Source organism: Arthrobacter sp. UYP4 (assembly GCF_057291175.1).
This window is the reverse complement of record NZ_JBXAVU010000001.1, coordinates 851141-1305346: the sequence shown is the minus strand read 5'-3', so window position 1 is coordinate 1305346 and position 454206 is coordinate 851141. Positions and strand designations below refer to the sequence as shown.

The window sequence follows — 454206 nt, the reverse complement described above, 5'->3', positions numbered from 1 at the left end:
ACAGCCGTGATCCCGGATCGGCTCAGGACTCGCGGACCGCTCTCTCGCCCGTCTCCTCGGCCGTCTCCTCGGCCGGAGCGTCCCGGATGGCCTGACGCCGATCCAGCTCCTCGCGGAGCTCGTGGTGCTGGCCCTCGGTCTCGGCATCCACCTCATGATGTTCGACGAACTGGCGGTCCCGCGACCGGTGGTTCCTGCTGTTCAGGATGTCCAGGTCGTCCCTGTCCACGGTCGACAGGTCCTCGGGGAAATCCTTCGCCGGATCCAATCTGCTGCTGTCTGCCACTGTCCAACTCCTCATGGGCGCGTTGATCCATCTTCCCCGAGTCTAGGGTCGAAGCCCGTGTTCCGCCCACCGCGACAACCCACCAGCCGGATCGGCACCGAAGACCAGGCTGCTACCGGGTCGGATCGTCGTCGCGGAAGCTGTAGATGACGTCCACCGGGCAGGTGACCGCAGGGCACCCTCTCTCCTGGACGACCGGGGTTGAGTGGCTTGCCGCAGGCGAGACCGTTCCCGTTGCCTTCGGCGTCGACCTGCGATTCTGCGCCTGTCAGGCGGTGTCGCGCTCGTCATGCCGCGGTGTGGACGGCGCTGTCAGGGGATCCGGTGAACGGCGTGCGCGCCCCTCATCACTGACCGTGGCGAAGCCCTCGCGGGACCAGTACTCGAACCCCCCGACCAGTTCGCGCACATTTGTATAGCCCAGCGACGCCAGCTTCAACGCGCCGCGGGTGCTGCCGTTGCAGCCTGGTCCCCAGCAGTAGACGACGATGGCGGCATCCAGGGCGGGGGCGACGTCGGTGATGCGCGCTTCGAGCTCTGCGTTCGGAATATGGGCGGCACCCGGAATGCGGCCCTGCCTCCACGAAGCGGCCGAGCGGGTATCGATCACGATCGGGCCGAGGCCAGATGCACGCTCAGCAGCTAGGTCCGCAGGGTCGGTTTCGTAGGCGAGCTTCGCAGCGAAGAAGTCAGCGGCGGAAAGGGAAGGAGACATGCATCTATCGAATCTCGTCCGACGCTTTTCTGGAACAGCACATCGATTGTGCGGAAGCGCCGACGGCTGTGGAACCACGGTACATTCACCGTTATGCCATCGAACCGACGGTTGGACCTCGACGCAACCGATGAAGCGATAGTCCACCACCTGCAGCAGGACGGACGGACGAGCGTCGCGCAACTCGCTCGGGCCATCAATCTTTCACCGAGCGCGACCAGTGATCGTCTCCGGCGCCTCACCGATGGTGGGGTCATCACCGGATACTCCATCACCGTGGATCCTGAAGCTCTCGGGTATGCGGTGACAGCGTTCGTGCGACTGGCCTACCCCACCGGCAACTACAAGCCGTTCCACGACCTCGTCGACTCGATGCCCGAGATCATCGAAGCACACCACGTCACCGGAGCGGATTGCTTCATCATCAAGGTCCTGGCCCGCTCCATGCGCGACCTCGAACGCATCACCGGGCGCCTCGCTACCCTCGGTGGCATCACGACCAGCGTGGTCTACTCGAGCCCGATTCCCTCGCGACACATCACTCCTGCCTGACACGGGAGGCATCGCCCACTTCGACCGTCCTGGTCACGAATCGAACTCACCCGTGTACGGAGAGGGATCCCCACCGTCACCTACGAAGCCGGACGCAGGTCCACCGGCTTCCGGGCGGCTGAAAGATCTCGGTGGATGGCGGCCTGCGGAGGTCCGCCTTTTCCATGAGGACCCGTTTGTTGTTGCAGCATCGCACCGGTAGACATAGGCCATGACCTCGAACACCCCTGTCGCGAAGACGCTATTCATCATCAGCACCATCGTCGCAATAGGCATCCTTACTTACCTGTGGGTCCACTTCGACAACACACCCCTGGTGATCAAGGTGTTCTTCTCACTGTTCATGGTCGGCATCGTCAGCTTCAACGCGCGACGAGCGTTCTCACGCCGTAACCCCTGACCCGTATCCGGCCACGCACGGGAACAGCTGCCATGGAGGCCGCATGAACTACTCCATGGTCGAATGGATCGCAGCCTTCAGGGCATCCTTCGACCACATCTCCGCCATCCCACGGGACGAGTGGAACCTCGTCGCCGTATACCCTTTGGACGACGAGACGCTCGCTGTAGTCGTGGATCAGGGGCCCCATCGGTTCGGCCGGCGCTTCCGTCTCGAGTCGCTGAACAACAGTGGCTTCCGGGGCCTCCGCCACCCTGGCGAACTAGCCAGCATCCTCATTCTCGGTGAGGTCCTGGAGCCACACTCGTTGAACAGTCGTCCCAGCTCACTGGTTGCCGAGGGCATCTACCCGAAGGCGATCTGGGGTGGGGAGCAGCCCGAAAACGACGACGATGCAGCGACGGACTAGCTTCTGACGCCGTCGGTGAGGAGCCGTGAGCGTACAGCTAGGCGTCTGGTTGTAGCGTCGCACAGCTCGCCGGCCTGGCCACTCCCTCCTGCGCCCGACACCGCCGGCGTCGAGCACGAGGACACTGCAGCCGTGCAAGGTTCAAGCGTCCAACCCAGTGACCGCTCGCTGACAGCGGACCGCCGTTGACAGCCCGTCCACTCACGCGCACCCTTTAGGCACGACGTGACGGCGACTCCGCTGCCCCGCCCTTCCACGAAAGGCAGCCGTCATGAAAAATCCACGCCTCCTCGTGCCCGTCGCCGTGCTCGGCCTGTCCTTGACGGGTGCCTCTTCGGTTGTCGCAGCCGGACCCGAACGCGATCCGGTGACGGTCGACAGCTACGACTTCCAGTTCAGCTGCGGCGATGACTTCGACGTCCGAATCAGCGGAACCTCGAGCACGAAGTCTCTGTTCTGGCTCGACGAGCAAGGCAACGTGACCCGGTTCAGGATGCAGGTGGCGGCACCACGCGATGTCCTCACGAATCTGGACACCATGAAGTCGGTCGAAGTGGGGGCACACTTCGTCCAGACTTAAACCCGCGTACCCGGCACCAACGAATACACTGTCACGGTGGTGGGACACAGATACCTGGCCACCGATCCCGGCGCCGGCATCATCATGCGCGACGTGGGCAGGATCGTCTTCTCCGATCCCTCCGAACAGACTGTCACCTTCGAGGCGGGCGTCCACGACGCCGCAGATCCAGACCTCCTGGGACTCGCCCTGTGCGGTCTGGTCGACTGACGCGGGAGCGACTCCGCCGGCAACAACGCGCGGCTGCCCTCCGCTCCAGCTGATCTCGCTCGGCCGGCGGTCGCCGAAGTCTCGGACCCGCGCGCTACGCTCGAGCATCTGATCGTTCACCGATGGGGGTAGCTGTGCGTCTGGATGGATTCTCGTTCCTGATCGTTCTCGTCGTCTGGGTCATCGTGCCCGTGATCTTCGGGCTGGTCCTGTACTGGATCATCCGGCTCGGCGTGAAGCACGGACTGCGGTCGTATCACTCCGATGCCAACGGGAACTTTCCCTCTGCGGAATAGCCGACGTCGGTCGACTACCGCCCGCGATGTTTCCCGTTTCGGCCCCCGCCTGAGAAAGTAGCGGCATGACCCTGGACATCGCGGCCTTCCGCGCGCACTTCCCCGCCCTACGCACCGGTACCGCGTACTTCGACGGCCCCGGCGGGACGCAGGCCCCCGCCGTCGTAGGAGCCGCGATAGCCGACGCCATCACCGGGCCGCTGTCCAACCGCGGCCTCGGCATGGGCTCGGAGAGGAACGCCGAATCGGCGGTCAGCAAATTCCGCGCGGCGATGGCCGACCTGCTCGGGGCGCATCCCGGCGGGGTCGTCTACGGGCGGAGCGCAACGCAGCTCACCTACGACTTCTCCCGCCATCTCGCCAAGACCTGGCAGCCGGGCGACGAGGTCGTGGTGTCACGGCTGGATCATGACTCCAATATCCGCCCCTGGGTGCAGGCAGCCGACGCGGTCGGCGCCACCGTGCGCTGGATCGATTTCGAGCCGGACACCACGGAGATTGACCAAGCGTCCGTCGCGACCGCGATCACCGAGCGCACGAAGCTGGTGGCGATCACCGCCGCCTCGAACCTGCTCGGCACGAAACCGCCGGTGCGCCGCATCGCCGATGCCGCGCACGCGGTCGGCGCTCTGGTCTACCTGGACGGTGTGCACTACACCGCTCATGCGGCGGTCGACGTGAAGGCGCTGGGAGCTGACTTCTTCGCCTGCTCGCCCTACAAATTCCTCGGACCCCACTGCGGTGTTCTCGTGGCCGACCCGGAGCTGCTGGAGTCGCTGCAGCCGGACAAGCTGCTGCCGTCCACGAACGCGGTTCCGGAGCGGTTCGAGTTCGGCACCCTCCCGTACGAGATCATGGCCGGAACCACGGCGGCCGTGGACTTCCTGGCAGCGATCGCTCCGGGAACCGGGACCGGCCGCCGTGCGCGCCTTCTTGCATCCGCTCATCTGGTCGACGAGCACGAGCTCGCGTTGCGCTCCCGCATCGAGGCAGGGCTGGCGGAACTGGGTGACGCCGTCGTGCTGCACTCGAAAGCCAAAGATCGGACACCGACACTGCTGGTGACGTTCCCGGGCCGGTCCTCCGCGGACGCCTACCGATTCCTCGCGGATCGCAACATCCTCGCGCCGGCGGGGTCCTTCTACGCCTACGAAGCCTTCCGTCGCCTTGACCTCGAGGACAGCGCCGCCCTGCGGGTCGGCTTGGCTCCCTACAACAACGACGACGACGTCGATCGCCTCCTGACCGCGCTCGGCGAGTTCGTCGCCTCATGACGCGGGTGTAGGTCTTCACGTCGCACGGGATGGGCCGATGCCGGCGACGACGACGAGCAGGATGCCACCGGTTCGGCTGTGCCGTAGCAGGATCCTTCGCCGAACGCTGACGCGGATCCTCAGGTGCGGACAGCGGCCACGGCTTCGATCTCCACGAGTTGGTCCTCATATCCAAGAACCGTCACGCCCAACAGGGTGCTCGGTACGTCATGGGCACCGAACGCTCGGCGTACAACCTCCCAGGCGTCGACGAGATCACCCCGATCGGTCGATGCCACGAGCACGCGGGTGCTGATGACGTCTTCGATAACCGCTCCAGCTGCGTGGAGAGCCGTCGTCATGTTTCGAACGCACTGTTCCGCCTGTGCTGCGTAATCGCCTTTTCCCACTGTTGCCCCGGTTTCATCGAGGGGACAGGACCCCGCGAGGAAGATCAGTCGCGCATCGGCCGGCGCGGTGGCGGCGTAGGCATACTGGGCTGCGTCCGTCAGCGCGGTGGACCGGATCAACGTCACTGCTGAAGCCATCAGATCCTGCTTTCCCTCGTGCCGACCAAGCAAGCTTCCCATCATTCACCCACCATGGAGGATCCTTCCCTTTTGATGGTGTCCGTCCTCCTGCTCCTGGGCTTCATCGCCTCCACAGGCATCGTGATCCTGTTCGGTCGCGCATGGAGCCGTGGACGCCACCGTCCCGAGGCCGCCCGGATCACTGCTGTGTCAGTCGGTCTCGTCGGCCTGGTGAGCGTGCTCCTCACGGGAGCGTTCGGACGAGGAATCGCCGTGGCAGACGCCGGACGGTCATCGTGGCTGGTCGACACGCTGTTTCTGGTCAGCGCCATCGGGATCCCCACGCTCTTCCCGTCGGGCTGATCGCCTTCTCGAGAACCCGCCGGGAACAGCATCCGGTGCCCCTCGTCCGCTGGGGGATCCGAAAGCGGGCAACCATGCGTCCGGATCGTCGGGTGCACTTTCCCGACGCCGCGCAGCTCGCCTGCCCAGCCACTCCTCCCTGCAGGCATCGGTCTTCGCGGCGTCCGCGGTATCCGCTGCCGCGCCGTCGTCCAGGGGGAATACGTAGAACACCGACAGCATGACCAGGGCGCCTAGGGCTCGACCGAAACCGGCGAGGAAGGAGACGACCCCACGGATGAGGAGGATCGCGACGGCTGCCGTCCAGCCGGACATGTGGGCCGGTGCTTCCGGTCGCGGTGGAGGCGCCGTGGCCGGTGTCGGTGCCCGCTACTCGCGCAGCTGCTGCACCATGTCCAGCACGACGGCGCGCAGGTCGCCGTCGTGCTCCTCGGCGATGCGCCGCTGGCGCTGGTACCCGGCTCCGCGCTGCATGATGCCCTCGACGTCGGCCAGCTCGCTGCTGCAGCCGAGTCTCGCGGCGATGGGCTCCAACCGGGTGAGCACGTCGGCGAGGTGGTCCGTCACAAGCTGCTCGTTGCCGTCGGCGTCGAGGATGATGATGGCGTCCAGCCCGTAGCGGGCGGCCCGCCACTTGTTCTCCTGGATGTGCCAGGGCTGCATGGTGGGGATGCTGCCGCCCGCGTCGAGGATCTGCGAGAACTCGTGGACGAGGCACTGGGTGAGGGCGGCGACGGCACCGACGTCGCGCAGCGTGGACAGGCCGTCGCACACGCGCATCTCCACCGTCCCGAGGTTCCCGACCGGGCGGATGTCCCACCGGATCTCGCTGACGGCGTCGATCACTCCCGTGGTGGACATGTCCTGGACGTAGGACTCGTACGCCGCCCAGTCGTCGAAGTGGAAGGGCAGGCCCGCCGTGGGCAGCTGCTGGAACATGAGCGCGCGCTGCGAGGCGTAGCCCGTGTCCTCGCCGCCCCAGAACGGCGACGACGCCGAGAGCGCCTGGAAGTGCGGGAAGTAGTTGGTCAGGCCGTCCACCACAGGGAGCGCCTTGTCGCGGTGGTCGAGGCCCACATGGACGTGCACGCCGTAGATGACCATCTGCCGGCCCCACCACTGCGTGCGGTCGATCAGCTTCGCGTACCGTTCCTTGTCCGTCACCTGCTGGGAACGCGGCGCACTGAAGGGATGCGAACCGGCGCAGAACAGTTCCACGCCCATCGGGTCGGTGACCTCCCGGACGGCGGCGAGCGAGCGGGACAGGTCCTCCTTCGCCTCGTCCACGGTGGTGCAGATGCCGGTGACGAGTTCCACCGTGTTGAGCAGCAGTTCCTGCTTGATGTGGGGGTGCTCGTCGTCGTCCTGCAGTTCCGGGTGGTTCGCGCTGACCCCGCGGAGCACCTCGTTGGCCACGGGGACGAGCTCCCCGTTGTAGCGGTCCACGAGCGCCAGTTCCCACTCGACGCCGAGCGTGGACTGGGCTGACTGCGCAAAGTCGATCTTCAAGGAAGCGGCTCCTGACGGGTACGGGCTCATCGATTGGTGCCTCGGGACGCGCCGTCGCGGAAAGAGACTCGTCCCTATGCTAGTGCTTGGCGCGGCGCGGAGCGGGTCCGCTCGCCCGGGCGGGCATGCTGCTGGAAGAATATGCACCGTGCCCATCCTGAACAAAGACATGACCCTCTGCATCTCCCTGGCCGCGCGGCCGAGCAACATCGGGACGCGCTTCCACAACTACCTCTACGAGGAGTTGGGCCTGAACTTCATCTACAAGGCCTTCACCACCCCGGACCTGCCGGCGGCCATCGCGGGCCTGCGGGGTCTCGGGATCCGGGGCTGCGCCATCTCGATGCCGTTCAAGGAAGACGTCATCGCGCTCGTCGACAGGTTGGACCCCTCGGCGAAGGCGATCGATTCCGTCAACACGATCGTGAACGACGACGGCGTCCTCACCGCGTACAACACCGACTACCTCGCGGTGGAGCGGCTCCTGCGGGAGCATGCCGTGCCGACGTCGCATTCGGTCCTCGTGCAGGGGTCCGGGGGCATGGCCAAGGCCGTCGTCGCAGCCCTGCGTGATTCCGGGTTCACCCGGGTGACCGTCGTGGCCCGCAACGAGCGCACGGGCCGGGCTCTCGCGGACCTGTACGGCTTCGCCTGGCAGCAGGCGGTGGGGGAGTCGACGGCCGACCTCATCCTCAACGTGACGCCGCTCGGCATGGCCGGCGCGGACGCCGACGCCCTCGCCTTCCCGGCAGCCGCCATCGAGGCGGCACGGGTGGTGTTCGACGTCGTCGCCTCCCCGTCGGAGACGCCGCTGATCCTCGCCGCCCGGGCAGCGGGCAAGCCGGTCATCACGGGTGCGGAGGTCGTCGCACTGCAGGCCGAGGAGCAGTTCGTCCTCTACACAGGTGTCCGTCCCACGGCGGAGCAGGTCCGGGCTGCGGGGGAGTTCTCGCGCCGGGAGGCGTAGCAGGCGGGTCGGGCGGCGGCGTGTCCCTGCGCCGGCAGGCGGTGCCGACGGGGCCCGGGCCTAGACCTCGGCGCGGACCCTGAACCAGCGCACGCCGTGCGGTTCGAGGGTGATACCCGCTGTCAGGTGCGCCCGCCGCCCGGTGATGAGTTCGATGACCCTCTCCGGCAGGCCGGAGAGGGTCCGGGCGCTGACATCCTGCGGGGTGTCGGCGAAGTTGGCGAGGACGAGGACGGTGGAGTCCTCGCCGTCGAGCAGGCCGGGCCGCTGGTAGCCCAGGACATGCGGGTTGTCGGTGTGGAAGGGGACCAGGCGGCCGCCGGTGAACTCGGGGGTGTGCTTGCGCACCTCGATGAGGCGGACGAGGCCGGTGTGGACGGCCCCGGCGTCCGTGGCGGGGTCCTGCCGGGTGGCGTAGCGGTCGACCGGGTAGGCCGGCCGGCCGACCCAGCGGCTGTCGCCGGCCTTCGCAGGGTCGGAGAGGTAGGTGTAGTCGTTGAGCTGCCCGACCTCGTCGCCGAGGTAGAGCAGCGGGATGCCGCCGGTGCTGAGGATGATCGAGTGGGCCAGCAGGATCCGCGCGACGGCGGCACCGGGGGCCTCCTCCGTGCCTCCGGTCTCGGCCGCTTCGAGCCCGGCGAGGGACGCGGTGGTGCCGGAGATGCGGCAGTCCCCGGTGCGGGGGTTGTCCTGGAACGGCACGCCGCGGGCGAAGCTACCCGGGAACCGGTTCACGTAGAAGGCGTTGAGGAACCGGCGGTGGTCGTGCCCGTTGATGCCCAGTTCGGCGGCATCCTCGTCGGAGAAGGTCCAGCCGATGTCGTCGTGGCTGCGCACGTAGTTCACCCAGGCGGTGCCGTCGGGGATGTCGTGCCGGCGTTCGAGGGCCTGGGCGAGGAGGGACACCTCCCGGGTGGCCAGGGAGTTCCAGATCAGGGCCATCTGCAGCGGGTTGTAGCTGAGCTGGCACTCACCCGGGTCGATGTACTGGACCACTTCGTCGGGGTGGACGATCGCCTCGGACTTGAACAGCAGCGACGGTGCTGCGAGCCGGCAGACGGCGTTGAAGGCCTGCAGGAGCAGATGCGCTTCGGGGAGGCTCTCGCAGGTGGTGCCGAGCTGTTTCCAGATGAACGCGACGGCGTCCATGCGCACGATGTCCACGCCCTGGTTCGCGAGGAAGAGCATCTCCCCGGCCATGGCCCGGAAGACCCGGGGGTTGCGGTAGTTGAGGTCCCACTGGAAGGAGTGGAACGTTGCCCAGATCCAGCGGCCGTCCTCGAGCTGAACGAAGGAGCCGGGGTGGTCGTCGGGGAAGATCTCGCGGACCGTCCGCTCGTAGGCGTCGGGCATGCCCCGGTCGGGATAGATCCAGTAGAAGTCCTCGTAGTCCGGGTCTCCGGCGACGGCTCGGCGCGCCCAGTCGTGCTCGTCGGAGGTGTGGTTGAAGATGAAGTCGACCACGAGGGCGATGCCGTTCTCCCGCAGTTCGCGAGCGAGGTCCGCGAGGTCGTCCATGGTCCCGAGCGCCGGGTCCACGTCGCGGTAGCTCGAGACCGCGTAGCCGCCGTCGGAGTTCTCCGCCGGCGCCAGGAACAGCGGCATCAGGTGCAGGTACGTCAGGCCCAGCTCGCGGAGGGAGGGGATCCGGTCGCGCAGTCCGGCGAGGTTCCTCGCGTACAGGTCCACATAGCAGACCCCGCCGAGCATCCGGTTCGAGGCGAACCAGTCCGGCGCCATGGCGCGGGCGGCGTCGAGGGCCTTCAGGTCCGCGGGCCGGTCCTGCCAGGACGCTGCGGCGTCGAGGACCACCTGCAGGAGCTCTCCATCCGCTCCCGGACCGTAGATGCGATGGAACAGGGCCTGCAGGCGCGGGAACTCGGCATCGAAGCGCGCCAGGAACGAGGACCAGTCCGCGTCGGACGTTCCGGAGAGGCGCGATGCCTGCACCTCCGCGCGGACACGGTCTTCGGGGAGAGGCTGCGGGGAGCTCATCCGGCAAGCCTATTGCAACGGAGCGGCCAGGGGCGGAGCACGTCCTGCCGTACGTCGGCTGCAAGAGCACGGAGGGCGTGGACGTCCGGGAACGCCGGGTGCTGCCGCCCGGCCTCGACGGGAGCATCCGCGAACCGCAGGAGCACGCCGTCGACGCGCGAAGCGCCGCGCCCCTTCCGGGACGCGGCGCTTCGGGACGTTCCGGCAGGTGCGCCGGTACTACTCGGAGACGGGGATCGACTGCGATTTCAGCGAGTCGACGGTCTTCTGCTGTCCGTTCTCGAGGGCGTCCATCAGGGTGCCGGAGCCACCGATGGCAGCACCGAATCCGTCCGAGACGTCCGTGTAGGTCTGCGTCATCGTGGGACCCCAGGTGAAGTCGGGGTTCACGTTCGCGGAAGCGTCGGCGAAGACGTCGTAGATCTTCTGCCCACCGTAGTACTCGACGCCGCCTGCGAAGGCCTCGAGGTCGGTGGCCGACTTCGCTGCGGGGTAGAGGCCGCCGAGCTCGTTGGCCAGCGCGAGTGCTTCGGGATCGGTGTTCAGCCAGAGCGCGAACTTCGCGGCCTCGGCCGGGTGGTCCGAGCCCTTCAGGACCGCGGTGGAGGAACCGCCCCAGTTGCCGGCGGCCTCTCCGCCGTCCTCCCACTGCGGCATCGGGGCGACGGCCCACTTGCCGGAGGTGTCGGGCGCGCCGTCGGACAGGGTGGTCGCACCCCACACGGCAGAGACCCAGGTCCACTGCTGGCCCGTGTTGAACGAGGCGTTCCATTCGTCCGAGAACGACGGCAGCGTGGAGACGAGGTCCTTGGACAGCAGATCCTGCCAGTAGGTGGCCACTTCCTCCGATTCGGGGCTGGTCAGGTTGACGTCCCAGTTCTCGCCGTCGTTGGCGAACCACTGGCCGCCGTTCTGCCAGACCATGCCCGCGAACCAGTTGACGTCCGTCTTCGGGAAGTTGGTGATGTAGGAGCCCTGCGCCTTGATCTGCTCCGCCGCCGCCGCGTACTCCTCCCACGTGGTGGGAACCGCGATGCCGGCCTGCTCGAAGAGGTCCGCGCGGTAGTACATGGCCATCGGGCCGCTGTCCTGCGGGACCGCGTAGACCGAGCCCTCCTCACCGAAGGTCACCTGGCCCCAGGTCCAGTCCACGAACTGGTCCTGGGCGTCGGCGATGCCCTCGCACTCGGCGATGTTCTCGAGACCGTCCTGTACGCGGAAGTTGGGCAGGGCGTCGTACTCGATCTGGCCGAGGTCCGGTGCGTTGCCCGCCTGGATCTGGTTGAAGAAGTTCTGGTAGGTACCGGAGTTGCCGTTGGGGCCGGTCTGCACCTTCACCTGGATGTCAGGGTTCTCGGTGTTCCAGAGCTCGGCCACCTGGTCCATGCCCGGGACCCAGGTGGTGAAGCTCAGTTCGACGGGTCCTTCGGAGGCCTCGCAGGGGACGGCTTCGGCCCCTGCCTCGGAGCTGTCTCCGCCGGCTGAACAGCCGGAGAGAGCCAGCGCAGAGATCATGGCAAAGGCCGCGGTGACTTTTCCGTAATGCGCGCGCATTGTCTTTCCTATCGGTTGATTGAGCAGTGCGGTGCGGGGCGGACGCCGGCGCACCAGGAGTGCTGGTCGGGGAGTGCTGGTCGGGGAGTGGTGCTACTTGACGCTGCCGGCGCCGAGCCCGCTGCTCCAGAAACGCTGGAGTGCGAGGAAGGCGATGATCAGCGGGAGGATCGAGACGAGCGCCCCGACGATCACGAGGGACCGCAGTTCGGGGATCTGGCTGATCTGGCTGTTCCAGGCGTACAGGCCCAGCGTCACGGGGAAGAGGTCCTGGTCGCGGAGCATGATCAGGGGCAGGAAGAAGTTGTTCCAGATCGCGACGAACTGGAACAGGAAGATCGTCACCAGCGCCGGTGCCATGAGGCGTGTGGACACCGTGAAAAAGGTGCGGATCTCTCCGGAGCCGTCGAGCCGGGCCGCCTCGAGCAGTTCCCCCGGCACGCTGGCGGCGGCGTAGATCCGTGCCAGGTAGACGCCGAAGGGACTCACGAGGCTCGGCAGGAACACCGCCCACATGGTGTTGGTGAGGTTCACCTGGCTGAAGATCAGGAACAGGGGCAGGGCCAGGGCGGTCGCGGGGACCAGGACGCCGCTGAGGACGATGTTGAAGATCGCCTCGCGTCCCCTGAACTCGTACTTGGCGAGCGCATAGCCGCACATCGCGGCGATGATCGTGCCGATCAGGGCGCCCACGCCGGCGTAGAGGGCGGAGTTGAGCAGCCAGCGGCCGAACAGTCCGTCGCCGTAGGAGAAGAGCCGTCCCAGGTTGCCGAAGAACGTCCCGAGGGAGTCCGCGGTAAACCACAGGGGTGCGGTCGAGGTGACCTCGCCGCCCGTCTTGGTGGACGTGGTCAGCAGCCACCAGATAGGTGTCAGGAAGTAGAGGGTGAAGACCCCCATGATGAGCATCGCGGCACTGCGGGACATGACGCTCTGCCGTGGTCCGCGGGTGCGGGTGTCGGCGCTGTTCGCCGTCGAACGTCCCCCGCGCTGGCGCTTGGGGGCGGTGGCTGGGGCTGCCGTCACTGGGTGACCTTCCGCTGGGTCGACTTCAGGAAGATGAAGGAGAGGATGAATGTGGCGAGGGCCAGGACCACGGAGAACGCCGCGGCGAGGTTGTAGTTCGGCACGGACGCCGTGGTGTAGACCGCGAGGTTCGGTGTGAAGGTGCTGTTGATCGCCGAGCTGAAGCTGCGCAGCGTCTGCGGCTCGGCCAGGAGCTGGAGCGTCCCGATGATGGAGAACACGGCGGTGAGGATGATCGCGGGGATCACCAGGGGGATCTTGATGCGCCAGGCGATCTGGATGTTGCTCGCACCGTCGAGCCGGGCCGCCTCGTAGATCTCGGTGGGGATGGCGAGCAGCGACGAGTAGATGATGAGCATGTTGTAGCCCACGTAGACCCAGGTCACGATATTCGCGATCGCCCAGAGGACGAGGTTGCCGGACAGGAAGTCGATGTTCGAGGTGACCGCGCCGAAGGGGGAGAGCGACGGCGAGTACAGGAATCCCCACATGATCGCGGCGATCACCCCGGGCACGGCGTAGGGCGCGAAGAACGCGAGGCGGAAGAACTTCTTGCCCTTGAGCAGGGGAGAGTCGAGGAGCAGCGCGAACAGCAGGGCGAGGCCGAGCATCACCGGCACCTGGATCGCGCCGAAGAGCAGCACGCGTCCCACGGATTCCCAGAACGCGGTGTTCTGGAATACCTGCTCGTACTGGACGAAGCCGCCGAAGACCTGCCGTGGCTTGCCGAATGTGCCCTCGCGCTCCACGGTGAGCAGCGACTGGACGACGGCGTAGACGATCGGGATCGCGTAGAAGGCGAGGAACAAGATCGCGAAGGGTGCGATGAACAGGGCCACTGCGCGGCGCTGCGCCCCCGACGAGCGGTTCTTCCTCGTGGCCGGGGGTGCCTTCGGGGCCTCCGCCGGCGTACTAATGACTGTCATTGCCTGCATCCTTTCGGCTCTGCGACGAGCCGTCGGTGTCGGGTCGTGCTGGGGTGGTGCGAACGACGCGGACGGCGCCGGCGGGAACGACGACGACGTCGGCCACGGCCTCGGAGGTCAGCAGTTCCAGGCCGTGGACCCGGTGCTTGCGGTCCTCGGCGGAGTGGTTGATCAGGAAGAGGTAGTCGTGTCCGTTGCCGCGGCGGGTCACGGCCTCGAGGCCGGACTGCGCCTCGGTCAGCCGGACCCCGGCGGTGACGGCGGCGCGCAGCAGCAGGTCCTTCAGGACGCCGCCGTCGAGCACGGTGCCGACGTACCAGGCCTCGCCCGTGCCGAAGCGGTTGCGGGTGACGGCGGGTGCGCCGGCGTGATGGCCGGTGGCATAGCTGAGCACCGGCTCGGCGGTGGTCAGGCGCAGTGCCTCCGACCACAGGGACGCGGGCGAACCGTTGTCGAGTGGAAGCGGATGCGCCGGATCGAGGGGGAAGAACTCCTCGGAGCGGACGCCGAGCAGATCCCGGAAAGCCCCGGGATAGCCTCCGGGCCGCACCCGCTCGTTCTCGTCGACGATCCCGCTGAAGAAGGTGACGAAGGCAGAGCCTCCGCTCTCCACGAAGTCGCTGATGACGGCGGCGTGCTCGTCGCGGACCAGATAGAGGTTCGGGACCACCACGAGCCGGTAGGCGGAGAGGTCGGCGCCGGGCGGCACGACGTCGACGGTGATCCCGGCATCCCAGAGCGCCCTGTAGGCGGCATGGATCTGCTCGATGTACCGTACGTCGCCGGACGGATGCGAGTCCTGGTCGTGGGCCCACCAGGCCTCCCAGCTGAAGACGAGCGCCACCTCGGCATGCACGGTGGTGCCCGCGAGCTCGCGCAGCTTTCCGAGCGAGGAGCCGAGTTCGACGACGTCGCGCCAGATCTGCGAATCGGTGCCGGCATGCGGCACCATCGCGGAGTGGAACTTCTCGCTGCCCTGCAGGGAGGCCCGCCACTGGAAGAAGCACAGGCCGTCGGCGCCACGGGCGAGGTGGGTGAGTGAGTTGCGGATCATCTCGCCGGGGCCCTTGGCGATGTTCCGCGGCTGCCAGTTCACGGCTCCGGTGGAGTGCTCCATGAGCAGCCAGGGCCGGCCCTGCGCGAGCCCGCGCGTGGTATCGGCGGCGAAGGCCAGCTCGGCCAGTGGCGCGTCGAGGCGGTGGTCGAGGTAGTGGTCGTTCGCGATGACGTCCATCTCCGGTGCCCATGTCCAGTAGTCCTGGTTGCGGATGTGCGCGGCGACCATGAAGTTGGTGGTCACCGGGGCATCGCTGTTCCGGCGGAGGACGGCCTCCTCGGCCGAGTAGTGCGCAAGCAGTTCGTCCGAGCTGAAGCGGTTGAAGTCGAGCGTCTGCGTCGGGTTGGTGGCCGAGAGGGTGAGCCTGGGGGGCAGGATCTGCTCCCAGGCGGAGTAGCGCTGGCTCCAGAAGGCGGTGCCCCACGCCGCATTGAGCGCATCGAGATCCCCGTAGCGAGCGCGGAGCCAGCCCCGGAACGCCTCGGCGGAGACATCGCAGTAGCACAGGGAGTTGTGGCACCCGATCTCGTTGGAGACGTGCCAGATGCGCAGGGCGGGGTGGCTGCCGTAGCGCGCGGACACCTTCTGCACGAGGGCGAGGGCGGAGTCCCGGTAGACGGGGGAGCTGGGACAGAAGGCCTGGCGGCCGCCGGGCCAGCGGACGGTGCCGTCGGCCGCGCGGGGGAGGATCTCGGGATGCGCCGTGGTCAGCCACGCGGGAGTCGACGACGTCCCGGTGCCGAGGTTGACGCCGATCCCGTTCTCCGCGAGGAGGTCCATCACCGCGTCGAGGTTCTCGAAGCGGAACGTGCCCTCCTCGGGCTCGAGCTCCGCCCAGCCGAAGATGTTGACGGCGACCAGGTTGACACCGGCCTCCTTCATCAGCCGGACGTCCTCGTGCCACACGGACGGGTCCCACTGCTCGGGGTTGTAGTCGCACCCATACACGAGCTGTCCTGTGCCGGACAGTCCTGCGACGGTGGTTGTGCGTGCCAAGCCTGCTCCTCGGTGGGGTGTGCCGAATCCCTGCGACTGCGTGAGGGAGAAGACGAGCGGCGTTCTGTGAACGCTCCCAGAATTGGGGCGCCGAGCTCTCCATCGAGAATCTGTGAACGTTCCCAGAGTAACTGCGGTCACATCGGCTGTCAACGGCGGTCGATGCTCCGTCTGCTCGACCGGTACGTCCCTCCCTGCGCGGCGACGGCCGTCCCGGACCTCCGCAGCAGCGGGAGTGTGGCTCTCGGCCCCCGTGGAGTTGTACCGTTCTCGAACCACTCTTCTTCCTGGGAAGGTTTCGATGATGAGACGTTTTCTCCGTAGCTCCGCCCTGCTCGCCGCCACGGCGGTCGCCCTGTCCGTCGCCGGCGCCTCCCCCGCGTCGGCCATCACCGGAGGGCAGCCGGACGGCGAGGAGCACCCGAATGTGGGGCTGATCCTCGCCTACGGTGACGATGGCGGCCGGTACCGTTGCTCGGCGACCCTGATCGAGCCGACCGTCCTCCTGACCGCGGCGCACTGCACCGACGGGACAGTGGGAAGCACCCTGGTCACCTTCGACTCCGTGGTGGCTGTGGCGCCGCCCGCACCGTTCCCTGACGCAGCGGATGCGTCGGTGGGGTACACGGACGCGGAGATCACCAGCGCCGGCTACCTGTCGGGCACCGCTGCCACCCATCCCGGGTACTCGGACTTCACGGATGTCGACAACTGGAACGACGTCGGTCTCATCGTCCTCGACGAGCCGGTCACCGATATCGAACCGGCGACGATCGCGCCGGTCGGGTACCTCGACCAGTTCGCGTCGCCCACGCTCAACCGGACCCTCTTCGAGGTCGTCGGCTACGGCACGGAGGTGCGCAAGCCGGAGGCCGGCCCGCAGAAGCCCCAGCCCATGTCCTACCCGCTGATCCGCCGGAACACCACATCGCCGGGCCAGAAGCTGACGCCGCAGATCCTGCAGTTGCAGGGCAACCCGAACGACAACCGCGGCGGAGGCGGCACCTGCTTCGGTGACTCAGGCGGACCCGTCTTCCACGGTGACTACATCGTGGCCGTCACGAGCTACACCTACACCGCGAACTGCCGCTACCTCGGCGGCTACCAGCGCGTGGACATCCCCGTGGTGCAGGACTGGCTCGCCGACGAGCTCTGACACCGTCCTGCCGGGGTCAGGCCCCGCCGGTGATCCTCGACCGCAGGACCGGCACCCCTGGCCCCGACAGGTCGGCGAGATACGCCGGGCGTCCGGCGAGGCACATCACGAGGGCGAGCAGGCTTCCACGGACCTCGGGCCCCTCGCCGGACGCGAAGGGGGCGTCGGTCGCCTCCAGTCGCAGGCCGGATGCGACACGGCGACTCGGGACGGTGAAGTTTCTCGCGACGAAGAACTCCGCCACCGGCAGCAGGGCGTCGACGCCGGGCTGCGTGGCGATGCCCAGCGGCCGCCGGATGTCCTGGGCGTGCACCACGATCTCCCCGAGGTATGCCGGCAGGTGCGGCGACGGTGCGATGGACAGGTTGACCACGGCGCGGAACCGGTCCAGCGTCGCCGCGGCGGTGGGGCCGCGGTGCTCGGACAGCCTGCGCCGGTTGTGAACGGCAGGGCGGAAGCCCGCGAGGAGCATGCTCCTGATCCACATCCGGCCACCGACGGAGGCTGCCGCCGAGAGATGCGCCGTCACCTCCTCGACGCTCCACTCGCCGCAGAGGGTAGGCAGGTCCCACTGCTCCGGGGAGAGCGCGGCGAGGTCGTCAGCAAGGGACGCACGCTCCGCATGGGCCAGGTCCCACAGCGCGTCACCGGCAGTCACGACCGCGCGGCCGCCGGTGCCGGAGGCCGCGCGTCGTCGTGCCGGCCCGAGGCCCGGCGTCATGCCGGCTGCTGCTCCCCGTACTTGGCCTGGACGGCTTCCCAGTCGCCGGTCCGGGCGATGGGGTCCATCCACATGATCTCCCAGTTGTGGCCGTCCGGGTCCGCGAAGGAGCGCGAGCGCATGAACCCGAGATCCTGGGCCTTGCCCTCGGTGGCGCCGGCCGCGAGGGCCCTGTCCACGAGGGTGTCGATCTCGGCCGGGTCCTCGACACTGAGGGCGTTGATGACGGCCGAGGTGGTGCGGGTGTCGGCGACCGGCTTGTCCGTGAACTGCGCCCAGTGATGGTGCCCGAGGATCATCAGGTAGATGGTGTCGCTGATGGTGACGGCCCCGGTGTCGTCGTTGGAGAAGTTGGGGTCGAGCGTCCAGCCGAAGCTGGTGTAGAAATCCTTCGACGTCGCGAGATCGCTGACGGGGAGGTTGATGAAGACGTTGGTGGCCATGGCCGCTCTCCTGTTCCTGTGGTGACCCCTGCTGGGCCGTTGGTACCTCTGAGACGGACGGTAGCTCGGGAAATCATCTGTGCCGGACGGCGATCCGGCAAGGGGTGCCACGGCAGGGGTGCGACGGCGGTCCCACCCGCACCCGCGGATTTCTCGTGCGCACCCCTTGCTAAGCAGGCTGATCAGGGCCACAGTGAGGTGGAAAACCACAGGGGAGGCCGACCATGAGTACTTCTGCCGAGCACGTGTCCGACGCACCCGCCACCACCGGCGAACCGGAACTGAAGCGGGTCCTCGGGCCCAAACTGCTCCTCCTGTTCATCGTCGGGGACATCCTCGGGGCCGGCGTCTACGCCGTGACGGGCACCATGGCCGGCACGGTCGGCGGCCTGGTCTGGCTGCCGTTCCTGCTCGCGTTCATCGTCGCGACGCTGACCGCGTTCTCCTATCTCGAACTCGTGACGCAGTACCCCCAGGCCGCGGGAGCCGCGCTCTACACCCACAAGGCGTTCGGCATCCACTTCGTCACCTTCCTGGTGGCGTTCGCCGTGGTCTGCTCGGGCATCACCAGCGCCGCCACGTCCGCGAACGTGCTCGCCCAGAACTTCTTCGGCGGACTCGAGATCAACGGCTGGCTGGACATGCCGGGCCAGGGCGTGATCACCGCCGTCGCGCTCGGCTTCATGGTCCTCCTGGCCGTGATCAACCTGCGCGGGGTCGGCGAGAGCGTCAAGTTCAACGTCGTGCTGACCCTCGTGGAGGTGGCCGCCCTGTGCATCGTGATCGGTGTCGGGTTCCTCGCGATGGCGCAGGGCAACGGCAACGTCGGTGAGATCTTCGTCTTCACCGACTACCAGGACAAGGGCATGTTCCTCGCGGTGACGGCCGCGACGTCCATCGCGTTCTTCGCCATGGTGGGCTTCGAGGACTCCGTGAACATGGTCGAGGAGACCCAGAACCCCGAGCGCATCTTCCCCCGCACCATGCTGACCGGCCTGGGCATCGCCGTCATCTTCTACATGCTGGTCGCGATCTCCGTGGTCACGGTGCTCAGTCCCACCGAACTGGAGGGCATCCGGGAGGCCGAGGGAGCGGCCCTGCTCGAGGTCGTGCACAAGGGTTCGCCCGATTTCCCCATCGACAGGATCTTCCCCTTCCTCGCCGTCTTCGCCGTCGCCAACACGGCCCTGATCAACATGCTCATGGCGAGCCGCCTGATCTACGGGATGGCACGGCAGGACGTCCTGCCCCGGCCGCTCGCCAAGGTCCTGCCGGTACGCTGCACGCCCTGGGCCGGCATCGCCTTCTCGACCATCCTGGCCCTCGGCCTGATCCTCTACGTGACCAGCGATCCCGACAGCAACATCGTCGCGAACCTCTCGGGCACCACGGCGTTCCTGCTCCTGTGCGTGTTCACCATCGTGAACGTGGCCTGCGTGGTCCTGCGCCGCAAGCGGGACGTCAACCGGAAGGTGTTCTTCACGTCCCCGGGCCCGCTTCCCGTCGTGGCGGCACTCCTGTGCGCCTTCCTCGCCGGTCCGTGGGTGGGGCGCGACGTCGTCCAGTACCAGATCGCCGGCAGCCTCATGGCGATCGGCGTCGTGCTCTGGCTCGTGACCTGGCTGATCAACCGCAGGACCAATACCGAGGCGGGCGACCCGACGGCGGTCGACGGCTGAAGCCCCGCCCGGCTGCCACTAGCATCGCAGCATGGAGATCCTCCGCTACGCAGCCTTCACCGACCGCGCCGACGGCGGGAACCCCGCCGGGGTGGTCCTCGACGCCGACGGCCTGACGCCCGAGGAGATGCAGGCCATCGCCGCCCGCCTGGGCTATGCGGAAAGCGCCTTCATCTCGGAGCGGTCCGACGGCGCGGCCACGATCCGCTACTTCGCACCCGAGGCCGAGATCCCGTTCTGCGGCCACGCGACGATCGCCACCGGAGTCGCGCTCGCGGAACGCGAGGGGGCAGGGACCCTGCTCCTGTCGACGCCGGTCGGCACGCTCGGCGTCGACAGCAGGAACGTGTCCGGCCGGTTCGTCGCGTCCCTCGTGACCGTCGAGCCGCGGGTCGAGGTCATCGCGCCCGCCGTCCGCACGGACCTGCTGCGCCACCTGCGCCTGGGCGAGGACGACCTGGCCCCTGACCTGCCCGTGATGCTGTCCTTCGCGGGGAACATCCATCCGATCGTGCCCGTGCGCAATGCCGCCGTCCTGAGGAGCCTCGACTACGACTACGACGGGCTCAAGCGGCTCATGGCCACGCAGGGATGGAATGCGACCGTCGCCGTCGTGCACCGGCTCGGCCCCGCGGTCTTCGAGGCCCGCAATCCATTCCCTCCCGGCGGGATCCGCGAGGACCCTGCGACCGGGTCCGCGGCGGCATCCCTGGGCGCCTACCTGCGGGCACGGGGCGAGGTCACGCCGCCGGCGACCCTCACTGTGCACCAGGGAGCCGACGTCGGCCGTCCCTCCGTCATCACCGTCGGCATACCCCGCACGGGCGGCGTGACGGTCTCGGGCGGAGCCGTGCCGATCGGCGCATAGGAGCGCACGGAGATCTGCGCGCTAGGGTCCTGCGATGGGTGCCGACAGGGCGTTCGTGGCGGACATGAGATCGGCGGGCGCCAGCTCGATGTCCAAGCCGCGCTGGCCCCCGGACACGAACACCGTCGGATGGTCGTGGGCCGACCGGTCGATCACGACGGGGGAGGGCTGCCGCTGCCCGATGGGGGAGATCCCGCCCAGCACGTAGCCCGTCCGCCGCTGGGCCAGTGCGGGATCGGCCATCGCGGCCTTCCGCTTGCCGAGCGCGACGGCCAGCGCCTTGAGGTCCAGGGATCCGCTGACGGGCACGACCGCGGCGACGAGGGTGCCGTCGACGCTCGTCATGAGCGTCTTGAACACCCGCTCGGGTGGGACTCCCAGGGCGGCGGCGGCTTCCAGCCCGTAGGAGGAGACGCCCTCGTCGTGCTGGTAGGGCCGGGCGGTGAAGGGGATGCCGGCCGCGGTGAGGGCGGCTAGTGCGGGGGTGCTGCGGGACCCTGCGACCTTCCTGCCCACGGCACCTCCTCGGGTGTTACGACGCTGCGGCGACGTCTCCCGCCGGCTCCAGCTCCCGGACGTCCGGGTGGCCCCAGGCGCCGGTGAAGTCGCAGGACAGGATGAAGTCGGTCATCACCGGGCCGGTGAGGACGAGCCCTTCGAGATAATCTACGCCGTCGCGCCGGGCCGGTTCCACTCCGCGGGACCGGAGGGCGTCGAGGACGGCGCTGGTATCCGTCGGGTCCGCGTCGTCCGTCCCGTCCGAGGTGGCCACGGCTCGCAGGGAGGACCAGTAGAGGTAGAGGCCCTCGACCTCATCGAGGGATGCGAGGGAGCCGTCGGCGGTGACGGTGGTGCATTCCTGGAGGAATTCTTCGATGTGCTGCGTCATGGTGGTGATCCTTTGCAGTGTCTGGAGAGCAGTGCCGGTGCAGGATGGGCCGGCGGAGGGGACCGCCCGAGCGTGATGTGATCGGGAGCGATCGGGTGCGGGAGTGCGAGGTGCGCAGTCACCGCGTCAGGGCGCTGGAGAGCCCGCGGGAAGGGGTTACGTCGTCAGGACAGCGCGGCGCGTGCCGGGGCGTGGACTGGACGTGGGCGCAGGTCGGGATGCTGCACCGCCTGCGAGCGGCTGTGGAAGAAGGGCTTCGTGGTTGCTCATGATGCACTCCCCCTATCGGGGATGGTGCTCTGCTGTTGCGTGCCCGGCGGTAGCACCGGGGGAACGAAGAGAAGAACCGGGGGCAGCCGCCTTCTTCTAGACAACTGCCTTCACCCTACGCCCTTTCCGCGCCGATGGCCCGGAGAGGCTCGGCTACAGTACAGATATGCCCCCTCGCACCCGTAACCGCCGGGCGACGATCAACGACGTCGCGAGCGCCGCGGGGCTCTCCCGGGGCACCGTCTCCCGGGTCGTCAACGGCGAACGCTACGTGTCGGACGAGGCGCGGACAGCCGTCGAGGAAGCCATCGCCCAGGTGGGATACGTGCGCAATTCGGCCGCGAGGAACCTCGTGACCCAGGAATCCCGGGCGATCGCCCTGATCATCCACGAGCCGCACTCGCTCCTGTTCGAGGACCCGAACATCGGCTCCATCCTCCTCGGCGCCAACGCCGTGCTCTCGAAGGCCGACTACCAGCTCGTCTCGCTCATCATCGACTCGGACCGGGACAGCCGCAGGGTCGCCGACTATCTCCGGGGCGGGCTGGTGGACGGTGCGGTGATCGTCTCCGCCCGGGCGTCGGACCCCATCGCGTCGGCGGTGCGGGACATCGGTGTGCCGGCGGCCTTCGTGGGGCATCCCCCCGGCACTCCCGACCTCCCGTACGTCGCCATCGACAACGCGGCGGCGGCCCAGGCGATCACGCGGCGGCTCGTGGAGACGGGCCGCAAGCGGATCGGTATGATCGCCAGCGCGATGGACCGGGACTCGGGACATGACCGGTTCACCGGTTTCCGGAACGCCCTGGGCGGGCGCTTCGACGCCTCGCTCGTGGTCGAGTACCCGCTCTACACCTACGCGGCGGGCCTCGAGGGGATGCAGGAGCTGCTGCGTCGCTGCCCCGAGATCGACGGCGTCTTCGCGGCGTCCGACGCCGTCGCCGCGGGGGCCATGACAGCCCTGCAGGAATCGGGACGGAAAGTGCCCGACGACGTCGGGATCGTCGGCTTCGACGACAGCAGCTGGGCGCTGCGTACCCGCCCGCAGCTGTCCACGGTCAGGCAGCCCGCGGACCTGCTCGGCAGCACCGCCGCAGAGCTCGTCCTGGCCCAGATCAGGGGACTGCCGAGTCCGGTGCAGGTCCTGGAGACCATCGTCGTCTGGCGTGATTCGGCCTAGTCCGGGTAGCGCCCAGCCCAAGGAGGACCGCCATGTGGATCGGGTTCATCGAGTTCGACGTCCTGCTCGGCGACGTGCATTCACTGAAGGGCAAGCGCTCCGTGGTGCGTCCGCTGGTGTCGGACCTGCGCCGCACGTTCGAGGTGTCCGTCGCCGAGGTCGGCAACCAGGACCTGCACCGCCGGGCCGTCGTCGGGGTCGGCATGGTCGGGGGCGACCGGCAGCACCTGGTGGACGTGCTGGATCGCGTGGAGCGATACGTCGCCGCGAGGCCGGAGGTGGAGCTCCTGAGCGCCCGGCGGCGGCTCCTGAGCAGCGAGGACTAGCGCCGGCAGGCGGGCGGGTGCGGACTCCGGTCCGCCCCACCGGGTGCCCGCCCGCGCGCTGCCCTCAGGAGGTCGCGAGCCTGTGCAGCGCGCCGTCGTCGAACGCGTCGAGCAGCGCCCGGATGTCCTTGTACACCTCGACCGCCCCGGCGTCGCGCAGCTCGGCCTCGCTCGTCCCGCCCGAGGCGAGTCCGATCGTGGGGATCTTCAGGTCGGAGGCGGCGAGGACGTCCCACACCGAGTCCCCCACGAACACGGCGTCTGCCGCATCCAGGCCGCCCGCGTCGAGCGCCGCCCGGAGGATGTCCGGGGAGGGCTTGCTGTTCTCGGCGTCGGAGGAGCTGGTCGCGGCGCTGATCGCCTCGTCGGCGCCGATGATCCCCCGCAGCACGGCCAGTTCCTGCTGGGAGGCGGACGACGCGAGGACCACCGTGAGGCCGTCGTCGGCGCAGCGGCGCAGGAGGTCCGCGGCTCCCTCGAAGGAGCGGAGGCCGGGCCAGTAGGTCGAGAAGACCGCGCCGTGCGTCGCGTCGAGTTCGGCGTCCTGGTCGGCGTCGCGGTCCTCGCCGAGGAGGTGCGCCACGAGTTTGTCGCCGCCCATCCCGATGGCCCGGTGGATCTCCGCCATGGGGACGTCGTGGCCGAACCGGCGGAACGCCTGCCACCAGGCGAGGGTGTGCTGGTAGTTCGAGTCGACGAGGGTCCCGTCGACGTCGAAGAGCACGCCGTGCCGTCTTCCCGATGTCTCCGCCGTGCCGTCCTCCATCTGCTGCCTCCCGCTCGATCCGTCTGTCCTCCCACCGAGTCTAGGAACGCGGACACCCTGACGGTGCGCGGCACGGTCGGTTGCGGGCAAGGCCGATGTGTGGCCTGCCGTCACGCCGGGCCGGCGGGCTCGACGACGACCGCCACCCGTTCGTCGCCGATGCGGGTCAGCACGAGAGTGGCCTTCTTGCGTCCCTTGCCCGATCCCGTCAGCAGCTGCTTCCGCACCTCCTCCGGCGTCACGGACGTGCCGCGCTTCTTGATGTCGAGGACGCCGATGCCTTCCGAGCGCACCCACGCCCTGAGCGCCTTCACGTTGTAGGGCCGTACCTGCAGCACGCGGTAGGCGCGCGCGAAAGGAGTGTCGGTGAACGACGGCGCGCAGATGTAGGCGATCATCGGGTCCAGCAGGTGCCCGTCGAGCTGCGCCGCGAGGTCCGCCACGAGTTCGGCGCGGATCACGGCGCCGTCGGGCTCGTAGAGGTAGCCACCGGGCTCGCCGACCGCGGCGGTGGGGCCCTCGCCGAACTCCGCCCCCGACACCATCTCCGCGGCGCCGCGGGGACCGATGACCAGCGCAGCCCGCCGGACGCCGTCGCGGCGGAGCGCATTGAACCAGAGGCCCACCTCGGTGACGTCCCCGTCCACGGAGATCCACTGCGCCTCGCACGTCGACGGGATCGCCCCGTGCGGCATGCCGGGGCCCATCTTCACGCCGACGGGCGTCCCGCCGTCCGCCAGGCGCTGCACGAAGGACAGAGGAGGCGAGAACGCCTCGGGGTCGAAGAGTCGCGACGTACCCGACGTCGTCGTGGTCCGGCGTGCCGGATCGAGCCACACGCCGTCGTAGTCCGCGATGTCCACGGATGCTGCGTCGGCGTTCACGACGCGCGCGTTGGGGAAGGGCAGCAGGTTCATGGTCGCCGCCGCGGCGGTGGTCTCGTCGAGTTCGACGGCGGTGACCTCGCGATCGAGGGTGGCCAGGGCCATGCTGTCCGCGCCGAGGCCGCAGCCGAGGTCCGCGACCCTCACGAGCCCGGCGTCGACGAAGCGCTGCGCATGGCGTGCCGCGACCATCAGGCGCGTGGCCTGCTCCAGTCCGGTCGAGGTGAACACCATGTGCTCAGCGAACGGCCCGAACTTCGCGGACGCCTTCGCGCGCAGGCGTGACTGCGTGAGGGCGGCGGCGACCACCTCGGGGGAGTGGCCGGCCTTCCGCAGCTGCTCCGAGAGGCGCAGGCTGTCGGCCTCGGTGTAGGGCCCGAGCGAGTTCAGCAGCTCCCAGCCCTCGGGCGTCAGGATGTCCGCGATGTTGTCCGAAGCCATGCTGCCAGCCTAGGCGAAGTAGACGCCGATCCTGTTGCCCCGGATCCGCTCCACCTGGATGTCCACGTCGTACACGTCCCGCAGCACCTCCGGTGTCATGATCTCCTCCGGCGTCCCCGAATGGATCAGCGCGCCGTCGCGCATCGCCACGATCGTGTCCGAGTAGCAGGAGGCGAAATTGATGTCGTGGATCACCAGCACCACGGTCTTCCCGAGGTCGTCCACGAGCCGGCGGAGCAGACGCATCATGTCCACCGAATGCCTCATGTCGAGGTTGTTGAGCGGTTCGTCGAGCAGGATGTAGTCGGTGTCCTGCGCCAGCACCATGGCGATGAACGCCCGCTGGCGCTGCCCGCCCGAGAGCTCGTCCACGAACCGGTCGGCCAGGTCGGTGAGGTCGAGGTAGTCGAGCGCCCGGTCGATGTGCTCGCGGTCGACCACGGTGGGCCGGCCGTTGTTGTGCGGGAACCGGCCGAACCCCACGAGGTCGCGCACGGAGAGCCGGACCGTCAGCTGGTTCTCCTGGCGCAGGATGGACAGGGTCCGCGCGAGGGCGGGACCGGGCGTCGTGCTGACGTCCAGCCCGTTCACCCGGACCGAGCCGGCGTCGAGCGGGAGGAGCCGGCTCATCATCGACAGGAGGGTGGACTTCCCGGCGCCGTTGGGTCCGATGATCGAGGTGACACCCCCGCTCGGGATGGTGCAGGTGACGTCGTCCACCACGGTGGAGCTGCCGTAGCGCTTGGTGGCGTGGTCGATGGTGATCACCGGATACGGCCTTTCAGGAGGAGTGCGAGGAAGACGATGCCGCCGGTGAACTCGATCACGATGCTGAGCGCGGTGTCGAACTCGAAGACCTGCTCGAGGACGAGCTGCCCGCCCACGAGGGCGATCACGCCGAGCAGCACGGCGATGGGAAGCACGACCGCATGCCGGAAGGAGCTGCATAGCTGGTACGCGAGGGCGGAGACGAGCAGGCCGAAGAACGTCGCCGGTCCTACGAGGGCCGTGGAGACGGCGACGAGCACCGAGCAGATCACGAGGACCAGCGTCACCGTCCGCCGGTGGTCCACCCCGAGCCCGACCGCGGTGTCCCGGCCCAGGGCCAGGACGTCGAGGCGGTGGCGCAGGCGCCAGGCGGGTACGCAGAGCCCGGCGACGACCACCGCGGAGATCAGCAGGAGCATCGGGTCCACGCGGTTGAAACTCGCGAAGAACAGGTCCTGCAGGATGATGAACTCACTCGGATCCATCAGGCGCTGGAGCAGGGACGAGGCACCCCGGAAGAAGACACCGAACACGATCCCCACAAGGAGCAGCAGGTGGAGGCTGTGCCCGCCACCGGTGAAGAGCCACCGGTACAGCAGCCAGGAGAAGGCGACCAGGAGTGTGACCTCGACGGCGAAGCGGAGGGGCGCGGCCAGTGTGAGGAGGGTCGAGGCGCCGAGGGCGAAGGCGAGGACGGTCTGGATGAGGATGTAGAGCGCATCCAGCCCCATGATGGACGGCGTCAGGATGCGATTGCCGGTGACGGTCTGGAACAGCACGGTGGAGACGCCCACGGCGGCGGCGACCAGCACCATGGCTCCGACGCGGTTCAGGCGCCGCGGCAGCACGTAGGCGAGGTTCCCCTGGAGGTCGACGAGGAGGAAGGCCGCGATGAGTGCGGCGGCGGCGATGCCGAGCACCACCAGCCAGGCGGCGGGCGGGAGGGTCTTCGCGGGCTTCCGCCCGGTCTGCACGACGGCGGTGGGCAGGCCGGTGGTCCTAGCGCGCACGGGCGGTCCTCCGGACGAGCAGGGCGATGAACAGGGCGCTGCCGACCACGGAGACGATCACGCCGACCGGCACCTCGTAGGGGAAGCGGATGATCCTCCCGAGGATGTCGCAGGCGAGGACGAAGCCTGCGCCGAAGACGGCGATCCAGGGCACGGACCGGCGCACGTTGTCCCCGATGAGCAGTGACACGAGGTTGGGGACGATCAGCCCGAGGAACGGGATGGCTCCCACGACCACGACCACGACGGCGCTGATCAGGCTGACCAGCACGAGTCCGAGGTTCATGGTGCGCCGGTAGTCCAGCCCGAGGTTGGTGGTGAACTCCTCGCCCATGCCGGCCACGGTGAAGCGGTCCGCGCACACGTAGCCGACGACGGCGAGGACGGCGACGATCCACAGCAGCTCGTAGCGGCCGCGGACGAGGCCGGAGAAGTCCCCGATCATCCAGGTGTTGAGCGTCTGGAGCAGGTCGAAGCGGTAGGCGAAGAAGGTGGTCACCGCCGCGATGACGCCGCCGAGCATGATCCCGACGAGCGGGACGATCAGGGTGTTCCGCAGCGGGATGCGCCGCAGGACGGCCAGGAAGAGTGCGGTCCCGGCCACAGCGAAGATGGCCGCGATTCCCATCTTCGCCACGATCGGCGCACCGGGCAGGAGCAGCGTGGCGACGAGGATCCCGGCCGTGGCCGATTCCACCGTGCCGACGGTGGAGGGCTCCACGAACCGGTTGCGGGCCATGAGCTGCAGGATGAAGCCGGCCACGCTGAGGGCGACGCCTGCCAGGATGATCGCCAGCGTGCGGGGGACCCGGCTCACCAGGAAGGTCTGCCAGACATCGGGGTCGCCGCCCAGCAGGTCGGCGGGGGAGACCTCCGAGACTCCGACGAAGAGGCTGAGGACGGCAAGCAGCAGCACGGCTCCGCCGGCCGGCCAGAGGGCCGGCGATCGGGTGGAGCCGTGCTGCTGTGCGGCCCGCTGGGGCCGGAGGGAGAGTGCTGCCATGGGGGCGCCGGCCGTGGGTACGGCGGAGCGGATCAGGCCGCGACGGCCTCGTGGACGGCGGAGACCATGGCGTCGAGGTTGTTCAGGCCGTAGCCGATCAGGTACCAGCTCGCGGAGTCGAGGTAGGTGATGGCGTCGTTCTTCGCTGCGTCGGTCCCGTTGACGAGTTCGTTGTCCAGGACGGCGGATCCGGCCGCGCCTGCCTCGCCGACGGCGGCGTCCCGGTCGATGACGAACAGGTGGGCCGGGTTGACCTCGGCGATGTATTCGAAGGAGACGGCCTCGCCGTGCGTGCCTTCGTTCTTCACCGCGGCTGCGGGCTCGACGCCGAGCACGTCGTGGATGAGGCCGAAGCGGGACCCGGTGCCGTAGGCGGTGACCTCGCCCGCGCTGGTCAGCAGGATCAGGCCGTCGCCGGCGGATGCTGCCGCTTCCTTCGTCTCGGCGATCCGGGTGTCGAGCGCGTCCAGGCGCTCGGCGACCTCGTCCTCGGCGCCGAAGATGCGGCCGAGGGATTCGGTGTGCCCGGTGAAGCTCGCGATGGGATCGGTCGCGTCCACGCTGAGGTCGATGGTCGGCGCGATCTCCGAGAGTTCGCCGTAGGAGTCCGCGACGCGCCCCGAGATGATGATCAGGTCCGGTGCGGCGGCGGCGATGGCCTCGAAGTCGGGCTCCTTCATGGACCCGATGTTCGTGGTGTCGCCGCCCTCGTAGGCCGAGAGCTGCTCGGGCAGCGTGCCCTGCGGGACGCCTGCGACGTCGACGCCGAGTGCGTCCAGCGTGTCCAGTGCGCCGAGGTCGAACGTGAAGACGGTCTCGGGGTCCACGGGCACCTCGGTGGTTCCCTGTGCGTGCTCGATCGAGACGGTCGAGGCCGCTGCCGGCTCGTCGGCAGCTTCGGAGGAACCACCGCAGGCCGTCAGGGCGAGGGTGGCCGCAGCTGCTGCGGAAAGGACGGCGAGGCGCACGTGTGCCATGGGATGAACTCCGAGTGGAAGGGGCCGGCCCGGCCCGATGTCGTAGAAGTAAGGGGTGCCTTACCTTCACGAATCTAGAGGGAAGCTCGGGAATTACGCAACCGAAGCATGCCCTATTCGGAGTGACGTCGGTCACCATTTCGCCTCCGGCCTGTCAACGCTGGCACTCGCCTTGACCGAGTGCCAGCCCTTGCATACAGTCGGAGTTGGCACTCGCTCCCTGCGGGTGCTAATCCCGAGGGAAGCGTTCGCCGGCACCGCGACGACGGTTCACGCCAACCCGACGGCCTACATTCCATTGGTAACGAACGCAAAGGAGAGCCCGAGTGTCGGTCTCTATTAAGCCTCTTGAGGATCGCATTGTTGTCCGCCCCCTCGAAGCGGAGCAGACCACTGCTTCCGGCCTCGTCATCCCGGACACGGCCAAGGAGAAGCCCCAGGAGGGCGAGGTCGTAGCAGTCGGACCGGGTCGCGTCGACGACAACGGCAACCGCGTCCCCGTCGACGTCGCCGAGGGCGACATCGTCATCTACTCGAAGTACGGCGGAACCGAAGTCAAGCACGGAGGCCAGGAATACCTGGTGCTGTCCGCCCGCGACGTCCTCGCCGTCGTCGTCAAGTAGTACCCCGATTGGAAAGCCCCGGCCCGCAGTGGCCGGGGTTTTTCTCGCTGCACAAGCCTGAAAGGAATCAACAATGGCAAAGCAGTTGGAATTCAACGACGCCGCCCGCCGTGCCCTCGAGGCCGGCGTGGACAAGCTCGCGAACACCGTCAAGGTGACGCTGGGCCCCCGCGGACGCAACGTCGTGCTCGACAAGAAGTGGGGCGCCCCCACGATCACGAACGACGGCGTCACGATCGCCCGTGAGGTCGAGCTCGACGACCCCTACGAGAACCTCGGCGCGCAGCTGGCCAAGGAAGTCGCCACCAAGACGAACGACGTCGCCGGTGACGGAACCACCACCGCCACCGTCCTCGCGCAGGCACTGGTCAAGGAAGGCCTCCGCAACGTGGCCGCCGGAGCCGCACCCGGCCAGCTCAAGCACGGCATCGAGGTCTCGGTCGAGGCCGTCGCCAAGCGCCTCCTGGAGAACGCCCGCGAGGTCGTGGGCCAGCAGACCGCCAGCGTCGCGTCCATCTCCGCCCAGAGCACCGAGGTCGGAGACCTCCTCGCCGAGGCGTTCGACAAGGTCGGCAAGGATGGTGTGATCACCATCGAGGAGTCCTCCACCACGCAGACCGAGCTCGTCCTCACCGAGGGCATGCAGTTCGACAAGGGCTACCTCTCGCCCTACTTCGTGACCGATGCCGAGCGCCAGGAAGCCGTCCTCGAGGATGCGCTCATCCTGATCAACTCCGGCAAGATCTCCTCGCTGCAGGAGTTCCTCCCGCTGCTCGAGAAGGCCCTGCAGGCCGGCAAGCCGCTCTTCATCATCGCCGAGGACATCGAGGGCGAAGCGCTCTCCACCCTCGTGGTCAACAAGATCCGCGGCACCCTGAACGTCGTCGCCGTCAAGGCCCCGGGGTTCGGTGACCGCCGCAAGGCCATGATGCAGGACATCGCCACCCTCACCGGTGCGCAGGTCGTCTCGCCGGACCTCGGCCTCAAGCTGGACCAGGTGGGCCTCGAGGTGCTCGGCTCCGCACGCCGCATCACCGTGACCAAGGACGCCACCACCATCGTCGACGGCACCGGCAGCGAGTCCGACGTCGCCGACCGCGTGGCGCAGATCCGCGCCGAGGTGGAGCGCACCGACTCCGACTGGGACCGTGAGAAACTCCAGGAGCGCCTCGCGAAGCTCGCCGGCGGCATCGGCGTCATCAAGGTCGGCGCTGCCACCGAGGTCGAGCTCAAGGAGAAGAAGCACCGCATCGAGGACGCCGTGTCCTCGACGCGTGCAGCCCTCGAAGAGGGCATCGTCGCCGGCGGCGGTTCCGCGCTGGTGCACGCCGGCAAGGCACTCGACACCGATCCCGACGTCCTCGCACTCGAGGGCGACGCGGCGACCGCCGTCGGACTCGTCCGCCGCGCCCTCGCCCAGCCGCTGCGCTGGATCGCCGAGAACGCCGGACACGAGGGCTATGTCGTCGTCGCGAAGGTCTCCGACCTCGAGGTCGGGAACGGCTTCAACGCCGCGACCGGCGAGTACGAGGACCTCGTGGAGGCGGGCATCATCGACCCGGTGAAGGTGACGCGCTCCGCACTGCGCAACGCCGCCTCCATCGCGGCGCTGGTGCTCACCACCGAGACCCTCGTGGTCGAGAAGCCCGAGGAGTCCGACGGCGAAGAGGGCCACGGCCACTCGCACTAGGACGCCTGGGCCCCGAGCCCGTCCCGTTCGACAGCAGCACCCCGGCTCCTCCGAGCCGGGGTGCTGCTGTGTGTCAGCGGGCCCGTGGCGCCTCGGTGTCGACGGGAGTCCCCATCGATCGGCCCGCGCCGGTGGGAATGCTCGGACATGCCCACCGGAGGGCCGTGATCAGTGGGCCGGTCCGCACAGCAGGACGTTCGGCGGTCGCTGTCGGGCACGGACGGTCGGCGGGCTCTGTCGGGCGCTGTCGGGCGGCCGGACGACGAAGGCCCCAGTACTCCTGGGAGTACCGGGGCCTTCGGGGTGCTGCTGGGGATCAGGCGTCGACGACGATCGCCGAGACCACGGGCTGGCGGTTGTAGTACCGGCGCATCCAGTTCGCCGTGGCCCGCTCGATGATGTCCTCCGGGTCCTGGCGGCGGCCGCCCTGGCGGTTGGAGGCGGAGTCCCGCAGTGCCTTCTCGACGGCGGCGCCCGCCTTGTCGAGGTCCTCGTCGGAGCAGGAGAAGCCCTTGGTGAAGAACTCCGGCGCCTCGACGATGTCCCCGTTGTCGGGATCGATGATCGCGAGGACCGTGACGACACCCTCCTCGGCCAGGCGGCGGCGCTCACGGAGGTCCTCCTCGGTGATCCCGCCGACGCTGTCGCCGTCGACGAAGACGAGACCGGCCTCCACCTTGCCCGAGAGCGTGGCGCGACCGCGCACGAGGTCGACCGTCACGCCGTCCTGGGCGATGACCACGTTGCGGGGGTCGACGCCGGTGGCGACGGCGATCTCCGAGTTCGCCCGCAGGTGGCGCCATTCGCCGTGCACCGGCATGACGTTGCGCGGCTTGACGATGTTGTAGCAGTACGCGAGCTCACCGGCGCTGGCGTGCCCGGAGACGTGCACCTTGGCGTTGCCCTTGTGCACCACGTTGGCGCCGATCTCGGTCAGCGCGTTGATGATGCCGTAGATGGCGTTCTCGTTGCCCGGGATGAGGGAACTGGCCAGCAGCACCGTGTCACCCTCGCTGATGCGGATGGCGTGGTCCTTGTTGGCCATGCGCGAGAGGGCCGCCATCGGCTCCCCCTGCGAGCCGGTGCAGATGAGGACCACCTTGTGGTCGTCGCTGCGCTCGAGCTTCTTGAAGTCCACGAGCAGGCCCTGCGGGATGTTGAGGTAGCCGAGGTCCGCCGCGATGGTCATGTTGCGCACCATCGAGCGGCCCACGAACGCCACCTTGCGGCGGTGCTGGTGTGCGGTGTCGATGATCTGCTGGATGCGGTGGATGTGGCTCGCGAAGCTCGAGACGATGATGCGGCGGGGGGCGGTGCGGAAGACCGCGTCGATCGCCGGCGCGAGATCCTTCTCCGAGGTCGTGAACCCGGGGACGTCGGCGTTGGTGGAGTCCGTGAGGAACAGGTCCACGCCCTCGGCGCCCAGGCGTGCGAAGGCGCCGAGGTCGGTGATGCGGCGGTCCAGGGGGAACTGGTCCATCTTGAAGTCGCCTGTGTGCAGCACCATGCCGGCCGCGGTGCGGATGGCGACGGCGAGGCTGTCCGGGATGGAGTGGTTCACGGCGACGAACTCGAGGTCGAAGCCGCCCATGGTCCGACGGTCGCCCTCCTTGACCTGCACCGTCTTCGGGGTGATGCGGTGCTCCTTGAGCTTCGCCTCGATGAAGGCGAGCGTGAGCCGCGAGCCGACCAGGGGGATGTCCGCGCGTTCCTTGAGCAGGTACGGGACGGCGCCGATGTGGTCCTCGTGCCCGTGCGTGAGCACGACGGCGACGACGTCGTCGAGCCGGTCCCGGATGTAGGAGAAATCGGGCAGGATGACGTTGACGCCGGGCTGGTGCTCCTCGGGGAACAGGACACCGCAGTCCACGATCAGCAGCTTGCCCTCGAACTCGAAGACGGTCATGTTTCTGCCGATCTCACCGATACCACCGAGAGCGACGATGCGCATGGCTCCCTTGGCCAGTTCCCGTGGTGCTTTCAGTGCGGCAGGTCTCTTATTCACAGATCAGTTATCTCTCGTTCATGCGGGGGCGGGGCGGCGGCCCTCGGACGTATGTCGGGGCCGGCAGACCCGGCGATTCCGTTCGGGTGGTCCCCGGCGTTCCCGGGGAGATACTCCTTCTAGGGTACGTGCTACGCGGGCGACCGGACGGATCGGGCTCCCCGGGCACCGGCATCGCCGAAGATCACGAAACGGTAAACTGGGATTTTGCGTCCGCCCGATCCCCAGGCCTCCGAGGAGGAACAGCATGGTTACCGCCTCGCAGTCCCCGCCGTCCGTGGCCCTCGGGGAGCAGCCGGCCCGCCCGGATGAGCGCCGGTTCCGGCCGGAGGTCCAGGGACTCCGGGCGCTGGCCGTCGGCATGGTGGTCGTCTACCACGTGTGGCTCGGGCGGGTGTCGGGGGGTGTGGACGTCTTCCTGCTCGTCTCCGCCTTCCTCCTCACCGTCACGTTCACCCGGCGCCTCGAGGCCGCGCAGCCCCTCGACCTGGCCGCCTACTGGCTGGGGCTGCTGAAGCGGCTCCTGCCGGCCGCCGTCGTGGTCCTGCTGTCCGTCCTCGCGGCAACCGCGGTCCTCGTGCCCGGCTCGCGCTGGCGATCCGTGTTCGACCAGACCTGGGCATCCCTGACCTACCGGCAGAACTGGCAGCTCGCGGCCGACGCCGTCGACTACTACGCGCTCGACTCCAGCGCGGCCAGCCCGCTCCAGCACTTCTGGTCCCTGTCCATCCAGGGTCAGGTGTTCCTGCTCTGGCCGGTCGTCTTCGCGTCCGCCGCCGTCCTCGTCGCGGTCACCCGGCTGCGGCCCCGGCCCGTCCTCCTGGTCCTGTTCGGCGCCGTCTTCGCGCTGTCGCTCGCGTTCTCCGTCTGGCAGACCGGCGCGGACCAGGCGGCTGCCTACTTCGACACCCGCGCCAGGCTCTGGGAATTCGCCCTCGGCTCGCTCGTGGCGCTGGCCCTGCCCTATCTGGTGGTGCCGGCGCGGGTCCGGGTGGTGCTGGGCTGGGCCGGCGTGGTCATGATGCTCGCGTGCGGCGTCCTCCTGCAGGTGCAGCAGCAGTTCCCGGGCTACATCGCCCTCTGGCCCACGCTCGCCGCCGCCGCCGTGCTCGTCGCGGGCCGCACGGACAGTCCCGCGGGCGTGGACCGCTGGTTGTCCTCGGCGCCGCTCCTGCGGCTCGGCAACGTGTCCTACGCCCTGTACCTGTGGCACTGGCCCGTCCTCGTCCTCTGGCTCGTCGTCGCCGACAAGCCGAGAGCCGGCATGCTCGACGGCGGGATCGTCATCGCGGCCTCGCTCGTCCTGGCCGTGCTCACTATGCGCTTCGTCGAGGAACCGATGCGCGCCTGGCAGTGGCCGACCGTGCAGCGACGGCGGACCGGCCTGGTCGCGGCGCTGGCCCTCGCGCTCGTGGCCGTGCCCCTCTCGGGTTGGGAGTACCGGGTCCAGGCACAGGAAGCGGCGGTGCAGCAGCAGACGGACGACGACAACCCGGGCGCCGCAGCCCTGGCGCCCGGCTTCCGGTTCCGGGGAGCGGAGGACGCCCTGGTGAAGCCGCTGGCCAGCAGCCTCGGCGCCGAGTGGGCGGAGGTCGACGGGCCCTGCCCGGACGCCCTGATGCCCGCTGATCCCCGGTTGTCCTCGTGCGTCCGCACGGGGGACGAGGCGACGGCGGAGCGGACCATCCTGGTGCTCGGCGACTCCCATTCCCAGATGTGGATGACGGCGCTCGGTGCCATGGCGACGAAGAACAACTGGCTCGCCGTCTCGGTGCACAGGCCCAGCTGCCGGTTCGTCGATGCTCCGAGCACCGTCGATCCCGAGTGCCGGGCGTTCAACGACGCGGTCCGCGACTACGCGCTCGAACTCGCGCCGGACGCCGTCCTGACGGTCGGCACGCGGACGGACTGGAGTTCGCCGGCGGAGGAGGTCCCGGCCGGGTTCGAGGAGGGGATCGCGCCCCTGCTCGCGGCCGGCATCCCCGTCGTCGGCCTGCGGGACACGCCCCGCTTCGAGGACGACATGGCCGAGTGCACGGCGCTCAACGCCACCGACCCCTCGGCCTGCGACGTCCCCCTGGCCGAGGTGCTGGCGCCGTCGTCGCCGCTGGCCGCCGTGGCCGACCGCGTGCCGGGACTCGAGCACCTGGATCTCACCGACCTCGTCTGCGCCTCGGCGACGTGTTCCGGCGTCGTCGGCAACGTGCGCGTGTTCATGGACCGGGACCACCTGTCCAAGACCTACGTCTCCACCACCGCGCCGGCGTTCGAGCAGCGGCTGAGGGCCGTGCTCGGCTGGTGACGTGAGTGGTGTCACCGGAATAGGGCGCCCCTGCGATCCGTTCTAGACTGGCAGAGCCCGCCGGCGCAGCCCGCCGAAGGCCCCCAACCCACTCCCATCGGGCGACACCGAAAGAGGCGCAGCAGTGAGCGAGCAGTCCGGCCAGAACGAGACCCACGACCCCTTCGGATTCATCGGCCTCACATACGACGACGTCCTCCTGCTGCCCGGCCACACCGACGTCATCCCCTCCGAGGCCGATACGTCGTCGCGCATCTCCAAGCGCATCACCGTGAAGACGCCATTGCTCTCCTCCGCGATGGACACCGTCACGGAGTCGCGCATGGCCGTCGCCATGGCGCGGCAGGGCGGCCTCGGCGTGATCCACCGCAACCTGTCCATCTCCGACCAGGCGGACCAGGTGGACCGGGTGAAGCGCAGCGAGTCGGGCATGATCACCAACCCGCTCACCATCGGCCCCGACGCCACCCTGCAGGAACTCGACGAGCTCTGCGGTCACTACCGGGTCTCGGGTCTGCCCGTGGTCGACGGCACCGGCCACTTGCTCGGCATCGTCACCAACCGCGACACGCGCTTCGTGCTGGAGCGTGACTTCCCGCGCATCCTGGTCCGCGACGTCATGACGAAGATGCCGCTCGTCACGGGGCACGTGGGCATCAGCGGCGACGACGCCATCAACCTCCTCGCCGGCAACAAGATCGAGAAGCTCCCCCTCGTCGACGACGAGGGCATCCTCCGCGGCCTCATCACGGTCAAGGACTTCACGAAGGCCGAGCAGTACCCGCTGTCCACGAAGGACGACGACGGCCGCCTCCGCGTCGGCGCGGCCATCGGCTTCTTCGGCGACGGCTGGGAGCGCGCCATGACCCTCGTCGAGGCGGGCGTGGACGCCCTCTTCGTCGACACCGCCAACGGGCACAGTGCGGGCGTGCTCGAGATGATCTCGCGCCTGAAGGCGGAGAAGTCCGCGGCGCACGTGGACATCATCGGCGGCCAGGCGGCAACCCGCGAGGGTGCGCAGGCACTGATCGACGCCGGCGCCGACGGCATCAAGGTGGGCGTGGGACCCGGATCCATCTGCACCACGCGCGTCGTCGCGGGCGTCGGCGTCCCGCAAGTCACGGCCATCTACGAATCCGCGAAGGCGGCGATCCCCGCAGGCGTGCCCGTGATCGCCGACGGCGGCCTCCAGTACTCCGGCGACATCGGCAAGGCACTCGTGGCCGGCGCCGACACCGTGATGCTCGGATCCCTCCTGGCAGGATCGGCCGAGGCGCCCGGCGAACTGATCTTCGTCAACGGCAAGCAGTTCAAGACCTACCGCGGCATGGGATCGCTCGGTGCCATGCAGACGCGCGGCAAGAACACGTCCTACTCCAAGGACCGTTACTTCCAGGCCGACGTGACCGGCGACGACAAGCTGATCCCCGAGGGCATCGAGGGCCGCGTCGCGTATCGCGGGCCCCTCGCGTCCGTGGCGTACCAGCTCGTCGGCGGACTCCGCCAGACCATGTTCTACACCGGTGCTCGCACCATCCCCGAACTGAAGGCCAAGGGCAAGTTCGTCCGCATCACGGCTGCCGGTCTCAAGGAATCCCACCCGCACGACATCCAGATGACGGTGGAGGCACCCAACTACGGCTCCAAGTAGCACCTCGCGTCGTATCGGCCGCCCGATCCCGAGCACCTCGGACGGGAGGCCGATGCTGCATGAGCGGACTCCCGCAGCCTGAGGTCGCCGCCCGCCGCAAGCTCCGGCTCGGGCCGTATGCCCGTGCCGTCGGGCAGGTCCTGGTGGTCAGCGCGAAGGCGTCACCGGGCGCGGTCGCGATGAAGGTCGCAGGCTCGCTCATCTCCGCTGTCCTGCCGCTGGTCACCACGTACTTCGCGGCCCTGACGACGACGGCGCTCGCCGCCGCCTATGCGGGCGACCCCGGCGCCGGGCGGTCCGCCGTCGTGTACGTGGTCGTGACGGCCGTCCTCGGGCTGCTCTGGGGAGCCTTCACGAGCATCGACCGCTACATCCAGCAGGTCCTGAGCTTCCGGGTCGGCGCGATCGTGGGCGACCGCATGTACGAGCGCTTCCTCGCGCTCGAGTTCTGGCGGTACGACGACAAGGAGACGGTGGACCTCTACGACCGGGCGCGCCGCTTCTCCGACTCCTACGCGCGGGTGCTGGACCGCATCGCGGCGATCTTCACGCAACTGGTGTCCGTGGTCCTCGCGATCGGGGCGCTGCTGCTGGTCAGCTGGTGGATCGCCCTGATCGTGCTCATCGCGATCATCCCGAGCGTCTATCTCCAGTTCCGGCTCTCCCGGGAGCAGATGGCGCACTGGAACACCCAGGTGGACTCCCGGCGGCAGCGCCGCATGATCGAGACCAACCTGATGAAGCCGCAGCACATCGCCGAGATGCGGCTCTACGGCATCGTCCGGTATCTCATGGACCTGCGCTCGACGCTGCGCGACGCCGACGAGAAGCGGCGGCTGGACTTCCAGAAGCGGTACATCCCGAAGCAGCTGCTCGCGGACGCCCTCCAGTACGGGGCCGAACTGCTGGCCCTCGTCTGGATCGTGGGTCAGATCATCGCCCGCGCACAGCCCGTGGGGCAGTTCCTCTACGTCCAGCAGATCGTCAGCCGGGCGCTGAGCACGGCCAACAACCTCGTGTCCTCCCTCAGCTCCATCGACGAGGACCTCGCGAACCTCAAGGACTACGAGCAGTTCATGGACTTCCCGCTGTCCATCGGGGCTCCCGGCCGGCTGGAGGGTGCGCCGTCCGCCGTCGAACTCCGCGACATCCACTTCACCTATGCGGGCGGCGAGGTGGAGGTGCTCAAGGGCATCTCCATGTCCTTCGACCGCGGCACCCACGTGGCCATCGTGGGGGAGAACGGTGCGGGGAAGTCCACGCTCATCCGGGTGCTCGCCGGGCTGTACCGGCCCAGCAGGGGAGAGGTGCTGCTCGACGGACGGGACCTGCGCGGAATCGGCATCGACGACTGGCACCAGCACCTGGCGGTCATGTCCCAGGACTTCCTGCGCTACGAGTTCGCCACGGCCGCCAACAACATCTACTTCGGCGACGTGCACCACCCCCGCGACGACGAGCGGGTACTCCGGGCGGCACGGGACGCGGAGGCCGCCGAGTTCATCGAGAAGATGCCGAGCGGCTTCGACAGCTACGTCAGCAACTGGATGGAGGACCCCCGCGGGCGGAAGGGCAGCGGACTCTCGGGCGGGCAGTGGCAGCGCCTCGCCATGGCCCGCAACTTCTACCGGGACGCCCCGTTCATCGTGATGGACGAGCCGACCTCCGCCATCGACGCGCTCGCCGAGCACCGCATCTTCACGCGGCTCTTCGCCGACCGCTCGAGGACGATCATCGCGATCAGCCACCGGCTCGCCACCATCGAGAAGGCTGACGTCGTGTACATGCTCGAGGACGGCCGCGTGGTGGAGTCCGGCACGCATCGGGAGCTCGTCGCGCTGCGCGGACGGTACTACCGGATGTTCGAGAGCCAGCTGCCCGAGGACTGAGCCGCCGACCCTTTGTCCGCGACCACGCCGGGCGTATCCTCGAGGCCTGCAACCATCCACGGAGGATGGCGCAGGGAGCGGTCTCCCATCAGCGCCCGACTCGTCGTGCGCGTCGACAACCGGCTTCTCCGGATCTCATGACTGCGGGACGAGGATCCATGGTGGGTACCAGGCGAGCCACCGCCCTTCCGGGATCGCAGCCACCCCTGCGTCGCCGGACCCGCGTCGTCGCGGCCACGGTCGTCGTCGTTCTGTCGGGCGCAGTCGGCGCCTGCACCGCGCCCGAGGAGACCGGCGCGGAGAATGTCTGGCCGATGACGGGGCCGGACGCCTCGGTCGGTGGTGTGGACGTGTCCGCCGAAGGCGGCGCCCGATGGACCGACGCCGGATTGCAGCTGAGCGGGGGCGACTACGCCAGCACCTGGACGGTCAGCCCGATCGTCACCGACGCGAGCTTCTCGGTGAGTGCCTGGGCCCGTCCGACGGGGCGGCCCGGGGAGTACGCCGCCGTCCTCAGCGAAGCAGGAGACGTCGCCGGATCATTCTTCCTGGGCATCGCCGAGGGGTTCTGGTCCTTCTCCGTCAAGCCCGAGGACGGCAACGGGAGTGGTTTCGTGACCAATCGCGACCGGGCAACACGGGTGGACGTCGAACCGGACGTGTGGGTGCATCTGGCGGGAGTCTACGATTCCGATGCCGGGCGCGCCCGGTTCTTCCTCAACGGATACCCCGTGAGCGAGCAGGGGATCGCCACGGACGCGGTCTATGCGGCGAAAGGCCCGCTCCTGTTCGGTCGCGCCCAGGCCGATCGGCGGGCGTCCGACTTCTTCACGGGCACCGTGGCCGACGTGCGGACCTGGCCGCGGGCACTCAGCCGCGGCGAGGTCGCCGCCGCCGCCCGTGCCGATACACCGGCAGGCGCCACCCTCCACCCACCGGAGGAGTCGGCAGCCTTCGTCTGCCCGGACCCGCACGGCGGGGTCTGCCTGGGCACCCTGACGGCGGGGACCTACTCGACGACGTCCTTCGAGCCGGCACGCTCGTACACGGTCCCCGCGGGGTGGACCAACGGTCAGGATCTGCCGGGCAATCTGCTGCTGAGCAGGAGCGTGGACCCGGCGGGATGCATCTGGGGCGGGAGCTACATCGGCGTCTACCAGGACATCCGCGCTCCAGCGCCCTGCGGGGAGGAGGTGCAGCCCGGCATCGGTACGAGCGCCGCCGAGCTCGCAGCGTGGTATCGCAGCGTTCCGGGGCTGCAGATCACGCGCGACGTGCCCGTGACGGTCGGCGGGCTGTCCGGTGTGGCGCTCGATCTCAGGGTGGGCGCCGACTGGAGGAGCCCGTGCCCCCTCATGCGCGTCGCCCACGTGATCCCCGTGCTCATCGGCGGCGGGGTCTCCACCCTGCACCACGTCATCGGCGCCCCGGTGGAGATGCGTCTGTACCTCCTCGATCAGGGTGGAGGGAATGTCGCGATCGAGGTCACGGCAGTGCTCGAGCAGCACAGCCTGACGGACTACCTCGGCGAGGCGGAGGTGGTCGTCGGCTCGTTCGAGTTCGAGTCCTAGCGGTCGCGCGCACTCCCGGGCGAACGGGCATCGCCGCCCGACCGATGCCCGTTCCTCGATGCCCCCGCTCCACGCATCGATGCCGTACCAGTACCCGGGCGCCGACCTAGGTAGCGGAGCCAGTATTTGATCGGGGCGACCCGGTGGCCCTGCGTACTCCGGACGGTGAAGACGCGTAAGCCCTACTCGTGTAGGACGGGCCGGCGGTTCGTAAGGTCGATGTCAGTACAGGTTGGGACCCTCGCGCTGCGTTTCATGAACCTGCCTGAGGAGGAAGCGATGGATGCTCTGCCGTTCCGGGGCCGGTCACTGCGGATCGCCCCCGTCGGAACACGCAGCAGGCCGGCGCGCCACCGTGGGCCCGTCACCCGTGCAGGGGAGGCCGGGCGGCAGCCCTCGGCCACCGGCTCCTGTAGCGCCTCCTCCGCGAAAGGGCCGACGCCGTGACCTCCCAGCCCGGGAAGCCGGGGAGGATGTCCAGGGGACAACGGGCCGCAGGTGCTGCGGCCCTGATCACTGTGCTTGGCCTGACCGGGTGGGGCGTCGCCGCTGGTTCGCTGGCTCCCGAGCCGACGACCCGGTCGGCGCAGATCGAAGGCCCCTCCAGCGCCCCGTCCGGCGCTTCCGGATCCGCTCCCGCCGAACCAGGATCCGAAGCGGACCCACCCGCACCGACCGGACCCGCATCCACGCCGACGTCCTCCGGCCCGACGTCCTCCGACCCGGAGGTTCCCGCCACCGAGGTGCCGGCTGCTCCCGACCCGGGATCGGACGCCTTCGCCCCGCCCACCGCCACCGGGAAGATCATCGACGAGCCGCCGCCCGTCGCCACCCCGCAGACCTTCGATGAACCAGCCGATGTCGCCGAGGGCGTTGCTGCCAGGGTGGCAGCGATGAAGGCCGTCGACGGCGAGGCCCGGGGCATCGGCGAGGTGGACGGTCCCGCGGTGCAGTTCACCCTCGAGATCACCAACAGCACCACGGAGTCCGTCTCCCTGGCGGAAGCAGTCGTGAATGTCGAGGCAGGGACCGACCGATCCCCGGCCGGTCAGCTGAGCGGCCCTGGAGCCACTGCCTTCCCTGCCGATGTCGCCCCCGGACAGACCGTCTCGGGGGTCTTCGTCTTCCAGATCCCACCGGAACAGCGCACAGCCGTCCGCGTCCTGTTCCACTACCAGGCAGTTTCACCGGTCGCGGCCTTCGAAGGCCCCGTGCCACTGCAAGGAGAGGCACCATGATGAATCACAGCATCCCGCCGGTGGCATCGCAGGACGAAGCCACCGGGCGCCAGGGGTACCGCGGCGTACTCCGGAAGACCCTTGCGATGGCAGCCGCCTGTGCCTTCGCCGTCGTGGCGACCGTCGCCGCCGGCCCGATGGCCGCTGCGGACACGGCACCCGATCCGATCACTGCCGCGAACCCGCCCACGGTGTCGGCCGATCCGCTGCCCACCGTGCAGGTCAACGGCGTCGTCTGGCAGCAGGTGATCATCGGCAACACCGTCTATGCGGCCGGCAACTTCACCACGGCCCGGCCGGCCGGGGCCGCAGCCGGAACGAACACCGTGTCGCGCAACCACATCCTCGCCTACGACATCAGGACGGGGGCGCTCATCCAGTCCTTCGCCCCGAGCCTCAACGCGCAGGCCCGTTCCATCGCGGCGTCACCGGACGGTTCACGGATCTACGTCGGAGGCGCCTTCACGGCAGTGAACGGAGCACCTGCCTCCCGGATCGCCGCACTCGATCCGACCACCGGTGCGGTGATCAACTCCTTCAAGCCGGCGCCCAACTCGCGCGTCGATGCGATCGTGGCGACGGCGGACGCCGTCTACCTGGGCGGCTGGTTCTCCGCTGTGGGGTCCACCTCGCGGCCGAAGCTCGCTGCCGTCGATGCCGGCACCGGGGCGCTGCGCAGCTGGAATCCGCAGGCCGCAGGAGGGGACGTCTGGGCGATGGTCCTGTCCCCTGACCGCACGAAACTCGTCGTGGGCGGCAGCTTCACGACCCTCAACGGATCTGCGAACCCCGGGTACGGACTCGCCGCCATCGATGCGACGTCGGGCGCGCTGAGGCCCTGGGCGGTGAACGATCTGGTCCGTAACGGGGGAGCGGATGCCGCCATCACCTCGCTGTCCACCGACGGCACGAATGTCTACGGGACCGGCTACGTCTTCGGTGCAGGTGGCAACCTCGAGGGGACGTTCTCCGCGAACTGGTCGGACGGGTCCGTGAAGTGGGTCGAGGACTGCCACGGCGACTCCTACGGCGTCTCTCCCATCGGTGAAACCATCTACACCGTGGGGCATGCCCACTACTGCGGGAACATCGGCGGGTTCCCGGAGTCCAACCCCCGGGACTGGCAACGCGCCATCGCGTTCAGCAGGAGCACGACCGGAACCGTCAAGCGGAACAGCGTCGGGAGATACTTCAACTTCGAAGGCAATCCCGCCCCGTCGCTCCTCACCTGGTTCCCGCGACTGACCGCCGGCACGTTCACGGGTCAGGGCCAGGCGGCCTGGACGGTCACCGGCACCTCCGACTACGTGGTGCTGGGCGGGGAGTTCCCCCGGGTGAACGGCGTGGGGCAGCAGGGCCTCGTGCGCTTCGCGGTCCGCAACATCGCGCCGAACAAGGTGGGACCCACCGTCACCGGTGCCGGGACCAACCCCACGCTCACCTCCACGGCAGCCGGCAAGGTCACCGTGCAGTGGACATCCAACTGGGACTTCGACAACGAGAAGCTCACATATCGGGTGATCCGTGACGGCCAGATTGCCACCCCGGTGCACACGGTCTCGCAGCTGTCGAAGTTCTGGCAGCGGCCCGTGCTGACGTTCGAGGACTCGGGTCTCGTCCCGTCCTCGACGCACACCTATCGAATCTTCGCCACCGACCCCTTCGGCAACGAGGTCCGCTCGGAGAACGTGAGCGTCACCGTCATGGCGGGCACGGCGGAGAACACCCCTCCCACGGCACGGTTCACGGAGACGGTCAGCGGCCTGGCGGCGTCCTTCGACGGTTCGACCTCGACCGACGCCGACGGCACCATCGCCTCCTACGCCTGGGACTTCGGTGATGGGACCACGGGTGCAGGGGCGAAGGCTTCGAGAACCTACGCCGCGGCGGGCACGTACACCGTGAAGCTGACGGTGACCGACAACTCAGGTGCCGTCCACACGGCGTCCAGGGCCGTCACGGTCACGGCGACTCCGCCCGCGAACACCCCGCCCACGGCAGCGTTCACGCAGACCGCGACCGGCCTGGCAGCGTCCTTCGACGGTTCGACCTCGACCGACGCCGACGGCACCATCGCCTCCTACGCCTGGGACTTCGGTGACGGGACGACGGGTACAGGGGCGAAGGCCTCGAAGACCTACGCCGCGGCGGGAACGTACACGGTGAGGCTGACGGTGACCGACAACGCCGGAGCGACGAACTCCGCTTCCCGTGCCGTGACTGTGACAGCGGCGGGGCAACCGGCGGGTGAGCTCGCCCGGGACACCTTCAGCCGGACCGTCACCGGAGGCTGGGGCACCGCCGAGGCGGGTGGGACCTGGGCGGTCGGTGGATCCACCGGCAAGTACTCGGTCGACGGAAGCAGGGGCCTGCTGAACCTGGCGGCCGCAGCCTCGAGTGCTACCGCGCGACTGGACGGCGTCTCGTCGCTGACCACCGACACCCGCTTCACCGCGAAGCTCGACAAGGCGCCCAACGGCGGTGGCCTCCATCTGACGGTGATCGGCCGCAACGTCGCAGGAGCAGGTGACTACCGGGGAAAGCTCCTGGTGTCCGGCACCGGTGGGCTGTCGCTCATCACGGAGAAGGCCGTCAACGGTACGACGACCCGCCTCGGGAGCGCTTCGGTGCCCCTCACCTTCAGCGTGACCGACACGTACTCCATGCGGGTGCGGGTGTCGGGTACCGCCCCGGCGACGGTGCAGGCCAAGGTGTGGAAGGTCGGGACGGCGGAGCCTGCTGCCTGGCAGCTCACGTCGACCGACTCCGAGCCTGTCCTGCAGAAGGCAGGATCGGTGGCCGTGGACGCCTACCTCTCCAGTTCGGCGACCGTGGCACCGGTGAAGGTGGCGTTCGACGACCTCGTGGTGCAGCAGTAGGTCGCATCTCCCGCGGAGGCGGCCGCACGGCGGTGGAGGGATGGGGCAACCCATCCCTCCACCGATGACCGGTGCGTGATGGCGCCGCTTTGCGGTCCGGCCGTCCTCCTGCGAGGATAGCCCCGCACGAAGTACAGGGAGCAAGGACGAATGAGCATGCTACGGACCGCCAGGGCCCGGATCGCGGTAAGCGGGGTGGCCGCTCCGGCCTGCTGTGCGCCCGCGCCGCAGCCGGCCTTCCAGCATGCAGCGGACAGCCCCTCCAGTTGAACTCCCGCATCCACCGCCCAGAGCGGGTCGACGGTGCCGTCCCACCCACGGCACGGTTCCTTCGCATGCCTCCAGCCGGCAGAGCTCGATCACTCCGATCCTCCGACTGCTGAGGCACTCTCCCATGCAACCCCTTTCCATCAAGGACATCCGCTCCTCCTTCATCAATGCCACGCGATCCGAGACCGCGAAGCTCACACCGCCCAAGAATCTCGAGACCCTGGACTGGGACCACCTCGACTTCCTCGGCTGGCGGGACGAGAAGATGCCGCTCCGCGGGTACCTCGTGGTCCCCACCGCCCAGGGCCTGTCCGGCATGCTCCTCCGGGCACCCGACAGCGGCGCCCGGAAGAACCGGTCCGTGCTCTGCGAGCTCTGCCGGGACGTATTCTCGAAGGAGGACGTCCTCCTCTGGGTCGCCCGACGTTCCGGCCGGTCCGGTCGCGACGGCAACACCGTCGGCACCCTCATCTGCGCGGACTTCATCTGCTCCTCGAACGTCCGCAGGGAGCCTCCTGCCGGCGAGATCCATCCCGACCCCGCCGTCGTCGTGCGTCGCCAGGTCGACGAGCTCCGGGAGCGGTCCGAACGGTTCCTCAGCCGGGTGCGGCAGCGCTAGCCCGCACCTCGATGAACGGCATGCCCGCCTGCACACCCGCGGGCGGGCATGTCCCCTTCCGCGGAGCAGGACGTCCACCGGGGACGGCGGCCGCGCTAGGCTAACCTAGAGCAGTGACTTACGAGATCGAGATTGGCCGAGGCAAGCGCGGACGCAGGGCATATTCGCTGGACGACGTGGCGGTGGTGCCCTCCCGGCGCACCCGGGATCCCCTCGACGTCTCGGTGAACTGGCAGATCGACGCGTACCAGTTCGAGATGCCCGTCGTAGCAGCGCCCATGGACTCCGCCATGTCGCCCGCCACGGCAATCGCGATGGGGCGGCTCGGCGGCCTCGGTGTCCTCAACCTCGAAGGGCTCTGGACCCGCTACGAGGACCCGCTGCCGGTGCTCGAGGAGATCGCCGGTCTGGGCGCGGGGAACTTCAGCCCCGCGGCGACCCGACGCATGCAGGAGCTCTACGACGCGCCGATCCAGGCCGACCTGATCACCAGCCGGCTGGCCGAGATCCGCGAAGCGGGCGTGACGGTCGCGGGCGCACTGACCCCGCAGCGCACCCAGCAGTTCTACAAGACCGTCCTCGCTGCCGGCGTCGACATCTTCGTCATCCGCGGCACCACGGTGTCCGCCGAGCACGTGTCCAAGAACGAGCAGCCGCTCGACCTCAAGAAGTTCATCTACGAACTCGACGTCCCCGTGATCGTCGGCGGCGCCGCGGGTTACACCCCCGCGCTCCACCTCATGCGGACCGGTGCGGCAGGCGTCCTCGTCGGCTTCGGCGGGGGAGCGACGACGACGACCCGCCGCGCACTCGGCATCCACTCGCCGCTCGCCTCGGCGATCGCCGACGTCGCCGGCGCCCGCCGCGACTACATGGACGAGTCCGGCGGCCGGTACGTCCACGTGATCGCCGACGGCGGCATGGGTGCGAGCGGCGACATCGTGAAGGCCATCGCCATGGGCGCCGACGCCGTCATGCTCGGTTCCGCGCTCGCCCGCGCCGAGGAGGCTCCGGGCCAGGGCTGGCACTGGGGCCAGGAAGCGCACCACCATGAGCTTCCGCGCGGCGACCGGGTCAACATCGGCACCGTCGGACCGCTCAAGGAGGTGCTGTGGGGGCCGTCGCACCACACGGACGGCACCTCGAACCTGATCGGTGCGCTGCGCCGGGCGATGGCCACCACCGGTTACTCGGACCTCAAGGAGTTCCAGCGGGTGGAAGTCGTGCTTTCCCCGTATGTCTCCACCGACTGAACCTCGAAAGGCACACCGTGAGCCAGAACTCCCTCGAGCTGCACGACGCCGAGCTCACCACACCGGATCTCGTGATCCTGGAGATGGAGGCCGCATCCAAGGAGGATGCAACGGCACAGCTGGCCGCACGCCTGCATGCGGCCGGCCGGATCTCCGACCTCCGGGCGTTCCTCGACCAGGTCAACTCCCGCGAGCACCAGATGGCCACCGGTCTCCCCGGTGGCGTGGGCCTCCCGCACGCCCGCAGCGAGTACGTGAACCAGACGTCGATCGCCGTCGGGGTCACGCGCTTCGGGTACAGCCTCGACTTCGGTGCCGTGGACGGCCCTGCCACTCTCGTGCTCCTCATGGCGACGCCCGCACAGTCGTTCTCGGAGCACCTCGAAGTCCTCGCCACGATCGCGCGCAGCCTGTTCAAGGAGAACTTCCGGGAGTCGCTGCGCCGCGCGCACGACGCCGAGGTCATCGCCGAGCTGATCAACTCGTCCCTGGTCTTCTTCGACCACTAGGACCTGCGCGCCCCTACTCGCTCCGCCAGGAGTTCCAGAGCGAGGCGTAGGCGCCGTCGAGCGCCAGCAGCTCGTCGTGCGAGCCCAGTTCGGCGATGCGGCCCTCCTCCACGACGGCGACGCGGTCGGCGTCGTGCGCCGTGTGGAGCCGGTGCGCGATCGCGATGACGGTGCGCCCCTCGAGCACCGCGTTGAGGGACCGCTCCAGGTCGCGAGCCGCCTGCGGGTCGATCAGCGACGTGGCCTCGTCCAGGACCAGGGTGTGCGGGTCCGCGAGGATCAGCCGCGCCAGGGCCAGCTCCTGCGCCTGGGCGGGCGTCAGCTCGTGGGCGCCCGAACCGACCTCCGTGTGCATGCCCTCCGGCAACTGCTGCACCCAGTCGAGCGCACCCACGCTGCGCAGCGCATCCTCGATCTCCCCGTCGCCGGCATCCGCGCGGCCCAGGCGGACGTTGTCGGAGACCGACCCCACGAAGACGTGGTGCTCCTGCGTCACCAGAGCCACCTCGCGGCGGAGATCGTCGAGCGGGCGGTCGACGAGGGGCACACCGCCCACCGTGACCGATCCCGACGACGGCGGATGGATGCCGGCGATCAGGCGCCCGAGCGTCGACTTCCCCGCTCCGGACGGGCCGACGACGGCCAGGCGCTCGCCGCGCACCAGGGTGAGGTCCACGCCGTGCAGCACATCGTGCCCCGGCCGATACGCATAGCTCGCCGCGGACAGCACGATGTCCTCGTTCGCCGGCTCCGCCGTCGTCGCCCGGCGGTCCGGTTCCACGTCCTTGATGCCGACGATCCGCGCGAGGGAGGCCGCGCCGACCTGGATCTCGTCGGTCCACATGATGAGCAGGTCCACCGGGTCGATCAGGCGCACGGCGAAGAGTGCCACGGCCGCGACGGCGCCCGGCGTGACGACGCCCTGGCCCGCCAGCCACCCTCCCCAGAGGAGGACGGCGGCAGCGGGCAGCCAGAAGGCGATATCGGCCGCCGGGAACAGGACCGAGCGGAGCCACAGCGTGTAGCGCTCCGCCCGGTAGCTCGTGCCCAGGGCGCCGTCGAGGTCCTCCCGTCGCAGCCCGCCGAGGCTCAGGGCATCGACGGTGCGCGCGCCCTCGATGGTCTCGGTGATCGTCCCGTTGACGACGGCGTACGTCTCGCGTTCGCGCATGTAGCCTGCGGCGCTGCGCCTGAGGTACCAGCGCGTCACGGGCCACAGCAGCGGCAGGCCGACCAGCAGGGCGACGGACAGGACGGGCGAGGTGACGACGGCGGCGCCGAGGGTCAGGATGATCGTCACCACCGACACCACGACCTGCGGCACGCCGAAGCGGACGGTGTGGGACACGGCCTCGATGTCGTTGGTCGTGCGGGCCACGAGGTCCCCGGTGCCCGCCTTCTCCACGGTGGAGAGCGGAAGCGCGGTGACGTCCTCCAGGAAGTCCTCGCGCAGCTCCGCGAAGACGCGCTCCCCGAACACCATGCCGGACCGGACGGCGTACCGTCGCAGCACCGACTGCACGGCGAGGAAACCGAGCATCCCCAGCGAGACCGACGCGACGAAGCCCGCCGTCGTGCCCGCCGACACGGCGTCGATGAGGATGCCGAGCAGCAGCGGCCCGGCGAGTCCGGCGACGGCCGATCCGACGTACAGGGCGATCACCGCGCCGAGCCCCCGCCGGTGGTGCCGGATGAGCCGGGAGGCCTCGTCCCGGACGGTCCTGGGCTCCGCGACGGGAAGCTTCGCGGTACTACTCACTGCGGATCACCACATTTCGATAGGCGGGACTGGTGGCCATGAGGTCGCGGTGGCTGCCGCGGGCCGCGACCCGGCCGTCCTCGAGGAACAGCACCCGGTCCACGGCCCGGAGCATGAGAGGGCTCGCGGTGACGATGACGGTGGCCAGGCCGGCGTGGCGCCGCGCTCCCGGCAGGCGCGCGGCGATGCGCTGTTCGGTATGGGCGTCGACGGCGCTCGTCGGCTCCACGAGCACGAGGTTCTCCGCTCCGGTGAGGTAGGCGCGCGCCAGGACGAGGCGCTGCCGCTGGCCCCCGGAGAAGCCCCTCCCACGTTCGGTGACCTCGTGCCCCAGGCCGCCGTCGATCCCGTCCAGGATGTCCAGCGCGCTCGCGGCCTCGAGGGCCGCGAGGATCGCGCCGTCGTCGTGCCTGCCGTGCGGGTCCAGTTGCCGGCGCAGGGACCCGCTGAACAGTTGGGGGCTCGCCTCGCTCACCACGATGCGGGCACGGATGTCGGCGAGCGGCACGTGCCGGAGATCGGCGGCACCCCACCGGACGGTCGCTTCGGCGAGCACGGCGTCCTCGAACCGGCCGAGGCGTGTGACGGCCGCGGTCGACTCCGCCGGTTCCCGGGACACGACGGCGGTGAGGAGCCCGGGTTCGACGACGACTCCCGACCGCTCGTCCACCAGGGCCGAGCCCGACGGCGGTGCCGGGACCGGCGTGCTGCTGCCGGCGACATCCGCGTCCACGGACAGTACGGCGATGATCTTCCGGGCACCGACGTGCGCGCGGATGAAGCGGGCCACCGAGTCCGCGGCGGCGCGTATGGGCGTCATGAGGAAGATGGAGAAGCCGTACAGCGCCACGAGCTCGCCGGGCGTGATCTCGCCCGCGAGGACGAGTGAGGCGCCGACCCAGGTGAACACGACACTGAAGGTCCCCGCGATGAACACCTGAGAAGCTTCCAGATCGGCGAGGGAGCGGGCCACGCGGATACCGGAGTCACGGGTGGCCGCGGACTTCACGCGGTACCGGTCCACGAAGATGTGTTCCCCGCCGATGCCGCGCAGGACGCGCAGGCCTGCCACCGTGTCGGCGCCCACCGCTGTCATCCTGCCCGAGGCCTCGCGCTGCTCGCGCTGCCGCGCCTGCATGGGACGCACGACGAAGAGGAGCAGCCCGCAGCACACGGGCACGCCGAGGAGCACCACGAGGCCGAGCAGGGGGGAGGTCTGCCAGATGAGCACCGTCACCACGAGCCACGCCGCCGCAGCACCGGCGAGGCGCGTCAGCACCTCGTACACCTCACCGAGCCGGAAGGCGTCCGACGCCGCCGTCGACACGACCTCGCCCGTCGAGAGGGCCGTCGGCAGGGCATCGCCCGTGCGGCTGATCTTGTGCCCCACGAGGCGTACGGAGCGGAAGGCGGCCTGCATCCAGTTGCTGACCCCGGCCCGGTGCGTCGCCGTGTCGGAGACGGCCTGGACGACCATGAGGCCCAGCAGGGCCCCGGCCCAGCCGAGGAGCGCCCGGGAGTCACCGCCGATCACGCCGTCGTCGATGGCCCGGCCGAGGACGAAGGGCATGACCGCCTGCGACGCCATCCAGACCGCACCGAGCAGGATCCCGGCGGCGAGCGTCGCCTTCTGGAAGCCGCCCAGCCAGAGCAGGTAGCGCGTGGGCGAGCGCAGGTCCGGAGAGCCGGTCAGGGGATAGGGAAAGGCACGCACGAGGACCAAGCCTAGACCGCATCGGACCGAAGCGATAGGGATTCACCAATCACTTTCCCGGGCCGTGCCACGGGCGCATCCGGCACCGGCGGCATTCGTTGTTCTACAGAGTCACGAAGTACCTTTAAGGAGTGTTGAAGACCGCCCTGAAGCCTCGTTGGATCCTCATGCTGATCCTTGCGATGACGATCGCCGCGGTCTTCGTGCTCCTCAGCCAGTGGCAGTTCAACTCGTCGCGAGAGACCGCCCCGCCCGCGCCGAGTACCACCGAGAACATCCGTCCCCTGACCGACGTCCTTGAGCCCATGAGCCCCCTCTACGCGACCGTCGCCGACCAGATGGTCTCGCTCGACGGCGAGTTCCTGCCCGGCACCAGAATCCTCGTCCAGGACCGGTTGCTCGAGGGCGAGGAAGGGCTGTGGGTCGTCCAGGGCTTCGCCGTCGACGGGTCGGAGGACCAGGCCCCCGGCGAGATCCCCGTCATCCCCGTCGTCCTCGGCTGGGTGCCCACGGCGGACGACGGAGCGGCCGTGGCGGAGCAGCAGGGCGCGGCCCGGGTGGTCGGTCGCCTGCTGCCGCCCGAGGCGCCCGAGGTCCAGCGGCCGGTGGAGGGGCAGGTCCCCACGCTGGCCACGGCGGAGCTCTCCAACCTCTGGGACCGGTCCTCCTACGCAGCCTTCGTCGTGGCCTCGGACATCACCGTCGGCGGCGCCGGGATCCCCTTCGCGGCCGACATGGAGCGCGTCCTGGTCGGTCCGCAGCCGCAGGAGACACCCATCAACTGGCTCAACATCTTCTATGCCATCGAATGGGTCGTCTTCGCCGGATTCGCGTTCTTCCTCTGGTGGCGGCTCGTGGCCGACGATCACCGCCGCACCCTCGAGGACGAAGCCGACGCAGCGGAGGCGGCAGCGGAAGCGCACGCCGTCCATGCCGACAGCCCCGTCGTCGTCCCCTCCACCCGTCCCGTAACCGATCCCGAAAGCGGTGCACACCGTGACTGAACCTGCCCTCGACCCGACTGCCGGATCCGGAGGCCCACGCTCCAAGGGCACGCCGAAGAGGCGGTTCGGTGGAACCCACGCGCAGATCCGCTCGGCGTTGGCGTTCTACAGGGTGCTGGCCTACGCCACGGGCGTCATGCTGCTGCTCGTCGTCGTCGAGATGGTCGCGAAGTACGGATACGGGTCCGAGATCGTGGCCGGCGGTGGCGCCGCCATCCAGTTCCTGCCCGAGGTCGTCGCCGAGACCGCCGGCGGATTCAACCTGTCCACCGCGGTGCTGATCGTGCACGGCTGGCTCTACGTGGTCTACCTCATCGCGGACTTCCGGCTGTGGCAGTTCCTGCGGTGGCCATTCAGCCGTTTCGTCCTGATCGCGCTCGGCGGCGTGGTGCCCCTGCTCTCGTTCTTCGTGGAGAAGCGGATCCACCGCCAGGCGGAGCAGGACCTCAGGGAGCACCCCGAGGCCGCCTCCCGCTACTGAGCCGTTCCGTCCGCACTGCCGTCGCCCGTCCGACGGTCGCCATCGGTTCCTTCCCGACGTCGTCCCGAAGATGTGCGAGGCCCGTGCCCGCGGACTATTGTTGATGGGTGACTACCCCCGAGAACGGCTCTGAACACCGCCCTGTCCTCGTCGTGGACTACGGCGCACAGTACGCCCAGCTGATCGCACGCCGCGTCCGCGAGGCCGATGTCTACTCCGAGATCGTCCCGCACACGCTCAGCACCGAGCAGATCCTCGCGAAGAACCCCGTGGCGATCATCCTCTCGGGCGGCCCCTCCAGCGTCTACGCGGAGGGGGCCCCGCGTGTCGAGCGCGACCTGTTCGAGGCCGGCGTGCCCGTCCTGGGGATCTGCTACGGCTTCCAGGCCATGGCCTCCGCGCTCGGTGGTACCGTCGCGAAGACCGGCCTGCGGGAGTACGGGTCCACGGATGTGCGGTCGGACGGCGAGTCGCGCTCCATCCTCAGCGGGACACCGGATCAGCAGAACGCCTGGATGAGCCACGGCGACAGCGTCCAGGCCGCCCCCGAGGGGTTCGACGTCCTCGCCAGCACGGCCGGTGCCCCGGTCGCCGCCTTCGCGAACGAGGAGAAGGGCCTCTACGGCGTGCAGTGGCACCCCGAGGTGAAGCATTCGCAGCACGGCCAGGCCGTGATCGAGAACTTCCTCTTCCGGGGCGCGCGGCTCGACCCGAACTGGACCACCCGCAACATCCTCGAGGAGCAGGTGGAGCGCATCCGCGAACAGATCGGCGACGCACGCGTCATCTGCGGGCTCTCCGGCGGTGTCGACTCGGCCGTCGCCGCTGCGCTCGTTCAGCGGGCCGTGGGCGATCAGCTCACCTGCGTCTTCGTGGATCACGGCCTTCTCCGCGAGGGTGAGGCCGAGCAGGTCGAGCGCGACTTCGTGGCCGCGACCGGCGTCAAGCTGTACGTCGCGAACGAGCAGAAGCGATTCCTCGACGCGCTGGCCGGCGTCTCCGACCCCGAGACCAAGCGCAAGATCATCGGCCGCGAGTTCATCCGGGCGTTCGAGGAGGCCGAGCGTGCCATCATGCGCGAGGCCGAGGCCGAGGGCGAGCCCATCCGGTTCCTCGTCCAGGGGACGCTGTATCCCGACGTCGTCGAATCCGGCGGCGGCGAGGGTGCCGCCAACATCAAGAGTCACCACAACGTCGGGGGCCTGCCCGAGGACCTCCAGTTCGAGCTCGTCGAACCGCTCCGGACGCTCTTCAAGGACGAGGTGCGCGCGGTGGGCGCCCAGCTCGGGCTGCCCGCGGAGATCGTCGGACGCCAGCCGTTCCCCGGCCCCGGGCTCGGTATCCGCATCGTCGGAGAGGTCACGGAGGAGCGCCTCGAGCTCCTGCGCAAGGCCGATGCGATCGCCCGCGCCGAGCTGACGGCGGCCGGGCTCGACAACGAGGTGTGGCAGATGCCCGTGGTCCTGCTCGCGGACGTGCGCAGCGTGGGCGTCCAGGGCGACGGGCGCACGTACGGGCATCCGATCGTCCTGCGTCCGGTCTCCAGCGAGGACGCCATGACGGCGGACTGGTCGCGGCTGCCGTACGATCTGCTGGCTCGGATCTCGAACCGGATCACCAACGAGGTGGACGGTGTCAACCGCGTGGTGCTCGATGTGACCAGCAAGCCGCCGGGAACCATCGAATGGGAGTAGGCGGATCCCGGAGGCGGGGCAACCCACCTCCGGTCCGCCCGGGCCGCGTTGCTATCCGCGGGGTCCGTGCGCTTTTCGGATAGTTTGGAAGACATGCCCATCTGGTCGAGATCAGCACGTGATAATGCAGGGAAGAAGGCTGTCGTGCCGGAGCAGGACCAGCAGGATGCGCCGGAGATGCCGGTCGGCAGGCCGCAGGAGGATCCGCAGGACCATCCGCAGGAGGTCCAGCAGGAGGTCCAGTCGGATCAGCAGCCGGCGCCGTCCGCTGGCACCCCGTCCGCTGGCACCCCGTCCGCCGAGACGCCGTCCCCCGACGAGCCGTCAGCCGGCACGCCGTCCGCCGACGAGCCGTCAGCCGGCACGCCGTCCGCCGAAGAGTCCCTCGTGCCCTGGCTCGAGGGGCTCGGCCCGCAGGCCAGCGGAGACACCCTGCTCCACTTCCGGCCCTCGGCCGGCACGAGCATCGATCTGACGCACGCCCACCCGTCCGGACTGGCCCAGCTCCTCGCCGGGCGGCGCACGCGGCTGTCGACCCTGCTGCGCGACCCCGTGCAGTACAGCGCGGCCAAGGCCGCCGCCCGCGCCCTGCGCGCGAAGATCTTCGAGCTGGGGACCGAGCGGGGGATCGATGTGGGCTACCTGGCCGCGGGAACCGCATCGTGGCGCGCGGTGGACGACTCGGGTCGCTCCGAGACCCTGAACGCGCCCGTGCTCCTCACAGCGGTGTCCCTCACGGTCCACCCCTCGCAGGACGACTACGAGCTGCAGATCACGGAGCAGGCCCGGATGAACCCGGCGCTCGTGCGCCACCTGCGCCATCACCAGGGCCTGCAGGTGGATCCGGCCGGTATCGCTCGACTGGCCTACGGCACGGCCCGCTTCGACCCCCACCCCGTCCTCGAGCGCATGCGTGCGCTGAGCGAGGGCGTCCGCGGGATGTCCGTCGAGCACCGGATCCTGGTCGCGACGTTCGCCGACCTCGCAGGTGTCACCGGTGACCCGGCCCTCCGCAGCGACCACCCGATCCTCGCCGCGCTGCTGGCCGCCGCCACCGGCGAGGGGGAGACTGCTCCGACCCTCGCCGCCGCGGCGGACGAACTCTCCTTCCCTCCCGCCGACGAGCGGGAGCCGGCCGACGAACTCCTGGTCCTCGACGCCGATCGCGCCCAGCAGGATGTGCTCGACCTCGTCACGGCGGGTGTCAGCATCGCCGTCGCCACTCCTCCCGGAACAGGCCAGACCCAGACCGCGCTGAACGTCGCGGCACGGTCGGCGGCGGCCGGCAGACGGGTGATCGTCGCAGCGGAACGCCGTGGCACCCTCAACGAGTTCGTGCAGGACCTCGACGGCCTCGATCTCGGGTCCCTCGTGCTCCAGGTGGGCAGCCAGACCGGGCCTGCACAGCTGCGCGAAGCCGTCGTCCGCGCGCTGGTCCGCAACGAGAAAGCCGTCGAGCCGGAGCTCGGGACCCTCCACGCCACCCTGACCGGGCACCGTCACCAGCTGATGGAACATGTCCGGAGTCTCCACAACATCCGCAGCCGGTGGGGGTGCTCGCCCTACCAGGCCATGCAGTCCCTCGCGGGACTCACGGCGCTCGATCCCGCGCCGTCGACCACCGTGCGGCTCAAGCGGAGTGTGCTGGACTCGATCGCCGACCGCAAGGAATTGACGGAGCGCCTCCAGCGGGCCGCCGAGCTGGGCAGTTTCAGCAAGGCGTCGACCGAGAGCCCCTGGTACGGGGCGCAGCTGCTGAACCGCAAGGAGACCGAGCACGCCCACGCCCTGGCCGAGCAGCTCGCCACGGGGATCCCCGACCTCCGCGGCAAGGTGCAGCGCGTCGCCGAACACTCGCACATCACGCTCGGTGCAACCTTCAGGGAATGGGGCGAGCAGCTCGAACTCCTCGTCGCCGTCCGGGGGAGCCTCGACAAGTTCACACCCGACATCTTCGACCGTCCGGTAACCGACCTCATCTCCGCGACGGCGCCGTCGTCGTGGCGCAAGGAGCGCGACATCGAGATGAGCTCGATGACGCGGTCCCGCCTGCGGCGCGTGGCCAAGGAGTACATCCGGCCCGGCGTCCACATCTCGGACCTCCACACCTCCCTCCTCGAGGTGCAGCAGCAGCGCACGCTCTGGACCCGATACGCGCTGACCGAACGGCATCCGCAGGTCCCGACGGGACTCGCGGAGATCCATTCCTCCTACCGGGCGGTCGACGAGCGGCTGGCGGAGCTGACCGCGATCCTGCGGACGACCTCGGGTCGCCCCGACCTCGCGGCGCTCGACCTCGACAGCCTCGAAGCGCTCCTCCGCGACCTCGCCGGTGACAGGGACACTTTGGAGACCCTGCCGGAGCGCACCCTGCTGCTCGACGAGATGCGCGAGCAGGGACTGGCCGATCTCCTCGCCGACCTCGCCGCACGGGAGATCCCCGCCGAACGCGTGGGTTCGGAACTGGAACTCGCCTGGTGGCAGTCCGCCCTGGAAGCGATGATCAGCGGGGACGACTACCTCGCGATGTCCGACGGCGACAGCCTGCGCAGGCTGGAGGCCGAGTACCGTCTCGCGGACAACGCACACATCGCCTCCGGGCCCGCCCGGATCCGCTGGACCCTCGCCGAGCGCTGGCGCGCCGCCGTGGAGGCTCACCCGGATGATGCCGGACGCCTGCGGCAGGAGCTCAAGGACGGCACCCTGACCCTCGAGGTCTTCGCGGGCCTCCACCATGACCTGGTCGCGGCGCTCCTGCCCGTCTGGGCGGTCAGCCCCCTGACGATCAGGGGTGCGGTGCCCGACGGCTACTCCTTCGATGCCGCCGTCATCCTCGATGGCGAGTCGATGTCCCTGCAGAGCGCGGTGCCCTGCATCGCGCGGTCGGCGCAGGTCGTGGTCTTCGGCGACGACCGCCTTGCGGGGCCCACACGCTTCAGCATCGAGGTGCAGTCCGCCGATCGCGCGTCCACCCTCGAGCCGCTCCCGAGCGCGTTCGACTCGCTCCGCGAGGTGCTGCCCGTGCGCGGGCTCACCGAGATCTACCGAGGGGTGGATCGCGGCCTCGACACGTACCTCAGCGAATCCTTCTACGGCGGCAAGCTGTCGCGGCTGCCCCAGGCCTCGGAGGTGACGGGGGAGGGCCGCGGGCTCGTGGTCGAGTACCTGCCCAACGGCACGGGCATGCCGAGTTCGGAGCACGACGGCGTGGAGAGCGTCGCCGTCGAGGTGAACCGGGTCGTGGAACTCGTCTTCGAGCACATCCGCCGCCGCCCGAGCTTCTCGCTGGCCGTCGTGACGGCCAGCGCTCGGCACGCTGCCCGGGTGGGGGAGGCGATCCGCCTGCAGATGGCGGAGTTCCCGTGGGCCGCGGACTTCTTCGTCCCCGGACGGGAGTCCTTCCGCGTGGTCCCCGTCGAGCGTGCCGGTGGGCTCGTGCGCGATGACATCATCTTCTCCCTCGGCTACGGCCGCACCCCCCACGGACGTACCCTGCATTCGTTCGGCCCGCTGTCCGGGCCCGACGGTCGCCGGAACTTCGTCATGGCGATGACCCGGGCGCGGCACCTGCAGCACGTGCTGACCTGCTTCGAACCGTCCGATCTGGATCCGGACCGGCTCACCACGGGAGCGCTGGATTTCTTCGAACTGCTCCAGCGTGAACTCGGTGGTGGTCCGGGGCACGCCCCTGCTGCCTCGGGCGGCAACGAGGACCCCCTGGTGGCCGACCTCGTGGACCGGTTGCGGTACCGGGGCGCCGAGGTGCGTGACCACTACGCCGGTGTCCTCGACATCGTCGCGGTGCGGCCCGCGGATCTCCGCCCGGACGGCAGCGCCGCCGCGGTGCAGGACGAGCGCCCCGCCCCGCTGGCCATCGAGTCCGACGGCACCGGCCGGTACGGCGCGATGACCGTGCGGGAGCGGAGCAGGCTGCGCCCCCAGGTCCTCGAGCGGATGGGGTGGCGGTACATGCCGTTGTGGACCATCGAGGTCTTCACCGACCCGGACGGATGCGCCGAACGGGCCGCGGCCCTGATCGGGCTTCCCCCGCGGAACACCTCCGACCAGCCGAGGACGCGAAAGGACGCCGCCAGGATGCGGAAGGACGAGCAGCACCCGGGCCGCGGGACGAACGTGGGCCGTGAACCCGGCGAGGGGGACGACGCGGCCCCGGCAGTCCCGACGACAGCCGCCGAGGACGACCCGCGTTCGTGGGGCGACACCGAGGACAACCACGACGAGTGGCTGAAGGAGCAGCGTCCGCCGCACTGGGGCTGACGGGTCGGATCGGCGCTCCCTGCACGTGCGCAGGCCGGGTGCAGGAGAGGGGACGACAGCCCGGCCATCGTGACCGGTCACGGAGCCGAGGTCAGTACGAGGTGGACATCGCCCGAGCTGGAGGACCCGGCGAGGGCCGCGGCGTCGTCCGCCTGCACGGCCACGACCACGAGGCCGCCGTCGTCGTCGGCGCCGGGCCACGTGCTGCCGCCGCCTATGGGCGCGGTCCACAGGACCGCGACGGAGCGCGCCAGGACCGTCGAGTCGGCTGCGACGTCATAGCCGTTGCCGGTACTGAGGATGACGTCGACGAGCTGCCCGGGAGCCAGCAGCTGGACCGTCGCGGGGTCCGAGGGCCGGAGGGGGACGGCGACCGTGCCGGGCGTCGTGCCGGTCAGCAGCCCATCGCCCACGAGGGCGGTCGCGGCCACCGGCGCGCCCTGGGACAGGGGCGCGGCCAGCTGTTGGCCGATCACCTGCAGGGGCCGATCGAAGGTGTCGCCCGGAACCGCCTGCTCGGGGAGGGTGGTCTGGGCCACGTCCGCCTCGGTGAGGACCGTCCCGATGGCCAGATCACGTGAGGCACTGACGACAGTCCTTGTCCGATAGTCGTCGCCGACGGCCGCCTCCACCGCGACGCCGGCTGCCGCACTGAGGAGCAGGCAGCAGAGCAGCCGCTTGCGGCGGTGCACCAGCCTGCGGAGGCGGGAGCTGAGCGGGACGCCCGGAGGGCGGGTCGTCGTCATGCACGGACCCTAGGCGGGAAGCCGTGTCACCGGGGCCGGCCGGACGCTATGTGGACATCATCGGTGGCCGCGGTGTGCCGAGCGGCAGCTCGGTGCCGGGAGAGCGCCGCGGGCGGCAGCTCAGGACGCGGCTGCCGCAGCCCCGCTGCTGGTTGCTCCCGCGGTGCTCGGAGACGCGGCGGAGGACGAGCTGGATGCCGTGGAGCTCGACGCGTCGGAGGTCGGCTTCGCAGCGGAGCTCGCGGAGCTCGAGCCGGCGTCCGTGCTGGTCTTCGTGTCCCGGGAGTCGTTGCGGTAGAAGCCCGAGCCCTTGAAGACGACGCCCACGCTGTTGAACTTCTTGCGCAGCGAGCCGCCGCACTCGGGGCACACCGTGAGCGAGTCGTCGGAGAACGACTGCTGGATGTCGAAGGCGTGGCCGCAGTCCTTGCAGGCATAGGCGTACATGGGCATGGAAATCCTCCTGGACGAACAACGTGGTCCCCGGATGGCTCACCGACACTGCTCTGGCACTCTCCGGGGTCGAGTGCCAGTCTACACTGCGCGGTCTCGGGTCCCGAAGCGCAGCAGCCCGTCGGGCGTGAAGGCGCCACCCAGAGGCTGGTCGTAGGGCTCGGAGGGGACGGCGCCGGCGGGAAGGACCTCGGTCCGGTACACCATGCCCAGCCGCGGGACCGCCCCCGGTCCGTCCAGGGGACGGTCGGCCAGGAACCGGTCGTAGTAGCCCCCGCCCTGACCGATCCGGTTGCCCGTCCGGTCCACGCCGAGGGCGGGTACCAGGATGAGGCCCACGTCCGGCACGTCGTCGAATGCGAGCCTCGGACCGACGGGCTCCTGGACGGGAGCGCGGACGGACCGCTGCAGCGCGACGCCGGGGACCCAGCGGACCCAGGACAGGCGGTAGGCGGGCTCGCAGACGGGCACGACGACGCCGAAACCGAGGCGGTGCAGTTCTCCGACGAGCCGTTCCGTGGCCGGTTCCGGGTCGACGCCGAGGTACGCGGCGACCGTCGGCAGGGGAGAGTCGAGGCGCCCGGCGGGCCGGTATCGGTCGGAGAGGTACTGCACCACGACCCGGCGCAGGCCGTCCGACTGGTCCTCCCGGTCCGAGGCCTGCAGGGTCGCCCGGGAGGCGCGGAGGGATGCGCGCAGGCCGGCCTTGTCCGTATCACGAGCTGAAGCGGTCATTCCACCATTGTGCGCAGCGCCCGAGGAATCCAGTGCCTTTTATGTAATGTGGTGCTCATGACTCTGCAATCACGTGTGACGAAGGCCGTTATTCCTGCGGCCGGTCTGGGGACCCGCTTCCTTCCAGCCACCAAGGCCATGCCGAAGGAAATGCTTCCTGTCGTCGACAAGCCGGCCATCCAGTACGTCGTCCAGGAGGCCGTCGACGCCGGACTGTCCGACGTCCTGATGATCACCGGGCGTAACAAAAGGGCCCTCGAGGACCACTTCGACCGCGTGCCGTTCATCGAGCAGACGCTCGAGGCCAAGGGCGATCACGACAAGCTGGCAGCGGTGCGCCGCCCCTCCGAGCTCGGTGACATCCACTACCTCCGCCAGGGCGACCCGAAGGGCCTCGGGCACGCCGTCCTCCGCGCCAAGCTGCACGTCAACAACGAGCCGTTCGCCGTCCTGCTCGGTGACGACCTGATCGACGAACGCGATTCCCTGCTCGAGACCATGATCGAGGTCCAGGCCCGGACCGGCGGCTCCGTGATCGCCCTCATCGAGGTGGACCCCGAGCAGATCAGCGCCTACGGCTGCGCCGACATCACGGCGATCGACGGCGAGAGCCACGTGCGCGTGAACCAGCTCGTCGAGAAGCCGTCCGTCGAGGATGCGCCGTCGAACCTGGCCGTGATCGGACGCTACGTCCTCCACCCGCGGGTCTTCGAGGTCCTGGAGACCACGAAGCCCGGTCGGGGCGACGAGATCCAGCTGACCGACGCACTGCAGACCCTCGCAGCAGCCGACGGGGAAGGCTCCGGCGTGTACGGCGTCGTCTTCCGCGGCCGCCGGTACGACACCGGCGACAAGCTGAGCTACCTGAAGGCCGTCGTGACCCTGGCGTCGGAGCGCGAAGACCTCGGTCCGGACCTCCGTGCCTGGATCAAGGACTTCAGCAAAGAGCTCTCGGACTAGCACGCCGTGTGGTCGGCAGCCAGCTGGCCCGTGACCCTTAGGACCGGATCCCTGGTCCTGAGGCCCATCCGCCACCGCGACAAGGCGGCGTGGACGGCCCTGCGCCGCCGCAACGCCCCGTGGCTGGCGCCCTGGGAGGCCTCGAATCCTGATCCGAACGGTTTCCTCCCCACCTATCACCAGATGGTGCGGTCGCTGACGTCCCAGGCCAGGGCCGGCTCGGCGCTGCCGTTCCTGATCACCGAGCAGGGCCCCGGTTCACGCGAGGCCCGGCTCGTGGGGCAACTGACCGTCTCGGGGATCACCTGGGGCTCGGCGATGTCGGCCACGCTCGGGTACTGGGTCGATTCCGAGCGGGCCGGACGGGGAATCGCGCCGACGGCCGTGGCCCTCGCGACCGACTACTGCTTCGGTGATCTCGGTCTGCATCGGATGGAGATCAACATCCGCCCGGAGAACCGGGCCAGCCTGCGGGTGGTCGAGAAGCTGCACTTCCGGGATGAGGGCCTCCGCCCGCGCTACCTCCACATCGCGGGGCAGTGGGCGGACCACAGGAGCTTCGCCCTGACGGCGGAGGAGGTCCCGCGCGGGCTGCTGTCACCGTGGCTCGAGGGTGGGACTCCCCGTCCGGGCTGACGGATCCAATTCCGGAAGGAGCATATTAGGCTCCGACACACCGGCGGCAATGCCGGAGTCGTGGTACGACTGCTTCTACGGTTCTAAGTGTGGTCTTCTCCCTGGACAGCTCGTTGGTGCTCGCCGCAGTCGTCGGCGTGTGGCTGCTCTGGGTGGCGCCGATCGTGCTGCGAAGGACCAGGCCGGCCACCGCCGGCAGTACACCCCGAATGCCGAGAGCCAGGACCGACGTCCCCGTGGAGAACATGATGACAAGTAACGCGCCGCACGACGATGCAGCCGCCACAGGGGACGACGCCCTGCCGCCGGCACGGACCACGCCGGATGCCGATGGTGCGCCCGCCCGCTCGGTGGCCCCCCGCACGATGACGGTGACGCCGTACCGGGGTCGCATGGCCGTGGCGGCCGTGGGCCTCGTCGCACTCGTAGCCACCCTGGTCACCTTCGCACTCGCCCTGTTCGGAGCCGTCTCGCTGCTCCTTCCCCTCGCGTGCATCGCAGTGGTGGCCCTCGCCGTGGCCGCACTGCGTCTCCTCGCCGTCCGTGGCCGGCAGGCTCGCGTCAACCGTGCGTTCGCCCACGCCATGGCGCCGGTCCGCGAGATGGCCCCGGAACGCTCCGCGGTGGTGCTGCCCGCACCTGCCGCGCCCAGACGCCCCACCACGCTGTTCGACGCCCAGGAGACTGCCGCGCGACCCTTGTCCGCCATGGAGCTGCGGACCGCGGCACTCGCCGTGGCGCACGGTTCGTCCGTCGTGGATGTCCGCGCAGCGGCGTCGTCCACCACCGTGGACGCTGCTCTCCCGCCGGCCGGTACGACGGCGTGGGCGCCTGTCGAGGTGCCTCGTCCCACCTACGTGGACGCTGCGAAGGCGGAACGCCAGGCTCCCGCCCCCCTGGATCTGCCGGAGGCCCCGAAGCCCTCCACGAAGACCCCCATCAAGGCCTCCGAAGCCGCGGCTCGGGTTGCCGAAGCAGCGGAGGACGCCGAGGCAGCGGCCGTCTCGGCTCCCATGACGGGACGCATCAATCTCGACGACGTCCTCCAGCGTCGCCGCGCCTGACGCCTCCGTCATGGGGGCAGCCGGGCCGCGCTCGATGACGGTCGCACGCATTTAGGTCCCGGATGAGGGCGAGGGACGTACGCATCATTAGCGAGCAGGAGACCATCGCTCTCCTTGCATCCGATGCGCCCGGAGAGCTCCTGCAGACCACGCTCGCCGCCGCGGGGTGGGATCTCCTCTCCTGGCGACCGGGCCCGGTCCACCACCGCCCCGGAGCGGGGGTGACGGGCGTCTTCTCCATCGAGGTCCGTATGTCCGGCCCGTCCGGTCGCGGGCGGGGGACACCCGTCCCGACCCACGCCTGCATCACCTCGTCAGCCATCCCGCAGCCCGGGAACCGCGTCTCCTCGTTCTCCCGCAGGGGAGCCGGCGCACTGTCCGTCTGGGTGCACCCAGACGATCCGCAGCTGCCCGGACTGCCTCTGGCCCTCGACCCGGTGCGCGTCACCCCGTTCGCCTTCGGCCGCGGGCACGCCGCCGACGCGACGGTGCTCGACCTCAGGAGCTACCGTCCGCTCCGGCGCGCCGTGGTCCTCGCGGTCAATGGGAGCGACCGCCGCTACCTGAAGGTGCTCCGCGCCCGGACGGCAGGGCCGCTCGCCGAACGGCACCGCATGCTGCGGGCCGCAGGGGTGCCCGCGCCGGTCCTCGCAGGGGATCCCATGCAGGATGTCGTCGCGATGCACCCGGCGCCGGGTACACCACTCGCGGAGCTCCTCATGCGGACCGGAGCGGCGGACGTCGATCCCCACGCGCTGGTGCGGGTGCTCACAGCTCTGCCCGCGGCCGTCCTCTCCTTGCCGGAGCGACCCCCATGGGCGGCGCGGGTCCGGGACTACGCCGAGGGAGCGGTCGCGGCATTGCCCTCGGAGGCGGATCGCATTCGTCGCATCGCCAAAGGCATCGACCATGCGGTGCGTTCGACCGACGCCGGACCGCTGGTGCCCACGCACGGTGACTTCTACGAGGGCAATCTGCTGATGACGGACGGAGCCGTATCGGGACTCCTCGACGTGGATGCGCTCGGCCCCGGACACCTCGTGGACGACCTCGCATGCTTCCTCGGCCACATCGCGGTCCTGCCCGGGCTGCATGCCGGCTACGAGCACGTCCCCCAGGCCCTGCTGCGATTCCTGCAGGCGTTCGACCAGCATGTGAACCCCGCCGCCCTCCGGAGCCGCGCCGCGGCGGTGAGCCTGACCCTCATCGCAGGAGCGCGACGCCAGGCGGTGAGCGAGGGCGGCGTCATCGAGGCGCTCTCACGGCTGGACGTGGCCGAGCAGTTCCTCGTGGAAGCGAGGATTCTCGGCGCGGGGCGGTAGCCCGGCGTCGCCCTGATCGGATCCCGTTCGTCAGGAGGCGTCCATCGGTGAATCAGGCAGATTTGGCATAGACGGCCGCGCTCATGACCTCGTAACCCACGAACGTCTCGTCGTTCCCGACCCAGGCATCGTGACCGGCGGGGATCGAATAGGCGTCGCCGGCGTGGATGGTGGCGCGGCTGCCGTCCTCCATCTCCACCTCGAGCGTGCCGGCGGTACAGATCCCCACGTGGTCGTTCTGGCAACTCTCGGTATGCACCACGGTCTTGACGGTCTCGGACCATCGCCAGCCTGGTTCGAAGGTGAACCTGCCGATCGTGGTGTTGCCGAGGCTGACCACGTCGACCTTGGTCCTGGGTGGACGGCGCTTCTCATCGGGATCGTCGAACGATCTGGATGCAAGGGCATTGACAGTGATTGCGGACATCGTGTCCTCCTCGATGGGTGGGTTCTGACCATGTGTCCGGAGGAGAGACCAGGCGCTCCGGTATGAGGGTTCGGCGGGGCCGGGCCGGGGCTGGGTCGAACACGTGCGAGCGAGGCTAACAGCGTGCTCCCGGGCGTAGCGGTTGTCAATGCCGTACGCCGACTCCCTCGGGAGGCCCCACCGCATCCCGAGGACATGTGATCCTGTACCGGCGGGTAGGGCCGCCAAGGACCGTGGACGGCACGCCACGCACGAGGGGACGATCGGGCTTAGGATTTACTTAGGTTGTTTAACAGAGGGCAACTCAGGGGTACCCGCGGGGGTGCCGCCACCGGTACGTCTCCACAAGTCGTTCCGGGCATCCCCGGGGGTACGCCGAAGGTGAGGTCGCTTCGGGCGGACTCTCTGCTGGGATGCGATCCTCGTGTCGTCACCCTCGACCCCGTGACCACGCGCCGGTGATACCAACCGTGCTTGTTTTATTCTGTGGTGGTTCGAACTAGCTCCTCGGACCGCGGCTTAGCAGAAGGCCATGAAGCGGCGATCGTGGAGTTCATCGTGAATCCTCTTGCCCCTGAACCGGATCAGCCGGGCACCACCGTCCTTCGAGCAGGACGGTCCCGCAGGGCCGGCACAGTCGGGGCCGAGGGACGACATACCATGGCCGGAGCGCTGGTGTACGCCGTCCGCGACGTCCTGCCCGCTGCCGGCGCATTGGACGCCAAGGCCATAGCGCTGGAGCTCGACAAGGGCCTTCGGGCCTATTGGGGTGCGGATCACGGCATCACCACCAGCGAGATGCTCGCCACCGCCCGTGACATCAAGACCAGCATGGGAAAAGCAGCCCTCGATCAGCCCCGCGGCTGCGGTCCAAGGGCGCCGTGACGGCTGCTCGTTGGTCGTCTCATCCCGTCAGGGCGGGCGTGCGCCGTAACCACCATTCGCCGACGGCTACGTGCATCGTGAATGCGAGCCAGAACGCGACACCGAACAGCGTCGTGTCCGGGGTGGCCGGCGTCGTCCCGCCGGACATCACCTGCTCCACAGCCTCGAAGACCCCCACCCAGATCCTGATGGTTCCGACGCCTATGCCGATGGCGAATGCGCGGATCATCCAGCGCCGGTGGTGCCGTACGTCATCCCGCCGGATCGCCCGGAACGCGAGCACAAGGCAGGCCAGGAACCAGCAGCCGAACACGACCGTCGCGGCGGCCTCGGGTGCGCCTCCCCAGGCGTGGGGCACGCCGAAGAGCAGCGCGAACAGCCCGGCGACGAGCGCGCAGGTGAGCAGGACGCGCCCGAGGCGCCGGTGCACGTCGTAGTGCCGGGTGCGGAACCGACGCGAGAGTTGCAGTGGCGCTCCTACGAGGTACACGACGCCCGGCGCTATATGGAGGTAGGCCAACCACGGGTGGGCGACGTATCGTTCGGCGAAGTCGTCGCCGGGTACGGTGCCCGCGAGGATGTCGGGCCCGTCGATCATCACCCGGATCGCCGTGAAGACCAGCACGATGGTGGTCAGTGCGCCGATCGCGACGGCGGCGCCACGTACGAGCCTCGGGTGCGCAATCGCTGCCTTCTCCGTCACGACCGGGAGTTTTGCACGCGGTGTCCGCGCGGTCAATGCTCGGCACGGCGCACAGGGCGCCCGTGGACCAGGGACAACAAGCCCGCCTCCGACCCTATCGAGCCCTCCGGAACGGGCGTACGGTGATGCTCGGGCCGACGACGGCGCCGGCCCTTCTCAGGAAAGGGAAACTCGTGATAACCAAGCGCAGAACCCGTACCGCCTCGTCATCCGCACTGTCGGTAGCCGTTTTGCTGATCATAGGATCGGCCCCGCCCGTCCATGCCGCCAATGACACCGACACCGCGCTACTTCGGGACGCCGTGTCGGCCGAGAACATCATCAGCCATCTCCAGGAGCTGCAGGCGATAGCGGACGCCAATGACGGCAACCGCGCCGCGGGCACCTCCGGGCACGTTGCTTCGGCTGAGTACATCGAAGGACAGCTGCAGGCCGCCGGATACGAAACGGACCGGCAGTACTTCACGTACCCGAAGTTCGTCGTGGATCTTGCAGTACTGGCGCAGACCGCTCCCACGCCGACGACCTACACCTACGCCGATGAGTATGTCGACATGGCCTCCAGCGCTGAAGGCGATGTCACAGCTCCGGTGACCGCGGTCGATGTGAATCTCAGCGGCGACCGCGCCTCGACCAGTGGCTGCGAGGCCAGTGACTTCACAGGTTTTCCCGACGGGAATATCGCCCTGATCCAGCGTGGAACGTGTGACTTCGCACTGAAGGCGGCCAACGCGGCAGCTGAAGGGGCCTCGGCGGTCATCATCTTCAACCAGGGAGATGTGAATCCTGCCGATGACCGCTTCGGTGTCGTGAACGGCACGTTGGGCGAAGCAGGCTCGACGATACCCGTCGTGGGCACCTCCTTCGCGATCGGCGAGCAACTGGCTGCTACCGAGGGGCTCGAGATGCGGGTGGCCCTGGAGACCCACGAGGAGACGGTCGAGACCTTCAACGTCATAGCCGACACGGCCGGCCGTGCCGACCGGACGGTCGTCGTGGGCGCCCACCTGGACAGCGTGGCCGAGGGCCCTGGCATCAACGACAACGGCAGTGGCAGCGCGGCCATCCTCGAGACGGCCATCCAGATCGCGGAACTGGGCATCGAGCCGACCAACCGCACGCGTTTCGCCTTCTGGAGCGGTGAGGAGGACGGGCTGATCGGGTCCGACTACTACGTCTCCCAACTGTCGGCCAGGGACATCAAGGATCATGCGGTGAACCTGAACTTCGACATGGTCGCCTCACCGAACCCTGTCCGGTTCGTCTATGACGGCGACGGCGGAGCGTTCGGGGCTGAAGGCCCCAACGGGTCCGACACCGTCGAGGACGTATTCCTCGCATACTTCGCATCACAGGGCCTGGCGACGGCACCCACCGAGTTCGATGGGCGCAGCGACTATTTCGGGTTCATCGAGAACGGGATCCCTGCCGGCGGCTTGTTCACGGGCGCGGAAGGGATCAAGTCGCAGGAAGAAGCGGACGTCTTCGGCGGAACCGCCGGTCGTCCCTACGATCCCTGCTATCACGCGGCATGCGACACCATCACGAACATCGACCCGGTGGTCCTCGAGGAGATGGCTGACGCGATAGCTCATTCGACCCTCACCTTCGCCATGACGACGTCCGCTGTCAAGGGAACGGCAAAGGGCAGTGGCGGGAAATCCACGGCTGACTTCGCGTTCAAGGGCAATCACTCGAAGCGCTAGACCAGGCCAGGGTATGGGGGAAGACCATGGACTCCGCTCCGTGCAGGGCCTTCCCCCGTACCTGCCGGATCGATGACGTGTGAGAGGCTCGATGACGCCGGGCAAGGGGCGGACTGCAGGCCCGAGGGCTTCCTGTCCGTCGTCGTCCCCAGTGCCCGAGGAAGGGAAGTCCGTCATGGAGAGTGCATGGATCGGTGACTCCGATCTCGTCCGCGTTCTGGGCCGCACTCTCGGGTCACCAGGAGGAGCGAGCGCAGTGGCGGTGGTCACCCCTCAGCGTGAGATGACCGCGACGATCCGTACGGACCAGCACTCCACCTTCGAGATCGGGTCGATCTCGAAGGTGCTCACCGGCATGCTGTACCGGGACGTGACAGAACGCGGCCTCATTCCGCAGTCGACAGTTCTGCGGGAGCTGCTCCCACTCGAGGGCCACGGCGAGGTCGGCACCGTGAGCCTGGCCTCCTTGGCCATCCACCGGTCCGGTCTTCCGGGGTTGCCGCCGGGGATGCAGCCGCTTCGCCGGACCCTCGGATACTGGATCGGCGGTCGCAACCCCTACGGTGATTCACTGACCGACCTGCTGGACCAGACGCGCAACCTGCGCCTCGGCCCTCTTCGGTCCAGGTACTCGAACCTGGGGTTCCAGTTGCTCGGGCACGCCGTGGCGGAAGCAGCTGGCAGTAGCTACGGGTCCCTCCTGCAGGACCTCCTGGGCCCGGGGTTCCCGACTCCCACCCGCGCCGAAGACCTCGGGCCCTCGGACCTGCGAGGGTCCAACCGGCTGGGCCGCCCGATGGCCCCATGGGTCGGCGAGGCCATCGCGCCCGCCGGAGGTGTCCGGGCGACCATCAGTACGATGCGGGGCTTCCTCCGTTCGGTGCTCGACGGGACCGCCAGGGGTCTGATGGCCCTCGAGCCGGTTGCAGAATTCGCGCCCAGGGTAGGTATCGGGGCCGGGTGGATCACGCTCGAGCACCGCGGCCGCAGGATCACCTGGCACAACGGCAGCACCGGCGGGTTCAGCAGCTGGATCGGACTCGACCGCGACGCCGGTACCGGCGTCGTCGTGCTCGCGGCGCGTCACGGGTCCGTCGACAGGTCGGGGTTCCGGCTCCTCACCGCATTCGCCACTCCCGGATCGGTGCCATCGCCCCTCGGCGCCGACGACGGGCCGGCCTGACCGGCAGCGCCGGGTCCGGACCGGAGCACGCGTTCCGGTGGAACCTGTCAGTCCAGGCGGGCACGCACGACGCGTTCGACGACCGGCCGTACCGGCGCATCGGGATCGACCGCGAGCCGATGCGGGACGACGACGTCGAGGCCTACGTCACCGTGCTGCGCGACCCGGCCAGGGCGCGGGCGTCGTCGACGCTCTACCGGCAGGTGATACCTCCCGGTGCCCTGAAGATCCTGCGCGGGACCTACCGCGGCCGCATCCTGCGCACACCGACCCTCGTGCTGGTCGGCGCCGAGGACGGACTCCTACCGCGCGACGCTCTCGACGTCCCACCCGAGGACGCACCCGACCTGGCAGTGCAGTTCGTCCCCGGTGGTGCGCACTTCCTCGTCGATGACAATCCTGCCGGCGTCACCCGCGACCTCCGCGCGTTCATCGGGCTGCCCGCGCATGGCGGCGGCTGATCCGCCGGTGGGATCTCCGACCGACCCGCCCCGCCTGGGGCAACCGCAGAAACGCCGGACGTCAGGACGTACTGACCCTGGTGTCCATGAGCAGGACGGGAGTGCCGTCCGCATCCGCCAGCTCGAGCCGCACGGTGACCGTGATCCCGGCGAGCGAGGTCAGGTGGGTGCCGCCACACGGGATCTCCGCCCGCTCGCCGGGCAGGTCGCAGACCCACCGACGCCGGTCCGTGAGGCCCTGTCCGTCCGCGGTGATGCCGATCGGTGCCGCCGTCTCCGTCCATGCCGCGAGGGTGGCATTCACCGCAGCGGCTGCTGCTGCGGTGTCGAAGTCCTCCGTGCTGAAGCCCTTCCGCCGCAGGGACTTCCCCAGCCGGTACCTGTCCACCGAGCCGAACTCGCCGATCACCGTCGTGTCGATAGCGAGGGCGTCGAAGTTCGGGGCCCCGAGGGCGTCCGGCGCCACCTCCTTCTTCCAGCGGCCGGCCAGCGCACGGTTGAGGGCCAGCGAGGCGAGGTGGCAACCGGTGTGACCGGCGGACACCGCGGCCCGATAGGTGTCGTCCACCCGCACGACGACGTCGTCGCCCTCCGCGGGCGCTGCGCCCTCGACCAGGTGCACGACGACGAACGCCCAGCCCTCCGCGCCCTTCCGTACGGGTGATTCCCCGCCTAGATACAGGGAACTCCCGTCGGTGGCGCCCACCACGCAGTCGACCACCGGCCAGCTGTGGGAGCCCGAGGCGAGATCACCGCGGTCGGGCCCCTGGTCGGGCCAGGCGGAGTCGACGGGGTGGAATGCCGTGACGTCCAGCAGGACGGCACTCCGTCCGTCCTCGCGCGGCTCGACATGGAGGACGCGGGAGGCTGACTCGAGGGCACCCTGGGGGTAGGTGACGCGTGTGTCGGTGGTCGGCAGGGTCATGCTGCTCCTTCGGGTGGTGCGAACAGGGTGAGAACGGGGGGTACGGGGTCGCTCAGGTATCCGCGGAGCGCTGGGCGAGCCTCTCCAGCAGTGGCTCGGTGCGGTAGGGGATGTGCTCGTGCAGGGCGAGGACCGTCTCGGTGCGGATGACGCCCTTGATCCGCAGCACCGAGCGCAGGGCTGCCTGCAGATTGTGGGTGTCGGTCGCGGCGACCCTGCACCACACGTCCCCCCGGCCCGAGATCTCGTGCACCTCGAGGACCTGGTGGATGGTGCGCAGGCCGGCGATGACGGCATCGAGCTCGCGGTGGGACACCTCGATAGTGACGAACGCGACGACGTCGTAGCCGAGCGCCTCGAGGTCCAGTTCCCTCCCGCTCCGCCGGAGGGTCTCCGCGCGGAGGAGCCGCCGGATGCGGCTCTGCGCGGTGTTCCGGGCGACGCCGAGGAGCTCGCTCAACTCGCTCACCTGAGCGCGGGGGTCCCGCACCAGCTCGAGCAGCAGTCGCAGGTCGAGGTTGTCCAGCTTGCTCACGAAGCTCACTTCCCGTCAGTCGGCTCCGCCCGTGTTGCGCACGGCGCTCAAAAGGGCGACGAGCTTTGCTGCAGGGCGGTCAGTGGGCTCCATCCTATAGAAGTCCGGGCATGATCCGGCCCCTGGGAGCGCCTAGGGTGGGCGCGTGCGAGCGAGGAGAAGTGCTGGGATGAGCGTCATCAACGAGCTCCGGATGAGGCCGGCGATGATCGAGCGACGGAGCTGGGACGCCTCCCTGGCCGCCCGTCTCGCGCTCGCGGTGACGGTGATCTCGACGCTCCTCATCGGGGCGAACCTCGCCACGCCGATCTATCCCCTCATCCAGGCCGAGCTCGGGCTCACGTCCTTCGCGGTCACGGTCGCCTTCGCGTCCTATGTCGTCGCCCTGATCGGAGGGCTCGTCCTCGCAGGTCACTGGTCCGACCACATCGGACGGCGGGCGGCGCTCGTCCTCGCGGTCGTCCTCGGGCTGCTGGGTGCAGCGCTGTTCGCGATCGCCACCTCGCTGCCGATGCTCGCCGCGGGGCGCGCGCTGCAGGGGGGTGCCGTCGCGCTCGCCACCGGCGCGAGTGCCGCCGCCCTCCGCGACCTCCTGCCCACCCGGCCCGACTGGGCTTCGCGCTTCACACTGCTCGCCTCCGCCGGGGGAGTGGCCGCCGGTCCCGTGATCGGGGGGCTCCTCTCGCTCCTGCCCACGCCGACGCGCACGCCGTTCGTCCTGTACCTCGTGGTGCTCGCGAGTCTCCTGGTGCCGCTCGTCCTCCTGAGGGCCCGGCCCGCCATCAAGCCGGCCGCGTCGGACAATCCGCTCGCGGCACTGCGGCCGCGCCGGCCGGCCGTGTCGAAGGACGCACGCCGTTCGTTCTGGACCGCATCCTCCATCGGGTTCCTCAGCTTCGCCGTCTTCGGCTTCACGCTGAGTCTCGCCCCCACCTGGTTCGCAGGCATTGCGGGAACGACCTCCCGGCCCCTGATCGGCCTCCTCGCGGCCCTCGTCCTCGGGTCGTCGGCCGTCAGCCAGGTGCTGTCCCCGCGCGGGCGCTTCGTGGCACCCGTGGGCCTCGCCGGCATGGCACTCGGCGTCGGCCTCCTGCCCCTGGCCGAGGCGACGGGCAGCCTGCCGCTGCTCGTCGGAGCCTGCGTCGTGGCGGGCTTCGGCCAGGGGATGGCCTTCCGGGTGGTCTTCAACGAGGTGTCGGTGCGGGTCGATCCGGCCCTGCACGCGCAGACGGTCAGCGCCGTGTACGTCCTCACCTACCTCGGCAGTGCCGTGCCGGTACTGGGGCTCGGAGCGGCCGCCGGCGTATGGGGACTGAACGCCTCCGTCACGGTCTTCGCGCTTGCCATCGCCGCGGTCTGTGCGCTGCTCGCCGTGGGCTCACTGGTCCTGCGACTCCGCGCGACGCGCTAGCGACCGCCGCCCGCGGGGTCCGTACCGGGTCCGGTCCTCCTCTTTGTAGGCTGTAGGCATGTCCACCACCCCCGTGCCGCCCCGCCCGTCCCCCCTCCCCGGTGCGAGCGGGCCCGTCGCGGACGGTAACGCGACCGGGAGGTCGGCAGGAGCGGTCGTCGGCCTCGACATCGGCGGATCCAAGACCCACGGCGCGCTCTGGCTCGACGGTTCACTCGTGGCCGAGGCCAAGGCGGGCAGCGCCAACGTCCAGAACGTGAGCCCGGCGGAGGCGGCCCGGAGCCTCGAGGAACTCTTCCGCGACCTCCTGCCCGCCGGGGACGCCCCCACCATCGGCCTCGTCGTCGCCGGTTCCGGGGGAGTGGACACCGCAGCCGACGCCGAGCGTCTCCGCGACCTGATCGCCCCGCACGCGCCGTCCGCCGCCGTCGACGTCATCCACGACACGCGGCTCATCCTCGCGGCCGGCGGTGCCCGGACCGGCATCGCCGTGATCGCCGGCACCGGCTCGGTGGCCTGGGGCGTCGGCGAGGACGGCCGGAAAGCGCGCTCGGGCGGCTGGGGCTACCTCCTGGGCGACGAGGGCAGCGGCTACTGGGTGGCGCGCGAAGCCGTGCGCCGTGCCCTGCACCGGCACGACCTCGGTCAGGACCCCGATGCCCTCGATACGGCGGTCCTCACGCTCAACGGGATCGACACCCCGACGGAACTGATCGGGCTCTTCCACTCGGGCGCCGGCCGGACCTACTGGGCGGCACAGTCCCGTGCCGTGTTCGACGCCGCCCGGGACGGTTCAGGGGACGCCGCGGACATCATCGACCGTGCAGCCGCCGACCTCACGCGCCTCGTGCTCGATGTCGCATCGGTGATCGGCGTACCCGGCCCCGTGGTCCTCGGCGGCGGCCTTGCCATGCACCAGCCGGATCTGCAGGCACGGTTGAGGACCCGCCTCGGGTCGGAGGGCATGACCGACGTCGTCTTCCTCGAGGAGGACCCGGTCATGGGGGTCCGATTCCTCCTGGGCCCCGATGAGGCCGCCTGAGCGGAGACCCCGGCACGATCGTGCGGTGCCCCTCCCGGGGCCCGCGGAACCAACGGCCCTCCTGCAGACCCATATGGGCTCTTGTCTGCTCCGAACACATGGTTAGACTCAGAACTCCGACAGCTTGAACTGACCGCTGCAGGCGTCGCCCTGCGGAAATCCAGACGGCAAGCCGGGCCCGCACCGAGTGGGGGCCCGCGGGTCACACCCGGCCGAGAAGCTCCTGCCACGAAAGGCACAGCTGACATGACCTCCTTCGAGCAGGACTCCGCCCGCCCCATGATCCGGTTCCGCAGCGTGACGAAGACGTACGACAGCGGGCGCCCCGCCGTGGCCGACCTCTCCCTGGACATCGACCGCGGCAGGATCACCGTGTTCGTCGGGCCCTCGGGCTGCGGCAAGACGACATCGCTGCGCATGATCAACCGGATGGTCGAGCCGACCTCCGGGCAGATCCTCCTGGACGGCACGGACGTCTCGCAGCAGAAGGCCGCGGAGCTGCGGCGTTCCATGGGGTACGTCATGCAGTCCTCGGGCCTCCTCCCGCACCGGACCGTGCTCGACAACATCGCGACGGTCCCGCGCCTCAACGGCGTCGGGAAGGCCGCCGCACGCAAGCGCGCCGGTGAACTGCTCGACGTCGTCGGGCTCGCGTCCGAGCTGGGCGGCCGGTATCCCGGGCAGCTCTCCGGCGGGCAGCAGCAGCGCGTCGGCGTGGCACGGGCCCTCGCGGCCGATCCGCCCGTCCTCCTCATGGACGAGCCGTTCAGCGCCGTCGACCCCGTGGTCCGCGCCGAGCTGCAGGAGGAACTGCTGCGCCTGCAGCGGGACCTCGCGAAGACGATCGTCTTCGTCACCCACGACATCGACGAGGCGACGATCCTCGGCGACAAGGTCGCCGTGTTCGCGGTCGGCGGCAGGCTGGCCCAGTTCGCGGCCCCCGAGGAGATCCTCCGCGCCCCGGTGGACGATTTCGTCGCGGGCTTCGTGGGACGTGACCGCGGTTTCCGCCATCTGTCCTTCCAGCAGGGGGACGGTGTCGCCATCCACCCGATCGAGACCATCGAGGTGGACCGCCTCGCGGATCCGACCGTCTCGGTGCGCTCGCCCTGGACGCTGCTCGTCGACTCCGAGGGTCGGCCCCACGGCTGGGTCCCGCAGGCGACGCGCGAAAGCATCACGAAGCAGGCCGAGGCGGTCCCGGGAGGCTCCCTCTACACGCGCGGCGACACCCTGCGCCGCGCGCTGGACGCCGCCCTGTCCTCGCCGTCAGGCCTGGGCGTGACGGTCGACGGCGACGGGCGCGCCGTCGGCGTCGTCCGAGCCGCGGAGGTCTTCGAGCTCATTGAAGCCGCGAGGCTCGACCGGGGCCGCTCCGACCACAACACGGCGGTGTAGCCATGGACTGGTTCCTCGCCAACCTGGACTTCGTCTGGCTGCACACGCGCCTCCACCTGTTCCAGGCCATCGTCCCGCTGCTCCTCGGCGTCCTCGCCGCCGTGCCCATGGCGCAGCTCGCCCGGCTCAACCCGGTGATCAGTTCGATCCTGCTGACCGGCTCGTCGATCCTCTACACGGTCCCGTCACTGGCGATGTTCGTGTTCCTCCCCGTGGTGCTCGGCACCAGGGTGATCGATCCCGTCAACGTGATCGTGGCGCTGGCCGTCTACGCCTTCTCCCTGCTCGTCCGGTCCACGCTCGACGCGCTCGATTCGATCGACGACGACGTGCGCCAGGCCGCCGTCGCCATGGGCTACAGGCCCGTGCGCCGGTTCCTCACCGTGGACCTGCCGCTGTCGCTGCCGGTGCTCTTCGCCGGCCTGCGCGTCGTCTCGGTCACCAACATCTCGCTCGTCAGCGTCGGCGCACTGATCGGCGTCCCGAGCCTCGGGACCCTGTTCACGGACGGACTGTTCCGGTCCTTCCCGACCGAGATCGCCGTCGGGATCGGCATCATCCTCCTGCTGGCACTCGTCCTGGACCTCCTCCTCGTCCTCACGGAGCGCCTCCTGACCCCGTGGACGCGCAGGGTCTCCGCCGGCGGCAGGCCGGCGGACGAGATCGTCGCGCTCGAGGCGAAGGTGGCGGGCGCCTGATGGACTACTCGAGCAGCAACCTCTTCGTACAGATGGGGGAGTGGCTGACCGCTCCCGCCAACTGGGCGGGCGACCGCGGCATTCCCACGCGCGTCGTCGAGCACCTGGGCTACACCGGATTGACCATGCTGGTCGCCCTCGTGATCGCGGTGCCGATCGGGCTCTACGTGGGGCACACCGGTCGCGGGCGCGTCGTCATCGTCTCCGGCGTGGGGATCCTCCGCGCCCTGCCGACGCTCGGCATGGTGTTCCTGTTCGTGCTCCTCGCGGGCCTCGGCCTGATGCCGCCCATCTGGGCGCTCGTGCTCCTCGCCGTCCCCCCGCTGCTGAGCGGGATCTATGCCGGCATCTCCTCCGTGAACCGGACCGTGGTGGATGCCGCGCGGAGCATGGGCATGAGCGAACTCCAGATCCTGTTCAGGGTCGAGGTGCCCAACGGCCTGCAGGTCATCCTCGGCGGAGTCCGCGCAGCGGTGCTGCAGGTCATCGCGACCGCCGCCGTCGTCGCCTTCATCAACCTCGGCGGGCTCGGGGTCTTCCTCGTCGAGGGAACACAGCTCGCGGACTACGGACGCCTCTTCGGCGGCGCCGTCGTCATCACAGTCCTCGCGATCACCGTCGATCTGCTTCTGGGACTGCTGCAGAGATTCGCCATCTCACCGGGACTGCGCGTCTCCGGTCCGGGACGGGCCCAAGGATCTGGCCGGCAGAAGGCCGTCGCCAGTGCACAAGGAGGAACAACATGAAGAACCTGTCAGCACAACGCGCCGGGCGGCGCGCTTTGATGGGACTGGCTGGCGGCCTGACGGCCGCGCTGGCGTTGACTGCCTGCGGTGCCAACAGCGACCCCCAGGGTGAATCGGAGGACACCGCGTCCGCGTCCGCCGGCGGCGCCGTCGTCGTCGGTTCCGCTGACTTCCCCGAGAGCCAGATCATCGCCGAGATCTACGCCGGTGCGCTCAACGCGGCCGGCGTCGAGGCGACGACCCAGCTCAACATCGGCTCGCGGGAGATCTACTACACCGCCCTCGAGGACGGCTCGATCGACATCATGCCCGAGTACGGCGGCAACCTGCTGCTGTTCGCCGATCCTGCCGCCACGGCGGAATCCGCCGAGGACATCGCCGCGGCGCTGCCCGATGCGCTCACTGCGAAGTCGCCCGACGTGAAGCTCGGTGTGCTCGAGCCCTCGGAGGCCGAGGACAAGGACGCGCTCGTCGTGACGGCCGCCACGGCCGAGAAGTACGACCTCACATCGATCGCGGACCTCGCGGAGGTGTGCGGTGAGATCACCATCGGCGCACCGAGCACCTTCCAGGAGCGCGCCTACGGCCTGCCCGGCCTGAAGGCGAAGTACAACTGCGAGCCCGGCGGCTTCGAGGCCATCAACGACGGCGGCGGGGACATCACGCTGAAGGCACTGCTCGACGACACCGTGCAGGCCGCCGACATCTACACGACCACGCCGTCCATCGCGGACAACGACCTCGTGGTCCTCGAGGACCCGGAGGACAACTTCATCGCCCAGCAGGTGCTGCCGCTCATCAACACCGACACCGTGGGCGATGAGGCGCAGACCGTCCTCAACGAGGTGTCGGCGCAGCTGACCACCGAGGACCTCCTGGCGCTGAACCGCGAGGTCAGCGGCGACGAGAAGCGCAACCCCGCGGACGCGGCCGCGGACTGGCTCGCCGACAAGGGGCTCGCGGGCTAGTTCAGCAGTACCAGGTCCGTCCAGCAGGGGCCCGGCGCCCGGCAGACATATGCCGCGTGCCGGGCCCCTGCTGTGGCATCCTGATCCAATGGCCACCTACAAGCAGTCGGAAAAGCTCCGTAACGTCCTCTACGACATCAGGGGGCCACTGCTCGAACACGCCATGACCATGGAGGCCCAGGGCCACCGCATCCTGAAGCTCAACATCGGCAACCCGGCGCCCTTCGGCTTCGAGGCGCCCGACGCCATCCTCGTGGACATGATCCGCAACCTGCCCGAGGCCCAGGGCTACAGCGATTCGCGAGGTATCTTCTCCGCGCGGACCGCCGTCGTGCAGTACTACCAGGGTCGCGGCATCAAGACGATCGACGTCGACGACGTCTACCTCGGCAACGGTGTCAGCGAGCTCATCACGCTCTCCATGCAGGCACTGCTCAACGCCGGTGACGAAGTGCTGATCCCCACGCCGGACTACCCGCTCTGGACCGCGTCCGTCGCGCTCGCCAGCGGCACCCCGGTGCACTACCTCTGCGACGAGGACAACCACTGGTGGCCCGACCTCGAGGACATGGCCTCGAAGATCACGCCCAACACCAAGGGCATCGTCCTCATCAATCCGAACAACCCGACCGGTTCGGTCTACCCCCGGCCCGTCCTCGAGGGGATCGTGCGCCTGGCACGCGAGCACGGGCTCATCCTGTTCGCCGACGAGATCTACGAGAAGATCCTCTACGACGACGCCGTCCACATCAACGCGGCATCGGTCGCGGGCGACGACGTGCTGTGCCTGACCTTCAGCGGCCTCTCCAAGGCGTACCGGATCGCCGGGTTCCGCAGCGGCTGGATGGCGATCTCCGGACCGAAGCGCGACGCCGCGAACTACATCGAGGGCATCAACCTGCTGGCCAACATGAGGCTCTGTGCGAATGTCCCTGCGCAGCACGCGATCCAGACGGCGCTGGGCGGGTACCAGAGCATCAACGACCTGATCCTGCCGGGGGGACGTTTGAAGCAGCAGCGCGACAAGGCCGCGCAGCTGCTCAATGCGATCGACGGCGTGAGCTGCGAGGTGGCCCAGGGTGCCCTGTACCTCTTCCCGAAGCTCGACCCCGAGGTCTATCCCATCAAGGATGACGAGAAGTTCGCCCTCGACCTCCTGAAGCAGCAGAAGATCCTGATCTCGCACGGCAGGGCCTTCAACTGGATCAACCCGGACCACTTCCGCATGGTCACGCTCCCGAGCGTGGAAGTCATCGAGGATGCCCTCGGGAGGCTCGCCGAGTTCCTGTCCACGTACCGGCCCTGACCGCAGGAGGGTCCATGTCCGTGACAGCTGACAGCAGTGCCGCGATGCGTCGCCTCCTCCTGGCGGGGCCGGACTTCTCGCTCGCGGGCGTGGATCCCCGGTCGACGCCGGGCTTCGACGGCGGCAAGAAGGAGGGCGCCGCATCGCTCTCCGCCGGCGCCGACGCTCTCTCCTCCCTGCAGGCGAAGCTCTTCGCCGAGAGCCGGGCCGGAAGCGAGATCGCCGTCCTGCTCGTCCTGCAGGGCATGGATACCTCGGGAAAGGGCGGCATCGTCCGTCACGTCGTAGGGCTGGTCGACCCGCAGGGAGTGCAGCACCACGCCTTCGCGGCGCCGACCGAGGAGGAGCGGCGGCACAGCTTCCTCTGGCGGATCCGCCACCAGCTCCCCAGACCCGGGATGCTGGGAGTCTTCGATCGGTCCCACTACGAGGACGTCCTGGTCCACCGCGTGCGCGGACTATCCCCGGCGACGGAGATCGAGAAGCGGTACGGAGCCATCTCGCGGTTCGAGGAGGACGTCGTGGCCTCGGGGACCCGCGTGCTCAAGGTCATGCTGCACATCAGCAAGGACGAGCAGAAGGACAGGCTCTCGAAGCGCCTCGATCGGAGGGACAAGTACTGGAAGTACAACCCTGGCGACATCGACGATCGCGGCTACTGGCAGCAGTACCAGGAGGCGTACCAGGCCGCGATCGAGCGGACGAGCACGCCCGACACGCCGTGGTACGTCGTTCCCGCCGACCGCAAGTGGTATGCACGCCTCGCCGTGCAGCAGTTGCTCACCGCGACGCTGGAGGACATGCAGCTGAGCTGGCCCAGGGCATCCTTCGACGTGGAGGTCGAGAAGCAGCGCCTCGTCGCCTCCTGACCGTTCTGATGCTGCGGACCGCAACCGTCCGCATCTGCTCCTAGCCTTGAGGCTCCACCACCGCCAGGAGGCTCCCATGGACTGGAAGATCGAACTCATCGCACTGCCCGTCACCGACGCGGACAGGGCCATCTCCTTCTATCGCGACCAGGTGGGGTTCACGCTGGACCACGACCACCGTGTGAGCAGCAGCCTGCGCTTCGTGCAACTGACCCCGCCGGGGTCCGCCTGTTCGATCGCACTCGGCGAGGGCATCAGCGACATGGTGCCCGGATCGCTGCACGGCATCCAGGTCGTCGTACCTGATGCGGCGAGAGCCCGTGCAGGGCTGCTCGAACGCGGCGTCGCAGCGAGCGACGTGGACGCGCAGCCGTGGGGCCGCTTCGTCTACTTCGCCGATCCGGACGGCAACTCGTGGGCACTGCAGGAGCTGCTGCAAACCCCCGACGCGTAGCGGCGCCGCATCGGGCCCTGCCGGCCGAAGCAGGGCGACGGCCTGCTACTGGCCCTCGGCCTTGTCCCGCGCAGCCGCGAGCCGCACCTTCGCGCCTTCCAGCCACGCCTCGCAACGATCGGCCAGGGCCTCGCCGCGCTCCCACAGCGCCAGCGATTCCTCGAGGCTCACACCTCCGGCTTCGAGCCGCGAGACGACGGCGACGAGTTCCTCGCGCGCCTGCTCGTAGGACAGCGAGCCGACGTCGGACTGTCGCTGCTCCGGTGGGGTGTTCTCCGTCATGGCATCTTCCTTCTCCACGGTGTTCCTCGTCTGCTGGTCGGCCCGTGTCCGGGCCTGCTGTGGCTGTAGCGTCATGCGGGTTCGTGCGGTGCGGGTGTGCCCTGGGCGACGGCGCCGAACTGGCCACCCGCGACCCGGACCCGCAGGACCTCGCCGGTCGGCACGTCCTCCGGCGTCCGCACCACGTGTCCGTCCTCCTTCTGCACCACCGCATAACCGCGGTCGAGGGTCCTCTGCGGCGAGAGGGACCGTACGCGTTCCCGCAGGTGGTGCACGGCGACGGCACCGCGTTCCACCCCTGCGGCGGCAGAGCGCAGGGCGCGGGACCGGAGCCGCTCGATGTCGGCTTCCCGCACGTCGATCATGCCTTCGGGCTTCGCCAGGGACGGCCGGGAGCGGAGGTTCGCGAGGCTCTCCGCCTCCCGGTGCACGAGGACCCGGATGGAGCGTTCGAGCGCGGCACGCGCCTGCCGGATCCGGGCGAGTTCCTCGGATACGTCCGGGACCACGCGCTTCGCCGCATCGGTGGGCGTGGAGGCGCGGAGATCGGCGACCTCGTCGAGGAGCGGCCGATCCGCCTCATGGCCGATGGCGCTGACGACAGGAGTGTTCGCCATCGCGACCGCGCGGACCAGCGACTCGTCGCTGAAGGGCAGCAGGTCCTCCAGCGCTCCGCCGCCCCGCGCGATGATGATGACGTCGACCCGGGGGTGGGCATCGAGGTCCGCGAGGGCCGCGGAGACCTGTGCAACGCTGCTCACGCCCTGGACGGCGACCTCGCGGACCTCGAACTCGACGGCCGGCCACCGCAGGGCGGCGTTGCGCATCACGTCCTTCATGGCATCGGAATCGCGGCCCGTGATGAGCCCGATCCGGTGAGGCAGGAGCGGCAGCTGCTTCTTGCGGGCCGGTGCGAACAGCCCTTCCGCGGCGAGCGCCTGTCGCAGCCTCTCGATGCGCGCCAGGAGATCGCCGATCCCGACGGGACGGATGTCGATCGTCTGCATGGACAGCCGCCCGGTCTTGACCCAGAAGTCGGGCTTGAGGCGTGCCACGACCCGGGAGCCGCGATCCAGGGGCATGGATACCCGGTCCATGACGGAGCCGTAGACCGACAGGGAGAGGGAAACTTCCGAATCGACGTCGCGCAGCGTGATGTAGCACATGCTCGCGCGGCGGTTGAGTTCGATGACCTGTCCCTCGACCCAGGCTGCCGGCGCCCGTTCGATGTGGGCCTTGAGCTTCTCCGACAGCAGATGGAGCGGCCACGGCGATTCGGGTGATGTCTCGGCTGCCGTGACCGGCACCGTCGATGCCGGCGGGGATGATCCCGCCCCTGCCGGTCGCGCGCGCACTCCCTCGCTCGTCATCCGTCTCCTGTCCTCGGCGGGGGAAGCCCCGCCTGCGCTGTCTGTCCTGTTCATCTGTACCATCCCGGACCCCCGGCGGCGGCTCACGGCATGGCTCTGTGCACTTTGGACGCACCCCCGCGGGCCACGATCCTCCGTGCCTCCTGACGGGGGACCCGGCATAATCGGTAGTTCGACCTCCAGCTAAGGATTTCATGCGGACCCTGCTCTCGGCCCTGCTGGCCCTTCTCGCGCTCGTCGTCGCGGCCGGCGGACTGGCGTCCGCGTGGCTCGACGAGAACCTCGTGGAGGAGTCCGGCTTCGTCGCGCTCGCTGCCCCGCTCGGCGAGGACGAGGAATTCCAGGCGGCACTGACCGATTCGCTGGTCGAGGACGTGACGGCAGGCGGCGGATTGCCCGAACAGATCACGTCCTTCGTCGAGCCGCTGATCCGGGATGCTGCGGGCACCGTCACCGATGCGTCGGGATATCCGGCCGCATGGACCGAGACGCTGCGCGTGTCGCACTCCTTCACCTTCGCCCAGGCTCCCGATCCGTCCGAACCGGCCCCGGCCATCCTGACCCTCGACCTCGGTCCCGTCGTGGGACTCGTCGCGGACAGCATCGGGGGAGGACTCGGAGTGGAGGTCCCGGTGCCGGAGGACACGATGATCGAGGTCGGGTCGGTCGAGCGCGGCGGAGTGTTCAGCAGCGTCGCTGGTGCCGTGCAGGCGTGGGAGGTGTACCTCGCCGGAGCGGCCGTACTGGGCCTGCTGGCGCTGGTGATCGCTCGGCGACGGGGTACCACCCTCGCCCTCCTGGGCCTCGGGGTGGCGCTCATCGGGGTGGTCGGGTTCCTGGCGGGGGACTGGATCCCCGCTGCCGCGGCTCGTGCGCCCGGGTCGAGCGCGGTGGCGGACGTGTTCGTCCGTGGGTTGGCGGAACAGGCCGGAGCAAGCGTCGCCGAGGCCGGCGTGCCCGTGGTCGTCGGCGGGCTGGTGGCCGTCGTGGTCGGCGCCGTCGCGCAACTGGCGCTCGGTGGTCGGCGTCGGCGGGATGACCGGCGCCCGGTGTAGGGCTCAGCTCACAGCGGAGAGGACTGCGATCAGCAGGTCGAGCAGCACCCACCCGGTAGAATCGGATCATGACCAGTACCACCGTTCAGGTCCCCATGCCCACCATCCCGCGCAGGCGTCGCTCTCCGGAGGACGTCCTCGCAGCCGCACCGGTGCCAGGGGAGAAGAAGGTACTGCTCGCAGCCCCCCGGGGTTACTGCGCAGGCGTGGACCGCGCGGTCATCGCCGTCGAGAAGGCCCTGGAGCACTACGGACCCCCGGTGTACGTGCGGAAGCAGATCGTGCACAACCTGCACGTCGTGTCGACGCTCGAGGCGAAGGGCGCCGTCTTCGTCGACGAGACGGACGAGGTGCCGGAGGGCGCGCTGGTCGTGTTCTCTGCCCATGGGGTCTCACCCGCCGTCGTCCAGTCCGCCGAGGACAGGGGTCTCCGGACGATCGACGCGACCTGCCCGCTGGTGACGAAGGTGCACAAGGAGGCCCAGCGTTTCGCGCGCGACGACTTCGACATCCTCCTGATCGGCCATGAGGGCCACGAGGAAGTCGAGGGCACGGCCGGCGAGGCGCCCGATCACATCCAGATCGTCAATGGGCCGGAGGACGTCGACAAGGTCCAGGTACGCGATCCGGAACGGCTCATCTGGCTCTCGCAGACCACACTGAGCGTCGACGAGACCATGCTGACCGTGAACCTGCTCAAGGAGCGCTTCCCGACGCTGCAGGATCCTCCGAGCGATGACATCTGCTACGCCACGTCCAACCGCCAGGCGGCCATCAAGAAGATCGCGCCGCAGACGGATCTCGTCATCGTGGTCGGATCGGCCAACTCGTCGAATTCCGTGCGACTGGTCGAAGTGGCGCTCGAGTACGGCGCGAAGGCGGCGCACCGCGTGGACTTCGCCAATGAGGTGAACGAGTCCTGGTTCGAGGGCGTGGCCACCGTCGGCATCTCATCCGGTGCCTCCGTCCCGGAGAACCTCGTCCAGGATGTTCTGAGACTGCTCGCTGAGTACGGCTACGGCGAGGTCGAGGAGGTCGTGACGGCCCAGGAGGACATCATCTTCTCGCTGCCCAAGGAGATCCGCGCCGCGCTGAAGGCGATGGGTGATCCGTCCCAGGGTCGCGGTGGGCGGGGCCAGCGGCAGGATCGGACGTCCCTCAACTGAGGTTCCAGGCACGTCCGTTGTTCAGGGTGGGCGGCACGACGGTACAGGGATGGATGCACCACCGCAAGGGCCTGGCGCCTCACCCGGTGTAGCATCTCCTGCCGCCGGCACCGCCGAATCCCACCAGGGTCTGCTGGGGCGGCGCCTGTCGGGACCGTCCGGGGAGTTGTCCCTCCGCCGGTAGGAGCGCGCCCGGCTACCCGTCGGTCCCGTCGAGCAGTTCGTGGGCGGTCAGGGAACGCGGCGTCGCGTCGATCGCCGACGCAGCGGTCCCGGAGCCCGCAGGCACGCTGCCTGCGCGCTGGGCGCGGGCGGTGCCGAGCAGGCTCACCTCCGCCTGTGCCTCATCCACTCCTCCCGCTGCCGCGTCGACGACGTCCAGGGATGCGGAGTCGAAGGCGCCGATCCGGCGTGCCGTGGGGAGCACCCTGGATTCGAGGGCGCCGACGAAGGAGTTGTAGCGCTCCACGGAGGTCTTCAGGGACGCTCCCAGACGGGTGACATGCCCGCCCATCGTCCCGAGGCGTTCGTACAGCTGCTTCGACAGGTCGAACAGCTCGCGTGCATTGTCGGTCAGGACGGCCTGCCGCCAGCTGAACGCTGCGCCCTTCAAAATGCCGAGAAGCGATACCGGCGACGCCAGGGCGACGTTGCGGGTGAAGGCGTAGTCGAGGAGTTCAGGGTCGGCCCGTAGCGCTTCTGCAAGGACCGACTCCACCGGTATGAAGCAGATGACGAGCTCGGGGGAGTTGGAGGCGCCTTCCCAGTACTTCTTGCGGGCGAGCGCATCGACGTGTGCGCGCAGCGCCTTGCCGTGCTGCTTCAGCAGCTCGGCATGACGGGCTTCGAGGCCGGCTTTCTCGCCCCCTCCTGCGTCCGCCACCGGTCCCACCAGTTCCTGAGCCTCGAGGAACGCGCTCAGGGGTACCTTCGCGTCGATGACGAGCTGCTTGTCCCCGGGCAGCTGCACCACCATGTCCGGGCGGGCGCGGTCGCCGTCGTTCCCGGTCGTGTAGGAGACCTGCTCCAGGAAGTCCACGCGCGAGAGCATTCCGGCAGCTTCCACGACGCGCCGCAACTGGACCTCGCCCCACTGGCCCCTGGCGCTGGTGCTGCGCAGGGCGCCGGCCAGCGAGTGCGTCGTCGAGAGCAGCCGGGCGTCTGCTTCGCGCGCTTCCTCGAGCTGCCGCGCGAGCTGGCCGTACTGTTCTATGCGGTCGCGCTCGAGCAGCCCGACCTGCCGCTGCACCTGGGTCAGTTTCTCCGCCACCGGTGCGAGGGCCCGCAGGACGTCGTTGTCCGTCGATGTCTTGCCCGTCAGTTCGCGGTTGTGCTGCTGCAGGAGATCGCGCTGAGCCGCGGCTGCCGCGAGCTCCGTCGTCGTGCTCCCCAGTCGGGCTGTGGCGTCGTCGAGCTCGCTGCGCAGCTCGTCGTCGCGCAGCCGTACTGCGCGGTACACCAGGAATGCACCGACGGCGCAGCCGATGAGGAAGGCGAGGAGGACGAGGAGGACGGCGGTTGTACTCATGCCCACACTGTCGCAGGAACCTCCGACAATCGGCAGACGCGACACCGCCGGTCGGTCCTCCGACGCCCGGTAGACTTGTCTCCCGTGGCTCTTACTATCGGCATCGTCGGACTGCCCAACGTCGGCAAATCAACACTCTTCAACGCGCTGACGCGCAACAACGTCCTGGCGGCGAACTACCCGTTCGCGACCATCGAGCCGAATGTCGGCGTGGTCAGTCTGCCGGACCCGCGCCTCGCACAGCTCGCCGAGGTGTTCGGGTCGAAGCAGATCCTGCCGGCCACCGTCTCCTTCGTCGACATTGCCGGCATCGTCAAGGGCGCGTCGGAGGGTGAGGGCCTCGGCAACCAGTTCCTCGCCAACATCCGCGAGGCCGAGGCGATCGCCCAGGTCATCCGTGTGTTCGACGACCCCGACGTCATCCACGTCGACGGCAAGGTGGACCCCCGCTCCGACATGGAGACCATCAACACCGAACTGATCCTCGCCGACCTGCAGACGCTCGAGAAGGCCATCCCGCGCGTCGAGAAGGAAGTGAAGATCAAGAAGCGCGAGGCCGCACAGCTGACCGCCATGCAGGCAGCGCAGTCCGTCCTCGAGCGCGGCGACACGATCTTCTCGTCGGTCACCAGCGACAAGCTCGAGATGGAACACCTCCGCGAGCTCAGCCTGCTCACCGCCAAACCGTTCATCTACGTCTTCAACGTCGACGACGCCGTGCTCGGCAGCGCCGAGCGTCAGGAGGAGCTGCGCCGGCTCGTGGCCCCCGCCGACGCGATCTTCCTCGACGCCAAGCTCGAAGCCGACCTCGTGGAGCTCGACGAGGCCGAGGCGCGCGAGATGCTCGAGATGAACGGCCAGGAGGAATCCGGCCTCGACCAGCTCGCGCGTGTCGGCTTCCACACCCTCGGCCTGCAGACCTACCTCACGGCAGGTCCGAAGGAGACCCGTGCCTGGACGATCAAGAAGGGTGCCACGGCGCCCGAGGCCGCCGGCGTCATCCACTCGGACTTCCAGCGCGGCTTCATCAAAGCCGAGATTGTTCACTTCGAGGACCTCATGGAAGCCCGGACGATGGCCGAAGCCAAGTCCCGCGGCAAGGTGCGCATCGAGGGCAAGGAATACGTGATGTCCGACGGCGACGTGGTTGAATTTCGATTTAATGTCTAATTGCATGGCTGATTTGTAGGCTCTATCTATTGGTCGTAGGGCCTGGTGATCCTCATTCGTAAAATTGGGCAAGGCTTTTCTTTCCTCCCGGATGCGCGTCGTTTCGCTACTCCGCGTACGGGGTGTTTCTGCTGAGTCGAGAGCGTTCGGTTCTACACGTGGCAATCTGTCAGGAGAACGAGGATTCGTGGACCTGCCGCGTGGTCGTTCTTGCCGGTCCAGATTCACCGAGTTGGTGTTGGTAGGGTCATCAGCGTCCGCTCGCCGGTGTTTCTCTCATCCGGCATTGAAGCGGTGGTCTCTTGGGGAGGATGTTTTTCATGTCGCGTGTGTTGTCGACCGAGCAAGCGAAGGCTGCTATCGGCCAGGTCCAGTCGATCATCAATGGTGGTTTCACCGATCAGATCTCGGCGCTGGATGCGCAGGGCAGGATCCTGTCGGACCCGAATATCTGGGACGGGCCGCTGGCCTCGCAGTTCCGGGGTTCGACGTGGCCGGAGACGAAGGCCGCCCTGGACAAGGCCAAGCAGCAACTGGAAGAGCTGCGGACGCAGCTGCAGAAGATCTCGCAGGACATTTTCTCCGCCGGCGGCGGCGCCTGAGCAGGAGCCTTTCGCGGTGACGTCCCGCTGACCGCGCCACGTGGTGGAGTGGCGCGGTCAGCGGGATCGTCACGGAAACAGAGGTTCCCCGGTACTGGCTTTCCCGGACCGGGTCTTCGCTGAGCGGGTCTTTTCGCGTTGTTCTGCCGTGGGCGGGGGTGTCCTCCGCCGGTCGTGGTTGTCGCAGGTCTCTTTTCTTGTAGGTTTCTTCTTGTTGTAGGTCTTCTTTTCGTGCTTTTTCCCGTGCGGGCCTCTGCCCGGCGGATGTGCTGATCTTTCCTGTTGTTTTCTTGCTGGGACTACCGGCTCCGCATGCTCCTCGCCGCCGGTGGCTTCGAACAATGACTCCTACCGGATTTCGAAGAGCCGTACTGGGTAGGGTTTGTTGTGGTGCGTGGGTGTTCATTTGTCTGGGGGAGTTTGAATGAATTTCGATACGGAGGTCGCCAATCGTCTAATCGGCGCATGTCGAGATGCGGCACGTGCGTTGCAGGATCAACGCGGCGGACGGGAGTCGATCTCAACGGCTGCTCTTGCGGAATTCCGGGGCGTGTTCGCGAACTGTTTCCGGGAGAACGTTGCCGCTGAACGGGCGGCCCGTTCAGAGTTGGTCCATATGCTGGATGATGTCGCCCGTCAGGCCCAGGAAGCGAAGAGCGCCGCGGAGGTCGAGCAGCGTCGCTTGGATGAGTCGAGGGCGTGGGCCTTTGCCGCCGGCTGGGCGAGTGCCGGCAGCGGTGTTGCAGTGGATGTAGGGCCGCGCCCGTCCATGGAGGAGACCGACCGTCCGTCGGTGAACGTGGACACCGCACGGCAAGGGTTGCGTGCCTGAGCTAGCGGAAGCACTGCTGGGGCGAGTTCCGCTGACCCTGCCACCCTTGACTCCGCGGTGTCGACCTTCAGGATTCAGGACGATGCCGCCGGAGGAGCAGCTGACAAAGTCAGTGCAGCAGTGTCCGAGTTCGAGCAGGAATGCTCTTGGGCGCACTCTGATCTCAACGCTGTCGGTAGCGGGCTGCGGCGGTTCCTGGAGGACAATCATTTGGACGCGACCCGGCTTTCCGACATCGCTTCGACGTTCCGTGCTGCCGGTGGCAGCGGACATGTCGGTCAGGTGACGGTATCGAACGATGTCCTTGTGCTTGCTACCGTACCGGGGTCCCTATCGGGTGCGGCGCTGCTGAGCTATCTGTCCACTGCGACGCTGGCGGATACCAAGGCGCTGGCAACATTGACCGGATGGCAGCAGACCCTTCAGCGCATGGGTCCATCGAAGATCGGGGCCTGGTGGTCGGGCATGACCACGGGGGCCGGCACCGCCGCGGATGCGGCCGGCGTCGCGCAGCGGCAGGAGCTGCTGCTCGCTGCGGCTCCGGCGATGTTCGGCGCTTTGGACGGGATGCCCGCACTGGCCAGGGTACGGGCCAACCAGTTGAACGCGCCGAACCTGCTCCGGGCGGCGGAGAAAGATCTGGAAACAGCCCTGAAGCTGTCGGGGACCGGGCAAGCCCGCCACGACCCGAACCGAACGGAGATGCTGCAGAATGCGGTGGCATACCTCAAAGAGGTAGAAGCCGGGAACGTCCAGCTCTACCTCTATGACCGGAATCGGTCCCGGATCGTGGAGTTGATTGGCACTCCAAACCCCGACACACGGAACGTGATCACTTATGTTCCGGGGACGTTCACCGGGATGAACAGTTTCTACACCGGCGGGGTACAGCAGGTGTCGAATTACCTCAGGAGACACGCGCCAGGGACGGTGGCTTTCGTCTATAAGGATGGGCGGTTTCCCGGAGAGGAGGACACCGCTGGTGGTCCCAACCTGGCGCGAATCGGCGAGGCGAACGATCAACACCTTGCACGCAGCTCCGGGCAGCAACTGGCCTCCTTCGAGTCCGGGATGCGCACTGACCCTTACCTGAACGGTGCCGAACAAACCGGCATCGGGCACAGCTGGGGCCTGGCGAACGTCACCAGCTCTGAAGTCGCCGGAGCCCGGTATGACAAGGTGATTTCCCTCGCCGGGGCCGGGATGCTCCCGGATTGGGAACCACGGCCGACTACGGAATACTCGAACCTGTACTACGACGATGTGCTCATCCATGGTCAGGGCGCTACCAACCCCTTCACGAATAGAGGGGTTGTGTGGGATGGGAACAACCCGATTCATCGCGACGAGTTCGACCAGTACTTCTACCGCGGACCCGACGACGACGAACTCGACGGTGCGATCAACAGCGTCGAAGAGGGGAAAATCCTCATGGATAACCACAGCCTCATTGCCACCGACAGCGAGGACAACTTGAAAGCGCTTAATAACATGCTGAAAATTATTGGTCGATGAGGGCGCGTAGCGGGTTCATGACGTTGTTGCTGGTGGGTCTGATCGGGCTTGCCGGTTGTGCCGGGAACCCGAACGCGGATCCGGCCGCGCCACCTGCGCCAACGGCCGCTCAAACACAGGAGGAATCGATGGACGCTGAACTCACCTGGCAGGAAGCCAAAGCCCACACCCAGGTTATGGAAGGGGAGATCGCCGCTCTGATCCCGAAGGATGCTGTTCTCTCGATTGATCAACTGCAGACGGGCACACTTCTGTCCTGCAACGAGACCCAGCACAGTTGGGCTGGTGCAACGACGGTCACCCTCGCTGAAGGAACCGAGATAGAGCCCATCGTGAAAGCCATCGAAGCCCACTATCGGGCGAACGGAACCGAAGTATCCGTCGATAGGGATGTAGATGAAAACTATCAGATTCAGATCGACCCGCCTGCTCCAGGGGAGAGTTATCTCGTCTCCGAAGGACTCTCCCCGAACGAGATCCGTATTGCATCAGGATCCGCGTGCTTCACGCTGCCCGAGGGCATCTACCCGGGCGGCGATTTCTGAAGGCCCGGTGCGTGGAGGATGGTAGTTCTCGCACTGACCATCCCGACCGAAAGACCTCGACCTGTTCCACCCTGCTTTCGCCACGCCTGATCTGACGACGTTTGGACGCCTCGAGGATTTGCGGGAGGTTCTTCGGCGCCTTCAGCTGGGCGCCATGGAAGCGGACATTAGCAAGAGTCATTGCTGGTGAACGAGGGGAGCTGATGGCAAGCGAGAGTCCGCGAGGCGAATCGCGCAGGCAAGAATTCGGGTGGTTGTGGAACGTCCTCAGGACAGCCATCATCCTGATCGGGCTGGGTGTCGTCCTTCGCGGTTGGATCAGAATACGAGTTCGATATCGGCTGGTACTCGCGAGTCGTAATGAAAGATGTGCTCGGTCATCTACCGTCCGCGCAGGACTATCGGCCGGTAAATTGATCCCCCAGCTATAGATGGGGGTGATCAGTATGGCAGCTCTGAGAGAGCAATATCTCAAGGTAGTCGAACACGCCCCCTCGGGTGTCTTTGGTCGGAAGCATCACTGGACGTATCTGCTCATCGACGGTCAGGGGAAGGAGCGAAGGCTGCACAGTACGGGCGAGGTACTTGACGCACTCGAGTCCAGACACGGCCGTCAGGGTGCTTATCTGTGTATGCATCGAGCGGCGGATCTTTTTCGTGAGGGACGGTTGGGGTGGATCGGATTTCCCTCGGGAGCTTTTGTCGTGGATCCGACTGATTCGCCGCACTGACGCCGCACTATGTGCATGGGCGGTGGGTCCGCAGTACAGGCCGACGGCCGAAGCCCACACGGATGAACGATCTTTCCGGGGCCGACGACCGCGAGGTGGCCGCAGCAGCGTACGGCGAACCCGCTTAGCACCCGTGAGGTCACCAGCATGATCCGACGCTCCTATAAGAGTCAAATGACGGCCCGGTGGTGCAGAAAGGGAGCACACCTGGTTCAGGTGCACTCCCTTTGCGTTGCTCTTTACCCAGCGGCTAAATCAGCCGTGGGGTAAAGCATCACTTCTTGAAGGCGTCCTTGAGCTTCTCGCCGGCCTGCTTGAGGTCGCCCTTGACCTGGTCGCCCTGCCCTTCGGCCTGCAGGCTTTCATCACCGGTTGCGTGGCCTGCGGCTTCCTTGCCTTTGCCGCCGAGCTTGTCTGCTGCGTTGCTGAGCTTGTCGTCCAGTCCCATGATGATCTCCCTACGGTTGACGTCAGTGGTTGTGCAATCGGCTGATGAGCCGATATGCCAGTCTAAGCACGGCAGGAATGAGCAAGCAGGGACCGGAGGGAGCAGCTCGGTGCTCACAGTAAGTAGGAAGGTAAGTCCAGTAGGACGGCGAGTATTCGCCGTTGCCAGTGCCGTGGCGGTTGCGGGCGGGCCTCAGGCGCCAGTTCTGCTGCTCAACTCGGACCGGGGTTGAGCTGTTGGCGTAAGCCTGACCACCTTCCCGACCAGGTGAACCGGCACGCTGTTCGTTAGACTGGATGGCATTATGGATGACCCCCCGACGCATAGACCCATGCCCCTCACCCGCTTGAATGCCGGACTTTCGGCCGATCGAGGATGGGGGGCGGCACCTTGTATGAGTTAGTCATGATCGGCGTCGGCCTGATCCTCACCGTCGGTACCGGCATGTTCGTGGCTTCCGAGTTCGCCCTCGTGAACCTTGACCGAGGCGAGCTCGAAGCCCGCGACGCCCGCGGCGAAAAGGGCCTGAAGCCCACCATCAAGGCGTTGAAGATCACCTCGACGCACCTCTCGAGTGCGCAACTCGGGATCACCCTGACGACCCTGCTCACCGGGTACACATTCGAGCCCGCCATCAGCTCCCTGCTCCGCGGACCCCTCCTAGCTGCGGGCGTCCCAGAGGCGATCGTGCCCGGCATCGGCGCCGTCGCCGGCATTTTCCTGGCCACGATCTTCTCCATGGTCATCGGCGAGCTGGTACCGAAGAACTTCGCCCTGGCCCTACCCCGACAGACCGCGAAGTTCGTCGTCCCCTTCCAGGCCCTGTTCACCACGGTCCTCAGGCCCGTGATCCTGCTGTTCAACAACACGGCGAACAAAATCATCCGCTCCTTCGGCATCGAGCCGAAGGAAGAGCTCTCCGGTGCACGCAGCGCCGAGGAACTCAGCTCGCTGGTGCGTCGGTCAGCCCTGGAAGGCTCCCTGGATCAGGACCACGCCGAACTGCTGCACCGCACCCTGCTGTTCTCGGACCACACCGCCGATGACGTCATGACCCCCCGCGTGCGGATGACGTCCGTACGGACCACCGACACGGCGGCTGAGATCGTAGCCACCGCGGTGACGACCGGGTACTCCCGGTTCCCCGTCATCGGTCAGGACAACGACGACATCCGCGGCGTCATCCACCTCAAACAGGCCTTCGCCGTTCCCCTGGATGCGCGGAACATCACCACGGCCGAGAAGCTGATGGTCGAACCCCTACGGGTACCCGAATCCATGAGCGTCGACACACTCCTGGGCCTGCTGCGCGGACAGGGCCTGCAGGTCGCAATCGTCACTGATGAACACGGCGGCACCGCCGGCATCGTCACCCTCGAGGACCTCATCGAGGAAATCGTGGGCGAACTCGAGGACGAACACGACCGCACCCGCGTCGGTGTCATCCGCACCGGCAAGTCCATCACCTTCGATGCGTCACTTCGCCCTGACGAGCTGAGAGAGCGCACCGGTATTGAGGTGCCCGAGGGTGAGGACTACGACACCCTGGCCGGGTACATGACCGACGAACTCGACCGCATCCCGGAACTAGGCGATGAAGTCACGCTCGGCGACGGCGTGCTGCGCGTGGAGCGCGTCCTCGGATCCCACGTCGAACGCATCCGGTTCACCCCGACCGACCCGGCCGATTACCCGCAGGATCCGCAGGCTGTCCAACAAAGCCGCCATGACCGAACAATCGATGAACTGACGAAGGACCTGACCCATGAGTGAGTACCTGCCCGGACTGATCTGGCTGGTCGTGCTCCTGGCGGTCAATGCGTTCTTCGTCGGCGCCGAGTTCGCTGTGATCTCCGCCCGTCGCTCCCAGATCGAGCCGCGCGCCGAGGAGGGCAGCAAGGCCGCGAAGACCACCCTGTGGGCGATGGAACACGCCACGCTCATGCTGGCGACCAGCCAGCTCGGCATCACCGTCTGTTCCCTCGTCATTCTCAACGTGTCCGAGCCGGCGATTCATCATCTGCTCGAGTACCCGCTGGCCCTGACCCCGATCCCGCCCGAAGCCATCGGTGTGATCGCGTTCATCATCGCCCTGCTGCTGGTGACGTTCCTGCACGTGGTTTTGGGTGAGATGGTCCCCAAGAACATCTCGTTCTCTGTCCCGACCCGAGCAGCCCTCATCCTGGCACCACCCCTGGTGTTCGTTTCCAAGGTCGTCCGACCAGTCATCTGGTCGCTGAACGGCATCGCGAACGGCATCCTGCGCCTGTTCAAGGTCGAACCGAAGAATGAGGCGACCAGCGCCTACACCCTCGATGAGGTCGCAACCATCGTGGAGCAGTCCACCAGGGAAGGTGTCCTCGCCGATGGCAGCGGCACCTTGACCAACGCGTTTGAGTTCACGTCCAAGACTGTCGCCGATGTCGAGGTTCCCATCGGGGACATCGTGCACCTGCCCGAAACGGCCAGCCCGGCGGACATTCAGCGCACCGTAGGGGAGCACGGATACTCCCGGTATATCCTCACCGTTGCCGCCGAACCCGTCGGTTACGTTCATCTGAAAGACGTTACGGATCTGTCCACCCCGGAGGCGTTCAATGCGCCGGTGCCGGCCAAGCGTATTCGCAGGCTCGCCTCCGCGTATCGCAGCAGCGACCTCGAGGACGCCCTGGCCACCATGCGCCGTACCGGCGCCCACATCGCTCGCGTCTTCGACGCCGAGGGCAACACCACCGGCATGCTCTTCCTTGAGGACATCCTCGAAGAACTCGTCGGCGAAGTTCAGGACGCGACCAGCACCGCCTAGAAGCAACTCCGCTGGCGCAGGCACATCCGCTCGGAGGCCTGCGCCAGCATTGTTGTGGCAACCGACAGGACCTCGTGCCTGGTATGCAGAACGAGTTCCCGTCCACCCAGAGGTACGTCCAGATCATCGCTCACAAGGATCTCCTTTACCGGCCGATGCTGATGGTCGTGCTGATGCCGTCGATGCGCTCGGTGAGGTTTCGCTGGATCGTGTCGTCCATGGGGGAGTTCTCGACAGCAGTGCGGACACGCTGCAGCTGTGTGTCGAGCTGCGCGTTGAGCGGGGTGGTGATGGTTGGGTCCGGGTCGGTGACGGTGGCTTTGATGTGGATCTCGGAGAGCATGTCGATGGTGCGATTTGCAGTCCGCGGGTCGGTGAAGGCATAGGTGATCAGTTGATCCATGACGAGTTCCAGGAGATCGTTGAAGGTCGGCAGGTGCAGCTTCACCCGAGGTACCCCTTCGGGGTCGACGAGTGTGCGGGACCCTGTCGACCGGCCGGTGAGCGAGCACAGCAATGCCGAGATGTGACCTAGTGCGTGGACGGCGGTCGTGGGGTCGTTTACTCCGGGGGAGAGCGCTTTGTCAGTCACGTCCAGGAGCTGCTGCAACCCGAACGACGGATCCTGGTTCGAGGTGCGCTCAAACCCTGTGCTGAAAGCTTCGAGGATCTCCTCTGACACGTCTTCGCAGTGCTGATCCTCGAGTGGGGTTCCGTCCGTGGTCCAGAACCGTCCGACGGGAACGGATTCGATGAGAGAAGTTCCAGGGCTGACGTCGACGCTGACGACAACACCCGAGCGGGTAGCGACATCTAGGAGGCCGTCCTCGTTGACCCGGGTCAGGAAAGCCGATCGCGGGCTTCGCAGCAGCAGGCTGTCCGTTGGAGGACGCACATCACGGGGTGTTGTGTCCCCGTGCTCGGGGTAGATGCGCTCGAGGGTGTGCTCTGTCTCGCGGTGCACGTCGCGGAGCATCGTTTCCACCCGGATCTGTCGTGCGAGGTGGGCCAGGAACAGGACGAGGCCGACGACGCTGGCAAGGGTCAGGAGGAACGCTGTGGTGACGGCGATGTCCGGCACGAAGCTGGCGCCTGCGCTGCTTTCCACGCGGATGCTTCTCAGGACGGTCAACGCGAACACGAAGGTCGCCAGGAACAGCGCCAACGTGTTGTGAACGAAGCGGTCCCGGGTGAAGGTGCGCAGCAGGCGGGGGGAGAACTGGCTGCTGGCCAGTTGCAGGGTCACGACCGTCAGGGAAAACGTCAGCGACGTTACGGTGATGGTGGAACTGGCGATCGTCTCCAGTAAGGACCGGGCCGCTTCCGGGCCTCCGCCGAACAGCACACCGGACACCACTGCTGGAAGCCGGTCATCCAGGCGCTCATCGAGGAACGGAAGAGCCTGCCCGAGGACGACCGCCACCAGGACCGCAGCCAACGGGACCGGCCACAACTGGGCGCGCAACGACTCCCGAACAGAGCGCCCAACCACACGGCTCATCCCAGAACACCCCTTCCATCGTCATCCTGCAATCGCGCCGCCAACGGTGCCGTCCCGCCCACGAGCGGCAGACACGTCAAAGTCCACCGCCCGAAGAGTCGGCCGCGAAGCTGCACGGCGGGCACCGCAGGCACCGCAGAGAAGCTGCATGTTGAAGGGATCACTCGGGCAGGTAGGGCCGGTATCGCTCGAGTGTCCCGTCCAGGACGGGGATCGTGAGTTCCGTTGTTTCGCCGTCCGCCTCGGCCGTGAGGGATGTGTTCGCCCCTGGTGCGTCTCCTGCTGTGTCGAAGACTGCCTCGTTGGTGTCGAACGGGTACTGGTCATTGGCGGCGACAGTGACCGTGACACTGTCGTCCTCGTCGCTGAGTGTGACCTCGAGGTCTTCGTCAGTTTCGTTGTCCAGGGTTCCCAGTAACCTGGCGGGCTCGCCCTCGTGTTCGGAGACCAGCAGAACGCTCAGGAGCTTCACCTGGCCCACCGATCCGTCCTCCCCGACGGCAATCGCGTCCATATCTTCCTCCGCAGGGCTCGAGCATCCCGTCAGGCCCAAAGCCATCACGAAGGCGGATGCGACAACCCAGGAGGTGCGGTGTGGGGTAGCGAAGATTGAACTGTACGACGTCATGAGAGGCCTCTCGGAAGCAGAACACGAAGGGGGGGTTCACGCAATAGCGGTTGGACTCGTTCCTTCGACCATAGACACCCGTCAACGGCTGACAGTAATGATTCGGGGGTAAGACGCGGAATCGTGACCGTACCGACAGCTAACTACCAGCAAGCGGGCGCTGGTCGCGACCACGCTGGTAGGAGGCTGTGCACGGCCACCGCCCGTTCGAGGAGCCTTCTTCCATGCCGGTGACATGAGGTAGATGTGTGCAGACGGGCGCCATGGTTCCTGCTGTCAAGGCGTGGTGAATAACCCATGAGAACTGTCCCGGCTGTGGGCAGCGGCGGGGCGGGAGCGATCCCGTGAATGCCACGACCTGCGTTTCTTCTGCTCGGTCCTGATGACCGCGGGCGTGTTCCTTGCCCGGATGAAGCGATGTGCTGCCTTGTGACCATAGGTCGACCGAGGCGGCGTCCTGTTCCTAGAGTGGTGATATGACTCGTTCCCCTGAATCGTCGTCCGACTGCGATAGACCCGGTGCCCGGTTCAGGCCGGGCCGGCCGCCTGTTCTCAGGGTGGCCCGATGAGCGGGGAGCTGGTACTGAACATCAGCTTGGTGGTGGTGTTCGTGCTCATTGGTGGTGTGTTCGCCGCGACCGAGATGGCGCTGGTGACGCTGCGTGATAGCCAGGTCAACGCGATAGGCCAGCGGGGCAAGCGGGGTGTGAAGGTCGCCGAATTGGCTCGGAACCCGAACAGGTTCCTGTCCGCGGTGCAGATCGGTGTGACGGTCGCCGGGTTCGCGTCGGCCGCGTACGGGGCCTCGTCGATCGCACCCGCTGTCGCACCCGTGCTGGTGTCATTGGGGCTAGCCGAATCGGCCGCCCTCACTGTTGCCACAATCCTGCTCACGCTGATTGTTGCGTACCTGTCTCTCGTTTTGGGTGAGCTGGCACCGAAACGCTTGGCGATCCAGCGCAATGTGCAGTTCGCGTATGCCGTGGCACCGGTCCTGAACGGCTTTGCGGTGCTCATGCGACCGGTGATCTGGTTACTGTCCGTATCCACGAACGCGGTGGTCCGCCTCCTCGGCGGCGACCCGCACCGACGCAGTGAGGAGATGACGGAGGAAGAGCTCCGGGACATCGTCACCAGCCATGAAGGACTGCCCGAGGACGAACGCCGCATCCTGGACGACGTGCTCTCCCTACGCGACCGGCAGATCAGCGAAGTCATGCGACCCCGCCCCGAGGTCGTCACGATTACCAGCAGCGACACAGTCGGCGAGGCGATCTCGCACATTGGGGACCTGCCGTTCTCGCGCTACCCGGTAGTGGATCAGTCCATTGATGACATCACCGGCTTCGTCCACGTGCGGGACCTGTACGACGCCGCGGCGCATGACCCAAGGGCACCCCTGGCGCAGGTTCTTCGGCCCATCCCGTACCTACCGGCAACCGCACGCGTGCTGCCCACACTCACAAAACTACGCGCCCAGAACACCCACATCGCTGTCGTCATCGACGAATACGGCGGCACCGACGGCATCATCACCCTGGAGGACCTCGTCGAGGAAGTCGTGGGAGAGATTTTCGACGAGTACGACACCGACTCAGCACCGGTACGGCTCGCCGAAGGTGGGGGCATTGTGGACGGGCGACTGAACCTGCAGGACTTTGCCGAGGCCACCGGCATCGAGCTGCCCCGCGGCACCTGGGACACGGTCGCCGGCTTTGTTCTCGACCGCCTCGGCCGGCTCGCAACGCCAGGAGACACCATCGAGGTGAACGGTGCGACCCTGCAGGTCACCAGCGTCGACCGTCGGCGTATTGCCGAACTCCTCGTCATACCAGCAGAAACCCAACTCCCTGACCAGCAGAAGGCACCCTGACCACCATCCCGAGTTAGAGGTCGGCACAGGCCGCCGGGAGACCTGGAGAGATGAAAGCTGATTTACTCGCGGAAGCAGGAACGGCGAGGCATGCGGGGGGCGCGTGGACGAAGCCGGGAACCAGTTAGTTTCCCTCCGACCCCCGGCTGCTTGAAGGCCGGAGGGAATCCCACGTCCGTGCACGAGGCTCGTCGGTGTATCCGGCTGAGTCCGCGACACGAGGTCGGGGACATCGTTAGGGTGCTCCCAGTATGCGCCGACCAGGTCCACGACGGGACCGGTTTTTGTTCCCCAAGCGGGCACTTCAGTATTCATTTCCAACCGTACCGAGGCCTATGCGATGGCATACACGCACGGCGGATTGAACGAGAACGTTCACAAACCCGCGCCTCTGCGCCACGATCGTCGACCGGCTCACGTTCAACAAAGCGATCATCGAAACCGGCACCGGCTCCTACCGTCTCGCTCACACCATGGCTCAAGATCATCCTCATCGGGGCCCCAAGTGACCGAAAGATCTGCTGAGGGTAAATAGCCCGGATACTTCCCATCCCGCCAACGAACCACTACCTGGGGCCAGAAACGACCGTCCTCGGGGGGCCACTTAGGGTAGACATGATCACACGTCTTCGCCTGAAAGCCTGGATACAGGTAGCTCGTCGAGACGATGAAACGACACACGCAGACCCTCGTCGAACTCATCGGCATGGTCACCTAGGTCAAAGCACTCCCTAACCTCATTCCGGGGCCGTCGGGAACGCGTGGTCGGCTATCGGCTTGCCGTACTCGGAGACGACGGCGACGTGATGGGTGTCAGCATGAGTATCAACCCCAACCACAACGCGACGATCCTGCGCTTGAATATCTGACATAGCTGCCTTTCGATGACGGTGAATCTTCACGCGGCCAGGACGAGCCGGCAATACGGTGAGGGGATCTCGTCAGGCTCCTATCAAGCCATGCCCATCAGCACGTGAAGCGATCGCGAGCCGGCGGACAGGTCAGGGGAAAGACAGCAACCCTCAGGGCTGCGTCATGTGGTCAGAGAGCCACACCGGATTCGCGATCAGTTTCCACTATTACCGTGGGTAGGAAGTCTTGTTCCTTCAGTCGACGAGCCTGACGGTTCGGGCACAGCGAGTATCAAGCCCCCCCCCCAAAGGCCGGCCGAGCAAACCCGAAAGGTTGTTCGGCTACGGAACGTGGTGGAGTTCCGCTTCAACGTATAGCCCTTGCCGGCCCGAACCGTGGGCCGCGTGTGCCGGACTGACTCAGAGTGTGCTCTGCCGGTTGCACACGGTGAAGGCACGGAGGAGGAAGCGCCCCGTGCATGACGCGATCGCGAAGCGATCCGCCGATGACGCTGGCGGGTGGCCCGGTCCTGCACGGCGCCGGCGTCGGAGGTCTCTTCCGCTGGGCGGGTTCTTCTGCGAGATCTGGCGGGAACGGCTCACTCCGGCAGGCGCCGCCCGACCTCGTCCGCATTAAGGCGCTGGCGCGCGGTGTTCAGTCCCGCTCCTACCGGTACATGGCCCGTGGCCGCTGCCAGTCCGAAGACGGGCATGTCGCTGTACACGCTTTCCCTGCCACCCGGCATCGTCTCGTATGTTTCGTGCCACACGCCGACGTCGCCGGTGCCGGCGGATTCGCGCATGAACCGGCGCCAGGGCTCCAGGTGCGGCGCCGACCGGTCGGCCGCGAACCGCTGCAGATGCTCCGGGCTCTTCCAGTAGCTGACGATGATGGTGGTCCGGCCGATCCACTGCTGGTAGCTCAGAAGACCGGCCTCCGGCGTTGCGGCCAGATGGGCGAGCATCCTCGGCATGGCCGCGCCCACCCGTGCCACCGTCCCGAACTTCCACCATCGGTTGACGCGCATTCCGATCAGGAAGACCGTCACCGGGCCACCCTCGGGGTCTGCTGTGAAACGTCCTGCGTGCACTTGGTTCGTCATGTGCTTCTCCTGTCATAACGCTGTTATGAAACAGTGTTATGGAATACTGGTCCCATGGCAAGACCCATCGCCCATGACGAGACCCTGCGACGCAGGCTGCTCGACACCGCAGCCGCCCTCATCGCCCGCGACGGCGCCGCCTCCGTGTCGCTGCGCACCATCGCCGCTACTGCCGGGACGTCGACGACGGCGGTGTATTCACTCTTCGGAGGCAAGGCGGAACTGTTGACTGCCGTACTCGACGACGGCTTTGCTTCCTTCGCGGCCTCCCAGCAGGAGGCCGTGGCGGGCGGCCTCGAAGCCCTGGGCCGGGCCTACCGGACCTGGGCGCTGGAGCATCCGATCCTCTACGGCCTGATGTTCGCCGGCCCTCTGGCCGGCCAGGTGCCGTGTCAGCCGACGCCGGCTGCCGCCGAGCCGTCGATCATGCCGTTGTTCAGCGCGGTTGCCGCAGCATTGCCTGGAGCAGCGGATCATGAGATCGCCTCGATGGTCGGAGTCGTGTGGGGGCAGGTCCACGGGCTGGTGTCACTGGAGCTGGCCGGAGCGCCGGCGGCGGGCTGGACCTGGGACGAGGCCTACGATGCCGCCATCCGGAAGCTCGGTCGCTCGCTGGGGCGCTAGGGATCCTCGATTCTCGAGGAGCCGGGGTGGCACGCTCCCACGGGGGGTCTCCCGCGACGACTGCATTCCCCCCAGAACGGCACCATCGCTGATGGTCACGCCCGGCGGCACTGCCAGATCGACCCTGAACCACGCGCACGACATCGTGCCCGGCCGCACGAGCCGGGGTACGGGCTGGCTGCCCGGCCGAGCGTCAGGACCCGCGCGCCGGTGCAGGTAGTTCTGTTCAGCTGGCGCGTGGTGCTCCGAGGAGGACGGGAGAGAGCGGCGTCCGGTGGAGGGTCATCGCGACGGCCCACGGCAAAGCCAGTGCCGCGATCAGCACCCACAACGGCCGCTCCGTGTCGGGGACAGCGAGCAACCACAGCACGTAGGTGTGGGTCAGCACCACCATCAGGCAACCCGCGGCGAGCCTGGTGGACAGGACGTGGACCCGTGCCGGCAGCCGGGCGAACACGCCCTCGAGGATCAGGACGAGGCCGGAGCTGATGAGCACCGCCACGACGATGCTGAGGACCGGAGTGCCGAGCTCGTTGTACTTCATGTCCAGTGGCGCAGACACTCCGGCGACGACAGGTGTGGCCCCCGCGACGAGGCACGCTGCGCCGAACCGGATCGGCGCTTCCACCCGACTCCGGACGCGCCGGAGTCCCTGACCGGCGAGCAGGAAGATCAGCGCGGCGCCGGCAACCCCGAGCGACAGGGGGAGCCGGGCGAGGACGTCCCCGAACAGGTAGGTGACCGCCGTGATCGCCGCGATGAGTGCGACCCGGAGGGCAAGGGGAACCCGCTCCAGCGCCCGGAACATGACGGCGGAGACGAACAGGGCACTCATGAACCAGTAGGCACCGAAAGGCCCCGCGTTGAGGGACCCGCCGATGAGGGGCAGTGTCACGGCGTCGGTCGTCAGCGTGCCGCGCTTGATGTGGAGGGGGACGTGGACGAGGAGGGTCAGGACCAACCATGCGACGTAGGGCGTCATGATGGTCCTGAGGCGTTTCTTCGCCTCCGTTGCGACAGCCCCTCGTGAGTGCGGTTCGCGGTTCTTCCAGAGGTACCCGGAGAGCACGAAGAACGCGGGGACGTGCCAGGTGTAGAGGCCGGCGTCGATGAGCGGTCCCGCCCACACGTGACCGGTCACGACCGCGACGACCGCGAGGACGCGGAGGGCGTCGATGGCTCCGGATCGGGTCGACGGAGCAGCCGGTGCGCGTGTGTGCAGGGTCGCCAAGGATGCCTCCGTGGTCGAATCGGTCAGTCCCAACGGTAGACCAAGCCCCGCCGCCCCGTCGGATTCCGTCGCATCGACCGCCGACGTGTACTCCCGCTCCGCGAACCGCTACGCGGAAGCTACCGGACGGCCTGACCGACGCCGGCGGGAGCCCACCCGAGAGCCGGCCCCAACTTTCCGGCGATGTCGGTGAGGATCTGGACGTAGTCCTCGTGGTCGAAGCTGAAGGGCAGGGCGAACGCGACCTCGTCGACCTCCTGGAACCCCGCGTGCGCGTACAGCTGCTCCGCGATCTCAGCGCTGGTACCGATGAGGTCCGGGGCGAACAGCATGCCCTTGGGCCCCTGCGGCGACCTCGTGCGGGGCACGCGTGCATCGACGTACCGCTGGTACTTCTCGCGCTGGTCCGATGACGCAGAGTCGGTCGGGATCACCACCAGGCCCTGCGAGACGCGGGCCGGACCAGGCGCGGCGGATGAAGCCGCGGCGGCTTCGCGGTAGGCGAGGATCTGGGCTTGCTGGATGCGGGCGAAATCCGGTTCCTGGTCCGGGTCGGGGAAGATCACGCTGCTGGAGAGCAGATGGAAGCCGTTGGCCCCGGCCCAGACTGCCGATCTGCTGCTGCCCGCTCCATACCAGAGACGTCGACGCAGTCCGGGGGAGTGTGGCTCCACGCGGTCGGAGAACTCCTCGACGACGCCCTGCCGGCCGGAGAACTTCCGGACCGGCTCCCCCGCGATCATCCGGGCGAGCCGTGCCACGCGTGCGTAGCCGAAGTCCTCCAGATCCGCCGAGTCCGGGTACAGCTCGTCCTTCACCGTGTCGTAGTGCATCGGTTCCCCCACGCTCAGGCCGGGGTTGATCCGCCCACCGGCGAGCAGGTCGACGGTGGCAAGGTCCTCGGCCAGGCGCAGCGGATTCTCCCAGCCCAGCGGGGTCACCGCGGTGCCGATCTCGATCCGGGAGGTCCGCTGGCTCGCAGCGGCCATCATCGCGATCGGGGAGGAGATCCCGAACTGCAGGTGACGGTGGCGCAACCAGGCGCTGTCGAACCCCAACCGTTCTCCGAGTTCGATGATCCGCAGGGTCGACTCATGCCCGGCGGCCGGATCCACCGGATCGAACAGGCCGATCGTGAGGAAGCCGAGCTTGCGCAGCGGGCGAGGACTGACGGGCATGGCTTCCTCCGGAAGATCGGGTCAGTGGACGACTGATCCCAGCCTATGCGCCGGATGCCACGCCGGCTGGGAGAACGGGGAGGGCCGGCTCCTCACCACATGCGGCTGTTCGTCTCCGAGACGAAGCCGCGCCCGTCCGAGAACCAGTGGATGGTCGGGCTGTTCCGCGCGGTCGGCGTCGTGAGCTCGGCGAACAGGTCGGCGTTGAAGCGATTGCTCAGCTCGGGGGAGCTGAGCACCGTCTCCCTGGTGATGACGAAGACCGGCCCCTTCAGGCCCCTGCTCTGGATCGACAGGTGCACCTCGGCATGCTGGTCCAGCCGGACCTTGAGCGCTCCGATCGCCGCCTGGACATCGGCGTCGTCGTCCCAGACCGCCGCGTGCATGTCCACGAAGAGCCACGCCATCCCGCTTCACGTCCGTCCCGTGTCGTCGACAGTGCGCCGCTGCAGCTTCCTCGCACGACGGCGACACCCGGCCGGCGGTACCGGCCTCCCCAGCAAAACACCGCGCACGGCGCCATTTCAAGCAGGAGTCGCCCTCAGCACGCCGGGGACCGAAGGGACGACCAGGTGTTGCCGCAGATGCAGTGGCGAAGGCCTCTGACCATTTGGTTGCAGCTCGATAACAACACTCGGGCGGATGTCCCAGAGGTACCTGTTGGTAACAGAGTGCACTTAGGCTTTTGCTCACGTGAGTGGCGTCACCCTCTCGGGTCGCGTGTCGGCTGTCATGCAACACCGCGTGAAGCTGGAACCACACTATGAATTAGGAGGCGGAATGCGTTTCGGACGTACTTCCAAAGCTTTGGGCGTCGCTGCTGTCGCAGCACTCGCATTGAGCGCCTGCGCTGCCAACACGGGTGCTGAAGCACCCGAGGAGAGCGCCGAGGGCGAAGCGACGGGCGGAAATATCCGGGTCGTCGAGGTGAACGGCTTCAGTTCGTTCAACTCGAACAGTTCCGAGGGTAACTCGGACATCAACGGCCGGATCGCCTATGCGACCCACTCCGGGTTCGTCTACATCGACAATGACCTGAAGGTCGTCAAGAACGAGGAATTCGGCTCCATGGAGGTCCTCTCCGAGGACCCGCTCAGCGTCAAGTACACGGTCAACGAGGGCGTCAACTGGTCCGACGGCGAACCGGTCGACGGCGGAGACCTGCTGCTCTCGTGGGCCATCGGATCGGGATACTTCAACGACTCCACCACCGACGAGGCGGGTGAAGTCGTGTCGGGTGCGACCTACTTCGACTACGCGGGCGACACCACTGGTCTCGCCCTCACCGAGCTCCCGGAGATCGGCGACGACGGCCGCTCGATCACGCTCAACTACTCCGAGCCCTTCGCCGACTACGAGGTCGCCTTCGGCCTCATGAGCGAGGGCGGCATCTCGACGCCGGCGCATGTCGTGGCCGAGAAGGGCGGCCTCGCCGACGAGGACGCGCTCATCGAGCTCATCGAGACCACGCCGGCAGGCGACCCTGAGAACCCCGTCGAGCGCCCCGAGGTGCAGGCACTGGCCGATTTCTGGAACGCCGGTTTCGACACGAAGTCGCTGCCGACCGATCCGTCGCTGTTCCTCTCGAACGGTCCGTTCATCGCCTCGGCCATGACTCCGGACCAGTCCATGACGCTCGTTCGCAACGAGGACTACACCTGGGGTCCCATCCCGAAGGTGGACGAGATCACCGTCCGCTACATCGGTGAGGCTCCTGCCCAGGTCCAGGCCCTGCAGAACGGCGAGGCGGACATCATCGCGCCGCAGGCGTCCGCTGACACCGTCGAGCAGCTGGAAGCCGTCGAGGGCGTCACCGTGTCGCGGGGCAACGAGCTGTCCTACGACCACCTGGACCTCAACTTCAGCGGCGTCTTCGCAGACGAGAGCGTCCGCGAAGCCTTCATGAAGACGGTGCCCCGCCAGCAGCTGGTGGACTCGATCATCAAGAAGCTGAACCCCGACGCGGCGCCGCTCGATTCGCAGCTGTTCCTCGCCGACCAGGAGCCTTACGAGGAGGCCGCCTCGACCAACGGGTCCGACGCCTACGACGAGGTCGACATCGAGGGCGCGAAGGAGCTGCTCGACGGGGCGACACCCGAGGTCCGGATCATGTACAACCGCGACAACCCGAACCGCCTCAACTCCTACACGCTGATCGCGGAGTCGGCCTCGCAGGCCGGCTTCAAGGTCGTCGACGGCGGGCTCGGTGCCTCCGACTGGAGTGCGGCGCTCGGCAACGGCACCTACGATGCGACCATCTTCGGGTGGATCAACTCGGGTGTCGGTGTGTCCGGCGTACCGCAGATCTTCAAGTCGGGCGCAGGCTCCAACTTCAACGGATTCTCGAGCCCCGAGGCCGACGAGCTGATGGACGAGCTCGTCGTGACCACGGATCCCGACAAACAGGACGAACTGCAGGTCCAGATCGACAAGCTCATCTGGGACTCGAAGTACGGACTGCCCCTGTTCCAGGTGCCCGGTGTGGACGCGTACAGCGACAACGTCAGCGGCATCGAGTACATGCCGAACCAGACCGGCATCTGGTGGAACCTCTGGGATTGGGAAATCACCCAGTAGCTCGACCACCGGGACACCCGCTCTGAGCGAGAAGGCGCCGGGACAGGAGAACTCGCCTGTCCCGGCGCCTTCGTCTGTGCCGCCTGCAGCGAGGGTGCCGCCCGGTCGGCGCCCGAACAGAGGTTCCCGGAAGTGCGGGATCGGACGCGTCCCGGCGGCCTGAAACCCTGCACTACACTTCTGCGATAGCACGGGAATGACCCATCGAATCCGATATTGAGGCTCGAAATCTATGGTGACCTACATCGTTCGGCGTCTGGTGACGGCCGTCCTCATCCTGTTCGGTGCGTCCTTCGTGGTCTACCAGCTCACGGCGCTCTCCGGCGATCCGCTCGAGGAGCTCCGGGCCAGCAACGCCCCGAACCGGGAGCAGCTCATCCAGGCGCGGACGGAGCTTCTCGATCTCAACACGCCGGCTCCGCTGCGCTACTTCGGCTGGCTGGCGGGTGCCGCAAAGTGCCTGATCCCCTTCGCGGCGACCTGCGACCTCGGATCGAGCATCCAGGGTGAAGCCGTGACCACGGCGCTCGTCCGCGCGATGGGCAACACCATCACGCTCGTCACCACGGCCACCGTGCTGGCGATCATCATCGGTGTGTCGCTTGGCATCATCACCGCGCTGCGCCAGTACAGCGGACTGGACTACGGCGTCACGTTCATGTCCTTCCTGTTCTTCTCCCTGCCGATCTTCTGGCTCGCCGTCCTCCTCAAGGAGTTCGGCGCCATCGGCTTCAACAACTTCCTCGCCGATCCCCGGATACCGGGTTCGACGATCCTCGTCGTCGCCATCGCCAGCGGCCTCATCTGGGCGCTGTTCGCCAGCAGGTCATGGAAGCGCAAGGGGATCGCCTTCGTCCTGGGCGCCGTCGTCGCCGCGACGCTCCTGTTCGTGCTGGACCTCGTCGACTGGTTCTCCTCGCCGGGGCTCGGGCCGATCGTCATGCTTGTCACGGGCGTCGGTATCGCCTTCGGCATCGTGCTGCTGACCGCGGGGCTGCGCAACCGGAAGGCCCTGTACTCGTCCCTCATCATGGTGGCGATCGGCCTGGTGGCGTACTACGTCGTCAACCCGATCCTCAACGCCGCGACGATCTGGATGATCGTCGTCCTCGCGATCCTCACGGTGCTCGTCGGCATGGCGGTCGGCTACGTCATGGGCGGGTACGACCGCGGTCAGAGCATGCGGGCGGCGGCCATCACCGGCCTGCTCATGGGCCTGCTGATCGTGGTGGACCGTTTCATGGTCACGTGGCCGTCCTACGTCAGCAACTCGCGCGTGCGGGGGAGGCCGATCGCCACCGTGGGCGCCGAGACGCCCGGGCTCGAGGGGACCTTCTGGGTCACGGGTCTCGACACATTCACGCATCTGCTCCTGCCCACCCTCGCACTGCTGCTCGCCTCGCTCGCGAGCTACAGCCGGTACTCCCGCGCATCGATGCTGGAGATCATGAACATGGACTACATCCGCACGGCGCGCGCGAAGGGCCTCAGCGAGCGGACCGTGGTCATGCGGCACGCCTTCCGCAACGCGCTCATCCCCCTCGCGACCCTCGTCGCGTTCGACATCGGCGCCCTGATCGGCGGTGCCATCATCACGGAGCAGGTGTTCGCCTTCGCAGGGATGGGGCAGCTCTTCGTGCAGGCGCTGCAGCGCACCGACCCGGATCCGATCATGGGCTTCTTCCTCGTGGCCGGCATCCTGGCGCTGGTCTTCAACCTGGTGGCCGACATCGTGTATTCGTTCCTCGATCCTCGTGTAAGGGTGAAAGCATGAGCACTCAGACTCCCTCCGACCTGCCCGGCGGAGAAGCGGGGACCATCACCGGTCCCACCCACCCCGCCCCGGAGGCCGAGGCGAAGGGCCTGTCCCAGGGGCAGATCGTCCGCAGGAAGTTCTTCGACAACACGGCCGCGATCATCAGCCTCATCGTGTTCGCCATCATCTTCGTCCTCGCGTTCACGTCCGTCGGGTTCGCGGGCATCCCCGGCTGGTGGAAGTACAACCACACCGAATTCGTCGCCCTGCTCAACGGAGGTGCCCCGACCGTCACCGGGCCGTTCAGCTGGGGTGAGCACCCGTTCGGGCAGGATTCCATCGGTCGCGACTACTTCGCGATGACGATGCGCGGGGCGCAGAACTCGATCATCATCATGTTCCTCATCGGCGCTCTCGCGTGCCTCGTCGGCGTCGTGGTCGGGGCGTGCTCCGGCTACTTCCGGGGCTGGACCGAGGCGGTGCTGATGCGCTTCACCGACATCATCATCATCATCCCCCTGGTCCTGATCGCGGCGACGCTGGGCGAGTCCGTCAACCGGTTCGTCGGCAGCGGCGCCCAGGTGTGGCTGCTCGGCATCTTCCTCGGCCTGATCGCCTGGACGGGCCTCGCCCGCCTGGTCCGCGGCGAGTTCCTCACGCTGCGGGAGCGCGAGTTCGTCGACGCGGCGAAGATCGCCGGCGCGTCCAACACCCGCATCATCTTCAAGCACATCCTGCCGAACGCCGTCGGTGTGATCATCGTGAACACCACGCTGCTCATGTCCGCGGGCATCCTGCTCGAGACAGCGCTGAGCTACATCGGGTTCGGCGTGAAGGCACCCGATGTGTCCCTGGGCCTGATCATCAGCCAGAACCAGGAGGCGTTCCAGACGCGTCCGTGGCTGTTCTGGTTCCCCGGGCTGTTCATCGTGCTCATCTGCCTGTGCATCAACTTCATCGGCGACGGACTGCGCGACGCCTTCGACCCGCGGCAGAAGAAGTTCAACGCCAACCGGGCCAAGGACGCAGAGAAGCCCGCCGCGGCGTGAGGAGCTTCCTAGGACGCGAGGTTCAGCGACGCGGCGCCCGCGGCGACCAGGACCACCGCCACGGCGAGATGCGGGAGATTCCAGGAGCGTCGGGCGCGTTCCGGGTGGTCGACATCGAGCGCGCCGCTCTCCACCAAGTCCTGCCAGCGCGAGCGGACCAGGTACGCCGCGTAGCCGGAATCCGTGTTCTTGAGATCGCCCGGGCGGATGGACCCTCCGGGGCCGTAACTCGTGGACGGCAGATTGGTCACGTGCTCGGGCTTCCCCGCGTGGGTTCCCCAGACTCCCGGAGCAGGCGCGGCCCAGGCGGTGAAGGCACCGGTGGGCGTCACGAGCTTCAGGGCGTACTTGGTGTCCACATCGATCAGCGCGGCCCAGGGGACGCGGACGGTCGCCAGCGGGTTGCGGAGGGTCACGGCGTCCTCCGCGAGGACGACCGCCGGGTACCAGAACAGCCACCAGCCGAGGTAGGCGATTCCGACGAGCGGCCAGCCCGCGAGCAGGCGGCCCGCGCCCTCGGTCGCCACGACCGACGCGAGTCCGCCCGCAGCGACGAGGACAGCGACCCCCGTGAACCAGACACCGGTGCGCGGTTTGAACACGGTAACCCCTGCCACTTCCCTCGAGCTCTCCATGGCTCAATAGTCCCAGCACCGCAGCCGCGCGCGGCAATCCAGGAGGCTGCGCGCCCGCGCGGTGCCTCCGTCACGAAGGAGATCCCCTCATGAGTACCCAGGTAATCGGCGGCACCGGTGACACCGGCGCGGACCGCGACGCGTCCCAGGGGCCCGTGCTCGAGGTCCGCAACCTCAGCGTCGACTTCGGCGTGGACAAGAAGTGGGTCCCGGCGGCGATCGACCTCAACTACGAGGTGAGGGCCGGCGAGGTGCTGGCGATCGTGGGGGAGTCCGGCTCGGGCAAGAGCGCCAGCTCCATGTCGCTGCTCGGTTTGCTGCCCTCCAACAGCCGCGTCACGGGTGAGGTGCTGCTCAACGGCACGTCCGTGCTGACGATGTCGCCGGCGAAGCTGCGGCAGATCCGCGGCAACGACGTCGCGGTCATCTTTCAGGAGCCCATGACCGCCCTGAACCCCGTGTACACCGTCGGGTTCCAGATCGTCGAGACGCTGCGCCTGCACAACGAGATCTCCCCGGACGAGGCCAGGCAGCGGGCGTTGCGCCTGCTGCAGATGGTCGAGCTTCCGGACCCCGACAAGGCGTTCCGCTCCTACCCGCACCAGCTCTCCGGCGGCCAGCGTCAGCGCGCGATGATCGCCCAGTCGCTGTCCTGCGACCCCAAGCTCCTGATCGCCGATGAGCCGACCACGGCCCTCGACGTCACCGTGCAGGCCGAGATCCTCGACCTCATGCGCAACCTGCGGAACCAGCTCAACAGCGCGATCGTGCTGATCACGCACGACATGGGCGTGGTGGCGGACCTCGCCGACAGGATCGCCGTGATGCGCAAGGGACGCATCGTGGAGACCGGCACGGCGGAGCAGATCTTCAACGCTCCGCAGCACGAGTACACGAAGGCGCTGCTCGCCGCCGTGCCCCACCTCGGGCAGGGGGACGGGGACGACGACGTCGACATCACCGCGGCGCTGGCGGCGGCGACCCACACGGAGCTGCAGACGATCGATCACGACGAGCTGGAACGGCGTGAGCAGGAGGTCCTCGCCCAACTCCCGGCCGAGGACGCGGTGGCCCCTCCGGCCACCGCGCCGGTGCTCGAGCTCGTCGACGTCGCCATCGAGTACCCGAAGCAGGGTCGGGTCCCGGCCTTCCGGGCGGTGGAGGGCGCGAACCTCACCGTCTACCCCGGCCAGGTCATCGGGCTCGTCGGCGAATCGGGCTCCGGCAAGACCACCATCGGCAGGGCCGCCGTCGGCCTGCTGCCCGTGGCCGCCGGGTCGCTGAAGGTCGTGGGTACCGACATCTCCGGTCTCCGGCCCACGTCCAGGGAGCTCGTGGCGGTGCGGCGCCATGTCGGGATGGTGTTCCAGGACCCGTCGTCGTCGCTGAATCCCCGGTTGCCGATCGGCGAGAGCATCGGTGAGCCGATGTTCCTCGCGGGTGAGGCCAAGGGCGGTGAGCTGCAGAAGCGCATCGAGACGCTGCTCGACCAGGTGGAGCTGCCGCGCTCCTACCGCAACCGGTATCCCCACGAACTCTCCGGCGGTCAGAAGCAGCGCGTGGGCATCGCGCGGGCGCTGTCGCTGAAGCCGAAGCTGATGGTCGCGGACGAGCCGACGTCGGCCCTGGACGTGTCCGTGCAGGCGAAGGTCCTCGAGCTCTTCCAGAACCTGCAGCGCGAACTCGGTTTCGCCTGCCTGTTCGTCACCCACGACCTCGCCGTCGTCGACGTGCTCGCGGACTACATCTGCGTGATGAAGCGCGGACGGATCGTGGAGCAGGGCACCCGTGACCAGATCCTCCGCAGCCCGCAGGACCCGTACACCCAGCGGCTGCTGGCGGCCGTTCCGCTGCCCGATCCGGCGAAACAGCGCGAGCGCCGTGAACTGCGGGCGAAGCTCCTGGCGTCGACCGACTAGCCGCCCCGCACCGGCGAGGAGCCCGTCCTGCCTACCGGCGGGGCGGGCTCTCCCGTGAGCTCCCTGCAGGTCCCGCCGTGGCCGGCGCTGCAGGGATCCGCCGCGTCGTCCTGCCGCCGGTACAGAGCCGGAGTGCCAGTTTTCGCACCCGTTATCAAAGCGTGATGCCGCGCCCTTCTCCCCGCTGGCCTGCGGAAATACTGGAACGGCTGCCGAAGCTGAAAGTCGGCTGGGAGCCTTCCCCGACAGGATGTTCAGGGAAGCAACAGAACGGGCATAGAATCTTCCGGTGTGAGTTGGCTCTCGCTACCTGCGGGACAACTATCCGGCCACATCAACGCCGGAACGACCCAGATACCTAGGAGGCGGAATGCGTTTCACGCGCACTTCCCAAATGCTCAGCGTCGCGGCCATCGCCGTTCTGTCGCTGAGTGCATGCGGCGGCGGAAGCACTGAATCCAGCACGGGCGGCGGCACCACGGACGCCGTCATCGTGGTGGACGGATCCGAGCCCCAGAACCCGCTGATCCCCACCAGCACCAACGAGGTGGGTGGCGGAGCGATCCTCGACCTCATCTTCGCGGGCCTGGTCAGCTACGACGCCGACGGCAAGCCCCAGAACGAGATGGCAGAGTCCATCGAGACCGAGGACGCCCAGAACTACACGATCACGCTCAAGGAGGGCAAGACCTTCACCAACGGTGACCCCGTCACCGCGAGCTCCTTCGTGGACGCCTGGAACTACGGCGCCGCCGCGAAGAACGCGCAGCTCTCGAGCTACTTCTTCGAGAGCATCGAAGGCTACGACGAGGCCAGTGCCGAGGGCTCCACCGTGGAGACCATGAGCGGCCTCACCGTCGTCGACGACCGGACGTTCACCGTCAAGCTGGCCCAGCCCGAGTCCGACTGGCCGCTGCGCCTGGGCTACAGCGCGTTCTTCCCGCTGCCCGCCGCCGCGCTCGAGGATCCTGCAGCCTTCGGCGAGAACCCGATCGGCAACGGACCCTACAAGTTCGCCTCCGAGGGCGCCTGGCAGCACAACCAGCAGATCGAACTCGTGCCGAACGACGAGTACGAAGGCCCGCAGGCCGCCCAGAACGGCGGCGTGACGTTCAAGATCTACCAGAACGACACGACGGCGTACCAGGACCTGATCTCGGACAACCTCGACGTGCTGAAGACGATCCCGACGAGCGACATCAAGAACTTCAAGAACGACCTCGGCGAGCGCTCCATCGAGTCGCCCTACGCGGGTAACCAGACGATCGCCGTGCCGTACTACCTCCCGAACTGGGAGGGTGAGGCGGGCAAGCTGCGGCGCCAGGCGCTCTCGATGGCGATCAACCGTGACGAGATCACCGAGGTCATCTTCAACGGCGGTCGTGAACCTGCGAAGGACTTCACCGCTCCCGTCCTCGAGGGCTACAGCGCGGACCTGCCGGGCAGCGAGAACCTCGAGTACAACCCGGAGGAGGCCAAGAAGCTCTGGGCCGACGCCGAGAAGATCGCGCCCTACGACGAGTCGCAGCCCCTGACCATCGGCTACAACGCCGACAAGGGCGACCACAAGACGTGGGTCGAGGCCGTGGTGAACAACATCAAGAACAACCTGGGCATCGAGGTCGCGGGCAAGCCGTACGCGACCTTCAAGGAAGCGCGTACGGAAGCCACGGAGGAGACCCTCACCGGTGCCCTGCGTGCCGGCTGGCAGGCCGACTACCCGTCGCTGTACAACTTCCTCGGACCGATCTACGCCACCGGCGCCGGATCCAACGATGCCCGCTACAGCAACCCGGAGTTCGACCAGGAGCTGACCGACGGACTCGCCGCCAGCTCGGTCGAGGAGGGCAACGAGGCGATGAACAAGGCCCAGGAGCAGCTCCTGGAGGACCTCCCGGCCATCCCGCTGTGGTACCAGGTCGCCCAGGGCGGCTGGAGCAACAACGTGGACAACGTCGAGTTCGGCTGGAACGGTGTTCCGCTCTACTACGCCATCACCGGCAAGTAACCCGTAACGGACTCGGGGCCTGCCCGGCACAGGGCAGGCCCCTTTTCCGTGCTCCAACGAAAAGGTGCAACACCTCATGAGCCTTCCCCACCTGCGTCCCGTCCGGACGCACGCCGCACCGGGAGGTGCGCGCTGATGGCCTGGTACATCGTCCGACGCTTCCTGCAGCTGATCCCGGTCTTCCTCGGCGCCACGCTGCTGGTGTACTTCCTCGTCTTCAGCCTCCCCGGCGACGCCACCGCCGCCATCTGCGGCGAGCGTGGCTGCACCCCGGCCGTCGTCGCGGGTCTCCGCGAGCAGTACAACCTGGACCAGCCCTTCTGGATCCAGTACCTGCTGTACCTCAAGGGCGTGCTGACGTTCGACCTCGGCACCAACTTCTCGGGCCGGCCGATCGCCACCATCATCGCCGAGGTCTTCCCGACCACGGCGAAGCTCGCCGTCATGGCCCTGGTCATCGAGGCCGTCTTCGGCATCGTCTTCGGCCTCATCGCGGGCCTGCGCAAGGGCAGGCTGTTCGACTCCTCCGTGCTCGTGCTGTCCCTGATCGTGATCGCCGTGCCCATCTTCGTGCTCGGCTTCCTGATGCAGTTCCTCATCGGGGTCAAGCTCCAATGGACCAACCCGACGGTCAGCGGTGACGCCACCTTCACGGAGCTCCTGCTCCCGGCGGTCGTCCTCGGCCTGGTGTCCTTCGCCTACGTCCTGCGCCTGACCCGTACCAGCATCATCGAGAACGTGAACGCGGACTATGTCCGCACGGCGACCGCCAAGGGCCTCAGCCGCCGGCGCGTCGTCGTCGTGCACGTCCTCCGCAACTCGCTGATCCCCGTGGTGACCTTCCTCGGAGCCGACCTCGGCGCCCTCATGGGCGGCGCGATCGTCACCGAAGGAATCTTCAACGTCAACGGGGTCGGCAACACCCTCTACCGTGCCGTGCTGAACGGAGACGGACCGATGGTCGTCTCGATCGTCACGTTCCTGATCCTCATCTTCTGCCTCGCGAACCTGCTGGTGGATCTCCTGTACGCGTGGCTGGACCCAAGGATTCGATATGCCTGAACCAACACCCACCTCCACCGGGACGCAAGCTCCCACCGAGGCACCCACCCCCGTGGCACGCACCAAGAAGTCCGCCTACCCGATCGAGCACTTCGTGGCGGACCCCGACGAGACACCGGTGCGGGCAACCGACAGCGCGGTGTCCGACGCCGCGCCCCGCAGCCTGTGGGGTGAGGCGTGGCGCAGCCTGCGCAAGCAGCCGCTGTTCCTCATCAGCGCCGTCCTCATCCTCGCAGTGGTCTTCGTGGCGCTGTTCCCCGGCATCTTCACGAACGAGCCGCCGAACGAGAACTGCCTGCTCGAGAACTCCGACGGTGGGCCGGCCCCCGGCCATCCGCTGGGCTTCACCGTGCAGGGCTGCGACATCCTCTCGCGCGTCGTCTACGGCACGCAGTCCTCCCTCACCGTGGGTCTGTTCGCCACGCTCGGCGTGGTCCTCATCGGAGGGCTGATCGGCGCGCTGGCCGGCTTCTTCGGCGGCTGGGTGGACGCGGTCCTCGCCCGCGTGGGCGACATCTTCTTCGCCCTGCCGCTGATCCTCGGTGCGATCGTCGTGGTGCAGCTTCCCGTCTTCCAGCAGAACCGCAACGTGTGGACGCTGGTGGTCATCCTCGTGACGTTCGGCTGGCCGCAGATCGCGCGCATCACGCGTGCGGCGGTCATCGAGGTGCGCAACGCCGACTTCGTGACGGCCGCGCGGTCCCTCGGCGTCTCGCCGCTGGGCTCCCTCGTCAAGCACGTCATCCCGAACGCGCTCGCACCGGTGATCGTCATCGCGACGATCTCCCTCGGCACGTTCATCGTGGCGGAGTCGACGCTGTCGTTCCTCGGCATCGGACTGCCGCCGGACGTCATGTCGTGGGGGAACGACATCTTCTCCGCGAAGCCGTCGCTGCGCAGCAACCCCATGGCCATCTTCTGGCCGGGCCTCGCGCTGTCGATCACCGTTCTGAGCTTCATCATGCTGGGCGACGCCCTGCGTGACGCTCTCGATCCGAAGGCACGCAAACGATGAGCCACAGCACCAGCAACGCAAGGGCCGCAGCGCCGTCGGGCATGCCGCAGCCGCTGCTCGAACTCCGCGACCTCGCCATCACCTTCTCGACGTCGAACGGGGACGTCCCGGCGGTGCGCAACGCGCACCTGACCGTGATGCCCGGCGAGACCGTCGCGATCGTGGGGGAGTCGGGCTCCGGCAAGTCGACGACGGCGCTCGCCGCCATCGGCCTCCTGCCCGCCAACGGCCGCGTCTCGAACGGCAGCATCATCTTCGACGGGGAGGACATCACCTCCGCGTCGGAGAAGCGGATCATCGAGCTCCGGGGTTCCTCCATCGGCATGGTGCCGCAGGACCCCATGTCCAACCTGAACCCGGTGTGGAAGATCGGTTTCCAGGTGCGGGAGACGCTAAAGGCCAACGGCCTGCCGAGCGGCCCGCAGGACGTGGCGAAGGTGCTCTCGGAGGCGGGCCTGCCCGACGCCGAGTCGCGCGCGAACCAGTACCCGCACGAGTTCTCGGGCGGCATGCGCCAGCGTGCCCTCATCGCCATCGGACTGTCCTGCCGTCCGCGGCTGCTCATCGCCGACGAGCCGACGTCGGCCCTGGACGTCACCGTGCAGCGGCAGATCCTCGACCACCTGGACACCATGACGGAGGAACTCGGCACCGCCGTGCTGCTCATCACGCACGACCTCGGCCTCGCTGCCGAGCGCGCGCACAAGGTGATCGTCATGTACAAGGGGCAGGTCGTCGAGGCGGGTCCCGCCCTCGAACTGCTGACCAACCCGCGCCACCCGTACACGCAGAAGCTCGTGGCGTCCGCGCCGTCGATCGCGTCCCGCCGCATCGAGTCGGCGAAGCGGGCCGGCATCGAGACGGAGGACCTGCTCGCCCCGGCGTCAGCGAAGAGTGCTTCACCGGACAAGGTGATCGAGGTCGAGGACCTGACGAAGGTCTTCAAGATCCGCGGGAACTGGGGCAAGTCCACGGAGTTCACCGCGGTGGACAAGGTGTCCTTCTCGATCGCACGCGGCACCACGACCGCCGTCGTCGGCGAGTCCGGCTCGGGCAAGTCGACCGTCGCGAAGATGGTCCTCGGGCTGGAAGGGGCGACCTCGGGCAGCATCCGCTTCGACGGCGTGGACATCACCACGCTCGGACGCAAGGAGATGTTCGACTTCCGCCGCCGTGTGCAGCCGATCTTCCAGGACCCCTACGGTTCGCTCGATCCGATGTACAACATCTACCGGACCATCGAGGAGCCCCTCCGTGTCCACGGGGTGGGGGACGCGAAGAGCCGGGAGAAGAAGGTACGCGAGCTGCTCGACCAGGTGGCACTGCCGTCCGCGATGATGCAGCGCTTCCCCAACGAGCTGTCCGGCGGCCAGCGACAGCGCGTGGCGATCGCCCGCGCCCTGGCCCTGGACCCGGAGGTCGTGATCTGCGACGAGGCCGTCTCGGCGCTCGACGTGCTGGTGCAGGCGCAGATCCTGAACCTGCTCGCCGACCTGCAGTCCGATCTCGGCCTGAGCTACCTCTTCATCACCCACGATCTCGCGGTGGTGAGGCAGATCGCCGACTCCGTGGCCGTCATGGAGAAGGGCAGGCTCGTCGAGCAGGGGACCACGGACGAGGTGTTCGACAACCCGAAGACCGCCTACACGCAGGCGCTGCTCGCGGCGATCCCCGGCGCCGGACTCGTGCTGCCTCCCGAGGTCGCATAGCGGCCCACAACGACGGCGCCCACCGCGCCGACCGGAGGACGACGGCGGCGGTTCCCTTCCCAGGGACCGCCGCCGTTGTGCGCCCACAGCGAATCCGGACGCCGATTGACAGGGCGCATTAGGTCTGTTTTTACCTCTCGCCTAGACTGGTAGGAGGGCGCGCACTGCAGCCGCCGTCACTTTCCCCGCAGTTGATACTGAATTGAGTCCTTACGCATGTCTGAAACCACAGGCAACACCGCTGTCCGCAGCGATCTCCGCAACGTAGCCATCGTGGCCCACGTTGACCACGGAAAAACCACCCTGGTCGATGCCATGCTGAAGCAGACCAACTCGTTCGCTGCGCACGGCGACGTCGCCGACCGCGTCATGGACTCGGGTGACCTCGAGCGCGAGAAGGGCATCACCATCCTCGCCAAGAACACCACGGTGTTCTACGACGGTCCGTCCGCCAAGGGCGAGACGATCACCATCAATGTCATCGACACCCCCGGCCACGCCGACTTCGGCGGCGAGGTCGAGCGCGGCCTGTCCATGGTCGACGGCGTCGTCCTCCTCGTCGACGCGTCCGAGGGCCCGCTGCCCCAGACCCGCTTCGTCCTCCGCAAGGCCCTCGCGGCCAAGCTCCCCGTGGTGCTGCTGGTCAACAAGACCGACCGCCCCGACTCCCGCATCGAGGAGGTCGTCAGCGAGTCCATGGACCTGCTCCTCGGCCTCGCCTCCGACCTCGCGGACGAGGTCCCCGACCTCGACCTCGACGCGATCCTCAACGTTCCCGTCGTCTACGCCGCCGCCCGCGCCGGTGCCGCCTCGCTCGAGCAGCCGGCGGACGGGACCGTGCCGTCGAACGACAACCTGGAGCCCCTGTTCCAGACGATCATCGAGCACATCCCCGCACCCCGCTACAACCCCGAGGGTGTCCTGCAGGCACACGTGACCAACCTGGATGCCTCGCCGTTCCTCGGCCGCCTCGCCCTGCTGCGCATCTTCAACGGAACCCTGCGCAAGGGCCAGACCGTCGCCTGGGCCCGCCAGAACGGCGAGCTGAAGTCCGTCAAGATCACCGAGCTCCTCGCCACGAAGGCGCTGGACCGTGTTCCCACCGACTCCGCCGGACCCGGCGAGATCGTCGCCGTCGCCGGTATCGAGGGCATCACCATCGGTGAGACCCTCACCGACGTCGACAACCCCCAGCCCCTGCCGCTCATCACGGTTGACGACCCCGCGATCTCCGTGACCATCGGCATCAACACCTCGCCGCTCGCCGGCAAGGTCAAGGGCGCCAAGGTCACGGCACGCCAGGTCAAGGACCGCCTCGACAAGGAGCTCATCGGCAACGTCTCGCTCCGCGTCCTGCCCACCGCACGCCCCGACGCGTGGGAGGTCCAGGGCCGCGGCGAGCTCGCACTGGCCATCCTCGTGGAGCAGATGCGCCGCGAGGGCTTCGAACTCACCGTCGGCAAGCCCCAGGTGGTCACCAGGACCATCGACGGCAAGATCCACGAGCCGATGGAGCACATGACCATCGACGTCCCCGAGGAGTACCTCGGCGGCGTCACCCAGCTCATGGCCGCCCGCAAGGGCCGGATGACCAACATGGCCAACCACGGCACCGGCTGGGTCCGCATGGAGTTCATCGTCCCGGCGCGAGGCCTGATCGGCTTCCGCACCCGCTTCCTGACCGACACCCGCGGTGCAGGTATCGCAGCGTCCATCTCCGAGGGCTACGAGCCGTGGGCCGGTGACATCGAGTACCGCACCAACGGTTCGATGATCGCCGACCGCGCCGGCGTCGTGACCCCGTTCGCGATGATCAATCTGCAGGAGCGCGGCTCGTTCTTCGTGCAGCCCACCTCCGAGGTGTACGAGGGCATGATCGTCGGCGAGAACTCACGCGCCGACGACATGGAGGTCAACATCACGAAGGAGAAGAAGCTCACCAACATGCGTGCGGCCTCCTCCGACACCTTCGAGAACCTGACCCCGCCCCGCAACCTCACGCTCGAGGAGTCCCTCGAGTTCGCCCGCGAGGACGAGTGCGTCGAGGTCACGCCGGAGTCCATCCGTATCCGCAAGGTCATCCTCGACGCCAACGAGCGCATGCGCGCCTCGCGTTCACGCGCCCGCGCCTAGCTCCACCAGCACCATGGCACACGACGACGCCGGCGCCTCCCCAGCGGGGGAGGGCCGGCGTTCGGCGTTCCCGGGGACGGGGGACTCCGGCCCGATCTCACGGGCGGACCCGTCCGTGCCGGACGCATCGGCCGCCGGACGGTACGGGAGCGACGACGATCGACGGGCGGCTGCGGCCGCGGCCGCGGCTCCAGGCGCCCGGCCCGGGTCATCGGGCCCCGCGACGTCCGCTCCGCGCCGCCTCGTGGCCGTGGTGGGGGCTGTCGTCGCCGGGATCACGGCAGCGGTGTTCGGGACGCTGCTGCACGCGCACGTGCTCTTCGTCGCCGGTACGGCGCTGCCCGTGGGCGCGGTGGCCGCACTGGCGCTCGCCGGCAGCCTGTTCCTGCTGAGCGGGCTCTGGGCGCGGAGCGTCGCGATGACGGCGGTGGCAGGAGTGGTCGCGTACGGCGTGGTCGCCCTGCTGTCCACGTCGTCGAAGACGCTGATCCTCACCGGCTCGTCGGAGGTCGCCCCGGGGACCGCCGCCGCGGGCAACCTCTGGCTCTTCGGTGTGCTCGCGATGACGCTCGTCGCCGTGACGCTGGGCGCCGTCGTGCTGCGTCCGCAGCGGCGCCGCTAGCAGTCCCGCGAAGTCAGTCCGCGGTGCGGTCCAGGTGGTGCGCGAGCATGATCGAGGTGGCCGTGCCGTCCTCGTCGGGGTCCCGCCGGGCGTACTCCTCGAACACGTCACGGATACGGCCCATCATTTCGGCGCGGTGCTCGTCGTTGAGCCGGACGCCGAGGCGCCAGACGTCGATCTCGGACGGCTGCAGGCCCTCGATCTCCTGCAGGAACGTCTCCACGAGCACGGGCGCCGCATTCGGGATACGGCTGTGCCAGGACAACCCTGTGGCGCGATAGGGGATCTCCTTGGCGCCACGGTTGCCGGTGCGGGCGTCGTCGGCAGCGAGGAAACCGGTGGACAGGAGGGTGCGCACGTGGTGCAGCGCCGTCGCCGGATTGAGATCCAGCGTCTCGGCGATCTCCTTGTTGGTCCTCGCCTTGTGGAGGCACAGACGCAGGATGCGGAGCCTGACAGGGGAGCTGAGCGCCCGGCCTCGGGCCTGGAGATCCTCGTCTGTGTCCATCCGCCGATTGTACGGGAATTCGACCTATCGATTGATAGGTCCCAATCACTGTTACGCCGTTCCCCGGCGGGGGGCCCTGCGCGGCGGAGCCGGCGGCACCGTCTTCGCGGCCGCCACATCGGAGAGGAGGACGACGTCGTCCCCCCTGCGGGTGCGCACGGTGCAGCTGGTGCCGTCCCGCGCGATCAGGTCGCCCAGCGAGTCGGTGAAGCCGTCGTCGAGGCGGCGCCGCACGACGACCCTCGTATTCAGGGGGAGCGAGGCGAGGAGGTCGAGGGGGCTCTGCACCCGTCAAGGGTAGACCTCCGGGCGCGTCGGCGCGGCCGACCCCGGGCGGGGAGCGGGTGGTCCTGCCGGAGGGAGGCGTTGCGTTAAGCTGGAGACCGCACCTCGGGTGCGCAGCCGACCCAGCTCCAACGAAAGGCGTGGGAAGTGACCTACGTAATCGCGCAGCCATGCGTGGACGTCAAGGACAAGGCCTGTATCGAAGAGTGCCCTGTCGACTGCATCTATGAGGGCGAGCGGTCGCTCTACATCCACCCCGACGAATGCGTGGACTGCGGCGCGTGCGAGCCCGTCTGCCCGGTGGAGGCCATCTACTACGAGGACGACACTCCCGAGCAGTGGGCCGAGTACTACAAGGCGAACGTCGAGTTCTTCGACGACCTCGGCTCGCCCGGCGGTGCCGCGAAGGTCGGCAACACGGGCTTCGACCACCCCATCATCGCGGCCCTGCCGCCCCAGAACCAGCCCGCGTAGGTGGTGGCCGGGGAGCCGAAGCCGTTCGGCCTGCACCTGCCCGACTACCCCTGGGACGCGATGGCGCCCTACCGGGCGGTCGCCGCCGAGCATCCGGCGGGCGTGGTGGACCTGTCCATCGGGACGCCCGTCGATCCGACCCCGGAACTCATCCGGTCCGCGCTGGCCGCGGCCGCCGATGCGCACGGGTACCCCACCACGCACGGCACCACAGCGCTGCGGGAAGCCATCAGCGCCTGGTTCGCGCGCCGCCGCGGCGTGCCGGGCCTGGATCCCCTCGACATCCTGCCCACCGTCGGGTCCAAGGAACTGGTCGCGTGGCTGCCGCTCCTGCTGGGACTCGGCGAGGGGGACGTCGTCGTCCGTCCCACGGTGGCGTACCCGACCTACGACATCGGAGCCCATCTCGCGGGCGCGACGCCCGTCCCGGCCGATTCCCTGGCGGAACTCCCCGGGGACGTGCGCGCCCGGGTGCGCCTCGTCTGGATCAACTCGCCGGGCAACCCCACGGGGGACGTGCTCGACGTCCACGCCCTGAAGGCGATCGTCGACGACGCCCGCTCCCTCGGAGCTGTCGTCGCATCGGACGAGTGCTACGGGGAACTGGGCTGGGGCGCCTGGGATCCCGCGGAGGGTGGCGAACCCGTGCCCAGCGTCCTCGACCCACGGGTCTCCGGCGGCTCGCACGAGCTCCTGCTGGCCGTCTACTCACTGAGCAAGCAGTCCAACCTCGCCGGGTACCGTGCTGCCTTCACGGCCGGCGATCCGGCGATCATCGCCAACCTCGTCAACTCGCGCAAGCACGCCGGCATGATCGTGCCCTATCCGGTGCAGGAAGCGATGCGCGTGGCGCTCGGTGACGATACCCACGTGGCGGAACAGAAGGACCTGTACCGGCGACGCCGTGCCCTGCTGGTCCCGGCCCTCGAGGCCGCCGGATTCACCATCAGCGGTTCCGTGGCCGGCCTGTACCTCTGGGCGTCCGACGGTGAGCCCACCTGGGACACCATCGGCCGACTGGCCGGGCTCGGCATCCTCGCGGGCCCCGGCACCTTCTACGGGGATGCGGGTTCAGGTTTCATCCGGGTCGCGCTCACGGGCAGCGACGAGAGGATCGAGGCGGCGGTCGCCCGCCTCGCCGACCTGGTCCGCTGAGCGGCGCTGGTCACCGGTGCACGGCGAAGGGCAGCAGGATTAGTGATCGGGCCCCGCTGGCGGTAGCGTTTCAGCTGAATGTGCGTTTCCCGGAGTGACGTGTGTCCTCCTGTGTTGCGATGACGATATGTGGCGACGACCTCGCTCCAGCTCCTGAAGGAGAATCGATGACCGAGCAGAATGCTGCTTCCCTGCACTACGGCGGTGGCGAACTCAGCCTCCCGCTGGTGCCCGCCGTTGAGGGCAACAACGGCTACGACGTGTCGAAACTGCTGAAGCAGACCGGCCAGGTCACCTTCGACCCGGGCTTCATGAACACAGCGGCCACCACGTCCGCGATCACCTACATCGACGGCGACGCCGGGATCCTGCGCTACCGCGGCTACCCGATCGAGGAACTCGCGAAGAACTCGAGCTTCCTGGAGGTCTCCTACCTCCTCATCTACGGCAACCTGCCGACACCCGAGGAACTGTCCGCGTTCGACGGACGGATCCGCCGCCACACCCTGCTGCACGAGGAGCTCAAGGGCTTCTTCGGCGGATTCCCCCGCGACGCGCACCCCATGCCCGTGCTGTCCTCGGCGGTCTCGGCGCTGTCCACGTTCTACCAGGACTCCCTGGACCCCTTCGACGACGAGCAGGTGGAGCTCTCCACGTTCCGCCTCATGGCGAAGCTGCCCGTCATCGCGGCCTACGCGCACAAGAAGTCCATCGGCCAGCCGATGCTGTACCCGGACAACTCCATGAACCTCGTGGAGAACTTCCTGCGGCTCTCCTTCGGCCTGCCGGCCGAGCCGTACGACCTCGATCCGATGATGGTCAAGGCCCTGGACCTGCTGCTCATCCTGCACGCGGACCACGAGCAGAACTGCTCCACGTCGACGGTCCGCCTCGTGGGCAGCTCGAACGCGAACATGTTCGCGTCGGTCTCCGCGGGCATCAACGCTCTCTTCGGCCCGCTGCACGGTGGCGCGAACGAGGCCGTGCTCAACATGCTGCGCGACATCCAGGCCAAGGGCATGCAGCCCGAGGACTTCATGGAGAAGGTCAAGAAGAAGGAAGACGGCGTGAAGCTCATGGGCTTCGGGCACCGCGTCTACAAGAACTACGACCCGCGTGCCAAGATCGTCAAGGCCACGGCCCACGACATCCTCAACAAGCTCGGCGGCAACGACGAACTGCTCGACATCGCCATGCGCCTCGAGGAGAAGGCGCTCGCGGACGACTACTTCATCGAGCGGAAGCTCTACCCGAACGTCGACTTCTACACGGGGCTGATCTACAAGGCGATGGGCTTCCCGGAGAAGATGTTCACCGTGCTGTTCGCGATCGGGCGCCTGCCCGGCTGGATCGCGCAGTGGCGCGAGATGATGCAGGATCCGCAGACCAAGATCGGGCGCCCGCGCCAGCTGTACACGGGCGAGGGAGAGCGGCACTACCCCGCGATCTGAGCCGCGGGACGAGCTTTCCCGCACCCGGTACGGAAACGGCCGCCCACCATCAGGTGGGCGGCCGTCGTCGTTCCGGGACGAGGAGGTCAGGCGACCGGGGCCGTCGCGTAGCCCTGCGGGTTGTTCCTCTGCCAGCGCCAGTGGTCCTCGCACATCTCGGCGAGGGTCCGCGTCGCGGACCAGCCGAGGTCGGCCAGGGCGGAGGAGGGGTCCGCGTAGCTCACGGCCGCGTCGCCGGGCCGGCGGGGAGCGAACTCGTAGGGGATGTCCCGGCCCACCGCGGCCGAGAACGCCGTGAGGACCTCGAGGACGGAGGAGCCGTTGCCGGTGCCGAGGTTCCACGTGTGCACGCCGCCGCGCGCCACGAGGTAGTCGAGCGCGGCGAGGTGCCCCTCGGCGAGGTCGACCACGTGGATGTAGTCGCGCACGCCCGTGCCGTCCGGCGTCGGGTAGTCGTTGCCGAACACCATCACCTTCTCGCGCCGGCCGACGGCCACCTGCGCCACGAACGGCAGCAGGTTGTTGGGCACGCCGGTGGGGTCCTCACCGATGGTGCCCGAGGCATGCGCGCCCACCGGGTTGAAGTAGCGCAGCAGGGCGATGTTCCACCGTGGGTCGGCGGCACCGAGGTCCGAGAGGATGTCCTCGATCTGCTCCTTGGTGCGCCCGTAAGGATTCACGGCGTCCAGGGGGAGCTTCTCGGTGAGGGGTACCTCCTCGGAGGCACCGTACACGGTGGCGGACGAACTGAAGACCAGCGTGCGCACGCCGGCATCGTCCATCACACGCAGCAGGTTCAGCGTGCCCCCCACGTTGTTGGAGTAGTAGTACAGCGGCTTCTCGACCGATTCACCCACGGCCTTCAGGCCCGCGAAGTGGATCACGGCGTCGACCTTCTCCTCCGCGAAGATGGACCGCAGCCGGGGCTCGTCGAGCAGATCGGCCTGGTGGAACGTGGGCGTGCGGCCGGCGAGGGCCGCGACACGCTCGAGCGAGGTCTCGGTGGAGTTCAGCAGGTTGTCGACGACGACGACGTCATGGCCGTGTTCGAGCAGGGTCAGGACGGTGTGCGAGCCGATGTAGCCACTGCCACCGGTAACGAGGATCTTCATGCTTCCATCCTAGGTCGGCGTCCCACCCGACTCTTCCACCGCGTCGTCCTCCGGGCCGTCCTCCGCGTGCGGTTCCATGAGTCCAGCGAAACGGACGCGGCTCTGGAGCGGCCGCGGGTGCGGGGTCTACTCTGGGAGCCAGCCCGACCGGTCCCGAAGGAGGCCCATGTCGTACCCCGGGTACAGCACGTACTTCACCGTGGACACCTCCCAGGTGCTCCTCGTGGCGCTCTACCTGCGGGACTGCGCCGGGCTGCGGGGGGTCGGACTCCCCGCGCTGCCGCCGGTCGTCCCTTCCGTGCGGACGGTCGAGACCCGGCGGCTGACCGAGCAGGCGGGTGGTGACACGGCACTGCGGGTCGAGTGGGAGGCGTGGTGGCACAGCCTCCTCGGAGGCCGTATCAGCGACGCCGTCCTGCCCCTGCCGCCACGCTTCGAGGCGCTGGACGGCATGGAGGCGCTGAAGGCGCTCATGCGGGCCCACGTCGGGGCAGCCATGGACTGGGCCGAGGAGCGGTGCGCGGAGTATGCCCTCCACACGGGGGCGAGGGGCGCCGACAGCATGGAGTACCTGCTGGCGCGGATCGTGCAGGAACGCGAGCTGGAACTGGGCCGGGACGCCCGCCACTTCACGCTGCAGGTCGTCGAACTCCCGCTGGGCGTCCACCGCGCGTGGTGGGTGGAGCCGGACAAACTCCTGATGTGCCAGGAGCTGTTCGACGACGAGCGGTCCTTCCGCAGCTATGTGGAGCCGGTGGTCAGGGTGCTCGCCTGAGCCGCTGGCCGGTCAGGGCGTCATCCCTGCGACGGTGACGACCAGGGTCCCGGGGTCCGTCGGCGTCGGAGTCCACCCGCCGTCGGACCTCACCCATTCAAGGCCCCCGTAGGCGACCGAGGTGATGTGCAGATCGGCGGCGTTCGCGACGGCCCACTGCGCGGGCGCCCAGCCCGTCGTCCCGCTCACGCCCAGGGTGAGGGTCCTCCCGTCGGCGACGCCCCCGAGCGGCCCGAAGACCTCGTCGGCGGCGTCGGACACCGCGATGGTGTCGCCGTCCGCGGCCGGTTCCCGGAGCGTGCAGTCGAGGGCGGCAGGGGAGTTGCCCGTCAGCGCGGAGGCGAAGGCGCGTCCTTCCGGCTCGTGGTCCGCGTACGCCTCGGGGTAGGCGGACCGCTGGACCGTCTGCGCCGCCTCGGTGATGGGCAGCGTCTCGTAGCCCGGCACCTCCACCAGGGCGTCGTAGAAGGCGCCGGTGGCGTAGAGCGGCGTCATGACCTGCTCCTCCGTGCCCCAGCCCTGCGAGGGCCGCTGCTGGAACAGCCCGCGGGAGTCGGGGCCGGCGTCGTCCCCGTAGCCGATGTTCTCGAGCCGCGACTCCTGGATGGCCGTGGCGATCGCGATGGACGCCGCCCGCGCAGGCAGGCCGCGCTGGACGGCGACGCCGGAGATCAGGGCGGCGTTCCCGGCCTGCGTCGGGCTCAGCTCGAAGGTATCGGCGCCCACCGTGGCACTGCAGCGTTCACGGACCAATACCTCGCTGTCCTGGAGCCGGTCGAGCGCGAGGACGCCACCGCCGACGACGACGACCCCGAGGGCGGCGAGCATGGCACCGGTCCGCAGCCGGCGCCGGCGGCGACGGACAGCAGCGGAGGGGGGCCGCGGCACCACGGGCTAGTTGGCGTGCAGGGCCGGGTTGAGCGCGATCCCGTCGCCGGTGCGCGGACGTGCCTCGACCGCACCGGTGGCGGAGTTGCGCAGGAAGAGGATGCCCGGTTCACCCGAGAGGTCCTTGGCCTTCACGAGCGTCCCGTCCTGAAGGGTCACCTTGGTGCCGGCCGTGAGGTACAGGCCGGCCTCGACCACGCAGTCGTCCCCGAGGGAGATGCCCACACCGGACTCGGCGCCGAGCAGGCAGCGCTCACCGATGGTGATGCGTTCCTTGCCGCCACCCGAGAGGGTGCCCATGATCGAGGCGCCGCCGCCGATGTCGGAGCCGTTGCCCACCACCACACCCGCGGAGATACGGCCCTCGACCATGGAGTGGCCGAGGGTGCCCGCGTTGAAGTTCACGAAGCCCTCGTGCATCACGGTGGTGCCGTCGGCGAGATGGGCACCCAGGCGGACACGATCGGCGTCGGCGATCCTCACGCCTGCCGGCACCACGTAGTCCACCATGCGCGGGAACTTGTCGACGCCGTGCACGGCCACGGGTCCGCGCGCCCGCAGGGCGGCCCGGACGGTCTCGAAGCCCTGCACGGGGGCCGGTCCGTGGTTCGTCCAGACCACAGTGGCCAGGAGCCCGAAGATGCCGTCGAGGTTGATGGTGTTGGGCTCGACGAGCCGGTGGGAGAGCAGGTGCAGCCTCAGGTACGCGTCCTCGGTCCCGGCCGGGGCGTCGTCCGGATCCACGGCGAGGTCCACGACCCGCTGGGTCACCTGCCGCGCGTCGTCGGACCCGGAGCCTGCGAGCGTCTCGAGGGTGTTGCGCAACTCCTGCTGCGCGGCGGCGTCCATCGGATCGGCTCCGAGCCAGGGGGCGGGGAACCACGTATCCAGGACGGTGCCGTCCGAGGCCACCGTCGCGAGGCCGATGCCACCGGCCACACGCTGGGAGGCTCCGGGCAGGGAAGGGCTGGGCGTAGGAGGAGTCATGGGCAGCAGTCTACCGAGGGATAGGGTTGCAGCATGATTCAGACACCCTCCGTGGAGCTCGACCTGGCCTCCGACGTCGCCCAGCTCACAGCCCGACTGATCGACGTCGAGAGCGTCTCGGGCAACGAGGCGGGCATCGCCGACGCCGTCGAGCGGGCCCTGCGACCCCTGCAGCACCTCGAGGTGGTCCGCGACGGCGACTGCGTGCTGGCGCGGACGCGGCTCGGCCGCGCCGAGCGGGTCATCCTCGCCGGTCATCTGGACACCGTTCCGCTGCCCACCACCGCCGGGTCGAGGGGGACGGTCCCGTCCACCTGGGAAGGGGATGTGCTCTTCGGCCGGGGAGCGACGGACATGAAGGGGGGCGTGGCCGTGCAGCTCGCGCTCGCCGCCGCGCTCACCGCGCCGAGCCGCGACATCACCTTCATCTTCTACGACCACGAGGAGGTCGAGGCCTCGCTCAGCGGGCTGGGCCGCGTGGCCGTGTCCCATCCGGAGTGGCTGGAGGCGGACTTCGCGGTCCTCCTCGAACCCACGGACGGCACGGTGGAGGGAGGGTGCAACGGCACCGCGCGCTTCGACGTGCGCGTCACCGGGAAGGCATCGCACTCCGCCCGCGCCTGGATGGGGGAGAACGCCATCCACGGCGCCGCCGAGATCCTCGTCCGGCTCCGCGACCACGAGCCGGCGACCGTCCATGTCGACGGGCTCGACTACCGGGAGAGCTTGAACGCGGTCAAGATCAGCGGCGGCACGGCCGGCAACGTGATCCCGGACAGCACGGTCATCGAGGTGAACTACCGCTTCGCGCCGGACAAGACGCCCGAGCAGGCGGAGCAGTACGTGCGGGCGCTGCTCGAGGGCTTCTCCGTCGAGCGGACCGACGCCGCCGCGGGAGCGCGGCCCGGTCTCCACCATCCGGCGGCGGCGGCCTTCGTGGCGGCTGTCGGCGCCGAACCGAAGCCGAAGTACGGCTGGACCGACGTCGCGCGGTTCAGCGCCCTCGGCATACCGGCGGTCAACTTCGGTCCGGGCGACGCACTGCTCGCGCACACGGACGACGAGCACGTGCAGGCCGACGCGGTGCGCGCATGCCTCCGCGCCCTGACCACCTGGCTGTCCTGACCCGACCGCACACGACGAAGGGCCCGGCTGGTGCCGGGCCCTTCGTCGTCCACGGATGTGGTGCGGTGCCTCCTCAGGTGGAGGCGGCATCCATGGCGATGGCGCCCTTCGCGGCCGGCTTGCGCCCCTTCGTCCGGAAGCTGAGGAGCGTGGAGAGCCGGGTCGCCAGCGTGGAGAGCGCGAAGTTGATGGCGATGAAGATCGCTGCCGCGACGAACAGCGACGGGATCACGTTGCCCTCGCCCACCCCCAGGCGCCGCGTGAACTGCAGCAGCTCCGGGTAGGTGATGATGAAGCCCAGTGCGGAGTCCTTCAGGATCACCACGAACTGGCTGATCAGGGCCGGCAGCATGGCGATCAGGGCCTGCGGGACCTCGATGGAGCGCAGCGACTGGTTCCGGGTCAGGCCGATCGCCATGCCCGCCTCGCGCTGGCCCTTCGGCAGGCCGTGGACGCCGGAGCGCACGAGCTCGGCGATGACCGACCCGTTGTAGAGCGTCAGGGCGATGATCACGGCGATCAGTGGTGCGTCCTGCGGCTGGACGGCGCCCGAACTGCCGAGCGCCAGCCAGAAGAAGATCATCATGAGCAGCACGGGGACCGCGCGCAGGACCTCCACGACCAGGCCGGCGAACCAGCGGATCGGCGCGGCGTGCGAGAGCCTCCCGACGCCGAAGATCAGCCCGAAGAGGACCGAGGTGACGATCGAGATGCCGGCGGCCTTCAGGGTGTTGAGCAGCCCGGGCAGGATGAAGAACTCCCAGGTCCTCGACTCGAGGAAGGGTGACCACATGCTCCCGGTCAGCTGGCCCTTGTCCGCCAGGGCGGAGACCACCCAGGCGAGGATGCCGAGGACGACCAGCACACCCACGATGTTGCCGATGAGGATGTTGCGCCGGGCGCGCGGGCCGGGGGCGTCGAACAGGACCTGTTGGACGCTCATCGTGCCACCGCCAGTTTCCGTGAGGCCCAGGTGGTCAGGAGACCGATCGGGATCACCAGGATCACGAAGCCGAGGGCGAAGGTGAGGAAGATCGGGATCACGAGGTCCGACCGGAACTCGATCATGGTCTTCATGAGGCCGGAGGACTCGGTGGCGACCGAGCCGGCCGCGGCGACGGTCGAATTCTTGATGAGGGCGATCAGGACGTTGCCGAGCGGGGCGATCGCCCCGCGGAACGCCTGGGGCAGGATGATGAGGCGCGCGGCGGGGAGGAAGCTGAGTCCGATGGCACGCGCCGCTTCGGCCTGGCCGAGCGGAACCGTGTTCACGCCGCTGCGGATCGCCTCGCAGACGAAGGCGGCATGGTAGAGCGCCAGTCCCACGATCGCGATCCGGAACAGGCTGAGGTTGAGGTCACTCGCCAGGCTGATCTGCATGACGGAGAACAGACCGAGGAACCCGAACGCGAGGATGATCGTCAGCGGGGTGTTACGGAAGATGTTGACGTAGGCCGCCCCGAACCACTGCAGGCTGGGGATGGGGGAGATACGGAACAGTGCCAGCACCGTACCGATGGCCAGGGCCCAGATGGCGGCCCAGAACGACAGCTGGATGTTGACCCAGAACGCTGCGGGCACGTCGTAGGTCTCGAACAGCGACAGGTAGTTCTCCACGGTTCACCTCTTTCCTGGTGGGGAACATGGCATTGGTGGGGTGGTCCGTGCGGACCACCCCACCAATGATTGCGGTGCTACGCGCAGGGCGCCGGGGTCGGCGGGTTCAGCTCTGCGTTGAAGGTGTAGTCGGCACCCTCGGTGTTGCTGGTGATCGCTTCTTCCCAGGCACCGTCGTCAATCATCTTGGTGATGGCCGCATTGATGTCCTCGCACATGTCGCTGCCCTTGGGGAGCCCGACGCCGTAGTTCTCCTCGGAGAACGTGTTGCCGACGACCTTGAACTTGCCGGCGTTGGACTCCTGCGCGGCGAGGCCGGCGAGGATGATGTCATCCGTGGTGACGGCGTCGATCTGGCCGCCGCCCATCGCGGTGACGCACTCCGCGTAGCCGGGCTGCTCGACGAGCTGCACCCCGGGGTACTGGTCCTTGATCTTCTGGGCGGAGGTGGACCCGGTCACGGAGCACAGGTTCTTGCCCTCGAGGTCCTCGGGGCCGGCGATGTCGCTGTCCGTGGGGACGAGGAGGTCCTGGCCCGCCACGAAGTACGGACCGGCGAAGTCGACGGTCTCCTTGCGGGTGTCGGTGATGGAGTACGTCGCGAAGATCATGTCCACCTGGCTGTTGGACAGCAGGTTCTCGCGGTTCGCCGACGGGGCTTCCACGAACTCGATCTGCTCCTCGGTGTACCCGAGCTCGTTCGCGACGTACTTCGCGACGTCGACGTCGAAGCCCGAGTAGGAGCCGCCCTCGTCGTAGCCGAGGCCCGGCTGGTCGAACTTGATGCCGATGCGGACGGTCTCGGCGCTGCCGCTCTCGCCGCCCTCCGACTCGGCGCTGTCGCCGCCGCCACAGGCGGACAGCGTCAGTGCGGCCACCGCAGCTACCGCGGCTGCTGCATATCGGGTCTTCTGCATTGGTTCTCCTTGCGTTGGGGCCTTCCGGAGGCCTTCTGGTATGCGGATGGTGCGGGGGGTCAGTGCGAGAGGATCTTGCCGAGGAAGTCCTTGGCGCGCTCGCTCTGCGGATTCGTGAAGAACTCCTCAGGCGTGGCCTGCTCCATGATCTGGCCGTCCGCCATGAAGATCACGCGGTCGGCGGCCCGGCGGGCGAAGCCCATCTCGTGGGTCACCACGATCATGGTCATGCCCTCCCTCGCGAGGGCCACCATGGCGTCGAGGACCTCGTTGATCATCTCCGGGTCGAGCGCCGAGGTGGGCTCGTCGAACAGCATGACCTTGGGCTTCATGGCGAGCGCACGGGCGATCGCGACGCGCTGCTGCTGCCCCCCGGACAGCTGCGCCGGGAGCTTCTGCGCCTGGTTGTCGACGCCCACGCGCTTGAGCAGCGACATCGCGAGCTCCTTCGCCTCGCCGCCCTTCATGCCCCGGACCTTCACCGGACCGAGCGTGACGTTCTCGAGGATCGACTTGTGGGCGAAGAGGTTGAACGACTGGAAGACCATCCCGACGTCGGCGCGGAGTTTCGCCAGGGCCTTGCCCTCTGCGGGGAGCACCTTGCCGTCGACGGTGATCTCGCCGTTGTCGATGGTCTCGAGCCGGTTGATGGCGCGGCAGAGCGTCGACTTCCCGGAGCCGGAGGGGCCGATGACAACCACGACCTCACCGCGGGCGACGTCCAGGTTGATGTTCCGAAGGACGTGCAGGTCCCCGAAATGTTTGTTCACGTCCCGGAGGGAGACGAGGGGAGTTCCCGAGGACGCGGGCGCAGCCGGTTGCGGTTCACTTGTCATGGGAGAAATCTAGCGAACTATTCCCTGCCAGCAATACACAGTGGGGTAAAGGCACCGATTGTGATTAAAGAGCAATCAAAAGCCGCCCGCCGGCCTTTCCGTTGGCTAGCCTAGGGAAATGTCTCCCTCCCAGCACCCCTCGGCCAGCAGCGACACCGGGACCACCACCGTGCACGACGACGGCGCCCTTGCCGGACCGGGGCGGTCCGCAACCCCCGACACGGACGGCACGTCCGGCAGTCGTGCGACCGATCCCGCGGGAGCGGGCCGGGCCACCCGACGGAAGGGCTCGGTCGAGTTGAGGCGCGGCCAGGCGACGGTCCCGCAGTCGGACAACATGCTCCTCGACGCCGACGAATCCGGAGGCTTCACCCGCACCGACCCGTGGCGCGTGCTGCGCATCCAGAGCGAGTTCGTGGAGGGCTTCGGGACGCTGGCGGACCTCGGTCCGGCCATCAGCGTCTTCGGTTCGGCCCGGACCGCGCGCGACTCCTCGTACTACGCGATCGGCGAGGAGGTGGGCCGCAGGCTCGTGGAATCCGGCTACGCGGTCATCACGGGGGGCGGTCCGGGCGCGATGGAGGCGGCGAACAAGGGCGCCTGCGAGGCCGGCGGTACCTCCGTGGGCCTGGGCATCGAGCTGCCCTTCGAGCAGGGGATGAACGAGTGGGTGGACCTCGGCATCAACTTCCGCTACTTCTTCGCGCGGAAGACCATGTTCGTCAAGTACGCGAGCGGTTTCGTCGTGCTGCCGGGTGGCTTCGGTACCCTCGACGAGCTGTTCGAGGCGATGACCCTCGTGCAGACGGGCAAGGTGACCTCCTTCCCGATCGTGCTGATCGGGAAGGACTACTGGCGCCCCCTGGTCGAATGGATCGAAGGCACCCTGCTCGCCGAGGGCACCGTCTCCCGGCAGGACCTCTCGCTGCTGCAGCTGGTCGACACCGCCGAGGAGGCCGTGCGGATCGTGGCCGCGTCGGCCGGTCACGATCACCGCGGCTGAGGGTTGCTCCGGAGGAACTCTGACACCATAGCGCTGTGACTATCTTCCTGGTGATCCTCGCCATCCTGCTGGTGGGAGGGACCGCGGTCCTCGCCTCGGGGCGTCCGCTCCCTGCGGCCCTGCACGGGTTCGCACCGGGTACCCGCGCCGACGGGCCGGACGCCGCGGCCGTCGCCCGCACCGGGTCCGGCACCCCCCGGGTGCAGGGGGACGGGTTGGGACTGGTGGAACCGGTGGCGTCGCTGCCGCCCGTCCTGCTCCCCGACGTGCCCGCCGCGGCGGATGTCGATGCCGTCCGCTTCGGTCTCGGCCTCCGCGGCTACCGGATGGACCAGGTGGACGAGGTCCTCGACCGGCTGGCGGCGGCGCTCGAGGAACGCGACGCCCTCATCGGGGACCTGCGCTCGCGGCTCGCCGCGAAGGACGCCGGATGACCGGCATCGCGGTCCCGGGATCGGACGGCCGGCTCCGGTGCGGCTGGGCGGTCTCCAGCGCGGAGTACGAGCGGTACCACGACGAGGAGTGGGGGAGGCCCGTCCCCACCGAGGCGGGGCTCTTCGAACGGCTGAGCCTCGAGGCGTTCCAGTCGGGCCTGAGCTGGATCACGATCCTGCGCAAGCGGGAGGCGTTCCGCACGGCCTTCGCCGGCTTCGACCCGGCGGCCGTGGCACGGTTCGGCCCCGGGGACGTCGAGCGCCTGATGAACGACGCCGGTATCGTCCGCAACCGGCAGAAGATCGAGGCCACCATCTCGAACGCGGCGGCGCTGCTGGCGTTGCCGGACGGCACGACCCTCGGATCGCTGCTGGAGGCCCACCGACCCCTGCAGGACGCCGTGCCCGCGACCCTTGCGGACGTCCCTGCCATCACGCCCGAGAGCACGGCACTGGCCCGGGAGCTCCGCGGCTTCGGCTTCCGCTTCGTGGGACCGACGACGGCGTACGCGATGCTGCAGGCCACGGGCTACGTGGACGACCACCTCCGCGACTGCTGGGTCCGGATGGCGGCAGGGCCGGCGGTGCTCACCTCCCCGGCCGACCCGGCCGACCCGGCCGACCCGGCCGACCCGGCCGTCGCCTCCCCGACCGTTCCGTGAGCAGCACGGGGACGGCCGGGGTGCGCCGGGCATCGCTCCGCCGGGTGCCCTGGCCCGTGCCGGTGCTGGCGGTCTTCCTCGCCGGGCGCCTCGTCTCCACCGTGATCCTCCTCCTCGCTGCGTCGCGCCAGGGCGCGAGCCCCTGGTCCGGGCCCTCACCCGCCTACGGCACCTTCATCGACTACTGGGACAGCGGCTGGTACGAGCGCATCTTCACGGAGGGCTACCCCTCCGATCTGCCGCGGGACGCCGGCGGCACGGTCCTCCACAACCAGTGGGCGTTCCACCCGCTCTTCCCGGGACTGGTCCGCGCGCTCGATGCCGTCACGGGCCTCGGCTGGGGGATCCTCGCGCCCTCCGTGTCCATCGCGGCCGCTGCCGGTGCTTCCCTCGTGGTGTACCGGCTGTTCCGGCTCCGCTCCGACGCCGCGGGGGCCCTCGCGGGCGTCGCGGTGGTGTCCTTCGCGCCCGTCGCCGCCATCCTGCAGGTGCCCTACGCGGAGTCGCTTCACCTGCTGCTGCTCGCCTCCGCGCTCTACCTCGTCGCCACGCACCGCTACTACGCGGCGATGCCCGTCGTCGTGCTCATGTGTTCCGCGCGTCCTGCCGGAGTGCCGTTCGCCATCATGGTCGGGATCCTGTTCCTCCACGCGCTGCAGGTCGCGCACCGGTCGGACGGCGCCGCAGGGCGGGTGCGGCCGCTGTTCCTGCTGGGGGTCGTCGCCTCGCTCTCCGCCGTCGCATGGCCCGTCGCCGCGTGGGTGGTCACCGGCCAGCGCGACGCCTATGTCGCGACCGAGACCGCCTGGCGCGGAGAGGCGCTGGCACCCTTCGTGCCGTGGTTCGAGGCGCCGGCCGCCGTGCTGGGACCCGCGGCGGGAGCGCTGGTGGTCGTGGCGCTGGTGATGGGCGGCGTCGCCCTCTTCCTCTCGCCGGCCGTGCGCTCGATCGGGCTGGTGCTCGGCGCCTGGTGCGCCGGCTACCTGCTGTACCTCGCGGCGTTCTGGGATCCGCAGTCCAGCACCTGGCGCATCCTGCTGCCGCTCTTCCCCCTGGCGCTCGCGGGCGCACGCCTGGGCGGCGGCCGCGTCCTGTGGGTGCTCCTGCCGGTGTCGGTGGTCCTCCAGTTCCTCTGGGTGGACTGGCTGTGGGCGTGGACGCCGTCCGGGCCGGACGGTGATTATCCACCCTGAGTGTGATCCACGCCGCACCTGAATTAGCAGGAGCAGGCCTTGTGCTGAATAATGAAGGGGATGACGTGCACCACCGGGACCCTCATCGGGCCACCGGGTCAGGCGCACCGTTTACTGTCGCGCTGCCGCTGACCGCGGTTGCGCCCTGTTGAAAGGGACACTCCCCATGGCTGCCATGAAACCGCGTACCGGCGATGGACCGATGGAAGTCACCAAGGAAGGGCGCAGCCTCATCATGCGGGTGCCGATCGACGGGGGCGGACGCCTGGTCGTCGAGCTCAACGCGGAAGAAGCGGGCAAGCTCAAGGACTGCCTGCTCACCGTCACCACCTAGGCGGCAGCGCCGTCAGGCGCGCTGCTTCACCGCCAGCAGGAGCCCGGTCCCGGTCGGCAGGAGCGCCGACACGAGGGACTCGTTCTCCCGGATCATCCGGCCGACCTGGCGCAGTGTGTTGGTCGACTGCTCCCGGACGGCCGGCTCGGCCACCCGGTCCTGGTCCAGGGCGTCGTTGACGATCATGATCCCACCGTCCTTGAGCAGGCGTGTGGCCTGCTCGACGTAGGCCGGGAGCCCGGGCTTGTCCGCGTCGATGAAGACCAGGTCGTACGCGCGGTCCGTCAGGCGCGGGAGGACATCGGCGGCGCGGCCCGAGATGGTGCGCGTGCGGTTGGACGGGATGCCGGCCTCCGAGTAGGCCTCGCGCGCGGCGCGGAGGTGGTCCACGTCGGAGTCGATCGTCGTCAGCACCGCGTTCCGTCCGAGTCCCCTCAGCAGGCAGACGCCGGACACGCCTGCGCCGGCGCCCACCTCGACGGCGGTGCTCGCCTTCGACGCCGCAGCCAGCACGGTGAGCGCCGCGCCGACCGCAGGCGTCACGGGGGTGACACCGAGTTCGTGGGAGCGGTCTCGGGCCCGAAGGAGGATGTCGTCCTCGTCGGGGAGTCCTTCCGTGTAGGACCAGCTGCTGTGTTTGTCGGCGGCCATGGACGTCCGTTCTATGGTTCTCGGGGATGCGGGCTGGAAGGGGCGGAAGCCCCGCCCCAACCCTACTGTGCGGCGCAGCAGGACTTCCATGCGGCGCGTCCTGTACCGGGGCGGACGGTGCGTGACCCACGGCACCGGGGGAGAGCGACGTCCACGGATCTGCCAGCGAGTTCCCAGCTTGGTACGAAAGACTTTTCTCTCGGGACATCCAGCAGCAGCGCAGTCCCGAATCCCCGGTACTCCCGCAGGTCGTGCGCCCGCGGGACGCAGCCTGTTCGGGATTCGCGGCGAGAAGGGGAACATGATGTCTAGTGTCAAGGCGGGGCAGATCGCCGTGGAGGCCGGCACGGGCGCGGACGAGCCGCTGCTCGACGAGCACGGCAACCCCTGGGTCGCACCATCCTGGGAAGAAGTCGTCACCAACTACTCACCGAAGGTCTATCGCCTCGCGTACCGGCTCACGGGCAACAGGTTCGACGCCGAGGACCTCACCCAGGAGGTCTTCGTGCGGGTCTTCCGTTCCCTCGCGAATTTCAAGCCCGGAACGCTCGACGGCTGGCTGCACCGCATCACCACCAACCTGTTCCTCGATCAGGCCCGACGGAAGACGCGCATCCGGTTCGACGGACTCACCGAAGAGGCCGAGAGCCGCCTCCCGAGCAAGCACCCGGGCCCCGAGCGCAGCTTCGAGTTCAACAACCTGGACATCGACGTGCAGTCGGCACTGGAGGAACTGCCGCCGGACTTCCGCGCAGCCGTCGTGCTCTGCGACCTCGAAGGCCTCGCCTACGACGAGGTGGCGCAGGTGCTCGGGGTGAAGCTCGGTACCGTCCGCTCGCGCATCCACCGCGGCCGCACCATGCTGCGGGAGAAGCTCGCCCACCGCGACCCGCGCCGGTCGGGCGGGAACGGTCCCGCCCTCGGCGTGCCACGGATCGCCGGTCTGGGCTAGGCCGATGCTGCATCCCCATCGCTCGCTGCAGGACCTCGTCGACGGTGAGTTGTCCGACAGGCGCCGCATCGCCGTGGAGCGCCATGTCTCCCGCTGCGCCTCGTGCGCTGCGGGCGTGGCCCGGCTCCGACGTCTCAAGAGCGCGCTGCTGGGACTGCGCAACCCGTCACCCGACCCGGACCTGCAGCGCAGGCTGCTGTCGCCCGGGTTCGGGTCCGCCGGGGTCCAGGAGCGGACCGGCTCGAGTGCGGCCTTCGTACGCGCCCATCACGAGCGCACCGGTCCCGTCCGCAGCCGCCGCACGCTGGTCGCCACGGCCGGTGGGTCCGCCGCCGTCGTCGCCGCGCTCCTGGCCAGCGCCTACGTCATCGGATCGGAGACCCGGCCCGCGACGGTCGCCGAGGCCGGCGGCACCACCGCGTTGCGCGCCGGTTGGGAGGCCGTGGCACCCCGGACGCCCACCTACCTGGACACCGACCAGCTGGAGACCCTGCGGGCCGGCGGCTGGTACTGCCCGGAACTCGAATCGCTCGGCTTCGACCTCCGCAGCGCCGAGGGCATCACCGTCGACGGCACACCGACCCTGGAACTCGTCCTGGAGAACGACGGCGACACCGTGACCGTCTACGAACAGCGGAAGGTCGGCGGCGCTGTGGATGCCGCTGCTCCGCCGCTGAACGCCGTCACCGGGAACATCGTGACGCAGGACGGCTTCGAGCACGTCGGCGGTGCAGGCCAGGACGTCTGGGTCCTCCCCGGCCGGCCCTGGCAGGTCGTCCTCGATTCGCCGTCGGTCACCTACACCGTGGTGTCCGACCTGCCCGCGGCCGCCATGCCGCAGACGCTCAGCCAGCTCGTGACGGCGGAGCACGCCCAGCTCGCGCTGGCGCCGCAGGGCGGGGACGACTCCATGGTGGAGCGCATCCTCCGCGGTCTCTCGACGATCACCCACCCCGAGGAGAACGGCGGCTGACCGGCGGTGTCGCCGGTCGGGCGGCTCCCGCGGGCACGGCCGGCGTCCGGCCCGCGGTAGCGGCGAATGTGGTCGGCGCAGGCCGGGAAGGTAGTCTTTTCACGTGTTGGGAATCAACGGCCTCGAACTCGTGGTCCTGGCGATCATCGCCGTCATGGTGCTCGGCCCGGAGCGTCTTCCGGAGTACGCCGCCCAGCTCGCCCGTCTCGTCAAGGGCCTGCGCCGCATGGCCTCGGGTGCGCGCGAGCAGCTCCGGGAGGAAGTCGGTCCGGAACTGGACGAGGTCGACTGGCGGAAGCTCGACCCACGCCAGTACGATCCCCGCCGGATCATCAAGGAAGCCCTCCTCGACGACATCGAGGACGTCTTCAAGCCCGTGAGCAGCGGCGCCCCGAAGGCCGCCCCTGCTCCCGCGGTGGCAGCCGCCGGTGCCGTCCGTCCGGATGCGTCCGTGCCGTTCGGCCCCCGCCTCGGGTCGGGGCAGTCCGCTCCGTACGACCTCGAGGCCACCTAGACCCGGGGCATGGCGCTCCGCTCGGCGGCGGCTCTCGTCAGCGCGGGCTGAGCGGCAGCTTCAGTCCGTCCAGGCCCCGTGGGCGACGGGCGAGCACAGCGGCGATCGCCTCCAGCTCCGCACGGGCCCTCGAGCCGTCCCGGCCGAGGACGAGAGGAGTGCCGGCGTCGCCGCCCTCGCGCAGGGCCACCTCCAGCGGGATGCTGCCGAGCAGGGGGACCTCGGTGCCGAGCGTGTCCGTCAGCCTCGCTGCGAGGGTGCTTCCACCTCCCGCGCCGAACAGTTCGAGCCGCCCGCCGTCGGGCAGCTCGAGCCAGGACATGTTCTCGATGACGCCGGCCACTCGCTGACCGGTCTGCGCGGCCATGGCGCCGGCGCGTTCGGCGACATCGGCGGCAGCGCTCTGCGGGGTCGTGACGACCAGGAGCTCCGACGACGGCAGCAGCTGGGCCACGGAGATGGCGATGTCGCCCGTGCCCGGCGGCAGGTCCAGGAACAGGGCGTCCAGGTCGCCGAAGTACACGTCCGTCAGGAACTGCTCGAGCGCCCGGTGCAGCATCGGCCCGCGCCAGGAGATGGGCTGGTTGCCGTCGACGAACATGCCGATGGAGATGACCTTCACGCCTTGGGCGACGGGCGGCAGGATCAGCTCGTCGACGCGGGTGGGCTGCTGCGTGATGCCCAGGAGGGCGGGGACCGAGAACCCGTAGACATCGGCGTCCACGATCCCCACGCGGAGCCCCTGCGCCGCCATCGCGACCGCGAGGTTCACCGTCACGCTCGACTTGCCGACACCGCCCTTCCCGCTGGCGACCGCGTAGACGCGCGTGAGGGATGACGGCTCGTTGAACGGGATCCCGCGGCGGCCGCCGGCGCCCTTCAGCTGCTCCTTCAGGGCGTCGCGCTGGGCCTGGTCCATCACGCCGAGCTCCACCTCGACGTCGTCGACGCCCTCCACGACGGACAGGGCAGCCTCGGTGTCCCGCCGGATGGTGTCCCGCAGGGGACACCCGGCGATGGTCAGGAGGACCCGGATCCGGACGGTGCGCCCCTTGACGGCGACCGCGTCGACCATGCCGAGTTCGGTGATGGGACGGCGCAGCTCGGGGTCGATCACCGAGGTGAGGGCGTTCCGCACGGCCTCCTCGACGGGCAGGGCGGCACTCACCGGACGGGTTTCCTCCCGGCGGGCTGGACCTTCGGCAGCGCCACCGTACTCTCCGAGGGCTTCCGGGGCCTGCGTTTCTGCAGGGTCAGTTCCTGTCCGTCGGTCGTCTCGAGCAGCTCCTCGAGGACGGAGCGCAGCTCGGACCGGACGTAGTCGCGTGTCGCCACCTCGCGCAGGGCGATGCGCAGCTCCGCGATCTCCCGCGTGAGGTACTCGGTGTCGGAGAGGTTCCGCTCCGCCCGCTGGCGGTCCTCACGCATGGAGACGCGGTCGCGGTCGTCCTGGCGGTTCTGCGCGAGAAGCAGCAGCGGTGCCGCATAGGAAGCCTGCAGGGAGAGCATCAGGGTCAGTGCCGTGAACCCGAGGGCCGCGCTGTCGAAGCGCAGGTTCGCCGGAGCGACGGTGTTCCACGTCAGCCAGACCGCGACGAAGACCGTCATGTAGAAGAGGAACTGCGGCGTGCCCATGAAACGGGCGATGTTCTCCGTGCCGCTGCCGAAGCGGTCCGGGTTCGGTCGCAGGCGCGGGAGGAAGCGCTTGCGCGTCTCGCGCGGCGTATCCAGTCCGCGTGAATTCGACTTGATCCTCTCAACCACGGCGGTCACCTCGTTTCGGTCCGGATGTGTCGTCCTGGGCCCGCCAGTCGTCGGGCAGCAGGTGATCCAGCACGTCGTCGACGGTCACGGCGCCCACCAGCCTGCCGTCGGCGTTGACCACCGGCAGCGAGTTCAGGTTGTAGGTGGCGAGGATCCTCGACACCTCGCTCACGTTCGCCTGGTCGCCCACGGCCTCGAGGTCCGTGTCGATGATGTTGCCGAGCGGCTCGGGCGGCGGGTAGCGCAGCAGCTGCTGGATGTGCACGACGCCGAGGTAGCGCCCCGTCGGCGTCTCGAGCGGCGGGCGGCAGACGAAGATCGAGGAGGCGAGGGCCGGGGTCAGCTCCTCCCGGCGGACGTGCGCGAGCGCCTCGGCGACGGTCGCCTCGGGAGGGAGGATGACGGGCACCGTGGTCATGAGGGAACCGGCGGTGTCCTCCTCGTACTCGAGCAGGCGGCGCACGTCCTCGGCGTCGTCGGGCTCCATGAGCTGCAGGAGCTCCTCCTTCTGCGCCTCGGGGAGCTCGTTGAGGAGATCGGCCGCGTCGTCGGGGTCCATCTCCTCGAGGACGTCGGCCGCGCGCTCGCGGGTCAGGGACTGCAGGATCTGGACCTGGTCGTCGTCGGGCAGTTCCTGGAGGACGTCCGCGAGGCGGTCGTCCTGGAGCTCGCCGGCGACCTCGATGCGCCGTTTGTCGTTCATCTCGTGGAGCGCGTCGGCGAAGTCGGCGGGCTTGAGGTCGTCGTGCTGGGCGACGAACTGGGTGGCGCCCTGCGGTTCGTCCGTGGTGCCGTGGAAGGCGTCGAGCCAGTCGATGATGAGGCGCTCGCCGCCGCGCCGCAGGCCGCGCAGGGGGGAGGTCGATCCGCCGCGTCGCACGAACAGCTGGGAGACGTGCCAGTCGCCCGCACGGTTGCGCTCCATCGCGATGTCCTCGACGACGGCGCTCCCGCTTCCGTCACGCAGGGTCAGGCGTCGGTCGAAGAGTTCGGCCACCACCAGCATCTCCGCACCACGCTGCTCGAAGCGGCGGAGGTTGACGAGGCCGGTGCAGATGATTTGGGACGGGTCCATCGAGGTGATGCGCGTCATGGGGACGAACACGCGCTTCTTGCCGGGAACCTCGACCACGAGGCCCACGACGTGCGGAGGCCTGGTCGGGCCGCGGTCGAGGACGACGGCGTCCCGGAGGCGGCCGAGGCGGTCACCCAGGGGATCGAACACATCGAGCCCCAGCAGTCGGGCGACGAAGACGCGGGTCGGGTTGTTAGTCACAGCTCTAGGCTATCCGCCGCCGCACGAGGGGACGGCATCGGGACGGCATCGCGACGGTCGGTCGGACCGCCGGCGGTGGTACGGCATCTGCGGCGGGCCCTCCCTGCCGGTGGCGGGGGAGGCGGGAGTTCACCGCGGGCGATACTCCTCCCACGTGATCGAGCAGTACGCAAGAATGGGATGCATGTCGACACCACCTCTCGGAACCACTGCCTCCCGCGACCTGGGCCGGGTGCTGCCCACGGGCGAGACCATCGGCCGGTACACGGGGTACCTCGATGCCCAGAAGGCCGTGGACTACCTCGCCGACCACAAGTTCGCGGTCGAGCGGGTGGCGATCATCGGCAACGACCTCAAGACGGTGGAGCGCGTCACCGGGCGCCTCAGCTACCCGCGGGTGGCGCTCGGCAGTGCCGCGACCGGCGCCTGGTTCGGCCTCTTCGTGGGTGTGATCCTGAGCCTCTTCGCCGGCAGCGAGACCGGCGTCACGATCACGTCGTCGATCGCGCTCGGAGCGATCTTCTGGCTGCTGTTCGGCGTCATCACCTACGCGTTCCAGCGCGGCAAGCGTGACTTCACCTCCACGAGCCAGGTCATCGCGACGAGCTACGACGTCATCGTCGATCCGAGCGTGGCGGCCGACGCACGCCGGTTGCTGCAGCAGCTCCCGATGAACGGGCAGGCCCAGCACCCCGGCGCGAACCCCTCCGCCTGGGGCCAGGCACCCGGGCAGACACCCGGCCAGGCGCCCGGGCAGGCACCCGGGCAGGCACCCGGGCAGGCGCCCGAGCGTCCCGCGTCGTGGAACGATCCCTTCCCGGGGCAGCAGCAGCCGCAGCAGGCGGGGACGGCCGAGGGGCAGACCGCCGGTCCCGGCACGAGCGGTCCGCGCAGGGGGCAGTTCCCCGACCTTCCCGACGGCCGGCCCCAGTACGGTGTGCGCGTCGAGGACCAGCCCGGCGCGCCGGGGGCCACGGAGGCCCCGGTGCAGTCGGCGGACGGCGGTCAGGACGGTCCCGTGGAGGACGGACGGCCCGGGACCCACGGCTCCAGCTCGGCCGGGGGACCGCACCAGGGGTAGCAGCAGCCGGACAGCAGCGGCTGGACGGCGACCGCCGGGCGGCGCCGGAGAAGGCAGTTCCAAAGAAGGCAGGGACCCTCGGGTCCCTGCCTTCTTTCATGAAAGGGGTGGGCTTCCGCCCCGGGGCTATTCGCCGGTGCTGCCCCAGATGCCGGCCATCCAGTCCTCGACGTCGTCCGGGCTCCGGGGCAGGGCCGCGCTGAGGTTGACGGGCCCGTCGGCGGTCATCAGCACGTCGTCCTCGATGCGCACACCGATCCCGCGGTACTCCTCGGGGACCGCGAGATCCTCCGCCTTGAAGTACAGGCCAGGCTCGATGGTGAAGACCATGCCCTCGGTGAGGATCCCGTCCAGGTACAGCTCGCGCTTGGCCTGCGCGCAGTCGTGGACGTCCATGCCGAGGTGGTGGCTCGTGCCGTGCGGCATCCAGCGACGGTGGTGCTGCCCCTCGGGCGAGAGCGCCTCGTCGAGGGATACGGGGAGGAGTCCCCACTGATCCAGGTTCTCCGCCAGGACCGTGACGGCCGCGAGGTGGACCTCCCGGAACTTCCGGCCCGGCTGTGCCGCGGCGAAGCCCGCATCGGCGGCATCGAGCACGGCCTGGTAGATCCTGCGCTGCGTCTCGGTGTACCGCCCGTTCACGGGGATGGTGCGCGTGATATCGGCGGTGTAGAGGCTCTCCGCCTCCACCCCGGCGTCCAGCAGCAGCAGTTCGCCGGCCCTGACCTGGCCGGTGTTGCGGATCCAGTGGAGCGTCGTCGCGTTGTTCCCCGATGCCGCGATGGTGTCGTAGCCGAGGTCGTTGCCCTCCTCGCGCGCCCTGGCGAAGAACGCGCCTTCGACCACGCGCTCGCCCCGGGGATGGGTGATGGCCCGGGGGAGGGCGCGGACCACCTCGTGGAACCCGCCGACGGTGGCGGCGACCGCCGCCTCCATCTGCTCGATCTCCCAGGCGTCCTTGATGAGCCGCAGCTCGGACAGCGCCTCGGCGAGCACCGCATCGAGGGCGTCCGCCTTCTCGAGGTCCACTCCGGTGTTGATCCGGGAGGTGTCGACGAGCGCATCGGCATTGAAGTCGACCTCCCGGAGCAGGCGGATGCTCACCCCACCGATCTCGGGTACGCCGGCATCCTTCGTGATCGCCACCTCGAGCTCGGCGAGGTCCGCCGTCGCGAGGGCGAGCTGGGCCCGGATCTGCGCCATCGAGAGGCGCTGGCCGATCCAGAACTCGCCGTAGCGCGCATTCGCGTAGAACTCGGCGCTGTCGCGTCCCGCGAGTTCCCGGAAGTACAGCGTGGCCGTGTGGTTCCCGCCGTCGTCCCCCGTTCCCTGTTCCACCGGTTCGAGGACCAGCACGGCGTCGGGTTCGTGGTCGAGGCCGAGTCCGGTCAGGTGGGCGAATCCGGAGTGCGGACGGTAGCGGTAGTCGGTGTCGTTGGAACGGACCTTGAAGGGGCCGGCCGGGATCACGATGCGCTCGCCGGGGAAGCGGTCGGAGACGGCGCGACGACGGCGGGCGGCGTGCGCCGCGACGGGCGCTGCGGCCGGGAGGTCCTCCGACGCCGGTGCCCAGCTGCTGGCCATGAAGGCCTTGAAGGCGTCCGAGTCCGGCCGCTGGGAGCGGTTCTCGTTGCGGTCGGACAGCGGCTGGCCCTCCGGCGAGTCGGTGGGGTTTAGGGATGCGGGGGCGGTGTCGTCGGTGCTCACCCCGCCATCGTCTCACCGTCGCCGTACCGCGGGAAAGTCCGTGCCCCGCGGCGACGCCGTGCCGCAGGCAGGCCTGAACCCCGCCGGCGCGTAGATTGGGTCCGGTGAGAATCGACCTGCACACCCACTCCAACGTCTCGGACGGCACGGAGGACCCCGATGTCCTGATCGCGTCCGCCGCCGCCGCGGGCCTCGACGCCGTCGCCCTCACCGACCACGACTCGACGGCGGGCTGGGACCGGGCAGCGGCGGCGGCGGCGACGCTGGGCATCACCTTCGTCCCCGGCATGGAGGTCTCCTGCCGCACCGACACCGGCATCAGCGTGCACGTGCTGTCCTACCTCCACGACCCGGAGCACGCCGGCCTCCGCGAGGAGATCGGGAAGTCCCGCACGGCGCGCCTCACGCGCGCCCGCCGCATGGTCGAGCTCATGTCCGAGGACTTCCCCATCACCTGGGACCTGGTCGAGGAGCATGTGACCGAGGGTGCGACGGTGGGCCGCCCCCACATCGCGGACGCCCTGATCGCACTCGGCGTCGTGACCACGCGGTCCGAGGCCTTCGACCGCATCCTGACCGCGCGTTCCCCCTACTGGGTCAGCCACTACGCGCCGCACCCGGCACACGCCGTCGCCCTCATCCGCGCCGCCGGCGGCGTCCCGGTCTTCGCCCATCCCTCTGCCTTCAACCGTGGCGCGGTGGTGGGGGGCGCCGTCATCGACGAGATGATCGGCGCCGGCCTCCTGGGACTCGAGGTGGAGCACCGCGACAACCCGGAGGGCGCACGAGGAGAACTGCGTACGATCGCACGCGAGAACGGGCTGCTGGTCACCGGCTCCAGCGACTACCACGGAAGCGGCAAGCCCAACCTGCTGGGCGAGAACGTCACGACCCGTGAGACGCTCGAGGCCATCGCCGGGCTCGCCACCGGGATACCGCTGGGCTAGGTCCTCCGGTCCGCCCCGGATCCTGCGGCCCCCGGACCCGGCCTACGCCGGACCCGGCAGCCGGCCGTGCGTGGTCAGGTCCAGGGCGCCAGGCGCTCGCGCATGACCTCGATGGCCTGCGGGTTCCTGTCGACGCAGACGAAGCGCCGGCCGAGCTTCCCGGCCACCGCTCCGAGGGTGCCCGACCCCGCGAAGAAATCCAGCACCCAGTCGTCCTTCCGGCTGCTCGCCGCGACGGCGCGCCGGAGCAGGCCCTCGGGCTTCTGGGTGGGGTAGCCGGTCTTCTCGCGGCCCGTGGGGGACACGATGGTGTGCCACCAGACATCCGTGGGGAGCTTGCCGAGCGCAGCCTTCTCCGCCGTCACGAGTCCGGGCGCCATGTACGGTTCGCGGTCGACCTCGTCGCTGTTGAAGTAGTACGCCGAGGGGTTCTTCACGTACACCAGGATGTTGTCGTGCTTCGCGGGCCACCTGCGCTTGGCCCGGGCACCGTAGTCGTAGGCCCAGATGATCTCGTTCAGGAAGCAGTCGCGCCCGAAGAGGACGTCCAGCATCACCTTGGCGTAGTGCACCTCGCGGTAGTCGAGGTGGAGGTAGAGGGTGCCGTCGTCGGCGAGGAGCCGCCACGCCTCGGCGAGCCGGGGTACGAGGAAGTCCCAGTAGTCCTCGAAGGCGTCGTCGTAGCTCGCGAGCATACCCTTGACGGTCGAGTAGGAGAGCCCCTTGAAGCCCACGCGGTCGCCTGCGCCGTCGACAGCCCGCACCATGGTGGTCTGCTGGCGGCGCTGCGCGCGGCCGGTGTTGAACGGGGGATCGACGTAGATCATCGTGAAGGCCGCATCCGGCAGCGTCGCCAGGTACTCGGCGTTGTCCGCGTGCACCACGAGGTTCGCGCCGTCCGCCCTCCAGGTGGGAGGCGCGGACGGCGCAGGGAGTCCGGTCACCGAGGGCTAGTCCTCTGCGCCGCCGGCCGGCTTCGCGACGACCTCGCCGTTGCGCCGGCGCGTGCGGCTGCGGCGCTGCCGGTCGCCCGCGGGAACCTCGGCGTCGGAGCCGGGACGACGGCGGTGTCCGCCGGACTCGACGGCGTCACCCGTGGGTGCCGATGCCGCCGGTGCAGCAGGTGCGTCCGCGGAACGGTTACCGCCCCGACCACGGCTGCGTGGGCTGCGCGGGCCGTCGGCGGAGTCGCCGGCCGTCCCACCGTCGCGGCGCTGGCCGCCGCGTCCGCCGGAACGCCCGCGTCCGCCGTCGCCCCCGGCACTGTCGGGGCGTGCACCGCCGCCGCGCTTGCCGGTCTCGCCCAGGTCCTCCAGGACCTCCGCGTTGATGCCGGCGAGCTTGCGGTCCTTGCGGGGCAGGCGCCCCTTGGTGCCCTCGGGGATGTCGAGATCGGTGTAGAGATGCGGCGACGAGGAGTAGGTCTCCACGGGCTCCGGCGTGTCGAGGCCGAGGGCCTTGTTGATGAGGCCCCAGCGGGGGACGTCGTCCCAGTCGACGAAGGTGACCGCGGTGCCCTTCTTGCCGGCGCGGCCCGTGCGGCCCACGCGGTGCAGGTAGGCCTTCTCGTCCTCGGGGCACTGGTAGTTGATGACGTGCGTGATGTCCTCGACGTCGATGCCGCGCGCGGCGACCTCCGTGGCCACGAGCACGTCGATCTTGTCGCCGCGGAAGGCACGCAGTGCCTGCTCGCGGGCACCCTGGCCCAGGTCGCCGTGGATCGCGCCGGCCGCGAAACCGCGGTCGATCAGTTCCTCGGAGAGCTTCGCCGCCGTGCGCTTGGTCTTGCAGAAGATGATGGCGCGGCCGCGGCCGCGGGCCTGCAGGATGCGGGCCACCACCTCGGCCTTGTCCAGGTTGTGCGCCCGGTAGATGACCTGGCGGATGTCCTTCTTGGTGATGCCCTCGTCCTCGGGATCCGCGGCGCGGATGTGCGTGGGCTGCGTCATGTAGCGGCGGGCCATCGCGATGACGGGGCCGGGCATCGTGGCCGAGAACAGGAGGGTCTGGCGCACGGGAGGGGTCGCGGCGATCAGGGTCTCGACGTCGGGCAGGAAGCCGAGGTCCAGCATCTCGTCGGCCTCGTCGAGCACCACGATCTTGACGTTCTTGAGCACCAGGAGTTTCTGCCGGTACAGGTCGATCAGGCGGCCCGGTGTCCCGACGACGATCTCGACGCCCTTCTTGATGGCCTCGATCTGGGGCTCGTACGCGCGGCCGCCGTAGATGGTGACGATGCGCGCGTTGCGCTTCTTCGCCGCCGTCGTGAGGTCGTTCGCCACCTGGACGGCGAGCTCTCGCGTCGGCACCACGACGAGGGCCTGCGGGGCGCCCGGGACGGGGAGCTTCTCGTAGCCGGCGTCGTCGGGACCGACGACGCGCTGGATCGCGGGGATGCCGAAGCCGAGGGTCTTGCCCGTGCCGGTCTTCGCCTGGCCGATGATGTCGTGGCCGCCGAGGGCGATCGAGAGCGTCATCGCCTGGATGGGGAAGGGGTGGGTGATGCCGGCGTCGCTCAGGGACTCGACGATGTCGGGGCGGACGTTGAAGTCCGCGAAGGTCTCGGCGACGGCCGCGTGCGGCTCCTCCGTGGTGACCAGGGTCTCCTCGACGTCGATGGCGTCGGAGGAGTTGTCGGCGACGAGGTGGTGCGTGTCCGTGGCCGGGGTGTTGTCTGCGTTCGTGTTGTGCACGTTCTACCGTTCATTCAGGCCGAGCGGCCGCCGAGGCTCGACGCCGGGATGGATCCATCCTGTGCGGAGCGTATCGGCGGGCGCGGGGCGTCCAGTGGAAGCCGATCGCGGGCTTGCAACTGCGTGCGGGCTGCGGAGGGAGACCTGCGCCCGCGGGAAAACTCGGGATCGAGTAGGTACTGCGGGTTATCGACGGATTGATAACGACCGGGCATCCATTACTACACCCTCAGCCTACCCTGCCGGTCCGTGCGGGGCCTCATCGCAGGTCCCTTTGGGGCGCGTCCGTCGGTTTGACCTCGAAGCGGAGACGCCGCCGGGCGATGTCCGCTTCGAGCAGGACCACGGTGACGCGCTCTCCCGCCACGAGTTCGCCGTAGCACTTCGCCTCCAGCGGGGGTTCGGTGACCTGCACCGTGCCGGACAGGCGCGGGGCCTGCCGGCCGGGCGCGTCCTCGACGGCGGGCGGGGAGCCCTGCAGGACGACGGCGGAGAAGGCCTCGCCGATGCGGTTGCTCAGCAGCGCCGCCTGCACGGCGTCCATCGCCCCGGAATCGAGCCGCGAGGCCGTCTGGTTCGAGGACGCCATCAGCGCATTGAGGTCGGGGAGGGCGGCACGCACCCACTCCGGGACCTCCTCGCCGGCGCACAGCGCTGCGCACGTGACGAGCACGAAGCGGTCCACGAGGCGGCGCAGGGGGGCGGTGGTGTGCGCGTAGGGCGCCGCGATGGCCGACTGCACGACGGCGTCGGGTACCGCGCCGTCGAACGCGGTGTAGCCGGCGCCGCGGAAGAGCGAGGCCGCGGCGTGCATCAGGGCGAGCTGCCGCGGGTCGGCGACGTCGAGCGTGCGCAGGAAGGCGCCGTACGGCATGTCCGGGGGCCAGGGGTGCTCGAGTGCCTCCGACTGGCGGCGGAACTTGCCGAGTGCGCCGTCGTCGGGCTCGGGCATGGTGCGCAGGATGCCGATGCCGCCGTCGATCATCATGCGGGCCGCGGCCATGCCCGTCATGAGCGAGATCTGCGCGTTCCAGTCCTCGCACGGAAGGGACGGCTCGGTGATGATGGCGTAGCTCTCGCCGTCGTGCGTGATCTCCTGGCGCGGCAGGTTGAGGCTCGCCCCACCGCGGTCCAGTTCCTGCTGGATGCGCCGGAGCCCGATCTCGCGGAGGAGGAGGAGATGCTCGTCCGCGGTGCCCGCGTCGATCGCCGCCTGGACTTCGGCGTAGGTGAGCTGGCGGCGGCTGCGCACCGTGGCTCGGCGGACGGTGACGGACCGGACGACGGCCCCGGCGTCGAGGTCGAAGTGCCACACGAAGGCAGGGCGGTCCTGGTCGGGAAGGAGGCTCGCGGCGTCCTCGGAGATGTTCTCCGGGTGCAGGGAGATCCGTCCGTCGGGCGCGTACAGGGTCTGGCCGCGGAGCCTCGCCTCTGCGTCGACCGCGCCCCCGGCCCGGACGAAGAGCGGTACGTCGGCGATGGCGTACCAGACCTCGTAGCCCGCGTCGGGTCCCTGCCCGGGATCGTCCGACCTGCCGGACCCGGCACTGCGCGCCAGGTGGACGGCCTGGTCGAGGTCGGTGGAGCCGGGCGGGTCGATGGTGAGGAAGGGCAGGTCTCGCAGGTCGGCGTCCGGCAGGCGGGAGGCCGCTACGGCCCCGGCCGCCTCGCGGAGCACGTCCTCCGGGAAATCCTCACGGATGTCGAGTTCCTCGCGGAGGGACCGCAGCGACTCGGTGAGCCGTTGCTGGGACTCGCGGTCCCTGAGGTCCATATGCTGTGCTGGCACACGCCTTACGGTAGTGCACGTTCACGACATCGGGCAGGGCGGATGTCGTGAACGTGCCCGCGCCGTCAGGAAGGCGGCGGGCGGAGGGAGTCCACGGCCTTGAGCACACGGCGTCGGCGCGTGTCCGCGCCCCTCGCCTGGACGATGGGCAGCACCAGGGCCTTCCTGCGGCTCACGGACAGCGCATCGAACGCGTGGACCAGCGCCGGATCGTCGGACAGCGCGACGGCGAGATCCTCGGGGACGTCCACGGTGCGCTCCTCGGTGTCGAGGTCCAGCCCCACGGTCACCGTCCGGCCGGCCTCGATGCCGGCTGCCGTGCGGTGCTCCGCGCTGACCGGGATCATGGGGCGCCCGTCCATCGACCCGACGGTGGTGCGGTACGTGTAGGTCCCGATCGTGACGCGCACCGGGGGACGCCTGCCCCCGCCGAGCGCGGCCAGGACCTGCTCGGGCACCTGCAGCCCGGTGGCCGTGCGGCCCGAGAGTTCGAGGACGGCGGAGAAGTCCACGGGTGCCTGCCTTCCATCCGGCTGCGCACCGGAGCGTCGGGAACCGGACAGCAGTGGGATCCCGCTGTCCGGACTGGGACGAGCCTAGGCGGCGTCGCCGTTCCGCAACATGTGCCGGGCGCCGTACGGCGGGTTGCCCCACCCCTGCGATTGCGTACTCTTAGCAGAATGAACAACGGCTCCACCGACCGCACGGCCCTTTCCACGTCCGGCCAGGACCGTACCGTGTCGCCGGCCCCTTCGGCGGTGCGCACGACGCGGCCGGAGCCTCCGACGGCGTCCGACGGGCAGGACGCCGTCGTCCGGCCGGCAGCGGGCGGCCCCGCGCCCGACGCCTTCTCCGACCCCCGCTACGCCCGCTTCGTCACCGACCTGCTCGGTGTCATCGCCTACGGGGAACTCTCGGGCTTCGAGCGGTTGTCGTCGGACGCCCGTTTCTCGCCCAGCCTCGCGGACCGCGCGAACCTCGGTCGGCTCGCGGTCCGGGAGTTCGAGCACTTCGAGTCGGTGACGGCCTTCCTGGGCCGGCGGGGCGTGTCCGTCGAGGACGCGATGACGCCGTTCCAGGCATCCATCGATGCATTCCACGAGCGCACGCGGCCCGGTGACTGGTACGAGTCGCTCATGAAGGCCTACGTCATCGACGCATTCTCCGGGGACTTCTACCGGGCCCTGGCCGACAGCCTCGACCCGGCCACCCGCGAACTCATCGGCGCCATCGACTCGGGCGAAGGCGCCGCCCACCTGCAGCGGCGCCTGAAGGAGGCGCTCTCCGACGATCCGCGCCTCGCCTCGCGCCTCGCGCTCTGGGGGCGCAGGCTCGTCGGGGAAGCCCTCACGCAGGCGCAGCGCGTCGGTATCGAACGTGAGTACCTGGCGGGACTGCTCTTCGCCGCCGAACCCGACCACGCGCAGCACACCACGGCCCTCTTCGCGCAGCTCACCCGCAACCACTCGCGGCGCATGAGCGCACTCGGACTCACCGCGTAGTCCGGCGCCCCGCACAGGAAGACCCGCGGGCCACACCTTCCGGCGTCGCCCGCGGGTCCTCGTCCGCGTCCTGCTGTCCGCCCGGGACTAGAGCGCGCCGAAGCCCACGCGGCGGGTCTCCTCGGCGCCGATCTCGACATAGCCGAGGACCGACGTCGGAACGATCACCTGGCGGCCCTTGGAATCCTTGAGGCGCAGTTCGGTACCGCCGCTCATCGCCGCGGCCACGAGCTCCGCGATCGCGTCGGCGCTCTCGGCGGAATCGAGGATGATCTCCCGGTTGACGTTCTGGATACCGATCTTGACTTCCACGGCGCATGCCTCCTGTGTAGTGAACCTGTGATTCGTACCGAAACCTACTCTAGATTTCCTTGGGGAAGCGGCTGATTCCGCGCCAAGCTAAACGGTAGATCAGCTCCGCGGCGGCATCGATGTCGAGGCTTCCGTCGGTCTCCAGCCAATATCTGGCGCTGATCTGCGCCATCCCCGCCAGGCCGCGGCCCAGCAGCGTCGCCTCCACCAGGGACAGCTGGGTGTCACCCGCGATCACACCGGCGATGTCGTTGGCGAACTGTGCGTTGAAGGCCTCGAGCCGGCTGCTCACGTCGGGCTCGTTGCTGATGTCCGACTCGAAGACGAGGCGGTGCGCCCTGCTGTCCTGCGCGATGAACTGGAAGTAGGCACGCATGGTCGCGTGGACGCGGAGCTTGTTGTCGTCCGTGGAGCGCAGGGCATCGACGAGCAGCTGCGTCAGCTCGGCGAGGTGGCTGTCGAGCAGGGCCAGGTAGAGGTCGCGCTTGCCCGGGAAGTGCTGGTAGAGCACCGGCTTGCTGACCTTGGCCGCGACGGCGATGTCGTCCATCGCCGCGCCGTGGTAGCCGCTCCCCACGAAGACCTCCTGCGCCGCTGCCAGGAGCTGCCGGCGGCGTTCGTCCCGCGGCAGCCGGAGGGACTTTCCTGAGGCGGTCGGTTCTGCACTCACGTAGGGCGATCCTCGGTTCAGCGGTCGGTGGACGTCCGCCCAGTTTACCCACCGGTCTCCCGGTCCACCCGTTCCGGGTCGCGGGTTGTCCCCGTCCCCGCACGCCGGTCGCTGGCCGGTGCGCGGGGAAGCGGAATACCCTTGGGCATGACCGCTTCCCCGTCGTCGCCGCCCGTTCCCGCACCCGTTCCCGCACCCGTGTCCGGCGCCGCTGAGCCCGCGGCGGAACCGATCCCCGAGCCGTCGGAGCGATGGCAGGGAGGGGCGCCAGGACTGCCTCCGCTCGTCGACGCGACCGGGAGCCTGACGCAGGAGGAGAGCTCCCGCTACTCCCGGCACCTGATCATCCCCGGTTTCGGGCCCGACGCGCAGCTGCGCCTCAAGAACGCGCGCGTGCTCGTGATCGGGGCCGGCGGTCTCGGCTCGCCCGCGCTGCTCTACCTGGCTGCGGCGGGGGTGGGGACGCTCGGCATCGTGGACGACGACGACGTCGAGCTCTCGAACCTGCAGCGCCAGGTGATCCACTCGATGCCCGACATCGGACGGTCGAAGGCCGAATCGGCCCGCGACAGCATCCTGGCGCTGAATCCGCTGGTCGGCGTGGTCCTGCACCGGGAACGGCTCGACCGGTCCAACGCCCTGACCCTGTTCGCCGGCTATGACCTCATCATCGACGGCACGGACAACTTCGCCACCCGGTACCTCGTGAACGACGCCGCCGCGATCCTCGGCAAGCCCTACGTGTGGGGATCCATCCTCCGGTTCGACGGGCAGGTCAGCGTGTTCTGGCAGGATCATGGACCCACCTACCGCGATCTCTATCCCGAGGCGCCGCCGCCGGGATCCGTGCCGTCCTGCGCGGAGGGAGGCGTGCTGGGCGTGCTCTGCGCGCAGATCGGCTCCGTGATGGTCAACGAGGCGATCAAGCTCATCACGGGGGTGGGCACCACCCTCCTCGGCAGGGTGCTGGTGTTCGACGCGCTGGACATGAGCTGGCGGGAGGTGCGCGTGCGTCCCGACCCGACGGCGGCGCGCATCACCGAACTGATCGACTACGAGCAGTTCTGCGGGTTGCCGCCTGCCGGTCCGACCGCCGCACCGGACGGTCCCGGCGGCGAGGACCGGGTCCCGACGATCACCGTGGACGAACTCGCGCGGCTCCTCGCCGAGCGGTCCGCGGGCACGGCCGATTTCGAGCTGCTCGACGTCCGTACCCCGGAGGAGTACGCCATCGTTCACATCGACGGCGCGGTGCTGGTCCCGAAGGAGACGATCCTCGACGGCGACGCCTCCGTGGACACCGGCCGGACCGTCTACGTCCACTGCAAGTCGGGCGTCCGGTCGGCCGACGTCGTGCGCTTCCTCCGGGGGCAGGGGCACCCGGACGCGCGGTCGGTGGACGGCGGGATCATCGAGTGGGTCCGCAGGATCGAACCTGCGAAGCTGACGTACTAGGCGGACGGATCAGGGGCCCGTCCCGGGCGTCCGCCGACAGCGGCAGGGGACTAGGCGCTGCGGGCGGGCCGCTCGTGGTCCACCGGGCACACGGCACCGTCGGCATGCGTGTGGTGCAGCCGGGCGGCCGGGACCACGGCGGCGGACGCGGTGGCTCCCTCGGCGGTCGCCGGGGCGGCGGGCGCCTTCGGGGCGGCGGGCGCCTTCGGGGCGGCGGGCGCGACGTCGATCCCGTACAGGGCCTCCAGCGCGGCGGTGTAGTCGTCCTGGCGTCCCTCGGCGGCGAGTTCGCGGGCACGGACGGTCGGTACGTGCAGGAGCTGGCGGACCATGCGCCGCAGGGCGAACTCGACCTCCTCGGCAGCCGCGGTGCAGCCGTGCTGCGCCCTCACGCGTTCCATCTCGGAGTCGAGCACGGCCTGGGTGTGCTGCCGCAGCGCGACGATCGCGGCGTTCATCGCCCGGGTGTTCTGCTGCTCCTCGAAGGACCGCGCGGCCTCGCGCACGAGGTCGCCGGCCTGCGCGAGGGCGTCGGCCTGCTCCTCCGGTGCAGCTGCGCGCACGGACTCGAGGGTGATGAGCTCGACGTCGTCGAGGGTGCCGACGGCGGGATCGAAGTCGTGGCTCAGCGCCAGGTCGATGACCACGAGCGGGCGGTTGCTGCCCTCGCGGACCCGTTCGATGTCGGCGGCGTCGATGCGTGCGTCACTGCCGCTGCACCCGATGACCACGTCCGCCCGGCGCATGGCACCCGGCAGGTCCGCGGCCGCGACGGCCGTCCCGCCGCGTGTGGCCACGAACGCGTCCGCGCGTCCCGAGGACGAGAAGACGGAGATGTCGGTGCAGCCCCGATCCTTGAGCGCGGCCATCGTGGCCCCCGCGTAGGCGCCGGTGCCGAACAGCACCACGGCCTTGCCGGACCAGTCGGCGTCGTCGGAGATGTCGCCCGCCAGTTCGAGGGCGACGGAGACGATCGAACGCCCGCGGCTGCCGAGCGCGGTCTGTGCCCCGACCTCCTTCGCGGTCTTCGACGCCGCCTGGAAGAGGCGTACCAGTCCGCCGCTGGCCGCTCCCGAGCCCTGGGCCTCGGTGAGTGCGCGCCGGACCTGTCCGGCGATCTCGCGTTCCCCGATCACGGCGGAGTCCAACCCGGCGCCGACGGCGAACAGGTGTTCTGCGACGTCCTGGCCCGTGTGCGTCTCGAAGGAGGCGGACACCGACTTCTCGGGAATCCCGGAGTACTCGCTGATGGTGGAGACGATCGCGGACCGTGCGGCCTCCACGTCGTCCTCCGACGGGGCCTCCGCGTAGATCTCGAACCGGTTGCAGGTGGCGAGGACCACGGCGCCCGACACCGACCTGTCGTCGGCGAGCGCGACAGAGGGGACCTGGGGCGCCCCGACGCTCAGTCGGGCAACGGTTTCCAGGTCGACGTTCGAGTGTGTCGCTACAAGTGAAAGAAGTACCACAGCCCCTCAATCATACCGAGAACGACCCCCGTTCCCTGAATAGGTGATCCTTACCGGCGCTTGCAAACCGCGGAATCCTGCGGGATCGTGTCTCTCCACGAGCAGGTGATGTTGCCCACGCCCGGCCCGGCGCCCGGCGGCCCGGTTAACCATCGGCCGGGATCTTCGGCAGAATCTGCGGTATGGACCTTGGAGCATCGCACCCGCTGGTCGACGGACGCACGTCCGGCTCGGCCCTCATCTCCGCGTATCGCGGGCTGACTCCGCACCGCCGGCCCGTGTGGTTCATGCGCCAGGCGGGACGGTCCCTGCCCGAGTACCGTGCGCTGCGGGAGGGCACGAACATGCTCGAGTCCTGTCTGGACCCGGAGATGGCGTCCGAGATCACCCTCCAGCCCGTCCGCCGGCACGACGTCGACGCCGGCATCTTCTTCTCGGACATCGTGATCCCGCTCAAGCTGGCCGGGGTCGACGTGGACATCGTCCCCGGTGTCGGTCCCGTCCTCGGCAAGCCCATCCGGTCCGCAGCCGACGTGGCGGCTCTGCCCCGGCTGACCGAGGAGGCGCTCGAGCCCATCCGGCAGGCCGTCGCCCTCACCGTCGCCCAGCTCGGCTCCACACCGCTCATCGGATTCGCGGGTGCCCCCTTCACCCTGGCCGCCTACATGGTGGAGGGCCGGCCGTCACGCGACCACCTCGGTCCGCGCACCATGATGCACTCCGACCCGGACACGTGGCGAGCGCTGACGGAGTGGGCCGCGGATGCCTCGGGCATGTTCCTCCGCGCCCAGCTGGAGGCCGGTGCGAGCGCAGCGCAGCTGTTCGACTCGTGGGCGGGCTCGCTGGGGCTCGCCGACTACCGTCGTTCCGTCGCACCGGCGTCGCGCCGCGCCCTGGACCACGTCCGCGGCCTGGGGGCACCCCTGATCCACTTCGGCACCGGGACCTCGGAGCTGCTCGTCGCCATGCACGAGGTGGGAGTGGACGTCATCGGTGTCGACTACCGCCTGCCCCTCGACGAGGCCGGCCGTCGGCTCGGCGGGACCGTCCCCCTCCAGGGCAACATCGACCCGGCCCTGCTCCCCGCACCCTGGCCCGTCCTGGAGCAGCACGTCCGCGACGTGCTCGAGGCCGGTTCGTCGGCTCCGGGCCACGTGGTGAATCTCGGGCACGGGGTCCCGCCGGAGACGGACCCGGACGTCCTGACGCGCGTCGTCGAGCTCGTCCACTCCGTGGAGCCGTAGGCATGACGAAGCGCGGGGACCGCGACGGGGCTGCCGGGCCGCACGGGGACCCGATGGCGCAGGAGCGGGTCCCGCGGCGCCGCACCGTCGTCGTGATCGGCGGGGGCATGGCCGGCCTCGTGGGCGCCCGTATGCTCCTGCAGCGGGGCTTCCACGTGACCCTGCTCGAGCGGTCCGGCCGTTTCGGAGGGACCGTGGACGGACGCGTGCTCGGCGGTCTCCAACTGGACAGCGGTGCCGAATCCTTCTCCACCCGCTCCGCCACCGTGCCCTCGCTCGCCGAGGAACTCGGGCTGGGCGACCGCATCGTGGCCCCCGACGCGACCGGTGCCTGGGTGCAGCTCCCCGGCAAGGACCTCGCGGCCTCGGCGCAGCCGCTCCCCAGCTCCGGGGTGCTCGGCATTCCCGCGGATCCGTCGGATCCCTCCGTCACCGCGGTGATCGGCCGGGCCGGCGCCCTCCGGGCAGCCCTCGACAGGGTGCTGCCGGTGGGCCCGCTCGCGACCCGCACCAGGGTCAGCCTCGGTGAGCTCGTGCGCACCCGGATGGGGGATGAGGTCCTCACCCGCCTCGTGGCGCCCGTCGCCGGCGGCGTGTTCTCGGCGGACCCCGACGACCTCGACGTCGACTCCGTGGCACCCGGGCTGCGCGCCACCATGGGTCGCCTCGGCTCCCTGGGAGCGGCGGCCGGAGCCCTGCGGCAGGCGGCGCCGGCCGGTGCCGCGGTCGGCGGTCTCGCCGGAGGCATCGCACAGCTCCGCGACGCCCTCGTGGCGGAACTCGTCGCTGCCGGCGCCGACCTGCGCACCGGCGAGCAGGTCACGGCGATCACCCGCTCGGGTGCGGCGTGGACCGTGACGACGGAACACTCGATCCTTGCGCGACGGATCCCGGCCGACGGCGTCCTCGTCGCGACCGAGGGCCGTGCCGCCGTCGACCTCCTCGGTCCGGCCATCCCGGCGGTGGCCGGCGAGCGGCCGGACCCGGTGCCGGGCGTCGCCCTGGTCACGCTGATCGTCGACGTCCCCGAACTCGACGCCCGCCCGCGCGGCACCGGTGTGCTGGTGGCCCGCGGCGTGGAGGGAGTCGCCGCCAAGGCGCTGACGCACGCGACCGCCAAGTGGGCGTGGCTGCGCGACCAGGCCGGACCCGGCTCGCACGTGCTCCGGCTGTCCTACGGACGCGTGGGGGACACCCCGGCTGATGTCGGACTGGCCACGCCGGACGATGCCCTCTACCGCCACGCGCTCGCCGACGCCTCGTCCCTGCTCGGCGTCCCGATGCAGGAGGCGGATGTGCTCGACTGGGACGTGGTGCGCTGGGCCGGTGCCCTGCCCCACGCCTCCGTGGGTCACCGGGAGCGCGTGGCACGCATCCGTGCGCTCGTCGCCGACCAGTCGGAGTCCCTCGCCGTCACGGGCGGCTGGCTCGCCGGGACGGGCCTCGTCGCCGTGATCGACGATGCCAGGGTGCGCGCCGGCGTGCTCGCCGACGCCCTCGATGCGGCCGCTCCCGACGCCCCGATGTGACATTCCTCGCTTCTACCGCGTGTAGAAGAAGAGGATTTCGGATCGTCTCCGGACAGGGGGCAAACTAGTACCATGACTGAGCTAACCGGTAGCAGGCCCGCCCACGCTCCACAGCAGACCGGAGAGGGCGCCGACGCCCCCGGTGAGCTGTTCTACACACTCTGGACCGTCTTCCGGCGGGGAACTGCGACGACGGACTCCGGCACCCCGCTCGAGGAGGTCCTCGCCTCCTTCGAGGAAAACGGCGTGGTGCTCCGCGGTTTCTACGACGTCTCGGCCATGCGCGCCGACGCCGACATCCTGGTCTGGCTGCACGGCCCCCGCCCCGAGGCACTGCAGGCCGCGATCCGCAGGCTCCGCCGCACCGGGACGTTCGCCGGGACCTCCATGGTGTGGTCGGCGATGGGGGTCCACCGCGACGCCGAGTTCTCGAAGTCCCACAGTCCGGCCTTCTCCCGCGGGGTGGCGCCGGCCGAATGGGTCTGCGTGTACCCGTTCGTCCGGTCCTACGAGTGGTACATCCTCCCCACCGAGGAGCGCCGCGAGATGCTGACGGACCACGGCATGAAGGGCCGCAAGTACCCCCAGGTGATCTCCAACACGGTCTCATCCTTCGCCCTCAACGACTACGAATGGATCCTGGCACTCGAGGCTCCCGACCTCGTGGACCTCGTGGACCTCATGCGGTACCTCCGGGAGACGGAAGCACGCCGCCATGTCCGCGAGGAAGTGCCCTTCTACACGGGCCGGCGGATCCACCACGACGAGATAGCAGAGGTGCTCAAGTGACGACACAGGCTTTCAACCCACTCGACGGGGTCGACGCGGACGGGCGCATGGCCCCCAAGGCGTACGACGCCGTCGTGCTCGCCTCCTTCGGCGGTCCCGAGGGGCAGGACGACGTCATCCCCTTCCTGCGGAACGTCACGCGCGGCCGCGGCATCCCGGACGAGCGCCTCGAGGAGGTCTCGCACCACTACCGCGCCTTCGGCGGGGTCAGCCCCATCAACAGCCAGAACCGCGCGCTCCGCGCCGCCATGGAGGCGGAACTGCGCCGGCGCGGGATCGACCTGCCCGTCTACTGGGGCAACCGCAACTGGGAGCCCTTCATCGCGGACACGCTGCAGGAGGCCTACGACGCCGGCCACCGCAAGGTGCTCGCCGTCACCACGAGCGCCTACTCCTGCTACTCGAGCTGCCGCCAGTACCGTGAGGACCTCGGGATGGCCCTCGTGAAGACCGGCCTCGAGGGACGGCTGGAGGTGGACAAGGTCCGGCAGTACTTCGACCACCCCGGGTTCGTGGAGCCCTTCGTCGAGGGCGTGGCGGCCGGGCTCGCCACGGTCCGTGCAGGACTCGCCGAACAGGGCACGCCGGACGCGCCCGTGCACATCATGTTCTCCACCCACTCGATCCCCATGGGCGACGCCGAGGCGGCAGGACCCCGCAACGGGGAGGGCGGCCCGGCCCACGAGGAAGGCGCCTACGTGGCGCAGCACCTCGCGACCGCCCAGGCCGTGCTGGACAGGATCCCGGAGTCCGAGGGGGTCGAATGGTCGCTGGTCTACCAGTCCCGCTCGGGTGCACCGCACATCCCGTGGCTCGAGCCGGACATCAGCGACGCCCTCCGGGACCGCTACGAGAACGGGACGCGCGGGGCCGTCATCGTCCCGCTCGGATTCGTCTCCGACCACATGGAGGTGGCATGGGACCTCGACACCGAGGCGATGGAGACCTGCGGTGAACTCGGGATCGTCGCCGATCGCGTGCCCACCCCGGGCACGCACCGGAAGTTCGTCGAGGGCCTGGTCGACCTGATCCTCGAGCGGACCATCGACAACAACATCGCCGACCGCCCGTCGGCGACCGCCCTCGGCCCCTGGTACGACGTCTGCCGACCGAACTGCTGTGCCAACCGCCGCGGCGAGAAGCCGACCATCGCGGCGGTCGACTCCACCGTGGGGACGCCGCTGCCCAACCCCGGTACCGAATGACCGGGCACATCCGGGTCGGGACGCGGGGCAGCGCCCTCGCGATGACGCAGACGACGACGGTCGCGGAGCGGGTCTCGGACCTCGCAGGGCTGCCCTACGACCTCGTCCGCGTCCGCACGGAAGGGGACGTCTCCAAGGGGTCGCTCTCGCAGATCGGCGGCACCGGCGTCTTCGTCGCCGCCCTCCGGGACGCACTGCTCGAGGAGCGGTGCGACATCGCCGTGCACTCGCTCAAGGACCTGCCCACGCTCCCGGCTCCAGGGCTCACCGTGGCCTCGGTGCCCGAGCGTGAGGACGTCCGTGACGCCCTGTGCGCACGGGACGGACTGACGCTCGCCACGCTTCCCGACGGCGCACGCGTGGGCACCGGTTCCCCGCGGCGCGCCGCGCAGCTGCGGTCGGCGCGGCCGGGGCTCGAGGTCGTCGACATCCGCGGGAACGTCGACACGCGCCTCGGACGCGTCGCCGGACTCGTGATCGGTGCGCCCGGTGACCTCGACGCCGTCGTCCTCGCCGCGGCAGGACTGCGGAGGCTGGGACGCCAGGACGCCATCACGGAGCTGATCGACACCGACGTCATGCTGCCCGCGCCCGGCCAGGGCGCCCTCGCGGTCGAGTGCCGCGAGTCGGAGCCGACACCCGAGCTGCGCGGAGCCCTCGCGGACTACGACCACCTGCCGACCCGGCTCGCGGTGACCGCGGAGCGCGCGGTCCTGCTGCAGCTCGAGGCAGGCTGCGCGGCACCGATCGGCGCCCTCGCACACCTCCGCGGCGACGAGCTCGCGCTGGAGGCCGTGGTGTGCAGCCTCGACGGCCGGTCGATTCTCCGGCTCACGCGCTCGGCACCCGCGACGGACGCCGTGGCCGCCGCGCGGCTCGGGCTCGAACTCGCAGAGGAGCTGCTGGCCGCCGGCGCAGCCGACATCGCGCCGCTGAACAGCTAGGCCCGCATGACCCACGATCGGGCGCTCCCGTCGGTGATCATCCTCCGGCACCCCGAGCGGTCCGCCCGGATCGCCGATGCGCTCCGCGCGGCGGGCCTGCGTGTGTTCGCCCTGCCACTGACCGACACCGAACTGCCCGCGGACGTCGCTGCCGTCGCCGCGGAACTGGGTGCGCTCGGCAGGGGGGCGTACGAGTGGCTGGTCGTGACCAGCGGGAACGCCGTCCGGGCGCTCGAGCTCGTCGCGGCGTCCGGGCCCACGTCCCTCCCGGAGCTGGTCCGCGCGGGCGGTACGAGGGTCGCCGCCGTCGGCTCGACCACCGCGCGCCTGCTGGCGGACTACGACATCGAGGTCCACCTGGTGCCGCGGGACGCGTCGTCGGCCGGCCTGCTGGGGGAGTTCCCGCACGGTACCGGCGCGGTGCTCGTGCCGCAGGGGGACCTCGCCCCGGGGGACCTGCAGGCCGGCCTCGCCGGACGCGGCTGGGCAGTCCGTCGTGTGGAGGCCTACCGCACCGTGCCCTACCCCGCCGACGCGGCGCGGCGGGTCCCGGCGATCCAGGAGCCGGGAGTGCAGCCGCCCCTGCTGTCCCGTCGGGATCTCGCCGCGCTGGCCGCCGATGCTGTCCACCCCGCCGTCGTCTTCACGGCGCCGAGCACGGTCCGGCAGTTCCATGAAAAGCTGGGGAGCGGGCCACTCGCCTTCTTCCCGGTCGCCATCGGGCGCACGACGGCCGCAGCCCTGCGCGCGCAGGGCTGGGAGCCGGGAGCGACGGCGGCGGAACCCACACCGCAGGGGATCGCCCGGGCCGTCCGGGAGGCCTTCTCCCGGGCCGAACCCACCTACCTGCACCCGCACCACTGAACGGAGATCAGCCATGAGTTTCCCCCAGCACCGCCCGCGGAGGCTGCGCTCGACGCCGGCCATGCGACGCATGGTCGCCGAGTACCGTGTCCATCCGTCCGAGCTGATCCTGCCCGCCTTCATCCGGGAAGGACTCGACGAGCCTGTTCCCATCCTGTCCATGCCCGGCGTGGTGCAGCACACCACGGACTCCCTCAGGCGCGCGGCGTCGGAAGCCGTGGAGCGCGGCGTCGGCGGCATCATGCTCTTCGGCATCCCCGCGCAACGTGATGCGACGGGCAGCGCGGGCATCGACCCGGACGGCGTCCTGAACCGCGCGATCGCGGATGTCCGCTCCGAGGTGGGCGACGCCCTCGTCGTGATGAGTGACGTGTGCCTCGACGAGTTCACGGATCACGGGCACTGCGGCGTCCTCGCGGCCGACGGCTCCGTGGACAACGACGCGACGCTCGGACTCTATGCGCAGATGGCCGTGGAGCAGGCGAGGGCCGGTGCGCATGTCCTCGGCCCGTCGGGCATGATGGACGGCCAGGTGGCCGTCATCCGCCAGGCGCTCGACGAGGCCGGGCACCAGGACACCGCGGTGCTCGCCTACGCGGCGAAGTACGCCTCCGCGTTCTACGGACCGTTCCGCGAGGCCGTCGACTCCCAGCTCACGGGTGACCGCCGGACCTACCAGATGGACGCGGCGAACCGCCGGGAAGCGATCCTCGAGGTCGAGCTCGACCTCGAGGAGGGCGCCGACATGGTGATGGTCAAACCGGCCATGAGCTACCTGGACATCCTGGCCGACGTCGCAGAGATGTCGCCCGTCCCCGTCGCCGCCTACCAGATCTCGGGGGAGTACGCGATGATCGAGGCCGCGGCCGCCAACGGCTGGATCGACCGCCGCCGCGCCATCGAGGAGTCCGTGCTTGGCATCAAGCGCGCCGGCGCACAGATGATCCTCACCTACTGGGCCTCGGAGCTCGCGCTCTGGCTCGACGAGACCGACCACTAGAACCAGCCAAGGACCGTCATGACGACTTCTGAGAACCTGTACGAACGCGCCCGCGCCCTCATGCCCGGCGGCGTCAATTCGCCCGTGCGGGCCTTCGGGTCCGTCGGCGGTACCCCGCGCTTCCTCGTCGACGCCCACGGGGCCTACGTCACCGACGCCGACGGCACGGAGTACGTGGACCTCGTCTGCTCGTGGGGACCGGCCCTGCTCGGGCATTCCCACCCGGACGTCATCGCGGCCGTCCATCGCGCCGTCGACCACGGACTCACCTTCGGTGCCTCGACGCCCGCCGAGGCGGACCTCGCCCAGCTGGTGAAGGAACGCGTGCCCGCCGTCGAACTCCTGCGCATGGTGTCCACCGGTACCGAGGCCACCATGACGGCGGTACGCCTGGCGCGCGGCTTCACGTCGCGCAACCTGATCGTGAAGTTCGCCGGGTGCTACCACGGGCACGTGGACAGCCTCCTCGCGTCCGCCGGTTCCGGCGTGGCGACCCTCGCGCTGCCCGGTTCGGCCGGTGTCACGGAGGCCACGACGGCGGAGACCCTCGTCCTGCCCTACAACGACGTCGAGGCCGTCGAGGAGGCATTCCGCACGCACGGCGAGCGTATCGCCGCCGTCATCACGGAAGCGGCCCCCGCGAACATGGGGGTCGTGACCCCGGCTCCCGGTTTCAACGCCTTCCTCAGCCGCATCACCTCCGAGCACGGGGCCCTGTTCATCGTGGACGAGGTCATGACCGGATTCCGCACGCATGCCGGTGGCTACTGGAAGCTCACCGGAGGGGCGGACGACGCGGAGCACCCGTGGACGCCCGACCTGCTGACCTTCGGCAAGGTGATCGGCGGCGGCATCCCCGCGGCGGCGCTCGGCGGTCGCGCGGACGTGATGAACTACCTCGCTCCGATCGGCCCGGTCTACCAGGCCGGCACCCTGTCCGGCAACCCGATCGCCATGGCGGCAGGCGTCGCCACCCTCACGGCGGCCACGCAGGACGTCTACCGGCACGTCGACGCCCGCTCGCTCGAGGTGGGCGACGCCCTGTCGGCGGAACTGTCGAAGGCCGGCGTCGACCACTCGATCCAGCGGGCGGGGAACCTCTTCAGCGTCGCGTTCGGCACCGCCGAGCACGGCGTGTGGAACTACGCCGACGCGCAGGGACAGGAGGCGTTCCGCTACGGGCCGTTCTTCCACTCCATGCTCGACTCGGGCGTGTACCTGCCGCCCTCGGTGTACGAGGCCTGGTTCCTCTCCGCGGCGCACGACGACGCGGCGATGGAGCGCATCCACGCTGCGCTTCCCGCGGCGGCGCGGGCGGCAGCCGAGGCCGTCCCGGTCGACTAGCCCGGCGGTCAGGCGGGAGTGGCCACCGGATGCAGCGGCGGAGTCGCGGCGTCGGTGGGCCGGACAGTCTCGAGGGCGGGTCCGACAGCGTGTCCGGCAGGCTCGACGCCGGGTACGTCGGGCTCGACGACCGGCCAGGCCCGTTCGATCACCGCGGTCGGTTCCGTCCGGCGCAGGTACTCCTCGAAGCCGGCGGCCTGACGTTCGGCCCAGCCGATCAGCGCAGTGTGGAGCTCGACGGCGGGCCGGCGCAGGAAGGCGTACCGTTCGGCGAGGACCCTCGCCACCTGCAGCGTCGCGAGGACGTCGGCCGCGGAGGTGTGGGCGTTCTCGAACCGGATGCCGTAGTGCTCGCAGAGCGCCGTCAGCGTCCGTTTGCCGCGCCGGTAACGATCCGCCTGCTTGTCCAGGATGAACGGATCGATCACCGGCATGGGAGGGGGGACCGCCACGGCGTGGCGGCGGCCCTCCTGCGCGAGCACCGTGAAGTCGTACCGCGCGTTGAAGGCGAGGACGGGCACGCCGGCGGTGAAGAGCCGGGCGAGGACCGCGGCGATGCCGCGGACCACCTCGGCGGCGGGCAGGCCGTTCGCCCGGGCGTGGGCCGTCGTGACCCCGTGGATCGCAGCGGCGTCGTCCGGGATCTCGATGCCCGGATCCGCCAGCCACTCGTGGTGCTCGAGCACCTCCCCGGCGCCGTCGACGAGCACGATGGTCGCGGTGACGACCCGGGCCGTCAGCGGGTCCCGTCCCGTCGTCTCGAGGTCGAAGGCGGCCCTCGGACACTCATGCCAGCTGGTCATGGCCCCACGGTACCGGCGGGGTCCGACCAAACGGCCCCGGCGCCCCGTTCCGCGGGCCGGGCTAGGGTTGGCGGATGCAGCCACGAGTCCATGGCGTCGCTCCTGCCCGCAGCGACGCCGTCGTCCCCGGTCCTGTGCACCGCCGGCACGGTGATCCGGCGGTGTACGCGGAGGCGGTCCTGCGCATCGCCGAGCTGATCCCGCAGGGCATGGTCCTGACCTACGGCGACGTCGCCGAACTGTTGGAGGCGGGCGGGCCGCGCCAGGTGGGGAGGGCGTTGTCGCGCAGCACCCGCGCCGTCCCGTGGTGGCGCGTCCTCCGGGCCGGAGGGCTGCCGCCCCGCGGACTGGAACTGGAGGCCCGTGCACGCTACGACGCCGAGGGCACCCCTCTGTCGGTGCCGTCGGTGCCGTCGGACCCGGGGGACTACCGCGTCGACCTGGGGCGTGCGCGGTGGTCGCCGTCCGGCGGGGAACTGGCCCTGGTGGCCGCTGTCGGTGCGTCCCTGAGCCACGCCGGGCAGTAATGCAGGACACCCCCGCGCATGCCCTCGATTGTCCGTGGGATGTGATGGTCTAGGACCATGACCAGCACGCTCCATGACGCCCCGACGGCGTCCTCCGGCGCTACCGTCGCCGGGCCCGCAGCGGACCCGGCGGACGGCTACGACGCCGTCATCGAGTCGCTGCGGGACGTCTCCGGCCAGGTCCTGGTCCTCGGCGCCCCCGGGAGCGGGAAGTCCTCGCTGCTCACGGACCTCGCGGTCCTGCGGATCGGGGAGGGGCGCGTGGATCCCGAGGGGCTCCTCCTCCTCGGCCCCACGCGTGCCGCCGCGACGAGGCTCCGCGACGAGCTCACCGCCAAGCTCGAGCGCAGCATCAGCACCGCCCCTGCCCGCACCTGGGCCTCCTACGCCTTCGATCTCATCCGCCGCGCCCGGGCCGAGGGCCGCACCCCCGCCATCACGAGGCCGCCCCGGCTCCTGTCCGGGGCCGAGCAGGACCTCATCATCAAGGAACTCCTCTCGGGGCACGGACGCGACGGAGCCCCCGAGCTCGCCTGGCCCGCGAGCCTGGCCCTCGCGCTGCCGACGCGGGGCTTCCGGCAGGAGATCCGCGACCTGTTCGACCGCGTGAGCGAGTACGGCGTGCAGGCCGACGACCTGGCGGCCTGGGGCGAGCGGTTCGACCGGCCGGACTGGGTGGCGGCGGCCGCGCTGTACCGCGAATACCGCGACGTCCTCGACCTCCGCATGCCCGAGGCCTTCGACCCGGCGGGCATCCTCACGGCGGCACGGGAGCTCCTCGAGACCGACCGCGACTTCCTCGACAGGGAGCGCAGACGCCTGCAGCTCGTGCTCGTCGACGACTACCAGGAGGCGAATCCCGCCGTCCACGCACTGCTGGGCCTCATCGGAGCGGGCAAGGACGTCGTCGTCACCTCCTGCCCCGACACCGTGGCACAGGGCTTCCGCGGAGCCCGTCCCGAACTGACCGGGCGTCTCTCCACCCTCTTCCGGCGGGGCGGCGGCCTGACGACGGTGACCCTGCCCGCGTCGCTCACGCTGCACGGCCGGCTGGCCGAGGCCTGGAGCAACGTCGCCGCGCGCATCTCGACCACGGGCGTGAGCACCGCCTACCGGTCCCAGCCGCACCGGCCGGAGGACGCCGACGCGGACGCGGACGCGGACGCCCGGCAGCATCTACGCCAGGACGCCGCGCCCGACGACGTGACGGCGGGGCGCGGGGCGCCCGGCCCGACGGTGTCCGCCCATGTGCTCGACAGCGCCTTCCACGAGCAGCGCTTCGTCACGCAGCGGGTGCTCGAGGCCCATCTGTTCGGCGGACGCAGCCTCGACGACATCGCCGTCATCGTCCGGAACGGCGCACAGGTGTCCGCGGTGCAGCGCTTCCTGACGGCGCAGGGCATCGCCGTCAACGTGCCCGCGGCGGAGACGGCCATCCGGGAGGAACCCGCCGTCCGTCCGCTGCTGGACCTGTACGCGGTGGTCGTGGGACGCGGTGAGCTCGACACCGAGCTGTGCATCTCGCTGCTCACGTCGCGTATCGGCGGCGCGGGCAGCCTGGACCTCCGACGCCTCCGCCAGGTCCTGCGGCGTACGGAACTGCAGCAGGGCGGGGGCCGCACGAGCGACGAGCTCCTGACAGCCCTGTTCGCCTCGCCCGAGGAGATCGCCGCGCTGCCCTCCGAGGGTGCCCCCGTGCGGCGCCTGCACCGGATGCTGGACGCGGGGAGGGCGGCGGCCGCCGATCCCGGGAGCGATCCGGAGACCGTCCTGTGGGCGCTCTGGTCGGCCTCCGGCCTCGCGCAGCAGTGGTCGGGCGCGGCCCTGTCGGAGGGCCCGTCGTCGACCCGCGCCGATCGGGACCTGGACGCGATGATGGCCCTGTTCCACACGGCGGAACGCTTCGTCGAACAGATGCCGGGTGCGGATCCGGGCCTGTTCCTCGACTACATCCTCAGCCAGGACATCCCCATGGACACCCTCGCGCAGCGCACCACCCGCCAGGCCTCGGTGTCGGTGCTCACGCCCGCGAGTGCGGCCGGTCGTCACTGGCCCCTCGTGATCGTCGCCGGTGTGCAGGACGGTGTCTGGCCGAACCTCAGGCTGCGCGGCGAGCTCCTCGGATCCGGTGAGCTACGCGCGCTGCTCGACTACGGCGAGTCGTTCCGGAGCAACCGGGACCCCGTGTCCCTGCTGCAGGACATCCGTTTCGACGAGTTGCGCACCTTCTCCCTCGCCGTGTCCCGCGCCACCCAGGAGCTGGTGTGCTGCGCGGTCGCGTCCCAGGACGAGCAGCCGTCCCAGTTCCTCGACGTCCTGGATCCGCTTCCTCCCGGCACCGCCGAGCGGGCACGGACCGAGGTCCTGCGACCGGTCACGCTGCGCGCCCTCGTCGCCGAGCTGCGCAAGTTCGCCCAGGACCCGCAGGCCGGCGCCGCACTGTCCGGCGAGGCGGTCCGGCATCTCGGCCGGATGGCGGTCCTCGAGCCGCCGGTACCGGGTGCGCACCCGGCCCAGTGGTGGGGCGTCCTGGACCTGAGCAGCGAGGAGCCGGTCGTCCCAGAGGACCAGCCCATCCCCGTGTCGCCCTCGAAGGTCGAATCGGTCCTCACCTCACCCCTGAGCTGGTTCGTGTCCGCGGCCGGAGGGGAGCGGACCACGGACTTCGCACGGTCCCTCGGGACGCTCGTGCACCAGATCGCGCAGGACATGCCGGAGGCGAGCGGTACCGAGTACGTCCGGGAACTCGAACGGCGCTGGCCGCAGCTCGGCATGAAGGATTCGTGGGAGGGCCAGTCCGACTTCCGGCGGGCCGAGGGCATGGTGCGGAAGCTGGCGGCGTACGTGCTGTGGATGCGGCAGGCGGGCAGGTCGCTGCAGGCGACCGAGGTCGACTTCTCCGTGGACCTCGACATGAGGATCGGGGGTGCGGACAGGATCGCCCGCCTGCGCGGCCAGATCGACCGGTTGGAACTCGACGCCGACGGCAGGTTCGTGGTCGTCGACCTGAAGACGGGGAAGAGCGCACCCGTCGGCGCGGACATCGCCCGTCATCCGCAGCTCGCGGCCTACCAGACCGCCGTCGCCTCGGGCGCCCTGCTCGACACCCCGGACGGGGACGCTGGCAACGGGCCGGCCGATGGCGGTGCGACGGCCGGTCCCGGGTCCCGGGAGCCGGGTGGTGCGTCCCTCGTGCAGCTGGGGACCAAGGCGAAGGGGATCTCCGTCCAGGAACAGCCACCCGTGGGTCCCGAGGACGCGTGGGCGCGGACCATGATCGAGGACGCCGCCGTCCTCATGGCGGCGGCGACCTTCGACACCATCCACGACCCACGCCGCTCGGGCTTCGGCGGGAGCGGCTGTCGCCTGCCGGAGATCTGTCCGCTGTGTGAAGAGGGAAAGCAGGTGACGCAGTGACGGCCGAGCCGCGTGCGACCCCGACCTATTCGGCCCGGCGGCTGGCCGAACTGCTCCATGCCGACCCGGATGCCCCGGTCCAGTACCCGACGGAGGACCAGGCCCGCGTCATCGAGGCTCCGCTGGAGCCACTCCTCGTCATCGCCGGAGCCGGTTCGGGCAAGACCAAGACGATGGCGGACAGGGTCGTCTGGCTCGTCGCCAACAACCTCGTGCGGCCCGAGCAGATCCTCGGTGTCACCTTCACCCGCAAGGCGGCGGGTGAGCTCGCGTCCCGCGTCCGGCAGCGGCTCGCGCAACTTTATACGGCACTCGCCCACGACGATCGCGACACCGCAGGCGGGGATGCGCTCGACCGGCTCGATCCCGCCATCTCCACCTACCACTCCTTCGCGAACGGCATCGTCCAGGACTACGGCCTGCGCATCGGGGTCGAGCGGGATTCGGTCATGCTCGGCACGGCCCAGTCCTGGCAGCTCGCCCACTCCGTCGTGGAGGCGTACGACGGCGAGTGGGAACACTTCACGGCCGCCAAGAGCACGCTCGTGAAGGCGGTGCTCGACATGGCCGGCGAGTGCGCGGAGCACCTCGTCACGCCCGGGACCGTCCGGGACGAGCTCCGTCGCCACATCGATCACGTCGTCGCCCAGCCTTACGTCGCAGGGTCCACCAGGGCCGCCACGCAGAAGGTGCAGGAGCTGCTCGACAAGCTGCGCACCCGCGTCACCGTGACGGAACTCGCGGAGCGCTACGCCGCCGCCAAGCTCGCGCGCCGCCAGCTCGACTTCGGCGACCTGGTCTCCCTTGCAGCGCGGATCGCCCGGGACATACCGGAGGCCGGGAGGATGGAGCGCGAGAAGTACAGGGTGGTACTGCTCGACGAGTTCCAGGACACCTCCCACGCCCAGATGGTGCTGTTCTCGAGGCTCTTCGCGGACGGTCGTTCCGTCACCGCCGTGGGCGATCCCCACCAGTCGATCTACGGCTTCAGGGGAGCGTCGGCGGGACAGCTGGCCACCTTCCGTACTGCGTTTCCGCGGGTGACCGGGGAAGGGCGGGCACCGTCGGAGGTGGCCCACCTGTCGGTCGCGTGGCGTAACTCGACCTCGATCCTCGAGGCGGCGAACACGGTGTCGGCGCCCCTGAACGTGCCCGCACCATGGCTCCGCAACACCACGGTCCAGCAGGTCCCCGGACTCGTCGCGCGCCCCGGGGCGCCCCTGGGTGAGGTGACGTTGGGGCGTTTCCTCACCGATGCCCCCGTCGGGGGCGCCGACGCCGCCGAGGAGGCGGGATCGCCTGCCGGCCCGGCGGCCCCGTCCACCCTGAGCGAGGCGGAGGCGGTGACGCAGGAGGTCCTGCGCCAGCGCCGCCGGAGCTTCGAGACCGACGACGCCGGGAACCCCCTCCGCCCGACGATGGCCGTGCTGTGCAGGGGACGCAAACAGTTCGAGCCGATTCGTCGGGAACTGGAGCGTGCGGGCGTCCCGGTCCAGGTGGTGGGCCTCGGCGGCCTGCTGCGGACCCCCGAGATCGTCGACCTGCTGGCCACCCTCAGGGTGCTGGGCGACCCCGACCGCTCGGACTCGATGCTGCGGCTCCTGGCGGGAGCACGATGGCGGCTGGGACCGGCAGACCTCATGGCACTGGGCGACTGGTCGAGGCAGCTCGCCCGTACCCGCGAAGCGATGTTCAGGCGCGGCGACGCCGCAGGGGAGGAACTCGACGACGACCAGAGCCGGGACGCCGTCGTCGCACCGGACCTGGCCGAGGCCGGCAGCCTGGTGGAGGCCGTCGACCACCTCCCGCCGGCCGGGTGGGTGTCCTCCTCCGGCCGGACGCTGAGTGATCCCGCGCGACGGCGGCTCGATGCCCTCCGGCGAGAACTGCGCGCCCTCCGCAGCTTCGTGGGTGACGACCTCGGCAGCATGATCGGTGAGGTGGAGCGCACCATCCTCCTGGACATCGAGGTGGCCGCCAAGCCGGGGGTGAGCATCCACGAGGCACGCCGTAACCTCGATGCTTTCACGGAGGCCGTCGCCGGATTCGTCTCCACCGCCGAGCGGGTCGACCTCCCGGCATTCCTCGCATGGCTCGAAGCGGCGGACCAGGAGGAGGACGGGCTGCCCGTAGCGCAGCTCGAGGCGAGCAGGGACGCGGTGCAGCTGCTGACGGTCCATGCCTCGAAAGGGCTGGAGTGGGACGTCGTGTTCGTGCCGGGACTCAACGAGGGTTCCTTCCCGAGCGGGAAGGACTCGCGCTGGAGCAGCGGGGACTCCTCGATCCCGTGGCCGCTGCGCGGCGACGCTGCCGAGCTGCCGCACTGGGACTGGGAGCAGCAGGACCAGAAGGAGTGGCTCGCCAGCGAGAAGGACTTCACGGAGGAAGCCAGGGCGCATGCGGAACGGGAGGAACGCCGGCTCGCCTACGTGGCGTTCACGCGGGCCAAGCACGCCCTGGTCTGCACATCCTCGGCCTGGGGCGGCGGACGGTCCAAACCCTCGGCTCCCTCGGCCTACCTGAACGATCTGGTGACCCTCGCGGAGGCCGGTGCCGCGGGTTACACCCTGCCGCACTGGCTGCAGGAGGAGCACCAGGGCGACACGAACCCGGCCAATGCCCGGCCGGAACGGGCGAGCTGGCCCTTCGACCCGCTCGGGCCCCGGCGGGGCTCGATGGAACGCGCCGCACAGGCCGTCCTGGAGCAGGCCGCAGCCCCCACGCTGGAGGTCGACGTCGATGGGGGGCGGTGGGGTCGGGAGGTCCGCCTCGCACTGGCGCGGCAGGCCCGCGAACGCGAACGGTTGCCGCTCACGCTGCCGTCCCACATCTCCGCATCCACCCTCGTGGAGCTCCGGGAAGATCCCGAGGCGGTCATGCAGCAGCTGCGGCGCCCGCTCCCGCGCCGGCCCGGTACGGCGGCCCGCAAGGGGACGGCGTTCCATGCCTGGATCGAGGAGTTCTACGGGTCCGGCGGCATGCTCGACCTCGGGGAGTACCCGGGCGGGGCGGACGCCTATGTGGACGAGACACTCGGCCTGAAGGACATGGCCGCCATCTTCGAGAGGTCCGAGTGGGCCCTCCGTGAACCCGCCGCCATCGAGGCCCCCATCGAGACGAAGATCGGCAGCATCGTGGTGCGCGGCCGGATTGATGCCGTCTTCCGCGATTCCGACGGCGGATGGGACCTGATCGACTGGAAGACCGGCCGCCCGCCCTCCCCGGACCGCCGCGCTGCCAAGGCCGTGCAGTTGGCCGTGTACCGCCTGGCCTGGTCGAGGCTGAAGGAGGTGCCGCTCGACACGGTCCGGGCGGCCTTCTTCTACGTCGCCGACAACCTCGTCGTGCGCCCGCACGACCTCGCGGACGCAGCGGAGCTCGAAGCCATCATCGCAGCGGCGGACACGGCGGCGGGCTCCTGACCCTCAGGCCGGGGAGGGGCCGCGCCGTCCGTCCGAGGCCCGGAGGTGGATGGAAGGGCTGACCGGCCGTGCTACCGGCCACCTCGCGGGCGCTGCACCGCGGGACGCCCTGACGAGGGCGAGGCCCTGGCGTCAGCTGCCGAAGGACACGATCGGCAGTGCCGAGGTCGCCACGTCGTCCGGGGAGCCGGCCACCGGTCCGCTGCTCCGGAGCAGGGTGACCTTCGTCGACGTACCGACGGACCGCTGCCGCCCGGCCGTCAGGCGCAGGTAGGCCGGTGACGCTCCGGACGGCGTAGCCGGATCCGCCTCGCCGGGTCGGTGCCCGGACCGGTCCCCTGAGTGGTCGCCCGAGGGGTCTCCGGACGGGTCTCCGGACGAGTCACCGGAGGAGCCGTCGCGGTGCCCGGAGGGGATCGACGCCTGCATCCGGGTGGGGTCGGATGCGCGGTCCGCCGCGGATGCGTGCGGGTCGTAGGCGTGGCTGCCGGTCCGGTCCTGTGGGGCGTGGCCGGTGCCGGAGCCCGACCGCGGGTCCTGGGCGGGGCCGTCGTGCACCGCCCCGTCGCGGGGTTCGCGGACGGGATCACCGGCGCCGGTCCCGACGCCGTCCCGGTGGCCACCGGCCACCTCCTCGGCTCCGGGGACGGCGTCCCGATCCTCCCGGTGCCCGTGCTGGTCGTCGTACGCGTCGGTGCCGTGCTCGTTGCCCCATTCGAGGCGCACCTCGTGGGCGTGCCGGGCCCGCTCGGCAGCTTCGTGCTGCTCACGCTCGATGGACTCGACGTCCGCCTCGAGGGTGGCCAGCATCTCCTCCGCCTCGTGGACCATCGCGGCATCCTCGAGGGCGACGCCGCGTACGAGCCACTGCGCGAGTGCGAACTCGGCGGCGAGCGCCGCCCGCCGCCACAGGTGGGGGTCGACGGCGGTCGCCCTGGCCTGCGCATAGGCCGCATGGACGGCGTCGACGAAGGGGGCGTCCTCGGCGGCCGCCAGCCAGGCGAAGTCCTCCGCGGGATCGCCGATGCACAGGTCCGTCCAGCCCGTGACCGCCGACACGCGGCCGGCGGCGACGAGGAGGTGGTCCTCGTGCAGGTCTCCGTGCACCACCGTCGGGCTGAATCGCCACAGGGCGACGTCCTCCAGTGCGTGCTCCCACCGGCGCAGCAGGATCGACGGGATCTTGCCCGTGGTCGCGGCCTGATCGAGCTCGTTCAGCTTGCGCTGGCGGTTCTCGTCGGCCTCGTAGCTGGGCAGGTCCGCGCGCTGCACCATGTCCTTCGGCAGGGCATGGATCGCGGCGATGGCCCGGCCCACCTCCTGTGCCATCGTGGTCCCACCGGCGGTGAGTGCCTCCAGCGTCCTGGTGGTTCCGGCGAGGTGGGAGTACACGAAGGTGCTGAGCTCGCCCTGGCGGACACTGCCGGCCATGTGCGGGATGAGGAAGGGGAGTTCGGCCTTGACGGCCGGGGTGAAGGCGCGGAGCGCCTGCAGTTCGGTCTCGAGCCGCATGCTCGCTTCGGCATGTTTCGGCGAACGCACCCGCCACTGCTTCCCGGCGTCGTCGACCAGTAGCGCCGAGTCGAAATCGGCAGCATCATCGGGAGCACCGGCGACCCCTGTCGGAGCCAGGCCAGGTACCGCGGCGCTGGCGATGGCAGCAAGTTCCATGGGTGTCCGTTTCACACCCTCCACCGTAGGGCGTCCCGCGGCAGCCGGAGCCGTTCCGGCGCGGCGAGTCGTCAGATGCACCACTCGTCTTCGCGCTCGCACTACTCCTCCACCCCCCACTGCGCAGAATGTGTTTTGGGAGAGTGAGAACGTACCGTAGAAGCATGATCGATCCCCTCCGGACACTCGTGCTGCCACCCCTCGGATCGCTGCCGCTCTCGCGGGCCGATGCGGACCGCGACGGCGACTCGAGGACGTCCGAGAACCTTCTCGACACCCTGTGGGCCTCGCCGGGGACGAGGGTGCTCGCCCTCGTCCGGGGGAAGGCGCCGGTGCAGGGGAGCGCGCTCCGGCTGGTCGCGCCCGCACAGGTGGAGCGGCCCGACCTGCTCGTCTACCTGGGGCGCATCAACGAGGGCGCCCCGGATGCCGGGCGCAGCGTGGTCCTCGCGGTCCTTGCCGAGGAGGACAACTCCCTGGCGCCGCCCGAGCAGTGGCTCGGTCTGCGGGACATCGCCGCGTCCCTCGATGCCCGCGATGCCGGCCTGTTCGTCGAGGCGGCCGCCATCGCGAACTGGCATGCGACCCACACGCATTGCCCGCGGTGCGGCACGCCGACCGAGGTGCGCGCCGGGGGCTGGGTGCGCCGGTGCCCCACGGACGACTCCGAGCACTACCCCCGGACCGACGCCGCGATCATCGTGTCCGTGATCGACGACGACGACCGCCTGCTGCTCGGATCCGCCGTCGCGTGGCCGGAGGACCGCTACTCGACCCTCGCAGGATTCGTGGAACCCGGCGAGTCGCTTGAGGCCGCGGTGATCCGCGAGGTCGGCGAGGAGTCCGGCATCGAGGTCGAGGCCCCGCAGTACCTCGGATCGCAGCCCTGGCCCTTCCCCGCGTCCCTGATGCTCGGTTTCACGGCGCGCGCCGTCACGACCGACGCCGTACCGGACCGGGCGGAGATGCGGTCCGTGCGGTGGTTCACGCGCGAGGAGCTGTTCGCCGAGGTGCGCGACGGCACGATCGCGGTCGCGGGTGGCATCTCGATCGCCCGCGCCCTGATCGAACGCTGGTACGGCGGACCGCTCGACGAGGAGCCGTCGGAGGCGCGTCCCTAGTGTCCGGACTATTGCTCGAGGAGAGCATCCTCGAGGGGCTCGACGACGAACAGCGCATGGTGGCCAGCTCCCTCTCCGGTCCTCTGTGCGTCCTGGCCGGGGCCGGTACGGGAAAGACGCGGGCCATCACCCACAGGATCGCCTACGGTGTGCACACCGGTGTCTACAAGCCGCAGCAGGTGCTCGCGGTGACCTTCACAGCGCGTGCCGCGGCGGAGATGCGCACGCGGCTCCGGGACCTCGGCGCGGGTGGCGTCCAGGCCCGCACGTTCCATGCCGCAGCCCTCCGCCAGTTGCAGTACTTCTGGCCTCAGGCCGTCGGCGGACCCCTGCCCGCCCTGGTCGACCACAAGGCGCAGCTGATCGCGGAGTCGGCGCGGCGGCTCCGCCTGTCGACGGACCGCGCCGCGATCCGTGACGTGGCGGCGGAGATCGAATGGGCCAAGGTCTCGATGCTGACCCCGGATGCCTACGCAGCGGCCGCAGCGGGCCGGGCGGAGCCGGCGGGGATGGACCTCACCACGGTGTCGCGGATCTTCTCGGCGTACGAGGACCTGAAGATCGACCGGAACCTGATCGACTTCGAGGACGTCCTGCTGACGACCGTCGCGATCCTCGAGGAGGACGAGAAGGTCGCCGCCACCGTGCGGGCCCAGTACCGCCACTTCGTGGTCGACGAGTACCAGGACGTCTCCCCGCTGCAGCAGCGCATGCTGGACCTGTGGCTCGGGGAACGGCGCGAGCTGTGTGTCGTCGGTGACGCCAGCCAGACCATCTACTCGTTCACGGGTGCGACATCGCGCCACCTGCTCGACTTCACCAAACGCTACGAGGGTGCGCAGGTGGTCAGGCTGGTCCGCGACTACAGGTCCACACCCCAGGTGGTCCGCGCGGCGAACACCCTGCTGGCCGCACGGAGCGGCGAGGTGGACCGCCGCGCGACCGGCACCACCTGGTCCGCTCCGCTCGAGCTGGTCGCCCAGCGACAGCCGGGGCCGGAGCCGGTCTTCACCGAGTGCAGCGACGACGAGGCCGAAGCGGCCGAGTGCGCGCGGCGCATCGGCGTGCTGCTCGACCAGGGCGTGAAGGCGAGCGAGATCGCCATCCTCTATCGGACGAACGGGCAGTCGGAGGCGTACGAGCAGGCACTGGCGAGTGCCGGCATCGGGTACCAGCTGCGCGGCGGCGAGAGGTTCTTCCAGCGCCGCGAGGTCCGCGACGCGCTCCTCCAGTTGCGCGCCGCGGCACGCACGCAGGGCGACGACGACGTCCCCCAGCAGGTACGGGACGTCCTCGCCTCGCTCGGCTACACGTCCGTGGCACCCCAGAACTCGGGGGCGGTACGGGAGAAGTGGGAGTCGCTGGCTGCCCTGGTGGGCCTGGCCGACGAGCTCAACCGCGTGCGGGGACCGGAGGCGTTCACCCTGCAGATGTTCGTCGCCGAGCTCGAGGAGAGGGCAGCGGCCCAGCATGCCCCGACGGTGCAGGGCGTCACCCTGGCGTCGCTGCACTCCGCGAAGGGGCTGGAGTGGGACGCCGTCTTCCTCGTCGGGCTGAGCGAGGGACTCATGCCCATCTCGTTCGCCGACACGCAGGAGGCCATCGACGAGGAGCGCCGGCTGCTGTACGTGGGGATCACCCGCGCGCGTATCCACCTCTCGATGTCCTGGTCCACGTCACGCTCCCCGGGCGGTCGCGCCAGCAGGAAGCCCTCACGGTTCCTCGATGCGCTGCGTCCGGCCGGCACGGGACAGGCATCCTTCCGGCAGCCGCGGGCGAAGGCCACCCGCAAGGCCGCCGGGCCGGCCGTCTGCCGCGTGTGCAAGCGGCCGCTCCTCACCGGCTCGGAGCGGAAGATGGGACGCTGCAACGACTGCCCGGCCACCTACGAGGAACAGACCTTCGAAGCGCTGCGCGCATGGCGGCTCGTGGAGGCCCGCGACAAGGACGTGCCCGCCTTCGTCGTCTTCACGGACGCGACCCTCGTCGCCATCGCCGAGGCCCGGCCGGAGACCCTCGACGAACTCGGGGGGCTGGCCGGTGTCGGCTCGGCAAAGCTCGAGCGGTACGGCGAGGCCGTCCTCGAGATCATCAGTGACAACGCCTGACGCCCCGGGGCGGCCGGACGGGTCGCGTCTGCCGGTCGAGGTGCGGCGATCCGCACGCCGGAAGCGCACCGTCAGTGCCGATATCAGGGACGGGGTGATCCGCGTCTCCATCCCGGGACACTTCTCGGCGAGCCAGGAGCACCACTGGGTCGAACGGATGGTCGAGCGGATGTCGGCGAAGTACCTCGCGGCCCCCGCCCTCGAGGACGACCCGACTGCGCTGCTCCGGAGGGCCAGGCACCTCGCGGCGCAATACCTCGGTGGCAGGGGAGTACCGGCGACGATCGGCTGGGTGACCAACCAGAATTCCCGCTGGGCGTCCGCCACCCCCGCGCACCGGTCCATCCGCCTGTCGCACAAGCTGCAGGGCATGCCCGACTGGGTCGTCGACTACGTCATCCTCCACGAGATGGCGCACCTCGTCGAGCCCTCGCACAATGCCGTGTTCTGGGAGCTGCTCACCAGCTATCCACGCACCGAGACGGCGAAGGCGTTCCTCGACGGGGCCGCCTTCGCCGCACAGCGCGGTCTTCCTCCGACCGGGCAGGACGCCTTCTAGCCGGTGGCAGTGCAGTCCGCGCGCTCAGCGCGGTCCGTCGCCGTCCGCCGCCGATCCGTCCGTGCCGCTTCCGTCCTCGTCATCCGCGGTCCCGGGTGCTGCTTCCCCGGAGTCCCCGTCGGAGGCGTCGTCCTGCGGCTCGAACCCGCCCGCCAGCAGACGCTGCAGGGCGGCATCGACATCGGCGTCGGAGGACTCGATGAGCTTGCGGCGCCCGGAGAATCCCGCCGGGTCGTCGAGGTCCTCGGCCGTGGGCAGCAGATCGGGGTGCTGCCAGAGGGCGTCGCGCCCGTCGATGCCGCGCTCCTCGGTCAGGTGCGACCAGAGGGCTGCGGCGTCGCGCAGCCTCCGCGGCCTCAGCTCGAGGCCGACGAGCGATGCGAACGCGTGCTCGGCCGGTCCGCCGGTCGCCCGGCGGCGGCGCAGCATCTCGCGCAGCGCACCGGCGGAGGGGAGATTGGCGGCGGCAGCTGCGGTCGTCTCGTCGACCCAGCCCTCGACGAGGGCCAGGGTCGTCTCGAGGCGGATGAGCGCGGTGTCCTGTTCGGGCGTCCGTTCGGGCATGAAGACACCCTGCGAGAGGGCGCCCTGAAGGCTCTCCGGATTGGTCGGATCGATGTCCCTGGCGGCTTCCTCGATCTTCCCCATGTCGATGTGGATGCCCCGGGCGTAGCGCTCGATGCTGCCGAGGAGGTGCCCCGTGAGCCAGGGGCTGTGCGTGAAGAGGCGGACGTGGGCAGCCTCGCGGACCGCGAGGAAGAGCTGCACCTCCTGCTCGGGGATGTCGAGGCCCTCGCCGAACGCCGCCACGTTCGCGGGCAGCAGGGCCATGCGCCCTTCGGCGAGCGGAACTCCGATGTCCGTCGATCCGACGACGTCCTTGGACAGGGCGCCGACCGCCTGTCCGAGCTGCATGCCGAACATCGCACCGCCGACGTTCTGCAGCATGGAGGCGGGGCCGCCCATCATGCCCATCATCGACTTCATCTCGTCCGGGAGCTGCTCGGAGATGACGTCGGACAGTGCCTTGGCGATGCTCGTCGCGACCGGCTCCGTGAGGCGGCGCCAGGTGGCCATGGTGGCCTCGACCCACTCCGCGCGGGACCAGGCACGACCGAGCTGACCGGTGCTCGGGAAATCGGTCACCGGGTCGAGCCACAGTTCCGCGAGCTTCAGGGCCTCGTCCACACTCCGTCGCTGGAGCGCGGTGACCGAGGGGTCGTTGTCGGCCGCGGCGACGCGACGCGCCTGTTCGTGGGCCATCTGCCAGTTGACCGGCCCGTCGCTCGTCGTGGAGAACATGGCCTGGACCTGCTGCATCATCATGGCCATCGCCGCCGGATCGGAGGGCAGCCCCGCGGCCTTCGCGATCTCCTGGGGATCGATGCCGCCGGCCCCGCCTCCGAACATCTTCGACAGCATCTCGGACAGCGGGTCCTGGGGCGTGTCGTCGTCGCCGTTCGAGGGGTTGGATGGGTTGGTCACTGATACCACCGGTCCTGGGAGTAGCTTGGCGGGTCCGGGCGGGAGGGCGGTGCCACTCCTGCCGGTTGTGGAAGACACGCTACCGGCCGTGCCCTGCCGGTGTCCCTTGCGCCGTGCACCGTTCGCTGAGGGCAAAGCAGCAGGGGCGAGCGGCCCTGGGAGCGTACGCGGACGCGGCGACGCGCGGTCGACGTGCAGGGAACGCCCAGGGAGCGTGTCGGCGGGAACGTCTACTCTAGGTGTGCCGGTGTCGTGCGGATCGCCCCACCGCGCTGCCCGCGCAACGCGCCCTACAGGAAGAAGCACCGTGACGCAGCCCGTCCACGTCGAAACGTTCAGCCCGGAGGAGCCCACGAGGCCGAGGGACCCCCGTTTCCGTGCGATGGCGGTCTCGGGGGGGCTGGCCCTCGTCCTGTGCACGGCCGCGGTCCTGCTGCCCTCGCCCTATGTCATCGAGTCGCCCGGGCCGACCTTCAATACGATCGGCGAGGTCGACGGACAGCCGCTCATCCAGGTGGAGGGCACCGAGAGCTATCCGCCCGAGGGCGAACTCGACCTCACCACCGTGTTCGTCAGCGGAGGGCCGAACGGACCGGTGAACGTCCTCCAGACCTTCCGGGCCTGGGCCGATCCCCATGAGACCGTGGTGCCCGAACAGCTCGTGTACCCGGAGGGGACCACGTCCTCCCAGGTGGAGGAGCAGAACGCCGTCGCCATGACCTCCTCCCAGGAATCCGCGATCGCCGCCGCACTGTCCCACGAGGGCATCGACTTCACGGAAGAGCTGTCGGTCGCCGGACTCGCCACCGGCTCCGCGTCGGAGGGGCTCCTGCGCGAGGGGGATGTCCTGCGGGCCATCGACGGCGAGGCGATCGGGAACATCGGGACGCTGCGCGCGGCCCTGCGCGAGGCCGGAGGGGCGCCGGTCGCCCTGTCCATCCTCCGGGACGGCGCGCCGCTCGATCTCTCCGTGACGCCGAAGGAATCGCCGGAGGGCGACTTCCAGCTGGGCATCCTCCTCGCCTCGACCTTCGACTTCCCCTTCGACGTCACGATCCAGCTCGACAATGTGGGAGGGCCCTCCGCCGGGACGATGTTCGCACTCGGCATCATCGACACCCTGACCGAGGGGGACCTCACCGGCGGGCGGCACTTCGCGGGAACGGGCACGATCGACTCCACCGGAGCCGTGGGGCCGATCGGCGGGATTGCACAGAAGCTCGTGGGAGCACGGTCCGGCGGCGCCGAGTTCTTCCTCGCGCCCGCAGCCAATTGCGACGAGGTGACCGGCAACATCCCCGACGGCCTGACGGTCGTGAAGGTCGGGACGCTCGAGGACGCCGTGGATGCCGTCGAGGCCCTGGGAGCGGGCGGGGACCCGGCCGGGCTGCCCTCCTGCTGAGCGGAGGCGCCGACGTGTCCGGAGGACACAGTTCAGGAACGATCCCGGGCGGGTGCGCAGACGACGGGAACCTAATTGGTCGGGCCAGACGTGAACAGGGCAGAATGAAACCACGAAGGGCGTGACTGCACGCTGTCTTCTGCCCGTGTCCGGGCTGGGGAGCGGAGCGGAAGACCGGTCATCGTGACCCGCAGCAGCTAACGATGAGGTAGATGTGACATCCGGACCAGACCGTCCGTTCGGCAGTAGGCCGAGCCCAGCAAGTGCAGCAAGAAGCCGGCGCCGCAGCCCGCTGATCCCGACGATCATCGTCGTGGCGGTGATCGTCATCGCCTTTGTCTATCTGTCCCAGGTCTACGCGGACGTGCTCTGGTACCAGCAGCTCGGGTTCCTCGAGGTGTTCGTCACCGAGAACCTGTCGCGGATCGTCCTGTTCCTCGTCGCGTTCCTCGTGATGGCGGGCGCGGTCTTCTTCAGCCTGCGCATCGCGTTCAGGAGCCGGCCGATCTACGCCCCCGACAGTGCCATCCAGGACAACCTGAACCGCTACCAGGCGCAGCTCGAGCCGATCCGCCGCCTGCTGATGCTCGGTATCCCCGTGGTCCTCGGTGCGTTCGCCGGCACGGCCGCGTCCTCCCAGTGGCAGGAGGTGCTCCTCTTCGTCAATCAGGAGCCGTTCGGCAAGTCCGATCCGGAGTTCGGCATGGACTACGCGTTCTACATGTTCACGCTGCCGTTCCTGAGCTTCGTGACCGGCTTCCTGATCAGCGTCGTGATCATCAGTGCGATCGCGACCGTCCTCACGCACTACCTCTACGGCGGCATCCGGCTCGAGGAGAAGGGCCTCTTCACCACGAAGGCGGCCCGGATCCAGATCGCCGTCGTCGCGGCGCTCTTCCTCGTGCTCCAGGGCGTCAACTACTGGCTGGACCGCTACGACACGCTGCTCAACCAGGGCACCTGGGCCGGTGCGCTCTACACCGACGTGAATGCGGTCATCCCCACCAAGGCCATCCTCGCCGTCGCCGCCATCATCGTGGCGGTCCTCTTCGTCGCCTCCGCGTTCATCGGCCGCTGGCGCCTGCCGCTGATCGGCACCGCGATGCTCATCATCACCGCCCTCCTCGCGGGCGGGGTCTATCCCTCCGTCGTCCAGCGATTCCAGGTGCGCCCGTCCGAGCTCAGCCTCGAGGGCGAGTACATCGACAGGAACATCGACATGACGCGCGAGGCGTACGGACTGGACGCGGTCGAGGTCGAGGCCTACAACCCCGAGGACGTCCCGCAGGCGGGAGCCCTGGGCGACGACGGCGAGACGACGGCGAACATCCGCCTGCTCGATCCGAACCTCGTCTCCGACGCGTTCAGCCAGCTGCAGCAGTTCCGCCAGTACTACCAGTTCCCGGAGACGCTCAACGTCGACCGGTACGAGATCGACGGTGAGGTGCAGGACACCGTCATCGCGGTCCGTGAGCTCGACACCAACGGTGTCCCCGCGGGCTGGGTCAACGAGCACGTCTTCTACACCCACGGCTACGGCGTGGTGGCCGCCGCCGGTTCGACCGTGCAGCCCGATGGCCGCCCGTCCTTCCTGCAGTCCGGCATCCCCTCCACGGGTGTGCTCGGTGACGAGTCCACCTACGAGCCGCGCATCTACTTCGGCGAGGACTCTCCCGAGTACTCCGTCGTGGGCGCACCCGAGGGGCAGGCGCCGGCCGAGATCGACCGCCCGCAGAACGAGAACTCCGACGACGAATCGCGTACCACCTTCAGCGGCGAGGGCGGGCCGAATGTGGGCAACGCCTTCAACCGCCTCGTGTACGCGCTGAAGTTCCAGTCCACCGACCTCCTGCTGTCCAACCAGGTCAACAGCGAGTCCCAGATCCTCTACGACCGTGATCCCGTGGAGCGCGTCCGCAAGGTCGCTCCGTACCTGACGCTCGACGGCAACAGCTACCCGGCGATCGTCGACGGGCGCGTGAAGTGGATCATCGACGGCTACACCACCAGCGCCAACTTCCCGTACTCGACGCAGCAGGAACTGGAATCGGCGACACAGGATTCGCAGACGGCGGAGGGCCTGGCCACCGCACTGCCCGCGGAACAGGTCAACTACATCCGCAACGCGGTCAAGGCCACGGTCGACGCCTACGACGGCTCGGTCAGCCTGTACGCCTGGGACGACCAGGATCCGGTCCTGAAGTCGTGGCAGAACGTCTACCCGTCCTCGCTGCAGCCCTTCAGCGAGATGTCGGCCGACCTGATGGCGCACGTCCGCTACCCGGAGGACCTCTTCAAGGTGCAGCGCGAGCTGCTCGCCCGCTACCACGTCACCTCGACGGACGAGTTCTACAACAACAGCGAGGCGTGGAACGTACCGGCCGATCCGGGGGAGAGCGCCGACGGCGCGGCGACGACGGCGGCGACGGACCGCCAGCCGCCGTTCTACCTGACGCTGCAGATGCCCAACCAGGAGGAGGCCGCGTTCTCGCTGACCACGCCGTACATCCCCTTCGTGCCCGCCGGCCAGACCCCGAGGAACGTGCTCTACGGCTTCCTCGCGGCGAACGGCGACGCAGGGACGGGCGAGGACGGCGTCAAGAGCGAGAACTACGGCCGACTGACCCTGCTGGACAGCTCGGGCCGTGACTCCGTGGTCGGCCCCGGCCAGGCGCAGAACCTGTTCAACTCGGACACCACCGTCTCGCAGGAGCTCAACCTGCTGCGCCAGGGTGCGTCCGAGGTCATCAACGGCAACCTGCTGACCCTGCCCATCGGCGGCGGGATCGCCTACGTCCAGCCGGTCTACGTGCAGTCCTCGGGCAGCTCGTCCTTCCCCGTCCTTCGTCGGGTCCTCGTGAGCTTCGGTGACAACGTCGGCTTCGCGCCGACCCTCGCCGAGGCACTGGACCAGGTGTTCGGCGGCGAGTCGGGAGCGACGACGGGCGACCAGGAGAACGTGGGCGAGACTCCGGAGGATCCCGCGACGCCTCCGGTGGAGGGTGAGGGCGAGGGCGCCACGCCGACGCCCACGCCGACCCCGTCCGAGGGCGGAACCCCCGGCGGTGCCACGGGTGACCCCGGGGCCGACCTCCGGACCGCGCTCGACGACGCCAACACGGCGATCCAGGACGGCAACGAAGCTCTCGCGGACGGTGACTTCGCAGCCTACGGCGAAGCGCAGGACCGCCTGCAGGACGCGCTGCAGCGGGCGCTGGACGCCGAGGAGCGTGTCTCGGGGACCACCGGGGAGTAGTCCTCGGAGGCCGGGCAGCTGCTCGATTTGCCTCTTGGCCCCGCGGCCGGTAACGTTAGTTACACGCCGCGGGGTGGAGCAGTTCGGTAGCTCGCTGGGCTCATAACCCAGAGGTCACAGGTTCAAATCCTGTCCCCGCAACGAAGAGAAGTCCGGTCCACCATTCGGTGGGCCGGACTTTTCGTTTGTCCCGCCGCAGGTCCCCGCCGACGTCCGGTCCGATACACACCTCCCACGCCGCCGGCGCCGCTGTCGGAGGCGGTACCAGGGTCGGGGGAGTAACTCAGGCCGGTCAGCCCTCCGACAGGGCCTTGTAGGCGCTCAGGGCCCGCTGGCGACTCTCCTTGAGGTCGACGACGGGATCGGGATAGCCCGGGGCCTTCCCCTTCCACGGCTCGTGGATGTTGTCCGCGTCCGCCAGTTCCGGCACGAACCGCACGAGGTACTGTCCGTCGGGATCGAACTTCCTGCTCTGCAGGACGGGGTTGAAGATGCGGAAGTAGGGGCTGGCATCGGCTCCGGATCCTGCCACCCACTGCCAGCTCGCTGCATTGCTCGCCGCGTCCGCATCGACGAGGCAGTCCCAGAACCACTTCTCGCCCACACGCCAGTCGATCAGGAGGTTCTTGATGAGGAAGGACGCCGTCGCCATGCGGACGCGGTTGTGCATCCAGCCGATCTCCCACATCTGGCGCATGCCGGCATCGACCAGCGGGTAGCCGGTCCGTCCACGCTGCCAGGCTTCCAGCTCCGACCTCGTGGAGCTCTCCCAGGCGAAGGCGTTGAACTCGGGCCGGTAGTTCACGGTGGCGAGCTCGGGATTGAAGTACAGGAGCTGCCAGCTGAACTCGCGCCAGCCGAGCTCGGAACCGAAGACGCGGATGTCCTCGGCCGTCGAACTGTGCTGATGGTCCTGGGCCGCGTGCCAGACCTCGAAGGGGCTGATCTCGCCGAACCGCAGGTGCGGCGACAGCATGCTGGTGCCCTGCACCCCCGGGCGGTCGCGGTTGTCCTTGTACCCGGAGGCGGCGCCGTCGAGGAAGTCGTCGAGCCGGGCGTGCGCGCCGGCCTCTCCCGGCGTCCAGGTGCGGCGGAGGCCCTCGGCCCAGTCCGGTGACGTGGGAAGCAGCCCCCAGGCGCCGAGGTCGTCCGACGCCGGCGCGGGGCCGTGCAGGCGGGCCGGCGCGGGCAGCGGCCTGCGGGGAGGGCGGAAGGACAGGCAGGCCCGCCAGAAGGGCGTGAAGACCTTGTAGGCCTCGCCGGAGCCCGACGTGACCTCCCAGGGCTCGAACATCAGGTTCGCCTGGAAGCTCGTCACCTCGAGGCCGTCGTCGGCGAAGGCGGCCTTCAGGGTCGCGTCCGTGGTGCGCTCGACCAGGCCGTAGCGGCGGTTCCACACGACGGCACGGGCGGAGCACTCGTCCACCAGTCGTGGCAGGACCTCTCCCGCCGGGCCGCGCCGCAGGACGAGCGGCACACCGAGTTCCGCGAGGGACGCGGTCAGTGCCGCGAGCGAGTGGTGGAGCCACCATCTGGAGGCACCGCCCAGCGGACGGATGCCCTCGGTGTCCTCGTCGAGCACGTAACAGGCGACGACGTCGTCCCCGCTCTCGGCAGCGGCTGCAAGCGCCGGATTATCGGAGACGCGCAGGTCGTCACGGAACCACACCAGTGTCACAGCCATCTGCTCAATCTACCCGCGTGCACCGACACGCGGGCTCCTGCACCAGCAGGGGAACCGCAGCCGATGGCTGCGGTTCCCCTGGCGTGCCGACCGGGTTCGGGCCCGATCAGTAGGTGATCTCGCCCGTCGTGGACGGTGTCTTGGCGTCCGTGGCGGTTCCCGCGCCCTGTCCGATCGCGGACTGCGAGCCGGAACCGGACTTCAGGGCAGCGAGGCGTGCCTCGATCTCGGTCTGCTCCCCGAGGTCCTCGAGGCTCTCGAACTGCGCGTCCAGGCTCGACGACGCGAGCTCCTGCTGTCCGCGGACCTTCGCCTCCTCGCGCCGGATCTTCTCCTCGAAACGGCCCACCTCGCTCGTCGGGTCCATGAAGTCGATGCTCTTGACGGCGTCGTGCACCTGCTGCTGCGCCTGGGCCGTGCGGGCGCGGGCGATCAGCTGGTCCCGCTTGGCCGTGAGCTCGCCGAGCTTGCCCTTCATCTGGTTGAGGCCGTCCTTGAGCTTGTCGACGATCTCCGTCTGTGACGCGATGGTCGGCTCGGCACCCTTCGCCTCGTTCTCCGCCGCCATCTGGCGCTGGATGGCCACCTTCGCCAGGTTGTCGAACTTCTGTGCGTCGGCCGTGTCGCCGGACGTGCGGTACTCGTCCGCCTTGCGGGACGCCGCGAGGGCCTTGTTGCCCCAGCTGCGAGCGTTCTCGACGTCCTCGTTGTAGTCGTCCTGCATCATCCGCAGGTTGCCGATGGTCTGCGCGACGGCGCTCTCGGCCTCGGCGATGCTGTTGGTGAAGTCGCGGACCATCTGGTCGAGCATCTTCTGCGGATCCTCGGCCTGGTCGATCAGGGCATTGATGTTGGCTCGGGTGAGCTGGGCGATCCTGCCGAAAATTGACTGCTTTACCATTGATTTTCCTTTCGATTCTTCGGAAATAGTCCCTGAGTCTGCTGCGGGAGGCTGTCGGAGCGGCCTAGAAGTCGCCGCCGCCACCTCCGAAGTCGCCGAAACCGCCTCCACCCCCGTCGAAGCCGCCGAAGCCGCCACCGCCGAAGCTCCCGCCGTCGCCGCCGAAGCCGCCACCGCCGTCGCCGTAACCGCCACCGAACCCACCGCCGAAGCCACCGCCGTTGAGGATGGACCCGAGCAGGATGCCGCCGAGCAGGGCGCCGCCCATGCCGTCGCCGCCCCGTCTCCCGTACATGCCGCCCATCCCCATCCCACCGCGGCCGAAGCCCTCGACGTCCTGTTCCGCGAGCTGCGCGGCGTGGTCGGCGAGCAGAGCTGCCTGCTGGGCGTGGGAGAGCGCGGTCACGGGATCGGACCGCTGGAGGTCGACGGCGTGGTCGAGGTTGCGTTCCGCCTCGGCGAGACGCGTACGTGCCTCACTGCCGACGCCGCCGCGCCGCGCCCGGATGTAGTCGGCCGTGCCCGAGATGCTCGACTGCGCGGCGATGATCGCGTGCTGCAGCGAGTCCTGGGCGCGACGGGAGTTCTCGGCCTGGTCGCGGACGCCGCCGAGGGCGGCATCGAGCTGGGCGTGCGCGGCTTCGAGGCGCTGCAGCAGGGCGAGCGGATTGCTGCGCGCGTTCTGGCGCTCCTGCCGGACGGTCGTGACGGCGGCCTGGAGGGCGGCGACGGGACCGGCGAGGTCGCGGTACTGGCCGGCGCGGTCCATCGCCGCCGCCTGCGCGAGGTCCTGCTCCGCCTCCGGGAGCGCACGTTCGAGCTCGCGCTCGGCCCCGGCCAATTCGTCGGCCCGCTTGTCGATGGCATCGAGGAGGACGGTGCTCTGGTGGACCGCCTCCTCGGCGGCACGCACCGCGACGACGGTCCGTCCGGTGTCACCGGCGGCCATGCGCGACTGCGCTTCGGAGGCGGCGCTCTCGACGAAGGAGAGGCGCTCCCGAGCCTGCTCGATGTTGTCGGCGACCTGGGAGGTCGCCGTCTCGAGGTAGCGGCCCTGCAGTGACCGGAGGGACTGCTCGGCCGCCTCGAACCGGCGGCCCGCATCCGCCGCGGCGGACTGCGCCCTGCGGAGCGCCTCGGGGGCGTTGCGCTCGAGCTCACGCAGGGCGTCGAAGTCCTCCTTGTGCGCCTGCAGCGAGGCATTCACGTCCTCGCAGCGGCGGATGATCTCCCCGAGCCACTGGCGCTGCTGCTGCTCCGTGTCCGGGATGTGGTCGTCGAGCTGCTGCTGCAGCTTGAACGATTCACCCATGTGCTGCTTGGCGGCGGCGATGTCCTGCGAGAACGTGGTGATGGCCTCGCTGCCGTACTGGGCTTCGGCGAAGCCCAGTTCCTGCTCGCTGGACTTGATGGCGTCGTCGGCCGCCACGAGCAGGCTGCCGGCGCGCTTGCGCAGGTCCTCGACGCTCGACGAGGCGAGCGGGTCGACCACCTCGCCCTCGGCGGAGGGCACGGGCCCGTAGCCGTATTCCTCGCGTTTGCGCTGAGCACTGCCACCGCCGCGGTTCTTGAGCAGCAGGTACCCTCCCGCGCCCGCGACGGCGACGAGTCCGCCGACGAGGGCCAGTCCACCGAGGGCGCTGCCGCCGGTCGTGGTTCCGGCGGTCGTGGTCCCTCCCGCTCCGCCGTTGCCGGTCCCCGTCAGGGCGTCCTCCGTGCCCTCGACGGCGGCGAGGCCGGCCTCGGCGAAGTTGCCGGCGCGCAGTTCGGGCTGGATGTACTCGTCGTAGAGCGCCTGGCCCTGTCCGCCGATCTCCGATCGGTTGCCCGGCGCGTACCCCGCCTCGCCCTGCTCCACGCCGACGGCGAGGACCGCCTCGTCGGCGCTCGACGCGTTGAGGCCGGCGGTGGCGGACGCCCACTGCTCGGCTCCGGCCGGATTCTCGAACGTGTCGACGTAGGCGACCCGTACGGTGAATCCCTCCTGCGAGCGCAGGTCCTCGATCGCGGCCTCGAGCCGGCTCTCCTCCTCGGGAGTGAGGACCCCCGCGGTGTCGGTGACGTAGTCACCGGAGGGGAAGGTGACCGGTTCGTCGGCCAGAGCCGCGGTGCTCGACAACAACGGAATCGCCACGACGGCGCCCAGGACAGCAGAGACGCGGGTGCGCCTGCTCATCATTCGCATTTCCGACCCTTCAGCATGTCCCCCGGACCCGACCGGTCCCAGGACTGGGGTCGGCGGACGCCGGAGGCTCCCTGTCCTCCCGATTCTATGGTTGGGGTCCGGGAGCGTCCACCACCACATCTATGCCCCTAGCGAAAGGGGCTCCGGATCGGACGGGGGAAGGGCGGAGGATACTGGGAACGCCCGGACCTGCCGTCCGGGGCGACCGTCCCAGCTCCAGCAACTTCTCAGAAACCGCACAGCGAATGCATGCTTGAGGCTCAGCGAAGGTTGCCATGATGTGGTCAACAGCAACGAAAGGACCTCCCATGAACGAGCAGCCAGGCTTCCAGGGCGACGCCGAACGCCCGCTCCCTCCGCAGCCCCAGAACCCGCCGTCGTGGGGGACGGGCCGGGACAACCGGCAGTCGGCCGATCAGCGGGACGGCCGGCCGGCGGACCAGGACGGCCGGCAGTCCGATCGGCAGCACCACGGACCCGCGCACGATCCGTCGGTCTCCCACCCCGCCTATGCCGGGCACCAGCCCTTCTACGGCGAGCAGGGCCGGGGTTTCGGTCCGGGAGGAGCGAACCACGGCGGACGGACCGTGGTGAAGGACCGCAGGCGGGTGGGTCTCGCCACCTTCGCCGCAGGGGCCCTCGTCGCCGGGCTGATCGGCGGTGGCGTCGCGACGGCCGGCTTCAACGCACTGGACGACGACGGCCGCACGGGTACCGCGCAGTCCGTGCCGGAGTCGATCGTGGTGAACAACACCGACGACGTCAACACCATCACCGGAGCGGCCGTGACGGCGTCTCCGAGCGTCGTCACGATCGCCGTCAGTGGTGGCGGCGCCAGTGGCTCGGGCTCGGGCATCATCCTCGACACGGACGGGCACATCCTCACCAACACCCACGTGGTGACCCTCGGCGGACAGGTGTCCGACCCGACGGTGGAGGTCAAGCTGAACGACGGCCGCGTCTTCGCGGCGACCGTGGTCGGGACCGATCCCCTCAGCGACCTCGCGGTCATCAAGATCGACGCCCCGGACCTCACGGCTGCCACGCTCGGCAACTCCGACGAACTGAACGTCGGAGACACCGCGATCGCCATCGGGGCTCCCCTCGGATTGAGCGGCACCGTCACCGACGGCATCGTCTCCACCCTCAACCGCACCATCAGCGTGGCGTCCTCGGCCGTGCCGGAGGAGACCCCGGACAGCTCCGAGTCCGAGGACGGCGAGGGTTTCAACTTCCTGCCGCCCGGTGGGTCCGGTGAGCAGCAGACCCAGTCCCAGGGCTCCATCTACCTCAATGTCATCCAGACCGACGCCGCCATCAACCAGGGCAACTCGGGCGGTGCGCTCGTGGACGGGGACGGGAAGATCATCGGCGTGAACGTCGCGATCGCGTCGGCCGGTTCCGGCGAGTCGACCGGGAACATCGGTGTGGGCTTCTCGATCCCGATCAACTACGCCGAGCGCATCGCCGACGAGATCATCGCGGACGGCGAGGCCACGCACGGCTTCCTGGGCGTCAGCGTCACGCCGTCGGCCGGTGACGGGTCCCAGACCACCTCGACCTTCTCATCCGGTGCGCTCGTCGAGTCCGTCGAGCCCGGGTCGCCCGCGGAGGAAGCCTCCCTGCAGGTCGGAGACGTCATCACGAAGGTGGGTAACTTCCCGATCAGCGATCCACAGTCGCTGACGGCGGCCGTGCGGATCCAGACGGTCGGCCAGCAGGTACCGGTGGAGGTCATCCGGGACGGGGACACCCGCACCGTGGAGATCACCCTGGCGCAGGTACCGACGCAGTAGGGACCAGCCACAAGCAGCAGGTGACAACCCGGAAGGCGGTCCCGTGTCGGGGCCGCCTTCCGGGCGTCCACAGCAAATGGCAGGCAGCGCCGGGCCCGGAAGCGTCACCCCGCTATGGTTAGCTAGTCGATGGGAAGATCCCCGGACGAGGAAGGTCATCAATGGACGAGGCCACAGCAGGCGGACTGCGCATCGCGGTCCTGGTGAAGCATGTTCCCGACGCTCAGTTCGACCGCCACATCAGCGGGGACGACCTGACCACGGTACGGACCGAGAGCATCCTCTCCGAACTGGACGAGTACGCTCTCGAAGCTGCGCTCCAGCTCGTCGAGGCGAACGGCGGCGCGACCGGCGGCCACCGGGTCACGGCCATCACCATGGGGCCCGCCGCCGCGGTGAACGCGGTCAAGAAATCCCTCCAGATCGGCGCCGACGACGGCGTCCACCTCACGGACGAGGCGCTCACGGGCTCCGACGCCTCGGCGACCTCGAAGGCCCTGGCAGCGCTCCTGCGCCACCTCGGCCCGTTCGACCTCGTCCTGACGGGCATGGCGTCCACCGACGGGGAGACCTCGCTGGTGCCGGCGCAACTCGCGGAGCGACTCACCCTGCCCCAGGTGACCTTCGCGGCCTCGCTCGACCTGGCACGCGAGGATGGCGGCTGGAGCCTCACCGCCCGCCGCGACAACGACACGTTCGCCGAGACCATCGAGGCACCCCTTCCGGCACTCGTGTCCGTGACGGACCAGATCAACGAGCCCCGCTACCCGAACTTCAAGGGCATCATGGCGGCGAAGAAGAAGCAGATCCAGGTCCTGTCCCTCACGGACGTCGGCCTGCAGCCGGACGAGGTGGGCTTCGCCGGGTCCTGGACGAAGGTCGAGGCGGCTGCCCCACGGCCGCCACGCAGCCAGGGAACCGTCATCACCGACGAGGGCGATGCCGGCATCCGGCTCGTCGACTTCCTCGCGGGACAGAAACTCCTCTAGTCCGCCGACCGCACGACCGATCCGTCCAGGAGATCCCCATGACCACCGTCCTCGTGTTCCTCGACCACCCCGGAGCGAGCCTCGCCAAGAGCGAGCGCGAACTCCTGTCCCTGGGGGCCTCGCTCGGTGAGGTGGTGGTCGCCCTCGCGGACGAGGCCGGGCCGGCCTACCTCGACGGCGTGGGCTCCTATGGGGTGCGGGAGTACTACCGGCCCGAGACCGCCGCCGTCTCCGAGGTGCTGGTCGCGGGAAAGGCGGCATTCCTGGCGGCAGCCGTGCGTGCCTCCGGTGCCGGGGTCGTGCTGCTGGGCAACGCCTACGAGTCCAAGGAGATCGCCGCCCGGCTCGGTGTGCGGCTCGAGGCCGGTGTCATCACCGACGTCGTCGCACTGGACAGTGACCTCACGGCCACGAAGTCGGACTTCGCGGGGTCCTACACGGTGGAGTGCCGGGTGACCACGGATGTGTCGATCCTGACGGTCAAGCCGAACAGCTTCGAGGCCGTCGAGGCCGGCCCGCCGTCGTCGCCCCGCGAGGTACCGATCCCCGTGGAGCTGCCGCTGGCCGCGGCGCGGGTCACCGGGCGCGTGGACAAGCCGGTCAGCGGCAGGCCCGACCTCAGCGAAGCACGCGTCATCGTTGCCGGCGGGCGCGGAGTGAACGGGAACTTCGGCCCGCTCGAAGAGCTCGCGGATGCCCTGGGCGGTGCGGTCGGTGCCTCGCGTGCGGCGACCGACGCCGGCTGGATCGAGCATTCCGCCCAGATCGGGCAGACCGGCAAGACCGTCTCGCCCCAGCTCTACATCTCGGCGGGGATCTCCGGCGCCATCCAGCAGAAGGCAGGGATGCAGACCTCCAAGGTGATCGTCGCGATCAACAAGGACGCCGACTCGCCCGTCTTCGAGATCGCAGATTTCGGTATCGTCGGTGACCTCTTCACGGTGCTGCCGCAGGCCACCGACGAGATCCGGAAGCGCGGCCTGTAGCGGTGACCCGGAACGGTGACCCGGCAGCTCCGGAGCGGGTGCTGGTCTTCGCGGCACACCCCGACGACATCGACTTCGGGGCGTCCGCGACGATCGCGGGCTGGACGGCCGCCGGGTCGTCCGTCAGCTACTGCATCCTCACGGACGGAGACGCCGGCGGCTTCTCAGCGGAGGACCGTCCCGGCATCGCGGGCCGGCGCCGTGAGGAGCAGACCGCAGCGGCGGAGATCGTCGGCGTCACCGATGTCACGTTCCTGGGGCAACCCGACGGATACCTCGAACCCACGGACACCGTGATCCGCGCGATCGTCCGGAGGATGCGCGAGGTACGTCCCGACATCGTGCTGTCGATGCATCCCGAGCGGAGCTGGGACCGGATCCAGAAGAGCCACCCGGATCACCTCGCCTGCGGTGAGGCCGTCACGAGGGCCGTCTACCCGGCCGTGGAGAACCCGTTCGCCTACCCCGAGCTCGAGGCGGCCGGAATCAGGAGTTTCCGCGTGCCGTGGCTGTGGTTCTACGGGGGACCGGCGCACCTCGAGAACCGTTTCGTCGATGTGACCGGCTCGGAGGACGTCAAGGTCGCCGCGATCACGGCGCACCGGAGCCAGCACCCGGACGTGGAGCGGATGCAGGCAAGGGTGCGCGACATCCTCCGGGAGAACGCCCGGCGCGGGGGCCTCCCGGAGGGGCGCAGCGCCGAGTCCTTCCACGTCGTGGGTATCAACACCGACGAGACGATCGCCGGGTTCTAGTCCCGCAGCAGGAGGGCCCCCGGCGACGATCGGCGGGGGCCCTCCTGCTGCGTCGGTGGATCACGCTCCGAGCGGGATCTCCGCGACGATCGGCAGCGTCGGCGTCGCCGAGCCGCCCTCGGGTTCGACGGTGATGGCGATCGCGCTGAATCCGCCGATGTCCGAGAGCTCGGTGACCTTGGTTCCCGCGACATCCTCACCGGACATGGTTCCCACCGACACCGGAGCCGTCCCGTCGGAGGGGATGCGCCACATCTGGTAGACGAATCCTGCAGCCGGCGCCGGGACACCGCTGAGGGTCACGACAGCCGCGTTCTCCTCCCCGGACACCGCGAGGTCGGCCACGCCGCCGGCGGCCAGCGTCAGTTGCTCCGTCCGGACGTCGGACGCCTGCATCACCTGCTGCTCGACCGTGGTCTGCTCCAGGTTCTGGGCGATCGTGACGCCACCGACGGCGATGACCACGGCTGCAGCCGCAGCGACCACCCAGCGTCCGGCCCGGGAGGACATCGACGCCTTGGCGGCGCGACGCCGTGCGAGGTCGTCCTGGCCTGCGCCGTGCTCCGCCTGCTGGACCCCCTCGGCCCCGGGACCCGGAACGGCCGCCAGGCCCGGTCGGGGGAGCGAACCGGTCGGGGCCGCTGATCCGTCGCCGGACTGCCCGGCTCCCGGGAGCTGTGCGACGATCCGTTCGAACAGATCCGCCGGCGGTTCCACCTCGCCCGCTGCGTAGACGGAGGTCACCGTCTCCCGGCAGGTACGGACGCGATCGGCGAACGTCGCGCTGGTCGCGGGGTCCGTCCCCTCCAGGAACGCCTCGATGATCCGGCGTTCGTCGGAGCTGATGGCATCCAGCGCGTACAGCTCGGCCCACTCGAGGAGGTGCCCGCGGGCCAGATCGGTGGCGAGGTCATCGGCGAATTGTCTGTTCATATCCCTGTCCTGCATCTCAGGCCACCCCCAAACATGTCTTGAGTCGGAGCAATCCGTCACGGATTCTCGACTTGATGGTCGGCACTGCGACCCCGAGCTTCTCGGCCACCTCGCGGTAGGTGAGCCCGCCGTAGTAGGCCATCCTCACCGATTCCTGCTGCGTCTCGGTGAGCGTGTCCAGACACCGGACCACGCTCTCCGCCTCGAGCCGCTGCGTGACCGTGTCGACGACGTCGTCGTGGTCGATGGTCTGGGTGGCCGCGCCGTAGCGGGCCTCCCGGTCCGTGGCACTCTGCTCGGAACGTACCTTGTCCACCGCACGGCGGTGCGTGAGGGTCATGAGCCAGGCCATCGGGCTGCCCAGCTCCGGATTGAAACGGTCGGCGGTGTTCCAAACCTGGAGGTAGACCTCCTGGGTGGCGTCCTCGCTCAGGTCCGCATCGACGAGCACCCGCCGTGCCAGGCCGTACACGCGCTTCGACGTCTGTTCGTAGAACAGGGCGAAGGCCGTGCGGTCCTGCCGCGCGACCCGCAACAGCAGGTCGGTCAGGGTCGGGCCGGTGCCGGGATCGACGGCCACCTCGTCTGCTGCTGTAGCACGTGGGCTGACCCGGCTTGCTCGTGGCGTTTCCATAGGGCTCCAGCATAAAGCGCTGGTCGTGCCAATCCGAACAGCGCCCGCGAGATCGTGCTGTGGGGCGCGTCGTCGTCCCTGCTGCAAAAGCACCATCCCACCGCCCTACCCGTTCCGTAGTTTTCCTCTGTCATCTTTTCTTCGGAGCAGGGAGGGTCCCGGATGGTTCGCGGCGCTAGTCTTCGGGTGCGTACGAGCCGACGGCGATGAGCGAGTCGGCGTTCAGGACGAAGTCGGCGCCGAGGCGTCCCACGAACTCCTCCCGGATCCGCTGGAGGGAGTCGGAGTCGTCCGGCAGCAGTCCGCGGTAGCCGCTGCCGAGCGCGAGGGACCACGCGTACTCGGGTTCCAGGGGCACCGTCAGGTCCAGCTTCTCGACCCTGACGTCCGTGAGGCCCCGGGCGCGGAGCCATTCCTCGAGGCGCTCGCGGGACGCCAGCTTCCTGCAGTTCTCGACGAAGACGGGACTGGCCGACGGGGCGGACGCACCGCCGGACGTGGTGCGGATCGTGTCCAGGAGGAGTTCACCGAACGGCTCGAGGGCTCCGTCGTCCCACGCACTCATCGCGACCCGGCCACCCGGTCGCAGGAGGCGGACGATCGAATCCATGCCGGCGTCCATGTCGTCCAGGAGGAAGACCCCGTAGCAGCTGAGCACCGCGTCGTACGGGGCCTCGGGTGTCCAGGCGGCCGGGTCGCGCCGGTGGAAGGACACGTTCCCCAACCCGAGGGCCTCGGTCTTCGCTTCCGCCAGGTCGAGCATCGCCGACGAGCGGTCGACGGCGTCGACGTGGCCGTCCGGCCCTGCGAGCTGTGCGGCAGGAACGGTCCCGGTACCGGTCCCGGCGAACACGTCGAGCACCCGCTCACCCACCAGGATGTCGGCAGCGGCGACGACGGCGTTGCTCACCGGGTTCCACACGGCCGGAGCGAGGCGGTCGTAGTCCTCCGCTCCGCCGTCGGGCAGTATTGCGGCATGGCGAGCGGGCATGGGGGCTCCTAGGCGTGGATCATCGCTGGGCACCTGCGAAGTCCTGTTGACGCCAGGCTTCGTAGAGGACGATGGATGCGGTGTTGGCGAGGTTGAGCGATCGTCGTGAGGGCAGCATGGGTACGCGGACGCGTGCGGTCACACGGGGGTCGTGCTTCACCTCGTCCGGCAGGCCGTCCGATTCCCGGCCGAACATCAGGACGTCGGTGGGTTCGTAGGTGATGTCCGTGTAGGAGACGTCCCCGTCGGAGGTGTAGGCGAAGACCCGCCGGGGCTGCAGCGCGCGCCAGGCGTCGTCGAGGCTCGCATGGACGTGCAGCACCGTCAGGTCGTGGTAGTCCAGCCCGGCCCGCTTCAGCTTGGAGTCCTCGAGGCTGAAGCCCAGCGGTTCCACGAGGTGCAGTTCTGCCCCGGCGACCGCTGCGAGGCGGATGGCGGCCCCGGTGTTGCCGGGGATCTCGGGCGTGTGGAAGAGGATGCGGAACACCGTTCCATCCTAGCTTCCGGCTCCGGCGAGCAGGCGCGCGAGCGCGGGCAGCTGCACCACGTTCGGTGTGGGGCCCGACGCCAGGAAGGACCGGACGGTGCGTACCGTGGTGCCGGCGTTCACCACCTGCACGACGGCGGGCGAGGACCGGTCGAATCCCGGCGGGACGTCGATGACCGGCGCGAACGGATTGTCGGGTGCTCCGTGGACCACGACCCACCCCGCGACGTGGAAGTCCGGGAACAGCTCCTGCACGGCCCGCACGGTCGCCGGCAGCTGGAGTTCGACCGGGCGGCCCTGGTGGCGCAGCGACCGTCCGTCCCACGCGAAATTGCCCGGCGAGGCGGTGAAGGAGTCGAGAACGGCCATCCGGTAGCCGGCGAGCAGCACATGGCCCGCCGTCGTCCTGGCCCTGTCCTCGAACTGCACCCCGTTGACGAGGCGCGCCGCCGGGTAGGTGGGCAGCAGTGTGCGCTCGAGCAGGGCGGCGGTCCGCAGCTCTCCCTCCAGCCTGGCCCGGGCGCCGGACGACAGGCGGGCGAACATCCCCGGCTGCCGGGGGACGCCGGAGGCCTGCCGGCCCGCGAGGAGCAGGGGGACGACGGGAGGCGCCGACGGGGAGAACGGCGGCACGTAGACGGGCGCGGACCTCGCGGCGTCCACGTCCTCGACCCTCGTCCGGGTGGCTCCCTGCGGGCCCGCCGTCGCGTTGCGGGTCGAGGCCGCAGGGGGTGCGGGGGCGGGGCGACCGCGTCCGGTGTCGGAGTCGTAGCGTTCCCGGCGCTGGGGGTCGCTCAGCGTCTCGTAGGCGACGGCGACGTCATGGAACTGGGAGGCTGTTCCCCCGAGATCGGGGTGCACCGCGCGCGCCGCGCGACGGTAGGCGTCCTTGATCTCCTTGGTCCCGGCTTCGGGAGGCACGCCGAGGATGTCGTAGTACGACTTCCGTGGGGGCTCTGCCATTCCTCCGGCCTTTCCGGGCGTTCCGATCCGTTGCGTGGGTACTCCCGGCGGCGCGTGGTGCGGGAGACGCCCCGGTACTCCGAGACTAGAGGCACCGGCGGTTCCGGGCCAAAGCAGCAGGACGCCGCTCCTTTCCGATCGGGTACGCGCCGGCACCGCAGGTATCTGACGGGTCCAACGCGGGACGCAGGCGAACAGTTCGGTCCTGCGGCACCCCGGCCCGCCCGGTCCCGATCCCGGGATGCCGGGATGCCTGGACCCGCGCTCCGGACGGGCCGGGGTGCGACTCAGGACGCGCGCCGGTACAGCGTGTAGAGCGCCGAGTCCTCGGTGAGCAGAGAGGAGAGCACGAGCGCGACGGCTCCGTCGGGGCTGTCCCCGGCGGAGATCCGGGGTCCGTCGCCGCCGGCGAGCAGCGGACTGATGGAGAGGCACAGCTCGTCGACGGCGTCCGCGCGGGTGAAGCCGCCCAGCACGGCGGGGCCGCCCTCGCACAGCACCTTCCCCAGGCCGCGGCGGCCGAGTTCGGCGAGGACGGACCGGGCCTCCACCGTGTCGGAGCCGCAGTCGACGACGTCGGCGACGTCCCCGAGTGCTGCCCGCCTACCGGCCGGGGCGTCCCTGCTGGTGAGGACGAGCGGGCGCACCGGGGCGTTGCGGAAGAAGCCACTGGACGGATCGAGGTCGAGGCTCCCCGAGATGACGGCGATGGCGGGGTGACCCGCGAGGCCGCGCGCCGCCCGCCACGCCCGCGCGTCCCCGTCCACGAGGTCGCCCTCGTAACCCTCAGCCCGGACGGTGCCGGCCCCCACCAGCACCACGTCGGCGAGTCGTCGCAGGACCGTGAAGATCCGCTGGTCGCCGTCGTTCCCCAGGGCTGCGGAGAGGCCGCCGCTCGTCGCGGCACCGTCGGCGGCCGCGACGAAGTTGAACCGGACATAGGGCCGGTCGATCGCGGGATACGCGTAGACCCGGTACAGCGCGGCGTCGTCGACCTCGTCGGGCGACGGCGGGAGGAGGGAGGTGATCACGGCGCCGCCGGTTCGTTGACGTCGCCCATGTTGTGCCGGAGGTAGGCGGGTTCCCGCCACCCCAGGACCGCCTCGGTGAGGTCCACGGCGGCGCGGGACGCGGGGACGTTGTGCATGCGGACGACGCGGGCCCCGCCGAGGATACAGATCACGGCGGCCGCGAGCGAGCCCTCCACGCGGTCACGCTTCGGCCTGTCGAGGGTCTCGCCGATGAAGTCCTTGTTGGACACCGCCGCCAGGGCGGGGAAGCCCAGGCCCGCGATCTCCGCGAAGCGGCGCGTGATCTCGAGCGAGTGCAGTGTGTTCTTGTTGAGGTCGTGGCCCGGGTCCAGCAGGATCCGGTCCTCGGGGATGCCGAGCCGCACGGCGTCGTCCACCTTCCGGAGGAGGAAGTCCGCGACCTCGCGGACCACGTCGCCGTAGGTGGGCCGCGGGTACACCGAGCGGGGCTCGGCCAGGCTGTGCGTGATGACCAGGTGGGCGCCGGCCTCGGCCACCACGGCCGCCATGTCGGGGTCCCGCAGCCCCGTGGTGTCGTTCACGACGCTGGCTCCTGCGGCCAGCGCCTGGCGGGCCACCTCGGGCAGGAAGGTGTCGGCGGAGATGATGACGTCGGATGCCGCGCGCACGGCGCTGATGACGGGGACGATGCGGTCCGCCTCCTCCGACGCCGGGATCGGGTCGCCGGGCGCGAAGGGCGCTCCGCCGATGTCCACCCAGTCCGCGCCGTCGGCGACCGCCTGCAGGGACGCATCGACGGCGGCCTGGAGCGCGAAGGTCGTCCCGCCGTCGTAGAACGAATCCGGCGTCCTGTTGATGACGGCCATGAGCGCGACCTGGCGGTCGAAGTCCAGCGTGCGGGGACCGAAGTCACGCACCGCGTGGCGGAACGCCGGACGGTAGGTCCCGGAGGATGACGGAGGCGCTGCTCGACTGTCCACCCTGCAGTTCTACCACCGCGGGCCGCGTGCCCGGCTCGTGGTCCGGTGCGTGACGCGGACCACCGGAATCGGCGGTACGGCGTGGCGCCCGTAGAATCGGTATGTGCCCGTGTATGTCGACCACGCGGCGACCACGCCCATCTCGGCGCCGGCGCTCGCCGCCCTCACCCGCGAACTCAGCCGGAGCGGTAATCCTTCCTCCCTCCATGGCTCGGGCCGGCGTGCCCGGCGGTCGGTGGAGGACGCACGGGAGACCATCGCAGCGGCCGCGGGTGCACACGCGTCCGAGGTCGTCTTCACCTCCGGCGGGACCGAGGCCGACAACCTCGCGATCAAGGGACTCTACTGGGCCCGGCGGGCCGCCGCCCCGGAACGCAACCGGATCCTCTGCAGCACCGTCGAGCACCACGCCGTGCAGGACACCGTCGAGTGGCTCGAACGCCACGAGGGCGCCGAGGTGGTGTGGCTTCCCGTGGACGGGACCGGCGTCGTCTCCCTCGAGGCGCTGCGGGCAGCCCTGGCCGAGGCGCCGGAACGGACGGCGCTCGTCACCGTCATGTGGGCCAACAACGAGGTCGGCACCGTCCAGCCGGTCCACGCCGTCGCGGCGGAGGCCGCGCGCTACGGCGTGCCCGTCCACAGCGACGCCGTCCAGGCGTTCGGGTCCGTCCCGGTCTCCTTCGCGGACTCGGGACTCGCCACCATGGCCGTGAGCGCGCACAAGATCGGCGGCCCCGTGGGCGTCGGCGCCCTTCTCGTGGGGCGCGCCGTCACCCTCACGCCGGTACAGCACGGCGGAGGGCAGGAACGGGACATCCGGTCCGGCACGCTCGACGGCGCGGGGATCGCGGCGTTCGCCGCGGCGGCCGACGACGCCGTCGCGCACCTGGGTGACGAGGGCCCCCGGTTGGCTGCGCTGCGGGACCGCCTGATCGACGGCATCCGCCGGGAGGTGCCGCAGGCCGTGCTCCGCGGCGTGGACCACCCGGCACCCGAGGGGACACGGCTGCCCGGCAACGTGCACTTCACCTTTCCCGGCTGCGAGGGGGATTCGCTCCTGTTCCTCCTCGACCTCGCGGGTATCGAGTCGTCCACCGGCTCGGCGTGCACGGCGGGTGTGCCGCGGCCGTCCCACGTCCTGCTCGCCATGGGGCTGAGCGAGGACGAGGCCCGGGGCGCCCAGCGCTTCAGCCTGGGGCATACATCCACCGCCGACGACGTTGACGCCGTGGTGGCCGCCATCGGTGGTGCCTACGCACGGGCGCGCGCCGCAGGCATGGCAGGACACGCATCATCCATCCGAACAGCAGGAACGGGTTTTTTCTCATGAGGGTACTGGCAGCGATGAGTGGCGGCGTCGACTCCGCAGTGGCGGCGGCGCGCGCGGTGGAGGCAGGGCACGACGTCGTCGGGGTGCACCTCGCGCTCTCGCGCATGCCCGGCACGCTCCGGACGGGCAGCCGCGGCTGCTGCACCATCGAGGATTCGCGGGACGCGTGGCGCGCCTGCGACATCCTCGGCATCCCGTACTACGTCTGGGACTTCTCCGAGCGCTTCAAGGCGGACGTCGTCGACGACTTCGTGGCCGAGTACGCGGCGGGACGCACGCCCAACCCCTGCATGCGCTGCAACGAACGCATCAAGTTCGCGGCCCTGCTCGAGAAGGCCCTCGCGCTCGGTTTCGACGCCGTCTGCACCGGCCACTACGCCAAGGTCGTCGAGGACGCCGACGGCAATCCGGAACTGCACCGGGCGGCCGACTGGGCGAAGGACCAGTCGTACGTGCTCGGCGTCCTGACCCACGAGCAGCTCCGGCACTCCATGTTCCCGCTGGCCGAGACACCGTCGAAGGCTGAGGTCCGCGCGGAGGCCGAGCGGCGCGGTCTCTCCGTCGCGAACAAGCCCGACAGCCACGACATCTGCTTCATCCCCGACGGGGACACCCGCGGCTGGCTCGAGGAGCGCATCGACCTGACGGAGGGCGACATCCTCGACGTCGACGGGGAGAAGATCGGCAGCCACCCCGGTGCGAACGCCTTCACCGTCGGCCAGCGGCGCGGCCTCAAGCTGGGCACCCCCGCGGCGGACGGCAAGCCCCGCTTCGTGCTCGAGATCCGGCCCAAGCAGAACGAGGTCGTCGTCGGACCGGAGCACCTGCTCGCCATCGACGAGATGCGGGGGATCAAGGTGTCCTGGGCAGGCCTGCCCATCGACGAGGTGCTCACCGGCGAGGAGTTCGACTGCATGGCGCAGGTCCGGGCGCACGGAGACCCGGTGGCGGCGCGCGCCTCCGTCGGATCAGCCGACGGCGCGCCGCAGCTCGTGGTCCGGCTGGTCGAGCCCATGCGCGGCGTGGCACCGGGCCAGACGGTCGTGCTGTACCAGGGCACGCGCGTCCTCGGGCAGGCGACCATCGACTCGGCGCGCTCCGCGCTCCGCCCCGAACCGGCGGGCGTGCAGGGCTAGTCGCGGTTTCCGGACGCCCCACGGCTTCTGCTTGACTGGAGTCATGACGCACCCACGCAGCGGCTTCGACCCGGCAGCCAGTTCACTCGCAGGAGACGTGGCCCCCGAGGTCATGGCCGAACTGCTCTCGGTGAGGAGCTCGATCGACAACATCGACGCCACCCTCGTCTACCTGCTGGCCGAACGCTTCAAGGCGACGCAGCGGGTGGGTCACCTCAAGGCCGAACACGACCTCCCCGCCGGTGATCCGCAGCGTGAGGCGGCGCAGATCGCCCGGCTCCGCATGCTCGCGGAGGAGGCGCAGCTGGACCCGGCGTTCGCCGAGAAGTTCCTGAACTTCATCATCTCCGAGGTGATCCGGCACCACCAGGCCATCTCCGAGAACCGCAAGCCCTCCACCGGCCCCGCGGCCGACACGTCCTCGACCGGTGCCGCAGGGGAGCACGGCGTCCATGACTGACGCCGACCGGCGGCCCGTCGGCGCCACGGCTGCCGGTGACTGGCCGGGGACCGATCCCCTCGAGGCGAACCGCGCCGCCCGCGGTGAGCTCGGCGGTGCGAACCTCCCCCTCCTGCCGTCCCTGCCCGGTCGCGGGCCCGGCAGCGACGCCGTCGGGCGGACCCTCGGCATGCTCGTCGAGCTTCCCTTCGACCTGCAGCCGCACGGCTGGCGGCTCGTCCAGCGGCCGGGCCGCGACCAGCGCCGGGCGAAATCGTCCCTGTCCTCCGACATCAATGCCCTCGGCGACATCGCCGGCGCGGAGGAACGCCCCGCGCCCCGCCTGAAGCTGCACCTGCAGGGTCCGCTGTCACTCGCCGCGGGGGTGCACCTGCACAACGGTGAGCGGGTCCTCGTCGACGCCGGCGCGCGCCGCGAGCTCTACGAGTCTCTCGCCGCGGGCGCCGCGGACCTGGTCCGCCGCGTCACCTCGGTGGCGCGGGGAGCAGAGCTGGTGCTCCAGCTCGACGAGCCGGATGCCGGAGCCGTCCTGGCCGGACGCGTGCCCACGGCGAGCGGCTATCGGACGCTTCGCGCGGTCGACCGGCGCGAGGCGACCGAGGCGTGGGACTCCGTGACGGCGTCGGCGATCGCCGCCGGAGCCCGCGGCACCGTGCTGGCCCCCGGCGGCGGCGGCGACGTCGTCCTCGACGCGGCGCGTGCCGGCACGGCGGCGCTGTGCCTGGAGGGTCGGGGGATACCCGATCGCCACTGGGAAGCGCTCGCGGAGGACATCGAATCCGGCCGGGAGCTGTGGCTCGGGGTCCTCGATCCCGCGGCGGACCTCCTCCAGGTCCGCACCCTCGTGGAGTCCGTGCTGGGCCCCTGGCGGCGGGTCGGGCTGCCCGTCACGGCACTCTCGGCGCTGACGGTGACCACACTCCCGGGGCTGTCCCGCCGGGCACCCGCCGACGCCGTCCGGGCCGTCACCCGGATGGCGCAGGTCGCCGACGCGCTGGAGCAGGTGCGGGCGGAGGGCTGATCCGCCCTGCCGACCCTCCCGGACGCCGTCAGACGCGCTGCTCCCAGCGCGCGGGCCGGGCCTCGACGGGCAGCACGCCGTCGAACTCCTCCACGACGTAGTCGAACCGCCCGGCGTACACGAGCAGGGTCCCGAGCTGGCGGTGCACGACGCGGGTCTTGATGCGGAACGAGCCCGCCGCGTCGTCCCACCACTGCTCCACGTAGGCGAGCGCCCCGAGGGCATCGGGCAGCGGGAGGCGCACGCCCGCGAAGACGCGGGTCCGTGACGACACCATGCGGATATGCCCCTCGTCGGTGGCGCTGCAGGCCAGCAGCGTGGCCATCCGTCGGTGCCGGCCCACGTAGTCGGTCAGGATGCCGTCCTGCAGGGACGTGGTGTCCTCGAAGATCCGCAACGTGGTGCCGAAGTCGAGTTCACGCCGCGCGGTGAGGGCCGGGCGCCCGAACGGGTCGACGTGGGGGTAGTTCCGGATCGTGAACGGTACGTCGCCGGCGTACTCGGGGAAGAACGCGTTCTCGAGCGCGGTGAGCCGGAACGCCGGGCGCGCGAACCAGGCCGGGCAGCCGGCGACATCGAACACCCCGCGCCCGTGGCCCGACAGGCCGCTCTCCGTGGAGAGGCCGAAGTAGTCGCGCAGCTCCGGCTGCAGGCGGCCGAAGTCGCTGCCCATCGCCTCCTGGTAGATCGAGGTCATGCCGCCCACTTCCTTTGCTCGGGCACCCAGTCAACCACGGGGAACACCGGTTGCATGGCGGTCCGGGTGAACCGGGTCGCTCGAGGCGCCCCCGCTCAGAGACGCCCGGCTGCCTTGAGCCTGATGTACGTGTCGGCGAGCAGCGGCGGAAGCTCCGCGGGAACCGCGTCGACCACCTCCGCACCGAGCAGCCGGATCTGGTCCGCCACGGCCGCGCGATCCAGGAGCGCGCGTTCGGCCGCAGCCGCCCGGTAGGTGGCCGCGGCCGTCGAGCGGTCCGCACCCATCTCCTCGAGCCTCGGGTCGCGCACCGAGGCCACGACGACGACGTGACGTCCGGTGAGTCCCGGCAGTGCGGTCAGCAGCCCCTCCTCGACGGCGCCGGAGTCCAGGGACGTCAGCAGCACCACGAGGGAGCGGTGCGGTGAGGCCGCACGCACCTGGGCGGGCACCCGCGACCAGTCCGCCTCGATGAGCTCCGCCTCCAGCGGCGCCATGGCCGTCACCAGGGAGCCCAGGAGGTTCCCCTTCGCCGTCGAGTCGACGCGTGCGCGGACCCTGCGGTCGAACGCCAGGAAGTGCACCTTGTCGCCGCCCCGCTCCGCGAGGACGGACAGCAGCAGTGCCGCTTCGATACCGGTGTCCAGGCGTGGTTCGTCCACGATCCGCGCAGCGGACGTGCGCGAGGTGTCGAGCACGACGACGACGCGCCGGTCGCGCTCCGGTCGCCACGTCCGCACCACGGTGTCGCGCCGGCGGGCCGTGGCCCGCCAGTCGATGGACCGGACGTCGTCGCCCCGGACGTAGTCGCGCAGGGAGTCGAACTCCGTACCGGCGCCGCGGATCTGCACCGCCGACTGGCCGTCGAGTTCACGCAGCCGGCGGAGCTTGGACGGCAGGTGACGCTTGGAATGGAAGGGCGGGAGGACCCGGAGGACGCCGGGGGCCGGGATCGTGACCTGCCGGGCCGCGACCCCGAGCGGACCGGCGCTGCGGATGGTGACCGTCTCCACGCGGAGGATCCCGCGCCGGGCCGGACGCAGTGTGACGGCCAGGCGCCGCGCTTCGCCCGGCGGTACGGCCGCGGACTGCTCCGGGTCGACGGCACCGGCCGACGGCTGCCACGCCTCGCGGACGGTGCCGCGCAGCGGTCGGCCGGTGTCGTTGCGCACCACCAGGGCGCTCCGGCACTCCTCGCCGAGACGGACGCTGTCCGGCAGCACCCGGGTGATCCCCACCCGGCGCGGCGAGGCCGCGAGGGCCAGGTCGAGTGACCCGACCGCGGCGAGGAGGGCGGCCCACAGCAGGATCGACGTCGTGCCCGGATACAGGATCACGGGCACGACGCCGAGCAGCGCCAGCAGGACGAAACGGCCGGTGATGACCACGGCGAGCTCCTCTCGGGTCCGGGCAGGGATCCTGCCCGGGACGTGCGTGCGGGGTGCGCCGCTACCGCGGGACGGGGACGGTGCCGAGGATGCCGCCGAGCACGTCGTCGACATCGACGCCGTCCATCTGGGCCTCGGGCCTGAGGGCGACGCGGTGCCGGAGCGCCGGGAGGGTGAGGGCCTTGACGTCGTCGGGCGTCACGAAGGACCGGCCGGAGAGCCATGCCCATGCACGGGAGGTGTTGAGCAGCGCCGTGGCACCGCGGGGGGACACCCCGAGCTGGAACGACGGGGACGACCGCGTCGCACGGACGAGGTCCACGATGTAGGCCAGCACCTCCGGGGCGATGGCCACGCGGGCCACGGCGGCCCGGGCGCGGTCGACGTCCTCCGCGCCGGCGACGGCCCGTACGCCGGCGGCACCGAGGTCGCGTGGATCGAAGCCCACGCTGTGGCGGCGGATCACCTCGATCTCGTCCTCGCGCCCCGGGAGGGGCACGGTGAGCTTGAGGAGGAAGCGGTCGAGCTGTGCCTCGGGCAGGGGATAGGTGCCCTCGTACTCCACCGGGTTCTGCGTCGCGGCGACGAGGAACGGCGCCGGCAGGCGGCGCGAGACGCCGTCGACGGAGACCTGCCGTTCCTCCATCGCCTCCAGCAGGGAGGCCTGTGTCTTCGGCGGAGTGCGATTGATCTCGTCGGCGAGCAGGATGTTCGTGAAGACGGGACCTTCCCGGAAGGTGAACTCCGAGGTCTTGGATTCGTAGATGAGCGAGCCCGTGATGTCGCCGGGCATGAGGTCCGGCGTGAACTGGACGCGCTTGGTGTCGAGGTCCAGTGCGGTGGCGAGGGTACGGACCAGCAGGGTCTTGGCGACGCCCGGGACGCCTTCCAGCAGCACGTGCCCGTCCGCCAGGAGCCCGATGAGGAGGCCGGTCACGGCCGCGTCCTGACCGACGATCGACTTGCCCACCTCGTCGCGCACCCGCAGGAGCGCGGCGCGCGCGGATCCGTCGTCGGGCACCGCCTGCTGCGGGGCCTCCGGCGCACGGTCCTGGACGCGCGTCCCCTGGTGGGCACCGCCCGCCGTCGTTCCCGGCTGCGCCTCCAGGACGCCGTCCTGCCGGTCTGTGGATCGGTTCATGATGGAATCTCCTTCTCGAGGTCGAGGATCTCCTGTGCCCACAGCACAAGCTCGCGGTTCGTGGTCGGTGTGTGGTGGAGCAGTCGTCGCTCGAGCTCGATCCGGGGACGGCCGCCCTGCCGCGAGGCCGCGTCGAGGACCTCCACGGGGGTCGCCGAGCGGTCCACGCGGAGGCGGCGCGCGAGCCGGGCGAGTGTCGCGGCGCGCAGGTTCGCCGCGGCGTGTGCCACCGAGCCGGAATCCTGGTACAGCCGCGCACGTCCCTCCGCGGTCTCGGCTGCACGCACGACGACGGGCAGCGGCTCGGCCGCCAGCGGTCCCAGCCGGCGTCCCCGCCACAGCATGGCCAGGACCGAGCAGGCGAGCAGCCACACGAGCAGGTGGTCGACCCAGGCGGGCAGCAGCGTCAGTGGGTCGATGCCCTCGCCCGAGGCCACGACGTCCGCGCCGGTCGGTTCGTACCAGACCAGCGTCGGGAACGACCCCAGCACCCCGAGCGCGAGGGCCGCGTGGCCCTCGTCCGGCATCATCTCGTTGGACAGGATCCCCGGCGCTCCCAGGACGGCGACGGAACCGTCGGCGCTCGTGACGTACAGTCCGCCCTCCGTGCCGCCGATCGTCGTCGGGAAGCACTCGAGGATGCCGGAGTAGGCCGTTCCGGTCATCGACAGGGTGCCCGCCGCCGTCGCATCGGGATCGGAGCAGTCGGCCTGCAGCCCAGGCTCGTCGTCGCCGAGGTCGAACGGCACGGCACCAAGCTGCTCGAAGCCGTCGTCGAGGGCCGAGAGCTGGCGCGCGCCCGGCGCGGCGAGGACGGCGAGGTCCGCCTCCTCGCTCAGGTGGGCGACCTGCGCGGCGCTGAGGTACGCCTGGGCGTCATTGAGGAACAGCGTCGCCGGGCCCCCGTCCAGCGCCGCGAGGGCGTCCTCGTAGGAGGTCGCGCGGACGACGTCCACTCCCTGCGCCGCGAGTACCTCCGCCACCGCTCGCGCACCGTCGGGTGCCGGATTGCCGGGGGAGAGGGGGCGGTCGTCCTTCTCGGGGCCGGGCAGCAGATTGAGCAGGACGATCACCGCGAGCACCAGCGCACCGATGATGACGGGTCGTGCGCGGCGCAGGCGCGACCTCGCCGTGCCGGCTGCGGAACCGCCGTCCCCCATCACCTCGCCCTGCACGGGATGCGGCTCCGCCGGCGAGCCCGGGAGGACCGCGCCCGGCGCTCCGAGGTTCCTCTCGCTGCGCGTCACCGAGGCGCCGCCGTCGTCGTGGTGCCCGTCGCCCGTTCGGGCCGCTCGGACGACAGCAGCCCCTCGATGCCGGCCGCCCGCCGCTGGTCCTCTTCCGTGGCCGTGCCGCTGCCGTAGTGGGTCTCGTTGAACAGCTCGGCCAGCCACGCGGCATCGGCCGATCGCGCCGGGAATGCATCCCCGAGCTGGACGGCGGCCTCGGTCGCCGTCCGGCCGGGCTGTTCCTCGATCACCAGGCGCTCCTCCGCCGAGCGTATGGTGGCACGCAGCAGTTCCGCGACGGCGCCGGTCCAGTCGGCCTCCGCCGCGAGACCGGCGGCGCGGCGGCGATGGTATGCGGCCGAGCGCCTGACGTCGCCGTCGAACACGGCGGCGTCCCGTATCTTCCCGCGCGCGTTCAGGCGGGGCTTGATGAGCAGGACGGCCACGACGATGACGAGTGCCGCGCCGATCGCGACGACGACCGTTCCCGGGCCGGCTCCCAGTCCGCCCATCCCGTCGAGGAGCCGGGCGATGCCACGGAGGAGGTCGCCGAGGATCCGTTCGACGATGGAGGGCTGGGCTTCGACGTAGGCAGGCTTCGCGAGTTCTTCCTGGAGGAGCCGGCGGGCCTCGTCGGCGTCGGGCGCGGGGAAGGGCCGCCCGGTGGTCACCGGCGGCCCCTGCCCGGCGCCGGGGTGGTGCGCGTCGGCATCAGGCGGGCCCCCCGGGCTGGTGGCCGAAGGAGGCGGTGCCGCCGGGGAGGATGTCCGGGTGCCCCGCTCCGGCCTGTTCGTGCTCACGCAGGAGGACGACATCGAAGCCTTCCCGTCGCATGCGGAGATCGACGTACAGCAGTGCGGTCACGCCCGCCTGGAAGGCGTAGCCGATCGCCGTGAAGAGAGCCGCGATGGCCTGGGTGGCGATCAGGAGCGGGAGCGAGTCCAGGGCATCCGGCGCGGCGGACGCGCTGGAGCTGAAGCCGAAGAAGAGGGACACCGCGAAGGTGAGGGGGGTCGAGATGACGGAGCCGATGATCGAGACGATGATGCTGGTGAGGAGCACGATGCCGAACGTCCGCCACCAGTTGCCCCGGGTCAGCTGCCACGAGCGCTTGACGGCCGTCCAGGGCCCGATGCCCTCGAGCATGATGGCCGCGGGTGCGACGGCGAGTTTGATGCCCGCCCAGACCAGTGCCGCCATGCCCGCGAGCACGAGGGGCACGATGACCAGGGCGGAGTATTCCGCCAGACCGATGATCGCGAGCGCCGAGATCCCGACCACCACCACGAGGCCGACGAGTCCCGCGGCGACGGACAGGAGGCCGAAGCCCAGCAACGGGAGGATGCGGCTGCGGGAGAGGCGCCACGCCTGACCGAAGGAGGTCCGCTGGTTGATCACGGCCCGTGCCAGGGGGATGACGAGGATGCCCTGGAGCACCAGCAGCGCCGCGGCGGACACGATGCCCGCGACGGAGGCGAAGACGCCGAAGCCGGCGAACGCGCCGATGATGCTGTCGGGCGTCGGGTTCTGCGACTCGAACACCTCGAAGGACGACAGGACGTTCCCGAGCATGAGCACGGTCACCAGGGCGACGACGGCCTGCAGCAGGATGGCGATGCCGAAGGTGGCCAGCGGGTTCCTGCGGCAGGCATGGAAGGCACCGTCGAGGATCTCGCCGAGTCCGAGGGGCCGCAACGGGATGACGCCCGGTTTCGGCGGGGCCTGGTACCGGGGGGCCCGGGGGAAGGGCTGCCCTCCGAAGGGATCGTTGCCCCAGGGTGCGCCCGGGGCCCCGTAGCCGCCCCAGCCCGGCGCTCCGCCCGACCCCGGTGCGGGAGAGGGGCCGGGCGCAGTGAACCTGCCCGGTGCGCCCTGGTGCCCGGAGGCATCGAATGGCCGGTCCCACGGGCTGGACGGCGGTGGAGGGGCGCCGGGCTCCTGCGGCATGCCGGGGGCCGGACGGCCGGGCGACTGCCAGGCGGGCCGGTCCTGCCGACGGGGTGCCGACGCGCCGGGGGGCTGCCACGGCCCGGACCGACCCGGGACCGGTTCTCCCGGTGGTCGCGACCGCGGGTCGCCACCGCTCGCGTCCTGCCCCGCGGGAGGTGTCCCGCCGGCCGGCCCATTCGTCGAATCACTCATTGCGCCCCTCCGTCGATGCTGCCGGGACGCATGCGTTCAGCTTCCCCTCCTGCATCATAGTGAGCCGCGCCACCATCGGCAGGAGCCGCACGCACCACGTGTGTGCCGTCCGTCCCACCACGCCGTCGCCGGGGTGGTGGGACATTGTGCGCCGAATGGGACAGTATGGGGGTATGAAGGCTCGCATACTGGTCATCGACGATGATGAGGCCCTGTCCGAAATGATCGGCATCGTCCTCCGCAACGACGGCTTCGACCCGGTGTTCTGCGCCGACGGCGCCGCGGCGCTTGGCGTCTTCCGCTCGTCGCACCCGGACCTCGTCCTGCTGGACCTGATGCTCCCGGGCATGGACGGCATCGAGGTGTGCCGCCAGATCCGGAACGAGTCCGACCTCCCCATCGTGATGCTCACGGCGAAGTCCGACACCTCCGACGTCGTCCGCGGGCTCGAGTCGGGGGCCGACGACTATGTGCCCAAGCCCTTCAAGCCGGCCGAACTCGTCGCTCGTGTCCGCGCCCGGCTGCGCCCGGCGGAGTCGAAGGCCCCGGAGACCCTGCGCATCGGGGAGGTGAGCATCGACGTCGCGGGCCACGAGGTGACGCGGGCCGGCAAGCGCGTGTCCCTGACCCCCCTGGAGTTCGACCTGCTGGTCGCGCTCGCCCGGAAGCCCTGGCAGGTGTTCACGCGCGAACTGCTGCTCGAACAGGTGTGGGGCTACCGCCACGCCGCCGACACGCGACTCGTCAACGTCCACGTGCAGCGGCTGCGCTCGAAGATCGAGCGTGATCCCGAGGCACCCGAGATTGTCCTGACGGTGCGTGGTGTCGGCTACAAGGCCGGACAGGGCTGACGCGGCGGGCGCGGCCGATCGCGCTCCCGGTTCCCCCTTCTCTTCTCCCGAGGTCCCGCGGCCTTCCGTAGCCTCCGGCGTAGGCTCCGCCGACCCCACCGCGTCGGCTTCCACGCCCGCAGCGGCTCCGGGTGAGCACGTCGCCCTCGACGTGCGCGACGCGCAGGACGGCGACCGGGCGTCCGGCGGCAGGGCTCCCGGCTCGCTCGCCGCCGCCGGTCCCGAGGTCGTCGCACGGCTCCGCGCGGGGCTGGTCCGACTCCGGGCCCTGCTGCGATCGATCGCCAGCCACTGGCGGCGATCCCTGCAGTTCCGGACCGTCGTCGCGACGATGCTCCTGGCATCCGTCTCGTTCGTCGCCGTCGGCGGCTTCCTCTCCAACCAGATCGCGAGCGCGCTCTACGACGAGCGCTTCGACCAGTTCAGCGCGGAGGCCGGTTCCGCCCTCGTCGACACGAAGGCGGTCTTCCGGGACTCCTCGGCGACGGACCGGGACACGACGAGCCGGTTGGTGCTCGATTCCGTGAACGCCCTGGTGGGCAGCGAGACCGATGCGCCGCGGCAGTCGATCCTGGTGCCCATCTCCGGGGAGGGGCTTTTCATCCCGACCACCGTCAGCCAGGACGGCGCCACGGCGGGCATGCTCCCTCCTGACCTCCAGTCGGCGGTCCGCGACGGCCAGGACATCTACTGGGCGCCCATCACCATCCCGGTGACGCAGGACGGCGACCAGGACGCGCCGGGCATCGCCTTCGGGACGCAGGTCCAGCTGCCACCCGAGCGCAGCCCCTACGCCCTGTACGTCTACTACGACCTCTCCTCCATGCAGTCCACGCTCGACTACATCCACGGTGTGCTGTGGCTCGTGGGACTGGTCCTCCTGCTCGTCATCGGTGGCATCACCTGGTACGTGACGCGCAGCGTCATGCTGCCGGTGAGCCACGCGGCGTCGGTGTCGGAGAAGCTCGCGTCGGGTCAGCTGCAGGAGCGCATGGAGGTCAGCGGTGAGGACGAGGTGGCCCGGCTCGGGGCGTCCTTCAACCACATGGCGGGCAGCCTGCAGGACCAGATCACGCAGTTGGCGCAGCTGTCCCAGATGCAGCAGCGCTTCGTGTCCGACGTGTCCCACGAACTCCGGACGCCCCTGACCACCGTGCGGATGGCGGCCGAGGTGCTGCACGATGCCCGGGACGAGTTCAATCCGGTGAACAAGAGGTCCGCGGAGATCCTGTTCGACCAGGTGGAACGGTTCCAGGCGCTGCTCGCCGACCTGCTCGAGATCTCCCGGTTCGACGCCGGTGCAGCCGTGCTGGAGGCCGAGTCGGTCGATGTCGTGCAGCTCGTGCAGCATGCCATCGACGGGGCGCGGCCACTCGCCGAACGGCTCGGCTCGGACCTCCGGATCGTCTCCGCGGAGACCGAGTGCATCGCCGACGCGGACGGACGTCGTATCGACCGGATCCTCCGCAACCTGATCGTCAACGCGCTCGAGCACGGTGAGGCGCGGCCGGTGGAGATCCACATCGCCTGCAACACGGAGGCGGTCGCCGTGGCGGTCCGCGACCACGGCATCGGGATGACGCCGCTCGAGGCCTCGCGCGTCTTCGACCGGTTCTGGCGGGCGGATCCCGCGCGGGCGCGGACCACCGGTGGCAGCGGCCTGGGCCTGTCGATCGCGACCGAGGACGCCCGGCTCCACCACGCCTGGCTGGAGGCATGGGGCATGCCCGGCGAAGGAGCATGCTTCCGGCTCACCCTGCCGCGCAACGAGGGCGGAGAGCTGACCTCGTCGCCGCTCGCGCTGCCGCCGTCGGGCCCGCCCCGCGCCCTTCCTGCCGGTGGCGCCATGGACACGGCCCCGGCAGAGGATGCCGGGAGCGGAACGAGGGAGAGCAGTGCCAGGAACTAGCACGATGACACGGAACCGGCCCGGCCGTCGGCCCGGTGGCCCGGGTGTGCCGGCGCGGGTCCTCGCCGCACTGCTCGCGCTCTGCTTCCTGCTGGTGGCGGGCTGCTCGGCCATCCCCACGCAAGGACCGGTCGGCGTGATACCGGCGGCCGAGGGTGAGCCGGACGCCGTCGCACCCGCCTTCGATCCGCAGGGTCCCGCGTCCGGCGCAACGCCCGAGCGGATCCTCCGTGACTTCATCACCGCGGGCACGGGTGCGGGCGACGGCTACAGTGTGGCCCGCCAGTACCTGACGCCGGAACTCGAGAAGACCTGGAAGCCCGAGGAGCGGATCGTCCTCTTCCGGTCCGACCCCCGCGTGGAGAAGCGCGAAGCCGAAGGCGTCTACCAGATCCAGCTGGAGACGACAGGCACGGTGGACGGCCGGGGGCTGCGGACCAACAGTGCCGTCCCGGCGACGGAGACGCTGGGCGTGCGCATGGTCCAGGTCAACGGGGAGTGGCGGATCGGGGAGATCCCCGACGGGATCATGCTCGCCCAGAGCAGTGCCCAGGACCTCCTGATCTCGCACGACCTGTACTTCTACAGCAGCAACTACCGCTTCTGGGTGCCCGATGCGCGGTGGTTCGTCCGCAGGACCGGCGTGACCGCGAGGATCGTGGGCGCCATGCTGGCCGGCCCTGCTCCCTACCTGCAGGGCTCGGTGACCAGCGCGTTCCCCGAAGGGGTCACGCTCGCCCGGGACTCCGTCCCGATCACCTCCGGCAGGGCCTCGGTCGAGCTCTCGTCCGAGGTCCTGGAGAACGCCACCGACCTCGGCCTGCAGCAGATGAACCAGCAGCTGCAGGTCAATCTGCTGGGCCTCAACGACGTCACCTCCGTGGAGATGACCAGCGGACGGCCCATCGAGCTCGGGGCGACCTCCGCGGACCTGGTCGTCCCCGAGCTGACCCCCGACGTCGGCGGCGAGCAGGTCGGTATCGCCGGTGGCGAGCTGGTGCGGGTCCGCAACGGCGCCGTCGTACCGATCGAGGGACTGCCCTCCGTCGCCGGGCTCCAGCCCCGTGACCCGGCGGCATCGGTCTCCGGAAGTGCCTACGCCTTCGTGAACGCGGACAGGACCACCCTGTACGTCACCGCTCCGGGCAGCCAGGCACGCAGCGTCGGCAAGGGCAGCGCCCTGACGCAGCCCTCCTTCGACCCGGAGAACTGGGTGTGGACGACCAGGGCCGTCGCGGGACGCCGTGAGGTCATCGCCATCCCGCCGGGTGGGACCGAGGCGAACGCCTCCGTCCTGGCCGCCGGCTGGCTCGGTGACCGGACCGTGGAGGAGCTGCGGGTGTCGCGGGACGGGTCCCGCGCGCTGGTCGTCACCGAGCGGGGCGGAACCAGTGAGGTACTGCTGGCCGGCATCATCCGCTCCACCGAGGGCGTGCCGCAATCGCTCACCACGCCGCTCACGCTGCCGACCGACGGGACCGTCGACACGGCGAAGTGGGCCGGCCAGAGCACGATCGTCGCGTCGTCGACCGGCGCGGACGAGGAGGCCACCCCGGTCATCCTCCAGCTCGACGGCGAGCAGGAGACCATGGCCGCACTCGACGGGGTCCTCGGCATCAGCGCGGGCTCCGACGCCGAGGACACCTTCTACGCGCAGGCCGGCAGCACCCTCTACCGGCGCATCGGCAACAGCTGGGTGGACGAGCAGCTCCAGGTGCTCGACCCAGCCTTCCCGGGGTAGGGCCTTCCCCGGGGTAGGTCCGGCTCCACCCGGGGAGGGATGTCCACATAGCGGGAACCGGCGTTCGCCCGCCGGCGCCGGCGTGATGGCATGGGCCCATGCGAGCTGCTGTCCTCTCCCCGGTCCTGGACAGGCTCGTCTTCGGACGGACCTGCCGGCGGCTCGCCCGCGCCGTGTCCGCCTTCGGTGCCCTGCTCCTGCCGTCGTCGTGCGTGCTCTGCGGCGCGTGGGACACGTCGCTGTGCGGCGGGTGCCTCGCGGCGTTCCGCAGGGCGACGGCGCGTCCCTTCCGCGCCGACGGCGGCGCGGAGTCGCTCCCGGACGTCGAGCTGGGCGCGCCGGGGGAGAACGGGCGCCTGCTGCCCGGGCCGAGCCACGGACCGCTGCCCGTACTCGCCGCTGGCCGGTACGGCCATGCCGTGTCGGTGGTCCTGCTGGCCTACAAGAACCACGGCCACGTCGACCTGGCCGCACCCGTCGGGTCAGCCCTCGCGGGCGTCCTCCACGAAGCGGCCCGTGCCTTCCGGGTCCCGGAGCCTGCCGGGGCGCAGCCCGTCCTGGTCGTCCCGGTGCCGACCCGCCCGTCGTCCCGACGGCGGCGCGGCTACGATCCGCTGATGCTCCTCCTGTCCAGGCTCGACCGTGCGGGACACCTGCCCGCCTCCGCGGTCCTCGCGCCCTGCCTGCGGCAGGTCCCGCAGTTCGCGAGGTTCGCGGCCACCGTCGGACAGGGCGGGATCCCCTCCCTCCCGGCGGCGCTCGCAGGGGTGCGGTCGGGGTGGGGCGGCGGGCAGAAGGGCCTCGGCCGACGGCGGCGCCGTACGAATGTGCTGCACACGATGGAGCTGCCCGCACGCAGCCGGGGTGCCCTGGCCGGGAGGGACTGCATCATCGTCGACGACGTGCTCACCACGGGTGCGACCATCGGGGAGGTCCACCGTGTACTGGTGCTCTCCGGGGCGCGCGTGCTCGGCGCGGCCGTCATCGCCGCCACGTCCTCGCCGGTCGGGGACGCCGCCCGACGCGTGCAGGTGCCCCCGGCCGTGCCACCGATGGTGTCCTGAGAGGCGGCCGTCAAGCCACCGCAAGTTTCGGAGCACCAAGGGATGAATAACGGACAGTCGTGAACTACCGTGAAGTACGGGTACCAGACAGTGACGACACGTACCCGTCGGCGGTGGCTATGCATCTCGCCAGGCCGCCGTCGTGTCACCTAGTGATGTGGAGGGCACCATGGAATTTGTGATCAATGGTCGGAACCTGGCGGTATCGGACCGTTTCCGTGAGTACGCGACGGAGAAGATCGACAAGATAGAGCAGCTCGGCGACAAGGTACAGCGCGTCGACGCGAAGATCACCAAGGAACCCAGCGCACGCATGGCGGACACCTCGCTCACGGTCGAGCTGACCGTCCTCTGCAAGGGCCCGGTCGTCCGGGCCGAGGCCTCCGCCGCCGACAAGTTCGCCGCCTTCGATCTCGCCTACGGGAAGCTCCTGGAGCGCCTGCGCCGGGCCCGTGACCGGCGGAAGGTCCACCACGGCCGGCACACGCCCGTGGCCGTCAGAGTGGCCACGGCCGACCTCGAACCGGCGGATCCCGCGCAGCCCATCTATCTCGAGACGCCGGTCATCGAGCCGACCTCGCACGAGCCCGTTCCCCAGCCCGCGACCGAGCCCGAGGACGTCGACGCCTACTCCACGCCGGACGACGTCCCTGCCGGCGACTCTCCCGTGCTGATCCGCCGCAAGGTCTTCTCGGGTACTCCCATGACGCTCGATGACGCGGTCGACAACATGGAACTGGTCGGCCACGCCTTCTACCTCTTCGTCGACTCGGCGACGGGCGCACCGTCCGTGGTCTACCGGCGGCAGGGCTGGACCTACGGCGTCATCACCCTCGATTCGAAGTGCGCCGAGGGGACCGAGGAACCCCATGAGGAACTCCTCGCCTACCGGGCGAAGGAAGCAGCGTCAGCCTAGGAACGACCACCCCCGCGCCGGCTCCCGCCGGTCGCGACGACCGATACGGAACTGCCCCCGCCCTGCGCGGGGGCAGTTCCATGCAGGAGCCCATGCCGAACCTCACCACCGCACAGGCCCGGCGCATCGTCCTCGCCGCCCAGGGCCTGCACCGCCCCCGTCTCCGGGCGCCGTCGTCCCGCCGCGCCGTGAACTCCGCCGTCCAGCGCCTGCAGGTCCTCCAGATCGACTCGGTGAACGTCCTCGCCCGATCGCACTACCTGCCCCTGTTCTCTCGCCTCGGCTCCTACGACCGCAAGGACCTGGAAGACCTCTACTCCACGGGACCCCGCACGCTGGTCGAGTACTGGGCGCATGAGGCGAGCCTCGTTCCCCCGGCGTTGTTCCCACACCTGCGGGTATGGCAGCGGCGCACCTGGATGGGAGCGGCCGGCGTGCCGGACGCACTGCGCCAGGCTCTCGAAGCCGCCATCCGCGAGCTCCTCGACGAGGGGACGCCGCTTCCCGCCTCGGAGATCCAGCGACTCCTCGGAGCGGACACGACACGTCCCGAGGACGGCTGGGGGTGGCGGTGGACCGCAGCGAAGCGGGTCCTCGAGGATCTCTTCGCGCGGGGCGAGGTGGGATCGGCGGGACGGACGGCCCAGTTCGAACGCCTCTACGCGCCCATCACCCAGGTGCTTCCAGATGCGTCTCTCGCCACGGCGAGACCGGACCGGACCGACGCCCTCGCCGTCCTGGCCGAGCGCGCGCTGGGAGCCCTCGGCGTCGCACCCGCCCGCTCGGTCGCCGACTACTTCCGGACACCGGTCCGGGAGACACGGGCCGTCCTCGACGGGCTCGCGGGCGCCGGTGTCGTGGAGACCGTCGTCGTCGACGGAGGGACGGAACCCTGGTACCTGCACCCGGCGGCGGCCCTGCCCCGCCAGGCCAGGGGCAGGGCGCTCCTGAGCCCGTTCGATTCCCTCGTCTTCGAGCGCGACCGGCTCCATAGGCTCTTCGACGTCCACTACCGCATCGAGATCTACACCCCGGCGGAGCGGCGCATCCACGGCTACTACGTGCTGCCCTTCCTGCTCCGCGACACCATCGCGGCCCGGGTGGACCTCAAGGCCGACCGGACAACGAAGCGCCTGCTGGTCCGGGCCAGCCACGTCGAACCCGGCGCCCCCGGCGACACCGCCGCCGAGCTGGCCGACGAACTGCGCCTACTCGCGCAGTGGCTGGGTCTGGTCGAGGTCGTCGTGGAGGATCGCGGGAACCTCGCGCCATCACTCGCCGCTCAGGTCGGCACGCTACTCTGAGCGGACACGCGGTCCCGCGCCGCCGGGCAGGGACGCAGGGAACGGGATCGGGATCCCGAACGTCCCTCACGTAGACTAGATACGCCATCTTTGGGCAGCATCAGATTGGGAGCAGATACCAGTGCCATCACTTCTTGAACGAGTACTACGCACCGGCGATAAGAAGACACTGAAGCGACTCCGCAACTATGCCGACGCGATCAATGTCCTGGAGGACGAATTCCGCGGGATGACCGACGCAGAGTTGCGCGGTGAGACCGATCGGCTGAAGAAGCGCCACGCGGACGGCGCCACCCTCGACGAGCTGCTGCCGGAAGCCTTCGCCGCCGTGCGCGAGGCGTCGAGCCGCACACTCGGGCTCCGCCACTTCGACGTCCAGCTGATGGGCGGAGCCGCCCTCCACCTGGGGAACATCGCCGAGATGAAGACCGGAGAGGGCAAGACCCTCGTGGCGACCGCCCCGGCCTACCTCAATGCGCTCACGGGCAAGGGCGTCCACGTGGTCACCGTGAACGACTACCTGGCCGAGTACCAGTCGGACCTCATGGGCCGCGTCTACCGGTTCCTCGGGCTGACCAGCGGCTGCATCCTGTCCAAGCAGGATCCGGCCACCCGCCGGGAGCAGTACGCGGCGGACATCACGTACGGCACGAACAACGAGTTCGGGTTCGACTACCTGCGCGACAACATGGCATGGAGCGCCGCGGAGCTGGTGCAGCGCGGCCACAACTTCGCGATCGTCGACGAGGTCGACTCGATCCTGATCGACGAGGCCCGCACGCCCCTGATCATCAGCGGTCAGGCCTCCGGCGACGTGAACCGCTGGTACAACGAGTTCGCGAAGGTCGTCCAGAAGCTCTCCGTCGACACCGATTACGAGGTCGACGAGAAGAAGCGCACCGTGGGCGTCCTCGAGGACGGCATCGAGAAGGTCGAGGACTACCTCGGCATCTCCAACCTCTACGAGTCCGCGAACACGCCGCTGATCGGGTTCCTGAACAATGCCATCAAGGCCAAGGAGCTCTTCAAGCGCGACAAGGACTACGTGGTCCTCAACGGCGAGGTTATGATCGTCGACGAGCACACCGGACGCATCCTCGCCGGCCGGCGCTACAACGAAGGCATGCACCAGGCCATCGAGGCGAAGGAGGGCGTGGAGATCAAGGCTGAGAACCAGACCCTCGCGACCGTCACGCTGCAGAACTACTTCCGCCTCTACGACAAGCTCTCCGGCATGACCGGAACGGCCGAGACCGAAGCGGCCGAGTTCATGTCCACCTACAAGCTCGGTGTGGTGCCCATCCCCACGAACAAGGACATGGCACGCAAGGACCTGTCCGACCTCATCTACAAGAACGAGGTCGCCAAGTTCGACGCCGTCGTGAAGGACATCGTCGAGCGCCACGAGAGCGGCCAGCCGGTCCTGGTCGGTACGACGAGCGTCGAGAAGAGCGAGTACCTGTCCAAGCAGCTCGCGAAAGCGGGCGTCCGCCACGAGGTGCTGAACGCGAAGAACCACGCGCGCGAAGCCGCGATCATCGCGCAGGCCGGCCGCAAGGGTGCCGTCACCGTGGCCACGAACATGGCAGGCCGCGGCACCGACATCATGCTGGGCGGCAATGCCGAGTTCAACGCCGTGGCGGCCCTCGAGAAGCTGGGACTCGATCCCGCGGACAACCCCGAGGAGTACGAGGCCAAGTGGCCCGACGCCCTCGAAGCCGCGAAGGGAGCGGTCAAGGCCGAGCAGGACGAAGTCCGCGAGCTGGGCGGCCTGTACGTGCTCGGTACCGAGCGCCACGAGTCGCGCCGCATCGACAACCAGTTGCGCGGACGGTCCGGACGCCAGGGCGACCCCGGCCGGTCACGCTTCTACCTGTCGCTGACGGACGACCTCATGCGGCTGTTCAACTCCGGGGGCGCCGAGCGCATCATGAACAGCGCCACCATGCCCGACGACGTCGCCCTCGAGTCGAAGCTCGTATCGAAGGCTATCGAGAACGCGCAGGGCCAGGTCGAGGGCCGCAATGCCGAGCAGCGCAAGAACGTCCTGAAGTACGACGACGTCCTGAACCGCCAGCGCGAAGCCATCTATGGCGACCGCCGGCGGATCCTCGAGGGCGGCGACCTCAAGGAGAAGGTCCAGTTCTTCCTCGAGGACGTCATCACCGCGATGGTCGACGAGGCGACGGAACAGGGCCACGGCGACGACTGGGACTACGAGCTCCTGTGGACGAACCTCAGGACGCTGTACCCCATCACGCTGACCGCCGACGAGGTCATCGAGGAAGCGGGCGGCAAGTCGAAGCTGACGCGCGACTTCCTCCACGACGAGATCCTCTCCGATGCCAAGCTGGCCTACCAGGCGCGTGAGGAGGCCCTCGGCGAGCAGACGATGCGGGAGCTCGAGCGCCGCGTGGTCCTCTCGGTGATCGGCAGGAAGTGGCAGGAGCACCTCTACGAGATGGATTACCTCAAGGAGGGCATCGGCCTCCGCGCGATGGCCCAGCGCGACCCGCTGGTCGAGTACCAGCGCGAGGGATTCATCCTGTTCCAGGCCATGATGGAGTCGATCCGCGAGGAGAGCATCGGGTACCTGTTCAACCTGGACGTCGAGGTCTCCGCCCCCGCGCAGACCGGGCTCCCGGGGGTCACCGACGGACGCGGCGTCGTCCAGGCTCCGACCATCAAGGCCGCGGGGCTCGACGCACCGGCGAAGCCGGCCACCCTCAACTTCACGGCGCCCAATGCGCAGGGCGAGGCCGAGATGCACGTGGAGCGTAACAAGACGCAGCCGGCTGCGGCGGGCGGCAAGAAGGCCCGGAAGAAATAGTCAGCCGATCTCCAGGGCGGTCACCCGCCATGCCCCGCGCCGTAGCTCTATCCGAAGAGCGACGGCGCGGACGCGTTTCTGGTCGAAGGCGACCACCGACGCCTCGAAGACGCCCGGACCGACCGGACATACCCTCGCCGAGCGGACCACGATGTGCCGGTGTGCGCTCGCCGCGGGCAGGCCCGCAGGGGACGCCTGCGCAATGCCCACGCATCGGACCAGATTCGTCCTCAGCTGCAGCCGTTCGTAGTTCTCCTGATCGAGCCACCGCGCCATCTGCTGCAGCGGGCGTGATCCGCCGAGCACCTCGAGGGCGCCCTGGGCGACGGACCGGGCGATGCCCGAGATCCTGCGGGACAGCTCCTGGTCCTCAGCGGAGACTCGGTCGCTGCGGGCAGAAGGACCACCGGGGAACGAATCGGGCGCGGTCCCGATCCCGGGCCGCAAGGGTATCACGGGAGCCGGCACCGCGGGCTGTCCCGGCGGTGTGAGGAGCGGACGCGGAGCTCCGCTGACCTGGGCGAGCTGCGCTGTCGGACTGCGGTGGAGCTGGGTCGTAGCGGGCATGGCGGATCCTTTCCTCGAACGGGTACCAGGACGTGCTGATCGACCGGCTGTGCGTCGCCGGGACGGGCGGCTGATCCGGGCCGGCCGTGCCGCGATGGCCGATGAGGCGGAGTTCAGGGGAACGGGGCGTGCAGGACCTGGCCGGGCAGAAGGAGCGATGGATCGTCCCCGATGACCGAACGGTTCGCGGCGAACCAGCCCGGCCAGGCTTCTGCGACGTCCGCCGCGGTCGCGAGCGGTCCGAGCCTGGCCGCGACGATCGACCAGAGCGAGTCCCCGGGTGCGACGACGACCTCGGCCGCGCCGACCGGCGCCCTCGTCGCCGGTCGGACCAGGAGGCTCCCGTCGGCCGGCATCGGCGCCGGCTCCCAGCCCGGTGGGACCGGGGACCCGGGTGGCTGCCCCGTCTGCTGCCCGTCCGCGACGGCGGGGGAGGGGGTCGGCACCCAGTAGGGCGAGATCCCGCGCTCGGTGTCGCCCTCGGTGTCGCCTCCGGGGTCGCCTCGGGTGTCGCCTCGGGTGTCGGTGCCGAGCAAGGAAGCCGCAGGAGGTGCGCCGGTCCCCGTCGGCCCGCCGACGTCGGACGCCGTGCCGCCCGGTGCTGCAGAGGCCATGGCAGGCAGCGCGAGGAGGTTGATGCCGAGCAGGACGGCCGCGAGACGGCGCATGACCGGGGGAGCGCATCCCGCAGCGAGGTCCGCGGCGGCCGGCCGGCCGTGCCTGCGCAGGAGTTCGGCCAGGACGGCGGCTCCGAGCGCGAGCACCCACCATGCGAGGATGGCCGTCCCGAGCGCGGCCAAGCCGATCCCGAGCGTACTCTCCAGCCCGGGGCGGCCCGACGCCGGCCGGGTCCGGAGCAGAACCGAACCGGCGCCGGCCAGCACCAGGCCGCACACGAGGATGATGCCTGCCTGGACGGCTGCGGAGGTCTTCATCGGCTCGATCCCTTCCTCGTTCGTGTCAGTTTGATACAGTTTGGTGCTGTTTGTCTGCAAATGATTCTTTGGATGTTGATTGCTGAAGGTTGACCCCTGCAGCACTGCGACCTACCGTGGGGCGATGCGCTGGGATGCCCTGTTCGCCGACCTCGAATCGCAACTGCACGCGGTGGCCTCCGCCCAGCAGGAGAGCGAGATCCGTGAACGCACGCGCGGGGAGCAGGCCCGCCTGACACTGGTGCAGCGCCTGTCGGGGCAGGTCGGGCGACAGGTCGGTGTCTCCACGCGAGGAGGCCGCTCGGTCACCGGGGTCCTCACGAATGTCGGCGCGCAATGGCTCGCACTGGCCGTGGAGGGACGATCGGTCGTCGTGCCGCTGCCCGCCCTGCGGACCGTCCGGACGTCCGGCCGTGCGGTCGGCCAGCCCCTGTCAGGGATCGAGGCGAAGCTCGGGCTGGGCCCGGTGCTGCGCGCCCTGTCCCGGGACAGGGCGCAGGTGGCACTGTGGGTGACGTCCGCGGATTCCGGCTACTTCGGCGTGATCGACCGGGTGGGCTCGGACTTCCTGGAGTTGGCGCTGATCCCGCGTGGGGACGAACGACGCGCCGCAGAGGTCCGCGAGGTGCTGACGGTGCCCTTCAGCTCCATCGACACGCTCGAGTCGGAGTCGTCCATCGAGTAGCGGCGCGCCCGTTGCCGGCACGACACGCGGAAGGCCCCGCGGCCGGTGGTCCCGTCCCCGTCGTGGGGGGAGGAGATCAGGCGAGCGGAGTGCTCCCCGCCTCGCTCCTCAGCGCCGACGCGGTCCTCTCGTACGCCTGCGCGATGTACTCCTCGAGGACGCGCGTCTCCACGCGCCACTGGCCCCGCCCCCCGACCTGGATCGCGGGCAGTTCACCGGACCGGACAAGGGCGTATGTCTGGGACGCACTGATGTTGAGCACCTCGCCCACATCGGCGAGGGTGAGGAAACGCCGCTCGGCCACGGGTCCGCCTTTCCTGGTTGTTCCGGTATGCGTCCAGTGTGCCACCGGGCCCGGTCGCTGATCCGGATTTCCACAGTTTGTCCCGATTCGGCGCCGACCGGTTCCCTTGGTGGTTCCCGTGCACAACAATTGCTGCCAGAAGGGGCCGTCCGCCGGGCGGCACAGATTCTCTGGGGGCGACAGTGAGTAGTGACGCACGCGTGGTGCACCTGCAGGGTGAGGCCCCGCGGCTGAAGAAGCCGTCCTGGAAGGACCCGCGCCTGCTCATCGGACTGATGCTGGTGCTCGCGTCGACGGCCGGGGTCATCGCACTGCTGGAGAGTCAGGACAGCACCACGGAGGTGTACGCGGCACGGGAGGACATCCCCGTCGGCTCCGCCCTGTCGCTCGAGGATGTCGTCGCCGTGCCGGTCAATCTCGGGGACTCCGCCTCCGCCTACCAGCCGGTCGACGGGGGCTTTCCCGACGATGCCGTCGCGACGAGACTCATTCCGCAGGGTGAACTCATCCCGGCGTCCGCGATCGGCAGCGCCGATGACCTCGATCGCAAGCCCGTCGGCCTCACCGTCGAGGATCCGCTGCCCTCCGGTACCGCCGCCGGTGACAGGGTGGACGTCTGGGTCTCCCTCCGGGCGGACACGAACACGTACGAGGAGCCGCGGTTGCTGCTCGAGGCCGCCGAGATCGCCGAGCTGACCGTCGGGGAGTCGGCCCTGGGCGGAAGCGCGTCGACCCTCGTGCAGGTCCTCGTCGAGGACGCCGCCATGCCCCAGTTGCTCGACGCGCTCTCCAACGAGGCCCGGATCGCCGTCGTCCTCGATCCCGGCGCCGGATCGTGAACATCCCCGTCCTCACGCTCGGGCCGGCCGCGAGCGCATGCGTCCCCGGGCTCGAACGCCTGAGGGGTCCGGTCACGGTCGTCCGCCGGTGCGAGGAGCTCGCCGAACTCGTGGCCGCCTGCCAGTCCGGTCTCGCACGCGCCGTGATCATCGCGTCCGGCGCCGTCGAGCTCACCGCCTCACTGGTCGACCGGCTGCGGTTCGCGGGTGTCGTCGTCGTCGTGCTGACCGACGGGTCACCGGAGGGTCCGGCGATTCTCGACGGAGCCGAATACGTCGCCGCATCGGTGGACCCCGCCGCACTGGCAGAGGCAGTGTCCCGGGCGGTCGACAGGTTCGACGCCGGATCTGCCGGTTCTCGGCGATCGCTCGCCTACGCCGACCCGCGGGACGTGCCCGACGTCGCCGTCCCCGTGCCGGCCGATCCACCGCATGCGCCCGGAGACGGACGGATCACGGCGGTCTGGGGGCCACCCGGCGGACCGGGTCGCACCACGGTGGCCCTGAACATGGCGGCCGAGCTCGCCGCGGCGGGAACGTCGGTCCTGCTGATCGATGCGGACACGTACGGTGCGAGCATCGGTGCCGCGCTGGGGCTCCTCGACGAGTCGGCGGGGCTCGCCCAGGCCTGCCGGATCGCGGACCAGGGCGGCTTCGACGGTACGGCCCTCGCCAGGATCGCCGTGAACGTGGCCATCAAGGGCGGCCGGCTCAGGGTGCTGACGGGCATCACGCGGCCCGACCGCTGGCCCGAGCTGCGCCCGGCCGCCCTCGGTCAGGTCCTCGAGGCCGCCCGATCGATCGCCGACGTCACGATCGTCGACTGCGGATTCTGCCTGGAGACGGACGAGGAGCTGAGCTTCGATACACTCGCACCCCGCCGCAACGGTGCAACGCTCCGTTGCCTGGACGCCGCCGACTCGGTCATCGCCGTCGGGGGAGCGGACGCGGTCGGCGTCCCTCGCCTGGTGAAGGCGCTCGCCGAACTCGCGGACGTGGTGCCGACCGCCGCACCGCGCTTCGTGTTCAACAAGGTGAGGGCCACGGCCGTCGGCCGGGCACCCGAGAACCAGCTGAGGGAGGCATGGGAGCGCTTCGGACCGGCGGCGGGGATCTCGGCCTTCCTCCCCGTGGACTACGCGGCCGTCGACCAGGCGCTCCTCGCGGGTACGGCCCTGCTCGAGACGGCACCGGCCTCGCGGCTCCGGCTCGCGATCGCCGAACTCGCCGAGGTGCCCGTCGCCGGGAAGCGGAGGGGCGCCGGGACAGAGACCCGGCGACGTGAAGTTTTCCGGCAACCCCGATAGGCTTCCTTGGTAAGAGGTCGCAACGGAGCGGCCTTTCATTTCGTTACGGAGGCCATCCCCATGTCGTCTGGATCCAGGACAACGGATCAGTTCAGCTCGGACACGTCAGGGGAGGAATTCGTAGAGCACTACTTCGAGCATCTCGCACTCGAGGACGCTGCCGGCTACGCACCGATCGACCTCCGCCAGCGCGCCTTCGCGCACCGCGATCTCGCCGGGTCCCGCGAGCCCGGAACCGCCGCCGTCGGCGTCATCGACCAGGGCGCCTCGAGCATCGTGATGATCGTCACCGACGACATGCCCTTCCTGGTCGACTCCGTCACGGCGGAGCTCGTGCGGCAGAACGCGGCCATCCAGCTGGTGGTCCACCCGACCTTCGTCGCGGTCCGCGACGAAGGGACCCACGCGCTGGCAGCACTCAAGCGCGTCCCGTCCACGGCCGGCGCCTCCAGCGGTGACACCGCCGCCCTGCCCAACGTCGGGGACATGATCGGCATCTCCGGCAGGGCCGCCCACATCGAGTCCTGGATGTCGGTCGAGGTCTCGCGACTTCCCGACGCGGCGGCCCGGGACTCGGTCGTCGACGGACTGCATCGCGTGCTGGGTGATGTCAGGTCTGCAGTCGAGGACTGGCCCGCCATGCGCGACATGGTGCGCTCCATCGAGTCGACCCTGGGCTCGATCGCGGGGGCCGAGGACATCCCCGACCTGCGGCAGGCACAGGAGCTCCTGCAGTGGCTCGACGACGGCAACTTCACCTTCCTCGGCTACAAGGAGTACGACCTCGTGACGGACGAGGGAGGCGCCGACGCCCTGCGGGTCCGTGACGGCAGCGGACTGGGCCTGCTGCGGAACGGGACCGGCGGAGGGCACCTCCAGCAACTCACCGCGGCGGGCCGCGCGAAGGCCCGTGAACGCCGCGTCCTCGTCATCACGAAGGCCAATTCCCGGTCGACGGTGCACCGCGCGGCATACCTCGACTACATCGGCATCAAGAGCTTCGACGCGCAGGGCAACGTGAACGGTGAGCGCCGCTTCATCGGACTCTTCGCCACCAGCGCCTACACCGGCTCGGTCCGCAACGTCCCCCTGGTCCGCGACAAGGTCACCGAGGTGCTGCGCCGGTGCGGCTTCCCGTCCGACTCGCACTCGGGGAAGGATCTGCTGTCCATCCTCGAGACCTACCCGCGCGACGAGCTCTTCCAGATCGAGGTCTCCGATCTGGTGTCGACCGCACTCGGGATCCTGCGGCTCCAGGAACGCCGGCGGACGCGGCTGTTCCTGCGCCCGGACGTCTACGGACGCTTCATGTCGGCCCTCGTCTACCTTCCCCGCGACCGGTACACCACGAGCGTCCGGCTGCGGATCGAGGAGGAACTGAGGACCGCGCTCGACGCGGATTCGATCGATTTCGAAGCCCGGATGAGCGAATCCGCCCTCGCGCGGCTGTTCTTCCGCATCCGGCTGCAGAAGGGAGCCGAGATCCCCGCGGTCGACGCCACGGAGCTGGAGGACCGTCTCGTGCGCGCCGCCCGGTCATGGTCCGAGGGCATCGTCGAGGTCGCGCAGGACAGGTTCGAGCAGGACACGGCCCAGCGCCTCGCGGCGCTGTGGGCGGAGTCCTTCCCGCCCAGCTACCGCGTCGACTACGAGGTCGAGGACGCGCTGGAGGACATCTCGCGCTTCGAGCGTCTCCCCGCAGCGCAGGCCGGGGCGCTCCAGCTGCACGTCTACGTGCCGGAGCGGCAGGATTCCGGCACGGTCGAGGACGCTCGCCTCAAGCTCTACCTGGCGGAGGCGAAGAGCCTCACGCAGATCCTGCCCTACCTCCACAACCTGGGTCTCGAGGTGCTGGACGAGCGGCCGTTCGAGATCACGCGGTCGGATGATCGTTCGTTCTTCCTCTACGACCTCGGCCTCCGGTACCCGGCGGGGATCTCGCCGCTCGGAACCGCACCCCTGCTGCAGGACGCCTTCACCGCCGCGGTGACCGGACGCAGCGAGTCCGACCAGTTCGACCGCCTCGTGCTGAGCGAGGAGCTCGGGTGGCGCCAGGTGCTGATCCTGCGCGCCTACGCGAAGTACCTGCGCCAGATGGGCAACACCAATTCCTACGGCTTCGTCGCGGACACGCTGCAGCGCAATGCCGTCGTCAGCCGTGCCCTCGTGGCGCTGTTCACGGCGCGTTTCGATCCCGACCTCGACGGGGACAGGGAGGTCGCCACGGCGGCCGCCCGGGCCGCGCTCGACGAAGGACTGGAGGGCGTGGCGACCCTCGACGCCGACCGCGTGCTGCGCACCTTCGCGAACCTCATCGAGGCGACCCTCCGGACCAACTACTTCCAGGACAAGCGCCACGTCAGCTTCAAGTTCGACACCGCGCGTATCGACGGAGCGCCGTTCCCCCGGCCCAAGTTCGAGATCTGGGTGTACTCGCCCCAGGTCGAGGGCGTGCACCTCCGGTTCGGCAAGGTGGCCCGCGGCGGCCTGCGCTGGTCCGACCGCCGGGAGGACTTCCGGACCGAGGTGCTCGGCCTGGTGAAGGCGCAGACGGTCAAGAACGCCGTCATCGTGCCCACCGGGGCCAAGGGAGGCTTCTTCGCGAAACAGCTCCCCGATCCCGCGGCCGACCGGCAGGCCTGGCTCGCGGAGGGGCAGGCGAGCTACCGGACCTTCATCCGGGGCCTGCTCGACATCACGGACAACGTGATCACGAACGGTACGACCGAGTCGGTCTTGCCTCCCGCCCGCGTGGTGCGGCACGACGACGACGACACCTATCTGGTGGTGGCGGCCGACAAGGGCACGGCGTCCTTCTCGGACATCGCCAACGAACTCTCCGCCGAGTACGACTTCTGGCTCGGTGACGCCTTCGCCTCCGGTGGCTCCGTCGGCTACGACCACAAGGCAATGGGCATCACCGCCCGCGGCGCCTGGGAGTCCGTCAAGCGGCACTTCAGCGAGTTCGACGTCGACACCCAGACCGACGACTTCACCGTGGTCGGTGTCGGTGACATGAGCGGCGACGTCTTCGGCAACGGCATGCTCCTGTCCGAGCACATCCGCCTGGTCGCGGCATTCGACCACCGCCACATCTTCCTCGACCCGGATCCGGACGCGGCCGCGTCCTTCGCCGAGCGGCGTCGGCTGTTCGACCTTCCTCGCTCGAGCTGGGAGGACTACGACACGGCGCTGATCAGCGAGGGTGGCGGGGTCTACCCGCGGCAGGCGAAGTCCATCCCCGTCTCCCCGCAGGTGCGGGAAGCACTCGGGCTCGAGGACGGCGTGTCGAAACTCAGTCCGCCGGAGCTGCTCCGCGCGATCCTGCGGGCGCCTGCCGACCTGCTCTACAACGGCGGCATCGGGACCTACGTGAAGGCGACCGACGAGACGCACGGCGAGGTCGGGGACCGCGCGAACGATGCCATCCGCGTCAACGGCAGTGAACTGCGCGCCCGCGTGGTCGGCGAGGGCGGCAACCTCGGCATGACCCAGCGGGGCCGGATCGAGGCCGCACTCGCGGGCGTCCTGCTCGACACGGACGCCATCGACAACAGCGCCGGGGTCGACTGCTCGGACCACGAGGTCAACATCAAGATCTTCGTCGACCGGATGGTGCGTGCCGGGCGCCTGCTGCCGGAGGAGCGCGCGGAGTTCCTGCACTCGATGACCGACGAGGTCGGCACCCTCGTGCTCCAGGACAACATCGACCAGAACGTCCTGCTGCTCAACGACCGCCAGCGGGTCATCGAGTGGAGCCCGAGCTACGAGCGGATGATGGACTGGCTCGAGAAGAAGGCGGATCTCGACCGCGACCTGGAGGCGCTACCGTCGACGGCCGAGCTCCGCCGTCGCCTCGACGCCGGCCAGGGCCTCACGTCACCGGAACTGTCGGTGCTGGCCGCGTACGCCAAGATCGAGCTGACGAAGGTCCTGTCCGCCAGCACCCTCGCGGACGACCCGTACTTCAGCGGCACCCTGCGCCGCTACTTCCCGCGCCGGCTGGTGGAACGGTTCGACGACCTGCTCGACACGCATCCGCTGCGTCGCGAGATCATCTCGACCGTGATCGCCAACGACATCATCAACCTGGGCGGCATCACCTTCGCCTTCCGGGTGATGGAGGAGACGTCGGTGCCGGAGCCGGTCATCGCCCGCGCCTTCGTGGCCCTTCGGGAGATCTACTCGCTGGACGAGACCGTCGATACCCTCGCTGCCCTCCCCGCGGACTTCCCGACGGACCGCTGGACGACGGTGCACCTGGACCTGCGCCGCCTCCTCGACCGCGCGGTGCGCTGGTTCGTCAACCACGTGGAGCCCGGCACGACGGTGGACGCCGACATCGCCGCCTTCCAGCCGCTCGTGGCCCCGTTCCGGGCCCGGCTCTCGGAATACCTGCGAGGCTGCGACCGGGAGCGTGCGCGCGAAGCGATGGAGACGGCGGCCGAATGGCACCTGCCGGAGGAGCTCGGCCGCCACTGGGCCGAGCAGTTCGAGTCCTTCGCGCTGCTCGACATCGCATACAGCACGCGTCGGGTGGACGAGCCGGTCGAGAACATCGCCAAGGTGTACTACGCGGTCTACGACCGCTTCGAGGTGGACGACCTGCTGGAGCGGATCACCACGCTGCCGCGGACGGATCGCTGGCAGGCCCTGGCACGTGCAGCCCTGCGCGACGACCTCTACTCCACGATCGCCGACATCTCCGTCGCCGTCCTGCGGGCCTCGCAGGACCTGCAGGACCGCGATGCGGGCGAGCGCCTCCTGGCCTGGCAGGAGCAGAACGCGGACCAGTTGCAGCGGGCCAGCAACATGTTCGCGGAGGTCAACCAGCTGGAACAGGACGACATCTCGTCCCTGTCGGTCGCGCTGCGCCTCCTGCGGTCCATCGTGCGGTAGCGGAGCCCGCCCCGGCGGCCCGGGCGGGGCGATCGGGATGACAGACTGGACCTGCGGCACACTGCGCCGCAGGTCCGGTCCGTCCCGGGCTCCGACCGCGCCGACGTACTGACCCGAGCAACAGAGAGACTCCATGGCTATCTTCACTGACCCGATCCGCGAGTACGCAGGATTCGAGCCCGGCGACGCCGAGTGGCTCCATCTCCTCGTGGGGGACTGGCAGATGGTGGCCGACCTCGCGTTCGCCGACCTCGCACTGTGGTTCCCCCTCGACGGCGGAGGCTACGTCGCCCTCGCCCACGCACGGCCCTCGACCTCGCACACCGTCTTCCACAGCGACTTCGTCGGGGAGCGCATCCGCGCGGACCTCCAGCCCCTCGTCGACATCGCCTGGGAGTCGCAGAAGATCGAACGCTCGGGCGAGACGAACTGGACCACCGAGATGGCGATGCGCGTCGAGGCGGTCCCGATGGTGCGCAACGGCCGTACCCTCGCCGTCGTCACCACGCACATGGACCTCTCCAGCTCCAGGATGCCGTCGAGGCTCGAGCTGACCTACCGGCAGTGCGCCTACGACCTCCTGCGCATGGGGACCCTCGGCCTGTGGCCCGACTTCGCGACGCCGACCGGTTCCCGGCGGGGCGCTCCGCGCGTGGGTGACGGGTTGATCCGCCTCGACGTCGACGGGATCGTGCAATACGCCAGCCCCAACGGTGTGTCCGCCTTCCGACGGTTGGGCGATGTGGAGACCCTCGAGGGACGGCCCCTCGCGGAGATCACGACGGCGCTCCTCAAGGATCGGAGGATGGTCGACGAGACGCTCCCGCTGGTCGTCACCGGCCGGATGCCCTGGCGCACCGAGATCGGGTCCCGCGGGGTTAGCCTGTCGCTGCGGGCCATCCCGCTCCGCGACGAGAAGGAGCGCTTCGGCGCCCTCGTGCTCTGCCGGGACGTGTCCGAGCTCCGACGCCGCGAGATGGAGCTCGTGTCGAAGGACGCGACCATCCGGGAGATCCACCACCGCGTGAAGAACAACCTGCAGACCGTCGCGGCGCTGCTCCGGATGCAGTCCCGCAGGATGGTCAGCGACGAGGGGAAGCTCGGACTCGAGCAGGCCATGCGACGGGTGTCGACCATCGCCCTGGTTCATGAGACGCTCTCGCAGGGCCTGGCCCAGAGTGTCGACTTCGACGAGCTGATCTCCCGGCAGTTCCGCCTGTCGGCGGAGGTCGCCTCACCGTCGCAGGCGGTGCGCACCGAGCGCAGCGGCGACTTCGGGGAGCTGCCGAGCGATCTCGCGACACCGCTGGCCCTGGTGATCAACGAACTGGTCACGAACGCCGTCGAGCACGGCTTGTCAGGACGCGCAGGGACGGTGTGGCTGATGGCGAACCGCCGGACCGAGCCGGACGGCGAGGAGATCCTCCGGGTGACGATCGAGGACGACGGCGTCGGGCTGCCGCCCGGAGGGCACGCGGAGGGCCTCGGCCTGCAGATCGTCCGGACGCTGGTGACGAGTGAACTCGGCGGGACGATCGAGTGGAGCATCCGCCCCGGCGGCGGGACCTCCGTCACACTCGAACTGGGGCTGCACCTCAACCAGAACTAGCGCCGTCAGAACCAGCACCGCAGGTACGACGAAGGGCCGCCCGATGGGCGGCCCTTCGTCGTACCGGTTCGTGTTCCGGCGCCGGCCGGATGATCCGGCGTCGGTCAGGAGGCGCGGCGCGCCCGAGCGGCCCGACGCTTGAGCGCACGGCGCTCGTCCTCACTCAGTCCACCCCATACTCCGGCATCCTGGCCCGACTCGATGGCCCACTGCAGGCAGGTGTCCTGCACCTGGCAGCGTCGGCACACGCTCTTCGCCTCTTCGATCTGAAGCAGCGCTGGTCCGGTGTTGCCGACCGGGAAGAACAGCTCCGGGTCCTTGTCCAGACAGGCCGCGCGACTACGCCAATCCATGGTGATCACATTCTCCTCTAGCCTCGCTCACCGTGAGTTTGTGAAAACATTCACGAGGGGGCTCATAGTAAAGGGGCCGACGTGGGCCCCCGGGTTTGCACTGCTTTTAAGGCTGTCACGTTACTACTGGGTAAACAAGGGGTTTTACCGTCCTAATTGATCGGATGGGTGAGTGGTTTGTCACAGCACCGCCGCCTTTCGTCGGCCAGGAGGGCGCCCGGCCCGTCGGGTAGGGTTCGAGAGTGGCCACAGACCCAGCCCCGCATTCCTCGAACCGACCTCGCGGCGTCGTCCTGATCGCCGCCGTCCTGGTCCTCGAGGCGGTAGCGCTCGTGGTCCTCGCCGTCGGTTCTCTCGGGACGGTCTTCGCGGCCGATCCGGTGTCCGTGGGAGGCTCGGTCTTCCTGGCCGTCCTGCTGCTGCTGGTCGCCGCGGCTCTGGCCGTGATGGCCCGCAAACTCGTCGCCGGCTTCCGGTGGCCCCGGTCCCCGTCGCTCGTCGTCCAGCTGTTCCTGGTGATCCTCGCCTTCCCCTTCTTCTCCTCCGGGAACCCGGTGATCGGGCTCGCACTCATGGTCCCCGCCGCCGCCGTCATCGTGACCCTGTTCTCGAAGCCGGTCGTCGGTTTCACGGCGCGGCCCGCGGGGGACGGGCGGATTCTGTAGGCCTGCTCGGAGGCGGGGGACCGGGTGTCCACCGTGTGGCGGCGCAGGCGACCTGGACCTCGACGGCTCCCGCCGGATCGCAGGCGTATCCCCGTCCGGGTACGGGTGGCGTGTCCAGGTCGAAGCGGGCCCCGAAGAAGTCGCCGTCGCCCGACGATCTCGGCGCCAGGACGAAGCCCCGGCCGGTGCTGCGCGCCTGGAGCGAGAGCGGCACACGCGCCATCAGCGTGGGCCCGGGTGCCGCGGACAGGACGGCCGCGGCACCGCGGGCGACGAACTCCGAGAGCACCTGGTGCACATCGGCCGGAAGGGTGTCCGCGTCGTCGACCACCAGGATGCAATGCTCCGGCCGGCAGGCAGTGGAGCCGGGGTCCGCGATGCCCCGCCAGAACTGTGCGGCTCCGATGCCCGGCGGTGGTGCCACCGGGACGCGGTGGGATCCGCTGGACGCCGAGGCCGCGGAGAGCACCTCCAGGGCATTCGTGCGCCCGGAGGATGCACGCCCCAGCACCAGGTACGCCTCGCCCGGGTCCAGGGGGACGAAGTAGGGGTGCAGGTCATCGCCGGAGACTCCCAGCAGGAGGTCGTGCCGTCCGCCTGCATCCCCGTCGGTCCGGCGGACGAGTGCCTCGAGCATGACGGTCCGCGGCAGCGGATGGACGGGGAACGGGCGGCGGGCAGGCGGGCGGGAAGCGTGACCGGTGGGGGAGGGCCCGAGCGCCAGCTGGCATGCTGCATCCCCCCAGCTGCCCGTGATGCGTCCCTGGGCGAGCCCGCGACCCGTCACCGCATCGAGCGCCGGCATCGTCGGCCAGGTCAGCGTGGTCTCGGCGTGCGCGCCGAGGGGCAGGTAGACGCGGTTCGGCAGCAGGGCGAAGAACCGCGACGTGGTCAGGTCACGATCCCCGGTGACGAGCACGGCCACCCCGATCCTGCTGCCGTCCCGCGCGATGGTCAGGAGGTCCTCCTCCGCCCGCGCGGAACGACCGGCGCGGAACTGGCTGCTCCACCGGCCCCATCCGGTGATGGCGAGGACGATCCGCGGGAGGTCCTCCGGCGGCTCGACGCGCAGTGCGGCGAGCCGCTCGAGCACCCGGGCGGCTCGCCGCGTCTCGTGCGACGGCACATGGGCGCCGACCTGGGGCAGGAGCGCGGAACTCGACAGGCTCCCGTCACCGTCGAGCAGGTACAGGTGGAGATCAGGGTCCGCGTCCAGCAGGGATGCCACCGCTCCTCCGAGAGCCTCCGTCCCACCGCTGCCGGGCAGGCCGACCAGCGCCAGGTGCGAATGGTCCGCCGGCCGCCACTGCAGGAGCCGCTGTGCCTGGTGGTCGGGGAGATCGGCGATGCCGAGCAACGCACCCGTTGCGGACGCCGCTTCCCGTGACGGGTCGGCCGGCAGGAGGGCGGTGCACGCGGCCGGTCCGACGGAGGTCGGCAGCGGAGGCAGGACCGGCGGAGCCGGACGCCCGGCTGCCATGCCGGCTGCGGCTTCGGCGAGCGCCGCCGCCGCGCGCTCGAGGACACCGCGATCCTGACCCGATCCAGGGGCGGCGCGTCCCGTCCTGGTCGGTCGCCGATCGGAGGGTGGCTCCCGTCCGCTGCACGCGGCAGGACGTTCCGCCGGTTCTTCGCGTGCGCCGCCGCCGAGGTAGGTGACCAGGTCCTGCCACCCGGAGGAGAGGTCTGCCGCGGCGGCGCTTGAGCAGGATGACACCTGGAAGGCGACCGGCGGCTCCGCCCCCCTGCGCAGGAAAGCCCTGCCGGGGGTGCCGACGGGCAGATCGGCTGCCACCCCGGATCCGAGCAGCTCCTGCGACTCCATGGCCGTCTGGACCCTCAGCAGCACTGTCGAGGTGAGGTTCGCCCGCATGTCCGGCGGAACCGCGCCCTGCACCCGCTGTGTCGCGAGGACGAGGTGGACGCCCAGGGAGCGGCCGAGCGCGGCGAGCTTCAGGAGGTCGGCACCGGCCGAGGGGACGTCGTCGCTCAGCATCCGGAACTCGTCGATCACGACGACCAGGCGTGGCGGACACGAGGACGGCGACACCGCGCGTAGTCCGTCCAGGTCGGAGGAGGCGTGGTCGGCACACAGGCGTTCACGGCGTCCCAGCTCGGCGCGCAGCGAGGTGAGGGCCCGAGCCGTCGACTCGACGGACAGGTCTGTCAGGCTACCCACGCAGTGGGGGAGCGCTGCGAGCGGACCCAGGGCTGCGCCGCCCTTGTAGTCGATCAGCAGCAGTGCCAGCTGCCGGGGCGGCTGGTCCATCGCGAGTCCCAGCACCAGGGTCCTCAGGAACTCCGACTTCCCGGAGCCGGTGGTGCCGGCGACCAGGAGGTGCGGGCCGTCCTCGACCAGGTCGACGAGGACGGGGCCGGTCGCCGACGCGCCGACGTGGGCGACCGGTCGTCCGGCGTCGGCCGTGGGCCAGCGGCGTCGTGCAGTGCGGACGATGCTGTCCGGGGTCGGCTGCCCGTCCCAGAAGGAGACGGACCGTGGGACCGTGCTGCGGACCGCCCGGACACCGGGCCGGCCGACGGCCGCGGATCCTGCTCCGTCCGCTGCCGCCCGTGCCAGTGCCCGTGCCGTCCGCTCGAAGGACTGCGCGGAAACGCCGTCCGGCACCATGTCGTATTCGCATCCGCCGATGGACGCCCGGGCAGTTCCCGCACCGATGGTCAGGTGCCCATCCGGCGGTGCCGCCTCCGCGGCAGCGCCCCGGGCAGCGAACCACACCAGGGGCAGCCCGGTGAGCCCCGGGAGGGCGGGCAGGTCGTCGGAGAACTGGAGGACCAGCCGGACCCCGTGCTCGCGGAGGAGCGAGGCGAGCGTGACGGGATCCCTGGTGACGCGGACGTTCGGGAGGAAGCGGGCCGCCTGCGGAAGATCCGGGACCGATCCCCAGCAGATGATGGGCGCGTCGCCGGACCCCGGATGGGCCACCTGCAGGAGCACGGCGCGGGCCAGGGCCTGCACGGCCCCGTCCTCGCCCGTGATGGTGACCCGCCGGCTGCCGGTGGCATCCGTCCGTACCGGGCACGGCAGGTGGAGCGCAAGTCCGGGAAGGATGGGCGGGATGAAGGGCGCACCGGTCGGCCCGCTCGCGAGGCGGGCAGGCTGATCCGCCGTGCCGAGCCTCAGCAGGAGCGGGTCCCGTGCAGGCGACCGTGACCGCGGTGGAGGTCCAGGTCGCCGATGCAGCGCCCGCAGGGCGTCCAGGGCCGTCTGGCCGGGTTCGGGGACAGCGCGGGTACGCCTGTCGCGGTCCCGTTCCGCGGCGGCTCGCACGGCGCGCATGAAATCCCGGGACTGGCGGCGGTACGCGAGCAGGGGCACGAGGCCGGTACCGGCGGACAGGGCGCTGAAGGCGAGGAAGAACCACATCCCGGTGGCCAGGGCCAGGACGACACCGAGGACGAGCGGTAGCAGCGCGGTGAGGACCATGGTGCGGGATGGCCGGCGGGGGACGTCCTGTCCGACGGCCAGGGGCTCGAGGATGTCCCGCGCCGGTCCGGGCACCCACCCCGCACCGTCCATGAGCTCGATCCGGCACCGGCTCGCGCCGAACCGGAGCCCGGCGGAGACGGTGATGCCGGCGCCGATGATCCGCTCGTCATCGACGAACGTCCCGTTCGCCGACCCCAGGTCCTCGAGCAGGATGGAGTCCGCCGTGACGGTGAGGAGGGCATGCCGCCTGGAGAGGGACGGATCGGCGATGACGATGTCGCTGCCCGCACGTCCGATCGTGTAGCCGCCCCGCGTGAGCGGAATCACCTGCCCGGCGTCGGGACCCGCGCACACCACGAAGACGAGGTGGGGGACGTGCGGCGGTCCGGGTGCTCGCCCGAGCGGCCCTGCCACGATGATCGCCCCGTCGACGAGGGCTCCGCTGTGTGGCACCAGTGTGTTCAGGGGCCGGCCGTCCACGGAGAACGGTCCGCTGTAGCCGGCCGCCTCGAGCTGGTCGGCGAGCGCGCTGCCGGTCCCCAGCACCTCCGGGTCCACGACGATCTCCCGCGTGGGAGAGCTGTGCGGGGGACTGCTCGCGAGGGTGACGTGCAGGTCCATGGGGCCTCCTGGGACGACGGGTGCCTCCGAGGCTAGGATCGGTCCGGGTGCGCGTCGGGCCGGCAGGGTGCGTTGTGGACAAGGCCCGGGGCGTCATCGGGGCAGGCCGGGTGCCGTCGGCGCCGAAAGCCGGGGGCGCCTGCCGGGATCGTGGAGGTCCTCCCGGTACAATCGTTCATCGTGCCTACCCTGAAAGCCCGCCATGGCAGTCGTTGACGTCAGTCCTGCTGCCCTCTCCCGCAGTGGGAGACGCAGCAGCGATCGGGGTTTCCGCCCCGAAGTGCAGGGCCTGCGGGCCCTGGCCGTCCTAATGGTCGTGTCCTACCACGTCTGGTTCGGCCGCGTGTCGGGCGGCGTGGACGTCTTCCTCCTGATCTCGGCCTTCCTGCTGGCCCTGTCGTTCCTCCGCAAGGTGGAGTCGGGGAAGCCGCTGGACCTGGTCCGGCACTGGCTTCACCAGTTCAAGCGGCTGCTGCCGGCCGTCGTCGTCGTCATCGTGGGTGTCCTCGGGGCGAGCTACGTGCTGGTCCCGCCGTCGCGCTGGCCGGGGATCATCGAGCAGGCGTGGGCCTCCCTGTTCTACGCGCAGAACTGGGTACTCGCGTCCGACGCGGTCGACTACTACGCGGAGGACCACAGCCTCGCGAGCCCCCTGCAGCACTTCTGGTCGCTCTCGGTCCAGGGCCAGGTGTTCATCCTGTGGCCCCTGCTGTTCCTGGCCAGCTCCGTGCTGGCGCGGCGATACCGGCTGAAGTTCCGCGGTGTCGTCCTGCTGGTGTTCGGGGCCCTGTTCGTGGCATCGCTCGCGTTCTCGGTCTGGGAGACCTACACGAACCAGGCCTACGCCTATTTCGACACGCGGGCGCGTCTGTGGGAGTTCGCCTTCGGCACCCTGCTCGCCCTGGCCCTGCCCTTCATCCGCCTGCCGCGCGCCCTGCGCATCGGAGCAGGGTGGGCCGGCGTCGCGGCGATGCTCAGCGGCGGGTTCCTCCTCGACGTCCAGGGCCAGTTCCCGGGATACGTGGCACTGTGGCCCCTGGTGGCCGCAGCCCTCGTGATCGTGGCCGGACAGACGGACAGCCCGGTGGGAGCAGACCGCTTCCTCTCCTCGAAACCCCTGGTCCGCGTGGGTGATCTGTCCTACGCGCTGTACCTGTGGCACTGGCCGGTCCTCGTGCTGGCCCTCGTCTGGCAGGACAGGACGTCACCCGGCGTGCTCGGTGGGTTCCTGGTCATCGCGGTGTCCCTGGTGCTGGCCTATGCCACGATGCGTTTCGTCGAACGGCCGATGCGGGCACTGGCGTGGGCGGACAGGCGACGCCGTCGCGCGGTGATGGTGCTGGTCGTCAGCGTGGCGCTCGTCGCGGCACCGCTGACCCTCTGGCAGCAGGCGATCACGCAGCAGGCCCGGGAGATCGCCGCGAATGCCGACACGAACAACCCGGGTGCGCTGGTGCTGGACCCGCTCCTGAACCTGTCCGCTCCCGAGAACGTGCCACCCATCCCCGCGACCACCGAGCTGAGCAAGGAGTACTTCCAGCTCGACAGGTTCTGCGACGGGGAGGACGAACCCGACGACGAACTGCTGCGGAAGAACTGCAACGTCATCATGCCGCCGTCAGCGCCGGTGCTCGACATCGTCGTCGTGGGCGACTCGCATTCCCAGCAGTGGTCCGTCCCGCTGGCCCAGATGGCCCAGGAGCGGGGATGGAAGATGACCTTCGTGCTCCTCGGAGGCTGCAAGTACGGTGCGGGCCCGGAGGGACGCACGCCCGAATGCGAGCAGTGGAATGCAGCGGTCACCGACTATGTGCTCGACCAGTCACCCGACCTCGTCTACACGGTCGGGACCGTCGCGCGCAGTGACGACCCCCAGGACGTCCTGCCGGCGGGTTTCGCGCAGACCGCGAGGATGCTCGACGACAACGGCATCCAGGTGGTGGCCGTCCGTGACAACCCGCGATTCACGACCGACAGGGTCCTGTGCGTCGAATCGCAGGGGGCGGAGAGCCCGGACTGCAATCCTGCCCGCACCGCGACCCTCAGCGATCGGCCCCCGGTCGACGAGCTGCTCGAGCAGGCTCCGGACGTCGCATTCCTCGACTTCACCGACTACCTGTGCCGGGCCGAGGACTGCCCGGCCGTCGTGGGCAACATCTTCGTGTACATCGACGAGAACCACGTCAGCGCCACCTACCTCAGATCCCTGACGCCGATCTTCGCCCAGAGGTTCGACGAGGCAGTCCAGCTGTAGGCCGGTCGCAGGTCCGGTGGCCGTGCAGGCGCACGCCCACCGACTCCCATCGTTGGAAGGTCCGTGGCTCCCGTCGGGTAGCCTTGAACGGGCATGTCCGTTGTTCGAATCAACCCAGGAGCATTTGTGAACGTTGACCTCGTTGTCGTTGGATCGGGCTTTTTCGGCCTGACCATAGCTGAACGGGCGGCCACCCAGCTCGGCCTCAAAGTCGCCGTGCTCGACCGGCGTCACCACATCGGTGGCAATGCCTACAGTGAGAACGAGGCCCGGACCGGGATCGAGGTGCACCGCTACGGCGCCCACCTGTTCCACACCTCGAACGAGCGGGTGTGGGACTACGTCCACAACTTCACCGAGTTCACGAACTACGTGCACAAGGTCTACACCCGCCACAAGGGCGAGGTGTATCCCATGCCGATCAACCTCGGCACGATCAACCAGTTCTTCCGCTCGGCGCTCGGCCCCACCGAGGCACGCGCCCTCATCCAGGAGCAGGCCGGAGAACTCGCCGGGACGGATCCGCAGAACCTGAACGACAAGGGCATCCAGCTGATCGGGCGCCCCCTCTACGAGGCGTTCATCAAGTACTACACGGGCAAGCAGTGGCAGACCGATCCCAAGGACCTCCCGGCCGAGATCATCTCCCGCCTCCCGGTGCGGTACACCTACGACAACCGGTACTTCAACGACAAGTACGAGGGCCTGCCGGTCAACGGCTACACCGCCTGGATCGAGCGAATGGCGGACCACCCCAACATCGACGTCCACCTGAACACGGACTTCTTCGACGAGGGCCACGAGTACTCCCGCTCGACGACCCTCGGCCAGGTGCCCGTCGTCTACACCGGACCCGTCGACCGGTACTTCGACTTCGCCGAAGGCGACCTGTCCTGGCGCACCATCGACCTCGAGGAGGAAGTCCTCCCGATGGAGGACTTCCAGGGCTGCTCGGTGATGAACTACCCCGACGAGGACGCCGCCTTCACCCGCATCCACGAGTTCCGCCACTTCCATCCGGAACGGGACTACACCAAGGACGCGACGGTCATCATGCGCGAGTACTCCCGGTTCGCGGAGAAGGGCGACGAGCCCTACTACCCGATCAACACGACCGACGACCGGGCGAAGCTCCTCGCCTACCGCGACCTGGCGAAGGGCGAGAAGTCGGTCCTGTTCGGCGGCCGGCTCGGGACCTACAAGTACCTCGACATGCACATGGCCATCGGATCCGCCCTGAGCATGTTCGACAACAAGGTCACCCCCCACTTCACCAGCGGGCAGGCATTCGAGAGTGGCGGAGTCGACGCGTGACCATCGGAGCGACCCAGGACAGCAGCAGCAGGACGGGATCCGGCAGCGCCGTGCTCCAGGTGGTCCATAAGGTCGTCCTCCCGGTCGAGGGCGACACCGACGTCCTTCCCCTGTACGTGGACTTCAGCCCCGCGCGACGGATCGTCGACCCCTCGCGCCGGGCGATCCGGCAGGGGGCGCCGAAGACGGCAGCCACGCCTCCCACCCTGAGCCACCAGCGGTCCGACTTCATCGTCGGTCGATCGAGCCTCAAGCTGCCGGCCCACCAGCGGGTCTCCCTCGGGACCTACTTCAACGCCTTCCCGGCCAGTTACTGGCGCCGTCACACCCCGGTACGCTCCGTCCGCCTGCGGGTCGAGGTGGGCGTCGAGGACGGCGCGGAGGCGTCGGTCATCGTGTACCGGTCCAGTCCCCGCGGCACGTCGAACAGGGTCGACAGCGCGACGACGACGGGGAACGGCGAGCTGGTCTTCGATCTGCCGCTGACGGCATTCGTCGACGGCGGCTGGTACTGGTTCGACCTCGTCGCGCACGACAAGGAGGTGCTGCTCACCCGGGCCGACTGGTCCGTGCCCGCCGCGTCGGCGCGCAGCCACGGGTCCCTGTCCATCGCCGTGACGACCTTCAACCGCCCCGAGTACGCGGTACGGCACATGACGACGCTCGCGGACGATGCCGACCTGCTCGAGGTCCTGGACCGCCTGATCATCGTCGACCAGGGGAACGACCGGGTCGCGGACCAGGACGGCTACGCGTCGGCAGCCGCACGGCTGGGCGAGAGGTTCCGCCTCGTCGAGCAGGCGAATCTCGGAGGGTCGGGCGGTTTCGCGCGGGGGATGGAGGAAGCGCTGCGGGCGGACGACAGCGGCTATGTCCTGCTGCTCGACGACGACGTGAGCATCGAGACCGAGGGCATCCTCCGCGCCCTGCACTTCGCGAACTTCACCACCGACCCCACCATTGTGGGCGGCCACATGTTCAACCTCTACGAGAGGTCGGTCCTGCACACCTTCGGCGAGCAGGTGGACCGACGGAGGTTCTTCTGGGGACCCGCGGCGAAGAGTCTCGAGGGCCACGATTTCGCCGAGCGCAATCTGAGGATGACGCCCTGGATGCACCGCCGGGTGGACGTCGACTACAACGGCTGGTGGATGTGCCTGATCCCGCTGGAGATCGTCCGCGAGATCGGGCTCGCCCTGCCCGTGTTCATCAAATGGGACGATGCGGAGTACGGGGTCCGGGCGCAGAAGGCCGGCTTCTCCACGGTGACCCTGCCGGGTGCAGCGGTCTGGCACATGCCCTGGACGGAGAAGGACGACACGATCGACTGGCAGGCGTACTACCACCAGCGCAACCGGTGGGTCGCGGCGCTCAGCCACTCACCCTTCGATCGCGGGGGCCGGATGCCCTTCGAGAGCTTCGCACTCGACGTACGGCATCTCCTCTCGATGCAGTATTCCGCCGTCGCCGTCCGCGTCAAGGCGCTCGACGACGTCCTCGAGGGACCGGGACATCTCCATGCGACCCTGGGCGAGCGGCTGCAGTGGGTCCGGACGACCCGTCGCGACTTCACGGATGCGCGCGTGCTGCCGAACATCTCGGACTTCCCCGAGGTCCGGGAACGGAACAGCCACCAGAACATCCAGGAGCCCGCGACGGTCCTCGAATCCCTGGTACGTGCAGCTCTCGCCATGGCGTCCCAGCCGCGGCGGGTGTCCGCCGACGCCGCGGAGCGCCCCACCGTCGAGGTGCCGGCCATGGATGCGCGGTGGTGGCGCCTCACCCGCTTCGATTCCGCGCTGGTCACCGCGTCGGACGGGACGGGAGCGTCGTGGTACCGCCGCGACCGGAAGATGTTCTTCTCCCTCCTCGGCCAGACCGTGTCACGGCACTGGAGGCTCGTGAGCAGCTGGCCCGAACTGAGGGGACAGTATCGGGAAGCCCTGCCCGGGTTCACCAGCCGCCAGGCGTGGAACGAGACCTTCCGGCGGTTCTCGAAGGAGACCGAGGGAGACACGGCAGATTGAGCAGCGGCATGCGAGGATCCGCAGCAGGTCCGCCGAGTGCCATGCAGACACCCGGTGCCGGTGGCGGGCTCACCGCCGTCCTCCGGAATCGGTTCCTGCTGCGCCTGCTGGTCCGCAAGGAGATCCGGGTCCGCTACCGTGGATCGGTGCTCGGCCTCCTCTGGTCGTACCTGAAGCCGCTCCTGCAGTTCTCCGTCTACTACGTCGCCCTCGGCATCTTCCTGAATCTGCAGGGCACGACGGAGAACTACGCCGTCTACCTCTTCTCCGGGATCGTGCTCATCAACTTCTTCACGGAGGCTTTCGGCAACGCGACGCGGTCGATCGTCGAGAACCGTGACCTCATCAAGAAGATCTACCTCCCTCGGGAACTGTTCCCCATGTCGGCGGTCTGGGTCTCGGCCGTCCACTTCTTCCCTCAGGTGCTCGTCCTCGGAGGTGCGTGCCTGATCGTCGGCTGGCGTCCGGACGTCCTGCAGCTGTTCCTGGTGCTCGTCGGGTTCCTCATCGTTGCCTGTCTCGCCACCGGACTCGGGTTGCTGTTCGGGGCCGTCAACGTCTACTTCCGCGACGCCGAGAACCTCGTCGACATGATCCTCATGGTCGTCACCTGGGCGTCCCCGGTCCTCTACAGCTGGAACCTGGTCAGCGACGCCCTCGGCCCGTGGTTCTTCCTCTACCAGTTGAATCCCATGACCGTGGCGGTGGAGCTGTTCCACTACGGGTTCTGGGTCCCCACGCTGGACGCCGCATCGGCCGGCCCTGCGCTGATGCCGGAGATCCTCGCCGTATGGGTGCCCACGGCCGCGGTCGTGTCGGTGCTGATCCTCCTCCTCGGCCAATTCGTCTTCCGGCGCCTGTCGGCCAACTTCGCCCAGGAGCTCTGAGAATGCCTACCGATGCGATCGTCGCCACCGGACTCCAGAAACGCTTCGTCCTGCGCCACACCCGATCGCTGAAGGAGGCATTCGTCTGGTTCGTCCGCGGGCGGCACGGTGATCTCGTGCAGAAGTTCAACGCGCTCGACGACATCAGTTTCACCGTGCGGAGCGGTGAGACGGTCGCGCTGCTGGGGCTGAACGGGTCGGGCAAGTCGACCCTCCTCAAACTGATCTCCGGGGTGCTGCAGCCGGACGCCGGGGTGATCCGCACGAGGGGCCACCTCGCGGGGCTGATCGAGGTCGGGGCCGGTTTCCACCACGACCTCAGCGGCCGGGAGAACGTGTATCTCAACGGCGCCATCCTCGGCATGTCCCAGCGGGACATCGAGGAACGGTTCGCCTCCATCGTCGAGTTCGCCGAGATCGGTGAGTTCATCGACACCGAGGTCAAGTTCTACTCGTCCGGCATGTACCTCCGGCTCGCGTTCTCGATCGCCGTCCACACCGATCCAGACATCTTCCTGGTCGACGAGATCCTCGCCGTCGGGGACGAGCCCTTCCAGCGGAAGTGCCTGGCGAAGATCCGGGAGCTGGCGGCGGCGGGCAAGACCCTCATCGTCGTCAGTCACGACCTCGACCTGGTGTCGAGCGTCTGCGAACGCGGGATCCTCCTGGAGAACGGCCGGCTGGTGAAGGACGGCGAGGTGTCATCCGTCGTCTCGGAGCTGAGACAACGCGCGAGGGACCACTAGGAGGTCCCCACCAGACGGCGTCCGCCGTCGGGCACCTCGGGAATCGCCGGGACTGCCAGGATTCACGAGAGGAAGATCTGTGAGAGACGAGAGCGCCCGCAAGGCATCTCCTGCGATGAGCCGTCGGACCGTCATGCTGGGGATGCTGGGGTTGCCGTTCGTCGTCAGTGCGTGCACCGGCGCCGGCGAGGAACCGGGGAGCGACGCGGGTGCCTTCCCGGTCGACATCGCCCACCGGTTCGGGACCACCACCGTCCGGAAGCAGCCCCTGCGCATCGCGACCTTCGGCTTCGCCGCCGCGGACGTCTGCCTGGCGCTCGGGATCGCACCGGTCGGCATGCCGGGATCGAACGCCACACCGTGGTACAACCTCCGGCGCATCGCCGAGGAGACGCTGATGCCGGTCCTCTACGCGGACGAGCTCGACCTCTCCCTCGCCGCGATCGAGGAGCTCGAGCCCGACCTGATCTTCACCCTCGGCGCCGACATCACGCGGGCCCAGTACGATCAGCTCTCGGAGATCGCCCCGGTCGTCCACGGCACGACGGCGGGGAAGCCCACCTGGCGTGAGACGGTCGACGTCGTCGCGCGGGCGATCGGACGTGCCGACGAGGGCGCCGACCTCGTCCGGGACACGGAGCGGACGATCCCGGCGTCGGTCTCCGATTACCCTGATCTGGCAGGGGTCTCCGTCCTGGTCGTCGAGGCCTTTCCCGTGGCCGGAGCCGATCTCGCCGTCTACGGTGAGGCGTCCGGCCCTGCGAACCTCCTCGGCGAATTCGGCCTGACGCCGGCACCACTTCCGGCCGGCATCGAGAACGCCGGCGAGGTCGAGGACGACGTGTTCGGTCGTGTCGGGCAGCTCCGCTGGCCACGCGCGCAGGCGGAGGAACTCCGGGCGGAGGTCCTGGTCCTCGTCGCGGAACGACAGCGGTCCCAGGAACTGGCCGACGAGCTGGGCCCCGATCTCGACGAGGCGACCCAGGTCGTCATCGCACCGAAGGACGAGATGGGTGCGGCCATGATCATGGAGTCACCCCTCAGCATCGAGTGGCTGGCCCGGAACTTCATCCCGGTCCTGGCGGAGGCAGCCTTCAACGCGCAGCAGTAGGCCTGCACCGCCGGGAGTCCGGCGACAACGTCGGCCGGACGACGGCGCCGGCTCCCGTCCGGAGACGGGGGAGGAGCGGCCCGAGGCGGCCGGCCCTGCTCGGTCTCAGGGCTCTTCGCACACATCCACGCGATAGAGGCGGGCGTCGCCTTCCTCCGCGACCAGTGAGATACCGGGAGCGCTCTGATCCGCGAGGGCGCGGAAACCGATGTAGGGCTCGTCCCCGGGTACGACTTCCTTGTCACCGAAGTCGAGGGCCCAGAACGCCCGTTCGTCCGTGATGGCCTCGCACACGGAGGGGTTGTAGCCTGCTTCGTCCCAGTGGTCGAGCAGCGTCTGCTCGGTGTCCGTGCGGTCACCGAAGATGTGGGGTGCCACGGTCTGCCGGTCAGCGACCGCATAGACGAGCGACGCCCCGGTGCGGGGATTGCCGACCACCACGTCGCCTGCCGGCACGAGATCGGGGACGCGTTCCAGGAGGGCGAGCTCGTCCGTGGTCAGGAGCGGGGACTCCTCCTCGAGCGCGAAGACCTCCCCCATGCGGATCTGGACCCCGGCCAGGGTGCCTCCCTGCGTCCCCACCCCGAGCAGGAGGACGACGGCCGCTGCGGTGATCGGATGACCGGTGAGCCGGGGGATCGCCTGGCGGACCCGACGCGCGGCCGGGAGGCGCCGTCGGGCGCCGATGCTGTGGTCGGCCGGCGCCAGCTGCGTGCCGAGCACGCGCAGCCGGCCCGTCACCCACTCGGCACCGAGGACGCTCAGGGGGAGCGTGACGACGGGAAGGAGGGCCGCGAGGCGGAAGCTGTCGTTGTACCAGACCCCCGTGAGGAAGGTGCGGAACCAGCCGAGGTTCCAGCTCGAGACGACCATGTACAGCACGCCGGCGATGACGAACATCATGAGGACCCACCACAGGTCCCGGAACTGCCGGGCCGCGACGTAGATCCCGGCGACCGTCAGGACCAGGAGGATCCAGGCCGTGGTCGCTCCCATCGGCGCACTTCCGAGGATCTCGCCGATCGCGCGGGCATTGGTCTGGAACGGCGTCCACGGCGCGAAGGCCAGGGACGGCCGGACCTTCAGCCAGGCGACGAGCGTGACGCCTGCGTAGAGGACGAAGACGACGCCCCACAGCACGGGGCGTGCGTGCCGGTCCGCCCCGCCGTGGCGGAACCGGAACTCCCGCACGGCTCGTCCTGCGACCACGGGACCCGCGAACGCCAGGAGGGCGAGCAGCGTGCTGGGATGGGCGAGCGCGAGTCCGGGCAGTACCGCGGCGGTGAGCAGCCCTGCGGAGATGGAGAGCGTCCGGCGACGCTCCGGCGTCATCCCGAGGGCTTCGACGACCAGGCCCAGGGCAGCGGGCAGCAGGGCGATGGCGGCGTGGTTCGGGTAGAGGACCCCGAACGCGACCATCAGGTAGGGGAACCCGCTCATCCCCGCGCACAGGACACCGGCCGCGAGCAGGGGGATGGCCCGATAGCCGATGACCCGGCTGATCAGGAACACGCAGGAGAGCGGCCACACGACGGCACCCAGGAGGATGGTGCCCACGTTGACAGCGACGGGCACGGAGACGCCCGTCATCATGACGACGAGTGCCATGAGGTCGTGCATGGCTGCGGGATAGAAGGCCTGGGAGGCTTCCGTCAGGTTCCCCAGGGTCAGCGCGGAGCCGTTCTGCGTCTCCGCGATGTGCTTGACCGCGTTGAGGTGGTAGACGTTGTCGAAGGTCTGCGAGAAGTTCTCGGGGGAGCCGAAGCCTGCGATGTAGCGGGACCCGATGATGATCGCCGGGAAGGCGACGGCGACCGGGACCAGCAGTCTCCGGACCCAGGTGGGAAGCCCGTTGCCGTCCATCGGCCGGTTGTCCACCAGCTCGACGTCCCCGAAGCGGCGGACGGAGCGGAGGCCGGCGGACCCGTTCCGTCCGAGCAGCCGTCGGGCGAGCAGCACCACCGCCGCCAGGCCCAGGGAGAAGAGGAGATAGGACACCGGAGTGAACCCGACGCCGAGATAGGGCAGCACGACGGCGAGGCACGAACCGATCGACATGGAGATCGGGGCCGACAGGGCGACGAGGGCGACCCGCCGGACACCGGCGGCTGCGAGGACGACAAGCCCCGGCCCGAAGAAAACGAGTACCGCGCCAGCGAAGGCAGGGGCTGTAGCCCACCAGCTCATATGGTCAATCTCCTCGTCGTATTTCTGAGGTCCACGTTCCGAGGACACAGTGCTGGCCCTGTAAGAAGATGGTCACCCTCCGTGGCTCTCCGGAGCCAGGACGCCCGGTGGCCTGCTTGAGACGCGACAGACCACGGTCGGCGGCTCTCGAGCGCTCAGCACCGAGGTCGCGACGCCTATTGCTATGATTGCACACCATGGGTAAGAGACCGCCTTCCGGCATCCTGATCGTCATGCCTGCCTGGAATGAAGCAGAGGCGATCGGTGACACCATCAGGGACATCAAGCGGGTGGAACCCGGAATGGACATCCTCGTGGTCGATGACGGATCACGGGACGACACGGCGAGGATCGCAGAAGAGGCCGGGGCCGTCGTCCTGAGGCTCCCCTTCAACCTCGGAGTCGGCGGCGCCATGCGCACCGGTTTCAAGTACGCGCTCCGCAACGGCTACTCGGGTGTGATCCAGGTCGATTCGGACGGACAGCACATGCCGGAGGACATCGCGAAGGTCCTCCAGGGGCTCGAGAGAGCCGACATCTCGATCGGCGCGAGGTTCGCCGGCAAGGGGGAGTACCAGGCCAAGGGGCCGCGCCGCTGGGCGATGTCGCTCCTCGCCAGGGTCATCTCGCGCGTCGCCGGTACCAGGCTGACCGACGTCACCTCCGGTTTCCGCGCCGTGAACCGGCGGGGACTGCACCAGTACATCGAGCACTTCCCGGCGGAGTACCTCGGAGACACGATCGATTCGCTCGTCGTTGCCCTGAAGTCGGGCTGTACCGTGACACAGGTGCCCGTCGAGATGCGCGTGCGCCAGGCCGGTACTCCCAGCCAGAGCCCGTGGAAAGCATCCATCTACCTCGCGCGGTCGGGCCTGGTCCTGTGCTTCGCCCTCGCCCGCAGAAGAACCCCGCGTGACTACCAAGCTCCCTCGACCGGGGACATAGCAGGAGAAGGACCCGTACCAGCATGAGCGTGGCATTCTCACTCTTCTCCTCGATCCTGATCGTCGCCGTCGTCCTCGTGATGCTGCGCAACGGGAAACTGCGCGAGAAGTACGCGATCCTCTGGCTCGTCATCGGCACCCTGACGATCGTCCTGGCGCTGTTCCCCAGCCTCCTGGAATTCGCCGCCGACGCGGTCGGCGTGATCGTGCCGTCCAACCTGCTCTTCGCGCTGTCCATCCTCCTGCTCGTGGGCGTCTCCCTGCACGTGTCCCGCGAGCTGACGATCCTCGAGGACGAGACGCGGATCCTCGCCGAAGAGGTATCGATCCTCCGGGCGGCAGTCGAGCGGCTGAACAACCCGAAAGCCACCCCTGTCCCCCGGCACGGGGCCGAGAACCCGATGAACTTTGACCAGCAGAGGAAAGATTGATGACTATAGACGTGATGTTCCCCTATTACGGGGACGTGGCGATGATGAAGGCGGCCGTACAGTCCGTCCTCGACCAGGACCACCGGGACTTCGTGCTGACCATCGTGGATGACGGGTTCCCCGACGATTCACTGCCGGCCTACTTCAAGGACCTGACGGACTCGGACGACCGCGTCCGGTACTTCAGGAACGAGGTGAACCTCGGCGCGAATGCGAACTACCGGAAATGCCTGTCCCTGATCGAGCACGACTACGTCGTGATCATGGGCGCGGACGACCTGATGCTCCCGAACTACCTCTCGGTGGTGCACGAGGGTTTCTCGCGCCAGTCCGTGGACATCATCCAGCCGGGCGTCGAGGTGATCGACGAGAACGGGACCGTCTACCAGCCGGTCGGTGACCGCGTGAAGAGCTACCTCCGGCGCCGGCTCGTGGGGGAGAGCGCGAGCGCGGTCGTGGCAGGGGAACCGCTGGCAGCGAGCCTCCTCACGGGTGACTGGCTGTACTTCCCGTCCCTCGCCTGGCGGTCCGAGGCCATCACGCGCCACAGCTTCAGGGAGCAGTACGACGTCGTCCAGGATCTCGCCCTTGCGACCGACATCATCATGTCGGGCGGGAAGATGCTCGTCCTGGCGGAGACCTGCTTCCAGTACAGGCGCCACCGCGAGTCCGATTCGTCCGTGCGTGCACTCGACGGCCGGCGCTTCGCCGAGGAGCGTGCCTTCTTCGACGAGTGCGTGAAGGACTTCCAGCGGCTCGGCTGGAACCGCGCCGCCACGGCCGCGAGCCGTCACGCGTCGTCGCGGCTCCACGCCCTCACCCTCCTGCCGCAGGTGGCCCGGCGCCGGATGTGGGGTGGCATGCGCAAGCTGACCGCCCACGCCCTCACCAGATAGCGATGCCCAGCGGGTCCGCATCACCGCAGCCTGCGCAGGCCCGCCCGACCGTCTCCGGCACGTGGTACCTCGTCGGGTCGCTGCTCCAGGGGCTGGGGTTGCTGCTCATCCAGCCCTTCGCGATCCGGATCCTCGACGACCGGCAGTGGGGGATCGTCTCCACGTCGGTGGTGACGATCCAGGTGCTGGTCGTCCTGATCTCGGCGGGCCTTCCGCTGGCGATCACGAACATCTGGTTCGCCCGGGAGCGGGGACAGGACCGGTCCCGGGCCATGTACGGCTTCATGGCCGTCGCCTCCGCCGCCCTGGCTGCCGTCGTCGTGCTCTGCCTCCTCGGCCTCGGTGCCCTGGGTGCGACTGGTGCCGCCTCGAGCACGGTGCTCTCGGTGATCAGCGTCGGGGTGCTCGGTTCCGTGCTGGGCGCGCAGGCTGTGCTCAGGGCACAGAACAGGCCCGGGCGTTTCGTGCTCCTGAGCATCGGCTCGTCCGTCCTGGCGAACCTGCTGGGCCTCGTGGGCCTGATCCTCATCGCGCCCACCGCGGAGGTCTATCTGGGCGCCTACACCCTCGCGGTCGTCGTCACGGGTGCCGCTGCGCTCGTCCTGGCACGGCCGCGCCTGCCGTGGCGAGTCGCCGGTTCGAGCGGTGAATCGGTCCGGATCGCGGTGCCGCTGCTGCCGCACACGGGTGCGCTCATGCTGCTCACGCAGGGGTCCGTGCTGATCCTGGCGTTCGCCGCCACCGTGGAGGCGGCAGGCCGGTTCGGAGCCGTCCTCATCTTCGCGTTGGGGCCGATCACGATCCTGAACGCGCTGAACAACGCGTGGTCGACGCGCATGATGTCCGCCGGCAGCGGCGGACTGGTCGACGTGACCCGGCGCGTGTCCATCGAGGCCGTGGCCTGGTCGGTGGGGGTGGGGCTGCTCGCCTCGTCCGGAGCGGCAGTGGGGTCGTCGATCCTGTCGACCGAGCCCGAGCTGGTCTGGCCGATCGCGGTCACCCTCCCGCTGGTGTCCACCGGGTACGCGCTGTTCCTCGTGACCTCCAACCTGCTGTACATCGCCAACGGGACCAGGCGCCTCGCTGTCGTGACGCCCGGCATCCTGGTGGTCATCGCGCTCCTCGCCTACTGGCCCGCGTCGCAGGCCGACGTCGTGGTGGTCGCAATGGCCCAGGTGCTCGGGTTCGTGTGCCTGGGCCTGCTGACGTACGGGATCGTCCGAGGGACACCCGCGGGCAGGAGCGTGCCCCTTCCGCTCTTCCTCGGCGGTATCGGAGGCCAGGTGATCGTCGTGCTCCTGCTCGGTCTCGTCCCGTTCAGCTTTCCGGCCGGCATCCTCGAGGTGGCCGTCGTCGGTGCCCTCCTGGCGGCGCTGTTCCTCCTGCGGTCCCGGCGGAACCCGGACCGGACGCCGTCGGGCTCCTGACCCGGCGCAACCCCTCAGGACCGGACGCCGCCGGGATCCTGACGGCGCCGTTGCTCCTCCGGTCAGGCGGCACGCCTCAGGACCCGGCCGCTCCGAACCGTTCGGCGAACTCCGGGATCAGCGAACGGATGTAGCTCCGCGCCACGTGGTCCTTGTCGAAGTAGACATGGAGGCCGCCGATGGCCGCGTAGCACGTGTCGTCGGGGCAGAACCGGTCGGAGAGGTCGAGGACACGGACGTTCGCCTGCTCGAGCGAGCGGGCTGCCTCTGCGGCCGGATCGTCCGGCAGGGCGCGCGTCTTCTCGTTCGCGCAGTCGAGCGGTGATTCCTCGTTGCGGGCCAGGCACTCCGGCGTCGAGCGCTCCAGGGTCAGGGGGGTGTCCCTGATGACGTAGACCTCAGTGCCCTGGGCAGCCCAGGGGCCCACCCGGTCCGCGAAGGCGTCCCGGTACTGGTCCGCCTGCGCGCGGCCGGTGCCGTCCTCGATCTCCTCACCGACGGAGAACGAGGAGAGGAACACGAGGTCCGGCGACGTGGCGAGGACACGATCGGAGACGGCGGCACTCCATTGCAGGCACCGACGCTGCACCTCGGTGTCGGTCTCGGCTCCCATGAATGCGGCGCGCTTCACGTCGAGGTACGGGCAACCGCCGACGAGGCTGATGTTGACCGTCCAGTTGTTCTCGCGGGCGAGGGGGAGTATCGCCGCCTTCCACTGCTCCGCATGGGAATCGCCGATCAGCCAGACGGTCTCGTGATCCTCCTGTCCGTCCGAGAAGTCGCACAGCGTCAGGAGCTTCTGGTCGCCCACGACGATCGGATCGGGAGCTGTGCCGCATTGCGCGTCGTCGAACCAGGGAGCTTCTCCGTCGCCGACGTTCGTCACCTCGGGGGGCCCGAAGGGATCCTGGCACGCGGTGGCGGACAGGCTCTTCGCGCCGAAGCATTCGCCTCCGGACAGGGCGTCGAGGCGCTCTGCTTCCGCTGCCTGGGTGACGCTGGCGGCGACGATCGATGCGGCGCAGATCGCCGTGACCGTCAGTGACGCGACCAACGTGACACCGAGGATCTTCCGCGGTGACGCCTGTGGCAGCAGGCGGGATCGTCCCGGGTCCTCGACGTACTTCTTCGTCAGTCCGGCCAGGACCAGGGACAGCAGGAGCGCCCCGAGGAGGTCGAGGGTACCCAGCGGACGGTCGATGATCGACGGCAGCAGGATGATGACGGGCCAGTGCCAGAGATAGAGGGAGTAGGAGATGTTCCCCAGCGTCTGGACGGCGGAGACGCCCAGCAGGGTGTTGGGTGACCAGAGCGGGGACTGCGGGCCCGAGGCGATGACCAGCGCCGTACCGACCACGGGTACAGCCGCGAGGTATCCCGGGAAGTAGGTCGACTCGTCGAAGACCAGCGCGGACGCGACGATGAGACCCAGCCCCGCCCACTGGGCGAGACCTGCGAGCCGGATGCGTGCCGGATACCGGGGGTCGCCGAACCAGGCGGAGGAGGTGGCGGCGATGAGACCGCCGACGGCGAACTCCCACACCCGGGTGGGCGTCACGAAGTATGCTTCGCTCCTGCTGGTGTAGGTGAGGAAGATCGAGAACGCGAACGAGGCCGCGCCGATTGCAGCGAGTACGGTCAGCAGGAAAGCCCGCGGGGATCGAAGCCTGGCCGCCAGGAGGTACACGCCGAGGAGGAGGAGCGGCCAGACCAGGTAGAACTGCTCCTCGACGGACAGCGACCAGTAGTGCTGGACGGTGGATGCCTGGTTGTTCTGCGCCGAATAGTCCACGGACTGCGCTGCGAGGGACCAGTTCTCCACGTAGAGGGTGGCGGCGATGGTCTCCCGTCCGATGGACAGCAGCCTGTCGGCGGGCAGGTAGACCGTTGCCACCAGGAGGGACAGCAGGGCCACGACCAGTGCGGCGGGCAGCAACCGCTTCGCCCGCCGCGCATAGAACTGCCCCAGGCGGATCCGGTTCGTCCGCCCGAGTTCACCGAGCAGGTGCTTGGTGATCAGATAGCCGGAGATGACGAAGAAGACGTCGACGCCGACATACCCGCCGGCGATGAGGCCCGGCCAGAGGTGGTTCGCGACGACGAGGGCAACGGCCAGCGCGCGGAGTGCCTGGATGTCGCGCCGCTGCGGGTTGCCGGGCCGAGCGCGTCTCGTCGGCCCGGCTATGGCAGCCTGGTCAATCAAACATTCTCCTAGTATTCGGGTTCATCGTCCACGGACGTCGGTGTACGAGTGCGATCTCATGATAGCCTTCCCCGCTTCCCGGTCCGCCCACCGGGGTGGGGTGGGTCAGGTTCGTTTGACGCCGGTGGTGGAGGTCCAGGTGAGGGTTCCGCGTTGGAAGCTCTGGGTGCATTTGGTGCGGGTGGGGCAGGTCTGGTTGGTGGTGGGGTAGCCGAGGGTTCCGTTCTCGGCGCCGGCCTTGCGGTAGGTGGTGCGGATGGGGCCGTTGGCGGTGATCCTGGCTCCGGTCTTGGAGCTCCAGAGGATCTCGCCGTTCTGGAAGGACTGGTAGCAGCCGTTGTCGCGCAGGCCGCAGATCTCGGCGGTCAGGGGGTAGCCCAGGGCGCTGTTCTCTGCGCCGGCCTTGCGGTAGGCGTTGCGGATGGAGCCGGAGGTGCTGAGCGTGGTTCCGGTGCTCGGGCTCCAGTAGATGTCGCCCCGCTGGAAGGACTGGTAGCAGCCGCCGTCGCGCAGGCCGCAGATCTCGGCGGTGACGGGGAAGCCCAGCTGGCCGTTCTCCGCTCCGAGGGATCGGTAGAGGTCGCGGATGCCGCCGGTCCTGCTGATGTTGGCTCCGGAGTCGCTGGACCAGAGGATCTCGCCGCCCTGGAAGGACTGGTAGCAGCCCTTNTCGCGGATGCCGCAGACCTGGGCGTTCACGGGGTAGCCCAGGAGGCTGTTCTCTGCTCCTGCCTTACGGTAGGCGGTGCGGATGGGGCTGTTGGAGATGATCTGCGCGCCGGTGGCGGGCGACCACATGATCTCGCCCGATGCGAAGGACTGGTAGCAGCCGCCGTTGCGCAGGCCGCAGGTCTCCTCGCCGGCGGGGAATCCGAGGGCGCTGTTCTCGGCGCCCGCGGCGCGGTAGGCGTTACGGATCCCGCCGGTCCTGGTGATGTGTGCTCCGGTCTCGGTGGAGGAGAGGATCTCCCCGTTCTGGTACGTCTGGTAGCACCCGCCGAGCTTGAGTCCGCAGATCTCCGCGCTGGTGGGGTAGCCCAGGATGCCGTTCTCCGCGCGTGCTGCCCGGTACGCGGTGCGGATCGGGCTGGCCTTGGAGATCTGGGCGCCCGTGGCCGAGGACCAGAGGATTTCTCCGTTCTGGAAGGCCTGGTAGCAGCCGCCGGCTTTGAGCCCGCAGGCCTCCGCGGCGAGGGGGAAGCCCAGTGCTCCGTTCTCGGCGCCGGCAGCACGGTACGCGGTGCGGATCACGCCGGCCTTGCTGATCGCGGCTCCGGAGGCCTTGGACCAGAACACCTCGCCCTTCTGGAAGGACTGGTAGCACCCGTTGTCGCGGATCCCGCAGACCTGTGCCGCGGTGGGGTAGCCCAGGGTTCCGCCTTCGCCGCCGGCTGCCAGCCATGCGGTGCGCAGCGGCCCGTTCAGGGAGATGACAGCACCCGTTGCACTGGACCAGATGACCGCGCCATTGGCGAACCCCTGGTAGCACCCTCCACCGGTCAGATCACACACGACACCGGAGCGCACCTCCCCGAGCCCGGACGAGGACGCGACAACCGCCGAGATAGCCGCCGCCGCCGGCGACGGAGTCGAATTCACGTCGTTCCTGGCGAATGCCTGCAGGCTCGCCAGGGTCCCGTTCCACTGGTTCCAGTCACCGATGACCGGCCCGCTGTCCGTGTACTGCCACACGTCCTGCTTCGCCCAGCCGCTGGGCATGGTGCCGGGGGTGGTCGTACCGTAGCGCGCCACGTGGAGCGCATGGTCACCGAACGCGGTGGAGTTGCCGGTGCACTGGTTCCACCAGCTGGCCGCCGTGTAGATCATCGGCTTCCTGCCGGTCAAGGCCTGCATCTGCCGGGAGAAGTCCGCGATCCAGGCGACCATCTGCGAGGGCGTCATGTTGTAGCAGGTATTGCCCAGCGACGGGTAGGGATTGAATTCGACGTCGAGGAGTGGGGGGAGGGTCTTGCCGTCCGCACTCCAGCCTCCGCCGTTCCGGACGAAGAACGTCGCCTGCGCCGAGCCCGAGGACAGGTTGGGCAGGGCGAAGTGGTAGGCACCCCGGTACATACCCGCTGCTGCTGCGCCCGCGTACTGGTCCGAGAAATACGGATTGACGTAGTCGTTGTTCTCCGTCGCTTTGACGTAGGCGAAGCGGGCACCGTAGCCGGCGGCCGCCGACCAGGCGACGGACCGACCCTGGTGGCTGCTGACATCGACGCCCAGGACCCCGCCGGGGTTCCAGTAGTTCGTCGCCGCCGAGCCCTGCTCCGAGGAATCCTCGGCAGCGCCCCCGCCATTCAGGAAACCCTCCCGCGATTCCGCTGCGCGGGGGATCTGGGGATCGCCCGACTCGGCGATCCGCGCGAGTCCCTGCCCCATGGACGCGTTCCTCACCTCGGGTGGCGCCACGGCGGCCGCACCCTGCTGCTCCGCCCCCTCGACCTCTGGGGGGAGGACACCTTCTGCGGAAGGGGTCGTCGCCCCGTCCGTCGGTGTCCCACCGACGGACGGGGGAACCTCGACTGTGGGTGGGGGAGTGACCAGCGGTGCTACGTCGCCGATCTCGCTCGCAAGGGCAGGAGACACCGATGCCGGCGCCAGAGGACTGACGAGGATCGCTGCGAGCAGCAGGGCGAGTCGGGCCGATGTGGAAGTTCGCTTGGTTATCACTGTGAAATCACCTATTTGTTCGGGGCCGCACATGGAGAGGAACACGTGCTGGTGGATCCGTGTCGGGGTGGGGTGGGTCAGGTTCGTTTGACGCCGGTGGTGGAGGTCCAGGTGAGGGTTCCGCGTTGGAAGCTCTGGGTGCATTTGGTGCGGGTGGGGCAGGTCTGGTTGGTGGTGGGGTAGCCGAGGGTTCCGTTCTCGGCGCCGGCCTTGCGGTAGGTGGTGCGGATGGGGCCGTTGGCGGTGATCCTGGCTCCGGTCTTGGAGCTCCAGAGGATCTCGCCGTTCTGGAAGGACTGGTAGCAGCCGTTGTCGCGCAGGCCGCAGATCTCGGCGGTCAGGGGGTAGCCCAGGGCGCTGTTCTCTGCGCCGGCCTTGCGGTAGGCGTTGCGGATGGAGCCGGAGGTGCTGAGCGTGGTTCCGGTGCTCGGGCTCCAGTAGATGTCGCCCCGCTGGAAGGACTGGTAGCAGCCGCCGTCGCGCAGGCCGCAGATCTCGGCGGTGACGGGGAAGCCCAGCTGGCCGTTCTCCGCTCCGAGGGATCGGTAGAGGTCGCGGATGCCGCCGGTCCTGCTGATGTTGGCTCCGGAGTCGCTGGACCAGAGGATCTCGCCGCCCTGGAAGGACTGGTAGCAGCCCTTGTCGCGGATGCCGCAGACCTGGGCGTTCACGGGGTAGCCCAGGAGGCTGTTCTCTGCTCCTGCCTTACGGTAGGCGGTGCGGATGGGGCTGTTGGAGATGATCTGCGCGCCGGTGGCGGGCGACCACATGATCTCGCCCGATGCGAAGGACTGGTAGCAGCCGCCGTTGCGCAGGCCGCAGGTCTCCTCGCCGGCGGGGAATCCGAGGGCGCTGTTCTCGGCGCCCGCGGCGCGGTAGGCGTTACGGATCCCGCCGGTCCTGGTGATGTGTGCTCCGGTCTCGGTGGAGGAGAGGATCTCCCCGTTCTGGTACGTCTGGTAGCACCCGCCGAGCTTGAGTCCGCAGATCTCCGCGCTGGTGGGGTAGCCCAGGATGCCGTTCTCCGCGCGTGCTGCCCGGTACGCGGTGCGGATCGGGCTGGCCTTGGAGATCTGGGCGCCCGTGGCCGAGGACCAGAGGATTTCTCCGTTCTGGAAGGCCTGGTAGCAGCCGCCGGCTTTGAGCCCGCAGGCCTCCGCGGCGAGGGGGAAGCCCAGTGCTCCGTTCTCGGCGCCGGCAGCACGGTACGCGGTGCGGATCACGCCGGCCTTGCTGATCGCGGCTCCGGAGGCCTTGGACCAGAACACCTCGCCCTTCTGGAAGGACTGGTAGCACCCGTTGTCGCGGATCCCGCAGACCTGTGCCGCGGTGGGGTAGCCCAGGGTTCCGCCTTCGCCGCCGGCTGCCAGCCATGCGGTGCGCAGCGGCCCGTTCAGGGAGATGACAGCACCCGTTGCACTGGACCAGATGACCGCGCCATTGGCGAACCCCTGGTAGCACCCTCCACCGGTCAGATCACACACGACACCGGAGCGCACCTCCCCGAGCCCGGACGAGGACGCGACAACCGCCGAGATAGCCGCCGCCGCCGGCGACGGAGTCGAATTCGGGGGAGTGATCGTCACGACGGCGCTTGCAGCGCCCGGGTCGGTCGTGGGGACCGACATCGAAGTGATCTCCACGCGTGTCCCCGTGTGGGTGGTGAACGTCTGTCCCGCCTTCCACGTCAGGGCACGGTTCGAGTAGCCGTACAGGCCGCTGTTGGGGGTGAGGACCACCGATGCGTTGCCGGCCCAGCCGAGGACGTCCTGCTTGGTGATCTTCACGCCCTGGTTGCCGCCCACGGCAGAGGTCCTGTCGTAACCGAGGGGCACGCGGAGCTCGAGGTAGTACACCTCCTTGCTCTTCGGGTCCACGAACTTCAGCGCCCGCTGCGTCTCGCTGCCGCTCCAGGGCTTCAGGGTGTACTGCTTCCGCTCCGACGGCGTCCCGATGTTGCGGATCTCCGAACCGGACCCGAAGCCGCCGTACTCCCAGAGGAAGGCATTGATCATCGGGGAGCTGACCTGGGCGTAGCCCATCATGTCGGACATGTCGCTGTACTCGGACGACCAGCAGCCCGAATCGCCCCAGGACGATCCGGTGCGTTCCGCGTCGAGCCGTCCGCCCGGGCAGGCGAGCGAGTTGGCGTGGTGCAGGCCGAGGACGTGGCCGAACTCGTGGGTCACGACGTTGTTGGTGAGCGCCGACGGGTAGGGCATGATCACGCGGCCGCTGGTGGAGCTGTCGGTGAAGCCGCCGCCCAGGATGCCCCAGGAGCCGTTGTAGTTGAGGTCGGCATGGGGGACGAAGATCACGAGGGACTCGTAGGGCCGGTACTGCCAGTTCAGTTCCCTCGTCACGGTCGCCATGATCGTCCCGTAGGAGTCGGTGATCCGCGCCGCCGACTTGTGCCGGTACTCGCTCACCTTCGTCATCGACAGGCGTCCTGCGGAGGCTGAATTCCAGTAGGCGTTCGCGCTCGTGATCGAGTTGCGGGCCGCCGTCATGTTGATCGCGTCGGTATCGGCAACTGTCTTCCCCGACAGTTGCACGGTGACCAGCGTGACCTTGAAGTCGCCGCTGCGCGGTGCGATCGCTGCAGACCCGGCGCTGCCGTCGAGGCCCAGGGGCGACGCCGACTTCATCGGGCTGACCGGCTGGGCGAAGTGCTCGCCGTACCGGGCGTTCGAATCCGGGTCCTCGAGCGGGTTCCACGTGAGGTCCGGGACGAAGGACGTGACCTCGTCCTGGGCTGCGGCGGGCGCTTCGGCGGTCGCAGCCGACGCCGGGGCGGGGACTGTCGGAGCCGGGGCGGGAACTGTGGGAGCCGGCGTCGTGGCGGCTTTCGTCCCGCTGTCGACGGTGGGCGCCGGCGCGACGGGTGCGGTCGTCACCGTCGGTGCGGCAGGCGCACTCGCCGGGCCGGTCGCGACTCGAGGGGCGGCCGGGACAGCCGGGGCGGCGGTCGCGGAAGGGGTCGGGGCCGTTACGGCGTCTGTTGCTACTGCGGGGACCGCGCTGCCCATGAGACCGAGGGACAGGAGGGCGGCACACAGGAGTCGAGCGGGGGAGGGCAGGGTCACGGGTTCTCCAGCAAAATCCGGGCGTCAGCCAGCGATTGAATCCCGAGAAGACTTACATAGCTGTTACGACTGTGACGGGGGTTTCGGATGTGAAACCAGAATCCTCGGTAAAACCTGCGCGTTCCGTGGTAATTCCACTGGGCGTGTCGTGCGGTTGCAGGCTCCCGCACGCTGTAGGGGCGGGAAACTGCGGTTATGCACATCTGCCGCACCGTCTAGTCGGGCGGGGCCGCCTTGAGTAGGGTGATTCGCAGCAGGAGCCGACCGGGCTCGACCATCACGCCAACGGCGGCGCGAAGGTACGCGGGGGATATCCATGGATGCTGTGCACGTGGTCGAGGGCGAGGTGCGGGAGCTCATCCGGAGGCGTGGGCTGGATCCCTCCCGCCAGGTCGACGAGGTGCAGCTCCTGGTCCGCGATGCCGTCGCCGATTACGAGGAACGCTCGGTCCTGGGGTTCCTCCCACCGTTGGGCCGGCTCGATGCCGCACGCAAGCAGATCTACGACGCCGTCGCCGGGTTCGGCGCCCTGCAGCCTTTCCTGGACGATCCCACGGTCGAGGAGATCTGGATCAATGCGCCGTCGGAGGTGTATGTCGCGCGGAACGGGGAATCCGAACTCACGGCGCTGTCGCTGAGCGAGCAGCAGGTGCGGGACCTCGTCGAGAAGATGCTGAAGTCGAGCGGCCGTCGCCTGGATCTGTCCTCGCCCTTCGTGGACGCCTCCCTCCCCGATGGGTCACGGCTGCATGTCGTGATCCCCGACGTCACCCGCAAGCACTGGTCCGTGAACATCCGGAAGTTCATCGCCCGGGCCTCCCGGCTGGAGCACCTGGTGGAATTGGGCACCCTGTCCCCACAGGCGTCGCGGTTCCTCGGAGCGGCCGTCGCGAGCGGCCTCAACATCCTCGTGTCCGGGGCGACCCAGGCAGGGAAGACGACGATGCTGAACTGCCTCGGTGCGTCGATCGGCCCCCGGGAGAGGGTCATCACGGTCGAGGAGATCTTCGAACTGCGATTGCCCCTGCGCGACGTGGTCGGCCTGCAATGCAGGCAACCCAATCTCGAGGGCCACGGTGAGATCCCCCTGCGCCGCCTCGTGAAAGAGGCACTGAGGATGCGGCCGGACCGGCTGGTCGTCGGCGAGGTCCGGGAGGCGGAGTGCCTGGACATGCTGATCGCGCTGAACAGCGGCCTGCCGGGAATGTGCAGCGTCCACGCCAACAGCGCCCATGACGCGGTCACGAAGATCTGCACGCTGCCGCTCCTCGCCGGTGAGAACATCTCGAGCAGTTTCGTGGTGCCGACCGTGGCCTCCTGCATCGATCTCGTGGTGCACTGCGCGCGGCTGACGGATGGTCGGCGCCGAGTCACGGAGATCATGGCCCTGGGCCGACGCGTCGAGAACGGTGTCATCGAGTCCTCCCATGTCTTCCGGCGGGTCGACGGGATTCTGGAACTGACGGCCAGCGGCATGCCGGCGGAGGAGAAGTTCGCCGCCGCGGGAGTGGATGTGTCGTCGCTGCTCGGAACCAACGCATGAGCACGGCGCTGGGGGTCGCCCTCGGTGCAGGGCTCTTCCTCGTCTGGTGGTCCTGCTGGGAACGACCGGCGAAGGCGCGATCAGTCCCGGTCCGGCGACGGCTGCTGGACGATCTCCTCCTGCGTGCCGGCGTCGAGCGGGTCTCCTCGAACGGGCTGATCGCGTCCTGCGCGGCGGTGGGCGTCGCCGTCCTGCTGCTCGGCTTCATCCTGACGGGATCCGCGCCGATCGCCCTGTGCTTCGCCCTGTTCGGCGCGTTCCTGCCGTTCTCGATCGTGCGGTGGCGGGCAGCGAAGCGCACCGCGTCACTGCGCGAGGTGTGGCCGGACGTGGTGGACCACCTCCGGTCCGCGATCCGCGCAGGGCTGTCGCTCCCGGAGGCGCTCATCCAGCTCGGCGAGAAAGGGCCGCTCGAACTGCGGCCGGCGTTCCGGGCCTTCGGGGCGGACTACCGGGCAGGAGGGCGGTTCGACGACGCGCTCAACCGGCTCAAGGAGCGGTTGGCGGATCCGGTGGCGGACCGCATCGTCGAGGCGCTGCGGATGACGCGGGAGGTCGGCGGATCGGACCTCGGCCGGCTGCTCGGCACCCTCTCCGAATTCCTGCGGGACGCCGCGCGGACGCGCAGCGAGCTCGAGGCCCGGCAGTCGTGGACCGTCAACGCGGCCCGCCTCGCTGTCGCCGCTCCCTGGTTCGTCCTCCTGCTCCTGTCGACCAGGCCGGAGGCCGTCCGGGCGTACAACTCCGCGGGCGGCGCGGTGGTCCTGCTCGGCGGACTCGTGGTCTCCGTCGTCTGCTACCGCATCATGCTCCGGATCGGCGCGCTACCAGAGGATCAGCGGGTCCTCCGGTGAATCCCGTCAGCGCCCTTGCCGCACTCTGCGGACTCGTGTTCGGTACGGGCCTATGGCTGGTCCTCGTGCGGCTTCCCGTCATGCGGGCGACGAGCCTGACGCAACGCGTCGCGCCACAGCTGCGCGCGGTCGATGTTCAGTCGCGCCTCCTGACGGATTCCCCGGCGAATGTCACGCCCTTCGGGCCGCTCGAGCGCATCCTCCGCCCACTGCTGGCGGACGCCGTGTCCTGGTCCCACCGTTTCAACCCGGCGTCGGCGACACTCGCACGCCGGCTGGCCCAGGCGGGCCGCGGCCAGACGACGACGGACTTCCGCGCCCAGCAGCTCCTCTGGGCGGCGGGAGGGCTGGCGGGCTCGACGCTCGTCATGGTCCTCCTCGCGGCGTCGGGGTCGGCCGATGTGCCGCTGGCCGTGATCATCGTCCTCGGCTGCGCGGTGCTGGGCTTCGTCGGGAGGGACCACGTCCTGTCGGCCGACATCAGGCGGCGCGAGACCCGCATGCTCGCCGAGTTCCCCAGTCTTGCCGAGCTGATGGCACTCGCCGTCTCGGCGGGCGAGAGCACGACGGGTGCCCTCGAGCGGATCTGCAGGACGGCGACCGGGGAACTCGCCGGCGAGTTCGCCCTCGTCCTGGCCGCCACGCGGGCGGGGAAGCCCCTCGTCGACGCCCTCCAGGAATTCTCCAACAGGACGCGCCTGGCCCCGCTCGCGCGATTCGTGGACGGCATCACCGTGGCCGTGCAGCGGGGGACACCGCTGGCCGATGTGCTGCGGGCCCAGGCCCAGGACGTCCGCGACCTCGCCAAACGCGAGCTGATGGAATCGGCGGGCAGGAAGGAGATCGCGATGATGGTCCCGCTGGTCTTCGGTGTGCTCCCGCTGACAGTCCTGTTCGCCGTCTATCCGGGGATCGCGCTCATCAATCTCGGTTTCTGATCCACCAACCACTCCATCGAAGGGGACGCCATGAAGATCCTGACCAGCGCACCGCGCATCGCCCTGCTGTTCCTCGCGGCAACTGCGGCACTGTTCCGGGCGACGGAGGATCGCGAGCGGGGGGATGTCCCGGGGTGGGTCATGATCACCCTGATGTCGGCCGTCCTCGTCGCCGCCCTGCTGGCGATCGCCGGTCCCGCGCTGGAGGGGCTGTTCAACCAGGCGATCGACCAGGTCTCCCCCTAGTGGTGCTGCGACACCGGAGGATGCCCCGGCACGACCCGGGCGATTCCTCGGATACCGAGCACGGCGCGGCCGTCGTCGATTTCGCACTGGTCGGCGGACTCCTGACCGTCGTGTTCATCGCCATCATCCAGCTGACCCTCGTGCTCCATGTCCGCAACACGCTCATCGACGCGGCCGCCTCGGGTGCTCGGTACGGCACACTCGCGGACCGGGACCCGCAGGACGCGGTGGGGCGCACCGAGCAGCTGATCCGCGGCTCACTGGCCGATGCATACGGGTCCGACATCTCGGTCGGGGAGAGCACCGTCAGCGGTGTCCGTACCCTCGAGGTGGTGGTCCGAGCGCCCCTGCCGGTCATCGGCCTGATCGGGCCGGCCGGAGTCCTGGAGGTACGCGGCCATGCCGCCCTTCCGTCGTGACCCGGCAACCGTCCCTGCCCAGGGCCGGCGTGGCACTCGGAGCGCTGCCTGGCCCGGAGGGTTGACGCGTGGCCGGACGGCGGGCCGGCGCCGGCACGAGGGGGAGAACGGCAGCGCCGTCGTCGAGTTCGTGTTCCTGGGCGTCCTGCTACTGGTGCCGGTCGTGTACCTCGTGCTGACCGTGGGCGCGCTGCAGGGTGGTTCGTTCGCCGTGGTGGGTGCCGCCGACCAGGCCGCGAGGGTGTACGCGGATGCACCGACCGCAGGGGCAGGGGATGCGAGGGCCCGCGAAGCCGTCCGGATCGCGTTCTCGGACTTCGGCTTCACGGCGGACCAGGCCGACGTCGACATCATCTGCAGCGAGGCGTGCCTCACGCCGGGTTCCACCGTGACCGTCGTGGTGCGCCTGGACGTCCCCCTTCCGTTGGTCCCCGCCATCGCGGGGTCCTCCCCGTCAGCCGCGACGGTGGACGCGACATCCACCTCGATCGTGGAGCGGTTCGGGTGATGCGGGCCCGGAGACCGGAGGCCACCCCGGCACCCGGCGCGGGGCGGTCCGACGACGGGCAGATCGGGATCCTCGTCATCGGCTACCTGCTGATCTCCCTGCTGGTCGTCACCGTCGTGCTCGCCGTGACCGCCGTATATATAGAGCACAAGAAACTGCTGTCGGCCGCCGACGGCGCCGCGCTCGCCGCAGCCGACGACTACAGCATCGACGTCCGCGTCGGAGCGTCGACGACGCCGCTCCCGGTCCTGCAGGACTCCGGCGTCGAGGACTCCGCCGCCGGCTACCTCTCGACCACCGGGGCCGACGCCCGCTTCGAGCAACTGGGCATCGATCCCGCCACGGGAGCAGCCGACGGGCGCACTGCCAGGGTCGTCCTCACCGCCGTCGTCCGTCCGCCGATCGTCAACCTCCTCGTTCCGGCCGGGATACCGATCATCGCCCAGGCCGATGCCCGTGCCGAGCTCACGCGCTGACGCGCAGCACGCCGCGTCGTCGCACCCACGCGGCCGGCCAGGGTGGAGCGCGGTCGCGGCGCGGGGCATGACGTAGGCTGGAAGAACCATGGCAACCACTGATTTTCCCGCAGAGATCCGCGCCCTCCGCGCGAAGTACCAGTCCATCGAGCAGGTCTCCGACGTCGAGGGGATCCGCAAGGACATCGATGAACTGAGCGAGGAAGCCGGTGCGCCGGACCTCTGGGACGATCCGGCGGCGGCGCAGAAGGTGACCTCCAAGCTGTCCCATCGACAGTCCGCCCTGGAGCGCCTCGAGACCCTGGAGAGCCGTATCGACGACCTCGAGGTCCTCGTGGAACTGGCGCAGGACGAGAGCGACGAGGACACCCTCGCGGAGGCCGAGAAGGAACTCGTGTCGCTGAGCAGGTCCCTCGACCAGCTGGAGATCGTGACGCTCCTCGCCGGCGAGTGGGACGAGCGCGAAGCCGTCGTCACCATCCGTTCCGGAGCCGGGGGAGTGGATGCCGCAGACTTCGCCGAGATGCTCCTGCGGATGTACCTGCGCTGGGCCGAGCGCCACGGCTACCCGACCTCGGTGCTCGACACGTCCTACGCCGAGGAGGCCGGCCTGAAGTCGGCGACGTTCGAGGTCAAGGCCCCCTACGCGTTCGGCACGCTGTCGGTCGAGGCCGGGACGCACCGCCTCGTCCGCATCAGCCCCTTCGACAACCAGGGCCGCCGGCAGACGTCCTTCGCGGCCGTCGAGGTCATCCCGCTGATCGAGCAGACGGACGTCATCGAGGTCCCGGACAACGAGATCCGCGTCGACGTCTTCCGCTCCTCCGGTCCGGGCGGACAGTCCGTCAACACCACGGACTCCGCGGTACGCCTGACCCACCTGCCCACAGGCACGGTGGTGTCCATGCAGAACGAGAAGTCGCAGATCCAGAACCGGGCCGCCGCCATGCGCGTGCTGCAGTCCCGGCTCCTGCTGCTCAAGAAGGAGCAGGAGGACGCGGAGAAGAAGGCGTTCGCGGGCGACGTGAAGGCGTCCTGGGGCGACCAGATGCGCTCCTACGTCCTCAATCCGTACCAGATGGTCAAGGACCTGCGCACCAACCACGAGGTGGGCAACACCTCGGCGGTGTTCGACGGCGAGATCGACGACTTCATCGACGCCGGGATCCGCTGGCGGACGAACAACCGCAAAGACGAAGCCTGAGCGGACGTACACCCGGCCCGACGCGCACCCGGCTCGACGCACGCACCCGGCCTGCTGTGCAGCCGGGCGTCGCCGCAGCCGGGACGGACGGCCGACCTAGGGAGCGGGCGTCGCCACCCGGGCCTCGCGGCGGACCAGATCCTGCAGGTACTGCCCGTAACCGCTCTTGAGGAGCTTCTCAGCGCGGACCATCAGTTCGTCGTCGGTCAGGAGTCCCCGTCGCCAGGCGATCTCCTCCGGCACCCCGATCTTCAGGCCCTGCCGGTGCTCGATGGTCCGTACGAACGTCGACGCGTCGTTCAGCGAGTCGAACGTGCCGGTGTCGAGCCAGGCCGTGCCGCGCGGCAGGACCTCGACCTTGAGCCGTCCCGCATCGAGATAGCTCCGGTTGACGTCCGTGATCTCCAGTTCTCCGCGGGCAGAGGGCTTCAGTCCCTTCGCGATGGAGATGACGTCGTTGTCGTAGAAGTAGAGGCCGGGCACCGCGTAGTTGCTGCGCGGCTCGGACGGCTTCTCCTCGAGCGACAGGGCCCTGAAGTCCTCGTCGAACTCGACGACGCCGTACTGACGCGGGTCGACCACGTGGTAGCCGAAGATCGCTCCGCCGTCGATGCCCGCGAAGCGGCCCAGGGTGGCGCCCATGCCCGGCCCGTAGAAGATGTTGTCGCCGAGGATCAGGGCGACGTCGTCGTTCCCGATGTGCTCCTCGCCGATGATGAAGGCCTGCGCCAGCCCGTCCGGCGCCGGCTGCGTCGCGTAGGTGATGTTCGCCCCGCACCAGGACCCGTCGCCCAGCAGGGTCTCGAACTGCACGGCATCCCTCGGGGTCGTGATGATCAGGATGTCCCGGATGCCCGCCAGGAGCAGCGTCGACAACGGGTAGTAGATCATCGGCTTGTCGTACACCGGCACGAGCTGCTTGCTGATGCCCAGGGTGATCGGATGAAGCCTCGAGCCGGTTCCGCCGGCCAAAATAATTCCGCGCATGGCTTCATTCTGGCGTAGTTCCCGACGGTCGTGCGGGTAGGGCCGGCTCGTGTCGCTGCGCGCTCCGCAGCGGCGGCACCCGCCGGCCCGGCAGGACCACCCGGCGATCAGGTGCGCGATGTGCGCCGGCGCCGTGCGCGCGACACACCGCCCGGGTGACGGGCGCTCCGTTGCGCCGTCGTTATAGTCGAGAAGCCGGCGCTCCCTTCCCCCAGCAAATGCCCGTGCCCGGCGCACACATGGGCGCAGAGTGATCATGATCAGATTCGACAACGTCACGAAGAACTACGACTCCAAGTCGCAGCCCGCCCTCGACGCCGTCTCCCTCGACGTCGACCGCGGCGAGTTCGTCTTCCTCGTGGGCGCCTCGGGCTCCGGCAAGTCGACTTTCATCCGCCTCGTCCTCAAGGAGGACCGGGCGTCGAGGGGCGCCGTCTACGTGGCCGGCCAGAACGTCGCGAACATCCCCTCGTGGCGCGTACCCCGGCTGCGGCGCGGCATCGGCGTCGTCTTCCAGGACTTCCGCCTGCTCCCCAACAAGACGGTGTTCGCCAACGTCGCCTTCGCGATGCAGGTCATCGGCAGGAGCCGCGCCGTCATCCGCGAGACCGTTCCCGACGTCCTCGCGACCGTCGGCCTCGAGGGCAAGAACAACCGCATGCCCCATGAACTCTCCGGTGGCGAGCAGCAGCGCGTCGCGATCGCGCGCGCCATCGTCAACCGTCCCGGCATCCTGCTGGCCGACGAGCCCACCGGCAACCTGGATCCGACGACGTCGATGGGCATCATGAAGGTCCTCGACAGGATCAACCAGAACGGCACCACGGTGGTCATGGCCACGCACGACGACGACATCGTCAACACGATGCGCAAGCGCGTCGTCGAACTCCGCAACGGATCCGTGGTGCGCGACGACGCCCAGGGCATCTACGTGGGCGAGACCGGGGTACTGACCGGATGAGGCTGGCCTTCATCCTGTCCGAGATCGGCTCGGGCATCCGCCGCAACCTGTCCATGGTCACCTCCGTGATCCTCGTGACCTTCATCTCGCTCACCTTCGTCGGCGCCGCCGGGCTGTTCCAGCTGCAGATCAACCAGATGAAGGGTTACTGGTACGACCGCGTGCAGGTCACCCTCTACCTCTGCGTCGACAACTCCTCGGAGACGAGCTGTGCTGCGGGGCCTGTCACCGACGAGCAGCGCGAGGCGATCCAGGCGAAGCTCGAATCCGAGCAGTTCGCGCCGTACGTGGACACCGTCACCTACGAGTCGCAGGAGGAGGCGCTCGGCCACTTCCGGGACCAGTTCGCGAATTCGCCGATCGTCGACTCGGTGACCGCCGACCAGCTGCCCGAGTCCTACCGGGTGAGCCTCGTGGATGCGGAGAAGTACGAGGTCATCGACGAGGCCTTCTCCTCGGAGCCCGGCGTGGATGCCGTGAGCGACCAGCGCGACTTCCTGGAGGCGATCTTCCGCTACATGAACTGGGCGTCCGTCGTCGCGCTCGTGATCGCCGGGATCATGACGTTCTGCGCGATCCTGCTGATCGCCACGACCATCCGGCTCTCGGCCTTCAGCCGCCGCCGCGAGACCGGCATCATGCGCCTCGTGGGCGCGTCGAAGGCCGTCATCCAGCTGCCGTTCATCCTGGAAGGAGTGATCGCCGCCGTTCTCGGGGCGGTCCTCGCGTCGGCGACGCTCTGGGCAGCGTCGAAGTTCGTGATCGACGGCTGGCTCGTCAACACCTTCCCGCAGACGGCGTTCATCTCGTCCCAGCAGGTACTGCTCCTGGTTCCCGCACTCATCCTGCTCGGGGCTGTCCTCGCAGGACTCTCCTCCCTGCTCACCCTCCGACGATACGTAAAGGTCTAACCGCATGCCGCTCAGCGCCAGGGGACACGTGCGCCCACCAGGAACCTGGTGGGCCCGGCAGGACACGAGGACCTTCGTCGTCCGCGGTACCGCAGGCACCTCGATCGCCCTCGTCGTCGCGCTCGCGCTCGGATTCAGCACGCCCGTCGTCGCGGACGAACTCGACGACCGCAAGAGTGCGCTCGAGAACGAGATCACCGAGGTCCAGCAGTCCATGGAGTACCTGGACGCCGACATCGCCGAGACGATCGGCGCGCTGAAGACCTACCAGGGGCAGTTGCCGGCGGCGCAGCAGTCCCTCGCCGATGCCCAGGGCAAGGTCGAGACCGCGGTGGGGGAGGTCGAGGCCCTCGCGGTCCGCGTGGATCTCGCACAGGAGACCAGGAACAAGATCACCGAGGAACTCCGCGCCGACCAGCAGGAGATGGAGGAGACCCGCGAGGTCATCGGCCAGATCGCCACCGAGGCCTACAAGAACGGCGGGATTCCCACCAACGTGTCCCTGCTCCTGGGTGCGGAGGGGGTCGAGGACTTCACCGAGTCGATGGATCTGGTGGACCAGGCCCTGCGCAGCCAGAACGCCGCCATGGAACGCCTGTCCGAGCAGAGCGCGACCAACGCCGACAGCAAGGCCCGCCTGGTCGCCGTCGAGGCCGAGATCACGAAACTCAAGGACCGGGCCGACGCGGCGCTCGCCGCCGAGCAGTCCGCCCGCGACGCCGCAGCGGGCGAGAAGGCGAAGGTGGACAAGCTCGTGGCGGACACCTCCGCCCTGTCGGCGACGCTGCAGGAGCAGAAGCCCGTGATCGAGGCGAAGCTGGCGAGCGTGGAGCAGGCCCAGCAGCAGGTGAACGCGGACATCGCCGAGCGGCAGCGCCGCCAGATCGAGGAGGCCCGCAAGGCGGAGGAGGCGCGCCTGAAGGCCGAGGCCGAGGCAGCGGCCCGCGCGGAGGAAGCGCGCCTGCGCGCGGAGGCGGAAGCTGCCGCAGCGGCGGAATCGGCACGGCTGGCAGCCGAGGCCGAGGCCGCCAACCGGCCGGCACCGGCACCTGTTGCGCCCGCCCCGGTGGCGCCCGTCGTCCCGCAGGTGCAGGCCCCGGTGGCCACGGCACCCAGCTCGTTCGGCCTGAACTCCCCGGTCAACGGCCCGATCTCCTCCGGGTTCGGCTGGCGTCCGACGCCGGTGGGGACCATCGACTTCAACGGCACGGGCGGCTACACGCACACGGGGATCGACTACGGTGTGGGCTGCGGGACGCCGCTCTACGCCCCCGCCGCCGGCGAGGTCTGGTACGCGGACTCGAACGTCCTGCCGGGCGCAGGCAATCGGATCGTCCTCAATCACGGCGTCCTGGGCGGCAACGCACTCGCCACGAACTTCTACCACCTGACGAGCTTCCTGGTCTCGCCGGGCCAGCGCGTCAGCGCCGGCCAGCTGATCGGCTACACGGGGACCACCGGCAATTCGACGGGCTGCCACCTGCACTTCGAGACGATGCTGAACGGCACACTCGTGGATCCGATCGGCCTGCTCTAGGTCGTAGGATGGAAGGCACTGTCCTCCCGCGGACCGCCGTCCGCAGCAGTGCCGCAAGAAGGAGTATCGCCGTGCCGAAGGAAAGTGGCCGGAAAGTGGTGGCCACCAATCGGAAGGCCTTCCACGACTACGCCGTGCTCGACACGTACGAGGCCGGCATCGCACTGATGGGCACCGAGGTGAAGTCGCTGCGCCAGGGGCGCGCCTCCCTCGTCGACGGCTTCGCGATCTTCTACGGCGACGAGCTCTGGCTCGAGGGCATCCACATCTCCGAGTACTCGCAGGGCAGCTGGACCAACCATGCCGCGCGCAGGAGGAGGAAACTCCTCCTGCACCGCGAGGAACTCACCAAGATCTCACAGAAGATCCGCGAGTCCGGCTTCACCCTGGTCCCTCTGCAGCTCTACTTCCTGAACGGCAGGGCCAAGGTCGAGATCGCGGTGGCCCGCGGCAAGCGTGACTACGACAAGCGCCAGACCCTGCGCGAGAAGCAGGACAACCGCGAGGCGCTGCGTGCCATGCGTGAGAAGAACCTGGGCGCGTGAGTGATGTCTTCTGGTCGGCGCAGGACGACGACGAGGAAGGCGAGCCCTCGGAGCTGAGGTACAGGCGGCCGTGGTGGGTGACCGCCGGCGCACTGGTCGACCTGCTCCTGCTGCTGATCGTGGTGCCCGCAGGAATCCTCTCCCTCCTCCCGTTCGTCTTCCTCGTCTACGTCTTCTTCGCGCAGGTCCTCGTCTGGATCTCCCCGGTGCTCATCCTGCTCAACGCGGCGATCTTCTGGTGGAGCTTCCGGCGGAAGCAGGCCGCGACCACGGCCCTGGCCGCACTCGGCATCGCCTTCGTCCTCCTCGCGTTCGTCGTCGTCCGGCTGTGGCAGTCGCCCGTCGTCGTCCTCGGACTCACGCTGGTGCGATAGGCGTTCTCCCTGGGCGAAGCGCCGAGCCGCACCCGGGCGGTGGGGTAGACTTGAGGAACCGTTTCGCCATCGGCGGGACGGCGCAGGGATCACTTGATAACTGAACATGGGGATGACAGGTTTCGACGATGTTAGTCGCGACAGGGGAAGCGGGCCGAGGATACAGGGTTATCTCGTAAACGCTCCTTGTAAAACAATAAGTGCCAAATCATCGCGCACTGACTTCGCTCTCGCTGCCTAGGCAGCCTAGCTAGTCCGTCAGACCGGGTTCGCTCTCGCCCCGGATCCTGGCGTCATTTAGAGGGCCACTGCTCCCGGTCCTCGTTGTAGGGACCGGGGGGACTCTTATACAACTGGGCTTGGCAGCCACTTGTTTGCACGATGGCTGGAGCCGAGAAAAACCGACGCAAACTGCGCCCGGAGAAGCCCTGACTACACTGCATCGGACGCGGGTTCAATTCCCGCCATCTCCACCACCACGAAGCGCCCCGCCGGTCATCGGCGGGGCGCTTCGTCGTGTCCACGGAACACCCTTCCGGGTCTTGTCGCTTCCGGTGGCCGGACCTACCCTTGACCTGATACTCGATGACCGGGGGCTACCCATGCGGCGTGTATTCGTGCATCTGCTCGTTCTGCTGTCCGCTGTGCTCCTCGCGGCCGGTGGCCTCACCACCGCACCCCCGGCTCAGGCGGCGACAGCCATCGAGGCGAAGTACGCAGAGCTCGGCGGCAGCGGCGGGAACCTCGGTGCGCCGACGAGCGCGGAGGTCTGCGGACTGCGGGGCGGAGGGTGCTACCGGAACTACCAGAGGGGCGCGATCGTCTGGTCGCCCGCCACCGGAGCCCAACCCTCCTGGGGTGCCATCCGCGAGACCTGGCGTTCCTACGGGTTCGAGACCGGCGGGCTCGGGTACCCGACCACGGGGGAGATCTGCGGACTGCGCAATGCAGGGTGCTACCAGAGCTTCCAGGGCGGGGCGATCGTCTGGTCTCCCGCCACCGGTGCCCGCATCAGCGTGGGTGGGATCCGTACCGCATGGGCCGCGTCGGGATTCGAGAACGGGGCACTGGGCTACCCGACCACGAACGAGGTCTGCGGGCTGCGCGGCGGCGGCTGCTACCAGAACTACCAGGGCGGGGCGATCATCTGGTCGCCCGCCACGGGAGCGAGGATCTCCATCGGCGGGATCCGGGCGGCGTGGGCCGCCACCGGCTACGAGAACGGTGCCCTCGGCTATCCCGTGTCGAACGAGTCCTGCTCCGGCGGCACCTGCAGCCAGGCCTACCAGCGGGGCAGGATCTCGTGGACCGCAGCCGGTGGGGCCCGCGTGTTCCGGGACATCGACGTCGCGGCGTCGGTCGTCGTCGTGGTCAACAAGCGGCGGCAGCTGAACCCGGCGCGTCACGTCCCCGGTCCGCTCGTGGACGTCGGGGGACCACTGCTCCGGAGCGACGCCGCCCAGCAGTTCTCCCGCCTCCTCGCGGACGCGCGGGCCGGCGGCATCGCCATGGTCCCGGTCAGCGGCTACCGCTCCTACGACACGCAGGCCTCCCTCTACGCCTCCTACGTCGGCCAGTACGGCCAAGCGGCGGCCGACCTGATCTCCGCCCGCCCGGGATTCAGCGAGCACCAGACCGGTCTCGCGATCGACATCGGCAACGCCAACGGGGCCTGCGGGCTGCAGGAATGCTTCGCAGGAACTCCCGCCGGAGCCTGGGCGGCCCAGAACGCCTGGCGCTACGGGTTCATCGTCCGCTACCCCCAGGGCCAGACCCCGGTCACCGGCTACGCGTACGAGCCGTGGCACCTGCGCTACGTCGGGTCGACGATCGCCTCGGAGATGCGCACCCACGGACTGCGGACGCTGGAGCAGTACATGAGCCTGCCGGCGGCGCCGTCCTACTGAGCACCTCCGGTGCACCGTCCTCTGCGCTTCTCCTGTACGCCGGAGCGCGAACTACACTTGGGCGATGAGCTGGACTGACAGGCCGCCGTCGTGGCTCCCGCCACTGCCGCCGCCCCATCGGGGACGGGCCCTGATCGTGGTCGGCTGGATCCTCGTCGGGGGGACGTTCGTGTACATCTTCGTCATGAGCTACCTGGGCGGCACGCACACACTCTTCACCCTGGTGCCACTGCTGCTCGGGCTCCTGTGCCTGATCGTCGGCCTGCTCCGGCGTGACACGCGCGAGCGGTAGGGCGTGCTTGCCGCCTACTTAGTTTCGCGATAGAAAGAATCATGACCTCCTCTCCACTCCATCTCTCGCGCGGCGGCACGAGCGTGGTGCTCGAGCCCCATCCGCACGTCCTGCCGGTCCTCGCCTACTGGGGTCCTGCCCTCGGTGACCTCTCCGCCGACGAGCTGTCCGCCGTCGTCGCCGCCCAGCAGCCGCAGCGCGTGTCCGGCGGCATCGACGTCCCGGCCCGGCTGACCCTCCTGCCCCTCGAGTCCGCAGGATGGCAGGGCACACCCGGCCTCACCGGGGACCGCGGGGGAGCCCACCTGTATCCGCGCTTCACGGTGGTCGCCGAGGAGTCCCGGCACGACGGCGGGGTGGTGATCGAGGCACGTGACGACGGCACCGGGCTCGCCCTGACCGTGCACGTGGGCCTGACCGCATCGGGCCTCCTCACCCAGCGGCTCGTCCTCACCAACACGGGTGACGACGAGTACGAGGTGCGTTCGCTCAGGACCTTCTTCCCGCTCCACCCCACCGCCGCGGAAGTCCTCGACACGACAGGCCGCCATCTCCGGGAGCGGTCGCCGCAGCGGCACGAGCTGACGACCGGCACCTATGCGCGGACGAGCCGACGCGGCCGCCCCGGTGCCGATGCGACGGTGCTCCTCGCGGCAGGGGCGAAGGGCTTCGGCTTCGAGCACGGCCTGGTGCAGGGCATCCACCTCGCATGGAGCGGCAACCAGGAGGTGCTCGTGGAGAAGACGCCGGCCGGGCAGGCGTTCCTGGCGGCGGGCGAGGTCCTGTCGCCCCGTGAGGTGGTGCTCGCACCCGGTGGGAGCTACTCCACGCCCGAGGCGATCGGCTCCTGGGGAGACGGCCTCAACGAACTGTCCGGCCGCTTCCACCGCGACGTCCGGTCGAGGGCGTCCCATCCGCAGCGTCCGCGTCCGGTCACCCTCAACACCTGGGAGGCCGTCTACTTCGATCTCGACCTGCCGCGCCTGCAGGCGCTCGCGGACCGCGCGGCCTCCCTCGGCGTCGAACGGTTCGTGCTCGACGACGGCTGGTTCCGCGGACGCCGCGACGACACGTCGAGCCTGGGGGACTGGTACGTCGACGAGACGGTGTGGCCCGACGGGCTGGCCCCCATCATCGACCACGTGCGGGGCCTGGACATGGAGTTCGGCCTCTGGTTCGAACCGGAGATGGTCAACCCCGACTCCGACCTGGCGCGGGCGCATCCGGACTGGATCCTGCAGCCCGAGGGACGCCTGCCGTTGCCCGGGCGGCAGCAGCAGGTCCTGAACCTGGGCCATCCCGACGCCTACGCGTACATCCTCGAACGCCTCGACGACATCCTGACCGCGAACGACATCGCGTACGTGAAGTGGGACCACAACCGGGACCTGCTCGAGGCGGCGGATGCCCGGACGGGGCACGCCGCCGTCCACCGGCACGTCGAGGCGCTGTACCGCCTGCTCGACGAACTGCGCCTCCGGCACCCCGGCCTCGAGATCGAGAGCTGCGCCTCGGGTGGAGCCCGCGTCGACCTCGGCATCCTCGCCCGGACGGACCGCATCTGGACCAGCGACTGCATCGATCCGATCGAGCGGCTCGTCAACCAGAAGTACACGGGCCTCGTGGTGCCGCCCGAACTGCTGGGGATGCACGTCGGCGGCCCGGTCTCCCACTCGACGGGGCGGGCCCATACGCTGCCCTTCCGGGCAGCGACCGCCATCTTCGGCCACTACGGCATCGAATGGGACATCTCCGACCTGACGGACGGGGAGTACGAGGTACTCGGGCGCTATGTCGGGCTCCACCGGTCCTGGCGCGACGACCTGCACCGCGGCGCCGTCGTGCACGCGGATCTCGTGGATCCCGCCATGGACCTGCGCGGTATCGTCTCCGAGGACCGGCAGCGGGCCCTGTTCGCCTACACGCTGACGGGCTCGAGCGCGAGCTACCCGCCCGGGCTGCTGACCTTTCCGGGGCTGGAGGCCGACACGCTGTACTCCGTGCAGCTCGCAGTCCCCGAGGAGGGACAGCCGGGGAACGGCCAGTCGGCGCTCGCCTGGCTCCGCTCGGCGCTCGACGGCGAACCGCTCCGGCTGTCCGGGCGGGTCCTGGCGCAGGCAGGCCTGCAGGCTCCCGTGCTGCTGCCCGAGCAGTCGCTCCTCATCGAGCTCCGCGCCGCGCGATCCTAGACCGGTCCCCGCCGGAGCGGGCGGGGCCCGCCTACGGCTCGTAGGTGAGGGTCCGCCCGTACAGGTCCAGCAGTGCGTCGCTGCCGCCGTCGCGCATGGCCCGTCGCTGGCGGTCGGCTCCCGTGCCCCTGTCCGCGATCGTCGCCAGACCGGCACGCACCCAGTCCGTGTCGCCCTCGGCGTCGAGGGCCGGGCCGACGTGCTCCAGGAAATCCGCGAGGAGCGCCCGGGCGGGCACGGGCTCCGCCGTGGAGAGATCCACGAGGGAGCCGGTGAGCCCGTCGCGGGCGGCCTGCCAGAGGGCGGCGTCCAGGAGTTCGGGATCCGGGACGAGCGGCGCGGCGTCCGCCTCCGCCTCGTGCAGGGCCGTGACGACGAGCGCACGCGTGAGTGCGCCGAGGAGAACGGAGTCCTGCGCCTCGAGCTGCACGTCGCATGCCCTGAGCTCGAGGGTGGGGTAGTGGTCCGACAGGCGTGCCACCCAGGTGAGGACCCCGCGGTCCAGGATCGCACCGCTCGCACCGAGGCGCGTGATGCGGCGCTCGTAGTCGGCCGCATCCGCGAACCACGGCGCCACGCCCTGGACGGCCCAGCGGCGGTAGTGCACCACGCGCCAGCTCCCGAAGCCGCTGTCCCGTCCCAGCCAGTAGGGCGAATTGACGCTGAGGGCGGTGAGCAGCGGGATCCAGGGACGGATGCGGTTGAGTGCCTGGACGCCGCGCTCGGGGTCGGGGATGCCGACGTGCACGTGCAGCCCGTTGACGAACTGGTCGCCCACGATGCCGGGGGCGCTGGCGCGCAGGTCCTCGTAGCGCTGCTTGTCGGTCAGTTCGGGATACGCCTGCCGCATCCAGGGCGAGGTCCCGGTGGCCGCGCCGAGGATCCCGGTGTCGGCCGCTGCGTCCGCGAGCTTCCTGCGGAAGTTCAGGAGTGACTCCTCGGCCTGGGTCAGCGTGTCGCACACAGGGGTGGCCGTCTCGATCTGGCAGGACAGCAGCTCGCGCTGGATGTCGTCCCTGCCGACCTCCGGCGTCGCTTCGAGCAACCCCTCCACCTCGTCGGCGCGGTGGGCGGGCAGCCCTGTCTCCGGTTCGAGGAGCAGGTACTCCTCCTCCAGTCCGAGAGTGGTCATGGATGGACTCCGTTCGTGAGGTTCAGCGGACGAGGCGGGCAGGGACGGCCGGGACTGCAGGCACGTGGCATGTTGACCAGTCTAGGAGCGGCACGGGGGAGGAGCGATCCGGCGCCGCGACAAGGACCCCGGGCCGGTCCCTCCTGCACCCGGTCCCGATCAGGAGGCCCCGGCGTCGATCGCGCAGTCCTGATGGGGGACGGTGCTCTCGATCCAGAGCGCTCCGGCCACGGCCGGATCGACGGCGAGGTCCCGGGAGGAGGCGGCCGTGCCGTGGCGGAGCTCCAGCTGGGACCCTGCGCGGCGGCGGGTCAGCTGCAGGTCGTCGTCGAGCGAGATGCCGCTGCGGTCGAGGAAGCGCAGCACCTCCGGGTCGTCGTCGCTCACGCGCACCAGCCTGCCGGCGTGTCCGTCGTCGAGCCTGTCGAGCCGGTGTGCCTTCGGGTACAGGACCGTGCCGTCCGCCGCCGGGATCGGGTCCCCGTGCGGGTCCCGGCGCGGGTGGCCCAGCTTCGCGTCGAGCCGCTCGACGAAGGCGTCGGAGACGGTGTGCTCGAGCAGTTCCGCCTCGTCGTGCACCTCGTCCCACCCGTAGCCCAGCGCGGTGACGAGGAATGTCTCGATGAGCCGGTGCCTGCGGACCATCGCGAGGGCCAGCGCCCGCCCGGAGGGTGTGAGGCCGATGGGCCCGTACTTGCGGTGGTCGGCGAGTCCGAGGTCCACCAGCTTGGCGACCATCCCGGTCACGGAGGAGTTGGCGACCGAGAGTCGCGTCGCGAGGTGCGTGGCCGTGACGGCGTCGCCCTGCCATTCGGTGAATGCGTAGATGGCCTTGACGTAGTCCTGCACGCTCGTGGATTCGATGCTGAGGACGGCGCCCCTGCGGCCCGCCATCAGGCGTCCCCTCGCACCGAAGGGCCGGACGCGGGCAGTGGGGGATCGGACGCGGACGGGGCCGTGCCGGAGCCGGCCTGCGCCGGGGCCGGGCCGGCGGCGGCTGCCCCGGTGCGGTTCCGTCCGGCCCGGGTGTGTCCGGTACGGGTCCGCGCGGCGGTGCGGCGCCGTCGTGCCTGCCAGATCACGCCGTCGGGACGCGCGAAGAGGTAGACCACGGCGAAGACGATCGCCTGGCAGAGCACCACGGCGGCGCCCGTGGAGATGTCGAGGTAGTAGCTGGCGTAGACGCCCGCCAGGGAGGCGGTGACGGTCAGCACGACGGCGATCACCAGCATGCGGTCGAAGCTGCGGGACAGCAGGAACGCCGTGGCGCCGGGTGTGATGAGCATGGCCACGACGAGGATGATCCCGACGGCCTGGAGCCCGACGACGACGGTGAGCGCGAGCAGGCCGAGCAGCAGTGCGGACAGCAGTCGTGTGTTGAGCCCGATCACGTGGGCGTGCGTGCGGTCGAAGGCGAGCAGGGTGAGGTCGCGCCGCTTGAACAGCAGGATGGCGAGGGTCAGCAGGCCCAGGAGGAGGACCTGCCACACGTCACCGGCGGACACGCCGAGGACGTTGCCGAAGAGGATGTGCATCAGGTCGATCTGCGACGGCGTGGCGGAGACGATGGCCAGCCCGGTGGCGAACAGCGCGGTGAACACCACGCCGATCACGGTGTCCGCCTTCAGCTTGGTGGTGGACCGGACGATCCCGATGAGCGCCACCGCCCCCGCGCCGAAGACGAAGGCGCCGATGGAGAAGGGGATGCCGAGGATGTAGGCGAGGGCCACCCCGGGCAGGACGGCGTGGGACACGGCATCGCCCATGAGCGACCACCCCATGAGGATGAGCCAGCAGGAGAGGACGGCGGCCACGACGGCGGCGGCGAGGGTGACGGCGAGGGCCCGGGTGAGGAAGCCGTACTGCAGGGGCTCGAGCAGGAAGGTGATGATCTCCATGGTCAGGACCCCCCGTCCGGAGCGGCGGAGGCGGCGGAGCGCACCGTCGTGGTGGACGGCGCGGGACCGAAGGCGCGTGCCAGGTTCCCGTGGGTCAGCACGAGCGAGGGATCGCCCTGCGCGAGCACGCGACGGTGCAGGAGGACCGCTTCGTCGCACAGCTCGGGCACGCCCGCGAGGTCGTGGGTCGACACCAGCACCGACCGCCCTTCGTCCCGCAGTGTCTTCAGGAGTGCGGTCATGGTGCGCTCGCTCGCCTGGTCGACACCGGCGAAGGGCTCGTCGAGCAGCAGCAGCCGCGCGTCCTGGGCGATGCTGCGGGCGATGAAGACCCGCTTGCGCTGGCCACCCGACAACTGGCCGATCTGGCGCCTCCTGAGGTCGGCCAGGCCCACGCGTCCGAGCGCGTCCTCGACGGCCGCGCGGTCCGGTGCGCGCAGACGGCGGGAGGGCCCGAGCCGCCCGTACAGGCCCATGGCGACGACGTCGGAGACGGAGACGGGGAAGGTCCAGTCCACCTCCTCGGCCTGCGGCATGTAGGCCACGAGGCCCTGCTTCCGGGCGCTCGCAGCGGACCTGCCGAACAGCTCGACGCTTCCGGTCCCCGGGGCCAGCAGCCCCATGAGCGCCTTGAACAGCGTCGACTTGCCCGAGCCGTTGACGCCGATGAGTCCGCAGATCCGTGCCGCGTCGAGGGTCATGGAGACGTCGTCGAGCGCCTGGACCTCCCCGTAGCGCACCCCGAGGTTGCGGACGTCGAGTGCGCGCAGGGTGGACGGGGCGGCAGAGGCCGTCATCGCGAGAGTCCTTCCGTGATCGTCTCGAGGTCGTGGCGGATGAGATCGACGAACGTCGGCACCGGCCCATCGGCTTCCGACAGCGAGTCGACGTAGAGCATGCCGCCGAGTTCCGTGCCCGTGGCGAGGGCGACCTGCTCCTGCGCCGAGGGATTGACCGTCGATTCGCAGAAGACGGTCGGCACGTCGTTCTCCTCGACGAATCCGATGACGTCCCTGATCTGCCGCGGGGTGCCCTCGGCGTCCGCGTTGACCGGCCAGAGGAAGGCCTCCTCCAGGCCGGCGTCCCGTGCGAGGTACGAGAAGGCACCCTCGCAGGTCACGAGTGCGGCGACGTCGAGGGCGGCGAGCTCCTCGCGGAACCCCGCGAGGAGCCCTGCGAGCTCCCCCTTCAGCCGGCGGCCGTTGGCCTCGAAGTCGGCGGTGTGCTCCGGAGCCAGGCCGGCGAGCGCCGCCACGGTGTTGTCGACATAGGTCTGCGCCGCGAGGGGCGACATCCAGGCGTGCGGGTTCGCCCGGCCGGTGTAGTCCCCTGAGCGGATGTCGACCGGTTCGACGCCGTCCGACAGCACCACGTGCGGGGCGTCGACGGAGTACAGGAAGCGCTCGAACCAGCGCTCGAGGCCGAGCCCGTTGTCCAGGATGAGGTCCGCGTCCTGTGCCCGGACGAGATCGGAGGGCGTCGGCTCGTAGCCGTGGATCTCGGCGCCGATCTTCGTGATCGACTCCACGCGGACGTGCCCTCCACCGACCGTGTCGGCGAGGTCGGCGAGCACGGAGAAGGTCGTGAGGACCAGGGGTCGTGCGTCCGTCCCGGCGGCCGGCGCCGTATCGACGGCGCAGCCCCCGAGCAGGAACGCCGCGGCGACGCACCACGCGGTCGCCGCGGGGTGCGTCCGTCCGCACTGGGTGGGAGGCATACCTAAAAGTAGCGTTTAGGCATGCCGAAATCTAGGGGGTCGACAGGGAGGCGCGCCATGCGTGGGTGTAGTACGGGATCCTGATGGTGGCCGCCGGGTCGTAGGCGAGGTAGTCGGTGAGGTACCAGCGCAGATTCGACTCCATGCGCGCCCGGAGCGCCGGTGTGGCGCGCTGGTAGTAGCTCCGCGACCTCGCGAGGTCGAGGACGTCGGCGACCGGCAGCTCCTGGGCCCAGTGCACCACGAGGTCCTCCGGCGGCCCGAAGGCGGCGCCGAGGTCGGGCCGGTACGCGGGCGAGTAGACGTCCCCCGCATGCATGATGCGGGACAGGCGGTGCACCCAGGGGAGCGAGACGTCGAGCTGGTTCCACACCAGTGCCAGGCGTCCGCCCGGCACCAGGACCCGAGCGGCCTCGCGGAGCGCGGCGGGGTGGTCGCACCAGTGCCAGGTCTGCGCCAGCGTGAGCAGGTCGACGGACCTGTCGGGCAGTGTGGACTCCTCCGCGGTGCCCTGCACCACGGGTACACCGGGCAGGCGCGCCGAGAGGACGGCCAGCATGTCCTCGGACGGGTCGACTGCCGTCACCTCGAGTCCGCGCTGCGCCAGGAGGGCCGTGAAGAGACCGGTCCCGGCGCCGATGTCCGCCGCGCGACGGGCGTTCTCCGGCACGATCCAGTCCGCGACCGGTGCGGGATACCCGGGACGGACACGGTCGTAGCGGCCTGCTCCGGAGAGGTAGGCGCGCGCCATCTCCAGGCGCCGTTGCTCGTCGAGCCGAGGGCCGGAACTCACCGGATGGCCTGCGGCCGGAGGACCGCGCGGCTAGAGCAGGTCATCCACGTCCGGGTTGAGGGTCCGCAGGACCTCGCTGTGCAGGGTGCCGTTCGTCGCCAGCGCGTTGCCGCCGAACGGGCCGTCCTCGCCGTCCAGGGAGGTGAAGCGTCCCCCGGCCTCCGTGACGATGGGGACGAGCGCCGCCATGTCGTGCAGGTTCAGTTCGGGCTCGCAGGCGACGTCGACGGCGCCCTCGGCCACGAGGCAGTAGGACCAGAAGTCCCCGTACGCCCTCGTGCGCCAGACCCGGTCCGTCAGGTTGACGAACTCGGCGAGCGCCCCGCGCTCGCGCCAGCCGGACAGGCTGGAGTAGGACAGCGAGGCATCCTCGAGCCGGGAGACGTTGGACACCCGCAGGCGTTGCGCCGCCGCGAGGGACTTCCCGGTGTACGCGCCGGTACCCTCGGCCGCCCACCAGCGTTTGCCCAGGGCGGGCGCGCTGACGACGCCGACCACGGGCCTGCCCTCGTCGATCAGGGAGATCAGGGTGGCCCAGACGGGCACGCCGCGCACGAAGTTCTTGGTGCCGTCGATCGGATCGATGACCCAGCGGCGGGAACCGGACCCGGTACTGCCGAACTCCTCGCCGAGCACGGCGTCACGGGGGCGGGCACGCGAGAGCTGGCCCCGGATCGCCTCCTCCGCGCTCTTGTCCGCGTCGGTGACCGGGGTGAGGTCCGGTTTGGTCTCGATGCGGAGGTCGAGTGCCTTGAAGCGCGACATGGTCTGGTCGTCGACCGAATCGGCCATGATGTGGGCGAGCCGGAGATCGTCGTTGTAGCCCTGCGTGAAACTCATATCCATCAACCTATCGTCTGGGTGGCGCATCGGGCACGGGGACGCGGGACGGGAGGGCCGTGACAGCAGGAAGCCACCGCGGGCTCGCGCCGCGCGGTGGCTTCCTGTCCGGCGCCGCAGAGCGGCACGGGGAGAATCAGAGAACGGTGATGTTCTCGGCCTGGGGGCCCTTGGGTCCCTGGGTGGTCTCGAAGTTGACCTTCTGGTTCTCTTCGAGGGAGCGGTAGCCGCTCGAGTTGATCGCGGAGAAGTGGGCGAACACGTCAGCGCCTCCGTCGTCGGGAGCGATGAAGCCGAAGCCCTTTTCGGCGTTGAACCATTTCACTGTGCCTGAAGCCATGATGTATTTCCTAACCTGGGAGAGCGTTCCGACGTTCGGGCGCTCATCGTGGTGTTCGTTACCCGCTTATCGTCAAAAGCTGTCGAACTCCAGGTGGAGGGTCAAGGCTTGAAATTTAATGCGCAAACAACAACAGCACCCAGCCTACCAGTGATCGGGCGGATCACTGCTGCCCCAGTTCCTTGGCGTCATGGGCACTGCCCCGTGGGTCGGCCGTTCCGGCGTTGAGGAGGCGTCGGAGGGACGCGAGGCGGACCGGCCCGGACTCACCGGCCAGTCCTTCCGCGACATAGCTGTCCAGTCCGCAGTCGACCGCCTGGCCGTCGTGGCGGCAGCCCCGCTCGCAGCGTTCCGTGCCCGGTTCGAGGTCCGGGAAGGCCTTGAGGATGCGGTCGGCGTCCACGTGGGCGAGTCCGAACGAGCGGATGCCCGGGGTGTCGATGATCCAGGTGCCCGGGGCGGCGTCGGCCGCCTTCAGAGCGAGGGCGGACGACGACGTGTGCCGGCCCCGCCCGGTCACCGCGTTGACGCCCCCCGTGGCGCGTGTGGACCCGGTCAGCGCATTGACCATGGTGGACTTCCCGACGCCCGAATGGCCGAGCAGCACGCTCACCTGGCCGTCCAGCTCGTCGCGCAGGGCGTCGACCGCGCCGGAGGAGAGGCGCGCCGACTCGCCGTCGTCGGAGGTCGCCTCGATCCCCACGCCCTCGTCCGTCCGGCTGATGATCACGCGGAGGTCGAGGTGCTCGTAGTTGGCGAGCAGCGGGGCGGGGTCGCGGAGGTCGGCTTTCGTGATGCACAGCAGCGGCTCGATACCGGCGTCGTAGGCGGCCACGAGCGCGCGGTCGATGAAGCCCGTCCTCGGCTCCGGGTTGGCCGCGGCGACGACGATCACGAGCTGGTCCGCGTTGGCGACGACGACGCGTTCCACGGGATCGGTGTCGTCGGCGCTCCGGCGCAGGACGGTCCGGCGGTCCTCGATCCGTACGAGGCGCGCGAGGGAGTCCGGGCCGCCGGAGAGATCTCCGACGAGGGCCACGAGGTCCCCGGCGACGACGGCGCTGCGCCGCAGTTCGCGCGCGCGCGCCGCGACGACGATCCGCTCGTCGGGGGTGTCCTCGTCGACCACCGTCGTGTAGCGCCCGCGGTCGACCGTCACCACGCGTCCCGTCACGGCCTCGTCGTAGGCGGGCCGGTTCTTCGTGCGGGGGCGCGTGCCCTTCTTGTTGGGCCGGATCCGGACGTCGGACTCGTCCCAGGCCCTCGAGCCGCGGCGGTTGCCGGCCTCGCTCATGCCCGTGCCACCGCGTCCGTCGGGTCCGGGGAGCCGGCCGTGCCTGCGACGACCGCCCAGAGGTCGGGGAACTCCGGCAGGGTCTTGGCCGTGGTGCCGATGTTCTCCACCTCGACGCCGTCGACGGCCAGCCCGATGATCGCGCCGGCGGTTGCCATCCGGTGGTCGTCGTAGGTGCGGAAGACTCCTCCGTGGAGCGGTGCGGGTCGGATGACGAGGCCGTCCCCGGTCTCCTCGGCGTCGCCGCCGAGTCCGTTGATCTCCGCCACGAGCGCCGCGAGGCGGTCCGTCTCGTGGCCGCGGAGGTGGGCGATGCCGGTCAGCGTCGACGGAGAGTCCGCCAGCGCGCACAGGGCGGCGACGGTGGGGGCGAGCTCGGAGGTGTCGGCGAACACACCTCCCGAGATGGCCGCTCCACCCGTCACGGTGAGCACGTCGCCGTCGAGTTCCGCCTCCGCTCCCATGAGGGGGAGGATGCGCCGCCACGCGTCGCCGACCTGGGTGGTGCCCCGGGGCCAGTTGCGTACGCGGACCGTCCCGCCCGTGACCACGGCCGCGGCCAGGAAGGGGCCGGCGTTGGACAGGTCGGGTTCCACGGCGACATCGAAGGCGCGGATAGGGCCCGGGGAGACGCGCCAGTGGTTCGGCACCGTGTCGTCGACGGATACGCCGACCGACCTCAGGGTCTCGACCGTCATCCGGACGTGGTCGAGGCTGGGGACCGGCTTGCCCACGTGTTCGAGGTGGAGCCCGTCGGCGAACCGGGCGCCCACGAGGAGGAGGGCCGACACGAACTGCGAGGACGCCGAGGCGTCGATGACGAGGTGCCCGCCCCGGACCGTCCCGTTCCCCTGCACCGCGAAGGGCAGGGAGTCGGCGCCGTCGTCGTCGACCGCAATGCCGAGTCCTCGGAGGGCGGCGATGATGCTGCCCATGGGACGGCGGCGTGCGTGCGGGTCGCCGTCGAAGGTCGTGGTCCCCTCGACGAGGCCGGCGAGCGGGGGGACGAAGCGCATGACGGTGCCGGCGAGGCCGCAGTCGACCGCGCGGGCCCGTCCGTCGCCCGTGCCGGTCCGGAGGGGTGTGACGTGCAGGTCCGGACCGAAGTCACCGTCCCCCGGAATCTCGTCGATGACGGCGCCGAGGTCGCGCAGGGCTGCGACCATCAGCGCGGAGTCGCGGGAGTGCAGGGGCCTCCGGATGGTGCTCGGCCCGTCGGCGAGGGCCGCGAGGACGAGGTACCGGTTGGTGAGGGACTTCGAGCCCGGGACCGAGATGACCGCGTCCACGGGACGGGTCAGGCGGGGCGCCCGCCACAGATCCTGCTCGGACACCCCGCCTGATGATACGGACATGGAGCCTAGGAACCCACGACGTCGGCGGCGGTCCTGCGCACGGCCTTGTCGGCTTTCTCGAACTGCTTGCGGGCGTCCTTGCCGAAGCCGAGGGCGTTCTTCCGGGCGTCCATGGCGAGGTGCTCGGCGCGCCAGGCGATACCCGGGCGGCCGTTGGTGTCCACGGTGGCCAGCAGGACGGTGCCGATCAGCGAGAGGTTCTTGAGCAGCTGCGAGCGCCGGTCCTTCTTGCCCTCCGGGGTCGAGGCATCGGCGGAACGGTAGTCCACGAGGGTATTGACCGTGGTCGTCACGGCCAACAGCAGGGCCGCGACGCGCGAGAAGCGCCCGATGCCGAGCAGGAGGGCCGCACCCACCTGGGTGGCCCCGAGCACCTGGCCCACGAGCTTCTCGTTGCCGGTGACTGCCGCGGCGGAGGGGACGACTTTGGTCACGCTCGCGAGGACCGGCTTCAGCTGCGGCGCGGTCGCGCCGGCGTTGCGGAGCCGGTCGACGCCGGAGAGGACGAAACTGCTGGCGATCAAGGGTCGGGCGATTACGCGGACAAGGGTCACAACTGCCTCCTGGTTGCCGGCGGCGTGAGCCGGGCATCGGTTGACGTATACGAAGCACGCTGGGTCTAGTTTTACACGCCGCACCACCGCGTGCGATGCGGAACCGGGCGGTGGCCGGGCGCTTGCGGCGGGCAGGAAGGGTGGACGACGAGCGGGGCGGGAACGCCGGCGGCGTCCCGCGGCAGGAACCCGTGGCAGGAATAAGGGTGGGAGGGTGCGGGTTGAAGCAGAGGTGAAGGACGGGCGAACGGGAGAGGAATGGCACGGATGACGGGGATACGGACCGCGACGGTCGAAAGATCGGATTTCCAGCTCTCGACCTCGGTTCCGCGGAACACCACACCGGCGCCGCGAGGACCGGGACGCGTAGACTTTGGCACGATGAATACAACAGCCCCAGCAGGTAGCAGCCAGGCGGAAGACGCCGAGCTGGACGTGTCCACGGAGTCGGAAGCCGACCGCAAGGCGCGCTTCGAGCGCGACGCCATGCAGTATGTCGACCAGCTCTACTCGGCTGCCATGCGGATGGCGCGGAACCCCAGCGACGCGGAGGACCTGGTCCAGGAGGCCTACACCAAGGCGTTCTCGGCGTTCCACCAGTACAAGCCGGGCACCAACCTGAAGGCGTGGCTGTACCGCATCCTCACTAACACCTACATCAACCTGTACCGGAAGCGGCAGCGCGAGCCGCTGCAGTCCCATTCGGACACGATCGAGGACTGGCAGCTCGCGAAGGCCGCCGAGCACACCTCCAGCGGACTCCGCTCCGCCGAGGCCGAGGCACTGGACCACCTGCCCGATTCCGACGTGAAGAGTGCCCTCCAGGCGATCCCGGAGGAGTTCCGGCTCGCGGTCTACTTCTCGGACGTCGAAGGCTTCGCGTACAAGGAGATATCGGAAATCATGAACACGCCCATCGGAACCGTCATGTCCCGGCTGCACCGCGGCCGCAAGCTGCTGCGCGAACTCCTCGCCGAGTACGCGCACGAGCGGGGCCTCGGTGTCACCGCAGGTGCTGGCACCAAGACCCGGGTCGCGACGGGTGCAGCGGGCAAGGAACAGGAGATGAAGAAATGAGCGATTGCGAGAGCATGGGCGATTGCGCCGACTCGAGGATCGAACGGCTGTACGAGTACCTGGACGGCGCGCTGTCCCACCAGGACCTCGTGGAGATCAAGGACCACCTCGACGGCTGTCCGCAGTGCGCCGAGGAACACGATCTCGAGTGCGTCATCCGCTCGGTCGTGAAGCGGTCCTGCACCGAGGTCGCACCGTCGACGCTGAAGACGAGTATCCTCGACCGCATCAGCCAGCTCAGGACCGTCGACCACTGACGACCCGAAGGCCGCAGGCGGTCGTGCCGATCGTCGTGCCGGCCGTAGAGACGAGAGAACCTCCGTACCCTGTGGGTGCGGAGGTTCTCTCGTCGATCCTGTAACGCCTGGACTCAGGTGTTGGGGCGCTTACCGTGGTTTGCGCCTCCACGCTTCCGGTCGCGACGCTTGCGTGCTCGCTTGCTCATGGCTGCCTCCTTTTTCTTCAGGCACTGTAGTCGTGCAGAACTGCACCCAAGTCTCCCATACTGCAACCGGCGTCACCTAAACAGCGCCCGGGGCCGCGGGGCCGGGCGCCGCAGGCCCACCCCTAGGATGGGTGGACATCCGCGACCGAAGGAGCTTACGTATGCGCGCCGCCTATGCAGCAACCCAGTCAGGAGCCGATCCGCTCGCCGGCCTCACCGTCGGTGAAGTCGATGCCCCCGATGCACCCGCCGGATTCCGGCGCGTGAAGGTGGTCGCCTCCTGCCTGAACCACCACGATCTGTGGTCGCTGAAGGGCGTGGGCCTGCCGGCGGACCGCCTGCCCATGGTGCTCGGGTGCGACGCCGCGGGGATCGACGACGACGGCAACGAGGTGATCGTGCACGGCGTCGTGTCCTCGCCGGACTGGCAGGGCGACGAGACCCTCGACCCCCGGCGCTCCCTGCTCTCCGAGCGCTATCCCGGCACGATGGCGGACTACGTCTGGGTGCCGCAGCGGAACCTGGTGCCGAAGCCCGCGGCGCTGTCCTTCGAGGAGGCGGCGTGCCTGCCGACGGCCTGGCTCACCGCGTACCGCATGCTCTTCACCATCTCCCCGGCGGCCCCCGGGTCCACGGTGCTCGTGCAGGGCGCAGGGGGCGGCGTGGCCTCGGCGCTGATCGCGCTCGCAGCCGCCGCAGGGTTCCGCGTGTGGGTGACGAGCCGGAGTGCGGCGAAGCGGGAGCGGGCGCTGGGGCTCGGCGCCGAGCAGGCCTTCGACGCCGGTGCCCGCCTGCCGGAGCGGGTGGACGTCGTGTTCGACTCGGTGGGCGAGGCCACGTGGGCGCACTCGCTGAGGTCCCTGGTGCCCGGCGGGACGGTGGTGACGTGCGGCGCGACGAGCGGACCGGCGCCGTCCGCGGACCTGAACCGGGTGTTCTTCCTCCAGCTGCGTGTCCTGGGTTCCACCATGGGGACGCGGGAGGAGCTCGTGAGGCTCACCCGCTTCCTCGTCGCCACCGGTGTTCGCCCCACGATCGACACAGTCCTGCCCCTCGACGACGCGGAGCAGGGCTTCCGGCGCATGCTCAACGGCGACGTCTTCGGGAAGATCGTCTTCCGGCACTGAGCCCGCGCAGGACGGACAGGGCACCCGTCGCCCGCGCGGTGGGTGCCCGGTCCGTCGTCGGTGCTGCCGTTACTCGGCGCCCGCGGCGAGGAGCGCCGTGCGCTGCTCGCGGCGCAGCGACTGCTCGCCGGGGTCGGGTACCGGAGCGGCAGCGAGCAGGCGGCGCGTGTACGGGTCCCGGGGGTACTTCAGGATCTGCTCGGTGGTGCCCTGCTCCACGAGGTTCCCCTTGTTGAGCACCGCGATATGGCTCGCGAGGAGCTCGACGACGGCGAGGTCGTGGCTCACGAACAGGCAGGCGAAGCCCCGCTCCCTCTGCAGGTCCTGCAGGAGCTGGAGGACCTTGGCCTGCACGGAGACGTCCAGGGCTGACGTCGGCTCGTCGGCCACGAGGAGGTCCGGCTGGAGCGACAGGGCCCGGGCGATGCCGACGCGCTGGCGCTGCCCGCCCGAGAGCTCGTGGGGGTACCGGTTGCGGAAGGCCACCGGCAGCTGGACGTCCTCGAGCAGGGACGCGACGCGCTTGTCCAGCTCCGCGCGGCCCGGCTTCTCGTGCAGGAGCAGGGGCTCGCCGATGCTGTCGCCGATGGAGAGCCGCGGGTTGAGGGACGCCGCCGGGTCCTGGAACACGATGGCGAACTTCTTGCGCAGCGGCAGGAGCTGGCGGGCGGTCAGCTCCGTGATGTCGGTGCCGCCGATCCGCACCGTGCCCCCGGAGGTCCGGATCAGTCCGGTGACGGCGCGGGCGATGGTCGACTTGCCCGAGCCGGACTCGCCCACGAGACCCAGGACCTCGCCCGGGTTGATGGTGAGCGAGACGCCGGTGACCGCCTTGAAGGGCGGCTGGCGGAAGCGGCCCGGGTACTCGATGTCGACGTCCGTGAGCTCGAGCGCCGGGATGACGCCGCTCGCCGTGTGCGTCTCCTGCGCACGCAGCGCCGCCTCCGCGAACTCCTCGTGGATGCTCAGCCGGCCGTCCACCACCTCGACGTCGGCGAGGACACCGCCGACCTTCGACCCGAGGTGCGGTACCGCGCCGAGGAGCTGCTTCGTGTAGGCCTCGGCCGGGGCCGCGAACAGCTGCGCCGTCGGCGCCGCCTCGACGATCCGCCCGCGCTCCATGACCACCACGTGGTCGGCGAGGTCGGCGACGACGCCCATGTCGTGGGTGATCAGCAGGACCGCGCTGTTGAGCCGCTTGTTGAGCTTGCGCAGGAGGTCCAGGACCTCGGCCTGGACCGTGACGTCGAGCGCGGTCGTGGGCTCGTCGGCGATGAGCAGCATGGGGTCGTTGGCCAGGGCGATCGCGATCATGGCGCGCTGGCGCTGGCCCCCCGAGAACTGGTGCGGGAAGGAGTCGTACCGTCGCTCGGCCTCGGGGATCTCCACCATGCGGAGGAGTTCGATGGCGCGCTTCCTGGCCTGCGCCGGCGACAGCTCGGTGTGCTGCTCAACGGCCTCCCGGATCTGCTCGCCCACGGTGAGCACCGGGTTCAGCGCGGTCATGGGCTCCTGGAAGATCATCGCGATCTCGTTGCCGCGCACGCGCCGGAGGGTCCCCTGGGGTGCACCGATGAGCTCCTTGCCCAGCATCCTGGCGCTGCCGGTCGAGCGTCCGTTGCGGGGGAGCAGGCCGAGCAGGGCCATGGAGGACATGCTCTTGCCGGACCCCGACTCACCGACGATCGCGAGGATCTCGCCGGGGTGGATCTCGTAGGAGACGTCCTCGGCGGCCATGACCCACTCGTTGTCGACGTTGAACTCGACGCCGAGGCCCCTGACCGCGAGGATGGGGCCGTTGCCGATGGGTGCCTGCTCGTCGGGGATGATGACGGATCGGGAACTCATTATTGCTTCACCCTTGTCTGCTTGGGGTCGAACGCGTCGCGCAGGCCGTCACCGATGAAGTTGACGGCGAGGGCGATGCCGATGATGAAGGCGCCGGGCCACAGGAACAGCCACGGGCGGACGGTCAGCGCCGAACGGTTGTCGTTGATGGCCTTGCCGAGCGAGGTGTCCGGCGCCGTGACGCCGAGTCCGAGGTAGCTCAGGGCGGTCTCGAGCAGGATGGCTCCGGAGATGGCCAGTGTCGTGGAGACGATGATGACGCCGACGGTGTTCGGGAGGATGTGCCGGAAGATGATCCGCACGGAACTCGCGCCGACGGACTTCGCCGACTCGACGAACTCCTTCTCACGCAGCGAGAGGAACTCGCCACGGACCAGGCGGGCGAGCCCCGTCCAGGTGACGAGCCCGAGGAAGATCGCGAACGGGATGATCCCGGCCTTGGCCACGATCCCGGCCACTGCGGCCGCGATGACGACCGTCGGGATGGTGATGACGACGTCGGTGATGCGCATGAGGAACGCCTCGGTCCAGCCACGGAAGTAGCCGGCGACGGCGCCGACCGTGGTGCCGATGACCATCGCGACGAGCCCGACGATGAACGCGATGATCAGGGAGGTCTGGGTGCCGCGCATCGTCAGCGCGAAGTAGTCCCGGCCGAGGACGTCCTGGCCGAACGGATGCTCACCGAGGCTGAACGGCCACAGCGTCAGGGTGGGCCGGCCCTCGTTGAACCGGGCTGCGAGCACGTCGTAGTCCTTGTTCCACCAGCCGGGGATGCCCGCGAAGCCGATGGAGCTGAAGGCGAGCAGGAAGATCAGGGCGAGCAGTGCGATGCCCGCAAGCGCTCCCTTGTGGCGGAAGAAGCGCTCGCGGATCAGCCGGCCCTGGCTCTTCGCCTCGGTGGTGCGGATGCGGTCCGTCTGGCCCCGCGTGGGGGTGGCGGTCGCGATGTCGGTGTCCTGGCTCTGCAGCGTCATCTCGGACAGCTCCAGGGACGCGCGGGAATCGTCCCGCTGGTTCTGGTGATTGCTCATGGGGTGTCCTAGCTCAGGGTGATGCGCGGGTCGAGGAACGCGTAGGCGATGTCGGCGAGCATGTTGAACAGCACCGCGGCCGTGCCGACGACGAGGAAGAAGGCCATCACCGGCCCGGGGTCCACGTTTTGGATGCCATCGACGAACATCTTGCCCATGCCGTTCCAGCCGAAGACCTGCTCGGTGATGACGGCTCCGCCGAGGACCCCGGCGAAGTCGAACGCCATCAGCGTGGTGATCGGGATCATCGCATTGCGGAAGGCGTGCTTGACGAGGACGGTCCGCTCGCTGAGGCCCTTGGCCCGCGCCGTGCGGATGTAGTCCTGGTTCATGACGTCGAGCTGGCTGGCCCTGGTGTACCGGGTGTAGGTGGCGAACGAGATGAGGGTCAGGGCGATCGTGGGCAGGATCAGGTGCAGCGCGTAGTCCAGGTTGATCTCCCAGAACGTGCCCTCGAGATTCGCGGACTGCGATCCCGTGGTCGGGATCGGCCGGCCGCCTGCTTTCGCGGACAGGGTCGGGTAGGCCTGGAGGAGGCGGTCGAGCACGATCAGCAGGCTCACGGACACGGCGATCACGGCGCCGATCTTCGCGGCCTGGGCGCGGAACGGTCCGCCGACGAGCCCGGCGACGACGTACGCGACCGCGGTCATCACGACCACCAGGGCGAGCACCGCGAGCCAGTTCGGGTCCTCGAGCAGGGGGATCGAGGCGAGGTAGCCGAGGAAGCCCACCGCGGCGGCGGCGAGGGCCGCGTTCAGCACGCGGCGGCGCCGGAAGCCGGCGAGCAGGGCCGTCCAGAGGACGGCGACGCCTGCGGCCGAGACCAGCATGCCGACGACGCCGAGGCCGGGATCCACGAACCAGCCCGTGACGAGCAGGAGGTAGAGCGCGAGTGCGGTCGCGACGGCCGCGACGCCGAACACGACGAGCCTGCGCCTGCGGTCGCCGCCCACGGCGACCGCCCAGACGACGCCGGCGACCACCCCTATCAGGGCGATCGTCGCGTACGAGAACTGCGGGTTCGCCAGCCACGTGTTGAGGTCGATCGCCAGGTACTGCTTGAGGAGCGTCGAGAGCCAGAACAGGGGCAGCGAGAAGAGCAGGAACGAGATGAAGGTGACCGAGTAGTCGAACGTGCTGTACTGGCGGATCGCGGTGACGATACCGACGACCACGCCGAGGACCAGGGCGAGCACTGTCGCGACGACGACCAGGCGCAGGGTCGAGCCCATGGCGTTCTCCAGTTGCGGGAGGACGGCGGCACCGGTGCGGTCCTGGCCGAGCGTGCAGCTCACGCCGCCGGGGACGAGGCAGTGGCCGACGTCCTGCAGCCAGAGGAAGTAGCGGGGGATCGGCGGCACGTCGAGGTTCATCGCGGCGGTGCGGGCCGCGATGGTGGCGGCTTTCTCGGGGCCGCTGGTCTCGCCGAGGTCCTCGAAGGGGTCACCCGAGGAGATGGTGAGGAAGTACATCAGCGTGGTCGCTGCGAGCATGATGAAGAACGAGATGATGGATCGCTTGGCGATGAAGTAGAACACGTGGGGCTCCTAGGAAACGGTGCAGTCTGTCGCGGGTCCGAGCAGAAGGACGGGCAGGCCAGGAGGCCTGCCCGTCCTTCTGCAGATCCGGAAGGATCCGATCAGTTCTGCTTCGTCCAGCTGTAGGCATTCCAGGTGATGCCGGTCTGCGTCGGGTTCAGTTCCACGCCCTCGAGCTTCGAGGAGTAGCCCGCGATGTTCGGGTTGGCGTAGAGGACCACGTTGTACTGCGTCTCGGCGAGGCGCTGTTCGAGCTCGGCCTTCAGCGGGACGACCTTCTCCGTGTCCGTGTTGGTCACGATCTCGCTCCAGATGCGGTCGACCTCTTCGTCGGCGTAGCCACCGAAGTTCTGCTCACCGCCGGAGACGTAGATCGATTCGCCGGAGGCGACGAGGCCGGAACCGGCCCATCCGAAGACGACCGCGTCCCACGCGCCGGGCTGCGAGAGCTTGGCGCTCCACTCGGCCTCGGGCTGCGGGGTGATCTCGAAGCCGGCCTTGTCGCAGGAGTCCTTGACGAGGGCGACCTGGTCGGCGCGCAGCTGGCTCGTCGAAGCGAACATCATCGAGACCTTGACGGGCTCGGTCTTGCCGGCCTCGGCGAGCAGTGCCTTGGCAGCCTCGATGTCGGCGACGCCGTCGCTCTTGGCGGCGGGAGCGCCCTCGAGGACGGTCTCGTAGTCGGCCTGCGCCGGCTGGTACTCGTGCAGGTTGAGGACGGAGCCCTCGGGGTCGACCGGGGTCACGAACTTGTCCACCATGTCGGCGGTGGGGATGCACTTGGCGAAGGCCTGGCGGACCTTGAGGTCCTCGAACACGGCGCCGGGGCGCTGGTCGAGATCGACGTGCGAGAAGGTCAGCGACTGCCCGGTGTCGACGGTGACCGTCTCACCGATCTGCTCGAGGGCGGTCTTGGTGTCGACGGTCGGGCTGGAGGGCTCGATGATGTCGACGTCGCCGTTCTGCAGCGCCTGGACGGCTTCCTCGTCGACGATGGTCTTGAAGACGATCGTGTCGGTCTTGCCGGCACGCTCCTCGCCCCAGTACTGGTCGTTCTTGACGAGCGTGAGGGTGCCGTTGGTCGCGTTGTCCAGCATGTAGGGGCCGGACGAGGGGAGGAGCGCCGTGTCCGGCAGCGTCGGGAGGTCGGCTTCGTAGTTCCAGCCGGTGTTCCAGAACTCGGCGACCGGGCCGAGGGCCGCGCGGTCGTCGGCCTGGATGGCCTCGATGAGCTCCGCGCCGTCGCCCTCCGCGGACAGACCGGCCTGCTCGGCGGCGATATGTGCCGGCATGAGTGCGCCCGACATGACGGACTCCCAGTCGGCGTAGGGCTCGGTGTAGACGACCTCGAACTCCTTGGCGCCGGGCTCGCCCTCGGGCATCTCCATCTGGCCGAAGCCGTTGGTGGAGGACGCGAGGAAGAGATCCGCTTCCTCGCCGGTCTCCGCATCGGTCGTGCCGCTCGGGTGCGTGCCCGAGAAGGCGGCCCACTGCAGGAGCACGTCGTCGAAGTCGATCGCCGTGCCGTCCGACCAGACAGCATCCTCGTTGATGGTGTACTTGACGGTCAGCGGGTCGTCGCTCGTCTTCTCGTAGGTGCCGAACTCCTCGTTCTTCTCGAGGTTGCCGTCGGCGTTGAACGCGACCCAGGAGCTCGTGGTCAGGTTGTTCACGTACGTGTTGTAGACCGCGTTGGTGGCGGCCGTCCCGTCGTTGTAACCGGTCGGGGCCTGGCTGATCGCGATGTTGATCGTCGTGGCCAGGTTCTCCGCGGCACCTTCCGATGCCGGGGTCTCTGCGGTGCCGCCCGCGGATCCGCAGGCGCTCAGGGTGAGCGCTCCGATGGACAGTGCGGCGAGCGTCAGGGTGCGCTTATTACGCATTCGTTAGTCCTTACTGTGCTGGGCGCGAGGGACGCGAGAAAGTCCTCCGAGGCGGATTGTCGCCGTGACGGCAATCACACTCGGACAGCATAACCATGGAAAGTTGCCTTCGGACACTCAGTGAGCCATTGATAACCCATTCGTTACCTCGTGGAAATACGGGGTCCCGGGGCAACAGAAAAGCCCCGGAAACGGCGTGTCTCCGGGGCTTCAGGTCCTGCGTCTGCCTTACTCTGGCGCGGGCACGTCCAGCCACTGGAACCAGCCGCGGTGGAGGACGAGCCAGGCCATCAGGCCGTAGCCGGCCTGGCCGGGACCTCCCCCGTTCGCTGCCAGGTCGTGGCGCCACTGCTCGTGGGCGAGCAGGGGGGTGAAGGTGTCGACGAACACGTGCTTGCGGCGCGTCGTGACGTCACCGAACGCGGCCGAGAGGTCCGCGAGGCGACGGTTTCGCTCCGCGTCGAGGCCGGGGGGCGGCCCGACGACGAGGACCTTGACGCTCATCTGCGACGCACCGTCGAGGATGTTGGCGAGGTTGAGGCGGCTCCTCGCCGTAGACAGGTCGAGGTCGAGGTCGCGGTCCGACAGTCCGATGACGAGGCGGTTCTCGAATCCGTCGCCGAAACGCCGTCCCACCTCCTGCAGCCAGCGGTTGGCGAGGGCTTCGGTCCCCTCACCCGGGGCCGCGAGGCTGTAGGCCTCGACCGAGGCGTTGTCCGGCCGGGTCCGGGCCATCACGCGGCCGAGCCAGCCCAGCGCCCGAGGATCACCGAGCCCCGCGAGGAGTTCGTCGCCCACTGCTGCTAGCCGGATTCTGCGTCGTTCCACTGGTCCCTCGGTGTGCTGGTCGTCGGTGCTGGTCGGTGCTGCTCGGTGCTGCTCGGGTGCTGCTCAGGGCCGTACCGGGCCGCCGGGGGGACCCGCGCGAGCCATCGACCCGTCCTTAAAGACGTCAGGTGGGGCCTGAGCCCCACCTGACATCATACTGATGGCCTTACTACTGGCGGCCGAAAGCCCTCTTGATGAGGAGTTCCTGCTCCACCGCGTGGTTCTTCGCGGATCCGGTCGCGGTCGAGGCCGAGGCGGGACGCGAGGCCAGGCGCACGGGTCGGTCCAGTTCCTGCGGCAGGTTGAGCCCGATGAACGGCCACGGCCCCTGGTTCGCCGGTTCGTCCTGTGCCCAGACGATCTCCGCGTTCGGGTAGGTGGCCAGCGCGTCGCGGATCTCGTCGAGCGGCAGCGGGTACAGCTGCTCCACACGCACGATCGCCGTCCTGCCGTCGTCGAGCTTCTGGCGTGAGGACAGCAGGTCGTAGTAGAGCCGTCCGGAGACCAGGATCACGCGCTCGACGTCGTTGCCCGGCGTCTCCAGCGTGTCGGGGATCACGGGACGGAAGGTCCCCTGTGTGAAGTCCTCCACCGAGCTCGCGGCCGCCTTCAGGCGCAGCAGCTGCTTCGGGGTGAAGATCACGAGCGGCTTCCGCGGGCGGTGGTACGCATGCCGGCGCAGCAGGTGGAAGTGCGACGCCGCCGAGCTCGGGTTGGCGACGACCATGTTCTCCTCGGCGCACATCTGCAGGAAGCGCTCGATGCGTGCGGAGGAGTGGTCGGGGCCCTGGCCCTCGTAGCCGTGCGGCAGCATGAGCACGAGGGAGGAACGCTGTCCCCACTTCTGCTCGGCGGAGCTGAGGAACTCGTCGATGACGATCTGGGCGCCGTTGACGAAGTCACCGAATTGCGCTTCCCAGATCACCAGGGCGTCGGGGCGCTCCACCGAGTACCCGTACTCGAAGCCCATGGCGGCGTATTCGCTCAGCAGGGAGTCGTAGATCCAGAACTTCGCCTGGTCCTCGCTCAGGTCGTCGAGGGGGAGCCACTCGTGGCCCGTCGCGCGGTCGTGGAAGACCGCGTGCCGCTGCACGAAGGTGCCACGGCGCGAGTCTTGGCCGGCGAGGCGCACGGGGACGCCCTCCATGAGGAGCGAACCGAAGGCGGCGATCTCGCCGAAGCCCCAGTCGATCCCGCCCTCGCGGGACATCTGCTCGCGCTTGTCCAGCAGGGCCTTCAGCTTCGGGTGCACCGTGAAGCCCTCGGGGATCGCGGTGTGCGCCGCGCCGATGTGGGCCAGGGTCTCCGTGCTGATCGCCGTCTGCGGTGCCTCGGCCTCGCCGCCGTCCGCCTGCTGGGCGTACGGGCGCTCGATGTCGGAGACCGCCTGCGGGTCCTTCGTGACGATCGGGATCGGGGAGGTCTGCGCGGCGTGCGTCTCCGCGAAGACGCGCTCGAGCCGCTCCTGGTAGTCGCGCAGGGCCTGCTCGGCCTCCTCCTGCGTGATGTCGCCGCGGCCGATCAGGGCCTCGGTGTACAGCTTGCGGACCGAGCGCTTCGCCTCGATCAGGTTGTACATCATGGGCTGCGTCATCGAGGGATCGTCACCCTCGTTGTGCCCGCGACGGCGGTAGCAGACCATGTCGATGACGACGTCCTTGTTGAACCGCTGACGGAACTGGTACGCCAACTGGGCCACACGGACCACGGCCTCGGGGTCGTCGCCGTTCACGTGGAACACCGGGGCCTGGACCATCTTCGCGACGTCGGTGGAGTACACCGACGAGCGCGACGACGTCGGGCTGGTGGTGAAGCCGACCTGGTTGTTCACGATGACGTGGATGGTGCCGCCGGTGCGGTACCCGCGCAGCTGCGACAGGTTCAGGGTCTCGGCCACCACGCCCTGGCCCGCGAAGGCCGCGTCGCCGTGGATGAGGATCGGCAGGACCGGGAAGGTCTCGCCCTGGTCGAGGAGGTCCTGCTTGGCGCGGACGATGCCCTCGAGCACCGGGTCCACCGCCTCCAGGTGGGACGGGTTCGCGGCGAGGTAGACCTTCGTCTCGTTGCCGGCGTCGGAGGTGAACGTGCCCTCGGTGCCGAGGTGGTACTTCACGTCGCCCGAGCCCTGGACGGAGCGGGGGTCCTGCGTGCCCTCGAACTCGCGGAACACCTGGGCGTAGGTCTTGCCCGCGATGTTCGTCAGCACGTTCAGGCGTCCACGGTGGGCCATGCCGATCGCGACCTCGTCGAGGCCGTCGTCCGCCGCACCGGAGATCACTGCGTCGAGCAGCGGGATCAGGGATTCGCCACCCTCGAGGGAGAAGCGCTTCTGGCCGACGAACTTCGTCTGCAGGAACGTCTCGAAGGCCTCGGCGGAGTTCAGCTTGTGCAGGATGCGCAGCTGCTCCTCCCGGCTCGGCTTGGAGTAGGGGTGCTCCAGCTCGTCCTGGAACCACTGCCGCTCGGCCGGGTCCTGCAGGTGCATGTACTCGATGCCCGTGGTGCGGCAGTACGCGTCGCGGAGGACGCCGAGCATGTCGCGGAACTTGAGCATCGGCTGGCCGCCGAAGCCGCCCGTCGGCCACTCGCGGTCCAGGTCCCACAGCGTGAGGCCGTGGGTCCGGATGTCGAGGTCGGCGTGCTTGCGCTGGACGTACTCGAGCGGATTGGTGTCCGCCATGAGGTGGCCGCGCACGCGGTAGGCGTGGATGAGCTGCTGGATCCGGGCGACCTTGTTGATCTGGTCCATCGGATCGACCTGGATGTCGGCGCTCCACCGCACGGGCTCGTAGGGGATGCGCAGCGACTCGAAGATCTCGTCGTAGAAGCCCTGCTCGCCCAGCAGCAGCTGGTGGATGATCCTCAGGAACTCGCCACTGCCCGCGCCCTGGATGACGCGGTGGTCATAGGTCGAGGTCAGGGTGATGGTCTTGCTGATCGCGTGCTTCGCGAGGGTCTTCTCGCTCGAGCCCTGGAACTCCGCCGGGTACTCGAGGGCGCCGGCACCGATGATGCAGGCTTGGCCCTTGGACAGGCGGGGGACCGAGTGGACCGTGCCGATGCCGCCGGGGTTGGTGAGGGACACCGTGGTGCCTGCGTAGTCGTCGGCGCCGAGCTTCCCGGCACGGGCCTTCTTCACGAGCTCCTCGTAGGCGTGCCAGAACTCCGAGAAGTTCATGGTCTCGGCCTTCTTGATGTTCGGCACCACGAGCGAGCGCGTCCCGTCGGGCTTCGGCATGTCGATCGCCAGGCCGAAGTTCACGTGGGCGGGCTGCACCGCGGAGGGCTTGCCGTCGATCACGTCGTAGTAGACGTTCTGCGACGGGAACTGGGCGAGGGCCCGGATGATCGCGTAGCCGATGATGTGGGTGAAGGACACCTTCCCGCCACGGGCACGCGCCAGGTTGCTGTTGATGACCACGCGGTTGTCGATGAGGAGCTTCGCCGGGATCGCTCGCACGCTGGTCGCGGTGGGGACGCTCAGGCTGGCTTCCATGTTGGTGGAGATCGCCTTGGCCGGTCCGCGCAGCACGCTGACCCTGTTCTCCTCCATGTCGGCGTTGCGGTCCGAGGCCGGCAGCTGTGCCGGGATGGGCTTGGTCCCCGGCTTCTCCTCCCGCGACGTCTCCGGCTTCTTCGCCGGTTCGTTGGGGACGGGCGGCTTCCCGCTCTGCTGGGTGCTGGCGGGCGACTCCCCGGAGGCCTTGGGTGCGGGAGTCTCGGCCTGCACGACCGGGAGTTCCTTGGTGGGGGGATCGGAGGCCGCGGGTGCCGCGGCTGCCGGGGGGGTGCTTCCGTTCGAGGGGCGGGACTCCGGGGTGGTGGCCGCCGGGGCGGCTGCGGGGTCCTCGGGCCTGTCGGCCGCCGTGCGGCCGTTCTCCGCCGACGATCCCTCCGCGTCGAAGGAGTCGAACAGGTCCCACCACTTCTTGTCGACCGAGTGGCGATCCTTCTGGAACTGCTCGTAGAGCTCGTCAACAAGCCACTCGTTCCCGCCGAATTCTTCAGGTAGACGGTGGCTGGTTTGTTCTGGCACTTGGTATACGCCTCTTCCGTAAGTTGCCCTGAGCGCGGTGCGGTCGGCGAGATCGGCGGAAAGCCGTGTCTGGACCCTGTCCAAGTGTAGTGACAGGAGTAACGAACAAGCCAATCAGGCGTGTCCTGCCGAGCTGCGCCGTGCGATACTGCGGGCCCGCACGCACTAGACTCTTTGCGGCCCTCGAACCGGCCGTCGATCCAGGGAGAACCATGCGCTTCATCAATCCGCCCACCACGGACCTCACCTACTCGGACGTGTTCCTCGTCCCCTCCGCCTCGGAGGTCCTCTCCCGCTTCGACGTCGACCTGTCCTCCGACGACGGCACCGGCACCACGATCCCGCTCGTCGTCGCGAACATGACGGCGGTGACCGGGCGGCGCATGGTCGAGACCATGGCGCGGCGCGGCGGCATCGGCGTCCTTCCGCAGGACGTCCCGGTCGAGGTCATCGCGGAGGTCACGTCGTGGGTCAAGGACCGCCATCCGGTCTTCGAGACGCCGTTGAAGCTGCAGCCGGGCAACACCGTGATCGACGCGCTGCACCTCATGCACAAGCGCGCGCACGGCGCGGTGCTCGTGATCGACGACGGCGGCGCGTGCGTCGGGGTGGTCAATGCCTCGGACTGCGAGGAGGTGGACCGCTTCGCCTCGCTCGAATCCGTCATGCGGCCGGCTCCGGCCGCCCTCGAGGCGTCTTTGTTCGACGAGGACCCCGCCGCCGCCCTGCAGAAGGCCTTCGAGGACCTCGACGGAGCCCGCGTGCCGCTCGCGCCCGTGGTGCGCGACGGCGTGCTCCAGGGCGTCATCACCCGGACCGGCGCGCTGCGCTCCACGATCTACGACCCCGCGCTCGACGCCTCGGGCAGGCTGCGCGTCGCAGCGGCCGTCGGCATCAACGGGGACGTCGAGGCGAAGGCCGCCGCCCTGCTCGACGCCGGTGTCGACGTGCTCGTCGTCGATACGGCCCACGGCCACCAGCGCAAGATGCTGGACGCGCTCGCCCTCGTACGCGGCCTCGACCCGAAGGTCCCCATCGTCGCGGGCAACGTGGTCAGCGCCGAGGGCGTCCGCGACCTCGTCGCCGCGGGTGCCTCCATCATCAAGGTGGGTGTCGGCCCGGGCGCCATGTGCACGACGCGCATGATGACCGCCGTCGGGCGTCCGCAGTTCTCCGCCGTCCACGAGTGCGCGCAGGCGGCCGCCGAACTCGGCGCCCATGTCTGGGCCGACGGCGGCGTCCGGTACCCGCGGGACGTGGCCCTCGCCCTGGCCGCCGGTGCGAGCCAGGTCATGATCGGATCCTGGTTCGCGGGCACCTACGAGAGCCCCGGCGACCTGCAGACCGACAGCAACGGCCGCCGGTACAAGGAGAGCTTCGGCATGGCGTCCGCCCGTGCGGTGCAGAACCGGACGCGGCGCGACGACGTCTTCGCGCGTGCCAGGAAGGGACTGTTCGAGGAGGGCATCTCGACCTCGAAGATGTACCTCGATCCGGCCCGTCCGGGTGTGGAGGACCTCCTCGACATGATCACGGCGGGCGTCCGCAGTTCGATGACCTACGCGGGTGCCGCATCGCTGGCCGAGTTCCGGGAGCGGGCGCTCGTCGGGGTGCAGTCGGCAGCAGGGTACGAGGAGGGGCGGCCGCTCCAGCAGAGCTGGTAGGTCCGTCCGGCCGTGCGGCCCTGCGCCGTCGGAGGAATTCCCGTGCGGCGGATGGCGACCAGCCGATAGACTGGTCTCCTTATGGACAGTCCTTCTAGGGGCCGGCTCGACGCCGGCGCACCCTCTCCTCTTGCCCATCCCCTGCCCGAGCTCGGTCTCCCGCGTCCTGTCGACGCCGGCCCCGACCAGGACGCGGAGACCCTCCCGTCCGACGCGGCGGACCCCCTCAGACGCGGACCGCTCCGTCCCCGTCCCGGTGCCACCGGGGAGGGGATGTAGCGGTGGAATGGATCTACCTGGCCGCAGGCCTCCTCCTCGTCGTCGGGACCGGATTCTTCGTGGCCGTCGAGTTCGCACTCGTCGCCCTCGACCAGACCTACGTGCAGCGGGCCGTCGATGACGGCGACACGAAGGCCGAGCCGCTGCTCCGGTGCCTGAAGTCACTGTCCACCCAGCTCTCGAGCTGCCAGCTGGGCATCACCCTGACGACCCTGCTCACCGGCTATGTCATGGAACCGTCCGTCGGGCGGCTGCTCGAGGCGCCGCTGGGCTCCCTCGGGCTGTCGGAGGCGCTGGTCGCCTCGACGTCCCTCATCATCGCGATGATCCTGGCGACCCTGCTGTCCATGCTCATCGGAGAGCTCGTTCCCAAGAACCTCTCCATCGCGCTGCCCTTCAACGTGGGCAAGGCCCTCGCCCGGCCCCAGCTCCTGTTCACGGCCGTGTTCAAGCCGGCCATCATCGTGCTCAACGGCTTCTCCAACCGGGTCCTCAACGTCTTCGGGCTCGAGGCGAAGGAGGAGATCTCGGGCGCCAGGACACCGTCGGAGCTCTCCTCCCTGGTGCGCCGCTCTGCGGAGATGGGCACGCTCGACCAGGGGACGGCGAACTTCCTCGCCCGGACCTTCAGTTTCTCGGAGCGCACCGCGGCCGACGTCATGACCCCCCGGATCCGCATGGAGGTCATCGACTCGGACCAGACCGTCGCCGACGTCGTCGAGGCCGCGCGCCGCACCGGCTACTCCCGCTTCCCCCTGATCGGGGATTCCGCCGACGACATCCGCGGAGTGGTCCACGTGAAGAAGGCCGTGGCCGTGCCGCGCCACAAGCGTGCGGAGCTGCCCGCTGGCACCATCATGACCGACGTCCTGCGCGTGCCCGAGACCGTGCACCTCGATTCGCTGCTGAGCGAGCTCCGTGACGCGAACCTGCAGCTCGCCGTCGTACTCGACGAGTACGGGGGCACGGCCGGCGTCGCGACGCTCGAGGACCTGGTGGAGGAGATCGTCGGCGAGGTCAAGGACGAGCACGACAAGCTCAAGCCCGGCGTGCTGCAGAGTGCCGCGGGGGACTGGTTCTTCCCGGGCCTCATGCGGCCCGACGAGCTCACGATACAGATCCCGGGACTCGTGGTGCCGGACGAGGCGGGCTACGAGACGGTCGCCGGTTTCATCATGGCCGCGCTGGGCCGCGTGGCGGCGCCGGGCGACCGCGTGGAGGTGCCGGCCGGCACCCTCACCGTGGAGCGCATGGACGGACGTCGGATCGACCGCGTCCAGTTCGTGCCCGCCCCCGCGGCCTCGCAGGAGCCCGGGGGCGCGGCGGACGACGCCGTCGTGCCCGAGCACCAGGCGGTCCCGCAGGGCACGCACGGTGTGCCGGAGGTCCGTCCCGCCCTGGCCGGCAGTACGGCCGTACGGAAGGATGATCGATGAGTGACTGGGTAGGAATCGTCTGGCTCGTCGTCCTCCTGATGGGCAACGCCTTCTTCGTGGCGTCCGAGTTCGCCATCATGTCCGCGCGGCGCAGCCAGATCGAGCCCCTGGCCGACGAGGGCTCGAAACGCGCACGGACCACGATCTGGGCCATGGAGCACGTGTCGCTCATGCTCGCCTGCTCGCAGCTGGGCATCACGGTCTGCTCGCTCCTGATCCTGCAGGTCGCGGAGCCTGCGATCCACCATCTCTTCGTGGTGCCGTTCGAGGCCCTGGGGGTTCCGGAGGGCCTCGCCGACGGCGTCGCCTTCGCGCTGGCCCTGGTCCTGGTCACCTTCCTTCATGTGACGTTCGGCGAGATGGTGCCGAAGAACATCTCGGTCTCCGTCGCCGACAAGGCCGCACTCCTCCTGGCGCCGCCGCTCGTGATGGTCGCGCGGGTCGTCAACCCCGTGATCTCGTCGCTCAACTGGGCGGCCAACCACATCCTCCGGGCCCTGAGGGTCGAGCCGAAGGACGAGGTCTCCTCGACCTACACGCTGGAGGAGGTGCAGTCGATCGTCGAGGAGTCGACCAAGAGCGGCCTCGTGGACGACGAGTCCGGCCTGATCACGGGAGCTCTCGAGTTCTCGGGCCAGACGGCCGAGACCACCATGGTGCCCCTCGGCGAGCTCGTGACCGTCCGCACCGACGCCACCCCGGAGGACTTCGAACGTGCCGTCGGGCGCACCGGGTTCTCGCGCTTCGTCCTCGTGGACGAGAACGGCAACCTCACGGGCTACATGCACCTGAAGGACATCATGTCGATGCCGCAGGCGATGTACCGGCGGCCGATCACGGAGAACAAGGTGCGGACGCTCGCGAACCTGTCGCTGGGCGACGAGATCGAGGACGCACTGACGGTCATGCAGCGCACCGGGTCGCACCTGGCGCGCGTCCTGGGTCCCGACGGCTCCACCCGCGGCGTCCTCTTCCTCGAGGACGTGATCGAACAGCTGGTCGGCGAGATCCGGGACGCCACCCAGAACCAGGGCGCCCGCCGCACCGGCGAGGGGATCGGCGGCACGGAGACTCCGGTCCGCTGACGATCACGGGAATGCGAACCGTTCGCGTTTCGGTTATGCTCGAATCGCTAACGTAAACAGTTCTCATTAGTCTGATCGAGGTCCCGATGCCCGTCTCCCGCCGTCTCGCCGTGCCCGCCCTCCTGGCGGCCTCCGCCCTCGCCCTCGGAGCCTGCGGGGACGGGGCCGCAGCGGGTGCGTCCGGCGATGCCGGTGCGGGGGAGCAGCTCAGCATCGTCACCTCCACCAACGTCTACGGCGACATCGCCGCCACGATCGGCGGGGACGACGTCGCCGTGACGTCGATCGTCGACAGCCTCAGCCAGGACCCGCACTCCTACGAGGCGACCGTGCAGGACAAGCTGTCGGTGTCGGAGGCCGATCTCGTGATCGAGAACGGCGGGGGATACGACACCTTCCTCGGGCGGCTCGCCGGGGAGACCGGGGTGGAGGCGGTCCTCGATGCCGTCGAGCTCTCCGGACTCGACGAGGGTGCCGCGGAGGAACACGCCGACGAGGGCGAGCACGCCGGGGAGGAAGGGCACGGGCACGGGGGCTTCAACGAACATGTCTGGTACGACCTGTCCGCCATGGCGAAGCTCGCCGACGCCGTCGCCGTCGAGCTCGGCACGCTGGACGAGGCCAACGCGGACGCGTACCGCGACCGGGCCGACGCCTTCATCACGGAACTGCAGTCCGTCCAGGACCGGCTGGCAGCCCTCGCAGCGGAGGGACCCGGCGGCGTCGTGGCCGTGACGGAGCCGGTGCCGGCGTACCTCCTCGAAGCCGCGGGCCTCGAGGACGGGACGCCGGAGGAGTTCGGCGAGGCGATCGAGGAGGAGACCGACGTGCCCGTGGCGGTCCTCGAGGAGATGAAGACGCTCGTCTCCGGCGGCACGCTCGCCTTCCTTGCCTACAATGGCCAGACGGAGGGGGCGCAGACCGAAGCCGTCCGCGCCGCTGCCGACGAGGCGGGACTCCCTGTGCTCGACTTCACCGAGACGCTGCCCGACGGCGAGGACTACATTTCCTGGATGACGGCCAACACCGATAGCATCGAGGCCGCCCTCCGATCCTGAGGACCACCGCGACCACAGGGTCGGGCCTCCGCCGGTTCGACCCGGTACTCCACCCCCGACAGACTGGAAGCCGCCCCGCATGACCCCGACGACCTCCCGGCCGGCACGCTCCCCGCACGGGGCGGCGGGCAGGCCGGCGATCAGCCTGCGCGGCGCCGCCCTCTCCTTCGGCAGCCGCACGCTGTGGGAGGACCTCGACCTCGACGTGATGCCGGGCGAGTTCTTCGCCGTGCTCGGCCCCAACGGATCGGGGAAGACCAGCTTCCTGAAGGTGCTCCTCGGACTGCAGCCACTCGACTCCGGAACGGCGACCATCGACGGCCGGCCGATCGCCCGCGGCAGCAGGACCCTGGGCTACATCCCGCAGCAGAAGTCCTTCCCGCCCGAGACCCCGCTCCGGGCCCGCGACCTCGTGGGACTCGGCATCGACGGCCATCGGTGGGGAGTGCGGATGCGGAGCCGGAGCCACCGCGACCTGGTCGACGGCCTCCTGCGCGACGTGGGTGCGTCGTCCTACGCGGATGCGCCCGTCGGGCTCCTCTCGGGCGGTGAGCAGCAGCGGCTGCGGGCGGCCCAGGCGCTCGCCACCGATCCGCGCGTGCTCCTGTGCGACGAGCCCCTGCTGTCGCTCGACCTGAACCACCAGCAGGCGGTGAGCTCGCTCATCAACCGGCAGTGCCACGAGAGGCACAGCGCCGTGGTGTTCGTGACCCACGAGATCAACCCGATCATCGACTACGTGGACCGCGTGCTCTACCTCGCGGACGGCAGGTTCCGCGTCGGTTCGCCCGCGGAGGTCATGACGAGCGAGGTCCTGTCGGACCTTTACGACAGCCCGGTCGAGGTCCTGCACAGCAACGGCCGGATCGTCGTCGTCGGACTGCCGGACGCGACCACGCACCACCACGAGGGCGTGTAGGCATGGACGTCCAGGACATCCTCGAGGCCGTCTTCACCTTCGACAACTACGCGCAGCTGCTGCCGCTCGTCCGCAACTCCCTGATCGCCGGAGCGGTGCTGGGCGTGCTGGGCGGGCTCATCGGGACGTTCGTCATGATGCGGGACCTCGCGTTCGCGGTCCACGGCATCGCGGAGCTCTCCTTCGCCGGGGCCGCCTTCGCGCTCCTCGTCGGTGCGAACGTCGTCGCCGGTTCCCTCGTCGGATCGGTGCTCGCCGCCCTCGTCCTCGGGCTGATGGGCATCCGTGCGCGCGACAGGAACTCCATCATCGGCGTCGTCATGCCCTTCGGGCTCGGCCTGGGTATCCTCTTCCTCGCCCTGTACGAGGGGCGCGCGGCCAACAAGTTCGGCCTGCTCACAGGCCAGATCGTCTCGGTCGACGACGTGCAGCTGAACCTGCTCCTGGGGTGCGCCGTCGTGGTCATCGTCGCGCTGATCGCCATCTGGCGGCCGTTGACCTTCGCCAGCGCCGACGCCGATCTCGCAGAGGCCCGCGGCGTACCCGTGCGGGGACTGTCGATCCTCTTCATGGTGCTGCTGGGCGTCTCGGTGGCCCTGTCCATCCAGGTCGTCGGCGCGCTCCTGGTCCTCGCCCTGCTCATCACGCCTGCCGCCGCGGCCCTGAAGGTCACCTCGGCACCGGGGCTCGTCGTGCTCCTCAGCGTGGTCTTCGCCTGCACCTCCGTGGTGGGAGGGATCCTGCTCGCGCTCGGAGGACGGATCCCGATCAGCCCCTACGTGACGACGATCTCCTTCGCGATCTACCTGGTGTGCCGCCTGGTCGGGTCGCGACGCACCGCCCGCAGGTCGCGGAGAGCAGTCCTGTCGTCCGGGAGAGTCCGAGCTGCGGGAGATGGGCGGCAGGGAGCCTGAGCTAGGGCTCCTGGGTCCGGTCCGGCTGGCTGACGGCGTCCGCGATCGCCTGCTCCATGCTGCGCAGGAAGCGGGTGACGGTCTCGGTCTCCTCGCTGGTCAGGGAGTCCGCCGCGGCCAGGACACCCCGCTTCTCGATGTCGAAGGCCGTCCGGAAATCGTCGGTCGCCTTGTCGCCGGGCTCGAGGAGGACGGCGCGACGGTCCACGGGATGACGTCGCCTGCGGATGAAGCCGGCCCGCTCGAGCCGGTCGATCACCAGGGTGGTCGACGCGCTCGAGATGCCGAGGGCGAGGGCGAGGTCCTTGGGGCTGGCGCCCTGGTCCCGCTGCCATACGCCGAGCAGGTGGCGGAGCGCTCCGAGGTCCGTCTCGTTGATGTTGAGCCGTTGGCTCAGGCGGCGGCGAAGGCCGCTCTCCACCGTCCGGTAGGCCCTCAGGGCATTGAGGACGTCGACACCCGTCGCGGCCTGCCCGGTCCCGCCCTCGTCGGACGGGGGATACCAGTAGCCCGCTCCCTGCCGTGCCTCCGAAGGTTTCATGCCTACATCTTAGACCAACTAGTAGTCAATCTATCTAGGTAAGCCGGGACATTTCCGCGACGGCGCTCAGGCCTGGTGGGCGGCCGGGGTGGGAGAGGGGAACTCGAGGGTCGTCATGGCGACACCCAGGGCGGCGAGGAACCGCGCGATGGTGCGGCATTCCTCGGGTGAGAGGCCGCCGGCGATCGCCATCATCCGCTCGTGCAGGATGCCCATGGTCGAGCGGACCTCGTCATCGGTCGCGGCCGTCGGCCAGATCTCGATCACACGGCCGTCCGTCGGGCTCCGCCGCCGTTCGGCGTGACCGCTCTTCTCGAGGCGGTCGACCAGGACGGTCGTGGCCGCGGTGGAGATCTCGAGCTCGCGTGCCAGTGCGGCCGCGCTGAGCGGATGCCCGGACCGGCCCGCGTGCAGCATGAGGCGCAGCGCCGTCATGTCCGTCTTGCCGAGGTGCATGGAATCGCGGCTCCGGCCCCGCATGAAGCCCTCCGCGTTCCGGTAGCGCCGCACGGCGTCGACGAGTTCATCGACCTGGCCGGCGCGGTCGCTCGGGGAGCCGGCGGGCGTCGGGTCCGCCTCGGACGGGGTGGAGCTGTCGGAAGACATCACCCCTCCAGCGTAATCGACGGCACCGACGCCGTCAGGGCCTCCGGGACGGGAGCGGGGCTCCTTGTCGGGGGCGAGCCCGCGGGGCTGCGCCTCCGAGGTCAGGATCGTCGTGCCGCCGTGCAGTCGGGGCACAGCCCGTGGATCTCGACGGTGTGCGCCGCGTCGGTGAAGCCGTGCTCCGCGGCGATGCGCGCGGCCCACTGCTCCACGGCCGGCGCCTCGATCTCGACGGCCTTCCCGCAGTTCCTGCACAGCAGGTGGTGGTGGTGGTGCTCGACGGCGCAGCGCCGGTAGACGGCCTCGTTGTCACCGTTGCGCAGGACGTCCACCAGGCCGTCCTCGGCCATGGACTGGAGGATGCGGTAGGTCGTCGCGAGCGAGACGGACTCGCCGCGGTCGTGCAGCAGCCGGTGGAGTTCCTGCGTGCTCACGAAGTCGTCCAGCTGGTCGAGCGCAGCGCCGACGGCGACCCGCTGCCGCGTGACGCGCTGTTCGGACCCCTTGCGCGCCGGTGTCTCCTGCTGGGCGGTGGGTCCTGCCGGTGGAACTGCCTCGGATGTCGTTTCAGGCGTCATGTCATACCCTTTCCGCGGGCACTCGGAGGCCCTGGACCAAGGTCAAGATTATCAGCGCTGCCGCCGGTAGTCTGGGCCCATGCTGATGACCAAGTTCTCCCATTCCTGCGTCCGGCTCGAACAGGACGGCTCCGTGCTCGTGATCGATCCGGGGACGTTCTCCGAGATCGAGGAGGCCCTCGCAGGTGCCTCGGCCGTCCTGGTCACGCACGAGCATCCGGACCACATCGACGTGGACCGGGTGGTCGCGGTGCTGTCGGCCGACCCCTCGGTGGAGCTCTGGGCGCCGCAGGGTGTCGCGACCGCCGTCACCGAGGGCCTGGGTGACGCCGCGGGGAACCGGATCCACTCCGTGGCGGGGGGCGAGGAGTTCTCGGCAGCGGGCTTCGGCGTGCGGACCTTCGGCGGCCAGCACGCGCTGATCCATCCCCTGATCCCGGTCATCGCCAACGTCGGATTCCTGGTGGGAGCGGTCTACCATCCGGGGGACGCCTTCATCGTCCCGGACGGCGTGGACGTCGGCACGCTCCTCGTCCCCGTGCACGCGCCCTGGTCGAAGCTGGCCGAGGTGGTCGACTTCGTGGCGTCGGTCCGTGCGCCCCGCGCCTTCCAGATCCACGACGCCCTCCTGAACGAGACCGGTCTCGGCATGGTGGAGGGCCACGTGACGCGCCTCGGTTCGCGCTACGGCACGTCCTTCCGCCACCTCGCGGTCCGCGAGACCGTCGAGGTCTGACGCGTCAGGCGACGGATCCCGTCGCCGGCCACCTGCCCGACGAGAAGAAGCCCTCGAGGATGCCCAGCGCAGGCGTGGGGTCCAGGCCCTGCCGGGCGAGCCATACGTCGTCGTCGTACGTGGCGGCGTAGCGGCTCCCCGAGTCGCACATCAGCGAGACGATGCTGCCCGTGCGGCCGTCGGCGATGAGGTCGGCAACGAGCTGCCAGACACCCCACAGGTTCGTGCCGGTGGACGGCCCGGCATGCAGGCCCGTCAGGGTGCGCAGGTGCCGGGCGGCCGCGACGGACGCCGCGTCCGGGACACGGATCATGGTGTCGATCACGGACGGCACGAAGCTCGGCTCGGGGCGCGGCCGGCCGATCCCCTCGATGCGGGACGGCCGCCCCACGGGTCGCGACCCGGGCTCCGCCCACGCGGGATAGAACGCGGAGTTTTCCGGGTCGACGACGGCGAGGCGGGTGGGGTAGCGGTGGTACCTGAGGTGGCGCCCGATCGTCGCGCTCGTACCACCGGTCCCCGCGCCGACGACGATCCACTCCGGCAACGGATGGGCTTCGAGTGCGAGCTGACCGAAGATCGATTCGGCGATGTTGTTGTTCCCCCGCCAGTCCGTGGCCCGCTCGGCGAAGGTGAACTGGTCCATGTAGTGGCCGCCGGTCTCCTGCGCGACGGCCTCTGCCGCGGCGTAGACCTCGGAGGCGTGCTCCACGAAGCGGCACGTCCCGCCGTACTGCTCGATCAGCGCGATCTTCTCCGGGCTCGTGGTGCCTGTCATGACCGCGATGAAGGGCAGGCCGAGGAGCTGGGCGAAATAGGCTTCGGACACCGCGGTCGAACCGCTCGAGGCCTCGACGATCGTCGTCCCCTCGGTGATCCAGCCGTTGACGAGGCCGAACAGGAACAGGGACCGGGCGAGCCGGTGCTTGAGGCTGCCGGTGCGGTGGGTCGATTCGTCCTTGAGGTAGACCTGCACGCCCCAGTGCGCGGGGAGGGGCACGGCGAAGAGGTGGGTGTCGGCCGACCGGTTGGCGTCCGCCTCGATGCGCTGCACGGCGTCGTCGGACCAGACTCTGGCGGCGGCGGGGAACCTGGACATCCGGCCAGCCTACAAGCTGTCGCGGGTCCACGACGGGCGCTGCCGGGAAGGTCCTTGGTGTCGGGACCGCCGTGTGGTGGACTGGCGTCCATCAGGACCGGGCGTGGCCACCACCGCGATCCGGTCACCCGTCCCGACAGGAGATCTCGATGAAGACTCTGATGGATGTGCAGGAACTGCAGGACCGGATGACCTCCGGCGCGCAGACCCTCCTGCTCGATGTGCGCTGGGCCCTGGGCGACCCCCATGGCCACGAGCACTACCGCGCGGCCCATATACCCGGCGCCGTGTACGTGGACATGGAGACGCAGCTGTGCGCGCCCGGCGGGCCCGGTCTCGGCCGCCATCCGCTGCCCGCCGCCGACACCCTGCAGGAGGCGGCCCGCCAGTGGGGGCTCAACGACGGTGACACGGTGGTCGCCTACGACGAGTCGGGCAATCTGGCGGCGGCGCGCCTCTGGTGGCTCCTGAGGGACGCCGGCTTTCCCTCGGTCTGCCTGCTCGACGGCGGCCTGACGGCATGGCGCGCAGCCGGATTCGACGTGGAGGGCGGGGAGGAGCGGCACTGCGTCGGCTCCGTCCGGCTGTCCGCGGGCCATATGCCCGTGGTCTCGATCCCCGACCTGCTCGAACCGGCAGACCGCGGCCTGCTCCTGGATGCACGCGCCGGGGAACGTTACCGTGGCGAGTCGGAGCCCGTGGATCCGCAGGCCGGCCACATCCCCGGGGCCGTCAGTGCGCCCACGGCGGACAACCTCCGTGACGACCGGCGCTTCCGCCCGGCCGAGGAACTGCGGCGGCGCTTCGGTGCGCTCGGCGCGGACCGCGGACGTGTCGCGGTGTACTGCGGCTCGGGCATCACCGCAGCCCACGAGATCGCGGCCCTCGACATCGCAGGCATCGACGCCTCGCTGTTCCCTGGCTCCTGGTCGCAGTGGTCGACGACGGCAGGGCTTCCCGTCGCGACGGGCGCCTGATCCCCGCGATGCGCCGGCGGCCGGCCCGCGGCGGGCCGGTCTGGCCCGCCGCGGGACGGCAGGGTAGCGTCGGAGCATGAACCCAGGACGTCCCGTACCGCCGCCCCTGCGCGGCGGCGTCGCGCTGACCTCCGGGCCGGCGCTCGGCGACGTCCCGTCGGACGAGGCCCCAGGAGGATCGATGAGCACGCTGTTCACCCGGATCATCAACGGAGAGGTCCCCGGCCGCTTCGTCTGGCAGGACGACGACGTCGTCGCGTTCCTCACGATCGCCCCGATCACCCCCGGCCACACGCTCGTGGTGCCGCGCCGGGAGATCGAGCACTGGCTCGAGGCCGATGCCGGGACGCTCTCGAAGGTCATGGCCGTCGCCCAGAGGATCGGGAAGGCCCAGGAGGAGGCTTTCGGCGCGCGGCGCGTGGGGGTCCTGCTCGAGGGCTACGAGGTGCCCCATCTCCACGTCCACGTCTGGCCGACGCAGTCGCCGAAGGACTTCGACGTCAAGCGGGTGGACCTCGCGCCCGATCCCGCCGCCATGGACGGAGCCGCGGAGGCCCTGCGCGATGCCCTGCGGACGGCCGGCCACGGAGCGAACGTCCCCGACTGACCGGGCGGGCACGACGCCGTCGCGGGACCTTCCCGACCCGGGGGTCCGGCCCCGTACCTCGAGCGCCCTCGGGCGGCTCGAGGCCGCGCGGCACTCCCGGCTCGTGCCGTCCCTCGACGGGCTGTCGCCGACCCCTCCTACCGCGCGGCGGCGAGCGCCTCGTTGAGGGCCGTCCGCACCCGCTTCTCGGACACCGAGTACGCGGTGCCGAGGTCCTGGGCGAACAGGCTGACCCGGAGTTCCTCGATCATCCAGCGCACCCGTGCCAGCGAAGCGGGCCGGTGTCGTCCCGCGGCGAGCGACGCGACGGCGTCGTCGTACTCGTCCTCGAGGCGCTGGATGACGGCCGTGGCGAGCCCGTCGCGCTGCACGTTCGTCGGGAGCTTCTCGAGCCGGACCTCGATCGCCTTCAGGTAGCGGGGCAGGTGGGCGAGCTGGGCGTAGCCCGTCGCGGCGACGAAGCCGGGGTGGACGAGGTGTTCGAGCTGGCTCCGCACGTCGTTGAGGGCCGTGATCAGGGCGAGGCTCGTGGTGCCCCGCAGCTGCTTCTGGAGGCGGCGATGGCTCGAGAGCACCTTCTCCACCGTCGCCGTGACCGTGAAGACGGTGTCGATCAGCTCGGCCCGCACCTCCTCGTACAGGCGGTTGAAGGCCTCCTCGGTCCAGGGCAGCTCCTCCGGGACGAGCTTGTCGATGGCGGCCAGCGAGCAGTCACGGATGAGTTCGGCGACACTGCCGTGGGGGTTCTGGCTGAACGTGAGCTTCTCGGTGTTGCTCAGGTGCTCCAGGACGTACTTGGCGGGGCTCGGGATGCGCAGCGACAGAAGCCGGATGACGCCCGCCCGCATGACGGTCGACTGCTGGCCGGCGTCCGGGAAGACCTTCAGGCCCACCGACGTGCCCTCGTCGACGACGGCGGGGAAACCGGTGACGCGGTGGCCGCCGATGGTGCGGGACACCTCGCGCTCGATCGTGCCGAAGGCCCACGTGGTCTCGCCGGTCCGCTCGGCCACCGCGGGTGCCTCCGCCACGGCGAGGCCGCCGCGGGCCGGTGCCCCGCCCGGGGCGGCCTGTCCGCCCCGGGCGGCGGCGTCCGCGGATCCGGCGTTCCGCGCGGCGCCGCGTCCCGCATGGTCGGTCCTGCCGTTCCGGCCGGCGGGTGCGGTGGCGGCCTTTCCCCGCCCACCACGGCCGGGTCCGCCCGCGGGTCGCGTGCTGCCCGGGGTGGCGCCCAGTGACTGCGCGATGGCGCGGCTCACCGCGGGCGCCAGGGACTCCTTGAGCGCTTCCAGGTCGCGGGACTCGTCGAGCACGCGGCCGTCGGCGTCGACGATGCGGAACATCATCAGCAGGTGCGGGGGGACCGCCGACCAGTTCCACGACCCCGGCGGGACGATGTGCCCGCGCAGGCGCCGCAGCGCGAGTTCGAGGGACGCCTCGAGGTCGTCCTGCGCCGGGTCGAAGTCGGCGGCCAGGGCGGCGACGGCGGTACGGGCGACGTCGGGCGCCGGCACGAAGTTCTTCCGCACCTGCTTCGGCAGCGACTTGATGAGCGCCGTGACGAGTTCCACGCGCTGGCCCGGGATCTGCCAGCGGAAGGGCTTCGGGTCGAGCTGGTTGAGGAACAGGGCCGGGATGGTCACCGTGACGCCGTCGTGGGCGCCCGGTGTCAGGGGCGAGAACTCGTAGGCCAGGGGCAGCTCGAAGCCCGCCTGGTGCCACACACTCGGGAAGGCCGCCTCGTCGAGCTCCGCGGCGTCCTCGCTGAGGAGTTTCTCCGGATCGAAGTCGAGCAGGTCCGGCTGGTCCTGGCGCGCGGTCTTCCACCACGAGTCGAAGTGGCGCTCCGAGACCACCTCGGTGCCGATGCGCTGGTCGTAGAACTCGAAGAGCGTCTCGTCGTCCACGCGGAGGTCCCGCCGTCGGAGGCGGTTCTCGAGCTCCTCCACCTCGGCGAGGCGGGCCTGGTTGCGGCTGAAGAACGTGTGGTGCGTCTTCCAGTCGCCCTCGACGAGGGCATGCCGGATGAACAGCTCCCGTGCCACCTCCCGGTCGATCCGCCCGTAGTTGATGCGGCGTTGCGGCACGATCGGCACGCCGTAGAGCGTGACCTTCTCGTACGCCATGACCGAGCCCATCTTCCTCGACCAGTGCGGCTCGCTGTAGGTGCGCTTGACGAGGTGCGGCGCCACCTGCTCGGCCCACAGTGGGTCGATCCGGGCGACGACACGCGCCCACAGCCGCGAGGTCTCCACCAGCTCGGCGGCCATGACCCAGTCGGGCGACTTCTTGAACAGCGCCGAGCCGGGGAAGACGGCGAAGCGGGTCCCGCGGGCACCGGCGTACTCCCGCTTGCGCTGGTCGTAGAGGCCGATGTTGCTCAGCAGCCCCGAGAGCAGGCTGATGTGGATCTGCTCGTGCAGCCCGACCGGGTCCACGGGACCGGCGGGCAGGGTGATGCCGAGCGGCTTCGCGAGCTGGCGCAGCTGCTGGAAGAGGTCCTGCCATTCCCGGACGCGCAGGTAGTTGATGAACTCCGCCTTGCAGAGCTTCCGGAACTGCGTGGAGGACAGCTCATCCTGCTTCTCCTGCAGGTACCGCCACAGGTTGAGGTAGGCCGTGAAGTCCGAGTTCTCGTCCACGAAACGCTTGTGCTTCTCGGCGGCCTGCTGCTGCTTCGCCGGCTGGTCCGCCGAGGGCCGCTCGCGCGGGTCCTGGATGGTCAGCGCGGCGGCGAGGACCATGACCTCCTTCACCGAGCCGCGCGAGCCCGCCTCCACGATCATGCGCCCGAGGCGGGGGTCCACGGGGAGCTGCGCGAGCTTGCGGCCGACGGCGGAGAGGCCACCGTCGTCCTTCAGCGCCCCCAGTTCACGCAGCAGGGCGACGCCGTCGTTGATCGCCTTGGTCTCGGGCGGCTCCACGAAGGGGAATTCGGCGATGTCCTTGGGACTGCGCGTGACACCCATCGCGGCCATCTGGAGGATGACCGCCGCGAGGCTCGTCCGCAGGATCTCCGGCTCGGTGAAGGGCCTGCGCGAGGCGAAGTCCTCCTCGGAGTAGAGGCGGATCGCGATACCGTTCGAGACACGTCCGCTACGGCCGGAGCGCTGGTTCGCCGACGCCTGCGAGACGCGCTCGATCGGCAGCCGCTGCACCTTCGTGCGGTGGGAGTAGCGGGAGATGCGGGCGGTCCCCGTGTCGATCACGTACTTGATGCCGGGTACGGTCAGCGACGTCTCGGCGACGTTTGTCGCGAGGACGATCCTGCGGTGGCTGCCGGTGGGACGGAACACCCGGTGCTGCTCCTCGAGCGAGAGCCGGGCGAACAGGGGCAGGACCTCCGTGCCGCGCAGGCGGGCCGTGGACTGGATCCGTGCCCGGAGGGCATCGGCGGCGTCGCGGATCTCGCGCTCGCCGGAGAAGAACACGAGGATGTCCCCGGGAGCTTCGAGCGAGAGCTCGTCCACGGCGTCGCAGACGGCATCCAGCGGGTCGCGCTCCTCCTCGAGCTCGCTGTCCGCGCCGCCGTCCCCGTCGTCGAGCCCGCCGGGCGGCTGGTCGAGGGGCCGGTACCGGATCTCGACGGGATAGGTGCGCCCCGAGACCTCGATGATCGGGGCGGGGGAGGTGTCCTCGACGGCGGCGTCGGCCGCGAAGTGGGCGGCGAAGCGCTCGGGGTCGATGGTGGCCGAGGTGATGATGACCTTGAGGTCGGGCCGTTCGGGCAGGATGCGCCGGAGGTACCCAAGGATGAAGTCGATGTTGAGGCTGCGCTCGTGGGCCTCGTCGATGATGATGGTGCTGTACTTGCGCAGCATCCGGTCGTGCTGGATCTCGGCGAGCAGGATCCCGTCCGTCATCAGCTTGATCTTCGTCTTCCGGCCCACCGACCCGGTGAAGCGGACCTGGTAGCCGACCTCCTCGCCGAGGTCCACCTGCAGTTCCTCGGCGATGCGCTCGGCGACCGTACGTGCCGCGAGGCGCCGCGGCTGGGTGTGGCCGATCAGCCCGTGCTCGGCGAGGCCCAGCTCGAGGCACATCTTCGGGATCTGCGTCGTCTTACCGGACCCGGTCTCGCCGGCGATGATGGTGACCTGGTTGGCCGCGATCGCGGCCATGATGTCTGCCCGGCGTTCCGAGACGGGAAGGTCCGCGGGGTAGGAGATTGTCAGTGCCATAGTTGCCTGCCAGTCTAGTTGCTCGCACCCGGCGGCAGGCGGGCGTTCACTGAGGGCAGGCCTCCGTCACTCGTGGGCGTCGGCCCCGGAGCGGACACCGGTCGCAGCGGAACGGCGCAGTCGCTCGGCCACGACGAGCGCGCGCTCGCGCATCTCGGCGGGCTCGAGGACCTCGAAGTCGATGTCCCAGCTCGCGAGGTAGGCCAGCGGGAAGTCGAGGGAGTCGAAGCCTGCCCGGAGGAGCGTGTGCCCGTCGCCGTCCGCCTCGAGCGTGCCGGTGCTCGACGGGACGCGCGCCTCGAGTTCCGCCAGGGGCGCGGAGAACCGGATGACCGCGTCGTACGAGTAGGGCGACCGCGTGATGGACTCCTGGACGTAGGCCGCGAGGTCCGCGGCGGGCAGCGGGCGGGGCGCGAAGCGGTCCCTCGCCACGGGGACGCTCTGGCAGCGGTCCACGCGGAACGTGCGCCAGTCCTCCCTCGAGCGGTCGAAGGCCACGAGGTACCAGCGCCTGCCCGTGTCGACGAGGCGGTAGGGCTCGACGATCCGCCGGGACGATTCGCCGTCGTGCCGGTCGTAGCGGAACGCGACGCAGCGCCGTTCCGTGATGGCCGCCGAGAACGCCGTGAGCACCTCGGGATTGACCGGCGTGCTGGCCGCCGCCATGCGCGTCACCGCGGACCGGAGGCCCGAGAAGCGCGGGCGCAGGCGGGGCGGCAGGACCTGTTCGAGCTTCGTGAGGGCGCGGACGGACGCTTCCCCGACCCCGGAGACGGGGCTGGCCGTCACCGCCGTCAGCCCGATCGCGACCGCGAGCGCCTCGTCGTCGTCGAGCAGGAGCGGCGGGAGCTGCGCGCCGGCGCCCAGCTGGTAGCCGCCGGCCACGCCGGGGGAGGCGTTGATCGGGTAGCCCAGGGTGCGCAGTTTCCCGATGTCCCGGCGGACGGTGCGTTCGGTGACATCCATGCGCTGCGCCAGGGCCGGTCCGGTCCACTCCCGCCTCAGCTGCAGGAGCGAGAGGAGCTGCAGCAGGCGGGCCGACGTCTCGATCATGCCGCAACGGTACAGCGACCTGCGGACAGGTGCTGTCCGCATCACGCGTGGTGCGGGGAGCGCCTCCGCCGGGTGTGCGGCCACGTCCTGCCTCGGGTCGTGCCCTTCCTCACCCGCTGTCCCGCCGGCTGCAGGACCAGCCACAGCATCCACCCGGCCAGGGCGGCCGTTCCCACGAGGACCGCGAGGAGACTGGGTGCGGCGTCGTCCACGAGCAGCGCCAGGGCGGCCACGGGCTGCGCTGCCGCCTGGATGCGGAGGAAGGACAGGCCCAGCTCGGCGAGGGCGGTCCTGCTGATCCAGCCGTGCAGGGGCAGTGGCAGGAGCAGGAGGTAGAGGACGAAGACGGCGTGCAGTCCGGCCACGAAGACAGGGAGCCACAGTGACCCGGCAGGCACGTTGACCGCGTAGGCCACCACCAGGAGCAGGAGGGACAGCGAGACAGGCCCGATCGACGGGGCCACGGCCGCACCCGCCGCCACGACGACGGGCAGCAGGACCCACGCGGAACCGTTCCAGACGACACCCCCCAGCAGGACCGCGGCGAGGGCCGTGGCGCACCGCACCAGCCACAGGGGGACGAGCCCCTGCCGGTCGGGCACCGCCGGGACGCCGCTCCGCGCCCGGCGCCGAGGGATCACGGTCCCCTCCAGGCGGTGCTCCGGCCTCCGCGCCGGTCGGCCTGCCGAACGAGCAGGCGGAGGCCTGCGTCGAGACCCGTGTCGGCCCCGGGATCCGGGTCGGGAGCCGCAGCGGACCCGTCGCGGCCGGTGTCCACCCCTGCCGCCGCCATCCCGCGGAACACGGGGATGCCCCCGTGCCGCAGGTCGTCGAGCAGGAGGCGACGGCGCAGGAGGGTGAGCCGTACCGCCAGGGACTGCGCCGTCGTCGACTCCGTCCTGTGGAGCGGCGGCACGCAGTCGACGCCGGCGACGAGGTGCCCCTGGGCCTGCCACAGGCGCAGGAGGCGGGCGGGCTCCTCATCGAGGAAGGCGGAGAACACGACGACGACGGCACCCTGCGGAGGGACGGGGTCGCGTCGCCGTCGCCGTCGCGGCACCACCGACGTTCCGGCCAGGCGGGTCCTGACCTGCTCCAGGTGCCGCGCACCCGCGGCCGAACGCAGGGCCCGTCGGGTACCCGACAGGTCGGCGAGCCCCACGCGGTCGCCGACCGCCAGGTAGGACGCCGCCACCGTCGCCGCGGCGGTGCGCGCCACGTGGAGGGATGCCGGGGCAGTGCGCGGCGGATCAGCGACGAACCAGTCCCCGGTCGACGCCGGAAGGTCGTGGGCCTGGTCGACGACGAGGAACACGGATGCCTCGGCATCGGCGAAGGTCCGGCGGACCATGAGCCGGTCCTGGTCGGCCGATCGGCGCGCGGTGGCCCGCCAGTCGATCCGCCGGAGCCGGTCACCCGGCTGCAGGGGTGCGATGGACCGCAGCTCCCCGCCCTCGCCGGGGCGCCTCGACGCGTGGGTCCCCGCGAGGCCCACGAGGCGTCGCGAGGCTGGATGCGCGAGCAGTGGTCCCACCGGCGGGAGGATGCCGACCCGGACCGGGGCGGCCTGCGCGAAGCCCGTCGCGTCCGAGAGGTCTGCCCGGAAGCTCGCCGCGCCGTACGCCAGGACCTCGAGCTCCCCGGACGGCGGTGCACCCACGAGCACCGGGCACTCCTCGTCCGACCGCAGGACCAGTGCGTCCGGCCGGCATCCCGCCGCGGCCAGCGTGGTCGCGACGAGCCGCTTCTGCGCGGGCTCCGCCTCCTGCTGCGGTGCGAGCAGGAGGCGCAGGCGCGAGCCCCGGCCCTCGGCGTGCCGCTCCACCGTGATGCGGGCGGGTGGGCCCGCGCCGACGCGCATCCCGGTACGGCCGGACAGGGCGAGGAGTGCGAGCGGCGTGGCGAGGGCGACCGTGTCCGCCCGGCCCGACACGAGTCCGGCCACGACGCAGACCAGGGTGAGGACCACGGCCAGGGCCCAGACGGGGGACCTGCCGTCCCGGCCGCTGCTAGCCATGCGGCGCGGTCGACGGGGTCGGGATCTCTGCCAGGACGTCCCGCACCACCGTCTCGGCAGCAACGCCCTGCGCCCAGGAGGACGGCGTCAGCGTGAGCCGGTGAGCGAGGACGGCGACGGCACCGTCCTTCACGTCCTCGGGAAGGACGAAGTCGCGGCCGTCGAGCACCGCGAGGGCGCGGCCGAGCAGCACGAGCGCCTGGGAACCACGGGGCGAGGCGCCCACCTCGACGGCGGGGTGGCTGCGCGTCGCTGCCGTGAGCCGCACCGCGTAGTCGATGACGTCGTCGTCCACGCCCACGGACTCGACGGCCGCCTGCAGGCGCAGCAGGCCGTCGGCCGTCGTGACGCTCTCCACCCGCGTCTCCTCCTGGCGGCGCGAGATCCTGCGCGCGATGATGTCCCGCTCGCCTGCCGGGCCCGGGTAGCCGAAGCGCAGGCGCACCAGGAAGCGGTCCAGCTGCGCCTCCGGCAGCGGATACGTGCCCTCGAACTCGATCGGGTTGGACGTCGCGAAGACATGGAAGGGCCGCCGGAGCGGCAGTGTGGTGCCTTCCGCGGACACCTGCGCCTCCGCCATGGCCTCGAGGAGGGCGGACTGGGTCTTGGGTGATGTCCTGTTGATCTCGTCGGCGAGGAAGAGGCCCGCGAAGATCGGGCCGGGCCGGAACTCGAACTCCCGCGTGGCGGGGTTGAAGATCGACGAGCCGGTCACGTCGGAGGGCAGCAGGTCGGGCGTGAACTGGAGCCGGCAGAACTCGAGCCCGAGCGCCTGCGCGAGGGTCTTCGCCGCGAGGGTCTTCCCGAGGCCGGGCAGGTCCTCGAACAGGACGTGCCCGCCCGCGAGGACGGCGGCGAGGGCCAGGCGTAGCGGATCCTCCGCGCCGACGACGACGGACCCGGTGCGGTCGAGCACCCGGCGTCCCACGCGCGCGGCCTCGAGCGGATCCCCGTCCCCGGGATCGGCGGTACCGCCTGCCGCACCGGTCAGGTCGGCGTTCCGGGCTGTCATGGTCTCTCCTCGTGCCGGGCGGCCGGAAGGGCGGCCGCGGATGGGCGGGCGTGCGTCCGGGAGCCTGTCGACGTGGCTGCGATCCGGTCCAGCTCGTCGAGGAGGGACCGGATCTCGCGGTGCGTCAGGGTGGCGGGCCGTGCCCGCGTGAGGAAGGTCTCGAGCCCCGTGCTCCTCGGGACGTCCGGCCGCGCCGCGGCCAGGGACGCCGCGACGGCGTGCATCTCGAGGACCGCCCGCGTGCCGGGATCGGCGGACGAGAGCGAGAACTCCAGCGCCTGCAGGTCCGCGAGGCCCCGGGCCTGCTCGGGCAGCGCCGGCAGGGTGGGGCGGGGGAACTCGATCGCTTCGAGGAGCCCGTTCGCGACACCCGCGGCGAGGGCCGCACCCACGAGGACGACCGCGTGGCGATCGTCGAGGCCGAACAACCAGCAGGCGACGATCGCGAGCACGATCAGGACCCCGGTGACGGCCCACGCGGACGATCTCACGGTGTCACCGCGGGCCGGGATGCGAGCGCGGCGGAGAGCTCTCCGACGGCGGCCACGGCCAGCTCGCGGTCGGCGGGGCCCAGGGGGAGGGACGGCCGGGCGCCGCGTGCCTGCCCGAAACGGGCGCGCTGGTACAGGCGGTTGAGCGCGACCAGCGGCCGGGCGGGAAGATCGAGCGAGGCAGCTGCAGCACGGGCGAAATCCGTCGAGGTCTGTGCCGGCCCGCGCCGCACGCCTGCCGCGGCGCACAGGCGTTCGAGGTCCAGCCAGCACCGGATGACGGCGTCGGAGGTGTCGGTATCGCCGGTCAGTGCGGCACGGAAGGCCTCGGTCCAGGCGGGAAGGGCATCGGCGGGCGGTGCCGGCGTCGCGGGTGGTTGAAAAGCTACCTGGTCCACCACGCGGTCCTCCGCCGTCTGTCCCGTGCGGAACCGCAGCAGGTACCGCACGAGCAGCGCCAGTGCGGCCATCGTGACGAGCAGGAGGGCCGCCACCGCGAGGTCGCCGCCGATCACCAGGCGCTCGCCGTCCCCGGGCAGGATCTCCTCCTGCGCGGTCGCCGACGGCGACGGAGCCACCAGTGGGCCGGAGGGGATGGCGGGAGCGTCCAGCACGGGACGGGCCGAGAGATCCCCCATGGAAGCGGCAGCGAGGACGGCGAGGACGAGCACGAGGACCGTGAGCACCGCGGGGACGCGGTCCGGCCGGGGCCGCTGCGGCTCACCGTTCGTCCCCACGTTCCCCCCGCCGGTAGGTGCTGGTCCGGCCCCGGGGGCCGCATCCTGTGGAGCCTACCAAAACAGAACCGCCGCCGGCCTGGTGGCCGACGGCGGTGGACTCTGCGTGAGTCGTGTGTGCCCTCGATAGGATTCGAACCTACGACCTTCTGCTCCGGAGGCAGACGCTCTATCCCCTGAGCTACGAAGGCGGACACGGGAACTCCCGTACCCGTTAGGGACTCGTAGAGCTTATCAGGTGGCGGTCGGGTCGGGAAAACGCTCGTCGGTACCGACCGCGTCGCCGCCCCGTCCGGGTGTCAGTAGCCGAGGAAGGCATCGGTCCGGATGCGGGCGACGCCGGCCCTGCGTACCTCCGAGCGGATCCGCCCGAGGAACGCCGGCGACCCCGAGGCGAGCACCCTGCGTTCGGCGAGGTCCGGCACCGCGGCGAGGAGGGTGTCCGAGGTCGGCTCGGCGCCACCGTGGATCCACCGTTCGGGGAGTGCCGGCGCGGGCCCCGCCGTGGGCATGAACAGCACCACCCGCGTGCCGAGCTCGAGCAGCTCGTCGCGGAAGGCGATCTCCTGTTCGCTCCTGACCTCGTAGGCGAGGACGACGTCGCGCTCCTCGCCGCGCGCGGCGAGGTCGCGCAGCTGGCTGATGAAGGGGGTGATCCCGATCCCGCCCGCGGCGAGGAGCAGGGGGACCGACGGATCGCGCGGGAGGCTGAAATCGCCGCCCACGAGTGTCCCGGTGATGCGGGCCTCCTTCGGCAGCTCGAGGAGTGCCTTCTTGAAGGAACTGCCCGATGCGGTGGTCCGCAGGCCGAAGGAGAGGGCTTCCCTGTCCTGCGGGGCGGAGGTGATGCTGAAGATCCTCCGGCTGCCGCGGCTGTCCGCGCCGCGGTGCGGCATGGAGAGCTCCATGTACTGCCCTGCCCGGAAGCGCACGGGGCGGGCGGGTTCGAAGACGAGCTCGGTGCTGGTGGGTGTCAGCTGCCGCGATCCGGCGAAGGACAGCCGTACGCCGCGCCGCTGGCCCATGAGGAACGCGACGGCGTTGCCGATCAGGAGGGCGAACTCCGGGCCGAGGAAGACCGGTCCGACGGACAGCTGGAGCGCGAAGACCGCGGCGACGGTCCCGGCGAACAGCCACTGCTGCCAGCGGAGCGGAGGCAGGGTGAGCGGCTCCGTCATCATGAAACCGAGCAGGAACAGGACGGGGTACGACGTCAGGACGAGCTGCAGTCCGGTGCCCGGTGTCATCCCGGACCGGGCGAGTCCGTAGAGCAGGATGCCGACCGCCACGAGCAGGAAGACCGCCCCCATCGGGAGCTTCCGCGTGCGGTACAGGAGGAGCGCGGCGCCCAGTGCGACGACGGGGAGCATGTAGGGGTTGGCGACCCACCAGGCCGCGGCACCCACGCCGAGCAGGGTGGCGACCACGGCACCCGTCGCCGCGGGGTTGAAGATGTGCCGTCCACGGAAGGCCAGGAGGAACTTCGACGCACCGGCGGCGATTCCGGCCGCGAGGATGCCGCCGAGCCCGGACGCGGTGCTCGAGGGGAACATGATCAGGAACACGATCAGTCCCGTGATGAGCGACGAGTCGGTGTGCGGACGCAGCCGCAGGATCAGGGCCATCAGTCGGGTCCCGATGATCGTCCCGCCGACCGCGGCCACGAGCGTCCCGCCGAGCTCGGCCGGGGTGTAGGCGAGGAGGCCCGTCAGCGACAGCGCGAACGCCTCCACCGTCAGCACCAGGAGCAGGATCAGCGTCAGCCGGTACATGGTCATGCGGCCCAGCAGGCCGTCGAGTGCTGCGGTCATGAGAACAGGGCTCCTGCGAGGGGGTCGGAATAGCGGGCGCGTCCGTCCGAGTACATCAGGACGAAGTCGAAATCGAAGGTTCCGGCGAGGTCCGCGGGGTCCGCGACGAACAGGGCGGTGCACAGGCCGTCGGCTGTCATGGCGTCCTCGGCGAGGACCCAGGTGGCGACGACGGAGTCCACGGTCCGGCCCGTCCGGGCGTCGAGGACGTGGTGCAGGCCGTCCCCCCACACGCGGCGGTTGGCGGCCGAGGCGCACAGCGCTCCGGCGCCCAGTTCCACCGTCCCGATGGCCGACGACGGATCGTAGGGGTGCTCGAGGCCGACGGTGATGGTGCCGGCGCCTGCCCGCCGCATGTCGCCGCTGGCGTCGACGACCACGTCCTCGTGGCCGGCAGCGACGAGGGCGCCGAGCATGAGGTCCACGAGCTGGCCCTTGCCCGCGGCCCCGACGTCCAGGAGGGCCGGCTCGAGCAGCGTGACGCCGTCGTCCGTCCACTCGAGGACGTCCTCCCAGGCCCGCGCCGGTGCCGGCGCCTCGGAGGGGACGAAGGAGTAGGCGGCGTCGTAGCCCTGGGCGGCGAGCCGCTCACCGACCAGGGGGGAGACGCCGCCGCCGGTGAGGTCGTACAGCGAGCGCAGAAGCCGGCCGAGGGGCGCCCCGTGGCGGGGCAGGGCGAGCCGTCCTCCGGTCCGCGCCAGCGCCGTGATGCCCGAGTCCTCCCGGAACCGCGAGTAGACGGCGTCGTACTCCTCGGCGAGTCGCAGCAGCCCGGACCTCTGCTCCGGTGCCAGGGGCGAGGCGCTGTCCACGCGCCACCGGGTGCCGATCGCGTCGAAGCCGAAGGTGTCCGCCACGCCGATCGGCCTAGAGCCGGGCCTCGCTCTTGATCTTGCCGGTCGCCTCGTTGAAGCCTCCGCTGGTCAGCGAGGACCCGGCCACCTTGTCCACGGAGAGCTCGTCGAGCTTCTTGCCGACGATCGCGTCGGAGATCCCGCCCGCGAAGCGTCCCTGGTACGTCTTCGTGGTCGGGTTGTCGGGCATCGGCTCGACCTCCACGGCTGTGACGACGTCGGCCTCCAGCGTGAGGGTCACCCCCACCTCCTCCGGACCGGCGGGGGACTGGTAGGAGCCGTCCTGGGTGTAGGTGCCGTCCTTATAGACCTGGCCACCGGTTCCGGCCCCGCCCGGAGTCCCGGGGTCGGCGGGTGCCGCCGACCCGGCGTCGGGGTCGCCGGCCGCGGACGTCGTAGGAGCAGCGGCGGGTGCCTCGTCGGCAGGTGATCCGGCCTCGGCGCCGGCGCAGCCCGTCACGCCGAGGATCGAGACGGCGGCGAGAGCGGTCAGCACCCGTTGGTGGATGGAGAACTCCGAGCGTCCCCGTGTTCCGGTCGGGGATGTCTCCGTCAGGCCTGTACTGGTCATGTGGTTGCTCCTGGTGATCGCCGGGCGGAACGCCCGCGCCGAAGAATTGGTTTAAACCGAAAGTAACGCGTCCGTACCGTTCAACGTCCTATTGCGGGATTCGTTTCTGCGCGCGCCGGAGACGGGCCTCGCAGGCCTGCTCGGGCCCGTGCCCCCTGCGGAGGCGGCGCATCCTCCGAGCCGACATGGGCCGCGTCACGAAAATCAGGGTGCCGGGGACGGCGCCGCTATGCTTGACGGGTGACTCCCGAAGAACTCTCTGCCGCTATATCCGCATGCCTGAAGGCCGCCGTCGAGGCGGGTGACCTCAGCATCGACCTCCCCTCCGAGGTGCGGGTGGAGCGACCGAAGAACCGGGAGCACGGCGACTGGGCGACCAACATCGCCCTCCAGCTCGGCAAGAAGGCGGGCATGAACCCGCGGGCCTTCGCCCAGCTCCTGAGCGACCGCCTCGCCGCGATCGATGGCGTGAAGAGCGTCGACATCGCCGGTCCGGGCTTCCTCAACATCACGCTCGACGCCGGGGCCGCGGGCGAGCTGGCCCGCACGATCGTCGAGGCCGGCCCCGCCTACGGCACCAACGAGGCACTCGCGGGCCACACCATCAACATGGAGTTCGTATCGGCCAACCCGACGGGTCCGCTGCACCTCGCCCACACGCGGTGGGCCGCCCTCGGTGATTCCATCGCGCGCGTACTCCGGGCCAGCGGTGCACAGGTGACCACGGAGTACTACATCAATGACGCCGGCACCCAGATGAACAACTTCGCAGCCTCCGTGCTTGCGACCATCAAGGGCCGACCGACGCCGGAGGGCGGTTACCCCGGCCAGTACATCGCCGATCTCGGCCGCTCCGTCCTCGCCGACCGCCCCGAGGTCGCGGACCTGGACGACGACACCGCGCTCCCGATCGTGCGCGCCCTCGCCTACGAGGCACAGATGGCCGACATCAAGGAGACGCTGGCGGACTTCGGAGTGCATTTCGACGTGTTCTTCTCCGAGTCCGCACTGCACGACGGCGGCGCCGTGGAGCAGGCTGTCGACCGCCTGCGCGAGCAGGGCCACGTGTTCGACGAGGACGGCGCCGTCTGGCTCCGCACGACCGACTTCGGCGATGACAAGGACCGCGTCCTCATCAGGGCCAACGGCGAGCCCACGTACTTCGCCTCCGACGCTGCGTACTACCTCTCCAAGAAGGACCGGGGCTTCCCCGAGAAGATCTACCTCCTCGGAGCGGACCACCACGGCTACATCGGTCGCCTCAAGGCCATCGCGGCCTGCGCCGGCGACGACATGGAGGAGAACATCCAGGTCCTCATCGGCCAGATGGTGTCCGTGAACGGCGCCCGGCTCTCCAAGCGCGCCGGCAACATCATCGAGCTGCGGGACCTGCTCGACTGGCTCGGCAAGGACGCGTTGCGCTACTCCCTCGGACGGTCGCCGGCCGACTCGGCCATGTCCATCGATCCCGAGCTACTGCGGAAGAACACCAACGAGAACCCCGTGTTCTACGTGCAGTACGCCCACGCCCGGACGCACGCCGTCGCGCGCAATGCGGTGTCCGCAGGAGTGGATACCAGCACCTTCGACGCCGCGTCGCTCGCCCACCCCACGGAGGGCGAGCTGCTGGCGGCGCTCGGACAGTTCCCCGGCGTCGTCGCGCAGTCCGCGACCTTCCGCGAGCCGCACCGCGTGGCCCGGCACCTCGAGGTCATCGCGGGGACGTACCACCGCTGGTACGACGCGTGCCGGGTCGCCCCGCTCGGCGACGCCGCCGTCGAGGACGTGCACCGCTCGCGCCTGTGGCTGAACAACGCGACGCAGCAGGTCCTGGCGAACGGCCTGGACCTCCTCGGCGTGTCCGCGCCGGAGAGGATGTAGCCGTGGCCGCCGAAGCATCCCTGCTCGCCCCGGAGTGGCTGTCCGTTCCCGAGCACCCGGCCCGGCTCGACGCCAAGCTGTGGGCCGAGGACGTGGACCGCGGACCGGACGGCGTGCTGCAGGTCGACGGGATCCCCGTGACCGAGCTCGCCCGGCAGTACGGCACCCCCCTGTTCGTCATGTCCGAGCGCGATTTCCGCACCCGTGCCGCCACCTTCCGAGACGCGTTCGACGACGCCTTCCGTGACCTGTGCGGGGGAGTGGACGTGTTCTACGCCGGCAAGTCCTTCCTCTGCAGCGAGGTGGCGCACTGGGTCCGCGAGGAGGGCCTCGGACTCGACACCTGCTCAGGCGGGGAGCTCGCCGTGGCCCTGCGCGCCGGGATGCCGGGACACCGGCTCGGGCTGCACGGGAACAACAAGTCGGCCGCCGAGATCACCCGCGCCATCGATGCCGACCTCGGCCGGATCGTCGTCGACAGCCTGCAGGAGGTCACCCTGGTCGGCGACCTCGCCGTGCAGCGCGGCCGCAGGGCGAACGTCATGATCCGCCTGACGCCCGGGGTCCACGCGCACACGCACGAGTTCATCGCCACGGCCCACGAGGACCAGAAGTTCGGCCTGTCGCTCACCACCGAGCAGGGCCCGGGACAGGACGACGTGCAGGACGACGTGCAGGACGACGGCGCGTCGTCGCCCGCTGCCCGCGCGGTCGCCGACGCCCTCGCCCACCCGGGCATCAACCTCCTCGGCGTGCACTGCCACATCGGGTCGCAGATCTTCGAGCCCGAGGGCTTCGAACTCGCGGCGCAGCGGCTGCTCGGTTTCCTCGCCGGAGTGCGTGACCGGCACGGCGTCGAACTGCCCGAGCTCGATCTCGGCGGCGGCTACGGCATCGCCTACACCGAGGCGGACGAACCTCGGCCGGCAGCGGAGATCGCCCGTGCGATGGCCGCCGTCGTCGGATCCACCTGCCGCGAGCTGGGGCTGCGGGTACCGCGGATCTCGATCGAGCCGGGCCGCGCGATCGTGGGTCCCACCACCTTCACCCTCTACACCGCCGGCACCACGAAGACCGTGCGCGTGGACGCGGCCGCGAACGGATCGGAAATCGTCCAGGACACGAGCGTTACGCACCCGCGCCGTTATGTGTCGGTGGACGGCGGCATGAGCGACAACGCCCGTCCGGTGCTCTACGGCGCGGATTACTCGGCCGTGCTGGCCTCCAGGACGTCCGCAGCCGATCCCCTGCTCTCCCGCGTGGTTGGGAAACACTGCGAGAGCGGTGACATTGTGGTGCGGGACGTCTACCTCCCGGAGGACACCGGAGCCGGCGACCTCCTCGCCGTCCCGGGCACCGGAGCCTACTGCTGGGTGTTGTCGAGCAACTACAACTACCTTCCGCGCCCGCCTGTCGTGGCGGTGGCCGACGGGGCAGCCAGGCTCATCGTCCGCGGCGAGACCGAGGAGGACCTGTTCCGCAGGGACGTCCAGCGCGAACCCGCCGTACCCGTCCCGGATCCAGGAGCTTCACACACCGCATGAATGCACCAGCAACGACCCCCGCACCCCTGCGCGTAGCCCTGCTGGGCTGCGGCAACGTCGGCTCCCAGGTGGCCCGCATCCTCCTCGAGAACGCGGAGGACCTCGGCCGCCGCGCGGGCGCGCCCCTCGAACTCGTCGGCGTCGCCGTCCGCACCCTGGACGCGCGCCGCGACGTCGAGCTCCCGGAGGGACTCCTCACGACGGACGCGGAGTCGCTCGTCGAGGACGCCGACATCGTGATCGAGCTCATGGGCGGCATCGAGCCGGCCAAGTCCCTCATCCTCCGGGCGATCCGGCACGGGGCCACCGTCGTCAGCGGCAACAAGGCCCTCCTCGCGCAGGACGGGCCGGAGCTCTACGAGCAGGCAGACGCCGCCGGGGTGCAGCTGTCCTACGAGGCGGCCGTCGCCGGAGCGGTGCCCATCCTCCGGCCCATCCGCGACAGCCTGTCGGGGGACCGCATCACGCGCGTGCTCGGCATCGTCAACGGCACCACGAACTACATCCTCGACCAGATGGACTCCACCGGGGCATCCTTCGCGGACGCACTGAAGGCCGCCCAGGACCTCGGCTACGCCGAGGCCGATCCCACCGCCGACGTCGAGGGCCATGATGCCGCCGCGAAGGCCGCGATCCTCGCCTCCCTGTCCTTCCACACGCGCTTCGCCCTCGAGAACGTCCACTGCGAGGGCATCACGACCGTCACTGCCGACGACATCGCCGCCGCGACCGAGGACGGCTACGTGATCAAGCTGCTGGCCATCGCGGAGATGCTCACGGACGACGCCGGCGCAGCCGGGGTCGGCGTGCGCGTCCACCCGACCCTCCTGCCGCGGTCGCACCCGCTCGCAGCGGTCCGCGGCGCCTTCAATGCCGTCTTCGTCGAGGCGGAGAACGCCGGCGAACTCATGTTCTACGGTCAGGGAGCCGGTGGTACCCCGACGGCGTCGGCCGTGCTCGGCGACGTCATCAGCGCCGCGCGCCGCATGGTGCTCGGCGGTCCCGGCCGCACCGAGACCACCACCGGCCACGTCCCGCCGCTGAGCATCGACACCGTCCGGACGAGCTACTGCATCGGCCTGCAGGTCGCCGACCAGCCCGGGGTCCTGGCGCGCATCGCGCAGATCTTCGCCGAGAACGGCGTCTCCATCGAGACGATGCGCCAGCGCATCCACCAGGGCGGTGCCGACGGCGGCACCACCGCCGAACTGAGGATCGTCACCCACCGTGCCCCCGAGGCGTCGCTCGCGGCGACCGTCAAGCAGGTCGCGGCGCTCGACGTCATCACCGCCGTCTCATCCGTGCTCCGAGTAGAGGGAATCTAAGTGGCCCACCAGTGGCGCGGAGTCATCCGCGAATACGCCGAACGACTGCCCGTGACGGATGCGACCGAGGTCATCACCCTCGGTGAGGGCGGAACGCCCCTCGTGCACGCACGGCACCTGTCCGAGCTGACGGGCTCCACCGTCTACCTGAAGGTCGAGGGCATGAATCCCACCGGGTCCTTCAAGGACCGGGGCATGACGATGGCCATGACCGCCGCCGTCGCGGCCGGCGCGAAGGCCGTGGTGTGCGCATCGACGGGCAACACCTCCGCATCGGCCGCCGCGTACGCCACGCAGGCGGGCATCACGTGCGCCGTGCTCGTGCCGGACGGCAAGATCTCCATGGGCAAGCTCAGCCAGGCCATCGCCCACGGCGCCCAGCTCCTGCAGGTCAACGGCAATTTCGACAACTGCCTCGACGTCGCGCGGAAGCTCGCGGAGGCCTATCCCGTCTTCTTGGTGAACTCCGTGAACCCGGCGCGGCTCGAGGGGCAGAAGACCGCGGCCTTCGAGGTCGTCGACACCCTCGGCGACGCCCCGGACTACCACCTGATGCCCGTCGGCAACGCCGGTAACATCAGCGCGTACTGGAAGGGCTACAAGGAGTACGCGGCGCCCTACGCCTCCATGCACCATGGTGAGCTGCCCGCCGTCGCCACCCGGACGCCGATCATGTGGGGTTTCCAGGCGGAAGGCGCGTCGCCGCTAGTCAAGGGCCACCCGATCACGGAACCCGACACCATCGCCACCGCCATCCGGATCGGCAACCCCGCGTCGTGGGACTTCGCCGTCGCCGCCCGCGACGAGTCCGGCGGACTCATCGAGGCCGTGACCGACGAGGAGATCCTCGACGCGCACCGCTGGCTGTCCTCCCGCGAGGGCGTGTTCGTGGAGCCCGCATCCGCCGCAGGCGTCGCCGGGCTGATCAAGAAGCACGCCGAAGGGCTCGTGCCGTCGGGCAAGACGATCGTCATCACGGTCACCGGCCACGGCCTGAAGGACCCGCAGTGGGCGCTGCGCACGGCGGACGGCGCCGACGTGGAGCCCACGAAGGTGGAGTTCGACGTCGTCAGCGTCGCCGCCGCGCTCGGGCTCGAGGACTGACATGGCGGGTGTGCAGGCAGCACCTGCGTCGTCGGAGGTCTCGGAGGTCTCGGACTTCCCGGCCGTCGAGGCAGGCCAGGACGTGGTGGTGCGGGTTCCCGCCACCAGCGCGAACCTGGGGCCCGGCTTCGACACCCTCGGACTCGCGCTGGCGCTGCACGACACCGTGCGTGTCCGCACCACGACGTCGGGCTCGACGACGGTGCGCGCCACGGGGGAGGGGGCGGCCGGACTGCCCGCTGATGAGACCCATCTCGTCGCGAGGTCCCTGATCAGCACGCTGCACCGCGTGGGGCGGCGGGCGCCCGGGCTCGAGCTCGACACCGTGAACGTCGTGCCGCACGGCAGGGGCATGGGCTCCTCCGCCGCGGCGATCGTCGCCGGGGTCCTCGCCGGCAACGCCCTGCTGCCCGCGGACGAGCAACTGGACGCCGCGCACCTCCTGCAGTGGGCGGCCTCGATCGAGGGCCACCCGGACAACGTGGCCCCCGCGCTCGGCGGAGCCCTCGCCATCTCCTGGGAGAGCGGCAGGGCCTACCACACCACGCGCGTCGAGGTTCATCCGGACATCATCCCCGTGATCGCCGTCCCGGATCTCGCGCTGTCCACGGAGAGCGCCCGCGCACTCCTCCCGCCGTCGGTCTCCCACCACAGCGCCGCGGCGAATGCCGGCCGCGCCGCGCTCCTGGTCCACGCCCTCGGCGCTGATCCGTCGCTGCTGTTCCCCGCCACGCAGGACTCCCTGCACCAGGACTACCGCGCGCAGGCGATGCTCCCGAGCGCCACCCTCCTGCGAGGCCTCCGTGCGGCGGGATTCGCCAGCACCATCTCAGGGGCCGGACCGAGCGTCCTGACCCTGGCGGTGGGAGAGGCCGGTGCCCGTGCCGCCGAGGACGCCGTCCGGTCGCTCGTCGCACAGGGCGACACGCCCGCGTCCTGGCGGGTCCTCCGGCTCGCGGTGGAGCGGGAAGGTGCTAAAGTGGAGGTGCACCAGGGGTAGGAACGTCGGGCGAATCTTGCGTCTTGCGGGACTACCGTGTCTTTCACCAGACGCCATGTGCTTCTGTTGAGCTGGCCGTCCTCTTCTCTAGACCGCCGCGAAAACTGCAGGTTCCATCAGCAGCAGCACATCCTCCGGTGTAGCCTCCGACCTTATCTTTGTGCGTGCGGATCTCTCCTCCCGCACATCGACATCCGCGGGCTCCCAGCACACGCGGCCCTGCCGGATTGCCTCCGGCTCGGCCGAACCCCGCCTGCTTTCACCTGCGGCACGGGGCAAACCACCGCGGACCACCGATCAGGTGGCCGCCCGACGAGGGGGAAGGATCCTTCGTGACTGAAACCACTGACCTGTTACCAGGTGTGGCCACCCAAGACGCTGAAGCAACCGGCGCAACAACTTCCAAGAGCAGCGGCCTTGCAGGCCTGAAGCTCGCCCAGCTCCAGGCCCTCGCGGGCCAGCTCGGCATCACCGGCGGATCGAGGATGCGCAAGAGCGACCTCGTGTCGGCGATCTCCGACCACCAGCGCGGATCCGCAGTCGCCGACCGCCAGAAGACCCCCGCGGTCCGCAGTGAGCGCAGCGCAGACGCAGAGCGTCCCGTGACCGCCACCGTCCAGACCGGGACCGCCGCGGACAGCGGACAGGACGAGCAGTCGGCTCCGGCCGAGCGCCAGCCCCGCACCCGCAACCGCAACCGCCGCGCGGGCAGCGACGGCGTCGTCTCCGCACCCGCGTCCGACGCCGAACCGGTCGCCACCGAGCAGGTCGAGGCCCCGTCGCGCGACGCCGCCGAGGAGACTCCTGCCGGTGAGCAGCAGGACCGCGACAACGGCGGGCGCAACCAGCGGAACCGCCGCAACCGTCGCGGCGAGGACCGCTCCGAGGCCCAGGCGGGCTCGAACGAGTCCCAGAACGGCTCGCAGGGCGACGCCCAGAACGCCGGCCAGAACGAGTCCCAGCCCGAGGCCCGGTCCGGCCAGCAGGGCGAGGGACGGGGCGACCGCAACGAGCGCCGCTCCCGTTCACGCAACGGTCGCGACGAGGACCGTTCGAACGCTCCGGGCGACGGCCAGAACGACAGCGGCCGCAACGGCAGCGAGCGCAGCGACAACCGCGGCAACGGCTCCAACGGAGCCAATGGCGATGACGACGGCCGCGGCCGCAACCGCCGCAACCGCGCGAACCGCAACGGCACCAGCGGTCCAGAGGACCGCAACAGCCGCTTCCGCGACCGCAACGAGCGCAACGACCGTCGCCGCAACCGCAACCAGCCCGACGTCGACGACGTCGAGGTGACCGAGGACGACGTCCTGCTGCCGGTCGCCGGCATCCTCGACGTCCTCGAGAACTACGCCTTCGTGCGCACCTCCGGCTACCTGCCGGGCCCGAACGACGTCTACGTGTCGCTCGCCCAGGTCAAGAAGCACAACCTGCGCAAGGGCGACGCCGTCGTCGGCGCGATCCGTGCTCCCCGCGAGGGCGAGACCCAGGCCAGCGCACGCCAGAAGTTCAACGCCCTGGTGCGCGTCACCTCGGTGAACGGCAAGCCCGCCGAGGACCTCAAGGACCGCGTCGAGTTCGCGAAGCTCGTTCCGCTCTACCCCTCGGACCGCCTTCGCCTCGAGACGGACCCGAAGAAGATCGGCCCCCGCGTGATCGACCTCGTGGCCCCGATCGGCAAGGGCCAGCGTGGCCTGATCGTCTCCCCGCCGAAGGCCGGCAAGACCCTCATCCTGCAGGCGATCGCGAACGCCATCACGATCAACAATCCTGAGGTCCACCTCATGATGGTCCTGGTCGACGAGCGTCCCGAAGAAGTCACGGACATGCAGCGGACCGTCAAGGGCGAGGTCATCGCCTCGACGTTCGACCGTCCCGCCGACGACCACACCACGGTCGCCGAACTCTCCATCGAGCGCGCCAAGCGCCTCGTGGAGATGGGCATGGACGTCGTCGTGCTGCTCGACTCCATGACCCGCCTCGGACGTGCGTACAACCTCGCCGCTCCGGCGTCGGGCCGCATCCTCTCCGGTGGCGTGGACTCCGCGGCACTGTACCCGCCGAAGCGTTTCTTCGGCGCAGCGCGCAACATCGAGAACGGTGGCTCGCTCACCATCCTCGCCACCGCGCTGGTGGAGACCGGGTCCAAGATGGACGAGGTCATCTTCGAGGAGTTCAAGGGCACCGGCAACATGGAGCTCCGCCTCTCGCGCAGCCTCGCCGACAAGCGCATCTTCCCCGCCGTCGACGTCAATGCCTCCGGCACGCGCCGCGAGGAGAACCTGCTCTCGCCGGACGAGGTCAAGATCATGTGGAAGCTGCGTCGCGTGCTGTCGGGTCTGGAGACCCAGCAGGCACTCGAGCTGCTCACCAACAAGATCCGGGAGACGCAGTCCAACGTCGAGTTCCTGATGCAGGTCCAGAAGACCACGCTGGGCTCCAAGGACTCCGACTAGCAACGGCAGCCGTTCGGGACGGGCCGGCCATCTGGCCGGCCCGCCCCGGGCGGCTTCGTCCGTTAACCGGGGCGGTCGTCCCTGCCCTCCCGACCTTCGTAGACTGGCGGTAGACGCCGAAAGAGGTACACCCGATGTTCGAATCCATCCAGGGACTGCTCGACGAGCACTCCGAGCTGCAGGACCAGCTCGCCGACCCCGCCGTCCACGCCGACCAGGCGCTGGCCCGGAGGCTCGGCCGCCGGTACGCGGAGCTCGGCAGGATCGTCGACGCCCACAACCGGTGGACCGCCCTGCACGACGACCTCGAGGCCGCCCGCGAGATGGCGTCGGAGGACCCCGAGTTCGCCGCCGAGGTGCCCGTGCTCGAGGAGCAGCTCGCCACCGCCCAGGAGCGCCTGCGCCGCCTGCTCATCCCGCGTGACCCGAACGACGGCCGCAACGTCATCATCGAGGTCAAGGGCGGCGAGGGCGGCGACGAGGCGGCACTCTTCGCCGGCGACCTGCTCCGCATGTACGCGCGCTACGCCGAATCCCGGGGGTGGAAGACCGAACTCATCTCCGCTAACGAGTCCGACCTCGGTGGCTACAAGGACGTCCAGATGGCGATCAAGGGGTCCTCCAACGACCCCGCCGAGGGTGTCTACGCGCGCCTCAAGTTCGAGGGCGGCGTGCATCGCGTCCAGCGCGTGCCCGTCACCGAGTCGCAGGGCCGCATCCACACCTCCGCCGCAGGCGTCCTCGTGCTGCCCGAGGTCGACGAGCCGGAGGAGGTCGAGATCAGCCAGAACGACCTGAAGATCGACGTCTACCGCTCCTCGGGCCCGGGCGGCCAGTCCGTCAACACGACCGACTCCGCGGTACGCATCACCCACCTGCCCACCGGGATCGTCGTCGCGATGCAGAACGAGAAGTCGCAGCTGCAGAACCGCGAGGCCGCGATGCGGGTCCTCCGCTCACGCATCCTGGCCCACGAGCAGGAGAAGATCGACGCCGCGAACTCCGACATCCGCAAGTCGCAGATCCGCACCATGGACCGGTCCGAGCGCATCCGGACCTACAACTACCCGGAGAACCGGATCGCCGACCACCGCACGGGCTACAAGGCCTACAACCTCGACGCCGTCATGAACGGCGATCTGGAGCCCGTGGTGCAGTCGGCCATCGAGATGGACGAGCAGGCCCGCCTGGACGCCATCGGCACGGAAGAGTAGGCGTGGAGGAGGCCCTGCGGGTCGCCGAACAACGGCTCCGCGACGCAGGGGTCCCCAGCCCCCGGGTGGACGCCGAGCTCCTGGCCGCCCACCTGCTCGGCGTCTCCCGCGGGAGGCTCAGGGCGCTGGCCCTGACCGGTGCTCCGGTGCCCCCGGGATTCGAGGCCCTCGTCGACGAGCGCGCGCGGCGCGTCCCGCTCCAGCACCTGACCGGGGTCGCCCACTTCCGTCGCGTCGAACTCGCGGTGGGTCCCGGCGTCTTCGTCCCGCGGCCCGAGACGGAGACGGTCGCACAACTGGTGATCGACCGGGCATCGGAGCTCGAGGGACCGAAGATCGTGGACCTCGGGACGGGATCGGGCGCCATCGCCGCGGCCGTGGCCGACGAGGTGCCCGGTGCGGACGTGCAAGCCGTCGAGCTCAGCGACCTCGCCCTGGCCTGGGCCGCCCCGAACCTCGAGCCGTTCGGCGTGCAGCTCAGCCAGGGCGACCTGGCGACCGCACTCGCCGACCAGGACGGCACCTTCGACATCGTCGTGTCCAACCCCCCGTACATCCCGGCCGATGCCGTGCCGAACGAGCCGGAAGTGGCGGACCACGACCCGCAGATGGCCCTCTACGGCGGGGGAGCGGACGGCATGCGCCTGCCGCGTGCCGCGGCCGCCTCCGCCGCCCGCCTCCTTCGGCCGGGCGGATACTTCGTGATGGAGCACGCGGAGGTGCAGGCGCCCTGGGTCGCCGCCTTCCTCGAGCAGGCGGATGTCTGGACGACGATCCGGACGCACCAGGACCTCAGCGGACGGGACCGCGCGACGAGCGCCGTCCTCCGCGCCGGCACGACGCCGGCCACCACCCGGAAGGCAGCGCGATGACCGAACGCACCACGGGCCCGGGAGCCGGCGGCCCCCTGACGGTACCCGACGCGACACCCGACGGCGCCGCGACCCGCACCGACACCGTCGCGGTCGCCGCCGTGACCTACGACCGGCACGAGGAACTCGCGCAGCTCCTGCGCTCCCTGGCGGCGCAGAGCGCCCCGATCGCGACGGTCGCCCTCGTCGACTCGGGCACCCGGCCCGCGACCGACGTCGTCGAGGCCGCCGGCGGGACCATCCACTACCTCCGCTCGGAAGCCAACCTCGGCGGAGCCGGCGGCTTCGCCTTCGCGATCCTCGCGGCGATCGCGAGCGGCGCCCGGTGGATCTGGCTGATGGACGATGACGGGCACCCCGAGGACGAGCGCTGCCTCGCCGAACTGCTGCGTGCCGCCCACGACCACGACCTCGACATCGTCAGCCCGCTCGTCGCCGCGACGTCGGATCCCTCCCGGCTGTCCTTCAACTTCCGCATCAACGGCCTCCTCACCAACGACCGCGCCACGCTGGAGCCGATGGGCTATCTGCCCGACATGGTGCACTTCTTCAACGGTGCGCTGATCCGGGCGGAGGTGTTCGCGACGATCGGCCTGCCGGACATGAAGTTCTTCATCCGGGGCGACGAGGTCGACTTCCTGGCCCGCGTGCGGAAGGCGGGCCTGAAGTACGGCACGCTGGCGACCGTCGCCGTCCGCCACCCGGCCACCTGGTCCGAGATGAAGCCGATCTTCGGCGGCTTCATCACACCCGTCATCCCCGAGGGCGAGTTCAAGCGGTTCTCGTACTTCCGGAACCGCGCCTACCTGGCGCGCAAGTACCGCAACCTCCGCTGGTTCGGCGCGGACGTCATCGGCTTCCCGTACTACTTCCTCACCCAGCGCGACCTCAAGGGGCTCCGCGCCTGGTTCGCCGCCTACTCGGCCGGTCTGCGGGGCACGGGCTTCGGCCCTCCGCCGTCGTCCTGACCTGCACGTCGACCCGCCCCGCCCTGCCTCGCCGGGCAGCACGATGTGCGGAGCCGCCTGCCCGGATGGAAGGATGGGCAGGTGACAACGAGCTACGACTGTTCCGATCCCGCCCAGCGACGCGACGGCCTCACCGCCGCCCAGCGGGCGGTGTCGCTCAAGCAATGCGTCGTCCTGCCCACGGACACCGTGTACGGGATCGGCGCGGACGCCTTCTCACCGCAGGCGGTGGCCACCCTCCTCGCGTCGAAGGGCCGCGGCCGGAACATGCCCCCGCCCGTCCTCATCCCGCGTATCCAGACGCTCGACGGACTGGCGACCGATGTGCACCCGGACGCCCGTCGGCTCGCCGAAGCGTTCTGGCCCGGCGGGCTCACCCTGATCTGCCACGCCCAGCCCTCCCTGACGTGGGACCTCGGCGACACCCTGGGAACCGTCGCCCTCCGCATGCCGGACGACGACGTCGCGCTCGAACTGCTCGGGCTCACGGGCCCGCTCGCGGTGTCGTCGGCGAACAGGACCGGCGCGCCGGCAGCGACGACGGCGCCGGATGCCGCGGCGCAGCTGGCCGAATCGGTCGCCGTGTACCTCGATGCCGGTCCACGCACCGCCGCCGAGGGGACCGGATCCACCATCGTGGACGCCACCGGGGAGACTCTGCGGGTGGTGCGGCAGGGAACCCTCGCGCTGGACCGCCTCCGGGAGGTCGTCCCCGGCATCCTCGACATCGACGGGCATGCCGCGGACGGTGGCCCCGCCGCGCGGGACGACGCCGCCGACGACGGTGCTGCAGGGGGCCAGGCCTCCGCCTGAGCCGCGTCAGTCGGCGGGTGCTCCGCCGTCGTCCGCCCGATCCTGCGCGCGTGCGAGGACCTCACGGACCCGGGGGGCGGGCGGGATGCCCTGCTCCTCCGCCCAGCCCGGTACCTGGTCCTGGCCGAACCACATGAGCTCCACCCGGCGGACGTGCCCGTCGAGCCGGCCGCCCAGCAGGCCCGACAGTGCGTAGCCGCTTCCCACCGCGAGGCGGCACAGCGCCGAGGGCAGGATCCGGGGCCGTCCGCCGGCCGCCTCGAGGACGGTCCGCACGGTGAGTCCTTCCCACGGCTGCAGCACCCTGGACGGGACCGGCCCCGCGTGGCGGCCCACGGCGAGGACCAGACCGGCGAGGGCCTCGACGGACGTGATGGGCGACCTGGCGCTGCCCGGGGAGGCCACCGAGGCGAGGGGCGAGCGCGCGAGGCGGGCCAGCGCCGCCGTCGTCGGCCTGCCGCGCCCCTGCACGGACGTGGCACGGATGGTCACCACCGACAGCGCCGGCTCGTCCGCGGCCACGCGATCGATCGACTGTTCGCCGAGCGCCTTGCTGCGCGAGTACGCCGAGAACGGGTGCACCGTGTCCGTCGCGTCCAGTACCGGCGTCCTGCCCTGCACCGCGGCACTGCTCAGGTGGATGACGCGACCCACGCCCGCGGCCGCCGCGGCCCGGGCCACGACGGCGGGCAGCAGGGCGTTCGCACCCAGCAGTGCCTGCACGTCGCCGGATGACGGGGTCGCGAGTCCGGCGGCGTTCACGACGACGGAATGGCCCGCCATCGCGGCGCGGAGGCCGGCGCCGTCGAGGAGCGCCGCTTCAGCGACGAGCGCCTCCGGTGTGTCCGCAGCCGTCACCAGGCGGGGTGCCACAGCGGGCACCGCGTCCACGCCTGCCGCGCGGAGCGCCCGGAGGACCTCGGAACCGACGAAGCCCGAGCCGCCGAGGACGAGCCAGCTCATGCGGTGCCTCCCTGGCGGCCCGACGGACCGGACAGGGGCGCGAGGGGCGGCTCCGGCTGCCAGTCGGGATCCTTCAGGATGACCCTGGCAGCCCGCCAGCCGCGCCAGAGGGCGGACAGGCCGGAGAGTGACCGCTCCACCGCCACCAGGCGCAGGACCTCCTTGGCGGCCGAGAGGAAGGTCCCGACGCCGAACGCCACGGCGCTGTGGCGTCCATGGAGCCGGAGGTAGCGCGCGAGGTGGCCGCGGTTGCGCATGCCGCAGAACCGCGAGAGGTTGCTCGAGTCGTTGAGATGCCGGACCCGGAGGTCCACCTGGCGCTGGGCACGGGTCTTCCGCAGCACGAAGGCGTCGACGTACGCGACGGGATGCCGCTGCGAGATGAGCCAGCCGTACGTCAGGTCGTCCCCGTTGAGGAAGAACCGTGCGTCGGGGAGTCCGGTCTCGCGGACGACGTCGGCCGCCACCAGCATGCCCTCGAAGCAGCCGACATTCGTGTGGAAGACGCGCGACCGGGCGAAGACGTCGCCGCGGACCGGCAGGTGGACGCCGAGGGCCTCGTTCAGGATGTGCTGCCAGAAGAAGGGCTCACCCGCGGAGTCGTACCGGCGGCCGTGGATGCACGAGTAGCGGGGCATCCACGGGGCGAAGGACGCGAGCGCATCGGGGAACACGACGACGTCGTCGTCCATCAGCCACAGCCATTCGGCGCCCTCGGCCAGGGCCCTCGCCATCCCGGCGGCGAAACCACCGGCGCCGCCGGCGTTGTCCGGCAGACGGTGCACGATCAGCGGAACGGGCAGGTCCAGTTCGGCGAGCAGGTCCGCCGTGCCGTCCGTGCTGGCATTGTCGACGACGACCACGCCGGCCGGCGCCGGATCGAGCACCGCGATGGATGCGAGGAGTTCCCGGAGGTGGCCCACCCGGTTGAAGGTGGTGACGACGATGAACACGCTCGGAGAAGCGGCGTCAGGGACGTGCAACGTGTTCCTTCCGGGCCGCGCCAGGGCGGTGCGCAACGGACCAGGCAGAGGCGGTGCAGTTAGTATTCTCGGGTAGTAGCAGTCTATTACACCGTGTTCCGGTCCCGACCGGGCCAGTCCTGCACAGCCGGGCCGGGCAGCCCCGGCGGTCGCGCCTCCGGGTGGAACGCGGTGTCGGCCTGCATGACACCGTTAGGAATCATGGCACTCAACGAAGGCCGGGCACCCGCCCGGAAATCCGGCTCCACTGCAGCAACTCCGTCCGGCGACAAGCCGGCGATCTGGCTGTGGTCGCAGTACCTTCTCGACGCTGCGGCCTGGATCGTGGCCATCCTCCTCGCGCTGATCCTCCGCTACGAACTCCTCGTCAAGGAGGTCAACGTCCCCGGGATCGCGGCGTTCTGCGCCGTGGCCGTCGTCGCCCAGCTGGTGGTGGGACTCAGCTTCGCGCTGTACCGGGGACGCTACAGTTTCGGCAGCTTCCACGAGGCGAAACTGCTCGTGATCGTCGCGGTCCTCGTCGCCGTGATCCTGGTGCTCGTCAGCGTGGCGTTCTTCACGGTCATCGAGGTGCCGCGCAGCATCGGCGTCATCGCCTTCCCGTTCGCCTGCATGTTCCTGGCCGCCACGCGCTACCTCAAGCGCATGTACGTCGAGAGCAAGGCGAAACCGGGGGAGGACGCCCAGCGCACGCTGATCTACGGAGCCGGCTTCCTCGGCAACTCCCTCGTCGGCCGCATGATGCAGGACCCGGGATCGCCCTACTTCCCCGTCGGCCTGATCGACGACGATCCCGCCAAGAAGCACCTGCGCCTGGCGTCGGTGCCCGTCCTCGGCAGGATCGACGACCTGCGCGACGTCGCGGCCCGCACCCAGGCCTCCGTCCTCGTCATCGCCTTCGCCGACGTCGAGGCCGCCCAGGTGCGCCGTGTCTCGGACCTCGTCGCGGGCCTCGGCATCAAGGTGCTGGTCCTGCCGCCGCTGAGGGACATGCTCGGCGGCGCCGGCGCGGGCATCGCCGACTTCCGGGAGGTGGCGGTCGAGGACCTGATCGGGCGGCGCCCGGTGGACATCCACCCTGACGAGGTCGCGGGCTACGTCACCGGGAAGCGGGTCCTGGTGACCGGTGCAGGGGGGTCGATCGGGTCCGAACTGTGCCGCCAGCTCGCCGGCTTCCTCCCCGCGGAGCTCATCATGCTTGACCGCGACGAGACCGGCCTCCAGTCGACGCAGATCTCGCTCACGGGCCGGGGACTGCTCACGGGCCGCGACACCGTCCTGGCCGACATCCGCGACGCGGACGCGCTGCGCGACATCTTCGAGGACCGCAAGCCGGAGGTCGTCTTCCACGCCGCGGCCCTCAAGCACGTGTCGCTGCTGGAGCAGTATCCGGAGGAGGCCTGGAAGACGAACGTACAGGGCACCCTGAACGTGCTCCGGGCATCCTCGGCCGTCGGCGTGACCAACTTCGTCAACATCTCCACGGACAAGGCGGCCGACCCCACCAGCGTGCTCGGCCACTCCAAGCGCGTCGCGGAGAGGCTCACGTCCTGGCAGGCGGAACGCACCGGCCAGAAGTACGTCTCCGTCCGCTTCGGCAACGTCATCGGGAGCCGCGGCTCCATGCTCCCCCTCTTCACGGAGCAGATCCGCAACGGCGGACCGATCACGGTGACCGATCCCGAGGTGACCCGGTTCTTCATGACCATCCCGGAGGCCTGCCAGCTCGTCGTGCAGGCCGGGGCCATCGGCAGGGGAGGGGAGGTGCTCATCCTCGACATGGGGGAACCCGTGAAGATCCTCGACGTCGCGCAGCGCATGATCGCGATGTCCGGCAAGGACATCGACATCGTCTTCACGGGCCTGCGGCCCGGCGAGAAGATGCACGAGGACCTGATGGGCGCCGGCGAGGACGACTCCCGTCCGCTCCACCCCAAGATCTCCCACACCTCCGTCGCACCGCTCGACCCCCAGCGGCTGAGCCTCCGGGAATGGAAGGCCGAGGGCGGCTTCGACGGCCGGCGGAGCATCGCAGCCGTCGGCGGCGAAGGCGGTGCCGGACCGGCATCACCGGGCGGAGCGAGCGCCTCCCCGTCCCGCTCGGGTGCCGGCGGGCCTGCGTCATGACCGGACTCCTCACCCTCGTCGCTCTCGTCGCACTGGGTCTCTCCCTGGCGCTGCCCGTCGTCGTCAAGCCGTTGCTGAGGACGCTGGGCGTCATCGACATCCCGAACGACCGCTCCTCGCACAGCACGATCGTGATCCGCGGCATGGGAGTGGCCGTGGCAGTGGCGCTCCTGGTGGCGCTCGCGCTCTCCCTCGCGACGGGTCTGGTCGCCGTGGACCGGTCGCTCATCCTGATCATCATCTGCATGGTCGGCGCCTCGGCCACCCTCGGCTGGATCGAGGACTTCCGCGGCCTGTCCATCCGGGTGCGCCTCTCGGCGCAGCTCCTGGTCGGCGTGATCGGCACAGCGGCGCTGGCCACCACCATCGACGACAGCAGCTACTGGTGGGTCCCGATCGGGGCGATCGCCCTCGCCACCTACATCAACGCCGCGAACTTCATGGACGGGATCAACGGGATCTCGGGCATGCACGGACTCGTCGTCGGACTCTTCTACTCGCTGGCCGGCGTGCTCAGCGACCAGCTGTGGCTGACGGTTGCGGGCCTCGTGGTGGCGGCGGCCTTCGCCGGGTTCCTGCCGTGGAACCTCGGCCGGGGGTTCGTGTTCCTCGGCGACGTCGGCAGCTACCTCCTCGGTGCCTCCATCGCCGCGATCGCGGTCACGGGACTGCTGGCGGGGGTCTACCTCGAATACCTGCTCTCGCCCGTCCTGATCTACCTCGCCGACACCTTCACCACCTTTCTGCGCCGTGCCCGCCGGGGCGAGCGCCTGTACACCGCGCACCGGCAGCACGTGTACCAGCGGCTCACGGACACCGGCCTCAGCCATGTGCAGGTCTCGATCCTCGTCAGCGTCCTCTCCGCCCTGACGGCGGCCGCGGGATTCGTGCTCGCCACCGCGACGGCGCCCCTCGCCGTCACCGCGTCCCTGTTCGCCGCGGCCGTCGTCGCGCTGTACCTGTATTCACCCCGGATCTTCCGCGCCCTCGCGCGGCGGCGGGTGGCCGGCCGGGCATGACGCCCGCGGCCCGTCTTCGTGGTGCTGTAGAATTTCAGGCGCCGGGTGCGACGACGACGGATCGCGCGGACCCGCACCAGCCCTCCCGACGCCGTCGACGGAGGACCAGCAGGGCGCCGGACGGCGCAGCCGACAGAGCGGACAGCACGTGCCACGACCGGAGCACCCGGCGACCGGAGCCGACCACCCGAACCTCGTGACCGCCTCGGAGGCCACCGCGTCCCCCTGGCTCGGCATCCTCGCGCGGAGTGCCGCTGCAGGCGGTGCCGTGGCGCTGGTGCTCGCGGCCGCCGCAGCCCTCGCGACCGCACCCTCCGCGGGCCTGAGCGTCGTCTTCGGCGCCGCACTCGTCATGGCGTTCTTCGGTATCAGCCTCCTGATCGGGCACTTCACCGGCAGGACCAATCCCTCGGGTGCCCTGGGCCTCTTCGCCGTCACCTACGCCATCAAGGTGGTCGGGTTCGCCGCGGTCCTGTTCCTCCTCGGGACGCCGGGCTGGCTCGACCGCACCTGGTTCTTCACCGGAGCGCTCGCCACCGTCATCGCGTGGCAGGTCGCCGAGGTCCTCGCGTTCTCCAGGCTGAGGACGCCCCTCTACGACGAGAGTGTTCCGGCAGCGACCGGTGCGCCGACGGCGTCCGACCCGGCAGAGGGGCACTGAGATGGCAGGCACCGACCGGGGCCCGGACGAGGCCGCCGCCACGCCCCCGCAGGATATCGACGCCCGCTTCTCCAACGGCGGCTACAACGCGGGCATGGCCGTCTTCAGCTACATCATTGGCGGGATCCTGGTGTGGAGTTTGATAGGCTGGGGGCTGGATAATCTCCTCGACACGCGCTGGTTGGTGCTGGCGGGAGCGTTCTTAGGTGCAGCAGGGGGTTTCTATCTCTCCCACATGCACAATCTCACCCGGAACCATGCAGCGGACCCGCACAGGGGCTCGCCGGCTACGTCCCGCGCCGAGGCCGAACCCGAGTGATTCCCCATAACTTAACGAGTCGGACCAGTTCCACTGCGACCGAACAGATCTTGCCCAACGATGGACACTGCAGAGAGGAAACGCGTTGATCGCGCTTGCGCTCCCGGCCGCAACTACCGAAGAGGGATTCGTAGCCCCGACGATCGAGGACACCCACTACCGGGACATCCTCCCGTGGGGCGGCGAGTACGGCGTCCTGCTGGACCCCGGTTTCGGGAAGCAGATGCTGCTGACCATCCTCTCGGTCGTCCTCATCGCCACGTTCTTCCTGATCGCCTCCCGCCGCCGGCAGCTGGTCCCGGGGAAGGTGCAGTTCCTCGGTGAGGCCGCGTACGGTTTCGTGCGCAACTCCATCGGCAAGGACATCATCGGCGGCCGCGACTTCCTCAAGTACGTCCCCTGGCTCTTCACCGCCTTCTTCTTCGTGCTGGTGAACAACATCTTCGGGGCCGTCCCGTTCCTGCAGCTGCCGACGTTCTCCCACCCGGGCAGCGCCTACGGCATCGCCGCCATCTTCTTCCTGCTCTGGGTCGGCATCGGCCTCAAGAAGCACGGCATCCGCTACTTCAAGCTCGCCGTCGTCCCGTCGGGCGTCCCCTGGTACATCCTCCTGATCGTGGTGCCGATCGAGATCATCTCGAACTTCATCGTCCGGCCGGTCACGCACTCGCTGCGACTCTTCGCGACCATGCTCGCCGGCCACCTCATCGTGACCCTGGCCGGCTCGGCCATCGAGTACATGGTGATGACGGGGAACATCCTGCTGCAGGGCACGAGCGTGCTGGTCCTCGTCGGATCGGTCGCCATGTACATGCTCGAGGCGCTGATCATGATCCTCCAGGCCTACGTCTTCACGCTGCTCGCCGCGATCTACATCGAAGGCGCACTGCACGCCGACGCCCACTGATTCACACAAGTCTTCCCCGTCGGGGATGATCCCAAACAACCTGTCGCACCAAGGCGGCATCTTGAAAGGAACACAATGGAAGTACAGGGTAGCCTCAACCTCGTTGGATACGGTCTCTCCGCAATCGGCGGTGGTATCGGTGTCGGCCTCGTCTTCGCGGCCTACATCAATGGCGTAGCTCGCCAGCCTGAGGCACAGCGTGTCCTCCAGCCCATCGCCTTCCTCGGCCTTGCACTGACCGAAGCCCTCGCGATCCTGGGCCTCGTCTTCGCCTTCGTCATCGGCGCCTGATCAAGCCGTCCTGACCGACCGAAGACACGTTGAAGAAAGACGGGTGAAAAATGCTTAACGCAGCGATTATGGCGGCGGAAGAGGGCTCCAACCCTCTGATCCCTAACCTCTGGGAACTGCTGGTGACCGTTGTCGGCTTCGCCGTCCTGCTGTTCATCGTCTTCAAGTACGTCATGCCGGCGTTCGAGAAGACATTCGCAGAGCGCACCGAGGCGATCGAAGGCGGTATCGCCAAGGCAGAGGCCGCACAGGCCGAGGCCAACGCGGCCCTCGACGAGTACAAGCAGCAGCTTGTCGATGCTCGCACCGAGGCGAACCGCATCCGTGAGGAAGCCCGCGCCGAAGGCGCTCAGATCCTTGCGGACCTCAAGGAGAAGGCGGCGGCCGAGTCCGCTCGCATCACCGAGCAGGCTCACGTGCAGATCGAAGCAGAGCGCCAGGCCGCAGTGGTCTCGCTCCGCGCCGAGGTCGGTACGCTCGCCACCGACCTCGCGAGTCGCATTGTCGGGGAATCGCTCGCCGATGACGCCCGTTCGTCGCGTGTCATCGACCGGTTCCTCGCGGACCTCGAGACCTCGTCGCAGAGCGCAGGTGCAGCGAAGTAATGGCAGGAGTATCGAGCCTCTCCCTCGCAACGGTCCGTGAAGGACTGGAGTCCCGGCTGCCCGGCACGAGCCTGGCGCTGGCCGAGGACCTGTTCGGCGTGCTGTCGATCCTCGACAGCAATGCTGGCCTGCGCCGCGCGCTGACGGATCCCTCGCGCACCGGCAAGGACAAGGCCGTGCTGGTGGACCAGCTCATCGCCGGTCGCGTCTCGTCCGAGGCAGCCGGCGTGGTGCGTGACCTCGTCAACGAGCGCTGGGCGAATGCACGCGACATCGGCGATGCCCTGGAGACCCTCGCGGCCACCGTGGTCATCTCGGTGGCCGAGCAGGGCAGCGGTGTGGAGGGCTTGGAACAGCTCGAGAACGAGCTGTACTCCTTCATCCAGGTCGTGGCCTCGAATCACGCCCTGCAGAGGGCACTGTCCGAAGCACAGGCGTCGTCGGAGTCGAAGGTGGCCCTCGGCCTCAAGCTCGTGCCCCAGGCCGGCCCCGCCGGCCGGCTCCTGATCGCCCAGGCCGTGCGGTCGCCGCGCGGACTGAAGCCCGCGGCCCTCGTGGAACGATTCCTCGAGCTGGTCGCCGCACGCCAGCAGCGCTGGATCGCCGACGTCAGCGTCACCCGTCCGCTGACGGCGAGCCAGCTCGAGAAGCTGGAGTCCGGGTTGAACACCATGTACGGCCGCGAGCTCAAGGTCAACGTGAAGATCGACCCCTCACTGATCGGCGGAGTCCGTGTCAGCGTCGGAGACGAAATGGTCGACTCCACGGTGATCACGCGCTTGTCCGAGCTCCGCCGCAAGCTGGCGGGATAGGCGAACGCGCCTCGTGACATCCGTGTCACATCCACAGAATCACACACCGGTCGCCACGCATCCCACGGGGACCAACAACACAGGAGAGCAGGGACTGAGATGGCCGAATTGACCATCAACGCCGAAGACGTCCGTAGTGCGTTGAACGACTTTGCGGCGTCCTACGAGCCCGGAAACGCGGAGCGCGTCGAAGTCGGCCGCGTGACCACCGCAAGTGACGGCATTGCCCGTGTCGAGGGTCTCCCCTCCGTCATGGCCAATGAGCTGCTGCGGTTCGAGGACGGCACGCTCGGACTCGCCCAGAACCTCGACACCCGCGAAATCGGCGTCGTCGTCCTCGGTGACTACAACGGAATCGAAGAAGGCCAGGAAGTGCACCGCACGGGGGAGATCCTCTCCGTTCCCGTCGGTGACGCGTTCCTCGGCCGCGTCGTCGACCCCCTGGGCCAGCCCATCGACGACCTCGGCGAGATCGTCGCCGAGGGCCGCCGTGCGCTCGAGACCCAGGCTCCCGGCGTCACGCAGCGCAAGTCGGTGCACGAGCCCATGCAGACCGGGCTCAAGGCCATCGACGCGATGATCCCGATCGGGCGCGGCCAGCGGCAGCTGCTCATCGGTGACCGCCAGACCGGCAAGACCGCGATCGCCGTGGACACCATCATCAACCAGAAGGCCAACTGGGCTTCCGGTGACGTGAACAAGCAGGTCCGCTGCATCTACGTCGCGATCGGCCAGAAGGCATCGACGATCGCCGCCGTCCGCCAGACCCTCGAGGACAAGGGTGCCCTGGAGTACACGACCATCGTCGCGTCCCCCGCATCGGACCCCGCAGGCTTCAAGTACCTGGCGCCCTACGCCGGTTCGGCCATCGGCCAGCACTGGATGTACGGCGGCAAGCACGTCCTCATCGTGTTCGACGACCTGTCGAAGCAGGCTGAGGCCTACCGTGCGGTGTCGCTCCTCCTGCGCCGTCCGCCGGGACGCGAAGCCTACCCGGGCGACGTCTTCTACCTGCACTCCCGCCTCCTCGAGCGTTGTGCCAAGCTCTCCGACGAGCTCGGCGCCGGTTCGATGACGGGCCTGCCGCTGATCGAGACCAAGGCGAACGACGTGTCCGCCTACATCCCGACCAACGTCATCTCCATCACCGACGGCCAGATCTTCCTGCAGTCGGACCTCTTCAACGCCAACCAGCGCCCCGCGGTCGACGTCGGTGTGTCCGTATCCCGCGTTGGCGGTGCCGCGCAGGTGAAGTCGATGAAGAAGGTCTCGGGCACGTTGAAGCTCGACCTCGCCCAGTACCGCGACATGCAGGCCTTCGCGATGTTCGCCTCCGACCTGGATGCGGCCTCGCGCCAGCAGCTGACGCGTGGAGCCCGGCTGATGGAGCTGCTCAAGCAGGGCCAGTACTCGCCGATGCCGGTCGAGCAGCAGGTCGTCTCCATCTGGGCCGGAACGAACGGCTACCTCGACGACGTACCCGTCGAGGACATCAACCGCTTCGAGACGGAGTTCCTGGAGCACCTCGGCCACACGTCGCCGATCCTCACCACGCTCGCCCAGACGGGCAAGCTCGAGGACTCGACCATCGACGAGCTGAAGACGCAGATCACCAACTTCAAGCAGGGCTTCTTCGGAGCCGGCGCGAACGGTGTCCACGCGGGCCACGAGGAGCACGAAGCGATCGACGCCGATTCGGTCGAGCAGGAAAAGATCGTTCGACAGAAGCGCTAGCGGACCTGCCGCCGGGAGGGTGAACCCCCTCCCGGCGGGCAGGACCCTGGCCTGATCGCTTCCCCCACCGGGAGCGGAGGAAAGGACAAGAATGGGAGCCCAGATCCGGGTCTACCGCCAGAAGATCGCCTCGACCACGTCGACGCGCAAGATCTTCAAGGCGATGGAGCTGATCGCGACTTCTCGCATCGGCAAGGCACGCGCACGTGTCGCATCGGCCCTGCCGTACGCGAACGCGATCACGCGGGCCGTGTCGGCCGTATCGTCGCAGTCGGAGATCGACCACCCGCTGACCACCGAGCACGGTCAGGTGCGTCGCGCCGCGGTGCTGGTGCTGACCTCCGATCGCGGCCTCGCAGGTTCGTACTCGGCCAGCGCCCTCAAGCAGGCGGAGGGGCTCTTCGAGACGCTCCGCTCCGAGGGCAAGGAGATCCAGGCCTACCTGCTCGGACGCAAGGCGCAGTCGTACTTCGACTTCCGCGGACGCGGCTACGAGCGGGTCTGGACCGGCGGCACCGATGCTCCCGAGTTCAGCACCGCCCGCGAGGTCGGTGAGGCTCTCCTGTCCACCTTCCTGAAGGACTACGAGGACGGGGGCGTGGACGAGATCCACGTCGTCTACACGAAGTTCCGCTCCATGGTCGTGCAGGAGCCGTCGGTCATGCGCCTGCTACCGCTCGAGGTCGTGGACGAGCAGGTGCCCCAGGACGGCGAGCTCCTCCCGCTCTACGAATACGAGCCGGAGCCGGAGCAGGTCCTCGACGCACTCCTTCCGAGGTACATCGAGTCGCGCATCTTCGCTGCCATGCTGCAGGCCGCCGCGAGCGAGCTCGCCGCACGCCAGCGGGCCATGAAGTCCGCGGGTGACAACGCGACCGAGCTCATCAAGAAGTACACCCGCCTCCGCAACACCGCACGCCAGGCGGAGATCACCCAGGAACTCTCGGAGATCGTGGCCGGCGCGGACGCGCTCAACGCGTCCTGACGCTCCTGCCCATCCGGGCCCGCGAGGGCGCCGGGTGCACCGCTAGACTTAGTTCCACGCCATCTACGTAAATGAAGTGAGAGAGATGACTGCCCAGACTGTTGAACACGGTACGGACTCAGTTGCCCCCGGCGCCACCGGCCGTATTGCACGTGTCATCGGCCCGGTTGTCGACGTCGAGTTCCCGGCCGACGCAATCCCCGCAATGTACAACGCCCTCACCACCGAGATCACTCTCAACGGTGAGACCCGCCTGATCACCTTCGAGACCTCGCAGCACCTCGGCGACAACCTCGTGCGTGCCATCTCGCTGCAGGCCACCGACGGCCTCGTCCGCGGCACCGTCGTGCAGGACACCGGAGCAGCGATCTCCGTGCCCGTCGGCGACGGCGTGAAGGGCCACATCTTCAACGTCCTGGGCAAGCCCCTCGACGTCGAGGAGTCGGCGCTCGAGATCACCGAGCGCTGGCCCATCCACCGCAAGGCCCCCAGCTTCGCGTCCCTCGAGGGTTCGACGGAGATGCTGGAGACCGGCATCAAGGTCATCGACCTCCTGACCCCCTACATCAAGGGCGGCAAGATCGGACTGTTCGGTGGTGCCGGTGTCGGCAAGACCGTCCTCATCCAGGAGATGATCACGCGTGTCGCCCGCAACTTCGGTGGCACCTCGGTGTTCGCCGGGGTCGGCGAGCGCACCCGTGAGGGCAACGACCTCTGGGTCGAAATGGAAGAGGCCGGCGTCCTCAAGGACACCGCCCTCGTGTTCGGCCAGATGGACGAGCCGCCGGGAACGCGCCTCCGCGTGGCCCTCTCGGCGCTGACCATGGCCGAGTACTTCCGCGATGTGCAGAACCAGGACGTGCTGCTCTTCATCGACAACATCTTCCGGTTCACGCAGGCGGGCTCGGAGGTGTCGACCCTCCTGGGCCGCATGCCGTCCGCCGTGGGCTACCAGCCCAACCTGGCCGACGAGATGGGTCTCCTGCAGGAGCGCATCACCTCGACCAAGGGCCACTCGATCACGTCCATGCAGGCGATCTACGTGCCCGCTGACGACTACACCGACCCGGCTCCGGCAACCACCTTCGCGCACCTCGATGCGACCACCGAGCTCTCGCGCGAGATCGCGTCCCGTGGCCTGTACCCGGCCGTGGACCCGCTCGCCTCGACCTCGCGCATCCTGGATCCGCAGTACATCGGCCACGACCACTACAACACGGCCGTGCGCGTGAAGCAGATCCTGCAGAAGAACAAGGAACTGCAGGACATCATCGCGATCCTCGGCATCGACGAGCTCAGCGAAGAGGACAAGGTCATCGTCGCGCGTGCGCGCCGCATCCAGCAGTTCCTGTCGCAGAACACCTACACCGCCAAGCAGTTCACCGGCGTCGAGGGTTCGACGGTCGCCATCAAGGACACCATCGAAGGCTTCTCGGCGATCTGCAACGGCGACCTCGACCACATCGCGGAGCAGGCGTTCTTCAACGTCGGTGGCCTCGACGACGTCGAGCGCCAGTGGGCCAAGATCCAAGAGCAGACCGGTAAGTAACGCCGATGGCATCACACGGCGAACTCGAGGTCGAAATCGTCGCGGCCGACCACTTCGTGTGGTCGGGCGCGGCGCGTACGGTCAACGCGCGCACCGCCAACGGGCAGATCGGGATCCTTCCCGGCCACGCCCCGATCCTCGCGATCCTCGAAGCGGGGGAACTGTCGGTGGAACCGGTCAACGGCGAACGCCTGGTGGTCGGTGTGGACGGTGGTTTCTTCTCCGTCGATTCGAACCGCGTCGTGATCGTGGCGGACAACGCCAGGGTCGGCGGTTCGGTGACTCCGGAATCCGTCTAGGCTTCCCTGCATGGAGGCACTCGGTGTGACGTTCATCTGCCTTGCGGTCGTCTTCGGCCTGCTCGTGCTCGTGATCGCCGCGTTCCTCCTCCGTCGCTACCAGCTCAACCGTGCCCTCGGCACGTTCGACGCCTCCATCCGCCTCCCTCCCAAGGGCTGGCGGGTGGGGGTTTGTCGTTATACGGACAAGAACCTGGAGTGGTTGAGCCTCCTGTCCCTGAGCCCCATCCCGAGATTCCGCTTCCTCCGCAGCTCGCTGGAGGTCGAGGGGTGGCGGGCGCCCACCGAGGCGGAACGCGTCCGGATCCAGCCGGGGGCGATCATCGTCCAGCTGGCCTACGAGGGCGAACCCTTCGACCTCGCCATGAAGTACGACGTCTACGCCGGGCTCTCCTCCTGGATCGAGGCCGGTCCCGTCATCGGTATCGGCACCTGGCGCTGAGCGGACGCCTCCCGAGGCAGCCGGGCCGAGCGGCTCAAATGTCCAGCGGCCGGACCCACGCGCCGGCGCGGAGCACGCCCCTCAGTTCCAGGTCCGGCGACACCACGACGGCGTCGGCACGCAGCCCGGTGCGCAGGCTGCCGAGCTCGTCGGCGAGTCCCAGGACCACCGCCGGGACCGCGGCCGCGGAGCGGACGGCGTCCGCCAGGCCCACGCCGGCCTCCACCGCGCAGCGCACCACATCGAGCAGGCTCCCTGAGCCCCCGGCGAGTGCTCCCGTCGCGGTCAGGACGGCGGACTCCCCGACGAGCGAGATCTCGCTGCGCCCCAGGCGGTAGGTGCCGGTCGCGCACCCCGCCGCCGCCGTCGAATCGCTGACCAGGCAGATGTTCTCCGACCCCGCGATCGTGAAGGCCATCCGCACGGTCTCCGGGTGCAGGTGCACGTTGTCGGCGATCAGCTCGACGGCGATCTCGCCGGCTCGTGCCCGCTGCAGGAGCAGGGGTACCGGGCCGGGGGAGCGGTGGTGGATGGCCGGCATCGCATTGAAGAGGTGCGTGGCGGTCGGGCGTCCGCTGAATCCCGCGAACCCCGTGGCTGCCAGCTCCTCGTTGATCAGGTCCAGCCCTGCCGTGGCTTCCTCCGTCGTGCTGTCCGTATGGCCGATCGACGGGATGACCCCGTGCATCACGAGTTCGTAGACGAGCACGTCGCTGCCGGGCAGTTCCGGGGCGTAGGTCATGGAGGCGAGGTGCCCCCGGCCAGCGGTCACCAGCCGGGCGACGTCCTGCTGCGTCGGCAGGAGGAGGAACTCCGGGTCGTGCGCCCCGTTGCGCCGGCGCGAGAGGAACGGGCCTTCCGCGTGGATGCCGGCGACCAGCCCGGACTCCGCCGCGGCGGCGAGCCTGCCGAAGGCCGACTCGAGGTCCTCGAGGGGCGCGGCGCAGGTACTGGCGAGCACCGTCGTCGAGCCGCTGCTATGGAGGTGGGCGGCGGCCGCCTCGATGTCGGCGGCGGACCCCGAGGTGAAATCGCCGCCGCCCGCGCCGTGGCAGTGGAGGTCGATGAGCCCGGGCAGGATCAGGAATCCCTCGGGCAGCTGCTCCACCGCCTGGTCCTGGTCGTCCACCCCGGCGCCGGTGATGCGCGTGCCCTCCCAGCGCAGGACGCCGTCCTCGACGATCCCCGACTCGGTCACCAGTCGTCCGGACAGGGCAGTGGGCGTTCCGCTCGCGAGGGCCATGGTCCGATTCTAGGGCGTCGGCTCCAGGGCCGGGCGGGCTAGAAGAGCCGCGACGCGCTGTCGTCGACGCCGCGCATGGCGTCGTAGTCCAGGGTGAGGCAGTCGATGCCCCGGTCCAGCGCGAGCACGCGGGCCTGCGGCTTGATCTGCTGGGCGGCGAAGACGCCCCGCACCGGCGACATGAGGGGATCGCGGTTCAGCAGTTCGAGATAGCGCGTGAGCTGCTCGACGCCGTCGATGTCCCCGCGGCGCTTCAGTTCGATGGCGACGGTGCGCCCGGCCGCGTCCCGGGCGAGGATGTCGACGGGACCGATCGCGGTCATGTACTCACGGCGGATCAGGGTGAAGCCGGTTCCCAGCAGTTCGATCTGCTCTGCGAGCAGTCTCTGGAGGTCTGCCTCGACCCCGTCCTTGACGAGTCCCGGATCCACCCCGAGGTCGTGCGAGGAATCGTGCAGTTGCTCACGGATGCTGATGACGAGCCGATCGTCGCTCTTGGCGTGCTGCACCGTCCAGACCGCGGTGATGCCCTCGGCGCGATCCGCGTCGTCGGGCTCGCTCACCCGGAGCGTCGCGGGCGGGCTCATCCAGTTGAGGGGTTTGTAGGAGCCGCCGTCCGAGTGCACCAGGACCGACCCGTCCGCCTTCACCATCAGGAGCCGGGTGGCAAGAGGGAGATGCGCCCGGAGGCGGCCGACGTAGTCGACGGAGCAACGGGCTATCACTAAACGCACAAGCATCCTTCAGATCTGCCGGACGGACCGTCCTGCGGGCGATGGACCATCGATGCGCAGGACCTGTCCATTCTAGGGGCGCACGGCACGCCCACCGAACCCGACGGGTACCGTCCACGACCTCGTGAGTGGCGTGCGGGCGAGAGGCCAGTAGCGCCGGCCGCAGAATACGCGCCCCTCCGGGGAAGACGAGTATCCGCGGGCGTTGTCGGCACCATCCTGCCCGCTCAGACTTTAGGGGAGCCGCCACGCAGGAGTCCGATGCGAACGTTCTCCTTCGCCTGGTCCTCCCCGAAGATCCCACATGAGCCGACTACCCGCGACGTCGCGAGGCAGGAACACAACCATGAGATCACGCAGATTCGCGACCAGCGTCGCCGCCGTCGCTCTCCTCGTCGGCGGTGCGGTGGGACCGCTCGCGCCGGCCGCCCATGCCGACCACACCCGGCAGCACACCTGCGACCAGGCCGGCGGCCAGTTCACCCAGGGTGCACTGCCGGGACAGGACCGCTGCGTCGTGGTCGTGACCACTTCGATCACCGGGCCGTTCGGCCGTCCGACGAGTTCGCTGGGCGATCCGGTGGCCGTGAACTCCCCGTTGACGACCGAGACGCCTGTCGTCCCGACCGGTGCACCGGGCGTGCGGACGGAGACGCGCGACGTCGGGGACCCCGTCGTCGTCGAGGGTGAGCGTCGCGGCGAACCTGAGGTGACCTCGGAGGAGGTCGACGCCGGCGAGGCGACGGCAACTCCGGTCGTCGTCGCCGGGACACCCGAGGTCGCAAGCCGCACCGAGCGTGGAACACCCACCAGCACCGACGCACCCGGCACGCGCAACTGCGAGCGGGTCAACAACGAGAACGGAACACGGGGCGTCGAGCGGTGCGAGCGGACCGTCGTGACCACCACGACCACTCCGACGACCGTCATCACCACCACCACCACGCCTCAGCAGCGCGTCACCACGACGACCCAGCCGAGGCAGACCGTCATGACGACGACGACGCCGGTGACGGACGTCTTCACCTCGACCCAGCAGCAGGAGTCGTGCGTCACCACCACGCAGCCGACGTCGTTCACCAGGACCAGCACCCAGCTGACCACGCAGTCGCAGATCGTGACCTACCAGCAGCGGACCATGACGACGACGACCACGAGCACCTTCCGGTACGTCGGCGGCGGACCCGGCACGCTGGAACTGGTCGTCTTCCCGGTAGCCCCCAATCCGCGGGTGCAGACCTCCACCACCGCCGCGGAGCCGCTCGTGGCGACGGTCGGACTGATCGCCGGTCCGCCGCAGGTCACCGTCGAGACGCTGCCGGGCCAGGACATCGTGACCACGACCTGCGCTCCTATCGCCCCCGAGATCACGACGGCCGACGGCGAGACCACCGAGGACGTGGAGAGCGTCTCTGCTCCGGCCGCCCCCGTGATCACGGTCGCACGAGAGGATCTGGACCCGATCGTCACCGAGACCACCGTGCCCGGACCACCCGTCGTGACCGTCAGCACCCGCGGAACCGGCAGCACCTGCTTCAACAATCCCTCGACGGCGGCCCAGCGCGCCAACCGCTGCTGACAGGGTCCCCCGACGCGCGACCCTTCCCGTCCCCACCAGGACCGGGAAGGGCGCCGACGGACGCAGGCTCCGGTAGCACCGGTCCGCGCATTCCCCGTCGATCGTGCAGACTGGGACGGTGCCCCGTTCCAACCGTCCGAACCGCCCGCGTGGTTCCGCCCGACCCAAGTGGGCCGCACCGCCGGAGGTGGACCTCGAGCGGGCCCGCGCGGGACTGCCGCTCCGTGAGTCGGCTCCCGACGGCGAGTGGTCGGTCCGGCGCATCACCGAACGGAACGCGGCCAAGACCTACACCTGCCCGGGCTGCAACTCGGCCATCCTGCCGGGTATCGCCCACCTCGTCGTGTGGCGCGAGGATTCGCTGTTCGGACCCGAGACGGCCCTCGCGGACCGGCGGCACTGGCATGTGAGGTGCTGGCAGACGCGGAGCTTCCGCTACTGAAGCGCTACTGACGCGCTGCCGGTCGTCCTGCCGACACGCTACTGATGCGCTGCCGGTCGTCCTGCCGACACGCTACTGATGCGCTGCCGGTCGTCCTGCCGACACGCTACTGATGCGCTGCCGATCGTGCAGCCCGTCGTCCTGCCCGTCGTACTGCCCGTCGTCCTGCCGGTCGTGCAGCCGGTCGTGCAGCCGGGCGGAACGCGGCCGACCTAGACTGGGGGGATGGCCAGCGATACCCCCTCCTACACCTTCACGACCAGCGACGAGGCGGTGGAGATCCGGGCGTCGACGGTACTCCCCGCGGACCGCCGGAACATCGAACTGCGCACCGCGGACGGCCTCACCCTCGTGGGGGAGTTCGCGGCGCCCGAAGGACGCACCCCCGCAGCCACCCTGGTGACGCTCCACCCGCTGCCGACGCACGGCGGTTTCATGGACTCCCACGTGTACCGGAAGGCGTCCTTCCGGCTGCCCGCCCTCGCCGACATCGCGGTGCTGCGCTTCAACACCCGCGGCACGTGCTCGCCGCGGGGCTGCAGCGAGGGGGCGTTCGACGGCGGCGACGGGGAACGCCTCGATCTGCAGGCCGCGGTCGACTGGGCGGTGGCGCAGGGACTCCATCACATCTGGCTCGTGGGCTGGTCCTTCGGGACGGAACTGTGCCTGAAGTACGGAGCCACGGATCCGGTGGCGGAACTCATCGAGGGGGCCATCCTGCTCTCGCCGCCGCTGCACCGCGCCGACGACGGCGATCTCGATGCCTGGGGCGCGAGCGGACTGCCCCTGAAGGTCCTGGTCCCCGAATTCGACGACTACCTGGTGCCCGACGACGCCGCGGCACGCTTCTCGCGGGTCCCGCAGGCCGACGTGACGGGCATCGACGGGGCCAAGCACCTGTGGGTGGGGGAGAAGTACGCGGCCCGGGCGCTCAACGAGATCGTCGGCGTCGTCCGCCCCGAGCTGTCCCTGCCGCTGCCCTCGCAGTGGCTGGGCCCGGCCGCCGTCGCGCCGTCACCGGCAGGCTGAGCTCGGAAGCGGTTACTGGCTGTCCTGGCGCGCGATGAAGACTTCCTTCAGGAGCAGCATCACGGCCGCCGCCGTCGGGATGGCGATCAACGCGCCGAGGACGCCGAGGAGGCTGCCTCCCGCGATCACCGCGATCACCGCGACCGCGCCCGGTACGGCGACTGCGCGCTGCATGATCCGCGGTGAGATGAAGTACGCCTCGAACTGCAGGTAGGCCACGTAGGGGATCGCGAACAGCAGGGCCGTGTGCCAGCCGACCGTGAGCGCGATCAGGCTGACCAGGACGGCGGCGATCGTGCCGCCCACGAGCGGGATGAAGGCGAGGAGTGCGACGACGAACGCCAGCAGCACGGAGAACGGGACGTCGGCGAGCGACATCACGATGAACGCGAAGGAGCCATTCAGCAGTGCCACGCAGGCCTGCCCGATGACGTACATGCCGACGCTGCGCGTGATCTCCTCGGAGAGGACCTCGACGCGGGGCCTGCGCGAGCGGGGGGCGAGCCTGTACGCCCACTTCTTGATGGAGGGCAGGGATGCGAGGAAGTACAGCGCGAGGACCAGGATCACCAGGGTGCCGAAGAGTCCGTTGAGGATCACGGTGCCCACCCCGAGGACGCCGCCGAAGATGCCGCCGACCGCCTCGCTGTTGGCGAAGAACCTGTCGATCTCCGAGCTCACGCGGTCCCGCAACTGGAACTGTGCGTCCACCGTGGTGAAGAACTCCGACTTGAGGAAGTCGTCCGCGTAGCCCGGGGCCCGATCGACGATCTGCGAGGTCTGGCTGACGATCGTCGGGATCAGGAGGGCGAAGAAGCCTGCCACGATACCGACGAGGATCGAGAGGGACACCGCGATGCCCGCCGGCCGCGGTACGTGCTTGGTCTCGAGCCACCGCACGATCGGGTCGAGTCCGAGCGCGATGAACAGCGCCGCCCCGATCCAGACGAGGAGCTGGCCGACGTTCGTGATGATGAAGAACGCCAGGAGCGCGAGCCCCACGCCCACGCTCATCATGAAACCGAAGTGGATGGGGTGCGCGCGCATGCTCCGGGGATAGGCGCCACCGAACTTCAGCCGTTCGTCGCTCAGCGACACGTCCGGGTCCACGGCGACAGGATCGGGCTCGCGCTCCGGCGGGAACTCGAAGCGCGGCCGGGGCTGGGCCGACGGGAGCGCCCTGCGTGCGACGGCGAAGAGCGACCGCAGGGTCGACGGCGGGGTTCCACCGATCGGAGGACCCGCGGGGAGCGGTGCGTCCTCGCTCCCCGTCGGCTCGGGCCGCGGGAGCGGCTGGTCGAGCGGGACGTCCTGGTGGTCTGTCAACGAAGAGCTCTGCTTTCACGTGTCCGGTGCTGTCACCGCGGGTGGTCCGACTAGCGAAACCCTAACAGTGAGGGGGATCCGGACGGCGTTCTTGACGAACACGGTCCCGCGCCGTGTGCCGTGCGCCCCCGGACCACCCTGGTGCGGGTGGGCCTGTGCGCGTGACCGGTCCGGCCGGGCGATGTTCGTTACCATTGGGTGACTATTCCTGAGTGGCCTGGCGCGGCATGCTGCGCCGGGCCATCAGAGCGGAAGGGGCCACGCGGTCCGCCGTAACGGACGACGATAGGCAATCAGTGCGCGGAAAGACAGCAGTACCGATCATCGTGGCAGGGCTCCTGCTGATGCTCCTCGGCATCGGGCAGCGGACCGTGTGGGCCCCCGCCGAGACCGTGACCGCGAGTCTCGCGCAGGATGCCCAGGCGGCGCCCGTGACGGTGATCGAGTCCGGCGCGCGCGGTGGGACGAGCGGACCCGTGGAGGTCACCGTGGAGGCGGACGGCCCCTTCACCCTCGCCGTCGGCCGTGCCTCCGACGTCGAGGCGTGGGTGGGGGCGGCCGCCCACCTGAGCGTCACGGACATCAGCGAGGAGACGCTGACCTCGGAGTACTCCGACGGTGAGGCGAGCGTGCCCGATCCCAGTGGCAGCGACCTCTGGGTCAGCGAGGAGCCCGGCGACGGCACGCTGACCTACCGCTGGAGCGAACCGGCGGAAGGCGACTGGTCCATCCTGCTCGCGGCCGACGGCCAGAATCCTGCGCCGAGCCAGGTCTCGGTCACGCGACCCAATGACGAGTCCACGCCCTTCGCCCTGCCGCTGGTCATCGGCGGAGCGCTCGTCACCGTCCTCGGCATCGCGCTCCTGTTCATCGCACCGCGGAGTCGGGGCGACCGCGGGACCGACGCGGCCGAGGGCACCCGGGCCTACGCCCGCAGGCACGCACAGGCCGGCAAGGGGGGCGCGACGGCCACCATGGCCGCGCCGGGTCCCGTCCTGATCGTCACGGGCCTGGTCGGTGCCGGATCGCTCTTTGGCATCGCGCCGGGGATGGCGACGACGATGCCGTCGCCCTCGGTCACCCCGTCCTCCACGTCCACCGCCTCCCCGACCGCGGCTGCCACCGGCGCGCCGTCGGCCGGCAGCGAGGCCAGCGGGCCGCCGGTCGTCGTCGAGAGCCAGCTCGAACGCATCCTCGATGCCGTCGCCTCGGCCGTGTCCGACGCCGATGCCGCCGCCGACGCAACACTCCTCGCACCCCGGGTCGCCGGTGCTGCGCTGGACCTGCGCACCGGTTCCTACGCCGTCCGCGCCAAGGACCAGAACGCTGCCGCTCCCGCGCCCGTCGCCGCCGACCCGGTCCTGCTGGACATGATCCCGACCGGCGCCGAATGGCCCCGGACGATCGTCGCGCTGACGCAGGGCGACGACAACGCGGTGCCGCAGGCCCTGCTGCTCGTGCAGGACACGCCCCGCGACAACTACAGGCTGACCTCCGCGGTCCAGATGCTCCCGGGCAGCACCTTCCCGTCGCCGCCGGCGCCGGGCGCGGCCGGCCCGATCCCGCTCGACGCGTCCGGGCCACTCGCGGTCGCGCCGCAGGGTGCCGTCGCCTCGATCGCCGACTTCCTCACGACCCCTGCGGGTGCCAATGCCGGCACTTTCGAGGAGAACTCCTTCGCGGAGGCGATCACGGGTTTCCAGGCCGGCGTCGTGGCGGACCCGGGCAACACGGCCGCGAACATCACCTTCACGCACCAGTCCCAGGCGGACCGCACCCAGGCGCTGCTGACGGGCGACGGCGGGGCGATGGTGTTCGGGTACCTCACCCACACCTACTCCAGCGTGCCCAAGGCCGCCGGTGACACGATCGACCTCACAGGCACGGTGTACCAGTCCCTGACCGGCACCGACACCAGCGAGAAGGGGATCGACGTCAACTACGGCGAGGCCGTCATGATGTACGTACCACCCGCAGGCAGCGACGATAGGATCCGGGTCATCGGCGCCGCCCAGCAGTTGCTGTCCGCCACGCTCCGCTGAGCCGAACCGGCAGGAAGCGACCCGGGTCCCACCACCAGCAGTCAGAGAAAGGCAGAGCATTGTCCACACCAGCACAGCGCGGCGGGATGCCGCCGTCGAGCATGAACCTGCGGGGAGCGGTGGACCTGTCCGCGCTCAAGGCACGCGCCGACGCCGCCGCACGCCCTGCAGCGGCGCGGCAGGCGTCCGCGGCGCCCAGCCCGTACATCGTCGAGGTGACGGAGCAGACGTTCCCGCAGCTGGTGCAGCTCTCGTCCCAGGTGCCCGTGGTGGTGAACCTCCGGGCCACCTGGAGCGAGCAGTCCAACCAGGTGACGGCCGTCCTCGAAGCCGCGGCCGTGGAGTTCGACGGACGGATCCTCCTGGCCAATGTGGACCTCCAGGCGCAGCCGCAGATCGCCCAGGCGTTCCAGGCCCAGGGCGCTCCCACCGTCGTCGCCGTGGTCAAGGGACAGCCGGTACCCCTGTTCGAGGGGGTCCTGCCCGACCCCCAGATCCGTGCGTACCTCGACGAGCTCATGAAGGTCGCCGAGGCCAATGGCGTGACCGGAACGCTCAACGACGGTTCCCAGCCCGGTCCTGCCGACGCGGAGGAGCCGCCGCTGCCGCCGCTGCACCAGGCGGCCTTCGACGCCATCGAGGCGGGCGACTATCCGGCTGCCGCGGCGGCCTACCGCCGGGCGCTCGCCGAGCAGCCGGCCGACGCCGACGCCAAGGCCGGGCTCGCTCAGGTGGAACTGATGCAGCGCGTCCAGGACCTCGACGCCGCGGACGTGCGGCAGCGCGGGGCCGACGAGCCGGACGCGGTCGACGCCCAGCTCGCCGTCGCCGATCTGGACATCACGGGTGGCCATGTCGAGGACGCGTTCAACCGCGTCATCGCCTTCATCGGACGCACCGCAGGCGAGGACAAGGAAGCGGCGCGCAAGCGCCTGCTCGAGCTGTTCGACGTCGTGGGCGTCACCGACCCGCGCGTGACCAAGGCCCGCGCGGCGTTGGCCCGCGCCCTGTTCTAGGCGTCGTCCGGGCCCTGTCCCGATCCACACGTTCCGACCCAGTTCCCGATCCCGAGGATGGCATGACCTCTCCAGCTGCAGCGGCCGGTACCTCCGGCCTCTTCGACCCCATCTCGCTCCGATCCCTCGACCTCGCGCACCGCGGCTGGGTCGCGGCCATGTGCCAGTACTCCTGCGATCCCGCCGTCGCGGCCGGCGTGCCGACCGACTGGCACCTCGTGCACCTCGGCCAGTTCGCGACGGGCGGTGCAGCGCTGATCATCACGGAAGCCGCGGCCGTCAGCCCCGAGGGGATGATCAGCCCCCGCGACGCCGGCATCTACACGCGCGAGCAGGCCGAGGCGTGGCGCCGCATCAACGACTTCATCCACGAGCACAGCGCCGTCGGGACCAAGACCGCCGTGCAGCTCGCCCATGCGGGCCGCAAGGCGTCGACCTACTGGCCGTTCAGCGGCAGGAACGGCTCGGTGCCGGAATCGGAGGGCGGCTGGCAGACGCTCGCTCCCACCGACGAGGCGTTCGGCAGGTACGCGGCGCCGCGCGCCATGACCGAGCACGATATCGAGAAGGTCGTCCGCGACTTCGGAGCGGCCGCCGCACTCGCCGTCGACGCCGGCTTCGACGCCCTCGAGATCCACGCAGCCCACGGCTACCTGCTGCACCAGTTCCTCTCGCCCCTGGTGAACACCCGGACGGACGGCTGGGGTGGCTCGGAGGAGGCACGTTTCCGGCTGACCCTCGACGTGATCCGCGAGGTCCGCCGCACCGTTCCGGAGACCATGCCACTCCTGCTGCGCATCTCGGCGTCCGACTGGACCGAGGGCGGGCTCGACGGCGCCACCTCCGCACGGCTCGCGAAGCGGGCTGCCGAGGAGGGCGTGGACTTCGTCGACGTCTCGTCCGGTGGCGCGGTACCGTCGGCGTCCATCCCGGTCGGGCCGGGTTACCAGGTCGCCCTCGCGGAGGAGGTGCGCACCTCCGGCGTGCCCACCGGTGCGGTCGGGATGATCAGCGAGCCGGCCCAGGCGGACGAGATCATCCGGAACGCGCGTGCCGACGTCGTCCTGATCGCGCGGGCGGCGCTGCGGGATCCGCACTGGTGGATGCGGGCGGCCCACGAGCTCGGCCAGGACCTGGTGCCGGCTCCCCAGTACGAACGCGCGGGATCGTTCTGACGGGCGTGCCTTCTCCTCCTTTGGGATGACGAGAGGCGCGAGGGCGCGTTGCTAGCGTGGAAGCATGAGTTCCCTTGTGCCACCACCGTCCGACGAGAACAATCCCGAGGCGAAGGCCGGCACGGCTGCGTTGAGCATCCGCGGACTGGCCAAGCGCTTCGGCGAGAAGATCGCGGTCAACGGTGTCGATCTCGAGGTGCCACCGGGTTCGTTCTACGGGCTCGTGGGACCGAACGGTGCCGGCAAGACCACCACCCTGTCGATGGCGACGGGCCTGCTGCGTCCCGACTTCGGGCAGGCCCTCGTCCACGGTGTGGATGTGTGGGCACAGCCCCTCGAGGCCAAGAAGTTGATGGGCATCCTGCCCGACGGCGTGCGGCTCTTCGACCGGTTGACCGGCGAGCAGCTCGTCACCTACGCCGGGTTGCTGCGCGGCATGGACCGCGAGACCGTCATGGAGCGGACGGGGGACCTGCTGCGCGCCCTCGACCTCACCGGTGACGCAGGAACGCTCGTGGTGGACTACTCGGCGGGCATGACGAAGAAGATCGCGCTGGCGTCGGCGCTCATCCACGCCCCGAAACTGCTGGTGCTCGATGAGCCCTTCGAGTCCGTCGATCCCGTCTCGGCGGCGAACATCCGTGACATCCTCGCGGGCTATGTCCGGTCCGGCGGTTCGGTCATCGTCTCGAGCCACGTCATGGACCTCGTGCAGCGCATGTGCGACCACGTCGCCGTCATCGCCGCGGGCACCGTCCTCGCCGCAGGGACGGTGGACGAGGTCCGCGGAGAGGCGACGCTCGAGGAGCGCTTCGTCGAACTGGTCGGGGGACGCAACACGTCGGAAGGGCTGTCGTGGTTGCGGACCTCCTGAAGCTGAAACTCCTCCTGCTGCGCAATTCGTTCAAGCGGAGCACCGCGCAGCTGATCGGCGTGATCCTGGGTGGCCTGTACGGTCTGGGCCTGCTGTCCGTCATCGTGGTCGGGCTCGTGCTCCTGGGCACCGCGGACATCTCCCTCATCCGCACGATCCTCGTGATCGGCGGATCGGCGGCGGTGCTCGGCTGGATCATCATCCCGATCGCAGCGACCGGCATCGACATGACGCTCGATCCGGCGAGGTTCGTGACGTTCGCGATCCCGATGCGGCAACTGCTGGCCGGTCTCGTCCTCGGCGGGCTGCTGGGTATCCCCGGAGTGGTGACGCTCATCGCCGCACTGGCGCAGGTGGCCACCTGGATCCGTTACCCCGCCGCCGCCCTCACCGCGCTGGTCTGTGGCCTTGTGGCCGTCCTGCTGTGCGTCGTCGCGTCGCGCCTCGTGACGACGGCCGTGTCCTCCATGACGGGGTCGCGCCGTTTCAAGGACGTGAACGGCATCGTGGCGTTCATCCCGCTGATCTTCCTCGGACCGATCATCGGGGGAGTGACGGCCGGATTCCAGAATTCGCCCGGCTTCGCCGCGTCCCTCGCCGACGTCCTCGCCTGGACTCCACTGGGCGCCCTGTGGGCGGCCCCGGCCGATGTCGCCGCGGGGGAGCCCGGGCTGGCCGTCGTACGCTTCCTGATCGGTGCGGCGACCCTGGTGCTGTTCCTGGTGCTATGGAGCCGCAGCCTCGGTCACGCCCTCGTCACTCCTCCCTACAACGCGGTCACCAAACGAGCGGGTGGCAACCTCGGCTGGCTCGGCCGGTTCCCGTCGACGCCCGCAGGTGCCATCGCTGCCCGGGCCCTGACCTACTGGCTGCGGGACCCGCGGTATTTCGCCTCGCTCATCGTCATCCCGTTCATCGCCGTCCTGCTCTACTTCTCCGGAGGGGCATCGGGCGGCGGGTTCGCCTTCCTCGGACCCATCACCGCGTTCCTGCTGGCCTGGTCCATCTCCGCCGACATCTCGTACGACAACACGGCCTTCAGCCTGCACCTCTCCACGGGGGTGAGCGGGCGCGATGACCGTCTGGGCCGGGCGGCGGCCCTGCTGGTCTTCGCGCTGCCCATCACTCTGGTGTTCACGGTGGTGCCGCCGCTCATCACGGGGCGTGCCGAGGACCTGCCGGTCCTGTTCGGCCTGTCGATCGGACTGCTGCTCACGGGGACGGGACTGGCCAGCGTCGTGTCGGCCCGGTACACCTACAACGTGCCGCTGCCCGGCGAGAGCGCCTTCAAGACGCCGCCGGGGACAAATTTCACGATGTTCGCCGTGCAGTTCATCGGCTGGTTCGTGATGCTGCTGCTCGCGTTGCCCGAGATCGTCCTGGCCATCGTGTACTTCGTCACGGGAGACGCGCTGTTCGGCTGGCTGACCCTGGTCATCGGATCGGTGCTCGGCGTGATCCTGCTCGTCGTAGGCATCCGCTCCGGAGGTCGATGGTACGACCGCAGGGCTCCGGAACTGCTGCTGTCGGTGTCCGCCAACCGGTAAGTGCTGATCTCCCCGGCCGGCTCGGAGCATCCTGAGCGGAGGCCGTACGGCTGGCGAGGGTTGCTCCGGGAGTCGGAACTTCCAAGGATTTGGTCTGTGCATAACCTGTAGCTGCCCGATGGCTCGGGGCTATGCTAGGGCGATTCCGGGTAGGTGACCGACTTCGATGGGGGCGTGCCGTGTTCTCTGTGGGTGCAAGGAGCCGGGAGCGGGGAACGCCGGCGCTGGCGGGAGTGGTCATCGCGGTGATGCTGCTGACGGGATGCCAGGGCGACGGCGATCCCTCAGCTGAACAGACGACTGCCAAGGCGTCATCGCCGGCAGCACCCACCACGGGTGCGCCAACCGCCACAGCTCCGGTGACCCCAGAGCCGTCGCCAGCGTCGTCGGCCGGTCCTGCTGCCAATGTCCCGGTCCCCGTCAAGCCTGCTCTTGCGGACGAGAACTCGAAGGACGGTCTGGAGGCCTTCACCAAGTACTGGTTCGAGTTGCTCAGCTATTCATATGTGACCAATGACTGGACCCTATTCGATAAGGAAACCGACCCGGGGTGCCGCACCTGTGCGAGTATTCGATCTTCGGTGGTAGAGCTTTATGGCCAAGGCCGCTGGGTTCGCGGAGCGGAGGTCGAAGTTATCTCCTTTGATACTGCCTTCGAAGTAACCACTAGTGGTTCCATCACCGCCTACGTAAGTAATCAACAATCAGAAATCGAGTATTTTGAGACGGACGGCTCGGTAATTAGGTCTGTTCCACTACAGGATCCACCCGCATTTGACGTCGTCAACGCTTTATACGATGAGGGCAGTTGGCTTATTCTTGATTATGGTGCACCGGAGGGGACGTCGTAATGCGGGGGGCTAGGGTGCTTATTTCCTCTTTTTTTATGCTGGCAGCAGGACTTTGGAGCGGACAAGTACCACTCGTCGCGGCTGAGTCCGACCCTTTGCCGGTCATCGAGACTTCCGGCAACAACTTTTTGAGCACAAATCACTCTAAAGAAGTTCGTCCAGGGCTGCCTCAGTCTTTAGTGCCAGATCTGCCAGAGCAAGCGGCCGAGCCGGTCGCTCTCTCTCAAGATGACGGCATTGAGTTCATCTACCAACGCGCTTGTACTGCAGGCGTTGGCGACGCGCTCAACCCTGAAACCTGTCCTACTATGAACGCCCAGTGCGATGCCCGCGACGGCGGCGTCCTCGTCAATTGGATCGAGGTGAACAACAACGCGCAGCCCGCGACCGAGACCCCTACTGGTCGCTCGTCGTGCATGTATCCGGGCGAGGTGCCCGAAGCGCCGATCGCGGGAGCCCCTGCTGCCGAGGAAGCGCCGATCGTGATCACCCTCGAGGAGTTCCAGAAGCGGCCGGTCCTGGCCGCCACGATCATCTCCCAACCCCTGAATTTCGGTCTACGGAACGCCCACTCGAACATCTACGCCGAAGCCCAGGAGCAGGAGTTCACCTTCGAGTTCCAGGACGCGACGATCGTGCTCAAGGCCCGGCCCGTGACGTATCAGTGGGACTACGGGGACGGAACGACAGCGACGACCACGACTCCCGGTGGGCCGGTGGAGGGCGACGCGTTCGATACCAGGACACCGACCAGCCACCAGTACGCGCAGACGGGCGACTTCGATCTCACACTGACCACCTACTTCGCCGGCGATTACTCGGTGGACGGAGGCCCGTTCCAGCCCGTTGCGGGCGAGGCTGCGGTGGTGTCCGCGCCACACCTGATGAGCATCTGGCGTACCAAGGGCCACAGCGTCAGTGAGAACTGCATCGAGAACCCCGCAGGTATCGGCTGCGAAGCGCCCACCCGCTGATTCGGCACGCGCAACGCGCTTCAGATGCACGACCGATGAGCAGGCACACCTCTCCTCGACATCCGCGCTAGAAGGGTGGTGGTTCGGGTTCGCTGGTGTACGTGCGGCCTGTCGGCGAGGTCGCGGTGAGGGTGCCGGCGTCGGACTGTCGGTAATGCCAGATGCCCTCGCTCTTGAGCATGTGGTGCTTGCGGCAGAGGTGGGCGAGATTGGTCTGCGTCGTGGTGCCCTGCTGGGACCAGGGTTGGGTGTGGTCGAGTTCGCATCGTGACGCCGCGACGTTGCAGCCCGGGTGCCGGCAGGTTCGATCGCGAACACGCAACCACTTCTTGAGGTCCGCGGGCACGGCGTAGGTGGTCCGACCGACACTCAGGACTGCACCCGTCTCGGGGTGCGTGAGCAACCTGGTGAAGGAGGGGGCATGGGCGGCGAGGCGCCGGGCGATGTCCGCGGGGACGGGACCGTATCCTTCGAGGTCTGCAGGTGCGTCGTCGACCCCGAGGAGTGTCAGGACCGGCACGGTGACGTTGATGGAGGCACGGACCCTGTAACCGTCTGCGTGGAGCCGGCACCCGGTACCACCGTCATGACCAAGGCCGGAGCGAGCACCTGCGCCGGTTCCGGCACCTGTGGCCGAGCCAGCCCCTGGTCCTGCTCCTGCTCCTGCTCCTGCTGGAATCGTTCCTTCCGCGGCCTCCGTGGTGGGACAGGTGCAGTCGGCGAGGAGGAGGTCGGTGAGTACGTCGGTGCGGAGCTGGGGCAGGGTGCGGTGTTCGCCGGGTGATTGCAGAGCCCGGGCGGTCGTGGTGAGGCGTGTGTCGATGGCCGCCGCGTCGGTGGCGGGAAGCTGGATGTGGAGCCAGGCCATGGCGTCGTCGGCGGGCTCGAGGTCCACGCGCCGGTGATCGACCGCGTTGCGCGCGCGGGTCTCGAGGGTAGTGGGATGGGCCTGCGTGCGGAGGCGGCGGGCCCGGTAGGACAGCCGGGGCACCGTGGTGGCGGATGCCACGGGCAGCAGGGCGTCCTCGATCCGGGCGGCAGTGCCGGCGGGCAGTCCGGCGTACTCGTGGAGGAGCGTGGTGGCGTGTGCCCAGGTGATCGTGCCGGTGCGCAATGCCGTCAGTGTCCTCGGGTGATGCTGGGCGAGGAGTGCCGCGTGCTGGACGAGGCGGTGGGCGGACCGTTCGCTGATGCGCAGCAGGCATGCGATCTCGGTCGCGGTTGCCGTATCGGCGAGGTTGGTCCGCCGCCGTCGTGAATTCCCCCGCCCATTCTCCGGGGGTAGCTTCGGGGTGGGAAAATCCTGCAGGAAACGGTCTTCGAGGAGTTCACGCAATTCATTGGCGGCGTCGACCATCTCCGCGTCGATCCGGGCTTTCTCGACGCTCAGTGAGGTGATGCGGTCGTTGATCCGCCCCATGTCCCTCAGTTGCTCCGCCGAGTTTCTCATACCGCTATTGTCGCCTCCACCACTGACAATTCGGGGAGGGAATGAACCGGTCGACGGGCTGCCGCACGAAGAATCGGATATGACAGCTGAATTGTTTCCGCGGCCGTCGACGGCGCGTCATCCCTCGCGCCCCTGCCTGTCGCCCGGCCGAGCGATAGACTGGACGCATGACGATGCCTGCAGACCCCTTCGCAAACGATCCCCTCGACGCCGGCATGGGCGGCTCCACGGCGACCATCGAACGTGAGGAAGTACGCCAGGAAGTCGAGCCCGGTGACGCAGAGCGGTTCGCGCACTACGTCCGCAAGGAGAAGATCATGGAGTCGGCCTTCACCGGCGAGCCAGTGATCGCACTCTGCGGCAAGGTGTGGACCCCAGGCCGTGACCCTGAGAAGTTCCCCGTGTGCCCCGAGTGCAAGGAGATCTACAACGGCCTCCGCCCGGGGAACGACAAGCCCGAGGGCTGAACAGGTTCCATCCAGCGCGTCCGGGAGGAAGCGTAGGCCGCGGCGTGCCCGCAGCGACGAGCGTCCACGCTCCTCACGGCCGGCCTGAGGACGGCGGGTACCAGGACCGAAGCGACACGGGCCTGACCGAAGGCGCACACGGAAACGCATCCGGACACGCAGCCGCGCCCGAACCGGAACTCGATCCCGGACACGCACCCGAGCCTGACCCGGAACTCGAGCCTGGACACGCAGCCGAGCCCGACCCGGAACTCGAGCCCGGAACTCGAGCCCGGAAGTCGAGCCCGGACACGCACCCGAGCCTGACCCGGAAGTCGAGCCCGGACACGCACCCGAGCCTGACCCGGAATTCGAGCCCGGACATGCAGCAGCGCCGGCCCCGGAATTCGAGCCCGGAACTCGATCCCGGACACGCACCCGAGCCTGACCCGGAAGTCGAGCCCGGACACGCAGCCGCGCCGGCCCCGGAAGTCGAGCCAGGACCCGACCTCCTCGATGTGCACGGACCCGAACAGAGTCCGACGACACACACGTACCCGGACACTAACCCGAACAAGCAGGACAAGGTGGCATGAAGAAGACCGCGAGCCAGGCCGCCGGAGCGATGTCGCCCGAGCTCCGCCCCCTCACCATCGGGATCCTCGCGATCATCACCTGCGCCGCCTTCGAGGCGATGGCGGTCATCACCGCCATGCCCGTGGTCGCCGATGAACTCTCGGGCGAATCGAGCTACGGGCTGGCCTTCTCGATGTACCTGACGGCGTCGCTGCTGGGCACCGTGGTGGCCGGGTCCTGGTGCGACCGCAAGGGACCGCGGCCGGCCCTCGCCGTCGGGATGTCCCTCATGATCCTCGGGCTGCTCGCAGCAGGAGCCGCCCCGGACTTCTGGCTCGTGACCGTGGGGCGGGCCGTGTCCGGCCTCGGTGGCGGATTCATGATCGTGGCGGTCTACGTCGTGATCGGCCGGTCCTTCCCGCAGCGGACCCAACCTGTCGTGTTCGGCTGGCTGGCAGCCGCGTGGGTGCTGCCGGCACTCATCGGACCGGTGGTCGCCGGCTTCGTGACGCAGCAGTTCGGGTGGCGGTGGGTGTTCCTCGGCGTCGCCCCGGTGGTGATCGCCGCCGTCGTGATCGTATGGCCCAAGACGAGGGAGCTCGGGGCCATGCCGGCGGCCGACGCCACTCCGGCGAAGGCGCGGGTGGTCCGTGGCCTTGCGCTGGCCGGCGGGGTGTTCGCCGCGCAGTGGGCGGTCGTCCGGCTCGCCGACACCGATGAGCCTGGAACCGGGACCGTGGTTGGACTCGTGGTCCTGGCGGCCGCCGGGGTGGTCGTCGCGCTCGCGGTCCTGCCTGCGCTCCTGCCCCGGGGCACCCTTGTCCTGGCCCGCGGGCTTCCCAGCATCATCGCGACGCGAGGCATCGTCAATGTGGCGTTCTTCGGGACCGAGGCCTTCATCCCCCTGATGCTCGTGAGTTCCCGCGGTATCGACCCGGGAACCGCCGGCCTGACCCTGAGCGCAGGTGCCCTCGGCTGGAGCGCCGGGTCCTTCGTGCAGGCCCGGGTCACGTTCGGTCGTCAGTGGCTGCTCGTCGCCGGTTCCTCCGTGCTGTCCCTCTCGCTCGGGGGATTCGCCCTCGCCACGGCCACGGAGGCCCCGCTCTGGGTCCTCGTCGTCGTCTGGGGGCTGTCCGGCTTCGCCATGGGGATGACCCTCTCGAGCACCTCGGTCCTGGTGCTGAAACTCTCGGCCGCCACCGAACAGGGACGTAACTCCGCGGCCCTGCAGATCTCCGACCAGCTCGGCGGTGTGGCAGGCACCGCCGGCGCGGGTGCGCTCTTCGCCCTCCTGCACGACCCGGCGGATCCAGGACACGTGCCCACCTTCGTTGCCATTTGGCTCGCTCTGTGGGTGTTCACGGCAGCAGGTATAGTTTCGGGTCTGAGAGGGGCCCGGTCATCGGATGACGGCCCCGGCCTCACCCCCAGCAAGTCAATGGAAGGTACTGTCCCGGCGTGAGTAGTGACACCCTGTTCGGTACCGGCGCAGCCCTGCCTCCCGCATATCCGGAGCGCGCAGCCTGGGGGACCGCCCCCAAGCTGCGCCAGTGGCAGAGCGAAGCGCTGGAGAAGTATTTCCGGGAGTCCCCGAGCGATTTCCTCGCCGTGGCGACCCCGGGCGCCGGCAAGACGACCTTCGCGCTCCGCGTGGCCACCGAGCTCGTCGACCGGGGCATCGTCAACCGCATCACGGTCGTCGCTCCGACCGACCACCTCAAGCGCCAGTGGGCCGACGCCGCGGCGCGGGTCGGTCTCGCGATCGACCCCAACTTCAAGAATGCCGACGGCCGCCACGGTGGCGCGTTCATCGGTGTCGCCGTGACCTACGCGCAGGTCGCCAGCAAGCCGATGCTGCACCGCGCTAAGACGGAGGCGGCCCGCACCCTTGTGATCCTCGACGAGATCCACCACGGCGGTGACGCGCTGTCCTGGGGCGACGGTATCCGGGAGGCCTTCGAGCCCGCGGCCCGACGCCTCGCGCTCACCGGGACGCCGTTCCGGTCCGACACCGCCGCGATCCCCTTCGTCGAATACGCCGAGGACCGCGACGGGATCCGCCGATCGCGCGCCGACTACACCTACGGCTACGGCCAGGCGCTCCGGGACCATGTGGTCCGGCCCGTCATGTTCATGGCGTACTCGGGCCAGATGCGCTGGCGGACGAGCGGCGGCGAGGAGATGGCGGCGTCGCTCGGCGAGGCCGCGGTCACCAAGGACATCACGGCCCAGGCCTGGCGCACGGCGCTGAACCCGGCGGGCGAATGGATCCCCGCCGTCCTCGCGGCCGCCGACAAGCGGCTCACCGAGGTGCGGCGCACCGTGCACGACGCCGGGGGCCTCGTGATCGCGACGGACCATGACGACGCGCGGGCGTACGCCGGCCAGCTGAAGAAGATCACGGGCGAGTCCCCGACGGTCATCCTGTCCGACGACGCCAAGGCCTCCTCCAAGATCGAGGAGTTCTCCGAGGGGGACAAACGCTGGATGGTCGCGGTCCGCATGGTGTCCGAGGGCGTGGACGTCCCGCGACTGGCGGTCGGCGTCTATGCCACCTCGACGGCGACGCCGCTGTTCTTCGCCCAGGCCGTCGGCCGGTACGTCCGTGCACGCCGGCGGGGCGAGACGGCGTCGATCTTCCTGCCCTCGGTGCCGAACCTCATGGCGCTGGCGAACCAGCTCGAACTCGAGCGAGACCACGCCCTCGACCGCCCCGAGAAGGACGACGAAGGCTTCGGCCTCGAGGACGGGCTGATGGAGGCCGCGAACCGCGAGGACAAGGCGTCGGACGCCCTGACCAAGCAGAAGTTCGAGGCCCTCGAGTCGCAGGCGTCCTTCGACCGCGTCCTGTTCGACGGCGGCGAGTTCGGCACGGGTGGCGAGATGGGCAGCGAGGAGGAGCTGGACTTCCTCGGGATCCCTGGCCTGCTCGACGCCGACCAGGTGGGCCAGCTGCTGCGCCAGCGCCAGCAGGAGCAGCAGTCCCGCCGGAAGGGCAGGCCGACGGCAGCTCCTGCTGCCGAGCCGATCGTCGTCGACCACCGGCAGCTCACGGAACTGCGGGGGCAGCTCGCCAAGAACGTCTCCGCCTGGGCGGCCCGGACCGGCATGCCGCACGGCCAGGTCCACACCGAGCTGCGCCGCCAGTGCGGCGGACCCGCCGTGGCGCAGGCCAACGAGGACCAGCTCCAGCGCCGACTGCAGAAGCTGCAGGACTGGTTCATCGGCAAGAAGTAGGACCGTCCCGACGAGAACGAGAACGAGAACGAGAACGAGAACGAGAACGAAGGCCGGGCTGGTCGGACCAGCCCGGCCTGTCGCGTCGAGGGCCTAGCGCGTCAATTCGACGCCGGCGGCTTCCATCTCGTCCAGCGCCTCCTCGGACCGGTCCGCGTGGACGCCCCGCGTGAGGTCCGCCAGGACCGTCACGGAGTAGCCGGCCTGCAGCGCGTCGAGGGCCGTCGCCCGGACGCAGTAGTCGGTCGCGAGGCCCGCGACGACGACGTCGTCGACCTCGTGGTCCTGCAGCCAGTCATCGAGCGTCATGGGTTCGACATCGCTGTCCTCCGCCGCGCCGCCGAGCTTCTGCTCACCCGTCGGCACCTCGTCGTCGGGCGCCTTCACGCCCTCGAAGCCCGAGTAGGCCGCCTCGAACTGTCCCTTGCGGAACACGGCGTCGATGCTCTCGGTGTCGAGGTCGCGGTGGAAGTCCGAGCCCTTCGTGTCCGCCACGCAGTGGACGGGCCAGGAGTCGATGAAGTCCGGGGTCTCCGAGAAATGGCTCCCCGGATCGATGTGCCAGTCCTGCGTGGCGACGATGTAGTCGTAGGAGCCGGCCTGCTCGTCGATGTGGTCGCTGATGTCGGCCGCCACCTGAGCACCGCCGGCGACGGCGAGCGAGCCGCCCTCGCAGAAGTCGTTCTGCACGTCCACGATGATCAGTGCGCGTGTCATGGTGCTGCCTCCTCGTACTCGGTGGGGATGACCGGTTCGCCGCGCTGCAGGCGCCGGACGGCTCCGGGCAGTTCGGCGAGCGACTGCTGGTGGCGCTCGGCGGCGCGGACCACGGCCTCGGGTCCGGTCCAGCCGGGCAGAAGGACGCCGTCGGCCACGAACTGCTGGGTGAGCGGGCGATCGTTGCCGTCGTCGGCCGGGCTGATCCCGATGCCCACCACCTCGGCCTGCGCCGTGCCGTGCCCGTCGAGGCGCCGCAGCGCGCGCTTCAGCCCGCCCACGGAGGCCTTGTTCTTGGCGGCCTTGGCCACGGACACGAAGGTGCCGTCGTCGTCCTCCCGGCTCACCAGCTTGTAGACCATGCCGGCGGTCGGCGCACCCGACCCGGTGACCAGGGACGTGCCGACCCCGTAGGAGTCGACCGGCGCCGAGGCGAGGAGGCCGATCGCGAACTCGTCCAGGTCGGACGTCACCACGATCTTGGTGTTGTGGTTGCCGAGGTCGTCGAGCAGTTCACGGACCCAGCGGGCCTGGGCGACGAGGTCGCCGGAGTCGAGGCGGACGGCGCCGAGCTCGGGACCTGCCACCTCGACGGCGGTCCGCACGCCCTGTTCGACGTCGTAGGTGTCCACGAGGAGCGAGGTGCCGCGACCGAGCGAGGCGACCTGCGCCTCGAACGCGGCACGCTCGGAATCGTGCAGCAGCGTGAAGGAGTGCGCCGCCGTGCCGACGGTGGGGAGGCCGTAGCGGCGCCCCGCCTCGAGATTGGACGTGCTGGCGAAGCCGCCGATGATCGCGGAACGCGCGCAGGCCACGGCTGCCTCCTCGTGCGTGCGCCGCGAGCCCATCTCGATGCAGGGCCGGCCCGCTGCCGCACCCGTCATGCGGGACGCCGCCGACGCGATGGCGCTGTCGTGGTTGAGGATCGAGAGGATGAGCGTCTCGAGGATGCACGCCTCGGCGAACGTCGACTCCACGGTCAGGATCGGGGAGTTCGGGAAGTACGCCTCGCCCTCCGCGTAGCCCGAGATCGAGCCCGAGAACCGGAAGCCGGCCAGCCAGGCGAGCGTGGTGTCGTCGACGATCCGGTGATCGCTCAGGAACGCGAGCTGCGCGTCGTCGAAACGGAACGTGGCCAGTTCCTCGAGCAGGCGTCCGGTCCCGGCGACGACGCCGTACCGCCGGCCCACGGGGAGTCGGCGGGCGAAGGCCTCGAACACCGAGCGGCGGTGCGCCGCCCCGGAGTGCAGCGAGGCCTGCAGCATGGTGAGTTCGTACTGGTCGGTGAAGAGCGCGCTGTTCGCCGCGTTCACCGCCGCAGGCGTCGGACCGGCGTCGGCCGGAGGATCTGTGGTCAGGGCTTTGGTCACCCACAGAACGATAGCCGGGCGTCCGCCGTGAGAGTACCCGGCCACCGGGGCCGGGTCTTCACACCTAGAATGAGGGATATGACCGTAGGCTTTGCAACCGGCACCGACACCCAGGAAGAGGTGCGGACGGCCGAGAAGACCGACCTGGACCAGCCCTGGGTGGTGGTGGTCTGGAACGACCCAGTGAACCTCATGAGCTATGTGAGCTTCGTCTTCCAGACCTACTTCGGGTACAGCGAGGCCAAGGCGCGCACGCTCATGCTGGAGGTCCACGAGCAGGGCCGTTCCGCCGTCGTCTCCGGCAGCCGGGAGAAGGTGGAGCAGGACACCGTCGCGCTCCACTCGTACGGACTGTGGGCGACCTTCGAAAAAGCCGGAAGCGAGTAGGCCCCTTGGCGAAACCGTTCAAATCGACGCGCCGCGGCATCACCGGTGCGCTGGAACCGGGCGAGGCGCGGCTCCTGGGCGCCCTGCTCGACGACGTCATCTCGATGCTGGAACCCGAGACGGGCCCCAGCGAGGACCCCCTGGCCGCCCTCGTGGGCATGTCCGGGGCGGACGCCGAGGCCACCGCACCCGACGATTCGGCCGTCCGGCGCCTGCTGCCCGACGCCGTGCGCGGCGACGACGACGAGGCGCTCGCCTTCCGGCGGCTGACCGAGCGGTCCCTGCGCGAGCAGAAGATCGGCGCGCTGCGCGGCACGGCGCTCCTGATCGAGTCGAGCCCCATGACGCTCAACGACGAGCAGGCCCGCCTCTTCGCGCAGGCACTCAACGACGTCCGCCTGGTCCTCGCCGACCGGCTCGCCATCGAGACGGAGGAGGACGCCGAGCGGCTCCATGACATCGCCGACTCGAAGGACGTCGACAACGTCGAGTCCTATCTCGCGCTGGTGTACAACTTCATCACCTGGCTGCAGGAGTCACTGGTGCAGGCGATGCTGAAGGCCGCCCGGCTCGAGCGCTGACCCGCCCGGGCCCGCCGGGGAGTCCTGTGACATACCCCACGGGTCGGCGGATAGTTTTCGGGGGCAGCACGTCATATTCTCAGAGGATCATGAGCCCAGAGCGAGCGAACACGGACCGCAGCGAAGCGCCGATCGGCATCTTCGACTCCGGCGTCGGCGGACTGACGGTCGCACGAGCCGTCATCGACCAGTTGCCCCACGAATCGATCATGTACGTCGGCGACACCGCGAACGGCCCCTACGGGCCGCTGCCGATCGCCCGGGTACGCGCCCACGCCCTCGGGGTGATGGACGAACTGGTGGACTCGGGCGTCAAGCTCCTCGTCATCGCTTGCAACTCGGCCTCGGCGGCCGTGCTCCGCGATGCGCGCGAGCGCTACACGGCCCGCTACGGCATCCCGGTGATCGAGGTCATCCAGCCCGCCGTCCGCAGGGCCGTCGCCGCCACCCGCTCGGGTCGCATCGGCGTCATCGGCACGACGGCGACCGTCGGATCGCGCGCCTACGACGACACGTTCGCGGCCGCCCCGCATCTCGAGGTGACCTCCGTGGCGTGTCCGGCGTTCGTCGAGTTCGTCGAGGCCGGCATCACCGGCGGTCCGGCCCTGCTGCGGACGGCCGAGGAGTACCTCGAGCCGCTCAAGGAGGCGGGCGTCGACACCGTCGTGCTCGGCTGCACCCACTATCCGCTGCTCACCGGCGTCATCTCCTACGTCATGGGCGACGCCGTCACCCTCGTCTCCAGCGCGGAGGAGACGGCCAAGGACGTCTACCGTGCGCTGGTCTCGCACGACCTCGAGCGGGACAGCGTGGATCCCGCCGTGCACCGCTTCATCGCGACGGGCGACGCCGGGAGCTTCGAGGTGCTGGCGCGCCGGTTCCTCGGCCCCGAGGTGCTGAGCGTGCAGCACGTGGACCACGTCGCCGCGCAGTACCCGACCGGCAGCCTCGCCCGGATCACTCCCGAGATGATCGCCGCCGCCGGCTTCCCCCGGGCATGAAACTCACCATCGTGGGGTGCAGCGGGTCCTTCCCCGGCCCGCAGTCACCGGCCTCCTGCTATCTCCTCAGCGCCGAGTGGGAGGGCCGCACCTGGCGGATCCTGCTCGACCTCGGCAACGGATCGCTCGGCGCGCTGCAGCGGTACATGGACCTGCGCGAGATCGACGCGGTGTTCCTCTCACACCTCCACCCGGACCACTGCATGGACCTGTGCGGACTCCACGTCGCCGTCCACTGGGATCCGGCGGGCTGGGGCCTGCCCCGCATCCCGGTCTGGGGGCCGGCCGCGACGGCCGATCGGATGGCGAGCGCCTACGGGCTCGAGCTCGACCCGGGCATGCACGAGGACTTCGACTTCCAGCCCTGGCAGGATCGGGACCCGGTGACCGTCGGTCCCTTCACCATCACGCCGTTCCAGGTCCTGCATCCCATCGAGGAGGCGTACGCGCTGCGCGTCGAGGTCGCGGAGACGGACGAGCACGGTGTCCTCCGCCCCCATGTCCTCACCTACTCGGGGGACACCGACGCGTGCGACGGACTGGTGGACGCCGCCCGGGACGCGGACGTCTTCCTCTGCGAGGCCGCGTTCCACGAGGGGCGCGACGACGCCATCTCCGGTGTGCACCTGACCGGTAAGCGCGCAGGGGACGTGGCGACCCGCGCGGCCGCCCGACGGCTCCTGCTCACCCACCTGCCCGTGTGGAACGACGCGAACCTGGCCGTCAGCGAGGCCCGCCAGAGCTACGACGGCCACCTCGCCGTCGCGGTCGCCGGGGTGTCCTACACCGTCTGAACCGGCAGGCAGCCGGTCGCCGGTCGACCGTCCACTGCGGCACTGCCAGCGATCTCCCATGTGCTGCCGTCTAGACTGGAAGTCATGACCCCCGCGAATTCCCCCTCCCTGCCTCCCTCCGCCGGCACCGCTGCCCCCGTGCTGCGGGCGGACGGACGGACGCCCGACCAGCTGCGCAACATCAGCATCACCCGCGGCTGGTCGAAGCAGGCCGAGGGGTCCGCGCTGATCGAGTTCGGCAACACGCGCGTGCTCTGCACGGCGTCCCTGACCAGCGGGGTGCCCCGGTGGCTCAAGGGCGAGGGCAAGGGCTGGGTGACGGCGGAGTACGCCATGCTGCCGCGCGCCACCAACACCCGCTCCGACCGCGAGTCCGTCAAGGGCAGGATCGGCGGCCGCACGCACGAGATCTCCCGGCTGATCGGACGCTCCCTGCGCTCGATCATCGACACGAAGGCGCTGGGCGAGAACACGATCGTCCTCGACTGCGACGTCCTGCAGGCCGACGGAGGCACGCGTACGGCGGCGATCACGGGCGCCTACGTCGCGCTCGCCGATGCGATCCGCTACGCGAAGGACAAGAAGCTCATCCCGGCGTCGGCCTCCCCGCTGACGGACACCGTCGCCGCGATCAGCGTCGGGATCATCGACGGCGTCCCCATGCTGGACCTCCCGTACGTCGAGGACGTGCGCGCGGAGACCGACATGAACGTCGTCGTCACCGGATCTGGCACGTTCGTCGAGGTGCAGGGCACCGCGGAGGGCGCCCCCTTCGACCGCGCCGAACTCGACGCCCTGCTCGATCTCGCGCTCCTCGGCACCGCGCAGCTCGCCCAGATCCAGCTCGACACCCTCCGGGACTCCTCCGGTGGCTGATGCACCCCGGCTCGTCCTCGCCACCCGCAACGCCGGCAAGCTTCGGGAACTACGCGAGCTGCTGCGCGGCCAGGTGCCGGGGCTCGACGTCGACACCCAGGTCGTCGACGCCGCCTCGGCGGGCGCGCCCGACGTCGTCGAGAGCGGTGTGACCTTCGAGGAGAACGCCCTGCTCAAGGCGGAGCAGACCGCGCAGGCCACCGGGCTCATCGCGGTCGCCGACGACTCGGGCCTCGCCGTCGACGTCCTCGGCGGAGCGCCCGGCATCTTCTCGGCCCGCTGGGCCGGGCGGCACGGCGACGACGCCGCGAACCTCGAACTCCTCCTGGCGCAGCTCTCCGACATCCCGGCCGACCGCAGGGGAGCGGCGTTCGTCTGCGCGGCGGCCCTCGCACGACCGGGTGCTTCCGGCGGAAGCCGTGCGGAGCGCGGAGAGCTGCGCGGCACCCTCCTGACCGCCCCCCGCGGGGCAGGTGGCTTCGGCTACGATCCGATCCTCGTGCCCGAGGGGCTCCAGCGCACCTGCGCCGAACTCGCGCCGGAGGAGAAGAACGCCATCAGCCACCGCGGCATCGCCTTCCGGGCGCTGCTGCCGCACCTCGTCGACGCCCTGTCCTGAGAGCGCCGGGCAGGACGGCAGCGCAGCACGAACCCGAGTAGACCAACCAGCACCGCACGCCGTCCGTCCAGCAGGACGGACAACGAGAGGGACGAATACCACCGTGAGCATCATCCAGACTGTCCAGGCCGTCCAGGCGACGACGGCGAGCCCCACGTCGGACGGATCGGCCCTCGGCGCAGTCACGGACTGGGCCGTGAACCTCATGGAGACCATCGGCGCGCCCGGCGCCGGGCTCGCCATCGCCCTCGAGAACCTCTTCCCTCCGCTGCCGAGCGAGGTGATCCTGCCCCTCGCCGGGTTCACCGCCAGCCGGGGCAACTTCTCGCTGTTCGAGGCGATCCTGTGGACGACCCTGGGCTCGGTGGTCGGAGCCTACGCGCTGTACGCCCTCGGCGCGTGGCTCGGCCGCGACCGCATGCGCCGCCTCGTCTCCAAGGTCCCGCTCATCGACATCGAGGACGTCGACAGGGTCGAGGACTGGTTCAACCGGCACGGGTACCGGGCCGTGTTCTTCGGCCGGATGATCCCGCTGTTCCGGAGCCTCGTCTCCATCCCGGCGGGCATCGAACGCATGCCCGTCGGCAAGTTCCTCCTGCTCACGACCGCCGGCAGCCTGATCTGGAACTCCCTCTTCGTGCTGGCCGGGTTCTACCTCGGGGAGAACTGGCACATCGTCGAGCAGTACGCGGATGTCTTCCAGAAGATCGTGATCGTCGCCGTCGTGCTGTTCGCTGTCTACTTCGTCGTCTCCAAGGTGCGCAAGCACCGCGCGGACAAGCGCGTGCAGTGACGCCGGCCCCGGGCATGGTCGACGCGACGGACCCGCTCGTGCAGGTCTGGCCGCTGTTCGGGCTGGAGATCGCCACGCCGCGCCTGGTCCTCACGCCGGTCCGGGACGAGCACCTGCCGGGGCTGGTCGACGCCGTCCTCGCCGGGATCCACGATCCCGCCGACATGCCCTTCAGCGTGCCCTGGACGGACGCGCCCCGCGACGTGCTGATCACGGAGACCGCCAAGCACCAGTGGCGCCTGCGGGCGGGCGTCTCGGCAGGGGAGTGGACCGTCAACTTCGCGGTCCTGCACGAGGGCCGCGTGATCGGCGTCCAGGACCTGGCGGCGCGCTCGTTCCCGCTGCTGCGCCGTGTCGAGACGGGATCCTGGCTCACCCGGGCCGCCCACGGCCGGGGATTCGGGACGGAGATGCGCGCCGCCGTGCTCCAGTTCGCCTTCGACCACCTCGGCGCGACGTCGGCCGTGTCGGGAGCGGCCGCGTGGAACGCCGCGTCGCTCGGCGTGTCGCGCCGGCTCGGCTACGTCCCGAACGGGACCGCGCTGGCCGAGGCCAGACGGGGAGAGGTGCAGGTGCTCCAGAACCTGCTGCTCACGCGGGAGGACTTCGTCCGGCCCGACTGGGTGGCCGAGGTCCGGGGACTGCAGGCCGCGCTGACCCTGCTCATTCCCGGGTCGCTGCGCGGGGCGGCAGGCTGAGTTCCGTCCCCGACGCGGGCGCCACGGCGGACAGGACCCGGTCGGGCGCAGGTCCTGCGAGCACCCGCGCGAGATCCGACGCCGGCCCGAACAGCCGGGCGTCGAGGCCCAGGGAGCGGGCCGCGGCGACGTTTGCCGGGGTATCATCCACGAAGGTCACGAGGCCCGGCTCCACCGCCAGCTCCGTGAGCACATGGTCGAAGACGGCCGTCGACGGCTTGACGAGGCGCAGCGACGAACTGAAGAAGCGGTGCCGGAACAGCCGGGTCCAGCGGGCGTCGCCCAGCTGGGCCACCATGGCCGCCGGCATGTTCGACAGCAGGGCGAGGCGCTCGCCCCGGCCGTCCAGGTCCTCGAGGACATCCAGGGTGTCGAGGTTCAGGTGCGACCACTGGTTGCCGTCCAGGACGTCGAGCCAGGCGGAGCGCGCGCTGCCCACGCGCCCGCCCGTGACGAGGGACCAGTAGTCCTCGGAGGTCAGCGCCCCGATGTCGTAGGCGTGGCGGTGCTGCCAGTAGGTCGACGCCTGCCCGTGCAGGCCCTCCACGCCGGTCGCCTCCGCGAGCAGCTCCCAGTCCTGCGGCGTGGGGGCGGTGGAGACCACGTTGCCGTAGTCGAAGAGGTACCACCGGCGGGAGCTGTCGATGCGGGCCATGACTCAGGGTAGGACGCCCAGCCGTCGAGAGGACCCCGCCACCGGTGAACATCGGGTGAACGGGCGGGACGGGCAACGGCGGTAAACTGGCTGCGTGGGAATCGCATTCACGGCCATCGACTTCGAGACTGCGAATGGCTTCCGTGGCTCCCCGTGCGCCGTCGGCCTGACGAAGGTCCGGGACGGCCGGATCGTCGAGGAGGCATCCTGGCTGATGCGCCCGCCGGAAGGCCACGACCACTTCGACTCGCGGAACATCGCCATCCACGGCATCACCTCGGGCATGGTCCAGGACGCCCCCCGCTTCGGCGAGCTGTTCCCCGAGATCGGCGGCTTCATCGGCTCCGACGTGCTGGTGGCGCACAACGCGGCCTTCGACCTCGGCGTCATCCGGTCCGCGCTGGAGGTGTCGGCTCTCGCCGGCCCTGCCTGGGACTACGCCTGCACCGTCGTGCTCTCCCGCAAGAGCTACTCCCTGCCGTCCTACTCGCTGCCGTTCGTCGCGGAAGCGGCGGGGGTCCCGCTGCTCAACCACCACGACGCCGTCGAGGACGCGCGGGCGTGCGCCGGGATCATGATGGACCTCGCCCGGCGGTACGAGGCAGGCACCGTCGAGGACGTCCTCGGGTGCCATGGCCTGCCGCTCTCTCGGGCAGAGGCCTACGCGCCGGGCGTGGACGAGCTGTCGAAGGCCACGCGCACCGCACTGGGTCGCGGCTCGTCGCCGTCGGGCTGGTCCGGCTGGCCGGAGGAGGGCGCGAATCCGCACGCCAATCCCCAGGCCGATCCGCGCCACCCGCTGTACGGACAGACGGTCGTCTTCACCGGGACCCTCGGCATCCCGCGGCCGCAGGCCAAGGAACGGGCAGCCCACCTCGGCGCACAACCGGCGAGCTCCGTCACCCGACGGACCACCGTCCTCGTCGTCGGGGACGGCTTCGTCGCATCCGACCTGCGCAACGGACGCGTGACCGGGAAGGCCCGGCGCGTGCTGGAACTGCACGAGCGGGGCCAGGCCATCGAGGTGCTCTCGGAAGCCGAGTTCCTGCAGATGACCGGCGACCGCTGGCCCGCCGCGAGCCCGGCGGCCGGCTAGAGACGCAGCGGGACGCCGGTGAGTCGGGCCGACAGGTCGATCAGTCGCGACGCGGCATTGCGCTCACGGGCGTGCGGTTCCGCCGGGACGAGGGCCGGCGGTCCCGTGAGCTGGAATCCGCCGCCAGGACCGCAGTAGGCACCGTTCGGGATCCCGGGATCGGCCGTCGCGCGGACGAGGGGCCACGCCCCGGCGTCCTTCCCCTGCGCCACGTGCGCCAGGACGGTCCGCCGCCACCGGGGCGCGTCCTTGCGGGCCGCGACGCCCGGCCGGTCCGGCGTGAGCATCCCGAGTGCGAGGCCGGGATGGGCCACGACGCTCGTCGCCGCGCTCCCTGTCGCATCGAGGCGCCGGGCCAGCTCGAACCCGAAGGCCGTGACCGCCAGCTTCGACGTCGCATACGCGACGGAGCCGCGGTACGACGACGGCTCGAGGAACGACGGCGTGAGGCGTGCCCAGCGGTGGCTGATGCTGCCGAGGTGGACGATCCTGGTCCCGGCGGCGGTCAGCGCGGGGAGGAGCAGGGCGATCAGGGCGTAGTGGCCTAGGTGGTTGGTACCGAACTGGAGCTCGAAGCCGTCCGCCGTCGTGCGCTCCTCGCGGGACCCGACCACCCCGGCGTTGGCCAGCAGGCCGGTCAGGGGCGGGCCGGCCGCTATCGCCGCGGCCGCGCCCCGGACCGATGCCAGGTCCGCGAGGTCGAGGAGCTGGAAGGTGACGTCGGCGCAGGGGTGGACGCCCCGGATGGCGCTGATCGCGCGTCGTGCCCTGTCCTCACTGCGTGATGCCAGCACCACGCTCGCGCCCGCTCCCGCGAGTTGCTCCGAGGCGAAGTAGCCGAGACCGGCGTTGGCGCCCGTGACGAGGAAGCGACGGCCGTCCAGACGGGGAAGGGCGGACGGATCCCAGTCCGAGGCGTCCGAGCCGTCCCGGCCCGTCGTCGGGCCGCTGCCGCCGTCGCGGGCCCGCCGCGGCACTCAGGTGCCTGTCGTCGCGGACAGGAGTGTCCGGGTCATGGAGCGGACGACGGCGGGAACCCCCGGCGAGGTCAGGTAGCCGGCCGGCAGGGCGCGTGTGCCGTGCAGTGCGCCGACGATCCCGCCCGCCAGGGACGCCGCGACCACCGGGGAGGCGTCGGGCCTGCCGGCGTGCGCCGCATGCCGGAGGGCCGCGACGAGATGGTCCCGCGGCGACGAGGACTCGTCGGCGCCCTCGACGGCCGCCCGCAGTGCGGCCTCGAACGTGCCGGCCGCCGTCGCTCCGTCGGCTGCCGTGCCGTCCGACCCGGCATCGGAGGTGTCCGCTCCGTCGGCCAGCGCGCGGCCTGCATCGTGCCCGGCGTCCGCTGCGGAACTCCGTGCACCGGTGCGGGCGGTGGTGACCGCCTCGTCCAGGGTCGTCCCCTCGATCGCCAGCGACCGGATCACGGCGCTGAGGAGGCCTGCGGTGGCCCGGGCGGAGTGCGAGCCGTGCGTCAGCGCGGCGGCGTCGAGCGTGAGGCGCTCGACCATGCTGGCGGGGATCCGGGGGACCAGCCCGAACGGGGCCGAGCGCATCAGCGCACCCGGTCCCTGCGCCCGGAGGTTCAGGGGGCGGCCGAACGTCCCCATCTCGCCGGTGAGGAGGGCGCGGACGGTCTCGGCGTCGGGATCGTGGACGGCCACCAGCTCCTCCTGCCGGTCCAGCCACCTCGGCGGAGGAACCGGTGCGTTCGGCGGCAGGTGCTCGCCCTGCCGCGAGAGCCAGCGGAGATAGGCGAGCCACACGCAGGCGGTCTCGTCGGCGGCGACGCCGTCGTTCGCCCACTCCAGTGCCTCCACGAGGGCGTCCACGGTGTAGAGGGTGAGCTGCGTGGCGTCGGAGACGGCCACGGCTCCCGGCTCGTCGAGGGCGGTCGCGGGATCGTCACCCGCCACGGTGAGGACACCGTAGGCGTCCCCGGCCATCGTGCCGAGCAGGCACCCCAGGACCCGATCCTCGTACGTGTCCGGCGTGGTGTCCCCGGGGCCGGGACCGGCGGTGCTGTCAGTCGTCACCCGTCCAGTCTAGGGAGGAGTAGGACGGACCAGAGCCACCGGAGCTCCCAGCAGCCGTGCAGACTAGGATGGAAGGCTTGTCCGCGGCCCGGACCCTCCGGGCCGTCCCACTGCAGCACCGATCGAAGGAATGCGCATCCATGACCCACCACACGACGACGGCGGACGCCGTTCCCACCGGTACCGCTCAGGACGGTACCCGGCGTGCACCAGGACTCGCGGCACGCTCGATCGCCGAGGGGGTCGGATCCTTCCTCGTCATCCTCGTCGGCCTCGGAGCCACGATGCTGGCCACCGAGACGTCGCTGCAGCCCACTCTCGTCTTCGGGTTCGCCGTCGTCGCCGCGATGATCGCGTTCGGCCACGTATCGGGCGGCCACTTCAACCCGGCCGTCACCGTCGGATCGGCGGTGGCGGGGCGGACCGACTGGAAGTCCGTGCTGCCCTATCTCGTGGCCCAGGTGCTGGGCGCGGTCGCCGCATCGGGACTCATCTGGCTGGTCCTGAGCGCCAACGCTCAGCTCTCCGACATCGGAGGGTTCTTCAGTTCGGCCTCCAACGGGTTCGGTGAGCACTCGGCGGCGCAGTTCCCCCTGACCAGCGCCTTCCTGCTGGAGGTCGTCGCGGCGGCACTCCTCGTCGCGGTCTTCCTCGGAGCGCGGTCGCAGCGCGGCGGGCGCGACCTCGCGCCGTTCGCCGTCGGCCTCACCTACGCCGGACTGCTCTCCTTCCTCCTGCCCGTCACGAACGGCGGCGTCAACCCGGTCCGCTCCACCGCCTCGGCCGTCTTCGCCGAGCCGTGGGCCCTCCAGCAGCTGTGGCTGTTCTGGGCTGCACCGATGGTCGGCGGCGTGATCGCGGGACTGGTCTACCGCAGCCTGGACTCGGGCCGCCCGTCCCGCACGGAGGGGAAGACCGTTCCCGCGACGCCGCATGGCGACGGCGACGGCGCCGTGCACCAGCACGATGCGCAGCAGGACGCGGAGCAGCCCGTGGCCCAGCCGGGCACCTCCCAGTACGACGCCCCCGGGGCCGGCGGCACGGGACGCCCTGCCGGCGACGCCGAGTCCTTCTTCGATGCACGGCCCTCCTCGGGACACGACGCCTCCCGGGGCGACGAGTCCCCGAGCGGGCCGGTGCGCTGAGCCGGATTCCGGGCCCGCCGAGCGCTGATCCTCCGAATGTCGGCATGCGGCGGTAGCGTGAAATCCATGAGGATCCTCCATACGTCAGACTGGCACCTGGGCCGGTCCTTCCACGGGACCGGGACCCTCGACGCGCAGCGGATCTTCGTCGACAACCTCGAGAAGACGGTGCGCGAGGAAGCAGTCGACGTGGTCCTCGTGGCGGGGGACGTCTACGATCGAGCACTGCCGGCGGTGGACGTCGTTGCCCTCTTCGACGAGACACTGGACCGGCTCACCGTCGCCGGCGCGCAGGTGGTCGTCAGCAGCGGGAACCACGACTCGGCCACGCGGCTCGGCTTCGGTGGCCGCATCCTCGCCCGCGGCGGCGTGCACCTGCGCACGCGCATCGAGGACATCGGCACGGCTGTGACCTGGCCGCTCGGGGCGGAGGCCGAACTCGCGATCTACGGCGTACCGTACCTCGAACCCCGCGTCGTCGCGGAGGCGCTGCAGGCGGACGGCACCACGCACACCGCCGTGACCCGCGCCGCCCTCGACCGCGTGCGCGAGGACATCGCGCTCCGGAGCAGGGAGCGCCGCGTGGTGTCCGTCGTGATGGCCCATACCTTCGCTGCCGGGGGCGAGGGCTCGGACAGTGAGCGCGACCTCGCCATCGGCGGCCTCGGGTCCGTGCCGCTCGCGCTGTTCGAGGGCTTCGACTACAGCGCGCTGGGCCACCTGCACGGCAGGCAGAGGCTGTCCGAGACCGTGCGCTACTCGGGGTCGCCCCTCGCGTACTCCTTCTCCGAGGCGAACCAGCACAAGGGCGCGTGGCTCCTGGACGTCGGCGCGGACGGGATCGGTGCCGTCCGGCCCGTCGAGTGGCCGGCGCCGCGCGACCTCGCCGTGCTCACCGGCACCCTCGACGAGCTCCTGGAACGCGACGACCTCGCCTGGGCGGAATCGGCTTACTGCTCCGTCACCCTCACCGACCGTGAGCGGCCGGCGCGCGCCATGGAGCGCCTGAGGACACGGTTCCCCGACACCCTCGTACTCTCCTTCGCTCCGGAGGGCGGGGACCGGCAGGACGCGCGGACGTACAGCCAGCGGATCGCCGAGGCGCGGGACGACGCCGAGATCTGCTGCGGTTTCCTCGACCATGTCCGCGGCCGGAGTGCCTCTCCCGAGGAGCAGGCGCTCATCCGCTCGACCGTCGACGCCGCGTTGAGCCTCGCCCACGAACGCTAGGACGCGCGCATGAGACTGCACCACCTCGAGATCCAAGCCTTCGGCCCCTTCGCCGACCGGCAGAGCGTCGACTTCGATGCGCTGTCCAGCCAGGGCCTGTTCCTCCTGAACGGTCCCACCGGCGCCGGGAAGTCGAGCGTCCTCGACGCCGTGTGCTTCGCACTCTACGGTTCGGTCCCCGGCGCCCGTCAGGCGGCGAAGAGGCTCCGCAGCGACCATGCTGCGGAATCGGTGGCTCCGGAGGTGTCCCTCGAATTCTCGGTCGCGGACCGCCGTTTCCGCGTGGTGCGGTCACCCGCGTGGGAGAGGCCGGCGCGACGCGGGAACGGGACCACCACGGAACAGGCCCGCACCCTCCTCAGCGAACGGGTGGACGCCGAGTGGGTGCAGAAGTCGGCGCGCAACGACGAGGCCGGACTGGAGCTGCAGTCCCTCCTCGGCATGGACAAGGAACAGTTCACCAAGGTCGTGATGCTTCCGCAGGGCGAGTTCGCGGCCTTCCTCCGGGCCGACGCGAAGCCCCGACGGGAACTGCTGCAGAGGCTGTTCTCGACCACGCGGTTCGAGGATCTCGAGAGGCTCTTCACCGAGGAGAGTCATCGCACCGCGCGGAACCTCGCGGACCATGAGGGCAAGCAGCGGCACGTGTTCCTGCGCGCGGTCGATGAGGCCGAGCGCCATGACCTCAGCCTTGCCGAGACGGGGATCGACCCGGACAGCCCCGGCGGCTGGTCCGCGGCCCTGCAGGCACTCGCCGCGGCCCTCCACGACCGCCGGGACGCGGCAGCCCTCGAGAGCACCGAGCTCGCGGAGCGGAGTGCGCTCGCGGACGGCGCATCGGCAGCGCTGAGGCAGCGCCGGTCCCGCTGGACCGCACTCGGCGACCTGCGGAGGCAGCAGGCGGACCACGACGCACGCTCCGACGGGATCGCGGACCTGATGGAGCAGGCACAGCTGCACGACCAGGCCCGCGGGCTCGCCCCGCTCCTCGAACTCGAGTCCGAGGCAGGCATCGGGGTGGAGGGCGCACGTGCCCGGCACGGCGAGGCCCTCCAGCGGCTGCGGAACAGCGACGCCGTCCGGGACTATCTCGACGTCGATCCCACCGTCCAGGACGAGGTCCCGCGGAGCGTCCTCACCGGCGGCTGCACGGCGTCGTCCTCCGCGCTGGGGGTCCTGCGCGCCGCGCTGCCCGACGAGCAACGGTTGCTGGACGTGCGGTCAGAGCTCGACGACGGGTCGGCCGGGGTCCGGCGGCTCGACGAACGGCTCACCATGACGGGCGAAGCCATCACCGCGCTCCAGCATCGGCGCGCGGCCGATGTCGCACGCGTCGCGCCCCTGCGGCTGGCCGCCGACGGCCTGGTCCACCTGCGGGCGGACCTCGCCGCCGCCGTCACGGCCGAGGAGACGGTCCGGCAGTACCGGGCGGCTGAACAACGCCGCGGTGCCGCGGACGCCGGGTACGACGCCGCATCGGGGCGCTTCCTCACGCTCAAGGAGGACTGGCTCACCAAGCTGCAGCTGCGGCTGGAACAGGCTGCCGAGGAACTCGCCGAACAGCTGGCGGACGGCGAGCCGTGCCCGGTGTGCGGCAGCGCGGAGCATCCCGCACCCGTGGCGTCGCCGGGCGGCGAGAGGATCACCCTGGAGGAGGAACAGGCTGCGCGACGCCTGCAGGCCGAGGCCGAGAAGGAGCTCCAGGACCTCCGGGAGGTCCGGGACCGTGCGCGCCTCGACGTTGCCGACCTCGCCGCCCGGGGCGGTGAGCTGTCACCCGAGGACGCTGCTGCGTCCAGCCTCGCGGCGCAGACCAGGGTCCAGGCCGCCGAGACGGCCCAGGCCGAGTGTGAGCAGATCGAGGAGCGCATCCGGCGCGCCACCGAGGACGAGGAACGGATCCGCGCCGAGCGCGACGTGCTGCGGGAGGAACGGGCCGCCGCCGAGTCACGGCGGTCGTCGCTGCTCGACCAGGAGGACGTGCTGGCGCAACGGCTCACCGGGCTCCAGGGCGATGCGCCGTCGCTGACGGCCCGCATCGGCGACGTGCAGCGCGCGTTCGACGACCTGGAAGCGGCGCGGGACGCCCTGGATGCGCTCACATCGGCCGTGGGCCGTCGGCAGGATGCCGTGCAGCGCGTCGAGGACGCGCTGCACGGAACCCCCTTCGGCTCGTCGGACGAGGCCCGCGCGGCGCTCCTCCCGGAGGACCGCCGCAGCCGGATGGCCGAGGCGGTGAAGGAGCACGAGGCACGCGGGCACCGACTCTCCGGCGCCTGGGAGGACGGCGCCGTCCGGGAGACCCTTCGGGAGGAGCAGGAAGGCGTGGAGCCACCCTCCGACGAGGACGAGCGCACCGCCGCCGCCGGCGCCGACGAACTCCGGGTGCGCGCACAGCGGGCCGGTATCAGTGCCGAGGTGCTGGGGCACTCGGTCGCCCAGCTCGAGACCTACTCCCGGCAGTTCGACGACCTCGAGCGGCAGATCGCACCGCTGCGCGAGGAAGCGCGGCTGGCGGCCGCCGTCGCCGACACGGCCCGCGGGGGTGGGGAGAACCTGTACAAGATGTCGCTGGCCACCTACGTCCTCGCCTCACGCCTCGAGCAGGTCGCGGCCGCCGCGACGGAGCGGCTGCTGCAGATGTCCGACGGCCGGTACGCGCTGGTGCACAGCGACGCCACGGCGGGCAACAAGCGCTCGGGACTCGGGTTGAACGTGATCGACGGCTGGACGGGGAACCGCAGGGACACCTCGACGCTGTCCGGCGGGGAGTCCTTCATGGCCTCGCTCGCCCTGGCGCTCGGGCTCGCCGACGTGGTCCAGCAGGAAGCGGGTGGGCTCGACATCGAGACCCTGTTCGTGGACGAGGGATTCGGTTCACTCGACGACCAGGCACTCGAGCAGGTCATGGATGCGCTCGAGGGCCTTCGGAGCGGCGGGCGCGTCGTGGGACTGGTCAGTCACGTGCCCGAACTCAAGCAGCGGGTCAGCGCGCAGCTGCAGGTGGTGAAGGGCCGCCAGGGCTCGGTCCTGCGCTACGTGGAGCAGCCTGCCAGCGTGTAAACTCGAGCCGTTACCGGGTCGGGCGCATCGGGAGGGGGGACGATGCGCGCTTGATGCACCCGGAAAGCGCATGTACAAGAATCCCTCACCGGCGTCGCCGGACTCTTCCCCGTCCCCTCTGCCGGGTCCGGTCCGCTCCCGGCGGTCCCGACTCGGCAGGTTCGGTATCCTCCCGGACCTCGCGGGCACCTCCTTCCTCCTGATCGGCCTCTTCGCGCGGCTGCCCCTCGCGATGCTCACGGTCGGCGCCCTCACGCTCGTCACGACCGCCAGCGGCTCCTACGCCGCGGGAGGTTTCGCGGCCGGAGCGGTCGGGCTCGGCTCGGCGCTCGGGGCCCCGCTGCTCGGCCTCCTCGCGGACAAGCACGGACAGCGCATCGTGCTCCTGGTCTCGGCGGTCCTGAACACCCTGGCCATCGCGGGCGTGCTCGTCGTGACGCTGCGCGGCGGAAGCATCACGGGCAGCACCCTCGCCCTCGTCCTCGCGGCGTCACTCGCCATGGGGTTCACGTGTCCCCAGATCGGCCCGCTGGCCAGGGTCCGCTGGATGGCGATGACCCGCCGCAGCCCACGCTCGGCCCTAGACACCGCCCTCTCCTACGAGGGGACGGCGGACGAGCTCACCTTCGTCCTCGGCCCCGCCCTGGTCGGCCTGCTCGCGAGCCTGATCGCCCCCTGGCTCCCACTCGCCCTGGCCGCGGTGCTGACCATCACCCTCGTCAGTGCGTTCGCCGTCCACCCGACGGTCGCCTTCAGCGATGCGGGCCGCGATCCCGGTGCCGACGGGAACGGGCACGACGGCGATCAGCCCCCGGAGTCCGCGGAGTACCGCCCCGCGCTCGTCCTGCTGCCCGTCGCCGGGATGATCGCCATGGGGACGTTCTTCGGCTCCACGCAGACGTTCCTGACCGCGTTCGGGGGGCAGTTCGGGGCAGCCGAGTCCTCCGGGCTCCTGTACGCGGTCATGGGCCTCAGCTCGGCCGTGGCCGCACTGTCGGTCGCCTACTGGCCCGAGCGCTTCGGCCATACACGCCGGTGGATGGTGGCTGCTGCCGCCATGGCGATGGCCGCCGCCGCGCTGGCCCTGCCCGGCGCGATCCCGACGATGCTGGGAGCACTCTTCCTCCTCGGCATCTTCGTGGGTCCCACCATGGTGACGATCTTCTCGATCGGCTCGATGGTCGCGCCGGCACACCGGCTGGGTACGGTCATGACGCTGCTCGCCTCCGGGATCGTCACCGGCACGGCGACCGGTTCGGCGCTGGCAGGGGCCCTCGCCGAAGCCTCCGGGCCGGCGGGCGCCTCGGTGGTCCCGGCAGCAGCAGCATGCGTCCTGCTGCTGCTCGGAGCGGCATCGGCCGTCGCCCTGCGGAGCACCAGCAGAGCCTGAGGCAGGTTCATCAGCCGGCTGTGCAACCGCCCGGGCCGAGCATAGGATCGAAGGACATCCAAGACGCAGGAGGACGCATGAGCACCGAAGGCAGCAAGCAGAACGACACCGAGGATGCGACCGGCGGATTGGGTCCCGAGGGGACGATCCCGGTCAGTGACGACGGGGTGGCCGCGGGATCGACGGACGAGGCGAGCAACTTCGAACCCGAGGAGGACGACGGCGACGGTTCCTAGGCCGCCCGGGCGTCACCGGATGCTGGGGGCCCGATCGGGCGGTTCGGGAATCCGGACGTTACCCGTGAAGACTCCGCCGGTGACGCTCTCCGCCTCGGGGGAGCCGGAGGCGGACAGCACGGGCCTGGCGGCTCCGGCCGCCGGCCCCGGGGCTCCGAGGTGCTCGTCGGCATAGTTCCGCAGCTGCAGTGCCACGTCGTGCGCGTACGGCCTGGCCGAGGGATTCCTCGATGTCATCCTCCGCAGCAGGGCGCTCCAGTCCGGTCCGAGCGAATCCGGCACCTCGGGATCCCGCAGCAGCCGAGCGAGGGCAGCCTCGACCACGGGTCCGGGGAAGGCCTTCACTCCCGTCAGGCACTCGAGGAGGACGAGCCCCAGCGAGTAGATGTCACTGCGCTCGTCCAGCGGACCGCCCTCGGCCTGTTCCGGGCTGAGGTAGTTGGCGGTGCCGATCGTGGCTCCCGCGGCGGTCGCCATGGTGGCCTCCACCATCCGTGCGATGCCGAAATCCGTCAGCTTGGCGTACAGGCGGGTCGCGTTGTCCCCGCTGTGGAACATGAGGATGTTCGCCGGTTTCACGTCCCGGTGCACCACGCCCTCGGAGTGGATGTAGGCCAGTGCATCGGCGAGGTCCGCGCCGAGCTGGGCCACGTCCTCCGCGGGGAGGGCGCCGCGCTTGAGCAGGTGCCGGAGGTCCTCGCCGTCGACGAGTTCCATCACGAGGAAGCCGGTGGTCCGTCCCGTGTCGTCCTCGTGGATGCCTGCGTCGTGCAGCGTCACGAGGCCCGGGTGGTTGAGGGTCGACAGCAGCATCGTCTCCGTGTGCTGGCGCCGGTAGTTGTCGTCGTCCGCCGTCGTCGGATTGAAGATCTTGATGGCGACGTCGCGTCCGAGGTTCCGGTCGACGGCCCGGTAGACCGACGCGGCTCCGCCGACGCCGAGGAGTTCCATGGTCCGGTACCGGTCAGCAAGGAGCACATCCATGGGTGTCCTCCCGCAGCAGATTGGAATTGTGGATCATCGCCGAGCCCCACCATAAGGCTGCTGATCAGTTCCGAGTATACCGGCCGCGCTCCTGCACGGGCAGCGACGCGCGCACCGCCGGAGCCCGGTCCGGCTCTCAGGAGAGGAATGCGAGGGCTGCATCCTTGAACAGTCGCGAGGTGATGGCGTTCGAGTGGCTCCTGCCGGGCAGGGTCGCCGTCTCGGCGAGCGGGGCCCAGTCGGCGAGGTCGCCGATACCGCCGGCGTAGTCGTCCTGGTCCCCGGCGACGAGGAGCAGGGGCATCTTCGGGACGGCGCCCCGGGGGTCGAAGGGTTCCGTCTTGATGGCCGAGACCATGGCAAGGAGCGAGGGCAGGTCGTTGCCGGACCCCGCCTGGGCCATCCGGAGGAGGTCCGCCGTCGTCGCGTCCTGCGGGGCGGGCCCCCCGGCGAGGTGGCGCTCGGCTCCCTCGAGGTCGAATGCGGCGAGAGGGTCGTCGCTGCCGGGCCCCCCGAGCACCATCCTGCGCACGAGCTCGGGCTGCGTCGCGCCGAACTCCCAGGCGAGGCGGGATCCCAGGGAGTAGCCGAGCAGATCGACGCCGGAGGCGGGGTCGTCCTCCCGGAGGGGGGTGATGCGTTCGTCGAAGAGCGCCTGCAGGATGTCGGCGCGCATGCGGCTGGGTGCGTAGGCGCCGGCGTCGTCCGGCGCCGCGCTGTCACCGTGTCCCGGGAGGTCCACCATGACCACGGAGCGGCCGGCGTCGTTCAGGAAGCGGACCCAGCCGGTCTCCACCCAGTTCTGCCGCGACGAGGAGCCGAACCCGTGCAGCAGGAGGATCGGGGGCAACGCTCGGGGAGTGTCCGCGTCGCTGCGGGTGATGGCCAGGCGGGGATCGATACCCTCGACGTCGTGAACGGAATGGTGGTCCATGACCCCATCGTAAGGGCGGCAGAGATATGTGCGTCCTTGAACACATCTCCGCCGCGCGGCCCCTGCGGACCGACGACTGTGACTTTAGACACTTTCGGGAGCGGTGGCAACCCGCTGACTGAGGCTCCCCGTCCAGAACTCCTCGACGGACCATGACCGTCGGCTGCCTGCCATGAGTTATAGTCATCCTGACTCTAACAAGGCGTCGACGATCACCCAGGCGGAAGGCCGGTCATGTACAGCTCCGCCAACGTCTCGGAACGGCAGGCCCAGGCGCCCTCCCTCGCCATCTCGACCGTCATCTTCGCGCTCCGGACGGATGCGGCCTCGGACCGATCGGAGATCTGGCTCCCGCTCGTCCGACGTATCCGCCAGCCGCACCTCGGGCGCTGGGCGCTGCCGGGCGGCCCGCTCGACGGCCGCGAGTCCCTGCAGGACGCCGCGGCACGGAACCTGCGGGACACCACGGGGCTCGAGCCGACCTACCTCGAGCAGCTCTACGCCTTCGGCGGGCTCGATCGTTCGGCGACGCAGCGCCTGGTGTCGATCGTCTACTGGGCGCTCGTGCGCCCGGACCAGGCCGATCTGGCGCAGGAATCGGAGAACGTGCGGTGGTTCCGGGCCTCCGACGTCGTCGGGCTCGCGTTCGACCACGACGAGATCGTCGCCTACGCCCTCGAACGGCTCCGCGGCAAGATCGAGTACGGATCGGTCGCCTACCACTTCCTCGGTGACCGTTTCACGCTGGCGCAGTTGCGCGGCGTCTACGAGGCGGTGCTCGGACGGCACCTCGATCCGGCGAACTTCCGGCGACAGCTCCGCTCCGCGAAGGACATCGCCGCCACGGACGAGGTGCTCCAGGGCGGGCGCAACCGGCCGCCGCGCCTGTACAGGTACACCGGGCCGCACGCCGGACGGCCTCCGTCCTAGACGGGTCCGACGCCCGGCCCCGGGCGATGCACCTCGAGCCCTGCAACCCACCCCGTCCACGACCCCAGTCCGCCGCCCAGCCCGGCGCCGGCCCATCGAGGGAGAAGCACGTGTCCGTTTCCACCGCCATCCAGCTCATCTCGCGAGGCGAGGCAGGATTCCCTGCCCCCGCGACCACCTGCACACCCGACCTGGCGCGTGATCCGTGGGTCTTCGACGCTCTCCCTCTGCCCGACTACGGCCCCGGTGCTTCCATGCACGACCCGGTCCCTCCCACGACCCCGCGCCAGGGTGAGCTGCCGGAGGAGTACCGGACCGCTTCCGCCGACGACCTCGATCGGAGGATCCTCGCCGCCAAGGAGACGCTGGGGGAGTCCGTCGTCGTCCTGGGCCACTTCTACCAGCGCGACGAGGTAGTGAAGTACGCGGACTTCGTCGGCGACAGCTACCAGCTCGCCCGCGCAGCCACCGAGCGCAGTGCCGCGGAGGCCATCGTCTTCTGCGGTGTCCACTTCATGGCGGAGACCGCGGACATGCTGTCGACGCCGGAGCAGGCCGTGATCCTGCCCAACCTCGCGGCGGGGTGCTCCATGGCGGACATGGCGGACATCGACTCGGTGACGGAGTGCTGGGACCAGCTGACCGCGCTCCTCGGATCGGAGCCCGACGCGGACGGCCGGCGGCCCGTGATCCCCGTGACGTACATGAACTCCTCCGCGGCGCTGAAGGGATTCTGCGGAGAACACGGCGGGATCGTCTGCACGTCGTCGAACGCGGCTGCCGTGCTCGAGTGGGCGTTCGAGCGGGGGCAGCGCGTGCTGTTCTTCCCCGACCAGCACCTCGGCCGCAACACCGCCAAGGCGATGGGCGTCCCGCTCGAGCGGATGCCCCTGTGGAATCCCCGCAAGGCGTGGGGCGGCAAGGACGAGCAGACACTCCGCGACTCCCGGGTGATCCTGTGGCACGGGTTCTGCTCGGTCCACAAGCGCTTCACCGTGGCCCAGATCGAGAAGGCGAGGGCGGAACACCCCGGAGTGCGCGTGCTCGTGCATCCCGAGTGCCCGATGCCCGTCGTCGACGCCGCCGACGAGGCGGGCTCGACCGACTACATCCGGAAGGCGATCGATGCAGCCGCACCGGGCAGCACCTTCGCCGTCGGGACGGAGATCAACATGGTGAACCGGCTCGCCGCGCAGTACCCGCAGCACACCATCTTCTGCCTCGATCCCGTCATCTGCCCCTGCTCGACGATGTACCGCATCCACCCCGGCTACCTGGCCTGGGTGCTGGAGGGCCTCGTCGAAGGACGCGTGCCGAACCGCATCACCGTGCCGGAGAGCGTCGCCGGGCCGGCACGCGTGGCCCTGAACCGGATGCTCGCGGTCCGCCCGTGACCTCCGGACGCGTGCGGGAGGAGCCGGACGCCACCCGGGGGCCGCTCCGCGTGGTGATCGTGGGCTCCGGCATCGCCGGTTTGCAGACGGCACTCGCCGTGCGGCGGCTCGCCCCCCGGTCCGACGTCGTGCTGGTCTCCAAAGCCGCGCTCGGCTCCGGCAACACGGGCTACGCGCAGGGCGGCATCGCCGCGGTGCTCGCGGCCGGGCACGGAGCGTCCGGCCGCCCGTCCGGACCGGCCGGCGGCCGTCGCGACTCGGTGGAGGCACACATCGCGGACACCCTCGCGGCCGGCGCCGGGCTGGCGGACCCGGAGGCGGTCGAAGTCCTCTGCCGGGGCGCAGCCGAGGGGATCGACGCCCTGCAGCGGGCCGGGGTGGTCTTCGACGCCGCGCCGCACGACGCGTCGTCGCCCGCACTGGGCCGCGAGGCGGCTCACTCCGCGGCGCGGATCCTCCACCTCGGCGGTGATGCGACCGGCGCAGGGCTCATCGCCTCCCTCACGGCGGCGGTGCGCCGGGACCCGGCGATCCGGGTCCTCGAGAACGCCTTCGTCGAGCGGATACTGCTCGACGGCGCCGGGGGATCGCCGCGTGCCGCCGGCGTCGAGGTGCTGCAGGACGGCATCCGGCGCCCGATCGCGGCCTCCGCCGTGGTGCTGGCGACCGGCGGGGCCGGCCAGCTCTTCGACCGCACGACGAACCCGGCGATCGCCACGGGCGACGGTGTGGCGCTGGCCTGGCGGGCCGGCGCGGTGGTCGCCGACCTCGAGTTCTTCCAGTTCCACCCCACGGCGCTCGACGTCCCGGGGAACCCGCTGATCTCGGAGGCCGTGCGCGGCGAGGGCGCGCGCCTCGTCGATGCCCGTGGTCACCGGTTCATGGCGGACTACCACCCGGACGGCGACCTCGCGCCGCGGGACGTGGTCTCGCGCAGCATCGCACGCCACCTCGCCCAGGAGCCCACCGACGCCCCGGGCGTCCGTACCGGGGCCGCGGCCGGTGACCGCAGGGCACGGTGCGTCTACCTGGACGCGACGGCCCTCGGCGCCGACTTCCTCGCCCGGCGCTTCCCGTCGCTCACCGCGCTGACGGCACGGCACGGGTACGACTGGTCCGCCGCCGTCGTCCCGGTGGTCCCGGCCGCCCACTACTGGATGGGCGGCGTGCGGACGGACACGCACGGGCGCACCTCCGTCCAGGGCCTCTTCGCCGTCGGCGAGGTGGCGCGCACCGGTGTGCACGGCGCCAACCGGCTGGCCTCCAACAGCCTCCTCGAGGCCGTGGTCTTCGCTACGCGGTGCGCGGCGGCGCTCTCCGACGGAGACGGCGCGGCACCGGTCTTCGAGGCCGAGGTCCTCGACCTCGACACTGCGACCGGAACCCACCCGGTGACGCGCCGCGAGCTCCAGGCGGTGATGACAGACCACGCCGGCGTCCTGCGGACGGGCAGCGGTCTGGACGTCGCCGCGAAGCAGCTCGCGTCCTATCGCGCCGGCACCGATTTGGAGACGGCGAACCTGCTGCTGTGCGCGCGGCTGCTCGTGCGCGCCGCCTCGGACCGGCCCGGGTCCTGCGGAGCGCACCACCGCTCCGACCAGCCGGACCCCGCACTCCGCCGGCCCGCCCCGAGCCGGTCCTACCTCCGAATCCCCGAAGGGACACAGCCATGACGCAGACCGCCGACAGCCCGCTGGACACCGCCGCAGCGCCGGCGCGGCCACCGCAGCACCTGGTCGACGCCATCGTCGCGGCGGCCCTCGCCGAGGACGCGCCGTGGGGTGACGTGACCTGCCAGTCCCTGATCGACCCCGATCTGCTGACGACGGCGGCCGTGACCGCACGCGAGCCCGGCATCCTCTGCGGGACCGCGGCGATCGAGGCGGCGATGAGGCTCACCGACCCCCGCATCCACGTCGCCTTCCCGAGGACCGACGGCACGCCGTTCGGGACCGGCGACTCGATCGCGTACCTCAGCGGGCCCGCGGCCGGCATCCTCACCGCGGAGCGCACGGCCCTCAACATCGTGCAGCGCCTGAGCGGGATCGCGACCATGACGCGGGCCTTCGTCGACGCCGCGGGTGGTACGCGTGCCCGCATCGTCGATACCCGCAAGACCACACCGGGGCTGCGGGTCCTGGAACGCTGGGCCGTCCGCTGCGGGGGCGGATCGAACCACCGCGCCGGTCTGTCCGACGCCGTGATGGTCAAGGACAACCACCTGGCGCTGCTGGCGGTCGACGGGCCCGCCGCACTCACGGCCGCACTGCGGTCGGTGAGGTCCCGGCTGCCCCACACCGTGCACGTCGAGGTCGAGGTGGACGGGCTGGACCAGCTCGAACCGGTCCTCGCTGCGGACGTCGACACGATCATGCTGGACAACTTCACCGTCGAGGACCTCGCGGAGGGAGTGCGGCGGGTGGCCGGCCGGGCGCTCGTCGAGGCGAGCGGCAACGTGCGGCTCGACACCGTGGCGGCCATCGCCGCCACCGGCGTGGACATCATCTCCGCAGGGGCACTCACCCACAGCGTCCGATCGCTCGACCTCGGCCTGGACTTCGTCCCGCCGGTCCACCAGCCCCCGGTCGGCGGCCATGCTGTACCTTGACGCCGCCGCCACGGCACCGGCACGCCGCGAGGTCCTCGAGGAGATGTGGCCCCTGCTGACGTCGACCTTCGGCAATCCGTCCAGCCACCACGCCTACGGTGAGGCAGCCGCGAACGCCTTCGCCGCGGCCCGGTCGAGGATCGCGGGTCTGCTCGGATGCCGTCCCGCGGAGATCATCTTCACCTCGGGCGGCACCGAGGCCGACAATCTCGCGCTCAAGGGCATCGCCCTGGCTGCGCCTCGCGGACGCCACATCGTCACCAGCGCCATCGAGCACCCGGCAGTGCTGGACGCGCTGTCCTACCTCCGGGACTTCCACGGCTTCCGCATCACGACCCTGCCCGTCTCCGGAACAGGACGGGTCGCCGCGGAGGAGCTGGCGGCCGCGCTCGAAGCCGGGACGACGCTGTGCACCGTCATGTACGCGAACAACGAGGTCGGCACGGTCCAGGACATCCCGGCGCTGGCGGCGGTCTGCCGGAACGCCGGAGTCCCCTTCCATACCGACGCCGTGCAGGCGGCGGGATGGCTTCCCCTCGACGTCGACTCCCTGGGCGTCACCGCGCTCAGCATCTCGGGCCACAAGCTGGGCACCCCGAAAGGCATCGGCCTGCTGTACCTGCGCGCGGGCACCCCCTGCGAACCCGTCCTGCATGGCGGCGGCCAGGAGCGCGGCCGTCGCTCGGGAACGGAGAACGTCGCCGGAGCGGTCGGGCTGGCGCGAGCGCTCGGCCTCGCGCAGCGCGCCCTGCCGGCCGCGGCCACCCGATCGCGGTCGGCGCAGGACGCGCTGGTCGCCGCCGTCCTCGCCGCGGTGCCCGGCGCCTTCGTCACGGGTGACCCCGACGCGCGGCTCCCGAACCTCGCCTCGTTCTGCTTCCCGGGGGTCGGCGGTGAGGCGGTCCTGCTGGAACTCGAGCGCCGCGGGGTCGTCTGCTCCAGCGGTTCGGCCTGCGCCGCCGGTTCGTCCGAGCCGTCGGCCGTGCTGCTGGCACTCGGGATCGACGAAGGGACCGCCCACTCCGCCGTCCGGCTGTCCTGGACACAGGACACCCCGCCGACGGATCTCGCGGAGGCGGCACGCGCCGTGATCGCGTCGGTCGAGGCGGTGCGATCGCTCGGCGCGGCGCGTGGAGCCTAGACTTGCGGCACCGGATTCCGCCTGGGAGGGACGCCATGGACAACGGTAGTGCGGCACGGCTGTCGGTGCGGCGCGTGCTCCGGGCCGTCGCCGGCGGGGCGCTCGCAGCGCTGCTGCTCACAGCGTGCACCGGGAGCCCGGAGGGTGGAAGCGCTGCGCCGTCGTCGGACGCCCCCTCGGCCACCCCGACGGTGCCGCCGGTGCCCCTGCGCGAGGCGCGCGAGGGCTGGAAGATCTTCACCGACCCCGGCCGGCTCGTGAGCTTCGAACTGCCGGAGGCCTGGGTGGTGCAGCCGCTGGAACCCGCACCGGGCGCCTACGCCCCGGACTCGCTGCACTATGCCGTCCGTACACCGGAGGGAACGACGGCGGCCGAACTGCACTCCGGCATCCTGACGCCGGAACCGCCCTGTCCCGATGCCGAACGTGCCTCCTACTACGTGATCGGCAGCGAGCCGCTCGCGCTGACCGGGGGACCGCCGGCGGACACCGGCATCGAGCCACGCTTCGTGGTCCGCCTGATCACCGGCTTCCGCTTCTTCGGCGCCTACGGCATCACGGACCAGATGGGCGGCGCGGACGGCCTTGCCTGCTCCCTGCCGAACACCGTGCAGGGGAGCGAGGCACTCGGCCGGTTCAGCTTCGGCGACCTCGAGGCGCTGGCGCCGAAGGCACCGGCGAACACCGGTCCGCAGACGGTGTCCTTCGGCACCCTCGGGGAGGCCGAGGCCTACTACGCCACGCCGGACTTCGCGATCATCCGCGAGATGATCCGGTCCGTGCAGGTCGCCGCCGAGCCCGCGGCCTAGCTGAGGGTCAGGCGGCGGGCTGCAGGGCCGCGAAGTCCACCCCGGTCAGCTCGACGCTGCGATTCCAGAGCCGCACGGCGATGTCGTGGTCCAGCACCCGTGCCACGGGGGCGACGAGGCGGGGAGCGCCGCGCGTCTCGCCCGGGCCGGAGGGCCCGTAGTAGTCGCCGCCGCGGACATCGTCGGCGGTTGCCGCGTACAGGGTCGGCAGGGCTCCCGCGGCGTCGGACTGGCTCATCAGTCTGGAGAAGCCCGCGAGGACGTCGAGCACGGCGGGCGCCTGCATGCCTGCCGTCAGGTTGGTGTCGGCGAGGCCCGGGTGGGCGGCCACGGAGGTCAGGTCCCAGCCGGCGGCGCGCGCACGCCGATCGAGCTCGACCATGAAGTACAGGTTCGCGATCTTGCTCTGACCGTAGGCGCGCCACCTGCGGTACCTGCGCTCGGACTGCAGGTCGTCGAAGTCGATGCGTCCCCGCTTGTGGGCGAGGCTCGACAGCGTGACCACGCGTGCCGAATCCGCCTCACGGAGATTCGGCAGCAGGAGGCCGGTGAGAGCGAAGTGACCCAGGTGGTTGGTGCCTAACTGCAGTTCGAAGCCGTCAGCCGTCGTGGACTTCGGCGTGGCCATGACCCCCGCGTTGTTGACGAGGATGTGGACGGGACCCGTGACGTCGGCCGCGAAGGCCCGCACGGAGGCGAGGCTCGCGAGGTCGAGGAGGCGCATCCCGACGCGCTCGCTGCCGGACAGGGCCCGGACCTTCTGCTCGGCGTCCCGCCCGCGCTGTTCGTTGCGGCAGGCGAGGACCACGTCGGCGCCCCTGCGGGCCAGGGCGACGGCGGTCTGCAGTCCCAGCCCGCTGTTGGCGCCGGTGATGATGACACGCCTGTCCGTCAGATCGCCGATCGCGTCCGCGGTGAAACTGCTCATGGGGAGCCTTCCGTGCTGGTGCGTCCTGCCCGGCCGGATGATGCCGGCCGGCGTCGAGGGTCGCCGCCTCCAACAGCTTAGAGTTGGAGGCGATCACGCCGCCTACCGGGAGCAACGAACCATGCGACGCACTGTCTCCGCCGACCTCGGTGCCACGACGATCGCCGGCACCGAGGTGGTCCTGTCGATCGCCGTCGCACACCCCGGGGACTACCGCGAGATCGACGAGCGCCTGTCCGTCCTGGTCGACGGGCAGCCGGCGGAGGTCCGCGAACGGCAGGCCGGGGACGGCACGCGACTGCACCTGCTCACGACGCCGCACGCGTCATCACTCGAAGTGGAGTACCGGGCCACCGTGACGGGGACCTCGGAGCGGTCCCCCGGGGACGACGTCGACCTGGTGCGGTACGTGCGACCCAGCCGGTACTGCGAATCGGACAGGATCCTCCCGACGGCGTACGCCCTCTTCCCCCGCCTGCAGGGCGCCGAGCTCGTCCAGGGTATCCGTGACTGGGTGTCGGGTGAACTGTCCTACGTCCCCGGGTCGTCCCGTTTCACCGACGGCGCCGTGGACACCCTCCTGTCCCGGAGGGGGGTGTGCCGGGACTACGCCCACCTGGTGATCGCCCTCCTGAGGTCCCGCGACATCCCGGCGCGGCTGGCGTCCGTCTACGCGCCCGGGCTCAGCCCCATGGATTTCCACGCCGTCGTCGAGGCCTGGACCGACGGCGGCTGGCACCTCCTCGATGCGACCGGCCTGGCCCCTCGTGCCTCGATGCTCCGCATCGCGACGGGCAGGGACGCGACCGACACCGCGTTCCTCTCCACGGTCGGCGGCTCGCTGCAGCTGACCCGCCTGACGGTGACCGCGACGGTCGACGACCTCCCGCTGGAACGGACGGGCGAGAGGCACTACCTCCGCTGACCACGCTCCGGGGGAGGGCCGTCGGGATCAGGCCAGCGCGGCGTTGATCTTGTCGGTCAGCGCCTTCAGCTGCGCCATCTCGGCGGGATCGAGGACGGGCGCGAACACCTCCTGGATGCGGTGGACGTGGGCGGAGCCGATGCGCCGCTGGAGGGCTCGGCCCTCGTCCGTCAGAGCGAGCTCGACGCCGCGCTGGTCGGTCTCGGCGGGCCGGCGCCGCACGAGCCCCTTGGCCTCGAGGCGGTCCACCATGCGGCTGAGGCTGGGCTGGCTGATGAGCAGGTGGTGGTTCAGCTCGTTCAGGCGCGTCCATCCGGTCGGGCAGCGGCTGAGGTTGAACAGGACGTCGTACTCGCCGATCGGCAGTTCCCGGAACACCGGATCCTGCCGGAGACGGCGCATGACGCCGACCTGGGCACGGAAGAGCGATTCCCAGCTCTCGGAGGCCTGCCGCACGGAGGCGCCGCTTCCGTCGTCGCCGGTCGCCACCGCCTCCCGCTGCTCCGCCGCAGCGTCCACCTGGTCAGCCATGACTGCTTCCCGCCTCCTGCCGGCGAACCGGCAACTAGATGTCTTTGCATCTAGTATACGCTCGGCGGCAGTTGCGCGGCAGGTGCATCAGCCCGCGGTCGTCGCCGCCCGGCGCAGGGCCCGTCCCTCGCGGCGCCCCTCGACCAGCCGGTACAGGACCGGTACCAGGACGAGCGTGAGGGCCGTCGACGAGACGAGCCCGCCGATCACGACGACGGCCAGGGGCTGCGAGATGAAGCCGCCCTCGCCCGTGAGCCCGAGCGCCATCGGCGTCAGTGCGAAGATCGTGGCGAGAGCGGTCATGAGGATCGGCCGGAGGCGCTGCCGAGCGCCTTCCCGGATGGCATCCGCGACCAGCAGGCCGCGGGACCCGTCCTGCGGCCGCCGGTACTGGTTGATGAGGTCGATCAGCACGATGGCGTTCGTGACGACGATGCCGACGAGCATCAGCATGCCGATGAGGGACGGCAGTCCGAGCGGGATCCGCGTGATCAGGAGCAGGGCGATCGCGCCCGTGGCGGCGAAGGGGATGGACACGAGGAGGATCAGGGGCTGCACGAGGCTCTTGAAGGTTGCGACCATAATGACGTACACGATCGCCACGGCGGCCCACAGCGCCAGGAACAGCTGGTCGAAGGATTCTGCCTGCTGGCTCGAGGCGCCGCCGATGGTGGCGGTGGCGCCGGCAGGGAGGTCGATGGCGTCGAGACGCTCGGTGACCTCTGCCGTGAGGGTTCCGAGGTCGTCGCCGGACGGCGTCACGGAGACCCTCGCCGTGCGCTCCCCGTTGGAACTCGTGACGGAGAGCGGTACCTGGACCTCCTCGACCGACGCGACCGCCGTCAGCGGGATCGGCCCCCGGGCGGTCGGTATCTGCAGGTCACGCAACTGGCCGAGGCTCGTGACGGGCGTCCCCTCGCCGATCAGGACCGGGAAGTCGTCGGCGTCGAAACGCACCGACCCGGCGGGCACGGGGCTGATGCTGCCACCGAGGAGTCCGGCGATCTGGCCCTCGCTCAGTCCCGCCGCCACGGCAGCCGCCCGGTCGACGTCGATCTGCACCTGCGGCTGCGCGGCCGACAGGTTGCTCGAGACCTCACCTGCGCCCTCGAGTCCCTGCATGCCATCGAGGACGGCGCTGTTGGCGGACTCGAGATCGGCACTCGCCGGGGCCGTGATGTCGATGTCGATGGTGCTCGAGGTACCGAAACCGCCCTGCTGGCTCGAGAGCGAGAACGTCCCGGCACCCTCGAGCGCCTCGAGCTCCCGGCGCACCGACTCCTGCAGGTCCTCCTGATCGGCCTCCTCGTCGGTGATCACCGTGAACGACGCCACGGAGGCGCCACCCGAGAACCGGGCCGCGAACCCGCCCTGCGCGTTGCCCACGGTCAGCTGGACGTCCTGGACCTCCGGCGTGTCCGCCAGGATCTCCTCGGTGCGGCCGGCCGCCTCCGTGGTCGTCGCGAGGCTCGACCCCGGGGGAAGGGTCTGGGTGATCGAGAAGCTGTTCTGGCCCGACCCACCGAGGAGGTTGGTCGGGAGGAACGGCACCATGGCGGCCGTCGCGCCGAGCACGACCACACCGCTCACGAGGGTGATGACGGGATGGCGCTGGGTGCCGGAGAGGATCGGGAGGTAGCCGCGCTGGAGGAACGACGGGCGGTCGGGGGCATGCGACGCGGCCGGGTCGCCGGTGGCGTCGGCGGAGTCGGTGGCATCGTGGCGGGCCCCGTGCCGGCCGCGCGACGCCGTGCGGGGCAGGAACCAGTAGGCGAGCACCGGGATGATGGTCAGCGCGACGGCCAGGGATGCCAGGAGGGCGATGCCGGTCGTGACGGCGAAGGGCCGGAAGAGTTCGCCCGCGAGGCCGCCCACGAACCCGATCGGGGCGAAGACGGCGACCGTGGTGAGGGTCGAGGCGGTGATGGCACCGGCCACCTCACGGACCGCGGTGAGGATCGCGACCCGTTTCTCCTCGCCGTAGCCGAGATGCCGCTTGATGTTCTCGATCACGACGATGGAGTCGTCCACCACGCGGCCGATGGCGATCGTCAGGGCGCCGAGCGTCAGCAGGTTGAGGGAATAGCCCGCGGCGTAGAGCCCGATGAAGGTGATGAGCAACGAGAGGGGGATCGAGATGGCCGTCACCAGCGTCGACCGGACCGACAGCAGGAAGACGAGGATGATCACCACGGCGAAGCCGAGTCCCAGGATGCCCTCCGTGGTCAGATCGTCGATACTGCGCTCGATGAAGGGCGCCTGGTCGAACACGACCGTGATGTCGGCGGCGTTGCCGAGCTCGGCCTCGAGCTCGGGCACCAGGGCCACGATCTGCTGGGAGATCTCGACGGTGTCGCCGTCGGGCACCTTGGTCACCGCGAGCGCGAGCGTCTCCACCGAGTTGGTCCGCGTGATCGACGTCGGCTCGTCATCGGCGAGATCGACGTCCGCGACGTCGCCGATCGTGGTCGCCCGACCTGACGGTGCACTGCCGGACGAGGGCAGCACCGGCAGGGCGCGGATGTCCTCCAGCGACCCGATCCGGCTGCCGGCCTGGATGGTGAGCGACCGCGGGTCCTCCTCGAGGGTCCCGACCGGGAACAGCGCGCCGTTGTCCTCCAGCGTGCTGGTGAGGTCGGCGACGGCCAGCCCTGCGGCTTCGAGGGCGCCGGCCCGCGGCAGGATCGCGACATGCTGGGTGGTCCCGCCGGAGACGTCCGCGGTCCGCACGCCCTCGATCTTCTGGAGTCTCGGGACGGTGAGGCGGGCGAGGTCGCCGTTGAGTTCGCTGAGCGACTGGTCCGAGGACACCGCCATGAAGACGATGGGCAGGTCGCTGATACTGCCGGCGAGCGCCTGCGGCTCGACGTCCTCGGGGAGGGTGGGGCGCACCGTGGAGATCGCCCGGTCCACCTGCGCCCTCGCGCGGTCCAGGTCCGTCCCGTACACGAAGACGAGGCTGACGGTCGAGACACCCGTGCGCGACGTGGACGAGGACGACTCCAGGCCCTCGACCCCGCTGAGTGCGGATTCGAGCGGCTCACCGACCTGCTGGTCGAGGTACTCGGCCGAGGCGCCCGGTGCCGAGGACAGCACCGTGATCTGCGGGAACTCGAGCGACGGGATGAGCTCCTGCTTGAGCGACCCGAGCGTGATGACGCCGAAGACCGAAGCGAGGATGGTGATGAGCGCGATGAGCGCCCGGTTGCCCAGGGACAGCTGTGCCAGACGGAACAAGAGACCTGCCTTCGATGCTGACGGTCGCCTGGCTGGCCGGCGGCGCCGTGGCTACTTGAGTTTGAGGACCTGATCGGTGAGCGACTGCACCTCGGCGGCGAGGGACGGGTTCTCGTTGAGCCGCACCCCGTACCCGGGCAGCATCTCCTTCAGCTTGGGCTCCCAGTCCGCCATCCTGGTGGGGAAGCACCGCTTCAGCAGTTCGACCATGATCGGGGCCGCGGTCGAGGCGCCCGGCGAGGCGCCGAGCAGTGCTCCCACGGAACCGTCCGACGACGTGATGACCTCGGTGCCGAACTGGAGGACGCCACCCTTCTTCGGGGCCTTCTTGATGACCTGCACCCGCTGGCCCGCGGAGATCAGTTCCCAGCTGCCGCCCTCGGCCGTCGGGAGGAACTCGTTGAGCGACTCGTTCTTGGCGTCGCGGTTCTTCAGGACCTCGGTGACGAGGTACTTGGTGAGCGACATGTTGTCCTTGGCCACGGCGAGCATCGGCACCAGGTTGGAGGTCCGGATGGAGGTGGGGAGGTCCAGGTAGGAGCCGCGCTTCAGGAACTTCGTGGAGAAACCGGCGTAGGGGCCGAAGAGCAGCGACCGCTCGCCCTTGACGAAGCGTGTGTCCAAGTGGGGGACGGACATCGGGGGAGCACCCACCGACGCCTGCCCGTACACCTTGGCGTTGTGCTGTGCGACGAGCTCCTGGTCCGTGCAGCGCAGGAACTGGCCCGATACTGGGAAGCCGGCGAATCCCTTGCCCTCCGGGATGCCGCTGCGCTGCAGGAGGTGCAGGGCACCGCCGCCGGCGCCGATGAAGACGAACCTGGTGGTGACGGTGCTCGTCTCGCGCGTGGCCCTGTTCCGGACCTTGACGTCCCACCGGCCGTCGGTCGCCCGTGCGACGTCGAGCACGTCGAAGCCGTAGTGCAGGTCGACGCCGGCGCCCTCGAGGTAGCCGGTGAGCTGGCGGGTCAGGCCGCCGAAATCGACGTCGGTCCCGCCCTCGACACGCGACGCGGCGACGGGCTGCGAGGGATTGCGGCCCTTCATCAGGAGCGGCGTCCACCCGGCGATGGTGTCGTGGTCCTCGCTGTGCTCCATGGTGCTGAACAGCGGCTGCGGGCTCAGCGCGTCGTAGCGCTTCCGCAGGTAGGCCGCGTTGGCCTGGCCCCAGACGAAACTCATGTGGGGGACGGCGTTGATGAAGTTCCTCGGATCGCCCAGGTGCCCCTCGGACACCATGTGCGACCAGAACTGGCGCGAGACCTGGAACTGCTCGTTGATCGCCACGGCCTTCGCCGGGTCCACGGAACCGTCCTTGCCGGCGGGCGAGTAGTTCAGTTCGCACAGCGCCGAGTGTCCGGTTCCCGCGTTGTTCCAGGGATCGGAGCTCTCGAGGCCGGCAGCGTCGAGGCGCTCGAACAGGGAGATGTCCCACTCGGGCTGGAGCTGGCGCAGGAAGGCGCCGAGGGTCGCGCTCATGATCCCGCCGCCGATCAGTACGACGTCGGTTGTCGTGGCGGGTGTGCCCTGGTTGTGTGTGGTCAACGTTGTCTCCAGTCGCGAGGTCCTAGCAGGGAAAGCCTAGCGTCTGGCAGTGACCTTATCTAAATCAGGGAAGCCGCCCGGAGGCGTTCCGGAGGCGCGGCCGGTGTGTCATCCAGAGGGAGCGGGCCGGGGCTCGACGTCCGCCAGATCGATCCGGTTGAAGACCTCGTTCATCACGGGGCTGACGGGGTAGGTCGTGACGCGGGCGCTCATCGCGAGGGCGGAGATCGGGAAGGCGAGCGGGACGGCCGGGAGCCGCGCCGAGACCTGCGCACTGATGTCCGCGTAGGCCTCCGTCCGGTCCTCGCCGTCGGGCAGACCGCGCGCACGGTTGATCTTGCTGAACAGCTGCGGATCCTCGTAGGCGAACTCGTCGCTGTAGCTCCCGAAGAGTGCGCCGACGAAGTTGTCCGGGTCCTGGTAGCTCCCGCTCCAGCCGAGGAGGTGGAAGGCACGGTCACCGGATGCCTGGACGGCGTCCACATAGCCCTCGCTCCACTCGACCGGCACGGGCCTGATGTTGAACCCGGCCGCGGTCAGCTGGCGGCTGAGCTCCGCGTAGGCCTTCTCGGGCGACGGCAGGTAGGCCCGCGAGACGTTGCGCGGGTAGTAGAACGGCAACTCACGCCCGTCGTAGCCGGACCGCTCCAGCAGCTCCCGGGCGCGATCGACGTCGTAGCCGTAGTCCTCGACCGCGTCGGTACCCACCCCCAGCTTCTCGGGGATGAAGTGCCGCGCCGGCTTCGTCCCCTCGAGGAACCGTCCGTCGATCAGCGAGTCCTTGTCGACGGCGTGCGCGACGGCCTGTCGGAACAGGACGTCGTCGACGCCCGGGAACGCCTCGTTCAACCCGAGGTACAGCACGGAGTACGGGTCGCGCTGGAGGAACTGCAGGCCGTTGCGGGCGAGGTCCACGGCGCTGTCGACGGAGACGAAGTCGTACCCGTCGATGCGTCCCGAGGTCAGGGCGCGGGCACGCGAGTCGGGGTTGGCGATGGTGGTGAACAGCACACGGTCCACGTCGCCGCGCTCACCCCAGTACCCGTCGAAGAAGGCGAGCTCGACGGCGCCCGGTTCCCAGGAGACGAAGCGGAACGGGCCGGTCCCGACGGGCGCCCGGCCGTAGCGGGACACGGCCGTCCCGCCCTCCGACCCGGTCGGCTCGTCGGCCGCACCTGCCTCGAGGGCGGCGGGGGAGGACATGGCGAAGGCCGGGGCGGCGAGCGCGGGGACGAGCCCGGTGATCCGGCTCGCGAGGCGGAGTTCGACCGTGTCGTCCGACGTCGCCGTGCAGCCCCTGTACAGGCTGACGTCGGGCTGGTCGGAGAAGGCCTTGAACACGTTCTCGAACGGCAGGCGGGAGGTGCCGGAGCGGGCGCTCGCCGGCAGGTTGTACCAGCGGTCGAAATTGGCGCAGACGGCCGTCGCGTCGAAGGGCTCGCCGTCATGGAAGACGACGTCGTTCCGAAGGGTGAACTCGTAGGCCCGCCCGCTGTCCTTCTCCTCCCACTCCTCGGCCAGCAGCGGTGCCGGCCCGGAGGTGAGGGGGTCGACGCCGACGAGTCCCTGCAGGACCTGCTGCGTCACGCGATAGGACTCGGTGTCGTTGGCGAGTGCGGGGTCGAGCGTCCTCGGGTCCGCAGAGGTCCCGAAGGTGAAGGTCGAGGCCTCCGCTGCCTGTGTCGCCGTCGTCGCGGACGGTTGCGGGGGAGCGACCTCGCCCGCGGTGCAGGAGGTGAGGAGCAGAGCCGCCGCCACGGACGCTGCCAGCGCGCCACCGCCGACCCGTCGGTGGCGGGTGCGGCGCGGGGCAGGGGTCTTCACAGGCTTCGATCTCCGAACAGGCAGGGGTCTCCCGGTCCTTCAGGAGCGGGGTGTCTGGAAGCCCAAGTGTAGGTGATCGTCCTGTCCGTTTTACCCAGGAGCGGCCGCGGGGGAATGCAGGACGGACCCCCCACCACGAGGGTGAGGGGTCCGTCCGTAGTCCCTGGATCACGTTAGAGGACGACACCAGGGAGGTCTGCGTGGTCCTTAGCCGGCGGGGGGCGTGAGGACGGCGTCGATGAGGTAGACGACGGCGTTGGCGGTCTGGACGCCGCCGCAGACGACGTTGGCGTCGTTGACCTTGAGTTCCTGGCCGGAGCCGGTGACTTCGAGGTCGGCGCCCTGGACGGTGGTCTGGGTGGTGCCTTCGAGGTCGGCGGGCTGGATCTTGCCGGGGACGACGTGGTAGGTGAGGATGCTGCTCAGGCCCTCGGTGTCGGTCTTGAGTCCTTCGACGGTCTCGGGGGGCAGGGCGCCGAAGGCTTCGTCGACGGGTGCGAAGACGGTGAATTCGCCGCCGTTGAGGGTGTCGACGAGGTCGACGTCGGGGTTGATGCCGCCGGAGACGGCGGCGGTGAGCTGGGTGAGGATGGGGTTGTTGGAGGCGGCGGTGGCGACGGGGTCCAGGGCCATGCCGGCGACGGATCCTGCGCCGTCGGGGACGGTCTCGGCGTAGCCGGCGCAGCCGGGGCCGACGAGGTTCGCGGCGGGGTCCATCATGGCGTCGGCCGAGGCGGAGGGGGCCATGCTGGCTTCGGGGGAAGCGGACTCGGCGGCCATGCTGGTCTCGCTGGCCTCACTGCTGGGAGTGGCCTCGGCGGCGGATTCGTCGCCACCGCCACAGGCCGCGAGACCGAACATCGAGACTGCTGCGATCCCGAGGATCGAGAGGTTCCTGCGCTTGGTGATTTCCATGAGATGTCCTCCGTTGATGAGACCCGGCGGGTGCCCGTGGTCTGGAACTGTTTGCTGAAACACATCGTGTCGATGTCTCGGAGGTACTTCGGGCGACGCGTAGGAGTGGATGGGTGGCATCTGCAGGAAAGGTACGCACACGGTCGTCGCCGGACATGGAAGGGCCCCGCCGGGCGTGCGGCCCGGCGGGGCCTGGAGGTCGGTCCGGAGACCGGTGCTGCTCTGTGCGCAAGAGGGGACTTGAAAACTTGGCTGAGGCTTTTCCGAGCGTGACGCCGACGTATCGCGACGCATGATTACGCGAAGCCGGACAGTCCCGGTCACATGCCAAATCCGGGTTCTGTTGATGGGATCAACAGGCGCTGAGAGGGGCCTTCGTCCCCGCGCGAGACGCCTGCAGCCGAGAGCTCAGCCGTCGCGGTGGGGTCGTCGCTCCTCGATTTGCCGGCGGCGGACAACTCCTGCGTCCACCCAGACCTCTCGAGCCATGCTGTACTCCACCCACTGCACGCGGACCATGCTGTTCGTCCACGCCATCGCGAAGCCCTTCACCGTCTGCGAGTGCCCGTCGGCGTAGACCAGGTCGCACCAAATTGGTGGCGCCTTCACCGTTGTTTCTGTGACGCCAGTCGTGGGCGCTGGGAGGGAAATCGGGGCGACGTACCTGTCCCTCGAGGGCGGGATGCCATGCCAGCCCGGGCGAGGTGCTCTTGCGTTCATTCCGCCGAGCCTAAGTGGCGGCGGCGACACTCATGGCTAGGATCGAACGGGCTAGATCATCACTACATGGAGGAATCGTTGAAGCGAGCAGTAGCCCTATCGACCATGGTCGTACTGATGTTGACCGCCTGCGCGGGCACCAGCGAGTCGGCTTCGACCACTCCTCAGAGTGCGGCGGATCCTAGTGCCGCTGCCACGTCGTCTCCGACTGCCGCGGCGGTAACCGACACTGATGCCCCCGAAATCACTGCAAGCTTCGTCACGCCTACGACGGTCGACATGGCTGCGGGCGATGCGTCGGTCGAAGTTCGGGTGCAAGTCACCGACACTACAGGTGTGACGTCCGCGGGCAGAGCGGAAATCGTCAACGATGAGACAAATCAGTCGGTAACCGGCGACTTCGCCCGTCTTGCAGGGGTCGCTCAGGACGCCGCGTGGAAGGCCACCGTCGAGCTCCCGCAGGGAAGCACCGCCGGCACCTGGACCGTGCGCGTTGCAGGGCTGGAAGACACGGCCGGAAACGTGACGACGGGGGACGCTCTGACCTTGAAGTCGATCACCGTTTCCGCCGCCAAATAGCCTTCATTCGACGACGAAAGCGCCCCACCCTCACGAGGAGGATGGGGCGCTTTGTTGTCAGACGGCTTCGTGGCGTCCAGGCTCATCACCATCGGGGGAGAGGAACGCTAGGTGCTTGCGCGTCCATTCGACGACGCCAGGCACGGCGAGGATCCGAGTGACGAGGGCCGTGAGCGCGATCGCTGCGACGAGGATCCCGTTCAGGACCACGTACAGCCACTCGGGGATGATCGCCGTGTTCTCGGTCAGCCAGCCCATGCTCGTGGCGAGGATGCCATTGAGCAAAGGGAAGAGGCCAACAGCGGCGGCGAACGCGGTGCGGGCGGTAGCCCGCCAGGGGTGGGCTACCTGTGTCGTTGCCATCAGGACTCCTTCCCGAGAGTGATGGTCGCCTTCGTCCCGGCGAGGGCCCGGTCGAGGCCTGCGCTGATGGCGTCGTTGACGCGGGCCGGGTCAAGGCCTTCGACCTTGGCCGGTACAGCGCCGACGGCGTTGAGGATGTCGGCGCGGAACTGGTCGAAGTGCGCGAAGACCGACGCGGGGGTGGTGTCCCCGCCGACGGACGGGCCCCCGCGCTTGATCGTGGCGTTGAGGATGAGGCGTGCGGTGGTCTCCGCGGTCTTGCTGATGGTGGCCTCAGTGCGCTCCTGCTCGGCCGCGAGCGACCATCGGAGCTTGTTCGTGCCGCCTCCATTGCGTTCGACGGTGGTGTCCAGCAGGACGCGGGCGATGGTCGCTGCTGCTTCGTCGGTGATGCTCTCTACGTGTCCCATGTCTTCCTCCGGTTCGATGATGCTGATGGCGTCGTTCTGGAAGCCGATCGACGCGTTGCCGTCGATGGCCTGCTGGTAGGAGCTCAGGAAGAGATCCCAGTCGAAGCCGGCGCCCGGGTCGTACCGGGTGCCGGGGTTCGTTTCGCCGTGGCCGTAAAAGCCGGCACGGGATCCGCTGATCGCCTCGGCCGCACTGAGGCGGCGTGCGGGTGTCGGTGTAGCCAGGAGTCCGTAGGCGACGGCCTCCTGCACCATGCGAGCCGCGCCGACGGCCATGTTCACCGTGGCCGCCACACGGTTTATCTCGGACATGGAGCGCCAGTCGTTGGCGGCGACTGCACCGGAAACGCTCATGGCGTGGGCGTTGTTGGTGGTGTCAGCCCATGCCGCCCAGGACGGATGGACGAGGTCGATGATCGAGTCCGCGTCCGCGAGGACGTGGTACGAGCCGTAGTCGGAGCGGCCGCCGATGAACGCAGCGACTTGCTCTGCCCCTCCGTCGGGACCGTTGAAGCAGGTGTTGTTCTCCGCGGTGTGGACGCCGATGACGCCGGATACTTTCGTGCGCTGCCACCCGAACTGCGGGGTGATGTTGTTCGGGCGTTCTACGAGGTAGTAGGCCATGCGTGCCCCTTCCCGGGCATAAGAAGAGCCCCGACCGGATGGGCGGGGCTTAGGGGTAGAGGTTCGGCGGGTCGCCGATGTCGGTGTCTTTCAACCGGTGCCGTGCGTCGATGTCCCAAACCCGGTGTCGGGCGATTAGCTCGTCGCGGGTGCGGATCTGCCGGTAGAGCCCGGAGATCTCGTCTCGCTGCTCGCGGGTCGTGGCTCGTTCGCTCTTGAGGTCTTCCTCTGCGATGCGCTTGCCCTCAGTGAGCTCCTCCCAGGACTGCTCCCGGGTGGCGAGTTCGTTGGCGGCCTTCTGCTGCGCGATGGTGTCCTTACGGCCGCGGGTGGCCTGGATGATGCTCCAGACGAGTGCGGCGAGACCCGTGAGGGACACGATGAGGGCGGCGATGTCGATCTGCATGTGTGTCCCCTACTTGTCGCGCCGTGTCAGATCGGCCGTCACCTTCTGGATCAGTGGTTCGAATGGGTTGCGGAGTGGTTGGCGGAGCATGGTGGCGTCCTTGAGGAAGACTGCGGTCCAGATAACGGCACCGGTGTAGCCGGCAGATGTTCCTCCGTAGATGGAGGCGAAGAACCCGCCAGCCCAGCACGCTGTAGTGACGACAGAGAAGAGCAGGCCTGCCCGTGCCGCAGCTTCCCGCCCAACGATCGCCGCTATCAGGCAAGCGGCGCCGGTGATGAGGAACAGGTAGCCCCAGAGAACGATGCCTGCCCCGAGAGAGATCCCGGCGACGGCGTCGATGATGCCCTGGTATGACCCCGACGTAAACGAACCGGGGTCGAGGACGCATAGCAACCCGATGACGATGTGTCGGGCTGCGGCGACGAGGAGATAAAACCTCGCCCGCCGGGACATGTACTGCTCGCTGATCAAATCCGCTCGTGACATGCGAGCCTCCGTTGCTGGTGCATGGTGCCCCTTTCCGGGGAGTAGGTTGTGCTGAGTGCGTATGCTTGGCCTTGGTGCCCGTCGAGGCGTGCCACCCCCATAGAAGGAGTGAAGGTTCCCCTTGGCAGAGATGCGTGTCGAATTCTGGCCTGAGCCGTCCCCGCAGGCGCCCCTCGCCTTCCTGACGATGGCGAGGGACGAGGAGGTCATGATGCAGGCTTGGCTGCTCAACGGGCTGCGGATCAGTCCCGACGCCGAGTTCTTTATCCTCGACCATGCTTCCTCTCCGAACATGGCCGGTCAGCTCAAGGAGTTCATCGAGGAATGGGACATCAAGGTCAGCTTCCTGAGAATTCCCGCTATCCCTTTCGACGACGAGTTCAAGGCGATGGCTCTAACGAGCTTCGCGAAGATGCTCACCCAGTGTTACGAGGTCGTGGTGACCTCTGACTGCGACGAGCTCCTAGTCGGGCTGGGCATCACCGCCGAGGAGGTGCTTCCTCTGATGCTGGCAGCCGAAGGGATTGTTGCCCCCATCGGGTTTGAGGTGGTCCAGCACATCTCGCATGAGGCGCCGTTCCAACCGACCAAGCCCATCGAATCTCAGCGAGCCTTCGGGTTCCTCGCTTCCGGCTACACAAAGCCCGTCGTGTGGAAGAAGCGGAGCGAGTTCAGCAATGGGCTGCACCGGGTTCACGACGAGTTCCAGTACGAGCCCACTCTCGGCCTGTTGCACCTGCGTAGCGTGGATGAAGGGCTTTCTGCGGCCCGCGCAGTTCAGCGGCGTGGCACAGGCGTTTCCATCGGTCAGGCTGAGTCTGGTCGCGGCCGGCACTGGAATACGGCTCCCGAGAAAAAGATCAGTTTCTTCAAGAAGCTGAACGCCCTCGACACCATGCCTGGATACCGACATATCTTCCCGGAATTCATGGACTCGATGCGGGAGACCTATGCGGGGAATCCCAGCGGTTTCTACGGGCACAACATCAGCCAAACCTCGGACTTTTGCGACATCGGAGACGTCCTTTACCGCAGAGCGAGTTAGAGGCTAGGCGCTAAGATCAGCGCCCAGCCTCTAACTTCGTCCAGCTTGTCGCCGCAGCTCTAGCCCTTCGCGATTTCAGCCTTCGCTTGGATAAGCGCCTGATCAAAGCTCTTGCCGTTGACCCCGCTGATCCATTCACCTGAGCGTGTAGCGGTGTACGTTCCGTCCGGATGTGGTCCGTGGACGGTGATCCCGCTCGCCTCATCCTGATACGCCGGGATCTCCGGCTCAGGTGGCGGCGCGGCCTTGCTATCCAGCCAAGCGGCGAGGCGATTGAACACCGGAACTTCCTGCCCGGTCAGCTGCGTACGGGCCAGGAACATCTTCGCCACTTCCACGTGCTGCGCCTCGGTTGGCTCGGTAGGTTCGGGATAGTCCATGGTTATGCTCCGATCAGTCCGTGGCCCGCTGTGGAGCCGTGAAGGTCTTGCACGAGCGCGATGAGGTGACGGGACAGCAGCTGCACCTGGTTGGCGAGGTTCTGCATGTCCGACTGAGTTGGTGCTGCGGCGTAGGCAGGTGCGGTGTAGGAGGCAAATGCGGTACGGTCCGCCGTCCCAGTCGCGGCGCCCCAACCGGTCTTGCGTCCCCGCAGAACCTGAGTGCCATTCATCGCCAGGTTGACGTTCTGGATATTGAACTGCCGAACGGGTGTCGCGGCGCCGTCATCCGTGATGGAGATGTAGGTGCCGGTCGCGTTGCCCTCATCGGCACCAAACAGGATGCGCTGGTTCCGTGCCAGCCAGATGGCTTTCTGGTTGGTGAAGTCAGCGTGCAAGGTGCGTAGGCCGTAGCTGAACAGATGGACGCCCGCGACACCTCCGGGCGTGGACCCCGTGTCGCCGAGAGCGATACCGCCGTACCGGCCGCCCGTGTAGCTGGCGCCGCGGACGCGGAGTGCTTCGCCGTTCCCGTTGGCGTCCATCGGCATGATGGTGTTGCTATCGAACTGGAGGCCCGTCCACATGCGCTGCATGTTGGCGGGGTCCCTCTGGGGGAACCGGATGCCGTGGTGCGCTCCGTACGTGCCGTCGGACAGTGCGAGGTTGAGGATGGAGAGGGCCCCCTCCTGACTGGTTGGCGCCCACTCCGCGACGACCGCATCATTTCTGAGGTTGACCTCAACGCCCACCGCACGTCCAGGCGCAGGAGCCGTGACGTGGGCATAGAACCAGCCACCGAACCCGCGGGCAGCGTCCGCAGCGATACGGGCTCGCCCGTGCACGCCGGCGGTATCGCCCGTGCCCCCATACGAGGCCACGTACCCGGTGATACCCGAGGCGTAGGCGTCGCCGGAGCGCTTGATGATCGAGCCGAGGATTGCGCCCTGGTCCCAGCCACCGGAATAGTTTGCGGAACTCTCCTTCTGAACCCACAGCACGGGCCGCGCATCAGCTGTGGGGGCAGCAGGGGTGCCGGCCTGCAGGAGTGCGCCGATTGCGCTCTTGACCGTATCGGAGTTGTAGGGGTTGTTCGCTCCGCCACCGAGCGCGCCGTTCGGATAGAGGACCGCGGGGTTTGCGGCATGCGCTGCTGTCGCCGACGCGTAGTCATTGATACTGGCAAACAGGCCGGCGACCTTCTTGTCCACGTAGTCGCGTCGGGTGAGTTGGTCGGCCGCGGTCGGCTGGTCCGTTGCGGTGACGCGCCGGAATGCCGTGTCGCCGCCCGAATTGCGCTGCACGACCGTGGCAGGCGTGGCCGAAGCCGTCGCGCCGTCGAGCTTGGTCTTGTCCGCAGAGGACATAAGCCCAGCAGCGGTCTGCGTCGCGGCTGAGACGTCACTCTTTTTCCAGTTCGTCCACGCGTCCCCGTCCGTCTCGGCGCGAGTCTGCACCGAGTTCGACTTGTCATGCAAGGACTGCCACGAGCGCCCCGGCCCGTTGCGGACAGTCGTCACCGTCCCGGACGCCCCGTTGAGCCATGCATCCGCGGCCGTGACGGACATGTAGCTCAGCCCGATGGGGTAGGTGCTCGGCACTGACGACTCGGGCTTGACAGCGACGCCTTGCGCCCGGGGAACGGGGAGCTGGTGTTCAGGCACCTTGCCGTCCGGACCGAGGGCCACGAACGCAGGAAGGTACGCCAGCGGCAGCTTGCCGGAGGCGTCCAGGATGGGAACATCGTCCGGGATGTTCCCCTCAACCCCGTTATTCGCCAGGGCCCGGTGGTAGGCCTCGAGGTAGGTGCGACCCAAGTATTCGACACCGGCCTTCGACATGTGGGTGGTGTCGCCCGAGTTGTGCGCTCCCTCGGCGGCAGGAGCGAACCCCGTGTACAGCACCCTGCCGGGCGTCTGCTGGTGCGCCAGGTCGATCTTCTCCCGGCCCACCGTGGCCGCGATTCCCTCGGGGACCATTTGGCCCACGACGAACGGGACCAGCGGCACCGAGAGCTGCGTGCGGAACCACGCGATCAGGTTATCCAGTGCCGCCGAGTAGGAAGCCGTGCTGGACGACGAGTTGTTCTCGCCCTGGTGCCAAAGGATTGCCTTGAGCTCCACGATGGCGCCCGTGGCTCGTGCAGCGGCGAGCGCGTCCTTGGTCTGCCTAACAGCCAGCTCGGGCAGCCCGAACTGTGGCTGTGTGGCGATGCCCGGTGTCCACGTGTAGGTGCTGGTGGAGTTGGTGAACCCTGTACCTCCCCGAGCGGCGGGAATGAGCAGCACTCCCACGTGGGGTGGCTGGTTGCGGAGGTAGTTGTGCGCGAATGTTGTCGCAGGCGAGAGCCCGGACGCTGTGGCATTCATGTCCAGCGGGACGGGGGCGGTCTCGAGGATGCGGCGGGTGTAGCCGAACTGGGCAATGCGGGAGTGCATGTAGCGACCAGCCTGCGTCGCAGTGACCGGGGCGGGCCCCTGGTTGTTGGACTGCCCTGCGATCAGGAAGGCATGCCATTCGGTGACTTCGCGGGCCTGCTCGCTCGTCTGCACCCATGTTGAGGAGATGATGCCTGTGGTGTCCGAGCTCGAACGACGGAATGCGCGAGGGCTGTCGCCGTACTCTTCGGCTCGCTGAACCCACCACGAGTTCTGCCCGGGCTGGCCTGTGGCCATGTTTTCGATGATGCCGGCAGAACGCCAGCCGGGAGGGAGGTTCTGCATGGACGGCACATCCGGGGTGGCAATCCGATGGATGCCAGGGACGTTGAAAGTGTTCAGGTCTGTGCCGGCAGGAAGGACGCTAAGTTTCGCGTAACCAGGGCCGAGATCCTCGACGCTGGCCGCGAGTTTTTCGACCTCTCCAAGAACCTCGCCGTCGGCGGCGACGATGCTCGTGGCGAGCTTGTCCCAGTCGCTACCGGTGCCGTCAGTATCGGTAACACGTGCGACAGGCTGTTCGCCGTCCAGCTTGTAGATCTGCCGGCCATCCGGCCCAACATAGGTCATGGGTTATCCCCTTCCGAGAGGGTCAGCGTCGAGCTGGGCATTGTTGGCGCCAGCCCACAGGAGGTCGAATTGCGTGTTGGTGCGGTGTGCGTGATGCAGGTCAAGCTGTTCGTTGGTCACGGCGTTGACGGCTTCGAGGACGCGCCCGCCAATCGTCTGGTCGATCGACCCGGGCGACGCTGAGATCGAAAGCGAGGTGATGAGTACTTTCAGCCGGACCCGGAATGCTTTGCCCCCTTCGACCCACACGATGTCTCCCAGTTGCCTACGAGGATCGGGAATGACCTCCAGGCTCCTGAGGAAAGGTCGAGGAGCCGCGACCCACGCTGAAATCCAGTCGGCCAGGTCGCGCAACGCCTGTGGTTCCTGAACCCAAGGGCCGGCCATGTGCTCGAGGCGTGCAGCATTCGCTGGGCCGAGGTGCGCACCGCGGGTGACAAGGTCTGACCAGCGGACACGCGCCTTGCCGCGGACGATCGGCAGCGGGCGGTCCCGACGAAACGGCTTGAGGAACGCATCGTTGTCGGCGGTCTTCAAGATCAGGGTCTCGCCTGCAGCAAGGTTCACCGCGGTGTGGGTGAGTGCGACAGTTTCTGAGTTGATCGCCTCCCAGGTGTAGGAGATCTTGTCGACGTCGTATGCCCACCGATCTGTGGCGTCCTCCTTCGACACAGTGCCTCCGACGAGGGACAGTTCGCCTCGGTTCAGCTGAGCGTGGGTCCAGTCATTCGTTGGTGGGTTGATGCCAAACCAGGACTCGTCCACGCCGGGCTCGATGATGTCCGTGGTCGACTGTGCGGCCTGCAGCGACTCTCCCGTCCCCTGGTAGAAGGTCACGGAGGAGACCGGCGCCCGAGTGATGTTCGCCTTACGGGACTTCACGTCCACGCCCGTGCGAACGCCCTTCGATGCGGAGTCCCAGCCGAGATCAAGCACGTCATCGAGTGCAGTCAGGATCGCAACAGGTTCGGCGTTGGTGAGAATGTTGCGGTTCACCCACCGGAATACTCCATGCTCATCCAGCTGCATAGGGGCACACTCGGCGTCGGACTGTTCTCTCAGCACCTCTAGCGCTACCCGCCCGTTGATTGCTGGCATGGCCGGCAGCCCCGCGTTGGAGGCGGACGGAGTCAGAATTGCGGTGCGGAGCCGGTTGTAGGTGGGTGCAGTGGAAAAGCCGACCTGCACACCGCCGCAGTGCACGCCCGTAATGTGAGGCGAGGTGATCTGGATGCGAGGGTTGTTCACAGTCGTCATCTCGGGCGGCAGGGTCGTGGTGCCAGTGACCGTCGCGCCGTTGTTCGCGTAAATCGTGAAGTTCCCGCCCGGGTTCACCCGCAGCGTGAAGCGGTCAGCGGTCCACGCATTGGCCGCCGTCATGGCGCACACGATGGTGCTGGTCGTGCCATCGAAGCAGACGCCCAGGACCCTGCGGTCCGCCGTCACGGCCAGGGACACTCGGGACTGGCCCCACCAAGTCCTGACTGTCCAGTCGCCCTCGGACGCTGTCACATCGCGGACGTCCAGGGTGGTCTGGAAATTCTTGTCCAGACGCCCGTTCGGCCAGTTCGACAGGTCCGGAGTGTAGGACGCCTCAATGCTGTTGCACGCCAGGCCCCACTGAGACTGGTTGAAGGACGGCGGGAAGGAAGGGTTGCCCTGCTGCCCGGCGCTGACAACCGTGCCTACTTCAGGCCACGCCGACCCCATGAGGGGGACGGACAGAATGCAGCCGGAGTCAACCGGCGACGTCGCGTTGAACCCGCACGCACGCAGCACCCGGTCAGTGGTGAAGATCGGAGAGTTATTGACAGTGAGAAACTCCCCGTTTTCCTCCCACGGTGGCATGACCGACATGTGCGGTGGGAATGACACCGGCTGCGACAGCTTGTCGATCATGTCCACCACGCTCGAGGTGACTGATCCCTCAGCAATCGACCCTGAGGACGAATCGATGACACCGGTGAGCTGTCGGACGAGCACCCCGTCGAAGCCAAGATCGACGGTCACGCGATCGCCGGGTTTCGGAGGGAACGTCCCGGCGTCCCACGGCGTATTTGCCCGGCTCTGCACGATGCTGCCGACGTTCCACTTCACAGTCCCTGTCGCCGCAGTGAGACCACTTGCGGAAGTCACCTGCTCCGGGAGTGACGAGGGCAGCTCCCGGCTGATGCTCACTGTTGCCACGTCGAAGTACTCGCCGTTGACCGTCACAGCTACAGATGGCGTCATCACGTCGGTCATGGACGGATAACCCTTTACTGACTGCACCTAGCCAACCTCTCGAATCGTGAAGGACAGCGCCGATCGGCTCGCGTGCGGTGCTGCATACACCACTCGGCTGACCGCCTCGGAGAGCCCTTCGAGGGCGACTCGATTGCACCCGCGGCCAGTTGCCCATGCCGCGACGTCGGACGTCCACGTGAACGCCGGCAGCGCCCCTTGCCGCGCTCCGGTCGCCCAAACCCGCACCGACACGGCTCCTTCGGGTGCCGTGCGGCGTATTGAGGATCTGGTTAGCAGCGACGTGCTGTACGGGGTTGTGTGGTCGGCAATGATCTGGCCAGCCCAGTCCCGAAACGACACCCCCACCACCCCAGTCCCCTTTAGGTAAACAGACCAGGTGACGGGCATCCCGGGCACTACCGGGGGTCGGTCCGCGACCCCATCCCTGAACCCGAAGTCCATGGTTCCGCCCGTAGGGTGAATCAGCGTCCGCGGGGCAAATACCCCATCCGACGCAAGGACCGAGCCACCCTCCACAACCCCAGCACCTTCCCAACTCCCCGGAGCGAGTACCGACTGCTCCGGGGAGAGGAGGTTCGTCACCCTGGCCATAGGTTCCACCCACACGAACGGCGGCGTACCTCCCAGCTCGAGCGAGGTCAGCGCCGACAGTTCGGAGGGGTTCAGATGGTCGAGGGACACCGACCATGAACGCCGCGACAGCGGAGCTCGCTGTACCTTGACCCTGCCTTCGAGAGTTGTGCGCTTAGACACCGCCCTCTCCATTTCGACGCCCAACCCGCCGACGTAGTACTCGAACGGGATAAGCCGGCCCCTCGGACCTAGATATGCCGTCATGAAGGGCCTCCTACGATGTCGAGTTGAATCCGCGGACGTCTCTCATGACTTCCATGAAGCGGCGGCCGTCCAGGTAGAACTCCGCTGGCCTGCTTGCAGCAGCGCCAAGGTCACGCAGCAACATCCGGTCCTGATCGGACAAAACCGCTACCGACGTCCCTCCACTGCTCGTCGCGAGGTGGTGGATGTCCCGCCACTGCTGGCGGTTCAGCACGTACTCGTCCCCGCCGGTGGCGTTGAGGACCCGGGACACGCCTGGAGGAAGTTTCCCGCCCTGGTCCCGGAACAGCGTCCGTTCCTCCGTGGAAGCTCCGCCTCCAAAGAAGCCCTTGATGCTGTTCACGACGTTGCCGGCGATGTTTTTGATGCCGTTCTTGATGTCGGACACCCACTGCACGACCTGGTTGAGGCCGGACTTTGCGAGTCCGCCGGTGGCATCGATGAACATGCCGCCGCCGGGGAAGGCCTTCTTGAACTGGGTCATCAGGGTGTCGACCAGCCCATCGAACGGGTTGGCCGCCGTCCCGTCGCCGGCCTTGCCGGACCCTCCCGGGTACAGCTTCTGCAGCGCCCTGATGTCGAAGGCCGTCGGAGCCCCGGCCTGGTTGCCCAGGAAGGGGTTCATGATCGACGCGACACCGGTGAAGTGAGGCAGCCCGAGGACGTGCCCGAGCTCGTGAGCAGCCGTCTTGCGACGGTTGCTCGCGGACAGCTGGCCCATCCACGAGGGCGACATGTCGATGTTCGTCCCCGTGGCGTAGCCCAGGATCCCACCGCCGCGCTCGAGCGGTCGGGCGTAGCCCTGATGCTGGCCACGCCCGATCGCGACCTTCACGCCCGCGGCGCCGTCCCACATGCGAGCGGCCCCGGGGAAGTCCCAAGGAGCCATGCCGGGAGCGACATCCATGTATAGCGCCTTGTGGCGGGCGATCTGCGAGACGTTGCCGGTGAAGAACCCCGGCTGCCCGGCCATCGGCGAAAGGTCCGACGCCGCGCCCTTGCCGCGGATCGCTGCGCGGGCCATGGCTGCAAGGTTTTCCTTGCCGAGCGCCGCGGTCTGCGCGGCCGTGAAGACGAACTCACGGCCATGCACGACACCCGCTGCCTTCCGTGGGTCGATGTCGCCGGTGTAGCCACCGTTGTAGAAGCCCTGCGGAAGGCTGAGGGGCTTGATTTCCACACCGGGGATGGAGTTGAACGCGCCCAACAGTCCCTCGTTGATGACCTTGTCCACGACGATCCGGATCGGTTCCTTCGCGGCTTCCTTCAGCTTGTCGAATTCCCGCATGGCCCCGGTGACCATGTCCGTGAAGAACCCCGGGACCTTCGCCAGACTCTCGGCGAGGCCGGCGAAGAACCCTTTGACGGCGTTCACCTTTTCGTTGATGCCCGCCCTGAGTTCCTCGACCCTTGTCAGGACCCACGACACAGCGTTCGTCGTACCGTCCTGGAAGAACTGGAGCACGGTAGCGAGTCCCGGCCAGAAGTCCTCACGCATGAAGCGCAGGAACCCGAAGAACACCTGACCGAAGAACCTGACGAGGCTGTCGATAACAGCCCGCCCGGCTTCCGTCTGGGTGAAGAACCACACCGTGGCACCGACAAGAGCGACAACCGCTGCGATTGCCAACCCGATCGGGTTGAGCAGCAACGGGATGAGGCGACCCATCAGCCCGAACCCGCTGACGATCTTTTGGATGTTCCCAGCGAACGTCAGCAGCGCGCTCACGCCCGCCGTGGCGGACAGCGCAGCGATGAAGAGCCCGACTATCAGCGGACTCTCTGCCATGGCCGTCAGCAAGGGCGAGAGGGCCCCCACGACTGAGGCGAGCGCCGATGCGAAGATGGTCAGCACCTCGACCACCGTCGGGCCTAGCGCTGCGGCGATCGGAGCCACGGCCGTGAGGACAGCACCCAATGACGCAGCGAGACCCGGCAGCAGCGGAACGATGTCCGCCGTCGCGGTACGCAGTGCCTCCATGAACGTCGTCAGCCCGGCGCCGAAGGTCGGGTCCGAGAACGCCGTGAAGATGCCGCCGATGAACATGCCCGCGATCTCGCCGCCCAAACGCAGGAAATCCGCGAGCGCTGGCGCTCCCGTGCGGAAGGCTTCACCGATCGGGCCGAGGGCGTCCGCGAGTCCACGGGCGCCGGCGGCTGCGCCTTCGAAGATGGTGGCCATCGTCTGCTGGAAGACGGGTCCCTTCATGACGGCTTCGATGCGGTTGAGGTTGTCCGCGACGGATCCGAGGGTGGTGTCGATTCCGCCTGCTCGGGCTGCGTCCGCGACTGCTCCGAAGATTCCCGACAGGGAGCCGAGGATGGAGGCGATGTCGCGGAAGCCCTGGAGGCCTGCATCGATCCACCCACGGAGCGAGCCGTCGGCGGCCGCGCCCTGGATGAAGGTGTTGAACTGGGTGGCGGCGTCGCGGATGGCTGTGGCGAGGCCGGGCATGTAGTCCATGCCGACGACGCCGAGGGTCACGAAGGCTTCGACGAGGGGGTCGATTGCCCCGTTGAGGATGCCGATGGTGTCGGCGACCTTCAGGAGGAGCCCTTCGAGTACTCCTCCTCCGAGGGAGTTGGAGAGCGAGGTCATGAGCTGCTGCGCCCCGGACCCGAAGGCCGAGGAGATTGCGCCCACGCCTGTGGCGAGTTGCGGCAGGACGGTTGCCGCGAGTCCCTGCAGGGGCCTGATGAACCCCGCGAAGAAGTTCTCCTGTGCGATGCGGCGGATCCCGCCGAGCTGCTCGTACACGGCCAGGAGGGCGCCAGCTGCTGCCTGCGCGTTGGGCGTCAGCTTGCCCATTGCGTCGGCTGCCTTCTGCCCACCTCTGGCTGCGGCGTCAGCCTGCTGCAGCTGGACCCTTTCCAGTCCCCGGTAGGCGTCGGCGACGGCCTCGGTCGCGTCGGCTTGCGCGCGGCCGGCGTCCGCGGTGGCATCAGCGATCGCCAGCTGCGCGTCGGCGATGCGCTCGGCGCCTTCCTGCTCCGCCTTCACGGCATCCGCTGCTGCTTCCTGCTGAGCCCGTACGGCGTCCGCGCGGTCCTGTACGGCGTCCGCGACGGCGTGCTCGGCACTGATGACCCGCTCGTTGCCCTTGACGCCGTCACGGGCCGCCTGCGCCTGCTCCTCGCGAAGCGCCTTCGCGTCCTCCTTCGCGGTCCGGTATCCCAAAGCGGCTTGGTCCAGGTCGAGCTGGAGTCCGCGGAGCTCGCGTCCCGAAGTGCCGGACCCGGCTGCCTTGCCTTCGGCGAGCGCTTTGCGGGCGTCTTCGAGGCGCAGTGCTGCCGCGCGTTCGGAGAGCTCTGCCTGCTCGAGGGAGCGGGTGAGGTCCTTCACGCGCTGGACTGCGTCGGCGCGGGCCTGGTTGAGGTCGCGCTGGGAGTCTGCGACACGGCGGTTGGTGCGCTCCACCTGCCGCTCGGCGTCCTCGACGCGGCGCAGCGCCGAGGCCTGCTGCTCGGCGTTCTGCTGCACGATGTCGGTGAGGGCGTCGTTGGCGTCCTGGATGCGGCGGGCCGATTCGACGCTGACCTCTGCCCTGCGCTGCTCGGCGCGGGAGATCTGGCGTGCGGCGTCCTGCACGGCCATGGCGTCCAGTGCTGCGTTGCCTGCGAGGGTGGTGGATCCCTCGGTCGCGGCCTGCAGCGCGTCAGCCACCCCGAAGAGTGCGGCTTTCATGACGCCGGCGCCGGCGCCTACGGCGATCAGGGCTGCGGGCGCGAGGGCCGAGACTCCGCCGAGGTCCTTGAGGGACCCGGCGAGGGTCGCGACGCTGCCCGCGGTAGCGATCAGGGCGGACCCTGCGGCGCCCGCTGCGGGCGGGATGATCGCCAGGCCCGCGGAGACCACTGCGAAGCCCTGTGTGAAGGCCCTACCGCCGCGCGTGCCCTGCTGGGAGACGCTCTGCGCCATCCGGTGCAGGTCGAAGTCGATGGTGCTGGCGTCCTCGCGGATGCTGCGTGCGATGTCCGACAGGGGGCGGCCGCGGAAGGACCGGGACATGAGGGCGCCGAGGCGGCCCATGCTGCGCTCCGTGGTCGCTGATTGCTGCTCTACCCGGCGGAGGTGTGTTTCGAGCTCCTCGGAGGCGCGAGCTGCCAGGTGCTGGGCGGTGCCGAGGTCCTTGCTCGTGTTCGCGAGGTCGCGGTCGGCTTTCGTGCGCGCCGTCGTGGCGATCGCTGCGCGGCCGCGGGCGGCAGTGACGCGCTCCTCCGCGGCAGCGATCTGCGACGCCGTAGCGCGGGCCTTCTCCCGGGTCTCGGTGAGCTGCAGCTCCGCCACGCGGACGGCACCCAGAGCTCGCTCCTCGGCTGCCGCTGCGGCTTCCGAGCGGGTCCGGGACGCGGTGACCTTGTCCTGCGCGCCGGCGACGGCCTTGCCGAGCCTGGTGACCTCGGTTTCGAGTCCCTTGGTCTCGGCGGCGAGGCCCTCGGCCATGCTGACGCCCATGCTCTTGCCTGCGCTGCGTCCGGCTTTCTCGGCCGCGGGGCGCATGTGCTTGGTGATGGCGGTCTGCGTGCCAGTGAAAGTGGGGGTTACCTGGACTTCTGCGAGGCTCACGACGGGCACAGGGCAACCCCCACTTTCTATTCAGTTGTCAGCGGCTCACCACAGGTCCTCAGGGGAGAACCCCAGAAGTCCGGCGACGTCCTCGATGTGCTGGCGTTCCATGGCTTCTACGGCCCGGTCGATCTCCGTGCGTGGGCCCGGGAACAGTTGGACGGGCTGCGGTTTGCCGTGCGCGAGGCCTACGAGCTGCTGCGAATGGTGGCGCAGCTCGTTGACGACGTCGCGCAGCAGGATCTGGGTGATGCCGTACTCGGACAGCGGCGGCGCCCACTTCTCGGTCGGCACTGGACGGGCTGCGAGCTCGACCGCCTTTTCGGGGTCGTTGGTGACAGCCTCCGCGTATCTGCTCGCGGTGGGCAGCATGTCGATGTACTCGAGCACGGCCACCCACCGCTTGCGTGCGATGTACTCCGCGAGGTCCACACCGAACTCATGGGAGAGATCAGCGCGGATGGCAGCGCGGTAGCGACCGACTACTTCGCGGAGGCGCTGTCTTCCCCCGTGGTGCCCAGCGTCGAGGTGTAGTAGTCGGAGACGCGGCGCATCATGTGGCTCTGCGTGCGCAGCGACAGGCGGGCTTCGCGCAGGTTCTCGTAGTCCTTCACGGGCAGCCACTTCTTGAGCGCCTCGGAGTTGCGCTTGCTCTTCTCGATGTCCTCGAGGAACGCCTCCGCTTCCTCCGCTTCCATGCCGGCGACGTCCGGGAACGTCACGGTCTTGCTGTTGGGCAGGGCGATGACGAACGGTTCGACGACGCCGATCTCGGCTTCGAGAGCGGCGATGGACAGGTTGACTTTCGGCTTATCAGCCATGGGAATCCTCCGGGTGTGAGGTCGTGCTGCGGGTGGGTGAGGGTGCTACTGGTCGGTGGAGTCGGCCGCTGCGGCCGGCTCAACCGTGGTCGACGGCGTCTCCGCCGGCGCCGGGGTGGTATCGGTGGCGGAAGCGGGCTCGGTCGCGATGGAGTCCTTGTCGGACGAGATCGGCGGGAGCGGCTGCTCCGCCAGGCGAGCGACCAGCTCCTCCTTCGAGCCCTTCGTCAGGAGGCCGCGATCGGAGAGCTCCTTGCGCAGCTCCTTGACCGTGAACTCCTTGAGGGCGACCTCGGCCGCCGGCTCTTCCGTGAAGCCCTGCGAGCGCAGGGTGACGAGCTCGCGGGGCACTTCGGTGGTGACTCGGACGACCGAGCCGTCCGATTCCTTGGTGAGAGTGGGCATGCTGTTCTCCTTCGAGAGGGGTGGGACATGTCCCGGGTGTGAGGAGGAGTACGGTGCGCCCTGTCACACCCGGAGCAGCAGGGCGCACCGCGATCGTGGGGCTACTTGAAGCCGAGCAGCGCCTTGTGCTTCAGGGCGCCGGTGCCGCCGCTGTAGTGGCGGCCGGGGGAGCCGATCTCGTCGTCGGTGAAGACGCCGAGGCTGTACTCGTGCTGGATGGGGTTCTCCTGGCCCCAGACCTCGTCACCGCTGGAGGCGAGCTTGACGCGGCCGAAGCCTCGTCCCTCGATCCACTGCTCGGTGGCGGGTCCGTCGGAGCCGAGGACCAGGAGGCGGTACTCCTCGAACTCGGGCAGCTCGGGCTCGTCCCAGACGATCTCGCCGGTGAGGGGGTCCTGCGCGACGTTGGACAGGTCCACGCCGTACTTGAGCTCCTTCATGTGCCGGCGGCCGGACTCGAGGCCGGTGAAGCCGACGGTCCGCACGACGCTATCGACGTCGGAGCGGATCTCGGAGGAGTAGCCGAGGGCGTTGACGCCGGTGGAGCTCACCTCGCGGCCGAAGGTGTAGCCGTCGGGGGTGACCAGGCCGCAGGGCTTCCAGCCGAGGGCCTTGAAGTCCAGCAGCTGGTTGTCGGCCCCGAACAGGGTTTCGGGCAGCTCGACCGTGAGAGGGGCCAGCAGGGCGATGGCCCGCCGGATCTTCCGGACGAGCGCGCGGGAGTCGGCTTCCTGCCGCAGGGTGTCGATCGTGGGAGGCATGATGGCCCCTTTCGTGGTGGGTTGGTTTCCCCGGTGCGGGGCTAGCTGACAGGCCGCGACGTCACGTCGAACGTCGCGAAAGCCTTGTTGAGGGTGTCGGTGTAGTAGACGTCGTCAGGGGTGGAGGAAACTTCGATGGCGTCGAGGTAGCCGGACGGGGTGTCGATGTCATCTCCGCAGATGGACGCGCTGATCGACTCGAGGGTTTCCCGGGCGAGGTTGCCCTCCGCGTAGACCTCGAGGGTGATCGGGTCGACGCGGTCAAGGAAGCCTTGAGTGCCCGGGGCGGTGATGATGTGCACCAGAGGGAAAGGGCCGACTAGCGCTGTGCCCTCGACTTCGAGGTGCCAGACGAACCGCACCTCGTTGTCGAGGTGGACGGTGCCGTCGATGAGGTCCTCGAGGCAGCTTCGAACGTTGGGGAAGACTAGGCCGTCGTTCATCGCTTCCCCCTGACCTTCATCGCCTCGGTGACTCGGATCAAGGTCTTGTCGCGGGAATCGCGCCAGTCCTTCTTCACCTCACGAGCGACGGCGCCGGCGCGACGCTCGTTCTGCCAGCCGGCGCGGACTCGCTGGCTCTTTGCCTCATACGTCGACTCGCCGCGCGCCGTTGCAGCACGAGCGATCTTCTGCGCGACTTTCAAAGTGAGGGCGGACATCCTCGGGCTATTGGCCACCTCGCTCAGACCCTTGCTGACCGGGCTCATCGTCACCTTGACCTTGGTCTCGTCAGCCATCAGGCGCCCCTCCTGAGCTTCAGCTCGACCGTGACCCCCCAGGGGGAAGGTGTCCCGTCGATCTGCCACGTGCCGGCCATCCTGTGCCCGGCAGGAACGACGATGCGGTCTGTCGACTCGAAGGCGAAGGGACCGTCGTAGTAGAGCAGCGCGGTGTCCTCCGGGACGTCGGAGCGGTCGAGGCGCGGATCCGTCGTGTCCATCGGCGTGACCTGGCAACCCTCTACCGGCAGCTTCTGAACCGGCTTCGGATTGCCCTTCGAGTCCCGCCCTCCACCGCGCTGCACCTCGACGGCGGTATTGAAGTCCTCATCCTTGGCCAGGAAGCTGCCGCGGAAGAAGGACATCAGTACCGGCCCTCCTTGTGACGGAAGATCCGGTCGAAGCCCCCCGATTTCGGGAAGGACCCGCGGGGACCGGCTCCCGCCGAGTTGACCTCGAAGACCTTCGCCATCCAGTCCTCGATCGTGATGAACTCGGACCGGCCTGCCTGGAGGGTCACGGCCTGCGTGATGGGCCCGCGGGTCTCGGACCAGGAGCGCGCGTTACGGACCGGGGCGCCGTCGACGACGGCGAGCACCATGTGCACGACGACGTCCTTCACGCTCTCGGCGTCCAGCATGCCGGCGGCGATCCGGTCGTCGACGTCGCGCCACCGCTCCCGGACCCGCCTCGAGGCGAAGCCGAGGTAGTACAGGGCCCTCGGCTTCTCCGCTTCGGAGAGGGAGCGCCACACCGTTTCCAGATCCTCGACTTCAGCAAGTGGTCCCGCCATGGCGCTCCTCCCGTCCTACTTCGCCGGCGTGGTGGTGCCGGTCTTCTTGGCGTCCGCAGCGGCTTCCTCGGCCTGCCGCACGCGCTCGGCCTCCGCGGCTTCTGCTTCGGCGATTGCCTTGGCCGCGGCGTCCGCTACGGCCTTCAGCTCGGCTGCGGTTGGCACCTCGACAGCCTCGACCAAGCCGAGTCCGACGAGACGCTTCCGCTCCGCCGGGCCAACGGCTGCGGAGAGCACGGCGCCCTTGCGGAGGTAGACCTCGCCCGAGTCCGTCTTGGCGACGATGAGGGTCGCAGTGACCCGGTGTCCTGCGGCGGCCATTAGAGCTCCGTCCCGGTGATCGTGACGCCGGCGTTGCCCTCGAGCACGACGGGGACCGTCGTGCGGCGAGCGCGCAGCATGTAGGAGTCGTTGTCGTCGTTGCGGATCGACTTGGTCTCGACGCCGACGCCGCCGGTCTTGACGTAGCCGGGGCCGCCGAGGTCCTCGTCGGCCATGCCGCCGAGCTGCTCGGTGTCGAGGATCATGGGATCCGCGACAGGGGTGTGGTTGCTGGTCATCCAGGTGAGGCCCAGCGCCTCCGGCCACACGCCGCTGACGAGTGGGTTGCCGGCCTCGCGGGGCAGGAGGCCTGCTGCGTTGAGGCGGGCGACGGCCTTGGCCCACTGGGTGGGCTTGAGGACGACGACGTCGGGGTTGTAGCCCTCGTCGAGGCCGGTGACCGATGCGACGGCGAGGAGCGTGCCTTCGACGATCTTGTCGCCGGCGCCGTCTCCGACCCAGGCGCCGGGTCCGCCGGCGGCCGAGACGTTGAACTGGCGGGTGACCTTGGACGCGATGACGCCAAGGGCGGCCGAGTCGACGAACTTCACGGACTGGTTGACCAGTTTCGTGAATGCGCGGTCGACGGGGTTGATGCCGAGGCGGGCGATGGCCTCGTCGAAGACCGGGGAGTCCTGGCCCCACTTGCTGGTGCGGGCGGTGGCGAGCTCACCGCCGGTCATCTTCGTCTGCGGGTATCCGGCGCCCGGGGCGACGGCCTCGGGCTCGTCTTCGGTGAAGATGGGCTCGCCCGTCTCGTAGAGGATCGCGCCGCCGACGGCGATGAACCGGCCCTGCAGCAGGCGGTCCGCGATGTACTTCTGGTCGAGCAGGGTGCGCAGGCGCCGCGCGATGACCGAAGGGGTCTTCATCATCGTGTGGATCTCTGCGGTACTCGGGCCCGTGACCTGCACGGCCCTCGTTGGGTACTGGTACATGAGGCCTCCTAGCGGCTGAATGCGATGTCGGCGCGCGCGTTGGTCGCTCCGACGAGGGCGGGGCCGACGGCGAGGGAGGCATCGGCGGCCCCGATGGGCGCGACCTTCCCGTCCGCGGCGGGGATGACGAGGTCGCCGGCAGCGACCGTGCCGACGACTTCGAGGGACTGGACTCCGCCGGGGTACACGGTGACGTCCTCGCCGGCCTTCGCGTCGAACGCGATGACGCCGAACCAGGAGCGGCTGCCCGCGGCAGCGTGCGAGATCTGGCGATCACCGCTGATGGCGCCCAGGCGGCCGCCGACAACGTCGGTCTCCGCGCTGAACGTGACGCCGGCGCCCGGGTTGAACTTCCGGATGTGCTCCATGGTCAGGCTCCCTTCTCGGTCTCGGCCGGGGCGGAGCCCCATGCCTTGCTGTAGAGGGCGTCCTCGTCGGATGCCTCGTTGATGCCACCCGAGTAGCCGCGCGCCTCGAGCGGAATCAGGTTCTTCTGGAGCGATTCGAGGGTCTCGGCCATGCCGGGATCCTTCGCGATCGCATCCACCCAGTGGTCACGCCTTGCGGGCGGGATCCTGCCGTCATTGACGGCGTCGTTGACGAGCTTGGCGCGGGCGTCCGCGACCTGCTGGTCCCGGGCTTCGCGGCCCTGCGCTGCGTCGTTGCGCAGCTGCTCGTACTGGGCTTCGTCGAGGACTACGGTGCCCGGGGCAGTCGCGGCAGCCGTGGGGGCTGCTGCAGCTGCGGTGGGAGTTTCCTGCTCTGCGAGCGCCTCGTCGACGGCGGCCAGCAGGCCGTCCTCGTCGAGGGTTGCGGTGGCAGGGATGCCGAGCCGCTCACGGAGCCCCTTGGTCAGTGCGTCCGACATGGTGTCGGTTCCTTTCTCTCGGGGGTTGGTGCTTTCCGCCGGCTCGGCCGGAGGCTTGTTGGTGGCCTTGTCGACCAGGTTGGTGAGCGCCGGCAGGGCGTGGCCGTTGGCGAGGCTCAGTCGGTCCTTGCGGACATGGTTGGTGGGCACGAGGGGCCGGGGCGCTTCGCGGCGGCCGGCGTGGGCGAAGATCGACAGGTCGAATTTCGCGGTGGTGCTGTCCTGGTCCTCGCCGGTGTCCTTGCCCTTGCGGGTCTCGACGCGGTCCGCGAGGCCGGCGGCCACAGCTTCCTCGGCCGTGTACCAGGTCTCGGCGTGCATGGCGTCGCGCCACTCGTCGGCGGTTCCGCCGGCACGCTCGGCGTAGACGCTGGCGATGGTCTGCGAGAGCTGGTCGAGGACGTCCGCGGTCTCCCGCATGTCCCCGGCGTTGCCCCAGCAGATCCCGGAGGCGTCGTGGATCATCATCTCGGAACCGAAGCCCATCACGACCTCGTCAGCGGCCTGGACGATGAAGGACGCCGCGGAGGCGGCGAGTCCGTCGACGATAGCCACGACGTGCGCCTTGTGCCGGCGGATGGCGTTCATGATCGCCGTGCCGTCGAACACGGACCCGCCGGGGGAGTTGACGTAGAGGTTGATGGTCTCGACGTCGAGCGCGGCGAGCTCCTTGACGAACTCGGAGGCGTTGACTCCCCACCAGCTGTCGATGACGTCGTAGATGTAGACGTCGGCAGTGGAACCGCTCTGCGCCTCCATTCGGAACCACTTGGGGTCTTCTGCTGGCCGCGGGAGGGGGCCTGCGGTGCTGCGAGTGCGGGTCATGTTCCTGGCCACCGTTCTGCGGTCTGCCGCGGCTCGCCTGGCTGCGGTCTGGTCGGGCTGGGGGGCGGGTCCTGCTCGGTGCCGGACCGACCGGCCGTGGAGGGCAGTTCGCGCTCTGAGTCCGGGTCTCGGTCGGGGAGGCTGTACTGGTTGCGCAGGTGCGCTTCCAGCGGATCGTCGAGGCGTAGTGCCCCAACGCGTACGAGGCGCTCGATCGCGTCGGCTGTCGCCGGGTGGCGGGACCCGATTTCGTCGAATACGAGTTTCGGAGCGAGCTCATCGGGCCCCCAGTTGGCGTCGACGAGGTCCTCGATGATGTGCTGGTTGGCGACGTCGGCGATCTGCATGGCGATCGTCTGCAGGGACAGGGTGAAGAAGTCCGCGAAGGTTGAGCCGAGAGCCCACGATCCGGTTTCGGTGCCGAGGTTCAGGAAGTGCGCGAGGACCGCGCGTGCGATCTGCTCGTCGTAGTACCGGATCGGCTTTTCCGAGTCCGGCAGGGTGCCTTCAACGCCTTTGAGGTCGAGCTTGGCGCCGTTGCGAAGGGAGGCGCCCGAGTTGTCGCCGGAGCGCAGGCCTTGAGCAACGTCCAGGCCGTCCTTAATTTCGTCTTCCTGATACTTCTTGGCGTCGTCTCCCTGCAGGCCATCAGGAAGCGGGCTGGCGGTGTGGACCGGCACGCCCATTCCATTGCGGTCGAGGGTTTGTGCCTGCACCCGTAGCGCCCGGTCCTTGAGGAGCCAGTACTTGTACGCCGGACGGATGACGGACTGGCCGAGCCAGTTCCCGCCCTCCCGCTCGTTCACGTACGCGACCAGTCGGTCGACCTCGATCCGCGCATCTCGAGATCCCGGCTTGGAGGCGTGCTGCTCGATAGCGACCAAACCACCGTCTGCCGCGACGTCGATTTTCGAAATGGTCCGCGGCGGCCGCCACTCCAGCTTCTTGAGGTGGGCCTTGCCGTCGCGGATGACGTACAGCTGCTCGAAGAACGAATGACCGAACGGCAGCATCAGCAGCGCGTGGCGCAGATGCTCGCTCCACGAAAACCGATTCTGCGAGCGCAGGGCCTGCCGCTTGGGCTGTCCGACGATGTCCAGGCCGAGGTCGTCGGCTATGTGCTGCACGACCTCCTCGCGGGCCCCGTTCGGGTCGATTCGCCACACCGTGCGGCGCACGGGGAGGGTGATGGCCCGCAGTACCGAGGTGACCTGCGCTTCCTGCCGGCGCATGCTGTCGAAGATCATGATGTTCTTCGGCCAGACGAGCTCCGGAGTCTCCTCCTCGTCAGGCGCTGCCCACCAAGGGGACACGTTGGTGGAGTAACCCCTGCTTGCTACCGGAACGGCCACGAGGCACTCCTTTCATCAGAAGCCCATCGTTGCGACGTCGTCGGACGAGGTAACGGAGGCTGTACGGACCGCAACCGAAGGCGGCGGTGGTGGGGCGTGCACTTCCGCGCGCAGACTCAGGAGCCAGCGCGCGGCCGTGAAGGCCATGAGTGGGGCGACGTCAGCTGGAGAGGCCAGGTCGTCCGGGATGGACGCGCCGCCGCTGAAGATCTTGATTTCGGCGGTCGCGGCTGCGATGTCGAGGACGGGCTGCGGGTTGTGGCGGATCTTGTTGTCGCGGACGTCGTCGAAGACCATCGCCCAGCCCGCAGTGAGATCGCCACCGGCCCATTTCTTCACCGGGATGGTGAAGTCGACGTCCTCGTCCAGTTCCTTCATCAGTGGGGACACTGGGGAGCCATTGGACTGGCCGGCGACCGCGGTGATGCGGTGTCGGCGCTTGTCGTCCATCAGCCAGTCCTTGACCCAGTCGGAGCCGAGGCGGACGGCCACGACTTCGACCTGCCGCTGCCCGTCGGCCCGGAGGCCGCCGAAGGCGATGTAGGAGCGCGAGCGGTCCTGCGACTGGTGGATACCGGCCACGACGGGCCCGACGATGCGGTCCGATTCCTTGACCGTGAGCGTGCCGTCAGGGCCCGCCTCGGGTACGTTCTGGCCGGCTTCCCACGCGCCTGGTGGGAAGGGCCCGGTGAGCGAGCCGTCCACCCACTGGCAGAGGTCCTCGACGCGGAAGATGTGCTCGGGGTCGGTCTTGCAGTCCGACGCAATGATGCGCTGCGTCATGCCGGCGCTCCAGCCCACCGAGGGGTTGGCTTGCGCCCACTGCTCCCGGTCCCACTTGCTGCAGCCCGGGGCGGCTGACCACTCGAACAGGCCGAGGGTGTCCTCGTCCTGCTCGAACTCCTCGAGGTCCTCCTCGTCGTACTCCTCGCCGTCCTCCGCGAGCTCCTGCACCTCGGTTACCGTCGGGCCCTGCGGCAGCAGGTCCTTGTTGATGCCGTCCGGATCTCCGATGGCGGCGTGCGCCATCTTGCGGAGGTACTGCAGCACCACGGAGGTGAGGTCGCCGGCGTTGGACAGGGCGAAGATCATCGCCTCGGCCTGCGCGTTGGTGGTCTTGGTGATCGCTCCCCAGGCTTCCCAGTTCTGGTGCTCGCGCAGCTCGTCGAGCATGATGAGGTTGCCGCTGAACCCGCGGCCCGCGCGACGGTTCGCGGCCTTCACCTTGTAGCGCCTGCCGGAGCGGAGGATGAGCGACTTCTGTCCGTTCACGCGCCGGACGTTCTTAAGGAGCTTGCGGAGCTCGGGGTCCTCCTCGACGAGGCTGACCGCTCCCTCCCAGATCTCCTCCGCAGTCTCGAGGTCCTGCGCTGTACCGAGGACCAGCGGCCAGCCGTAGACGATGATGAACCACAGCGCGAGCACCTTGGACAGCATCGACTTGCCGTTCTGCCTCGCGACCAGGACCAGCACCGTGCGGAAGCGCAGCGTCTGGTTGTCCTCGAGCAGCTCCAGCATGTGGACCAGCAACCACTTCTGCCAGGGGTACAGGCCCACGTGCAGGAAGTTCTCCGCGAAGTCGATCACCTCGTAGCCGAGGGTCCGCTGCTCCGTCTCCGGCGAGCGCGGTTCCAGCGGCCGCAGGGGCGGCGTGTAGACGCGGGGAGTCTCTTTCCCGTAGAGCGGTGGGCGCTTTCGCTTCGGCGGGCTAACCTGCGCCACGACGTGCTTGGACGCGGGACTGCAGATCGGTGATCGAGGCGGGGCCCTTGGCCTGGCCCGCTCCGCTGGCGCCTGCGCCAGCGTCCTCGTCGTCGAGGCCGTCCCGATCGTCGGCCGCTACGGCCGCGGGCAGTGAGGCCGGGGTCAGGTGCAGCTCGGCGCAGGACTTGAGGTAGATCGGGATGAGGTCCTTGCCGGCGCGCTGCAGGGCTTCCATGCTGTCCCGCTGCGCCTCGTCGATCAGCCAAGCGGTGGTCTTCAGCAGAGCGACCGGGCCGGCGTACTTCTTGGCCTTGAGGTGGCTTGCCGCGGCGATCGACGCCGCGGTGGCGTCGGCCATGTAGCCGCGCTTCCGGGCCGGCTTGACCAGGGGAGCGAAGCGATCACCCCAGATGCGGATCTGGTTCGCCGTCTCACGCTCCACAGCAAGGGCAGGATGGGGGATCACGCGGCCTCGCGTGTCCGTGACGACCATTCCCTCGTCAGCGATGCGCTGGCGGGCCTCTCGGAGGCGAGCGACGAGAGTCGCGAAGGTCTCCAGTGCGGCTCGGTCGACGCGGCCGGCGAAGTCGTTGGTGGCCACGATCTCGCGCCACACGTCCGCGACGGGCCCGGGCATGTCCTCGGGCGGGTCGATGGTGGCCTCGGTGGGGTCCTTGCTCACTGGATCTTCACCTCCCCGATCTGCATGGTGCCGCACTGAATCTGTTTGGTGGTCAGCAGCCCGCTCCGGATGCTGCCGATGGGCTGGGCGTCAACGGACGAGCGGCCGAGGTACTCGGGACGTAGCGCGGCGACCAGGTCGGAGAGGGCCCGGCGGGAATGGTGCCAGTCGATCATCACGGCGACGTCGGCCACGCTCATCGCGGGGTAGTCAGCGAGGACGTCACGGACGGCCGGCTCGGCTTCCTCGGCGAGTGTCGAGCGGTGGTAGTGGTCCCTGGCATTCGGGTCCAGCGCGCGGCGTACAGCGTTGCGGGAGGCACCCTGCGAGCGGGCAATGCCTCGGATGGACTCGCCGTCTCCGCGCAGCAGGCGGAACTTCGGGCGATCGTGCATGTGTACCTCCGGGAACAGCCGGCCCCAGCACCGGGCGCCCGGGCGCTGTGGCCTAGAAGGGCCAGCTGCCGACAGCGTTTGCGGCGGTTGCGGACGTGGCGATCATGCCAACGGCGACGACGATCGAAGCGATGAGCTTGCGCATGTGGTTCTCCTTCCCTGAGCTGGGCGGGGTAGTGATGGAGCCTCTGCCTGTATCAGCCGCAGGTCTGAGGCGGTACCCGGTGTTGCGTCCGACGTTCGCTGCTGCTGGCCCTAAGACGAGTGATGCAGAGGCGGGCCGCTTGGCTGGTCGGGACGATTAGGGAGTGCAGACGGCGACGACTGCCGGCGGGCGCACTTGGTTGAGGAGCGAGGCGAGGACGTCCGCGCTCTCGTCGACGGCGTACTCCTTGAGCTTTCGAGCGCAGGCCTCTCTCGCCCGGCGAACGCTGATGACCTCGCTCGAGCGCAGCCGGCCGTCGGCGATCAGGTGCCGACCCGCATCGAGAGTCCACACGACTAGGCACCGGTCATTCACCGTGCCCTCAGGCGTCTCGCGCCGACCCTGGCGGACCCACTCAACGAGTGCCCACGTCTTGCCGGTCTGCCGAGGCCCGACGACGACGTCGGTGGAGCGGGGAGAGTCTGGATTGACGAACCGACGATCTTTTTCGGCGAACTGGCGGACGGCCCTGAGCTGCTCGACTGCCAGCTCCAGCGCGTCCGAGTCGGCGGCGAGCGCGGCTTCGACAATTCGCTGCTCTAGTGGGCTCGCGATGTGACGTTCGGCGACGGTGGTAAGTGCGGAGTCAGACATCGCTGCTCCTTTCCAAATGGGTCCGTTTTCCGCGCCAACATGCGGAAGTTGGGCGGTAATTGATGGGGGAAAACCGGGGGGAGAGGCCGCTGCGCGCCCGGAGGGGCCCGCCTCGCGCTCCGGCTGGATTTTTTTCAGCCGTCCCGACATGTCGATTCCGGATACGAGCACTCGTATCGGCCGAGGCCCGGCGCTACCAGTCCTCGGACAGAGCACCGAGGTCAGGTTCGTCGATTGCGGACCAGCCCGGGAAGATTGGGACGCCGTCGTCTCGGTCGAACCGATCGAACCAGGTCGCGACGCCTGCGATGGTCCGCACCTTGTCATCGCGGCCGCGGGCCTTGATGCGGTTGACCAGCTCCTGCCGCTCGGCGAGCAGCACATACATGTGAGTCGGGTCGATCAGGTCGCGGGTGCGAGTGCGAGCAACTGACGTCGCACCCGATCGGATGACCACGGCCCGTGCGTGCTGATCGTCCGCGAGGAGGGCGATCGCTGCGGTGAACTGCTGTTCGGTTGCCCACTGTGGATCGTCTCGGTCGAAGACCTGGAGCCCTGACTGCTTGGCAGCGGTGGTCTTGCCCGCACCGGGCGGGCCGCACAGCACGACGACTCGGCGCATCACCACTCCTCGGACATGACGCCGAGGTCGAGTGGAGGCTCGACGCCGGCGCTCTTGTTGCAGTCGAGGTGAGCTGGTGCCCAGTTCGTCCGGTCCCATGTCAGGTGAGGGAAGAGCTTGCGGGACTTGATGTGCTGCACGCTGCAGGACTGCGGGTGTGGGTAGGTAAGTGAGTACTCGATGCCCTGCCTGCAGATGCAGCAGGGAGCGCCCTTGCGCTGGCCCTCGGCCTTGACCCAATCGAGCGCCTCGGCTCGACGTCGGCCTGACCAGTCGGGAATGCTCACACCATCCTGGCTCACATCGTTCTCACCTCCCGGCTAGACGAGTGGGCTGCACGACAAAGGCCCCGCCAGTCGAAGCCGGCGAGGCCTTCATGCGGTGGGTGCAATTCACCACCATCCCCTAAAGAATAGGGGCAGTTGTCAAGTCAGTCCAGTCGGGCGGATGACCGGCGTGTCATGCTCCTCCGTACCTGGCCGCGAGCCTGCTAGCCACCTTGCTCTTTTTGGTAGCTCGCTGGCTCGATACTTGCATCCACTTCTCGATCGGCATCTTGTGCAGCGGATCCTCGGAGCACTCGACGATCTTGGTACCGCCGAGGCCCACTACTGCCTCGAGCTGACCAGGGCACGGCGCGCGGCTTCCCTCGTCGGTGGTGATCCACTGATGGCAGTGGGAGTCGAGGGGCCGGCGTGCGTTCGGTGGATGCACGGCGTCTTCCACCTTCCTGCCCGCTGACCAGGTCATCCGGTACACCCGCTCGGTGAAGTCCTGATCGGGGTGCGTGGCGATGTAGTCGACATAGTAGCGACCGAGCAATCCGGCCAGGGCCCAAGTGCCTTCTTCGGTGAGGAAGCGGACGGGCTTGCCGTCGCGGCCGATGACGTGGTCGCGGGAGATGCGGGCGATGATTGCCCACACCGCGTCTCGTGCGAGGCCCATAGCTTCGCTGATGTTCAGGTCGATCGGGGCGGCCGAGCCTTCGGTGCTGGATCCGGGCCGTTCGCCGTTGGACTTCTGGCGCACGGTCATGAGTGCGTCCTCGAGGTTGTCCCACCGGTCTTCGATCAGCCTGAGGTCGGAGCGAAGCTGGGCGGTACAGTCGGCGCAGAGGTTGGAGCCGCGCTCGGCCGACTTGTGGACGTCTCCAATGATGCAAAACTTCGGGCGGTCGGCGACGTCGACGGCGATGGAGTAAGGCACGGGCTGTCCGTCGATGAGGTAGCGAGCCGTCTTCGTGAGGGCTGCTGGCGATGGGTTGGTCATGGAGTTGCTCCTTGCAGCTCGCGCTGGATCGATTCGTTGGCCCAGTCCTCCGGGCGCTTGATGCCGACGTTGATGCCGGCGGTTCGCAGTGCTGTGATCCATGCGAGCTGCGCGGGAGTGGCTCGGCCGGTCTTGCTCTTGAGCTCCCAGATGATGAGGCGATGCCGAATCGGATGTGCAAGGACGAGGTCGGGCCAGCCCGGATCAGATCGACGGCTGTCATGTGTGTGATAGACCAGCCAGCCGAGCTCCTTGGCGAGTTGCGTGATCTTGTTCTGGAACTGGGTTTCGGTCCACTGGTTGCAGTCGAAGAGTCGTTGCTCTGCTGCTGTCCTGATGGGGAAGGGTGTCATGAGGTGCGGCCTCTCCTGCCTGGTCTATTCCTGTTGCGTCTGCGCTTGGGAGGTTCGGAGGATGGATCAGGTTTGGAGGGTGGCTGGTCTGGGTGACCAGACCTAACCTCACCTACCCGTCCCGTCCCGTCCCTACCCGTCCCGGACATTCCAGAAGTTGCAGACTGCTGATCTGCTGGATCTGCTGGAATCTGCGGATTTCTGTCAGGTCGTGGTGGTGGGGGTATGTCTTCGGCTTGTTTGCGCGGCTCTGGGCTGATCTGCGGGCCGGTGGTTCCGTCGCCCTGCGCGGGGCCGGAATGTCCGTTGCCCTGCGCCTGTGGTGCTGCTGGTGCCGTCTGGCCGGTGGTTCCGTTGCCTGATGGCTGTCCTGGTGGGATGGTGCGAGCCGGAGGCCGTGGCGGCCTGTAACCGTTGCTCTGCGCCCACTCGTGGCCCTTCAACCATTCGATGGTCTTCGGGGAGTAGTAGGGCTTGATGGGGGCTGGCAGGAGCGGGTAGGCGGTGTCTGCAGCGGGGTCATCGGACCGGCCGGCATTGCAGGCTCCGCAGGCCACGACGTAGGTGTCTACGGTCGCGGGCTTCCCAGGCTCCCTGTGGTCATACGTTCCCGCGAGGCGTCCCTTGCGGGCAAGGAAGTTGACGACCTTGCCGCAGTAGCGGCAGGCGTCACCGTCGCGGAAGCGGACCGGGATGATCAGCGCGGGATTTGAGTTGTCGGTCTTGCGCTGACGCTCCCACTCGATCTCCTCCTTCGTCCGCATGTGGATGAACTCGGGATCCTCGACCAGCTTGTAAACCGTGCGCTCCGCCCCGTCGACCTCGACGCGCTGCTCAACCCAGTAGCCGGCGAACGTGGCTACCTCCGTCAGCAGAGCGACACGGGAGGCGCCAGCCATCTGGATGGCGGTGCCTCGAGACACGACATAGTCGGTCAGGTGTGCGGTCGACTGCAGGGCGCAGCGCATCACGAAGCCGAAGACCTCGTTGAGCAGGCGCTCGTCGAAGCTGTCGTGCTCGAGCGCGGCGAGCGCGATGGGGTGGTTTGCGGCGGTGTCGCCGGAGCGGAGCCAGGGCATGGGTTACGGAGTCGTCTTTCGGTCGAGGATGGCCTGCACGAGTGCTTGGCCTTCCGTGTCGGCGAGCGCGACGGCGAGGGTGTCGTCGGGGTTCGCTAGCTTGAGCAGGACGTCGGCGTGGCAGGGCTGGTCGAGGGGACACCAGCAGGCAAGGTCCTTACCTGCCAGCGCCCCCAGGACGGTGTCTGCCTCGTAGGAAATCCACGCGGCGTAGAGCTCGACGGTCTCGGCCGCCGTCCGCCGGTACTGGTTCCGCGGAGGCTCGGTTGCCTGGCTCGCATCCACTACCCACGGATTCCCCCATCGGGTACCGCGGCCGACGTATACGGCGCTGTCGGGCATGCGCCAGCCTTTCGTCCGCTTCCGCTGGATACGTTGCGGACTCATTACGCCTCGCCGCGCTCGCGGAGTGCGGCCGCAATCATCTCGGCTTGGTGGAGGTTGCCAGCTTCGTCCGGGTGCTCGTAGCCGGCCTCGATGGGCTCTTCCCAGTCGCAGTCCTCACCGTCGCAGCCAGCAGCGTTGCGGTCCGGATCGTCCGTCGCCCAGAAGACGATGGGGTGGTCGTCGAGGACCTCCTTGATGAACAGGGCGTCGTCAATCTGAGGCGGCGTCTCGCTCCTGTGCTGCGAGCAGACCGGGAGCATCGAGCCGTCGTCCGGCGAGCGCCGGTATGCGACGGAGGGCTCGTCGCAGCCGCCCCAATCGCAGCTTGAGGCGTTCGGGCGTAGGAACTGGACGACGCTCATGACGCTGTCCCGAAGATGAGCTCGGCTTGAGCGAAGCGGTTCGCAGCTACTTCGCAGTAGTCCTCGCGGCCTTCGATCAGGATGGCCTTGCGGCCGGACATGCGGGCCGCCATCCCGGCTGATCCTGAGCCTGCGGTGGGGTCGAGAACAGTGCCGCCAGGCGGGCAGGAGTAGCGGATGATGGGGTCGAGGATGCCGATGGGCTTTTCGGTGGGGTGAATGGCTTTGCCGTGCATGGACCGCACCTGGAGTACCGACCGGACAAGGCGGGGGCCGCCGTCTTCCGAGGTGTAGCTGCTTGCTTCGATGTTCCCGGTGTGGGTGGGCCGAGTCTTGCGGCGGACGGTGCGGGCGCGGGCGTCATGGGTGAATTGAGGGTCCTTGAATACCTCGGACCAGCTGCCGCGATACCAGTGCATGGCGATTTCATGGACGCGCTTGAACCGGTCGCTGTGGAAGCTGGACCCGTTGTGCTTCTCCCATACGAGCTCCTGCCCGTACGTCCAGGCGTTGAAGTCGGTTTGGCGGTCGAGGTGCATCCGCATGGATCCGAAGCACCACAGAGATGCGTCGGATGGCAGGGTCGCCTCGACGGCCTGCACCCAACCATCGGGCCAGCGATCCCACTCCAATGAGGTGTCGCCGTACGGAGGGTCGGCAAGGCACATGTCTGCCCGGATGCCGGGGAGGACATCCCGGCAGTCGCCCAAATACAGCTTGATGCTTTCGTCCTCGTAGTACGGCCGGCTCATGGTCGCCATCCCGCTGGGAGTGCAACCTTGTCGCGGATCGCCAGCTCGGCGCCGATAGACCGGAACTGCGGATGCGAGCGCCAACCATGCAGGAAGACGCGAGGGTGGGCCTTCGTGTGGATGGTGCGCAGCTGCACATAGTTGGTGATGTAGGTGACCTCGTGACAGTTGAACTGGTTGTCGCGGGCCCACTGGTCAGCTGCGGCCTTGTTCTGGGCGAAGATGAACAGCTTGTCGGCCGGCGACCCGGCATGCTGGCGGAGCCGGGTGTACATGCCGGCGGCTTCGTCCGGTACGACCAGGACAGGGTCCTTCGTTGTGGTGGTCATGGAGTGGTCTCTTTCTCGTGGGCGCCGCAGTGGGGGCAGGCGTGGGTGTGGGGAAGGAAGTCGTGCTTGGTGGGTGCGGACAGCCTGCGCGGGCAGTACTGGTCGGATTCCGGCGGCGTCCAGCCCTTCGAGATCAGGACGAAGGCGACCGGGTCCGGGATCTCGACGTCCAAGGGGTGCGGAAGCGCAGCGGACACGACGCTCAGGAAGGGATGCACCGCGCCGCCTGCTCGGAACTCCTCGATCGCCAGCTCCGCGGCATCCCTATCGGCGTCCTCGACGGTGTACTGGTTGATCCAGTGGGCGCGCTGCTCGCGTGCCACGGACTCCGCGGCGAAGATCAGGGCCTGTAGGTCGGTCGCGAGCAGCGACACCTCGGTCGTGCCGTCGTCGAGAGTGTCGATCGCATTCGCTCCCGTGCGGGAGAACTGGCGCAGGTACTCCTTCACCTGGCTAACGGGTCCGCCGGTCATTACTGCACCTCCTCGACGGTGATCGAGCCGTGAAAACCCCGGCCGTCGCGCAGGAAGTTGCCGCTGGCGGTCGTCACCGGCATGGCGAGCGCAAGCTCCGGCAGGCGGTTCTGCCAGCCTTGGCGCCAGTCCTGCAACTTGCCCGCGAGCTCGGTCTCGTCGGAGGCGCGGACCGGCATTAGGAGGCCGAGGAAGGACTCACCGCAGGAGATGAGGATTTGGCCGACGTCGCCCGTGGGCTCGATGAGGAGTGGCTCGCCGTATGCGGCGCCGGCGGCCGCGAAGAGGCGAAGGTACTTGCCTTGAGTCGCGAGGCGGTCAGGCACGACGATCGCGGCCGTTAGCGCTCGGGTGAGTCGAGTTGCCCACTTGACGGGGAAGGGCTCGGTCTCTTGGCGCGGGATCTGCAGGAGCTTGCCCGGGAACAGGCCTCCGACGTCGAGGAATCGAATCGACTCGTCGTCGACCGTGATGCGCAGGGCCTCGCCGATCTCCTCTTCGTCCTTCTTGCCGGTGGACTTGAACAGGGCGAGCAGCTCTTTCGCGACATCGGTTGTCAGCATGAAGCTGTCGTCGTTCGGGTTGCCGGTGAGGCGCTGCGCCTCCCACACGCTGGCGATCGCGTGCCCGAGGGTGTAGCGGTTCGTCGCGGTCAGGTACAGGTTGTCGGCGGTTGCCGTGAAATTCACGCCGCAGATTGAGGGCGTGTTCGTGTCATTGCTCGCGTGCGGAATGACGGACTGTAGGGCCCGGCGGAAGTCGAGGGTATTGACGTCGAGGATCACTGGTCGTCCTTCCTCATCGGCTCGAAGTAGCGGGGCTTTCCGGAGTCGTTCCTGATCACGGAGAGGCCTGTCGGGAGCGTGCCGCCCAGGTCGTATACCGGACCGGGGTCGGTGACGATGGAGAGCTGGCCAGGGACAAGGGCGTAGTCGTCCTGCGTCTGCTCCCGCTGTCCCGCGAGCGCTTTGCCGAGCGCGAGGAATGCGTAGACGAGGGGCTGCGTGGCCTTGCGGAAGTCGCCGCAAACGGCGATGAACAGATCGAGGACACGGGCGGTCTTCTCGTCCGACTTTGCCTGGCGGGCGGCGGCCTCCTCTCGGAGCTTGGCACGGTAGTCCTTCATCGCGCCGGGGTACTGCTTGCCGCTGAATCGTGGAGACATGGTCAGGCCTTCCTAATGGTCGAGAGTGGGACGCGGATCCGGAAGCTGCGGTGCTTGACCGGGGGCTCGAAGTTGTGGGGCAAGCGGCGAGGCCACAGGGTCTTGGCCTGGTGGCGATTGCGGATCGTCCATGCGTCGAGCTCGACGCGCCTCCCACGGATACGGACGATGGCACTGGTGCCAACCTCCCACCGGCAGCCGTTGGCCCGGAGCCAGTGGTAGACGCGGCGCCCAGCCCAATCGCTGAGCTTGTCCAGGTCGAGATGAGGTCCGCGGATCTCGCTCGTCCAGTGGTTGGTGATCCACAGCGGCATGAGGCTGCCGAGCGCGAGCTGCTGGCCGTCCTCGAGAGCGTCGAGGATTGACTGCGCGTCGTCGTCCCGGTTGTCGATGTCGAAGTATGGGCCATCTGCCCCGTACGGGTTCACCATCGGCCCGCCAGTCAGAGCACCGCGGAAGCCCTGCTCGCGGTCTATGACTTGGTAGGTCTCGGACGGGATGTTATTCACCAGGACGTAGCGGCCGTCACGGGTGTCGCCTACGACGTCCCAACGACCGTGGATGAGGCCGAAGCTGATCTGGTCGTGCTCCCTGAGCGGTACGTGGTTCAGCACGCTGCCTCCTTCGAATGGGTGCGGCCGAGGCCGTCGCGGGTGTCCAGGTGGGAGTAGTAGCCGGGCTGCGTTGGTCCGCAGATGTTGCGGTGCCACCATCGGCGAGCGCGAGCGCGTATGCGGGCGATCATGGTCGGATCCTTTCGATGCCCCAGAGGATGTCCTCGAGGCCGGTGACAGCGCCGCTGCAGATGCCGCAGCGGATCGGGTATAGGATGCGCTGGACTTTTGCCCATTGCTCTTCGTAGGCGGCTCGGGTGCGTTCGAGGTGCTCGTCGCAGAGGAGCATGACGCGGGGGCAGAGGCCTTGGTTGGGCTCTGGCTGGTGTGTGCGGACGGCCCACTCGGCGCGCTTTATGCAAGGCGTCATCGGCGAGCCGGGGCTGTGGCCCATTTCGCAGCCGAGGTGAAGGGCTTCGGCTGCGGTGGCGGCGTCTTCACGGGTTTCTGGTGGGGCTGATGTCTGAGTCATGCTGCTGTGCCTTTCGAGGGGATTCCGCGGCGACGGCGGTCTGCCCAGTAGTCGTCGAGGGCTTGTCTGGCTTTGCGTGCATCCGGGTCGAGGGTGTGTGGCTCCGGGAGAGGTCGGAGTATGGCCTCCTCGAAGTCCTCGCCGAAGCGCGGGTGCCGATGTGCGGAGCACCGGCCGGTCGTGCCGTAGGTCGAGGTTTCGGTGTCGCAGCCCTCGACAGCGCATATCGGGCGGGTAGGAGGCTGGTCGGAGGCCGTAGCCCTCTCCGCCGTGGACTGCTCGGCGAGCGCCTTTCGGGCGCACGTGTCACAGCGTCCCCAGGCGTCCTTGATGAGGAAGGTGCCCGGGTGATCTGCGGCCTTCTGTCCTCGCCTGCGGACAGGTCGCTTGCAATCGGGGCAGATCAACAGGCGATCACAGTCCGGGCAAGCCACTGGGTCTGGAGTGGTCACCGTGCGTCCTCAGGGCGCGAGAGGTCCGGCAAGTCCAATGGTGGGTTCGACCACTCGCAGAAGAAGCAGCCTCGGCCGCCGCAAAGGTGGGGGGATGCGACGACGGGAACGGGTGCCAGGTCCTCGGATTTCATGCAGCTACTCCGAGCGATTCGGCCGCGCACGCAATGAGGTCACGGGCCGCTGGCGGGGTGACCGCGTTGCCGGACATCTTGACCTGCTCGCGCTTGTTGCCGAGCATCTTGTATTCGGCAGGGAACGCCATTCCTCGCTTGATCTCGTGGGGTTCGAGCATCCGGAACAGGCAGTCTTCGACGTCGGGCACCTTCCACTCGGTGAGCGCGTGGTGCGTGCCGTTGGCGGCGAAGGTGTCCAGGGGCTCAGCGACGTCCTTCGGGGCGTTCGTGCCGCGAAGCGTGGTAATCATCGCGAAGCGGTCCCGAGTGCTGATCGCGTCCACCGGGTGTCCCACCGACTTCATACCGCCATTGCCGTAGTACGACATGAGCAGGGCCTGCGTGTTCGCCGTCGTCAGCGTCGGAAGCTCCTGGTTGACCTCGCGCATCCGGTTTGCCCAGGTGTTCGTCATGAGCAGCGCGGTCTCGTTGCGGGTTGTCATCGTTCGCATGGCATCGACGGCGAGCGCAGCAGCTTTGCCCTCCCTGCCCTCCACTGGAACGAGGAGGGACTGGTGCCCCGCGGTCGTGAGCGTCCGCATGACCTCGTCGACGGGCGTGCTCATCTGCGCCTGATCGCCCCGCGCAGTGTTGTTGCGCATGAGCAGGGCCTTTGTCGCAGTGGTGTGCAGAGTGCGGAGCGGATCCGTGTCAGGCCAGATGCGGAAGTAGTCGCCGCCGCGGCGCGGGTCCGCGGAGTCGTACTGGTTGCCGGCGGCCTCGAGGTGCAGGTCGCGGCCGTGGTACTTCCGAAGACCGGCCTGGATCCGGGCAAGGGTCTTTGGCGCGAGCGGGCGGGCACGGTCGCCAATGCGCTCACCGAGAATGGACCAATCGATGGCGCTGGAAGCCGGCAGCCAAGCTGGCTCGACCACCTGATTACGGCAGGCGGTGTTCGGGCATCGGTAGTTGTACTGGGCCCGGTAGCGGCCCCAGCGTTCGGCCTTCTTGAAGACCTGCATCGCGTTCACGACCATGTCGCATCCGGTGCAGTACGCCTTCGGCCGGAAGTACTTGTCGAAGTCAGGTCGCTGGTTGCCCTTGCGCCAGAAGACGACGTACATGCGATCTCGGGACTGTGGCGCGGGGAGGCCTCCGTGCTGAGCGTGCATGCTGTTGAGATAGACGATGTGGTGGTCGTAGCCGAGGCTCGTCATGGCCATCAGCCAGGCATCGAACATCACCCACTTCGCGGCGTCGACCACGTTTTCGGTAATGATGATCTTGTACCCGTGGTGCTCGGCGAACCGGGGCACATCCCACATGGTGGCGCGGGACCGGTCGGCTGCCTCGTCGGGCAGCGTGTCGCCGAACAGGTCGGCCTGATTCGACACGCGCTTCTTCCCCTTCGCCACTGAGTGGTTCGTGCACTCCGGTGACGCCCAGAGGATGTCGGAGCTGGCGACATAGCGAGGATCTACCTGCGAGACGTCGGCGCAGAGATGCGCGGCGTCCTGGTGATTGCTGTTGTGAGTGTCGATCGCGAGCTGCCAGTGGTTCATAGCGCTCTTGACCGTGATGCCCGGGACCTCCGTGGCCCCGGTGCTGGATCCACCAGCACCGCAGAACATATCGGTGAGGGTCAGCATGACGATCCTTCCTGTGTGGTGTTGTCGATCTGTGCAGTGGTGATGAGGGCGCAGACGAGGAGCATCACGCCGTAGTCGTGGTTCCCTCTGGCCAGCTCGTCCGCGGCGCGCTGTGCCTGCGTCTGGGCGCGTACCTCGAGGACGCGCAGCCGCTCCGCCGTCCCAGTGGCGAAGCCTTGCTCGACGTCAGCGACAGGGTCGCTCATGGCGTCCACTCGGCCTCGAGCACCAGGGCGGCGAGCGCGTACACCGCGAGGAGGTGGCGGCCGTCGAAGCTGCCCGGCGTCGCGGTAGTGGCGATGAGGAGGACGGCGAAGGCGGCGAGCGCGAGCCAGGCAAGCATGCGGAGGCGGTGGCGGGTTGCTGGTGAGGTGGTGACGTTCATAGCGGGAGGCCTTCCTGATTTGCATTTGGGCGGGGGTCTGTAATGGCGAAGCCGGCGGCGACGTGTCCGTTGATGAGGATCTGGTTGGCGCCGAGGTCGATGTCGATGCGGGTCGCGGTGGTCCACTTGCTGCGGGCGTATGCGGCCAGCTGGGCTTTCAGCTCGCCGTTGTCCCGGTAGTCGAGCTGCGCGGGCTCGCGGTAGGGGCGGTGCCCCGTCGGATGGACGTAGGCGACCGCTCGGCGCCTGGTCATCGCCGCTGGGCGAAGAGGTTGCGGCGGTTGCGATCGACGATGAGTGCCATTTCTGCCGGGCTCGGTGGCGGTGGGATTGGTCCCCCGTCCGGAATTGGCATGCCTCCCGGGCCGTGTGTGTAGACGATTCCCTGATGGGGCGTGATCTTGCCGCCGGCAGGCTTCGCGGCCGGAGCCGACAGGTTCTCGCCCTCGGCGTGGTCGGCGTGCGGGTCCTCCATGTCGCCGTCGTCCGCCTCATCCGGGGAAGTGGCGGATGCGATCTCCTGCACGCGGTAGGTGTTGACGGCGTCCGCGATGTCGCCAAGAAGCGAACGGCACTGGGAGACAGTGTTGGCTAGGCGCCGCTCGAGGTGCTGGGCTGCGACGTCGGTAAAGCCCGTCTCGTCCAACTCGGACAAGCCGTAGACCGCCTTCTCCAGCCGCTTGATGCTGTCGTGCAGTGCGGCTACTCGCCGGCGACGAGCGCTGCCGGTGACCTGGCGAGACTTCTCGGCGCGGCGCTGCGCGTCCGGGTCCGGGCGGAAGCCATCCGTCTCGGCGGACCAGTGGGGTTTGTCGAGGCCGTGGAAGTAGAGATTAAAGGGGATCGACACCAGTGGCTGGGCCGATTCAGGCATGGGTGTAGCGGACATTGACGGATCCTTCGGGTGAGGAGGGGAAGAGTGGGGTGACCGGGAGTCGCGGGTCTCAGGCACGACTCCCGGCCGGTACTCCCGCGGCGGCTGGTCACGCCGCGGGAGGGTCTGATTTAGCCCGTGCGCTGGGCCTGCGAGCGCGAGGTGCGCCGGTGGGATCTTTCAGTGGCGCCAAAGACGTTTGGCGGCTCGGAGATCGCAACGAGGTCGGCCGGCGCCGGGGCAGCACTTGCCTTCGCTTCAGCGGGCTGCCTCATGGATTGAACGAGCAAGTCGATCTGCTCACGGGTAAAGAGGATGGCGTTCTTTGAGCCGCGCGAGCATTCAATCTCCTTTGCGCGGGCTTTTCGGATGATCGTGAACTCCTGAATGGCGGGAGCGAGCTCCTCGGCCACTTCCTTCGGAGTGAAGAACACCTTCGTCATGCCACTGCCCTTTCCTTCTGCTTGACGCCCTGTACCGCACTGGGGGACTTGTACTCCGTGAAAAGGACACTGGTCGGGACGTGGAGCACCCGCGCTATGCGGTCAGCCAGGAGCGGGGTGCAGGACCGGCGGCGCTCGGCGAGCAGATGCGAGATGAAGCCCTTCGAGCATCCGACGTAGTCCGCCATCATGCCGAGTGAGATCCGATTCTGCTCCATCAAAGCCCGCAGTGTGCTGGAGCTGTTCAGGCGCATCCAAACTCCTCGGGTTGGTCTTCTTCTGGTTTTCAAAGTGTCCCCTAGTAGACGTCTATCTGTCAATCAGTACGGTACAAACGTAGGTCCACTGGTAGACGGGTGTCAATACCGGGAAACTGCCTCTCTCGCGCGCAGTAGCAAGACACGAGCCCGATCGGGAAAACACTTAGTAGACGGTTCGATAGTGTGAGCCTGTCCAGCAGTGGTAGACGGCTAGGTTTCCGTCCCGTTGCGCACCCCTGACAGGAACGATGAAGCTATGGCCATGCAGTCGATCAGCGAGCTACTCCGGCACGAGAAGGACACCTCCGGGCTTTCCTACCGTGACCTGGTGGAGCGCGCCTCGAAAGCTGGCTACAGCCTCAAGTTCCAGTACCTCAATGAGCTCGTCACTGCTGGCCCGAAGAGTTGGCCGAAGAACCCGGACACGTTCCGGGCGATCGCCGCCATCCTCCGGACCAGCGAGAAAGCCGTAGTGCTTGCATACGCCGCAAGCCTCGGTCTTGACGTCGCGGACCCTACCTCCGCACTCGCTAGTCGCCTGCCGGCGGGAACCGAGAAGCTGTCGCCCTCCATGCAAGACGCTCTCATCGCCGTGGTGCGAGCAGCGACCGAGGAAGAGGGTGATGGGAATGTCAGTACCGCCCCCATTACACGAGCAGGGGAGAGCCCTGCATCAAGCGACGAGACGACTCAGGACGACGTCGACCTCGCCGCATACGAGACTGGCCGCGAGAGCCAGGGAAGACGTCTCAGGCGGCTGCAGGACGAGGCCGCCGAGGCCGCGCAGGACTAGGGGGAGCCGTGGCGAGGACATGCATCTTTTGCGGCGCACCAGGGCCGCTGACTGCCGAGCACATTTTCCCGCTCTGGATGCTCAAGGAACATTGGAAGCGTGGCTTTCCCTTAGACCAAGCTCGCTTCTCGACCGTCGTCGTGCAGGACACGGATCTCCAGTTTCCTGATTTCAAGCCCCGCGTGACCCCTCTGGATCCAAGCGGAGAACTGATCAGTCGATCGGTCTGCGCGGCTTGTAACAACGGGTGGATGGCAACGCTCGAGAGTCGGTTCCAGCCCGTATTCCAGGCTCTAGCGGAGGGGCGACGTCAAGACATAGATCTCAGGCGTGATGCTTCCCTGATGGCACTCTGGGCCACGAAAACGGCGATGGTTTGGGATGCGTCAATCGGGACCAAGGCCTATCACTTCCAGAACGAGCGGGAGTTCCTCCGCCACGGCCTCATGCCCCCCAACACCGAGGTGAGGATGGCGTTCTCAACTGACATTGCGGTTGCCATCGAGTCCGCGGGTATGCCGGTCGAAAGAGTGTCGGGAGAGACCACCATAGGGTCGATCGAAGTCGTTGCCGCCGGGCCGCTGTTGTTCCTCGTAAGGCGATGTGTCGACGATGCAGCGTTGGCTAGGATGCTTCATCGCACTGCCCACTTCGCACAGCACTGGATAGGTCTCAATCCACCGCAACCGCCGGCCGGCGGCAGCCGCATCTTCTCGCACGCCTCCATCGACTCATTCCTCGATGATGCATATGCGGTGCGAAAGGACTGAGCTAGTGCGGGAAAGGTTTCGAACCTCCGCGCGGTATCGATCGGGTACCGCACCAATTCCCTCAACGCGATGAGGTGGTCCCGTTCATCCTGACTCCGGGCACCCGCACCAGCTACAACTAGTGTGTCACCCCCTCGTGCTTAGGAGGAACCCGTAAGGCCCTGCTCAGACCTATCTTCAGTGCGCTCTTGAATGACACGGATGTAGTTCCCCTGGTGAACCAATAAGGTCACCGGCGCTCTCTAACTTGGGGGCATGGTCTCAACCCACCCTTGGCGCGAACTGCGCGCCCTGCCCCATATCACCGTGGAGTGGGTTGAGCTGCCCGAAGGCGTCGATGCCCGCACCAACGGCGTCGACCGGATCCTCATAGACAAGTGGCTGCTGCAGGTCGAGCGCCGCTGCGCACTTGCCCACGAACTCCAGCACATCCGCATGGGGCACCGCGGCCACCAGAGCCTACGCATCGAGCTCGTGGTCCGGGTCATAGTGGCCCGCCGGCTCATTTCTCTCGAGGACCTGATCGCCGCGTACCGCTGGGCGGGGAACAACCTCTGGGAGATGGCCGACGAACTATGGGTTACGCCCGAGGTTCTCTGGGACCGACTCACTCACCTCGACGCAACGGAACGCGATGCCCTTCACACTCTTGACTGACCGCGACCAGAAAATGCTTCTCATGGCTGGCACCAACTACAAGCACCAGGGCGCCCGCGAGAACGCCATCACCAGCCTGTTCAACGTCACGCCCACGGCCTTCTACCAGCGAATCAACCAGCTGCTCGACCTCGAAGCCGCACTCGCGTGGAACCCGATGCTCATCGGTCGACTCCGGAACGCTCGGACGACCCGCCTGCACGCACGGCGGCCTCCGCGACTTGGCGTCAATTTCTAGCCATTCCTGAGAGTCAGATGACTATGCGCCCGCCATACCTCCAATATCTTGGGTCTTCCCTATCGAGTGTCTCGAGGTAGCCCACGATGTTTCTCCGCCAGCGCTGGCCCTCGGCATCGTCGAACTGCAATTCCACCCGCAGGAGACCATGAGCAAACTGTCGCGTCTCGCAGGTGAGAAAGCCACCTGGCTGCAACTGGTGCGCCACGCCGAATGCGGTATCTACGTCCTCGGAGCCTTCCCTGGCTCGGAAGATCACGGTCGCCTCGTACATCGGCTGCGTGCCCGTATTGTCGACTCTCGCCGTTATGCGAAGCCGTCCCTCGAAGTCTCGGTTGTTGGCTGTGTCGACGGTCAGGATTAGGCATGAAGCATCGTTGCGCCGTCTGCGGTAGCTCTCCCGCTGCTGCTCCTCGCGAAAAGTCTGCCTGTCGAGCGCAGAGGCCTTTCGTTCCTCCTCGAGGCGCTTGCCATCTCTACGAGCAAGCCAGAGGGCGACGAATACCGCGGCTACCGTCCCCACCGCACCTATTGCCGAGCCGATGGCACCCACCCATTCAGCCATTGAAGCTGAATCTGTTGCGCCTGGCGGGAGTGTTGAAAGCACTCGGAGATCTTACGGGAAGATCAGCCAAGTAGGTCAGCGGCGCTGGCGTCGGCGCCGATCGCGAGGTGCCCATAGGTGCCGACTGTAGTGGTGATGTTCTCGTGTCCGAGGCGCGCTTGGATGACAGGGAGAGGGACGCCGGCGGCGATGAGCCAGCTTGCGTGCGTGTGCCTCAGGTCGTGTGGCGTCGGAGCCTGGTCGAAGTACGGCTCGTCGTCGCGGGCGAGCAGCAGCTCCATAGCGGGCAGCCAATACACCCGCCGGAACAGATCATGCCGCAGCGGGTCGCCCTTCGTATTTTGGAAGACGAGGTCGTCAGGCCGGAGCCCGTGGAGCTGTTCCGCGACGGCCGGAGACAGCGAGCGCTGCAGCGCGACGGTGCGCCGGCTCTTCGGGCTCTTTGGGCCGCCGAGCTCGTAGCCCTTCTCGATCTTCTTCCATGCCCTGGTCACATGGACGACGTACCGCCCGTCATCGTGCTTGCGGAGGTCGCGTCGGCGGAGTGCGGTGGCCTCGCCGTAGCGCAGGCCGGACGCGGCGAAGAACCGGATGAGCGTGGCGTACCGCGGGTCAATCGTGTCAGCCAGCACCTCGACCTGACGCTTGCTCAGAAAGACTGGCTCTCGCGTCCGAACAACAGACTTGGGCCCGCGGATACCCTTGGCCACGTTCTCGGCGACGAGGCGGCCAGCCACCGCCGTCTCCAGCGACGCGGAGAGAAGCGCGTGGATGTTCTTCCGGGTCTTGTCCGCCACGCTCAGACCCTCGAACCAGGACAGGACCTGCGCGCGCCGGAGTCGGTCCACGGGGATGCTGCCCAGGTGCGGGTCGATGTGGTTCTCGAGGAGGCGGCGGTAGCGAAAGCGCGTCCCCGGCTCGATGCCGCTGATGCTGGCTATGTGGTCGGCGACGACGTCGCGCACCCGCGGGGCCGTGGATCGGAGGTCAGCTGCAGCCTCCGACGCGAGCGCGAAGGACTGCCCATTGGCGTTGAGGAAGTTCTTCAGCATCTCTGCAGCGGACGGATCATCGAAGGACTGCGAGCGCTGCTTGCGCGTCTCGGGGTCGCGCCACAGGACCTGGTGACGGGTCGATCCATCGGACCGGGTCTGGTGCTTGATGCTGGCCATAGACCGGAATAGTACGAGCCCGATCAACACTTTTGCCAACTTCATCAACACCAGCCCGGTCAATGTGCCTCTGACTAGGCGTTTTACTGTGCGCAAGAGGGGACTTGAACCCCTACGTCCGAAGACACTGGAACCTAAATCCAGCGCGTCTGCCAATTCCGCCACTCGCGCTCGGGCTGCTCCGCTGGAAGCGGCCCGTCCTTTCACTGTAACGCGAAAGCGGGCACCCTCCCGAGCCCTACCGGTCGATGCCGAGGTCCCGCCTGAGCTTCGCCACGTGGCCGGTGGCCTTGACGTTGTACTGCGCGAGGGCCACCGTCCCGTCGGGGTCGACGACCACGGTGGAACGGATGAGCCCGTCGTAGGTCTTGCCGTAGTTCTTCTTCTCGCCCCAGGCGCCGTAGGCGTCCGCGACCGCGTGGTCCGCGTCGGACAGGAGGGGGAACGTGAGGGACTCCTGCTCGGCGAAGGACGCCAGCTTGGCGACAGGGTCCGGCGAGATCCCTAGCACGCGGTACCCGGCCGCGTCGAGCGACGCGAGATTGTCGCGGAAGTCGCAGGCCTGGGTGGTGCAGCCGGGCGTGGCAGCAGCGGGGTAGAAGTACACGACGACGCTGCTGCCCCGCTGCGAGGACAGGGTCACCTCGTTGCCTTCGGCGTCGTTGAGCGTAAAGTCGGGGGCACTATCACCCGCGGCGAGTCGTTGCGACATGAATACTCCTTCAGGTTCGTTACTCGGCCGGAGCGGGATGCGCCCCCCGGATCGGCCTGTCCGGCCGGCTGGGAGGAATGGACCAACCCGCCTAGCTATCATAGGTGGAAGATCCGACGCCGACGGTGGCAGCCGGTCCTGCAAGCGAGAGGAAGTGCACTGTTTTATGCCCGATCTGGATCAATGGCCTACCGGTCGCCTGCTGACCACGGCAGCCCGCCTCGTCGAGCACGCCTGGAACGAGCGCCTGGTCGACATCGGGGTGACCCATGCCGGCGTGATCGCCCTGGGGGTCCTCGCGAACCAGGGCGCGATGACGCAGGCGAGCCTGGCGCAGATCGTGCGCGTGCAGGCGCAGACCATGGGCAAGACCCTCTCCCGCCTCGAATCCCGGGGACATGTGAGCCGCGTGCGCAATGACCTCGATCGCCGCTCCCATCTGGTCTCCATCTCGCCCGACGGACGGAAGGTGCTCGATGCCGCGGACGATATCGAGCGCACCCTGGTCGCGGGCGGTGGGCTCGTCTCCGACGAACTGCGGAACCACCTCCAGACGGTCATCCGGCAGTTGGGCGCTCCGCGATGGAACTGGGTGGCGCAGGATGACGCCGTGCAGGAGGACGCGGCGCTCGGTGAGTCCGGCGCTCCGGGGCCCGCTGCGACCGTCATCGGCTGATCTGCCCCGGAGCACGGCCACCCAACCAGGCCCTGGATCGAAGCCCCTTGCCATCCGGCGAGGGGCTTTTTGCGCGCATCGGGAGCGCTCCGGCGAGCTGCTGCCACTACTCCTCTCCTGAGGAAAAGGGAAGGCATTGCCCGGAATCGGACATTTCGGGACGATGGGTTGCGTACTAAGCAGGCTGATGTTTTGTTGGGAACCGTGAGTGCCCAACGCCAGACGGAGAACAGCATGCAGACGACTGCCGAGCACGAGGTGTCCGACGGAGGCCCCCGACGGGACGTCGCTGGGCAGGCGACCGCCACGTATCCGGAGCGGCCCCTCGCGGCGGCCCTGCAGGACGACATCGCCCTGCGGCACATGGACATCGCGGAATCCGTGGCACGGTCCTTCGCGGCCTCCGGTCCGGAGGCGTCCGACATCCGTCAGGTGGCCTACCTCGGACTCATCAAGGCCGTGCAGCGCTTCAACCCGGCGCGGGGCGTTCCGTTCGCGTCGTTCGCCGTACCGACGATCAACGGAGAGATCAAGCGCTACCTGCGGGACTCCTGCTGGGTGGTCCGGCCGCCGCGCGAGGTCCAGGACCTCCGGACGGAGATCGCCCGGGCAGCTCCCGCCATGGCCCAGCGGCTCGGCCGCGAGGCGACGGCACGCGAACTCGGGCTGGAACTGGGCTGGTCCGAGGACAAGATCCTGGAGGCGCAGGCGTCCCATTCCAGCCTGCGCCCCGACTCGCTCGATGCGCCCTTCGAGGGGCGCAGCTGGGCCGACACGCTCGCGAGCGACTCCAACGGCATGGAACGCAGTGACGACATGATCTCCCTGCGCAGCGCGGTCAACGAACTCGACAGCAGCGAGAAGGAACTCCTCTACCGCCGCTACTTCATGGAGCAGACACAGCAGGGCATCGGGAACGAGCTCGGGATGTCCCAGATGCAGGTCTCGCGGACCCTCGCGCGGATCCTGGTGAAGCTGCAGAAGAGGCTTCTCGCCGCGCCGGCGGCCCCGGAGCAGCGGCCCTCGCGGTCCGGTATCGCCTAGCAGAAGCGCCGGGCTGGCGCGCCGGGGGGACGCTCCTAGGCGATGCCGTGGTCGGCGGCGGCGGCCAGGACCTGCTCCACGGTGACGGCCATCAGGGCCGGATCCGGGGTGGGGGAGAAGGTCTCGCCGACGCGGAGCGACGCATCC

General features: G+C 69.4%; 417 protein-coding genes, 3 tRNA genes, 1 other RNA gene and 1 pseudogene (1 of these 422 running past the window's edge). 226 read left to right on the top strand and 196 right to left on the bottom strand.

Annotated features, from left to right (window positions below):
- Window positions 1-22 precede the first annotated feature (22 nt).
- Together AC0Z9V_RS06045 and AC0Z9V_RS06040 are read right to left on the bottom strand one after the other, a co-directional pair.
- Entirely contained in the window at window positions 23-286 is a 264-nt protein-coding gene (locus tag AC0Z9V_RS06045) for a hypothetical protein (RefSeq protein ID WP_208738984.1), read from the bottom strand.
- Between the two features lie 268 nt (window positions 287-554).
- A complete protein-coding gene (locus tag AC0Z9V_RS06040; protein WP_485141017.1) occupies window positions 555-1001 on the bottom strand; it encodes a rhodanese-like domain-containing protein in 447 nt (148 codons plus the stop codon).
- Window positions 1002-1094: 93 nt separating this feature from the next.
- Between AC0Z9V_RS06040 and AC0Z9V_RS06035 the strand changes: the two genes are divergently transcribed.
- The 7 genes from AC0Z9V_RS06035 (at window position 1095) to AC0Z9V_RS06005 (ending at window position 4722) form a co-directional block, all read left to right on the top strand.
- On the top strand, window positions 1095-1553 hold the full coding sequence (locus AC0Z9V_RS06035) for an Lrp/AsnC family transcriptional regulator (RefSeq protein WP_485141016.1): 459 nt from the start codon (window positions 1095-1097) through the stop codon (window positions 1551-1553).
- Between the two features lie 211 nt (window positions 1554-1764).
- Window positions 1765-1953 carry a hypothetical protein gene (locus tag AC0Z9V_RS06030; RefSeq protein ID WP_459267128.1) on the top strand — a complete coding sequence of 63 codons (189 nt, stop codon included), beginning with the start codon at window positions 1765-1767 and terminating at the stop codon, window positions 1951-1953.
- Window positions 1954-1996: 43 nt separating this feature from the next.
- Window positions 1997-2362 (top strand): hypothetical protein, encoded by a 366-nt coding sequence (locus AC0Z9V_RS06025; protein ID WP_485141015.1) that lies wholly within the window; start codon window positions 1997-1999, stop codon window positions 2360-2362.
- 271 nt (window positions 2363-2633) lie between these two features.
- Window positions 2634-2942 (top strand): hypothetical protein, encoded by a 309-nt coding sequence (locus tag AC0Z9V_RS06020; protein WP_485141014.1) that lies wholly within the window; start codon window positions 2634-2636, stop codon window positions 2940-2942.
- Between the two features lie 36 nt (window positions 2943-2978).
- Window positions 2979-3152 carry a hypothetical protein gene (locus tag AC0Z9V_RS06015; RefSeq protein WP_485141013.1) on the top strand — a complete coding sequence of 58 codons (174 nt, stop codon included), beginning with the start codon at window positions 2979-2981 and terminating at the stop codon, window positions 3150-3152.
- 134 nt (window positions 3153-3286) lie between these two features.
- Complete coding sequence (locus AC0Z9V_RS06010) at window positions 3287-3448, top strand: hypothetical protein (protein ID WP_485141012.1); 162 nt, start codon at window positions 3287-3289, stop codon at window positions 3446-3448.
- 65 nt (window positions 3449-3513) lie between these two features.
- A complete protein-coding gene (locus AC0Z9V_RS06005; protein WP_485141011.1) occupies window positions 3514-4722 on the top strand; it encodes a cysteine desulfurase-like protein in 1209 nt (402 codons plus the stop codon).
- 119 nt (window positions 4723-4841) lie between these two features.
- Here AC0Z9V_RS06005 and AC0Z9V_RS06000 read toward each other — a convergent pair whose 3' ends face one another.
- Complete coding sequence (locus AC0Z9V_RS06000) at window positions 4842-5249, bottom strand: RidA family protein (RefSeq protein WP_208738979.1); 408 nt, start codon at window positions 5247-5249, stop codon at window positions 4842-4844.
- 54 nt (window positions 5250-5303) lie between these two features.
- On the opposite strand from AC0Z9V_RS06000, the gene AC0Z9V_RS05995 reads away from it, so the two are divergent.
- Complete coding sequence (locus AC0Z9V_RS05995; RefSeq protein WP_485141010.1) at window positions 5304-5594, top strand: hypothetical protein; 291 nt, start codon at window positions 5304-5306, stop codon at window positions 5592-5594.
- Between the two features lie 369 nt (window positions 5595-5963).
- On the opposite strand, the gene AC0Z9V_RS05990 is transcribed toward AC0Z9V_RS05995, so the two are convergent.
- Entirely contained in the window at window positions 5964-7103 is a 1140-nt protein-coding gene (locus AC0Z9V_RS05990) for a glutamate--cysteine ligase (RefSeq protein ID WP_133082497.1), read from the bottom strand.
- 148 nt (window positions 7104-7251) lie between these two features.
- Between AC0Z9V_RS05990 and AC0Z9V_RS05985 the strand changes: the two genes are divergently transcribed.
- Entirely contained in the window at window positions 7252-8070 is an 819-nt protein-coding gene (locus AC0Z9V_RS05985; protein WP_459267121.1) for a shikimate 5-dehydrogenase, read from the top strand.
- 60 nt (window positions 8071-8130) lie between these two features.
- Here AC0Z9V_RS05985 and AC0Z9V_RS05980 read toward each other — a convergent pair whose 3' ends face one another.
- From AC0Z9V_RS05980 to AC0Z9V_RS05960, 5 genes are all read right to left on the bottom strand, one after another.
- Window positions 8131-10065: an alpha-amylase family glycosyl hydrolase gene (locus tag AC0Z9V_RS05980; RefSeq protein WP_208738977.1), complete on the bottom strand. Its 1935-nt coding sequence runs from the start codon at window positions 10063-10065 to the stop codon at window positions 8131-8133.
- A gap of 219 nt (window positions 10066-10284) precedes the next feature.
- On the bottom strand, window positions 10285-11619 hold the full coding sequence (locus tag AC0Z9V_RS05975; RefSeq protein WP_133082499.1) for an ABC transporter substrate-binding protein: 1335 nt from the start codon (window positions 11617-11619) through the stop codon (window positions 10285-10287).
- Window positions 11620-11712: 93 nt separating this feature from the next.
- Window positions 11713-12546 carry a carbohydrate ABC transporter permease gene (locus tag AC0Z9V_RS05970; protein WP_133082590.1) on the bottom strand — a complete coding sequence of 278 codons (834 nt, stop codon included), beginning with the start codon at window positions 12544-12546 and terminating at the stop codon, window positions 11713-11715.
- Between the two features lie 95 nt (window positions 12547-12641).
- The gene (locus AC0Z9V_RS05965) at window positions 12642-13580 is read right to left on the bottom strand and encodes a carbohydrate ABC transporter permease (protein WP_133082500.1); all 939 of its coding nucleotides are present in this window, start codon (window positions 13578-13580) and stop codon (window positions 12642-12644) included.
- Complete coding sequence (locus AC0Z9V_RS05960) at window positions 13558-15624, bottom strand: beta-galactosidase (protein ID WP_485141009.1); 2067 nt, start codon at window positions 15622-15624, stop codon at window positions 13558-13560. Before AC0Z9V_RS05960 ends, AC0Z9V_RS05965 begins: the two co-directional genes overlap by 23 nt.
- Window positions 15625-15928: 304 nt before the next feature.
- On the opposite strand from AC0Z9V_RS05960, the gene AC0Z9V_RS05955 reads away from it, so the two are divergent.
- A complete protein-coding gene (locus AC0Z9V_RS05955) occupies window positions 15929-16780 on the top strand; it encodes a trypsin-like serine protease (RefSeq protein WP_485141008.1) in 852 nt (283 codons plus the stop codon).
- A gap of 16 nt (window positions 16781-16796) precedes the next feature.
- Here AC0Z9V_RS05955 and AC0Z9V_RS05950 read toward each other — a convergent pair whose 3' ends face one another.
- Window positions 16797-17501 (bottom strand): maleylpyruvate isomerase family mycothiol-dependent enzyme, encoded by a 705-nt coding sequence (locus AC0Z9V_RS05950; RefSeq protein ID WP_208738973.1) that lies wholly within the window; start codon window positions 17499-17501, stop codon window positions 16797-16799.
- Window positions 17498-17944 carry a VOC family protein gene (locus tag AC0Z9V_RS05945; RefSeq protein ID WP_485141007.1) on the bottom strand — a complete coding sequence of 149 codons (447 nt, stop codon included), beginning with the start codon at window positions 17942-17944 and terminating at the stop codon, window positions 17498-17500. The genes AC0Z9V_RS05950 and AC0Z9V_RS05945 overlap by 4 nt, the downstream gene beginning before the upstream one ends.
- Window positions 17945-18168: 224 nt before the next feature.
- Between AC0Z9V_RS05945 and AC0Z9V_RS05940 the strand changes: the two genes are divergently transcribed.
- Window positions 18169-19623: an APC family permease gene (locus AC0Z9V_RS05940; protein WP_485141006.1), complete on the top strand. Its 1455-nt coding sequence runs from the start codon at window positions 18169-18171 to the stop codon at window positions 19621-19623.
- A gap of 31 nt (window positions 19624-19654) precedes the next feature.
- Window positions 19655-20491 (top strand): PhzF family phenazine biosynthesis protein, encoded by an 837-nt coding sequence (locus AC0Z9V_RS05935; protein WP_485141005.1) that lies wholly within the window; start codon window positions 19655-19657, stop codon window positions 20489-20491.
- 21 nt (window positions 20492-20512) lie between these two features.
- On the opposite strand, the gene ybaK is transcribed toward AC0Z9V_RS05935, so the two are convergent.
- The gene (ybaK, locus tag AC0Z9V_RS05930; protein WP_208738970.1) at window positions 20513-21007 is read right to left on the bottom strand and encodes a Cys-tRNA(Pro) deacylase; all 495 of its coding nucleotides are present in this window, start codon (window positions 21005-21007) and stop codon (window positions 20513-20515) included.
- A gap of 16 nt (window positions 21008-21023) precedes the next feature.
- On the bottom strand, window positions 21024-21380 hold the full coding sequence (locus AC0Z9V_RS05925) for a hypothetical protein (RefSeq protein ID WP_485141004.1): 357 nt from the start codon (window positions 21378-21380) through the stop codon (window positions 21024-21026).
- Between the two features lie 436 nt (window positions 21381-21816).
- Here AC0Z9V_RS05925 and AC0Z9V_RS05920 point away from each other — a divergent pair, with 436 nt between their 5' ends.
- On the top strand, window positions 21817-22830 hold the full coding sequence (locus AC0Z9V_RS05920) for a LacI family DNA-binding transcriptional regulator (protein ID WP_485141003.1): 1014 nt from the start codon (window positions 21817-21819) through the stop codon (window positions 22828-22830).
- A 32-nt stretch (window positions 22831-22862) separates the two neighbouring features.
- Window positions 22863-23156, top strand: coding sequence for a DUF503 domain-containing protein (locus tag AC0Z9V_RS05915; RefSeq protein ID WP_208738968.1), 294 nt, complete (start codon window positions 22863-22865; stop codon window positions 23154-23156).
- 64 nt (window positions 23157-23220) lie between these two features.
- Here AC0Z9V_RS05915 and AC0Z9V_RS05910 read toward each other — a convergent pair whose 3' ends face one another.
- The 6 genes from AC0Z9V_RS05910 to AC0Z9V_RS05885 form a co-directional block, all read right to left on the bottom strand.
- Window positions 23221-23922: an HAD family hydrolase gene (locus AC0Z9V_RS05910; protein ID WP_485141002.1), complete on the bottom strand. Its 702-nt coding sequence runs from the start codon at window positions 23920-23922 to the stop codon at window positions 23221-23223.
- A 110-nt stretch (window positions 23923-24032) separates the two neighbouring features.
- Window positions 24033-25247 (bottom strand): class I SAM-dependent methyltransferase, encoded by a 1215-nt coding sequence (locus AC0Z9V_RS05905; protein ID WP_485141001.1) that lies wholly within the window; start codon window positions 25245-25247, stop codon window positions 24033-24035.
- A 9-nt stretch (window positions 25248-25256) separates the two neighbouring features.
- Entirely contained in the window at window positions 25257-26015 is a 759-nt protein-coding gene (locus AC0Z9V_RS05900; protein ID WP_133082513.1) for an ATP-binding cassette domain-containing protein, read from the bottom strand.
- Window positions 26012-27025 carry an iron chelate uptake ABC transporter family permease subunit gene (locus tag AC0Z9V_RS05895; RefSeq protein ID WP_485141000.1) on the bottom strand — a complete coding sequence of 338 codons (1014 nt, stop codon included), beginning with the start codon at window positions 27023-27025 and terminating at the stop codon, window positions 26012-26014. The genes AC0Z9V_RS05900 and AC0Z9V_RS05895 overlap by 4 nt, the downstream gene beginning before the upstream one ends.
- Window positions 27015-28028: an ABC transporter permease gene (locus AC0Z9V_RS05890; protein ID WP_485140999.1), complete on the bottom strand. Its 1014-nt coding sequence runs from the start codon at window positions 28026-28028 to the stop codon at window positions 27015-27017. The genes AC0Z9V_RS05895 and AC0Z9V_RS05890 overlap by 11 nt, the downstream gene beginning before the upstream one ends.
- 32 nt (window positions 28029-28060) lie before the next feature.
- Window positions 28061-29005, bottom strand: coding sequence for a siderophore ABC transporter substrate-binding protein (locus AC0Z9V_RS05885; protein WP_485140998.1), 945 nt, complete (start codon window positions 29003-29005; stop codon window positions 28061-28063).
- A 326-nt stretch (window positions 29006-29331) separates the two neighbouring features.
- Here AC0Z9V_RS05885 and groES point away from each other — a divergent pair, with 326 nt between their 5' ends.
- Both groES and groL read left to right on the top strand, forming a co-directional pair.
- Complete coding sequence (groES, locus tag AC0Z9V_RS05880) at window positions 29332-29628, top strand: co-chaperone GroES (RefSeq protein ID WP_055768411.1); 297 nt, start codon at window positions 29332-29334, stop codon at window positions 29626-29628.
- A gap of 73 nt (window positions 29629-29701) precedes the next feature.
- Window positions 29702-31318, top strand: a complete 1617-nt coding sequence (groL, locus tag AC0Z9V_RS05875) for a chaperonin GroEL (RefSeq protein WP_208738963.1) — start codon at window positions 29702-29704, stop codon at window positions 31316-31318.
- A gap of 316 nt (window positions 31319-31634) precedes the next feature.
- Here the strand turns inward: groL and AC0Z9V_RS05870 are convergent, their stop codons facing one another.
- Window positions 31635-33269, bottom strand: a complete 1635-nt coding sequence (locus tag AC0Z9V_RS05870) for a ribonuclease J (protein WP_459286962.1) — start codon at window positions 33267-33269, stop codon at window positions 31635-31637.
- 301 nt (window positions 33270-33570) lie between these two features.
- On the opposite strand from AC0Z9V_RS05870, the gene AC0Z9V_RS05865 reads away from it, so the two are divergent.
- From AC0Z9V_RS05865 to AC0Z9V_RS05825, 9 genes are all read left to right on the top strand, one after another.
- Window positions 33571-35625, top strand: coding sequence for an acyltransferase family protein (locus AC0Z9V_RS05865; protein WP_485140997.1), 2055 nt, complete (start codon window positions 33571-33573; stop codon window positions 35623-35625).
- 124 nt (window positions 35626-35749) lie between these two features.
- Window positions 35750-37276 (top strand): IMP dehydrogenase, encoded by a 1527-nt coding sequence (gene guaB / locus AC0Z9V_RS05860; protein WP_208738960.1) that lies wholly within the window; start codon window positions 35750-35752, stop codon window positions 37274-37276.
- 59 nt (window positions 37277-37335) lie between these two features.
- Complete coding sequence (locus tag AC0Z9V_RS05855) at window positions 37336-39165, top strand: ABC transporter ATP-binding protein (RefSeq protein WP_485140996.1); 1830 nt, start codon at window positions 37336-37338, stop codon at window positions 39163-39165.
- 161 nt (window positions 39166-39326) lie between these two features.
- Complete coding sequence (locus AC0Z9V_RS05850; protein ID WP_485140995.1) at window positions 39327-40736, top strand: LamG domain-containing protein; 1410 nt, start codon at window positions 39327-39329, stop codon at window positions 40734-40736.
- Between the two features lie 443 nt (window positions 40737-41179).
- Window positions 41180-41974 (top strand): DUF4352 domain-containing protein, encoded by a 795-nt coding sequence (locus AC0Z9V_RS05845; protein WP_459267112.1) that lies wholly within the window; start codon window positions 41180-41182, stop codon window positions 41972-41974.
- Window positions 41971-44853 carry a PKD domain-containing protein gene (locus AC0Z9V_RS05840; RefSeq protein ID WP_485140994.1) on the top strand — a complete coding sequence of 961 codons (2883 nt, stop codon included), beginning with the start codon at window positions 41971-41973 and terminating at the stop codon, window positions 44851-44853. The genes AC0Z9V_RS05845 and AC0Z9V_RS05840 overlap by 4 nt, the downstream gene beginning before the upstream one ends.
- Window positions 44854-45247: 394 nt before the next feature.
- The gene (locus AC0Z9V_RS05835; RefSeq protein WP_485140993.1) at window positions 45248-45742 is read left to right on the top strand and encodes an FBP domain-containing protein; all 495 of its coding nucleotides are present in this window, start codon (window positions 45248-45250) and stop codon (window positions 45740-45742) included.
- A 113-nt stretch (window positions 45743-45855) separates the two neighbouring features.
- Window positions 45856-46995: a GuaB3 family IMP dehydrogenase-related protein gene (locus tag AC0Z9V_RS05830; protein ID WP_133082523.1), complete on the top strand. Its 1140-nt coding sequence runs from the start codon at window positions 45856-45858 to the stop codon at window positions 46993-46995.
- A gap of 17 nt (window positions 46996-47012) precedes the next feature.
- Entirely contained in the window at window positions 47013-47504 is a 492-nt protein-coding gene (locus AC0Z9V_RS05825; protein WP_133082524.1) for a PTS sugar transporter subunit IIA, read from the top strand.
- Window positions 47505-47517: 13 nt separating this feature from the next.
- Here AC0Z9V_RS05825 and AC0Z9V_RS05820 read toward each other — a convergent pair whose 3' ends face one another.
- Together AC0Z9V_RS05820 and AC0Z9V_RS05815 are read right to left on the bottom strand one after the other, a co-directional pair.
- On the bottom strand, window positions 47518-49263 hold the full coding sequence (locus tag AC0Z9V_RS05820) for an ABC transporter ATP-binding protein (protein WP_485140992.1): 1746 nt from the start codon (window positions 49261-49263) through the stop codon (window positions 47518-47520).
- Window positions 49256-50977 (bottom strand): ABC transporter transmembrane domain-containing protein, encoded by a 1722-nt coding sequence (locus AC0Z9V_RS05815; RefSeq protein WP_459286945.1) that lies wholly within the window; start codon window positions 50975-50977, stop codon window positions 49256-49258. Before AC0Z9V_RS05815 ends, AC0Z9V_RS05820 begins: the two co-directional genes overlap by 8 nt.
- Window positions 50978-51108: 131 nt before the next feature.
- On the opposite strand from AC0Z9V_RS05815, the gene AC0Z9V_RS05810 reads away from it, so the two are divergent.
- The 4 genes from AC0Z9V_RS05810 to AC0Z9V_RS05795 all read left to right on the top strand — a co-directional run bounded on the left by AC0Z9V_RS05810 (window position 51109) and on the right by AC0Z9V_RS05795 (window position 58434).
- Window positions 51109-51981 (top strand): SURF1 family protein, encoded by an 873-nt coding sequence (locus AC0Z9V_RS05810; RefSeq protein ID WP_485140991.1) that lies wholly within the window; start codon window positions 51109-51111, stop codon window positions 51979-51981.
- The gene (locus AC0Z9V_RS05805) at window positions 51974-52462 is read left to right on the top strand and encodes a DUF3817 domain-containing protein (RefSeq protein WP_208738951.1); all 489 of its coding nucleotides are present in this window, start codon (window positions 51974-51976) and stop codon (window positions 52460-52462) included. Before AC0Z9V_RS05810 ends, AC0Z9V_RS05805 begins: the two co-directional genes overlap by 8 nt.
- A 107-nt stretch (window positions 52463-52569) precedes the next feature.
- A complete protein-coding gene (gene guaA, locus AC0Z9V_RS05800; RefSeq protein ID WP_133082529.1) occupies window positions 52570-54156 on the top strand; it encodes a glutamine-hydrolyzing GMP synthase in 1587 nt (528 codons plus the stop codon).
- A gap of 93 nt (window positions 54157-54249) precedes the next feature.
- On the top strand, window positions 54250-58434 hold the full coding sequence (locus AC0Z9V_RS05795) for a DUF4011 domain-containing protein (protein WP_485140990.1): 4185 nt from the start codon (window positions 54250-54252) through the stop codon (window positions 58432-58434).
- 77 nt (window positions 58435-58511) lie between these two features.
- Here the strand turns inward: AC0Z9V_RS05795 and AC0Z9V_RS05790 are convergent, their stop codons facing one another.
- The 3 genes from AC0Z9V_RS05790 to AC0Z9V_RS05780 form a co-directional block, all read right to left on the bottom strand.
- Window positions 58512-59180: an RcpC/CpaB family pilus assembly protein gene (locus AC0Z9V_RS05790; RefSeq protein WP_485140989.1), complete on the bottom strand. Its 669-nt coding sequence runs from the start codon at window positions 59178-59180 to the stop codon at window positions 58512-58514.
- A 120-nt stretch (window positions 59181-59300) separates the two neighbouring features.
- Window positions 59301-59633 (bottom strand): FmdB family zinc ribbon protein, encoded by a 333-nt coding sequence (locus AC0Z9V_RS05785; protein ID WP_485140988.1) that lies wholly within the window; start codon window positions 59631-59633, stop codon window positions 59301-59303.
- Window positions 59634-59714: 81 nt separating this feature from the next.
- Window positions 59715-60368, bottom strand: coding sequence for a 5-formyltetrahydrofolate cyclo-ligase (locus AC0Z9V_RS05780; protein WP_485140987.1), 654 nt, complete (start codon window positions 60366-60368; stop codon window positions 59715-59717).
- A 57-nt stretch (window positions 60369-60425) separates the two neighbouring features.
- Here AC0Z9V_RS05780 and galU point away from each other — a divergent pair, with 57 nt between their 5' ends.
- The 4 genes from galU (at window position 60426) to AC0Z9V_RS05760 (ending at window position 64350) form a co-directional block, all read left to right on the top strand.
- On the top strand, window positions 60426-61328 hold the full coding sequence (galU, locus tag AC0Z9V_RS05775; protein ID WP_133082533.1) for a UTP--glucose-1-phosphate uridylyltransferase GalU: 903 nt from the start codon (window positions 60426-60428) through the stop codon (window positions 61326-61328).
- A gap of 30 nt (window positions 61329-61358) precedes the next feature.
- Window positions 61359-61964 carry a GNAT family N-acetyltransferase gene (locus tag AC0Z9V_RS05770; protein ID WP_485140986.1) on the top strand — a complete coding sequence of 202 codons (606 nt, stop codon included), beginning with the start codon at window positions 61359-61361 and terminating at the stop codon, window positions 61962-61964.
- 89 nt (window positions 61965-62053) lie between these two features.
- Window positions 62054-63028, top strand: a complete 975-nt coding sequence (locus AC0Z9V_RS05765; RefSeq protein WP_459267101.1) for a hypothetical protein — start codon at window positions 62054-62056, stop codon at window positions 63026-63028.
- Window positions 63029-63090: 62 nt separating this feature from the next.
- The gene (locus AC0Z9V_RS05760) at window positions 63091-64350 is read left to right on the top strand and encodes a phosphotransferase family protein (RefSeq protein ID WP_485140985.1); all 1260 of its coding nucleotides are present in this window, start codon (window positions 63091-63093) and stop codon (window positions 64348-64350) included.
- A 52-nt stretch (window positions 64351-64402) separates the two neighbouring features.
- Here AC0Z9V_RS05760 and AC0Z9V_RS05755 read toward each other — a convergent pair whose 3' ends face one another.
- Entirely contained in the window at window positions 64403-64777 is a 375-nt protein-coding gene (locus tag AC0Z9V_RS05755) for a cupin (protein ID WP_133082537.1), read from the bottom strand.
- 558 nt (window positions 64778-65335) lie between these two features.
- Here AC0Z9V_RS05755 and AC0Z9V_RS05750 point away from each other — a divergent pair.
- Entirely contained in the window at window positions 65336-65662 is a 327-nt protein-coding gene (locus tag AC0Z9V_RS05750) for a hypothetical protein (protein ID WP_485140984.1), read from the top strand.
- Between the two features lie 19 nt (window positions 65663-65681).
- Here AC0Z9V_RS05750 and AC0Z9V_RS05745 read toward each other — a convergent pair whose 3' ends face one another.
- On the bottom strand, window positions 65682-66365 hold the full coding sequence (locus tag AC0Z9V_RS05745; RefSeq protein ID WP_485140983.1) for a DUF2306 domain-containing protein: 684 nt from the start codon (window positions 66363-66365) through the stop codon (window positions 65682-65684).
- A 230-nt stretch (window positions 66366-66595) separates the two neighbouring features.
- Between AC0Z9V_RS05745 and AC0Z9V_RS05740 the strand changes: the two genes are divergently transcribed.
- From AC0Z9V_RS05740 to AC0Z9V_RS05730, 3 genes are all read left to right on the top strand, one after another.
- Window positions 66596-68071 carry a M28 family peptidase gene (locus tag AC0Z9V_RS05740; RefSeq protein WP_485140982.1) on the top strand — a complete coding sequence of 492 codons (1476 nt, stop codon included), beginning with the start codon at window positions 66596-66598 and terminating at the stop codon, window positions 68069-68071.
- Window positions 68072-68246: 175 nt separating this feature from the next.
- Window positions 68247-69254: a serine hydrolase domain-containing protein gene (locus AC0Z9V_RS05735; protein WP_485140981.1), complete on the top strand. Its 1008-nt coding sequence runs from the start codon at window positions 68247-68249 to the stop codon at window positions 69252-69254.
- A 119-nt stretch (window positions 69255-69373) separates the two neighbouring features.
- Entirely contained in the window at window positions 69374-69715 is a 342-nt protein-coding gene (locus tag AC0Z9V_RS05730) for an alpha/beta fold hydrolase (RefSeq protein WP_485140980.1), read from the top strand.
- Window positions 69716-69776: 61 nt separating this feature from the next.
- On the opposite strand, the gene AC0Z9V_RS05725 is transcribed toward AC0Z9V_RS05730, so the two are convergent.
- The gene (locus AC0Z9V_RS05725; RefSeq protein WP_485140979.1) at window positions 69777-70640 is read right to left on the bottom strand and encodes a metal-dependent hydrolase; all 864 of its coding nucleotides are present in this window, start codon (window positions 70638-70640) and stop codon (window positions 69777-69779) included.
- 52 nt (window positions 70641-70692) lie between these two features.
- Entirely contained in the window at window positions 70693-71175 is a 483-nt protein-coding gene (locus AC0Z9V_RS05720; RefSeq protein ID WP_208741854.1) for an Lrp/AsnC family transcriptional regulator, read from the bottom strand.
- A gap of 169 nt (window positions 71176-71344) precedes the next feature.
- Between AC0Z9V_RS05720 and AC0Z9V_RS05715 the strand changes: the two genes are divergently transcribed.
- From AC0Z9V_RS05715 to AC0Z9V_RS05675, 9 genes are all read left to right on the top strand, one after another.
- A complete protein-coding gene (locus AC0Z9V_RS05715) occupies window positions 71345-72586 on the top strand; it encodes an MFS transporter (protein ID WP_485140978.1) in 1242 nt (413 codons plus the stop codon).
- A gap of 58 nt (window positions 72587-72644) precedes the next feature.
- Window positions 72645-73628 (top strand): N-acetylglucosamine kinase, encoded by a 984-nt coding sequence (locus AC0Z9V_RS05710; RefSeq protein ID WP_485140977.1) that lies wholly within the window; start codon window positions 72645-72647, stop codon window positions 73626-73628.
- 279 nt (window positions 73629-73907) lie between these two features.
- Window positions 73908-75026 carry an ABC transporter ATP-binding protein gene (locus AC0Z9V_RS05705; protein ID WP_133082597.1) on the top strand — a complete coding sequence of 373 codons (1119 nt, stop codon included), beginning with the start codon at window positions 73908-73910 and terminating at the stop codon, window positions 75024-75026.
- Window positions 75027-75028: 2 nt separating this feature from the next.
- Entirely contained in the window at window positions 75029-75724 is a 696-nt protein-coding gene (locus AC0Z9V_RS05700; protein ID WP_485140976.1) for an ABC transporter permease, read from the top strand.
- A complete protein-coding gene (locus AC0Z9V_RS05695) occupies window positions 75724-76470 on the top strand; it encodes an ABC transporter permease (RefSeq protein WP_244186272.1) in 747 nt (248 codons plus the stop codon). Before AC0Z9V_RS05700 ends, AC0Z9V_RS05695 begins: the two co-directional genes overlap by 1 nt.
- The gene (locus AC0Z9V_RS05690) at window positions 76467-77438 is read left to right on the top strand and encodes an ABC transporter substrate-binding protein (RefSeq protein WP_133082546.1); all 972 of its coding nucleotides are present in this window, start codon (window positions 76467-76469) and stop codon (window positions 77436-77438) included. The genes AC0Z9V_RS05695 and AC0Z9V_RS05690 overlap by 4 nt, the downstream gene beginning before the upstream one ends.
- Window positions 77439-77526: 88 nt before the next feature.
- A complete protein-coding gene (locus AC0Z9V_RS05685) occupies window positions 77527-78744 on the top strand; it encodes a pyridoxal phosphate-dependent aminotransferase (RefSeq protein WP_133082547.1) in 1218 nt (405 codons plus the stop codon).
- Between the two features lie 14 nt (window positions 78745-78758).
- Window positions 78759-79613, top strand: a complete 855-nt coding sequence (locus tag AC0Z9V_RS05680) for a PPK2 family polyphosphate kinase (RefSeq protein ID WP_485140975.1) — start codon at window positions 78759-78761, stop codon at window positions 79611-79613.
- Between the two features lie 76 nt (window positions 79614-79689).
- Window positions 79690-80067 (top strand): VOC family protein, encoded by a 378-nt coding sequence (locus AC0Z9V_RS05675; protein ID WP_459267086.1) that lies wholly within the window; start codon window positions 79690-79692, stop codon window positions 80065-80067.
- Between the two features lie 45 nt (window positions 80068-80112).
- Here AC0Z9V_RS05675 and AC0Z9V_RS05670 read toward each other — a convergent pair whose 3' ends face one another.
- Both AC0Z9V_RS05670 and xseA read right to left on the bottom strand, forming a co-directional pair.
- Complete coding sequence (locus tag AC0Z9V_RS05670; RefSeq protein WP_459267085.1) at window positions 80113-80349, bottom strand: exodeoxyribonuclease VII small subunit; 237 nt, start codon at window positions 80347-80349, stop codon at window positions 80113-80115.
- Window positions 80350-80420: 71 nt separating this feature from the next.
- Window positions 80421-81719, bottom strand: a complete 1299-nt coding sequence (gene xseA / locus AC0Z9V_RS05665; RefSeq protein ID WP_485140974.1) for an exodeoxyribonuclease VII large subunit — start codon at window positions 81717-81719, stop codon at window positions 80421-80423.
- 194 nt (window positions 81720-81913) lie between these two features.
- Here xseA and AC0Z9V_RS05660 point away from each other — a divergent pair, with 194 nt between their 5' ends.
- Both AC0Z9V_RS05660 and AC0Z9V_RS05655 read left to right on the top strand, forming a co-directional pair.
- Complete coding sequence (locus tag AC0Z9V_RS05660; RefSeq protein WP_485140973.1) at window positions 81914-82774, top strand: hypothetical protein; 861 nt, start codon at window positions 81914-81916, stop codon at window positions 82772-82774.
- A gap of 68 nt (window positions 82775-82842) precedes the next feature.
- A complete protein-coding gene (locus AC0Z9V_RS05655; RefSeq protein ID WP_133082552.1) occupies window positions 82843-83940 on the top strand; it encodes a 4-hydroxy-3-methylbut-2-enyl diphosphate reductase in 1098 nt (365 codons plus the stop codon).
- A gap of 196 nt (window positions 83941-84136) precedes the next feature.
- Here the strand turns inward: AC0Z9V_RS05655 and AC0Z9V_RS05650 are convergent, their stop codons facing one another.
- Complete coding sequence (locus AC0Z9V_RS05650; protein WP_485140972.1) at window positions 84137-85468, bottom strand: DNA recombination protein RmuC; 1332 nt, start codon at window positions 85466-85468, stop codon at window positions 84137-84139.
- A gap of 84 nt (window positions 85469-85552) precedes the next feature.
- On the opposite strand from AC0Z9V_RS05650, the gene ychF reads away from it, so the two are divergent.
- The 5 genes from ychF (at window position 85553) to AC0Z9V_RS05625 (ending at window position 90132) form a co-directional block, all read left to right on the top strand.
- Window positions 85553-86638, top strand: a complete 1086-nt coding sequence (gene ychF / locus AC0Z9V_RS05645; protein ID WP_133082554.1) for a redox-regulated ATPase YchF — start codon at window positions 85553-85555, stop codon at window positions 86636-86638.
- A gap of 320 nt (window positions 86639-86958) precedes the next feature.
- On the top strand, window positions 86959-87240 hold the full coding sequence (locus AC0Z9V_RS05640; protein WP_485140971.1) for a pyrophosphorylase: 282 nt from the start codon (window positions 86959-86961) through the stop codon (window positions 87238-87240).
- A 424-nt stretch (window positions 87241-87664) separates the two neighbouring features.
- Complete coding sequence (locus AC0Z9V_RS05635; protein ID WP_485140970.1) at window positions 87665-88072, top strand: hypothetical protein; 408 nt, start codon at window positions 87665-87667, stop codon at window positions 88070-88072.
- A gap of 57 nt (window positions 88073-88129) precedes the next feature.
- Window positions 88130-89587, top strand: coding sequence for a hypothetical protein (locus AC0Z9V_RS05630; RefSeq protein WP_485140969.1), 1458 nt, complete (start codon window positions 88130-88132; stop codon window positions 89585-89587).
- A complete protein-coding gene (locus tag AC0Z9V_RS05625; RefSeq protein ID WP_485140968.1) occupies window positions 89584-90132 on the top strand; it encodes a hypothetical protein in 549 nt (182 codons plus the stop codon). The genes AC0Z9V_RS05630 and AC0Z9V_RS05625 overlap by 4 nt, the downstream gene beginning before the upstream one ends.
- Before the next feature lie 1005 nt (window positions 90133-91137).
- Here AC0Z9V_RS05625 and AC0Z9V_RS05620 read toward each other — a convergent pair.
- Window positions 91138-91311, bottom strand: coding sequence for a CsbD family protein (locus AC0Z9V_RS05620; RefSeq protein ID WP_485140967.1), 174 nt, complete (start codon window positions 91309-91311; stop codon window positions 91138-91140).
- A gap of 390 nt (window positions 91312-91701) precedes the next feature.
- Here AC0Z9V_RS05620 and AC0Z9V_RS05615 point away from each other — a divergent pair, with 390 nt between their 5' ends.
- Entirely contained in the window at window positions 91702-93084 is a 1383-nt protein-coding gene (locus AC0Z9V_RS05615) for a hemolysin family protein (RefSeq protein WP_485140966.1), read from the top strand.
- A complete protein-coding gene (locus AC0Z9V_RS05610; RefSeq protein ID WP_485140965.1) occupies window positions 93077-94117 on the top strand; it encodes a hemolysin family protein in 1041 nt (346 codons plus the stop codon). The genes AC0Z9V_RS05615 and AC0Z9V_RS05610 overlap by 8 nt, the downstream gene beginning before the upstream one ends.
- 145 nt (window positions 94118-94262) lie before the next feature.
- Here the strand turns inward: AC0Z9V_RS05610 and AC0Z9V_RS05605 are convergent, their stop codons facing one another.
- Both AC0Z9V_RS05605 and AC0Z9V_RS05600 read right to left on the bottom strand, forming a co-directional pair.
- A complete protein-coding gene (locus AC0Z9V_RS05605) occupies window positions 94263-95582 on the bottom strand; it encodes a DUF2254 domain-containing protein (protein WP_485140964.1) in 1320 nt (439 codons plus the stop codon).
- Window positions 95583-95778: 196 nt separating this feature from the next.
- The gene (locus AC0Z9V_RS05600) at window positions 95779-96132 is read right to left on the bottom strand and encodes a hypothetical protein (RefSeq protein ID WP_485140963.1); all 354 of its coding nucleotides are present in this window, start codon (window positions 96130-96132) and stop codon (window positions 95779-95781) included.
- A gap of 679 nt (window positions 96133-96811) precedes the next feature.
- Here AC0Z9V_RS05600 and AC0Z9V_RS05595 point away from each other — a divergent pair.
- Entirely contained in the window at window positions 96812-98119 is a 1308-nt protein-coding gene (locus AC0Z9V_RS05595; RefSeq protein ID WP_485140962.1) for a hemolysin family protein, read from the top strand.
- 1450 nt (window positions 98120-99569) lie between these two features.
- On the opposite strand, the gene AC0Z9V_RS05590 is transcribed toward AC0Z9V_RS05595, so the two are convergent.
- Entirely contained in the window at window positions 99570-100073 is a 504-nt protein-coding gene (locus tag AC0Z9V_RS05590) for a DUF4188 domain-containing protein (RefSeq protein ID WP_208741624.1), read from the bottom strand.
- 54 nt (window positions 100074-100127) lie between these two features.
- Between AC0Z9V_RS05590 and AC0Z9V_RS05585 the strand changes: the two genes are divergently transcribed.
- Window positions 100128-100697, top strand: coding sequence for a TetR/AcrR family transcriptional regulator (locus AC0Z9V_RS05585; RefSeq protein WP_485140961.1), 570 nt, complete (start codon window positions 100128-100130; stop codon window positions 100695-100697).
- 226 nt (window positions 100698-100923) lie between these two features.
- Here the strand turns inward: AC0Z9V_RS05585 and AC0Z9V_RS05580 are convergent, their stop codons facing one another.
- From AC0Z9V_RS05580 to AC0Z9V_RS05570, 3 genes are all read right to left on the bottom strand, one after another.
- Window positions 100924-101928, bottom strand: coding sequence for an acyltransferase family protein (locus AC0Z9V_RS05580; protein ID WP_485140960.1), 1005 nt, complete (start codon window positions 101926-101928; stop codon window positions 100924-100926).
- A gap of 119 nt (window positions 101929-102047) precedes the next feature.
- The gene (locus AC0Z9V_RS05575) at window positions 102048-103106 is read right to left on the bottom strand and encodes an LLM class flavin-dependent oxidoreductase (protein ID WP_485140959.1); all 1059 of its coding nucleotides are present in this window, start codon (window positions 103104-103106) and stop codon (window positions 102048-102050) included.
- A 92-nt stretch (window positions 103107-103198) separates the two neighbouring features.
- The gene (locus tag AC0Z9V_RS05570; protein WP_485140958.1) at window positions 103199-103513 is read right to left on the bottom strand and encodes a hypothetical protein; all 315 of its coding nucleotides are present in this window, start codon (window positions 103511-103513) and stop codon (window positions 103199-103201) included.
- Window positions 103514-103886: 373 nt separating this feature from the next.
- On the opposite strand from AC0Z9V_RS05570, the gene AC0Z9V_RS05565 reads away from it, so the two are divergent.
- The 3 genes from AC0Z9V_RS05565 (at window position 103887) to AC0Z9V_RS05555 (ending at window position 108488) form a co-directional block, all read left to right on the top strand.
- Window positions 103887-105683 (top strand): ABC transporter family substrate-binding protein, encoded by a 1797-nt coding sequence (locus AC0Z9V_RS05565; protein ID WP_485140957.1) that lies wholly within the window; start codon window positions 103887-103889, stop codon window positions 105681-105683.
- Window positions 105684-105915: 232 nt separating this feature from the next.
- Window positions 105916-107457 carry an ABC transporter permease gene (locus tag AC0Z9V_RS05560; RefSeq protein WP_485140956.1) on the top strand — a complete coding sequence of 514 codons (1542 nt, stop codon included), beginning with the start codon at window positions 105916-105918 and terminating at the stop codon, window positions 107455-107457.
- The gene (locus AC0Z9V_RS05555) at window positions 107454-108488 is read left to right on the top strand and encodes an ABC transporter permease (protein WP_208741618.1); all 1035 of its coding nucleotides are present in this window, start codon (window positions 107454-107456) and stop codon (window positions 108486-108488) included. Before AC0Z9V_RS05560 ends, AC0Z9V_RS05555 begins: the two co-directional genes overlap by 4 nt.
- A gap of 8 nt (window positions 108489-108496) precedes the next feature.
- Here the strand turns inward: AC0Z9V_RS05555 and AC0Z9V_RS05550 are convergent, their stop codons facing one another.
- Entirely contained in the window at window positions 108497-109090 is a 594-nt protein-coding gene (locus AC0Z9V_RS05550) for a PH domain-containing protein (RefSeq protein WP_485140955.1), read from the bottom strand.
- A gap of 122 nt (window positions 109091-109212) precedes the next feature.
- On the opposite strand from AC0Z9V_RS05550, the gene AC0Z9V_RS05545 reads away from it, so the two are divergent.
- The 7 genes from AC0Z9V_RS05545 (at window position 109213) to AC0Z9V_RS05515 (ending at window position 119591) form a co-directional block, all read left to right on the top strand.
- On the top strand, window positions 109213-111042 hold the full coding sequence (locus AC0Z9V_RS05545) for an ABC transporter ATP-binding protein (RefSeq protein WP_485140954.1): 1830 nt from the start codon (window positions 109213-109215) through the stop codon (window positions 111040-111042).
- Between the two features lie 370 nt (window positions 111043-111412).
- Complete coding sequence (locus AC0Z9V_RS05540; protein WP_485140953.1) at window positions 111413-113050, top strand: peptide ABC transporter substrate-binding protein; 1638 nt, start codon at window positions 111413-111415, stop codon at window positions 113048-113050.
- Between the two features lie 135 nt (window positions 113051-113185).
- Entirely contained in the window at window positions 113186-114112 is a 927-nt protein-coding gene (locus AC0Z9V_RS05535; RefSeq protein WP_485140952.1) for an ABC transporter permease, read from the top strand.
- A complete protein-coding gene (locus AC0Z9V_RS05530) occupies window positions 114105-115127 on the top strand; it encodes an ABC transporter permease (protein WP_133083297.1) in 1023 nt (340 codons plus the stop codon). Before AC0Z9V_RS05535 ends, AC0Z9V_RS05530 begins: the two co-directional genes overlap by 8 nt.
- On the top strand, window positions 115124-116836 hold the full coding sequence (locus tag AC0Z9V_RS05525) for an ABC transporter ATP-binding protein (protein WP_133083296.1): 1713 nt from the start codon (window positions 115124-115126) through the stop codon (window positions 116834-116836). Before AC0Z9V_RS05530 ends, AC0Z9V_RS05525 begins: the two co-directional genes overlap by 4 nt.
- A gap of 216 nt (window positions 116837-117052) precedes the next feature.
- Complete coding sequence (typA, locus tag AC0Z9V_RS05520; protein WP_208741611.1) at window positions 117053-118969, top strand: translational GTPase TypA; 1917 nt, start codon at window positions 117053-117055, stop codon at window positions 118967-118969.
- A 13-nt stretch (window positions 118970-118982) separates the two neighbouring features.
- Window positions 118983-119591 carry a hypothetical protein gene (locus AC0Z9V_RS05515; protein WP_485140951.1) on the top strand — a complete coding sequence of 203 codons (609 nt, stop codon included), beginning with the start codon at window positions 118983-118985 and terminating at the stop codon, window positions 119589-119591.
- Window positions 119592-119604: 13 nt separating this feature from the next.
- Here AC0Z9V_RS05515 and AC0Z9V_RS05510 read toward each other — a convergent pair whose 3' ends face one another.
- On the bottom strand, window positions 119605-120099 hold the full coding sequence (locus tag AC0Z9V_RS05510) for an ArsR/SmtB family transcription factor (protein WP_208741610.1): 495 nt from the start codon (window positions 120097-120099) through the stop codon (window positions 119605-119607).
- Between the two features lie 51 nt (window positions 120100-120150).
- Window positions 120151-120387, bottom strand: coding sequence for a hypothetical protein (locus AC0Z9V_RS05505; RefSeq protein ID WP_133083292.1), 237 nt, complete (start codon window positions 120385-120387; stop codon window positions 120151-120153).
- 144 nt (window positions 120388-120531) lie between these two features.
- Here AC0Z9V_RS05505 and fdxA point away from each other — a divergent pair, with 144 nt between their 5' ends.
- The 3 genes from fdxA to AC0Z9V_RS05490 all read left to right on the top strand — a co-directional run bounded on the left by fdxA (window position 120532) and on the right by AC0Z9V_RS05490 (window position 123464).
- Window positions 120532-120858, top strand: a complete 327-nt coding sequence (gene fdxA / locus AC0Z9V_RS05500; RefSeq protein WP_049829022.1) for a ferredoxin — start codon at window positions 120532-120534, stop codon at window positions 120856-120858.
- A gap of 3 nt (window positions 120859-120861) precedes the next feature.
- Window positions 120862-122013, top strand: a complete 1152-nt coding sequence (dapC, locus tag AC0Z9V_RS05495) for a succinyldiaminopimelate transaminase (protein ID WP_485141279.1) — start codon at window positions 120862-120864, stop codon at window positions 122011-122013.
- 167 nt (window positions 122014-122180) lie between these two features.
- On the top strand, window positions 122181-123464 hold the full coding sequence (locus AC0Z9V_RS05490; protein ID WP_133083290.1) for a citrate synthase: 1284 nt from the start codon (window positions 122181-122183) through the stop codon (window positions 123462-123464).
- Window positions 123465-123550: 86 nt separating this feature from the next.
- On the opposite strand, the gene galE is transcribed toward AC0Z9V_RS05490, so the two are convergent.
- A complete protein-coding gene (gene galE / locus AC0Z9V_RS05485; protein ID WP_459267071.1) occupies window positions 123551-124576 on the bottom strand; it encodes a UDP-glucose 4-epimerase GalE in 1026 nt (341 codons plus the stop codon).
- A 166-nt stretch (window positions 124577-124742) separates the two neighbouring features.
- Here galE and AC0Z9V_RS05480 point away from each other — a divergent pair, with 166 nt between their 5' ends.
- A complete protein-coding gene (locus AC0Z9V_RS05480) occupies window positions 124743-125351 on the top strand; it encodes a hypothetical protein (RefSeq protein ID WP_485140950.1) in 609 nt (202 codons plus the stop codon).
- A gap of 12 nt (window positions 125352-125363) precedes the next feature.
- On the opposite strand, the gene AC0Z9V_RS05475 is transcribed toward AC0Z9V_RS05480, so the two are convergent.
- Both AC0Z9V_RS05475 and dapD read right to left on the bottom strand, forming a co-directional pair.
- Window positions 125364-126179, bottom strand: a complete 816-nt coding sequence (locus tag AC0Z9V_RS05475; RefSeq protein ID WP_485141278.1) for a hypothetical protein — start codon at window positions 126177-126179, stop codon at window positions 125364-125366.
- Window positions 126180-126245: 66 nt separating this feature from the next.
- Entirely contained in the window at window positions 126246-127226 is a 981-nt protein-coding gene (dapD, locus tag AC0Z9V_RS05470) for a 2,3,4,5-tetrahydropyridine-2,6-dicarboxylate N-succinyltransferase (protein ID WP_133080998.1), read from the bottom strand.
- Between the two features lie 33 nt (window positions 127227-127259).
- Between dapD and dapE the strand changes: the two genes are divergently transcribed.
- Window positions 127260-128351, top strand: coding sequence for a succinyl-diaminopimelate desuccinylase (gene dapE, locus AC0Z9V_RS05465; protein WP_208741603.1), 1092 nt, complete (start codon window positions 127260-127262; stop codon window positions 128349-128351).
- A gap of 73 nt (window positions 128352-128424) precedes the next feature.
- On the opposite strand, the gene AC0Z9V_RS05460 is transcribed toward dapE, so the two are convergent.
- The 4 genes from AC0Z9V_RS05460 to AC0Z9V_RS05445 all read right to left on the bottom strand — a co-directional run bounded on the left by AC0Z9V_RS05460 (window position 128425) and on the right by AC0Z9V_RS05445 (window position 131721).
- Complete coding sequence (locus AC0Z9V_RS05460; RefSeq protein ID WP_133080996.1) at window positions 128425-129294, bottom strand: amino acid ABC transporter permease; 870 nt, start codon at window positions 129292-129294, stop codon at window positions 128425-128427.
- Window positions 129291-129968, bottom strand: coding sequence for an amino acid ABC transporter permease (locus tag AC0Z9V_RS05455; protein ID WP_133080995.1), 678 nt, complete (start codon window positions 129966-129968; stop codon window positions 129291-129293). The genes AC0Z9V_RS05460 and AC0Z9V_RS05455 overlap by 4 nt, the downstream gene beginning before the upstream one ends.
- A gap of 77 nt (window positions 129969-130045) precedes the next feature.
- Window positions 130046-130885 (bottom strand): glutamate ABC transporter substrate-binding protein, encoded by an 840-nt coding sequence (locus tag AC0Z9V_RS05450; RefSeq protein ID WP_133080994.1) that lies wholly within the window; start codon window positions 130883-130885, stop codon window positions 130046-130048.
- A gap of 59 nt (window positions 130886-130944) precedes the next feature.
- A complete protein-coding gene (locus AC0Z9V_RS05445; protein ID WP_485140949.1) occupies window positions 130945-131721 on the bottom strand; it encodes an amino acid ABC transporter ATP-binding protein in 777 nt (258 codons plus the stop codon).
- A 118-nt stretch (window positions 131722-131839) separates the two neighbouring features.
- Here AC0Z9V_RS05445 and AC0Z9V_RS05440 point away from each other — a divergent pair, with 118 nt between their 5' ends.
- The 5 genes from AC0Z9V_RS05440 (at window position 131840) to AC0Z9V_RS05420 (ending at window position 135347) form a co-directional block, all read left to right on the top strand.
- A complete protein-coding gene (locus AC0Z9V_RS05440) occupies window positions 131840-132724 on the top strand; it encodes an LOG family protein (protein WP_459267066.1) in 885 nt (294 codons plus the stop codon).
- 35 nt (window positions 132725-132759) lie between these two features.
- A complete protein-coding gene (locus tag AC0Z9V_RS05435) occupies window positions 132760-133158 on the top strand; it encodes a DivIVA domain-containing protein (protein WP_485140948.1) in 399 nt (132 codons plus the stop codon).
- On the top strand, window positions 133155-133820 hold the full coding sequence (locus tag AC0Z9V_RS05430) for a DNA-3-methyladenine glycosylase I (RefSeq protein WP_485140947.1): 666 nt from the start codon (window positions 133155-133157) through the stop codon (window positions 133818-133820). The genes AC0Z9V_RS05435 and AC0Z9V_RS05430 overlap by 4 nt, the downstream gene beginning before the upstream one ends.
- Window positions 133817-135013, top strand: coding sequence for a hypothetical protein (locus AC0Z9V_RS05425; protein ID WP_485140946.1), 1197 nt, complete (start codon window positions 133817-133819; stop codon window positions 135011-135013). The genes AC0Z9V_RS05430 and AC0Z9V_RS05425 overlap by 4 nt, the downstream gene beginning before the upstream one ends.
- Window positions 135014-135179: 166 nt before the next feature.
- Window positions 135180-135347, top strand: coding sequence for a DUF3117 domain-containing protein (locus tag AC0Z9V_RS05420; RefSeq protein WP_087076540.1), 168 nt, complete (start codon window positions 135180-135182; stop codon window positions 135345-135347).
- Between the two features lie 12 nt (window positions 135348-135359).
- Here AC0Z9V_RS05420 and AC0Z9V_RS05415 read toward each other — a convergent pair whose 3' ends face one another.
- Window positions 135360-135998, bottom strand: coding sequence for an O-methyltransferase (locus AC0Z9V_RS05415; protein WP_208741597.1), 639 nt, complete (start codon window positions 135996-135998; stop codon window positions 135360-135362).
- Between the two features lie 304 nt (window positions 135999-136302).
- Between AC0Z9V_RS05415 and sigE the strand changes: the two genes are divergently transcribed.
- The 3 genes from sigE to AC0Z9V_RS05400 all read left to right on the top strand — a co-directional run bounded on the left by sigE (window position 136303) and on the right by AC0Z9V_RS05400 (window position 138437).
- On the top strand, window positions 136303-136950 hold the full coding sequence (gene sigE, locus AC0Z9V_RS05410; protein ID WP_432206143.1) for an RNA polymerase sigma factor SigE: 648 nt from the start codon (window positions 136303-136305) through the stop codon (window positions 136948-136950).
- Window positions 136951-136954: 4 nt separating this feature from the next.
- A complete protein-coding gene (locus AC0Z9V_RS05405; protein ID WP_485140945.1) occupies window positions 136955-137923 on the top strand; it encodes an anti-sigma factor family protein in 969 nt (322 codons plus the stop codon).
- A gap of 103 nt (window positions 137924-138026) precedes the next feature.
- Window positions 138027-138437, top strand: a complete 411-nt coding sequence (locus AC0Z9V_RS05400) for a twin-arginine translocase TatA/TatE family subunit (RefSeq protein WP_133080985.1) — start codon at window positions 138027-138029, stop codon at window positions 138435-138437.
- 37 nt (window positions 138438-138474) lie between these two features.
- Here AC0Z9V_RS05400 and AC0Z9V_RS05395 read toward each other — a convergent pair whose 3' ends face one another.
- Genes AC0Z9V_RS05395 through AC0Z9V_RS05385 form a run of 3 tightly spaced genes read right to left on the bottom strand, consistent with a single transcriptional unit; the run spans window position 138475 to window position 141477 of the window.
- Window positions 138475-139605 carry an Mrp/NBP35 family ATP-binding protein gene (locus AC0Z9V_RS05395; protein ID WP_485140944.1) on the bottom strand — a complete coding sequence of 377 codons (1131 nt, stop codon included), beginning with the start codon at window positions 139603-139605 and terminating at the stop codon, window positions 138475-138477.
- Entirely contained in the window at window positions 139602-140201 is a 600-nt protein-coding gene (locus AC0Z9V_RS05390; RefSeq protein ID WP_133080983.1) for a DUF1003 domain-containing protein, read from the bottom strand. Before AC0Z9V_RS05390 ends, AC0Z9V_RS05395 begins: the two co-directional genes overlap by 4 nt.
- Complete coding sequence (locus AC0Z9V_RS05385) at window positions 140194-141477, bottom strand: magnesium transporter (RefSeq protein WP_485140943.1); 1284 nt, start codon at window positions 141475-141477, stop codon at window positions 140194-140196. Before AC0Z9V_RS05385 ends, AC0Z9V_RS05390 begins: the two co-directional genes overlap by 8 nt.
- A gap of 184 nt (window positions 141478-141661) precedes the next feature.
- Between AC0Z9V_RS05385 and AC0Z9V_RS05380 the strand changes: the two genes are divergently transcribed.
- The gene (locus AC0Z9V_RS05380) at window positions 141662-142558 is read left to right on the top strand and encodes a YflT domain-containing protein (RefSeq protein ID WP_485140942.1); all 897 of its coding nucleotides are present in this window, start codon (window positions 141662-141664) and stop codon (window positions 142556-142558) included.
- Window positions 142559-142684: 126 nt separating this feature from the next.
- On the opposite strand, the gene AC0Z9V_RS05375 is transcribed toward AC0Z9V_RS05380, so the two are convergent.
- Window positions 142685-144265: an aminopeptidase P family protein gene (locus AC0Z9V_RS05375; protein WP_485140941.1), complete on the bottom strand. Its 1581-nt coding sequence runs from the start codon at window positions 144263-144265 to the stop codon at window positions 142685-142687.
- Window positions 144266-144369: 104 nt separating this feature from the next.
- Between AC0Z9V_RS05375 and AC0Z9V_RS05370 the strand changes: the two genes are divergently transcribed.
- The gene (locus AC0Z9V_RS05370; RefSeq protein ID WP_485140940.1) at window positions 144370-145212 is read left to right on the top strand and encodes a PHP domain-containing protein; all 843 of its coding nucleotides are present in this window, start codon (window positions 144370-144372) and stop codon (window positions 145210-145212) included.
- A gap of 74 nt (window positions 145213-145286) precedes the next feature.
- Here the strand turns inward: AC0Z9V_RS05370 and AC0Z9V_RS05365 are convergent, their stop codons facing one another.
- The 4 genes from AC0Z9V_RS05365 to AC0Z9V_RS05350 form a co-directional block, all read right to left on the bottom strand.
- Complete coding sequence (locus tag AC0Z9V_RS05365; RefSeq protein ID WP_133080979.1) at window positions 145287-146156, bottom strand: DNA-methyltransferase; 870 nt, start codon at window positions 146154-146156, stop codon at window positions 145287-145289.
- A gap of 6 nt (window positions 146157-146162) precedes the next feature.
- Entirely contained in the window at window positions 146163-147905 is a 1743-nt protein-coding gene (locus tag AC0Z9V_RS05360) for a DEAD/DEAH box helicase (RefSeq protein ID WP_459267054.1), read from the bottom strand.
- 259 nt (window positions 147906-148164) lie between these two features.
- On the bottom strand, window positions 148165-149694 hold the full coding sequence (locus AC0Z9V_RS05355; protein ID WP_485140939.1) for an RNB domain-containing ribonuclease: 1530 nt from the start codon (window positions 149692-149694) through the stop codon (window positions 148165-148167).
- A 65-nt stretch (window positions 149695-149759) separates the two neighbouring features.
- Window positions 149760-150206 (bottom strand): YdeI/OmpD-associated family protein, encoded by a 447-nt coding sequence (locus AC0Z9V_RS05350; RefSeq protein WP_459267052.1) that lies wholly within the window; start codon window positions 150204-150206, stop codon window positions 149760-149762.
- Window positions 150207-150374: 168 nt separating this feature from the next.
- Here AC0Z9V_RS05350 and AC0Z9V_RS05345 point away from each other — a divergent pair, with 168 nt between their 5' ends.
- Window positions 150375-151196, top strand: coding sequence for a ferritin-like fold-containing protein (locus AC0Z9V_RS05345; RefSeq protein ID WP_208741585.1), 822 nt, complete (start codon window positions 150375-150377; stop codon window positions 151194-151196).
- An 87-nt stretch (window positions 151197-151283) separates the two neighbouring features.
- Here AC0Z9V_RS05345 and AC0Z9V_RS05340 read toward each other — a convergent pair whose 3' ends face one another.
- Together AC0Z9V_RS05340 and AC0Z9V_RS05335 are read right to left on the bottom strand one after the other, a co-directional pair.
- Entirely contained in the window at window positions 151284-151508 is a 225-nt protein-coding gene (locus AC0Z9V_RS05340) for a DUF3107 domain-containing protein (protein WP_133080975.1), read from the bottom strand.
- Window positions 151509-151557: 49 nt separating this feature from the next.
- Complete coding sequence (locus tag AC0Z9V_RS05335; protein ID WP_244186268.1) at window positions 151558-152178, bottom strand: TetR/AcrR family transcriptional regulator; 621 nt, start codon at window positions 152176-152178, stop codon at window positions 151558-151560.
- Between the two features lie 147 nt (window positions 152179-152325).
- Here AC0Z9V_RS05335 and moeB point away from each other — a divergent pair, with 147 nt between their 5' ends.
- A complete protein-coding gene (gene moeB, locus AC0Z9V_RS05330; RefSeq protein ID WP_485140938.1) occupies window positions 152326-153633 on the top strand; it encodes a molybdopterin-synthase adenylyltransferase MoeB in 1308 nt (435 codons plus the stop codon).
- 50 nt (window positions 153634-153683) lie between these two features.
- Here moeB and AC0Z9V_RS05325 read toward each other — a convergent pair whose 3' ends face one another.
- On the bottom strand, window positions 153684-155102 hold the full coding sequence (locus tag AC0Z9V_RS05325) for a glutamyl-tRNA reductase (protein WP_485140937.1): 1419 nt from the start codon (window positions 155100-155102) through the stop codon (window positions 153684-153686).
- A gap of 182 nt (window positions 155103-155284) precedes the next feature.
- Here AC0Z9V_RS05325 and hemE point away from each other — a divergent pair, with 182 nt between their 5' ends.
- The 8 genes from hemE to hemL all read left to right on the top strand — a co-directional run bounded on the left by hemE (window position 155285) and on the right by hemL (window position 164021).
- Window positions 155285-156346: a uroporphyrinogen decarboxylase gene (hemE, locus tag AC0Z9V_RS05320; RefSeq protein ID WP_485140936.1), complete on the top strand. Its 1062-nt coding sequence runs from the start codon at window positions 155285-155287 to the stop codon at window positions 156344-156346.
- A gap of 2 nt (window positions 156347-156348) precedes the next feature.
- Window positions 156349-157875, top strand: coding sequence for a protoporphyrinogen oxidase (gene hemG / locus AC0Z9V_RS05315; protein WP_485140935.1), 1527 nt, complete (start codon window positions 156349-156351; stop codon window positions 157873-157875).
- 72 nt (window positions 157876-157947) lie between these two features.
- Window positions 157948-158664: a hydrogen peroxide-dependent heme synthase gene (gene hemQ, locus AC0Z9V_RS05310; protein WP_485140934.1), complete on the top strand. Its 717-nt coding sequence runs from the start codon at window positions 157948-157950 to the stop codon at window positions 158662-158664.
- A 47-nt stretch (window positions 158665-158711) separates the two neighbouring features.
- Entirely contained in the window at window positions 158712-159869 is a 1158-nt protein-coding gene (locus AC0Z9V_RS05305; RefSeq protein WP_208741747.1) for a ferrochelatase, read from the top strand.
- A complete protein-coding gene (hemC, locus tag AC0Z9V_RS05300) occupies window positions 159866-160813 on the top strand; it encodes a hydroxymethylbilane synthase (RefSeq protein WP_133080970.1) in 948 nt (315 codons plus the stop codon). Before AC0Z9V_RS05305 ends, hemC begins: the two co-directional genes overlap by 4 nt.
- Before the next feature lie 6 nt (window positions 160814-160819).
- Entirely contained in the window at window positions 160820-161677 is an 858-nt protein-coding gene (locus AC0Z9V_RS05295) for a uroporphyrinogen-III synthase (protein ID WP_208741582.1), read from the top strand.
- A 13-nt stretch (window positions 161678-161690) separates the two neighbouring features.
- The gene (hemB, locus tag AC0Z9V_RS05290; RefSeq protein WP_485140933.1) at window positions 161691-162677 is read left to right on the top strand and encodes a porphobilinogen synthase; all 987 of its coding nucleotides are present in this window, start codon (window positions 161691-161693) and stop codon (window positions 162675-162677) included.
- Between the two features lie 18 nt (window positions 162678-162695).
- Window positions 162696-164021, top strand: a complete 1326-nt coding sequence (hemL, locus tag AC0Z9V_RS05285; protein ID WP_133080967.1) for a glutamate-1-semialdehyde 2,1-aminomutase — start codon at window positions 162696-162698, stop codon at window positions 164019-164021.
- An 8-nt stretch (window positions 164022-164029) separates the two neighbouring features.
- Here the strand turns inward: hemL and AC0Z9V_RS05280 are convergent, their stop codons facing one another.
- Window positions 164030-164824, bottom strand: coding sequence for a 3'-5' exonuclease (locus AC0Z9V_RS05280; protein WP_459290473.1), 795 nt, complete (start codon window positions 164822-164824; stop codon window positions 164030-164032).
- Window positions 164825-164898: 74 nt separating this feature from the next.
- Here AC0Z9V_RS05280 and AC0Z9V_RS05275 point away from each other — a divergent pair, with 74 nt between their 5' ends.
- From AC0Z9V_RS05275 to AC0Z9V_RS05265, 3 genes are read left to right on the top strand one after another with little or no spacing between them, the layout of a single operon-like run.
- A complete protein-coding gene (locus AC0Z9V_RS05275; protein WP_485140932.1) occupies window positions 164899-165351 on the top strand; it encodes an MGMT family protein in 453 nt (150 codons plus the stop codon).
- Between the two features lie 57 nt (window positions 165352-165408).
- On the top strand, window positions 165409-168768 hold the full coding sequence (locus tag AC0Z9V_RS05270) for an ATP-dependent helicase (protein WP_485140931.1): 3360 nt from the start codon (window positions 165409-165411) through the stop codon (window positions 168766-168768).
- Complete coding sequence (locus tag AC0Z9V_RS05265; RefSeq protein ID WP_485140930.1) at window positions 168765-172190, top strand: ATP-dependent helicase; 3426 nt, start codon at window positions 168765-168767, stop codon at window positions 172188-172190. The genes AC0Z9V_RS05270 and AC0Z9V_RS05265 overlap by 4 nt, the downstream gene beginning before the upstream one ends.
- 132 nt (window positions 172191-172322) lie before the next feature.
- Here the strand turns inward: AC0Z9V_RS05265 and AC0Z9V_RS05260 are convergent, their stop codons facing one another.
- Complete coding sequence (locus AC0Z9V_RS05260) at window positions 172323-173861, bottom strand: phosphotransferase (protein ID WP_485140929.1); 1539 nt, start codon at window positions 173859-173861, stop codon at window positions 172323-172325.
- A 164-nt stretch (window positions 173862-174025) separates the two neighbouring features.
- On the opposite strand from AC0Z9V_RS05260, the gene nudC reads away from it, so the two are divergent.
- The 3 genes from nudC to AC0Z9V_RS05245 are packed head-to-tail and all read left to right on the top strand — an operon-like array spanning window position 174026 to window position 177649.
- The gene (gene nudC, locus AC0Z9V_RS05255; protein ID WP_485140928.1) at window positions 174026-174982 is read left to right on the top strand and encodes an NAD(+) diphosphatase; all 957 of its coding nucleotides are present in this window, start codon (window positions 174026-174028) and stop codon (window positions 174980-174982) included.
- Window positions 174982-177090 (top strand): ATP-dependent DNA helicase UvrD2, encoded by a 2109-nt coding sequence (locus AC0Z9V_RS05250; RefSeq protein WP_459267037.1) that lies wholly within the window; start codon window positions 174982-174984, stop codon window positions 177088-177090. The genes nudC and AC0Z9V_RS05250 overlap by 1 nt, the downstream gene beginning before the upstream one ends.
- Complete coding sequence (locus AC0Z9V_RS05245) at window positions 177077-177649, top strand: YgjP-like metallopeptidase domain-containing protein (RefSeq protein ID WP_133080961.1); 573 nt, start codon at window positions 177077-177079, stop codon at window positions 177647-177649. Before AC0Z9V_RS05250 ends, AC0Z9V_RS05245 begins: the two co-directional genes overlap by 14 nt.
- Before the next feature lie 24 nt (window positions 177650-177673).
- Here the strand turns inward: AC0Z9V_RS05245 and AC0Z9V_RS05240 are convergent, their stop codons facing one another.
- Entirely contained in the window at window positions 177674-179071 is a 1398-nt protein-coding gene (locus AC0Z9V_RS05240) for a zinc-dependent metalloprotease (protein ID WP_133081052.1), read from the bottom strand.
- A 370-nt stretch (window positions 179072-179441) separates the two neighbouring features.
- Between AC0Z9V_RS05240 and AC0Z9V_RS05235 the strand changes: the two genes are divergently transcribed.
- The 3 genes from AC0Z9V_RS05235 to AC0Z9V_RS05225 all read left to right on the top strand — a co-directional run bounded on the left by AC0Z9V_RS05235 (window position 179442) and on the right by AC0Z9V_RS05225 (window position 183933).
- The gene (locus tag AC0Z9V_RS05235; protein WP_485140927.1) at window positions 179442-180536 is read left to right on the top strand and encodes a YlbL family protein; all 1095 of its coding nucleotides are present in this window, start codon (window positions 179442-179444) and stop codon (window positions 180534-180536) included.
- 214 nt (window positions 180537-180750) lie between these two features.
- Entirely contained in the window at window positions 180751-183792 is a 3042-nt protein-coding gene (locus tag AC0Z9V_RS05230; RefSeq protein ID WP_485140926.1) for a UPF0182 family membrane protein, read from the top strand.
- A 67-nt stretch (window positions 183793-183859) separates the two neighbouring features.
- Window positions 183860-183933 (top strand) — tRNA-Met (locus AC0Z9V_RS05225).
- Between the two features lie 151 nt (window positions 183934-184084).
- Here AC0Z9V_RS05225 and AC0Z9V_RS05220 read toward each other — a convergent pair.
- The 3 genes from AC0Z9V_RS05220 to AC0Z9V_RS05210 form a co-directional block, all read right to left on the bottom strand.
- On the bottom strand, window positions 184085-185476 hold the full coding sequence (locus AC0Z9V_RS05220) for a cryptochrome/photolyase family protein (RefSeq protein WP_485140925.1): 1392 nt from the start codon (window positions 185474-185476) through the stop codon (window positions 184085-184087).
- 106 nt (window positions 185477-185582) lie between these two features.
- Window positions 185583-186377 carry a PspA/IM30 family protein gene (locus AC0Z9V_RS05215; protein ID WP_133080959.1) on the bottom strand — a complete coding sequence of 265 codons (795 nt, stop codon included), beginning with the start codon at window positions 186375-186377 and terminating at the stop codon, window positions 185583-185585.
- Window positions 186378-186441: 64 nt separating this feature from the next.
- On the bottom strand, window positions 186442-188553 hold the full coding sequence (locus AC0Z9V_RS05210) for a TPM domain-containing protein (protein ID WP_485140924.1): 2112 nt from the start codon (window positions 188551-188553) through the stop codon (window positions 186442-186444).
- A 317-nt stretch (window positions 188554-188870) separates the two neighbouring features.
- Between AC0Z9V_RS05210 and AC0Z9V_RS05205 the strand changes: the two genes are divergently transcribed.
- The 4 genes from AC0Z9V_RS05205 (at window position 188871) to AC0Z9V_RS05190 (ending at window position 193088) form a co-directional block, all read left to right on the top strand.
- Window positions 188871-190358, top strand: a complete 1488-nt coding sequence (locus AC0Z9V_RS05205; RefSeq protein WP_485140923.1) for a S1C family serine protease — start codon at window positions 188871-188873, stop codon at window positions 190356-190358.
- 161 nt (window positions 190359-190519) lie between these two features.
- Window positions 190520-191347 carry an electron transfer flavoprotein subunit beta/FixA family protein gene (locus AC0Z9V_RS05200; RefSeq protein WP_208739968.1) on the top strand — a complete coding sequence of 276 codons (828 nt, stop codon included), beginning with the start codon at window positions 190520-190522 and terminating at the stop codon, window positions 191345-191347.
- Window positions 191348-191385: 38 nt separating this feature from the next.
- A complete protein-coding gene (locus AC0Z9V_RS05195) occupies window positions 191386-192333 on the top strand; it encodes an electron transfer flavoprotein subunit alpha/FixB family protein (RefSeq protein WP_133080956.1) in 948 nt (315 codons plus the stop codon).
- Between the two features lie 2 nt (window positions 192334-192335).
- Window positions 192336-193088 carry a PIG-L deacetylase family protein gene (locus AC0Z9V_RS05190; protein ID WP_244186015.1) on the top strand — a complete coding sequence of 251 codons (753 nt, stop codon included), beginning with the start codon at window positions 192336-192338 and terminating at the stop codon, window positions 193086-193088.
- A gap of 60 nt (window positions 193089-193148) precedes the next feature.
- Here the strand turns inward: AC0Z9V_RS05190 and AC0Z9V_RS05185 are convergent, their stop codons facing one another.
- The 7 genes from AC0Z9V_RS05185 to folP form a co-directional block, all read right to left on the bottom strand.
- Entirely contained in the window at window positions 193149-194021 is an 873-nt protein-coding gene (locus AC0Z9V_RS05185) for an anti-sigma factor (protein WP_208739966.1), read from the bottom strand.
- Between the two features lie 16 nt (window positions 194022-194037).
- Complete coding sequence (sigK, locus tag AC0Z9V_RS05180; protein ID WP_133080954.1) at window positions 194038-194655, bottom strand: ECF RNA polymerase sigma factor SigK; 618 nt, start codon at window positions 194653-194655, stop codon at window positions 194038-194040.
- 175 nt (window positions 194656-194830) lie between these two features.
- Window positions 194831-195646 (bottom strand): class I SAM-dependent methyltransferase, encoded by an 816-nt coding sequence (locus AC0Z9V_RS05175; protein WP_485140922.1) that lies wholly within the window; start codon window positions 195644-195646, stop codon window positions 194831-194833.
- 19 nt (window positions 195647-195665) lie between these two features.
- The gene (locus AC0Z9V_RS05170; RefSeq protein ID WP_208740176.1) at window positions 195666-196133 is read right to left on the bottom strand and encodes a tRNA (cytidine(34)-2'-O)-methyltransferase; all 468 of its coding nucleotides are present in this window, start codon (window positions 196131-196133) and stop codon (window positions 195666-195668) included.
- Between the two features lie 9 nt (window positions 196134-196142).
- Window positions 196143-197096: a J domain-containing protein gene (locus tag AC0Z9V_RS05165; RefSeq protein WP_208740175.1), complete on the bottom strand. Its 954-nt coding sequence runs from the start codon at window positions 197094-197096 to the stop codon at window positions 196143-196145.
- Window positions 197097-197383: 287 nt separating this feature from the next.
- Window positions 197384-198127, bottom strand: a complete 744-nt coding sequence (locus tag AC0Z9V_RS05160) for a pyrimidine reductase family protein (protein WP_485140921.1) — start codon at window positions 198125-198127, stop codon at window positions 197384-197386.
- Window positions 198124-199068 (bottom strand): dihydropteroate synthase, encoded by a 945-nt coding sequence (folP, locus tag AC0Z9V_RS05155; RefSeq protein ID WP_485140920.1) that lies wholly within the window; start codon window positions 199066-199068, stop codon window positions 198124-198126. Before folP ends, AC0Z9V_RS05160 begins: the two co-directional genes overlap by 4 nt.
- Window positions 199069-199171: 103 nt before the next feature.
- Here folP and AC0Z9V_RS05150 point away from each other — a divergent pair, with 103 nt between their 5' ends.
- Genes AC0Z9V_RS05150 through AC0Z9V_RS05135 form a run of 4 tightly spaced genes read left to right on the top strand, consistent with a single transcriptional unit; the run spans window position 199172 to window position 203015 of the window.
- Window positions 199172-200398 (top strand): cysteine desulfurase family protein, encoded by a 1227-nt coding sequence (locus AC0Z9V_RS05150; RefSeq protein ID WP_459267025.1) that lies wholly within the window; start codon window positions 199172-199174, stop codon window positions 200396-200398.
- A complete protein-coding gene (gene mnmA, locus AC0Z9V_RS05145; protein WP_485140919.1) occupies window positions 200395-201534 on the top strand; it encodes a tRNA 2-thiouridine(34) synthase MnmA in 1140 nt (379 codons plus the stop codon). The genes AC0Z9V_RS05150 and mnmA overlap by 4 nt, the downstream gene beginning before the upstream one ends.
- 43 nt (window positions 201535-201577) lie before the next feature.
- Window positions 201578-201994: a chorismate mutase gene (locus tag AC0Z9V_RS05140; protein ID WP_133080947.1), complete on the top strand. Its 417-nt coding sequence runs from the start codon at window positions 201578-201580 to the stop codon at window positions 201992-201994.
- Window positions 201987-203015 carry a uroporphyrinogen decarboxylase/cobalamine-independent methonine synthase family protein gene (locus AC0Z9V_RS05135; protein WP_485140918.1) on the top strand — a complete coding sequence of 343 codons (1029 nt, stop codon included), beginning with the start codon at window positions 201987-201989 and terminating at the stop codon, window positions 203013-203015. Before AC0Z9V_RS05140 ends, AC0Z9V_RS05135 begins: the two co-directional genes overlap by 8 nt.
- Before the next feature lie 28 nt (window positions 203016-203043).
- On the opposite strand, the gene AC0Z9V_RS05130 is transcribed toward AC0Z9V_RS05135, so the two are convergent.
- From AC0Z9V_RS05130 to AC0Z9V_RS05105, 6 genes are all read right to left on the bottom strand, one after another.
- Entirely contained in the window at window positions 203044-203712 is a 669-nt protein-coding gene (locus tag AC0Z9V_RS05130) for a DUF4166 domain-containing protein (RefSeq protein ID WP_133080945.1), read from the bottom strand.
- A gap of 95 nt (window positions 203713-203807) precedes the next feature.
- A complete protein-coding gene (locus AC0Z9V_RS05125) occupies window positions 203808-205100 on the bottom strand; it encodes a DUF58 domain-containing protein (RefSeq protein ID WP_485140917.1) in 1293 nt (430 codons plus the stop codon).
- A 61-nt stretch (window positions 205101-205161) separates the two neighbouring features.
- Window positions 205162-206241: an AAA family ATPase gene (locus tag AC0Z9V_RS05120; protein ID WP_133080943.1), complete on the bottom strand. Its 1080-nt coding sequence runs from the start codon at window positions 206239-206241 to the stop codon at window positions 205162-205164.
- Window positions 206238-207488, bottom strand: coding sequence for a DUF4350 domain-containing protein (locus AC0Z9V_RS05115; protein WP_485140916.1), 1251 nt, complete (start codon window positions 207486-207488; stop codon window positions 206238-206240). Before AC0Z9V_RS05115 ends, AC0Z9V_RS05120 begins: the two co-directional genes overlap by 4 nt.
- The gene (locus tag AC0Z9V_RS05110) at window positions 207485-208141 is read right to left on the bottom strand and encodes a DUF4129 domain-containing protein (RefSeq protein ID WP_485140915.1); all 657 of its coding nucleotides are present in this window, start codon (window positions 208139-208141) and stop codon (window positions 207485-207487) included. The genes AC0Z9V_RS05115 and AC0Z9V_RS05110 overlap by 4 nt, the downstream gene beginning before the upstream one ends.
- A 40-nt stretch (window positions 208142-208181) precedes the next feature.
- Complete coding sequence (locus AC0Z9V_RS05105) at window positions 208182-209417, bottom strand: DUF7847 domain-containing protein (RefSeq protein WP_485140914.1); 1236 nt, start codon at window positions 209415-209417, stop codon at window positions 208182-208184.
- 368 nt (window positions 209418-209785) lie between these two features.
- Between AC0Z9V_RS05105 and mtrA the strand changes: the two genes are divergently transcribed.
- From mtrA to secA, 7 genes are all read left to right on the top strand, one after another.
- Complete coding sequence (mtrA, locus tag AC0Z9V_RS05100; protein WP_485140913.1) at window positions 209786-210463, top strand: MtrAB system response regulator MtrA; 678 nt, start codon at window positions 209786-209788, stop codon at window positions 210461-210463.
- Window positions 210435-212372 carry an MtrAB system histidine kinase MtrB gene (mtrB, locus tag AC0Z9V_RS05095; RefSeq protein WP_485140912.1) on the top strand — a complete coding sequence of 646 codons (1938 nt, stop codon included), beginning with the start codon at window positions 210435-210437 and terminating at the stop codon, window positions 212370-212372. Before mtrA ends, mtrB begins: the two co-directional genes overlap by 29 nt.
- Window positions 212373-212376: 4 nt before the next feature.
- Window positions 212377-214113 carry an LpqB family beta-propeller domain-containing protein gene (locus AC0Z9V_RS05090; protein WP_208741564.1) on the top strand — a complete coding sequence of 579 codons (1737 nt, stop codon included), beginning with the start codon at window positions 212377-212379 and terminating at the stop codon, window positions 214111-214113.
- Window positions 214114-214211: 98 nt separating this feature from the next.
- Window positions 214212-215177: a ComF family protein gene (locus tag AC0Z9V_RS05085; protein WP_485140911.1), complete on the top strand. Its 966-nt coding sequence runs from the start codon at window positions 214212-214214 to the stop codon at window positions 215175-215177.
- Window positions 215178-215346: 169 nt separating this feature from the next.
- Complete coding sequence (gene hpf / locus AC0Z9V_RS05080; protein WP_133080936.1) at window positions 215347-216093, top strand: ribosome hibernation-promoting factor, HPF/YfiA family; 747 nt, start codon at window positions 215347-215349, stop codon at window positions 216091-216093.
- A gap of 92 nt (window positions 216094-216185) precedes the next feature.
- Entirely contained in the window at window positions 216186-217397 is a 1212-nt protein-coding gene (locus AC0Z9V_RS05075) for a winged helix-turn-helix domain-containing protein (RefSeq protein WP_485140910.1), read from the top strand.
- Window positions 217398-217518: 121 nt separating this feature from the next.
- Window positions 217519-220227: a preprotein translocase subunit SecA gene (secA, locus tag AC0Z9V_RS05070; RefSeq protein ID WP_485140909.1), complete on the top strand. Its 2709-nt coding sequence runs from the start codon at window positions 217519-217521 to the stop codon at window positions 220225-220227.
- On the opposite strand, the gene AC0Z9V_RS05065 is transcribed toward secA, so the two are convergent.
- The gene (locus AC0Z9V_RS05065; RefSeq protein ID WP_459290415.1) at window positions 220228-220794 is read right to left on the bottom strand and encodes an Rv3235 family protein; all 567 of its coding nucleotides are present in this window, start codon (window positions 220792-220794) and stop codon (window positions 220228-220230) included. It lies immediately after the preceding gene.
- Window positions 220795-220907: 113 nt separating this feature from the next.
- On the bottom strand, window positions 220908-221729 hold the full coding sequence (locus tag AC0Z9V_RS05060) for a LysM peptidoglycan-binding domain-containing protein (protein ID WP_485140908.1): 822 nt from the start codon (window positions 221727-221729) through the stop codon (window positions 220908-220910).
- A 124-nt stretch (window positions 221730-221853) separates the two neighbouring features.
- On the opposite strand from AC0Z9V_RS05060, the gene AC0Z9V_RS05055 reads away from it, so the two are divergent.
- Window positions 221854-222414, top strand: a complete 561-nt coding sequence (locus tag AC0Z9V_RS05055) for a hypothetical protein (protein ID WP_459267012.1) — start codon at window positions 221854-221856, stop codon at window positions 222412-222414.
- Between the two features lie 76 nt (window positions 222415-222490).
- On the opposite strand, the gene AC0Z9V_RS05050 is transcribed toward AC0Z9V_RS05055, so the two are convergent.
- Window positions 222491-222718 (bottom strand): helix-turn-helix domain-containing protein, encoded by a 228-nt coding sequence (locus AC0Z9V_RS05050; protein WP_133080930.1) that lies wholly within the window; start codon window positions 222716-222718, stop codon window positions 222491-222493.
- A gap of 182 nt (window positions 222719-222900) precedes the next feature.
- Between AC0Z9V_RS05050 and AC0Z9V_RS05045 the strand changes: the two genes are divergently transcribed.
- From AC0Z9V_RS05045 to AC0Z9V_RS05030, 4 genes are all read left to right on the top strand, one after another.
- Window positions 222901-223557 carry an SAF domain-containing protein gene (locus AC0Z9V_RS05045; protein WP_485140907.1) on the top strand — a complete coding sequence of 219 codons (657 nt, stop codon included), beginning with the start codon at window positions 222901-222903 and terminating at the stop codon, window positions 223555-223557.
- Window positions 223554-224864, top strand: coding sequence for a CpaE/TadZ family protein (locus tag AC0Z9V_RS05040; RefSeq protein ID WP_485140906.1), 1311 nt, complete (start codon window positions 223554-223556; stop codon window positions 224862-224864). The genes AC0Z9V_RS05045 and AC0Z9V_RS05040 overlap by 4 nt, the downstream gene beginning before the upstream one ends.
- 60 nt (window positions 224865-224924) lie before the next feature.
- A complete protein-coding gene (locus tag AC0Z9V_RS05035; protein ID WP_485140905.1) occupies window positions 224925-229763 on the top strand; it encodes an NAD-glutamate dehydrogenase in 4839 nt (1612 codons plus the stop codon).
- Between the two features lie 133 nt (window positions 229764-229896).
- Window positions 229897-231372 carry a sensor histidine kinase gene (locus AC0Z9V_RS05030; protein ID WP_133080927.1) on the top strand — a complete coding sequence of 492 codons (1476 nt, stop codon included), beginning with the start codon at window positions 229897-229899 and terminating at the stop codon, window positions 231370-231372.
- 104 nt (window positions 231373-231476) lie between these two features.
- On the opposite strand, the gene AC0Z9V_RS05025 is transcribed toward AC0Z9V_RS05030, so the two are convergent.
- Window positions 231477-231725 carry a WhiB family transcriptional regulator gene (locus tag AC0Z9V_RS05025; RefSeq protein ID WP_055769355.1) on the bottom strand — a complete coding sequence of 83 codons (249 nt, stop codon included), beginning with the start codon at window positions 231723-231725 and terminating at the stop codon, window positions 231477-231479.
- A 242-nt stretch (window positions 231726-231967) separates the two neighbouring features.
- Here AC0Z9V_RS05025 and AC0Z9V_RS05020 point away from each other — a divergent pair, with 242 nt between their 5' ends.
- Window positions 231968-232390: a hypothetical protein gene (locus AC0Z9V_RS05020; RefSeq protein ID WP_133080925.1), complete on the top strand. Its 423-nt coding sequence runs from the start codon at window positions 231968-231970 to the stop codon at window positions 232388-232390.
- Here AC0Z9V_RS05020 and AC0Z9V_RS05015 read toward each other — a convergent pair.
- Window positions 232353-236459, bottom strand: a complete 4107-nt coding sequence (locus AC0Z9V_RS05015) for an FtsK/SpoIIIE domain-containing protein (RefSeq protein ID WP_485140904.1) — start codon at window positions 236457-236459, stop codon at window positions 232353-232355. The two genes, AC0Z9V_RS05020 and AC0Z9V_RS05015, sit on opposite strands and share 38 nt — an antisense overlap.
- Before the next feature lie 202 nt (window positions 236460-236661).
- Here AC0Z9V_RS05015 and AC0Z9V_RS05010 point away from each other — a divergent pair, with 202 nt between their 5' ends.
- The 6 genes from AC0Z9V_RS05010 (at window position 236662) to AC0Z9V_RS04985 (ending at window position 244798) form a co-directional block, all read left to right on the top strand.
- A complete protein-coding gene (locus AC0Z9V_RS05010) occupies window positions 236662-238713 on the top strand; it encodes an acyltransferase family protein (protein ID WP_485140903.1) in 2052 nt (683 codons plus the stop codon).
- 126 nt (window positions 238714-238839) lie between these two features.
- Window positions 238840-240027, top strand: coding sequence for a UDP-galactopyranose mutase (gene glf / locus AC0Z9V_RS05005; RefSeq protein ID WP_208741551.1), 1188 nt, complete (start codon window positions 238840-238842; stop codon window positions 240025-240027).
- Entirely contained in the window at window positions 240024-242054 is a 2031-nt protein-coding gene (locus AC0Z9V_RS05000) for a glycosyltransferase (RefSeq protein WP_485140902.1), read from the top strand. The genes glf and AC0Z9V_RS05000 overlap by 4 nt, the downstream gene beginning before the upstream one ends.
- A 41-nt stretch (window positions 242055-242095) precedes the next feature.
- Window positions 242096-242941 (top strand): ABC transporter permease, encoded by an 846-nt coding sequence (locus AC0Z9V_RS04995; RefSeq protein ID WP_485140901.1) that lies wholly within the window; start codon window positions 242096-242098, stop codon window positions 242939-242941.
- Between the two features lie 2 nt (window positions 242942-242943).
- Window positions 242944-243687 (top strand): ABC transporter ATP-binding protein, encoded by a 744-nt coding sequence (locus tag AC0Z9V_RS04990; RefSeq protein ID WP_133080919.1) that lies wholly within the window; start codon window positions 242944-242946, stop codon window positions 243685-243687.
- 79 nt (window positions 243688-243766) lie between these two features.
- Window positions 243767-244798, top strand: coding sequence for an ABC transporter substrate-binding protein (locus tag AC0Z9V_RS04985; protein ID WP_485140900.1), 1032 nt, complete (start codon window positions 243767-243769; stop codon window positions 244796-244798).
- 105 nt (window positions 244799-244903) lie between these two features.
- On the opposite strand, the gene AC0Z9V_RS04980 is transcribed toward AC0Z9V_RS04985, so the two are convergent.
- Window positions 244904-246985, bottom strand: a complete 2082-nt coding sequence (locus tag AC0Z9V_RS04980; protein WP_459267002.1) for a DUF6541 family protein — start codon at window positions 246983-246985, stop codon at window positions 244904-244906.
- Between the two features lie 197 nt (window positions 246986-247182).
- On the opposite strand from AC0Z9V_RS04980, the gene AC0Z9V_RS04975 reads away from it, so the two are divergent.
- The 4 genes from AC0Z9V_RS04975 to AC0Z9V_RS04960 are packed head-to-tail and all read left to right on the top strand — an operon-like array spanning window position 247183 to window position 250683.
- The gene (locus tag AC0Z9V_RS04975) at window positions 247183-247956 is read left to right on the top strand and encodes a glycosyltransferase family 2 protein (RefSeq protein WP_244186040.1); all 774 of its coding nucleotides are present in this window, start codon (window positions 247183-247185) and stop codon (window positions 247954-247956) included.
- Window positions 247953-248360: a DUF2304 domain-containing protein gene (locus tag AC0Z9V_RS04970; protein ID WP_133080916.1), complete on the top strand. Its 408-nt coding sequence runs from the start codon at window positions 247953-247955 to the stop codon at window positions 248358-248360. Before AC0Z9V_RS04975 ends, AC0Z9V_RS04970 begins: the two co-directional genes overlap by 4 nt.
- Entirely contained in the window at window positions 248360-249256 is an 897-nt protein-coding gene (locus tag AC0Z9V_RS04965) for a glycosyltransferase family 2 protein (protein ID WP_485140899.1), read from the top strand. The genes AC0Z9V_RS04970 and AC0Z9V_RS04965 overlap by 1 nt, the downstream gene beginning before the upstream one ends.
- Window positions 249257-249258: 2 nt before the next feature.
- Window positions 249259-250683 (top strand): lipopolysaccharide biosynthesis protein, encoded by a 1425-nt coding sequence (locus AC0Z9V_RS04960; RefSeq protein WP_485140898.1) that lies wholly within the window; start codon window positions 249259-249261, stop codon window positions 250681-250683.
- A 76-nt stretch (window positions 250684-250759) separates the two neighbouring features.
- On the opposite strand, the gene AC0Z9V_RS04955 is transcribed toward AC0Z9V_RS04960, so the two are convergent.
- The 3 genes from AC0Z9V_RS04955 to AC0Z9V_RS04945 form a co-directional block, all read right to left on the bottom strand.
- Window positions 250760-252886 (bottom strand): acyltransferase family protein, encoded by a 2127-nt coding sequence (locus tag AC0Z9V_RS04955; protein WP_485140897.1) that lies wholly within the window; start codon window positions 252884-252886, stop codon window positions 250760-250762.
- A 105-nt stretch (window positions 252887-252991) separates the two neighbouring features.
- Window positions 252992-255271 carry a GH25 family lysozyme gene (locus tag AC0Z9V_RS04950; RefSeq protein WP_485140896.1) on the bottom strand — a complete coding sequence of 760 codons (2280 nt, stop codon included), beginning with the start codon at window positions 255269-255271 and terminating at the stop codon, window positions 252992-252994.
- 368 nt (window positions 255272-255639) lie between these two features.
- Entirely contained in the window at window positions 255640-258459 is a 2820-nt protein-coding gene (locus AC0Z9V_RS04945; protein WP_485140895.1) for a hypothetical protein, read from the bottom strand.
- Window positions 258460-258964: 505 nt separating this feature from the next.
- Here AC0Z9V_RS04945 and AC0Z9V_RS04940 point away from each other — a divergent pair.
- From AC0Z9V_RS04940 to prfB, 8 genes are all read left to right on the top strand, one after another.
- Window positions 258965-260191: a TadA family conjugal transfer-associated ATPase gene (locus tag AC0Z9V_RS04940; RefSeq protein ID WP_459269528.1), complete on the top strand. Its 1227-nt coding sequence runs from the start codon at window positions 258965-258967 to the stop codon at window positions 260189-260191.
- A complete protein-coding gene (locus tag AC0Z9V_RS04935) occupies window positions 260188-261045 on the top strand; it encodes a type II secretion system F family protein (protein ID WP_485140894.1) in 858 nt (285 codons plus the stop codon). Before AC0Z9V_RS04940 ends, AC0Z9V_RS04935 begins: the two co-directional genes overlap by 4 nt.
- The gene (locus tag AC0Z9V_RS04930) at window positions 261042-261983 is read left to right on the top strand and encodes a type II secretion system F family protein (RefSeq protein WP_244186265.1); all 942 of its coding nucleotides are present in this window, start codon (window positions 261042-261044) and stop codon (window positions 261981-261983) included. The genes AC0Z9V_RS04935 and AC0Z9V_RS04930 overlap by 4 nt, the downstream gene beginning before the upstream one ends.
- Window positions 261984-262013: 30 nt before the next feature.
- On the top strand, window positions 262014-262229 hold the full coding sequence (locus AC0Z9V_RS04925) for a hypothetical protein (protein WP_133080908.1): 216 nt from the start codon (window positions 262014-262016) through the stop codon (window positions 262227-262229).
- A 20-nt stretch (window positions 262230-262249) separates the two neighbouring features.
- A complete protein-coding gene (locus AC0Z9V_RS04920) occupies window positions 262250-262648 on the top strand; it encodes a TadE family protein (protein WP_133080907.1) in 399 nt (132 codons plus the stop codon).
- 61 nt (window positions 262649-262709) lie between these two features.
- Window positions 262710-263156, top strand: coding sequence for a hypothetical protein (locus AC0Z9V_RS04915; RefSeq protein WP_208741537.1), 447 nt, complete (start codon window positions 262710-262712; stop codon window positions 263154-263156).
- Entirely contained in the window at window positions 263156-263632 is a 477-nt protein-coding gene (locus AC0Z9V_RS04910) for a pilus assembly protein TadG-related protein (RefSeq protein WP_485140893.1), read from the top strand. The genes AC0Z9V_RS04915 and AC0Z9V_RS04910 overlap by 1 nt, the downstream gene beginning before the upstream one ends.
- Window positions 263633-263720: 88 nt before the next feature.
- Window positions 263721-264836: a peptide chain release factor 2 gene (prfB, locus tag AC0Z9V_RS04905; RefSeq protein WP_485140892.1), complete on the top strand. Its 1116-nt coding sequence runs from the start codon at window positions 263721-263723 to the stop codon at window positions 264834-264836.
- 96 nt (window positions 264837-264932) lie between these two features.
- Here prfB and rfbA read toward each other — a convergent pair whose 3' ends face one another.
- Window positions 264933-265823 carry a glucose-1-phosphate thymidylyltransferase RfbA gene (gene rfbA / locus AC0Z9V_RS04900; RefSeq protein ID WP_459269532.1) on the bottom strand — a complete coding sequence of 297 codons (891 nt, stop codon included), beginning with the start codon at window positions 265821-265823 and terminating at the stop codon, window positions 264933-264935.
- 256 nt (window positions 265824-266079) lie between these two features.
- On the opposite strand from rfbA, the gene ftsE reads away from it, so the two are divergent.
- The 9 genes from ftsE (at window position 266080) to AC0Z9V_RS04855 (ending at window position 274539) form a co-directional block, all read left to right on the top strand.
- Window positions 266080-266784 carry a cell division ATP-binding protein FtsE gene (gene ftsE, locus AC0Z9V_RS04895; protein WP_133080903.1) on the top strand — a complete coding sequence of 235 codons (705 nt, stop codon included), beginning with the start codon at window positions 266080-266082 and terminating at the stop codon, window positions 266782-266784.
- Window positions 266781-267695 carry a permease-like cell division protein FtsX gene (ftsX, locus tag AC0Z9V_RS04890; protein WP_485140891.1) on the top strand — a complete coding sequence of 305 codons (915 nt, stop codon included), beginning with the start codon at window positions 266781-266783 and terminating at the stop codon, window positions 267693-267695. The genes ftsE and ftsX overlap by 4 nt, the downstream gene beginning before the upstream one ends.
- Window positions 267696-267723: 28 nt before the next feature.
- A complete protein-coding gene (locus AC0Z9V_RS04885) occupies window positions 267724-269232 on the top strand; it encodes a peptidoglycan DD-metalloendopeptidase family protein (protein ID WP_485140890.1) in 1509 nt (502 codons plus the stop codon).
- A gap of 71 nt (window positions 269233-269303) precedes the next feature.
- Window positions 269304-269777 (top strand): SsrA-binding protein SmpB, encoded by a 474-nt coding sequence (gene smpB / locus AC0Z9V_RS04880; RefSeq protein ID WP_133080900.1) that lies wholly within the window; start codon window positions 269304-269306, stop codon window positions 269775-269777.
- Entirely contained in the window at window positions 269774-270151 is a 378-nt protein-coding gene (locus AC0Z9V_RS04875; RefSeq protein ID WP_133080899.1) for a hypothetical protein, read from the top strand. The genes smpB and AC0Z9V_RS04875 overlap by 4 nt, the downstream gene beginning before the upstream one ends.
- Window positions 270152-270259: 108 nt before the next feature.
- Window positions 270260-270627: a transfer-messenger RNA gene (gene ssrA, locus AC0Z9V_RS04870) on the top strand.
- A gap of 141 nt (window positions 270628-270768) precedes the next feature.
- Window positions 270769-272058 carry a D-alanyl-D-alanine carboxypeptidase family protein gene (locus AC0Z9V_RS04865; protein WP_485140889.1) on the top strand — a complete coding sequence of 430 codons (1290 nt, stop codon included), beginning with the start codon at window positions 270769-270771 and terminating at the stop codon, window positions 272056-272058.
- Between the two features lie 64 nt (window positions 272059-272122).
- The gene (locus AC0Z9V_RS04860) at window positions 272123-272350 is read left to right on the top strand and encodes a hypothetical protein (RefSeq protein ID WP_485140888.1); all 228 of its coding nucleotides are present in this window, start codon (window positions 272123-272125) and stop codon (window positions 272348-272350) included.
- A 41-nt stretch (window positions 272351-272391) separates the two neighbouring features.
- Complete coding sequence (locus AC0Z9V_RS04855) at window positions 272392-274539, top strand: alpha-galactosidase (protein ID WP_485140887.1); 2148 nt, start codon at window positions 272392-272394, stop codon at window positions 274537-274539.
- 31 nt (window positions 274540-274570) lie between these two features.
- Here the strand turns inward: AC0Z9V_RS04855 and AC0Z9V_RS04850 are convergent, their stop codons facing one another.
- The 11 genes and pseudogenes from AC0Z9V_RS04850 to AC0Z9V_RS04800 all read right to left on the bottom strand — a co-directional run bounded on the left by AC0Z9V_RS04850 (window position 274571) and on the right by AC0Z9V_RS04800 (window position 284462).
- A complete protein-coding gene (locus AC0Z9V_RS04850) occupies window positions 274571-275671 on the bottom strand; it encodes a carboxylate-amine ligase (protein ID WP_133080895.1) in 1101 nt (366 codons plus the stop codon).
- Between the two features lie 159 nt (window positions 275672-275830).
- Entirely contained in the window at window positions 275831-276565 is a 735-nt protein-coding gene (locus AC0Z9V_RS04845; protein WP_485140886.1) for a metal-dependent transcriptional regulator, read from the bottom strand.
- Between the two features lie 146 nt (window positions 276566-276711).
- Window positions 276712-277569, bottom strand: a pseudogene (locus AC0Z9V_RS04840) (metal ABC transporter permease); the annotation flags it as partial.
- 2 nt (window positions 277570-277571) lie between these two features.
- Complete coding sequence (locus AC0Z9V_RS04835; RefSeq protein ID WP_485140885.1) at window positions 277572-278366, bottom strand: metal ABC transporter ATP-binding protein; 795 nt, start codon at window positions 278364-278366, stop codon at window positions 277572-277574.
- Window positions 278363-279286, bottom strand: coding sequence for a metal ABC transporter substrate-binding protein (locus tag AC0Z9V_RS04830; protein WP_485140884.1), 924 nt, complete (start codon window positions 279284-279286; stop codon window positions 278363-278365). The genes AC0Z9V_RS04835 and AC0Z9V_RS04830 overlap by 4 nt, the downstream gene beginning before the upstream one ends.
- A 31-nt stretch (window positions 279287-279317) precedes the next feature.
- Window positions 279318-280079, bottom strand: a complete 762-nt coding sequence (locus AC0Z9V_RS04825) for a class I SAM-dependent methyltransferase (RefSeq protein ID WP_485140883.1) — start codon at window positions 280077-280079, stop codon at window positions 279318-279320.
- A 30-nt stretch (window positions 280080-280109) separates the two neighbouring features.
- Window positions 280110-280919, bottom strand: coding sequence for a histidinol-phosphatase (hisN, locus tag AC0Z9V_RS04820; RefSeq protein ID WP_133080890.1), 810 nt, complete (start codon window positions 280917-280919; stop codon window positions 280110-280112).
- A gap of 136 nt (window positions 280920-281055) precedes the next feature.
- Entirely contained in the window at window positions 281056-281259 is a 204-nt protein-coding gene (locus AC0Z9V_RS04815) for a cold-shock protein (protein WP_133080889.1), read from the bottom strand.
- A 163-nt stretch (window positions 281260-281422) separates the two neighbouring features.
- Window positions 281423-282553 (bottom strand): ribosome small subunit-dependent GTPase A, encoded by a 1131-nt coding sequence (gene rsgA, locus AC0Z9V_RS04810; RefSeq protein ID WP_459290344.1) that lies wholly within the window; start codon window positions 282551-282553, stop codon window positions 281423-281425.
- Entirely contained in the window at window positions 282550-283908 is a 1359-nt protein-coding gene (gene aroA, locus AC0Z9V_RS04805) for a 3-phosphoshikimate 1-carboxyvinyltransferase (protein ID WP_485140882.1), read from the bottom strand. The genes rsgA and aroA overlap by 4 nt, the downstream gene beginning before the upstream one ends.
- A gap of 5 nt (window positions 283909-283913) precedes the next feature.
- Entirely contained in the window at window positions 283914-284462 is a 549-nt protein-coding gene (locus AC0Z9V_RS04800) for a DoxX family protein (protein WP_485140881.1), read from the bottom strand.
- A 381-nt stretch (window positions 284463-284843) separates the two neighbouring features.
- Here AC0Z9V_RS04800 and AC0Z9V_RS04795 point away from each other — a divergent pair, with 381 nt between their 5' ends.
- Window positions 284844-285539 (top strand): sigma-70 family RNA polymerase sigma factor, encoded by a 696-nt coding sequence (locus AC0Z9V_RS04795; protein WP_244186262.1) that lies wholly within the window; start codon window positions 284844-284846, stop codon window positions 285537-285539.
- The gene (gene rsrA / locus AC0Z9V_RS04790; protein ID WP_133080884.1) at window positions 285536-285796 is read left to right on the top strand and encodes a mycothiol system anti-sigma-R factor; all 261 of its coding nucleotides are present in this window, start codon (window positions 285536-285538) and stop codon (window positions 285794-285796) included. The genes AC0Z9V_RS04795 and rsrA overlap by 4 nt, the downstream gene beginning before the upstream one ends.
- A 113-nt stretch (window positions 285797-285909) precedes the next feature.
- On the opposite strand, the gene AC0Z9V_RS04785 is transcribed toward rsrA, so the two are convergent.
- A complete protein-coding gene (locus AC0Z9V_RS04785) occupies window positions 285910-285984 on the bottom strand; it encodes a 50S ribosomal protein bL37 (protein ID WP_369299106.1) in 75 nt (24 codons plus the stop codon).
- Between the two features lie 161 nt (window positions 285985-286145).
- On the opposite strand from AC0Z9V_RS04785, the gene AC0Z9V_RS04780 reads away from it, so the two are divergent.
- Window positions 286146-287111 carry a zinc-binding dehydrogenase gene (locus AC0Z9V_RS04780; RefSeq protein WP_485140880.1) on the top strand — a complete coding sequence of 322 codons (966 nt, stop codon included), beginning with the start codon at window positions 286146-286148 and terminating at the stop codon, window positions 287109-287111.
- 69 nt (window positions 287112-287180) lie between these two features.
- On the opposite strand, the gene AC0Z9V_RS04775 is transcribed toward AC0Z9V_RS04780, so the two are convergent.
- The 6 genes from AC0Z9V_RS04775 to AC0Z9V_RS04750 all read right to left on the bottom strand — a co-directional run bounded on the left by AC0Z9V_RS04775 (window position 287181) and on the right by AC0Z9V_RS04750 (window position 298281).
- Entirely contained in the window at window positions 287181-288959 is a 1779-nt protein-coding gene (locus AC0Z9V_RS04775) for an ABC transporter ATP-binding protein (protein WP_485140879.1), read from the bottom strand.
- Complete coding sequence (locus tag AC0Z9V_RS04770) at window positions 288959-289993, bottom strand: ABC transporter permease (RefSeq protein ID WP_459269466.1); 1035 nt, start codon at window positions 289991-289993, stop codon at window positions 288959-288961. The genes AC0Z9V_RS04775 and AC0Z9V_RS04770 overlap by 1 nt, the downstream gene beginning before the upstream one ends.
- Window positions 289994-290001: 8 nt before the next feature.
- Window positions 290002-291534: an ABC transporter permease gene (locus AC0Z9V_RS04765; protein WP_208741524.1), complete on the bottom strand. Its 1533-nt coding sequence runs from the start codon at window positions 291532-291534 to the stop codon at window positions 290002-290004.
- Between the two features lie 101 nt (window positions 291535-291635).
- Window positions 291636-293417 carry an ABC transporter substrate-binding protein gene (locus tag AC0Z9V_RS04760; protein WP_133080881.1) on the bottom strand — a complete coding sequence of 594 codons (1782 nt, stop codon included), beginning with the start codon at window positions 293415-293417 and terminating at the stop codon, window positions 291636-291638.
- A gap of 228 nt (window positions 293418-293645) precedes the next feature.
- On the bottom strand, window positions 293646-294245 hold the full coding sequence (locus AC0Z9V_RS04755) for a GDSL-type esterase/lipase family protein (RefSeq protein WP_133080880.1): 600 nt from the start codon (window positions 294243-294245) through the stop codon (window positions 293646-293648).
- 169 nt (window positions 294246-294414) lie between these two features.
- Window positions 294415-298281: a multifunctional oxoglutarate decarboxylase/oxoglutarate dehydrogenase thiamine pyrophosphate-binding subunit/dihydrolipoyllysine-residue succinyltransferase subunit gene (locus AC0Z9V_RS04750; protein ID WP_485140878.1), complete on the bottom strand. Its 3867-nt coding sequence runs from the start codon at window positions 298279-298281 to the stop codon at window positions 294415-294417.
- Window positions 298282-298493: 212 nt separating this feature from the next.
- On the opposite strand from AC0Z9V_RS04750, the gene guaB1 reads away from it, so the two are divergent.
- The 6 genes from guaB1 to AC0Z9V_RS04720 all read left to right on the top strand — a co-directional run bounded on the left by guaB1 (window position 298494) and on the right by AC0Z9V_RS04720 (window position 305636).
- Window positions 298494-299945, top strand: a complete 1452-nt coding sequence (guaB1, locus tag AC0Z9V_RS04745; RefSeq protein WP_208741521.1) for a GMP reductase — start codon at window positions 298494-298496, stop codon at window positions 299943-299945.
- A gap of 281 nt (window positions 299946-300226) precedes the next feature.
- Window positions 300227-301660 (top strand): hemolysin family protein, encoded by a 1434-nt coding sequence (locus AC0Z9V_RS04740; protein WP_485140877.1) that lies wholly within the window; start codon window positions 300227-300229, stop codon window positions 301658-301660.
- On the top strand, window positions 301657-302745 hold the full coding sequence (locus AC0Z9V_RS04735) for a hemolysin family protein (protein ID WP_485140876.1): 1089 nt from the start codon (window positions 301657-301659) through the stop codon (window positions 302743-302745). The genes AC0Z9V_RS04740 and AC0Z9V_RS04735 overlap by 4 nt, the downstream gene beginning before the upstream one ends.
- A gap of 86 nt (window positions 302746-302831) precedes the next feature.
- Complete coding sequence (locus AC0Z9V_RS04730; protein WP_485140875.1) at window positions 302832-303803, top strand: metal ABC transporter solute-binding protein, Zn/Mn family; 972 nt, start codon at window positions 302832-302834, stop codon at window positions 303801-303803.
- A 79-nt stretch (window positions 303804-303882) separates the two neighbouring features.
- Complete coding sequence (locus AC0Z9V_RS04725; RefSeq protein ID WP_208739951.1) at window positions 303883-304722, top strand: metal ABC transporter ATP-binding protein; 840 nt, start codon at window positions 303883-303885, stop codon at window positions 304720-304722.
- A 2-nt stretch (window positions 304723-304724) separates the two neighbouring features.
- Entirely contained in the window at window positions 304725-305636 is a 912-nt protein-coding gene (locus AC0Z9V_RS04720; RefSeq protein WP_133080874.1) for a metal ABC transporter permease, read from the top strand.
- A 1-nt stretch (window position 305637) separates the two neighbouring features.
- Here the strand turns inward: AC0Z9V_RS04720 and AC0Z9V_RS04715 are convergent, their stop codons facing one another.
- The 3 genes from AC0Z9V_RS04715 to AC0Z9V_RS04705 all read right to left on the bottom strand — a co-directional run bounded on the left by AC0Z9V_RS04715 (window position 305638) and on the right by AC0Z9V_RS04705 (window position 307361).
- Window positions 305638-306177, bottom strand: coding sequence for a MarR family winged helix-turn-helix transcriptional regulator (locus AC0Z9V_RS04715; RefSeq protein WP_208739952.1), 540 nt, complete (start codon window positions 306175-306177; stop codon window positions 305638-305640).
- A 66-nt stretch (window positions 306178-306243) separates the two neighbouring features.
- Window positions 306244-306783 (bottom strand): MarR family winged helix-turn-helix transcriptional regulator, encoded by a 540-nt coding sequence (locus tag AC0Z9V_RS04710; RefSeq protein ID WP_133080872.1) that lies wholly within the window; start codon window positions 306781-306783, stop codon window positions 306244-306246.
- A gap of 101 nt (window positions 306784-306884) precedes the next feature.
- A complete protein-coding gene (locus AC0Z9V_RS04705; RefSeq protein ID WP_133080871.1) occupies window positions 306885-307361 on the bottom strand; it encodes a Fur family transcriptional regulator in 477 nt (158 codons plus the stop codon).
- 79 nt (window positions 307362-307440) lie between these two features.
- Here AC0Z9V_RS04705 and AC0Z9V_RS04700 point away from each other — a divergent pair, with 79 nt between their 5' ends.
- Window positions 307441-308097 carry an MBL fold metallo-hydrolase gene (locus AC0Z9V_RS04700; protein ID WP_208739953.1) on the top strand — a complete coding sequence of 219 codons (657 nt, stop codon included), beginning with the start codon at window positions 307441-307443 and terminating at the stop codon, window positions 308095-308097.
- 4 nt (window positions 308098-308101) lie between these two features.
- Here AC0Z9V_RS04700 and AC0Z9V_RS04695 read toward each other — a convergent pair whose 3' ends face one another.
- Window positions 308102-309196 (bottom strand): PLP-dependent cysteine synthase family protein, encoded by a 1095-nt coding sequence (locus tag AC0Z9V_RS04695; RefSeq protein WP_485140874.1) that lies wholly within the window; start codon window positions 309194-309196, stop codon window positions 308102-308104.
- Window positions 309197-309345: 149 nt separating this feature from the next.
- Here AC0Z9V_RS04695 and AC0Z9V_RS04690 point away from each other — a divergent pair, with 149 nt between their 5' ends.
- Together AC0Z9V_RS04690 and AC0Z9V_RS04685 are read left to right on the top strand one after the other, a co-directional pair.
- Window positions 309346-310173 carry a sulfurtransferase gene (locus AC0Z9V_RS04690; RefSeq protein WP_133080869.1) on the top strand — a complete coding sequence of 276 codons (828 nt, stop codon included), beginning with the start codon at window positions 309346-309348 and terminating at the stop codon, window positions 310171-310173.
- A gap of 181 nt (window positions 310174-310354) precedes the next feature.
- Window positions 310355-310780: an HIT family protein gene (locus tag AC0Z9V_RS04685; protein WP_485141277.1), complete on the top strand. Its 426-nt coding sequence runs from the start codon at window positions 310355-310357 to the stop codon at window positions 310778-310780.
- Window positions 310781-310917: 137 nt separating this feature from the next.
- Here AC0Z9V_RS04685 and hrpA read toward each other — a convergent pair whose 3' ends face one another.
- The 11 genes from hrpA to AC0Z9V_RS04630 all read right to left on the bottom strand — a co-directional run bounded on the left by hrpA (window position 310918) and on the right by AC0Z9V_RS04630 (window position 323507).
- A complete protein-coding gene (hrpA, locus tag AC0Z9V_RS04680; protein WP_485140873.1) occupies window positions 310918-314961 on the bottom strand; it encodes an ATP-dependent RNA helicase HrpA in 4044 nt (1347 codons plus the stop codon).
- A 66-nt stretch (window positions 314962-315027) separates the two neighbouring features.
- The gene (locus AC0Z9V_RS04675; RefSeq protein ID WP_133080867.1) at window positions 315028-316014 is read right to left on the bottom strand and encodes a helix-turn-helix transcriptional regulator; all 987 of its coding nucleotides are present in this window, start codon (window positions 316012-316014) and stop codon (window positions 315028-315030) included.
- Between the two features lie 41 nt (window positions 316015-316055).
- The gene (locus tag AC0Z9V_RS04670) at window positions 316056-316655 is read right to left on the bottom strand and encodes a hypothetical protein (RefSeq protein WP_485140872.1); all 600 of its coding nucleotides are present in this window, start codon (window positions 316653-316655) and stop codon (window positions 316056-316058) included.
- Entirely contained in the window at window positions 316652-318031 is a 1380-nt protein-coding gene (locus AC0Z9V_RS04665; RefSeq protein ID WP_485140871.1) for a DUF58 domain-containing protein, read from the bottom strand. The genes AC0Z9V_RS04670 and AC0Z9V_RS04665 overlap by 4 nt, the downstream gene beginning before the upstream one ends.
- The gene (locus AC0Z9V_RS04660; protein ID WP_485140870.1) at window positions 318024-319043 is read right to left on the bottom strand and encodes an AAA family ATPase; all 1020 of its coding nucleotides are present in this window, start codon (window positions 319041-319043) and stop codon (window positions 318024-318026) included. Before AC0Z9V_RS04660 ends, AC0Z9V_RS04665 begins: the two co-directional genes overlap by 8 nt.
- Window positions 319040-319534, bottom strand: a complete 495-nt coding sequence (locus AC0Z9V_RS04655) for a hypothetical protein (protein WP_485140869.1) — start codon at window positions 319532-319534, stop codon at window positions 319040-319042. The genes AC0Z9V_RS04660 and AC0Z9V_RS04655 overlap by 4 nt, the downstream gene beginning before the upstream one ends.
- The gene (locus tag AC0Z9V_RS04650; protein ID WP_485140868.1) at window positions 319531-320271 is read right to left on the bottom strand and encodes a DUF4129 domain-containing protein; all 741 of its coding nucleotides are present in this window, start codon (window positions 320269-320271) and stop codon (window positions 319531-319533) included. The genes AC0Z9V_RS04655 and AC0Z9V_RS04650 overlap by 4 nt, the downstream gene beginning before the upstream one ends.
- 118 nt (window positions 320272-320389) lie before the next feature.
- Window positions 320390-320462, bottom strand: a tRNA-Arg gene (locus AC0Z9V_RS04645).
- A gap of 108 nt (window positions 320463-320570) precedes the next feature.
- On the bottom strand, window positions 320571-322082 hold the full coding sequence (locus AC0Z9V_RS04640) for an FAD-dependent oxidoreductase (RefSeq protein ID WP_485140867.1): 1512 nt from the start codon (window positions 322080-322082) through the stop codon (window positions 320571-320573).
- Window positions 322079-322939, bottom strand: coding sequence for an FAD:protein FMN transferase (locus tag AC0Z9V_RS04635; RefSeq protein WP_485140866.1), 861 nt, complete (start codon window positions 322937-322939; stop codon window positions 322079-322081). Before AC0Z9V_RS04635 ends, AC0Z9V_RS04640 begins: the two co-directional genes overlap by 4 nt.
- A gap of 10 nt (window positions 322940-322949) precedes the next feature.
- Entirely contained in the window at window positions 322950-323507 is a 558-nt protein-coding gene (locus tag AC0Z9V_RS04630; protein WP_459269112.1) for an FMN-binding protein, read from the bottom strand.
- Window positions 323508-323747: 240 nt separating this feature from the next.
- Between AC0Z9V_RS04630 and argS the strand changes: the two genes are divergently transcribed.
- From argS to AC0Z9V_RS04580, 10 genes are all read left to right on the top strand, one after another.
- Complete coding sequence (gene argS, locus AC0Z9V_RS04625; RefSeq protein WP_485140865.1) at window positions 323748-325388, top strand: arginine--tRNA ligase; 1641 nt, start codon at window positions 323748-323750, stop codon at window positions 325386-325388.
- Between the two features lie 2 nt (window positions 325389-325390).
- The gene (gene lysA, locus AC0Z9V_RS04620; RefSeq protein ID WP_485140864.1) at window positions 325391-326932 is read left to right on the top strand and encodes a diaminopimelate decarboxylase; all 1542 of its coding nucleotides are present in this window, start codon (window positions 325391-325393) and stop codon (window positions 326930-326932) included.
- Window positions 326929-328257 (top strand): homoserine dehydrogenase, encoded by a 1329-nt coding sequence (locus AC0Z9V_RS04615; protein WP_208741511.1) that lies wholly within the window; start codon window positions 326929-326931, stop codon window positions 328255-328257. The genes lysA and AC0Z9V_RS04615 overlap by 4 nt, the downstream gene beginning before the upstream one ends.
- Window positions 328258-329361 carry a threonine synthase gene (thrC, locus tag AC0Z9V_RS04610; protein WP_133080856.1) on the top strand — a complete coding sequence of 368 codons (1104 nt, stop codon included), beginning with the start codon at window positions 328258-328260 and terminating at the stop codon, window positions 329359-329361.
- Between the two features lies 1 nt (window position 329362).
- Entirely contained in the window at window positions 329363-330361 is a 999-nt protein-coding gene (gene thrB / locus AC0Z9V_RS04605) for a homoserine kinase (RefSeq protein WP_485140863.1), read from the top strand.
- A gap of 332 nt (window positions 330362-330693) precedes the next feature.
- On the top strand, window positions 330694-332820 hold the full coding sequence (gene rho / locus AC0Z9V_RS04600) for a transcription termination factor Rho (RefSeq protein WP_485140862.1): 2127 nt from the start codon (window positions 330694-330696) through the stop codon (window positions 332818-332820).
- Window positions 332821-332954: 134 nt separating this feature from the next.
- Complete coding sequence (gene prfA, locus AC0Z9V_RS04595) at window positions 332955-334034, top strand: peptide chain release factor 1 (RefSeq protein ID WP_133080853.1); 1080 nt, start codon at window positions 332955-332957, stop codon at window positions 334032-334034.
- A gap of 2 nt (window positions 334035-334036) precedes the next feature.
- On the top strand, window positions 334037-334906 hold the full coding sequence (gene prmC / locus AC0Z9V_RS04590) for a peptide chain release factor N(5)-glutamine methyltransferase (protein ID WP_485140861.1): 870 nt from the start codon (window positions 334037-334039) through the stop codon (window positions 334904-334906).
- Complete coding sequence (locus AC0Z9V_RS04585; protein ID WP_133080851.1) at window positions 334903-335874, top strand: glycosyltransferase; 972 nt, start codon at window positions 334903-334905, stop codon at window positions 335872-335874. Before prmC ends, AC0Z9V_RS04585 begins: the two co-directional genes overlap by 4 nt.
- Window positions 335875-335955: 81 nt before the next feature.
- Window positions 335956-336687 (top strand): L-threonylcarbamoyladenylate synthase, encoded by a 732-nt coding sequence (locus tag AC0Z9V_RS04580; protein WP_133080850.1) that lies wholly within the window; start codon window positions 335956-335958, stop codon window positions 336685-336687.
- Between the two features lie 6 nt (window positions 336688-336693).
- On the opposite strand, the gene AC0Z9V_RS04575 is transcribed toward AC0Z9V_RS04580, so the two are convergent.
- Both AC0Z9V_RS04575 and AC0Z9V_RS04570 read right to left on the bottom strand, forming a co-directional pair.
- Entirely contained in the window at window positions 336694-337650 is a 957-nt protein-coding gene (locus AC0Z9V_RS04575; protein ID WP_485140860.1) for an NAD-dependent epimerase/dehydratase family protein, read from the bottom strand.
- Window positions 337647-338633, bottom strand: a complete 987-nt coding sequence (locus AC0Z9V_RS04570; protein ID WP_459269103.1) for a glycosyltransferase — start codon at window positions 338631-338633, stop codon at window positions 337647-337649. Before AC0Z9V_RS04570 ends, AC0Z9V_RS04575 begins: the two co-directional genes overlap by 4 nt.
- 201 nt (window positions 338634-338834) lie before the next feature.
- Here AC0Z9V_RS04570 and AC0Z9V_RS04565 point away from each other — a divergent pair, with 201 nt between their 5' ends.
- The 13 genes from AC0Z9V_RS04565 (at window position 338835) to AC0Z9V_RS04505 (ending at window position 350383) form a co-directional block, all read left to right on the top strand.
- Window positions 338835-340760 (top strand): polysaccharide biosynthesis protein, encoded by a 1926-nt coding sequence (locus tag AC0Z9V_RS04565; RefSeq protein ID WP_485140859.1) that lies wholly within the window; start codon window positions 338835-338837, stop codon window positions 340758-340760.
- Window positions 340757-341779 (top strand): MraY family glycosyltransferase, encoded by a 1023-nt coding sequence (locus AC0Z9V_RS04560; RefSeq protein WP_485140858.1) that lies wholly within the window; start codon window positions 340757-340759, stop codon window positions 341777-341779. Before AC0Z9V_RS04565 ends, AC0Z9V_RS04560 begins: the two co-directional genes overlap by 4 nt.
- Window positions 341780-341927: 148 nt before the next feature.
- Window positions 341928-342440 carry a Cg1360 family ATP-synthase-associated protein gene (locus tag AC0Z9V_RS04555; protein WP_459269101.1) on the top strand — a complete coding sequence of 171 codons (513 nt, stop codon included), beginning with the start codon at window positions 341928-341930 and terminating at the stop codon, window positions 342438-342440.
- Between the two features lies 1 nt (window position 342441).
- On the top strand, window positions 342442-342759 hold the full coding sequence (locus AC0Z9V_RS04550) for a hypothetical protein (RefSeq protein WP_244186259.1): 318 nt from the start codon (window positions 342442-342444) through the stop codon (window positions 342757-342759).
- Window positions 342760-342844: 85 nt separating this feature from the next.
- The gene (gene atpB, locus AC0Z9V_RS04545) at window positions 342845-343666 is read left to right on the top strand and encodes a F0F1 ATP synthase subunit A (protein ID WP_133080844.1); all 822 of its coding nucleotides are present in this window, start codon (window positions 342845-342847) and stop codon (window positions 343664-343666) included.
- A gap of 75 nt (window positions 343667-343741) precedes the next feature.
- Window positions 343742-343957, top strand: a complete 216-nt coding sequence (locus AC0Z9V_RS04540) for an ATP synthase F0 subunit C (RefSeq protein WP_019481292.1) — start codon at window positions 343742-343744, stop codon at window positions 343955-343957.
- Between the two features lie 50 nt (window positions 343958-344007).
- Complete coding sequence (locus tag AC0Z9V_RS04535; RefSeq protein ID WP_133080843.1) at window positions 344008-344562, top strand: F0F1 ATP synthase subunit B; 555 nt, start codon at window positions 344008-344010, stop codon at window positions 344560-344562.
- Window positions 344562-345374 (top strand): F0F1 ATP synthase subunit delta, encoded by an 813-nt coding sequence (locus AC0Z9V_RS04530; protein WP_485140857.1) that lies wholly within the window; start codon window positions 344562-344564, stop codon window positions 345372-345374. Before AC0Z9V_RS04535 ends, AC0Z9V_RS04530 begins: the two co-directional genes overlap by 1 nt.
- Window positions 345375-345473: 99 nt before the next feature.
- Window positions 345474-347108 (top strand): F0F1 ATP synthase subunit alpha, encoded by a 1635-nt coding sequence (atpA, locus tag AC0Z9V_RS04525; RefSeq protein WP_133080841.1) that lies wholly within the window; start codon window positions 345474-345476, stop codon window positions 347106-347108.
- Window positions 347109-347199: 91 nt separating this feature from the next.
- A complete protein-coding gene (locus tag AC0Z9V_RS04520; RefSeq protein WP_133080840.1) occupies window positions 347200-348093 on the top strand; it encodes a F0F1 ATP synthase subunit gamma in 894 nt (297 codons plus the stop codon).
- Window positions 348094-348178: 85 nt separating this feature from the next.
- Window positions 348179-349642 (top strand): F0F1 ATP synthase subunit beta, encoded by a 1464-nt coding sequence (atpD, locus tag AC0Z9V_RS04515; RefSeq protein ID WP_133080839.1) that lies wholly within the window; start codon window positions 348179-348181, stop codon window positions 349640-349642.
- Window positions 349643-349647: 5 nt separating this feature from the next.
- Window positions 349648-349941: a F0F1 ATP synthase subunit epsilon gene (locus tag AC0Z9V_RS04510; protein WP_133080838.1), complete on the top strand. Its 294-nt coding sequence runs from the start codon at window positions 349648-349650 to the stop codon at window positions 349939-349941.
- 10 nt (window positions 349942-349951) lie between these two features.
- Window positions 349952-350383, top strand: coding sequence for a DUF2550 domain-containing protein (locus AC0Z9V_RS04505; RefSeq protein WP_133080837.1), 432 nt, complete (start codon window positions 349952-349954; stop codon window positions 350381-350383).
- A 34-nt stretch (window positions 350384-350417) separates the two neighbouring features.
- On the opposite strand, the gene AC0Z9V_RS04500 is transcribed toward AC0Z9V_RS04505, so the two are convergent.
- Window positions 350418-351626 carry an N-acetylglucosamine-6-phosphate deacetylase gene (locus AC0Z9V_RS04500; RefSeq protein WP_485140856.1) on the bottom strand — a complete coding sequence of 403 codons (1209 nt, stop codon included), beginning with the start codon at window positions 351624-351626 and terminating at the stop codon, window positions 350418-350420.
- A gap of 38 nt (window positions 351627-351664) precedes the next feature.
- The gene (gene nucS, locus AC0Z9V_RS04495) at window positions 351665-352360 is read right to left on the bottom strand and encodes an endonuclease NucS (protein ID WP_133080835.1); all 696 of its coding nucleotides are present in this window, start codon (window positions 352358-352360) and stop codon (window positions 351665-351667) included.
- 346 nt (window positions 352361-352706) lie between these two features.
- On the opposite strand from nucS, the gene AC0Z9V_RS04490 reads away from it, so the two are divergent.
- From AC0Z9V_RS04490 to AC0Z9V_RS04480, 3 genes are all read left to right on the top strand, one after another.
- Complete coding sequence (locus tag AC0Z9V_RS04490; RefSeq protein WP_485140855.1) at window positions 352707-353939, top strand: hypothetical protein; 1233 nt, start codon at window positions 352707-352709, stop codon at window positions 353937-353939.
- A gap of 118 nt (window positions 353940-354057) precedes the next feature.
- Window positions 354058-354381, top strand: coding sequence for a hypothetical protein (locus tag AC0Z9V_RS04485; protein WP_133080833.1), 324 nt, complete (start codon window positions 354058-354060; stop codon window positions 354379-354381).
- 225 nt (window positions 354382-354606) lie between these two features.
- Window positions 354607-355410 (top strand): alpha/beta hydrolase, encoded by an 804-nt coding sequence (locus AC0Z9V_RS04480; RefSeq protein WP_485140854.1) that lies wholly within the window; start codon window positions 354607-354609, stop codon window positions 355408-355410.
- 12 nt (window positions 355411-355422) lie between these two features.
- Here AC0Z9V_RS04480 and AC0Z9V_RS04475 read toward each other — a convergent pair whose 3' ends face one another.
- Window positions 355423-356736, bottom strand: coding sequence for an AI-2E family transporter (locus tag AC0Z9V_RS04475; RefSeq protein WP_432206141.1), 1314 nt, complete (start codon window positions 356734-356736; stop codon window positions 355423-355425).
- Between the two features lie 296 nt (window positions 356737-357032).
- On the opposite strand from AC0Z9V_RS04475, the gene AC0Z9V_RS04470 reads away from it, so the two are divergent.
- The 7 genes from AC0Z9V_RS04470 to AC0Z9V_RS04440 all read left to right on the top strand — a co-directional run bounded on the left by AC0Z9V_RS04470 (window position 357033) and on the right by AC0Z9V_RS04440 (window position 365215).
- Window positions 357033-358778, top strand: coding sequence for a DUF8094 domain-containing protein (locus tag AC0Z9V_RS04470; protein WP_485140853.1), 1746 nt, complete (start codon window positions 357033-357035; stop codon window positions 358776-358778).
- Window positions 358779-358837: 59 nt separating this feature from the next.
- On the top strand, window positions 358838-359794 hold the full coding sequence (locus AC0Z9V_RS04465; protein ID WP_485140852.1) for a co-chaperone YbbN: 957 nt from the start codon (window positions 358838-358840) through the stop codon (window positions 359792-359794).
- Window positions 359795-359856: 62 nt separating this feature from the next.
- The gene (locus tag AC0Z9V_RS04460) at window positions 359857-360969 is read left to right on the top strand and encodes an NADH:flavin oxidoreductase/NADH oxidase (RefSeq protein WP_485140851.1); all 1113 of its coding nucleotides are present in this window, start codon (window positions 359857-359859) and stop codon (window positions 360967-360969) included.
- Between the two features lie 64 nt (window positions 360970-361033).
- Window positions 361034-361843, top strand: coding sequence for an ABC transporter ATP-binding protein (locus AC0Z9V_RS04455; protein WP_485140850.1), 810 nt, complete (start codon window positions 361034-361036; stop codon window positions 361841-361843).
- Window positions 361825-363390 carry a transporter gene (locus AC0Z9V_RS04450; RefSeq protein ID WP_485140849.1) on the top strand — a complete coding sequence of 522 codons (1566 nt, stop codon included), beginning with the start codon at window positions 361825-361827 and terminating at the stop codon, window positions 363388-363390. The genes AC0Z9V_RS04455 and AC0Z9V_RS04450 overlap by 19 nt, the downstream gene beginning before the upstream one ends.
- A gap of 179 nt (window positions 363391-363569) precedes the next feature.
- Entirely contained in the window at window positions 363570-364241 is a 672-nt protein-coding gene (locus AC0Z9V_RS04445) for a DUF6318 family protein (protein ID WP_485140848.1), read from the top strand.
- A 308-nt stretch (window positions 364242-364549) separates the two neighbouring features.
- Window positions 364550-365215, top strand: a complete 666-nt coding sequence (locus AC0Z9V_RS04440) for a PKD domain-containing protein (protein ID WP_485140847.1) — start codon at window positions 364550-364552, stop codon at window positions 365213-365215.
- Window positions 365216-365282: 67 nt separating this feature from the next.
- Here AC0Z9V_RS04440 and AC0Z9V_RS04435 read toward each other — a convergent pair whose 3' ends face one another.
- The gene (locus AC0Z9V_RS04435; RefSeq protein WP_485140846.1) at window positions 365283-366665 is read right to left on the bottom strand and encodes an HNH endonuclease; all 1383 of its coding nucleotides are present in this window, start codon (window positions 366663-366665) and stop codon (window positions 365283-365285) included.
- 167 nt (window positions 366666-366832) lie between these two features.
- Here AC0Z9V_RS04435 and AC0Z9V_RS04430 point away from each other — a divergent pair, with 167 nt between their 5' ends.
- From AC0Z9V_RS04430 to AC0Z9V_RS04420, 3 genes are all read left to right on the top strand, one after another.
- On the top strand, window positions 366833-367132 hold the full coding sequence (locus AC0Z9V_RS04430; protein ID WP_208741494.1) for a DUF3039 domain-containing protein: 300 nt from the start codon (window positions 366833-366835) through the stop codon (window positions 367130-367132).
- Between the two features lie 571 nt (window positions 367133-367703).
- Window positions 367704-369149 carry an MFS transporter gene (locus AC0Z9V_RS04425; protein WP_485140845.1) on the top strand — a complete coding sequence of 482 codons (1446 nt, stop codon included), beginning with the start codon at window positions 367704-367706 and terminating at the stop codon, window positions 369147-369149.
- Window positions 369146-370924 carry a DEAD/DEAH box helicase gene (locus tag AC0Z9V_RS04420; RefSeq protein ID WP_133080822.1) on the top strand — a complete coding sequence of 593 codons (1779 nt, stop codon included), beginning with the start codon at window positions 369146-369148 and terminating at the stop codon, window positions 370922-370924. The genes AC0Z9V_RS04425 and AC0Z9V_RS04420 overlap by 4 nt, the downstream gene beginning before the upstream one ends.
- Window positions 370925-371017: 93 nt before the next feature.
- Here AC0Z9V_RS04420 and AC0Z9V_RS04415 read toward each other — a convergent pair whose 3' ends face one another.
- Both AC0Z9V_RS04415 and AC0Z9V_RS04410 read right to left on the bottom strand, forming a co-directional pair.
- Window positions 371018-371641 carry an isochorismatase family protein gene (locus tag AC0Z9V_RS04415; RefSeq protein ID WP_485140844.1) on the bottom strand — a complete coding sequence of 208 codons (624 nt, stop codon included), beginning with the start codon at window positions 371639-371641 and terminating at the stop codon, window positions 371018-371020.
- A complete protein-coding gene (locus AC0Z9V_RS04410; protein ID WP_485141276.1) occupies window positions 371638-372954 on the bottom strand; it encodes a nicotinate phosphoribosyltransferase in 1317 nt (438 codons plus the stop codon). Before AC0Z9V_RS04410 ends, AC0Z9V_RS04415 begins: the two co-directional genes overlap by 4 nt.
- Window positions 372955-373089: 135 nt before the next feature.
- On the opposite strand from AC0Z9V_RS04410, the gene clpS reads away from it, so the two are divergent.
- The 8 genes from clpS (at window position 373090) to AC0Z9V_RS04370 (ending at window position 378760) form a co-directional block, all read left to right on the top strand.
- Window positions 373090-373398: an ATP-dependent Clp protease adapter ClpS gene (gene clpS / locus AC0Z9V_RS04405; protein ID WP_133080820.1), complete on the top strand. Its 309-nt coding sequence runs from the start codon at window positions 373090-373092 to the stop codon at window positions 373396-373398.
- Between the two features lie 5 nt (window positions 373399-373403).
- Window positions 373404-373979, top strand: a complete 576-nt coding sequence (locus AC0Z9V_RS04400) for a DUF2017 domain-containing protein (RefSeq protein WP_133080819.1) — start codon at window positions 373404-373406, stop codon at window positions 373977-373979.
- Window positions 373980-374068: 89 nt separating this feature from the next.
- Complete coding sequence (gene murI, locus AC0Z9V_RS04395; protein ID WP_208741490.1) at window positions 374069-374980, top strand: glutamate racemase; 912 nt, start codon at window positions 374069-374071, stop codon at window positions 374978-374980.
- Entirely contained in the window at window positions 374977-375774 is a 798-nt protein-coding gene (locus AC0Z9V_RS04390; RefSeq protein WP_485140843.1) for an MBL fold metallo-hydrolase, read from the top strand. Before murI ends, AC0Z9V_RS04390 begins: the two co-directional genes overlap by 4 nt.
- Before the next feature lie 84 nt (window positions 375775-375858).
- Window positions 375859-376650, top strand: a complete 792-nt coding sequence (rph, locus tag AC0Z9V_RS04385) for a ribonuclease PH (RefSeq protein ID WP_279628602.1) — start codon at window positions 375859-375861, stop codon at window positions 376648-376650.
- Window positions 376643-377269 (top strand): RdgB/HAM1 family non-canonical purine NTP pyrophosphatase, encoded by a 627-nt coding sequence (gene rdgB, locus AC0Z9V_RS04380; protein ID WP_133080815.1) that lies wholly within the window; start codon window positions 376643-376645, stop codon window positions 377267-377269. Before rph ends, rdgB begins: the two co-directional genes overlap by 8 nt.
- 112 nt (window positions 377270-377381) lie before the next feature.
- Window positions 377382-378062, top strand: coding sequence for a DedA family protein (locus AC0Z9V_RS04375; RefSeq protein ID WP_432206156.1), 681 nt, complete (start codon window positions 377382-377384; stop codon window positions 378060-378062).
- A gap of 14 nt (window positions 378063-378076) precedes the next feature.
- Window positions 378077-378760 carry a GNAT family N-acetyltransferase gene (locus AC0Z9V_RS04370; RefSeq protein WP_485140842.1) on the top strand — a complete coding sequence of 228 codons (684 nt, stop codon included), beginning with the start codon at window positions 378077-378079 and terminating at the stop codon, window positions 378758-378760.
- Here the strand turns inward: AC0Z9V_RS04370 and AC0Z9V_RS04365 are convergent.
- Window positions 378726-379415, bottom strand: a complete 690-nt coding sequence (locus tag AC0Z9V_RS04365) for an HAD-IA family hydrolase (protein ID WP_485140841.1) — start codon at window positions 379413-379415, stop codon at window positions 378726-378728. The two genes, AC0Z9V_RS04370 and AC0Z9V_RS04365, sit on opposite strands and share 35 nt — an antisense overlap.
- A gap of 94 nt (window positions 379416-379509) precedes the next feature.
- Between AC0Z9V_RS04365 and AC0Z9V_RS04360 the strand changes: the two genes are divergently transcribed.
- Window positions 379510-380511, top strand: a complete 1002-nt coding sequence (locus AC0Z9V_RS04360) for an exonuclease domain-containing protein (RefSeq protein WP_133080813.1) — start codon at window positions 379510-379512, stop codon at window positions 380509-380511.
- Here the strand turns inward: AC0Z9V_RS04360 and AC0Z9V_RS04355 are convergent.
- Complete coding sequence (locus tag AC0Z9V_RS04355) at window positions 380508-381488, bottom strand: SDR family NAD(P)-dependent oxidoreductase (RefSeq protein WP_485140840.1); 981 nt, start codon at window positions 381486-381488, stop codon at window positions 380508-380510. The two genes, AC0Z9V_RS04360 and AC0Z9V_RS04355, sit on opposite strands and share 4 nt — an antisense overlap.
- Window positions 381489-382547 (bottom strand): ADP-ribosylglycohydrolase family protein, encoded by a 1059-nt coding sequence (locus AC0Z9V_RS04350; RefSeq protein WP_485140839.1) that lies wholly within the window; start codon window positions 382545-382547, stop codon window positions 381489-381491.
- 140 nt (window positions 382548-382687) lie between these two features.
- On the opposite strand from AC0Z9V_RS04350, the gene AC0Z9V_RS04345 reads away from it, so the two are divergent.
- From AC0Z9V_RS04345 to AC0Z9V_RS04325, 5 genes are all read left to right on the top strand, one after another.
- Window positions 382688-383692 (top strand): aquaporin, encoded by a 1005-nt coding sequence (locus AC0Z9V_RS04345; RefSeq protein ID WP_485140838.1) that lies wholly within the window; start codon window positions 382688-382690, stop codon window positions 383690-383692.
- Window positions 383693-383758: 66 nt separating this feature from the next.
- Window positions 383759-384922, top strand: coding sequence for an exonuclease SbcCD subunit D (locus AC0Z9V_RS04340; RefSeq protein WP_459290252.1), 1164 nt, complete (start codon window positions 383759-383761; stop codon window positions 384920-384922).
- 9 nt (window positions 384923-384931) lie between these two features.
- Window positions 384932-387985 carry an AAA family ATPase gene (locus AC0Z9V_RS04335; protein ID WP_485140837.1) on the top strand — a complete coding sequence of 1018 codons (3054 nt, stop codon included), beginning with the start codon at window positions 384932-384934 and terminating at the stop codon, window positions 387983-387985.
- A gap of 70 nt (window positions 387986-388055) precedes the next feature.
- The gene (locus AC0Z9V_RS04330; RefSeq protein WP_485140836.1) at window positions 388056-389375 is read left to right on the top strand and encodes an MFS transporter; all 1320 of its coding nucleotides are present in this window, start codon (window positions 388056-388058) and stop codon (window positions 389373-389375) included.
- A gap of 77 nt (window positions 389376-389452) precedes the next feature.
- Window positions 389453-389611, top strand: coding sequence for a hypothetical protein (locus AC0Z9V_RS04325; RefSeq protein WP_208741469.1), 159 nt, complete (start codon window positions 389453-389455; stop codon window positions 389609-389611).
- A gap of 12 nt (window positions 389612-389623) precedes the next feature.
- Here AC0Z9V_RS04325 and AC0Z9V_RS04320 read toward each other — a convergent pair whose 3' ends face one another.
- On the bottom strand, window positions 389624-390595 hold the full coding sequence (locus AC0Z9V_RS04320) for a serine/threonine-protein kinase (RefSeq protein ID WP_485140835.1): 972 nt from the start codon (window positions 390593-390595) through the stop codon (window positions 389624-389626).
- A gap of 136 nt (window positions 390596-390731) precedes the next feature.
- Complete coding sequence (locus AC0Z9V_RS04315; RefSeq protein ID WP_485140834.1) at window positions 390732-391529, bottom strand: alpha/beta fold hydrolase; 798 nt, start codon at window positions 391527-391529, stop codon at window positions 390732-390734.
- Window positions 391530-391763: 234 nt separating this feature from the next.
- Here AC0Z9V_RS04315 and AC0Z9V_RS04310 point away from each other — a divergent pair, with 234 nt between their 5' ends.
- The 6 genes from AC0Z9V_RS04310 to AC0Z9V_RS04285 all read left to right on the top strand — a co-directional run bounded on the left by AC0Z9V_RS04310 (window position 391764) and on the right by AC0Z9V_RS04285 (window position 398411).
- Window positions 391764-392459, top strand: coding sequence for an NUDIX hydrolase (locus AC0Z9V_RS04310; protein WP_459269077.1), 696 nt, complete (start codon window positions 391764-391766; stop codon window positions 392457-392459).
- Between the two features lie 110 nt (window positions 392460-392569).
- On the top strand, window positions 392570-393853 hold the full coding sequence (gene nadA / locus AC0Z9V_RS04305) for a quinolinate synthase NadA (RefSeq protein WP_485140833.1): 1284 nt from the start codon (window positions 392570-392572) through the stop codon (window positions 393851-393853).
- Window positions 393850-395526 (top strand): L-aspartate oxidase, encoded by a 1677-nt coding sequence (gene nadB / locus AC0Z9V_RS04300; protein WP_485140832.1) that lies wholly within the window; start codon window positions 393850-393852, stop codon window positions 395524-395526. The genes nadA and nadB overlap by 4 nt, the downstream gene beginning before the upstream one ends.
- Complete coding sequence (gene nadC, locus AC0Z9V_RS04295) at window positions 395523-396461, top strand: carboxylating nicotinate-nucleotide diphosphorylase (protein WP_485140831.1); 939 nt, start codon at window positions 395523-395525, stop codon at window positions 396459-396461. The genes nadB and nadC overlap by 4 nt, the downstream gene beginning before the upstream one ends.
- Window positions 396448-397602, top strand: a complete 1155-nt coding sequence (locus tag AC0Z9V_RS04290; protein WP_208741457.1) for a cysteine desulfurase family protein — start codon at window positions 396448-396450, stop codon at window positions 397600-397602. The genes nadC and AC0Z9V_RS04290 overlap by 14 nt, the downstream gene beginning before the upstream one ends.
- 35 nt (window positions 397603-397637) lie before the next feature.
- A complete protein-coding gene (locus tag AC0Z9V_RS04285; protein ID WP_485140830.1) occupies window positions 397638-398411 on the top strand; it encodes a hypothetical protein in 774 nt (257 codons plus the stop codon).
- 7 nt (window positions 398412-398418) lie between these two features.
- On the opposite strand, the gene AC0Z9V_RS04280 is transcribed toward AC0Z9V_RS04285, so the two are convergent.
- A complete protein-coding gene (locus AC0Z9V_RS04280) occupies window positions 398419-399339 on the bottom strand; it encodes an oxidoreductase (protein ID WP_485140829.1) in 921 nt (306 codons plus the stop codon).
- 121 nt (window positions 399340-399460) lie between these two features.
- On the opposite strand from AC0Z9V_RS04280, the gene AC0Z9V_RS04275 reads away from it, so the two are divergent.
- On the top strand, window positions 399461-400264 hold the full coding sequence (locus tag AC0Z9V_RS04275) for a transglutaminase-like domain-containing protein (RefSeq protein ID WP_485140828.1): 804 nt from the start codon (window positions 399461-399463) through the stop codon (window positions 400262-400264).
- Between the two features lie 27 nt (window positions 400265-400291).
- Here AC0Z9V_RS04275 and AC0Z9V_RS04270 read toward each other — a convergent pair whose 3' ends face one another.
- The 6 genes from AC0Z9V_RS04270 to AC0Z9V_RS04245 form a co-directional block, all read right to left on the bottom strand.
- Window positions 400292-400795, bottom strand: coding sequence for a MarR family winged helix-turn-helix transcriptional regulator (locus AC0Z9V_RS04270; RefSeq protein WP_485140827.1), 504 nt, complete (start codon window positions 400793-400795; stop codon window positions 400292-400294).
- 87 nt (window positions 400796-400882) lie between these two features.
- Window positions 400883-404032, bottom strand: a complete 3150-nt coding sequence (locus tag AC0Z9V_RS04265; RefSeq protein WP_485140826.1) for an efflux RND transporter permease subunit — start codon at window positions 404030-404032, stop codon at window positions 400883-400885.
- A 51-nt stretch (window positions 404033-404083) separates the two neighbouring features.
- Entirely contained in the window at window positions 404084-405577 is a 1494-nt protein-coding gene (locus tag AC0Z9V_RS04260) for a malate:quinone oxidoreductase (RefSeq protein WP_485140825.1), read from the bottom strand.
- A 108-nt stretch (window positions 405578-405685) separates the two neighbouring features.
- Entirely contained in the window at window positions 405686-407401 is a 1716-nt protein-coding gene (locus AC0Z9V_RS04255; protein ID WP_485140824.1) for an ABC transporter substrate-binding protein, read from the bottom strand.
- Between the two features lie 207 nt (window positions 407402-407608).
- Window positions 407609-408316 carry a fasciclin domain-containing protein gene (locus tag AC0Z9V_RS04250; RefSeq protein WP_485140823.1) on the bottom strand — a complete coding sequence of 236 codons (708 nt, stop codon included), beginning with the start codon at window positions 408314-408316 and terminating at the stop codon, window positions 407609-407611.
- Between the two features lie 408 nt (window positions 408317-408724).
- On the bottom strand, window positions 408725-408925 hold the full coding sequence (locus tag AC0Z9V_RS04245; protein ID WP_485140822.1) for a hypothetical protein: 201 nt from the start codon (window positions 408923-408925) through the stop codon (window positions 408725-408727).
- Window positions 408926-409141: 216 nt separating this feature from the next.
- On the opposite strand from AC0Z9V_RS04245, the gene AC0Z9V_RS04240 reads away from it, so the two are divergent.
- Window positions 409142-409615, top strand: a complete 474-nt coding sequence (locus AC0Z9V_RS04240) for a hypothetical protein (protein ID WP_485140821.1) — start codon at window positions 409142-409144, stop codon at window positions 409613-409615.
- Between the two features lie 57 nt (window positions 409616-409672).
- Here the strand turns inward: AC0Z9V_RS04240 and AC0Z9V_RS04235 are convergent, their stop codons facing one another.
- Genes AC0Z9V_RS04235 through AC0Z9V_RS04220 form a run of 4 tightly spaced genes read right to left on the bottom strand, consistent with a single transcriptional unit; the run spans window position 409673 to window position 411907 of the window.
- On the bottom strand, window positions 409673-409978 hold the full coding sequence (locus AC0Z9V_RS04235) for a hypothetical protein (RefSeq protein WP_485140820.1): 306 nt from the start codon (window positions 409976-409978) through the stop codon (window positions 409673-409675).
- Entirely contained in the window at window positions 409978-411012 is a 1035-nt protein-coding gene (locus AC0Z9V_RS04230) for a hypothetical protein (RefSeq protein WP_485140819.1), read from the bottom strand. The genes AC0Z9V_RS04235 and AC0Z9V_RS04230 overlap by 1 nt, the downstream gene beginning before the upstream one ends.
- A 49-nt stretch (window positions 411013-411061) precedes the next feature.
- Window positions 411062-411418: a hypothetical protein gene (locus tag AC0Z9V_RS04225; RefSeq protein WP_485140818.1), complete on the bottom strand. Its 357-nt coding sequence runs from the start codon at window positions 411416-411418 to the stop codon at window positions 411062-411064.
- A gap of 9 nt (window positions 411419-411427) precedes the next feature.
- Window positions 411428-411907, bottom strand: a complete 480-nt coding sequence (locus AC0Z9V_RS04220) for a hypothetical protein (RefSeq protein ID WP_485140817.1) — start codon at window positions 411905-411907, stop codon at window positions 411428-411430.
- A gap of 121 nt (window positions 411908-412028) precedes the next feature.
- Between AC0Z9V_RS04220 and AC0Z9V_RS04215 the strand changes: the two genes are divergently transcribed.
- Entirely contained in the window at window positions 412029-412952 is a 924-nt protein-coding gene (locus tag AC0Z9V_RS04215; RefSeq protein WP_485140816.1) for a hypothetical protein, read from the top strand.
- Window positions 412953-413011: 59 nt separating this feature from the next.
- On the opposite strand, the gene AC0Z9V_RS04210 is transcribed toward AC0Z9V_RS04215, so the two are convergent.
- From AC0Z9V_RS04210 to AC0Z9V_RS03995, 44 genes are all read right to left on the bottom strand, one after another.
- Window positions 413012-413332, bottom strand: a complete 321-nt coding sequence (locus AC0Z9V_RS04210; RefSeq protein WP_485140815.1) for a hypothetical protein — start codon at window positions 413330-413332, stop codon at window positions 413012-413014.
- Window positions 413333-413334: 2 nt separating this feature from the next.
- Window positions 413335-416340, bottom strand: a complete 3006-nt coding sequence (locus tag AC0Z9V_RS04205) for a sialate O-acetylesterase (protein WP_485140814.1) — start codon at window positions 416338-416340, stop codon at window positions 413335-413337.
- A 3-nt stretch (window positions 416341-416343) separates the two neighbouring features.
- Window positions 416344-418584: a hypothetical protein gene (locus AC0Z9V_RS04200; RefSeq protein ID WP_485140813.1), complete on the bottom strand. Its 2241-nt coding sequence runs from the start codon at window positions 418582-418584 to the stop codon at window positions 416344-416346.
- A gap of 27 nt (window positions 418585-418611) precedes the next feature.
- The gene (locus tag AC0Z9V_RS04195; RefSeq protein WP_485140812.1) at window positions 418612-419424 is read right to left on the bottom strand and encodes a hypothetical protein; all 813 of its coding nucleotides are present in this window, start codon (window positions 419422-419424) and stop codon (window positions 418612-418614) included.
- A gap of 10 nt (window positions 419425-419434) precedes the next feature.
- Window positions 419435-424000 carry a matrixin family metalloprotease gene (locus tag AC0Z9V_RS04190; RefSeq protein WP_485140811.1) on the bottom strand — a complete coding sequence of 1522 codons (4566 nt, stop codon included), beginning with the start codon at window positions 423998-424000 and terminating at the stop codon, window positions 419435-419437.
- A gap of 36 nt (window positions 424001-424036) precedes the next feature.
- Entirely contained in the window at window positions 424037-424423 is a 387-nt protein-coding gene (locus tag AC0Z9V_RS04185; protein ID WP_485140810.1) for a hypothetical protein, read from the bottom strand.
- A 50-nt stretch (window positions 424424-424473) separates the two neighbouring features.
- Window positions 424474-424812: a hypothetical protein gene (locus tag AC0Z9V_RS04180; RefSeq protein WP_485140809.1), complete on the bottom strand. Its 339-nt coding sequence runs from the start codon at window positions 424810-424812 to the stop codon at window positions 424474-424476.
- A 45-nt stretch (window positions 424813-424857) separates the two neighbouring features.
- On the bottom strand, window positions 424858-425217 hold the full coding sequence (locus AC0Z9V_RS04175) for an SAP domain-containing protein (RefSeq protein WP_485140808.1): 360 nt from the start codon (window positions 425215-425217) through the stop codon (window positions 424858-424860).
- Window positions 425218-425318: 101 nt separating this feature from the next.
- Window positions 425319-425978: a hypothetical protein gene (locus AC0Z9V_RS04170; RefSeq protein WP_485140807.1), complete on the bottom strand. Its 660-nt coding sequence runs from the start codon at window positions 425976-425978 to the stop codon at window positions 425319-425321.
- Between the two features lie 41 nt (window positions 425979-426019).
- Window positions 426020-426421 carry a hypothetical protein gene (locus AC0Z9V_RS04165; protein ID WP_485140806.1) on the bottom strand — a complete coding sequence of 134 codons (402 nt, stop codon included), beginning with the start codon at window positions 426419-426421 and terminating at the stop codon, window positions 426020-426022.
- Window positions 426418-426717 (bottom strand): hypothetical protein, encoded by a 300-nt coding sequence (locus tag AC0Z9V_RS04160; RefSeq protein WP_485140805.1) that lies wholly within the window; start codon window positions 426715-426717, stop codon window positions 426418-426420. The genes AC0Z9V_RS04165 and AC0Z9V_RS04160 overlap by 4 nt, the downstream gene beginning before the upstream one ends.
- Window positions 426717-427064: a hypothetical protein gene (locus tag AC0Z9V_RS04155; protein WP_485140804.1), complete on the bottom strand. Its 348-nt coding sequence runs from the start codon at window positions 427062-427064 to the stop codon at window positions 426717-426719. The genes AC0Z9V_RS04160 and AC0Z9V_RS04155 overlap by 1 nt, the downstream gene beginning before the upstream one ends.
- The gene (locus AC0Z9V_RS04150; protein ID WP_485140803.1) at window positions 427064-427492 is read right to left on the bottom strand and encodes a hypothetical protein; all 429 of its coding nucleotides are present in this window, start codon (window positions 427490-427492) and stop codon (window positions 427064-427066) included. The genes AC0Z9V_RS04155 and AC0Z9V_RS04150 overlap by 1 nt, the downstream gene beginning before the upstream one ends.
- 15 nt (window positions 427493-427507) lie before the next feature.
- The gene (locus AC0Z9V_RS04145; protein WP_485140802.1) at window positions 427508-427813 is read right to left on the bottom strand and encodes a hypothetical protein; all 306 of its coding nucleotides are present in this window, start codon (window positions 427811-427813) and stop codon (window positions 427508-427510) included.
- A complete protein-coding gene (locus tag AC0Z9V_RS04140) occupies window positions 427813-428751 on the bottom strand; it encodes a phage major capsid protein (RefSeq protein WP_485140801.1) in 939 nt (312 codons plus the stop codon). The genes AC0Z9V_RS04145 and AC0Z9V_RS04140 overlap by 1 nt, the downstream gene beginning before the upstream one ends.
- Window positions 428752-428759: 8 nt before the next feature.
- On the bottom strand, window positions 428760-429119 hold the full coding sequence (locus AC0Z9V_RS04135) for a capsid cement protein (RefSeq protein ID WP_459268619.1): 360 nt from the start codon (window positions 429117-429119) through the stop codon (window positions 428760-428762).
- Window positions 429120-429121: 2 nt separating this feature from the next.
- Window positions 429122-430378 (bottom strand): head maturation protease, ClpP-related, encoded by a 1257-nt coding sequence (locus AC0Z9V_RS04130; RefSeq protein ID WP_485140800.1) that lies wholly within the window; start codon window positions 430376-430378, stop codon window positions 429122-429124.
- A 62-nt stretch (window positions 430379-430440) separates the two neighbouring features.
- Window positions 430441-431796, bottom strand: a complete 1356-nt coding sequence (locus AC0Z9V_RS04125) for a phage portal protein family protein (protein WP_485140799.1) — start codon at window positions 431794-431796, stop codon at window positions 430441-430443.
- 15 nt (window positions 431797-431811) lie between these two features.
- Window positions 431812-433518, bottom strand: a complete 1707-nt coding sequence (locus tag AC0Z9V_RS04120; protein WP_485140798.1) for a hypothetical protein — start codon at window positions 433516-433518, stop codon at window positions 431812-431814.
- Window positions 433505-434182 carry a P27 family phage terminase small subunit gene (locus tag AC0Z9V_RS04115; RefSeq protein WP_485140797.1) on the bottom strand — a complete coding sequence of 226 codons (678 nt, stop codon included), beginning with the start codon at window positions 434180-434182 and terminating at the stop codon, window positions 433505-433507. The genes AC0Z9V_RS04120 and AC0Z9V_RS04115 overlap by 14 nt, the downstream gene beginning before the upstream one ends.
- Window positions 434179-434577, bottom strand: coding sequence for a hypothetical protein (locus AC0Z9V_RS04110; protein WP_485140796.1), 399 nt, complete (start codon window positions 434575-434577; stop codon window positions 434179-434181). Before AC0Z9V_RS04110 ends, AC0Z9V_RS04115 begins: the two co-directional genes overlap by 4 nt.
- A gap of 301 nt (window positions 434578-434878) precedes the next feature.
- Complete coding sequence (locus AC0Z9V_RS04105; RefSeq protein ID WP_485140795.1) at window positions 434879-435376, bottom strand: hypothetical protein; 498 nt, start codon at window positions 435374-435376, stop codon at window positions 434879-434881.
- Window positions 435377-435569: 193 nt separating this feature from the next.
- Window positions 435570-435998 carry a hypothetical protein gene (locus AC0Z9V_RS04100; RefSeq protein WP_485140794.1) on the bottom strand — a complete coding sequence of 143 codons (429 nt, stop codon included), beginning with the start codon at window positions 435996-435998 and terminating at the stop codon, window positions 435570-435572.
- On the bottom strand, window positions 435998-436285 hold the full coding sequence (locus AC0Z9V_RS04095; RefSeq protein WP_485140793.1) for a hypothetical protein: 288 nt from the start codon (window positions 436283-436285) through the stop codon (window positions 435998-436000). The genes AC0Z9V_RS04100 and AC0Z9V_RS04095 overlap by 1 nt, the downstream gene beginning before the upstream one ends.
- 172 nt (window positions 436286-436457) lie before the next feature.
- The gene (locus AC0Z9V_RS04090; protein ID WP_485140792.1) at window positions 436458-437267 is read right to left on the bottom strand and encodes a hypothetical protein; all 810 of its coding nucleotides are present in this window, start codon (window positions 437265-437267) and stop codon (window positions 436458-436460) included.
- A complete protein-coding gene (locus AC0Z9V_RS04085; protein ID WP_485140791.1) occupies window positions 437264-437620 on the bottom strand; it encodes a VRR-NUC domain-containing protein in 357 nt (118 codons plus the stop codon). The genes AC0Z9V_RS04090 and AC0Z9V_RS04085 overlap by 4 nt, the downstream gene beginning before the upstream one ends.
- Entirely contained in the window at window positions 437617-438699 is a 1083-nt protein-coding gene (locus AC0Z9V_RS04080) for a hypothetical protein (RefSeq protein ID WP_485140790.1), read from the bottom strand. The genes AC0Z9V_RS04085 and AC0Z9V_RS04080 overlap by 4 nt, the downstream gene beginning before the upstream one ends.
- Before the next feature lie 3 nt (window positions 438700-438702).
- Window positions 438703-439041 (bottom strand): DUF4326 domain-containing protein, encoded by a 339-nt coding sequence (locus tag AC0Z9V_RS04075; RefSeq protein ID WP_485140789.1) that lies wholly within the window; start codon window positions 439039-439041, stop codon window positions 438703-438705.
- A 44-nt stretch (window positions 439042-439085) separates the two neighbouring features.
- Window positions 439086-439448, bottom strand: a complete 363-nt coding sequence (locus AC0Z9V_RS04070) for a hypothetical protein (protein WP_485140788.1) — start codon at window positions 439446-439448, stop codon at window positions 439086-439088.
- Window positions 439445-440209: a DNA-methyltransferase gene (locus AC0Z9V_RS04065; protein WP_485140787.1), complete on the bottom strand. Its 765-nt coding sequence runs from the start codon at window positions 440207-440209 to the stop codon at window positions 439445-439447. The genes AC0Z9V_RS04070 and AC0Z9V_RS04065 overlap by 4 nt, the downstream gene beginning before the upstream one ends.
- On the bottom strand, window positions 440197-440529 hold the full coding sequence (locus tag AC0Z9V_RS04060; RefSeq protein ID WP_485140786.1) for a hypothetical protein: 333 nt from the start codon (window positions 440527-440529) through the stop codon (window positions 440197-440199). Before AC0Z9V_RS04060 ends, AC0Z9V_RS04065 begins: the two co-directional genes overlap by 13 nt.
- Window positions 440526-441002, bottom strand: a complete 477-nt coding sequence (locus AC0Z9V_RS04055) for a hypothetical protein (RefSeq protein ID WP_485140785.1) — start codon at window positions 441000-441002, stop codon at window positions 440526-440528. Before AC0Z9V_RS04055 ends, AC0Z9V_RS04060 begins: the two co-directional genes overlap by 4 nt.
- On the bottom strand, window positions 441002-441787 hold the full coding sequence (locus AC0Z9V_RS04050; RefSeq protein WP_485140784.1) for a beta clamp domain-containing protein: 786 nt from the start codon (window positions 441785-441787) through the stop codon (window positions 441002-441004). Before AC0Z9V_RS04050 ends, AC0Z9V_RS04055 begins: the two co-directional genes overlap by 1 nt.
- On the bottom strand, window positions 441784-442167 hold the full coding sequence (locus AC0Z9V_RS04045; protein ID WP_485140783.1) for a hypothetical protein: 384 nt from the start codon (window positions 442165-442167) through the stop codon (window positions 441784-441786). The genes AC0Z9V_RS04050 and AC0Z9V_RS04045 overlap by 4 nt, the downstream gene beginning before the upstream one ends.
- Window positions 442168-442169: 2 nt before the next feature.
- Window positions 442170-442781, bottom strand: a complete 612-nt coding sequence (locus AC0Z9V_RS04040) for a hypothetical protein (protein ID WP_485140782.1) — start codon at window positions 442779-442781, stop codon at window positions 442170-442172.
- Window positions 442775-442912 (bottom strand): hypothetical protein, encoded by a 138-nt coding sequence (locus AC0Z9V_RS04035; RefSeq protein WP_485140781.1) that lies wholly within the window; start codon window positions 442910-442912, stop codon window positions 442775-442777. Before AC0Z9V_RS04035 ends, AC0Z9V_RS04040 begins: the two co-directional genes overlap by 7 nt.
- Window positions 442909-443253, bottom strand: a complete 345-nt coding sequence (locus AC0Z9V_RS04030; protein WP_485140780.1) for a hypothetical protein — start codon at window positions 443251-443253, stop codon at window positions 442909-442911. The genes AC0Z9V_RS04035 and AC0Z9V_RS04030 overlap by 4 nt, the downstream gene beginning before the upstream one ends.
- A gap of 582 nt (window positions 443254-443835) precedes the next feature.
- Window positions 443836-445470, bottom strand: a complete 1635-nt coding sequence (locus AC0Z9V_RS04025; protein WP_485140779.1) for a DNA cytosine methyltransferase — start codon at window positions 445468-445470, stop codon at window positions 443836-443838.
- Complete coding sequence (locus tag AC0Z9V_RS04020) at window positions 445464-445676, bottom strand: hypothetical protein (protein ID WP_485140778.1); 213 nt, start codon at window positions 445674-445676, stop codon at window positions 445464-445466. Before AC0Z9V_RS04020 ends, AC0Z9V_RS04025 begins: the two co-directional genes overlap by 7 nt.
- Complete coding sequence (locus AC0Z9V_RS04015; protein ID WP_485140777.1) at window positions 445673-445855, bottom strand: hypothetical protein; 183 nt, start codon at window positions 445853-445855, stop codon at window positions 445673-445675. The genes AC0Z9V_RS04020 and AC0Z9V_RS04015 overlap by 4 nt, the downstream gene beginning before the upstream one ends.
- Window positions 445852-446109, bottom strand: coding sequence for a hypothetical protein (locus AC0Z9V_RS04010; RefSeq protein WP_485140776.1), 258 nt, complete (start codon window positions 446107-446109; stop codon window positions 445852-445854). Before AC0Z9V_RS04010 ends, AC0Z9V_RS04015 begins: the two co-directional genes overlap by 4 nt.
- Window positions 446106-446744: a hypothetical protein gene (locus AC0Z9V_RS04005; RefSeq protein ID WP_485140775.1), complete on the bottom strand. Its 639-nt coding sequence runs from the start codon at window positions 446742-446744 to the stop codon at window positions 446106-446108. The genes AC0Z9V_RS04010 and AC0Z9V_RS04005 overlap by 4 nt, the downstream gene beginning before the upstream one ends.
- Before the next feature lie 116 nt (window positions 446745-446860).
- Window positions 446861-447172 (bottom strand): hypothetical protein, encoded by a 312-nt coding sequence (locus AC0Z9V_RS04000; RefSeq protein WP_485140774.1) that lies wholly within the window; start codon window positions 447170-447172, stop codon window positions 446861-446863.
- Window positions 447169-447426, bottom strand: a complete 258-nt coding sequence (locus AC0Z9V_RS03995; protein WP_485140773.1) for a helix-turn-helix domain-containing protein — start codon at window positions 447424-447426, stop codon at window positions 447169-447171. Before AC0Z9V_RS03995 ends, AC0Z9V_RS04000 begins: the two co-directional genes overlap by 4 nt.
- A gap of 262 nt (window positions 447427-447688) precedes the next feature.
- On the opposite strand from AC0Z9V_RS03995, the gene AC0Z9V_RS03990 reads away from it, so the two are divergent.
- From AC0Z9V_RS03990 to AC0Z9V_RS03975, 4 genes are all read left to right on the top strand, one after another.
- A complete protein-coding gene (locus AC0Z9V_RS03990; RefSeq protein WP_485140772.1) occupies window positions 447689-448225 on the top strand; it encodes a hypothetical protein in 537 nt (178 codons plus the stop codon).
- A 251-nt stretch (window positions 448226-448476) separates the two neighbouring features.
- Window positions 448477-448995, top strand: coding sequence for a hypothetical protein (locus AC0Z9V_RS03985; RefSeq protein ID WP_485140771.1), 519 nt, complete (start codon window positions 448477-448479; stop codon window positions 448993-448995).
- A 255-nt stretch (window positions 448996-449250) separates the two neighbouring features.
- Window positions 449251-449652, top strand: a complete 402-nt coding sequence (locus tag AC0Z9V_RS03980) for an ImmA/IrrE family metallo-endopeptidase (protein ID WP_485140770.1) — start codon at window positions 449251-449253, stop codon at window positions 449650-449652.
- Between the two features lie 22 nt (window positions 449653-449674).
- Window positions 449675-449890 carry a DUF3263 domain-containing protein gene (locus AC0Z9V_RS03975; protein ID WP_485140769.1) on the top strand — a complete coding sequence of 72 codons (216 nt, stop codon included), beginning with the start codon at window positions 449675-449677 and terminating at the stop codon, window positions 449888-449890.
- Between the two features lie 13 nt (window positions 449891-449903).
- Here AC0Z9V_RS03975 and AC0Z9V_RS03970 read toward each other — a convergent pair whose 3' ends face one another.
- The 4 genes from AC0Z9V_RS03970 to bcp all read right to left on the bottom strand — a co-directional run bounded on the left by AC0Z9V_RS03970 (window position 449904) and on the right by bcp (window position 452339).
- Window positions 449904-450455: a hypothetical protein gene (locus tag AC0Z9V_RS03970; protein ID WP_485140768.1), complete on the bottom strand. Its 552-nt coding sequence runs from the start codon at window positions 450453-450455 to the stop codon at window positions 449904-449906.
- A 62-nt stretch (window positions 450456-450517) separates the two neighbouring features.
- Window positions 450518-451627, bottom strand: a complete 1110-nt coding sequence (locus tag AC0Z9V_RS03965) for a tyrosine-type recombinase/integrase (RefSeq protein WP_485140767.1) — start codon at window positions 451625-451627, stop codon at window positions 450518-450520.
- Window positions 451628-451716: 89 nt separating this feature from the next.
- A tRNA-Leu gene (locus AC0Z9V_RS03960) sits at window positions 451717-451798 on the bottom strand.
- 67 nt (window positions 451799-451865) lie between these two features.
- On the bottom strand, window positions 451866-452339 hold the full coding sequence (gene bcp / locus AC0Z9V_RS03955) for a thioredoxin-dependent thiol peroxidase (RefSeq protein WP_485140766.1): 474 nt from the start codon (window positions 452337-452339) through the stop codon (window positions 451866-451868).
- A 166-nt stretch (window positions 452340-452505) separates the two neighbouring features.
- Here bcp and AC0Z9V_RS03950 point away from each other — a divergent pair, with 166 nt between their 5' ends.
- Together AC0Z9V_RS03950 and AC0Z9V_RS03945 are read left to right on the top strand one after the other, a co-directional pair.
- Complete coding sequence (locus AC0Z9V_RS03950; protein ID WP_485140765.1) at window positions 452506-453015, top strand: MarR family winged helix-turn-helix transcriptional regulator; 510 nt, start codon at window positions 452506-452508, stop codon at window positions 453013-453015.
- Window positions 453016-453249: 234 nt separating this feature from the next.
- Window positions 453250-454059 (top strand): sigma-70 family RNA polymerase sigma factor, encoded by an 810-nt coding sequence (locus AC0Z9V_RS03945; protein ID WP_485140764.1) that lies wholly within the window; start codon window positions 453250-453252, stop codon window positions 454057-454059.
- A gap of 35 nt (window positions 454060-454094) precedes the next feature.
- Here the strand turns inward: AC0Z9V_RS03945 and AC0Z9V_RS03940 are convergent, their stop codons facing one another.
- Window positions 454095-454206: the end of a glycosyltransferase family 9 protein gene (locus AC0Z9V_RS03940; protein ID WP_485140763.1), read on the bottom strand. The gene runs 941 nt beyond the window's last position; only the last 112 of its 1053 coding nucleotides appear in the window; its start codon lies beyond the right edge, outside the window; it ends in the stop codon at window positions 454095-454097.

Excerpts from the sequence above, each read along its gene's own strand:
- AC0Z9V_RS05480 (WP_485140950.1), top strand. The coding sequence starts at position 124,743 with ATGTCGTACCCCGGGTACAGCACGTACTTCACCGTGGACACCTCCCAG.
- mtrA (WP_485140913.1), top strand. The coding sequence starts at position 209,786 with ATGAAGGCTCGCATACTGGTCATCGACGATGATGAGGCCCTGTCCGAA.
- AC0Z9V_RS04460 (WP_485140851.1), top strand. The coding sequence starts at position 359,857 with ATGACCTCTCCAGCTGCAGCGGCCGGTACCTCCGGCCTCTTCGACCCC.
- AC0Z9V_RS04500 (WP_485140856.1), bottom strand. The coding sequence starts at position 351,626 with ATGGCCCTCGCGAGCGGAACGCCCACTGCCCTGTCCGGACGACTGGTG.
- AC0Z9V_RS04175 (WP_485140808.1), bottom strand. The coding sequence starts at position 425,217 with ATGCCCACTCTCACCAAGGAATCGGACGGCTCGGTCGTCCGAGTCACC.
- AC0Z9V_RS05695 (WP_244186272.1), top strand. The coding sequence starts at position 75,724 with ATGGACTACTCGAGCAGCAACCTCTTCGTACAGATGGGGGAGTGGCTG.
- AC0Z9V_RS05855 (WP_485140996.1), top strand. The coding sequence starts at position 37,336 with ATGAGCGGACTCCCGCAGCCTGAGGTCGCCGCCCGCCGCAAGCTCCGG.
- AC0Z9V_RS04540 (WP_019481292.1), top strand. The coding sequence starts at position 343,742 with ATGGAAGTACAGGGTAGCCTCAACCTCGTTGGATACGGTCTCTCCGCA.
- AC0Z9V_RS05420 (WP_087076540.1), top strand. The coding sequence starts at position 135,180 with ATGGCTGCCATGAAACCGCGTACCGGCGATGGACCGATGGAAGTCACC.
- AC0Z9V_RS05195 (WP_133080956.1), top strand. The coding sequence starts at position 191,386 with ATGACCACCGTCCTCGTGTTCCTCGACCACCCCGGAGCGAGCCTCGCC.
- AC0Z9V_RS04045 (WP_485140783.1), bottom strand. The coding sequence starts at position 442,167 with ATGTCTCCACGATTCAGCGGCAAGCAGTACCCCGGCGCGATGAAGGAC.
- AC0Z9V_RS05920 (WP_485141003.1), top strand. The coding sequence starts at position 21,817 with ATGCCCCCTCGCACCCGTAACCGCCGGGCGACGATCAACGACGTCGCG.
- AC0Z9V_RS05950 (WP_208738973.1), bottom strand. The coding sequence starts at position 17,501 with ATGACGCCGGGCCTCGGGCCGGCACGACGACGCGCGGCCTCCGGCACC.
- AC0Z9V_RS05175 (WP_485140922.1), bottom strand. The coding sequence starts at position 195,646 with ATGCCCGCTCGCCATGCCGCAATACTGCCCGACGGCGGAGCGGAGGAC.
- AC0Z9V_RS04550 (WP_244186259.1), top strand. The coding sequence starts at position 342,442 with ATGGCAGGCACCGACCGGGGCCCGGACGAGGCCGCCGCCACGCCCCCG.
- AC0Z9V_RS04390 (WP_485140843.1), top strand. The coding sequence starts at position 374,977 with ATGAAACTCACCATCGTGGGGTGCAGCGGGTCCTTCCCCGGCCCGCAG.
- AC0Z9V_RS05200 (WP_208739968.1), top strand. The coding sequence starts at position 190,520 with ATGGACGAGGCCACAGCAGGCGGACTGCGCATCGCGGTCCTGGTGAAG.
- AC0Z9V_RS05890 (WP_485140999.1), bottom strand. The coding sequence starts at position 28,028 with ATGGCAGCACTCTCCCTCCGGCCCCAGCGGGCCGCACAGCAGCACGGC.
- AC0Z9V_RS04690 (WP_133080869.1), top strand. The coding sequence starts at position 309,346 with ATGAAGACTCTGATGGATGTGCAGGAACTGCAGGACCGGATGACCTCC.
- AC0Z9V_RS05380 (WP_485140942.1), top strand. The coding sequence starts at position 141,662 with ATGTCGACACCACCTCTCGGAACCACTGCCTCCCGCGACCTGGGCCGG.
- AC0Z9V_RS04630 (WP_459269112.1), bottom strand. The coding sequence starts at position 323,507 with ATGACCAGTACAGGCCTGACGGAGACATCCCCGACCGGAACACGGGGA.
- AC0Z9V_RS04130 (WP_485140800.1), bottom strand. The coding sequence starts at position 430,378 with ATGGAGGCGCAGAGCGGTTCCACTGCCGACGTCTACATCTACGACGTC.
- AC0Z9V_RS06040 (WP_485141017.1), bottom strand. The coding sequence starts at position 1,001 with ATGTCTCCTTCCCTTTCCGCCGCTGACTTCTTCGCTGCGAAGCTCGCC.
- AC0Z9V_RS05205 (WP_485140923.1), top strand. The coding sequence starts at position 188,871 with ATGAACGAGCAGCCAGGCTTCCAGGGCGACGCCGAACGCCCGCTCCCT.
- AC0Z9V_RS04505 (WP_133080837.1), top strand. The coding sequence starts at position 349,952 with ATGGAGGCACTCGGTGTGACGTTCATCTGCCTTGCGGTCGTCTTCGGC.
- AC0Z9V_RS04920 (WP_133080907.1), top strand. The coding sequence starts at position 262,250 with ATGCCCCGGCACGACCCGGGCGATTCCTCGGATACCGAGCACGGCGCG.
- AC0Z9V_RS04100 (WP_485140794.1), bottom strand. The coding sequence starts at position 435,998 with ATGCGCCGAGTCGTCGTGCTGTGCGGCCCGCCCGGTGCGGGCAAGACC.
- AC0Z9V_RS04035 (WP_485140781.1), bottom strand. The coding sequence starts at position 442,912 with ATGATCGCCCGCATACGCGCTCGCGCTCGCCGATGGTGGCACCGCAAC.
- AC0Z9V_RS04090 (WP_485140792.1), bottom strand. The coding sequence starts at position 437,267 with ATGACCAACCCATCGCCAGCAGCCCTCACGAAGACGGCTCGCTACCTC.
- AC0Z9V_RS04085 (WP_485140791.1), bottom strand. The coding sequence starts at position 437,620 with ATGACACCCTTCCCCATCAGGACAGCAGCAGAGCAACGACTCTTCGAC.
- guaB1 (WP_208741521.1), top strand. The coding sequence starts at position 298,494 with ATGCGCTTCATCAATCCGCCCACCACGGACCTCACCTACTCGGACGTG.
- AC0Z9V_RS05690 (WP_133082546.1), top strand. The coding sequence starts at position 76,467 with ATGAAGAACCTGTCAGCACAACGCGCCGGGCGGCGCGCTTTGATGGGA.
- AC0Z9V_RS05460 (WP_133080996.1), bottom strand. The coding sequence starts at position 129,294 with ATGAGCGTCCAACAGGTCCTGTTCGACGCCCCCGGCCCGCGCGCCCGG.
- AC0Z9V_RS05585 (WP_485140961.1), top strand. The coding sequence starts at position 100,128 with ATGGCAAGACCCATCGCCCATGACGAGACCCTGCGACGCAGGCTGCTC.
- AC0Z9V_RS05450 (WP_133080994.1), bottom strand. The coding sequence starts at position 130,885 with ATGCAGAAGACCCGATATGCAGCAGCCGCGGTAGCTGCGGTGGCCGCA.
- AC0Z9V_RS05270 (WP_485140931.1), top strand. The coding sequence starts at position 165,409 with ATGACCAGCACGCTCCATGACGCCCCGACGGCGTCCTCCGGCGCTACC.
- nadC (WP_485140831.1), top strand. The coding sequence starts at position 395,523 with ATGACGCAGACCGCCGACAGCCCGCTGGACACCGCCGCAGCGCCGGCG.
- AC0Z9V_RS05785 (WP_485140988.1), bottom strand. The coding sequence starts at position 59,633 with ATGCCCATGTACGCCTATGCCTGCAAGGACTGCGGCCACGCCTTCGAC.
- AC0Z9V_RS05120 (WP_133080943.1), bottom strand. The coding sequence starts at position 206,241 with ATGAACCGATCCACAGACCGGCAGGACGGCGTCCTGGAGGCGCAGCCG.
- AC0Z9V_RS05405 (WP_485140945.1), top strand. The coding sequence starts at position 136,955 with ATGCTGCATCCCCATCGCTCGCTGCAGGACCTCGTCGACGGTGAGTTG.
- hemE (WP_485140936.1), top strand. The coding sequence starts at position 155,285 with ATGGACCTTGGAGCATCGCACCCGCTGGTCGACGGACGCACGTCCGGC.
- AC0Z9V_RS05295 (WP_208741582.1), top strand. The coding sequence starts at position 160,820 with ATGACCCACGATCGGGCGCTCCCGTCGGTGATCATCCTCCGGCACCCC.
- bcp (WP_485140766.1), bottom strand. The coding sequence starts at position 452,339 with ATGTCGCAACGACTCGCCGCGGGTGATAGTGCCCCCGACTTTACGCTC.
- AC0Z9V_RS05515 (WP_485140951.1), top strand. The coding sequence starts at position 118,983 with ATGGCACACGACGACGCCGGCGCCTCCCCAGCGGGGGAGGGCCGGCGT.
- AC0Z9V_RS05135 (WP_485140918.1), top strand. The coding sequence starts at position 201,987 with ATGACTGACGCCGACCGGCGGCCCGTCGGCGCCACGGCTGCCGGTGAC.
- xseA (WP_485140974.1), bottom strand. The coding sequence starts at position 81,719 with ATGACGAGCGAGGGAGTGCGCGCGCGACCGGCAGGGGCGGGATCATCC.
- AC0Z9V_RS04425 (WP_485140845.1), top strand. The coding sequence starts at position 367,704 with ATGAAGAAGACCGCGAGCCAGGCCGCCGGAGCGATGTCGCCCGAGCTC.
- AC0Z9V_RS05835 (WP_485140993.1), top strand. The coding sequence starts at position 45,248 with ATGCAACCCCTTTCCATCAAGGACATCCGCTCCTCCTTCATCAATGCC.
- AC0Z9V_RS05910 (WP_485141002.1), bottom strand. The coding sequence starts at position 23,922 with ATGGAGGACGGCACGGCGGAGACATCGGGAAGACGGCACGGCGTGCTC.
- AC0Z9V_RS06020 (WP_485141014.1), top strand. The coding sequence starts at position 2,634 with ATGAAAAATCCACGCCTCCTCGTGCCCGTCGCCGTGCTCGGCCTGTCC.
- AC0Z9V_RS04860 (WP_485140888.1), top strand. The coding sequence starts at position 272,123 with ATGAGCTGGACTGACAGGCCGCCGTCGTGGCTCCCGCCACTGCCGCCG.
- AC0Z9V_RS05935 (WP_485141005.1), top strand. The coding sequence starts at position 19,655 with ATGGAGATCCTCCGCTACGCAGCCTTCACCGACCGCGCCGACGGCGGG.
- galE (WP_459267071.1), bottom strand. The coding sequence starts at position 124,576 with ATGAAGATCCTCGTTACCGGTGGCAGTGGCTACATCGGCTCGCACACC.
- AC0Z9V_RS05680 (WP_485140975.1), top strand. The coding sequence starts at position 78,759 with ATGTCCGTGACAGCTGACAGCAGTGCCGCGATGCGTCGCCTCCTCCTG.
- AC0Z9V_RS05865 (WP_485140997.1), top strand. The coding sequence starts at position 33,571 with ATGGTTACCGCCTCGCAGTCCCCGCCGTCCGTGGCCCTCGGGGAGCAG.
- moeB (WP_485140938.1), top strand. The coding sequence starts at position 152,326 with ATGACCGCTTCCCCGTCGTCGCCGCCCGTTCCCGCACCCGTTCCCGCA.
- AC0Z9V_RS05915 (WP_208738968.1), top strand. The coding sequence starts at position 22,863 with ATGTGGATCGGGTTCATCGAGTTCGACGTCCTGCTCGGCGACGTGCAT.
- AC0Z9V_RS04055 (WP_485140785.1), bottom strand. The coding sequence starts at position 441,002 with ATGACCGGCGGACCCGTTAGCCAGGTGAAGGAGTACCTGCGCCAGTTC.
- AC0Z9V_RS04990 (WP_133080919.1), top strand. The coding sequence starts at position 242,944 with ATGCCTACCGATGCGATCGTCGCCACCGGACTCCAGAAACGCTTCGTC.
- AC0Z9V_RS05840 (WP_485140994.1), top strand. The coding sequence starts at position 41,971 with ATGATGAATCACAGCATCCCGCCGGTGGCATCGCAGGACGAAGCCACC.
- hemB (WP_485140933.1), top strand. The coding sequence starts at position 161,691 with ATGAGTTTCCCCCAGCACCGCCCGCGGAGGCTGCGCTCGACGCCGGCC.
- AC0Z9V_RS04155 (WP_485140804.1), bottom strand. The coding sequence starts at position 427,064 with ATGTCCTTCTTCCGCGGCAGCTTCCTGGCCAAGGATGAGGACTTCAAT.
- AC0Z9V_RS04015 (WP_485140777.1), bottom strand. The coding sequence starts at position 445,855 with ATGAACGTCACCACCTCACCAGCAACCCGCCACCGCCTCCGCATGCTT.
- AC0Z9V_RS04135 (WP_459268619.1), bottom strand. The coding sequence starts at position 429,119 with ATGGAGCACATCCGGAAGTTCAACCCGGGCGCCGGCGTCACGTTCAGC.
- AC0Z9V_RS05620 (WP_485140967.1), bottom strand. The coding sequence starts at position 91,311 with ATGGGACTGGACGACAAGCTCAGCAACGCAGCAGACAAGCTCGGCGGC.
- AC0Z9V_RS04685 (WP_485141277.1), top strand. The coding sequence starts at position 310,355 with ATGAGCACGCTGTTCACCCGGATCATCAACGGAGAGGTCCCCGGCCGC.
- AC0Z9V_RS05305 (WP_208741747.1), top strand. The coding sequence starts at position 158,712 with ATGGCCCCCAAGGCGTACGACGCCGTCGTGCTCGCCTCCTTCGGCGGT.
- AC0Z9V_RS04560 (WP_485140858.1), top strand. The coding sequence starts at position 340,757 with ATGACCGGACTCCTCACCCTCGTCGCTCTCGTCGCACTGGGTCTCTCC.
- AC0Z9V_RS04585 (WP_133080851.1), top strand. The coding sequence starts at position 334,903 with ATGACCGAACGCACCACGGGCCCGGGAGCCGGCGGCCCCCTGACGGTA.
- AC0Z9V_RS04110 (WP_485140796.1), bottom strand. The coding sequence starts at position 434,577 with ATGCACGATCGCCCGAAGTTCCGCCTGCTGCGCGGAGACGGCGAGTCC.
- AC0Z9V_RS04965 (WP_485140899.1), top strand. The coding sequence starts at position 248,360 with ATGACTATAGACGTGATGTTCCCCTATTACGGGGACGTGGCGATGATG.
- AC0Z9V_RS04270 (WP_485140827.1), bottom strand. The coding sequence starts at position 400,795 with ATGGCTGACCAGGTGGACGCTGCGGCGGAGCAGCGGGAGGCGGTGGCG.
- AC0Z9V_RS04285 (WP_485140830.1), top strand. The coding sequence starts at position 397,638 with ATGGACAACGGTAGTGCGGCACGGCTGTCGGTGCGGCGCGTGCTCCGG.
- AC0Z9V_RS04275 (WP_485140828.1), top strand. The coding sequence starts at position 399,461 with ATGCGACGCACTGTCTCCGCCGACCTCGGTGCCACGACGATCGCCGGC.
- AC0Z9V_RS05105 (WP_485140914.1), bottom strand. The coding sequence starts at position 209,417 with ATGCCGCAGGAGCCCGGCGCCCCTCCACCGCCGTCCAGCCCGTGGGAC.
- AC0Z9V_RS04210 (WP_485140815.1), bottom strand. The coding sequence starts at position 413,332 with ATGGACTATCCCGAACCTACCGAGCCAACCGAGGCGCAGCACGTGGAA.
- AC0Z9V_RS04795 (WP_244186262.1), top strand. The coding sequence starts at position 284,844 with ATGAATACAACAGCCCCAGCAGGTAGCAGCCAGGCGGAAGACGCCGAG.
- AC0Z9V_RS04700 (WP_208739953.1), top strand. The coding sequence starts at position 307,441 with ATGCTGATGACCAAGTTCTCCCATTCCTGCGTCCGGCTCGAACAGGAC.
- AC0Z9V_RS04240 (WP_485140821.1), top strand. The coding sequence starts at position 409,142 with ATGGTCGTACTGATGTTGACCGCCTGCGCGGGCACCAGCGAGTCGGCT.
- sigE (WP_432206143.1), top strand. The coding sequence starts at position 136,303 with ATGTCTAGTGTCAAGGCGGGGCAGATCGCCGTGGAGGCCGGCACGGGC.
- AC0Z9V_RS05655 (WP_133082552.1), top strand. The coding sequence starts at position 82,843 with ATGACCAGTACCACCGTTCAGGTCCCCATGCCCACCATCCCGCGCAGG.
- mnmA (WP_485140919.1), top strand. The coding sequence starts at position 200,395 with ATGAGGGTACTGGCAGCGATGAGTGGCGGCGTCGACTCCGCAGTGGCG.
- AC0Z9V_RS04855 (WP_485140887.1), top strand. The coding sequence starts at position 272,392 with ATGACCTCCTCTCCACTCCATCTCTCGCGCGGCGGCACGAGCGTGGTG.
- AC0Z9V_RS04440 (WP_485140847.1), top strand. The coding sequence starts at position 364,550 with ATGAACGCCCAGTGCGATGCCCGCGACGGCGGCGTCCTCGTCAATTGG.
- AC0Z9V_RS04665 (WP_485140871.1), bottom strand. The coding sequence starts at position 318,031 with ATGGCTAGCAGCGGCCGGGACGGCAGGTCCCCCGTCTGGGCCCTGGCC.
- AC0Z9V_RS05650 (WP_485140972.1), bottom strand. The coding sequence starts at position 85,468 with ATGAGTACAACCGCCGTCCTCCTCGTCCTCCTCGCCTTCCTCATCGGC.
- AC0Z9V_RS05600 (WP_485140963.1), bottom strand. The coding sequence starts at position 96,132 with ATGGACGCGATTGCCGTCGGGGAGGACGGATCGGTGGGCCAGGTGAAG.
- AC0Z9V_RS04455 (WP_485140850.1), top strand. The coding sequence starts at position 361,034 with ATGAGTTCCCTTGTGCCACCACCGTCCGACGAGAACAATCCCGAGGCG.
- hemC (WP_133080970.1), top strand. The coding sequence starts at position 159,866 with ATGACCGGGCACATCCGGGTCGGGACGCGGGGCAGCGCCCTCGCGATG.
- AC0Z9V_RS05945 (WP_485141007.1), bottom strand. The coding sequence starts at position 17,944 with ATGGCCACCAACGTCTTCATCAACCTCCCCGTCAGCGATCTCGCGACG.
- AC0Z9V_RS05060 (WP_485140908.1), bottom strand. The coding sequence starts at position 221,729 with ATGAAGACCTCCGCAGCCGTCCAGGCAGGCATCATCCTCGTGTGCGGC.
- rsgA (WP_459290344.1), bottom strand. The coding sequence starts at position 282,553 with ATGAGCGAGGCCGGCAACCGCCGCGGCTCGAGGGCCTGGGACGAGTCC.
- AC0Z9V_RS04535 (WP_133080843.1), top strand. The coding sequence starts at position 344,008 with ATGCTTAACGCAGCGATTATGGCGGCGGAAGAGGGCTCCAACCCTCTG.
- AC0Z9V_RS03980 (WP_485140770.1), top strand. The coding sequence starts at position 449,251 with ATGGTCTCAACCCACCCTTGGCGCGAACTGCGCGCCCTGCCCCATATC.
- AC0Z9V_RS05415 (WP_208741597.1), bottom strand. The coding sequence starts at position 135,998 with ATGGCCGCCGACAAACACAGCAGCTGGTCCTACACGGAAGGACTCCCC.
- AC0Z9V_RS04345 (WP_485140838.1), top strand. The coding sequence starts at position 382,688 with ATGACCCACCACACGACGACGGCGGACGCCGTTCCCACCGGTACCGCT.
- rph (WP_279628602.1), top strand. The coding sequence starts at position 375,859 with ATGACCCCCGCGAATTCCCCCTCCCTGCCTCCCTCCGCCGGCACCGCT.
- atpA (WP_133080841.1), top strand. The coding sequence starts at position 345,474 with ATGGCCGAATTGACCATCAACGCCGAAGACGTCCGTAGTGCGTTGAAC.
- AC0Z9V_RS04995 (WP_485140901.1), top strand. The coding sequence starts at position 242,096 with ATGCAGACACCCGGTGCCGGTGGCGGGCTCACCGCCGTCCTCCGGAAT.
- hemL (WP_133080967.1), top strand. The coding sequence starts at position 162,696 with ATGACGACTTCTGAGAACCTGTACGAACGCGCCCGCGCCCTCATGCCC.
- AC0Z9V_RS04770 (WP_459269466.1), bottom strand. The coding sequence starts at position 289,993 with ATGAGCAATCACCAGAACCAGCGGGACGATTCCCGCGCGTCCCTGGAG.
- AC0Z9V_RS04150 (WP_485140803.1), bottom strand. The coding sequence starts at position 427,492 with ATGGCGGGACCACTTGCTGAAGTCGAGGATCTGGAAACGGTGTGGCGC.
- AC0Z9V_RS04530 (WP_485140857.1), top strand. The coding sequence starts at position 344,562 with ATGGCAGGAGTATCGAGCCTCTCCCTCGCAACGGTCCGTGAAGGACTG.
- dapE (WP_208741603.1), top strand. The coding sequence starts at position 127,260 with ATGATTCAGACACCCTCCGTGGAGCTCGACCTGGCCTCCGACGTCGCC.
- AC0Z9V_RS05640 (WP_485140971.1), top strand. The coding sequence starts at position 86,959 with ATGTCGCGTGTGTTGTCGACCGAGCAAGCGAAGGCTGCTATCGGCCAG.
- AC0Z9V_RS04280 (WP_485140829.1), bottom strand. The coding sequence starts at position 399,339 with ATGAGCAGTTTCACCGCGGACGCGATCGGCGATCTGACGGACAGGCGT.
- AC0Z9V_RS05240 (WP_133081052.1), bottom strand. The coding sequence starts at position 179,071 with ATGCTGTCGAAGATGTTCGGAGGCGGGGCCGGCGGCATCGATCCCCAG.
- AC0Z9V_RS05055 (WP_459267012.1), top strand. The coding sequence starts at position 221,854 with ATGCGCTGGGATGCCCTGTTCGCCGACCTCGAATCGCAACTGCACGCG.
- AC0Z9V_RS05275 (WP_485140932.1), top strand. The coding sequence starts at position 164,899 with ATGCAGCCACGAGTCCATGGCGTCGCTCCTGCCCGCAGCGACGCCGTC.
- AC0Z9V_RS04340 (WP_459290252.1), top strand. The coding sequence starts at position 383,759 with ATGAGGATCCTCCATACGTCAGACTGGCACCTGGGCCGGTCCTTCCAC.
- AC0Z9V_RS04970 (WP_133080916.1), top strand. The coding sequence starts at position 247,953 with ATGAGCGTGGCATTCTCACTCTTCTCCTCGATCCTGATCGTCGCCGTC.
- AC0Z9V_RS04660 (WP_485140870.1), bottom strand. The coding sequence starts at position 319,043 with ATGACAGCCCGGAACGCCGACCTGACCGGTGCGGCAGGCGGTACCGCC.
- AC0Z9V_RS05660 (WP_485140973.1), top strand. The coding sequence starts at position 81,914 with ATGCGGACCCTGCTCTCGGCCCTGCTGGCCCTTCTCGCGCTCGTCGTC.
- AC0Z9V_RS04230 (WP_485140819.1), bottom strand. The coding sequence starts at position 411,012 with ATGGCCTACTACCTCGTAGAACGCCCGAACAACATCACCCCGCAGTTC.
- AC0Z9V_RS04735 (WP_485140876.1), top strand. The coding sequence starts at position 301,657 with ATGAGTGACTGGGTAGGAATCGTCTGGCTCGTCGTCCTCCTGATGGGC.
- AC0Z9V_RS06035 (WP_485141016.1), top strand. The coding sequence starts at position 1,095 with ATGCCATCGAACCGACGGTTGGACCTCGACGCAACCGATGAAGCGATA.
- AC0Z9V_RS04290 (WP_208741457.1), top strand. The coding sequence starts at position 396,448 with ATGCTGTACCTTGACGCCGCCGCCACGGCACCGGCACGCCGCGAGGTC.
- AC0Z9V_RS05545 (WP_485140954.1), top strand. The coding sequence starts at position 109,213 with ATGAGTACCCAGGTAATCGGCGGCACCGGTGACACCGGCGCGGACCGC.
- AC0Z9V_RS05885 (WP_485140998.1), bottom strand. The coding sequence starts at position 29,005 with ATGGCACACGTGCGCCTCGCCGTCCTTTCCGCAGCAGCTGCGGCCACC.
- AC0Z9V_RS04910 (WP_485140893.1), top strand. The coding sequence starts at position 263,156 with ATGCGGGCCCGGAGACCGGAGGCCACCCCGGCACCCGGCGCGGGGCGG.
- AC0Z9V_RS05490 (WP_133083290.1), top strand. The coding sequence starts at position 122,181 with ATGACCGAGCAGAATGCTGCTTCCCTGCACTACGGCGGTGGCGAACTC.
- AC0Z9V_RS03985 (WP_485140771.1), top strand. The coding sequence starts at position 448,477 with ATGGCAACGCTCGAGAGTCGGTTCCAGCCCGTATTCCAGGCTCTAGCG.
- AC0Z9V_RS04775 (WP_485140879.1), bottom strand. The coding sequence starts at position 288,959 with ATGAGTTCCCGATCCGTCATCATCCCCGACGAGCAGGCACCCATCGGC.
- AC0Z9V_RS04325 (WP_208741469.1), top strand. The coding sequence starts at position 389,453 with ATGAGCACCGAAGGCAGCAAGCAGAACGACACCGAGGATGCGACCGGC.
- AC0Z9V_RS05140 (WP_133080947.1), top strand. The coding sequence starts at position 201,578 with ATGACGCACCCACGCAGCGGCTTCGACCCGGCAGCCAGTTCACTCGCA.
- AC0Z9V_RS05540 (WP_485140953.1), top strand. The coding sequence starts at position 111,413 with ATGCGTTTCACGCGCACTTCCCAAATGCTCAGCGTCGCGGCCATCGCC.
- AC0Z9V_RS05030 (WP_133080927.1), top strand. The coding sequence starts at position 229,897 with ATGGCTATCTTCACTGACCCGATCCGCGAGTACGCAGGATTCGAGCCC.
- AC0Z9V_RS04145 (WP_485140802.1), bottom strand. The coding sequence starts at position 427,813 with ATGGCCGCCGCAGGACACCGGGTCACTGCGACCCTCATCGTCGCCAAG.
- dapD (WP_133080998.1), bottom strand. The coding sequence starts at position 127,226 with ATGACTCCTCCTACGCCCAGCCCTTCCCTGCCCGGAGCCTCCCAGCGT.
- AC0Z9V_RS04025 (WP_485140779.1), bottom strand. The coding sequence starts at position 445,470 with ATGCTGACCCTCACCGATATGTTCTGCGGTGCTGGTGGATCCAGCACC.
- AC0Z9V_RS04675 (WP_133080867.1), bottom strand. The coding sequence starts at position 316,014 with ATGATCGAGACGTCGGCCCGCCTGCTGCAGCTCCTCTCGCTCCTGCAG.
- AC0Z9V_RS04760 (WP_133080881.1), bottom strand. The coding sequence starts at position 293,417 with ATGCGTAATAAGCGCACCCTGACGCTCGCCGCACTGTCCATCGGAGCG.
- AC0Z9V_RS05735 (WP_485140981.1), top strand. The coding sequence starts at position 68,247 with ATGGAGAGTGCATGGATCGGTGACTCCGATCTCGTCCGCGTTCTGGGC.
- AC0Z9V_RS04315 (WP_485140834.1), bottom strand. The coding sequence starts at position 391,529 with ATGGACCACCATTCCGTTCACGACGTCGAGGGTATCGATCCCCGCCTG.
- AC0Z9V_RS05280 (WP_459290473.1), bottom strand. The coding sequence starts at position 164,824 with ATGACCAGCTGGCATGAGTGTCCGAGGGCCGCCTTCGACCTCGAGACG.
- AC0Z9V_RS06005 (WP_485141011.1), top strand. The coding sequence starts at position 3,514 with ATGACCCTGGACATCGCGGCCTTCCGCGCGCACTTCCCCGCCCTACGC.
- AC0Z9V_RS03950 (WP_485140765.1), top strand. The coding sequence starts at position 452,506 with ATGCCCGATCTGGATCAATGGCCTACCGGTCGCCTGCTGACCACGGCA.
- AC0Z9V_RS04510 (WP_133080838.1), top strand. The coding sequence starts at position 349,648 with ATGGCATCACACGGCGAACTCGAGGTCGAAATCGTCGCGGCCGACCAC.
- AC0Z9V_RS05705 (WP_133082597.1), top strand. The coding sequence starts at position 73,908 with ATGATCCGGTTCCGCAGCGTGACGAAGACGTACGACAGCGGGCGCCCC.
- AC0Z9V_RS05715 (WP_485140978.1), top strand. The coding sequence starts at position 71,345 with ATGAGCGTCATCAACGAGCTCCGGATGAGGCCGGCGATGATCGAGCGA.
- AC0Z9V_RS05675 (WP_459267086.1), top strand. The coding sequence starts at position 79,690 with ATGGACTGGAAGATCGAACTCATCGCACTGCCCGTCACCGACGCGGAC.
- AC0Z9V_RS05610 (WP_485140965.1), top strand. The coding sequence starts at position 93,077 with ATGAGTGAGTACCTGCCCGGACTGATCTGGCTGGTCGTGCTCCTGGCG.
- ftsX (WP_485140891.1), top strand. The coding sequence starts at position 266,781 with ATGAGGCTGGCCTTCATCCTGTCCGAGATCGGCTCGGGCATCCGCCGC.
- AC0Z9V_RS05445 (WP_485140949.1), bottom strand. The coding sequence starts at position 131,721 with ATGACAAGTGAACCGCAACCGGCTGCGCCCGCGTCCTCGGGAACTCCC.
- clpS (WP_133080820.1), top strand. The coding sequence starts at position 373,090 with ATGACCGTAGGCTTTGCAACCGGCACCGACACCCAGGAAGAGGTGCGG.
- AC0Z9V_RS04195 (WP_485140812.1), bottom strand. The coding sequence starts at position 419,424 with ATGACGGCATATCTAGGTCCGAGGGGCCGGCTTATCCCGTTCGAGTAC.
- AC0Z9V_RS05475 (WP_485141278.1), bottom strand. The coding sequence starts at position 126,179 with ATGCTCGCCGCCCTCGGGGTCGTCGTCGTCGGCGGTGGCGTCCTCGCG.
- AC0Z9V_RS06000 (WP_208738979.1), bottom strand. The coding sequence starts at position 5,249 with ATGGCTTCAGCAGTGACGTTGATCCGGTCCACCGCGCTGACGGACGCA.
- nudC (WP_485140928.1), top strand. The coding sequence starts at position 174,026 with ATGATCGATCCCCTCCGGACACTCGTGCTGCCACCCCTCGGATCGCTG.
- AC0Z9V_RS05575 (WP_485140959.1), bottom strand. The coding sequence starts at position 103,106 with ATGCCCGTCAGTCCTCGCCCGCTGCGCAAGCTCGGCTTCCTCACGATC.
- AC0Z9V_RS04480 (WP_485140854.1), top strand. The coding sequence starts at position 354,607 with ATGGCCAGCGATACCCCCTCCTACACCTTCACGACCAGCGACGAGGCG.
- AC0Z9V_RS04170 (WP_485140807.1), bottom strand. The coding sequence starts at position 425,978 with ATGCCTCCCACGATCGACACCCTGCGGCAGGAAGCCGACTCCCGCGCG.
- AC0Z9V_RS04220 (WP_485140817.1), bottom strand. The coding sequence starts at position 411,907 with ATGTCACGAGCGGATTTGATCAGCGAGCAGTACATGTCCCGGCGGGCG.
- prfA (WP_133080853.1), top strand. The coding sequence starts at position 332,955 with ATGTTCGAATCCATCCAGGGACTGCTCGACGAGCACTCCGAGCTGCAG.
- AC0Z9V_RS05565 (WP_485140957.1), top strand. The coding sequence starts at position 103,887 with ATGCGTTTCGGACGTACTTCCAAAGCTTTGGGCGTCGCTGCTGTCGCA.
- AC0Z9V_RS04975 (WP_244186040.1), top strand. The coding sequence starts at position 247,183 with ATGGGTAAGAGACCGCCTTCCGGCATCCTGATCGTCATGCCTGCCTGG.
- hisN (WP_133080890.1), bottom strand. The coding sequence starts at position 280,919 with ATGAGTTTCACGCAGGGCTACAACGACGATCTCCGGCTCGCCCACATC.
- AC0Z9V_RS05130 (WP_133080945.1), bottom strand. The coding sequence starts at position 203,712 with ATGACCTCGATCTACCAGGAGGCGATGGGCAGCGACTTCGGCCGCCTG.
- AC0Z9V_RS05780 (WP_485140987.1), bottom strand. The coding sequence starts at position 60,368 with ATGACCGCTTCAGCTCGTGATACGGACAAGGCCGGCCTGCGCGCATCC.
- AC0Z9V_RS04520 (WP_133080840.1), top strand. The coding sequence starts at position 347,200 with ATGGGAGCCCAGATCCGGGTCTACCGCCAGAAGATCGCCTCGACCACG.
- AC0Z9V_RS04415 (WP_485140844.1), bottom strand. The coding sequence starts at position 371,641 with ATGACACGCGCACTGATCATCGTGGACGTGCAGAACGACTTCTGCGAG.
- AC0Z9V_RS04925 (WP_133080908.1), top strand. The coding sequence starts at position 262,014 with ATGAAGATCCTGACCAGCGCACCGCGCATCGCCCTGCTGTTCCTCGCG.
- rfbA (WP_459269532.1), bottom strand. The coding sequence starts at position 265,823 with ATGCGCGGAATTATTTTGGCCGGCGGAACCGGCTCGAGGCTTCATCCG.
- prfB (WP_485140892.1), top strand. The coding sequence starts at position 263,721 with ATGGCAACCACTGATTTTCCCGCAGAGATCCGCGCCCTCCGCGCGAAG.
- AC0Z9V_RS05525 (WP_133083296.1), top strand. The coding sequence starts at position 115,124 with ATGAGCCACAGCACCAGCAACGCAAGGGCCGCAGCGCCGTCGGGCATG.
- hemQ (WP_485140934.1), top strand. The coding sequence starts at position 157,948 with ATGACTGAGCTAACCGGTAGCAGGCCCGCCCACGCTCCACAGCAGACC.
- AC0Z9V_RS04940 (WP_459269528.1), top strand. The coding sequence starts at position 258,965 with ATGGATGCTGTGCACGTGGTCGAGGGCGAGGTGCGGGAGCTCATCCGG.
- AC0Z9V_RS04235 (WP_485140820.1), bottom strand. The coding sequence starts at position 409,978 with ATGGCAACGACACAGGTAGCCCACCCCTGGCGGGCTACCGCCCGCACC.
- AC0Z9V_RS05940 (WP_485141006.1), top strand. The coding sequence starts at position 18,169 with ATGAGTACTTCTGCCGAGCACGTGTCCGACGCACCCGCCACCACCGGC.
- AC0Z9V_RS04165 (WP_485140806.1), bottom strand. The coding sequence starts at position 426,421 with ATGAACGACGGCCTAGTCTTCCCCAACGTTCGAAGCTGCCTCGAGGAC.
- AC0Z9V_RS05345 (WP_208741585.1), top strand. The coding sequence starts at position 150,375 with ATGAACAACGGCTCCACCGACCGCACGGCCCTTTCCACGTCCGGCCAG.
- AC0Z9V_RS05590 (WP_208741624.1), bottom strand. The coding sequence starts at position 100,073 with ATGACGAACCAAGTGCACGCAGGACGTTTCACAGCAGACCCCGAGGGT.
- thrB (WP_485140863.1), top strand. The coding sequence starts at position 329,363 with ATGGCGGGTGTGCAGGCAGCACCTGCGTCGTCGGAGGTCTCGGAGGTC.
- AC0Z9V_RS05790 (WP_485140989.1), bottom strand. The coding sequence starts at position 59,180 with ATGACGACGACCCGCCCTCCGGGCGTCCCGCTCAGCTCCCGCCTCCGC.
- AC0Z9V_RS05760 (WP_485140985.1), top strand. The coding sequence starts at position 63,091 with ATGAGGGCGAGGGACGTACGCATCATTAGCGAGCAGGAGACCATCGCT.
- AC0Z9V_RS05085 (WP_485140911.1), top strand. The coding sequence starts at position 214,212 with ATGCGAGCTGCTGTCCTCTCCCCGGTCCTGGACAGGCTCGTCTTCGGA.
- AC0Z9V_RS05560 (WP_485140956.1), top strand. The coding sequence starts at position 105,916 with ATGGTGACCTACATCGTTCGGCGTCTGGTGACGGCCGTCCTCATCCTG.
- AC0Z9V_RS05260 (WP_485140929.1), bottom strand. The coding sequence starts at position 173,861 with ATGGAACTTGCTGCCATCGCCAGCGCCGCGGTACCTGGCCTGGCTCCG.
- AC0Z9V_RS04180 (WP_485140809.1), bottom strand. The coding sequence starts at position 424,812 with ATGGCTGATAAGCCGAAAGTCAACCTGTCCATCGCCGCTCTCGAAGCC.
- AC0Z9V_RS04225 (WP_485140818.1), bottom strand. The coding sequence starts at position 411,418 with ATGCAGATCGACATCGCCGCCCTCATCGTGTCCCTCACGGGTCTCGCC.
- AC0Z9V_RS04490 (WP_485140855.1), top strand. The coding sequence starts at position 352,707 with ATGAGATCACGCAGATTCGCGACCAGCGTCGCCGCCGTCGCTCTCCTC.
- murI (WP_208741490.1), top strand. The coding sequence starts at position 374,069 with ATGAGCCCAGAGCGAGCGAACACGGACCGCAGCGAAGCGCCGATCGGC.
- aroA (WP_485140882.1), bottom strand. The coding sequence starts at position 283,908 with ATGTCCGTATCATCAGGCGGGGTGTCCGAGCAGGATCTGTGGCGGGCG.
- ftsE (WP_133080903.1), top strand. The coding sequence starts at position 266,080 with ATGATCAGATTCGACAACGTCACGAAGAACTACGACTCCAAGTCGCAG.
- AC0Z9V_RS05535 (WP_485140952.1), top strand. The coding sequence starts at position 113,186 with ATGGCCTGGTACATCGTCCGACGCTTCCTGCAGCTGATCCCGGTCTTC.
- AC0Z9V_RS04710 (WP_133080872.1), bottom strand. The coding sequence starts at position 306,783 with ATGTCTTCCGACAGCTCCACCCCGTCCGAGGCGGACCCGACGCCCGCC.
- AC0Z9V_RS04310 (WP_459269077.1), top strand. The coding sequence starts at position 391,764 with ATGTACAGCTCCGCCAACGTCTCGGAACGGCAGGCCCAGGCGCCCTCC.
- AC0Z9V_RS03945 (WP_485140764.1), top strand. The coding sequence starts at position 453,250 with ATGCAGACGACTGCCGAGCACGAGGTGTCCGACGGAGGCCCCCGACGG.
- AC0Z9V_RS05625 (WP_485140968.1), top strand. The coding sequence starts at position 89,584 with ATGAGGGCGCGTAGCGGGTTCATGACGTTGTTGCTGGTGGGTCTGATC.
- hemG (WP_485140935.1), top strand. The coding sequence starts at position 156,349 with ATGACGAAGCGCGGGGACCGCGACGGGGCTGCCGGGCCGCACGGGGAC.
- AC0Z9V_RS04815 (WP_133080889.1), bottom strand. The coding sequence starts at position 281,259 with ATGGCTTCAGGCACAGTGAAATGGTTCAACGCCGAAAAGGGCTTCGGC.
- AC0Z9V_RS05015 (WP_485140904.1), bottom strand. The coding sequence starts at position 236,459 with ATGGACCTGCACGTCACCCTCGCGAGCAGTCCCCCGCACAGCTCTCCC.
- AC0Z9V_RS06025 (WP_485141015.1), top strand. The coding sequence starts at position 1,997 with ATGAACTACTCCATGGTCGAATGGATCGCAGCCTTCAGGGCATCCTTC.
- AC0Z9V_RS05075 (WP_485140910.1), top strand. The coding sequence starts at position 216,186 with ATGCCGAACCTCACCACCGCACAGGCCCGGCGCATCGTCCTCGCCGCC.
- AC0Z9V_RS05090 (WP_208741564.1), top strand. The coding sequence starts at position 212,377 with ATGACACGGAACCGGCCCGGCCGTCGGCCCGGTGGCCCGGGTGTGCCG.
- AC0Z9V_RS04845 (WP_485140886.1), bottom strand. The coding sequence starts at position 276,565 with ATGGCGGGCCGCAGGGGCGCCGTCCTCAGCATCGAATCCACGAGCGTG.
- AC0Z9V_RS04080 (WP_485140790.1), bottom strand. The coding sequence starts at position 438,699 with ATGCCCTGGCTCCGCTCCGGCGACACCGCCGCAAACCACCCCATCGCG.
- AC0Z9V_RS04075 (WP_485140789.1), bottom strand. The coding sequence starts at position 439,041 with ATGCCCGACAGCGCCGTATACGTCGGCCGCGGTACCCGATGGGGGAAT.
- AC0Z9V_RS04030 (WP_485140780.1), bottom strand. The coding sequence starts at position 443,253 with ATGACTCAGACATCAGCCCCACCAGAAACCCGTGAAGACGCCGCCACC.
- AC0Z9V_RS03995 (WP_485140773.1), bottom strand. The coding sequence starts at position 447,426 with ATGCGCCTGAACAGCTCCAGCACACTGCGGGCTTTGATGGAGCAGAAT.
- hrpA (WP_485140873.1), bottom strand. The coding sequence starts at position 314,961 with ATGGCACTGACAATCTCCTACCCCGCGGACCTTCCCGTCTCGGAACGC.
- AC0Z9V_RS03970 (WP_485140768.1), bottom strand. The coding sequence starts at position 450,455 with ATGGCTGAATGGGTGGGTGCCATCGGCTCGGCAATAGGTGCGGTGGGG.
- AC0Z9V_RS06030 (WP_459267128.1), top strand. The coding sequence starts at position 1,765 with ATGACCTCGAACACCCCTGTCGCGAAGACGCTATTCATCATCAGCACC.
- AC0Z9V_RS05025 (WP_055769355.1), bottom strand. The coding sequence starts at position 231,725 with ATGGATTGGCGTAGTCGCGCGGCCTGTCTGGACAAGGACCCGGAGCTG.
- AC0Z9V_RS04430 (WP_208741494.1), top strand. The coding sequence starts at position 366,833 with ATGACGATGCCTGCAGACCCCTTCGCAAACGATCCCCTCGACGCCGGC.
- AC0Z9V_RS05165 (WP_208740175.1), bottom strand. The coding sequence starts at position 197,096 with ATGGCAGAGCCCCCACGGAAGTCGTACTACGACATCCTCGGCGTGCCT.
- AC0Z9V_RS04960 (WP_485140898.1), top strand. The coding sequence starts at position 249,259 with ATGCCCAGCGGGTCCGCATCACCGCAGCCTGCGCAGGCCCGCCCGACC.
- AC0Z9V_RS04205 (WP_485140814.1), bottom strand. The coding sequence starts at position 416,340 with ATGACCTATGTTGGGCCGGATGGCCGGCAGATCTACAAGCTGGACGGC.
- AC0Z9V_RS05035 (WP_485140905.1), top strand. The coding sequence starts at position 224,925 with ATGTCGTCTGGATCCAGGACAACGGATCAGTTCAGCTCGGACACGTCA.
- hpf (WP_133080936.1), top strand. The coding sequence starts at position 215,347 with ATGGAATTTGTGATCAATGGTCGGAACCTGGCGGTATCGGACCGTTTC.
- typA (WP_208741611.1), top strand. The coding sequence starts at position 117,053 with ATGTCTGAAACCACAGGCAACACCGCTGTCCGCAGCGATCTCCGCAAC.
- AC0Z9V_RS04200 (WP_485140813.1), bottom strand. The coding sequence starts at position 418,584 with ATGACCGACGTGATGACGCCATCTGTAGCTGTGACGGTCAACGGCGAG.
- galU (WP_133082533.1), top strand. The coding sequence starts at position 60,426 with ATGACTCTGCAATCACGTGTGACGAAGGCCGTTATTCCTGCGGCCGGT.
- AC0Z9V_RS05530 (WP_133083297.1), top strand. The coding sequence starts at position 114,105 with ATGCCTGAACCAACACCCACCTCCACCGGGACGCAAGCTCCCACCGAG.
- AC0Z9V_RS04250 (WP_485140823.1), bottom strand. The coding sequence starts at position 408,316 with ATGGAAATCACCAAGCGCAGGAACCTCTCGATCCTCGGGATCGCAGCA.
- AC0Z9V_RS05710 (WP_485140977.1), top strand. The coding sequence starts at position 72,645 with ATGTCCACCACCCCCGTGCCGCCCCGCCCGTCCCCCCTCCCCGGTGCG.
- AC0Z9V_RS04335 (WP_485140837.1), top strand. The coding sequence starts at position 384,932 with ATGAGACTGCACCACCTCGAGATCCAAGCCTTCGGCCCCTTCGCCGAC.
- AC0Z9V_RS05955 (WP_485141008.1), top strand. The coding sequence starts at position 15,929 with ATGAGACGTTTTCTCCGTAGCTCCGCCCTGCTCGCCGCCACGGCGGTC.
- AC0Z9V_RS05210 (WP_485140924.1), bottom strand. The coding sequence starts at position 188,553 with ATGAGCAGGCGCACCCGCGTCTCTGCTGTCCTGGGCGCCGTCGTGGCG.
- AC0Z9V_RS04370 (WP_485140842.1), top strand. The coding sequence starts at position 378,077 with ATGGTCGACGCGACGGACCCGCTCGTGCAGGTCTGGCCGCTGTTCGGG.
- AC0Z9V_RS05010 (WP_485140903.1), top strand. The coding sequence starts at position 236,662 with ATGGCAGTCGTTGACGTCAGTCCTGCTGCCCTCTCCCGCAGTGGGAGA.
- AC0Z9V_RS04000 (WP_485140774.1), bottom strand. The coding sequence starts at position 447,172 with ATGACGAAGGTGTTCTTCACTCCGAAGGAAGTGGCCGAGGAGCTCGCT.
- AC0Z9V_RS04850 (WP_133080895.1), bottom strand. The coding sequence starts at position 275,671 with ATGACCACTCTCGGACTGGAGGAGGAGTACCTGCTCCTCGAACCGGAG.
- AC0Z9V_RS05925 (WP_485141004.1), bottom strand. The coding sequence starts at position 21,380 with ATGACGCAGCACATCGAAGAATTCCTCCAGGAATGCACCACCGTCACC.
- AC0Z9V_RS04365 (WP_485140841.1), bottom strand. The coding sequence starts at position 379,415 with ATGGCCCGCATCGACAGCTCCCGCCGGTGGTACCTCTTCGACTACGGC.
- AC0Z9V_RS05725 (WP_485140979.1), bottom strand. The coding sequence starts at position 70,640 with ATGACCCTGCCGACCACCGACACACGCGTCACCTACCCCCAGGGTGCC.
- AC0Z9V_RS04065 (WP_485140787.1), bottom strand. The coding sequence starts at position 440,209 with ATGGCGACCATGAGCCGGCCGTACTACGAGGACGAAAGCATCAAGCTG.
- AC0Z9V_RS04060 (WP_485140786.1), bottom strand. The coding sequence starts at position 440,529 with ATGACCACCACAACGAAGGACCCTGTCCTGGTCGTACCGGACGAAGCC.
- AC0Z9V_RS05700 (WP_485140976.1), top strand. The coding sequence starts at position 75,029 with ATGGACTGGTTCCTCGCCAACCTGGACTTCGTCTGGCTGCACACGCGC.
- rsrA (WP_133080884.1), top strand. The coding sequence starts at position 285,536 with ATGAGCGATTGCGAGAGCATGGGCGATTGCGCCGACTCGAGGATCGAA.
- AC0Z9V_RS04575 (WP_485140860.1), bottom strand. The coding sequence starts at position 337,650 with ATGAGCTGGCTCGTCCTCGGCGGCTCGGGCTTCGTCGGTTCCGAGGTC.
- AC0Z9V_RS05065 (WP_459290415.1), bottom strand. The coding sequence starts at position 220,794 with ATGCCCGCTACGACCCAGCTCCACCGCAGTCCGACAGCGCAGCTCGCC.
- AC0Z9V_RS04780 (WP_485140880.1), top strand. The coding sequence starts at position 286,146 with ATGCGCGCCGCCTATGCAGCAACCCAGTCAGGAGCCGATCCGCTCGCC.
- AC0Z9V_RS04020 (WP_485140778.1), bottom strand. The coding sequence starts at position 445,676 with ATGAGCGACCCTGTCGCTGACGTCGAGCAAGGCTTCGCCACTGGGACG.
- AC0Z9V_RS04705 (WP_133080871.1), bottom strand. The coding sequence starts at position 307,361 with ATGACGCCTGAAACGACATCCGAGGCAGTTCCACCGGCAGGACCCACC.
- AC0Z9V_RS03965 (WP_485140767.1), bottom strand. The coding sequence starts at position 451,627 with ATGGCCAGCATCAAGCACCAGACCCGGTCCGATGGATCGACCCGTCAC.
- AC0Z9V_RS05965 (WP_133082500.1), bottom strand. The coding sequence starts at position 13,580 with ATGCAGGCAATGACAGTCATTAGTACGCCGGCGGAGGCCCCGAAGGCA.
- AC0Z9V_RS05510 (WP_208741610.1), bottom strand. The coding sequence starts at position 120,099 with ATGGACACAGACGAGGATCTCCAGGCCCGAGGCCGGGCGCTCAGCTCC.
- AC0Z9V_RS04695 (WP_485140874.1), bottom strand. The coding sequence starts at position 309,196 with ATGTCCAGGTTCCCCGCCGCCGCCAGAGTCTGGTCCGACGACGCCGTG.
- AC0Z9V_RS04615 (WP_208741511.1), top strand. The coding sequence starts at position 326,929 with ATGAATGCACCAGCAACGACCCCCGCACCCCTGCGCGTAGCCCTGCTG.
- AC0Z9V_RS04140 (WP_485140801.1), bottom strand. The coding sequence starts at position 428,751 with ATGTACCAGTACCCAACGAGGGCCGTGCAGGTCACGGGCCCGAGTACC.
- AC0Z9V_RS05995 (WP_485141010.1), top strand. The coding sequence starts at position 5,304 with ATGGAGGATCCTTCCCTTTTGATGGTGTCCGTCCTCCTGCTCCTGGGC.
- AC0Z9V_RS05185 (WP_208739966.1), bottom strand. The coding sequence starts at position 194,021 with ATGAACAGACAATTCGCCGATGACCTCGCCACCGATCTGGCCCGCGGG.
- AC0Z9V_RS04565 (WP_485140859.1), top strand. The coding sequence starts at position 338,835 with ATGGCACTCAACGAAGGCCGGGCACCCGCCCGGAAATCCGGCTCCACT.
- AC0Z9V_RS05670 (WP_459267085.1), bottom strand. The coding sequence starts at position 80,349 with ATGACGGAGAACACCCCACCGGAGCAGCGACAGTCCGACGTCGGCTCG.
- AC0Z9V_RS05755 (WP_133082537.1), bottom strand. The coding sequence starts at position 64,777 with ATGTCCGCAATCACTGTCAATGCCCTTGCATCCAGATCGTTCGACGAT.
- AC0Z9V_RS05730 (WP_485140980.1), top strand. The coding sequence starts at position 69,374 with ATGCGGGACGACGACGTCGAGGCCTACGTCACCGTGCTGCGCGACCCG.
- AC0Z9V_RS05440 (WP_459267066.1), top strand. The coding sequence starts at position 131,840 with ATGTCTCCCTCCCAGCACCCCTCGGCCAGCAGCGACACCGGGACCACC.
- AC0Z9V_RS05215 (WP_133080959.1), bottom strand. The coding sequence starts at position 186,377 with ATGGTAAAGCAGTCAATTTTCGGCAGGATCGCCCAGCTCACCCGAGCC.
- AC0Z9V_RS04010 (WP_485140776.1), bottom strand. The coding sequence starts at position 446,109 with ATGACCAGGCGCCGAGCGGTCGCCTACGTCCATCCGACGGGGCACCGC.
- AC0Z9V_RS05685 (WP_133082547.1), top strand. The coding sequence starts at position 77,527 with ATGGCCACCTACAAGCAGTCGGAAAAGCTCCGTAACGTCCTCTACGAC.
- AC0Z9V_RS04330 (WP_485140836.1), top strand. The coding sequence starts at position 388,056 with ATGTACAAGAATCCCTCACCGGCGTCGCCGGACTCTTCCCCGTCCCCT.
- AC0Z9V_RS05595 (WP_485140962.1), top strand. The coding sequence starts at position 96,812 with ATGAGCGGGGAGCTGGTACTGAACATCAGCTTGGTGGTGGTGTTCGTG.
- AC0Z9V_RS05570 (WP_485140958.1), bottom strand. The coding sequence starts at position 103,513 with ATGGCGTGGCTCTTCGTGGACATGCACGCGGCGGTCTGGGACGACGAC.
- AC0Z9V_RS05220 (WP_485140925.1), bottom strand. The coding sequence starts at position 185,476 with ATGGCTGTGACACTGGTGTGGTTCCGTGACGACCTGCGCGTCTCCGAT.
- AC0Z9V_RS05975 (WP_133082499.1), bottom strand. The coding sequence starts at position 11,619 with ATGCGCGCGCATTACGGAAAAGTCACCGCGGCCTTTGCCATGATCTCT.
- AC0Z9V_RS04715 (WP_208739952.1), bottom strand. The coding sequence starts at position 306,177 with ATGAAACCTTCGGAGGCACGGCAGGGAGCGGGCTACTGGTATCCCCCG.
- AC0Z9V_RS04830 (WP_485140884.1), bottom strand. The coding sequence starts at position 279,286 with ATGCCTCCCACCCAGTGCGGACGGACGCACCCCGCGGCGACCGCGTGG.
- AC0Z9V_RS04980 (WP_459267002.1), bottom strand. The coding sequence starts at position 246,985 with ATGAGCTGGTGGGCTACAGCCCCTGCCTTCGCTGGCGCGGTACTCGTT.
- AC0Z9V_RS04640 (WP_485140867.1), bottom strand. The coding sequence starts at position 322,082 with ATGACCGCAGCACTCGACGGCCTGCTGGGCCGCATGACCATGTACCGG.
- AC0Z9V_RS04720 (WP_133080874.1), top strand. The coding sequence starts at position 304,725 with ATGGACGTCCAGGACATCCTCGAGGCCGTCTTCACCTTCGACAACTAC.
- AC0Z9V_RS04320 (WP_485140835.1), bottom strand. The coding sequence starts at position 390,595 with ATGGATGTGCTCCTTGCTGACCGGTACCGGACCATGGAACTCCTCGGC.
- AC0Z9V_RS04730 (WP_485140875.1), top strand. The coding sequence starts at position 302,832 with ATGCCCGTCTCCCGCCGTCTCGCCGTGCCCGCCCTCCTGGCGGCCTCC.
- AC0Z9V_RS05430 (WP_485140947.1), top strand. The coding sequence starts at position 133,155 with ATGACCGGCATCGCGGTCCCGGGATCGGACGGCCGGCTCCGGTGCGGC.
- AC0Z9V_RS05555 (WP_208741618.1), top strand. The coding sequence starts at position 107,454 with ATGAGCACTCAGACTCCCTCCGACCTGCCCGGCGGAGAAGCGGGGACC.
- AC0Z9V_RS04435 (WP_485140846.1), bottom strand. The coding sequence starts at position 366,665 with ATGAGAAACTCGGCGGAGCAACTGAGGGACATGGGGCGGATCAACGAC.
- AC0Z9V_RS05635 (WP_485140970.1), top strand. The coding sequence starts at position 87,665 with ATGAATTTCGATACGGAGGTCGCCAATCGTCTAATCGGCGCATGTCGA.
- AC0Z9V_RS04935 (WP_485140894.1), top strand. The coding sequence starts at position 260,188 with ATGAGCACGGCGCTGGGGGTCGCCCTCGGTGCAGGGCTCTTCCTCGTC.
- AC0Z9V_RS05795 (WP_485140990.1), top strand. The coding sequence starts at position 54,250 with ATGCCCATCTGGTCGAGATCAGCACGTGATAATGCAGGGAAGAAGGCT.
- AC0Z9V_RS04105 (WP_485140795.1), bottom strand. The coding sequence starts at position 435,376 with ATGTCTGACTCCGCACTTACCACCGTCGCCGAACGTCACATCGCGAGC.
- atpD (WP_133080839.1), top strand. The coding sequence starts at position 348,179 with ATGACTGCCCAGACTGTTGAACACGGTACGGACTCAGTTGCCCCCGGC.
- AC0Z9V_RS03990 (WP_485140772.1), top strand. The coding sequence starts at position 447,689 with ATGGCCATGCAGTCGATCAGCGAGCTACTCCGGCACGAGAAGGACACC.
- AC0Z9V_RS05905 (WP_485141001.1), bottom strand. The coding sequence starts at position 25,247 with ATGGCTTCGGACAACATCGCGGACATCCTGACGCCCGAGGGCTGGGAG.
- groL (WP_208738963.1), top strand. The coding sequence starts at position 29,702 with ATGGCAAAGCAGTTGGAATTCAACGACGCCGCCCGCCGTGCCCTCGAG.
- AC0Z9V_RS05970 (WP_133082590.1), bottom strand. The coding sequence starts at position 12,546 with ATGTCCCGCAGTGCCGCGATGCTCATCATGGGGGTCTTCACCCTCTAC.
- AC0Z9V_RS04160 (WP_485140805.1), bottom strand. The coding sequence starts at position 426,717 with ATGGCTGACGAGACCAAGGTCAAGGTGACGATGAGCCCGGTCAGCAAG.
- AC0Z9V_RS04725 (WP_208739951.1), top strand. The coding sequence starts at position 303,883 with ATGACCCCGACGACCTCCCGGCCGGCACGCTCCCCGCACGGGGCGGCG.
- AC0Z9V_RS04070 (WP_485140788.1), bottom strand. The coding sequence starts at position 439,448 with ATGAGCGTCGTCCAGTTCCTACGCCCGAACGCCTCAAGCTGCGATTGG.
- AC0Z9V_RS04005 (WP_485140775.1), bottom strand. The coding sequence starts at position 446,744 with ATGTCCGCTACACCCATGCCTGAATCGGCCCAGCCACTGGTGTCGATC.
- AC0Z9V_RS04835 (WP_485140885.1), bottom strand. The coding sequence starts at position 278,366 with ATGACGGCCTCTGCCGCCCCGTCCACCCTGCGCGCACTCGACGTCCGC.
- AC0Z9V_RS03975 (WP_485140769.1), top strand. The coding sequence starts at position 449,675 with ATGGCTGGCACCAACTACAAGCACCAGGGCGCCCGCGAGAACGCCATC.
- sigK (WP_133080954.1), bottom strand. The coding sequence starts at position 194,655 with ATGGAAACGCCACGAGCAAGCCGGGTCAGCCCACGTGCTACAGCAGCA.
- AC0Z9V_RS05980 (WP_208738977.1), bottom strand. The coding sequence starts at position 10,065 with ATGAGCTCCCCGCAGCCTCTCCCCGAAGACCGTGTCCGCGCGGAGGTG.
- AC0Z9V_RS05870 (WP_459286962.1), bottom strand. The coding sequence starts at position 33,269 with ATGCGCATCGTCGCTCTCGGTGGTATCGGTGAGATCGGCAGAAACATG.